This window comes from Haemophilus sp. THUN1691 (assembly GCF_059704425.1).
In genome coordinates, this window is sequence record NZ_AP046578.1 from 576,716 (window position 1) to 1,038,088 (window position 461,373).

Annotated in this window: 429 protein-coding genes, 14 tRNA genes, 3 rRNA genes, 1 other RNA gene, 9 pseudogenes, 2 riboswitches and 1 other annotated feature (2 of these 459 only partly in view); of the genes and pseudogenes, 267 read left to right on the forward strand and 189 right to left on the reverse strand. The window is 38.7% G+C overall.

Features of this window, described 5'->3' with window-relative positions; translation table 11 throughout:
• From rraB to ppx, 5 genes are all read left to right on the forward strand, one after another.
• Window positions 1-361 carry the 3' portion of a ribonuclease E inhibitor RraB gene (gene rraB, locus AC6H0J_RS02805; RefSeq protein WP_005627144.1) on the forward strand. Its footprint begins 62 nt before the window's first position, so 361 of the gene's 423 nt are visible here — the last part of the coding sequence; the start codon falls outside the window, past its left edge; its stop codon occupies window positions 359-361.
• Between the two features lie 80 nt (window positions 362-441).
• Window positions 442-1,062, forward strand: a complete 621-nt coding sequence (slyD, locus tag AC6H0J_RS02810; protein WP_005627146.1) for a peptidylprolyl isomerase — start codon at window positions 442-444, stop codon at window positions 1,060-1,062.
• Window positions 1,063-1,214: 152 nt separating this feature from the next.
• Complete coding sequence (tamA, locus tag AC6H0J_RS02815) at window positions 1,215-2,951, forward strand: autotransporter assembly complex protein TamA (RefSeq protein ID WP_118817372.1); 1,737 nt, start codon at window positions 1,215-1,217, stop codon at window positions 2,949-2,951.
• Window positions 2,952-2,960: 9 nt separating this feature from the next.
• Complete coding sequence (tamB, locus tag AC6H0J_RS02820) at window positions 2,961-6,857, forward strand: autotransporter assembly complex protein TamB (protein ID WP_497512795.1); 3,897 nt, start codon at window positions 2,961-2,963, stop codon at window positions 6,855-6,857.
• Window positions 6,858-6,864: 7 nt separating this feature from the next.
• Entirely contained in the window at window positions 6,865-8,394 is a 1,530-nt protein-coding gene (gene ppx, locus AC6H0J_RS02825; protein WP_497512796.1) for an exopolyphosphatase, read from the forward strand.
• 63 nt (window positions 8,395-8,457) lie between these two features.
• On the opposite strand, the gene AC6H0J_RS02830 is transcribed toward ppx, so the two are convergent.
• Window positions 8,458-9,141 (reverse strand): rRNA large subunit pseudouridine synthase E, encoded by a 684-nt coding sequence (locus AC6H0J_RS02830; protein WP_497512797.1) that lies wholly within the window; start codon window positions 9,139-9,141, stop codon window positions 8,458-8,460.
• Between the two features lie 176 nt (window positions 9,142-9,317).
• On the reverse strand, window positions 9,318-10,142 hold the full coding sequence (hel, locus tag AC6H0J_RS02835; RefSeq protein ID WP_114891358.1) for a lipoprotein e(P4): 825 nt from the start codon (window positions 10,140-10,142) through the stop codon (window positions 9,318-9,320).
• Window positions 10,143-10,367: 225 nt separating this feature from the next.
• Between hel and ftsB the strand changes: the two genes are divergently transcribed.
• Genes ftsB through ispF form a run of 3 tightly spaced genes read left to right on the forward strand, consistent with a single transcriptional unit; the run spans window position 10,368 to window position 11,796 of the window.
• Window positions 10,368-10,646 (forward strand): cell division protein FtsB, encoded by a 279-nt coding sequence (gene ftsB / locus AC6H0J_RS02840; RefSeq protein ID WP_497512798.1) that lies wholly within the window; start codon window positions 10,368-10,370, stop codon window positions 10,644-10,646.
• Window positions 10,646-11,323 (forward strand): 2-C-methyl-D-erythritol 4-phosphate cytidylyltransferase, encoded by a 678-nt coding sequence (ispD, locus tag AC6H0J_RS02845; protein WP_497512799.1) that lies wholly within the window; start codon window positions 10,646-10,648, stop codon window positions 11,321-11,323. The genes ftsB and ispD overlap by 1 nt, the downstream gene beginning before the upstream one ends.
• On the forward strand, window positions 11,320-11,796 hold the full coding sequence (gene ispF, locus AC6H0J_RS02850; protein ID WP_497512800.1) for a 2-C-methyl-D-erythritol 2,4-cyclodiphosphate synthase: 477 nt from the start codon (window positions 11,320-11,322) through the stop codon (window positions 11,794-11,796). The genes ispD and ispF overlap by 4 nt, the downstream gene beginning before the upstream one ends.
• Before the next feature lie 521 nt (window positions 11,797-12,317).
• Here the strand turns inward: ispF and dtd are convergent.
• The 3 genes from dtd to AC6H0J_RS02865 form a co-directional block, all read right to left on the reverse strand.
• Complete coding sequence (gene dtd / locus AC6H0J_RS02855; RefSeq protein WP_497512802.1) at window positions 12,318-12,752, reverse strand: D-aminoacyl-tRNA deacylase; 435 nt, start codon at window positions 12,750-12,752, stop codon at window positions 12,318-12,320.
• Window positions 12,749-13,189: an FMN-binding protein MioC gene (mioC, locus tag AC6H0J_RS02860; RefSeq protein ID WP_497512803.1), complete on the reverse strand. Its 441-nt coding sequence runs from the start codon at window positions 13,187-13,189 to the stop codon at window positions 12,749-12,751. The genes dtd and mioC overlap by 4 nt, the downstream gene beginning before the upstream one ends.
• A 108-nt stretch (window positions 13,190-13,297) precedes the next feature.
• Window positions 13,298-13,516 carry a cell division protein ZapB gene (locus tag AC6H0J_RS02865; protein WP_005627167.1) on the reverse strand — a complete coding sequence of 73 codons (219 nt, stop codon included), beginning with the start codon at window positions 13,514-13,516 and terminating at the stop codon, window positions 13,298-13,300.
• A 160-nt stretch (window positions 13,517-13,676) separates the two neighbouring features.
• On the opposite strand from AC6H0J_RS02865, the gene glpX reads away from it, so the two are divergent.
• On the forward strand, window positions 13,677-14,690 hold the full coding sequence (gene glpX, locus AC6H0J_RS02870; RefSeq protein ID WP_118817364.1) for a class II fructose-bisphosphatase: 1,014 nt from the start codon (window positions 13,677-13,679) through the stop codon (window positions 14,688-14,690).
• A 63-nt stretch (window positions 14,691-14,753) separates the two neighbouring features.
• Here glpX and AC6H0J_RS02875 read toward each other — a convergent pair whose 3' ends face one another.
• Entirely contained in the window at window positions 14,754-17,255 is a 2,502-nt protein-coding gene (locus AC6H0J_RS02875) for an autotransporter outer membrane beta-barrel domain-containing protein (RefSeq protein WP_497512804.1), read from the reverse strand.
• Between the two features lie 71 nt (window positions 17,256-17,326).
• Entirely contained in the window at window positions 17,327-18,808 is a 1,482-nt protein-coding gene (gene ilvC, locus AC6H0J_RS02880; protein WP_118817362.1) for a ketol-acid reductoisomerase, read from the reverse strand.
• 163 nt (window positions 18,809-18,971) lie between these two features.
• On the opposite strand from ilvC, the gene ilvY reads away from it, so the two are divergent.
• The 4 genes from ilvY to AC6H0J_RS02900 are packed head-to-tail and all read left to right on the forward strand — an operon-like array spanning window position 18,972 to window position 22,201.
• On the forward strand, window positions 18,972-19,850 hold the full coding sequence (gene ilvY / locus AC6H0J_RS02885) for an HTH-type transcriptional activator IlvY (RefSeq protein WP_118817361.1): 879 nt from the start codon (window positions 18,972-18,974) through the stop codon (window positions 19,848-19,850).
• A 31-nt stretch (window positions 19,851-19,881) separates the two neighbouring features.
• Window positions 19,882-20,769: an EamA family transporter RarD gene (gene rarD, locus AC6H0J_RS02890; protein WP_046952562.1), complete on the forward strand. Its 888-nt coding sequence runs from the start codon at window positions 19,882-19,884 to the stop codon at window positions 20,767-20,769.
• Window positions 20,759-21,076 carry a thiosulfate sulfurtransferase GlpE gene (gene glpE / locus AC6H0J_RS02895; protein ID WP_005627244.1) on the forward strand — a complete coding sequence of 106 codons (318 nt, stop codon included), beginning with the start codon at window positions 20,759-20,761 and terminating at the stop codon, window positions 21,074-21,076. The genes rarD (AC6H0J_RS02890) and glpE overlap by 11 nt, the downstream gene beginning before the upstream one ends.
• Before the next feature lie 18 nt (window positions 21,077-21,094).
• Window positions 21,095-22,201, forward strand: coding sequence for a hypothetical protein (locus AC6H0J_RS02900; protein WP_046952563.1), 1,107 nt, complete (start codon window positions 21,095-21,097; stop codon window positions 22,199-22,201).
• A 174-nt stretch (window positions 22,202-22,375) separates the two neighbouring features.
• Here the strand turns inward: AC6H0J_RS02900 and AC6H0J_RS02905 are convergent, their stop codons facing one another.
• Window positions 22,376-23,413, reverse strand: coding sequence for an LLM class flavin-dependent oxidoreductase (locus AC6H0J_RS02905; protein ID WP_118817360.1), 1,038 nt, complete (start codon window positions 23,411-23,413; stop codon window positions 22,376-22,378).
• Window positions 23,414-23,552: 139 nt separating this feature from the next.
• Here AC6H0J_RS02905 and AC6H0J_RS02910 point away from each other — a divergent pair.
• Together AC6H0J_RS02910 and AC6H0J_RS02915 are read left to right on the forward strand one after the other, a co-directional pair.
• Window positions 23,553-23,753 (forward strand): annotated as a pseudogene (locus tag AC6H0J_RS02910) (ATP-binding cassette domain-containing protein); the annotation flags it as partial.
• Window positions 23,732-23,845: pseudogene (locus AC6H0J_RS02915) on the forward strand (rhodanese-like domain-containing protein); the annotation flags it as partial. The pseudogenes AC6H0J_RS02910 and AC6H0J_RS02915, both read left to right, overlap by 22 nt.
• Window positions 23,846-23,976: 131 nt before the next feature.
• Here the strand turns inward: AC6H0J_RS02915 and mazG are convergent.
• On the reverse strand, window positions 23,977-24,768 hold the full coding sequence (gene mazG, locus AC6H0J_RS02920; RefSeq protein WP_005626144.1) for a nucleoside triphosphate pyrophosphohydrolase: 792 nt from the start codon (window positions 24,766-24,768) through the stop codon (window positions 23,977-23,979).
• A gap of 131 nt (window positions 24,769-24,899) precedes the next feature.
• Between mazG and pyrR the strand changes: the two genes are divergently transcribed.
• The 12 genes from pyrR to AC6H0J_RS02980 all read left to right on the forward strand — a co-directional run bounded on the left by pyrR (window position 24,900) and on the right by AC6H0J_RS02980 (window position 36,719).
• Window positions 24,900-25,439: a bifunctional pyr operon transcriptional regulator/uracil phosphoribosyltransferase PyrR gene (gene pyrR, locus AC6H0J_RS02925; RefSeq protein WP_005626142.1), complete on the forward strand. Its 540-nt coding sequence runs from the start codon at window positions 24,900-24,902 to the stop codon at window positions 25,437-25,439.
• A 75-nt stretch (window positions 25,440-25,514) separates the two neighbouring features.
• A complete protein-coding gene (locus AC6H0J_RS02930; RefSeq protein WP_046952621.1) occupies window positions 25,515-26,450 on the forward strand; it encodes a peptidylprolyl isomerase in 936 nt (311 codons plus the stop codon).
• A 69-nt stretch (window positions 26,451-26,519) separates the two neighbouring features.
• On the forward strand, window positions 26,520-27,563 hold the full coding sequence (mltG, locus tag AC6H0J_RS02935) for an endolytic transglycosylase MltG (RefSeq protein WP_046952622.1): 1,044 nt from the start codon (window positions 26,520-26,522) through the stop codon (window positions 27,561-27,563).
• 16 nt (window positions 27,564-27,579) lie between these two features.
• On the forward strand, window positions 27,580-28,212 hold the full coding sequence (tmk, locus tag AC6H0J_RS02940) for a dTMP kinase (RefSeq protein WP_032825402.1): 633 nt from the start codon (window positions 27,580-27,582) through the stop codon (window positions 28,210-28,212).
• Complete coding sequence (locus tag AC6H0J_RS02945) at window positions 28,209-29,192, forward strand: DNA polymerase III subunit delta' (protein WP_005626133.1); 984 nt, start codon at window positions 28,209-28,211, stop codon at window positions 29,190-29,192. Before tmk ends, AC6H0J_RS02945 begins: the two co-directional genes overlap by 4 nt.
• Before the next feature lie 54 nt (window positions 29,193-29,246).
• A complete protein-coding gene (locus tag AC6H0J_RS02950; RefSeq protein ID WP_005626132.1) occupies window positions 29,247-30,029 on the forward strand; it encodes a YchF/TatD family DNA exonuclease in 783 nt (260 codons plus the stop codon).
• Between the two features lie 26 nt (window positions 30,030-30,055).
• Window positions 30,056-30,580, forward strand: coding sequence for a DUF1523 family protein (locus tag AC6H0J_RS02955; RefSeq protein WP_497512806.1), 525 nt, complete (start codon window positions 30,056-30,058; stop codon window positions 30,578-30,580).
• 50 nt (window positions 30,581-30,630) lie between these two features.
• Window positions 30,631-31,929, forward strand: coding sequence for a polyamine export protein PaeA (gene paeA, locus AC6H0J_RS02960; protein WP_497512808.1), 1,299 nt, complete (start codon window positions 30,631-30,633; stop codon window positions 31,927-31,929).
• A 72-nt stretch (window positions 31,930-32,001) separates the two neighbouring features.
• Complete coding sequence (locus AC6H0J_RS02965) at window positions 32,002-32,532, forward strand: HI_0449 family lipoprotein (protein WP_497512810.1); 531 nt, start codon at window positions 32,002-32,004, stop codon at window positions 32,530-32,532.
• A 72-nt stretch (window positions 32,533-32,604) separates the two neighbouring features.
• Entirely contained in the window at window positions 32,605-34,104 is a 1,500-nt protein-coding gene (gene fruB / locus AC6H0J_RS02970) for a fused PTS fructose transporter subunit IIA/HPr protein (protein ID WP_497512811.1), read from the forward strand.
• A 1-nt stretch (window position 34,105) separates the two neighbouring features.
• Window positions 34,106-35,047: a 1-phosphofructokinase gene (fruK, locus tag AC6H0J_RS02975; protein ID WP_497512812.1), complete on the forward strand. Its 942-nt coding sequence runs from the start codon at window positions 34,106-34,108 to the stop codon at window positions 35,045-35,047.
• 1 nt (window position 35,048) lies between these two features.
• Window positions 35,049-36,719: a fructose-specific PTS transporter subunit EIIC gene (locus tag AC6H0J_RS02980; protein WP_497512814.1), complete on the forward strand. Its 1,671-nt coding sequence runs from the start codon at window positions 35,049-35,051 to the stop codon at window positions 36,717-36,719.
• A gap of 61 nt (window positions 36,720-36,780) precedes the next feature.
• Here AC6H0J_RS02980 and AC6H0J_RS02985 read toward each other — a convergent pair whose 3' ends face one another.
• Together AC6H0J_RS02985 and nadR are read right to left on the reverse strand one after the other, a co-directional pair.
• A complete protein-coding gene (locus tag AC6H0J_RS02985) occupies window positions 36,781-37,461 on the reverse strand; it encodes a metallophosphoesterase family protein (RefSeq protein ID WP_005626124.1) in 681 nt (226 codons plus the stop codon).
• Window positions 37,458-38,699 (reverse strand): annotated as a pseudogene (gene nadR, locus AC6H0J_RS02990) (multifunctional transcriptional regulator/nicotinamide-nucleotide adenylyltransferase/ribosylnicotinamide kinase NadR); the annotation flags it as partial. The pseudogene nadR and the gene AC6H0J_RS02985, both read right to left, overlap by 4 nt.
• Window positions 38,676-38,853, forward strand: a riboswitch (FMN riboswitch). It overlaps the preceding pseudogene by 24 nt.
• Before the next feature lie 88 nt (window positions 38,854-38,941).
• Between nadR and ribB the strand changes: the two are divergent.
• Both ribB and AC6H0J_RS03000 read left to right on the forward strand, forming a co-directional pair.
• Entirely contained in the window at window positions 38,942-39,589 is a 648-nt protein-coding gene (ribB, locus tag AC6H0J_RS02995; protein WP_005626122.1) for a 3,4-dihydroxy-2-butanone-4-phosphate synthase, read from the forward strand.
• A 90-nt stretch (window positions 39,590-39,679) separates the two neighbouring features.
• Window positions 39,680-40,450, forward strand: coding sequence for a glycosyltransferase family 25 protein (locus AC6H0J_RS03000; protein WP_046952572.1), 771 nt, complete (start codon window positions 39,680-39,682; stop codon window positions 40,448-40,450).
• A gap of 47 nt (window positions 40,451-40,497) precedes the next feature.
• Here AC6H0J_RS03000 and trmL read toward each other — a convergent pair whose 3' ends face one another.
• Both trmL and rsmD read right to left on the reverse strand, forming a co-directional pair.
• Window positions 40,498-40,980 (reverse strand): tRNA (uridine(34)/cytosine(34)/5-carboxymethylaminomethyluridine(34)-2'-O)-methyltransferase TrmL, encoded by a 483-nt coding sequence (gene trmL / locus AC6H0J_RS03005; RefSeq protein WP_005625919.1) that lies wholly within the window; start codon window positions 40,978-40,980, stop codon window positions 40,498-40,500.
• A gap of 10 nt (window positions 40,981-40,990) precedes the next feature.
• Window positions 40,991-41,572, reverse strand: coding sequence for a 16S rRNA (guanine(966)-N(2))-methyltransferase RsmD (gene rsmD, locus AC6H0J_RS03010; RefSeq protein ID WP_005625917.1), 582 nt, complete (start codon window positions 41,570-41,572; stop codon window positions 40,991-40,993).
• 96 nt (window positions 41,573-41,668) lie between these two features.
• On the opposite strand from rsmD, the gene ftsY reads away from it, so the two are divergent.
• From ftsY to rplQ, 31 genes are all read left to right on the forward strand, one after another.
• A complete protein-coding gene (gene ftsY, locus AC6H0J_RS03015; RefSeq protein ID WP_005625915.1) occupies window positions 41,669-43,012 on the forward strand; it encodes a signal recognition particle-docking protein FtsY in 1,344 nt (447 codons plus the stop codon).
• An 18-nt stretch (window positions 43,013-43,030) separates the two neighbouring features.
• The gene (gene ftsE, locus AC6H0J_RS03020; RefSeq protein ID WP_005635730.1) at window positions 43,031-43,687 is read left to right on the forward strand and encodes a cell division ATP-binding protein FtsE; all 657 of its coding nucleotides are present in this window, start codon (window positions 43,031-43,033) and stop codon (window positions 43,685-43,687) included.
• A 9-nt stretch (window positions 43,688-43,696) separates the two neighbouring features.
• On the forward strand, window positions 43,697-44,629 hold the full coding sequence (gene ftsX, locus AC6H0J_RS03025) for a permease-like cell division protein FtsX (protein ID WP_005625910.1): 933 nt from the start codon (window positions 43,697-43,699) through the stop codon (window positions 44,627-44,629).
• 319 nt (window positions 44,630-44,948) lie between these two features.
• Window positions 44,949-45,260 (forward strand): 30S ribosomal protein S10, encoded by a 312-nt coding sequence (gene rpsJ, locus AC6H0J_RS03030; protein WP_001181005.1) that lies wholly within the window; start codon window positions 44,949-44,951, stop codon window positions 45,258-45,260.
• 16 nt (window positions 45,261-45,276) lie between these two features.
• On the forward strand, window positions 45,277-45,903 hold the full coding sequence (gene rplC / locus AC6H0J_RS03035; protein ID WP_005632753.1) for a 50S ribosomal protein L3: 627 nt from the start codon (window positions 45,277-45,279) through the stop codon (window positions 45,901-45,903).
• Window positions 45,904-45,918: 15 nt separating this feature from the next.
• Complete coding sequence (gene rplD / locus AC6H0J_RS03040) at window positions 45,919-46,521, forward strand: 50S ribosomal protein L4 (protein WP_005625901.1); 603 nt, start codon at window positions 45,919-45,921, stop codon at window positions 46,519-46,521.
• On the forward strand, window positions 46,518-46,817 hold the full coding sequence (rplW, locus tag AC6H0J_RS03045) for a 50S ribosomal protein L23 (RefSeq protein ID WP_005625900.1): 300 nt from the start codon (window positions 46,518-46,520) through the stop codon (window positions 46,815-46,817). The genes rplD and rplW overlap by 4 nt, the downstream gene beginning before the upstream one ends.
• 17 nt (window positions 46,818-46,834) lie before the next feature.
• A complete protein-coding gene (rplB, locus tag AC6H0J_RS03050) occupies window positions 46,835-47,656 on the forward strand; it encodes a 50S ribosomal protein L2 (protein WP_005625898.1) in 822 nt (273 codons plus the stop codon).
• Window positions 47,657-47,681: 25 nt separating this feature from the next.
• Window positions 47,682-47,957 (forward strand): 30S ribosomal protein S19, encoded by a 276-nt coding sequence (gene rpsS, locus AC6H0J_RS03055; RefSeq protein WP_005539416.1) that lies wholly within the window; start codon window positions 47,682-47,684, stop codon window positions 47,955-47,957.
• Between the two features lie 11 nt (window positions 47,958-47,968).
• Window positions 47,969-48,301 carry a 50S ribosomal protein L22 gene (gene rplV, locus AC6H0J_RS03060; RefSeq protein WP_005625897.1) on the forward strand — a complete coding sequence of 111 codons (333 nt, stop codon included), beginning with the start codon at window positions 47,969-47,971 and terminating at the stop codon, window positions 48,299-48,301.
• Window positions 48,302-48,318: 17 nt separating this feature from the next.
• Window positions 48,319-49,026, forward strand: coding sequence for a 30S ribosomal protein S3 (gene rpsC / locus AC6H0J_RS03065; protein WP_005625894.1), 708 nt, complete (start codon window positions 48,319-48,321; stop codon window positions 49,024-49,026).
• 13 nt (window positions 49,027-49,039) lie between these two features.
• Window positions 49,040-49,450 (forward strand): 50S ribosomal protein L16, encoded by a 411-nt coding sequence (gene rplP, locus AC6H0J_RS03070; RefSeq protein WP_005625890.1) that lies wholly within the window; start codon window positions 49,040-49,042, stop codon window positions 49,448-49,450.
• On the forward strand, window positions 49,450-49,641 hold the full coding sequence (rpmC, locus tag AC6H0J_RS03075) for a 50S ribosomal protein L29 (RefSeq protein ID WP_005625888.1): 192 nt from the start codon (window positions 49,450-49,452) through the stop codon (window positions 49,639-49,641). Before rplP ends, rpmC begins: the two co-directional genes overlap by 1 nt.
• A complete protein-coding gene (gene rpsQ, locus AC6H0J_RS03080; RefSeq protein WP_005625886.1) occupies window positions 49,641-49,898 on the forward strand; it encodes a 30S ribosomal protein S17 in 258 nt (85 codons plus the stop codon). The genes rpmC and rpsQ overlap by 1 nt, the downstream gene beginning before the upstream one ends.
• A gap of 240 nt (window positions 49,899-50,138) precedes the next feature.
• Window positions 50,139-50,510: a 50S ribosomal protein L14 gene (rplN, locus tag AC6H0J_RS03085; protein ID WP_005548786.1), complete on the forward strand. Its 372-nt coding sequence runs from the start codon at window positions 50,139-50,141 to the stop codon at window positions 50,508-50,510.
• 10 nt (window positions 50,511-50,520) lie between these two features.
• Window positions 50,521-50,832 (forward strand): 50S ribosomal protein L24, encoded by a 312-nt coding sequence (gene rplX / locus AC6H0J_RS03090; protein ID WP_005625883.1) that lies wholly within the window; start codon window positions 50,521-50,523, stop codon window positions 50,830-50,832.
• Between the two features lie 17 nt (window positions 50,833-50,849).
• Window positions 50,850-51,389, forward strand: coding sequence for a 50S ribosomal protein L5 (rplE, locus tag AC6H0J_RS03095; RefSeq protein ID WP_005625881.1), 540 nt, complete (start codon window positions 50,850-50,852; stop codon window positions 51,387-51,389).
• An 11-nt stretch (window positions 51,390-51,400) separates the two neighbouring features.
• The gene (rpsN, locus tag AC6H0J_RS03100) at window positions 51,401-51,706 is read left to right on the forward strand and encodes a 30S ribosomal protein S14 (RefSeq protein WP_005625879.1); all 306 of its coding nucleotides are present in this window, start codon (window positions 51,401-51,403) and stop codon (window positions 51,704-51,706) included.
• A 36-nt stretch (window positions 51,707-51,742) separates the two neighbouring features.
• Entirely contained in the window at window positions 51,743-52,135 is a 393-nt protein-coding gene (rpsH, locus tag AC6H0J_RS03105) for a 30S ribosomal protein S8 (protein WP_005625877.1), read from the forward strand.
• Window positions 52,136-52,150: 15 nt separating this feature from the next.
• Window positions 52,151-52,684: a 50S ribosomal protein L6 gene (gene rplF / locus AC6H0J_RS03110; RefSeq protein WP_005625876.1), complete on the forward strand. Its 534-nt coding sequence runs from the start codon at window positions 52,151-52,153 to the stop codon at window positions 52,682-52,684.
• 13 nt (window positions 52,685-52,697) lie between these two features.
• Window positions 52,698-53,051 (forward strand): 50S ribosomal protein L18, encoded by a 354-nt coding sequence (gene rplR / locus AC6H0J_RS03115; RefSeq protein WP_005625873.1) that lies wholly within the window; start codon window positions 52,698-52,700, stop codon window positions 53,049-53,051.
• A 14-nt stretch (window positions 53,052-53,065) separates the two neighbouring features.
• Complete coding sequence (rpsE, locus tag AC6H0J_RS03120) at window positions 53,066-53,566, forward strand: 30S ribosomal protein S5 (protein ID WP_005625871.1); 501 nt, start codon at window positions 53,066-53,068, stop codon at window positions 53,564-53,566.
• Between the two features lie 6 nt (window positions 53,567-53,572).
• Window positions 53,573-53,752 carry a 50S ribosomal protein L30 gene (gene rpmD, locus AC6H0J_RS03125; protein ID WP_005543631.1) on the forward strand — a complete coding sequence of 60 codons (180 nt, stop codon included), beginning with the start codon at window positions 53,573-53,575 and terminating at the stop codon, window positions 53,750-53,752.
• A 3-nt stretch (window positions 53,753-53,755) separates the two neighbouring features.
• Window positions 53,756-54,190 (forward strand): 50S ribosomal protein L15, encoded by a 435-nt coding sequence (gene rplO, locus AC6H0J_RS03130; RefSeq protein WP_005625870.1) that lies wholly within the window; start codon window positions 53,756-53,758, stop codon window positions 54,188-54,190.
• A 7-nt stretch (window positions 54,191-54,197) separates the two neighbouring features.
• Entirely contained in the window at window positions 54,198-55,523 is a 1,326-nt protein-coding gene (gene secY / locus AC6H0J_RS03135) for a preprotein translocase subunit SecY (protein ID WP_005625869.1), read from the forward strand.
• 28 nt (window positions 55,524-55,551) lie between these two features.
• Complete coding sequence (rpmJ, locus tag AC6H0J_RS03140) at window positions 55,552-55,665, forward strand: 50S ribosomal protein L36 (protein WP_005625868.1); 114 nt, start codon at window positions 55,552-55,554, stop codon at window positions 55,663-55,665.
• Between the two features lie 141 nt (window positions 55,666-55,806).
• Window positions 55,807-56,163, forward strand: a complete 357-nt coding sequence (gene rpsM / locus AC6H0J_RS03145) for a 30S ribosomal protein S13 (protein ID WP_005625867.1) — start codon at window positions 55,807-55,809, stop codon at window positions 56,161-56,163.
• 16 nt (window positions 56,164-56,179) lie between these two features.
• Complete coding sequence (gene rpsK, locus AC6H0J_RS03150) at window positions 56,180-56,569, forward strand: 30S ribosomal protein S11 (protein WP_005543603.1); 390 nt, start codon at window positions 56,180-56,182, stop codon at window positions 56,567-56,569.
• A 29-nt stretch (window positions 56,570-56,598) separates the two neighbouring features.
• Window positions 56,599-57,219 carry a 30S ribosomal protein S4 gene (gene rpsD, locus AC6H0J_RS03155; protein WP_005625866.1) on the forward strand — a complete coding sequence of 207 codons (621 nt, stop codon included), beginning with the start codon at window positions 56,599-56,601 and terminating at the stop codon, window positions 57,217-57,219.
• A 31-nt stretch (window positions 57,220-57,250) separates the two neighbouring features.
• Window positions 57,251-58,240, forward strand: coding sequence for a DNA-directed RNA polymerase subunit alpha (locus tag AC6H0J_RS03160; protein ID WP_005625865.1), 990 nt, complete (start codon window positions 57,251-57,253; stop codon window positions 58,238-58,240).
• A 40-nt stretch (window positions 58,241-58,280) separates the two neighbouring features.
• Entirely contained in the window at window positions 58,281-58,667 is a 387-nt protein-coding gene (rplQ, locus tag AC6H0J_RS03165; RefSeq protein ID WP_005625863.1) for a 50S ribosomal protein L17, read from the forward strand.
• A 120-nt stretch (window positions 58,668-58,787) separates the two neighbouring features.
• On the opposite strand, the gene AC6H0J_RS03170 is transcribed toward rplQ, so the two are convergent.
• Both AC6H0J_RS03170 and AC6H0J_RS03175 read right to left on the reverse strand, forming a co-directional pair.
• Window positions 58,788-59,384: a Crp/Fnr family transcriptional regulator gene (locus tag AC6H0J_RS03170; RefSeq protein ID WP_497512818.1), complete on the reverse strand. Its 597-nt coding sequence runs from the start codon at window positions 59,382-59,384 to the stop codon at window positions 58,788-58,790.
• A gap of 121 nt (window positions 59,385-59,505) precedes the next feature.
• On the reverse strand, window positions 59,506-60,585 hold the full coding sequence (locus tag AC6H0J_RS03175) for an anaerobic sulfatase maturase (RefSeq protein ID WP_118817358.1): 1,080 nt from the start codon (window positions 60,583-60,585) through the stop codon (window positions 59,506-59,508).
• Between the two features lie 136 nt (window positions 60,586-60,721).
• Between AC6H0J_RS03175 and AC6H0J_RS03180 the strand changes: the two genes are divergently transcribed.
• A complete protein-coding gene (locus AC6H0J_RS03180) occupies window positions 60,722-61,531 on the forward strand; it encodes a sulfite exporter TauE/SafE family protein (protein ID WP_032825368.1) in 810 nt (269 codons plus the stop codon).
• Between the two features lie 31 nt (window positions 61,532-61,562).
• Here AC6H0J_RS03180 and ispC read toward each other — a convergent pair whose 3' ends face one another.
• The 13 genes from ispC to AC6H0J_RS03245 form a co-directional block, all read right to left on the reverse strand.
• Window positions 61,563-62,756 (reverse strand): 1-deoxy-D-xylulose-5-phosphate reductoisomerase, encoded by a 1,194-nt coding sequence (gene ispC, locus AC6H0J_RS03185; protein ID WP_005625853.1) that lies wholly within the window; start codon window positions 62,754-62,756, stop codon window positions 61,563-61,565.
• A 109-nt stretch (window positions 62,757-62,865) separates the two neighbouring features.
• Complete coding sequence (gene frr / locus AC6H0J_RS03190) at window positions 62,866-63,423, reverse strand: ribosome recycling factor (protein ID WP_005625850.1); 558 nt, start codon at window positions 63,421-63,423, stop codon at window positions 62,866-62,868.
• A gap of 150 nt (window positions 63,424-63,573) precedes the next feature.
• Window positions 63,574-65,190, reverse strand: coding sequence for a phosphoenolpyruvate carboxykinase (ATP) (pckA, locus tag AC6H0J_RS03195; RefSeq protein WP_497512820.1), 1,617 nt, complete (start codon window positions 65,188-65,190; stop codon window positions 63,574-63,576).
• Window positions 65,191-65,363: 173 nt separating this feature from the next.
• A complete protein-coding gene (gene hslO, locus AC6H0J_RS03200) occupies window positions 65,364-66,245 on the reverse strand; it encodes an Hsp33 family molecular chaperone HslO (protein ID WP_497512822.1) in 882 nt (293 codons plus the stop codon).
• Window positions 66,246-66,401: 156 nt separating this feature from the next.
• Window positions 66,402-67,775, reverse strand: a complete 1,374-nt coding sequence (gene argH, locus AC6H0J_RS03205; protein ID WP_005625844.1) for an argininosuccinate lyase — start codon at window positions 67,773-67,775, stop codon at window positions 66,402-66,404.
• A gap of 133 nt (window positions 67,776-67,908) precedes the next feature.
• Window positions 67,909-68,796, reverse strand: coding sequence for a UTP--glucose-1-phosphate uridylyltransferase GalU (galU, locus tag AC6H0J_RS03210; protein WP_046942403.1), 888 nt, complete (start codon window positions 68,794-68,796; stop codon window positions 67,909-67,911).
• Window positions 68,797-68,819: 23 nt separating this feature from the next.
• Window positions 68,820-69,011 (reverse strand): carbon storage regulator CsrA, encoded by a 192-nt coding sequence (csrA, locus tag AC6H0J_RS03215; protein WP_005625841.1) that lies wholly within the window; start codon window positions 69,009-69,011, stop codon window positions 68,820-68,822.
• Between the two features lie 78 nt (window positions 69,012-69,089).
• Entirely contained in the window at window positions 69,090-71,714 is a 2,625-nt protein-coding gene (gene alaS / locus AC6H0J_RS03220) for an alanine--tRNA ligase (protein ID WP_497512824.1), read from the reverse strand.
• A 187-nt stretch (window positions 71,715-71,901) separates the two neighbouring features.
• Window positions 71,902-72,327, reverse strand: coding sequence for a universal stress protein UspA (gene uspA, locus AC6H0J_RS03225; protein ID WP_005629483.1), 426 nt, complete (start codon window positions 72,325-72,327; stop codon window positions 71,902-71,904).
• 101 nt (window positions 72,328-72,428) lie between these two features.
• The gene (pepP, locus tag AC6H0J_RS03230; RefSeq protein ID WP_005629485.1) at window positions 72,429-73,721 is read right to left on the reverse strand and encodes a Xaa-Pro aminopeptidase; all 1,293 of its coding nucleotides are present in this window, start codon (window positions 73,719-73,721) and stop codon (window positions 72,429-72,431) included.
• Window positions 73,722-73,732: 11 nt separating this feature from the next.
• A complete protein-coding gene (locus AC6H0J_RS03235; protein ID WP_005629488.1) occupies window positions 73,733-74,281 on the reverse strand; it encodes a YecA/YgfB family protein in 549 nt (182 codons plus the stop codon).
• Between the two features lie 109 nt (window positions 74,282-74,390).
• The gene (groL, locus tag AC6H0J_RS03240) at window positions 74,391-76,034 is read right to left on the reverse strand and encodes a chaperonin GroEL (protein ID WP_005629490.1); all 1,644 of its coding nucleotides are present in this window, start codon (window positions 76,032-76,034) and stop codon (window positions 74,391-74,393) included.
• Between the two features lie 22 nt (window positions 76,035-76,056).
• Complete coding sequence (locus tag AC6H0J_RS03245) at window positions 76,057-76,347, reverse strand: co-chaperone GroES (RefSeq protein ID WP_005629492.1); 291 nt, start codon at window positions 76,345-76,347, stop codon at window positions 76,057-76,059.
• Between the two features lie 168 nt (window positions 76,348-76,515).
• On the opposite strand from AC6H0J_RS03245, the gene ureA reads away from it, so the two are divergent.
• The 8 genes and pseudogenes from ureA to AC6H0J_RS03285 all read left to right on the forward strand — a co-directional run bounded on the left by ureA (window position 76,516) and on the right by AC6H0J_RS03285 (window position 82,668).
• A complete protein-coding gene (gene ureA, locus AC6H0J_RS03250) occupies window positions 76,516-76,818 on the forward strand; it encodes an urease subunit gamma (protein WP_046952580.1) in 303 nt (100 codons plus the stop codon).
• Between the two features lie 71 nt (window positions 76,819-76,889).
• Window positions 76,890-77,195, forward strand: a complete 306-nt coding sequence (gene ureB / locus AC6H0J_RS03255; protein WP_005629499.1) for an urease subunit beta — start codon at window positions 76,890-76,892, stop codon at window positions 77,193-77,195.
• A gap of 11 nt (window positions 77,196-77,206) precedes the next feature.
• Window positions 77,207-78,925, forward strand: coding sequence for an urease subunit alpha (gene ureC / locus AC6H0J_RS03260; RefSeq protein WP_005629501.1), 1,719 nt, complete (start codon window positions 77,207-77,209; stop codon window positions 78,923-78,925).
• Between the two features lie 37 nt (window positions 78,926-78,962).
• Window positions 78,963-79,583, forward strand: a pseudogene (locus AC6H0J_RS03265) (glutathione S-transferase).
• 253 nt (window positions 79,584-79,836) lie between these two features.
• Window positions 79,837-80,394 (forward strand): urease accessory protein UreE, encoded by a 558-nt coding sequence (gene ureE / locus AC6H0J_RS03270; RefSeq protein ID WP_005629505.1) that lies wholly within the window; start codon window positions 79,837-79,839, stop codon window positions 80,392-80,394.
• Window positions 80,379-81,086: an urease accessory protein UreF gene (locus AC6H0J_RS03275; RefSeq protein WP_046952584.1), complete on the forward strand. Its 708-nt coding sequence runs from the start codon at window positions 80,379-80,381 to the stop codon at window positions 81,084-81,086. Before ureE ends, AC6H0J_RS03275 begins: the two co-directional genes overlap by 16 nt.
• A gap of 80 nt (window positions 81,087-81,166) precedes the next feature.
• Complete coding sequence (ureG, locus tag AC6H0J_RS03280) at window positions 81,167-81,802, forward strand: urease accessory protein UreG (protein ID WP_005629507.1); 636 nt, start codon at window positions 81,167-81,169, stop codon at window positions 81,800-81,802.
• A 53-nt stretch (window positions 81,803-81,855) separates the two neighbouring features.
• A complete protein-coding gene (locus tag AC6H0J_RS03285; protein ID WP_005629508.1) occupies window positions 81,856-82,668 on the forward strand; it encodes an urease accessory protein UreD in 813 nt (270 codons plus the stop codon).
• A 70-nt stretch (window positions 82,669-82,738) separates the two neighbouring features.
• Here AC6H0J_RS03285 and AC6H0J_RS03290 read toward each other — a convergent pair whose 3' ends face one another.
• Window positions 82,739-83,206, reverse strand: coding sequence for a hypothetical protein (locus AC6H0J_RS03290; protein WP_032825812.1), 468 nt, complete (start codon window positions 83,204-83,206; stop codon window positions 82,739-82,741).
• Window positions 83,207-83,365: 159 nt separating this feature from the next.
• Between AC6H0J_RS03290 and AC6H0J_RS03295 the strand changes: the two are divergent.
• Window positions 83,366-84,358: pseudogene (locus AC6H0J_RS03295) on the forward strand (ATP-binding protein); the annotation flags it as partial.
• A gap of 333 nt (window positions 84,359-84,691) precedes the next feature.
• Here the strand turns inward: AC6H0J_RS03295 and AC6H0J_RS03300 are convergent.
• Complete coding sequence (locus tag AC6H0J_RS03300; protein ID WP_497512827.1) at window positions 84,692-86,485, reverse strand: P-loop NTPase fold protein; 1,794 nt, start codon at window positions 86,483-86,485, stop codon at window positions 84,692-84,694.
• Window positions 86,486-86,534: 49 nt separating this feature from the next.
• Complete coding sequence (metH, locus tag AC6H0J_RS03305; protein ID WP_005628990.1) at window positions 86,535-90,224, reverse strand: methionine synthase; 3,690 nt, start codon at window positions 90,222-90,224, stop codon at window positions 86,535-86,537.
• A gap of 233 nt (window positions 90,225-90,457) precedes the next feature.
• On the opposite strand from metH, the gene AC6H0J_RS03310 reads away from it, so the two are divergent.
• From AC6H0J_RS03310 to AC6H0J_RS03320, 3 genes are read left to right on the forward strand one after another with little or no spacing between them, the layout of a single operon-like run.
• A complete protein-coding gene (locus AC6H0J_RS03310; protein WP_005628991.1) occupies window positions 90,458-91,567 on the forward strand; it encodes a transglutaminase-like domain-containing protein in 1,110 nt (369 codons plus the stop codon).
• Window positions 91,542-91,904, forward strand: a complete 363-nt coding sequence (locus tag AC6H0J_RS03315) for a mercuric transporter MerT family protein (RefSeq protein ID WP_005628992.1) — start codon at window positions 91,542-91,544, stop codon at window positions 91,902-91,904. The genes AC6H0J_RS03310 and AC6H0J_RS03315 overlap by 26 nt, the downstream gene beginning before the upstream one ends.
• Before the next feature lie 8 nt (window positions 91,905-91,912).
• Window positions 91,913-92,191 (forward strand): heavy-metal-associated domain-containing protein, encoded by a 279-nt coding sequence (locus tag AC6H0J_RS03320; RefSeq protein ID WP_005628994.1) that lies wholly within the window; start codon window positions 91,913-91,915, stop codon window positions 92,189-92,191.
• A 53-nt stretch (window positions 92,192-92,244) separates the two neighbouring features.
• Here the strand turns inward: AC6H0J_RS03320 and AC6H0J_RS03325 are convergent, their stop codons facing one another.
• The 3 genes from AC6H0J_RS03325 to folB form a co-directional block, all read right to left on the reverse strand.
• A complete protein-coding gene (locus tag AC6H0J_RS03325) occupies window positions 92,245-93,057 on the reverse strand; it encodes a DUF5677 domain-containing protein (RefSeq protein ID WP_046952589.1) in 813 nt (270 codons plus the stop codon).
• A gap of 88 nt (window positions 93,058-93,145) precedes the next feature.
• Window positions 93,146-93,718, reverse strand: a complete 573-nt coding sequence (gene sodC, locus AC6H0J_RS03330; RefSeq protein WP_497512829.1) for a superoxide dismutase [Cu-Zn] SodC — start codon at window positions 93,716-93,718, stop codon at window positions 93,146-93,148.
• A gap of 87 nt (window positions 93,719-93,805) precedes the next feature.
• A complete protein-coding gene (gene folB / locus AC6H0J_RS03335) occupies window positions 93,806-94,162 on the reverse strand; it encodes a dihydroneopterin aldolase (RefSeq protein ID WP_005626859.1) in 357 nt (118 codons plus the stop codon).
• 82 nt (window positions 94,163-94,244) lie between these two features.
• On the opposite strand from folB, the gene plsY reads away from it, so the two are divergent.
• The 5 genes from plsY to rpoH all read left to right on the forward strand — a co-directional run bounded on the left by plsY (window position 94,245) and on the right by rpoH (window position 99,010).
• Entirely contained in the window at window positions 94,245-94,844 is a 600-nt protein-coding gene (gene plsY / locus AC6H0J_RS03340) for a glycerol-3-phosphate 1-O-acyltransferase PlsY (RefSeq protein ID WP_005626856.1), read from the forward strand.
• 41 nt (window positions 94,845-94,885) lie between these two features.
• Window positions 94,886-96,589, forward strand: coding sequence for a nitrate/nitrite two-component system sensor histidine kinase NarQ (gene narQ / locus AC6H0J_RS03345; RefSeq protein WP_046939406.1), 1,704 nt, complete (start codon window positions 94,886-94,888; stop codon window positions 96,587-96,589).
• A gap of 75 nt (window positions 96,590-96,664) precedes the next feature.
• Window positions 96,665-97,690 carry a UDP-N-acetylmuramate dehydrogenase gene (murB, locus tag AC6H0J_RS03350; protein WP_046952592.1) on the forward strand — a complete coding sequence of 342 codons (1,026 nt, stop codon included), beginning with the start codon at window positions 96,665-96,667 and terminating at the stop codon, window positions 97,688-97,690.
• A 25-nt stretch (window positions 97,691-97,715) separates the two neighbouring features.
• Window positions 97,716-98,027, forward strand: coding sequence for a DUF2322 family protein (locus AC6H0J_RS03355; RefSeq protein WP_005626845.1), 312 nt, complete (start codon window positions 97,716-97,718; stop codon window positions 98,025-98,027).
• Window positions 98,028-98,164: 137 nt separating this feature from the next.
• The gene (gene rpoH / locus AC6H0J_RS03360; protein ID WP_005626842.1) at window positions 98,165-99,010 is read left to right on the forward strand and encodes an RNA polymerase sigma factor RpoH; all 846 of its coding nucleotides are present in this window, start codon (window positions 98,165-98,167) and stop codon (window positions 99,008-99,010) included.
• Window positions 99,011-99,049: 39 nt separating this feature from the next.
• Here the strand turns inward: rpoH and dusC are convergent, their stop codons facing one another.
• The 5 genes from dusC to dauA form a co-directional block, all read right to left on the reverse strand.
• Window positions 99,050-99,982, reverse strand: a complete 933-nt coding sequence (gene dusC / locus AC6H0J_RS03365) for a tRNA dihydrouridine(16) synthase DusC (protein WP_497512831.1) — start codon at window positions 99,980-99,982, stop codon at window positions 99,050-99,052.
• Entirely contained in the window at window positions 99,982-100,848 is an 867-nt protein-coding gene (djlA, locus tag AC6H0J_RS03370; RefSeq protein ID WP_005636320.1) for a co-chaperone DjlA, read from the reverse strand. Before djlA ends, dusC begins: the two co-directional genes overlap by 1 nt.
• 78 nt (window positions 100,849-100,926) lie before the next feature.
• Entirely contained in the window at window positions 100,927-101,568 is a 642-nt protein-coding gene (pyrE, locus tag AC6H0J_RS03375) for an orotate phosphoribosyltransferase (protein WP_497512832.1), read from the reverse strand.
• Between the two features lie 23 nt (window positions 101,569-101,591).
• Window positions 101,592-102,308, reverse strand: a complete 717-nt coding sequence (rph, locus tag AC6H0J_RS03380) for a ribonuclease PH (protein ID WP_497512833.1) — start codon at window positions 102,306-102,308, stop codon at window positions 101,592-101,594.
• 70 nt (window positions 102,309-102,378) lie between these two features.
• A complete protein-coding gene (dauA, locus tag AC6H0J_RS03385) occupies window positions 102,379-104,121 on the reverse strand; it encodes a C4-dicarboxylic acid transporter DauA (protein ID WP_497512835.1) in 1,743 nt (580 codons plus the stop codon).
• Between the two features lie 124 nt (window positions 104,122-104,245).
• Between dauA and AC6H0J_RS03390 the strand changes: the two genes are divergently transcribed.
• Together AC6H0J_RS03390 and AC6H0J_RS03395 are read left to right on the forward strand one after the other, a co-directional pair.
• Window positions 104,246-104,335, forward strand: a tRNA-Ser gene (locus AC6H0J_RS03390).
• Window positions 104,336-104,503: 168 nt separating this feature from the next.
• Window positions 104,504-105,727, forward strand: coding sequence for an MFS transporter (locus AC6H0J_RS03395; protein ID WP_005626827.1), 1,224 nt, complete (start codon window positions 104,504-104,506; stop codon window positions 105,725-105,727).
• A 43-nt stretch (window positions 105,728-105,770) separates the two neighbouring features.
• On the opposite strand, the gene rfaC is transcribed toward AC6H0J_RS03395, so the two are convergent.
• The 6 genes from rfaC to AC6H0J_RS03425 all read right to left on the reverse strand — a co-directional run bounded on the left by rfaC (window position 105,771) and on the right by AC6H0J_RS03425 (window position 110,868).
• Window positions 105,771-106,727: a lipopolysaccharide heptosyltransferase RfaC gene (rfaC, locus tag AC6H0J_RS03400; protein ID WP_005626825.1), complete on the reverse strand. Its 957-nt coding sequence runs from the start codon at window positions 106,725-106,727 to the stop codon at window positions 105,771-105,773.
• A complete protein-coding gene (locus AC6H0J_RS03405) occupies window positions 106,724-107,629 on the reverse strand; it encodes a DMT family transporter (protein WP_005626824.1) in 906 nt (301 codons plus the stop codon). Before AC6H0J_RS03405 ends, rfaC begins: the two co-directional genes overlap by 4 nt.
• A gap of 28 nt (window positions 107,630-107,657) precedes the next feature.
• Window positions 107,658-108,239, reverse strand: a complete 582-nt coding sequence (locus AC6H0J_RS03410) for a YcxB family protein (RefSeq protein WP_046952597.1) — start codon at window positions 108,237-108,239, stop codon at window positions 107,658-107,660.
• A gap of 17 nt (window positions 108,240-108,256) precedes the next feature.
• Entirely contained in the window at window positions 108,257-109,300 is a 1,044-nt protein-coding gene (gene waaF, locus AC6H0J_RS03415) for a lipopolysaccharide heptosyltransferase II (protein ID WP_005626820.1), read from the reverse strand.
• An 85-nt stretch (window positions 109,301-109,385) separates the two neighbouring features.
• Entirely contained in the window at window positions 109,386-110,312 is a 927-nt protein-coding gene (gene rfaD / locus AC6H0J_RS03420) for an ADP-glyceromanno-heptose 6-epimerase (RefSeq protein ID WP_005626818.1), read from the reverse strand.
• 52 nt (window positions 110,313-110,364) lie between these two features.
• Window positions 110,365-110,868 carry a protein disulfide oxidoreductase gene (locus AC6H0J_RS03425; protein ID WP_005626817.1) on the reverse strand — a complete coding sequence of 168 codons (504 nt, stop codon included), beginning with the start codon at window positions 110,866-110,868 and terminating at the stop codon, window positions 110,365-110,367.
• 109 nt (window positions 110,869-110,977) lie between these two features.
• Here AC6H0J_RS03425 and deoC point away from each other — a divergent pair, with 109 nt between their 5' ends.
• Window positions 110,978-111,649, forward strand: a complete 672-nt coding sequence (deoC, locus tag AC6H0J_RS03430) for a deoxyribose-phosphate aldolase (RefSeq protein WP_005626815.1) — start codon at window positions 110,978-110,980, stop codon at window positions 111,647-111,649.
• 33 nt (window positions 111,650-111,682) lie between these two features.
• Here deoC and AC6H0J_RS03435 read toward each other — a convergent pair whose 3' ends face one another.
• Both AC6H0J_RS03435 and yihA read right to left on the reverse strand, forming a co-directional pair.
• A complete protein-coding gene (locus tag AC6H0J_RS03435; protein ID WP_005626812.1) occupies window positions 111,683-113,212 on the reverse strand; it encodes a YifB family Mg chelatase-like AAA ATPase in 1,530 nt (509 codons plus the stop codon).
• Between the two features lie 114 nt (window positions 113,213-113,326).
• Entirely contained in the window at window positions 113,327-113,944 is a 618-nt protein-coding gene (gene yihA / locus AC6H0J_RS03440) for a ribosome biogenesis GTP-binding protein YihA/YsxC (protein ID WP_005626810.1), read from the reverse strand.
• Window positions 113,945-114,047: 103 nt separating this feature from the next.
• Here yihA and AC6H0J_RS03445 point away from each other — a divergent pair, with 103 nt between their 5' ends.
• Complete coding sequence (locus AC6H0J_RS03445) at window positions 114,048-114,914, forward strand: VirK/YbjX family protein (protein ID WP_032825503.1); 867 nt, start codon at window positions 114,048-114,050, stop codon at window positions 114,912-114,914.
• 123 nt (window positions 114,915-115,037) lie between these two features.
• A complete protein-coding gene (tal, locus tag AC6H0J_RS03450; RefSeq protein ID WP_005626807.1) occupies window positions 115,038-115,991 on the forward strand; it encodes a transaldolase in 954 nt (317 codons plus the stop codon).
• A gap of 87 nt (window positions 115,992-116,078) precedes the next feature.
• On the opposite strand, the gene aspA is transcribed toward tal, so the two are convergent.
• The 5 genes from aspA to AC6H0J_RS03475 form a co-directional block, all read right to left on the reverse strand.
• A complete protein-coding gene (gene aspA / locus AC6H0J_RS03455) occupies window positions 116,079-117,497 on the reverse strand; it encodes an aspartate ammonia-lyase (protein ID WP_005626805.1) in 1,419 nt (472 codons plus the stop codon).
• Window positions 117,498-117,687: 190 nt separating this feature from the next.
• Window positions 117,688-118,425 carry an ABC transporter ATP-binding protein gene (locus AC6H0J_RS03460; RefSeq protein ID WP_118817337.1) on the reverse strand — a complete coding sequence of 246 codons (738 nt, stop codon included), beginning with the start codon at window positions 118,423-118,425 and terminating at the stop codon, window positions 117,688-117,690.
• Complete coding sequence (locus AC6H0J_RS03465; protein ID WP_005628154.1) at window positions 118,425-119,402, reverse strand: FecCD family ABC transporter permease; 978 nt, start codon at window positions 119,400-119,402, stop codon at window positions 118,425-118,427. The genes AC6H0J_RS03460 and AC6H0J_RS03465 overlap by 1 nt, the downstream gene beginning before the upstream one ends.
• A 27-nt stretch (window positions 119,403-119,429) precedes the next feature.
• Window positions 119,430-120,215 carry a substrate-binding domain-containing protein gene (locus tag AC6H0J_RS03470; RefSeq protein WP_497512839.1) on the reverse strand — a complete coding sequence of 262 codons (786 nt, stop codon included), beginning with the start codon at window positions 120,213-120,215 and terminating at the stop codon, window positions 119,430-119,432.
• Window positions 120,216-120,288: 73 nt separating this feature from the next.
• Window positions 120,289-122,211 (reverse strand): TonB-dependent receptor plug domain-containing protein, encoded by a 1,923-nt coding sequence (locus AC6H0J_RS03475; RefSeq protein WP_288234347.1) that lies wholly within the window; start codon window positions 122,209-122,211, stop codon window positions 120,289-120,291.
• A 198-nt stretch (window positions 122,212-122,409) separates the two neighbouring features.
• On the opposite strand from AC6H0J_RS03475, the gene glyQ reads away from it, so the two are divergent.
• The 8 genes from glyQ (at window position 122,410) to AC6H0J_RS03515 (ending at window position 129,509) form a co-directional block, all read left to right on the forward strand.
• Window positions 122,410-123,318, forward strand: coding sequence for a glycine--tRNA ligase subunit alpha (gene glyQ / locus AC6H0J_RS03480; protein WP_005628151.1), 909 nt, complete (start codon window positions 122,410-122,412; stop codon window positions 123,316-123,318).
• 58 nt (window positions 123,319-123,376) lie between these two features.
• Window positions 123,377-123,637 carry a hypothetical protein gene (locus AC6H0J_RS03485; protein ID WP_005628150.1) on the forward strand — a complete coding sequence of 87 codons (261 nt, stop codon included), beginning with the start codon at window positions 123,377-123,379 and terminating at the stop codon, window positions 123,635-123,637.
• Between the two features lie 4 nt (window positions 123,638-123,641).
• Complete coding sequence (locus AC6H0J_RS03490) at window positions 123,642-124,088, forward strand: hypothetical protein (protein ID WP_005628148.1); 447 nt, start codon at window positions 123,642-123,644, stop codon at window positions 124,086-124,088.
• Between the two features lie 42 nt (window positions 124,089-124,130).
• Complete coding sequence (locus AC6H0J_RS03495; RefSeq protein ID WP_046952602.1) at window positions 124,131-125,396, forward strand: histidine-type phosphatase; 1,266 nt, start codon at window positions 124,131-124,133, stop codon at window positions 125,394-125,396.
• 274 nt (window positions 125,397-125,670) lie between these two features.
• Window positions 125,671-126,141 (forward strand): OsmC family protein, encoded by a 471-nt coding sequence (locus AC6H0J_RS03500; protein ID WP_005628144.1) that lies wholly within the window; start codon window positions 125,671-125,673, stop codon window positions 126,139-126,141.
• Between the two features lie 46 nt (window positions 126,142-126,187).
• Complete coding sequence (glyS, locus tag AC6H0J_RS03505) at window positions 126,188-128,254, forward strand: glycine--tRNA ligase subunit beta (protein WP_497512842.1); 2,067 nt, start codon at window positions 126,188-126,190, stop codon at window positions 128,252-128,254.
• A gap of 86 nt (window positions 128,255-128,340) precedes the next feature.
• Window positions 128,341-128,417, forward strand: a tRNA-Ile gene (locus AC6H0J_RS03510).
• Window positions 128,418-128,684: 267 nt separating this feature from the next.
• Window positions 128,685-129,509 (forward strand): class II glutamine amidotransferase, encoded by an 825-nt coding sequence (locus AC6H0J_RS03515; RefSeq protein ID WP_497512844.1) that lies wholly within the window; start codon window positions 128,685-128,687, stop codon window positions 129,507-129,509.
• 57 nt (window positions 129,510-129,566) lie between these two features.
• Here the strand turns inward: AC6H0J_RS03515 and tolA (AC6H0J_RS03520) are convergent, their stop codons facing one another.
• The 4 genes from tolA (AC6H0J_RS03520) to bcp form a co-directional block, all read right to left on the reverse strand.
• Window positions 129,567-130,340, reverse strand: coding sequence for a cell envelope integrity protein TolA (gene tolA, locus AC6H0J_RS03520; protein WP_497512845.1), 774 nt, complete (start codon window positions 130,338-130,340; stop codon window positions 129,567-129,569).
• 9 nt (window positions 130,341-130,349) lie between these two features.
• Window positions 130,350-130,793, reverse strand: a complete 444-nt coding sequence (gene exbD, locus AC6H0J_RS03525; RefSeq protein ID WP_046952605.1) for a TonB system transport protein ExbD — start codon at window positions 130,791-130,793, stop codon at window positions 130,350-130,352.
• 3 nt (window positions 130,794-130,796) lie between these two features.
• Window positions 130,797-131,249 (reverse strand): TonB-system energizer ExbB, encoded by a 453-nt coding sequence (gene exbB / locus AC6H0J_RS03530; protein WP_497512847.1) that lies wholly within the window; start codon window positions 131,247-131,249, stop codon window positions 130,797-130,799.
• Window positions 131,250-131,418: 169 nt separating this feature from the next.
• Entirely contained in the window at window positions 131,419-131,886 is a 468-nt protein-coding gene (bcp, locus tag AC6H0J_RS03535) for a thioredoxin-dependent thiol peroxidase (protein ID WP_005632902.1), read from the reverse strand.
• 101 nt (window positions 131,887-131,987) lie between these two features.
• Between bcp and dapA the strand changes: the two genes are divergently transcribed.
• Complete coding sequence (gene dapA, locus AC6H0J_RS03540; protein ID WP_046952606.1) at window positions 131,988-132,884, forward strand: 4-hydroxy-tetrahydrodipicolinate synthase; 897 nt, start codon at window positions 131,988-131,990, stop codon at window positions 132,882-132,884.
• Window positions 132,885-132,982: 98 nt separating this feature from the next.
• Complete coding sequence (gene bamC, locus AC6H0J_RS03545; RefSeq protein WP_046952607.1) at window positions 132,983-133,987, forward strand: NlpB/DapX family lipoprotein; 1,005 nt, start codon at window positions 132,983-132,985, stop codon at window positions 133,985-133,987.
• Window positions 133,988-134,433: 446 nt separating this feature from the next.
• Here bamC and udp read toward each other — a convergent pair whose 3' ends face one another.
• The gene (udp, locus tag AC6H0J_RS03550; protein ID WP_046952608.1) at window positions 134,434-135,192 is read right to left on the reverse strand and encodes a uridine phosphorylase; all 759 of its coding nucleotides are present in this window, start codon (window positions 135,190-135,192) and stop codon (window positions 134,434-134,436) included.
• A 102-nt stretch (window positions 135,193-135,294) separates the two neighbouring features.
• Window positions 135,295-136,794, reverse strand: coding sequence for a helicase HerA-like C-terminal domain-containing protein (locus tag AC6H0J_RS03555; RefSeq protein ID WP_118817322.1), 1,500 nt, complete (start codon window positions 136,792-136,794; stop codon window positions 135,295-135,297).
• 124 nt (window positions 136,795-136,918) lie between these two features.
• Between AC6H0J_RS03555 and AC6H0J_RS03560 the strand changes: the two genes are divergently transcribed.
• The 3 genes from AC6H0J_RS03560 to AC6H0J_RS03570 are packed head-to-tail and all read left to right on the forward strand — an operon-like array spanning window position 136,919 to window position 138,860.
• Entirely contained in the window at window positions 136,919-137,575 is a 657-nt protein-coding gene (locus AC6H0J_RS03560) for an MOSC domain-containing protein (RefSeq protein WP_118817321.1), read from the forward strand.
• Window positions 137,576-137,583: 8 nt separating this feature from the next.
• Window positions 137,584-138,066 (forward strand): YchJ family protein, encoded by a 483-nt coding sequence (locus tag AC6H0J_RS03565; protein WP_046952611.1) that lies wholly within the window; start codon window positions 137,584-137,586, stop codon window positions 138,064-138,066.
• Window positions 138,063-138,860, forward strand: coding sequence for a virulence factor BrkB family protein (locus AC6H0J_RS03570; protein WP_046952612.1), 798 nt, complete (start codon window positions 138,063-138,065; stop codon window positions 138,858-138,860). Before AC6H0J_RS03565 ends, AC6H0J_RS03570 begins: the two co-directional genes overlap by 4 nt.
• Before the next feature lie 258 nt (window positions 138,861-139,118).
• Here the strand turns inward: AC6H0J_RS03570 and nrfD are convergent, their stop codons facing one another.
• The 4 genes from nrfD to nrfA form a co-directional block, all read right to left on the reverse strand.
• Entirely contained in the window at window positions 139,119-140,084 is a 966-nt protein-coding gene (nrfD, locus tag AC6H0J_RS03575) for a cytochrome c nitrite reductase subunit NrfD (protein ID WP_046952613.1), read from the reverse strand.
• Entirely contained in the window at window positions 140,081-140,758 is a 678-nt protein-coding gene (nrfC, locus tag AC6H0J_RS03580) for a cytochrome c nitrite reductase Fe-S protein (protein WP_046952614.1), read from the reverse strand. Before nrfC ends, nrfD begins: the two co-directional genes overlap by 4 nt.
• Window positions 140,755-141,405, reverse strand: a complete 651-nt coding sequence (nrfB, locus tag AC6H0J_RS03585; RefSeq protein WP_046952615.1) for a cytochrome c nitrite reductase pentaheme subunit — start codon at window positions 141,403-141,405, stop codon at window positions 140,755-140,757. Before nrfB ends, nrfC begins: the two co-directional genes overlap by 4 nt.
• A 76-nt stretch (window positions 141,406-141,481) precedes the next feature.
• A complete protein-coding gene (gene nrfA, locus AC6H0J_RS03590) occupies window positions 141,482-143,008 on the reverse strand; it encodes an ammonia-forming nitrite reductase cytochrome c552 subunit (protein WP_046952616.1) in 1,527 nt (508 codons plus the stop codon).
• A gap of 378 nt (window positions 143,009-143,386) precedes the next feature.
• On the opposite strand from nrfA, the gene AC6H0J_RS03595 reads away from it, so the two are divergent.
• Entirely contained in the window at window positions 143,387-143,551 is a 165-nt protein-coding gene (locus AC6H0J_RS03595) for a helix-turn-helix domain-containing protein (RefSeq protein WP_080948071.1), read from the forward strand.
• Window positions 143,552-143,702: 151 nt separating this feature from the next.
• Here the strand turns inward: AC6H0J_RS03595 and AC6H0J_RS03600 are convergent, their stop codons facing one another.
• The 5 genes from AC6H0J_RS03600 to AC6H0J_RS03620 all read right to left on the reverse strand — a co-directional run bounded on the left by AC6H0J_RS03600 (window position 143,703) and on the right by AC6H0J_RS03620 (window position 149,854).
• Window positions 143,703-144,161: a hypothetical protein gene (locus AC6H0J_RS03600; RefSeq protein ID WP_046952617.1), complete on the reverse strand. Its 459-nt coding sequence runs from the start codon at window positions 144,159-144,161 to the stop codon at window positions 143,703-143,705.
• 6 nt (window positions 144,162-144,167) lie between these two features.
• Complete coding sequence (locus tag AC6H0J_RS03605; protein WP_497512853.1) at window positions 144,168-144,959, reverse strand: toll/interleukin-1 receptor domain-containing protein; 792 nt, start codon at window positions 144,957-144,959, stop codon at window positions 144,168-144,170.
• A gap of 162 nt (window positions 144,960-145,121) precedes the next feature.
• On the reverse strand, window positions 145,122-149,030 hold the full coding sequence (gene hrpA, locus AC6H0J_RS03610) for an ATP-dependent RNA helicase HrpA (protein WP_046952618.1): 3,909 nt from the start codon (window positions 149,028-149,030) through the stop codon (window positions 145,122-145,124).
• A complete protein-coding gene (locus tag AC6H0J_RS03615) occupies window positions 149,027-149,401 on the reverse strand; it encodes a DUF423 domain-containing protein (protein ID WP_005626360.1) in 375 nt (124 codons plus the stop codon). The genes hrpA and AC6H0J_RS03615 overlap by 4 nt, the downstream gene beginning before the upstream one ends.
• Window positions 149,402-149,854 carry a DUF441 domain-containing protein gene (locus AC6H0J_RS03620; protein ID WP_005642705.1) on the reverse strand — a complete coding sequence of 151 codons (453 nt, stop codon included), beginning with the start codon at window positions 149,852-149,854 and terminating at the stop codon, window positions 149,402-149,404.
• A gap of 252 nt (window positions 149,855-150,106) precedes the next feature.
• Here AC6H0J_RS03620 and AC6H0J_RS03625 point away from each other — a divergent pair, with 252 nt between their 5' ends.
• The 3 genes from AC6H0J_RS03625 to AC6H0J_RS03635 all read left to right on the forward strand — a co-directional run bounded on the left by AC6H0J_RS03625 (window position 150,107) and on the right by AC6H0J_RS03635 (window position 154,806).
• The gene (locus tag AC6H0J_RS03625) at window positions 150,107-151,270 is read left to right on the forward strand and encodes a hypothetical protein (protein ID WP_497512855.1); all 1,164 of its coding nucleotides are present in this window, start codon (window positions 150,107-150,109) and stop codon (window positions 151,268-151,270) included.
• Window positions 151,271-151,359: 89 nt separating this feature from the next.
• Entirely contained in the window at window positions 151,360-152,829 is a 1,470-nt protein-coding gene (locus AC6H0J_RS03630) for a surface lipoprotein assembly modifier (protein WP_032825437.1), read from the forward strand.
• Window positions 152,830-152,955: 126 nt separating this feature from the next.
• Window positions 152,956-154,806, forward strand: a complete 1,851-nt coding sequence (locus AC6H0J_RS03635; protein ID WP_005626354.1) for a monovalent cation:proton antiporter-2 (CPA2) family protein — start codon at window positions 152,956-152,958, stop codon at window positions 154,804-154,806.
• Between the two features lie 70 nt (window positions 154,807-154,876).
• Here AC6H0J_RS03635 and fis read toward each other — a convergent pair whose 3' ends face one another.
• The 13 genes from fis to menB form a co-directional block, all read right to left on the reverse strand.
• Window positions 154,877-155,176: a DNA-binding transcriptional regulator Fis gene (gene fis, locus AC6H0J_RS03640; RefSeq protein ID WP_005646807.1), complete on the reverse strand. Its 300-nt coding sequence runs from the start codon at window positions 155,174-155,176 to the stop codon at window positions 154,877-154,879.
• Complete coding sequence (dusB, locus tag AC6H0J_RS03645; protein WP_497512856.1) at window positions 155,170-156,150, reverse strand: tRNA dihydrouridine synthase DusB; 981 nt, start codon at window positions 156,148-156,150, stop codon at window positions 155,170-155,172. Before dusB ends, fis begins: the two co-directional genes overlap by 7 nt.
• A 146-nt stretch (window positions 156,151-156,296) precedes the next feature.
• Window positions 156,297-157,184 (reverse strand): 50S ribosomal protein L11 methyltransferase, encoded by an 888-nt coding sequence (gene prmA / locus AC6H0J_RS03650; protein WP_497512857.1) that lies wholly within the window; start codon window positions 157,182-157,184, stop codon window positions 156,297-156,299.
• 34 nt (window positions 157,185-157,218) lie between these two features.
• Window positions 157,219-158,091, reverse strand: coding sequence for a DMT family transporter (locus tag AC6H0J_RS03655; RefSeq protein ID WP_118817314.1), 873 nt, complete (start codon window positions 158,089-158,091; stop codon window positions 157,219-157,221).
• A gap of 119 nt (window positions 158,092-158,210) precedes the next feature.
• Window positions 158,211-159,665, reverse strand: coding sequence for a sodium/pantothenate symporter (gene panF / locus AC6H0J_RS03660; protein WP_111407684.1), 1,455 nt, complete (start codon window positions 159,663-159,665; stop codon window positions 158,211-158,213).
• Window positions 159,662-159,919, reverse strand: a complete 258-nt coding sequence (locus tag AC6H0J_RS03665) for a YhdT family protein (RefSeq protein ID WP_005634512.1) — start codon at window positions 159,917-159,919, stop codon at window positions 159,662-159,664. Before AC6H0J_RS03665 ends, panF begins: the two co-directional genes overlap by 4 nt.
• Window positions 159,920-160,027: 108 nt before the next feature.
• Complete coding sequence (locus AC6H0J_RS03670) at window positions 160,028-161,473, reverse strand: surface lipoprotein assembly modifier (RefSeq protein WP_118817313.1); 1,446 nt, start codon at window positions 161,471-161,473, stop codon at window positions 160,028-160,030.
• 63 nt (window positions 161,474-161,536) lie between these two features.
• Complete coding sequence (locus AC6H0J_RS03675) at window positions 161,537-162,505, reverse strand: transferrin-binding protein-like solute binding protein (protein ID WP_497512858.1); 969 nt, start codon at window positions 162,503-162,505, stop codon at window positions 161,537-161,539.
• Between the two features lie 157 nt (window positions 162,506-162,662).
• Window positions 162,663-164,009: an acetyl-CoA carboxylase biotin carboxylase subunit gene (accC, locus tag AC6H0J_RS03680; RefSeq protein WP_118817311.1), complete on the reverse strand. Its 1,347-nt coding sequence runs from the start codon at window positions 164,007-164,009 to the stop codon at window positions 162,663-162,665.
• Between the two features lie 176 nt (window positions 164,010-164,185).
• A complete protein-coding gene (accB, locus tag AC6H0J_RS03685) occupies window positions 164,186-164,653 on the reverse strand; it encodes an acetyl-CoA carboxylase biotin carboxyl carrier protein (protein WP_005626697.1) in 468 nt (155 codons plus the stop codon).
• A gap of 152 nt (window positions 164,654-164,805) precedes the next feature.
• Complete coding sequence (gene aroQ / locus AC6H0J_RS03690; RefSeq protein WP_005626699.1) at window positions 164,806-165,255, reverse strand: type II 3-dehydroquinate dehydratase; 450 nt, start codon at window positions 165,253-165,255, stop codon at window positions 164,806-164,808.
• A 56-nt stretch (window positions 165,256-165,311) separates the two neighbouring features.
• Window positions 165,312-166,301, reverse strand: a complete 990-nt coding sequence (menC, locus tag AC6H0J_RS03695) for an o-succinylbenzoate synthase (protein WP_005626701.1) — start codon at window positions 166,299-166,301, stop codon at window positions 165,312-165,314.
• 68 nt (window positions 166,302-166,369) lie between these two features.
• The gene (gene menB / locus AC6H0J_RS03700; protein ID WP_005626704.1) at window positions 166,370-167,227 is read right to left on the reverse strand and encodes a 1,4-dihydroxy-2-naphthoyl-CoA synthase; all 858 of its coding nucleotides are present in this window, start codon (window positions 167,225-167,227) and stop codon (window positions 166,370-166,372) included.
• A 145-nt stretch (window positions 167,228-167,372) separates the two neighbouring features.
• On the opposite strand from menB, the gene AC6H0J_RS03705 reads away from it, so the two are divergent.
• Window positions 167,373-167,939: a DUF5358 domain-containing protein gene (locus AC6H0J_RS03705; RefSeq protein WP_005626706.1), complete on the forward strand. Its 567-nt coding sequence runs from the start codon at window positions 167,373-167,375 to the stop codon at window positions 167,937-167,939.
• A 71-nt stretch (window positions 167,940-168,010) separates the two neighbouring features.
• Here AC6H0J_RS03705 and rpsT read toward each other — a convergent pair whose 3' ends face one another.
• Window positions 168,011-168,274 (reverse strand): 30S ribosomal protein S20, encoded by a 264-nt coding sequence (gene rpsT, locus AC6H0J_RS03710; RefSeq protein ID WP_005548279.1) that lies wholly within the window; start codon window positions 168,272-168,274, stop codon window positions 168,011-168,013.
• Between the two features lie 263 nt (window positions 168,275-168,537).
• Between rpsT and murJ the strand changes: the two genes are divergently transcribed.
• The 7 genes from murJ to AC6H0J_RS03745 all read left to right on the forward strand — a co-directional run bounded on the left by murJ (window position 168,538) and on the right by AC6H0J_RS03745 (window position 177,627).
• Complete coding sequence (murJ, locus tag AC6H0J_RS03715) at window positions 168,538-170,112, forward strand: murein biosynthesis integral membrane protein MurJ (protein WP_005626709.1); 1,575 nt, start codon at window positions 168,538-168,540, stop codon at window positions 170,110-170,112.
• Window positions 170,113-170,162: 50 nt separating this feature from the next.
• Window positions 170,163-171,089 (forward strand): bifunctional riboflavin kinase/FAD synthetase, encoded by a 927-nt coding sequence (ribF, locus tag AC6H0J_RS03720; protein ID WP_005626712.1) that lies wholly within the window; start codon window positions 170,163-170,165, stop codon window positions 171,087-171,089.
• Between the two features lie 32 nt (window positions 171,090-171,121).
• Window positions 171,122-173,947, forward strand: coding sequence for an isoleucine--tRNA ligase (ileS, locus tag AC6H0J_RS03725; RefSeq protein WP_118817307.1), 2,826 nt, complete (start codon window positions 171,122-171,124; stop codon window positions 173,945-173,947).
• Window positions 173,948-174,023: 76 nt separating this feature from the next.
• Window positions 174,024-175,583: a phosphoethanolamine transferase gene (locus AC6H0J_RS03730; protein ID WP_118817306.1), complete on the forward strand. Its 1,560-nt coding sequence runs from the start codon at window positions 174,024-174,026 to the stop codon at window positions 175,581-175,583.
• Window positions 175,584-175,652: 69 nt separating this feature from the next.
• A complete protein-coding gene (gene lspA / locus AC6H0J_RS03735) occupies window positions 175,653-176,168 on the forward strand; it encodes a signal peptidase II (protein ID WP_118817305.1) in 516 nt (171 codons plus the stop codon).
• A complete protein-coding gene (ispH, locus tag AC6H0J_RS03740) occupies window positions 176,165-177,109 on the forward strand; it encodes a 4-hydroxy-3-methylbut-2-enyl diphosphate reductase (RefSeq protein ID WP_118817304.1) in 945 nt (314 codons plus the stop codon). Before lspA ends, ispH begins: the two co-directional genes overlap by 4 nt.
• A 170-nt stretch (window positions 177,110-177,279) precedes the next feature.
• Window positions 177,280-177,627, forward strand: a complete 348-nt coding sequence (locus AC6H0J_RS03745; protein WP_497512859.1) for a ComEA family DNA-binding protein — start codon at window positions 177,280-177,282, stop codon at window positions 177,625-177,627.
• A gap of 28 nt (window positions 177,628-177,655) precedes the next feature.
• Here AC6H0J_RS03745 and copM read toward each other — a convergent pair whose 3' ends face one another.
• Window positions 177,656-178,033 carry a CopM family metallochaperone gene (gene copM, locus AC6H0J_RS03750; RefSeq protein ID WP_118817303.1) on the reverse strand — a complete coding sequence of 126 codons (378 nt, stop codon included), beginning with the start codon at window positions 178,031-178,033 and terminating at the stop codon, window positions 177,656-177,658.
• Window positions 178,034-178,140: 107 nt separating this feature from the next.
• Between copM and AC6H0J_RS03755 the strand changes: the two genes are divergently transcribed.
• From AC6H0J_RS03755 to bioB, 5 genes are all read left to right on the forward strand, one after another.
• Window positions 178,141-178,332, forward strand: a complete 192-nt coding sequence (locus AC6H0J_RS03755; RefSeq protein WP_046942447.1) for a Maf family protein — start codon at window positions 178,141-178,143, stop codon at window positions 178,330-178,332.
• 89 nt (window positions 178,333-178,421) lie between these two features.
• A riboswitch (TPP riboswitch) is annotated at window positions 178,422-178,509 on the forward strand.
• Window positions 178,510-178,560: 51 nt separating this feature from the next.
• The gene (gene thiB, locus AC6H0J_RS03760; RefSeq protein WP_118817302.1) at window positions 178,561-179,559 is read left to right on the forward strand and encodes a thiamine ABC transporter substrate binding subunit; all 999 of its coding nucleotides are present in this window, start codon (window positions 178,561-178,563) and stop codon (window positions 179,557-179,559) included.
• 4 nt (window positions 179,560-179,563) lie between these two features.
• Entirely contained in the window at window positions 179,564-181,180 is a 1,617-nt protein-coding gene (thiP, locus tag AC6H0J_RS03765) for a thiamine/thiamine pyrophosphate ABC transporter permease (RefSeq protein WP_497512860.1), read from the forward strand.
• Window positions 181,164-181,811, forward strand: coding sequence for a thiamine ABC transporter ATP-binding protein (gene thiQ / locus AC6H0J_RS03770; RefSeq protein WP_118817300.1), 648 nt, complete (start codon window positions 181,164-181,166; stop codon window positions 181,809-181,811). The genes thiP and thiQ overlap by 17 nt, the downstream gene beginning before the upstream one ends.
• Window positions 181,812-181,931: 120 nt before the next feature.
• Window positions 181,932-182,933 carry a biotin synthase BioB gene (bioB, locus tag AC6H0J_RS03775; RefSeq protein WP_005629774.1) on the forward strand — a complete coding sequence of 334 codons (1,002 nt, stop codon included), beginning with the start codon at window positions 181,932-181,934 and terminating at the stop codon, window positions 182,931-182,933.
• Window positions 182,934-183,322: 389 nt separating this feature from the next.
• On the opposite strand, the gene AC6H0J_RS03780 is transcribed toward bioB, so the two are convergent.
• A complete protein-coding gene (locus tag AC6H0J_RS03780) occupies window positions 183,323-183,829 on the reverse strand; it encodes a single-stranded DNA-binding protein (RefSeq protein WP_005626728.1) in 507 nt (168 codons plus the stop codon).
• A 152-nt stretch (window positions 183,830-183,981) separates the two neighbouring features.
• On the opposite strand from AC6H0J_RS03780, the gene uvrA reads away from it, so the two are divergent.
• The 10 genes from uvrA (at window position 183,982) to secF (ending at window position 199,453) form a co-directional block, all read left to right on the forward strand.
• Entirely contained in the window at window positions 183,982-186,813 is a 2,832-nt protein-coding gene (gene uvrA, locus AC6H0J_RS03785; RefSeq protein WP_005626729.1) for an excinuclease ABC subunit UvrA, read from the forward strand.
• Window positions 186,814-187,111: 298 nt separating this feature from the next.
• Window positions 187,112-192,118, forward strand: a complete 5,007-nt coding sequence (locus tag AC6H0J_RS03790) for a S6 family peptidase (protein WP_239994374.1) — start codon at window positions 187,112-187,114, stop codon at window positions 192,116-192,118.
• 143 nt (window positions 192,119-192,261) lie between these two features.
• Window positions 192,262-192,705: an ACP-like domain-containing protein gene (locus AC6H0J_RS03795; RefSeq protein WP_005626732.1), complete on the forward strand. Its 444-nt coding sequence runs from the start codon at window positions 192,262-192,264 to the stop codon at window positions 192,703-192,705.
• Between the two features lie 185 nt (window positions 192,706-192,890).
• Window positions 192,891-193,982 carry a tRNA preQ1(34) S-adenosylmethionine ribosyltransferase-isomerase QueA gene (gene queA / locus AC6H0J_RS03800; protein ID WP_497512861.1) on the forward strand — a complete coding sequence of 364 codons (1,092 nt, stop codon included), beginning with the start codon at window positions 192,891-192,893 and terminating at the stop codon, window positions 193,980-193,982.
• Window positions 193,983-194,196: 214 nt separating this feature from the next.
• On the forward strand, window positions 194,197-195,345 hold the full coding sequence (tgt, locus tag AC6H0J_RS03805; RefSeq protein ID WP_106013477.1) for a tRNA guanosine(34) transglycosylase Tgt: 1,149 nt from the start codon (window positions 194,197-194,199) through the stop codon (window positions 195,343-195,345).
• 63 nt (window positions 195,346-195,408) lie between these two features.
• Window positions 195,409-195,927, forward strand: a complete 519-nt coding sequence (locus AC6H0J_RS03810; protein ID WP_118817297.1) for a hemerythrin domain-containing protein — start codon at window positions 195,409-195,411, stop codon at window positions 195,925-195,927.
• Entirely contained in the window at window positions 195,924-196,145 is a 222-nt protein-coding gene (locus AC6H0J_RS03815) for a sulfurtransferase TusA family protein (RefSeq protein ID WP_005634417.1), read from the forward strand. Before AC6H0J_RS03810 ends, AC6H0J_RS03815 begins: the two co-directional genes overlap by 4 nt.
• Before the next feature lie 109 nt (window positions 196,146-196,254).
• Window positions 196,255-196,548 carry a preprotein translocase subunit YajC gene (gene yajC / locus AC6H0J_RS03820; protein WP_005631054.1) on the forward strand — a complete coding sequence of 98 codons (294 nt, stop codon included), beginning with the start codon at window positions 196,255-196,257 and terminating at the stop codon, window positions 196,546-196,548.
• A gap of 69 nt (window positions 196,549-196,617) precedes the next feature.
• Window positions 196,618-198,468, forward strand: a complete 1,851-nt coding sequence (secD, locus tag AC6H0J_RS03825) for a protein translocase subunit SecD (protein ID WP_118817295.1) — start codon at window positions 196,618-196,620, stop codon at window positions 198,466-198,468.
• 10 nt (window positions 198,469-198,478) lie between these two features.
• Window positions 198,479-199,453, forward strand: a complete 975-nt coding sequence (gene secF, locus AC6H0J_RS03830) for a protein translocase subunit SecF (RefSeq protein WP_005634414.1) — start codon at window positions 198,479-198,481, stop codon at window positions 199,451-199,453.
• 98 nt (window positions 199,454-199,551) lie between these two features.
• Here secF and AC6H0J_RS03835 read toward each other — a convergent pair whose 3' ends face one another.
• Window positions 199,552-200,601 carry an AI-2E family transporter gene (locus tag AC6H0J_RS03835; protein WP_005631060.1) on the reverse strand — a complete coding sequence of 350 codons (1,050 nt, stop codon included), beginning with the start codon at window positions 200,599-200,601 and terminating at the stop codon, window positions 199,552-199,554.
• Between the two features lie 77 nt (window positions 200,602-200,678).
• On the opposite strand from AC6H0J_RS03835, the gene arsC reads away from it, so the two are divergent.
• The 4 genes and pseudogenes from arsC to AC6H0J_RS03855 all read left to right on the forward strand — a co-directional run.
• Window positions 200,679-201,029, forward strand: coding sequence for an arsenate reductase (glutaredoxin) (gene arsC / locus AC6H0J_RS03840; RefSeq protein WP_118817294.1), 351 nt, complete (start codon window positions 200,679-200,681; stop codon window positions 201,027-201,029).
• 67 nt (window positions 201,030-201,096) lie between these two features.
• A pseudogene (locus tag AC6H0J_RS03845) lies at window positions 201,097-201,341 on the forward strand (alternative ribosome-rescue factor A).
• A 23-nt stretch (window positions 201,342-201,364) separates the two neighbouring features.
• Window positions 201,365-201,661, forward strand: coding sequence for a DUF5377 family protein (locus AC6H0J_RS03850; protein ID WP_118817292.1), 297 nt, complete (start codon window positions 201,365-201,367; stop codon window positions 201,659-201,661).
• Window positions 201,662-201,701: 40 nt separating this feature from the next.
• Window positions 201,702-202,064, forward strand: a pseudogene (locus AC6H0J_RS03855) (DUF1440 domain-containing protein); the annotation flags it as partial.
• 82 nt (window positions 202,065-202,146) lie between these two features.
• Here the strand turns inward: AC6H0J_RS03855 and AC6H0J_RS03860 are convergent.
• The 5 genes from AC6H0J_RS03860 to pnp form a co-directional block, all read right to left on the reverse strand.
• Window positions 202,147-202,299, reverse strand: coding sequence for a hypothetical protein (locus AC6H0J_RS03860; protein ID WP_005631066.1), 153 nt, complete (start codon window positions 202,297-202,299; stop codon window positions 202,147-202,149).
• A 1-nt stretch (window position 202,300) separates the two neighbouring features.
• Window positions 202,301-203,752 (reverse strand): membrane-bound lytic murein transglycosylase MltF, encoded by a 1,452-nt coding sequence (gene mltF / locus AC6H0J_RS03865; RefSeq protein WP_118817291.1) that lies wholly within the window; start codon window positions 203,750-203,752, stop codon window positions 202,301-202,303.
• Between the two features lie 169 nt (window positions 203,753-203,921).
• Window positions 203,922-205,760, reverse strand: coding sequence for a DEAD/DEAH box helicase (locus tag AC6H0J_RS03870; RefSeq protein WP_118817290.1), 1,839 nt, complete (start codon window positions 205,758-205,760; stop codon window positions 203,922-203,924).
• 120 nt (window positions 205,761-205,880) lie between these two features.
• Window positions 205,881-206,825, reverse strand: coding sequence for a lipoprotein NlpI (nlpI, locus tag AC6H0J_RS03875; RefSeq protein WP_118817289.1), 945 nt, complete (start codon window positions 206,823-206,825; stop codon window positions 205,881-205,883).
• A gap of 81 nt (window positions 206,826-206,906) precedes the next feature.
• Window positions 206,907-209,036, reverse strand: a complete 2,130-nt coding sequence (pnp, locus tag AC6H0J_RS03880) for a polyribonucleotide nucleotidyltransferase (RefSeq protein ID WP_497512862.1) — start codon at window positions 209,034-209,036, stop codon at window positions 206,907-206,909.
• Window positions 209,037-209,278: 242 nt separating this feature from the next.
• On the opposite strand from pnp, the gene nanQ reads away from it, so the two are divergent.
• A complete protein-coding gene (gene nanQ / locus AC6H0J_RS03885) occupies window positions 209,279-209,746 on the forward strand; it encodes an N-acetylneuraminate anomerase (protein WP_497512863.1) in 468 nt (155 codons plus the stop codon).
• Between the two features lie 67 nt (window positions 209,747-209,813).
• Here nanQ and AC6H0J_RS03890 read toward each other — a convergent pair whose 3' ends face one another.
• The 15 genes from AC6H0J_RS03890 to AC6H0J_RS03960 form a co-directional block, all read right to left on the reverse strand.
• Window positions 209,814-211,046, reverse strand: coding sequence for an HlyD family type I secretion periplasmic adaptor subunit (locus AC6H0J_RS03890; RefSeq protein ID WP_497512864.1), 1,233 nt, complete (start codon window positions 211,044-211,046; stop codon window positions 209,814-209,816).
• 1 nt (window position 211,047) lies between these two features.
• Window positions 211,048-213,246, reverse strand: a complete 2,199-nt coding sequence (locus tag AC6H0J_RS03895) for a type I secretion system permease/ATPase (protein ID WP_497512865.1) — start codon at window positions 213,244-213,246, stop codon at window positions 211,048-211,050.
• A 27-nt stretch (window positions 213,247-213,273) separates the two neighbouring features.
• Entirely contained in the window at window positions 213,274-214,536 is a 1,263-nt protein-coding gene (locus AC6H0J_RS03900) for a TolC family protein (RefSeq protein ID WP_114892384.1), read from the reverse strand.
• A gap of 265 nt (window positions 214,537-214,801) precedes the next feature.
• Complete coding sequence (locus AC6H0J_RS03905; protein ID WP_497512866.1) at window positions 214,802-217,780, reverse strand: cell wall anchor protein; 2,979 nt, start codon at window positions 217,778-217,780, stop codon at window positions 214,802-214,804.
• A 20-nt stretch (window positions 217,781-217,800) separates the two neighbouring features.
• A complete protein-coding gene (locus tag AC6H0J_RS03910) occupies window positions 217,801-218,277 on the reverse strand; it encodes a hypothetical protein (RefSeq protein WP_497512867.1) in 477 nt (158 codons plus the stop codon).
• Window positions 218,278-218,631: 354 nt separating this feature from the next.
• Window positions 218,632-221,172, reverse strand: a complete 2,541-nt coding sequence (locus tag AC6H0J_RS03915; protein WP_497512868.1) for a cell wall anchor protein — start codon at window positions 221,170-221,172, stop codon at window positions 218,632-218,634.
• Window positions 221,173-221,192: 20 nt separating this feature from the next.
• The gene (locus AC6H0J_RS03920; protein WP_118817283.1) at window positions 221,193-221,669 is read right to left on the reverse strand and encodes a hypothetical protein; all 477 of its coding nucleotides are present in this window, start codon (window positions 221,667-221,669) and stop codon (window positions 221,193-221,195) included.
• A 304-nt stretch (window positions 221,670-221,973) separates the two neighbouring features.
• Complete coding sequence (locus AC6H0J_RS03925; protein ID WP_497512869.1) at window positions 221,974-225,150, reverse strand: hypothetical protein; 3,177 nt, start codon at window positions 225,148-225,150, stop codon at window positions 221,974-221,976.
• A 20-nt stretch (window positions 225,151-225,170) separates the two neighbouring features.
• Window positions 225,171-225,647 (reverse strand): hypothetical protein, encoded by a 477-nt coding sequence (locus AC6H0J_RS03930; RefSeq protein WP_497512870.1) that lies wholly within the window; start codon window positions 225,645-225,647, stop codon window positions 225,171-225,173.
• A gap of 171 nt (window positions 225,648-225,818) precedes the next feature.
• On the reverse strand, window positions 225,819-225,962 hold the full coding sequence (locus AC6H0J_RS03935; RefSeq protein ID WP_497512871.1) for a hypothetical protein: 144 nt from the start codon (window positions 225,960-225,962) through the stop codon (window positions 225,819-225,821).
• A 67-nt stretch (window positions 225,963-226,029) separates the two neighbouring features.
• Window positions 226,030-228,921, reverse strand: coding sequence for a cell wall anchor protein (locus tag AC6H0J_RS03940; RefSeq protein WP_497512872.1), 2,892 nt, complete (start codon window positions 228,919-228,921; stop codon window positions 226,030-226,032).
• A 20-nt stretch (window positions 228,922-228,941) separates the two neighbouring features.
• The gene (locus AC6H0J_RS03945; protein WP_118817283.1) at window positions 228,942-229,418 is read right to left on the reverse strand and encodes a hypothetical protein; all 477 of its coding nucleotides are present in this window, start codon (window positions 229,416-229,418) and stop codon (window positions 228,942-228,944) included.
• Between the two features lie 222 nt (window positions 229,419-229,640).
• Window positions 229,641-229,862: a sulfurtransferase TusA family protein gene (locus tag AC6H0J_RS03950; protein ID WP_497512873.1), complete on the reverse strand. Its 222-nt coding sequence runs from the start codon at window positions 229,860-229,862 to the stop codon at window positions 229,641-229,643.
• Window positions 229,863-229,871: 9 nt separating this feature from the next.
• On the reverse strand, window positions 229,872-230,915 hold the full coding sequence (locus tag AC6H0J_RS03955) for a YeeE/YedE thiosulfate transporter family protein (protein WP_497512874.1): 1,044 nt from the start codon (window positions 230,913-230,915) through the stop codon (window positions 229,872-229,874).
• A gap of 217 nt (window positions 230,916-231,132) precedes the next feature.
• On the reverse strand, window positions 231,133-231,840 hold the full coding sequence (locus AC6H0J_RS03960) for a 7-cyano-7-deazaguanine/7-aminomethyl-7-deazaguanine transporter (protein ID WP_005631081.1): 708 nt from the start codon (window positions 231,838-231,840) through the stop codon (window positions 231,133-231,135).
• 190 nt (window positions 231,841-232,030) lie between these two features.
• On the opposite strand from AC6H0J_RS03960, the gene pdxH reads away from it, so the two are divergent.
• Window positions 232,031-232,663 carry a pyridoxamine 5'-phosphate oxidase gene (gene pdxH / locus AC6H0J_RS03965; RefSeq protein WP_497512875.1) on the forward strand — a complete coding sequence of 211 codons (633 nt, stop codon included), beginning with the start codon at window positions 232,031-232,033 and terminating at the stop codon, window positions 232,661-232,663.
• Between the two features lie 86 nt (window positions 232,664-232,749).
• Here the strand turns inward: pdxH and typA are convergent, their stop codons facing one another.
• The gene (typA, locus tag AC6H0J_RS03970; RefSeq protein ID WP_497512876.1) at window positions 232,750-234,600 is read right to left on the reverse strand and encodes a translational GTPase TypA; all 1,851 of its coding nucleotides are present in this window, start codon (window positions 234,598-234,600) and stop codon (window positions 232,750-232,752) included.
• Window positions 234,601-234,849: 249 nt separating this feature from the next.
• Between typA and glnA the strand changes: the two genes are divergently transcribed.
• The 12 genes from glnA to rfbB all read left to right on the forward strand — a co-directional run bounded on the left by glnA (window position 234,850) and on the right by rfbB (window position 248,530).
• Complete coding sequence (glnA, locus tag AC6H0J_RS03975; protein ID WP_497512877.1) at window positions 234,850-236,268, forward strand: type I glutamate--ammonia ligase; 1,419 nt, start codon at window positions 234,850-234,852, stop codon at window positions 236,266-236,268.
• A 122-nt stretch (window positions 236,269-236,390) separates the two neighbouring features.
• Window positions 236,391-237,182 carry an ABC transporter permease gene (locus tag AC6H0J_RS03980; protein ID WP_118817279.1) on the forward strand — a complete coding sequence of 264 codons (792 nt, stop codon included), beginning with the start codon at window positions 236,391-236,393 and terminating at the stop codon, window positions 237,180-237,182.
• A complete protein-coding gene (locus AC6H0J_RS03985) occupies window positions 237,182-237,913 on the forward strand; it encodes an ABC transporter ATP-binding protein (RefSeq protein ID WP_109065123.1) in 732 nt (243 codons plus the stop codon). Before AC6H0J_RS03980 ends, AC6H0J_RS03985 begins: the two co-directional genes overlap by 1 nt.
• A 14-nt stretch (window positions 237,914-237,927) precedes the next feature.
• Window positions 237,928-239,685 (forward strand): glycosyltransferase family protein, encoded by a 1,758-nt coding sequence (locus AC6H0J_RS03990; protein ID WP_118817278.1) that lies wholly within the window; start codon window positions 237,928-237,930, stop codon window positions 239,683-239,685.
• Between the two features lie 13 nt (window positions 239,686-239,698).
• Window positions 239,699-240,850, forward strand: coding sequence for a UDP-galactopyranose mutase (gene glf, locus AC6H0J_RS03995; RefSeq protein ID WP_118817277.1), 1,152 nt, complete (start codon window positions 239,699-239,701; stop codon window positions 240,848-240,850).
• Between the two features lie 52 nt (window positions 240,851-240,902).
• Window positions 240,903-241,262: a GtrA family protein gene (locus AC6H0J_RS04000; protein ID WP_118817276.1), complete on the forward strand. Its 360-nt coding sequence runs from the start codon at window positions 240,903-240,905 to the stop codon at window positions 241,260-241,262.
• Between the two features lie 3 nt (window positions 241,263-241,265).
• Window positions 241,266-242,177, forward strand: a complete 912-nt coding sequence (locus AC6H0J_RS04005; RefSeq protein WP_118817275.1) for a glycosyltransferase family 2 protein — start codon at window positions 241,266-241,268, stop codon at window positions 242,175-242,177.
• 12 nt (window positions 242,178-242,189) lie between these two features.
• Window positions 242,190-244,298 carry a glycosyltransferase family protein gene (locus AC6H0J_RS04010; protein ID WP_118817274.1) on the forward strand — a complete coding sequence of 703 codons (2,109 nt, stop codon included), beginning with the start codon at window positions 242,190-242,192 and terminating at the stop codon, window positions 244,296-244,298.
• Between the two features lie 88 nt (window positions 244,299-244,386).
• Entirely contained in the window at window positions 244,387-245,316 is a 930-nt protein-coding gene (locus AC6H0J_RS04015) for a glycosyltransferase family 2 protein (protein WP_118817273.1), read from the forward strand.
• A 1-nt stretch (window position 245,317) separates the two neighbouring features.
• The gene (locus AC6H0J_RS04020) at window positions 245,318-246,088 is read left to right on the forward strand and encodes a DUF4422 domain-containing protein (RefSeq protein ID WP_497512878.1); all 771 of its coding nucleotides are present in this window, start codon (window positions 245,318-245,320) and stop codon (window positions 246,086-246,088) included.
• Window positions 246,089-246,098: 10 nt separating this feature from the next.
• Window positions 246,099-247,514: an undecaprenyl-phosphate galactose phosphotransferase WbaP gene (gene wbaP, locus AC6H0J_RS04025; RefSeq protein WP_497512879.1), complete on the forward strand. Its 1,416-nt coding sequence runs from the start codon at window positions 246,099-246,101 to the stop codon at window positions 247,512-247,514.
• Entirely contained in the window at window positions 247,514-248,530 is a 1,017-nt protein-coding gene (rfbB, locus tag AC6H0J_RS04030; protein WP_118817270.1) for a dTDP-glucose 4,6-dehydratase, read from the forward strand. The genes wbaP and rfbB overlap by 1 nt, the downstream gene beginning before the upstream one ends.
• Window positions 248,531-248,556: 26 nt before the next feature.
• Here the strand turns inward: rfbB and AC6H0J_RS04035 are convergent, their stop codons facing one another.
• On the reverse strand, window positions 248,557-249,783 hold the full coding sequence (locus tag AC6H0J_RS04035) for an O-antigen ligase family protein (RefSeq protein WP_046952661.1): 1,227 nt from the start codon (window positions 249,781-249,783) through the stop codon (window positions 248,557-248,559).
• Between the two features lie 155 nt (window positions 249,784-249,938).
• On the opposite strand from AC6H0J_RS04035, the gene pepB reads away from it, so the two are divergent.
• From pepB to AC6H0J_RS04055, 4 genes are all read left to right on the forward strand, one after another.
• Window positions 249,939-251,243 carry an aminopeptidase PepB gene (pepB, locus tag AC6H0J_RS04040; protein ID WP_497512880.1) on the forward strand — a complete coding sequence of 435 codons (1,305 nt, stop codon included), beginning with the start codon at window positions 249,939-249,941 and terminating at the stop codon, window positions 251,241-251,243.
• Window positions 251,244-251,252: 9 nt separating this feature from the next.
• Window positions 251,253-251,675: a nucleoside-diphosphate kinase gene (gene ndk / locus AC6H0J_RS04045; RefSeq protein WP_497512881.1), complete on the forward strand. Its 423-nt coding sequence runs from the start codon at window positions 251,253-251,255 to the stop codon at window positions 251,673-251,675.
• 264 nt (window positions 251,676-251,939) lie between these two features.
• Window positions 251,940-253,535 carry a ShlB/FhaC/HecB family hemolysin secretion/activation protein gene (locus AC6H0J_RS04050; RefSeq protein ID WP_497512882.1) on the forward strand — a complete coding sequence of 532 codons (1,596 nt, stop codon included), beginning with the start codon at window positions 251,940-251,942 and terminating at the stop codon, window positions 253,533-253,535.
• A gap of 173 nt (window positions 253,536-253,708) precedes the next feature.
• Window positions 253,709-258,082: a two-partner secretion domain-containing protein gene (locus AC6H0J_RS04055; RefSeq protein ID WP_497512883.1), complete on the forward strand. Its 4,374-nt coding sequence runs from the start codon at window positions 253,709-253,711 to the stop codon at window positions 258,080-258,082.
• A 96-nt stretch (window positions 258,083-258,178) separates the two neighbouring features.
• Here AC6H0J_RS04055 and cgtA read toward each other — a convergent pair whose 3' ends face one another.
• From cgtA to rplU, 4 genes are all read right to left on the reverse strand, one after another.
• Complete coding sequence (gene cgtA / locus AC6H0J_RS04060) at window positions 258,179-259,351, reverse strand: Obg family GTPase CgtA (protein WP_046952666.1); 1,173 nt, start codon at window positions 259,349-259,351, stop codon at window positions 258,179-258,181.
• A 27-nt stretch (window positions 259,352-259,378) separates the two neighbouring features.
• Window positions 259,379-260,299 carry a DMT family transporter gene (locus tag AC6H0J_RS04065; protein WP_046952667.1) on the reverse strand — a complete coding sequence of 307 codons (921 nt, stop codon included), beginning with the start codon at window positions 260,297-260,299 and terminating at the stop codon, window positions 259,379-259,381.
• An 80-nt stretch (window positions 260,300-260,379) separates the two neighbouring features.
• Entirely contained in the window at window positions 260,380-260,637 is a 258-nt protein-coding gene (rpmA, locus tag AC6H0J_RS04070; RefSeq protein WP_005626413.1) for a 50S ribosomal protein L27, read from the reverse strand.
• 20 nt (window positions 260,638-260,657) lie between these two features.
• Window positions 260,658-260,969 carry a 50S ribosomal protein L21 gene (rplU, locus tag AC6H0J_RS04075; RefSeq protein ID WP_005626416.1) on the reverse strand — a complete coding sequence of 104 codons (312 nt, stop codon included), beginning with the start codon at window positions 260,967-260,969 and terminating at the stop codon, window positions 260,658-260,660.
• A gap of 213 nt (window positions 260,970-261,182) precedes the next feature.
• Between rplU and ispB the strand changes: the two genes are divergently transcribed.
• Window positions 261,183-262,172 (forward strand): octaprenyl diphosphate synthase, encoded by a 990-nt coding sequence (ispB, locus tag AC6H0J_RS04080; protein WP_118817265.1) that lies wholly within the window; start codon window positions 261,183-261,185, stop codon window positions 262,170-262,172.
• Window positions 262,173-262,222: 50 nt separating this feature from the next.
• Complete coding sequence (locus tag AC6H0J_RS04085) at window positions 262,223-262,960, forward strand: epoxyqueuosine reductase QueH (RefSeq protein ID WP_005645533.1); 738 nt, start codon at window positions 262,223-262,225, stop codon at window positions 262,958-262,960.
• Between the two features lie 51 nt (window positions 262,961-263,011).
• On the opposite strand, the gene rplS is transcribed toward AC6H0J_RS04085, so the two are convergent.
• The 4 genes from rplS to rpsP are packed head-to-tail and all read right to left on the reverse strand — an operon-like array spanning window position 263,012 to window position 264,997.
• Window positions 263,012-263,362, reverse strand: coding sequence for a 50S ribosomal protein L19 (gene rplS / locus AC6H0J_RS04090; protein ID WP_005626422.1), 351 nt, complete (start codon window positions 263,360-263,362; stop codon window positions 263,012-263,014).
• Between the two features lie 36 nt (window positions 263,363-263,398).
• Window positions 263,399-264,139 (reverse strand): tRNA (guanosine(37)-N1)-methyltransferase TrmD, encoded by a 741-nt coding sequence (trmD, locus tag AC6H0J_RS04095; protein WP_046952671.1) that lies wholly within the window; start codon window positions 264,137-264,139, stop codon window positions 263,399-263,401.
• Between the two features lie 37 nt (window positions 264,140-264,176).
• Window positions 264,177-264,704, reverse strand: a complete 528-nt coding sequence (gene rimM / locus AC6H0J_RS04100) for a ribosome maturation factor RimM (RefSeq protein WP_070590304.1) — start codon at window positions 264,702-264,704, stop codon at window positions 264,177-264,179.
• 44 nt (window positions 264,705-264,748) lie between these two features.
• Window positions 264,749-264,997: a 30S ribosomal protein S16 gene (gene rpsP, locus AC6H0J_RS04105; RefSeq protein WP_005626429.1), complete on the reverse strand. Its 249-nt coding sequence runs from the start codon at window positions 264,995-264,997 to the stop codon at window positions 264,749-264,751.
• A gap of 310 nt (window positions 264,998-265,307) precedes the next feature.
• Between rpsP and AC6H0J_RS04110 the strand changes: the two genes are divergently transcribed.
• From AC6H0J_RS04110 to AC6H0J_RS04130, 5 genes are all read left to right on the forward strand, one after another.
• Window positions 265,308-266,087, forward strand: a complete 780-nt coding sequence (locus AC6H0J_RS04110) for a hypothetical protein (protein ID WP_497512884.1) — start codon at window positions 265,308-265,310, stop codon at window positions 266,085-266,087.
• A gap of 24 nt (window positions 266,088-266,111) precedes the next feature.
• Window positions 266,112-267,923: an NAD nucleotidase gene (nadN, locus tag AC6H0J_RS04115; RefSeq protein WP_118817263.1), complete on the forward strand. Its 1,812-nt coding sequence runs from the start codon at window positions 266,112-266,114 to the stop codon at window positions 267,921-267,923.
• Between the two features lie 286 nt (window positions 267,924-268,209).
• Complete coding sequence (gene aroK / locus AC6H0J_RS04120) at window positions 268,210-268,752, forward strand: shikimate kinase AroK (RefSeq protein ID WP_118817262.1); 543 nt, start codon at window positions 268,210-268,212, stop codon at window positions 268,750-268,752.
• A gap of 19 nt (window positions 268,753-268,771) precedes the next feature.
• A complete protein-coding gene (aroB, locus tag AC6H0J_RS04125) occupies window positions 268,772-269,860 on the forward strand; it encodes a 3-dehydroquinate synthase (RefSeq protein WP_497512885.1) in 1,089 nt (362 codons plus the stop codon).
• A 1-nt stretch (window position 269,861) separates the two neighbouring features.
• On the forward strand, window positions 269,862-270,722 hold the full coding sequence (locus AC6H0J_RS04130) for a Dam family site-specific DNA-(adenine-N6)-methyltransferase (protein ID WP_497512886.1): 861 nt from the start codon (window positions 269,862-269,864) through the stop codon (window positions 270,720-270,722).
• A 32-nt stretch (window positions 270,723-270,754) separates the two neighbouring features.
• Here the strand turns inward: AC6H0J_RS04130 and mobA are convergent, their stop codons facing one another.
• Window positions 270,755-271,333 carry a molybdenum cofactor guanylyltransferase MobA gene (gene mobA, locus AC6H0J_RS04135; protein ID WP_497512887.1) on the reverse strand — a complete coding sequence of 193 codons (579 nt, stop codon included), beginning with the start codon at window positions 271,331-271,333 and terminating at the stop codon, window positions 270,755-270,757.
• Window positions 271,334-271,397: 64 nt separating this feature from the next.
• On the opposite strand from mobA, the gene AC6H0J_RS04140 reads away from it, so the two are divergent.
• The 11 genes from AC6H0J_RS04140 (at window position 271,398) to AC6H0J_RS04190 (ending at window position 280,231) form a co-directional block, all read left to right on the forward strand.
• A complete protein-coding gene (locus tag AC6H0J_RS04140) occupies window positions 271,398-271,664 on the forward strand; it encodes a YihD family protein (RefSeq protein ID WP_497512888.1) in 267 nt (88 codons plus the stop codon).
• A gap of 12 nt (window positions 271,665-271,676) precedes the next feature.
• Window positions 271,677-272,294 (forward strand): thiol:disulfide interchange protein DsbA, encoded by a 618-nt coding sequence (dsbA, locus tag AC6H0J_RS04145; protein WP_308566928.1) that lies wholly within the window; start codon window positions 271,677-271,679, stop codon window positions 272,292-272,294.
• Window positions 272,295-272,355: 61 nt separating this feature from the next.
• Window positions 272,356-272,691, forward strand: a complete 336-nt coding sequence (locus AC6H0J_RS04150; RefSeq protein ID WP_005626449.1) for a MaoP family protein — start codon at window positions 272,356-272,358, stop codon at window positions 272,689-272,691.
• Between the two features lie 142 nt (window positions 272,692-272,833).
• Window positions 272,834-273,925, forward strand: coding sequence for a tRNA (uridine(54)-C5)-methyltransferase TrmA (gene trmA, locus AC6H0J_RS04155; protein ID WP_046952676.1), 1,092 nt, complete (start codon window positions 272,834-272,836; stop codon window positions 273,923-273,925).
• Window positions 273,907-274,680, forward strand: coding sequence for a class I SAM-dependent methyltransferase (locus tag AC6H0J_RS04160; protein WP_046952677.1), 774 nt, complete (start codon window positions 273,907-273,909; stop codon window positions 274,678-274,680). Before trmA ends, AC6H0J_RS04160 begins: the two co-directional genes overlap by 19 nt.
• Window positions 274,674-275,108: a SoxR reducing system RseC family protein gene (locus AC6H0J_RS04165; protein ID WP_046952678.1), complete on the forward strand. Its 435-nt coding sequence runs from the start codon at window positions 274,674-274,676 to the stop codon at window positions 275,106-275,108. Before AC6H0J_RS04160 ends, AC6H0J_RS04165 begins: the two co-directional genes overlap by 7 nt.
• Before the next feature lie 110 nt (window positions 275,109-275,218).
• Window positions 275,219-275,440: a hypothetical protein gene (locus AC6H0J_RS04170; RefSeq protein ID WP_046952679.1), complete on the forward strand. Its 222-nt coding sequence runs from the start codon at window positions 275,219-275,221 to the stop codon at window positions 275,438-275,440.
• Window positions 275,441-275,593: 153 nt separating this feature from the next.
• Window positions 275,594-276,109, forward strand: coding sequence for a molybdopterin-guanine dinucleotide biosynthesis protein MobB (mobB, locus tag AC6H0J_RS04175; protein ID WP_046952680.1), 516 nt, complete (start codon window positions 275,594-275,596; stop codon window positions 276,107-276,109).
• Window positions 276,106-277,494, forward strand: coding sequence for an MDR family MFS transporter (locus AC6H0J_RS04180; protein WP_118817256.1), 1,389 nt, complete (start codon window positions 276,106-276,108; stop codon window positions 277,492-277,494). The genes mobB and AC6H0J_RS04180 overlap by 4 nt, the downstream gene beginning before the upstream one ends.
• A gap of 153 nt (window positions 277,495-277,647) precedes the next feature.
• Window positions 277,648-279,291, forward strand: a complete 1,644-nt coding sequence (locus AC6H0J_RS04185; protein ID WP_046952682.1) for an ABC transporter substrate-binding protein — start codon at window positions 277,648-277,650, stop codon at window positions 279,289-279,291.
• Window positions 279,292-279,469: 178 nt separating this feature from the next.
• The gene (locus AC6H0J_RS04190) at window positions 279,470-280,231 is read left to right on the forward strand and encodes a HugZ family heme oxygenase (RefSeq protein WP_046952683.1); all 762 of its coding nucleotides are present in this window, start codon (window positions 279,470-279,472) and stop codon (window positions 280,229-280,231) included.
• 115 nt (window positions 280,232-280,346) lie between these two features.
• Here the strand turns inward: AC6H0J_RS04190 and AC6H0J_RS04195 are convergent, their stop codons facing one another.
• Genes AC6H0J_RS04195 through polA form a run of 3 tightly spaced genes read right to left on the reverse strand, consistent with a single transcriptional unit; the run spans window position 280,347 to window position 284,795 of the window.
• Complete coding sequence (locus AC6H0J_RS04195; protein ID WP_046952684.1) at window positions 280,347-281,651, reverse strand: L-cysteine desulfidase family protein; 1,305 nt, start codon at window positions 281,649-281,651, stop codon at window positions 280,347-280,349.
• Between the two features lie 10 nt (window positions 281,652-281,661).
• A complete protein-coding gene (locus AC6H0J_RS04200; protein ID WP_046952685.1) occupies window positions 281,662-281,976 on the reverse strand; it encodes a cupin domain-containing protein in 315 nt (104 codons plus the stop codon).
• 11 nt (window positions 281,977-281,987) lie between these two features.
• Window positions 281,988-284,795, reverse strand: coding sequence for a DNA polymerase I (polA, locus tag AC6H0J_RS04205; RefSeq protein ID WP_118817255.1), 2,808 nt, complete (start codon window positions 284,793-284,795; stop codon window positions 281,988-281,990).
• Window positions 284,796-284,943: 148 nt separating this feature from the next.
• On the opposite strand from polA, the gene AC6H0J_RS04210 reads away from it, so the two are divergent.
• The 5 genes from AC6H0J_RS04210 (at window position 284,944) to AC6H0J_RS04230 (ending at window position 289,753) form a co-directional block, all read left to right on the forward strand.
• Complete coding sequence (locus AC6H0J_RS04210; protein WP_046952687.1) at window positions 284,944-285,246, forward strand: cell division protein ZapA; 303 nt, start codon at window positions 284,944-284,946, stop codon at window positions 285,244-285,246.
• A 246-nt stretch (window positions 285,247-285,492) separates the two neighbouring features.
• Window positions 285,493-285,690: non-coding RNA, 6S RNA (ssrS, locus tag AC6H0J_RS04215), on the forward strand.
• Between the two features lie 17 nt (window positions 285,691-285,707).
• Window positions 285,708-286,271: a 5-formyltetrahydrofolate cyclo-ligase gene (locus tag AC6H0J_RS04220; RefSeq protein WP_046952688.1), complete on the forward strand. Its 564-nt coding sequence runs from the start codon at window positions 285,708-285,710 to the stop codon at window positions 286,269-286,271.
• A 128-nt stretch (window positions 286,272-286,399) separates the two neighbouring features.
• On the forward strand, window positions 286,400-288,970 hold the full coding sequence (gene clpB / locus AC6H0J_RS04225) for an ATP-dependent chaperone ClpB (protein WP_118817254.1): 2,571 nt from the start codon (window positions 286,400-286,402) through the stop codon (window positions 288,968-288,970).
• A gap of 465 nt (window positions 288,971-289,435) precedes the next feature.
• On the forward strand, window positions 289,436-289,753 hold the full coding sequence (locus tag AC6H0J_RS04230) for a DUF4298 domain-containing protein (RefSeq protein WP_118817253.1): 318 nt from the start codon (window positions 289,436-289,438) through the stop codon (window positions 289,751-289,753).
• Window positions 289,754-290,071: 318 nt separating this feature from the next.
• On the opposite strand, the gene nhaA is transcribed toward AC6H0J_RS04230, so the two are convergent.
• A complete protein-coding gene (gene nhaA / locus AC6H0J_RS04235; protein ID WP_046952691.1) occupies window positions 290,072-291,238 on the reverse strand; it encodes a Na+/H+ antiporter NhaA in 1,167 nt (388 codons plus the stop codon).
• 226 nt (window positions 291,239-291,464) lie between these two features.
• Between nhaA and brnQ the strand changes: the two genes are divergently transcribed.
• On the forward strand, window positions 291,465-292,775 hold the full coding sequence (gene brnQ / locus AC6H0J_RS04240; protein ID WP_118817252.1) for a branched-chain amino acid transport system II carrier protein: 1,311 nt from the start codon (window positions 291,465-291,467) through the stop codon (window positions 292,773-292,775).
• Between the two features lie 14 nt (window positions 292,776-292,789).
• On the opposite strand, the gene gss is transcribed toward brnQ, so the two are convergent.
• A complete protein-coding gene (gss, locus tag AC6H0J_RS04245) occupies window positions 292,790-294,664 on the reverse strand; it encodes a bifunctional glutathionylspermidine amidase/synthase (RefSeq protein WP_046952693.1) in 1,875 nt (624 codons plus the stop codon).
• Window positions 294,665-294,892: 228 nt separating this feature from the next.
• Between gss and yedE the strand changes: the two genes are divergently transcribed.
• From yedE to rlmB, 3 genes are all read left to right on the forward strand, one after another.
• Window positions 294,893-295,951: a YedE family putative selenium transporter gene (yedE, locus tag AC6H0J_RS04250; protein WP_118817251.1), complete on the forward strand. Its 1,059-nt coding sequence runs from the start codon at window positions 294,893-294,895 to the stop codon at window positions 295,949-295,951.
• A gap of 103 nt (window positions 295,952-296,054) precedes the next feature.
• Window positions 296,055-298,403: a ribonuclease R gene (gene rnr / locus AC6H0J_RS04255; protein ID WP_118817250.1), complete on the forward strand. Its 2,349-nt coding sequence runs from the start codon at window positions 296,055-296,057 to the stop codon at window positions 298,401-298,403.
• A 55-nt stretch (window positions 298,404-298,458) separates the two neighbouring features.
• Window positions 298,459-299,199 carry a 23S rRNA (guanosine(2251)-2'-O)-methyltransferase RlmB gene (rlmB, locus tag AC6H0J_RS04260; RefSeq protein WP_005655733.1) on the forward strand — a complete coding sequence of 247 codons (741 nt, stop codon included), beginning with the start codon at window positions 298,459-298,461 and terminating at the stop codon, window positions 299,197-299,199.
• Window positions 299,200-299,360: 161 nt separating this feature from the next.
• Here rlmB and AC6H0J_RS04265 read toward each other — a convergent pair.
• Window positions 299,361-299,823: pseudogene (locus tag AC6H0J_RS04265) on the reverse strand (Lrp/AsnC family transcriptional regulator).
• 118 nt (window positions 299,824-299,941) lie between these two features.
• Here AC6H0J_RS04265 and rarD (AC6H0J_RS04270) point away from each other — a divergent pair.
• Window positions 299,942-300,832, forward strand: a complete 891-nt coding sequence (gene rarD, locus AC6H0J_RS04270) for an EamA family transporter RarD (RefSeq protein ID WP_032825806.1) — start codon at window positions 299,942-299,944, stop codon at window positions 300,830-300,832.
• Between the two features lie 61 nt (window positions 300,833-300,893).
• Here rarD (AC6H0J_RS04270) and guaA read toward each other — a convergent pair whose 3' ends face one another.
• From guaA to guaB, 3 genes are all read right to left on the reverse strand, one after another.
• Window positions 300,894-302,453, reverse strand: a complete 1,560-nt coding sequence (gene guaA / locus AC6H0J_RS04275) for a glutamine-hydrolyzing GMP synthase (protein ID WP_005629425.1) — start codon at window positions 302,451-302,453, stop codon at window positions 300,894-300,896.
• An 18-nt stretch (window positions 302,454-302,471) separates the two neighbouring features.
• Window positions 302,472-303,257, reverse strand: coding sequence for a DUF4062 domain-containing protein (locus AC6H0J_RS04280; protein WP_032825805.1), 786 nt, complete (start codon window positions 303,255-303,257; stop codon window positions 302,472-302,474).
• 94 nt (window positions 303,258-303,351) lie between these two features.
• On the reverse strand, window positions 303,352-304,818 hold the full coding sequence (guaB, locus tag AC6H0J_RS04285; RefSeq protein WP_005629423.1) for an IMP dehydrogenase: 1,467 nt from the start codon (window positions 304,816-304,818) through the stop codon (window positions 303,352-303,354).
• Window positions 304,819-304,947: 129 nt separating this feature from the next.
• Here guaB and birA point away from each other — a divergent pair, with 129 nt between their 5' ends.
• From birA to rnd, 11 genes are all read left to right on the forward strand, one after another.
• A complete protein-coding gene (gene birA, locus AC6H0J_RS04290) occupies window positions 304,948-305,856 on the forward strand; it encodes a bifunctional biotin--[acetyl-CoA-carboxylase] ligase/biotin operon repressor BirA (protein WP_005629422.1) in 909 nt (302 codons plus the stop codon).
• Window positions 305,857-306,202: 346 nt separating this feature from the next.
• A 16S ribosomal RNA gene (locus tag AC6H0J_RS04295) occupies window positions 306,203-307,742 on the forward strand.
• An 82-nt stretch (window positions 307,743-307,824) separates the two neighbouring features.
• Window positions 307,825-307,901, forward strand: a tRNA-Ile gene (locus AC6H0J_RS04300).
• A gap of 53 nt (window positions 307,902-307,954) precedes the next feature.
• Window positions 307,955-308,030: transfer RNA gene (locus tag AC6H0J_RS04305), tRNA-Ala, on the forward strand.
• A 307-nt stretch (window positions 308,031-308,337) separates the two neighbouring features.
• A 23S ribosomal RNA gene (locus AC6H0J_RS04310) occupies window positions 308,338-311,236 on the forward strand.
• Between the two features lie 118 nt (window positions 311,237-311,354).
• A 5S ribosomal RNA gene (gene rrf, locus AC6H0J_RS04315) occupies window positions 311,355-311,470 on the forward strand.
• The 16S, 23S and 5S rRNA genes sit together here with 2 tRNA genes alongside, the layout of an rRNA operon.
• Before the next feature lie 204 nt (window positions 311,471-311,674).
• Window positions 311,675-313,597, forward strand: a complete 1,923-nt coding sequence (gene yoaA / locus AC6H0J_RS04320; protein WP_005627279.1) for a DNA repair helicase YoaA — start codon at window positions 311,675-311,677, stop codon at window positions 313,595-313,597.
• A gap of 12 nt (window positions 313,598-313,609) precedes the next feature.
• Window positions 313,610-314,320, forward strand: a complete 711-nt coding sequence (tsaB, locus tag AC6H0J_RS04325; protein WP_005627280.1) for a tRNA (adenosine(37)-N6)-threonylcarbamoyltransferase complex dimerization subunit type 1 TsaB — start codon at window positions 313,610-313,612, stop codon at window positions 314,318-314,320.
• Window positions 314,321-314,337: 17 nt separating this feature from the next.
• Window positions 314,338-314,889, forward strand: a complete 552-nt coding sequence (locus tag AC6H0J_RS04330; protein ID WP_005627281.1) for a Slp family lipoprotein — start codon at window positions 314,338-314,340, stop codon at window positions 314,887-314,889.
• Between the two features lie 42 nt (window positions 314,890-314,931).
• Complete coding sequence (gene fadD, locus AC6H0J_RS04335; protein WP_005627282.1) at window positions 314,932-316,620, forward strand: long-chain-fatty-acid--CoA ligase FadD; 1,689 nt, start codon at window positions 314,932-314,934, stop codon at window positions 316,618-316,620.
• A 55-nt stretch (window positions 316,621-316,675) separates the two neighbouring features.
• Window positions 316,676-317,818, forward strand: coding sequence for a ribonuclease D (gene rnd, locus AC6H0J_RS04340; protein WP_005627283.1), 1,143 nt, complete (start codon window positions 316,676-316,678; stop codon window positions 317,816-317,818).
• A gap of 49 nt (window positions 317,819-317,867) precedes the next feature.
• Here rnd and ychF read toward each other — a convergent pair whose 3' ends face one another.
• Window positions 317,868-318,959, reverse strand: coding sequence for a redox-regulated ATPase YchF (gene ychF / locus AC6H0J_RS04345; protein ID WP_005627284.1), 1,092 nt, complete (start codon window positions 318,957-318,959; stop codon window positions 317,868-317,870).
• A gap of 47 nt (window positions 318,960-319,006) precedes the next feature.
• Window positions 319,007-319,591 (reverse strand): aminoacyl-tRNA hydrolase, encoded by a 585-nt coding sequence (pth, locus tag AC6H0J_RS04350; RefSeq protein ID WP_118817448.1) that lies wholly within the window; start codon window positions 319,589-319,591, stop codon window positions 319,007-319,009.
• 177 nt (window positions 319,592-319,768) lie between these two features.
• Here pth and AC6H0J_RS04355 point away from each other — a divergent pair, with 177 nt between their 5' ends.
• From AC6H0J_RS04355 to cpdA, 5 genes are all read left to right on the forward strand, one after another.
• Window positions 319,769-320,077 carry an RnfH family protein gene (locus AC6H0J_RS04355; RefSeq protein WP_111407544.1) on the forward strand — a complete coding sequence of 103 codons (309 nt, stop codon included), beginning with the start codon at window positions 319,769-319,771 and terminating at the stop codon, window positions 320,075-320,077.
• A gap of 2 nt (window positions 320,078-320,079) precedes the next feature.
• Window positions 320,080-321,291 (forward strand): ribosomal protein uL16 3-hydroxylase, encoded by a 1,212-nt coding sequence (locus AC6H0J_RS04360; protein ID WP_118817449.1) that lies wholly within the window; start codon window positions 320,080-320,082, stop codon window positions 321,289-321,291.
• Between the two features lie 152 nt (window positions 321,292-321,443).
• Window positions 321,444-322,763 (forward strand): exodeoxyribonuclease VII large subunit, encoded by a 1,320-nt coding sequence (gene xseA / locus AC6H0J_RS04365; RefSeq protein ID WP_118817450.1) that lies wholly within the window; start codon window positions 321,444-321,446, stop codon window positions 322,761-322,763.
• A 196-nt stretch (window positions 322,764-322,959) separates the two neighbouring features.
• Window positions 322,960-323,592, forward strand: a complete 633-nt coding sequence (gene nudF / locus AC6H0J_RS04370) for an ADP-ribose diphosphatase (RefSeq protein ID WP_032825717.1) — start codon at window positions 322,960-322,962, stop codon at window positions 323,590-323,592.
• A 9-nt stretch (window positions 323,593-323,601) separates the two neighbouring features.
• On the forward strand, window positions 323,602-324,426 hold the full coding sequence (gene cpdA, locus AC6H0J_RS04375) for a 3',5'-cyclic-AMP phosphodiesterase (protein ID WP_005628581.1): 825 nt from the start codon (window positions 323,602-323,604) through the stop codon (window positions 324,424-324,426).
• Between the two features lie 91 nt (window positions 324,427-324,517).
• Here cpdA and purM read toward each other — a convergent pair whose 3' ends face one another.
• Together purM and AC6H0J_RS04385 are read right to left on the reverse strand one after the other, a co-directional pair.
• Window positions 324,518-325,555: a phosphoribosylformylglycinamidine cyclo-ligase gene (gene purM, locus AC6H0J_RS04380; RefSeq protein ID WP_005628580.1), complete on the reverse strand. Its 1,038-nt coding sequence runs from the start codon at window positions 325,553-325,555 to the stop codon at window positions 324,518-324,520.
• Between the two features lie 138 nt (window positions 325,556-325,693).
• A complete protein-coding gene (locus AC6H0J_RS04385) occupies window positions 325,694-325,981 on the reverse strand; it encodes a YfcZ/YiiS family protein (RefSeq protein WP_005628579.1) in 288 nt (95 codons plus the stop codon).
• Window positions 325,982-326,188: 207 nt separating this feature from the next.
• On the opposite strand from AC6H0J_RS04385, the gene AC6H0J_RS04390 reads away from it, so the two are divergent.
• From AC6H0J_RS04390 to mutH, 3 genes are all read left to right on the forward strand, one after another.
• Complete coding sequence (locus AC6H0J_RS04390; RefSeq protein ID WP_032825718.1) at window positions 326,189-327,559, forward strand: outer membrane protein transport protein; 1,371 nt, start codon at window positions 326,189-326,191, stop codon at window positions 327,557-327,559.
• Between the two features lie 89 nt (window positions 327,560-327,648).
• Window positions 327,649-328,188 carry a methylated-DNA--[protein]-cysteine S-methyltransferase gene (locus AC6H0J_RS04395; RefSeq protein WP_005628574.1) on the forward strand — a complete coding sequence of 180 codons (540 nt, stop codon included), beginning with the start codon at window positions 327,649-327,651 and terminating at the stop codon, window positions 328,186-328,188.
• On the forward strand, window positions 328,185-328,856 hold the full coding sequence (gene mutH, locus AC6H0J_RS04400) for a DNA mismatch repair endonuclease MutH (RefSeq protein WP_005628573.1): 672 nt from the start codon (window positions 328,185-328,187) through the stop codon (window positions 328,854-328,856). Before AC6H0J_RS04395 ends, mutH begins: the two co-directional genes overlap by 4 nt.
• Before the next feature lie 7 nt (window positions 328,857-328,863).
• Here the strand turns inward: mutH and tilS are convergent, their stop codons facing one another.
• The 5 genes from tilS to znuC form a co-directional block, all read right to left on the reverse strand.
• Window positions 328,864-330,156 (reverse strand): tRNA lysidine(34) synthetase TilS, encoded by a 1,293-nt coding sequence (gene tilS / locus AC6H0J_RS04405; RefSeq protein WP_005628570.1) that lies wholly within the window; start codon window positions 330,154-330,156, stop codon window positions 328,864-328,866.
• Window positions 330,156-331,022, reverse strand: a complete 867-nt coding sequence (gene pdxY, locus AC6H0J_RS04410; protein WP_005628568.1) for a pyridoxal kinase — start codon at window positions 331,020-331,022, stop codon at window positions 330,156-330,158. Before pdxY ends, tilS begins: the two co-directional genes overlap by 1 nt.
• Window positions 331,023-331,095: 73 nt before the next feature.
• Window positions 331,096-332,043, reverse strand: a complete 948-nt coding sequence (gene accA / locus AC6H0J_RS04415) for an acetyl-CoA carboxylase carboxyl transferase subunit alpha (protein WP_005628566.1) — start codon at window positions 332,041-332,043, stop codon at window positions 331,096-331,098.
• A gap of 88 nt (window positions 332,044-332,131) precedes the next feature.
• A complete protein-coding gene (gene znuB / locus AC6H0J_RS04420; RefSeq protein ID WP_005628564.1) occupies window positions 332,132-332,917 on the reverse strand; it encodes a zinc ABC transporter permease subunit ZnuB in 786 nt (261 codons plus the stop codon).
• Window positions 332,917-333,723: a zinc ABC transporter ATP-binding protein ZnuC gene (gene znuC, locus AC6H0J_RS04425; protein WP_118817451.1), complete on the reverse strand. Its 807-nt coding sequence runs from the start codon at window positions 333,721-333,723 to the stop codon at window positions 332,917-332,919. The genes znuB and znuC overlap by 1 nt, the downstream gene beginning before the upstream one ends.
• 177 nt (window positions 333,724-333,900) lie before the next feature.
• Between znuC and mepM the strand changes: the two genes are divergently transcribed.
• Both mepM and AC6H0J_RS04435 read left to right on the forward strand, forming a co-directional pair.
• Complete coding sequence (mepM, locus tag AC6H0J_RS04430) at window positions 333,901-335,370, forward strand: murein DD-endopeptidase MepM (protein WP_192885349.1); 1,470 nt, start codon at window positions 333,901-333,903, stop codon at window positions 335,368-335,370.
• Window positions 335,371-335,490: 120 nt separating this feature from the next.
• Complete coding sequence (locus AC6H0J_RS04435; RefSeq protein ID WP_005628559.1) at window positions 335,491-336,447, forward strand: sigma 54-interacting transcriptional regulator; 957 nt, start codon at window positions 335,491-335,493, stop codon at window positions 336,445-336,447.
• A gap of 26 nt (window positions 336,448-336,473) precedes the next feature.
• Here the strand turns inward: AC6H0J_RS04435 and hflX are convergent, their stop codons facing one another.
• The 3 genes from hflX to rluC all read right to left on the reverse strand — a co-directional run bounded on the left by hflX (window position 336,474) and on the right by rluC (window position 339,170).
• Window positions 336,474-337,820 (reverse strand): ribosome rescue GTPase HflX, encoded by a 1,347-nt coding sequence (gene hflX, locus AC6H0J_RS04440; RefSeq protein WP_118817453.1) that lies wholly within the window; start codon window positions 337,818-337,820, stop codon window positions 336,474-336,476.
• 14 nt (window positions 337,821-337,834) lie between these two features.
• Entirely contained in the window at window positions 337,835-338,110 is a 276-nt protein-coding gene (hfq, locus tag AC6H0J_RS04445) for an RNA chaperone Hfq (RefSeq protein ID WP_005628557.1), read from the reverse strand.
• A 91-nt stretch (window positions 338,111-338,201) separates the two neighbouring features.
• Entirely contained in the window at window positions 338,202-339,170 is a 969-nt protein-coding gene (gene rluC / locus AC6H0J_RS04450) for a 23S rRNA pseudouridine(955/2504/2580) synthase RluC (RefSeq protein WP_497512902.1), read from the reverse strand.
• A 410-nt stretch (window positions 339,171-339,580) separates the two neighbouring features.
• Here rluC and rne point away from each other — a divergent pair, with 410 nt between their 5' ends.
• Window positions 339,581-342,394: a ribonuclease E gene (rne, locus tag AC6H0J_RS04455; protein WP_118817455.1), complete on the forward strand. Its 2,814-nt coding sequence runs from the start codon at window positions 339,581-339,583 to the stop codon at window positions 342,392-342,394.
• A gap of 152 nt (window positions 342,395-342,546) precedes the next feature.
• Window positions 342,547-342,636: transfer RNA gene (locus tag AC6H0J_RS04460), tRNA-Ser, on the forward strand.
• Between the two features lie 51 nt (window positions 342,637-342,687).
• Here AC6H0J_RS04460 and priC read toward each other — a convergent pair.
• The 5 genes from priC to cmoA all read right to left on the reverse strand — a co-directional run bounded on the left by priC (window position 342,688) and on the right by cmoA (window position 346,948).
• Complete coding sequence (gene priC / locus AC6H0J_RS04465; RefSeq protein ID WP_005628554.1) at window positions 342,688-343,275, reverse strand: primosomal replication protein PriC; 588 nt, start codon at window positions 343,273-343,275, stop codon at window positions 342,688-342,690.
• A gap of 32 nt (window positions 343,276-343,307) precedes the next feature.
• Window positions 343,308-344,660, reverse strand: coding sequence for a Na+/H+ antiporter family protein (locus AC6H0J_RS04470; RefSeq protein ID WP_497512904.1), 1,353 nt, complete (start codon window positions 344,658-344,660; stop codon window positions 343,308-343,310).
• Between the two features lie 103 nt (window positions 344,661-344,763).
• Window positions 344,764-344,885: a sequence feature (His leader region), on the reverse strand.
• Between the two features lie 106 nt (window positions 344,886-344,991).
• Window positions 344,992-345,669 (reverse strand): ribonuclease T, encoded by a 678-nt coding sequence (gene rnt / locus AC6H0J_RS04475; protein WP_005628550.1) that lies wholly within the window; start codon window positions 345,667-345,669, stop codon window positions 344,992-344,994.
• A gap of 73 nt (window positions 345,670-345,742) precedes the next feature.
• Window positions 345,743-346,150 carry a lactoylglutathione lyase gene (gloA, locus tag AC6H0J_RS04480; protein WP_005628548.1) on the reverse strand — a complete coding sequence of 136 codons (408 nt, stop codon included), beginning with the start codon at window positions 346,148-346,150 and terminating at the stop codon, window positions 345,743-345,745.
• A 75-nt stretch (window positions 346,151-346,225) separates the two neighbouring features.
• Window positions 346,226-346,948 carry a carboxy-S-adenosyl-L-methionine synthase CmoA gene (cmoA, locus tag AC6H0J_RS04485; protein WP_497512907.1) on the reverse strand — a complete coding sequence of 241 codons (723 nt, stop codon included), beginning with the start codon at window positions 346,946-346,948 and terminating at the stop codon, window positions 346,226-346,228.
• A 197-nt stretch (window positions 346,949-347,145) separates the two neighbouring features.
• Here cmoA and aspS point away from each other — a divergent pair, with 197 nt between their 5' ends.
• The 6 genes from aspS (at window position 347,146) to ruvB (ending at window position 352,471) form a co-directional block, all read left to right on the forward strand.
• A complete protein-coding gene (gene aspS, locus AC6H0J_RS04490; RefSeq protein WP_005628544.1) occupies window positions 347,146-348,912 on the forward strand; it encodes an aspartate--tRNA ligase in 1,767 nt (588 codons plus the stop codon).
• Window positions 348,913-348,933: 21 nt separating this feature from the next.
• Window positions 348,934-349,407 carry a dihydroneopterin triphosphate diphosphatase gene (gene nudB, locus AC6H0J_RS04495; RefSeq protein ID WP_497512908.1) on the forward strand — a complete coding sequence of 158 codons (474 nt, stop codon included), beginning with the start codon at window positions 348,934-348,936 and terminating at the stop codon, window positions 349,405-349,407.
• 12 nt (window positions 349,408-349,419) lie between these two features.
• Window positions 349,420-350,160, forward strand: coding sequence for a YebC/PmpR family DNA-binding transcriptional regulator (locus AC6H0J_RS04500; protein WP_005637404.1), 741 nt, complete (start codon window positions 349,420-349,422; stop codon window positions 350,158-350,160).
• A gap of 46 nt (window positions 350,161-350,206) precedes the next feature.
• The gene (ruvC, locus tag AC6H0J_RS04505; RefSeq protein ID WP_005628536.1) at window positions 350,207-350,779 is read left to right on the forward strand and encodes a crossover junction endodeoxyribonuclease RuvC; all 573 of its coding nucleotides are present in this window, start codon (window positions 350,207-350,209) and stop codon (window positions 350,777-350,779) included.
• Window positions 350,780-350,841: 62 nt separating this feature from the next.
• A complete protein-coding gene (ruvA, locus tag AC6H0J_RS04510; RefSeq protein WP_005628534.1) occupies window positions 350,842-351,456 on the forward strand; it encodes a Holliday junction branch migration protein RuvA in 615 nt (204 codons plus the stop codon).
• Window positions 351,457-351,463: 7 nt separating this feature from the next.
• Window positions 351,464-352,471 (forward strand): Holliday junction branch migration DNA helicase RuvB, encoded by a 1,008-nt coding sequence (gene ruvB / locus AC6H0J_RS04515; RefSeq protein ID WP_046953112.1) that lies wholly within the window; start codon window positions 351,464-351,466, stop codon window positions 352,469-352,471.
• A 51-nt stretch (window positions 352,472-352,522) separates the two neighbouring features.
• Here ruvB and AC6H0J_RS04520 read toward each other — a convergent pair whose 3' ends face one another.
• Complete coding sequence (locus AC6H0J_RS04520) at window positions 352,523-352,807, reverse strand: DUF5339 domain-containing protein (RefSeq protein ID WP_005630076.1); 285 nt, start codon at window positions 352,805-352,807, stop codon at window positions 352,523-352,525.
• 452 nt (window positions 352,808-353,259) lie between these two features.
• On the opposite strand from AC6H0J_RS04520, the gene AC6H0J_RS04525 reads away from it, so the two are divergent.
• From AC6H0J_RS04525 to iscX, 21 genes are all read left to right on the forward strand, one after another.
• On the forward strand, window positions 353,260-354,825 hold the full coding sequence (locus AC6H0J_RS04525) for a cytochrome ubiquinol oxidase subunit I (protein WP_114909404.1): 1,566 nt from the start codon (window positions 353,260-353,262) through the stop codon (window positions 354,823-354,825).
• A gap of 14 nt (window positions 354,826-354,839) precedes the next feature.
• A complete protein-coding gene (gene cydB / locus AC6H0J_RS04530) occupies window positions 354,840-355,976 on the forward strand; it encodes a cytochrome d ubiquinol oxidase subunit II (protein ID WP_497512912.1) in 1,137 nt (378 codons plus the stop codon).
• A 110-nt stretch (window positions 355,977-356,086) separates the two neighbouring features.
• Window positions 356,087-356,380, forward strand: a complete 294-nt coding sequence (gene ybgE, locus AC6H0J_RS04535) for a cyd operon protein YbgE (RefSeq protein ID WP_005626977.1) — start codon at window positions 356,087-356,089, stop codon at window positions 356,378-356,380.
• A gap of 78 nt (window positions 356,381-356,458) precedes the next feature.
• Complete coding sequence (ybgC, locus tag AC6H0J_RS04540; RefSeq protein WP_005626975.1) at window positions 356,459-356,869, forward strand: tol-pal system-associated acyl-CoA thioesterase; 411 nt, start codon at window positions 356,459-356,461, stop codon at window positions 356,867-356,869.
• A 17-nt stretch (window positions 356,870-356,886) separates the two neighbouring features.
• Window positions 356,887-357,573, forward strand: a complete 687-nt coding sequence (tolQ, locus tag AC6H0J_RS04545) for a protein TolQ (protein ID WP_005626973.1) — start codon at window positions 356,887-356,889, stop codon at window positions 357,571-357,573.
• 64 nt (window positions 357,574-357,637) lie between these two features.
• Window positions 357,638-358,057 (forward strand): colicin uptake protein TolR, encoded by a 420-nt coding sequence (gene tolR / locus AC6H0J_RS04550; RefSeq protein ID WP_005626970.1) that lies wholly within the window; start codon window positions 357,638-357,640, stop codon window positions 358,055-358,057.
• A gap of 14 nt (window positions 358,058-358,071) precedes the next feature.
• Window positions 358,072-359,229 (forward strand): cell envelope integrity protein TolA, encoded by a 1,158-nt coding sequence (gene tolA / locus AC6H0J_RS04555; RefSeq protein WP_497512914.1) that lies wholly within the window; start codon window positions 358,072-358,074, stop codon window positions 359,227-359,229.
• Between the two features lie 41 nt (window positions 359,230-359,270).
• Window positions 359,271-360,554 carry a Tol-Pal system beta propeller repeat protein TolB gene (gene tolB / locus AC6H0J_RS04560; RefSeq protein WP_005626967.1) on the forward strand — a complete coding sequence of 428 codons (1,284 nt, stop codon included), beginning with the start codon at window positions 359,271-359,273 and terminating at the stop codon, window positions 360,552-360,554.
• 25 nt (window positions 360,555-360,579) lie between these two features.
• Complete coding sequence (gene pal / locus AC6H0J_RS04565) at window positions 360,580-361,041, forward strand: peptidoglycan-associated lipoprotein Pal (RefSeq protein ID WP_005626966.1); 462 nt, start codon at window positions 360,580-360,582, stop codon at window positions 361,039-361,041.
• A gap of 154 nt (window positions 361,042-361,195) precedes the next feature.
• Window positions 361,196-361,271 (forward strand) — tRNA-Lys (locus tag AC6H0J_RS04570).
• Window positions 361,272-361,294: 23 nt separating this feature from the next.
• Window positions 361,295-361,370 (forward strand) — tRNA-Lys (locus AC6H0J_RS04575).
• A gap of 117 nt (window positions 361,371-361,487) precedes the next feature.
• Window positions 361,488-362,207: a tRNA (cytosine(32)/uridine(32)-2'-O)-methyltransferase TrmJ gene (gene trmJ / locus AC6H0J_RS04580; protein ID WP_005626965.1), complete on the forward strand. Its 720-nt coding sequence runs from the start codon at window positions 361,488-361,490 to the stop codon at window positions 362,205-362,207.
• 56 nt (window positions 362,208-362,263) lie between these two features.
• Entirely contained in the window at window positions 362,264-362,719 is a 456-nt protein-coding gene (gene iscR / locus AC6H0J_RS04585; protein WP_005630093.1) for a Fe-S cluster assembly transcriptional regulator IscR, read from the forward strand.
• Between the two features lie 70 nt (window positions 362,720-362,789).
• Window positions 362,790-364,004, forward strand: coding sequence for an IscS subfamily cysteine desulfurase (locus tag AC6H0J_RS04590; protein ID WP_005626963.1), 1,215 nt, complete (start codon window positions 362,790-362,792; stop codon window positions 364,002-364,004).
• Window positions 364,005-364,061: 57 nt separating this feature from the next.
• A complete protein-coding gene (iscU, locus tag AC6H0J_RS04595; protein WP_005626962.1) occupies window positions 364,062-364,445 on the forward strand; it encodes a Fe-S cluster assembly scaffold IscU in 384 nt (127 codons plus the stop codon).
• Window positions 364,446-364,498: 53 nt separating this feature from the next.
• Complete coding sequence (iscA, locus tag AC6H0J_RS04600; protein WP_005626961.1) at window positions 364,499-364,822, forward strand: iron-sulfur cluster assembly protein IscA; 324 nt, start codon at window positions 364,499-364,501, stop codon at window positions 364,820-364,822.
• Between the two features lie 12 nt (window positions 364,823-364,834).
• Window positions 364,835-365,356, forward strand: a complete 522-nt coding sequence (hscB, locus tag AC6H0J_RS04605) for a Fe-S protein assembly co-chaperone HscB (RefSeq protein WP_118817458.1) — start codon at window positions 364,835-364,837, stop codon at window positions 365,354-365,356.
• Between the two features lie 30 nt (window positions 365,357-365,386).
• Window positions 365,387-366,073, forward strand: coding sequence for a DUF2625 domain-containing protein (locus AC6H0J_RS04610; protein ID WP_118817459.1), 687 nt, complete (start codon window positions 365,387-365,389; stop codon window positions 366,071-366,073).
• An 18-nt stretch (window positions 366,074-366,091) separates the two neighbouring features.
• Window positions 366,092-367,951, forward strand: coding sequence for a Fe-S protein assembly chaperone HscA (gene hscA, locus AC6H0J_RS04615; protein WP_118817460.1), 1,860 nt, complete (start codon window positions 366,092-366,094; stop codon window positions 367,949-367,951).
• A gap of 40 nt (window positions 367,952-367,991) precedes the next feature.
• On the forward strand, window positions 367,992-368,333 hold the full coding sequence (fdx, locus tag AC6H0J_RS04620; RefSeq protein WP_005629440.1) for an ISC system 2Fe-2S type ferredoxin: 342 nt from the start codon (window positions 367,992-367,994) through the stop codon (window positions 368,331-368,333).
• Window positions 368,333-368,527 (forward strand): Fe-S cluster assembly protein IscX, encoded by a 195-nt coding sequence (gene iscX, locus AC6H0J_RS04625; RefSeq protein ID WP_005630102.1) that lies wholly within the window; start codon window positions 368,333-368,335, stop codon window positions 368,525-368,527. Before fdx ends, iscX begins: the two co-directional genes overlap by 1 nt.
• 50 nt (window positions 368,528-368,577) lie before the next feature.
• Here iscX and AC6H0J_RS04630 read toward each other — a convergent pair whose 3' ends face one another.
• The 6 genes from AC6H0J_RS04630 to rlmN form a co-directional block, all read right to left on the reverse strand.
• Window positions 368,578-369,192 carry a YfgM family protein gene (locus AC6H0J_RS04630; RefSeq protein ID WP_118817461.1) on the reverse strand — a complete coding sequence of 205 codons (615 nt, stop codon included), beginning with the start codon at window positions 369,190-369,192 and terminating at the stop codon, window positions 368,578-368,580.
• A gap of 17 nt (window positions 369,193-369,209) precedes the next feature.
• Window positions 369,210-370,481 (reverse strand): histidine--tRNA ligase, encoded by a 1,272-nt coding sequence (gene hisS / locus AC6H0J_RS04635; protein ID WP_497512919.1) that lies wholly within the window; start codon window positions 370,479-370,481, stop codon window positions 369,210-369,212.
• Window positions 370,482-370,490: 9 nt separating this feature from the next.
• Window positions 370,491-371,597 (reverse strand): flavodoxin-dependent (E)-4-hydroxy-3-methylbut-2-enyl-diphosphate synthase, encoded by a 1,107-nt coding sequence (gene ispG, locus AC6H0J_RS04640; protein ID WP_005630108.1) that lies wholly within the window; start codon window positions 371,595-371,597, stop codon window positions 370,491-370,493.
• An 11-nt stretch (window positions 371,598-371,608) separates the two neighbouring features.
• Window positions 371,609-372,520: a RodZ domain-containing protein gene (locus AC6H0J_RS04645; RefSeq protein ID WP_497512921.1), complete on the reverse strand. Its 912-nt coding sequence runs from the start codon at window positions 372,518-372,520 to the stop codon at window positions 371,609-371,611.
• A 70-nt stretch (window positions 372,521-372,590) separates the two neighbouring features.
• Window positions 372,591-373,133 carry a type IV pilus biogenesis/stability protein PilW gene (gene pilW / locus AC6H0J_RS04650; protein ID WP_497512923.1) on the reverse strand — a complete coding sequence of 181 codons (543 nt, stop codon included), beginning with the start codon at window positions 373,131-373,133 and terminating at the stop codon, window positions 372,591-372,593.
• A 100-nt stretch (window positions 373,134-373,233) separates the two neighbouring features.
• Window positions 373,234-374,385, reverse strand: a complete 1,152-nt coding sequence (gene rlmN, locus AC6H0J_RS04655) for a dual-specificity RNA methyltransferase RlmN (RefSeq protein WP_005630119.1) — start codon at window positions 374,383-374,385, stop codon at window positions 373,234-373,236.
• A gap of 246 nt (window positions 374,386-374,631) precedes the next feature.
• Here rlmN and AC6H0J_RS04660 point away from each other — a divergent pair, with 246 nt between their 5' ends.
• The 5 genes from AC6H0J_RS04660 (at window position 374,632) to AC6H0J_RS04680 (ending at window position 379,174) form a co-directional block, all read left to right on the forward strand.
• A complete protein-coding gene (locus AC6H0J_RS04660; protein WP_497512925.1) occupies window positions 374,632-375,510 on the forward strand; it encodes a D-alanyl-D-alanine carboxypeptidase family protein in 879 nt (292 codons plus the stop codon).
• Between the two features lie 202 nt (window positions 375,511-375,712).
• Entirely contained in the window at window positions 375,713-376,594 is an 882-nt protein-coding gene (locus AC6H0J_RS04665; RefSeq protein ID WP_497512926.1) for a metal ABC transporter substrate-binding protein, read from the forward strand.
• On the forward strand, window positions 376,594-377,514 hold the full coding sequence (locus AC6H0J_RS04670) for an ATP-binding cassette domain-containing protein (protein WP_497512928.1): 921 nt from the start codon (window positions 376,594-376,596) through the stop codon (window positions 377,512-377,514). Before AC6H0J_RS04665 ends, AC6H0J_RS04670 begins: the two co-directional genes overlap by 1 nt.
• 3 nt (window positions 377,515-377,517) lie before the next feature.
• On the forward strand, window positions 377,518-378,366 hold the full coding sequence (locus AC6H0J_RS04675; protein WP_005634080.1) for a metal ABC transporter permease: 849 nt from the start codon (window positions 377,518-377,520) through the stop codon (window positions 378,364-378,366).
• Window positions 378,359-379,174 carry a metal ABC transporter permease gene (locus tag AC6H0J_RS04680; RefSeq protein ID WP_497512931.1) on the forward strand — a complete coding sequence of 272 codons (816 nt, stop codon included), beginning with the start codon at window positions 378,359-378,361 and terminating at the stop codon, window positions 379,172-379,174. The genes AC6H0J_RS04675 and AC6H0J_RS04680 overlap by 8 nt, the downstream gene beginning before the upstream one ends.
• Window positions 379,175-379,528: 354 nt before the next feature.
• Here AC6H0J_RS04680 and AC6H0J_RS04685 read toward each other — a convergent pair whose 3' ends face one another.
• Together AC6H0J_RS04685 and rnhA are read right to left on the reverse strand one after the other, a co-directional pair.
• Window positions 379,529-380,665: a porin gene (locus tag AC6H0J_RS04685; protein WP_046939522.1), complete on the reverse strand. Its 1,137-nt coding sequence runs from the start codon at window positions 380,663-380,665 to the stop codon at window positions 379,529-379,531.
• Window positions 380,666-380,927: 262 nt separating this feature from the next.
• On the reverse strand, window positions 380,928-381,392 hold the full coding sequence (gene rnhA / locus AC6H0J_RS04690) for a ribonuclease HI (RefSeq protein WP_497512933.1): 465 nt from the start codon (window positions 381,390-381,392) through the stop codon (window positions 380,928-380,930).
• 60 nt (window positions 381,393-381,452) lie between these two features.
• Between rnhA and dnaQ the strand changes: the two genes are divergently transcribed.
• The 4 genes from dnaQ (at window position 381,453) to der (ending at window position 384,421) form a co-directional block, all read left to right on the forward strand.
• Complete coding sequence (gene dnaQ / locus AC6H0J_RS04695; protein WP_497512935.1) at window positions 381,453-382,223, forward strand: DNA polymerase III subunit epsilon; 771 nt, start codon at window positions 381,453-381,455, stop codon at window positions 382,221-382,223.
• A gap of 87 nt (window positions 382,224-382,310) precedes the next feature.
• Window positions 382,311-382,387 (forward strand) — tRNA-Asp (locus AC6H0J_RS04700).
• Between the two features lie 23 nt (window positions 382,388-382,410).
• Window positions 382,411-382,487: transfer RNA gene (locus AC6H0J_RS04705), tRNA-Asp, on the forward strand.
• Window positions 382,488-382,909: 422 nt separating this feature from the next.
• Entirely contained in the window at window positions 382,910-384,421 is a 1,512-nt protein-coding gene (gene der, locus AC6H0J_RS04710; RefSeq protein WP_497512937.1) for a ribosome biogenesis GTPase Der, read from the forward strand.
• A gap of 79 nt (window positions 384,422-384,500) precedes the next feature.
• Here der and AC6H0J_RS04715 read toward each other — a convergent pair whose 3' ends face one another.
• The 4 genes from AC6H0J_RS04715 to udk are packed head-to-tail and all read right to left on the reverse strand — an operon-like array spanning window position 384,501 to window position 388,113.
• A complete protein-coding gene (locus tag AC6H0J_RS04715; protein ID WP_497512938.1) occupies window positions 384,501-385,691 on the reverse strand; it encodes a sugar transporter in 1,191 nt (396 codons plus the stop codon).
• Entirely contained in the window at window positions 385,691-386,875 is a 1,185-nt protein-coding gene (locus AC6H0J_RS04720; protein ID WP_497512940.1) for a hypothetical protein, read from the reverse strand. The genes AC6H0J_RS04715 and AC6H0J_RS04720 overlap by 1 nt, the downstream gene beginning before the upstream one ends.
• Before the next feature lie 3 nt (window positions 386,876-386,878).
• The gene (dcd, locus tag AC6H0J_RS04725; protein ID WP_005627962.1) at window positions 386,879-387,466 is read right to left on the reverse strand and encodes a dCTP deaminase; all 588 of its coding nucleotides are present in this window, start codon (window positions 387,464-387,466) and stop codon (window positions 386,879-386,881) included.
• Between the two features lie 8 nt (window positions 387,467-387,474).
• On the reverse strand, window positions 387,475-388,113 hold the full coding sequence (udk, locus tag AC6H0J_RS04730; protein WP_005627960.1) for a uridine kinase: 639 nt from the start codon (window positions 388,111-388,113) through the stop codon (window positions 387,475-387,477).
• A 166-nt stretch (window positions 388,114-388,279) separates the two neighbouring features.
• Between udk and AC6H0J_RS04735 the strand changes: the two genes are divergently transcribed.
• The 4 genes from AC6H0J_RS04735 to fbpC all read left to right on the forward strand — a co-directional run bounded on the left by AC6H0J_RS04735 (window position 388,280) and on the right by fbpC (window position 393,672).
• Window positions 388,280-389,320, forward strand: a complete 1,041-nt coding sequence (locus AC6H0J_RS04735; RefSeq protein ID WP_118800847.1) for an ABC transporter substrate-binding protein — start codon at window positions 388,280-388,282, stop codon at window positions 389,318-389,320.
• 122 nt (window positions 389,321-389,442) lie between these two features.
• Window positions 389,443-390,477, forward strand: a complete 1,035-nt coding sequence (locus tag AC6H0J_RS04740) for an ABC transporter substrate-binding protein (protein ID WP_005627956.1) — start codon at window positions 389,443-389,445, stop codon at window positions 390,475-390,477.
• Window positions 390,478-390,540: 63 nt separating this feature from the next.
• The gene (locus AC6H0J_RS04745) at window positions 390,541-392,598 is read left to right on the forward strand and encodes an ABC transporter permease (RefSeq protein ID WP_032825629.1); all 2,058 of its coding nucleotides are present in this window, start codon (window positions 390,541-390,543) and stop codon (window positions 392,596-392,598) included.
• A 24-nt stretch (window positions 392,599-392,622) separates the two neighbouring features.
• Window positions 392,623-393,672 (forward strand): ferric ABC transporter ATP-binding protein, encoded by a 1,050-nt coding sequence (gene fbpC, locus AC6H0J_RS04750; RefSeq protein ID WP_118817474.1) that lies wholly within the window; start codon window positions 392,623-392,625, stop codon window positions 393,670-393,672.
• Window positions 393,673-393,761: 89 nt separating this feature from the next.
• Here fbpC and AC6H0J_RS04755 read toward each other — a convergent pair whose 3' ends face one another.
• The gene (locus tag AC6H0J_RS04755) at window positions 393,762-395,078 is read right to left on the reverse strand and encodes an NCS2 family permease (protein ID WP_118817475.1); all 1,317 of its coding nucleotides are present in this window, start codon (window positions 395,076-395,078) and stop codon (window positions 393,762-393,764) included.
• Window positions 395,079-395,311: 233 nt separating this feature from the next.
• On the opposite strand from AC6H0J_RS04755, the gene AC6H0J_RS04760 reads away from it, so the two are divergent.
• A complete protein-coding gene (locus AC6H0J_RS04760) occupies window positions 395,312-395,842 on the forward strand; it encodes an inorganic diphosphatase (protein WP_005630160.1) in 531 nt (176 codons plus the stop codon).
• A 118-nt stretch (window positions 395,843-395,960) separates the two neighbouring features.
• Here AC6H0J_RS04760 and AC6H0J_RS04765 read toward each other — a convergent pair.
• The 4 genes from AC6H0J_RS04765 to AC6H0J_RS04780 form a co-directional block, all read right to left on the reverse strand.
• Window positions 395,961-396,036 (reverse strand) — tRNA-Lys (locus AC6H0J_RS04765).
• A gap of 50 nt (window positions 396,037-396,086) precedes the next feature.
• Window positions 396,087-396,173 (reverse strand) — tRNA-Leu (locus tag AC6H0J_RS04770).
• A gap of 27 nt (window positions 396,174-396,200) precedes the next feature.
• Window positions 396,201-396,274 (reverse strand) — tRNA-Cys (locus AC6H0J_RS04775).
• 6 nt (window positions 396,275-396,280) lie between these two features.
• A tRNA-Gly gene (locus tag AC6H0J_RS04780) sits at window positions 396,281-396,356 on the reverse strand.
• Between the two features lie 245 nt (window positions 396,357-396,601).
• Here AC6H0J_RS04780 and AC6H0J_RS04785 point away from each other — a divergent pair.
• The 3 genes from AC6H0J_RS04785 (at window position 396,602) to trxA (ending at window position 399,163) form a co-directional block, all read left to right on the forward strand.
• Window positions 396,602-397,711, forward strand: coding sequence for a methionine biosynthesis PLP-dependent protein (locus tag AC6H0J_RS04785; protein ID WP_192885328.1), 1,110 nt, complete (start codon window positions 396,602-396,604; stop codon window positions 397,709-397,711).
• Between the two features lie 12 nt (window positions 397,712-397,723).
• Entirely contained in the window at window positions 397,724-398,719 is a 996-nt protein-coding gene (locus AC6H0J_RS04790) for a 2-hydroxyacid dehydrogenase (RefSeq protein ID WP_005627942.1), read from the forward strand.
• Window positions 398,720-398,839: 120 nt separating this feature from the next.
• The gene (gene trxA / locus AC6H0J_RS04795; protein WP_005627940.1) at window positions 398,840-399,163 is read left to right on the forward strand and encodes a thioredoxin; all 324 of its coding nucleotides are present in this window, start codon (window positions 398,840-398,842) and stop codon (window positions 399,161-399,163) included.
• 100 nt (window positions 399,164-399,263) lie between these two features.
• Here trxA and AC6H0J_RS04800 read toward each other — a convergent pair whose 3' ends face one another.
• The 6 genes from AC6H0J_RS04800 to AC6H0J_RS04825 all read right to left on the reverse strand — a co-directional run bounded on the left by AC6H0J_RS04800 (window position 399,264) and on the right by AC6H0J_RS04825 (window position 404,355).
• Window positions 399,264-399,728: a hypothetical protein gene (locus AC6H0J_RS04800; protein WP_046953137.1), complete on the reverse strand. Its 465-nt coding sequence runs from the start codon at window positions 399,726-399,728 to the stop codon at window positions 399,264-399,266.
• Entirely contained in the window at window positions 399,721-400,890 is a 1,170-nt protein-coding gene (locus AC6H0J_RS04805) for a cobalamin-independent methionine synthase II family protein (protein ID WP_005627935.1), read from the reverse strand. The genes AC6H0J_RS04800 and AC6H0J_RS04805 overlap by 8 nt, the downstream gene beginning before the upstream one ends.
• A 53-nt stretch (window positions 400,891-400,943) precedes the next feature.
• Entirely contained in the window at window positions 400,944-401,750 is an 807-nt protein-coding gene (locus AC6H0J_RS04810) for a phosphate/phosphite/phosphonate ABC transporter substrate-binding protein (RefSeq protein WP_005627932.1), read from the reverse strand.
• 13 nt (window positions 401,751-401,763) lie between these two features.
• Window positions 401,764-402,891, reverse strand: a complete 1,128-nt coding sequence (locus tag AC6H0J_RS04815) for an acyl-CoA dehydrogenase family protein (protein ID WP_046953139.1) — start codon at window positions 402,889-402,891, stop codon at window positions 401,764-401,766.
• A 111-nt stretch (window positions 402,892-403,002) separates the two neighbouring features.
• Entirely contained in the window at window positions 403,003-403,791 is a 789-nt protein-coding gene (locus tag AC6H0J_RS04820; RefSeq protein ID WP_114892342.1) for a TatD family hydrolase, read from the reverse strand.
• A 54-nt stretch (window positions 403,792-403,845) separates the two neighbouring features.
• Window positions 403,846-404,355 carry a peptidylprolyl isomerase gene (locus AC6H0J_RS04825; protein WP_005627927.1) on the reverse strand — a complete coding sequence of 170 codons (510 nt, stop codon included), beginning with the start codon at window positions 404,353-404,355 and terminating at the stop codon, window positions 403,846-403,848.
• Between the two features lie 102 nt (window positions 404,356-404,457).
• On the opposite strand from AC6H0J_RS04825, the gene cysS reads away from it, so the two are divergent.
• Window positions 404,458-405,837 (forward strand): cysteine--tRNA ligase, encoded by a 1,380-nt coding sequence (gene cysS / locus AC6H0J_RS04830; protein ID WP_005627925.1) that lies wholly within the window; start codon window positions 404,458-404,460, stop codon window positions 405,835-405,837.
• A gap of 74 nt (window positions 405,838-405,911) precedes the next feature.
• Here cysS and AC6H0J_RS04835 read toward each other — a convergent pair whose 3' ends face one another.
• From AC6H0J_RS04835 to grpE, 4 genes are all read right to left on the reverse strand, one after another.
• Window positions 405,912-406,778, reverse strand: a complete 867-nt coding sequence (locus tag AC6H0J_RS04835) for a ferritin-like domain-containing protein (RefSeq protein ID WP_005627921.1) — start codon at window positions 406,776-406,778, stop codon at window positions 405,912-405,914.
• Window positions 406,779-406,788: 10 nt separating this feature from the next.
• Window positions 406,789-407,649: an acyl-CoA thioesterase II gene (tesB, locus tag AC6H0J_RS04840; RefSeq protein ID WP_005627920.1), complete on the reverse strand. Its 861-nt coding sequence runs from the start codon at window positions 407,647-407,649 to the stop codon at window positions 406,789-406,791.
• A 119-nt stretch (window positions 407,650-407,768) separates the two neighbouring features.
• A complete protein-coding gene (gene nrdD / locus AC6H0J_RS04845; protein ID WP_005627918.1) occupies window positions 407,769-409,892 on the reverse strand; it encodes an anaerobic ribonucleoside-triphosphate reductase in 2,124 nt (707 codons plus the stop codon).
• A gap of 318 nt (window positions 409,893-410,210) precedes the next feature.
• A complete protein-coding gene (grpE, locus tag AC6H0J_RS04850; protein WP_005627916.1) occupies window positions 410,211-410,804 on the reverse strand; it encodes a nucleotide exchange factor GrpE in 594 nt (197 codons plus the stop codon).
• Window positions 410,805-410,904: 100 nt separating this feature from the next.
• Between grpE and AC6H0J_RS04855 the strand changes: the two genes are divergently transcribed.
• Both AC6H0J_RS04855 and recN read left to right on the forward strand, forming a co-directional pair.
• On the forward strand, window positions 410,905-411,795 hold the full coding sequence (locus AC6H0J_RS04855; protein WP_032825633.1) for an NAD(+) kinase: 891 nt from the start codon (window positions 410,905-410,907) through the stop codon (window positions 411,793-411,795).
• Between the two features lie 111 nt (window positions 411,796-411,906).
• Window positions 411,907-413,583 (forward strand): DNA repair protein RecN, encoded by a 1,677-nt coding sequence (gene recN, locus AC6H0J_RS04860; protein ID WP_118817065.1) that lies wholly within the window; start codon window positions 411,907-411,909, stop codon window positions 413,581-413,583.
• 21 nt (window positions 413,584-413,604) lie between these two features.
• Here the strand turns inward: recN and glnE are convergent, their stop codons facing one another.
• The 8 genes from glnE to dksA all read right to left on the reverse strand — a co-directional run bounded on the left by glnE (window position 413,605) and on the right by dksA (window position 423,857).
• Window positions 413,605-416,550 carry a bifunctional [glutamate--ammonia ligase]-adenylyl-L-tyrosine phosphorylase/[glutamate--ammonia-ligase] adenylyltransferase gene (glnE, locus tag AC6H0J_RS04865; RefSeq protein WP_497512945.1) on the reverse strand — a complete coding sequence of 982 codons (2,946 nt, stop codon included), beginning with the start codon at window positions 416,548-416,550 and terminating at the stop codon, window positions 413,605-413,607.
• A 5-nt stretch (window positions 416,551-416,555) separates the two neighbouring features.
• Window positions 416,556-417,491, reverse strand: a complete 936-nt coding sequence (gene miaA, locus AC6H0J_RS04870; RefSeq protein WP_005627905.1) for a tRNA (adenosine(37)-N6)-dimethylallyltransferase MiaA — start codon at window positions 417,489-417,491, stop codon at window positions 416,556-416,558.
• A gap of 7 nt (window positions 417,492-417,498) precedes the next feature.
• Entirely contained in the window at window positions 417,499-419,388 is a 1,890-nt protein-coding gene (gene mutL / locus AC6H0J_RS04875; protein WP_118817063.1) for a DNA mismatch repair endonuclease MutL, read from the reverse strand.
• A complete protein-coding gene (locus AC6H0J_RS04880) occupies window positions 419,389-420,762 on the reverse strand; it encodes an N-acetylmuramoyl-L-alanine amidase (RefSeq protein ID WP_118817062.1) in 1,374 nt (457 codons plus the stop codon).
• 7 nt (window positions 420,763-420,769) lie between these two features.
• Window positions 420,770-421,246, reverse strand: coding sequence for a tRNA (adenosine(37)-N6)-threonylcarbamoyltransferase complex ATPase subunit type 1 TsaE (gene tsaE, locus AC6H0J_RS04885; RefSeq protein WP_118817061.1), 477 nt, complete (start codon window positions 421,244-421,246; stop codon window positions 420,770-420,772).
• Between the two features lie 75 nt (window positions 421,247-421,321).
• Window positions 421,322-421,804: a 2-amino-4-hydroxy-6-hydroxymethyldihydropteridine diphosphokinase gene (gene folK, locus AC6H0J_RS04890; RefSeq protein WP_118817060.1), complete on the reverse strand. Its 483-nt coding sequence runs from the start codon at window positions 421,802-421,804 to the stop codon at window positions 421,322-421,324.
• A gap of 8 nt (window positions 421,805-421,812) precedes the next feature.
• Complete coding sequence (gene pcnB, locus AC6H0J_RS04895) at window positions 421,813-423,255, reverse strand: polynucleotide adenylyltransferase PcnB (RefSeq protein WP_420897177.1); 1,443 nt, start codon at window positions 423,253-423,255, stop codon at window positions 421,813-421,815.
• 164 nt (window positions 423,256-423,419) lie between these two features.
• Window positions 423,420-423,857 carry an RNA polymerase-binding protein DksA gene (gene dksA / locus AC6H0J_RS04900; RefSeq protein WP_005630220.1) on the reverse strand — a complete coding sequence of 146 codons (438 nt, stop codon included), beginning with the start codon at window positions 423,855-423,857 and terminating at the stop codon, window positions 423,420-423,422.
• Between the two features lie 259 nt (window positions 423,858-424,116).
• Here dksA and AC6H0J_RS04905 point away from each other — a divergent pair, with 259 nt between their 5' ends.
• The 8 genes and pseudogenes from AC6H0J_RS04905 to AC6H0J_RS04940 form a co-directional block, all read left to right on the forward strand.
• A complete protein-coding gene (locus AC6H0J_RS04905) occupies window positions 424,117-426,483 on the forward strand; it encodes a DNA internalization-related competence protein ComEC/Rec2 (protein ID WP_118817059.1) in 2,367 nt (788 codons plus the stop codon).
• A gap of 40 nt (window positions 426,484-426,523) precedes the next feature.
• A complete protein-coding gene (gene msbA, locus AC6H0J_RS04910) occupies window positions 426,524-428,287 on the forward strand; it encodes a lipid A ABC transporter ATP-binding protein/permease MsbA (RefSeq protein ID WP_005627993.1) in 1,764 nt (587 codons plus the stop codon).
• Between the two features lie 71 nt (window positions 428,288-428,358).
• Window positions 428,359-429,357 carry a tetraacyldisaccharide 4'-kinase gene (gene lpxK / locus AC6H0J_RS04915; protein WP_046953434.1) on the forward strand — a complete coding sequence of 333 codons (999 nt, stop codon included), beginning with the start codon at window positions 428,359-428,361 and terminating at the stop codon, window positions 429,355-429,357.
• Window positions 429,358-429,427: 70 nt separating this feature from the next.
• Complete coding sequence (gene kdsB, locus AC6H0J_RS04920; RefSeq protein WP_005643449.1) at window positions 429,428-430,192, forward strand: 3-deoxy-manno-octulosonate cytidylyltransferase; 765 nt, start codon at window positions 429,428-429,430, stop codon at window positions 430,190-430,192.
• 1 nt (window position 430,193) lies between these two features.
• Entirely contained in the window at window positions 430,194-432,023 is a 1,830-nt protein-coding gene (uvrC, locus tag AC6H0J_RS04925) for an excinuclease ABC subunit UvrC (protein WP_046953435.1), read from the forward strand.
• 97 nt (window positions 432,024-432,120) lie between these two features.
• Entirely contained in the window at window positions 432,121-432,834 is a 714-nt protein-coding gene (locus AC6H0J_RS04930) for a TerC family protein (protein WP_046953436.1), read from the forward strand.
• A gap of 174 nt (window positions 432,835-433,008) precedes the next feature.
• Window positions 433,009-435,297 (forward strand): bifunctional glutamate--cysteine ligase GshA/glutathione synthetase GshB, encoded by a 2,289-nt coding sequence (gshAB, locus tag AC6H0J_RS04935; RefSeq protein ID WP_497512951.1) that lies wholly within the window; start codon window positions 433,009-433,011, stop codon window positions 435,295-435,297.
• A gap of 458 nt (window positions 435,298-435,755) precedes the next feature.
• A pseudogene (locus tag AC6H0J_RS04940) lies at window positions 435,756-436,051 on the forward strand (IS3 family transposase); the annotation flags it as partial.
• Window positions 436,052-436,098: 47 nt separating this feature from the next.
• On the opposite strand, the gene AC6H0J_RS04945 reads toward AC6H0J_RS04940, so the two are convergent.
• Window positions 436,099-436,425 carry a zinc ribbon domain-containing protein YjdM gene (locus AC6H0J_RS04945; protein ID WP_046953438.1) on the reverse strand — a complete coding sequence of 109 codons (327 nt, stop codon included), beginning with the start codon at window positions 436,423-436,425 and terminating at the stop codon, window positions 436,099-436,101.
• A 103-nt stretch (window positions 436,426-436,528) separates the two neighbouring features.
• Here AC6H0J_RS04945 and AC6H0J_RS04950 point away from each other — a divergent pair, with 103 nt between their 5' ends.
• A complete protein-coding gene (locus tag AC6H0J_RS04950) occupies window positions 436,529-437,083 on the forward strand; it encodes a YtfJ family protein (protein WP_114892336.1) in 555 nt (184 codons plus the stop codon).
• A gap of 56 nt (window positions 437,084-437,139) precedes the next feature.
• On the opposite strand, the gene AC6H0J_RS04955 is transcribed toward AC6H0J_RS04950, so the two are convergent.
• A tRNA-Ser gene (locus AC6H0J_RS04955) sits at window positions 437,140-437,229 on the reverse strand.
• 180 nt (window positions 437,230-437,409) lie between these two features.
• On the opposite strand from AC6H0J_RS04955, the gene AC6H0J_RS04960 reads away from it, so the two are divergent.
• The 5 genes from AC6H0J_RS04960 to AC6H0J_RS04980 are packed head-to-tail and all read left to right on the forward strand — an operon-like array spanning window position 437,410 to window position 441,507.
• Window positions 437,410-438,072 carry a Bax inhibitor-1/YccA family membrane protein gene (locus AC6H0J_RS04960; RefSeq protein WP_005628031.1) on the forward strand — a complete coding sequence of 221 codons (663 nt, stop codon included), beginning with the start codon at window positions 437,410-437,412 and terminating at the stop codon, window positions 438,070-438,072.
• A gap of 59 nt (window positions 438,073-438,131) precedes the next feature.
• Window positions 438,132-439,196 carry a YcjF family protein gene (locus AC6H0J_RS04965; protein ID WP_005628034.1) on the forward strand — a complete coding sequence of 355 codons (1,065 nt, stop codon included), beginning with the start codon at window positions 438,132-438,134 and terminating at the stop codon, window positions 439,194-439,196.
• Window positions 439,196-439,870 carry a TIGR01621 family pseudouridine synthase gene (locus tag AC6H0J_RS04970; protein ID WP_005628037.1) on the forward strand — a complete coding sequence of 225 codons (675 nt, stop codon included), beginning with the start codon at window positions 439,196-439,198 and terminating at the stop codon, window positions 439,868-439,870. Before AC6H0J_RS04965 ends, AC6H0J_RS04970 begins: the two co-directional genes overlap by 1 nt.
• A 47-nt stretch (window positions 439,871-439,917) precedes the next feature.
• Window positions 439,918-440,721 (forward strand): exodeoxyribonuclease III, encoded by an 804-nt coding sequence (xthA, locus tag AC6H0J_RS04975; protein WP_005628039.1) that lies wholly within the window; start codon window positions 439,918-439,920, stop codon window positions 440,719-440,721.
• 9 nt (window positions 440,722-440,730) lie between these two features.
• Complete coding sequence (locus tag AC6H0J_RS04980; protein ID WP_114892333.1) at window positions 440,731-441,507, forward strand: TIGR01619 family protein; 777 nt, start codon at window positions 440,731-440,733, stop codon at window positions 441,505-441,507.
• 51 nt (window positions 441,508-441,558) lie between these two features.
• Here AC6H0J_RS04980 and mreD read toward each other — a convergent pair whose 3' ends face one another.
• The 4 genes from mreD to AC6H0J_RS05000 all read right to left on the reverse strand — a co-directional run bounded on the left by mreD (window position 441,559) and on the right by AC6H0J_RS05000 (window position 446,150).
• On the reverse strand, window positions 441,559-442,047 hold the full coding sequence (gene mreD / locus AC6H0J_RS04985; protein WP_005629096.1) for a rod shape-determining protein MreD: 489 nt from the start codon (window positions 442,045-442,047) through the stop codon (window positions 441,559-441,561).
• Window positions 442,047-443,102 carry a rod shape-determining protein MreC gene (gene mreC, locus AC6H0J_RS04990; protein ID WP_005629099.1) on the reverse strand — a complete coding sequence of 352 codons (1,056 nt, stop codon included), beginning with the start codon at window positions 443,100-443,102 and terminating at the stop codon, window positions 442,047-442,049. Before mreC ends, mreD begins: the two co-directional genes overlap by 1 nt.
• A 79-nt stretch (window positions 443,103-443,181) precedes the next feature.
• Complete coding sequence (locus tag AC6H0J_RS04995; RefSeq protein WP_005629101.1) at window positions 443,182-444,237, reverse strand: rod shape-determining protein; 1,056 nt, start codon at window positions 444,235-444,237, stop codon at window positions 443,182-443,184.
• Between the two features lie 134 nt (window positions 444,238-444,371).
• Window positions 444,372-446,150, reverse strand: coding sequence for an ABC transporter ATP-binding protein/permease (locus AC6H0J_RS05000; RefSeq protein ID WP_497512957.1), 1,779 nt, complete (start codon window positions 446,148-446,150; stop codon window positions 444,372-444,374).
• 205 nt (window positions 446,151-446,355) lie between these two features.
• Here AC6H0J_RS05000 and AC6H0J_RS05005 point away from each other — a divergent pair, with 205 nt between their 5' ends.
• Window positions 446,356-448,011: a putative transporter gene (locus AC6H0J_RS05005; RefSeq protein ID WP_005629106.1), complete on the forward strand. Its 1,656-nt coding sequence runs from the start codon at window positions 446,356-446,358 to the stop codon at window positions 448,009-448,011.
• Between the two features lie 272 nt (window positions 448,012-448,283).
• On the opposite strand, the gene ribA is transcribed toward AC6H0J_RS05005, so the two are convergent.
• Window positions 448,284-448,934 carry a GTP cyclohydrolase II gene (ribA, locus tag AC6H0J_RS05010; protein ID WP_005629111.1) on the reverse strand — a complete coding sequence of 217 codons (651 nt, stop codon included), beginning with the start codon at window positions 448,932-448,934 and terminating at the stop codon, window positions 448,284-448,286.
• Between the two features lie 69 nt (window positions 448,935-449,003).
• On the opposite strand from ribA, the gene AC6H0J_RS05015 reads away from it, so the two are divergent.
• The 3 genes from AC6H0J_RS05015 to AC6H0J_RS05025 all read left to right on the forward strand — a co-directional run bounded on the left by AC6H0J_RS05015 (window position 449,004) and on the right by AC6H0J_RS05025 (window position 452,330).
• Window positions 449,004-449,729: a phosphatase PAP2 family protein gene (locus AC6H0J_RS05015; protein ID WP_005629113.1), complete on the forward strand. Its 726-nt coding sequence runs from the start codon at window positions 449,004-449,006 to the stop codon at window positions 449,727-449,729.
• 63 nt (window positions 449,730-449,792) lie between these two features.
• Window positions 449,793-450,707: an N-acetylglucosamine kinase gene (gene nagK, locus AC6H0J_RS05020; protein ID WP_046953448.1), complete on the forward strand. Its 915-nt coding sequence runs from the start codon at window positions 449,793-449,795 to the stop codon at window positions 450,705-450,707.
• A gap of 183 nt (window positions 450,708-450,890) precedes the next feature.
• On the forward strand, window positions 450,891-452,330 hold the full coding sequence (locus AC6H0J_RS05025) for an alanine/glycine:cation symporter family protein (protein WP_046953449.1): 1,440 nt from the start codon (window positions 450,891-450,893) through the stop codon (window positions 452,328-452,330).
• 185 nt (window positions 452,331-452,515) lie between these two features.
• Here AC6H0J_RS05025 and fghA read toward each other — a convergent pair whose 3' ends face one another.
• Both fghA and AC6H0J_RS05035 read right to left on the reverse strand, forming a co-directional pair.
• Window positions 452,516-453,343 (reverse strand): S-formylglutathione hydrolase, encoded by an 828-nt coding sequence (fghA, locus tag AC6H0J_RS05030; RefSeq protein WP_497512961.1) that lies wholly within the window; start codon window positions 453,341-453,343, stop codon window positions 452,516-452,518.
• 8 nt (window positions 453,344-453,351) lie between these two features.
• Window positions 453,352-454,488: an S-(hydroxymethyl)glutathione dehydrogenase/class III alcohol dehydrogenase gene (locus tag AC6H0J_RS05035; RefSeq protein WP_497512963.1), complete on the reverse strand. Its 1,137-nt coding sequence runs from the start codon at window positions 454,486-454,488 to the stop codon at window positions 453,352-453,354.
• 121 nt (window positions 454,489-454,609) lie between these two features.
• Here AC6H0J_RS05035 and AC6H0J_RS05040 point away from each other — a divergent pair, with 121 nt between their 5' ends.
• The 5 genes from AC6H0J_RS05040 to gdhA all read left to right on the forward strand — a co-directional run bounded on the left by AC6H0J_RS05040 (window position 454,610) and on the right by gdhA (window position 458,758).
• Entirely contained in the window at window positions 454,610-455,017 is a 408-nt protein-coding gene (locus tag AC6H0J_RS05040) for a MerR family transcriptional regulator (RefSeq protein ID WP_007526955.1), read from the forward strand.
• Between the two features lie 444 nt (window positions 455,018-455,461).
• Entirely contained in the window at window positions 455,462-455,689 is a 228-nt protein-coding gene (gene tatA, locus AC6H0J_RS05045; RefSeq protein ID WP_005629124.1) for a twin-arginine translocase TatA/TatE family subunit, read from the forward strand.
• A 3-nt stretch (window positions 455,690-455,692) separates the two neighbouring features.
• Window positions 455,693-456,253 carry a Sec-independent protein translocase protein TatB gene (gene tatB, locus AC6H0J_RS05050; protein ID WP_046953451.1) on the forward strand — a complete coding sequence of 187 codons (561 nt, stop codon included), beginning with the start codon at window positions 455,693-455,695 and terminating at the stop codon, window positions 456,251-456,253.
• Between the two features lie 9 nt (window positions 456,254-456,262).
• Window positions 456,263-457,033: a twin-arginine translocase subunit TatC gene (gene tatC / locus AC6H0J_RS05055; RefSeq protein WP_046953452.1), complete on the forward strand. Its 771-nt coding sequence runs from the start codon at window positions 456,263-456,265 to the stop codon at window positions 457,031-457,033.
• A 375-nt stretch (window positions 457,034-457,408) separates the two neighbouring features.
• The gene (gdhA, locus tag AC6H0J_RS05060; RefSeq protein WP_497512967.1) at window positions 457,409-458,758 is read left to right on the forward strand and encodes an NADP-specific glutamate dehydrogenase; all 1,350 of its coding nucleotides are present in this window, start codon (window positions 457,409-457,411) and stop codon (window positions 458,756-458,758) included.
• A gap of 106 nt (window positions 458,759-458,864) precedes the next feature.
• Here gdhA and fur read toward each other — a convergent pair whose 3' ends face one another.
• The 3 genes from fur to AC6H0J_RS05075 all read right to left on the reverse strand — a co-directional run bounded on the left by fur (window position 458,865) and on the right by AC6H0J_RS05075 (window position 460,743).
• Window positions 458,865-459,308 (reverse strand): ferric iron uptake transcriptional regulator, encoded by a 444-nt coding sequence (fur, locus tag AC6H0J_RS05065; RefSeq protein ID WP_114892332.1) that lies wholly within the window; start codon window positions 459,306-459,308, stop codon window positions 458,865-458,867.
• Between the two features lie 29 nt (window positions 459,309-459,337).
• On the reverse strand, window positions 459,338-459,862 hold the full coding sequence (gene fldA, locus AC6H0J_RS05070) for a flavodoxin FldA (protein WP_005629135.1): 525 nt from the start codon (window positions 459,860-459,862) through the stop codon (window positions 459,338-459,340).
• A gap of 98 nt (window positions 459,863-459,960) precedes the next feature.
• The gene (locus tag AC6H0J_RS05075; RefSeq protein ID WP_497512969.1) at window positions 459,961-460,743 is read right to left on the reverse strand and encodes an alpha/beta fold hydrolase; all 783 of its coding nucleotides are present in this window, start codon (window positions 460,741-460,743) and stop codon (window positions 459,961-459,963) included.
• A 69-nt stretch (window positions 460,744-460,812) separates the two neighbouring features.
• Here AC6H0J_RS05075 and seqA point away from each other — a divergent pair, with 69 nt between their 5' ends.
• A protein-coding gene (gene seqA, locus AC6H0J_RS05080) for a replication initiation negative regulator SeqA (protein WP_497512971.1) crosses the window boundary here: on the forward strand, window positions 460,813-461,373 show its 5' portion. 51 nt of this gene lie beyond the right edge of the window; only the first 561 of its 612 coding nucleotides appear in the window; its start codon is at window positions 460,813-460,815; its stop codon lies beyond the right edge, outside the window.

The following is a 461,373-nucleotide window of genomic DNA, read 5'->3' on the forward strand; positions in this document are numbered from 1 at the left end:
TGGTAGTGACCCGGATGCGCTTTATATTATTGAGCATCATATTGCTCATCACGATTTTGATTTGTTAGAAAAAATCGCCGTAGATGCGTTTAAAGCCGGTTATGAAGTTTCCGAAGCGGAAGAATTTGAAGATGATGATGGCAACCCCATCTTCTGTTTTGACATTATCAGTGAAGTAGAATTAAAAGCGGAAATTATTGATGCGCAACAAAAAGAAATCCTTCCGTTATTAGAAAAACATAAAGGCATTTATGATGGCTGGGGCACCTATTTTGAAGATCCGAATGCCGATGACGATGAATACGGTGACGATGGGGAATTTTTTGATGATGAGGATGTCGAAGAGCCTCGTGTGCATTAATTCGTAAAGCCTTGCGCGCGGAATAATTTTCGCTACAATGGTACGACTTTTTTTAACCGATTTTTTATAAGGAAAACATAATGAAAGTAGCAAAAAATGTAGTGGTGAGCATTGCTTACCAAGTTCGCACACAAGATGGCGTATTGGTAGATGAAGCTCCAGCGAATCAACCACTAGAATATTTACAAGGCCACAATAATTTAGTGATCGGTCTTGAAAAAGCGCTTGAAGGCAAAGAAGTAGGCGACAAATTTGAAGTGCGTGTACAACCTGAAGAAGGTTACGGTGCGTACAGCGAAAATATGGTTCAACGTGTACCAAAAGATGTATTCCAAGGTGTTGATGAGCTTGAAGTCGGCATGCGTTTCTTAGCGGATACTGACATTGGTCCAGTTCCAGTGGTAATTACTGAAATCGATGGCGATGAAGTTGTCGTTGATGGAAATCACATGTTAGCGGGGCAAGAATTACACTTCACCGTTGAAGTTGTCGCAGCGCGTGAAGCAACGTTAGAAGAAATTGCACACGGCCACGTTCACGGTGCGCATAGCCACCACCACGATGATGACGAAGAAGGTCACGGTTGTGGCTGTGGCAGTCATCACCACCATCACGACCATGATCACGAGCACAGCGGATGCTGCGGCGGTGGTCACGGGCACGGACATGGTCACGGCAGCTGTGGCTGCGGCGGTCATTAATTAAAAACAGCCGAAAACATTACCGTACTTTAGTAATGAAGTGCGGTATTTTTTTATGAAAAAACCGACAAAATGCGCTGAAAATATTGGATCCTAACGAACTTCTCGGTAGACTATAGCGCAATTTACTTAAAAAATTTTAGCCCCTTAAAATGAAGAAAAAATCGCTAAAACTCACCGCACTTTTTTTAGCATTAAGTTGCTTTCCCGCATTTGCTGAACAAACCGTTGATATTGAAGTTCAAGGCATCCGTGGTTTCCGTGCTGTTCGTAATACGGATCTCAATGTTCATCTGATTAACAAAGAAGAAATGGATGGGTCTGAACGCTATCAACATTTAGTCACTCAAGCTGTGGATCGTGGTTTGCGTGTGTTTGGTTATTATGAATCTTCCGTGCGTTTTGAACGAAAACAGCGTCAAGGCAAACGTGATTTATTGATTGCTCATGTTACACCTGGCGAGCCAACAAAAATTGCGGGCACTGATGTGCAAATTGAAGGGGAAGCCGCACAAGATGAAAATTTTGATGCGTTACGTAAAAACTTGCCGAAAGAAGGTGTTTTGGTTGAACACCAAACTTACGATGATTACAAAACAGCGATCTCACGTTTAGCATTAAATCGTGGATATTTTGATGGGGAATTTAAAATTTCACGTTTAGAAATTAGCCCAGAAACCCATCAAGCATGGTGGCGAATGTTATTTGATAGTGGCGTTCGTTATCATTATGGCAATATTACTTTTAGCCATTCACAAATTCGTGATGATTACTTAAATAATATTCTTAACATCAAACCTGGTGATCCGTATTTAATGAATAACTTATCGGATTTAACCAGCGATTTTTCATCTTCAAATTGGTTTAGCTCAGTATTAGTTCAACCTAATGTTAATCATAAAAGCAAAACTGTAGATGTGGAGATTATTCTTTATCCACGTAAAAAAAATGCGATGGAACTAGGCGTAGGCTTTGCAACTGATGGTGGCGTGCACACTCAAATTGGTTGGACAAAACCGTGGATTAATAGCCGTGGACATAGTTTCCGTACCAATCTTTATCTCTCAGCACCAAAACAAACTTTAGAGGCAACTTATCGAATGCCACTGCTAAAAAATCCGTTAAATTACTACTACGATTTTTCTGTTGGTTGGGAAGGTGAAAAAAAGAATGATACCAATACGAGAGCGCTTACGTTGTCCGCGTTACGTTATTGGAATAACGCGCATGGCTGGCAATATTTTGGCGGACTTCGTGCGCGATACGACAGTTTTACACAAGCCGATATAACCGATAAAACATTCCTCCTTTATCCAACAGTCGGATTTACTCGCACCCGATTACGTGGCGGTTCTTTTGCAACTTGGGGCGACGTACAAAAAATTACTTTTGATGTGGGTAACAAAGTTTGGTTATCGGAAGCGTCTTTCGTAAAAGTGCAAGCCTCTAGCGCATGGATTCGTACTTATGCGGAAAATCACCGTATCGTTGCTCGTGCAGAAGTTGGGTATTTACATACAAAGGATATTGAAAAAATTCCGCCCGCACTTCGTTTCTTTGCTGGTGGCGATCGCAGTGTGCGCGGTTACGGCTATAAAAAAATTGCGCCTAAAAATAAAAACGGAAAATTGGTTGGTGGCTCACGATTACTTGCGGGTTCTTTAGAATATCAATATCAAGTTTATCCGAATTGGTGGGCGGCGACCTTCGCAGATAGTGGATTAGCAGCCAATGATTACACAACTAAAGAATTACGTTATGGCGCAGGCGTTGGTGTCCGTTGGGCATCACCAGTGGGCGCAATTAAATTTGATATAGCTACCCCGATTCGTGATAAAGATAACAGCAAAAATATTCAATTTTACATCGGGCTTGGTACAGAAATTTAAGGTGAATTTATGACAGAACAACTACAACCATCAGAAACTTCACCAAAATCACCTGAGCAGTCTAATAAAAAACACTGGGTACGCAAGGCGGTTTGTATCGGAAGTGCGGTCATTTTGGTGCCTGTTTTAGGTGTTGCTGGGGCACTTTCTTTCGATGCGGGGCAAAGAGGTTTAATTCAACTTGCCGATAAAATGCTCGATAGTTTTTTCGTTGAGCAAATTGAAGGCGGATTACAAAATGGCTTAGTGCTGAATAATGTTCGTTATCAAACCGCTGGGATTGATACTCATATTGCACAAGCACGTTTACAGCTTGATTTCGGTTGTTTGCTTTCACGTGAGGTTTGTTTACGTGATTTCACTTTAAATAAACCAACGATTGCGATTAATACAGCATCACTGCCTCCATCAACGCCTGATGATTCAAAGTCTGGCCCGATGAAACGCATTTCCTTGCCAATTGGTATTAATGCAGAAAATTTGGTAGTGCAAGATTTATCTGTAAATGTTGATCAGACTAATCTTACTCTCAGTCATTTTAAAAGTGCGGTAAGTTTAAATAATGAAAAAGGCTTAACTCTTGCGCCGACTGAAATTAACGATATTTCAGTTATTTCAAAAAAATTGCCTGAAGTTAAATCAGAGCCGCAAGCAGAACAACCGAATAAGCCTGTAGATTGGGATGCGATTGAGCAATCTTTAACACCTGCTTTTTTAGGCAATGTATCAGAAATAATTCTTCCTTTTGATTTACACATCCCCGCGATTAAAAGCAAAAACTGGCATTATCAAGCGGTGAATGAAAAAGGTGAAACACTTCAATCTATTGAAATCCCAAGCCTGATTGCACAGGCGGATACTGTCGATAACCAACTGCAATTACAAAAATTAGCGGTAGAAAGCTCGTTGGGTAATCTTTATTCACAGGGTAAATTACAACTTGATGGCGATATGCCACTAGATTTAACTTTAAAATCCCATTTGAAACCGTTGAAATCTGCTGGAAAAGAAATTCTGCCAGAGAGCGATGTGGATCTTACGCTTTCGGGATCATTGAAAAAATCCACCGTACTTTCTTTAAAAACAAAAGGCGTATTAGATGCTGAACTGAATGGCGAAGTGCAATTAGCACAAGACAAAATGCCCTTAAACCTCACATTAAATGTGGCAAAAGGACAATACGCTTTTGTAAACACAATGGCACCACTCAAAATTAATGATGTGACACTTAAGCTCACGGGGGATTTACTGAATTATCATGCTGAACTTAAGGGTGGCGTAGATGGAATGGATTATATTCCCGCATCTAAAGTGGACCTTAATGCCGACGGCAAACTTTATGAAGTAACTGTCAATAAATTGGGAATAGCTTCGTTAGACGGTAAAAGTGAATTTGTAGGGGCTGTAAGTTGGAAAGAGGGAGCAAACTGGGATGTACAAGCCGATTTAGAAAAAATGAATATCGGTTTTTATGTACCTGTAATGCCTGCAACACTATCTGGCAAATTGCATTCGCGTGGTTTTGCAGGCTCTCAAGGCTGGCAAGTGGAAGTGCCAGTAGCCGATTTAAATGGGACGCTGTCTTCAAAACCCATCAGTTTAAAAGGCTCTGCAACACTTAATCAAAATGTACTTCTAACAGTACCTGATTTTCAGGTGAGATATGGTGAAAATCATCTTAACGCAAGAGGTGTATTAGATGACCATTCTGATTTTGTATTAGATATTGATGCACCGAATTTGCGTGGTTTATGGTCTGATTTAAGCGGCAATGTGAAAGGGCATGTGGCTATTTCTGGTCAGTTCACCAGTCCAAATCTTGATCTTGACTTAACCTCGTCTAATTTACACTTGCAAGGTTTCCAATTATCTAAAGCGAGCGCGAAAGGGAGTATCAAAAGCGATCCTTTAGCTAAAGGACAATTCAATATTAAGGCAGAGCAACTTCATTATGGTGAAAGTGTTAAACTCCGTTTACTTGATCTCGCCTTATCTGGCGATGAACAAAATCATCTGTTAACGCTTAAATCCCAAGGTGAGCCTGTTGCTGCAAATTTACAAATTAACGGTCATTTTGACCGCACTTTGGAGCAGTGGAAAGGCACACTTTCCCAAGCAAAATTCGATACACCTATTGGTGATGTAAAATCTAACCAAGCTATTACGGTGTCTTACGATCACAAACAAACACAAGCCAATATTGCTTCACATTGCTGGCAAAACACAGATGTAGAATTATGTTTCCCCCAATCATTCAATGTAGGCAAGCAAGGGAATATTCCTTTCCAATTTAAACGTGTTAATTTGGATTTAGTGAATAAACTTATCGAACAAGATAGCCTCAAAGGCAATTTACAAGCGCAAGGTAATGTCGCTTGGTTTACGGATAAACCATTCCAATTTACAGCCAAAGTAGATGGCAATCACTTAGCTTTCTCTCAAAAATTGGATTACCGTACGTTTAAATTGGATATTCCAAAATTAACCCTTAACGCCGACATTCAAAATAACAATTTGGTTTTAAAAACAGACATCAATGTGCATAACCAAGGCAGGATTGTAGGTGATATTCATTTAAATGATCTGGCTAAAAATCGTCAACTTGGCGGAACTCTTGCAATAGAAAGATTAAGCCTGTCTATCGCAAATCAGCTACTTACTAGCGGTGAATCAGTAAATGGTGAGGTAGTCTCGAAGTTGAGTTTTGGCGGGAATTTAGAGAAACCATTATTAAATGGAAACTTCAATATTCGCAATATTCGTACCAAATTAAAATCTATGCCAGTCAATATTACTGATGGTGATATTGCCGTACATTTCCACGGTAATAATTCCACCTTACAGGGAAAAATTGAAACTATCGATAGTCGTTTGAATTTAACCGGCCGAGCAAACTGGGCTAATATTGAACATTGGACAACAGAATTAAATGCTCAGGCAAATAATTTCAACGTGGATATTCCTTCTATGGCGAAACTACGTTTCAGTCCAAATATCACAGTAAAAGCGAATCCTAAAGAATTGAATTTAAGCGGAACGGTGGATATTCCTTGGGCGCGAATTAGAATTGATAGCTTACCAGATACTGCTGAGCCAGTGAGCGAAGATGAAGTTATTTTAAATGGCCCTCATAAGAGCAAAGAAGAACTGATTAAACGTGAATTTGCTGCAAAAACAAAATCAGGCATGGATATTCGTTCTGACTTACGCATCAATATTGGTAAAGACGTCAGCCTTGATGCCTATGGTTTGAAAACCAATCTTGATGGTTTACTTTCCGTCAAACAAGATAAGGGTAATTTAGGTTTATTTGGTCAAATCAATTTAACCAAAGGTCGCTATGCTTCTTTCGGGCAAGATTTACTCATTCGTAAAGGGCTTATTAGCTTTTCTGGTCAAGCGACACAACCTACATTGAATATTGAGGCTATTCGTAATCCTGAAGCAATGGAAGACAGCAAAATTACTGCTGGAGTGAGAGTGATTGGCATAGCTGATAGCCCAGAAGTCACTATTTTCAGTGAACCAAGCAAACCACAAGATCAAGCACTTTCTTATTTATTAACAGGCCGTTCGTTAGAAAGTAGCGGTGAAGCTGGCTCCAGTGGTTCGATTGGCGCAGCATTGATTGGCTTAGGCATTTCAAAGAGCGGTAAATTAGTGGGAAGTATTGGCGAGGCTTTTGGTATCCAAGATTTAAACCTTGGCACATCGGGTGTGGGTGATAAATCCAAAGTGACCGTTAGCGGAAATCTCACCAACCGCTTACAAATAAAATATGGTGTAGGCTTGTTTGATGGCTTGGCAGAAGTAACCTTACGTTACCGCTTAATGCCACAACTTTATTTTCAATCCGTTTCTAGTACAAACCAGGTGTTTGACTTACTTTATCAATTTGAATTTTAGGAATTTTATGAATCACCCTATTTTAGAACCCCAGCACCGCAGCGATGTACGTGAAATCGCGGCGATTGATCTCGGGTCAAACAGCTTCCACATGATTGTGGCGCGTATTGTGAACGGCTCAATCCAAGTACTTTCTCGCTTAAAACAAAAAGTGAAACTCGCGGAGGGCTTAGATGAAAATGCAATGCTTAATCAAGAGGCCATCACGCGTGGTGTAAATTGCTTAGCCTTATTTGCCGAACGTTTACAAGGATTTCCTGTTGAAAATGTCAATGTGGTTGGTACTTATACGTTACGAAGAGCGGTGAATAATGACGAATTTTTACGTCAAGCAGCCAAAGTTTTTCCCTATCCCATTAATATTATTAGTGGACAAACTGAAGCTAAAACTATCTACGCAGGCGTATGCCACACGCAACCAGAAAAAGGCCGTAAGCTCGTTGTGGATATTGGTGGTGGCTCGACAGAAATGATCATCGGTGATGATTTCACGCCACTTGTGGCTGAAAGCCGCCACATGGGGTGTGTGAGTTTTGCGACTCAATTTTTTACCGATGGCGTCATTTCCCCAGAAAACTTTCAACGAGCGCGCCAAAGTGCGGTAAATAAAATCGAAGATTTAGGCTTTGAATATCGCAAATTAGGTTGGCAATCTGTGCTCGGATCATCGGGGACGATTAAAACTGTAGCGCAAGTCATTGCGACTAATCTTGATCCAAATGGAACCATTACAGCCGAGCGATTACATGCTTTAATTGAGCAAACGCTACAAGCTAAACATTTTACCGAGCTAAATATTAACGGTTTAAACCAAGACCGCGTGGATGTTTTTGTTCCCGGTTTAGCCATTTTAAGTGCGGTGTTTGAAGTTTTTCATATTCAACAAATGCGCTATTCTGACGGCGCATTGCGCGAAGGCATCATTTATAGCCTAGAGAAAAACTTCCAAGTTGCAGATATTCGAGCACGCACAGCTTGGGGATTAAGCAAACAATTCAATATTGATCAAACCCAGGCTCACCGCGTTGCGGATAGTGCTAATTTACTCAGTGCACAATATAAAGATTGGCAATCGACAGAATGTATTGAAGAAATGCGCGAAATCCTGCTTTGGGCAGCTCGCTTGCATGAAGTAGGCATTGTGATTAATCACAAAGGTTTACAAAAACATTCGGCGTATATCTTACAAAATATGGAATTACCTGGGTTTGATCGTGAACAGCAACGTTTGCTTACCGCGTTAGTGCGTTGGCATATTGGCACGCTTAAACCTGCTGAATTTTTTAAATTTGCACGTTATAGCGAGCAAGATGTGATGGCTTTAATGCGATTGCTTCGTCTTGCAGTTATTCTCAATAAATCCCGTCAAGCAACAGAAACAGCAAAAAATTTTACCCTTGAAACGCACCGCACTTTGAATGATTGGACATTGAATTTTGAAAGCGGATACTTAGACCGTAACCCATTAATTTGGAATGAACTGCGAGCTGAAAGTAATCTTCTGAAAGAGTTTGAAAGCAGTTTAATCTTTTATTAAGCTTCTTTCTGCTTAATGTTTATGAGCAAAAAATTTAGGGCAAGCTAAATACCTGCCCTATTTTTATAATTTAACGGTCTGAAATAACGCTTTTATTTCATCCAATGATAATAATCTAAATGAGCCATTTTCTAATCCACTAATAGATAATGAGCTCATGCTCACTCTCACTAATCGTAAGGTGGGGAAACCAATATGCGCAGTCATTCTTCTCACTTGGCGGTTGCGCCCTTCACTAATCTTAATTTCTAACCAGCTTGTGGGAATATTTTTCCGTTCTCGGATAGGTGGATTACGTTCCCATAAATTGGGCTCTGAAATTAACCGCACTTGAGCGGGTTTTGTCATGCCATCTTTGAGTTCTACACCTTTTCTGAGTTGTGCTAAATCGGTTTCTTCAGGAATACCTTCTACTTGCACCCAATAGGTTTTTTCTGTTTTAAATTTGGGATCTGCCAAACGATGTTGTAATTCGCCATTATTAGTTAAAATCAGTAATCCTTCACTGTCTCTATCTAATCGACCTGCTGCATAAACATTTGGAATTAAGATAAAATCTTTTAAGGTGGTGCGTCCTTCTTCGTCGGTAAATTGCGTGAGCACATCAAAAGGTTTATTGAATAACACAACTTTGGTTTCATCCAATGACAGCGTTTTAGGTTTTGATTTTGGCTTAAAAGTGCGGTGAAAATTAATCGCACTTTTTCCTTTAGACGGCAATTTTCCTGCCGAAAAATTCTTCTTCATTGAATTAGATTTCTATTTTGAAAGATTTGCAACATCATAACAAAACTTAAGCATGTAGTAATGATGATTACTTTAGTAAATTAAAAAACGAAAAAGGCTAAGCCAGTAAAAACTGAGCTTAGCCCCCAACTAAATTTTTTAGAATCGATATTTAAATCGATTTTTTTAATGGGAAATTATTTACCATCCCAAGCTTGTACTGCATCTAAACGAGCTTTGATTTTGCCTTGTGTATCTTTTTTGAAATACCCGTTAGCTAAGCCGCCTTCCCAGCCACCGTAGTTTGCGTTAGGTAACATAATGAAAGTTTTACCAAATTTGCCTTGGTTTTGATCAACGAATGCACGACGGTCTGCGTTTAATTTGCCATATACGGTATCACCGAAGTCATCTAAGTTATCGCCTACATAAAGTACGATTTCATAGCCTTGTTTTTCAATTTCTGCAAAACGAGCCGCTTTAGCTGATTTGTCTTTTTTCAAATAAAATGCAGATTCTTCCACGCCATTGAAACCTAAGCGTTTCATATCATCGATAGTGCCTGCTTTTTCAGAGCTATCTTTGCGGTTTGTTACGTAGAACATTTTACCTTTGTGGCTGTTTACGTAATTGTTAAATTCTACCGCACCCGGAATGGCACGAGATTGACGCGCGTCTACCCAACGAGTCCAATCTTTACCATCGAATGGTTTGTTATTTTGAACTTGCCAGCCAGCATAAGGGCTGTTATCTAACATGGTTTCATCTAAATCAACCACAACCGCTTTTTTCTTACCTTTTGCCACTTTTGCGTGATCAAATGCTACTTTTGCCGCATTGTAGGCTTGATAAGCTAATGCTTTATATTCACCGGAATCTTGCATCCAGTTTAAGCCAAGAACAGCTTGTTGCTGTAATTGCATATTTGCGTGTTCTTCTGACTTCATTTTGTGTGCGCCACAGCCAGATAAAACAAGAGCAGAAAGTGCTGCAAGTGCGGTCATTTTTAACGTTGTTTTCATGTTATATTCCTTTTAACTTTAGGGTTAGTAAAAACGGAGAGAGTATAGCAAGCCTTTTTTATTTTTTGGGGTGTTTTCTTAGTAATTCTATTAAATTTGTGATGTACGTCACATTTTAACGCGAGATTTAGGTGTAAAACTTACCGCACTTTCTTTTTTATCCTATCGCCTTTCCCCCCTTTTCACGGTAAACTAACCGCAATTTTATTCATCACCAACATTTTTATGCGACTTTTTATTCTCATTCTTTTTGCCGTATTAGCTTTGTTTCAATATGACTTATGGTTTGGCCGTAATGGTTTCTTCGATTACCGCGACACTGCCGCAAAGATTGTAGAAAACCAAGCGGAAAATGAAAAACTGTCTCAGCGCAATCAGCGTATTAATGCGGAGATTCAAGGACTAACCAAAGGCTTTGAGTCCATTGAAGAACGTGCACGAATGCAACATGGCATGGTGAAAGAAAACGAAGTGTTTTATCACATTGTGAAAGAGAATAAATAATGGCTCGTTCAATTATTGCGGTATTGCCAGCAGCTGGCGTGGGCTCGCGAATGCAAGCAGATAAACCGAAACAATATTTAACGCTACTTGGCAAAACACTGCTCGAACACACACTTGATGTTATGCTTTCTCATCCTGCCGTCTCTAAAATTATTTTGGCGGTGAGCAAAGATGATCCTTATATTGCTAAGCTATCACTCCCTAGTAAAATTCAGTTAGTAGAAGGTGGCGCTACACGAGCTGAATCCGTATTAAATGGTTTAAACGCAATTGAGGAAAAAAATGCGTGGGTGCTTGTTCATGATGCTGCTCGCCCTTGTTTGCAACACGCCGACATTGATAAATTGCTAGCCATTGAAGATGAACATGGTGCTATTTTGGCAATTCCAGCGACGGATACGATTAAACGAGCGGATAATCAGCAATGTATTGTGAAAACAGAAGATCGTCGTCAGCTTTGGCAAGCGATGACACCACAGTTTTTCCCAGTAGATATATTAAGAAATGTACTTTCCACAGGGATTCAACAAGGTGCGAATATAACGGATGAAGCATCGGCAATGGAACTCGCAGGATTTCAACCGCACTTGGTAGCTGGGCGTAGCGATAATTTAAAAGTGACTCGTCCTGAAGATTTAGCATTAGCAGAATTTTATTTAACAAGGAATAAATTATGATCAGAATTGGACACGGTTTTGATGTTCATGCATTTGGTGAAAATCGCCCATTAATTATTGGCGGCGTAGAAGTGCCTTATCATACTGGGTTTATTGCGCACTCAGATGGCGATGTGGCATTACATGCCTTAACCGATGCAATATTAGGAGCTGCCACTCTAGGTGATATTGGAAAGCTTTTCCCTGATACCGATATGCAATATAAAAATGCTGATAGTCGTGGGTTATTGCGTGAAGCATTTCGTCAAGTGCAAGAAAAGGGATATAAAATTGGTAATGTCGATGTCACTATCATTGCACAAACACCTAAAATGCGTCCACATATTGATGCCATGCGTGCCAAAATAGCTGAAGACCTACAATGCGATATTGAGCAAGTCAATGTGAAAGCAACGACTACCGAAAAATTAGGCTTTACAGGAAGACAAGAAGGAATTGCTTGTGAAGCCGTTGCTCTTTTAATCCAACAATAATTGTTTATTTGTAAAAGTGCGGTTAAATCTTTAAAAGAATTTCACCGCATTTTTATTTTTGTGATCTAGATCACAGTTTTAACCTAGGAAAAGGCATACCATATTCTTGTACAGTGAGTTTGTAGTTGATAACACAGACTATAAATGAAAAGATTTAGGCGCAAGAATGGATGTTTGTGCCATTTGGCGTTGCGCTGTGCACTTGCCTATTGGGTTTGGCGGGCTGTTGTCTGACATTCCCGACTGTCCCTAATCAGTGATAATGGCAGTGGGTGATAATTCACCTTTGTTATTAAAGTGGCCATTGGTGAGAGGAAACGTCCATTTATGGATGAGGGAGCAATGGAGGGCTTCAGTTCGCCTTTTTGCTCACCAACCTTGTTGTTAGGTGCTATGTTGTTAGTTGACGTTGACTAATGGAATATGTACGTTTAACGCATATATTCCATTAGTTAAGCTATTTAGCGTGCTTAATTTTCTAAAAGTCTTAAGAATCTTATTACTAAATCAACTGCCCTTATTTATACATTCAACCAAAACGTAACAGGGCCATCGTTTGTTAAACTTACTTGCATATCCGCTGCAAATTTCCCTGTTGAAACAGGTAATTTCTCACCGCACTTTTGGATAAAGTATTCATATAATTCATTAGCTAATGCTGGGGGCGCACCTTTTGAAAAGCTTGGACGCAAACCTTTTTGTGTATCCGCCGCTAATGTAAATTGAGAAACAATAAGTAATTCACCTTTTGCTTGTTGAACATTTAAGTTCATTTTGTCATTTTCATCACTGAAAATTCGATAATTAAGCACTTTTTCGGCCAGTTTATCCGCTTTTTCTTGGTTATCTTCTTTTTCTACACCAAGCAAAACCAGTAAACCTTTGCCAATTTGTCCTATTGTTTCACCGTTTACATCCACTTTCGCTTGGGTTACACGCTGGATTAAGGCAATCATTTTAATCCCTCAATAAAATTCGGTAACCATGCTTCGGCGTAGCCTTCTTGATCATCCACGTTTAGCACGTCAATTTTTAAAGTCTCGCAAATTTTTACCGCACTTTTTTCTTGAAGCACTTGCTCCACTTTGTCTGCTGCATAGCAAAAAGTATCATAATCAGAATTACCTAATCCAACGACGGCAAAACGAACATCTGAAAAATCGCTTTGATTTTTAGCTAATTCATCAAATAGAGGTTTTAAATTATCTGGCAACTCGCCCGCACCATGAGTTGAAGTCACAACAAGCCAAATTTTTTCATTTTCGATGTCGGATAGACTTGGTCCGTGAAAAAGAGCGGTAGAAAAACCTTGAGTTTCTAAAACATCGTTTAAATGTTCGGCAACATATTCTGCGCCACCTAAAGTACTGCCAGAGAGAATGCAAATGTGCATTTGATTATCCTGTATTTATTTTTATTCCCTAACACAGGGAAAAGTAAAAGAATATTTTTGAAATAATTAAAATAAAAAGGCTTAGATTTTCTAAGCCTTTTATTGCGATTAAACGTTATCGAATTTGCCAAGCAATGAACGAATATGTTCTTGCCAGTTGCGGTGTTCATTTTTCAGTTGTTCGTTTTCAGTTTGTAAACTTTCGATATTTCTGTGAGATTCTGCGTTTTTCTCTTTTAATTCTTCAACTTCTAATTGAAGTAATTGGATAGTTTCTACCGCTTGTTTAATTTTTTCTTCAAGCTGGTCTAAAATTTCTAAAGACATAATGATTTCCTTTTAAATATGGGTAAGTTTGAGAGTATTTTACCCAGTAAATTTTCCTTTTTAAAGCGTTGGAGAAAAAATTATTATGCAAACGATTACGCGATGATAAAATAACGGTATTTTGCCATGATCTAGAAAAGTAAGCAGAAGGAGAATAATGATGAATCGTGCATTGGCTATTGAATTTTCACGTGTGACTGAGGCAGCTGCGTTAGCGGCTCATATGTGGCTTGGTCGAGGGGATAAAAATGCAGCTGATGATGCAGCTGTGAAAGCCATGCGTTATATGCTGAACTTAATTCATATGGATGCTGAAATCGTTATTGGTGAAGGCGAAATTGATGAAGCACCAATGCTTTATATTGGTGAAAAAGTCGGTTCTGGCATGGGAGAATTGGTTTCTATCGCCGTTGATCCTATTGATGGCACGCGTATGACCGCAATGGGTCAGTCTAATGCTATTTCTGTCTTAGCTGCCGGCGGCAGAAATACCTTTTTAAAAGCACCAGATATGTATATGGAAAAATTGGTGGTTGGCCCCGATGTTAAAGGCATGATTGATTTAAATTTACCACTAGAACAAAATCTTCGCCGTGTCGCATCTAAGCTAGGAAAATCCCTTTCTGATCTCACCGTAATGGTATTGGCAAAACCACGCCATGATGCGGTAATTAAACAAATGCATAGCTTGGGCGTGAGAGTGATGGCGATCCCTGATGGTGATGTGGCAGGTTCCGTATTGTGCTGTTTGCCTGATGCCGAAGTCGATCTTCTTTACGGAATCGGTGGCGCACCAGAAGGTGTGGCAGCTGCAGCTGCAATTCGTGCATTAGGTGGCGATATGCAAGCTCGTTTACTTCCTCGTAACGAAGTAAAAGGTGATACGGAAGAAAATAAAAAAATTGCTGCGGATGAAATTCAGCGTTGTGAAGCATTAGGCGTAAAAATCAATGAAGTGTTAAAACTTGAAGATCTTGTGCGTGATGATAACCTAGTATTTACCGCAACAGGTATCACTAATGGCGATTTGCTTAAAGGTATCTCTCGAAAGGGCAATTTAGCCAGCACTGAAACAATTTTAATTCGTGGAAAATCTCGCACAATTCGTAAAATCCAATCCATCCATTATCTAGATCGTAAAGATTCTGAAATTTATAAGATTTTGAATATTTAGTTGGGACAAACAAAAGTGCGGTGAATTTTCACCGCACTTTTAAGAGGTATGTTTAGCAAGATACTACCAGCTATAATGATAAACCGCTTGAATTGCATAAGGTTTATCGAAGTTTTTACCGTCAGCACGGCTTACTTCTAACCCAAAACGATGATTTGCAAATCCAGCATTTAAACCGACCGCACTTTCAAAACGTCCACGGCTGCTTGCAACATCAAGTGCGCTGTTTGTGTAATGAATTTTGCTGCTACGGTTTTTGCTAGTAATCGCATTGACTTCTGCATAAGGTTGTAAATTCCAACCATTACTTAATGCAAAGCCTTTAGCTACACGTAAACCAATTCGAGAATACACAGAAGATAAGCTATCTTCATTCTCTTGTGATGAAATATGTGTCCACGCTAATTGTGCTTGCGGGGTAATTGTCCAATCATTCGCAAGGCTAAAGCGTTTGCCTAATTCACTCGAAATAGTATAAGCGTTGTAATGGCGTTTTTCAGTATGATCTGAGTTAGCGTGTAAACGGCTGTATTTCACGATGTTATCTACATAAATACCGTTATCTGCAAGGTAAGCTGCATATAAGCCCACGCTGTTGTTTCTTACTTTGCCATCACCGTAATGACCATTGAAATCAACGTTAGCTTGGCTACGACCAACAAATCCACCAACACGGAGATTATCTGTTACAGCAGCATCAGCGCCCACTTGTAAGCTATGTACGTTTTGTTTAAAGCCAGAAGTTTCACTCTCACCTGTCGAAAGTGCGGCTAATTTTTGTCGAGAATTCACATTACGAACCCATACATTACCTTTTTCACCGTTTTTCACTTCACCTAGACGTTGATGAATGCCACTTAAATCATTTTCCACTAAAAGCAATTGTGCTTGGCGAAGAGAAACTTGTGCATTCGCTAAGTCTGAGAGTAATGGTGTACTTGGTAGAACTGCAGGTGGTACTACTGGATTACTTGGCGTCACCACAGGCTTGCTTGGAGTCACCACAGGTTTACTTGGTGTAACGGGTGCAACAGGTGGAGTTGGGGTGACCGCATTTTTAGAATTCGCTAATACCCAATTATTTCCCTCTTTTGTTAGGAAATATTGGTAAGCCCCTAAATCTACACGATTATTCGGGTTAGTTAAGCTAAATGCCGCATTACCACCATTGGTTTCTACAAGTGTCACTTTTCCGTTAGCGACATTTGCACCTTGGTTAGTTACCCCAATTTTATGATTACCTTCAGCAGTACCTTGAACAACGATTTTATCGCTTTTGTTTTCAGCAATATTCGTGTTTAGATTGAATGTGCCAGAGCCAGTGAGGTTACCCGTGATAGTTAATGTCGTATAAGGAGCATTTGTATTAGTTAAAGAAACCGCAGAGTTATTTAAATGCAAGTCTGTTACTTCTGAATTATCCACTAAATCCCATGTAGTATTGTTAGTTAGATTTAATGTAACAGGCGTTTTATTTGTACCGTCATATTGCTTTACTGCACCATTTAACTGTGAGTTATCTGCATTTAACACAAATCTAGGTGAGTTAGTTTTCTCTCCTTCAGATAAGTCCGTATCAGCTAGATCGGGCATGTTTAATCCAACCAATACTTTTGCATCAGGGATTTTAGTATTTTTTAGATTAACTGTTGTTGAGCTGTAATTATTTGTTTCATCTCGAGAATCTTGTTTATTAGTAAAAATAACAACATCTCCAGTGTTATTTTCAATGTTGGAATTTGTAATGTTGGTCACGCCACCATCAAGTACAAAACCTAAACCTTTACTTTGACCTTTCGCTTCAATTGTGAGCAGGCTGTTTTCAATATTTAATGTAGAATTCTCTGATGCGTATGCAATAGTAGCTGATTTATCGGTACCAGCTGGCTGTAGCGCGATATTTAAATTTTTGATATGTAATGTTGAGTTTTCGGCATCTACAGCAGTGCTGTTATCTCCCCCTAGAAAAATAGAGGAGTTGATAATATTTGCTGTAGATTTACCATATACTTGGTATCCCGTGCTATCTTTAGCTGAGCTGACAATATGAACAGCATCAATATCAATAGTGGTATTACCTTGAAGATTAAATGCTGAATTTCCTAAAACAGGCTCTCCATCAGCATCAACTGTAGAAAGTCCCTCAAATAAATTGATATTTCCGAAGTGAAATTTAAGATTTGCATCTCTCAATTCAAAAACAGAACTTTCAGGAAAAGCCTTCGATAATGTGAAAGTGCTATTAGGTTTGATTTCTAATGAACTAGGCCCATTAGAAAATTGAGGATCGAGGAAAATTAATGATTCTGTTGGATAATCCTTATTGTCTAGACCATTTTTCATTCTAAAAGATACATGGGCTAGATTATTTTTATTTGTTAAATCATAGCCATAATCTGAATAAAAATTCATATTTTTTACTTCAGAGTCAGTTCTTTCCGGATTTTTATATACGGTACCTTCATATAGTTTATAATTAATGGCCCATGCCGAATTAACTAATCCTAACGCCATAGCCACCAAACTCACTTTAAAAGTGCGGTTAAAAATTTTATTATTTTTCATATGAATTCCTTTGGATTATAAAAAAAGCCAACTTATTGAATAAGTTGGCTTGAATTTTACCGATTTAATAATTAACCTGCAACTGCGATACGTTTCATATCTGTCATGTAGCCACGTAACTCTTGACCGATTAATTCAACCGGGTGGTTACGGATTGCATCGTTTACATCGCGTAAAGTAATGTTGTCGATAGCGACTGCTGGTGTTGGTTCACCTAAATCACCTTTTTGTAAGGTTGGGATGATTTCTTTAGCAAGAATAGGGGTCGCTACGTTAGAGAATAAGTAGTTACCGTATTCTGCAGTATCAGAAATAACTACGTTCATTTCGTATAAACGTTTACGCGCGATGGTGTTAGCGATTAACGGTAATTCGTGAAGTGATTCATAGTAAGCTGATTCTTCATAGATACCGCTTGCCACCATTGCATCAAAGGCTAATTCAACACCTGCTTTCACCATCGCTACCATTAATACACCGTTATCAAAGTATTCTTGTTCAGAGATTTTGATGCCGTCTGCTTTTGGTGCATTTTCAAAGGCAGTTTTGCCAGTTGCTTCACGCCATGCGAATAAATCTTTGTCGCCATTTGCCCAGTCAGCCATCATAGTTGCTGAGAAGTGACCGCTGATGATGTCATCCATGTGTTTGTAATATAAGAAACCAAGGCTTTCTTTGATTTGTTCCGCAAGTTCAAATGCACGTAATTTTGCGCTGTTTGATAAGCGATCCATCATTAATGTGATACCGCCTTGTTTTAAGGCTTCGGTAATAGTTTCCCAACCGTATTGGATCAATTTACCCGCGTATGCTGGATCTTTACCATCAGCAACAAGTTTGTCATAACATACGATTGAACCTGCTTGTAACATACCGCAAAGAATGGTTTGTTCACCCATTAAGTCAGATTTTACTTCTGCGACGAATGAAGATTCTAATACGCCCGCACGGTCACCACCAGTTGCTGCAGCCCATGCTTTCGCAATTGCCATACCTTCACCACGAGGGTCATTTGCCGGGTGAACCGCGATTAATGTTGGCACACCGAAACCACGTTTGTATTCTTCACGAACTTCAGTACCTGGACATTTTGGTGCAGTCATGACAACAGTGATGTCTTCACGGATTTGCTCACCTACTTCAACAATGTTGAAACCGTGTGAGTAACCGAATGCAGAATCTTTTTTCATTAATGGCATCACATCAGCCACCACTTTAGAATGTTGTTTGTCCGGTGTTAAGTTGATCACTAAGTCTGCGGTTGGAATTAATTCTTGATAAGTGCCCACTTTAAAACCATTTTCAGTCGCACGTTGGAATGAAACACGTTTTTCTGCAATCGCTTCTGGACGTAATGCATAAGAAATATCTAAGCCGGAGTCACGCATATTTAAACCTTGGTTTAAACCTTGTGCACCACAGCCGACGATAACGATTTTTTTGCCTTTTAAGTAGTTGCAACCATCAGCAAATTCGCTGCGATCCATAAAACGACAACGACCTAATTGATCTAATTTTTCGCGTAAATTTAATGTGTTGAAATAGTTAGCCATTTTTCATCCTTAATATGATGTTGATTAATGTGTATGAGGTTGTGTTTGAATATAGTTTTTTGTTGTGTCATGGATTATAAGATTTTTAATTATTGCGTAAAGTGATATTATTAGCACTTAGTGTTGCAATTTTTGCAATGATATTTACATTTTAATGATACATATGAACTTTCAAGACCTTCAAATATTTCTTCATCTTGCAGACACACAAAATTTTGCAAAAACCGCTACGCAAAATCATATGTCACCTTCTACCCTTTCACGCCAGATTCAACGAATGGAAGAGGAGTTAGAACAACCTTTATTTATTCGTGATAATCGGCAAGTACGCTTAACCGAACAAGGTGAGAAATTTCTGCAATTTGCGAAAACAGAATGGCAAAACTGGCAACAGTTTAAGCGTCAGCTTCGGAATAACTCAGCGGAATTAAGCGGAGAGTTGCGTTTATTTTGCTCGGTAACGGCTTCATATAGTCACTTGCCACAGGTATTAGCCAAGTTTCGTACGCGTTATCCGAAAGTTGAAATTCAACTGACAACGGGTGACCCCGCTTCTGCGGTACAATTCATTCAATCAGAACAAGTGGATCTCGCTTTGGCGGGGAAACCGAATAATCTGCCGACGGGATTAGAGTTTTATAAGATCGATGATATTTCCCTTTCATTGATTGCGCCTCGCGTGGCTTGTTTGGCGACACAATTATTACAGGAAGAACCGATCAATTGGCAGCAAATGCCTTTTATCTTACCGTTAGATGGAATGGCGCGGCAGCGTATTGAACAATGGTTACGTAGCAAACACATTAAACATCCGAAAATCTATGCCACCGTAGCAGGACACGAAGGGATCGTGCCGATGGTAGCGCTCGGTTTTGGATTGGCTATGCTACCCGATGCAGTAATTGATAATAGTCCAATGGCAAAAGAAGTTTCCCGTTTAAATTTGGATAATCCGGTAGAAGCATTTGATTTGGGCGTTTGTGTGCAAAAAAGAAATTTGGCAAACCCCTTAATTCGTGCATTTTGGGAGATGTTAGACTAGAATAATAAGTAGAATTAACCTAAGGATTATTATGTTAAGAGGCGTACTCATTTCACTTTTAGCCTCATTTTTATTTGGCTATATGTATTATTTTTCCACGCTGCTGAAACCACTTAGCGGCACGGATATTTTCGGCTATCGAATGATTTTTACATTCCCTTTCGTCGCCCTTTCCGTTATCATGTTTAAGCAGAAACAGGCATTAGTGGAACATATAAAACGCATCAAAAAACAACCGCTCTTTGCCCTTTCCTATATCACTTGTGGCGCATTAATGGGTTATCAAATGTGGCTCTTTTTGTGGGCACCCAATAATGGCAGCTCCTTAAGTGTTTCTTTCGGTTATTTATTGTTACCAATTGTGATGGTGGCCGCAGGACGGATCATTTTTAAAGAACGAATTTCAACATTGAAATTTATTGCTGTGTTAATTGCGGCTGTAGGGGTGATTTCTAACATCGTTTTAAAAGGCGGGTTATCTTGGGAAGCCATTGTTATCTGTGTGGGTTACACCACCTATTTCTCCATACGAAAAGCCTTAAAAAATACCGATCTTGGTGCCTTTTGCTTAGAAATGATCGCATTATTGCCTGTTAGCATTTACTTTGCCCTTCAAACCGATTTTGCCACCGTGCAGGAATCGAATCCTAATATTTGGGGATTATTGGTATTACTCGGGCTTATTAGTGGTGCAGCATTAATTGCTTACGTGATTGCCAGCAATATGCTGCCGATGAATTTGCTTGGCCTTTTAGGTTATGTTGAAACCATTTTAATGGTGATTATTTCATTTTTAATTGGAGAGGAAATGGATGCGGACAGCTATCCGTTATTCATTTGTTTAGTATTGGCGATGAGCCTGATTATTTTTGATGGCGTGTATAAACAGCGCGCAAAGGGAACAAACCATGTCGTTTAAAGAAATTAGTCCAGAACAAGCTTGGGAAATGGTGCAAAATGGCGCCATGCTTGCTGATATTCGGGATCCACAACGTTTCACCTATTCCCATGCGAAAGGGGCGTTTCATTTAACTAACCAAAGCTTTTTACAATTTGAAGAATTGGTGGATTTCGACTCCCCGATTATCGTGAGTTGTTATCATGGCGTGAGTAGCCGAAATGTGGCGACTTTCCTCGTTGAGCAAGGCTATGAAAATGTGTTTAGCGTCATTGGTGGATTTGATGGTTGGGTAAAAGCTGGTTTGCCGATAGAAACGGCTTATTAATTCTGTGAGGTTGTATAAATGATTAATGATGAAAAGTTAAAGCAAAAACGTTTAGAAGTTTTAAAATATGTCCAAAATGTAAATAATACCGATGAGAAAGCTAGCAAAATTAATTTATGTTTTGTTTTATTAAATACATTAATTTATTTAGGGAGTGAAAAAGAAAATATATTACCTTTTGCCTTTAGAAAATATAGTTATGCATTAGAACAGTATATAAATTCTAGTAATATAGCGGACGATGCATCTTACTTAATATGTGCTTCATTTCTAAAAGAATATTACTTTTATATAAAATATATTAAAGATGACAATAAAGATAAACCTGAAATTTTTGATGCTTATAATACATGGGAGATTTTTTTGAGAAATGAATTTCAGATAAAAGGTCAAGGGATTTTTGATTTTAATTACTATAAAAACTTGAAGAATGATAGGTTTTTAGATTATTTTTATTTATCATTGTCTATTCAAGAAAGAAAGTTTAAATCAAAACTTGAACAACTTGAAAATGCTAAAGTAAATGGCTTAAGGGAAATTAACGAACGAAAAGGTACGTTAGATTCTGAACTTCAGAATTTTGACAAAAATATAATTAAAAATAGGAATGAAACTAATGAATTAGCATCATTGCTAGAAAAGCAAAAAACAGCTTTTAATTTTGTTGGCTTATCAAAAGGATTTGAAAAAATATTAAAGAAAAAAACTTGTGCAAAATGGACTTCTTTTGTTCTTTTATTTTTAATTACCTTATCTATGTTTACGATTTTGGGGTATTATCATAATTCTTTACCTGACGAGCCTACAGAAATCTTTGACTTCTGGAAGTTTTTAATGCCTTATCTTGGTCTTGAATTTATTTTACTTTATTTATTTAGGGTGGTTCTTAAACACTATAATTCAATTCAAACACAAATTATGCAAATAGAACTCAGACAGTCTCTATGTCAATTTATTCAAAGTTATGCTGATTATGCAAAAGAGATTAAAGAAAAAGATGGAACATCTTTAGATAAATTCGAAAACCTAATTTTTAGTAGCATCGTTTCAACATCAGAACAAGTACCAAGTACTTTTGATGGGTTAGAACATATAACTAATTTGATTAAAAGTGCAAAATCATAATAAGTGAATAATAGTTATACCATTTAAAATTTTTTAGTTTAAATATTTATGATTGTTTTTAGTAATGCCTTTCTGAAACACGGGCAAACCGAATTACTCGAGAAATGCCACGGCGACCATCAATCCGAAACAAAAAGTGCGGTGAAATTTACCGCACTTTTTATTTTTGTCTTGCTATTGCTTATCCACAATCGCTTTCAACATCGTGTAAGATTGGGCTTGTTTTTGTTCATCAAAAATATAGCTCACCGCCATAATTTCATCAAAATGTACCCGTTCACGCAGTTGCTTGAGTTGAAATTGCACACTTTCAGGACTACCAATAAGCGAACAAGCGGTCATTTGTTCCACTACAGCACGCTCTTGGTTGTAAATCGGGATCTCCTCGAAATCGACTGGACCAAAGTGCGGTTTCTTTTGGGCATGCATTTGGGCTTTCCAAACATCTTCCTCTGATGCCAAAGGCGGTTGTAAATTTTGTTGTGCGTTAGTGACCACATTTAAGAAAAATAGTGTTTGTGTTGTCACCAGTTGTTTTGCTTCTTTATCGGTTTCAGCAACAATCGCGTTCACACCTAAGATGACATAAGGTTCAGCAAGATAGGTAGAAGGTTTGAAGTTTTTGCGGTAAATCTCCACTGCCATTTCCATCATGCGTGGCGCAAAGTGTGAAGCAAAGGCATAAGGCAAGCCAAGCTCTGCTGCAAGATAGGCACTTTCGGTGCTGGATCCTAAAATATAAAACGGTATATTCAAGCCTGCGGAAGGATAAGCGGAAACAGGGTTGCAATCTTTAAAGTAACCACGAAGTTCCGCAATTTCCGCAGGGAAATCCAGACTGTTTCGTCCACGACGAAGTGCTGCAGCCGTTTGCATATCAGTTCCTGGCGCACGCCCTAAGCCGAGTTCAACTCGGTTTGGATAAAGCGTCTCCAGTGTGCCATATTGCTCAGCTACTACATACGGCGAATGATTCGGTAACATTACGCCACCAGACCCCACGCGCAAAGTTTTCGTATTGGCTAACGTATGCTGAATTAAAAGTGCGGTCGCTGAACTCACCAAATTTTTCATATTATGATGCTCAGCAATCCAATAGCGTTCAATGCCAATGTTCTCAGCGTGTTTTGCAAGACTTACCATAGACTCAACCGCTTGCAAATAAGTTTGTCCTTCTCGAACAGGGGCGAGATTAAGAATAGAGAGCTTCATTTTATTTCCTCATGATTGATTTGTTGAGCGTCATTATACGTGTTTTTTCAGGCAGAAATATCGATAAAATTGGAATAGACTGTTCCGAGAAAAGGAAAAATATTGCAAAATAGGCACAAATTCAGATGTATTCGAAAAAATGATTGTATTTAATAATATTTCCCTAAAGCGCGGGCAAACCGCATTGCTCGAAAATGCCACGGCAACCATCAATCCGAAACCAAAAGTCGGCTTGGTGGGGAAGAATGGTTGCGGTAAGTCGTCTCTTTTTGCCCTATTAAAAAAAGAATTAACGCCAGAGGGCGGCGAAGTCACTTATCCATCCAACTGGCGGCTTTCCTCATTGAGCAAGGCTATGAATATGTGTTTAGCGTCATTGGCAGATTTGATGCTTGGGTAAAAGCTGGTTTGCCGATAGAAACGGCTTATTAATATTTTTTCTCTTAAGTAAAGAAAGAGTTTGCTGAAATAAAATCAATCTTATAAACAAAAAGTGTGGTGAAGTCGATCTGACCCCAAAAAGTTAGATCAAAACTGATAGAAATTTTTACCACACTTCTCAATTAGTTTTCTTGTTTTTTCACTTCATCCCACAACAAATCTAATTCAATCAGTGGCATATCATTAACTTGCTTACCTTGTTGTTGAACCGCTTGTTCTACTGCTCGAAAACGACGTTCAAATTTTAAATTCGCTTTCCGTAATGCATCTTCAGGATCACATTTTAAGTGGCGAGCAAGATTGACGGTTGCGAACAATAAATCGCCGATTTCCTCCTCCACTTTATTTTGTTCAATCGAAGTGCGGTTAATTTCAGCTTGAACTTCTTCTAATTCTTCCCGCACTTTGTCAAATACGGGTGAAATTTCTTCCCAATCAAACCCTACTTTTGAACAACGTTTTTGTAATTTTGCTGCTCGCATAAGAGAAGGCAAGGCACGAGGTACATTATCTAAAATAGAGGTTTCTGCACTTTTACCTTGTTTTTCTTTGGCTTTCATTTCGTTCCAACGGGAAAGGGCTTCTGTTTCGTCCCCCGCTTTTGCATCGCCAAACACGTGAGGATGACGGCGCACAATTTTTTCAGCGACATCTTGCAATACATCGTCAAAAGTAAAGTATTTATCTTCTGTAGCAAGCTGGCTGAAGAAAACGACTTGTAACAATAAATCCCCTAATTCTTCGCGTAAATTTGGTATGTCTTTTTTCTCAATCGCTTCAATTACTTCGTAAGTTTCTTCCGTTAAGCAAGGAATCATAGATTCATAATTTTGTTTTAAATCCCAAGGGCATCCGCCATTTGGATTACGAAGTTGGGCAATGAGTTGGATAAAATCTTGAATGGAGTAGCGCATAATTTTATTTCCTTTGATGGAATGTTTTGGATAGTATAACGAACAAGAAAAATGGTGCAAATACCGTCGCTTTTTAGGCGCATTTTCTTTATACTTTGCGCATTGAAATACTATTGATAAAGCTGTGAAAAATGGAAAAAATTATTATCGACCACGATCGTTTTCTTCGCACGATTTCGCGTATTTCTCACGAAATTATTGAAAAACATCAAACGTTAGATGATCTCGTGATTGTTGGGATTAAACGTCGTGGCGCGGAAATTGCCGAATTATTACAACGTCGAGTTGAAGAGTTAAGTGGTATAAATTTACCTTCAATGGAACTGGATATCACCTTTTATCGCGATGATTTAACCTTGGTTGATCAGGAAGATAAAATGCCAGTTTATAGTGGTTCATCACAATATTTGAATATTCAAGATAAAACCGTCATTTTGGTTGATGATGTGTTGTTTACTGGTCGAACCATTCGAGCGGCAATGGATGCACTCACCGATTTTGGACGAGCGGCAAAAATTGAATTAGTTATTTTTGTTGATCGTGGCCATCGTGAATTACCAATTCGCGCTGATTACGTAGGTAAAAATGTGCCAACAAGCCGTGATGAACTTGTACAAGTTCGCACTGAAAAACAAGATGGCTGTTACGAAGTTGCTATCTTAGGGAAATAAATCTTATCTATTGTGAACCTTCAATAGAATTGTTACTCTAACGAACGTTATAGACTCTTTTTTGATGAGATGAAAATGAAAAAATTTATTCTAAAATCTTTTTTATGGGCTACTTTAGGTTGTGTTGCTTTTACTTCTATGGCTCAAGCAGGTGAACGCGTTGTCGCAACAGTAGATGGTATTCCTATTTTAGAAAGCCAAGTTCGTGCAAATATGGGTAAAAAAGGCGATCGCCAAAGTGCACTTGATAAAATTATTGATGATCTTTTAGTACAAAAAGCGATTCAAGAATCTGGTGTGAAAATTGATCCGCGCGAAATCGATCGTGTTGTGGAAGATACTGCGGCAAGAAATGGTTTAACTTATGGTCAATTTTTGGATGCGTTAGATTATCAAGGCATTTCATTAAATACATTTCGTCAACAAATTGCCAATCAAATGATGATGGGTGCGGTGCGTAATAAGGCGATCAATGAAAGTGTTGCAGTGACACGTGAAGAAGTGGTTGCGCTAGGCCAAAAAATGTTGGATGAGGCAAAATCACAAGGTACAGCGCAAAAAGTAACGGGTAAAGAATACGAAGTACGCCATATTTTGTTAAAACTTAACCCGATGTTAAATGATGCACAAGCCAAAGCAGAGTTAACAAGAATTCGCTCTGATATTATTGCGGGTAAAATGACTTTTGCAGAGGCGGCTTTAAAATATTCTAAAGACTATTTATCTGGGGCAAATGGCGGTAGTTTAGGTTATGCGTTCCCAGAAAGTTACGCACCGCAATTTGCACAGACCATTGCACAAAGTAAACAAGGTGTAATTTCTGTGCCATTTAAAACCGAGTTCGGTTGGCATATTTTGGAAGTAACAGGCACTCGCGATGGTGACCGTACGGCGGATGCTTATACGCAAAAAGCCTATGAACATTTGGTGAACAGTCAGTTACAAGACGCAAATAAAGATTGGGTAAAAGCATTACGTAAAACTGCGGATATTCAATATTTTAATAAATGATTTAATGTTTAAAAGAAAGGGGCTTAATTGCCCCTTTTGTTGTTTTTTATTTTCTCTTTCTTATTTCTTATGAAGAAATTTTTAATTGCGATTTTACTTTTAATTTTGATTTTAGCGGGCGCGGCCAGTTTTGGTTATTACAAAATTACTGAATTTGTAAAAACTCCGGTAAATGTGCAGGCAGATCAACTTTTAATGATTGAACGTGGCACAACAGGTTCAAAATTAGCCGCACTTTTTGAGCAAGAAAAGTTAATTGATGATGGGAAATTATTACCTTATTTGCTGAAGTTGAAACCAGAGCTAAATAAAATAAAAGCAGGGACTTATTCTCTTGAGAATGTTAAAACTGTGAAAGATTTACTGGATTTGCTTAATTCAGGTAAGGAAGTGCAGTTTAATGTAAAATGGATTGAAGGAAAAACCTTCAAGGATTGGCGAAAAGATCTCGAAAATGCACCGCACTTGGTGCAAACCTTGAAAGATAAGAGTAACGAGGAAATTTTCACATTACTTGATTTGCCAGATGTTGGTATAAATCTTGAACTAAAAAATGTGGAAGGTTGGCTTTATCCTGATACTTATAATTATACGCCTAAATCGACAGACTTGGAGCTACTGAAGCGAGCGGCTGAGCGAATGAAAAAGGCGTTAAATAAGGCTTGGAACGAGCGTGACGAGGATTTACCTTTAGCGAATCCTTATGAAATGTTGATTCTTGCTTCTATCGTAGAAAAAGAAACGGGCGTGGCTACGGAGCGAGCAAAAGTGGCATCTGTATTTCTCAACCGCTTAAAAGCAAAAATGAAATTACAAACGGATCCAACGGTAATTTATGGTATGGGTGAGAATTACAGCGGTAATATTCGTAAAAAAGATTTAGAAACCCCAACGCCTTATAATACTTATGTGATTGATGGATTGCCACCAACGCCAATTGCTATGCCAAGCGAAAGTTCGTTACAGGCTGTTGCGCATCCAGAAAAAACAGATTTTTATTATTTTGTAGCAGATGGTTCTGGTGGGCATAAATTTACCCGAAATTTGAATGAACATAATAAAGCGGTACAAGAATATTTACGTTGGTATCGCAGCCAGAAAAATGCCAAATAAAAGTGCGGAAGAAAATATGAAAGGAAAATTTATTGTCATTGAAGGCTTGGAAGGCGCGGGGAAAAGTTCCGCTCATCAGTCTGTTGTACAAGTCTTGTATGAACTTGGTATTCAAGATGCCGTGTTTACACGCGAACCTGGTGGAACGCCACTGGCTGAGAAATTACGCGATCTCATCAAACATGAAACCGAAGAACCCGTGACAGATAAAGCAGAGTTATTAATGCTTTATGCGGCTCGTATTCAGTTGGTGGAAAATGTGATTAAACCTGCCTTAATGCAAGGGAAATGGGTGGTGGGCGATCGTCACGATATGTCATCTCAGGCATATCAAGGGGGTGGACGTCAATTAGATCCGCATTTTATGCTCACCTTGAAAGAAACCATATTAGGCAATTTTGAGCCAGATCTCACGATTTATTTGGATATAGATCCGTGCGTTGGTTTAGCGCGAGCTCGTGGACGTGGCGAGTTAGACCGTATTGAGCAAATGGATTTAGATTTTTTTCACCGTACTCGAGCACGCTATTTAGCGTTAGTAAAAGATAATCCAAAAGCAGTCGTAATTAATGCAGAGCAGAGTATTGAACTTGTTCAAGCTGATATCGAAAGCGCGGTAAAAAATTGGTGGAAATCAAACGAAAAATGACCGCTCTTTACCCTTGGCTAATGCCAATTTATCATCAAATTGCTCAAACCTTTGACGAAGGTTTGGGGCATCATGCTGTGCTGATTAAAGCTGATTCTGGTTTAGGTGTAGAAAGTTTATTTAATGCACTTGCACAGAAAATAATGTGTGTGGCTCAAGGCGATAAACCTTGTGGCCAATGCCATTCTTGTCATTTAATGCAAGTCCATAGTCATCCAGATTATCATGAATTAAGCCCTATTGACGGCAAGGATATTGGCGTCGATCAAGTACGCGACATTAATGAAATTGTTGCGCAGCACGCACAACAAAACGGCAATAAAGTGGTGTATGTGCAAGGAGCGGAATGTTTAACGGAAGCAGCTGCCAATGCGTTATTGAAAACATTGGAAGAGCCTCGTCCAAATACTTATTTTTTACTTCAAACAGATAGTTCGTCAAGTTTGTTGGCAACCATTTACAGTCGATGTCAAGTGTGGAATCTGTCTGTGCCTAATGAACAAATGGCTCTTGATTGGTTGAAATCAGAAAGTGCGGCTGAAAATCAGGAAATTTTGACCGCACTTGCGATGAATCTTGGGCGTCCGCTTTTTGCCTTAGAAACTTTACAACAAGGGCTGATTGAACAGCGCAAAAACTTCTTACGTCAATTTTGGGTGTTCTATCGCCGACGTTCGCCATTGGAATTGCTTCCGTTGTTTGATAAAGAACGTTATGTTCAGCAAGTTGATTGGATTTTGGCTTTTCTTTCCGATTGTTTAAAACATAAACTTGAAATTGATAGTCATCGACAAGTGGCTGATCTTGGGCGTGGTATCGAACAATTCAGCGATGAGCAAACCGCTCTTGGTTTATTACAAGCCATTAAAATTATGCAAAAAGTGCGGTCAGATTTACTTACAATTAATGGTGTGAATGTTGAATTAATGCTATTAGATGGCTTGACGCGATTAGTTACAGAAGTATTTGAAACGCAATAAATTAAAGATATATCGTCTATGGCGTTCAAGCCTTAGGCATAAGGAAAAATAATTATGTTCATTGTTGACTCCCACTGCCATTTAGATGCTTTGGATTATGAAAATTTACATAAAAATATCGCGGATGTGGTGGAAAAAGCGCGAGCGCGTGATGTGAAACATTTGCTCGCGATTGGTGTAACCTTAAGCCGTTTTGAGCAGGCTTATGACTCTTTACGTGAATTTAATAATGTCTCACTTGCTTGTGGTGTTCATCCCCTTGATTTTGAAGAGGAACCTTATGACGCAGAACGCTTATTACGTTTAGCGCAAGATCCAAAAGTGATTGCGATTGGCGAAATTGGCTTAGATTATTATTACAGCGCGGACAATAAAGCGGAACAACAAGCGGTGTTTGGTAGCCAAATCGATATTGCAAATCAGTTAGATAAGCCTGTAATCATTCATACACGTTCTGCGGGCGATGACACCATTGCAATGTTACGCCAACACCATGCTGAAAAATGCGGTGGCGTTATTCATTGTTTTACGGAAACCATGGAATTTGCGAAAAAAGCGTTGGATTTAGGTTTTTACATTTCTTGTTCTGGCATTGTAACCTTTAAAAATGCCGAAGCGATTCGTGAGGTTATTCGTTATGTGCCAACGGATCGCTTATTGGTGGAAACAGATTCGCCTTATCTTGCGCCAGTGCCTTATCGAGGAAAAGAAAACCAACCGGCTTATACGAGAGAAGTATGTGAATATGTAGCAACCTTAAAGGGTGTTTCGGCTGAGGCGTTTGCTAGAATCACCACGCAAAATTTCGAGCGTTTATTTAAAATTCGTGTAGAATAAATGCACAGTTCTGACAAGGGAAAAGTATGCGAAAGTTTTTTAAATATTTCTTATTTATTGTTGTTTTTTTATTCCACGGTTTTATGTTTTCTGTGGTCAATTATGTATTTCCTCATTACGATGTGACGCGTGTTACTGGCGTAGAAGTTAAACGTGTTGATAAAGATGGCCCAATCACAAAATCGAATCCAGCTGATGGCCCAACACGTGATGTGTATTACATCAATACGCAAAATGATGATGGCAAAATTATGGTGTATCGCAATGAAGATACACGTTGGGGTTTCCCGTTCTACTTCAAATTTGGATCAGCCAATTTACAGGCTGAAGCGCAGGCTTTGGGTAATGACAACAAACTTGTGCAAATTAAATACTATGGTTGGCGTATTACGATGATGGATGAATATCGTAATGCAACCTCAATTAAAGAAATTACGGCTGATGACACGCCAAGTCATCCAATCGTTTCTTGGATTTTCTATGTATTCCTGTTAGCTACTTTATTCTTGTCTATTCAATTTGTTCGCGGCTGGTTTGACAGCGAAGAGTAATATCCTGAACGGCCGCAAAGTGCGGTCGTTTTCTTTCATATTTTTGAGTAATGATTATGGAATTATTTCATACTATTTTGGCGATTATTGCCTTAATTCTAATTAGTGCGGTTGTTTCTTCTGCAGAAATTTCACTGGCGGGTTCGCGTAAATTGAAACTACAAACCCTTGCGAATGAAGGGGATGTGCGCGCGCTTCAAGTGCTTAAATTACAAGAGCATCCCGGTCGTTTTATTACCGTGGTTCAAATCGGGTTGAATATGGTGGCGATTCTTGGCGGGGGAATTGGTGAAAGTGCACTAAGCCCTTATATCGCGGAAATTTTAAGTCGTTCTTTTGTGGGAGATTGGATTGAACCAACTGCTTCTACAATCGCATTTGTATTGGTTACTTGTTTCTTTATCTTATTTGCTGATCTTATTCCAAAACGTATTGCCATTACTTATCCTGAAATGGTGGCACTGCGCGTTGTCGGCATTATGAATTTCAGTATGTTTGTGTTTAAGCCGCTTGTGTGTTTTTTTGATACGCTTGCTAATGTATTTTTCCGCTTATTTCGTATTTCTACTGTGCGTGAAGATGGCATGACGTCTGAAGATATTTTCGCTGTAGTAGAAGCAGGCGCAGAAGCAGGTGTTTTAAAAACTCAAGAGCATTATCTCATTGAAAACATTTTCGATATGCAATCACGTACAGTGACTTCCACCATGACTACGCGTGAAAATATCGTGTATTTAGACCGCACTTTTTCTCGCCAAGAAGTCATGGATACGCTTTCTCGTGATTCTCATTCTAAAATTGTGATTTGTGACAATAGCCTCGACAAAATTTTAGGTTATGTAGAATCCCATACGTTGCTAACCATGTATTTGCAGAATGAAAATGTGGTGCTCACAGATCCTAAACTACTCCGTAAAGCATTATTTGTGCCTGATACGCTTTCTCTTTACGAGGTGTTGGAATTGTTTAAATCTACCGGCGAAGATTTTGCGATTATTGTAAATGAATATGCCCTTGTCGTGGGTATTGTTACGCTAAATGATGTAATGAGTATTGTCATGGGGGAATTGGTTTCTAACGAAGAAGAATATATTGTGAGTCGTGATGAAAATTCGTGGCTTATTGATGGCGCAACGCCATTAGAAGATGTGACACGAGTGTTAGATATTGAATCTTTCCCAGATGAAGAAAATTACGAAACCATCAGTGGCTTTATGATGTATATGTTACGTAAAATCCCGAAAAAAACCGATTCTGTGATTTACGGAAAATACAAGTTTGAAGTGATTGATACAGAAAACTTTAAAATCGATCAGATTTTGGTGTCTTTAGTAAAAGAGGCGGAATAATTACCGCCCTTTCTTTAATCCCCTTCAGCCAGTATAATGGCGGCGTTTTATTAACTTTAATCAGGTATGACTATGTTTAAAAAAATCTCTGTTTTATTTTTTACGTTAATGTTGGCAGGTTGTTCTTCTTGGTCATCAGTTACCAACTATATTCCATTTATGGGGAACGATAAAAAAGTGATTGATTTAGATAAAGATAAAATCGATCAGAAATCCTATGCAGCAGCTTATGAAGCGACTGTGGCGACATATAAAGGTCGCGTGAATGAAAATTTCTTTGTAGATAATTTTGCAAGTGGTGCGAATGACTGGTATTTAGGCCGTATTTTAGTTCCTGTGAAACAAATTCAGGATAAACTTTATACAGGCGGCCATGATTCTGATGTATATGCTTATTATAGCGGCGTGTTACATGCGGAAGCATTGCAAGCGAACCTTAAACGTTTGAGTGCAAATTGTTGGGGAAAAGTGGATTCGCAAAGCATGACTCAAGGTATTTATGATGCGATGCGTGATTTGCAAAAAGGCAAAGAGCGCGGTGAAAATGATGAATATATTGCGCAAGGTAGTGAAGCATTGCTGAAAGCCTGTACATCTAAATAATTGTTTTTCAACAAGCTGCTGGTCGATTTATTTCACCAGCAGCTTTATTTTTTAAATTATTAAGGAGCAAGAATGTTAGAACTTTCGGAAAGCAACATTCATTTAAATGCTAACGCAGCTGATAAACAACAAGCGATTGAAATGGCAGCGTCCGCATTAGTTCAAGCAGACAATGTGGAAAATGGTTACTTACAAGGAATGCTAGCCCGCGAGTTGCAAACCTCAACCTTTTTAGGCAATGGCATCGCTATTCCTCATGGCACCTTGGATACTCGTTTGATGGTAAAGAAAACGGGTGTGCAAGTGTTTCAGTTTCCTCAAGGCATAGAATGGGGCGAAGGAAATATTGCTTATGTCGTGATTGGCATTGCGGCGCGATCTGATGAGCATTTGTCCTTATTACGTCAACTTACTCACGTTTTGAGTGATGAAGATACCGCAGCGAAGTTAGCAAAAATAACCGATGTTGCTGAATTTCGTGCGATTTTAATGGGTGAAACTATCGAACCGTTTGAAATTCCTGCTGCTAATATCAGTTTAGATGTAGATACTCAAAGTTTATTAACTTTAGTTGCGATCAATGCGGGGCAATTACAGGTGCAAAGCGCGGTAGAAAATCGCTTTATTTCTGAAGTGATAAATAATGCGGCATTACCACTTGGCAAAGGGTTATGGGTAACGGATTCTGTCGTAGGAAACATGAAAAATGCCTTAGCATTCAGCCGTGCCAAAACGATTTTTAGCCACAATGGAAAAGCTGTAAAAGGCGTGATAACCGTTTCAGCTGTCAGTGATCAAATTAATCCAATTTTAGCGCGTTTATTAGATGATGATATTCAAACAACCTTGCTCAATGGTAACTCAACAGAAATTTTGACCGCACTTTTTGGTTCATCGAGTGATGTTGAAACTCAATCTGTAGAAGGTGCCGTTGTGGGAACTTTTACGATTCGTAATGAACATGGTTTACATGCGCGTCCAAGTGCAAATTTGGTTAATGAAGTGAAAAAATTCACTTCGAAAATTACCGTGCAAAATCTTACTCGTGAAAGTGAAGTCGTCAGTGCAAAAAGTTTGATGAAGATTGTTGCACTTGGTGTAACGCAAGGTCATCGTTTACGTTTTGTGGCGGAAGGGGAAGATGCAAAACAAGCTATTGAAGCATTGGGCAAAGCGATTGCCGATGGCTTGGGCGAGAATGTTTCTGCAGTGCCTCCATCTGAACCAGATACAATTGAGATTATGGGGGAGCAAATTCACGCACCAGCGGTAAGCGAAGATAATAACTTGCCAGCAAATGCTATTGAGGCAGTGTTTGTGATTAAGAACGAACACGGTTTGCACGCTCGCCCAAGTGCAGTATTGGTAAACGAAGTGAAAAAATATAATGCCTCTGTGGCGGTTCAAAATCTTGATCGTAATTCTCAATTAGTGAGCGCTAAAAGTTTGATGAAAATTGTGGCATTAGGTGTAGTAAAAGGGACTCGTTTACGTTTCGTTGCGACGGGCGATGAAGCACAACAAGCTATTGACGGAATCGGTGCGGTGATTGAATCGGGTTTAGGTGAATAGTATGGCAAGCGTCGTAACAATTACTTTAAATGCCGCCTATGATTTAGTCGGGCGTTTAAATCGTCTCCAACTTGGCGAAGTAAATACCGTAGAAACCCTTGGTTTATTTCCTGCAGGAAAAGGCATTAATGTCGCAAAAGTGCTAAAAGATTTAGGCGTTGATGTTGCAGTAGGCGGTTTCTTGGGCAAGGATAATTCAGCTGATTTCGAGCAAATGTTTAATAAGCACGGTTTGGAAGATAAATTCCACCGTGTTGATGGCAAAACGCGTATCAATGTAAAAATTACCGAAACTGAAGCCGATGTTACAGATTTAAATTTCTTAGGATATCAAATAAGCCCACAAGTTTGGCAACAATTTGTGACGGATTCTTTAGCTTATTGTTTAAATTATGACATTGTCGCTGTTTGTGGCAGTTTACCTCGAGGTGTATCTCCTGAATTGTTTGCTGATTGGTTGAGTCAGCTTCACCAAGCTGGCGTAAAAGTTGTGCTTGATAGTAGCAATGCTGCGCTCACCGCTGGATTAAAAGCGAAACCTTGGCTAGTAAAACCCAATCATCGAGAACTTGAGGCTTGGGTTGGTCATTCATTAAATCGTCTTGAAGAAATTATTGCGGCAGCACGGCAACTCAAAGCAGAAGGCATTGAAAACGTAATTATTTCAATGGGCGCAAAAGGTTCTTTATGGATTAATAATGAAGGTGTGCTCAAAGCCGAACCACCAAAATGTGAAAATGTAGTGAGTACCGTTGGAGCAGGGGATTCCATGGTAGCAGGCTTAATCTATGGTTTTGAAAAAGGTTTATCGAAAGCTGAAACCTTAGCTTTTGCTACGGCAGTGTCCGCTTTTGCAGTGTCTCAAAGTAATGTTGGTGTGAGTGATTTGAGTTTACTTGACCCCATTTTAGAAAAAGTACAAATAACGATGATTGAAGGATAGTATGAAGTTATTTTTAACCCAATCAGCTAATGTAGGCGATGCGAAAGCCTATTTATTACATGAAGTTTTTCGAGCAGCTGCACAAAAAGCGAATGTCTCTATTGTAGAAACAACAGCCGAAGCAGATCTTGTTCTCGTATTTGGTTCTGTCTTACCAAATAACCCTGATTTAGTTGGTAAAAAAGTCTTTATTATTGGCGAAGCTATCGCCATGATTTCACCTGAAGTCACGCTGGCAAATGCCTTAGCCAATGGAGCAGATTATGTTGCTCCGAAAAGTGCGGTGAGTTTTACAGGTGTTTCTGGTGTAAAAAATATTGTTGCGGTAACTGCTTGTCCGACAGGCGTTGCGCATACGTTTATGTCAGCCGAAGCGATTGAAGCCTATGCGAAAAAGCAAGGTTGGAATATAAAAGTTGAAACCCGAGGTCAAGTTGGGGTTGGCAATGAAATTACTGCAGAAGAAGTCGCGGCGGCTGATTTGGTATTTGTTGCAGCAGATATTGATGTGCCTTTAGATAAATTTAAAGGTAAGCCAATGTACCGTACTTCAACAGGATTAGCCCTGAAGAAAACCGAGCAAGAATTTGATAAAGCATTTAAAGAAGCCAAAGTTTTTGATGGTGGAAATAATGCAGGAGCGAAAGAAGAAAGCCGTGAGAAAAAAGGTGTGTACAAACACTTGATGACTGGTGTTTCTCATATGTTACCGTTAGTAGTTGTGGGTGGATTATTGATCGCGATTTCCTTTATGTTCAGTTTCAATGTAATTGAAAACACAGGGATTTTGCAAGATCTTCCAAATATGTTGATGAATATCGGTAGTGGTGTGGCGTTCAAGTTAATGATTGCTGTGTTTGCCGGTTACGTTGCATTTTCTATCGCTGATCGTCCAGGGCTTGCAGTTGGTTTGATTGCGGGGATGCTGGCAAGTGAAGCGGGCGCAGGGATTCTTGGCGGTATTATTGCGGGTTTCTTAGCGGGCTATGTGGTGAAAGGGCTGAATGTGATTATTCGATTGCCAGCAAGCCTGACTTCATTAAAACCGATTTTAATTTTACCGCTCTTGGGTTCGATGATTGTTGGCTTGACGATGATTTATCTCATCAATCCACCAGTGGCTGAAATTATGAAAGAGCTAAGTACTTGGCTTACTTCAATGGGCGAAGTGAATGCGATTGTGTTAGGTGCAATTATCGGCGCTATGATGTGTATCGATATGGGCGGGCCGGTAAATAAAGCAGCATACACCTTTTCGGTTGGATTGATTGCTTCCCAAGTTTATACGCCAATGGCTGCAGCAATGGCCGCGGGGATGGTTCCTCCAATTGGTATGACAGTTGCAACTTGGATTGCTCGCAATAAATTCACAGTTAGCCAACGCGATGCGGGGAAAGCATCATTTGTCCTTGGTTTATGCTTTATTTCTGAAGGTGCATTACCATTTGTGGCAGCAGATCCAATTCGAGTCATTATTAGCTCTGTGATTGGTGGTGCGGTGGCTGGTGCGATTTCAATGGGATTAAATATTACCTTACAAGCTCCGCACGGCGGATTATTTGTTATTCCATTTGTATCTGAGCCATTGAAATATTTTGGTGCAATTGCGATTGGTGCTTTATCAACAGGCGTAGTTTACGCCGTCATTAAATCGAAAAACAATGCGGAATAATACCGCACTTTGAATGTAAAAAAGCCGATTCATTTGAATCGGCTTTTATTTTGGAATAGATTTATTTTTCACGATCGTCGATCGTTTGTAGCAAATAATTTCCCTCTGCATCAGCAAGACTGCGGAAACCTACATTCGTGATTTTGTAGGGATACTTTGTTCGATAAGTAAAGTTTTCGTGATGATGTCCGTGGAATACTTGCTTAACCCCCATCTTCATTGCCAAATCATTGATTACTTGGAAACCCATCGGATGTGGTTTAGGTGCTTCATGACAAATCAATACATCCGCTTGTTGATTTTCTAAGATTTCAATATCGGATGGAAAAATTGACGTGCGATGACGCAAAGGCACACCGCCTCGCCAGATTTTCTCCTGTGGGCTATATTGACAATAATGAATAGGATCAAAAAACATGGGGCGATTGGGCGGCATCCAAATTTGCCCGCGGAACACACCGCCTAACCCAGCAATGCGAGTACCTTGAATATCAACTACGCGATTGTGTAAATTTCGTGATTGCCATTCAGAGCCCCAAATCGCATCAAAAGCACTAATTGTTTTGCTATCATGATTTCCATGAATAAACCAAATATCACAATGTTGTGCGAGTTTATCCAACTCATCTGTTGTGATGAGCTGTAAATCGCCTAAAATTATGAGTGCGACATTTTCCTGTTCTCTCACAAAAGGGTAAATATGATCGTAGCTTCCGTGTGGATCACCGGCAAATAAGATCATTGATGTTTTCCTTTTATAACAAATGGACTATTTTGCAATTCACTGATTTCTTCTTCATTTAACACTTTCTCAATGACTGCTTTAACTTGGTTATAACGGTCAAGATAACTTGGCGATTCAATCTCTATATAAGGAACTTTATATTTATCTAACAGTTTTTTGAGTAGTTGTTGAAATTGTTGGCGTTGTTTTTGTGAGCCTAAGCTGCGTAAGCCATCATCCACCCATTCAGTATTATTTTTCAGCAAAATAGTGACATCGAAGGGATATTCTTTAATCATTGAGTCTAAAAATGGGTGAGCTTTTCCTTCATATTGAATGCAGAAAGCTTGCGTGGTGATGAAATCCGTATCAATAAATGCAATTTTATGTGCATGGCGCACGGCATAATCAATATATCGTTGATGACCAAGAGCCATTTGCGGATAATCAGAATATTGCATAGCTTGCTCATTACCACCGAGTTTTTCAAATACAAATTCACGTCCGTATTCCCATGCAGAGGTGGTATTAAATACGGCGGCTAACTTATTAACGAGCACGCTTTTACCGCTACTTTCTCCACCTAAAATTGCCACCGTTTTGGCAAAGAAAGGACGAACTTCTTTCGGAATAAATTTCCAATATTGGAATGGTGTCGTACGAATTTTAGTTGCGGACACATTAAAGAAAGTGCGGTCAGGATCGACTAACGAAACTTCTAAACCTAAGTATTTCTCGTAAGGCGCTTTATCTTGAGGTTCGCTACTAAATACGATTGAAGGTTCAAAATGCTTTTCATTAAATAACGTTTTAACTGCTTCACTCCAAGATTGCCAGCCATTTGGATAACTTGGAATACCGTCTTCAACCAAATGATGAATAAAAATCTGATTTTTTTGATATTTGAAAATTTGCTGCATCCAACGCAAACGATCCTGCACGGTTGGCATACGTTTCATTTTACTATCGTAAAATAATTTCAAATCGCGCTCCGTATCACTACACACGATAACGTGCAGTTCATCTACTTTACTGAACGCTTCATAAATCATATTTATATGACCTGTGTGTACGGGATAAAATTTCCCGAAAATGACACCGACTTTTTTCTCTTTTGCTTTTGACATAATCCGTTCTTGATAGCGTAAGAATTGAGTGCGTTTATTGTAGGCTAAATGAAAATATTTTTCACGTTCTGATTTAGTGCCTAGGTATTTTGCGCTATACTTAGTGCGCATTCTCAGGGCAGGGTGAAATTCCCTACCGGTGGTAAAGCCCACGAGCGTTTAAAAGTGCGGTCAATTTTTGGCAAATTTTCCCTGCTAAATTGTCCTGTTCTTCACTTTTAAAGTCAGCAGATTTGGTGAAATTCCAAAGCCGACAGTAAAGTCTGGATGAAAGAGAATAAAAGGAGTTGGCTTCCCAAATCGTTCATTTTATTTGCATTTCTCAGCCCTGATTCTGGTATTTAATTGAAATCTCAAATTAGGAAATTACTATGAATCAGTCAATTTTATCCCCATTCGGCAATACCGCTGAAGAACGCGTACTTAACGCAATTAATGCTTTCAAAGATGGAAATGGTGTATTAGTTTTAGATGATGAAGATCGTGAAAATGAAGGTGATTTAATTTTCCCGGCAGAAACAATCACACCAGAACAAATGGCAAAATTAATTCGTTATGGAAGTGGTATAGTTTGTTTATGCATTACCGATGGACGTTGCCAACAACTCGATTTGCCACCAATGGTAGAACACAATAATAGCGTAAACAAAACGGCTTTTACGGTTACGATTGAGGCTGCAAAAGGTGTTTCTACAGGCGTATCTGCCGCAGACCGAGTAACCACTATTCAAACGGCGATTGCGGATAATGCTGTTCCGACAGATTTACATCGTCCGGGCCATGTATTTCCACTTCGTGCAGCAAATGGCGGTGTCCTTACCCGTCGCGGACATACTGAAGCTTCCGTTGATTTAGCACGTCTGGCAGGATTTAAAGAAGCAGGCGTTATTTGTGAAATCACGAATGACGACGGCACAATGGCTCGCGCCCCTGAGATTGTAGAATTTGCGAAAAAATTTGGTTATTCTGTGCTAACCATTGAAGATTTGGTTGAATATCGTTTAACTCATAATATTTAGCATGAAGAAGTGCGGTGAAAATTTCTATGATTTTTAACCGCACTGTTTATATTATACAGCTTCATCTTTTTATTTATTTTGGTAACTTTTATGCAGAGCACAGAACAACACAATTATGTCATTAGTTTAACTACTGAACAAAAACGCCGAAAACATATTACAGAAGAATTCTGTAAGCAGAATATTCCTTTTGAATTTTTTGATGCTATCACGCCTGACCTTATTGAAGAAACCGCTAAAAAATTTAATATTACATTAGATCGCTCTCCTAAAGCCAAGTTGTCGGATGGGGAAATTGGTTGTGCATTAAGTCATATTGTCTTGTGGAATTTAACCTTAGAGAACAATTTAAACTATATCAATATTTTTGAAGATGACATTCATCTAGGGGAAAATGCCAAAGAATTATTAGAAATTGATTATATTTCTGATGATATTCATGTTTTAAAATTAGAAGCAAATGGCAAAATGTTCTTTAAAAAACCACAAACTGTAAAATGTGATAGAAATATTTATCCTATTACGGTAAAGCAATCTGGAACTGCTGGATATACTGTTACAGCGAAAGGGGCTAAATATTTACTTGAATTAGTAAAAAATAAACCGCTTGATGTAGCTGTTGATTCTCTTGTTTTTGAGGATTTTTTACATTTCAAAAATTATAAAATAGTACAACTTTCACCTGGTATTTGTGTTCAAGATTTTGTTTTGAATCCAAGCAATCCTTTTGAAAGTAGCTTAAAAGAGGGGCGAGATAGAGTGCATGGAAGTCAACATAAGTCTTCTGTTTTAGAAAAAATAAAAAATGAATTTGGACGAGTAAAAATAAAAATGTTCGGAAAACAAGTTCCATTTAAATAACAAAAGAGCAGTTAAAAATCCCATTGAATTTTAACTGCTCTTTTTGTTTATTTTATTTCTGGTAAATTTACTGCACCTTCATAGCCTAATTGTCGCCATGCTTCATAAACCGTTACTGCGACAGAATTAGACAAGTTCATACTGCGACTATTGGCTGTCATTGGAATGCGGATTTTTTGTTCCATCGGCATTTCATTTAAAATTGACATCGGAATGCCGCGAGTTTCGGGGCCAAACATTAAATAATCACCAAGTTCAAACTTTACCTGACTATGTGCTGGACTGCCTTTTGTTGTGAGTGCAAAGAGACGTTTAGGTTTTTCGCTTTCTAAAAAGGCTTCAAAAGTCTTGTGACGTTTGATTTCTGCAAATTCGTGATAATCCAAACCTGAGCGGCGTAAGCGTTTATCATCCCAGGTGAAACCTAGCGGCTCAATTAAGTGCAAGCGAAATCCTGTATTGGCACAAAGGCGAATAATGTTACCGGTATTTTGTGGGATCTCTGGTTCATATAAAACGATATCTAACATAATTTTTTCTCTAATTCTGATATAAACGATAACTCACCATTCCCGTTGTTTTTTCTTTCAATAACGTCCAGTTTTCAGGAGTGATGAGCGGTTTATCTTTCTCTGTTTCTACGTAAATTAACGCATTGGGTTTTAGCCAATTATTTTCACAAAGCAAGTTAATTGCTTGTTCTGCCAAATTAAAATGAAAGGGTGGATCTAAAAACACGACATCAAAGTGCGGTTGATTTTGTGGCTGTTTTAGAAAATCCAAACTACTTTGATTAACCACTTCAGCCTGTTCTGATGAGCATTTGAGTGTTTGTAAATTCTTTTTTAATTGATTGGCGACGGTTTTATCTAATTCTAAAAAAGTCACTTTTTTCGCTTGGCGAGAAAGTGCTTCAAAACCTAATGAACCACTCCCCGCAAAGCCATCTAAACATTCAGACTGATGGATATAAGGCATTAACCAATTAAAAAGCGTTTCTTTCACTCTATCGCCAGTTGGGCGTAAGCCTTCTGAATTTAATACTGGAAGTTTTCGACCTCGCCATAGACCTGCAATAATGCGAACCTCGCCCTTTGCATTTGGCGTTTGTATTTTTTTCATAAAGATTCGATTTTTATTGAAAATTGTGCTTAGTTTAGACGATTTTTTGCTAGAATAAACGACATTTTTATCGGATTACAGTTAAGAGAGCATTTTATGGCTGAAGAAAATAAAAAAGGCGGATTTTGGGCATCGTTATTTGGGCGTAATAAAAAGCAAGATGAACCTAAAATTGAGCCGATAATAGAAGAAAAGATTAAAGATGTCGAGCCATCTATTGAAAAACTTGAAACTCATGATTTAGTTGAAGAACCGTCTGAATTAGAGGCAGTAGAAAGTGCGGTGGAATCTGAGCCGTTTTTAGTAGAAAGCATTGAAACGAATGAAATAGTTGAAGACGAAAAAATACAGGAAATTTCAACCGCACTTGAGCCAGTCGAAGAAATCATCGAAGCGAAAAATTTAGAAGATGACCTTCCTATTACAGAAACCGTGGTTGAATCTGAAATTGTTGAAGATATTAAAGATGAGCTTCAGCCTGTTGTTGAAATTGAAACTCGCGAAAAGCCAAGTGAAGGGGGCTTTTTTAGTCGTTTAGTGAAGGGATTACTGAAAACTAAACAAAATATTGGCGCAGGTTTTCGTAGTTTTTTCTTAGGAAAAAAAATTGATGATGAGTTGTTTGAAGAATTAGAAGAACAACTGTTGATTGCGGATATTGGCGTGCCGACAACAAGTAAAATCATCAAAAATTTGACTGAGCATGCAAGTCGCAAAGAATTACAAGATGCCGAGCTTTTATATCAACAATTAAAAGTAGAAATGGCGGATATTCTTGAGCCAGTAGCACAGCCATTAAAGATTGATAGCACGAAGAAACCTTATGTGATTTTAATGGTGGGCGTAAATGGCGTGGGGAAAACGACGACAATTGGTAAGCTTGCACGTAAATTTCAGGCTGAAGGAAAATCAGTGATGCTCGCAGCAGGTGATACTTTCCGTGCAGCGGCCGTTGAGCAGCTTCAAGTTTGGGGAGAACGCAATCACATTCCAGTTGTTGCCCAAAGCACCGGCTCTGATTCTGCATCGGTGATTTTTGATGCGATGCAATCAGCGGCTGCACGCAATATTGATATTCTTATTGCGGATACGGCGGGTCGTCTGCAAAATAAAAATAACTTAATGGACGAACTGAAAAAAATTGTTCGTGTTATGAAAAAATATGATGAAACTGCACCACATGAAATTATGCTTATGCTGGATGCTGGAACGGGACAAAATGCCATTAGCCAAGCGAAGTTATTTAATGAAGCTGTAGGTTTAACAGGGATCTCTCTAACTAAATTAGATGGCACGGCAAAAGGTGGCGTGATTTTTGCCATAGCCGATCAGTTTAAGTTGCCTATTCGCTATATCGGTGTAGGCGAGAAAATTGAAGATTTACGTGAGTTTAATGCCAAAGAATTTATTGAGGCATTATTCGTTCATGAAGAAGAATAAAAAGAATAAGGAAAAATTGTGATTAAGTTCTCAAATGTTTCTAAAGCCTATCATGGCGCAACACAGCCTGCGTTACAAGGCTTGAATTTTCATCTTCCTGTGGGAAGTATGACTTACTTAGTTGGGCATTCAGGCGCAGGGAAAAGTACATTACTCAAGCTTATTATGGGAATGGAAAAAGCCAATGCGGGTCAAATTTGGTTTAACGGGCACGATATTACTCGCTTGTCGAAATATGAAATTCCATTTCTGCGTCGCCAAATTGGTATGGTTCACCAAGATTATCGTTTACTAACAGATCGTACTGTGGTGGAAAATGTGGCATTGCCATTGATTATTGCAGGTATGCATCCAAAAGATGCGCATACACGTGCGATGGCATCTTTAGATCGTGTAGGATTGCGTAATAAAGCTCACTATTTGCCACCACAAATTTCTGGAGGGGAGCAGCAACGTGTTGATATTGCGCGTGCTATTGTGCATAAACCTCAGCTCTTACTAGCAGATGAGCCAACGGGTAACCTAGATGATGAACTTTCTTTAGGCATTTTTAATTTGTTTGAAGAATTTAATCGTCTCGGAATGACTGTGTTAATTGCTACTCACGACATTAATTTAATTCAACAAAAACCAAAACCTTGTCTTGTACTTGAACAAGGTTATTTACGTTATTAAGGAATAATCATGAGCCGACCAACGGATGCATCCTTTTTTGTTCAAACAGCCTATACTTTGCGTGCAGTATGGGCGGATTTATGGCAACGTAAATTTGGCACGCTGCTCACGATTTTGGTGATTGCTGTATCTCTGACGATCCCAACCGTGAGCTATTTAATGTGGAAAAATTTACATTTAGCGACCACTCAATTTTATCCTGAAAGTGAATTGACGATTTATCTTCACAAAAATTTAAGTGAAGAAGACGCGAATTTAGTGGTAGAGAAAATCCGTCAACAAGAAGGGGTGGAATCACTGAATTATGTCTCTCGTCAAGAAAGTTTAAAAGAATTCAAAAGTTGGTCTGGCTTTGGTGAAGAATTAGAAATTCTAGATGATAATCCATTACCTGCGGTCGTCATGGTAAAACCTACAAGCGAATTTAATGTTTCAGAAAAACGTGATGAGTTACGTACCAATTTAAATAAAATTAAAGGCGTGCAAGAAGTTCGCTTGGATAACGATTGGATGGAAAAATTAACCGCACTTTCTTGGTTAATCGCCCATGTGGCAATTTTCTGCACTGTATTAATGACGATAGCGGTATTTTTAGTTATTGGTAACAGTATTCGCTCTGATGTGTATAGTAGCCGATCAAGTATTGATGTGATGAAATTGCTTGGTGCAACAGATCAATTTATTCTTCGTCCTTATCTTTATACAGGGATGATTTATGCCGTGTTAGGTGGGTTAGTTGCTGCGATTTTTAGTAGCTTTATTATCAGCTATTTTACTTCTGCAGTGAAATACGTAACGGATATTTTTGCCGTTCAATTCAGTTTGAATGGATTAGGCGTTGGGGAATTTGTATTCTTATTAGTGTGCTGTTTAATTATGGGATATGTTGGTGCGTGGATTGTAGCAAAACGACATATTACGCTATTAGATAACCATCAATAATTTTAATATGCTAAGTGCGGTGATTTTTCTAGGTATTTTTCGATGAGAAAATACGGCGATAAATGACTGCACTTTTTATTTGCTTTGAATAAATCCCTTGCAATTTGTTTAACTTTTGTGTAGTATTTGCAGGCTTTCAATATGAAAGCCGTTTAATGTAATCATTTATTAAACGAGCATGACGATATGTCACGCTAAACAATGTTTCCGATTTGGAGACTATATAACAGGTAACTTGCACCTCCTTTTCTATTTTGAAGTTAGAATTGTGATTGGTGTTAGTTTTTTATTAGCTAAATTTTATTGGAGCTCTGGTCTAATGCAGAACCAAAGAATCCGTATCCGCTTAAAAGCTTTCGATCACCGTTTGATCGATCAATCTACTGCGGAGATCGTAGAAACAGCTAAACGTACTGGTGCACAAGTTCGTGGTCCAATCCCTTTACCAACTCGTAAAGAGCGTTTCACCGTGTTGATTTCTCCACACGTGAACAAAGATGCGCGTGATCAATACGAAATTCGTACACACAAACGTTTAGTAGATATCGTAGAGCCAACAGAAAAAACTGTTGATGCATTAATGCGTTTAGATTTGGCTGCCGGCGTGGACGTGCAGATCAGCCTAGGTTAATTAAGAGGTTATTACAATGATTGGTTTAGTCGGTCGTAAAGTTGGTATGACCCGTATCTTCAATGAAGACGGTGTTTCAGTACCAGTTACCGTTATCGAAATCGAAGCCAACCGCGTAACTCAAGTTAAAACTCTTGAAAACGATGGCTATACTGCAGTTCAAGTTACAACTGGTTCTAAAAAAGCGAATCGTGTAACTAAACCTGAAGCAGGCCATTTCGTGAAAGCAGGTGTTGAAGCTGGTCGCGGTTTATGGGAATTTCGTACTGAAGGTGAAGAATTCACTTTAGGTCAAGAAATCAATGTTGACATCTTTGCAGATGTTAAAAAAGTAGATGTTACTGGTACTTCTAAAGGTAAAGGTTTCCAAGGTGGTGTTAAACGTTGGAACTTCCGTACTCAAGATGCTACACACGGTAACTCTTTATCACATCGTGTACTTGGTTCTATTGGTCAAAACCAAACTCCAGGTCGTGTGTTTAAAGGTAAAAAAATGGCAGGACATTTAGGTGCTGAGCGTGTAACCGTTCAATCACTTGAAGTTGTTCGTGTAGATGCTGAGCGTAAATTGCTATTAGTAAAAGGTTCTGTACCTGGTGCTATCAATGGCGATGTTATCGTTAAGCCAGCAGTTAAAGCATAAGTCTAGGAGATAGAGATGGAATTACAAGTTGTAGGTGCAAACGCACTAACTGTTTCTGAAACTACCTTCGGACGTGAGTTTAACGAAGCGTTGATCCACCAAGTTGTTGTTGCTTATGCAGCAGGTGCGCGTCAAGGTACTCGTGCGCAAAAAACTCGTGCTGAAGTGTCTGGTTCAGGTAAAAAACCTTGGCGTCAAAAAGGTACAGGTCGTGCTCGTGCTGGTGATATCAAATCACCAATCTGGCGTTCTGGTGGTATAACCTTCGCGGCTAAACCACAAGATCACAGTCAAAAAGTGAACAAGAAAATGTACCGTGGTGCTATCAAAAGCATTCTTTCTGAATTAGTTCGTCAAGACCGTTTGGTTGTTGTTGAAAAATTCGAATTAGATGCACCAAAAACTAAAGTTTTAGTACAAAAATTAAAAGATTTAGCAGTTGAAGATGCGTTAATTATCACAGCAAGTTTAGATGAAAATCTATTCTTAGCAGCGCGTAACTTATACAAAGTTGATGTACGTGATGTTCAAGGTATCGATCCAGTTAGCTTAATCGCTTTCGATAAAGTGATTGTTACTGTTGACGCTGTGAAACAAATTGAGGAGATCCTAGCATGAGTCAAGAACGTTTGCTAAGCGTGCTACGTGCACCGCACATCTCTGAAAAAGCAACTAACAATGCTGAAAAATCTAACACTGTTGTACTTAAAGTTGCTTTAGATGCGAACAAAGCTGAAATTGCTGCTGCTGTTGCTCAATTATTTGAAGTAAAAGTTGACTCTGTTCGTACCGTGGTTGTTAAAGGTAAAACTAAACGCCGTGGTAGTAAAATGGGTCGTCGCAGCGACTGGAAAAAAGCTTATGTAACTTTAGCCGAAGGCCAAAACTTGGACTTCGTGGACAGTGCAGAGTAATCGGAGGAAATTAGAGAATGGCTATCGTTAAATGTAAGCCGACCTCCGCTGGTCGTCGTCACGTTGTTAAAATCGTGAACCCTGAATTACACAAGGGTAAACCTTACGCACCTCTTCTAGATACTAAATCTAAAACTGGTGGTCGTAACAACTATGGTCGTATTACTACTCGTCACATTGGTGGCGGTCACAAACAACACTACCGTTTAATCGATTTCAAACGTAACAAGTTAGACATCCCAGCGGTTGTTGAGCGTTTAGAATATGATCCAAACCGTTCTGCTAACATTGCTTTAGTGCTTTATAAAGATGGTGAACGCCGTTATATTTTAGCACCTAAAGGTCTGTCAGTAGGCGATCAAATCCAAGCTGGCGTAAACTCACCAATTAAAGTGGGTAACTCATTACCAATGCGTAATATCCCAGTTGGTTCAACAGTACATAACGTTGAATTAAAACCAGGTAAAGGCGGTCAAATCGCTCGTTCTGCTGGTGCTTATGTACAAATCATCGCACGTGAAGGCAACTATGTAACTTTACGTTTGCGTTCAGGCGAAATGCGTAAAGTATTAGCTGAATGTGTTGCTACAATCGGTGAAGTTGGTAACTCAGAACATATGCTTCGCGTATTGGGTAAAGCTGGTGCTAACCGCTGGAGAGGTATTCGCCCTACAGTTCGTGGTACTGCAATGAACCCAGTAGATCACCCACACGGTGGTGGTGAAGGTCGTAACTTTGGTAAACACCCAGTAACTCCTTGGGGCGTTCAAACCAAAGGTAAGAAAACTCGTCACAACAAACGTACTGATAAATATATCGTACGTCGTCGTGGCAAATAATAGATTAAATTAAAGAGGATTAGCCATGCCACGTTCTCTCAAGAAGGGTCCTTTCCTTGACCTACACTTGTTGAAGAAGGTAGAGAAGGCGGTGGAAAGCGGGGATAAAAAACCAATCAAAACTTGGTCCCGTCGTTCAATGATCATTCCATCAATGATCGGATTGACCATCGCAGTCCATAATGGTCGTCAGCACGTTCCTGTTTATGTATCTGATGAAATGATCGGTCATAAGCTTGGTGAATTTGCACCGACTCGTACATACCGCGGTCACGCGGCAGATAAGAAAGCTAAGAAATAAGAGGTAAAGAGATGGAAACTATCGCAAAACATCGTTACGCTCGCACTTCTGCCCAAAAAGCTCGCTTAGTTGCCGATTTAATTCGTGGTAAAAAAGTTGCGCAAGCATTAGAAATCTTAACTTTCACTAACAAAAAAGCAGCAGCTTTAGTGAAGAAAGTTTTAGAATCAGCTATTGCAAACGCAGAGCACAATGACGGTGCAGATATCGATGATCTTAAAGTTGCTAAAATCTTCGTTGATGAAGGTCCTAGCATGAAACGTGTTATGCCACGTGCTAAAGGTCGTGCAGATCGTATTTTAAAACGTACTAGCCACATTACTGTGGTTGTGTCAGATCGTTAATAAGTAGAGGAATAGCAATGGGTCAAAAAGTACATCCACATGGTATTCGCCTAGGTATTGTTAAACCTTGGAGCTCTACTTGGTTCGCGAATACACAAGACTTCGCTGACAATCTTGAAGGCGATTTCAAAGTACGCAAATTCTTAAATAAAGAATTAGCAAATGCTTCAGTTTCACGTATTACTATTGAGCGTCCAGCTAAAAGTATTCGTGTAACTATTCACACAGCTCGTCCTGGTATCGTAATCGGTAAAAAAGGCGAAGATGTTGAAAAATTACGTAACGCAGTGTCTAAAATCGCTGGCGTTCCTGCTCAAATCAACATTGCTGAAGTGAAAAAACCTGAATTAGATGCGAAATTAGTTGCAGATAGCATCGCTTCTCAATTAGAACGTCGTGTAATGTTCCGTCGTGCAATGAAACGTGCGGTACAAAGCGCAATGCGTTTAGGTGCTAAAGGTATCAAAGTTGAGGTTAGCGGTCGTTTAGGTGGTGCAGAAATCGCACGTTCAGAATGGTATCGTGAAGGTCGCGTACCTCTACATACTCTTCGTGCGGACATCGATTATAACACTGCAGAAGCTCACACAACTTACGGCGTAATCGGCGTTAAAGTGTGGATCTTCAAAGGTGAAATTCTTGGTGGAATGGCTGCCGTTGCGCAATCAGAACAACAACCTGCCGACAAGCCTAAAAAGGCTCCTCGCGGTAAAGGTCGTAAGTAAGGAGAAACGCTAAATGTTGCAACCAAAACGTACAAAATTCCGTAAAGTTCACAAAGGCCGCAACCGTGGTATCGCGGGCGGTACTGAAGTTAGTTTCGGTACTTACGGTTTAAAAGCAGTTGGTCGTTGTCGTTTAACCGCTCGTCAAATCGAAGCGGCACGTCGTGCAATGTCACGTGCAGTAAAACGTCAAGGTAAAATCTGGATTCGTGTATTCCCAGATAAACCAATTACTGAAAAACCATTAGAAGTCCGTATGGGTAAAGGTAAAGGTAACGTTGAGTACTGGGTAGCCTTAATCCAACCGGGTAAAGTGCTTTATGAAATGGATGGTGTGTCTGAAGAAGTAGCAAGAAACGCATTTGCATTAGCAGCTGCTAAATTGCCAGTTAAGACCACTTTCGTAACTAAGACGGTGATGTAATGAAAGCTCAAGATTTACGTACAAAAAGTGTTGAAGAGCTGAATGCTGAATTAGTAAACCTTTTAGGTGAACAATTCAAGTTGCGTATGCAGACAGCCACCGGTCAGCTTCAACAAACCCATCAGGCTAAACAAGTGCGTCGTGATATTGCACGTGTAAAAACTGTATTAACCGAAAAGGCGGGTGAGTAATGACTGATAAAATTCGTAGCGTACAAGGTAAAGTTGTTAGCGACAAAATGGAAAAATCTTTCGTTGTTGCTATTGAACGTAAGGTAAAACACCCTTTATATGGTAAATTTATCCGTCGTACAACTAAATTACACGTACACGATGAGAATAATGAAGCCAAAGTTGGTGATACCGTAGAGATTCGCGAATGTCGCCCTCTATCAAAAACCAAATCTTGGACTTTAGTTCGCGTTGTTGAGAAAGCAGTTATTGCTTAATTAATAACAAAGAGTAATAAAATAAAAGCCAATAGTGTAAATCTATTGGCTTTTTTTACATTTAAGTATTGTAAATTTCAACCGCATTTTTAGTAAATGGGCTAAGAGGATAAAGGTAAATTATCATTGCCTTTCTCTTTTTCTTTTGATAAAATCCCACAGCTATCCGCCATTCTGTCTCAGTAGTGCGGATGGGTTCGTCCCGAAAGGGTGTTTTTTTAATCTTAACGGAGCACTAATATGATCCAAGAACAGACTATGCTGGATGTTGCTGATAATTCAGGCGCTCGCAGCGTAATGTGTATCAAGGTTCTAGGTGGATCGCACCGTCGTTATGCTGCGATTGGTGACATCATCAAAATTACTGTAAAAGAAGCAATTCCACGCGGTAAAGTAAAAAAAGGTGATGTATTAAAAGCAGTTGTTGTGCGCACCAAGAAGGGTGTTCGTCGCCCAGATGGCTCAGTTATTCGTTTCGATGGTAACGCTTGTGTAATTTTAAATAATAACACTGAGCAACCAATCGGTACTCGTATTTTTGGACCAGTGACTCGTGAACTTCGTTCTGAGAAATTCATGAAGATCATTTCTTTAGCTCCAGAAGTACTGTAAGGGGAATGTAATGGCTGCTAAAATCCGTCAAAATGATGAAGTAATTGTTCTTACTGGTAAAGATAAGGGCAAACGTGGCAAGGTAACTAAAGTGTTACCAAACGGTAAAGTGTTTGTTGAAGGTATCAACATTATTACTAAACATGAAAAACCAGTTCCTGCATTAGGAAAAGTTGGTGGTTTAGTGAAAAAAGAAGCTGCAATTGACGCTTCAAATGTTGCGATTTTCAATCCTAAAACAAATAAAGCTGACCGTGTAGGTTTTAGATTCGAAGACGGCAAAAAAGTACGTTTCTTCAAATCTAACAATGAAATTATCTAACAAACTGGAGTAATGCGATGGCGAAACTGCATGATTACTACAGAGATCAAGTAGTAAGCGAATTAAAAAATAAATTCGGCTACAAATCTGTCATGCAAGTCCCACGAATCGAAAAGATTACCCTGAATATGGGTGTGGGTGAAGCATTGACCGACAAAAAATTGCTAGACAACGCAGTAGCGGACTTAGCAGCAATCAGCGGTCAAAAACCTTTAGTAACTAAAGCTCGTAAATCTGTTGCTGGCTTTAAAATCCGTCAGGGATATCCAATCGGTTGTAAAGTAACACTACGCGGTGAGCGTATGTGGGAGTTCTTTGAACGTTTAATTACAATTGCTGTTCCACGTATTCGTGACTTCCGCGGTTTAAGCGCGAAATCATTCGATGGTCGTGGTAACTATAGCATGGGTGTGCGTGAACAAATCATCTTCCCTGAAATCGATTACGATAAAGTAGATCGTGTACGTGGTTTAGATATCACTATCACAACTACTGCTAAGAATGATGAAGAAGGTCAAGCACTACTTGCTGCCTTTAATTTCCCATTCCGTAAATAAGGCAGGTTATAATGGCTAAACAATCAATGAAAGCACGCGATGTAAAACGCGTTAAATTGGCTGAAAAATTCTACGCAAAACGTGTTGAATTAAAGAAAATCATTTCTGATGTCAATGCCTCTGATGAAGATCGTTGGGATGCAGTGTTAAAGTTACAAACTTTACCACGTGATTCTAGCCCATCTCGTCAACGTAACCGTTGCCGCCAAACTGGACGTCCTCATGGCGTTTTACGTAAGTTTGGTTTAAGCCGAATTAAGGTTCGTGAAGCTGCAATGCGCGGTGAAATCCCAGGCCTTAAAAAAGCGAGCTGGTAATATACCACTTTATTTTGGAATCGGAGAAAAAGTACAATGAGTATGCAAGATCCAATCGCAGATATGCTGACCCGTATTCGTAACGGTCAAGCTGCGAACAAAGTTGCAATCAATATGCCTTCTTCCAAGCTAAAAGTGGCAATTGCCAACGTATTAGCTGCTGAAGGTTATATCGAAAGCGTAAAAGTTTTAGAAGGTGCTAAACCTGAATTGGAAATTACTTTAAAATATTTCCAAGGCAAACCAGTTGTAGAAAGCATCCAACGTGTAAGTCGTCCTGGTCTTCGTATTTACAAACGTAAAGATGAATTACCAAAAGTTATGGGCGGTTTAGGTGTTGCAGTTATTTCTACATCTAAAGGTGTTATGACTGACCGCGCTGCTCGTCAAGCAGGTTTAGGCGGTGAGATCATCTGTTATGTAGCTTAATAGAGAGGTAGGAAAATGTCTCGTGTTGCAAAGGCACCTGTTAATATTCCTGCCGGCGTTGAAGTTAAACTCGACGGTCAGCTATTAACAGTAAAAGGTAAAAATGGCGAGTTATCTCGCAAAATTCATGAATCAGTTGAAGTAAAACAAGATAACGGACAATTTACGTTCACTCCACGTGAAGGTTTTGTTGAAGCAAATGCTCAATCGGGTACTGCACGTGCATTAGTTAATGCAATGGTTATCGGTGTTACTGAAGGTTTCACTAAAAAATTGGTATTGGTGGGTGTAGGTTACAGAGCTCAACTTAAAGGCAATGCAATTGCATTAAGTTTAGGCTATTCTCACCCAGTAGAGCATACTTTACCGGCAGGTATTACTGCAGAATGTCCATCTCAAACCGAAATCGTGTTGAAAGGTGCAGACAAACAGTTGATCGGTCAAGTTGCAGCAGATATTCGTGCTTATCGCCGTCCTGAGCCTTATAAAGGTAAAGGGGTACGTTACGCTGATGAAGTGGTACGTATCAAAGAGGCTAAGAAGAAATAATTAAGGTAACACTATGGATAAGAAATCAGCTCGTATCCGTCGTGCAGCTCGTGCACGTCATATGATGAGAGAGCAAGGTGTAACTCGTTTAGTTATTCACCGCACTCCACGTCATATTTATGCACAAGTTATTGCACCAAACGGTTCAGAAGTGCTTGCCGCTGCTTCAACTGTTGAGAAAGCAATTCGTGAGCAAGTAAAATACACCGGTAATAAAGATGCTGCTGCTGCAGTAGGTAAAGCTGTTGCAGAACGCGCATTAGCAAAAGGCGTTCAAGCTGTTGCTTTTGATCGTTCCGGTTTTAAATATCATGGTCGTGTCCAAACTTTAGCGGACGCTGCACGTGAAGCTGGTCTACAGTTCTAATGAGGTAAATTGAGATGTCAAACATCGAAAAACAAGTTGGTGAACTGCAAGAGAAGCTAATCGCAGTAAACCGTGTATCAAAAACTGTAAAAGGTGGTCGTATTATGAGTTTCACTGCATTAACTGTGGTGGGCGATGGTAATGGCCGAGTAGGTTTTGGTTATGGTAAAGCACGCGAAGTTCCAGCAGCGATCCAAAAAGCAATGGAAAAAGCACGTCGTAATATGATTAACGTTGCTTTGAATGAAGGTACATTACAGCATCCAGTTAAAGGTGTACATACTGGTTCACGTGTATTTATGCAGCCAGCAAGCGAAGGTACAGGTATCATCGCTGGTGGTGCAATGCGTGCAGTATTAGAAGTTGCAGGTGTACGTAACGTTCTTTCTAAAGCGTATGGTTCTACCAACCCAATTAACGTTGTTCGTGCAACTATTGATGCATTAGCAAACATGAAATCACCAGAAATGGTTGCTGCAAAACGCGGTAAAACTGTTGATGAAATCTTGGGGTAATGAATAATGGCTAAAACTATTAAAGTAACACAAGTTCGTAGTTCAATTGCTCGTTTACCGAAGCATAAAGCTACCTTGCGTGGTCTTGGTCTTCGCCATATGCACCACACTGTTGAGTTAATTGATACGCCTGCAGTACGTGGTATGATTAACCAAGTTTCATACATGGTTAAAGTGGAGGAGTAAGAGATGCGTTTAAATACTCTATCTCCGGCTGAAGGTGCAAAGCATAGCGCTAAACGCCTTGGTCGTGGTATTGGTTCAGGTTTAGGCAAGACAGGTGGCCGTGGTCATAAAGGTCAAAAATCTCGTACTGGTGGCGGTGTTCGTCGCGGTTTCGAAGGTGGTCAAATGCCGTTATACCGTCGTTTACCAAAATTTGGTTTCACTTCAATGAAAGCTGCAGTAACTGCAGAAGTTCGTTTGAATGAATTAACCAAAGTTGAAGGTAATGTAGTAACCTTAGAAACATTAAAAGCAGCAAATATCTTAACTAAAGATATCCAATTCGCTAAAGTAGTTTTAGCGGGTGAAGTGAAATCTGCAGTAACAGTTCGTGGTTTGCGTGTAACTAAGGGTGCAAAAGCAGCAATTGAAGCTGCTGGCGGTTCAGTTGAGGAATAATTAGCAAATGGCTAAACAACCAGGTTATCAAGCAAGAAGTACTAATAGCGGTAAAGGTGAATTAAAAAGCCGATTACTTTTCGTTTTAGGTGCGCTTATCGTTTACCGAATTGGTTCTTTCATTCCGGTTCCTGGTATTGATGCGGCTGTGCTAGCTCAATTAGTTGAACAACAAAAAGGCACCATCATTGACATGTTTAACATGTTCTCTGGTGGTGCATTAAGCCGTGCATCTATCTTAGCATTAGGTATTATGCCGTATATCTCGGCATCTATTGTAATTCAGTTGCTTGCAACGGTTTCTCCTGCTTTAGCAGAATTAAAGAAAGAAGGTGCTGCTGGTCAACGTAAAATTTCTAAGTATACTCGGTATGCGACAGTTGTTTTTGCAACCATTCAGGCAGTAGCTATTTCAACAGGTTTACCAAATATGTTACCTGGCTTAGTGCCAAATGTTGGATTTGGTTTTTACTTCACTTCAGTTGTTAGCTTAGTAACTGGAACTATGTTCCTCATGTGGTTAGGTGAACAAATTACTGAAAGAGGTATTGGTAACGGTATTTCAATTCTTGTTTTTGGCGGTATCGTAGCTGGTTTACCATCGGCTATACTTCAAACTATTGAGCAGGCTCGTCAAGGACAGATGCATCCATTAGTGCTTCTTCTTATCGCAGCTATTGTATTTGCAGTAACTTATTTCGTTGTTTTTGTTGAAAGAGGACAGCGTAGAATTCGCGTTGAATATGCAAAGCGTCAACAAGGTCGTCAAATTTTAGGTGGTCATTCGACACATTTACCATTGAAAGTAAATATGGCAAACGTAATGCCGGCAATTTTTGCCTCAAGTATTATTTTATTTCCTGCTACCTTAACTCAATGGTTTGGACAAAATGATAAGTTTGAGTGGTTAAATAACTTATCTATGCTGTTGAATCCGGGTCAACCTCTTTATTTGCTTGTTTATGCTGTAGCAATTATTTTCTTTAGCTTCTTTTACACTGCAATGCAGTATAATCCGCGAGATACAGCAGATAATCTAAAAAAATCTGGTGCATTTATTCCAGGAATTAGACCAGGGGAACAAACATCTCGTTATATTGATAAAGTTATGACTCGTCTTACACTGATTGGCGGTCTTTATGTAACGTTTGTGTGTTTAGTTCCTTATATTATGACATCGGCTTGGGATGTTAAATTTTACTTCGGTGGAACATCTCTTTTAATTGTAGTCGTTGTAATTATGGATTTCATCGTGCAGGTTCAGAGTCACTTAATGTCGTCTCAATATGAGTCTGCGTTGAAAAAAGCAAACCTTAAAGGTTTTGGACAATAATTGTTCATTTAGTAGAAAAGGATAAGCAATGAAAGTTCGTGCTTCCGTAAAGAAAATGTGTCGTAACTGTAAAATTGTTAAACGTGAAGGTGTTGTACGCGTATTGTGCAGCGATCCTAAACATAAACAACGTCAAGGTTAATTCATATTTTTTCTTGCAAAGAACCAGTTGAGCAGTTATACTGCTCAACTCATTTATGTCCTTGGTATTCTGTTTGAGTATCCTGAAAACGGGCTTTTCAAGATCAGAATACCAAATTAGTTAAAATAATAGGAGTGCATAGTGGCCCGTATTGCAGGCATTAACATTCCTGATCACAAACACGCTGTAATCGCTTTAACTGCAATTTACGGTATTGGTAAGACTCGTTCAAAAGCTATTTGTGCTGCAGCGGGTATTGCTGAAGATGTTAAGATCAGAGAATTGTCTGAAGAGCAGATTGACAAACTGCGTGACGAAGTTGGTAAATTTACCGTTGAAGGTGATTTACGTCGTGAAGTAACACTAAACATCAAACGTCTTTTAGACTTAGGTTGTTATCGTGGTTTACGTCACCGTCGTAGTTTACCGGTACGTGGTCAACGTACTAAAACTAATGCGCGTACCCGTAAGGGTCCACGTAAGCCGATCAAAAAATAGTCGGGGTAAATAAAGAATGGCTAAAACACCAGTTCGTGCACGTAAACGTGTAAAAAAACAAGTCGTAGATGGCGTAGCACATATTCACGCATCTTTCAATAATACAATCGTTACTATTACTGACCGTCAAGGTAACGCTCTAGCATGGGCGACTGCAGGTGGTTCAGGTTTCCGTGGTTCTCGTAAATCTACCCCGTTCGCTGCGCAAGTTGCTGCTGAACGTTGTGCTGAAATTGTTAAAGAATTCGGCTTAAAGAACTTGGAAGTTATGGTTAAAGGTCCGGGTCCAGGTCGTGAATCTACAATTCGCGCGTTAAACGCAGCGGGTTTCCGTATCACGAATATTACTGATGTGACTCCGATTCCTCATAACGGTTGTCGTCCACCGAAAAAACGTCGCGTTTAAGACGTATATAGGATAGTTGGAGAAAGAAAATGGCAAGATATTTGGGTCCAAAACTCAAGCTCAGCCGTCGTGAAGGTACTGATTTATTTCTTAAATCAGGCGTGCGTGCGATTGATTCAAAATGTAAAATTGATACAGCACCTGGTCAACATGGTGCTCGTAAACCGCGTTTGTCTGACTATGGTAGTCAATTACGTGAAAAACAAAAAGTTCGTCGTATCTATGGTATTTTAGAACGTCAATTCCGTAACTACTATAAAGAAGCAAACCGTTTAAAAGGTAACACTGGTGAAAATTTATTAGTGTTATTAGAAGGTAGATTGGATAACGTTGTTTATCGCATGGGATTTGCTGCAACTCGTGCAGAAGCTCGCCAATTAGTGAGCCATAAAGCGATTGTTGTAAATGGTCGTGTTGTTAACATTCCATCTTTCCAAGTTTCTGTAAATGATGTTGTTGCTGTTCGTGAGAAATCTAAAAAACAAGCACGTATTAAAGCGTCATTAGAATTAGCAGAACAAAGAGAAAAACCAACATGGTTAGAAGTTGATTCTGCAAAAATGGAAGGTGTGTTCAAACGTGTTCCTGAACGTTCTGATTTATCAGCAGATATTAACGAACATCTGATCGTTGAGCTTTACTCTAAATAATAGTTAAGCTTAAAAGCAAAGAGAGGATAAAATGCAGGGTTCTGTTACAGAATTTTTAAAACCACGTTTAGTAGATATTGAACAAATTAGTTCAACTCATGCTAAAGTGATCTTAGAGCCGTTAGAGCGTGGTTTTGGCCATACTCTAGGTAATGCATTACGTCGTATCCTTCTGTCTTCAATGCCAGGTTGTGCTGTAACTGAAGTGGAAATTGATGGCGTATTGCACGAATATAGTAGTAAGGAAGGTGTTCAAGAAGATATTCTTGAAGTTCTTTTAAACCTTAAAGGTCTAGCGGTTAAAGTACAGAATAAAGATGATGTTATTCTGACACTAAATAAATCTGGAATTGGCCCTGTTGTTGCAGCGGATATCACCCATGATGGTGATGTTGAAATTGTGAATCCGAATCATGTAATCTGTCACTTAACTGACGAAAATGCATCAATCAGTATGCGTATTCGAGTTCAGCGTGGTAGAGGATATGTTCCAGCTTCAGCTCGCACTCATAGTCAAGCAGAGGAGCGCCCAATTGGTCGCTTACTTGTTGATGCTTGTTACAGCCCAGTTGATCGCATTGCATATAATGTTGAAGCAGCTCGTGTTGAACAACGTACCGACCTAGATAAACTTGTTATCGAGTTAGAAACTAATGGAACCCTTGAGCCTGAAGAAGCAATTCGTCGTGCTGCAACAATCTTAGCAGAGCAACTCGATGCATTCGTTGATTTGCGTGATGTTCGTCAACCTGAGATTAAGGAAGAAAAACCGGAATTTGATCCGATTTTATTACGTCCTGTAGATGATTTAGAGTTGACAGTTCGTTCTGCTAACTGTTTGAAAGCAGAAACAATTCATTATATCGGTGATTTAGTACAACGTACAGAAGTTGAATTATTAAAAACACCTAATCTTGGTAAGAAATCTCTTACTGAAATTAAGGATGTGCTCGCTTCACGTGGCTTGTCACTTGGTATGCGCCTTGAAAATTGGCCACCAGCAAGTATTGCTGAAGACTAGTTTGGTCATAGGTTAAGATTTTTCTGAGAAGGATAAGATCATGCGCCATCGTAAGAGTGGTCGTCAACTAAACCGTAATAGCAGCCATCGCCAAGCGATGTTTCGTAACTTAGCAAGTGCTTTAGTTAGTCATGAAATCATTAAGACTACTTTGCCTAAAGCTAAAGAATTACGCCGTGTAGTTGAACCGTTAATTACATTAGCAAAAGTAGATAGCGTTGCAAACCGTCGTTTAGCATTCGCTCGTACTCGCAACGTTGAAACTGTTGCAAAATTATTTAATGAATTAGGTCCACGTTTTGCTCAACGTGCAGGTGGTTACACTCGCATTTTGAAATGTGGTTTCCGTGTAGGCGATAATGCACCAATGGCATACATTGAGTTAGTTGATCGCCCAGAAGTTGCTGAAGCAGCTACTGAGGAATAAAAATCAATTCAAAGGAAAAGCTCACTTTATAGTGAGCTTTTTTATTTTATATGTAAGTAAAAAGAGCTTTATTTACTGAAAAATTATTTAGATAGATAGTTCAAAACCATAATATTGAATTTAAGAGCAGATTCGTAAATGTCTTGTATTTTTGTCTAGAATTCCTTGTTTCTTTAATTCTTGACTAATACGAATGGCAGTTTCTGTTTCGCATCCACAAAATTCAGCTACTTCTCGGTAGGTCCAAGGATAATCGGGATAACTTTCAGTTAGATTTTCAATTGCATCAATTATACGCTCGTAGCTTCGTTTATAGGCTGTACTACTTACTCGGTGTTCTGCGTCATATAATTCATTCGAAAGTTGTTTCATAAGATAGCGGGAAAAATCAGGATTAATTGCGATAAAAGTAGTGTGATTTCCAGGAAATATACGAATAATATCTGCTTCTAGTAATACCTTTGCACTACAATGATAAGTTGTTTCACTAAAGATTGTTCTAAACCCAAAATACTCGTTAGCATGATAAAGTCGAATCAAGGTTTCTTTACCATTTTCTAAGCTATGATAAAGCCCGACAAGCCCTCGTTTTAAAAAATAAAATTCTTTAGGTTTTTCACCTTGAGTATAAATTAAGCTGTTTTTCCCTAGTGTTTTACTTTCAGAAATAATGCATTGGTGTAAGTTTTGAGGTAAATAAGGTGATGAGCTTGACATAAATATCCTTTTAATACATAAACAACTTTAGGTTACTATACAAATTTCTGTTTTTATCCGCTATAAGCAAGTTTTAAAAGTGTTAACTTGGTAACAAAATTTTTATTTTAAATGAATAATGTTATTTTGCGTTACCAAAGCATTTTGCAAATTCTTTCAAATAGGGTTCCATGTGAGAGAGCGCTGCATAATAGGCTTCACAGAGTTGATTATGTGGTTTTCCAAATCCTTGAACAGTTCGATGTTTTGGGCAACCTCCATGACAGGCAAAACGAAATTTACAGCTTTTGCATCGTTCGGAAAGAAAGGATTTCGCTGAACCAAAATGTTTTTGTTTTATGTTATCAACTAATGTTACTACTGGTGTTTCTATGAGGTTTCCCAATTTGTATTCAGGGTATACATAATGATCGCAACTATAAATATCGCCATTTTGTTCAATAACTAATTGATCACCGCAGGTTTCACGAAAAATACATAAATCAGGTTGTAATCCAAGATAAGCCATAAACCATTGTTCAATAAATTGAATCCCAATCTTTCCTACATCATTGGCGTACCATTCATCAAAAATATTAATTAGAAACTGGCCATAATCCTTTGCAGAGGCTTGTTGCTTATAATCTCCCATTAGTGGAATAAATTGCATATATAGTGATCCAATTCGTTTTAGAAAATGATAGATTTCTTTGCCATGTAGAACATTTAGATTATGCACTACAGTGAGAGTATTAAAAGACACTTGATAGTTATGTAGTAAATCTAGTGCATCTATTACTTGTTGAAATGTGCCTTTGCCATTTTTAGTTAAACGATAGGTATCGTGTAAGTGTTCTGGACCATCTATAGAAAGCCCCACAAGAAAATTATGATCATGTAGAAAACGACACCAATCGGCATTAAGTAATATACCATTGGTTTGTAGCGAATTTTCAATTTGTTTCCCATTAGCGTATTTATGCTGAAAATCGACCGCTCTTTTATAGAAATCAAGGCCTGCCATGGTTGGTTCACCGCCTTGCCAGAGGAAAGTTACTTGTTGTTGAGGGGCTGTTTCTATGTAAGATCTGATATAGGTTTCTAATACCTCATCACTCATGGCCCGTTGATTTAAATGAGGTTTTTCCAAGTAAAAGCAATACTGGCAATCTAAATTACAAATTGAGCCAGTAGGTTTTGCCATTAATTGAAATGCGTTCATACATCATATCCTTTCTATTTTTTTCATCATAACAGAATATTTTTAAGTGTATATGATGCTGATCATAAGATATGCTCATCCCCTTACGCCACAATTAGAATATATTATTAAGCTGATTTTCTTGATAGGAGTAGCAATGGCAATTAGTACAATTTTTATCTTACTGATTTGCGGTATTTGTACCAATATGGTTTCTGCTATTTTGGGTATTGGCGGTGGGGTCTTGATGGTGCCAATTTTACGTACATTATTTCCAGAATTGCCGATTCAAGTTATTTCAGCTACGTCACTCACCATTGTAATGTGTACCGCATTGATTAACTTATTATTTTTCCATAAGCAAAAAATCAAAATTGATTATATCAATATGATTTTATGGTCTATTGCTATGGTGATTGGCGTGCAAATTGGTTTTGAATTAAGTTTTTATTTTTCTACAGCGATAATTAGTTTAATTTTTACAGTCAGTTTGAGTGCACTTGCGATTAAAACATTTTTAAACAGATCGAGAACACAAATAGAAGTGTCTAATATGTCTCCTATAGAACGAGCTAAAGGTAGTATTAGTTGCTGCGGAGGAGGCTTAATTGCCGGTATTACAGGTATTGGAGGCGGATCTATCCTTGCTCCGCTTGTAGGCCAATTAAAAGGGGTAAAAACGCAGCAAATTGCCGTTTATACGAACTACATGATGATTATTGGTGGGATTGGTAATTTATATGGCTATCTCACAAGAGCCTTTCCTTATGATGTCAGTCTAAGTGGTCAATTAGGATATGTAAATTTTCTTGTGGTTGGTGTCGTTACTCTGGGGTCATTTGGAATGAGTTTCTTCTCAATGAAATTGCGTGGATTAATGAATCCGGCTTTAACAAGAAAATTATTGGCGATTATTTTATTTTGTATTGCAGCCTATATGTGCATTTTGGAATTTGTATGCCATTAAATCGAATAAACTAGACCTAGTTATTCTAGGTCTATTCCCCAATTAGCGTTTTCGCAATCTCTCTTGCTTGTGCATCAATTTCGAGTACATCATCAATATTTTGAATGGTATAAGGCGAAATTTTCTCAATTGTTTTTGCATTAATTTTTGCAATATCCATAAAGCTAATTTGACGATCTAAAAATGCTTGTACGGCAATTTCATTAGCTGCATTCATTGCTGTTGTCGCATACTGACCCGCAGCAAAGGCATCAATAGCCAGTTTTAAATTTGGATAACGATTAAAATCAGGTTCAATAAACGTCAGTTCTTTGACTTTAAAGAAATCGAGTGGTTCTACCCCAGCAAAAGTGCGCTGAGGATATGCCATAGTTTCTGCAATTGGTGTACGCATATCTGGATTTCCCATTTGAGCAATGACTGAGCCATCAACATAACGTACCATAGAATGAATAATCGATTGTGGATGAATAATGACTTCCATTTCTTCCGCACTTGCGTTGAAAAGCCAGCGAGCCTCAATGTATTCCAAGCCCTTATTCATCATTGTAGCTGAATCGACAGAGATTTTTTTACCCATAGACCAATTAGGGTGCGCAACTGCTTGTTCTGGTGTGATACTAGCAAACTGTTCGAGTGGTGTGTAACGAAATGGCCCGCCAGAACCGGTGAGTATAATTTTACTTACACCTAATTCAGAAAGTGGGCAAAAACCGATTTTTTCTTGTGCTTCTGGCGGTAATGATTGAAAAATAGCATTATGTTCACTATCTACTGGTAAAAGTTTTGCACCATAGTTTTTTACGGCATCAATAAAAAGCTGTCCGCAGGTTACCAATGATTCTTTATTTGCCAGTAATACCCGTTTACCCGCTTTAACCGCTGAAAGAGTCGGTAATAATCCTGCTGCGCCAACAATCGATGCCATTATCTGATCGGCATCTGGGTGTGCTGCAAGTTCACAAATAGCTTGTTGTCCTGCTAATACTTCCGTTGAAATATGATGCGCAATTAATTTCTCACGTAAAATTTTAGCAGCATTTACATCATCAAGAGCAGCAAAGTGCGGTCGGAATTTTATGCATTGTTCAAACATTGCTTCTACATTTTTTCCGCCGACGAGTGCAAATGCATGATATTTCTGAGGATTATTTTCGATAACAGAGAGGGTACTCTTACCGATTGATCCCGTTGAACCAAGAATGACAATGTTTTGTTTTTGCATAGAATCTTTACCGCACTTTTGTTGATTATATTTTTATTGGTACGTCTAAATTCGCATACCTAATAAAATAAAGGCAGACAAAACTGTCTGCCTTTCGCATTTTTTATGATTAGAAATCCATTAATTCTTTTTCTTTATCCGCTAATACTTCATCTACTTTTTTAATGTAAATATCTGTGATTTTTTGGATTTCTTCTTCTGCTTTATGTTGTTCGTTTTCACTGATTTCTTTGTCTTTTAATAATGCTTTGATTTTATCATTCGCATCACGACGCACATTACGAACCGCAACTTTACCTTGTTCACCTTCGCCTTTCACAATTTTGATTAAATCACGACGGCGTTCTTCTGTTAATGGAGGAAGCGGAACACGGATTGTGGTACCTGCTGAAGATGGGTTTAAACCTAAATCTGAGGTTAAAATTGCTTTTTCTACCGCGGAGATTAAAGAACGATCAAAAACAGTTACAGCTAATGTACGCGCATCTTCTGCCACTACGTTTGCTAATTGGCGAAGTGGGGTCGCTGCACCATAATATTCAACTTGAATTGCATCAAGTAAACTTGGTTGTGCACGACCAGTACGGATTTTCGAAATATGGCCTCTTAATGCTTCAAGGCTTTTTTCCATACGATCTTGAGCATCTTTTTTAATTTGGTTAAGCATTGCATTGTCCTTTTAATTGACGAAAGTTAAAACGCGGTGATTTTACTGGATTTTTGTAAATTTTTGAATACATTTATCAGCTTGAAAACAGATAAAAAATGACCGCACTTCAGTTACCCAAAGTGCGGTTAATATTTTTAGTATTTTTAATTAAGCTTTAGGACCAGCTGCAATTAAAGCTTTGCCTTCTTCGTTAGTTGCATATTTAACAAAGTTTTTCACAAAGCGACCAGCTAAGTCTTCAGCTTTTGATTGCCATTGTGCTTTATCTGCGTAAGTATCACGAGGATCTAAGATTGCAGAATCTACACCTGGTAATGCTTTAGGAATTGCTAAGTTGAAGATTGGTAATTCGCCCATTTCAGCTTTTTCAATTGAGCCATCTAAGATTGCATCAATGATTCCGCGAGTATCTTTGATTGAGATACGTTTGCCTGTGCCATTCCAACCAGTATTCACTAAGTAAGCTTCAGCACCTGCTGCTTTCATACGTTTTACTAACACTTCTGCATATTGAGTTGGGTGAAGGGTTAAGAACGCTGCACCAAAACATGCTGAGAAAGTTGGAGTTGGTTCAGTAATACCACGTTCAGTACCTGCTAATTTTGCAGTGAAACCTGATAAGAAGTAGTATTTAGTTTGTTCTGGTGTCAATTTAGATACTGGTGGTAATACGCCAAATGCATCTGCAGTTAAGAAAATAACTTTAGTTGCGTGACCAGCACGAGAAACTGGTTTTACAATGTTATCGATGTGATAAATTGGGTAAGACACGCGAGTATTTTCTGTTTTTGAACTGTCGTCAAAATCAACAGAACCATCTGCACGAACAACTACGTTTTCTAATAATGCATCGCGACGGATAGCGCGGTAAATATCTGGTTCATTTTCTTCTGAAAGGTGAATGGTTTTTGCATAGCAACCACCTTCAAAGTTAAAGATACCAACATCATCCCAACCGTGTTCATCGTCACCGATTAATTCACGTTTTGGATCGGTTGAAAGGGTTGTTTTACCTGTACCAGATAAGCCGAAGAAGATTGCTACATCTCCATCTTTACCAACGTTAGCTGAGCAGTGCATTGCGCCAACACCTTTAAGTGGTAGGAAGTAGTTCATCATTGAGAACATACCTTTTTTCATTTCACCGCCGTACCAAGTACCACCGATTAATTGAATGCGCTCAGTTAAGTTGAAAGCAACGAAGTTTTCTGAATTTAAACCTTGTTCTTTCCAGTTTGGATTAGTGACTTTAGAACCATTCATTACAACGAAATCTGGTTCAAAATTTTTGAGTTGTTCTTCAGTTGGGCGAATAAACATATTTTTCACAAAGTGTGCTTGCCATGCAACTTCAGTGACAATACGTACTGCAATACGGTCGTGTTCGCTAGCGCCACAGAAACCATCAACCACAAATAAGCGTTTACGAGAAAGTTGGTTAGTCACCAAATCTTTTAAGCTTTGCCATGTAGCTTGGTTCATTGGTTTGTTGTCATTTTTCGCTGCCTCAGAGGTCCACCAAACAGTATCTTTGGTTTTTTCATCTAACACAATATATTTATCTTTTGGTGAACGGCCAGTAAAGATACCAGTATCCACAGCTACTGCACCAGTCGTAGTTAAAGTACCTTTTTCAAAGCCTTCTAAACCTGGATTGGTTTCTTCTTCGAACAATTGCTCGTAGCTTGGATTGTAGACAACTTCTTTTACGTCATAAATGCCTAGAGCTTCAAGTTCTTTTACTACTTTGTTTAAGTCTGTCATAAGTCACCTCTAATATTTAAGATTAAAATTTAACTGTCGCCTATTCTAAAGAATGTCAATGTAAAAAAATGTTAACTAGATCTCATTTTTGAAAAATTATAGCTCTCTATTACCTATTTTTAGGTGTATTGATGATGTAGATCAAAAATCCCGACATAGCGTCGGGATTGTTTTTAAAGTTTTGTTGATTTTAATTTTTCAATCGCTTCTTTATTAAAGAAATAGTGTGTACCACAGCACTCACATTGCATATCAATACTGCCTTTATGTTCGGCTAATATTTCGTCAATTTCTTCATCGGAGATGAGCAGCAATGCAGAACCAGAACGCTCAGCAGAGCAGCCACAGAAAAATTGTACATCTTGTGCTGGATAAAGATTGACGGTTTCTTCGTGATATAAACGGTAGAGTAACTCTTCTGCAGGGAGACCAAATAATTCTTCGTCTTTTACTGTTGCTGCGAGCGTAGTTAAATGCTCAAAATCTTCTGGTGTACCAGAACCATCAGGCATAATTTGTAATAACATACCTGCTGCTACTGGCTTGCCTTCATATTCTCCAGTACGAATAATTAATTGAGTTTGAAGCTGTTCTGAGCGTACAAAATAATCTTCTAAGCATTCTGTGATTGTCGGTTTATCCAAGCTAATTACACCTTGATAGCGTTCGCCTTCTTTTGGTGCAATAGTAATGACCAATACACCTTTACCAATCATATTATGTAGGCTCATATTTTCAGTGATGTTCCCATGCACTCGAGCAAGGGCGCGGATTTGTTGTTGATCATTGCCATTTACTAATGCTAAGCGTAATGGACCATCGCCTTGAATTTGTACGGTGATATTGCCGTCAAATTTTAGTGTGGCAGTGAGCAAATTAGTCGCCACCATCATTTCACCTAATAAATCTTGTACTGCTTTAGGATACTGATGGGTATTTAATGTATCAGTGAATGTTTTATTTAAGCGAACCCATTCCCCACGAACCGCACGGTTTTGGAAAAGATAACGGTAAAGCTTGTCATTGTTTTGAGTATAGTCTTGTTGATTGGTCATTGATCATTCCTAATTGAAATAAAAAGTGCGGTAGTTTTTCCCGCACTTTTTGTTTTTATCATCTTATTTAAGTGTCGCTAGTCATAATTGGGACTATTCAGTGGATTGCAAGGGAGTCTTGTGAAATCCAATTGTGATATGCGTGTTAAAATATGATTAAGCAAATCTTGTTTTGGCTTCAGCAATAGCTTCGGCAACACGCAATGGCGATACACCACCTTTTGCACAACGCTTGTCTAAGCAAGATTGGAGGGAAAGAATCTCGTAAACATCATCTCCCACTACTTCACTAAATTGGCGGAATTCAGGGATAGTAAGATCTTCTAATCCTTTGCCTTTCTCGATTGCATAAACAACCGTTTCACCCACGATATGATGGGAATCTCGGAAAGGTACGCCCTTAGAGACTAAATAATCAGCTAATTCAGTTGCGTTTGAATATCCTTTTAACGCGGCTTCACGAGTACGTTCAACATTTACTTTCAATTCATCTAATACGAACGTTGCCATATCTACACAGTTTTGCCAAGTATCTAATGCATCAAAAATGCCCTCTTTGTCTTCTTGCATATCTTTATTATACGCAAGTGGCAAGCCTTTTAAGGTGACTAGCATACCTGTTAATGAGCCAATCACTCTGCCGGCTTTGCCCCGAATTAACTCACATGCATCAGGATTTTTCTTTTGTGGCATTAATGATGAGCCAGAAGTCACGCGGTCGGATAATTCCACGAAATTTGCCTCTCCGCTGTTAAAGATAATCATATCTTCAGCAAAGCGGGAAAGATGCGCCATACTGAGGGATGCGATGGAAAGTAACTCCACGATATGATCGCGATCAGAGACGCTATCTAAGCTATTTCTAGTTGCGAAAGCAAAACCAAGATAGTGTGCAAGTGAATCACGATCTACCGCATAGGCCGTACCAGCCAGCGCACCACTACCAAGTGGGCAGGTATTCATTCGATTATACGCATCTGTTAAACGTGTATAGTCGCGCTCAAACATTTCCACATATGCCATACACCAATGGGCAAAAGTGATAGGTTGAGCTCGTTGTAAATGGGTATAGCCAGGCATTACTGCTTGTTGTGTGTTTTCTGCGGTTTGAACTAAGTGGCGTTGCAAATTACGTACTGATTCTTGTAATTCAACCACACGTTGTTTACACCATAGTTTTATATCTACTGCCACTTGATCGTTACGGCTACGGCCAGTATGTAATTTTTTACCAAGGTTGCCTACTTTATCAATTAGCTTACTTTCAACCCAACTATGAATATCTTCAGCATCATCTTGTAAAATTGCTTGCGGATTTGACCGCACTTCAATAAGTAATTCATTTAGTGCTTGTTCAAGTTGATGCTGTTCTTCGATCGTTAATATATTTACTTTCACTAAGGCTTTGGACCAACCAATTGAGCCTTGAATATCCTGTTCTGCCAAACGATAATCAAAACGTAACGAGTCATTAAAATCTTTAAAACGTTTATCCGCTGCCTGCGTAAAACGCCCACCCCAAAGTGCCATAATCTTTCCTTCTTATTTAATTAATTATTCTATTATTGTGCATATTTATGCATAAAGCAATATTCTATATTAATAATAAAACAAAAATGGACAAAATCTTTCATTTTGTCCATTTTATCTGTATTAGTGGTATTTATAGCGTTTTTGCTAAATTCTTGATAAAGGTTTTGAATTCTTTACCTAATTTTTCGTGACGAATACCGTATTCTACGAAAGCTTCCATGTAGCCAATTTTATCACCACAGTCGAATGTTTCACCTGTCATATGGAATGCTTCAACAGTTTCTTTTTCAATGAGCATATCAATAGCATCGGTTAATTGGATTTCATCACCAACACCAATTGGCGTCTTTTCCAACAAGTCCCAAATTGCTGCTGAGAAAACGTAACGCCCCACTACAGCAAGATTTGATGGCGCATCTTCAACGGCTGGTTTTTCAACAATGCTATTAATTTTTGCACTTTCACCACCATTAAGAACTATGCCACCACAGTCTGCAACACCATAGCTACTCACATTTTCTTGTGGAACAGGCGTTACCATAATTTGGCTTGCTCCAGTTTCATTAAAGCGTTTAATCATTGCAGAAAGATTTTCTTTTTTCTGATCTGCACTGAAATCTGCTAACAATACGTCAGGTAACACAACGGCAAATGACTCATTGCCTACAAGTGGGCGACCGCACAACACAGCGTGACCAAGTCCTTTTGCATTACCTTGGCGAACATGCATGATAGTTACATCTTTTGGACAGATAGAACGCACTTCTTCTAGAAGTTGACGCTTAACACGTTTTTCTAGCATCGTTTCCAATTCAAAAGAGGTATCAAAATGGTTCTCGATAGCATTTTTTGATGAATGCGTGACAAGCACAATTTCTTTTATGCCTGCGGCAACACACTCATTTACCACGTATTGAATCAATGGCTTATCAACCAAAGTGAGCATTTCCTTCGGAATTGCCTTCGTGGCAGGCAACATACGTGTACCAAGACCGGCTACAGGAATAATTGCTTTCATAATATAAAATCCATTATTTACGATTATGATGAACTGTCTAATTGTTCATCTTTCATCTGTTTAATTCGTTGGTAAATTTCTTCTCGGTGAACGGATACTTCTTTAGGCGCTTCTACACCGAGTTTAACTTGGTTTCCACGTACACTCAAAATCGTGATAGAAATATCATTTCCAATAAGTACACTTTCGCCAACTTTACGAGTCAAGATTAACATCTTTTATCTCCTTAGTTTGCATTTATTAGATATCCCTATCAATCAAGGAAGGGTTGGCATCCCACCAACCGGCTTGTACTACAGATTTTTGTTTAACCAGTCTTGCGCTACTTTAACTGCTTGTGCCACATTTTCTGGTTGGGAGCCTCCTGCCATTGCCATATCCGGACGACCACCGCCTTTACCCCCGACCTGTTGAGCCATTAAATTAACGAGCTCCCCAGCTTTTACTTTGGTAGTTAAATCGTTTGTTACACCAACGACAAGGTTGACTTTTTCATCTAAGATCGATGCGAATGCGATTACGCCTGAGCCGAGTTGATTTTTTAAATCATCTACCATCACACGTAATGATTTTGTTTCTATGCCGTCTAATTGTTGTGCGATAACAGAAACACCGTTGATTTTCACCGCACTTTTCACAAAATCAGAACCAGCCTGCATTGCGGCTTTTTCTTTTAGACCTTGCAATTCTTTTTCCACTTTCTTCGCTTTGTCTTGAAGTTGCTGGATTTTTTCCGCTAAGGTATTTACGTCTGATTTTAATAAGTCAGCGCTTTGGGTCAGAATACGTTGTTGATTATGTAACCACTCAATCGCATTTTCACCAGTTACAGCTTCAATACGACGAACACCTGCCGCCACTGCGCTTTCAGTAATAATTTTAAATAGACCAATATCCCCAGTGCGTTTTGCATGAATACCACCACAAAGCTCAATTGAGAAATCGGCCATGGTTAATACGCGAACCTTATCACCATATTTCTCGCCAAAGAGTGCCATTGCCCCTTTGGCTTTTGCTGAATCAATGTCCATAATATCCGTTTGAACAGGGAAGTTAGCACGGATTTTTTGGTTTACTAATGTTTCAATTTGAGTTAATTGTTCTTTTGTAATTGCTTCAGGTTGTGCAAAGTCAAAACGCAAGGCTTTATCTGAAACAAGTGAGCCTTTTTGCACAACATGTTGACCTAAAACTTGACGTAAGGCCGCGTGCAATAAGTGGGTTGCTGAGTGATTGAGTGATGTGTGATGGCGGCGTTCCGCATCCACAATAGCATTCACCGATTGTCCAACTTTCAAACTTCCTTGCGTTAATTCTCCAATGTGTCCAAATACTTGCCCATATTTTTGGGTATCTTTCACATTAAAGATCACGCCTTGTGCGCTTAAATATCCGCTGTCACCAATTTGACCGCCTGATTCTGCATAAAACGGCGTATTTTCTAAAATAACGACCGCACTTTGACCCGCTTCGATACTTTCCACTGATTTACCATCATAGAAAAGTGCGGTGATTTTTGCTTGAGACTCGACTTCAGTATAGCCTTCAAACTTAGTTTCACCATCTACGCGAATAACGCTGTTGTAGTCCACTCCAAACTGACTCGCTGCTTGAGCACGAGTACGTTGTGCTTCCATTTCACGGTCGAACGCTTGTTCATCAATAGTGATATTGCGCTCACGACATACATCAGCCGTTAAATCCAATGGGAAACCATAGGTGTCATAAAGTTTGAATGCAACCTCACCTGAAAGAACGCCATTTTTCACTTGAGAAAGGGCTTCATCTAATAAACTCAACCCACGTTCTAGAGTGCGAGCAAATTGTTCTTCTTCTAAACGTAATAGTTTTTCAACATTTACTTGTTTTGCTTTTACGTCTTTGCCTGCTTCTGCCATTACTTCAATTAGAGTTGGCACGAGTTTATAGAAAAAGGCTTCTTTGGCACCTAATAAGTGACCGTGACGAACTGCGCGACGAATAATGCGACGTAATACATAACCACGGCCTTCGTTTGATGGAATAACGCCATCTGAGATTAAATATGCACAAGAACGAATATGGTCAGCAATAACACGTAATGATTTACTACTTAAATCTGTTGTACCAACAACTTCAGCCGTTTTTGCGATTAGTGTTTTGAAAATATCAATCTCGTAGTTTGAGTTAACATGTTGCAATACAGCAGAAATACGCTCTAAGCCCATACCAGTGTCAACTGATGGACGTGGCAATTTTTCCATTGTGCCATCGGCTAAACGGTTGAACTGCATGAACACAACGTTCCAGATTTCAATATAACGGTCGCCATCTTCTTCTGGTGAGCCTGGAGGTCCACCCCAAATATGATCACCGTGATCGTAGAAAATTTCAGTACAAGGACCGCAAGGACCGGTATCGCCCATTGCCCAGAAGTTGTCTGATGCGTATGGTGCGCCTTTATTGTCACCAATGCGAATAATGCGTTCAGCAGGAACACCGACTTCTTTATTCCAGATGTTGTAGGCTTCATCATCGGTTTCATACACGGTTACCCATAGTTTTTCTTTAGGTAAACCAAGCCATTGTGGGGAAGTTAAATATTCCCAAGCAAAATTAATCGCATCGTGTTTAAAGTAATCACCAAAACTGAAGTTACCAAGCATTTCAAAGAAAGTATGATGACGCGCAGTATAACCAACATTTTCTAAGTCGTTGTGTTTACCACCTGCACGCACGCAACGTTGAGCAGTGGTCGCTCGAGAATAAGGGCGTTTATCCATTCCAAGGAATACATCCTTAAATTGGTTCATCCCAGCATTCGTGAAAAGCAAAGTCGGATCATTTTCCGGCACAAGTGAGCTACTCTCAACTACTTGGTGGCCTTTGCTATGGAAAAAATCAAGGAATGATTGTCTTATTTCTGCCGTTGTTTTCATTAAAAAGAATCCTTGTTACCCATAATAAAAATAAAAACTAAATCGCTCTATTTTTGCATATTTTTGAAATTTATAAAAAGGCTTTTTGCCAAAACCCCAAAATAAAACCGCACTTCACGACGTTATTTGAGAAGTGCGGTTAAAATTTAAGTTATTTCAGATTATTCAAAAAACAATTTCTTGTTAATTATTCATCTCTAAGCGGAACAACCAACATATCAATTTTAATCGTATTCATCACTTGACGTGTTGAAGACATTAACTTACTCCAAAAGTCTTGGTGATGTCCCGTCACTAATAAATCTACATCATATTGTTCGATGGCATCACTTAGAACTTGTCCTAAATCACCACTGCCACTCAATTTTTCTGAAATTGGATAATCCGCACTTTCAGCTAAATCTAATAAGGCTTTTTGTGTTTCCGTGGAAATTCTGTCTTGCATCGAAGACATATTCACATCAATCAATCCAGTGTAAAGATCCGAGAAGTTCACATCAACGTGGATGATAGAAAGTTTTGCTTCGTGGCGTTTTGCAACTCCAACCGCTTTTTTAAGTAAAACTGGACTCTCTTCAGAAAGATCTACTGCCACTAAAACGTGTTTGTACATAATCGACTCCTTAACTGATTGGTTCGGCTTTTAACTGGCTCTAATGCTAACATTTTGAGCAATAAAAAACTGTGTACTAGATCACAATTTAAACATTTTTATTAAAAATTCATTAAATTTTCAATGTCTGCAATTTCTTTAGGGGCCGCTGCGGTTAGGATTTTATTACCATATTCAGTCATGAGTAAATTATCCTCAATGCGCACGCCAATGCCTTTGTATTGCTCTGGCACATCAGCATCTTCTGAAATATAAATACCCGGCTCAACGGTAATCACCATGCCGATTTCGAGTATCCGTTGTTTATCTTGGCCATAGCTACCTACATCATGCACATCTAACCCTAGCCAGTGACCTAATCCGTGCATATAAAATTGTCGATAAGCTTGTTGTTGAATGAGTGTATCGACATCACCTTTTAAGATACCTAAATCCACTAATCCTTGGGTTTTAATACGAATGACTTCATCATTGGCTTGCTTAATGGAATTGCCAGGTACAAGTAATTCAATCGCACGTTTTTGTGCTTTTAAAACTAACTCGTAAATTTCACGTTGAGGCTGGCTAAATTTTCCATTTACAGGAAAAGTGCGGGTAATATCGCCCGCATACATGGCAAATTCACAGCCAGCATCAATGAGCACTAAATCCCCATCATTTAATGGACGATCATTTTCTGTGTAGTGCAAAATACAGGCGTTATTTCCCCCTGCAACAATGGAATTGTAAGAAGGAAATCTGGCGCAATGGCGATTAAATTCATGCAAAATATCGCTTTCAATTTCATATTCAAATCGATTTGGACGTGTTGTTTGCATTGCTTTAATATGCCCTAGAGCCGTAATTTGTCCCGCTTGTTGCATTAATCGGATTTCATTAGGCGATTTTATAAGGCGCATTTCGCTGAGCATTGGTCGCCAATCTAAAATCTCGTTAAAACTCACCGCACTTTCTGTCACTAATTTATCACCCCAAGTATGAATTTCTGGCACATAGTAAAGTGCGGTTAGTTTTTTTAATATTTTTGGCAGTACGGTAGAGAACTCTTCAATAGAATAGGCTTCATTTACATTAAGTTGTTGTGGTGCACGCTCAACACCTAATCGGCGACCATTCCACGTTTCAAGTAACGGATCGCGTGGACGAAGAAAAATAATGGCTTTTTCTGCTTGTTCTGTTTTCAGTAATAACAGTGCTGCATTCGGCTCATTAAAGCCTGTTACATACCAAAAATAGCTATCTTGACGGAAAGGATAGGTACAATCATTATTACGGCGTTTTTCGATTTCAGAAAAAAGCAATAATGCTGAATTAGGTTGCATTTGAGCGAATACTCGTGTGCGGCGTTTCCAAAATTCTTCTTTAGGCAATTCAGCCATATAAGCCAATTCCATCCGAGATCTCCTTAATGTAATACAGGTTTGTTTTCTATTTCTCCTTCGTTGAAATGAGAATAGAACAACATTGCAATGGTGCGAACATATTCAATGATTTCTTCTAGCGCTTCCGCAAGTTCTTCTTCGTTATCGTCTTCATCATAACCAAGTTGGCAAATATCTTGTAAATCATCTACGGCTTCGCCAATTTCGCCTTTTTCTTTTGTTAATTCAGGTTGTGCTAAGCCAAGACCAAGTAAGAATTGGTTTGCCCAATCGGATAAGCTATCCGCTTGTGCAAAGACATTTTCATCTTCGGTTAAACCAAGTTCAAAGGTAAATCCTTCAACATCTGATAAGGTTTGACTAATTTTTTCATAAAGTTCTGTAACGGGTTGAACTAATGCTGTTGGGTAAGCGTGATTATCATTGCTGAATTGATATAAGAGCGGTAGCCAACTTTGATCTTTTAAGCCACCACAAAGTAAACCGCTTAAAAAACCGTGTAGTTCTGTTGCATTAAAGTCGATTCCAGCAGATTTAAGTTGTTGGTTAAGGTCAGAATGAGAAATGAGCATAATAGATGTCCTGAGTAAATTTGAAATTAGTGTAAACCTTTGTAAATAAAAAAGCGATCGCTTTTCCTTGTGGAAAAACGACCGCACTTTTTACCTGATTATGAGCGAATTACATCATTCCGCCCATTCCACCCATACCGCCCATGCCTGCGCCTAGGTCAGCTTTTTCATCTTTTGGAAGCTCGGTTACCATACATTCAGTGGTAATCATTAAGCCTGCTACAGATGCCGCGAATTGCAACGCAGAACGAGTTACTTTAGTTGGATCTAAGATACCCATCTCGATCATATCGCCGTATTGTTCTGTACCTGCGTTATAACCAAAGTTTCCTTCGCCATTTTTAACCGCACTTGCCACAACAGATGCTTCTTCACCCGCGTTAGTGACGATTTGACGTAAAGGCGCTTCCATCGCACGTAATGCAAGTTTAATACCCACATTTTGTTCTTCGTTGTCACCTTTTAGGCTTGCTGCAACTTTCGCTGCTGCACGAACTAATGCAACACCACCACCGGCAACAATACCTTCTTCAACTGCTGCACGAGTTGCGTGTAATGCATCGTCCACTCGATCTTTTTTCTCTTTCATTTCAACTTCAGTTGCTGCACCAACTTTAATTACAGCTACACCACCAGCAAGTTTAGCCACGCGTTCTTGAAGTTTTTCTTTGTCATAATCAGACGTTGATTCTTCGATTTGTTGACGAATTTGAGCTACACGACCTTTGATTTGAGCTTCATCACCTACACCATCGATGATCGTGGTATTGTCTTTGTTGATGACTACACGTTTTGCTTGACCTAAATCTTCTAATGTCGCTTTTTCAAGTTCCATACCGATTTCTTCAGAAATCACGGTACCAGCAGTTAAGATCGCAATATCTTGTAACATTGCTTTACGACGATCACCAAAACCAGGGGCTTTCACTGCTGCTACTTTCACGATACCACGCATGGTGTTCACCACTAAAGTTGCAAGTGCTTCACCTTCGATATCTTCAGCGATAATTAATAATGGTTTACCCGCTTTTGCAACACCTTCTAATACTGGAAGTAATTCGCGAATGTTTGATACTTTTTTATCTACTAAAAGAATGTATGGGTTGTCTAATTCAACAGTTGCCGTTTCTGGTTTGTTGATGAAATAAGGTGATAAATAACCACGATCGAATTGCATCCCTTCCACAACCGCTAATTCATCGTCAAGACCTGTACCATCTTCTACGGTAATCACGCCTTCTTTACCCACTTTTTCCATCGCTTGTGAGATTAATTGACCCACAATGCTGTCAGAGTTTGCAGAAATAGTCCCTACTTGTTCAATTTCTTTTGCTGTTTCACAAGGTTTAGATAAATTTTTAAGCTCAGAAACAACCGCACTTACTGCTTTATCGATACCGCGTTTTAAATCCATTGGATTCATGCCTGCAGCTACTGCTTTTAAGCCTTCATTTACGATAGCTTGAGCAAGAACTGTCGCGGTAGTTGTACCGTCACCTGCTGCATCATTGGCTTTAGAGGCAACCTCTTTCACCATTTGTGCACCCATATTTTCAAATTTATCTTCTAATTCAATTTCACGTGCGACAGACACACCATCTTTGGTGATGGTTGGTGCACCAAATGATTTATCTAAAATTACATTACGACCTTTAGGGCCAAGGGTAACTTTTACCGCATCTGCTAATACATTCACGCCTTTAAGCATTTTTACGCGTGCATCGTTACCAAATTTTACGTCTTTTGCTGCCATTTTCTTTTTTCCTTAATTTAAATTATTCCACAATCGCCAAAATATCGTTTTCAGAAATGATTAACACTTCTTCACCATCGATTTTTTCACTTTTCACGCCATAACCATCATTGAAAATGACCGTATCACCAACTTTTACATCTAAAGGTTGAACGGTGCCATTTTCCAAAATACGACCCTTACCCACTGCCAATACTTTCGCACGGGTGGATTTAGTCGCTGCTGAGCCTGTTAATACGATACCGCCAGCTGAACGGGTTTCGACTTCTTCACGTTTAATAATTACACGATCGTGTAAAGGACGAATATTCATGATTAATTTCCTTCTTGAGAATTTGTAAGTGCGGTTTTTATATAAGGAGGATTTTTTCGCTTTCAAGGGCTATGAATAAAAAAATTCTGACAAAATGTTTTTCCTATTTGGATTTTTTACGTAAAATTCGCCGCTCTTTGTGCGATAGATAAATGAAGGAATGAAGATATGCACTTAACATCAAGAGAACAAGAGAAATTGATGCTCTTTTTAACCGGTGAGCTTGCGGCAAAACGCAAAGCGCGTGGCGTAAAATTAAACTATCCTGAGGCTATCGCTTATATCGCGAGTCATTTACAAGAAGCAGCTAGAGATGGTATGAGTGTGGCGGAAGTCATGCAATATGGCGCAACCCTACTCACCGTTGAAGATGTGATGGAAGGCGTTGCTGAGATGGTACACGAAGTACAAATTGAAGCAACTTTCCCAGATGGTACGAAGCTTGTTACCGTCCACAATCCGATTAGATAAAAGAACATTCCCCCTCTTTAGCAAAGAGGGGGCTTTCTATAAAAATTTTAAAATAGAAGGATTTAAATAAAATGATTCCAGGTGAATACCAATTAGCTGAAGGCGATATTATTGCCAATGTTGGCAGAAAAACAGTCACAATTGAAGTAACTAACTCAGGCGACCGCCCAATTCAAGTCGGTTCCCATTACCATTTTTTTGAAACCAATAATGCCCTTAAATTTGACCGCACTTTAGCGCGTGGAATGCGCTTAAATGTTCCATCTGGCAATGCAGTACGTTTTGAGCCAGGTGAAGTGAAATCAGTCGAGTTAGTGGCTTTTGGTGGCTCGCAAACTATTTACGGCTTCCATAATCAAATTGATGGCAAATTATAAGGTAGGGCAGAATGGCATTAACAATTTCAAGAGCGCAATATGTAGCAACTTATGGCCCAACCGTTGGCGATAAAGTCCGTTTAGGCGATACCAATTTATGGGCAACTATTGAGCAAGATTTATTGACCAAAGGTGATGAGTGTAAATTTGGTGGCGGTAAAAGTGTGCGTGATGGCATGGCGCAAAGCGGCACCGCAACTCGCGATAATCCAAATGTATTGGATTTTGTGATTACCAACGTGATGATCATTGATGCTAAATTAGGCATTATCAAAGCCGATATTGGTATTCGCGATGGTCGTATTGTGGGTATCGGACAAGCGGGTAACCCTGACACCATGGATAACGTCACGCCAAACATGATTATCGGTGCAAGCACGGAAGTACATAATGGCGCACATTTAATTGCAACCGCAGGCGGTATTGATACCCACATTCACTTTATTTGCCCTCAACAAGCACAACATGCGATTGAAAGCGGGGTTACGACGTTAATTGGTGGCGGAACAGGCCCTGCTGATGGTACACACGCGACTACTTGTACCCCGGGCGCATGGTATATGGAACGTATGTTCCAAGCGGCAGAAGCTTTACCTGTCAACGTAGGATTTTTCGGTAAAGGAAACTGCTCAACTTTAGATCCGCTACGCGAACAAATTGAAGCGGGTGCATTAGGCTTAAAAATCCATGAAGACTGGGGCGCAACGCCTGCAGTAATTGATTCTGCCTTAAAAGTGGCAGATGAAATGGATATTCAAGTGGCAATTCATACCGACACGCTAAATGAAAGTGGCTTCTTAGAAGATACCATGAAAGCGATTGATGGACGAGTGATTCACACCTTCCACACGGAAGGTGCAGGTGGCGGACATGCGCCCGACATCATTAAAGCAGCGATGTATCCAAACGTATTACCGGCTTCAACCAACCCGACTCGTCCATTTACGAAAAACACCATTGATGAACATTTAGATATGTTGATGGTTTGCCATCACTTAGATAAACGCGTACCGGAAGACGTAGCATTTGCTGATAGCCGTATTCGTCCTGAAACCATTGCTGCAGAAGATATTTTGCATGATATGGGCGTCTTTTCGATTATGAGTTCAGACTCTCAAGCAATGGGGCGCATTGGCGAAGTCGTTATTCGTACATGGCAAACCGCAGATAAAATGAAAATGCAACGTGGTGAGTTAGGCAATGAAGGAAACGATAACTTCCGCATTAAACGCTATATCGCGAAATACACCATCAACCCAGCGATTGCACACGGTATTGCAGATCATATTGGTTCATTAGAAGTGGGTAAAATTGCGGATATCGTGTTATGGAAACCGATGTTCTTTGGCGTAAAACCTGAAGTGGTAATTAAAAAAGGCTTTATTAGCTATGCAAAAATGGGTGATCCAAATGCCTCTATTCCAACACCACAGCCAGTGTTCTACCGTCCAATGTACGGTGCTCAAGGTTTAGCAACGGCACAAACAGCGGTATTCTTTGTTTCACAAGCCGCTGAAAAAGCCGATATTCGTGCGAAGTTCGGTTTACACAAAGAAACCATTGCCGTGAAAGGTTGCCGCAGCGTAGGGAAAAAAGATTTGGTTCACAACAATGCAACACCTGAAATCACAGTTGATCCAGAACGCTATGAAGTGCGTGTGGATGGTGAACTAATTACTTGCGAACCCGTGGATACGGTGCCATTAGGGCAACGATATTTTATGTTCTAAGCAGAAAAGAGCGGTCAAATTTTAAGGAGAATTTACAATGAAACTTTGGTACTCCACCACCAGCCCGTATGTACGTAAAGTACTGGTAACGTTGAAATATCAACAACTATTAGACAAAACAGAACTGATTAAAATTGGTTCATCATTTGATGCAAGCTCTCCGCATAATCAGGCCAACCCATTGGGACGTGTTCCTGCGTTAGAACGTAATTGTGGTAATTGGCTTTATGGTAGTTTGCTGATTTGCGAATATCTTGACCAAAAAGGTAAGGTAGAGCCTAAACTCATTCCAGAAAGTGGCAAGCCACGTTGGGCAGCGTTAGCGTTGCATAATTTAGCAGATGGCATTATGGAAAACACCGTGCCGATGATGGCTGAAAAAATGCTTCGCCCTGAAAGTGAATGGTGGACAGCTCGCCATCAATAACTAACTGAACGCAATCGTCAAAGTTTTGCAAGACTTGAGCAAGACTTAAAACCGTTTGGTACGGAATTAAACATTGGTACGTTAACGGCGGTGGCAGTCATTGATTGGTTCTTATTTAGAGCAGAGAAAATTGGATTAGATCTTGCAAAAGAATTTCCAAATTTAACCGCTTGGGCAGCAGAAATGAATGAAAAATATGAGGTTTTAAGAGAAACAAAGCCAACGTTGTAACCATTTTTGTGGCGTCATGAAATTGGTCTAAATAACCTAATTTCTCTGTTTTTTCTTCTGCCAAATCTCCCCTTCCCTTCTTTGCTAAAGAAGGGGGGAAGAACGAGCGAGATTTTATATCATTGTTCTACTTTGATATGGCAAATATAAATGAGTCAGATGACAGTAAATTCATAAAGAAAATCCCCTCTTTAGCAAAGAGGGGAAGGGGAGATTTGGTAGTATATAACCGAAGAAAATAAGTAATATAAAAATGAAAATCCTCAACCCCATTCTGCCTATTATGGACACCATTTTAGGCGATTTAACTAGTCTTCAAGCTGAAGGCAAGATTACCCATCAAACCATTGAGTGCGTGGCATTGCAGTGGTATGAAAGTGAGCGCAATATTCTGCGTAAAACAACGAATACGGGGCGCGAAGTTGCCTTTCGCTTGCTAAAAGAAGGACAACGTTTAAAACACGATGATGTGGTGTTTATCAGCGATGAATTAGTGATTGTGATTGAAATTTTACCGAGTGAAGTAATTGTGCTATCGCCGAAAACCTTGCCAGAAATGGCTCGCGCTTGTTATGAAATTGGCAATAAACATTCGCCCCTCTTTTTAGATGGCGATGAAGTGACATTACCTTACGATAAGCCGATGTTTGAATGGTTACAAGCGGCGGGATTTCATCCGAAAAAAGCTGAACGCCGTTTAAGCCAAGCGTTAAGAGCGAACTCCGCACAAGGGCACGGGCATTCGCATAGTCATTCGCACGATCATCATGGCTATCACCACCATGGAGACGGCAATTGGCACCAACATTAAACCGAAGCCTGGCAGATTTAGGCGCCTTGTTGCACTTGGTTGACCCGACTTTGCCAATCGGGGGCTTTAACCATTCAAACGGTTTAGAAACCTTTGTTCAACAAGGTGTTGTTTCGACGAAACCAAGCCTAGAAGAATATGTGCAAACTCAGCTTTTGCAAAACTGGGTGTATAACGATGGCGCTTATCTTTCGCTCGCATTTGAAGCCATGGCTATCAATGATTTTGACCGTTTGTGCGAATTAGACCATTCGTTATCTGCGACCAAAATTGCGCGAGAAAGTCGAGAAGGCAGTTTTAAACTCGGCGTGCGGTTATTAAAAATTTTTATCCGCTATGAACAACACCCGATGTTGAGCCAATTTCAGCAAGCGATTCAAAATAAAACCGTGCAAGGCTATTTCCCGATTGTGTTTGCGATGGTGGCGCAAGCGATGGGGCTCAGCAAAGCGGATACCCTGTATGCGTTTTACTACAATGCAGCAGTCGGCACCATTACCAATGGCGTAAAACTCATTCCGCTCAGCCAAATGGACGGGCAAGATATTCTGTTTGATTTGCGTCGTGCGCTCTTGCAAGCTGTCGAATTAAGCCTTGATCCAAATCTTGATTGGCTAGGTGCAGCAACTCTCGCAAATGACATCCGTTCCATGCAGCACGAAGTGCTTTATACGCGGCTTTATATGTCGTAAGAGCGGTCATTTTTTATTAAATTTTTACATATCGCAGAGGTTATAAGAATGAGCTTCTACGAATCAACAAAAGGAACATTATGCGTAACTACATTAAAATTGGCGTAGCAGGCCCCGTTGGTGCAGGCAAAACCGCGTTAATTGAAAAACTGACTCGTGAAATTGCAAGCCGTTATAGCGTGGCGGTAATCACTAACGATATTTATACCCAAGAAGATGCGGAGTTTTTAACGAAAAACAGCTTACTTCCGCCTGAGCGAATTATGGGCGTGGAAACGGGCGGTTGCCCACATACAGCAATTCGTGAAGATGCGTCAATGAACTTAGAAGCTGTCGATGAAATGGTTGCACGCTTCCCTGATGTAGAAATCGTGTTTATTGAATCTGGTGGTGATAACTTATCTGCCACCTTTAGCCCTGATTTAGCAGATGTGACTATTTTCGTGATTGACGTCGCACAAGGTGAAAAAATCCCGCGTAAAGGTGGTCCTGGCATCACCCGTTCTGATTTATTAGTGATTAACAAAACTGACCTAGCGCCATTCGTTGGTGCTGACTTAAGTGTCATGGAACGAGATGCACGTCGTATGCGTAACGGTCAACCGTTTATCTTTACCAACTTAATGAAGAAAGAAAATTTAGATGGTGTAATTGGTTGGATTGAAAAATACGCTTTATTAAAAAATATAGAAGAACCTAAAGCCTTAGTGAGATAAAGTACTCTCCCCTCTTCTTTTGAGGAGGGGGGATTTTACAAATTTAATCGATTATGAACAGTACGCTCAAACTCTCAACTAAACTTTCTCCAAGCGGTAAAACTCAGCTTGCGGAATATTTTGCCACTCCCCCTTTCAAAGTGATGACGTTACCTCCTTATGCGGATGCTTGGACAAATGGACTTAATGCCATTCAGATGTCTTCTTCGCCAGGACTCTTATCAGGGGATCGTATTGATATTCAAATAACGCTCGCAGAATCGACCGCACTTTCTTTAAATACACAGGCATTTACCCGTGTTAAGGCAATGAATGAAGGCAATTTTGCTGAACAAAACACGTTCATTCAGCTTGAAGAGAATAGCTATTTATTTTATTTGCCCCACCCATTGGTATTGCATAAGGATTCTGCATTTAAGCAAAAAACATTCATCAATATACAACCTAATAGCGTTCTGATTTACGGAGATATTGTGGCTATTGGCCGCGTAGCAAATAATGAACGTTTTGAATTTCGCCAATTTTCTTCTCATTTAAAAGTTCAGCTTTTGCAAAATAACGGGCAAACTAAACCGCTCGTCTTGGATTGTATTCAATGGCAGCCTGCACAAATGAAATTGACCGCATTAAGCCAAATGGAAGGGTTCTCACATCAAGGATCGTTGGTTTATCTCAATTTGCAGAAAACATCAACTGAAGTTAAACAAATCGTCCAAACACTTCAACAGCAGGAAAGTGAAAAATCTATACTTATTGGCGTTTCTCAATTAAATGAAGGTGGACTTATTGTACGAGTGCTTGGTCATCGTGCTGAGCTCATTCAAAAGCTCTTTGAGAAGATCGGTGAGCAACTAAAATCAGCATAAAATTAGGGGCTGACGTAGACTAGCATTCTTGCTAATCTACGTCAGCCCCAAAAATTATTTTCGATAAAAATCAACCGCCCTTACAAATCAACCAAGGAACTTGCTTGCCTTGTTGATTCTTGTAGTAAATTGAACTTTGAGAGCGCGCGATTAAATCCACATAACTTCCTTGAATCGGATCATACGAACGATAAACCACCTCAAATTTTGTACCGCGCGCATTCAGTGTCAGCGTGTATGAATGATCAAAAGGCACCGCCTTGCCATTATCTAGCTGGAAATAAAAACCGAAGTTATCTTTCATACGGCTTTCACGCGACAACGGGAAATAAGTCGTCAAATGAGAAATCCCCCCAGTATCTTTATTATTACAACGATAATGATATGGCTTGTAATTAACCGAATTATTTAACTCAGCTTGGCTAATATTATTCTTTAAAAATCGAGATTTAACCGTCTTTTTTGGCTGATGTGTTGTGGTACAAGCAAATAAACTCACAAGGACACCCACAAACAATGCCATCTTTAATTTATTCATAAATACAAAATTCCGAGCAATAAGAAAGCGCGTATGATAGCGGAAATTGGGGATTGTGCAAGGGATTGGAATGAGACTAAAAAAACCGAAATAAAAACTGGAAATGTAATTCCAAATACAGGCTAAAAAAAAAACAAATATGGAAATTGACTTCCAATTGACACTCAAGACCTCCAACAGCTTATTCAAGAAAAAATGCCGTCTTCTCCAGCTAAAACCTACTTTCTGATTGATGAAATTCAATTCGTGGAAGGCTGGCAAAAAATCGTCAATGCGCTTCGCGTGAGTTTTAACACCGACATCGTGATTACGGGCTCAAATGCTAACTTGCTTTCCGGTGAGCTTGCGACGCTGTTAAGCGGTCGGTATGTAGAAATCAAAATTTATCCGCTTTCTTTTAAAGAATTTTTGCACGCCAAAAATGTGGATAGTCAATCAAGATTGGTGGATAAACTCTATTCGGAATACGAAAAATATGGCGGTTTCCCCAGTGTTGCTATTGCTGATGAATCTTTAAAAGAAACGATTTTATCTGGCATTTTTGATTCCATCGTACTGAATGATATTGCTCATCGTGCTGGCGTGAAAGATACCCATATTCTTAAAAGCGTGATTCTCTTTTTGGCGGATAATGTAGGGCAGTTAGTGAATCCGAGTAAAATTAGCAACACGCTCACGTCCGAACGTGTTCCCACCTCAAACCCTACCATCAGCAAATATCTTGATTTGTTAGAAAATGCGTTTCTTTTTTATAAAGCAAAACAATACGATATTCGCGGAAAAGGCTATTTAAAAACCAATGCGAAATATTTTATTGTGGATAACGGTTTAAGACGACATGCTATCGGTAAAAAAGGCGCGAATTATGCCAATCGACTAGAAAATATCGTCTTTATTGAATTACTCAGACGTGGTTATACCATAGATGTCGGTAAACTTGACAGCAAAGAAATTGATTTTATCGCCCGAAAAGCCGATGAGATTTTGTATGTGCAAGTCGCCTTTGAAATCCCTGAAAATACCCACGAAACAGATAATCTTTTGCATATTAAAGATAACTATAAGAAGATCTTAATTACGGGGAAATATTACGAACAAACAGAAATTGATGGGATTGAGGTGATTTATGTGGTGGATTGGTTGCTGCAATAAATCTAAAAATATTGAAAATTTTCACCGCACTTTTAGTGATTAACGTTTATACTGGTGCGCGTTTCTTAACGTGTGCCATGGAAATTAAATAATGTGCGGTGAGTTTTTGAAGTGTTTTTTATTGAAGTTAGGCACACGCTAGGAAGCGTGCACCAACAGATTGTGCTAATAAGGAAAGATAGCGCCAGCGTCCACGCTGGTGCTGTTTAATAATACATTGCGAATTTTACCCATAAGCCGTTGGCAGAATTAATATTCAAAATTCTTTGGATTTTTTGACCGCACTTTTAGATGGGGGCACAAGCGAGGACGCTTGCGCTATCATGGGGGAGACTAATGAACTTTGAATCTTTCTTTTTTTAGCCTTAGCATATTTAAAATTTCATCTAATTTAAATTTATCAAATGGATCAAGATCTTTTGAATTATATCTATTAGTTAAACAAGCTATAAACTTATCAATAAAACTTTCTTCAGCTTTCAAATATTCTGCTAATGTTATTTCATTAATACTACGATTTGTTTTATATCTTTCATCAAGAAAATAACAAAAATTATACAACCCATTATAATTATTACTATCATCAATTAACACTTCCATAACTTGATTAACATTTTCTTCAGTCAGCAAAACTTTGCACTCGTATTTTTCATAGTTACTATACGTATTACTCCAGTCTGCAATTTTTATAAATGGTAATAATTTATAAAAATCATCAATAGTCTTTTTATTTTCTAAAATAAATTGTTGTTCATTTATCTTCTTATAAAATTCTGATCTTATTCTTATGAAATCGTCATCTTCTTCATTGATATATCCCAAGCCTGTAGTATTAAGCCTAAAAAATCTAAGATCTGGAAATGAAGAAGTTTCTTTGTATTTATCTAGGTATTTTGAGAGTGTTTGTTCTATTTCATCAATTGATATATTTCTACATAAATTTTTCTTAACGAAAAATACTAACATACTAACAGCATGCATAAGAATACCTATATTGTGATATTCTATTGAAATAAATTTATTCTTTACATCCTCAAGGTTAGTATAAAATTCATCCCTATTCATCTCTCTGTAGTGCCATAATTTTTGCCAAGATTCATCTTCTTTCCTATTAAATATTGGAAGTGAGGATATCAATTCATTTAGTTCATCATAAGAATTATAGCAACTAGTAATAATCATCTTCCAAATATCTGTATCGAAAATGAGGCTATAATAAAATCCTGAGTTATCTTGTTTTAATGACTCTAAGACGGAATCTATATTATGCTCTTTTTTATATTCTAGTGATAGTGTATAGAATTGCTCTGATAGTCTTTCAATAAATTCATCATTATCTAGATAATTAGATTTTATTTTTTTAGTAAAATCAATGTAATCATCAGTTGTCTGAATTAGATTTCTATAGTTTTTATTTCCAGATCTTTCAAATGTCGATTGGATGATGTTTATAATTATTTCATATTTTTTTAACTTTGAGGAATATTTTTCCTCAAATGACTTCCAATAGCTTTCGTTATCATTATGAATAATAAATGATTTACCTATAACTTTTTCTTTAAATCTTTTATATGTTTCATTTTTATCATTACTTTTATTCTTATAATTAATTTCATCCTCATTTGCTATGATAATTGTTTTCACATTTTTATTTTCACAGATTGAATTTATAAATCCTAATATTTCTATAATAGGTATTAATGTTCTCTCAAGATCATCGAATATAAAAATTAGGTTATTATAATTATTAGTATCATTTTTTAATGGGTTAATAATTTTGCTAAGATCGATTTTTGCAGTTGTTTCCTGACTGGCATCTCCAATTAAGTCAAACGTAAACCCGAAATTTATTGCGGACTTTAATATTCCGCCTGCGAATTTTATGCTTTTATGAGATAAAATTGGATGTAATTCTTCAAAAATAGCGTCATTTACAGATGGGATATCTTTTAATCCAAACAAACTTACATAGATAAACTTATATCTATTATCATTAGATCTTTTTTCTATATAATTTCTTATAAAAAATGTTTTACCACAGCCCCATTTCCCAGTTAAGAGAGTTGCGTATTCAACATCTTCTCTTTCTAAATAAAGATCTAAATAGTTTTCGATATGTTTATTCATTATTGATTCCTGTTATAGAGTAGAAGACCTAAAATTAATTGTAATAAGCTTATTTCATAGCCACACCCAACCATTTCATCATCTCTCTTTCATCCCAACCTTTACGTTTGGCATAATCTTGAGCTTGGTCTTCATCAATGCGACCTAAAGTGAAATAGTTACTTGCAGGGTGGGTGAAGTACCAACCGCAGACGGAAGCGGCTGGCCACATAGCGTAGCTTTCAGTGAGTTTCATGCCGATACGTTGTTCCACTTCTAATAAATCCCAAATCAAGGCTTTTTCGGTATGTTCCGGGCAGCTTGGGTAACCCGGTGCAGGGCGGATGCCGACATAGTTTTCATTGATTAAACCTTGATTGTCGAATTCTTCTTGCGTGTAGCCCCAAATGCGGGTGCGTAGCTCAAAGTGCAAGTATTCCGCCATGGCTTCCGCTAAGCGGTCGCCCACGGCTTGTAGCAGGATAGCATTATAGTCATCGCCCGCTGCTTTATAGCCTTCCACTAATGCCATTTCTTCAATACCCGCACAGACGGCGAACATCCCCATCCAGTCTTTTTTTCCGCTTTCGCGATCCGCAATAAAGTCACTTAGGGCAAAGTTAAACGGACTTTTGCTGTTTTTGCCACGTTCTGTTTGCTGGCGTAAGCCGTAAGCTGTACCAATGGGTTGTGTGTGTTCTTCATCAGAAAATAGCACCACATCGTCGCCCACACGTTCCGCAGGGAATATACCTAAAATACCGCTTGGGTTGAGTTTATGGTTTTGTTCTAACTCATCTAATACCACTTGTGCATCGTTCCATACTTTACGTGCTTCTTCGCCGCCTTCCGGATAATCAAAGGCATCAGGATAGCCGCCCATCAAGCCCCAAATGCGGAAGAATGGCGACCAATCGATGAATTTTCGTAATTCAGCAATCGGCACATTTTTAAATTCTACAATGCCTGTTTGATTTGGTTTTGGCGGCACGTAATCAGCCCATTCACCACTAAAGCCATCAAAGCGGTTTGCACGTGCTTCTTCAATGCTTAGTTGCTTACGAAGTGGTTTACGGTTAGAGAAAGACTGCTGAATTTTCTCGTAATCTTTCTTGAACTGTTCCCACAATGCCGCACGGCTTTCAGGATTCATCAATGTCGCACACACTGTCACCGCACGAGAGGCATTTGAGGTATAAAATACGCCGTGTTCTTTATATTTTGGATAAAGTTTAATGGCCGTATGTTCTTTAGAGGTGGTTGCACCGCCGATCATCACAGGCAGGTTTAAGCCTAAACGGGTCATTTCACCCAAGAAGTATTCCATCTCATCTAAAGAAGGGGTAATCAAACCACTTAATGCAATAATATCCGCTTTTTCATCAATAGCGGTTTGAATGATTTTGTCCGCTGGCACCATCACGCCTAAGTCAATCACTTCAAAGTTATTACATTGCATCACTACGCTCACGATGTTTTTACCGATGTCGTGTACGTCGCCTTTTACGGTCGCAATCACCACTTTACCGTTACTTGAACCTTTTTGTTTGGTTGCATTGATAAACGGCTCTAAATACGCCACGGATTGTTTCATTACGCGCGCAGATTTCACCACTTGTGGGAGGAACATTTTACCGTCACCGAACAAATCGCCGACCACGTCCATGCCTGCCATTAACGGGCCTTCAATCACATCTAATGGACTTGGTAAGGTTTGACGGGCTTCTTCCGTATCTTCCACAATGTAAGTGGTAATCCCTTTCACAAGGGCGTGTTTTAAACGTTCTTCCACTGGCCAAGTGCGCCATTCTGCCACAGAATCGACCGCACTTTCATCGTTGCCTTGATTGCGATATTTTTCTGCAATATCGAGTAGTTTTTCGGTGGCATCAGGGCTGCGGTTTAATACCGCATCTTCCACAATTTCACGTAATTCAGGATCGAGATCGTCATAAATCGCGAGCTGCCCCGCATTCACAATCCCCATATCCATGCCTTGTTTGATAGCATGGTAGAGGAAGACGGCGTGAATCGCTTCACGCATCACATTGTTACCACGGAATGAGAAAGACACATTCGACACCCCGCCTGAGATTTTCGCATGCGGTAGCGCACGTTTGATACGACCTGTAGCGTTGATAAAATCGACACCGTAGTTGTTGTGTTCTTCAATCCCCGTACCGATGGCAAAAATGTTCGGGTCGAAAATAATATCCTCTGGTGGGAAGCCTACTTGGTTTACTAACATGTCATAAGCACGGCTACAAATTTCAACTTTGCGATCTTCAGTATCGGCTTGACCCACTTCGTCAAACGCCATGACCACCACAGCTGCACCGTATTTACGCACCAGTTTAGCCTGATGTATAAATTTTTCCTCTCCCTCTTTTAAGGAAATAGAGTTAACGATTGGTTTACCTTGTACTGACTGCAAGCCAGCCTCAATCACTTCCCATTTGGAGGAGTCGATCATCACCGGCACTTTGGCCGCATCGGGTTCCGTCGCCATAATGTTGAGGAAACGGGTCATGCATTTTTTACCATCGAGCAAGGCTTCATCCATGTTCACGTCAATAACTTGCGCGCCGTTTTCTACTTGGTCGATAGCAATTTCAATGGCTTCGGCAAATTTGTCTTCTTTAATTAAACGTTTGAATTTTGCTGAACCTGTCACGTTATTACGTTCGCCCACGTTCACGAATAGGCTTTCATCATCAATATTAAGTGGTTCTAAGCCAGATAAACGCATCGCGGTTTTGATTTGTGGCAATTTGCGTGGCGGGATGTTTTCTACCGCCTCGGCAAAGGCTTTGATATGTTCCGGTGTGGTGCCGCAACAGCCACCGATAATGTTCACAAAGCCGCTTTCCGCCCATTCTTTAAGGTGTGCCGCCATCTCTTCCGCGCCAAGATCGTAGCCACCAAAGGCATTTGGCAAGCCCGCATTTGGGTGGACGGAAACATAGGTTTCGCTGATTTTAGACAGTTGTTCAACATATTGGCGAAGTTCTTTCGGGCCTAGCGCACAGTTCAAACCGAACGTCAGTGGTTTAGCGTGACGAAGCGAGTTGTAGAACGCTTCAGTGGTTTGCCCTGAAAGCGTACGGCCAGAAGCATCGGTAATGGTGCCGGAGATCATGATCGGCAATTCCACACCTAATTCTTCAAATACGGTTTCAATGGCGAAAATGGCGGCTTTTGCGTTTAACGTGTCGAAAATAGTTTCGATCATGATCAAATCAGCACCACCTTCAATTAAGCCTTTGGTTGCTTCAGCATAGGCATCGACCAATTCCATAAACGTCACATTACGGAAACCTGGGTCATTTACATCAGGAGAAATAGAGGCTGTACGGTTAGTTGGCCCTAACACACCTGCAACAAAGCGAGGTTTTTCTGGTGTGCCGTATTTATCTGCGGCTAAACGCGCTAGCTTTGCCCCTGCAAAATTCAGTTCATAGGCAATAGACTGTAAATCATAATCCGCTTGCGCAATGGTGGTAGAACTGAAGGTATTGGTTTCAATAATATCTGCACCCGCTGCTAAATATTTCTCATGAATAGCGGAAATTAGCAGTGGCTGAGTCAATGTCAGTAAATCATTATTACCGCGTAAATCGACCGCACTTTCCTTAAACTTCTCGCCTCTAAAATCGGTTTCCGTCAGTTTATATTTTTGGATCATCGTCCCCATCGCACCGTCTAAAATGAGAATACGATTTTCTAGAGCTTGTTTAAGTTGAGCGGTTTTATTCACCATAATTATTTTGTTCCGTAAATCTTAATAAATAACTACGGAATAATAGGTGTAAGGGCTAGGGGTGTCAAATGTTAGAAGGAAAGTGCGGTGGAAAATAAAGTATTTTTTTATATAAGAAAAATAAAAAGTTTACGTAAAACGGTTGAATTATTGCTCAAAAATCCGTTAGCATAGTGGCGTATTAGTTTATCTAATATGTTAAGTTTAACTATTATTAACTAGAGGATCTCTTCATGAAGAAACTTATCGCAGTTGCGGTGCTTTCTGCGTGTGGCTCGTTAGCTCATGCAAACACCAATGTTCCAAACTACAATACAGACGCCCATCTTTACGAATTCACGCAAACCTACGATTTAGTTGTGCTAAAAGGCTCACAAGGACAAACCAATTTATGGGTTCCATTGCCATTTAATGGAGAATACCAACAAGTGAAATCGATTCACTTTGAAGGTAATTACATGAATGCCTATGTAACAGAAAACAATAAATACGGTGCGAAAACCTTATTTGCCACTTGGGATAAAGATGCACAAAAACGTGATTTAAAAGTCACTATGGTCATTGAAACAAAAGACCGTGAACCGATGGTGAAAGGTGCTTTAGAGAATTATACTCCGCCAAAAGATATTCAGTATTCCGTGGATGTACAAGAGTACTTAAAAGCTACTCCACATATTAAAACTGATGGAATTGTGAAAGAATTTGCTGACAAAATCGTAGGTAAAGAAACCAATCCATTGAAGAAAGCAGAACTTATTCACCACTGGATCGTAAAAAATATGGAACGTGATAATTCTGTATTAGGTTGTGGCGACGGCGATGTAGAAAAAATTCTTACCACTGGCGTATTAAAAGGTAAATGTACCGATATTAACTCTATATTTGTGGCGCTTGCTCGTGCGGCAGGCATCCCAGCCCGTGAAATTTTTGGTATTCGCTTAGGTGCGGCAGATAAAATGGGCAAATATTCAAAAGGTGCCTTCGGTAGTGCAAATGAACAAGGCATCGCAAACGTAAGTGGTGGCCAACACTGCCGTGCTGAATTCTACCTTGCAGGATTTGGATGGGTACCAGTTGATTCCGCAGACGTTGCCAAAATGCGTTTAGCAGAGAAAAAATCTGTTGAAAATAAAGATACACAAGCCGTAGCAAAATATTTGTTTGGTAACTGGGAAGCAAACTGGGTCGGATTCAACCATGCCCGTGATTTCGATTTATATCCACAACCAGAACTCGCTCCAATCAATAATTTCGGCTATCCATATGCAGAAGTAGGTGGCGATCCGTTAAATTCCTTTGATCCAAAAGAATTTAAATATGACTACGTCTCTAAAAAACTCTAATAAATCCTTTTGGGTTGCCATAGCCACCGCACTTAGCGCCGCGGTGGCATCAACGTTGTGTTGCATTGCACCATTAATTTATTTAGTGTTCGGCGTGTCATCTACATGGTTGATTGGCCTAGGCGAATATGATTATTTGCGTATTCCCATGCTCATCGTTTCATTATGCGCCTTTGCCTATGGATTTTGGCTGTTAATGTTTTCCAAAAAAATCATTTGTAGCAAATATATTTCCCGTAAAAAACTCATCGTTTTATATTGGATTGTATTTATTGTGATGATTTTTTTCTTAACTTATCCAACAATTTTGCCTTGGATTTTAGAATTAGCTAATTAGGAATAAAAATGAAGAAATTATGTACCGCACTTTTGCTTTCTCTGTTTGCAATTTCTTTCGCTCATGCGAATGAAACCAAACAAATTGTGCTAAAAGTAAAAGAAATGAATTGCCAGCTTTGCGCCTACTTAGTCAATAAAGAATTGCGCAATATCGATGGCGTGATTTCCACTAAAGCCTCCATTAAAGATAGAACTGTGACTGTTGTAGAAGATCCAAAAGTTCCTGATGAGCAATTGATTAATGCAATTCATAAATTGGAATATACAGCGGAAGTGGTGAAGTAATTTAAGATTTGAATGTTTTTTATGATAAGGTACCCTCACCTTGCAGATTTAGACTATATTTTTAAAAATCTTAATTCTTTATTATCAAGTCTTTCTCTTATATCTGGGTAAATAACAGTAATCATACCTTCAATTCCTTTTCTTAAATAAGATTCAGATAAACTTAATGCCTTACATATATATTTCACTTCAAGTTCTGTTTTCCCCCCTAGTCCTCTTTCTCCTGGTGCCACATGGTAGAACCCCATGGGGAAAGAGTGAGCATTTGCTGATAACAGCTTATACCATAGTCTAAATTCTCTTTTATTAAATCCGCTTCGTTCTTCAATATCTTCCCTACTCAACATAAAAGCATTTTTCCCTTGCAAGTATCTATTTCGCTCCTTTTCGGGTAATGAATTAAAAAAAGAATCTTGTTGTATTTTATCTAAGATGAATTCTAAGCAATTTTCTTTATCATGGTGGAACTGGGTTGCTAAAGGCACTTTATTTAAATGTTCGAAGAGTTGTTTTCTTGAATAGTAATCATGTAAATCAAAAATATTTTTTCTCGTTTGTCTTTCTTCATCAGATACGTTATCAAAGCATAAATAAAACAAAGAATGATAACACTCCATTAAATTCCGTGTTAAACCAAATGTTGAAGCATAGTCCCAGTTTTCTAGGACATATTTTGTTGGAACATCTTGCTGAGTAAGTCTTTGTATGCTTTGAGCAATAACACACATTCTTGCAAATAAAATACAAGCAAATGTCATTTGAAATCCTGTAGATTTTCTATAAGCACCCATTACAGAAACTTTTCTTGCTATTTTTAATGTTTTTGAAAATCTTTTGTAACATTGTTCAAAATCTATATCATTCATAATATTTCCCCATAGAACTAACTCTGTTTTAAACAATAATAAAAGTGCGGTCAAAACTGACCGCACTTTTTATCTTTCGATAATCAACTTATTTAATCACACCACAAGCCATACGTGGGCCGCCACCGCCAAGTGGCGCTGGATGATCGGAGTGATTATCACCACCAGCATGGATCATAATAGAGTGACTGCGAACATCATCTAAATGTTTAAGACGTGGCGCTAAAACAGGGTTAGTCGCTGTACCATCATGTAATACAGTTAATGCAGGTAAATCACCTAAGTGTGCATCATCTTGCCATGGGTAACCATGTTGTTTTGCACCTTTAGGATCCCAGTGACCACCAGCGCCTAAACCAGCTGTCAATTTACCCTCTTTTTCTTTTGGCTCACAGCTTGGGTTTTCATGGATGTGGAAACCATGTAAGCCTTCGCTTAATCCTTGTAAATTAGGGGTAAACACAAGACCATAGTTAGATTCAGTAATGGTCACTGTCCCCACATCTTTGTTACCGTTTACTGGATCAAGTTGTTGCACTTTCACTTCAATAGAAGCACCTTTAGGTGCCATATTGTGATCATGATTATGCTCATGTGCTTGCGCCACACCAACTGAACATACCGCACTAACCGCTAGAGCTAATAAGGTTTTCATATTCATTGCAATCTCCTTTATTGCAGTAAAAATTCATGACTATTTTAGTCAATTTCGTTTAAAAAGCCGACAAGTTTTTACGAAAATTTCACATTATTTTACACATCCACGTACAATTAATACGCCAACATTTCGAGCTTGCGCGACAGCTTTCGGTTTACTCAGTTTCATTTTTAATCCTTGAAGTTGATAACGTGACTCAAGCAAATCCGCCACTTCATAAGCTACTCGCTCAATCAACAAGAAAGGTTTACTTTCCACATAATCAATTATCACTTGACTCACTTCAGCATAATTCAAACAATATGCAACATCATCCGTTTCCGCAGCTTGTTTACAATCCCACGCCATTTCCAAATCAAACACAAGCTTTTGCTTAATTTGCTGTTCCCAATCATATACGCCAATTTGAGCAAAAACAGTCAATTCTTCAATAAAAACACGATCCATAAGATTTCCTCTAAAATTATTGTAGGCGTATGCTATCAACTTTGGGTAGAATAACGAATATTTTTTCTTGCTGGAGTACAAAATGAGCCTTTTTGCCCTTTTTTATATGCTTTGTGCCTATCTTTTAGGCTCTATTTCCAGTGCTATTCTAATTTGTCGCATTGCTGGCTTACCGGATCCTCGTCAAAATGGATCAAACAATCCTGGGACGACAAATGTGCTTCGTATCGGTGGCCGTTGGTCTGCTCTCGCTGTACTAATTATTGATATTTTAAAAGGCATGACGCCAGTATGGGTTGGTTACTATTTAGGACTCACACAATTTGAATTAGGCATGGTCGCACTAGGTGCTTGCTTAGGGCACATTTTCCCCATTTTCTTCCACTTCAAAGGCGGTAAAGGCGTCGCAACCGCTTTCGGTGCAATCGCACCAATTTCTTGGGCTGTAGCCGGTTCTACATTAGGCACTTGGGGCTTCGTTTTTCTTATCAGCGGTTATTCTTCATTAAGTGCGGTTATTTCTGCTTTACTTGTGCCTTTTTATGTGTGGTGGTTTAAACCTGAATTTACTTTTCCCGTTGCACTGGTATGTTGCCTATTAATTTATCGTCATCACGATAACGTTCAACGTTTATGGCGCGGTCAAGAAGATAAAGTTTGGGCTAAATTAAAAAAGAAATAAAAAATTCACCGCACTTTTCTAAATTTCCACTGGAGTTTCCTGTGCATACTAAACGTTCAGTTTCCACTCGTATTGCTAAATATTTATTCATCATTCTCATTGTTGCTGGCGTGATTAGCTCGCTAAGTTTGGCAATTATGAGCAGTAATAAATATGATGCAGAAGCCATTAATATTTCAGGTTCTTTGCGGATGCAAAGTTATCGCCTGCTCTATGAAATGCAAGAACAACCAGAAAGCGTGGAAACGAACTTACGTCGTTATCATATAAGCCTTCATTCATCTGCTTTATTGGAAGTTCAAAATCAATTTTTCACACCGAATGTATTAAAACATTCCTATCAAAACATTTTGCAACGTTGGACGAACATGGAAAAATATGCGCGCCAACACGATGTAAAAAACTATAGTAATCAGCTCACTGACTATGTGGCTGATGTTGATTATTTTGTGTTTGAGCTACAACGTTTCAGTGAACAAAAATGGATTTTGGGCGTATCGGTACTTTTTTTCGCGATGTGGTTAATTTTACTCATGGTGTCTTATGTGATTTGGTACACACAGCGGGAAGTCGTAAAACCACTGCACTTAATGACGAAAGCCAGTATGCAAGTGCAAATGCGTCAATTCAATCACATTCCGCTAGATACAACGAAACAAAATGAACTCGGTACATTGGCGCGTATCTTCACACAAATGTCCACGGAGCTTGGGCAGCTTTATTCACGTTTGGAAGAAACGGTAAACGAAAAAACACAAAAGTTACGCCAAACTAACCGCTCGTTGACGACACTTTATCAAAGTTCTCAAATTCTTAATGCCAACACGATCAACGATAAAGTATTAAGCCAAGTGCTCGATCACATTCTGGTCAGCGAAAATTTGAAATATATCAAAGTTGAAGTTATGGGTGCAGAGCATTGGGATATTGCTTTTGGTACTCAAGATTTAGACTGCTCGTTGCAAACTGAGACACTTTCTGTCGATAACGAAGAATTCGGTGCACTCTCTTGGCAAGCAGGATTGCCTTGTCCCGATCCGAGAATGATGCAAAACCTTGCTCAAATGCTTGGGAGAGCCCTTTATTTCCAAAAAAGTTTACGCCAACAAGAACAGCTATTATTGATGGAAGAGCGGTCAATTATCGCGCGAGAATTGCATGACTCATTGGCTCAAGTGCTATCGTTTTTACAGATTCAACTTACATTACTTAAACATAACTTGAAGAAAGAAGGCGATTCATCCAAAGAACAAAGTTTGGTCATTATTCGTGATTTTGAACAGGCTCTTTCGAGTGGATATGCACAATTACGCGAGCTTTTAGCCACTTTCCGTTTAACCATACAAGAAGCTAATTTACAGCTTGCGCTAGAACAAGTGATTGACTCATTGCGTTCACAAACAACGATGCAAATGAACGTTAATTGCCAATTGCCATCACAAAGTTTGAATCCACAACAACTGGTTCATGTGCTACAAATTGTACGCGAAGCCACCACCAATGCGATCAAACATTCTCAAGGCACAGCAATTGAAATTAGCGCCAAAATTAATGCCGAAGGCGAATACGAAATTTTAGTTGAAGATAATGGTATCGGTATTCAAGACCTTGAAGAGCCTGAAGGTCATTATGGGTTAAATATTATGACTGAACGTAGTCGCCAACTTAACGCAGAATTTAACATCATCCGTCGCGAACAAGGCGGTACACAGGTGAAAATCACGCTTCCGCACGCGTTATGTTGATTACGGTGGATATAATTATTCATAGCAGCTGGTATAAAAGATAAATTTTTTATGCCCCCGACAATGGTATTTTAAATGCAAAATTTACAACCTTTTCACACTTTCCATATTCACGCTAATGCTCGTGAAATTATCGAAGCACATAGCATTGAACAACTACAACAAGCATGGACTCATTCAAAAGCGGAAAATTTACCCGCACTTTTTCTAGGTCAAGGCAGTAATATGCTATTTCTGGATGATTTTAATGGTGTGGTGATTTTAAATCGTTTAATGGGTATTACTCATCAACAGGATTCTGATTTTAACTACCTGCATGTAAATGGCGGTGAAAATTGGCATGAATTGGTGGAATGGTCTATTAACAATGGTATTTATGGATTAGAAAATCTGGCTCTGATTCCTGGCTGTGCAGGCTCTGCACCAATTCAAAATATCGGTGCTTATGGCGTTGAATTTAAAGATGTGTGCAATTATGTAGATGTGATTAATTTAAACACAAATGAAACCTTCCGACTCGACACAGAACAATGTGAATTTGGTTATCGTGAAAGTATTTTCAAACATCGTTATCAACAAGGTTATGTGATTACGGCGGTTGGATTAAAGCTCACAAAAAATTGGCAGCCTATTCTAAAATATGGCTCACTTGTAGAGTTCGATCCCAAAACTGTCACCGCTAAACAAATTTTTGATGAAGTCTGTCATATCCGTCAAAGTAAATTACCTAATCCAAATGAATTTGGTAATGCGGGCAGTTTCTTTAAAAACCCGGTTGTCAGTTCGGAACATTTTGAGGAAATCAAAAAACATCACGAAAATCTACCGCACTTTCCACAGGCAGATGGCTCAGTGAAATTAGCGGCGGGCTGGCTGATTGATCAATGCAATCTTAAAGGTTTTCAAATTGGCGGTGCAGCCGTTCATGAAAAACAAGCATTAGTATTAATTAACAAAAGCGGGGCAACAGGACAAGACGTGGTCAAACTCGCCCATCACGTTCGCCAAACTGTTGCAGAAAAATTTGGTGTATATTTACAACCTGAAGTCCGCTTTATTGGTGCAACTGGCGAAGTAAATAGCGAGCAAACTATCGCATAATTTATATAGATTAAGGAAATAAACCATGAGCTTTAAAGAAATTTTAGAAACCTTACCCACAATCGATCATTTAACCGGTTTAAATGTGATGGATGGTGAAACGATTATCCACAACATTCCAGCCATACCAGGTAAATTAGGTTCGCTTCGCCTTTATAATGCGTTGGCTGAAAAATTTAACGGGAAATTAAACCGCACTTCCGCACAACAAGGTGTTGAATGGTTTGCAGAACACGTCGAAGATGCAAAAGTGAATCCAGGCAAGCATCCGAACATTGATTTACTATTTAAGGTGATTGATGAAAATCTTAATTTAACCCTGATTCCACTTTGCTAATTAATCAGAATTATTTAGAATAATTGAACTTTTGATTGATAAAACCTGTCTTATTAACAAATTGGTTCAATAAGATAGCTTATTGTGCTATAACTAGGCTCACTGATTGGCAAAAGCCAAAATAAAGAAGGGAAACGATGGATAAAGAAACACAAATGATGTTAGTTCCTCAAGGCAGTATCGAAGGTTATATTCGTGCGGCAAATGAATATCCGATGCTGACCGCAGAGGAAGAAAAGGAATTGGCAGAACGTTTGTATTATCACGAGGATTTAGATGCAGCGAAAAAACTCATTTTGTCGCATCTTCGTTTCGTGATCCATGTTGCACGTGGCTATTCTGGCTATGGTTTGCCTCAAGCTGATTTAATCCAAGAAGGCAATATCGGCTTAATGAAAGCCGTTAAACGTTTTAACCCTGAAGTTGGTGTACGTTTGGTGTCATTCGCTGTGCATTGGATTAAAGCGGAAATCCACGAATATGTTCTTCGTAACTGGCGTATCGTAAAAGTCGCAACTACGAAAGCTCAACGTAAATTATTTTTCAACCTACGCAAAACTAAACAACGTTTAGGCTGGTTCAATGAAAATGAAGTTGATATCGTGGCAAATGAATTGGGTGTTTCCAAAGAAGATGTTATCGAAATGGAATCGCGTATGAGCGGTGCGGATGTAGGTTTTGATTTACCCACTGATGATGCAGAAACAGAGACCTATTCTCCAGCCCTTTATTTGGAAGATAAAAGTTCTAATTTCGCAGCAGAGCTGGAAAATGAAAACTTTGAAAGCCAAGCAACCGAGCAATTAGGTGCAGCGCTACAAAGTCTAGATGCGCGTAGTCAGGATATTATCAAAGCTCGTTGGTTAGATGATAACAAAGCCACATTACACGACTTAGCTGCAAAGTATAATGTCTCTGCGGAACGTATCCGTCAATTAGAAACCAATGCACTGAAAAAATTAAAAAGTGCGGTGAGTTTTTAAATAATTTAGAAAAAGAAAACCTGCTGATTAGCAGGTTTTTTATTTATCATTTAAACGTAATTTCAAATCTTCAGCAGTTTGGCAAGTCTTAATCTTATCAAACACTTGGTTCGCTTCATCATATTCCTTATTCAAATAACGTAACCACTGTTTAATTCGTGCCACATGATAAAAACCGCTGTCATATTCATTTTCGACATTAGCATATTTTTGCAAGATTTTTTGAATCTCACACCAAGGCATTTTTTCTGCATTTGATTTCAAAACATGGCTTAAATTCGGAATATTCAACGCACCTCGTCCCACCATTAAATCCTGACAACCTGTTTGAGATAAGCAATCTTGCCCATCTTGCCAATGCCAAATTTCTCCGTTAGCAATAACAGGAATGGATAAACGCTCTCGTACTTCGCCAATTTTTTTCCAATTAATTCGATCAGCGCGATAACCATCAGATTTTGTGCGTCCATGAACTGTAATTTCGGTTGCACCACCCTGCTCTACCGCATCAGCGATTTCAAAAGCTTGAGAAATATCATCCCAGCCTAACCGCACTTTTACACTAACGGGGAATTCACTTGGCACAGCTCTGCGTAAGGCTTGAGTGGCACGATAAATCAATTCAGGCTGTTTCAATAATGCCGCACCACCATTGCTGCCATTCACTGTTTTAGAAGGGCAACCACAATTTAAATCAACACCATGAGAGCCAAGCTCGATCGCACGAATCGCATTTTCAGCAAGGCATTCTGGATGCTGCCCAAGCAACTGTACTCGCACAGGCGTGCCAGAAGAAGTAAAGCCCTGATTTTTTAATTCAGGGCATAAACGATAAAATACTTTTTCAGGGAGAAGTTGATCAACTACGCGAACAAATTCTGTTATACATAAATCGTAGTCATTCACTTCGGTGAGAAGTTGGCGTACAAAGGGATCTAGAACCCCTTGCATAGGCGCAAGAATAACACGCACTATTTCCAGCCTTTTGCTTTACAAATTAAATCGTAAGCGGCTTGAATCTGTTGAGTTTTTTCTTTTGCCATTTCCATCATTTCTGGCGGTAAACCTTTCGCCACGAGTTTATCTGGATGGTGTTCATTCATTAAACGACGATAAGCTCGCTTAACCGTGTTTTGCTCGTCGGACTCAGTCACACCCAATACTTTATAGGCATCATTTAAAGTTGGGCCTGAAGCATGTTGGTAACCACCACTATTTTGTTGCTGATATTGGTAGCCACCTTGATAGGCACCTTGTTGATATTGCTGATAAAAACCACCTTGAGTAAAAGCTCTAGCAGCCATTTCCATCGCAATCATTTGTTCAAATTGCATACGAGAAAGACCAAGTTCTTCAGCAATTACATAAAGCACTTCTTTCTCATTTTCGTGAAGTTCTGAATCGGCAAAAGCCGCTTGAACTTGCACTTGTAAGAACATTCGCAATAAATCAGCACGTTGCCCACAACCAATGCGAAATTCACGGATAACTTGGCGAATCGGGAAATCAGATTCTTTACCACGACGAAACGCATCCTGCGCTAATTTACGCCCTGCATCATCCAATTTAAGTTGAATCATTAATTGATTAGCTAATTGAATATCTTCTTCTGTTACACGCCCTTTCGATTTACTTAAATGTCCTAGCACCGCAAAGGTAGTTTGCATAAACAAATCTTGACGCGTTGTTTTCTTTTTAAAGAAACTAGAACTTACTGAACCAAGTTCATACAATTTTTTATCTGCGATAGAACCTAAAATGAGCCCAGCAATCGCACCAAAAAATCCACCAACTTTCCAACCTAAAAATACGCCTATAATTTTTCCAATAAATCCCATTCTTTCCCCTGTTAAGTCAAAGTGCGGTTATTTTTATAATGTTATTTATAATGATGACAAAAATTTATTTCTCAAGTTTTATACGCCAAATTCAGCACGATAAGCACACATTTCTGACAAATGGCTACTGTATCGAGGATCTTGTTCAATAAATTGCATCAAGTCATCTAAATCAATGATTGATAGCACTTGGCATTGATAATCACGTTCTACTTCTTGAATTGCTGAAAGCTCGCCTTTTCCTCGTTCCTTACGGTTTAGAGCGATTAATACCGCCGCAAGCTCTGCCTGATTTGCACTAATTAATTCCATAGATTCACGGATCGCAGTACCCGCCGTAATCACGTCATCCACAAGCAAAATTTTTCCTTGCAATGGGCTACCAATTAAATTACCGCCCTCTCCGTGATCTTTCACTTCTTTGCGATTAAAACACACGGGTTTATCAATACCGTAACGATTAAATAACGCTACTGAAACTGAAGTGCCAATTGGAATACCTTTGTAAGCCGGGCCAAAAACCACATCAAAATCTACCGCACTTGCCTGAATTGCAGCAGCATAGAACTCGCCTAAACGTGCTAAATCTGCCCCCGTATTAAACAAACCCGCATTGAAGAAATACGGACTTTTACGTCCTGATTTCAAAGTAAATTCTCCGAATTTCAATACATTTCTGCTTAAAGCAAATTCGATAAAATCGCGTTTATATTGTTCCATTTTTTAATCCCTATAAACTGTGTCTATAAGCCTAGCGCCTCGCGTTGAGCGATGAAAATTTGATTACAGCCTTGTTTCGCTAAATCTAATAATGTTAATAATTCTTCATGGCTAAATGGCTCGCCTTCTGCAGTTCCTTGCACCTCAATCATTCGACCATCTTCCATCATCACAACATTCATATCGGTTTCCGCTGCAGAATCTTCCACATATTCCAAATCACAAACGGCTTGTCCATCAACAATTCCTACAGAAATTGCCGAAACCAAACCTTTAATTGGGTTATTTTTTAACGTGCCATTCTCAATTAAACCATTGATCGCATCACATAATGCGACAGCAGCACCAGTAATGGATGCAGTACGTGTGCCGCCATCCGCTTGAATAACATCGCAATCTAAAGTAATCGCACGTTCACCAAGTGCTTTAAGATCCACCATCGCGCGCAAAGAGCGGGCAATTAAGCGTTGAATTTCCATTGTGCGTCCGCCTTGTTTACCTTTAGCCGCCTCACGTTGCATACGACTATGTGTTGAGCGTGGCAACATTCCATATTCAGCCGTGACCCAGCCTTGCCCTTGTCCTTTTAAGAAACGTGGTACAGCATCTTCCACTGTTGCAGTACAAAGCACTTTGGTATCACCAAATTCAACAAGCACAGAACCTTCAGCGTGCTTAGTGTAATTACGGGTAATTTTAATTTGGCGGGGTTGATTATTTTCTCGATTATTTGGACGCATAATTATTCCTTGATATGGTTTAGAACGATGTAATAAAAAAGCGCACTATTCTAGCACGCTTTAGTTTTCATTATTGGGTAGTTTTTTCAAAGTCACGAATTTTATGGAAAGTTTCGTTTAAATCTGCCGCAAAATTAATTTTTTGAATATCTGGCGAAGAATTAGATTTAACTAACATTCTCAACGGCTGGAATTGCATATTACACAAGTAAAGTTGTTGATGGGGCAACATGTGTTGAACAAATCGAGTAAGCGCATGTATTCCACCAGCATCAAGCACTGTCACTGCATCACATTGCAGCACAATATGTCGGATTTCATGATCGGTATGAACCGTTCTATCATGCAAATCCGCAAATAATTTATCCGCAGCAGCAAAGAAAAGTGGACCACTAATTCGGTAAACCAACACATCATCTAAATCTTCAGGCGCATTGTGTTCAATGGCTTTTGTCATCTCAGCAATGGTTCGAATAAACAAGAGACTTGCAAGCAACACCCCAACACTAATCGCAATCACCATATCAAACAATACGGTCAAAATAAGACAAGTCAGCAACACTGCCATTTCATTTTTGCCTGAACGGCGAGCAAGATGAATAATATCGTGCACACTTGCCATATTCCACGCCACCACTAACAACAAAGCAGCCATCGATGACAAAGGCAAATAAGAAAGGGCTTGCGAAAACAAAAGTAAAGCGAATAAAACAAGTATTGCGTGCACAACACTTGATATTGGCGATACCGCCCCTGATTTCACATTAGCCGCAGAACGAGCAATCGCAGCTGTTGCCGTGATTCCTCCAAAAAACGGAGAAATGATATTCCCTAAGCCTTGTGCTAATAACTCGTTATTAGAGTGATGTTTAGTATCTGTCATATTATCTAAAATCACTGCGCAAAGAAGTGATTCAATTGCGCCCAATACTGCCATTGAAAAAGCAGCAGGTAACAAAGCTTGTAAGCTATTAAAATCCCAATGAATTAATTGACCTTGCGCATCAGGAATATTCCACGGCAGAGAAAAATCTGGCAATACATTAGGAATCCCATGACCAATGGAACCATCAGGCAAAGTATATTGGAATGCAGATCCAATCGTCGCCACCTCAAAATCAAAATGCTGTAATGCTAGAGCTAAAATTGTACCAATAATCACGGCAGGTAGATGCCCTGGCACTGCCAAACGCAATTTATGCCATTGAGTCAGGACTAATAGTGTTACCACACCAACTGCTGCATTCGCCCAATTTATAGTAGGAAGTGCGGTAAAAATTGTTTGGATTTTTTCAAGATAATGCGCCGGCATTTTTTCTATGGAAAGCCCCAAAAAATCCTTAATCTGCAAAGTACCAATAGTAATGCCAATCCCGCAAGTAAAGCCTAGGGTCACAGGCAAGGGAATATATTCAATTAAACGTCCTAGACGAAATAACGCCATCAAAACCAAAATGAGCCCAGAAAGCAACGTTGCCATCAAAAGACCACTTAGCCCAAATTGTTGAGTAACAGGGTACAGAATCACAACAAAAGCTGCTGTAGGCCCAGATATATTAAAGCGAGAACCACCTGTCAGCGCAATAACGATACCCGCAATAATTGCCGTGTAAAGACCATGTTGTGGTGGCACACCACTCGCAATAGCCAAAGCCATGGAAAGCGGAATTGCAATCACACCAACGGTTAACCCTGAAATAATGTCGCGAATCAGCGATTTTTTCGAATAGCCTAAACGGAAAGAATCTTTCAGCGCGCTAAAGGGTTTTACGGCTAAAAAAACATTTTTAGAAAATAACGCTTTAATATGCATAAAAAAACTACAAACGATAAATAAAGTGCGGTTATTCTAGCGAAACTTTTAAAAGTTTTTTATGTTCTAGCGCAAAAAACTTGACTAAACTGGAGCAAATCTTTATAGTTTGCGCACCTTTTACGGTGAGATGTCCGAGTGGTTGAAGGAGCACGCCTGGAAAGCGTGTATGTGGGAAACTGCATCAAGGGTTCAAATCCCTTTCTCACCGCCATCCTAATTTTATTCCCTTATTTTCCTTCTCATTCAAAATCAATTTTTTATTCTTCTTTTTGTACTCTGTTCATTGAATTTTTTCATCAATGCAGTAAACTAGCCACCGATTTTTAATCACCTTTCTTTTCACTTTAAATGTTACCCGCGAGTAACAAAAGGACACATCATGACAAACAAAGTAAACAGTTATGGCTGGAAAGCCTTAATTGGCTCTGCCGTCGGCTATGCAATGGACGGTTTCGATCTTCTCATTTTAGGTTTCATGCTTAGTGCAATTTCCGCAGACTTAAATCTAACACCCGCCCAAGGTGGCTCTCTCGTAACATGGACGCTTATTGGTGCCGTATTTGGCGGTATTTTATTTGGCGCATTAAGCGATAAATACGGTCGTGTACGCGTACTCACTTGGACCATTCTTCTCTTTGCAGTATTTACTGGGTTATGTGCGATTGCACAAGGTTATTGGGACTTACTGATTTATCGCACAATTGCTGGCATTGGCTTAGGCGGTGAATTTGGAATTGGGATGGCTCTAGCAGCAGAAGCATGGCCCGCACGCCACCGAGCGAAAGCAGCATCTTATGTTGCATTAGGTTGGCAAGCTGGTGTATTAGGTGCCGCATTACTTACACCATTATTGCTCCCGCATATTGGCTGGCGTGGAATGTTCTTGGTGGGTATCTTCCCTGCATTTGTCGCTTGGTTCTTACGTTCTCATCTACACGAACCTGAAATTTTCACTCAAAAACAAACCGCACTTTCAACTCAATCCAGTTTTACTGATAAATTACGTTCATTCCAGCTTCTTATTAAAGATAAAGCCACGAACAAAATTAGCCTTGGTATCATCGTACTCACCTCCGTACAAAACTTCGGTTATTACGGCATTATGATTTGGTTACCTAATTTCTTATCAAAACAACTTGGATTCAGTTTAACTAAATCTGGACTTTGGACAGCCGTTACCGTCTGCGGCATGATGGCTGGGATTTGGATTTTCGGACAACTCGCCGACCGAATAGGACGAAAACCAAGTTTCTTACTTTTCCAATTAGGCGCGGTGATAAGTATCGTGGTTTACTCACAACTTACCGATCCTGACATCATGCTTCTTGCTGGGGCATTTTTAGGTATGTTTGTGAACGGAATGATGGGAGGTTACGGTGCATTAATGGCAGAAGCCTATCCAACAGAAGCTCGAGCAACGGCACAAAACGTACTTTTCAATATTGGTCGTGCCGTAGGTGGATTTGGACCTGTGGTTGTGGGCGCTGTTGTACTCGCCTACTCTTTCCAAACGGCCATCGCTCTACTTGCGATTATCTACGTAATTGATATGTTAGCGACAATTTTCTTAATCCCTGAATTAAAAGGTAAAGCCTTAGACTAAGAAAATATAAAAGATAAAAATGCTCGCCAAGTGCGAGCATTTTTTATGAAATAAAAGTAAGCAATTGTGAGGATACTTGTTCAGCTGAAATTTCTTTCATTGAACTTGCCGATAAGTAATGCTGATTTTTACCATAACAGCCAATCAATTTAGGATCCGTTGCGCCATAAAGCGTAATATTGGGCTTATCCAAAGCGGCAGTTAAATGCGCCAAGCCTGTATCCACCGACACAACGGCTTTTGCATTCGCAAGCTGTTTTGCAAGCTCCGTTAAAGTTAATTTCGGCAATACAATCACTTTAGAATCAACTTGAGCCAAACGCTCTGCTCGCGCTTTTTCCTGTTTATTTCCCCAAGGCAAGCGAATTTCGTAATCAGAAAGTGCGGTAATTTTTTCAATCAATTTTTGCCATTCTGATTCTTCCCAATGCTTATCTGCCCGAGTTGTAGAATGAATGAATACCACATAGTTTTTTTCTGAAGTTTGATGAAGAAAATGGCGAGCAATACCATAGTCACCCTGAACCTGAGGTAATTTATAACCTAAACTCTGGGCAAAAAGCTGACGAATTCGTTCCACCGCATGCTGTTGATAGGGAATAGAATATTTTTTATCGTAGAAAAAAGACGCTAACGGCTCTCGGATACTTTGACGATCATAGCCATGTTTCATACCTTGGGCAAAACGAGTTGCAAATAATGCACTTTTAATGAGCCCTTGCGCATCAATTACCGCATCATAATTTTCAGCCTGCAACAAAGTGCGGTAATTTTTCCACTCATTTCTTGTTTGAATGGAAAAAGGTGATTTACGCCAACGGCGCAAAGCAATAGGAATCACGCGATTTACGGTAGAATGCCAACGTGGAATTTCTGCAAAGTTTTCTTCCACCACCCAATCAATACTTAAACTAGGAATCGCCTTTTGTGCATCAGTCAAGGCAGGCAAAGTGTGGATAACATCCCCCATAGAGGAAGTTTTAATCACACATACTTTCATTTAATTAACCTTCTTCCCCAATGCATAATTCCAAGCCCAGATACGGCTAAAATGCCCCCAATAATTAAGGAGGAATCCACCTGTTCATTCAACCAAACGGCTGAAAATAAAATACCTAAAATCGGCACAAGAATAATGTAAGCCGAGGCATTGCCTGCCCCTAAGTGTTTCACTCCATCAAAATACCATGCATAAGCCAATACCGTTGAGCCAAATGCAAGACCAAGTAAACTAAACCATTGCGATCCATTTAATTGAAATACGGTTACCCAATCTTCCGCACTTTCCGTCCATAATGTTGCCAACGTCAGCATGAAAAAACCAAAAGTAGAAGAAATCGTGGTAGCGGTGAGAGAATCAATTCCGATTAATACTTTACGAGCCAATAAAGTATAAGCAACCCAGCAAACTAAAGCACAAAGCAATAACATTTGACCGAATCCAAAATTTTGTAAGAGGTTAGTTGGATTCCCTTTTGTCATGGCTAACAAAGAACCGCTAATGGCAATAATCATCCCTAATACAACCCAGCGATTCCACTTTTCTTTAAATAATAAAATAGCAAAAAACATCGTAAAGACGGGATTAGAGGCAACGACCATCGTTCCTTGCCCTGCTGGAACATATTTCAAACCCCAAATAAAGAAAGTCGAATAACCAAAGATCCCAAGCAAAGCAGTTAACAATAACCCCACCCATTGATTAGGTCGCAGTTGTTTAGCATATTTGAAACGATTCGCCGCATATAGCCAAATAATGAGTGGAATAATGGCGAAAAAAAAGCGCACGCTTGAAGCAATAAATGTCGGCATAGCTTGGGCAACCACTCGTCCCCAAGGCCAAGAGGCGCCCCATAAAATGGCCATTCCGATTAATTGTAAGTGTATACGGAGAGGATTCATATCATTAACATATCCTATTAGGCCTTTTCTATTTACTTAAAGGCTCTGCTTGGTAAGCTTTTATTTTTTCTCGTAAAGCGGCTTCAAATGCTTCTCGATGAGCATCATCTTGAAAGGCTGAATAAGGAATAGATAAAAACTGTCCACCACCAATTCTAATCGTTAGGTATCCATAATGATTTTCGATATGATGAATGTAGCGATAATTATGCAAGACTTGGCAGGAATCTATTTTCGTGCATAAACCATTTTCTTGAATTTGTACGGTTGTACTTTTATTAGCGCCCTCAAATACTTGGCTTTGAAAAGCTTTGGTATTTAAATAAGGTCGTAGAAAAATAGCATAGAAAAAACAACATACTGAGATGAGCAATAATATATGTCCTGCATAATTAGCTAAGATATTTTCATAGCAATCATACAAATACTCTCCCCAATCCATCAGTTCAAAAGCAAGAAAAATACTTGGCAGGAAGAAGAATAAATATAATAAAAAATCGCCAAGCCTCATCATCTTACGAAATTTATTATGCTTATAAATTTCACGACTGATTTTACGGGCTGCTTTGGCATTATTTTTATCTAATACGGATTGATAGGTTATTTCCATTTTATATTCTCTCTTTCTTAAACGTCTAAAAGTGCGGTCAGTTTTTCTGCCACTTTTTCAGGTTTAATATCAATCAAACTTTGATGATACCCTTCCGAGCTATCTGTACTTTTACGCACCTTAATTAAATCGCCTTCAATTAAACGAATAATCACGGCTTTATCTGATAATGGTGGCGTATAAGTTGGGCTCGTTGGACCATAAAGTGCAACCAATGGACGATCTGTCGCAGCGGCAATATGCATTAAGCCGCTGTCATTGCTCACTACTGCCGTACAGTTGGCAATTAAATCCACCGCTTGATTAAGATTCGTTTGCCCTGCCAAATTCAAACAGAATGGTTGCAGTTCTGCTGGCAATACATTGCGAATTTGCTCACCCGCTTCCACATCTTTTGGTGAACCAAATAATTCTACCGCATAGCCTTTTTCAATGAGCATTTCTGCCAATTTAGCATAATGATAATGCGGCCAACGTTTTGCTGGGCCAAATTCTGCACCAGGACAAAAACCAATAATTGGACGTTCGCCTAAAAGTGCGGTTTGTTTTTCAAATTTTTTTAAGGTTTCAGCTTGTTGTGCTGGCTCAACCGTCAAATAGGGTTTCAAGACAGGAATATCATCAGCTTTTGGTACAGCATCTTTTTCAAAAGCCAATGCAACATAACGCTGCACCATCATTGGATAATCTTTTTTATTGGCTCGTAAATCATTCAATAAAATATAACGGCTTTCGCCTTTCCAACCCCGACAATGAGCAATTTTTGCGAAGAAAGGAACAAACGCAGATTTCAATGAATTAGGTAAAACAATCGCCATATCATATTGTTCACGCAAAGACTTTCCTAAACGATAACGCGTTCCCAATTCAAAGGCCCCGTGCCCTAATGGCATTTCAATCGCCTTACGCACCTCTGGCATTCGCGCAAGCAAAGGCTTACACCAATTCGGTGCCATCACATCAATATTGCAGTTTGGATATTGAATTTTCAGTTGCTGGTACAGACTGTGCGACATCATCATATCGCCAACCCAAGAAGGGCCAATAATTAGAATATTCATTTTCTGTCTTTCAGATAAAGGTGCGGTCAAAAATACCGAGATTTTTAACCGCACTCTGTTGATGGGAAGTAGGCAAACCTACGGTTTATTTTCTGTTCAACCACGCCATATATTCAGCCACGCCTTCCGCAACTGTTTTGAATGATTTATCGTAGCCTGTTGAACGAAGTTTAGTTAAATCTGCTTGAGTATATTCTTGATAACGAGATTTTAAATGTTCTGGGAATGGAATGGTTTCAATCTCGCCTTTACCGTGGAATTTCACTACTGCATCAGCCACCGCACGGAAACTTTCTGCATTTCCTGTACCAAGGTTGTAAATACCTGAAATACCATTTTGCCAACACCAAATATTCACTGCAGCAACATCGCCCACATAAACAAAATCACGGCGGAAATGTTCGCTGCCTGCAAATAATTTTGGATTTTCACCTTTTAAGATTTGGTTATTCAAGTGGAATGCTACGCTCGCCATAGAACCTTTATGATTTTCACGCGGCCCGTAAACATTGAAATAACGGAAACCACATACTGGCGATTTTGCTTCTGGCAAAATGTTGCGTACATATTGGTCGAATAAGAATTTAGAATAGCCATAAACATTTAACGGACCTTCAAATTCACGTTCTTCACGGAATACTTTGGTATCACCATAAGTTGCTGCGCTTGAGGCATAAAAGAAAGGAATTTCACGGTCAAGGCAATAATGCAACAACTCTTTAGAATATTCGTAGTTGTTGTGCATAATGTATTTACCATCCCATTCCGTAGTCGCAGAACATGCTCCCTCGTGGAATACTGCATCAATATCGCCAAATTCGTCGCCTGCAATAATAGAAGCAATGAAATCTTCTTTATCACAATAATCTGCAATGTCTAAATCAACTAAATTTGCAAATTTCGTGCCATCTTTTAAGTTATCTACCACTAAAATATCTTTGCGCCCTAAATCATTTAATGCTTTGACAATATTGCTGCCAATAAAACCTGCGCCGCCTGTTACGATAATCATAATTCTGTCCTCTTTAAAATAAGTCTGCGTATTGTAATAGATTTTCTACCGCTTAGCCAAAAAACTCTGCGAAAAACAACCGCACTTTTAATCCCCAATAACTCGTGAGGCCGGTCGTAACAAGATCCATTTTGCCTTTACTCAACAGCACAATTGTGGGCGTCACATTAATTTGCCATCGTTCTGCAAATTCCCCTTTAGGATCGTTAACCGTAGTGAAGTGGTAGTCATTTTTACTTAAATAATCATTTACTGCCGACTCATTGCCTGAACGTAACGCCACCGATACAACTTGATAGCCTTCGTTTGCTAAAGAATTAATTGCTGGCGAAGTATAGCGACAATAACCACACCAGGTTCCCCAAAAATAAAGCAGCGTAGGTTTATTTGGATCGAGACTTTCAAGAGAGAACGTATTCCCTTGAAGATCTTGTAACGTGATTTTGTTTATTTCCTCTGGCACTACAGGGCGACGAACAAAATCCAGTATGCTACTCATCACAATAAACGTTAAAAAGAGGGATAATCCATTCTTAAGTAGTTTTTTAATCTTCATTTTCTTTATTCCTTATCTCGTTGAGATGATTGTAATCAAGCATAAAAGCACAGTCAAAAACAAGGGATTTTTGCTACAATAGGTAAAACATAAATAAAGGAGGAAAATAATGACACCGAATCAACTTGCTCAATATATCGATCACACTGCACTTACCGCAGAAAAAAATGAACAAGATATTTTGACACTCTGTCATGAAGCGATTGAACACGGATTTTATTCTGTATGTATCAATTCTGGTTATATTCCACTCGCTAAAGAAAAACTTGCTGGCTCAAATGTAAAAATTTGTACCGTAGTTGGCTTCCCTTTAGGTGCCAATTTAACCTCAGTCAAAGCATTTGAAACCCAAGAATCTATTAAAGCGGGTGCAAATGAGATTGATATGGTGATTAATGTAGGTTGGATAAAATCGCAAAAATGGGATGCAGTAAAACAAGATATTCAAGCTGTATTTGATGCTTGTGATGGCACGCCATTAAAAGTGATTTTAGAAACTTGTTTGCTCACTAAAGATGAAATAGTGAAAGCCTGTGAAATTTGTAAAGAAATCGGTGTGGCTTTTGTTAAAACATCAACAGGCTTTAACAAAGGTGGTGCAACTGTAGAAGATGTTGCATTGATGAAACAAACGGTCGGCAATATTGGTGTTAAAGCATCAGGTGGTGTGCGTGATACTGAAACAGCACTTGTAATGATTAAAGCGGGTGCAACACGCATTGGTGCAAGTGCAGGCATTGCAATTATTAGCGGTACGCAAGACACTCAAAGCACTTACTAATCCTTTCACGCGTGGTATTCTCACCACGCGTTTTTACATATTAGACAATTTCTGCAACAAACGATCCATTGCTCGATACCCCAAAGCTTCCGCTAAGTGCGGTTGAGAAATTTGTTGTTCTCCTTGTAGATCAGCAATGGTTCGAGAAACTTTCAAAATACGATGGTAAGCCCGTACAGAAAGCCCCAGTTTATTCAGCGCATTTTCAAGGAAAAAGGCATCTTTATCACTTAACTTGCAATCACGTTCAATCTCTTTACTGTTCAAATACGCGTTAATTTTCCCAGCTCTTTCCATTTGAATCTCACGCACTTTTAACACTTTCTCACGAATTTGAGCACTGGTTTCACCACGATCACCTGTATTTTGTAAGCTGCCTTGTGGCAGTAAAGGTACTTCAATAGATAAATCAAAACGATCTAAAAAAGGCCCTGAAAGTCTATTCAAATAACGCATAATTTGCTGGGGTGAAGTGCGGTTATGTGTCCCAGTATAATGGCCTGTCGGACTTGGATTCATCGCTGCCACTAATTGAAAACGAGCCGGGAATTGGATTTTGGCATTAGCACGAGAAATAATAATCTCACCACTTTCCAAAGGCTGACGTAGCGCGTCCAATACTTTTCGTTCAAACTCTGGAAGTTCATCAAGAAAAAGTACACCATTTGTTGCTAAGGATATTTCACCAGGTTTAGGGATCGTCCCACCGCCAACTAAAGCTGGCATTGATGCACTATGATGTGGTGCGCGAAAAGGACGTTGTTTCCAATTATGAAAATTTAACTCATTTTGAACTAAACTCGTTACAGATGCCGTTTCTATCGCTTCTAGATCTGTCATTTCAGGTAAAAGCCCCGTCAAACGGCTAGCTAGCATGGTTTTCCCTGTACCTGGCGGACCAAGAAAGAGCAAATTATGCTGCCCTGCTGCGGCAATGGTCAATGCTCGTTTGGCGTGTTGTTGTCCGATAATATCCGTTAAATCTAACATATTTTTGCCCGAAAAATTTACCGCACTTTCTTTCACAATTTCAGTGGCAAGGGGTAATTTTTCTTGACCATTAAGAAATTGCACCACGTCTAAAAGCGTTTGCGCAAAATAAGTATTTTGATCAGACACGAGCGAGGCTTCATTCGCATTTTGCTTCGCGATAATTAACTCTCGTTTTGACTTTTGCGCAGCAAGAATAGCGGGAATTACACCATGAACCCCACGTAATTGCCCCGTCAGCGCAAGCTCCGCCACAAATTCAAATTGCTTTAATCGACTCGCATCAAGCTGATCCGATGCGGCTAAAATTCCGATGGCAATAGGCAAATCAAATCGTCCACCTTCTTTCGGTAAATCTGCAGGTGCGAGATTCACGGTAATGCGTTTGGCTGGGTATTTAAATTGTGCATTCATCAATGCACTACGCACCCGATCTTGCGCCTCTTTCACTGTTTTTTCGGGCAAACCAACAAGTGTAAATCCTGGTTTTCCGTTGCTTAAATGCACCTCAATGGTGACAAGCGGCGCTTGCACACCCATAGAGGCACGGCTGTAAACAATAGCAAGGGACATGATAATCCTTAAAGTGCGGTAAAAATGAAGATAGTTTTTGCACTATAAAAAAAGCACATAATGAAATCATTCATCATGTGCTTTTTTTGCGATCTAGATCGCAAAATTTATATTTTATTCCGCAAAAAGTGGCGAAAACCAAAAATCTAATTTCGCTGCAAGTTTATCAATACCAATTTTATTTTGTGCAGAAAAGGCTTCTACTTGAATATCGCCTTGGAATGGAAGAATCGCTTCGCGCACCATTTTTACTTGTTTACTACGTGCGCTTTGGCTCAATTTATCGGCTTTAGTAAGCAATAAAAGTACTGGTAGATCTGCAGAAACCGCCCATTCAATCATTTGTTGGTCAAGATCTTTAAGTGGATGGCGAATATCCATCAACACAACTAATCCTGCCAAACATTCGCGTTTTTGCAAATATTCACCTAAGGATTTTTGCCATTGGATTTTCATTTGCTCTGGCACGGCAGCATAACCATAACCCGGTAAATCCACCAATTTACAATTTGGTTCAACTTCAAATAAGTTGATTAATTGTGTGCGCCCCGGCGTTTTTGAGGTGCGGGCTAAGCTTTTTTGATTGGTTAATGCATTAAGTGCGGTCGATTTTCCTGCATTTGAACGCCCCGCAAACGCAATTTCAATGCCAGTATCTTCAGGAATAGAACGAATATTCGGCGCACTCGTTAAAAAGTGAGTTTTATGGTAATTAAGTTTAATTTCAGACATAAGGATTCCTTTTAAAATTGCGCTTAGAATAGCATAAATGGAAAATTTCCTGAAATTATGTCAAAATTCGCGCCAAAATTATAACCAATTCATGGCAATTCAGATGACAACAAAAACAACTTACCAATGGCCTCAATCTAAGGATATTTATCCATATCGACCAGGGCGTTTTGATGCACCAAAACATTGGCGTTATAACTTACGTAGCTTTTTAAATCGTGGTTCAATTCGTCGCTTTGAACAATTTATCAATCAACATCCTTTTCTCGTCGGTATTTTTAATACGCACTTGGATTATAGTTATCCCGTTGCTTGTCGTTTTCTGGATAAACGCTTCAACGCATCACAACGTTTTAATGCTGTTTGTGATAACCTTTTATTTTTACCCAAAAAACTTACCGCACTTTCTACGCCATTATGGGAAAAACCATTAAGTTTTGGCGAAGTCATTCCTGATTTTGAAATGACATTAAGCATGACAACCCATCAACCGATGGAAGGATATTGGGTATTAGAGCTATGGCATAAACCAAGAAATGAATTAGTCTATTTGCTTACCTTTGCCAAATTGGGCGATGCTCTACTCATTGCTGTTGTACAAGGACCAAATTTTGAAGGTTCAAAGGAAATGGTGAAACAATTAACCAAATCATGTCACGGTTTGCGCCCTGCCTATTTAATGGTTGAAACCATGAAATCACTCACGAAAATTCTAGGCTACGATAAATTGCTTGGCATTCCGCAAAAATACCAAAATAAATCTCGCTTCATCCAAAGCAAACAATATACGGTGGATTATGATGCAATTTTTGGTGAATCGGGCGGAGAATTAAAAGATTACTGGGAATTGTCTTTAGAAATAGATAGAAATCTGGATGATATTCCAAGTAAAAAACGCTCCATGTATCGTAAACGCTATGCCATGTTAGATGAAATAACTTTCACCATAAAAGACACCCTCAAACTTTAAAACAATGGCGCAGTTCAACGCCTGCGCCTATTTTTTCTATCGAAAAATTTTTCCTTTTAAGATTAAATTTATGCTATCGTAGCCGACATTATTCATTCCATTTCACTCGAATAGGAGATACAAATGACAACTCAATTAGATTCACTTCGTCAAATGACCGTTGTGGTCGCAGACACCGGCGATATCGACGCGATTAAAAAATATCAACCACAAGATGCGACTACTAACCCATCATTAATTCTAAGTGCATCTGCACTTCCACAATATGCGCCATTAATTGATGAAGCTGTCGCTTATGCAAAAGCTCAAAGCAATGATAAAGCACAACAACTTATTGATGCAGAAGATAAATTAGCGGTAAATATTGGTTTAGAAATTTTAAAAATCGTTCCAGGACGTATTTCTACTGAAGTGGATGCACGTCTTTCTTACAACACTCAAGCAACGGTTGAAAAAGCGCGTAAATTAATCGCACTTTATAATGCAGCAGGCATTTCAAACGACCGTATTTTGATTAAAATTGCTTCAACATGGCAAGGTATCCGAGCTGCAGAAATCCTTGAAAAAGAAGGCATTAACTGTAACCTAACCTTATTATTCTCTGAAGCGCAAGCTCGTGCTTGTGCAGAAGCAGGCGTTTACTTAATTTCTCCATTTGTAGGTCGTATTTTAGACTGGTACAAAGCAAACTCAGACAAAAAAGAATATGCGCCAGCAGAAGACCCAGGCGTAATTTCTGTCACCAAAATCTATAATTACTACAAAGAATATGGCTACAACACCGTTGTGATGGGCGCGAGCTTCCGTAATGTAGGTGAAATTACTGAACTTGCAGGTTGCGATCGCTTAACTATTGCACCTGCATTACTGAAAGAATTACAAGAAAATTCAACCGCACTTGTACGCAAACTAGAATACAAAGGCGAAGTCAAAGCGAAACCACAACCATTAACAGAAGCTGAGTTCTACTGGCAACATAACAGCGATGCTATGGCTGTTGAAAAATTAGCAGATGGTATTCGTAAATTTGCTGTTGACCAAGAAAAATTGGAAACCATGCTTTCAGCAAAACTTTAATCCATCATTCAATATTAAAAATGACCGCACTTTTGAGTAATCAAAGTGCGGTTATTTCTATTCGAGGACTAAATAAATAATTCAGACTTATTTATTTAATTTCGCTTTGTAAGTTGGATTCATTAAGTTTTCTACAGAAAGAATGTCATCTAATTGTTCTTCTGTTAATAAACCTTTTTCTAACACAACTTCACGTACGCCTTTACCTGTTTGCGCACAGATTTTACCCACTAAGTCGCCATTATGGTGACCGATAAATGGATTTAAGTAAGTCACGATACCGATTGAGTTAAATACGTAGTTTTCACAAATTTCTTTGTTTACAGTAATACCGTCTACACATTTATCGCGTAAGTTTACGCAAGCATTCGTTAAGATATCAATAGATTCGAACATTGCTTGACCAATCACGGGTTCCATTACGTTTAATTGTAATTGACCTGCTTCAGATGCGAAAGTCACAGTGGTATCGTTACCAATTACTTTAAAGCATACTTGGTTCACTACTTCTGGAACAACTGGGTTTACTTTTGCAGGCATAATAGAAGAGCCAGCTTGTAATTCAGGTAAGTTAATTTCTTTAATACCAGCACGTGGACCAGAAGAAAGTAAACGTAAGTCATTACATACTTTAGAAAGTTTAACAGCAGTACGTTTTAATGCACCGTGAACCATGACATAAGCGCCACAGTCAGATGTTGCTTCAATTAAGTTTTCTGCTGGTACGCAAGCTAATCCAGTCACTTGAGCAAGGTGTTTTACAACTAATTCTGTATAGCCTTGTGGAGTATTTAAACCAGTACCGATTGCAGTCGCACCGAGGTTTACTTCAAGGAGTAAATCTGCTGTACGTTTTAAGTTACGTACTTCTTCTTCAAGTAATACGGCGAAAGCTTTGAATTCTTGGCCAACAGTCATTGGAACTGCATCTTGTAATTGGGTTCGACCCATTTTTAAGATGTTCGCAAACTCTTTTGCTTTATTATCAAAACCGTCGTGTAAATATTGAATTTTATCGATTAATTTTAAGATGCTGTTATACACTGCAATACGGAAACCGGTAGGATACGCATCATTGGTTGATTGGCTTGCATTAACGTGATCCATTGGGTTAATAACATTATATTCACCTTTTTTATGACCAATTTTTTCAAGCGCGAGGTTAGCGACCACTTCGTTGGTATTCATATTGACAGAAGTGCCAGCACCACCTTGATATACATCAGATGGGAATTGATCTAAGCATTTTCCAGTGGTAAGGATTTCATCGCAAGCTGCGACAATCGCTTTTGCAATATCAGCAGGAATAGCACCTAATTCACCGTTTGCTAAGGCTGTTGCTTTTTTTACCATTACCATGCCGCGTACAAATTCCGGTACATCAGAAATGGTTACATTAGAAATATTAAAGTTTTCGACCGCTCTTAATGTATGAATACCCCAGTACGCATCTGCTGGTACATCACGTTCACCGAGTAAATCTACTTCTTTTCTAAATTGAGTCATTTTAATCACCTTTTTGGTTGTTAATTAATTTGAGGTAATTATAGGAATTTACAGAGAAAATAAATTTGACTTGGATCACATTTCAGATAGGACATCTAAGAGATATTTTCATTTCTCGCATAAGTTTTTTTAGGGAAAACATCACTTGGCAATATTAATTTTTTACTTTCAGAAAAATGAGAAATTGGAATTAGGTTTCCAATTTCTCTATTCCATAAATCTCTCTTCTTTCTACATCAAATTTCACGCTTATATCAAAGGCTTGAGCAAGATTCGCTGAATTTAGCACCGCTTGTGTTTTACCAGTCGCAATGATTTTGCCTTTGTCGAGCAAAATCACTTCATCACAGTATTTATATGCGAGGGATAAATGATGGATCGCTACAACGCAAGTATGCTGTGGCGTGAGTGATTTTAATTGTTCCATCATGTCTATTTGATAATAGGGATCGAGTGGTGCGATAGGTTCATCGGCAAGCAATAGCGGCGCATTTTTGATACAACAACGAGCGAGTTGCACACGGGCTTTTTCCCCGCCTGACAGTTTCTGAAAGGATTTATTAAGCAAATGTTCTATTGAAAATTTTTGTGAAATCTCCGTAATTTTTGACAGCTCTTTTGCCGATGATAAGGGAGAATTTAGGCCAAGAGCAATGACATCATAAACCGATAGATCCCAATGGATATTGGTATCTTGCGCAAGATAAGCGAGTTGCTGGCTTTTTTCCGTTGTACTTATTTTGCTTAATGGGCTGTTTCCAAAATAAATTTCACCTTTTGCAATAGGTAAAATTCCTGCAATTGTTTTTAGCAAAGTTGATTTGCCCGCACCGTTTGCGCCCATAATGCCGATCAGTTTTCCTTTAGGAAGCGTGCAGCTGATGTTGTTTAAGCCATAAGGCTGAGAAAGGTTTTCGATTCTAATCATTATCTTGCCAACTTGCGTTGCTCCGTAATTAAAATCCAAATTAAGCAAGGTGCGCCAATGATTGCGATGAGTGTGCCAATATAAATATGTGAAAAGACAGGAATATATTGCACGCAAAGATCCGCAATAAGTAGCAATAATGCGCCAAGTAATGCACTGGTGATGTAAAGTTGCGAAGGGCGTTTTTTTAGCAATAGGCGAGCAAAGTGCGGTGCGATTAAGCCAACAAAACCGATAGTGCCTGTTTGTGGAATCGTTGCTCCAACTAATAATGCCACGCCAAAGGTCGTGACGAAAAAGCTACGTTTAGGATTTACGCCCATTGTGCTCGCGGTTTCTTCACCGAAAGTGAGCAAGTCAATATAGCGGTGTTCACGATATAAACAGAACAATCCCAATAATACGATTGGAAGTGAAATGAGTAGCGTATCAAGTTTTGCCCACACAAGAGAACCTTGTAGCCAGCGGTAGAGTTCAGCTAACGCCCACGGGCTTTCTGCGTTCGAAAGTAGCAATGCGACGGCAGCAGAGAGCAACATATTGACTGCTAAACCACTTAAAATCATCGCCGTTGTACCGTGGTTTTTAGCGATTAAATAAACCAATAAAAAACTAGATAATGCGCCAGTCACACCGCCAATTAACAATAGACTTAAGGGTACGGAAAAATAGTAAAGCAAAAAGACACTGGTGGTGGTTGCACCAGCACTACTGCCCAATAATCCGGGACTTGCCAGTGGATTTTGAAATATCCCCTGCATTGCATTGCCCGCTAAAGCAAGACTTGCGCCAGTTAAAATGGATAATCCGATGCGCGGTAGGCGAATATCAAGCAATACGAGCGAGCGCATATCGGTGAGCACGCCATCCGCATTTTTGAGATAGGTAAAGTCACCGAGCTGATGATAAATCGCAAAGCCGCTAATCAATAGCAACACGAAGAAAAGTGCGGTATTTAATTTAAGTGTTTTGGTCAATGATCAATTTCCTATGTAATCCAAATATTATTTTAACTGTTGATAAATCTTCTCCGCCCCTTGCCACACGCCGTGATCAAAGCAATAAGTATATTTCATTGGAATACGAAAGTGCGGTCGATTTTTAAAGAGATTTTGTAAAAGCGGATGTTTAAGCAGTTCTGCTTGTTCGTTATAACTTTGTTGGTCGCTGATTTCAATCAACACGTTGGGTTCAGCTCGTAACACTTTTTCAAGAGAAAAATTTTGTGCCGTAAGTGGTGTTTTTAGCGGGGTTAAGCCTAGCAAGTTAAGTAAAGTGGGATACTGTGGCGTATAAGTTTCTACAATGCCCGTATCTGAAAGTATTAATGTGTCAGTGAGTGATAGATTGAGGCGAGAATCTTGTAATTTAAGTTTATCGATTAAAGATTCTGCCTGCGTTTCGTTACCCGTGAGTTTACCCAAGTGCAATATTAGCACAAATAATTCTTCTGCCGTTTGTGGCGTGTCATTAATTGGCTCAATTTTTGCCCTGAGTTTTTTCAAATCTGCCACAAGTTGTGGATAAAAGGTTTCATTGATAAGAAACGTTTTATCAAGATAGGGCAATAATGCAGTGAGTTGTGGCTCAAGTGTTGGCTTATCCACATTGAGTTTATCCAACATCATCAAGGGATTTTTAGAATAAGGAGACTGTGCGGCAATTTGCTCAGGACGTGCAATTTCCGACAAAAGACGATCACTACAAAGTGTGAGCGAGACAAATTGCTCCGACGCATGCGAAGTCAGGGGCAAGAAAAGTGCGGTTAAAATTAAACGAGTTTTTTGCATATAGATAATGATACGCTACGCCATCAAGAATGTAAAAAGGCGTGCTAAGCACGCCCTTATTAGTAGGTAATAATTAGAACGATCCTTTCAACCCAACGTAAACATTACGTCCGTCTTGGCCATAGCCTACAATGTTTTCGTATTTTTTATTGAATACGTTGTTAAGGTTCGCATAAATCGTCAAACTATCCGCCACTTTATAGTTCACGCCTAAGTTTGCCAAGGTGTAAGATGGCAATTTCACTTTATGCGTGCTGTAGGTTGGTGAATAGTAGGTATCCATGCGTTTTCCTGTGTAAGATACATTTACATCTGCACCTAATTTTTCAGTGATTTGGTATGCTACGCCCACGTTCGCTAAATGTTTTGGACGACGTGCTAATTCAGCACCTTTACTGTCTCGGGTTTGAGTGTAGGTGTAGTTTGCATAAGTAGTTAATGTATCGGTAATTTTGCCGTTATAAGCTACTTCAACGCCTTTAACTTTACTAATACCTTCAAGGTTTATCGCTTGGCTTGCATAAGTAGTAAAGTTGATCACTTTACTGCTAATTGCGTTTTTCACGTTGCGAGCAAAATAAGTTACATCAAAGCTATGGCGGTTGTCATCCGTTTCAAATAAGAAGCCAACATCGCCGCCTAAACTTTTCTCTGGTTGCAAATTCGGGTTGCCGATATAGCGCGCGTTGTAACCGTAATATTCAGTGATCGTTGGGTTTTGAATCGCTGAACCAAGACTTGCATGTGCTTTCACGTTATTGTGTAAACGATAAGCGCCGGCGATGCGGCCAGTCCATGAGTTTTCATATTCAGAGCTATCAGTGTAACGACCACTAATATTTAAGCTATGATCTGCATCGTGCAATAAGCGATATTCAGCCGCTAAGCTTTTCTCAACAAGTTTTTTATTGCCTGCATTGTTGAAATAAGAGGAGTTGAAATCTGTTTTTTGATAGTCAGTTAAGAAGCTTAAACCTTGCGTGAGAGTGCCTTCACGATCGAAATTGACATCTAATTGATAGTTTGCGTTGAGTTTTTTCGCATCGTAAGCCGATGTGTAGCCAACGGTATCGCTGTCAGTTTTGAGATGGCTTACACCAACCTTGTGCTTAAGTAATTCATCATCGTTACCCAAGAAACCGCTTAATTTGAATAAGGTATCACGTGTGCGAGTGTAGTGGCCTTTTTCATCCGTTGCGCTGTTATCAAAGTTAGCGGTTTGGCTGCTGTGAGAGGTTAAGAAATCAAAACCTTTTTGGTTATCGTCATAGCCAAAACGAAGAGAAGCGTTATCACGGTGGAATTTATCGCGTTCGCTTGAACCACCAGTACTTACCGCTGTGCCATCTTGCGCAGTGTAGTTAAAGCGGTTTTTGCTGAGTGCTGAAATGCCTTTGGTATGGTGGCTGTCGCCATGTAAAGCATAATAGAAGCCGTTATTTGAGCCTGAAAGGGTTAATGAACCATCAACTGTGCGGTTCGATCCAGTACCAAAATCGTAATCAACGTTGAAGGTTTTACCTTTTTCTAAGCCTTTCTTCGTGGTGATATAAATCACACCACCCATCGCATCACTTCCCCAAAGAGCAGATTGCTCGCCGCGTAATACTTCGATGCGGTCAATGTTGCTTAATGCTAAGCCACCGAAATCAAAGCCATAACCAGAAACTGGGTTCACTTTCACGCCATCAATAATCACTGCAGTGTGGTTTGCATCTGCACCACGTAAGAATACATTGGTTAGGGTGCCACGACCGCCCGACGCGCTCACGGCTAAACTTGGTACAGTTTTCAATACATCACTGACATAAGTCGCACCACGTTGTGCAAAATCTTTTTCTGTTAATACGGTAACAGACGACGCTGTTTGGTGAAGGCTGATAGGGGTTGCGGATGCTGAATACACATTGATCGGCTCAAGCTCGGTTTTAGTTTCAGCTTGTACAAAAGCCGATGCACTCAATAAAAGTGCGGTAGTAATTAAGTTAGTTTTCATTAAGTTGGTTCCTCTTTTTAAAAAGTGCGCTATTTTGGCACAATAGACATTCATTTCCTAGTTGAGAATTTTCATTTACTTTAAAAATTCTGTTCATTTTGTAAAAAAATTCGTTTTTTGACCGCACTTTTTCACCTTTATCCGCCTTGCGCTTTCAAGTATAATGCGGGCATTTTTAATCACATTAGATCAACGATTATGAGCACAAAATTTAACGTAAAAACATTCCAAGGTATGATTTTAGCCCTGCAAGAATATTGGGCAAACCAAGGCTGCACCATTGTGCAACCTTTTGATATGGAAGTGGGCGCAGGGACTTCTCACCCAATGACTGCATTACGCGCATTAGGCCCAGAGCCGATGGCATTTGCTTATGTGCAACCTTCACGCCGTCCGACCGATGGTCGTTATGGCGAAAACCCAAACCGTTTACAACATTACTACCAATTCCAAGTGGTGATTAAACCGTCTCCAGACAACATTCAAGAACTTTATTTAGGTTCCCTTGAAATGCTTGGTTTCGACCCGACCAAAAACGATATCCGTTTTGTGGAAGATAACTGGGAAAACCCAACCTTAGGTGCTTGGGGCCTGGGCTGGGAAGTATGGTTAAACGGGATGGAAGTGACCCAGTTTACCTATTTCCAACAAGTGGGCGGCTTAGAATGTAAACCGGTTACCGGCGAGGTGACTTACGGTTTAGAGCGTTTAGCCATGTACATTCAGGGCGTAGATTCTGTTTATGACTTAGTTTGGTCTGACGGTCCATTAGGCAAAACTACTTATGGCGATGTGTTCCATCAAAATGAAGTTGAGCAATCAACCTATAACTTTGAACACGCAAACACCGATTTCTTATTCTACTGCTTTGATCAATATGAAAAGGAAGCACAAGAGTTATTAGCCTTAGAAAAACCGTTACCATTGCCAGCTTATGAGCGTATTTTGAAAGCAGCACACAGCTTTAACTTGTTAGATGCACGTAAAGCAATTTCGGTCACCGAACGTCAACGCTATATTTTACGCATTCGTGCCTTAACCAAAGGCGTGGCAGAAGCGTACTATGCGAGCCGTGAAGCCTTAGGTTTCCCGGGTTGTAAAAAATAACCTTTAAAGGTAATTCACAAAAGTGCGGTGAAATTTAACCGCACTTTAGGAGAGCAAAATGAGTAAACCCATTCTTTATTATGCGGCAGATTGCCCTGATACTGCGCCATTTGTGGCAGAGTTAAAACGCTTGGGCGTGGATTATGAGTCAGTGGAAGTACTATCCTCCATCCCGAATTTGAAACAATGGTTACGCTTGCGTGATCGTCACGCCGCATTTGATGATGCTAAAGCGCAAGGCTATGCGGGCTTTCCGGCATTATTGTTAGATGACGATCGTGTTATTTTAGATGAATCCAAATTAAAAGAGATTTTCTAAAGTGATGAAGAAAGTCGGGTTTTGGCAATTTTTATTTAAAATTGGCGATGATTATTTAATGTTTTTGCGTAACTTAACGCCGGCAGTGTTATTTTTATCACTGGCATTATTTATGTTTTCTGAGCTGGATTGGCGGCATTGGGAGTGGGGTAATGTGCTTGTGCTATTTTTATGCCTCGCTTCTGGATTTATTGCACTCAGTGTAATGGCAATCAATACTGTCGCTTTTGTAAGCAAAATGCTGAAAACCTTAAGAGCATTAAGCGGAGAGAGTGAACTTGATGAAAATATTGGTACGCTCGCATTATTTAAAATACTTTGGATTGAAAGTAGCAGCAAACAATTAATCTTTTTCGCCGTGGTGAATATTGTTGCTGTATTTATGGTGCTCGTTTATGGCGCTAAATATGCATTGAATTTTTATAGCTCGATTTCAACATTAAATAATTAGGTCTTAAGGGTACATAATAGAAAGTTAGGTTAAGTCTCGAATATGAAAAAAACAGTCCTAAAATTCACCGCACTTTTACTTGGCTTATCGCTTGCAAGTGGTGTGTTTGCAACAGAAAATCACCAAAATACACAGAATTCAGATTATGAGCTTGAGAAAGTCTTAATTTTCAGCCGTCATGGATTACGCTCGCCAGTGGAAAAAGATCCACAAGAAATGGCAAAATATTCCCCGTATGCGTGGGCGAAATGGGATGTGCCATCAGGTTATCTCACGGCAAAAGGTACAGTATTAGAAACCTACTTCGGACAATATTTAGGTCAATGGCTTGCGGATAAAGGGTTATTAACAACAGAACGTTGTGCATCAGGCGAAGGTATCTTCGCTTATGCCAATGGGGTACAACGCACCATTGCAACAGGTCAGGCGATTGTTTCTGGTGCATTTGCAGGCTGTAATGTTCAACTACAACATCACGGTAAAATTGGTTCTGAAAAAGATCCGATTTTTAATACACAGGCGCATAATCCAAGTAAAGCCTTGATTGAATCTGCAAAAAATAACGTTGATTTAACCGCTTTGCAGCAAAAATTAGCGCCAAATTATGCGCTATTGAGTGAAATCATTGATTACAAAAACTCACCAAACTGTTTGCAAAAAGGCGAATGTGATTTAGATGGAAAAGTCGGTGAATACAGTATTAAAGACGGCAAGTCGGTCAAAATTACGGGTTCTATTAGCACCGGGAAGAAAATTGTCAGTGCGTTATTGCTTGCACATTATGTAGGTAAGCCTGATTCAGAAATCGCCAACGGTCGAGTGGATAGCCAAGAAAAATGGCGTGCAATTAACGAAATAAAAAACGAATATTACCGCACGTTATTTAAAAACAACGAAGCGCTGGCACAAAATGCCTCATACCCGTTATTGGCATTTATTCAGCAACAGCTAAATAGTGAAAACAAAATTAACTTATTGGTTGGACATGATTCTAATATCGTCGCTCTGCTTGCAGCACTAGGCGTTGAGCCTTATGACTTGGATGATTCATTGGAAAATATCCCAATCGGAGGCAAGTTGCTATTTGAAGTATGGAAGCACAAACCAAGTGGGAAGCTTAAATTTAAGTTGGATTATGTTTATCAAACCACTGAACAGCTGATCAATATTACGCCATTAAGTTTAGCGACACCACCAAACCAAACAGCATTAACCCTCAAAGGCTGTGAAAAAGATGCAAATGGTTTTTGTGATTACGAGCGTTTTCAACAGGTGTTGAGAGGGAGTATTGAAAACGGTAAGAAGTAGCGTTCATGCAACCCTATGAAAAATACTTAAAAGGGAATTCTTGAGTAAATTGATAGTAACTGACTCATTTACATTTTAAGTTCAATAGAGATTAAATTATCTGCTTTCAAAAAACGTTAAAGTAGAACATAAATATTTAACTCTCCAAAGCTCCAATCCCCTCTTTAGCAAAGAGGGGTAGGGGAGATTTGGCAGAAATGATAACGAAGAAAATAATCAAATAGGACATGAATTTCTTAAGTTACATGCGCTATAAGAGATAACGGAAAATATAATGAAGCAACATACTTATCAAACTACGGTAGAGTGGGTTGGAAATTTAGGAGCTGGTACTTCATCTTATATCGCATACGAACGGGATTTTATTGCTTCGGCATTGAATAAACCTAATATTTTAGGTTCTGCTGATCCTGCTTTTCGTGGCGATAAAACTCGTTGGAATCCTGAAGATATGCTACTGGCATCTATTTCTGCCTGTCATAAATTATGGTATTTACATTTTTGTGCAGTTAATAACATTATTGTGCAAGAATACCGTGATGAAGCAATAGCGATTATGGATGAAGGCAGTTCTGAGCATGCTGGCCGATTTATTTCGGCAACATTAAAACCTCGAGTGAGAATTTCAAGCGAGTCGGATGCCGTTAAGGCATTGGCATTACATGAAAATGCGCATCACGCGTGTTTTATTGCAAATTCACTTAATTTTCCGGTGAAATGTGAAGCTATTATTGAAAAAGATTAAATTAAAATAAAATGGTGCCAAGGCGCACCTTACCAGAGAAAACAAAATGACAACCCAAAACTTCCTAGTAGAAATCGGCACAGAAGAGCTGCCACCAAAAGCTCTCAAAACATTAGCAACCTCTTTTGCGGATAACGTTGAAGCGGAATTAAACCAAGCGGGTTTATCATTCGATAAAATCGAATGGTTTGCGGCGCCGCGTCGTTTGGCGGTGAAAGTGTTGAACTTAGCCACACAACAGCCAAGTAAAGAAATCGAAAAACGTGGTCCGGCAGTGTCAGCTGCCTTTGATGCAGAAGGTAAGCCAACTAAAGCGGCAGAAGGCTGGGCGCGTGGTTGTGGCATTACCGTTGATCAAGCAGAACGTATTGCGACCGATAAAGGTGAATGGTTAGTTTATCGTGCGAAAATTGAAGGTCAACCGACCAAAAACTTGCTGAACGATATTGTGGCAAATGCATTGGCGAAATTGCCAATTCCAAAACCAATGCGTTGGGCAGATAAAACCGTGCAATTTATTCGTCCAGTTCACACCGTGACTATGCTGTTAGGCGATGAGTTAATCGAAGGCGAAATTTTAGGTGTGGCAAGTGCGCGCACTATTCGAGGACACCGTTTCTTAGGTGAGAAAGAATTTGAAATTCAACATGCTGACCAATATCCACAATTATTGCGTGAAAAAGGTTCTGTGGTAGCCGACTTCAACGAGCGTAAAGCGGAAATCCTTGCAAAATCTCAAGCAAAAGCGACCGCACTTGGCGGCGTGGCTGATATTGAAGAAAGCTTGCTTGAAGAAGTGACCTCGTTGGTGGAATACCCGAATGTATTAGCGGCTAAATTTGAAGAGCGCTTCTTAGCGGTGCCTGCAGAAGCCTTGGTTTACACCATGAAAGGTGACCAAAAATATTTCCCAATTTATGACAAAGACGGCAAATTATTACCTCACTTTATTTTTGTATCGAACATCAACCCAGAAGATCCAACAGCGATTATCGAAGGAAACGAAAAAGTGGTTCGCCCACGTTTAACCGATGCGGAATTCTTCTTTAAAACTGACTTAAAACAAAAACTGGTCGATCGTTTACCGCGTTTAGAAACCGTGTTGTTCCAACAACAACTCGGTACACTGAAAGACAAAACAGACCGCATTGAACAACTGGCAGGCGAAATTGCAAAACAAATCGGTGCAGATGAAGCGAAAGCAAAACGTGCCGGCTTATTGTCAAAATGTGACTTAATGACCAACATGGTGTTTGAATTCACCGATACGCAAGGCGTGATGGGCATGCACTATGCTCGCCATGATGGTGAAGATGAAGAAGTGGCAGTAGCATTAAATGAACAATATATGCCACGCTTTGCGGGGGATGAATTACCTAAATCACTCGTTGCAAGTGCGGTTGCTTTAGCCGATAAATTTGACACATTAACGGGTATCTTTGGCATTGGACAAGCACCAAAAGGCAGTGCAGACCCATTTGCATTGCGTCGTGCAGCATTAGGGGCATTGCGTATTATCGTAGAGAAAAACTTACCACTGGATTTGGAAGATTTAGTGAAAAAATCAGCCGCACTTTTCGGTGATAAACTCACGAATCAAAACGTGGTTACTGATGTGGTGGACTTTATGCTCGGCCGTTTCCGTGCATGGTATCAAGATGAAGGCATTGCGGTAGATGTGATTCAAGCGGTATTGGCGCGCCGTCCAACTCGCCCTGCTGATTTTGATGCGCGCGTGCGTGCGGTTTCACACTTCCGTACTTTAGATTCAGCGGAAGCGTTAGCGGCAGCGAATAAACGTGTAAGCAATATTTTAGCGAAAGCGGATGCTGCAATTGGTGAGATCAATTTAACCGCTTGCGTAGAACCAGCAGAAAAAGCTCTTGCTGAAGCGGTACTTGCATTACGCACTGAAGTGCAACCGCTTATCGCACAAGGTGATTACACGGCAGTATTAGATAAATTAGCGAACTTACGCGCACCGGTAGACAACTTCTTTGATAATGTGATGGTAAATGCTGAAGATCCAGCATTACGCCAAAACCGCTTAGCGATTTTAAATACGTTACAAGGCTTGTTCTTACAAGTGGCGGATATTTCAGTGCTTCAATAATGATAAAAAGGGATGATCGATTTTTCATCAATCATCCCTTCTTTTATAGACTTCAAGTGATTATTTCTCTATAATCACCGCACTTTCCCCCCTTAGCTCAGTCGGTTAGAGCAGGCGACTCATAATCGCTTGGTCACTGGTTCAAGTCCGGTAGGGGGGACCATTTTCCCTTTCTATACCCTTTAAATTTCCTTAGATTAATTTCTTCTATCAATATTTATTACTTTAATTCTAGATCTTATTTTTTGAATAGGACTCTCATTAGAAATGATCGGTAATGATTTCTGGAAAATACTGTGTTAACTAAAAACATCATTTATAAGGGACCTAATACTAACATGACATGAAAAATCCATAGAATCTCTATTGATATTCCTTTCATAATGGTGTTAAATCACTCATATATTGTGAGGTTATATCTTATTAAATTATGTGTCAATTACTCGGAATGAATTGTAATACGCCGACGGATATTGTCTTTTCTTTTGAAGGTTTTCGTCGTCGTGCTGGTTTAACTGATTGTCATTCAGATGGCTTTGGAATTGCTTTTTTTGAAGGGCGTGGAGTACGTATTTTTCGCGACAATCAAGCTGCTAGCCTTTCCCCCATCGCTGATTGTGTGAAGCAATATAAAATCAAGTCTTTGAATGTTATTGCACATATTCGTAAGGCGACTCAGGGTGAAGTGAATATTGAAAATACTCATCCGTTTATTCGTGAAATCTGGGGGCAAAACTGGGTTTTTGCGCATAATGGTAATTTGAAAAACCTACCAGATATGACAGAATATTTTTTGCAGCCAATAGGTTCTACAGATTCTGAAGTTGCTTTTTGTTATATGGCGGAATATCTCAAAAATACTTTTCGTAAAAAACCGAGTGAAATGGAAATTTTTGAGGCTATTCAAAAAGTAACAAAAGAGCTTGCTCAACACGGCACATTTAATTTTATTCTTTCTAATGGCGAATGGATGATAGCTCATTGCTCAACGAATTTACATTATGTCATGCGACAAGCGCCTTTTGGTAAAGCACACAGAATTGATGATGATGGTGTCATTGATTTTAGTGATTATGCAAAGGAAGGCGATAAAGTGAATATCATTACAACCTTTCCATTAACCAAAGATGAAAATTGGACAAAAATGGAAAATGGTGGATTTGTATTTTTCAAAAACGGGGACAAAATTGCTGAAGTGATAGGTACTCCGAAAGAAGCGATTGATGATGGTACCTTAGGTAATCGAGTAGCTTAATTAAATTTAGCCAAAGAAAAGTGCGGTTAAACTCAAAGAGAATTAACCGCACTTTTTTTATTGAAGCGTGAAACTAATTGGCACATTTAACCCTGAAGGGAATCCTGAAGGTCTTGCACCGACAGGTCTTGCGCTGTTAACTGCTTCTAATGCTGCATTATCTAGGCTTTCATCACCTGATGATTGAGTGACGCGAGCACCACTTAGTGAGCCATCAGGGCCAACATTGAAGGATACGCTGACTTTACCTTGCTTACGCATCATTTTTGCGCGAGTAGGGTAACGTTTATGACGTTCAATTTCACGACGAATTGCGGAGCGATAGGCTGCCATTTCGCTCGTGTCTGTTCCACTGCCTGCTACTTGTGCATTGCTATTGGTGGCGCCAGTTGTGGTCGCTTTAGCATTCACGTTTGCACTTGAATCAATATTTTTATCACCTTTTGGTAGATCTTTATTGATTGGTTTTTCCCGTGGTTTAACGTCTTTTTTCGGTTTATCCTTTGGCTTTTCTTTAGGTTTTTCTTTTGGTTTTGGCTTTTCTTTTTCCGGTTCTTTGATTTTTTGTGGCTCAGGTTTCACCGTTGGATCTTCCACAACCTCTTGTTTTTCTGGTTCTGGCTCTTTTTGTACATTCTCTGGCTCAGGAGCTGGTTCTTCCATCACCATGCCTTGCACCATTTCCATGGAAATACTTGTGGATATGTCGCCTGGTGCGCTATTGGCGCTATCACTTGGCTTATTCCAACTCCATAAGATTAACCCTACAACAATGCTGTGCACGATCAAAGAAATAAGCAAACCTAATAGCGAACGTTTTGTTTGCTGCATAATTATTCCTTAAGGCGTAGTTGGCACAGATTGAGCGGGTGCAGATTCTTGAGGATTTTTACCCGCACTTTTACCCTTATCTTTCATAGAAACAATAGCTACATTTTTGATCTCATTTTTAGAGAGCATATCTGTAATGGTAACAAAGTCTTGGAAAGAGGCTTCAGCATCAATTTTTAAAGTGACTTTCTGATCTTTATTCCATTGGGCAATTTCTGCTTCTAGGGCTTCTTGTGTAATAGGTTTATCATTGAAATAGAGTTGTTTATCCGCTGTCACAGTCAATAATTTAGCAAGCTCATCAGCTTTAAATGCAACGGCTGTACTGGCTTTAGGTACGTTAACTTGAATTTTACCTTGAGAGATAAAAGACGCAGTGATAAGTACCACAGCAAGTAACACCAACATAATATCAATGAAAGGGATAATGTTGATTTCATCGAATTTTTTCACGGACTATTCCTTATCTTTTTGTTCGTTTAACACTTTCCATTTCAAACGATTAACTTCAACTTTACGACCTAAACCGTTATAAAACACCATCGATGGAATAGCCACAAGAATACCTAATGCTGTCGCTTTTAATGCTAAAGATAAGTGCATCATAATCACGCCAGTATCGATTTCGCCACCGCCATGACCGATTTGATAAAACGTTAATAAAATCCCGATAACTGTACCAAGCAAACCAACATATGGCGCGTTTGCACCAATAGTAGAAATCACGGTCATATTGCGATTTAAATCGATATCTAATGCGTGAATGGTAGAGTAATGTGCGACGTTTACCTTTCTTAAGAAAAGATAACGTTCAATTACCATGGCTAGCATAATAATGCTCACCAGTAATAATAAACCGATGATAAAGTAGTCACTGTACTGTTGTAAAAAATCAAAAAGCTGCATCATTTTTTTTCTGTCCTTATTATTTGAGAAATATCTTGGGATATATAATTGAGAATGAATTTCAATCAAGGCTAAATTCTAGCAAAGGCGGAATAACGCGTAAATATCGAACTGAAAAAAATAATGAATTTTTACCGCACTTTATATAGAAAAGTGCGGTAATTTTTGAAGGTTATAGGGATCGAAGATAATCAACGATAATTTGATGATGTTCTGTTGTTTTGAATTTATCAAATACGTGAATAATTTTTCCGTTTTCATCAATTAAAAAACTAATTCGGTGAATACCATCGTAAGTTTTACCCATGAATTTTTTCTCACCCCATACACCAAATTGTTCTGCAATTTTGTGATCAGGATCGGAAAGTAGTGTGAAATTAAGGGCTTTTTTCTCAATAAATTGAGCTAATTTTTTCGGTGTATCGGGGCTAATGCCAAGTACAACTAAACCTAATTCATCTAATTCTGATTTACTATCACGCAATCCGCATGCTTGCGTTGTACAGCCAGGCGTGAGTGCTTTCGGGTAAAAATAGACTAACACTTTTTTACCGCGAAAATCATTTAAAGAAACGGGTTGTTCTTGCTGATTTAATAACGTAAAAATGGGTGCTTGGCTACCAACGGATAATGGATTCATAAAAAGCTCCTTTGATGAAAAAATATTTGCAAATTCAAGTCATTTTAGCGACTATAACGAGCTATACCAAATAATAAAATTAAAAAACCAACGGAGGTTCTATGTCAGCACAAAATCCTTTATTTTCAGGCAGTATTGTTGCACTTGTTACACCTATGAATAATTACGGCGAAGTAGATTTCGCTTGTTTAGAAAAATTGGTGGAATATCACGTTGAGGCAGGCTCTAATGCGCTTGTTTCTGTGGGGACAACGGGTGAATCAGCAACATTAAGTATTGAAGAAAATGTAAAGGTTATTGAGAAGACGGTTGAATTTGCCAAAGGTCGTATTCCTGTGATTGCTGGCGCAGGCGCAAATGCGACAAGCGAAGCAATTACAATGACAAAATTATTACGCGATAGCGGCGTTGCGGGTTGTCTATCTGTTGTACCTTACTACAACAAACCAACCCAAGAAGGAATCTTCCAGCATTTTAAAGCCATTGCTGAATGTACAGATTTACCGCAAATTCTTTATAACGTACCAGGTCGTACTGGTAGCGATATGAAGCCAGAAACGGTTGCTCGTTTATCGAAAATCAACAATATTGTTGGTATTAAAGAAGCAACTGGAGATATCAGTCGTGTCACCAAAATTAAAGAACTCGCAGGCAAGGATTTCATCGTTTTAAGTGGTGATGATGCAACGAGTTTGGATGCGATGAAACTCGGCGCAGAAGGGGTGATTTCTGTAACGAATAACTTAGCACCAAAAGATATGGCTGATATGTGTCGCTATGCCCTTGCGGGAGATTTTGCTAAAGCCGAAGAAATTAATGCTCGCTTAATGCGTTTACATCACGATCTCTTTGTTGAATCAAACCCAATTCCTGTGAAATGGGCGGCTTATCGTTTAGGTTTAATTAAGTCAGCACATTTACGCTTGCCATTGACGGTGTTAAGTGAAGAGCTTCAACCAAAAGTAGAAGAAGCATTGAAAATCGCAGGATTATTATAAAAATCAGGGGTAAGTCATTATCCCTAAACTTTTTGCATTATAGGCTGTCGAAGTGCGGTCAAAATTCATAAAGTTTTCAATTTAGTTAAGGTTCAAATATGAAAAAAATAATGTTGAGTTTAGCAGCAGTTATCGTATTGGCTGGCTGTTCGTCTGATCCTGAAGCATTAAAGACTGCTAATGATTCTTTCCAAAAATCAGAGGCTTCTATCCCTGGATTCTCACCATTGGCGAGCGGGGGAGTAATGCTACCAAAAGCAGACGATACTTATGCGTTACCTAATATTGCTGTGAAAAAGGGAGAAAATATTGATATTCGTCCTCCATCAACACCATTAGCGATTATTGAAAATTCATTAACTCAATTCGATGGTGAACGTGCATTAATCGTGTATCCAGAACAGCAAGCAAGTGTATATAACCTTCAACAAGTTGAACGATTATTAAAAGAAGACGGTATTTCATCAACGACGAATGGTGCGATTTTAACGACGGACTGGGCGCCAACAGGACGAATTGGTGATAAATCGGGCACTGAGATTAAATATCAAGTAGAACAAGTTATGGCTCAAGATGCGAGTGCACTAGCAGTATCTGTTTTACAAATGCGTCGTGATGGCGTTATTTTCACTCCAAGTGTATCTGATAAGCAACGTTATACGTCTGAACGCTTAAACCGCATTGTGTCTGCATTAACTTCTGCTTATAACAAACAGCAACAAGATTTATCTGGCGCTTCTGTGGGTGCGGTAGCATCGCAAATTATTCAGGATTTGAATGGTCAAACTGCATTAGCGATGAATGTTAATTTTGGTCAAGCATGGGAAAAATTAGGTGGAGCTTTACCTAAAGTAGGTTTTGCGATCAAATCTGAAACTGCGGGTAAAGGTTATCGTGAATTAAAATATTCAGCATTAAAAAAAGAAGATTGGTTGCGCATGGGAACTGAGCTTCCAGAACTTGAAAACGGTACTTACCAAATGCAAATATCTGATCATGGTAGACAAAGCTCCGTTGTCATTTCTGATGAAAAAGGTAAGGCATTGTCTGGCGATTCAGCTGCGAGAATTTACCAAGCAATTAGTAACTTGATTGCAAGATAAGTAAAAACTCAGCATTCTTTTAATAAAAATTAATTTAAGGAATAGATTCTGTAATTTTAATTGGGTTAATATTTTTAAGCCTTTTTTAATATAATTATTAGCTAGGCTTTCCAGTTATTTGAAATTATTAATATAGCCATAATGTGAAATTATTATTTATCAAAATTTGTGGCTATTTTTCTTGATTTTGTATGTTGACTCAAGGTTTTTCTTAAAAATCTCTTTAGGTTTGAGCCTAATTTAGGCTTAGCAATCATTCACAATTAATGTGTTTTATTTAAAAAAGAAAACATATTTCGGACTGAACAGTTTTTATTGTTAATAAAAAATAGATAGTTTGAGTTGTTTAAAAAGGCTAGTTATATTCAGTTGCAAAAATCTGCGCCTTAATCAGTGATGGATAATCCAGACTTTTGGTGCGCAGATTTATTCTTTTAATTAAAAACTTAACTTAACAACGCCTGCGCGGCTGCGATCACAACAGACACAGCTTTTTCTTCCGTTTGTTTCATTGTTGCTTCATTTGGAATTTCTTGTTGAGTGCGGTTTACAATCACGCCCGCAACCATCCCAGCACGCAAACCTAATGCGCTACACATGGTAAACAGTGTTGACGATTCCATTTCGTAGTTCATCACATTCAAATCTTGCCATTGTTTAAGCAGACCTTGGTAATCACGATACACTTTTCCGCTATAGGTATCATAACGTTCTTGACCTGGATAGAATGTATCAGATGATGCGGTTACGCCTACATAAGGCTCAATACCTTTTGCTTTCGCTGCATTATAAAGTGCGGTTGTACATTCAAAGTTTGCTACAGCTGGATATTCTAATGGTGCGAAATGACGGCTTGCGCCATCTAAGCGAACAGAAGCGGTTGTGATAAGAACATCGCCTACATTAATATGTGGTTGAATTGCACCCGTTGTGCCAATACGCAAGAAAGTGCGAACACCAAGTTGAGCAAGTTCTTCTACACAAATTGATGTTGATGGCCCACCAATACCCGTAGAACATACCACAACAGATTGTCCATTGAGGTAGCCTAACCATGAAGTAAATTCACGCGTGCTAGCAAGGAACTCGGGATTATCAAGTTGTTTAGCAATACGTTCACTACGCGCAGGATCGCCAGGAACAATAGCGAGTGTTGCCCCTTTCAATTGGGATTTTGTGAGGTTTAGGTGGAATACGTCTGACATAATAAATCTCCTTGTTGCCATTTAACGTGATGATTTCACCCTGAGGCGAAATCAGATTTTTGAATAAATAAAAGCACGAGAGTATTTTTCGAAAATACAACTTTATCTCTTGAGCGCGCCCATTATGCCTCTCATAATTTGCTTGGTAATTTGATTTCGAATATTTCGCCCTACAGACTGCGCAACACTATGTACAATTTGCTCAGTTGGTGATAATTTTTCACCGCGCTTTTGCGTACCAAAAATCATTCGGCTCAAACTACCTAAGAATCCGTTTTCTTCTTCCGCTTGGGCTTGCTCTGCTTGCTTTTGTTGTACCGCAGCTAAATCCGCTTGAGCAGTTAATACTTCAAAGGCCGATTCGTTATCCACGTATTCTTTATAATACACATAAAGATCATCATCTTTCACCCAAGCATTACGTTCGTCTATGGTTAATGGTGAAAGCTGACTTTTTGGCGGATAGATATAGGCGATTTCAACTGGCGTAGGCATGCCTTTTTCATCTAAAAATGATACCAATGCTTGGCCCACTCCAAGGGTTGAAATGGTCTCGACGACATTCACTGAAGGGTTTGCTCGGAAAGTTTCTGCAGCCGATTTTACGGCTTTTTGATCTCGCGGAGTAAATGCGCGGAGAGCGTGTTGAACACGGTTACCTAACTGCCCTAATACGGTATCTGGCAAATCAAGCGGGTTCTGCGTGACAAAATAGATTCCCACACCTTTAGAACGAATCAAACGCACAACTTGTTCTACTTTTTCCACTAATACGCTCGGCGCACCATCAAACAATAAGTGTGCTTCATCAAAAAACATAACAAATTTAGGTTTCTCAGGATCACCCACTTCTGGCAGTTGTTCAAAGAGTTCTGCCATCAACCATAATAGAAATGCGCTATACATTCTTGGGGAATTAATCAATTTTTCAGAATTGAGTACATTAATCACCCCTCGCCCATCGCGAGTTTGCATCCAGTCATCTAGATTTAATGCTGGCTCACCAAATAAATTTGTAGCGCCTTCATTTTCAAGCGTCAGTAATGCTCGTTGGATTGCGCCAACACTTGCGGTCGAAACATTGCCATACTCAACTTGGAAGGTTTTCGCATTCTCTGCAACATATTTCAGCATTGCACGAAGATCTTTTAAATCAATGAGCAATAAACCTTTATCATCTGCCACACGAAATACGAGGTTTAACAATCCTTCTTGCGTAGCATTTAGATTCAATAAACGAGAAAGCAATAACGGCCCCATTTCAGAAATAGTTGTTCTAAGAGGAATGCCTGTTTGACCAAAAACATCCCAAAAAGAAACAGGATAGCCATTGAGATAACTTTCATTACCTAACCCGAACTGCTCAATTCGTTCCGCAATTTTGCCCTGAAATTGACCGCCCTTTACTAAGCCAGAAAGATCGCCTTTTACGTCTACTAAAAATACTGGAATCCCATCATCACTGAAGGCTTCTGCCATTTTACGTAATGTGACAGTTTTACCCGTACCTGTTGCGCCAGCAATAAGGCCATGGCGGTTAGCCATTTTGGCCGTGATGCCGAGGATTTTACCTTGTTCTGTGCGAGAGAGAGCGTATTGCATAAATGAATATCCTTTTGTTTTTTGCTGTAACGAATAATAAGTAAAAAAAGAAGTGCGGTCAAAAAGTTAAACGTTTTCGGTTATAATTCCACGAAAATTTTTTCTAGAACAATAAAAAAGCAAAATGGATGCAAAAATTTTAGTCATAAAAGTAGGGGAAGTTCAAACCCTAACCTTTTCAGATGGAAGCGTATACGAAAGCGCAATTCGTAAGAAAACAGTGCCATCGGTAAAAATTCATTCTCTTGGTGCAGAAGGAAACGATGTGGGTTTAAAAAAACATCATGGTGGTGTGGATAAATCTCTCTTTTTTATGTCGGCAGATTCTTTTAATGAATTAAATGCTTTATTAAATAAAGATTTTTCTTACATGGAAACCGCCACTTACGGAGAAAATTTTGTCGTGTCAGGCTTGAATGAAGACAATGTCTGTATTGGTGATCGCTATCAAATTGGCTCAACCATTTTAGAAGTATCTCAGCCACGTAAACCTTGTGAGCGTTTATCAAAAAATACGGAAAACGAAGAGACTCGCGATATTGTTTATCAAACTGGGCTCAGTGGATGGTATGTTCGCGTCATTGAAACGGGAGAAATTAGACAAGGTGATGAACTAAAATTGCTCACTCGTCCTTATCCGCAAGTAACAATTCGCCATTTAAATCGCTTGTTATCCGCACCCGAAAATGAAGCTGAACTAGAAGCAGCATTAGATATTGAAGTATTAGCTGAAGCCTTTAAACGCTCAATTCGATCGCAAGTATCGAAATTCAAACAATAGGGATAAATATGTCAGAAATTTCAACCGCTCTTTCAGAAGACTGTCCATGTCAATCTGGTCATCATTACGCAGATTGTTGTGGCAAATTTCATTTGAGACAAGCATTTCCCGAAACGGCAGAACAACTCATGCGTTCACGTTATACGGCTTATGTTTTAAAAAATATACCTTATATTGTTGCAACAACTGTGCCAAGCCAACAAACTTTATTAGAGACTCATTTATTGCAAGAATGGGCTGACAACACGACATGGCTAGGATTAAAAATCCTAAAAACAGAAAACCTCACAAAAACTCAAAGTGCGGTGGAATTTAAAGCTATTTTTCAGGGCGAAGAGGGAGAACTAGCCCATCAAGAACGGTCAATTTTTGTAAAAATTGAAAACAGTTGGTATTTTGTGGATCCGACCGTATCCTTGCCTACAATGAAACAACCTTGTGTATGTGGTTCTGGTAAAAAATTTAAACATTGCTGTGGGGGATTTTTATGATTTCATTGAAACAATTTAGCCTGCTCTTTTGTAAACGTTTTTCAGAAAATAAACTCAACCAAGCTGCTGGCGCACTAACTTACAGCACGATGCTTGCTATCGTACCAATGGTGATGGTAATTTTTTCTATATTCTCTGCATTTCCTGTATTCAATGAAGTCACTGGAGAATTGAAAGAAATGATTTTCACCAATTTTGCGCCATCAGCAAGTGATATGGTGGGTGAATATATCGATCAATTCGTCTCGAACTCAAAGAAAATGAGTGCTGTGGGAATTGTGAGTTTAATTGCCGTTGCCTTGATACTAATTAATAACATCGACCGAACCCTCAACAGCATTTGGCATGATACAAGTGTTCGCCCTATTTTTACCTCTTTCGCGATTTACTGGATGATTCTGACTTTTGGACCTCTCGTTATAGGTACAAGTATAGGGATTAGCTCTTATATAAAAGTCATGTTTGAACAATCGGAAACGCTTTCACTCGGTGTAAAATTGCTCAGTTTACTCCCATTCTTTTTCACATGGTTTATTTTCACATTAATTTATACCATCGTGCCAAATAAGAAAGTGGATATCAGATATTCTGCTTGTGGTGCGCTTATTGCCGCTATTTTCTTTACACTCGGTAAACAAGCCTTTACTTGGTATATCACCACATTCCCTTCTTATCAACTAATCTATGGTGCAATGGCAACATTACCGATTATGTTATTGTGGATTCAGATTAGTTGGCTAGTTGTGTTGGTCGGGGCGCAATTATCTGAAGTTTTAGGTGAGTTAAAAGAATAAAATAAATTCAATATGTTAATAAAAAATAATCACCATTTAGTTTTTAAAACCAAATTCATATACGAGCTTAAATATAAGTAATGTTTTGTATAAGTAGCATATTCTACATAACTAAAAAATTATTTATTCCTTGGCAGGTATATATTCAAATTAAAAGGACTAAATTATGTGAATTACATAATTTAGTCCCTGAGTTAAATTATGGTAGTTTTTAAGTTAGAGAATCTATTAATAACCTACTTACAACCTCACCTTGATTTATGCCACTGTTAATTGTCCCGCATATAAAACAAAGAAACGTAAACAGAATACCCCAATTAAGTCAAAAATTGACACTAAGATAATAAAGTTACGGTTGTATTTTAAACGGTCATTAACAAACATATTGGCGATTAATGGGATCAAGATACCAATAAAGAATACCCCAATCCAGAATATCGCACCCCAGAAACCAGATAATGCATTATGTAAGGCAACTGTTTTTTGGCCGCCGCCAAAATGTAAGCCAACGAAGAAACACACAAGCAAACCAAGCTCTGTCACCATAATTGGTACTTCAAATTTGTGGATGAAGTGTGATTCGTGAGAATCACCTTTTAATTTTCCTGCAATCAAGATAATTAAGAAGGTTGCAGCAATACCAGATGATGTACCAGAAGCTAAGAATAATGCTGGTAATACTGGGTTATTCAACATTGGATAGCTGATCAATGCAGAAAGTAAGAACCCTGTGTATGCTCCAAGCACTGCAGCCAATACGAAAAGAATAACTTCGACTGGACTTGCAATACGTTCTGCAATACCGATGAGTTTCATCACAAATTGCAGTTTTGGCATAAAGCGATTAATTAATGCTTCGATTTCTTTTTTGAAAATCACCACTCCCCAAATCACTAAAAACAACATATAGATTTGGAATAGCATGACACCCATCGACATTACGGAATTAAATTGATAGTTAAACATCAATTTCCAGAATGTCCAAGGTCGAGCCAAGTGGAAAATTAATAGCGTTAAACCAATTAATGTTGGTACAGAGCCTAAAATTACCCCAGATCGAATAATCCAGTTTTGGCTTAGATTTTCTATTTTATTACTGCGTTTATACGCAATTGCTAACTGTACCGCACCAGATGAGATCCCCAATAAGAACAAGTAGATCGCAATGGTAGAATCCCACACTAGATTAGGCGTATGAAATGGAACTGGATAATCTAATGTCATCTTCTAGGCTCCCCATGTTGGAATGGAATGTGGTACAAGTTTGGTTGTGTTCCTAACTCCACTTTAGTGCGATAAACCGGTTTTTCTTTCACTTTACGTGAAACTGCACTCATCGGATCATTCATATCCCCAAAGATTAATGCTTTGGTTGGGCACGCTTCCACACAAGCCGGTTGTTTACCATTGGCTAAATTTGTATCTCGGCAGAAGTTACATTTATCTGCGGTACGATGTGCTGGATGAATAAAACGTACACGATATGGGCAAACTGCGATACAGTATTGACAGCCTACGCATAAATCTTTATGTACATCTACAATGCCAGTCTCTTTATCAATAAAAGATGCACCAGTTGGACAAACTGCTACGCAAGGTGCATTTGTACAATGTTGGCAAGATTGACGGAAGAACTCATATTCCTGATTTGGAAATTCACCGTAAGGTTCACTGCGTAGAATCTCTAAGCGAGAAACGCCTTCTGGCACTTGGTTTACATCACGGCATGCATCCATACAGGCTGTACAGCCAATACACGAATTTTCATCGTGTATCATTGCGTAACGTTTAGGTTTATCCGCCTTGTCTTCTTTCGCAAAAGAAGGTAAAGATGTTCCCGTCATAAGGATCACTGCCCCCATGCCGGAAACAAAGTTTCGGCGTGAGCAGGCTGTCATTTTTTATCCTTTTGTTCGGTTAGTTTATCTTGTTCTGCTTTACGTTTTTGTTGTTCACCATGGCAATCTACGCAAAGTTTAACGCGTTGTTTTGGTTGAATACCTTTCATTGCGTCTTCTTTCGGGTGAAGCGTATGGCAACTTGCACAAGGTAATTTCATTGCGTGTACATCATGCGCCCATAGTTTTTCACGAAGTTTGTCAGGTTGGTGACAAGCAAAACAAACTTGGTTTTGTTCTTGAACTGAATACATCGGTTTTTTATTACCGAAAATATCCCCTTCAAAACGCATGACATCTTTAGCACCACGACGGTGATTTTCAGAAACGTTACCATGACAGCTTACACAAGTAATTGCTTTACCGTTATTTGGATTTTTCTTATCTAAGTGTGCGCCATGGAATTTACCAAAGTGGAGTTCGCCGCCAGACTGATCTACAGTTTGGTTTTTATCTACTTTGTCGAATTTATGGCATTTAGCACAATATTGATTAGGATCGCGTTGGTTATCTAATTGCGGTTCATAAGTAAAATGATCCGCAGGTTTTTGTGCATCATCAGCATGAGCCAAAAATGGCGTTGCTACAAATGCCGCACTTAACGCTAACGCTTTTGCAGATTTGTTGATTAAAGAAGTTAAATTCATTTGGGTTACCTTAAATTTGACCTTGAAAATCACCGCACTTTCCAGTTTGAACTTAAAAGTGCGGTGGATTTTTCATTTATTTTTGTGCTGGTGGATCAACTAATAAGCCTTTTTCTTTAGCTTGTTGTTCCCATTGTGGTACCACAGTTTTTAAGAATTCTTCTTTAGCTTTGCGTTCTTTTTCAATATCAATACCCATTACTTTCCACGCTTTATCAGCTGTTGAAATATCTGGGATTTGAACTGGAGTTTTCACACCGTGTTTAGTTAAGATAGCTGCAAGTTTAGTACGAGCATCAGCCGCTTTATCTAAGCCAGATCCTAATACACGAAGCATTACTTCAGGTGCGTGCATATGGCCGCCGTGGCTGGCTGCAGCATAATCCCAACGCCATTGAGCATGACGAATATCCATTAATGCCGCTTCCATTTCTTCTTTAGTTGCACCTGCATCCCAAGCTGCTTTCGCTTCAAAGTGAGCTTTAACAACTTGCTCTTCTAAACGACCCATTACATCTTTCACTTCTTTTTTACGTGAAGTGACGATATCGCGTAATTTTTCTTTGCTTTGATCGTGACAGTTTGCACAAGTGCGGTCAAATGCATCGAATGGATTTTGGATTTGGTGATCAGTATAAACTTTACCGTCTTTACCTTGTACTTTTGGCATGTGACAGTCTACACAAGTTACACCGTTTTTACCGTGCATACCTAAAGACCAAATTTCAAAATCAGGATGTTGCGCTTTTAACATTGGCGCTTTAGAAAGACTATGAGTCCAGTCGCTGAAGCCGATTTCATCGTAATATTTTTCAATATCATCAACGGTTTGACCTTTATCCCAAGGGAAGGTGACTTGTTTGATATCGCCTGCGAAGTAATATTCAACGTGACAGTTTGCACAAACTTCAGCGCGTTTTTCAGTACGAGCAGCAGTATTGAAGCTTAAATTGTTATGTGGGCGACCTTCTGCTTTATCTTTTTCAGCAGTTGCTTTTTCTAAAGCATCAAGCGCGCGTAATACGTGTGGACGAGCAATACGTAATGCTGGTTTGCCTTCTGCAAAATCTTTAGAGGTAGTATCGTGACAGTCAGCACAACCGATTGTGTTCACGATTTCTGGACCGCCTTTTGCCCATTTCGCATTGAAATAATCTTTTTCGCCCCATTCCGCGATTAAACGTGGAACATCAGGACCTTTACATGTCCAACATGCCATTGGTTGTGGACCATCATTTGCTGTTTTTGGCGCACCTGTTCGTAGAATGTTACGAACATCAGTGACTGCATAAAAGTGGCCGCGTGGCGCGTTATATTCTTTTGCAAATGCATAACCGCCCCAAAGAACGATTAAGCGTGGATTTTCTTCATCAGCATAAATAATTTTTTCGCCGTTGCCGTTTGCAGTTGAACGCCAGCTGTTATATTGATTTGGATATTTTTCTGCAAATTTTTCATTTACAGATTCAATTTTCAAATCTGGTTTTACTGGTTCAACAGGTTGTTCTAATGGCTTATAAACCATATCAGCTACCGCTGAGTTAAATAAGCTTAAACTCGCGAAAGACGCTGCCACAATAAGGCTTTTTTTGAATGCGTTCACGATAATCACTCCATTTGTTGTAATAAAAAGGTTAGGTTAAGTAGAAAGTTGAGAATTATTCTTAATATCCACATGAAACGTAGGTATATAGTTTCATTCGCGCGTAAGATACCAAAAGAAAAAAGTTTTTCCACTCGTATAACTAAAAAATGTGAGATTGATCAACTTTATTTCTCAAAATACTTACAAAGAGGTATGTGTTATTTGGAATAAATTAAGGCGGTTTATACCGCCTTAATTTTGAGTATTATTATCATTAATATTGACTAATAATATTTGCTATTCTTTTATATTTGATATTTTGTTCTTAGCTGTTGAGCAAATAAACTGACTCGTAATTTTTCTGTCACGTATTAAATTTATTCGTTAAATCATTAAATTACGCCAAGAGTAGCAAATCACCCAAAAAGGTTTAGCAGAAAAAACGGCATCGACCAAAGTGCTATTAACCGTATTGAGTCAGGTAACCACAACCCGTCACTTGCCTTTTTACAACGTATTGCAGAAGGATTAGGAAAGAAGATTTATGTGGAGTTTCGATAAGAAAAAGTGCGGTAGATTTTGAACGTGTTTTTGAGGTTAAAAAACGTTTGAACAAATGACCGCACTTTTTAAAAACAGAACGACGGTTCAAGCGTCCTCGCTTGGACCAAATAAGCACAAGCGTGGACGCTTGCGCTATCTTGGAGAAATTCTAATTAGTTTTAATACAAAGATAAAAATTATCAAGAAAAAATATATTTATATGCTCAAAAATAGGATTTAAATAAATAATAAAAATAATTGCAATTAACAATATACTTCCATAAAAGTAGCAAAGTGTTTTACTAAATAATGTTTTACAAAATGAGTCTATATTAGAATAATAACCACTAACTTCCATCGAAAATTTAAAATTTGAATCATCTTTTAAAATTATATCTTTATATAATTCTCTAAACAATCTCTCTTGATATAGAAAGAATGTGTCTAACCACCAAAATAAAAATATAGGCACTAAGGATATAAATGCAATCTTATAATTTTCAATAGACACCGCAAACAGCCCTGATACTAATGTAACTGCCCAACCTTTAATTATGAAAGAATTATTTCCCATACGATTAATTACCCCTTGAATCATTTCCAAATGAGCTATTTTATATTCATTCATGATATTTTAACCTTTAATCATATTATATAATTTATCTAAATTTCTAGACTTATACGATTCAACTCCTATACTTTTCCATTCAATCAAATTATCAAATGTTAAAGGAATAAAACTAAAATCATCGACTGGGTATTTTATTTTTAAACTCTCCATTGAAAAATCTAAATTTCTAGCTTCAGTTATTTCTTGAATACGTTTTGGTTCATTTTCTCTAAGTTTATCTACTAAAGATAATTCGGAATATATCCATGGGGATTCTGTTTCCCCACTAGAATTAAAGTATTCTAAAGGCTTAAATGAATTCTGTGTTTTTATAAAAAGAAACATTTCACATCGATCAATCATATGCATCAATGCTGTGGATAACATCATATGCACATGACTAGTTGAACGATTTCTCTTTTTATAATCATACGCACTATGGTCTTCATTTTGGCAATAATTATCATCAATTACTTTTAATAAAGTATCTGAATATCCCCAAACTACAGAATCGATGAATGTAGTAAGTCCAAAATTTTTCTTTAGCCACCCCGCTAATCCAAGCACGAGTTCTTCATCTTTATGAGAATGAGATACAAATATATCCGCATCTATAGATGGGAACCAGCTATTTATAATCTCCTCAGCCTGCAAGGAACCATCAGGATTAGCAAATTTATTTAAATCACATTCCACTAATTTTTGACGACTCTCAAAGTCTGAACGTCCAATACAAACTAAATCTATCCAATCTCTATCATAAGAAGATTTAATTTTTCTTAATACATCTAAATTTAAATTAAATTTTTTATACATTACTCACCCTTTTTAGTATGATATCCTTAGACTTTTTTTAGTCTAGCAAAGCTCTAAGCCCCCTGTCTATATTCTAAATATCAAATTAAAATTTATACAATTTCAGGAATAAATAAATGACTTTTAGAAACTATTTTATTGTATTTCTACGAAGATCTTCTATCACTTTACAATCAAATTCAAAACCCGCTTATCAGATACCTGATATTTCGTTCCCAACTGCTGCGCAAATAAGCTCACGCGTAGTTCCTCAATCATATAACGAATCTCCGCCACTTCATCAGAGATCGGTTTAGATTTCGGCAGTTTAGCGAGCAATTGTTGGTAAGCTTGTTGTACTTGTTCTACGCGTAGCATAGCCGCACGATCACGATTCACATCTTGAGCCAGTTTATCGATACGTTTATCAACGGCTTGCAGATAGCGGAATAAATCCGGTAGGCGATCATAACCGCTCTTTTGCACAAAACCTGGATAAATCAGCCCGCTTAGTTGTGCCTTAATATCAGAAAAGGCAAAGGCCATGGTGAAATCCATTTTGCCTTTTAAACGTTGGTTTAAGGCATGGTTAAGGGATAGGATTTGTTCCACTTTCTGCGCAATATCCACGGTCACTTCGTTAAGGTTTTCTCGCACGAAATCTCGTAATTTTTCAAAGCCTGCTTCATCCCATACAAACCCGCCAAAATCAGCAATCAGTTTATCCACCGCACAAGCAATACAGTCGTCAATCAAATCCAATACACGACCGAACGGGGTAAAATACAGCCCCAATTTGGCTTTATTCGGCAATTTTTCATGCAGATATTTAATCGGTGACGGCACATTGAGCAACAACAAGCGGCGCAAACCTTGTTGCATCGCCACCGCTTGCTCAAATTCTGTTTCAAATAGTTTAATACCTACGGCATCTTTTTCATCTACAATGGCTGGGAACGCTTTGACGCTGAAACCACGTTGTTTTTGTTCGTAACATTGTGGTAAATCTGCAAAACTCCAAATATGCAGTCCGCTTTGTTCAATACCATCATCTGCCACAGCAGAAATACTTTCCTGCACACGATCTTTTAAATTGAATTTCAGCTCATCCAAATTCATGGATTCGGCAATTTTTTTGCCGTTTTCATCCACCACACGGAACGTCATTTTCAAATGGCTTGGGATTTGTTTCCAATTCCAATGTTCCGCTTCTACGGTGACGCCCGTCATACGACGCAATTCATAAATCAGCGTATCTAATAACGGTTTTTCCAACGGCACGGCTCGACTTAAAAAAGCTTGAGCATAATTAGGTGCAGGCACGAAGTTACGGCGATAAGATTTCGGCAGCGATTTAATCAACGCAATCACCAATTCTTCACGCAAGCCTGGAATTTGCCAGTCAAAGCCGGTCATTTCCACTTGGTTGAGCAATGGCAACGAAATATGCACGGTCACGCCGTCCGCATCGGTACCCGGTTCAAATTGATAAGTTAATTTGAGTTTTAAATTGCCTTGATGCCAGAAATTCGGGAAATCGAGCTTGCTCACTTGTTCCGCATCATCATTAATCAAGAATGAACGTTCAAAATTAAGCAATTCTGGATCTTTTTGCTGCGCCTTTTTCCACCAGGTATCAAAATGTTTTTGGGAAACCACTTCCGTGCCAATACGCTGATCGTAAAATTCAAAAAGCGTGCGATCATCCACCAAAATATCACGGCGGCGACTTTTGTGTTCCAACTCTTCCACTTCTCGAACGAGTCGTTGATTTTCTTTGAAGAATTTATGTTTGGTATTCCAATCCCCTTCTACTAAGGCAGATTGAATAAAGATCTCACGGCTTACCGTTGGATCAATAGTACCGTAATTCACTGGTCGCGCTGCTACAATCGGCACTCCGTAAAGCGTGACTTTCTCATCGGCAATCACCGCCCCACGAGATTTAGACCAACGCGGTTCAGAATAGGATTTTTTAATTAGATGCTCGGCTAGTGGCTCAATCCATTCTGGCTCGATTTCCGCTACCATACGCCCCCAAAGTTTGGAGGTTTCCACTAACTCTGCCGCCATCACCCATTTCGGTTGTTTTTTGAAAAGTACAGAATTGGGGAAAATTGCAAAATGGGCATTACGTGCGCCAAGATATTGTTGTTTCTCCGCTTCTTTTAAACCGATATGAGAAAGCAAGCCACTTAAAAGTGCGGTATGAATTTGCTGATATTCTGCTTTTTCGGAATTAATCGGCAAGCCCATTTCACGGACGGTTAAACGAATTTGATGATAAATATCTTGCCATTCACGAATACGTAAATAATTTAAGAAATCCTTTTGGCATTGACGACGGAATTGGTTTTTACTCAATTCTTTTTGTTGTTCTTGTAGATAATGCCAAAGATTGAGGAAAGCCAAGAAATCTGATTTTTTATCGGCAAAACGACGATGTTTTTCATCGGAAGCTTGCTGTTTTTCTTGTGGGCGTTCACGCGGATCTTGAATAGACAATGCAGCGACAATAATCATCACTTCATGCAACGCACCTTGTGAGACAGCACTCAACAACATTATCGCCAAGCGTGGATCCACTGGGAGTTGAGCTAATTGACGACCTGCAGCCGTTAATTGACGCTTCTCGCCCGCTTTGGTGCGAACGATTTCAAACGCGCCCAATTCTTCCAACAGTTTTATCCCATCTTGAATATGGCGTTTATCCGGTGCATCAACAAATGGGAACGCTTCAATATCATCCAAACCCAATGCTGTCATTTGCAAAATAACGGAGGCTAAATTGGTGCGTAAAATTTCAGGATCGGTAAACTCTGGACGAGAATTAAAATCCTCTTCCGAATATAAACGAATACAAATCCCTTCACTCACACGACCACAACGACCTTTACGCTGATTAGCAGATGCCTGTGAAATGGGTTCAATCGGTAAACGTTGTACTTTGGTGCGATAGCTATAACGGGAAATTCGCGCAGTACCTGGGTCAATCACATATTTAATGCCTGGCACGGTCAATGAAGTTTCCGCGACGTTGGTCGCCAACACGATGCGATTTAATCCGCTCGGATGGAAAATTTTATTCTGTTCTTGCGCAGACAAGCGAGCAAAGAGCGGTAGAATTTCCGTGTGTTTTAAATTTTGCTTTTGCAAAGCTTCGGCAGTGTCGCGAATTTCACGCTCACCGTTCATAAAAATCAAAATATCACCACGGCCTTCCGCTTGCAGTTCATCCACCGCATTGAGAATGCCTTGTAGCTGATCTTGATCGTCTTCTTCCACTACGGGACGATAACGCACTTCAACAGGATAGGTTCTGCCCGAGACTTCAATAATCGGGGCATTGTTGAAATGTTTGGAAAAGCGTTCCACATCAATGGTCGCGGATGTGATGATGAGTTTTAAATCACGACGACGTGGTAAAAGCTGTTTCAGATAACCGAGAATAAAATCGTTGTTCAGACTGCGTTCGTGAGCTTCATCGATAATCAAACAAGAATATTGATTGAGAAAACGATCGTTTTGAATTTCTGCTAACAGGATCCCGTCAGTCATTAATTTGATTTGTGTATCATCACTGATTTGATCGTTAAAACGAACCTTATAACCGACTAAACCGCCAAATTCTGTTTCCAGTTCTTCCGCAATACGCGCCGCCACAGAGCGTGCAGCAATACGACGAGGTTGAGTATGACCAATCATGCCCAAATTGCCGAAACCTAATTCCAAACACATTTTCGGCAATTGGGTGGTTTTACCTGAACCGGTTTCCCCTGCCACCACAATAACCTGATGTTCAGAAAGCAGTTTTTGAATTTCAGCTTTGCGTTGGCTAACAGGTAGGCTTTCTGGAAAAACGATGGGATTTTGTACCGCACTTTTCCGTTGTTCTACACGTAATCTTGCTTGTTCAATTTTCTGTTGGATTTCATCTGCAACGGCTTGTTGTGCCTCTAGGCTTTTAATTTTTCCAATACCATGAATGCGGGCGGATAAGCGACGTTGATCCACCAGCATGATGTCATTTAATTGAGAAAAAAGAGATTGTTGTAAGGGAGTTAATGTGTGTTTTACCGATCTGTTTTTCATAGCGATTTACTTTTGAAACTTCCGTAAGCTAAGCTAATCCATCCGATTAAAAATAAAGTTCCGCCAATAGGCGTAATCCACACAATTACATTGCTTGCTCCGAAAGCGAGTGCGTATAAACTTCCACTAAATAATAAGGTTCCAATTAACCAAGAAGACATAGATAATCGGGCGAATTTGTTGTCATGTAAAGCAGATAATGCAACGGCAAGCACTGCAATAGTATGGAACATTTGATATTTTAAACCCGTATCAATCCATGATAATGCTTTGGCTTCTAATATATGACTTAAGCCATGTGCTGCAAATGCGCCTAGTGCGACACAGAAGAATCCGCTTAAAGCGGCAAGAGTGAGGCATTTGTTTTTCATTTAAATTTTCCCTAAAAGTAAAGCTAATATACCGGCAGCAATAAGTGGGCCGACAGGGATTCCACCTAAAAATGCTACACCAATAATTGTGCCGATAAGCAAGCCAGTGACTAAAATCGGTTGTTCGCCCATTAAAGGTACACCTTTGCCTGCAAGCCATGCCACAAGTACACCAACGGAAATGGAAAGTGCCATTTTCCAACTAAGAAAACCTGATAAATCAGGCAACTGAATTTTCCCTGAAACTAAGGGGCTTAAAACCCCAATGGTTAAAATAATGATACCAATTTTAACGCCATATTTTTCGAGCAAAGGAATATGTGAAGATAAAAAAGTTTGCTGCATGATAAGTAATACGGCAGCAGAAATGGTAATTGCGCTGTTGTGACTGAGTAACCCGAGAATAATTAAAATCACCAGTAATAAGGCGATTATATTGAATTGTAACGACATACTTGAAAAGTGCGGTGAGAAAATTTTTAAGGAGCATTCTATCATGAAAATACATGGAATGACTGTACACGCCATTTATTTAGAAAATTGTATTTAGAGCCAACAAATGTTAATAGTTTTCATTTATTTTTTGTTTTTTTTTGTTTATCATACTGCTGGTTTTTATTGAAATTCATTGTTAATGAGGCATCATGTAGTCAGTATGATTTCAATGAAAGCGTTAGTCTATATCTTTATATTAAAGGAAAAGTTATGAAACCAACGTTAAAAACAACCGCATTAGCGATGTGTATTGCACTAAGTTTGACTGCTTGTAAATCTACTTCAAATTCTGGAGATGCTCGTCCAACACCAGTTCAACCAGAAGCAGCTAAAGAAGCAGCAACTAAAGCAGAAGCAGCAGCTAAAGAAGCAGCAGCTAAAGCAGAAGCAGCTAAAGCAGAAGCCGCAGCTAAAGAAGAAGCAGCTAAAGCAGAAGCAGCTAAAGCAGAAGCAGCTAAAGCAGAAGCAGCTAAAGCAGAAGCAGCAGCTAAAGCAGAAGCAGCAGCTAAAGCAGAAGCAGCAGCTAAAGAAGCAGCAGCTAAAGCAGAAGCCGCAGCTAAAGAAGCAGCAGCTAAAGCAGAAGCAGCAGCTAAAGAAGAAGCAGCTAAAGCAGAAGCAGCAGCTAAAGAAGCAGCAGCTAAAGCAGAAGCAGCAGCTAAAGAAGCAGCAGCTAAAGCAGAAGCAGCAGCTAAAGAAGCAGCAGCTAAAGCAGAAGCCGCAGCTAAAGAAGCAGCAGCTAAAGCAGAAGCAGCTAAAGCAGAAGAAGCAGCTAAAGAAGCAGCAGCTAAAGAAGAAGCAGCTAAAGCAGAAGCAGCTAAAGCAGAAGCCGCAGCTAAAGAAGCAGAAGCAGCAGCTAAAGAGGCAGAAGCACCTAAACCAGCGGCATCTTCATACGATGATCTTAAAAAGCTGTTTTATCTACCTGTAGTAGATGGTAAATCTAGCGATTTAGTTAATGCAACTTATAAAGGTAAAGTATTTGCAAAAGTTAAGCTTAGTAACACTGACGAGGAACGCTTCGCACGAACAACGATAGGTGAAGACGGTGATGTTACACTTAATGTTCAAAAAGATTCTTCTGATAAATTTAAAATGTCGGGAACTATCGATAGTACAACCGTAGGTACAATTAGCTTTGTACCAAAAGAGATTATAAAAAATAAAGTGAATGGTGGTCATGTAGATTTTGGGGATGAGGCTTCAGGTAGTTATTCTGCTACTATTTCAAAAGATGGTAGCGACATAGTTGGACGTGTGAACTATATTTTTGATCCAGATTCTGGTATGTATCCAACCGTTGCAGGCAAAGATGGTGAAATAAAATATCTTTTTGACTATGAAGCCTTTTTTGATGCAACCAAACAACTTAAATAATTGTTATAAAACAATATTTGGCGGATTTTTGTCCGCCATTTTTCAACTTATTATTTGTTTATAAATATTTATTTAAAGTTACTCATTTTATGAAAAATATTGCTCTCTTTTTTACTGCACTTTTCCCTGCTCTTGCTTTAGCAGAAACAACGGCACTAGATATTCGTCAAACACCAATTAAAACCGAACTTGAACCACAAATTAATGTCGCTAAACTTGAAAAACGCGAACAAAATTTACCGCCCTTAGGCACAGAGCAAGTCGAACAAATTCAAATTACCCTTGAGCAACTTAAACAAAACCCCGCTTTAACCCACGAATTATTAAGCCGTGCCATTTACGCACGCAATCCAGAAATGATAAAAAAATTGCTGGAAATTTACCGCACTTTTCCAAATCGTGACCCGATTATGGAACGCTTTGCGGAAGGAAAATTGGCTGCGATAACGGAAAACTATACTGTAGCTATTGATAAATATCGCGAAATTTTAGCCAAAAATCCAAATTTAAACCCTGTACGAATTGAACTGGCTATCGCTTTATTCAATCAAAAACAAGACGGTGCTGCTAAAGACCAATTTGAAAAAGCACAAACCGCAGAGGATTTACCGCCTCAAGTTAAGCGTTTAATGGATGCTTATTTAGAGGCTTTAAAAGAACGTGATAGCTGGAATGTGGATTTTTCTTTTAATTATGTGCGTGATACCAATGTCAACAATGTCGGCGAGGGAAAAACGGTCGCATTAAATAATGGTGGCACCTTAATACGTTCGGAATCGATGATGCCACAAACAGCACACGGTTTGGCGTATTCACTCGATATTTCGAGAGATTTTAATTTATGGAGCTCTAATTACCTCACGGTGGGCAATGAGTTTGGGGGAAAGAGCTACTGGGATAATCATAAATTTGATGATATTTCCAACCGCACTTTTGTTGGCTATGCACATAAAACCGCAAAGCAAAATTTCCGTATTAAACCCTTTTATGAAAAACGTTGGTATGGCGGCGAAAGTTACCGTTGGTCTAATGGGGCAAGGGTGGAATTTTCTCGCTGGTTAAGTCCAAACTGGCAACTTTTTACGGCGGGAGAATTTTCAAAACAACGTTATTTAGACAGTACATCACAAAACGGTAATAACAAATTGATTTCCGCAACCTTACTGTGGGCAAGAACACCGAAACAGTTTTTCTACCTCGGTTCTGATTTTATGGCAGAAAGAACGAAGGTTCGTCAATATGGTTCAGACAGTAAAAGCTTACGTTTAGGTTGGGGACAAGAATGGAATTGGGGCATTTCCTCACGTCTCGGCTTATCCATAATGAAACGTGAATTTAAAGATATTGCCAAACTTGGTAACCTCAATTTGTTTTCTTTTGGAAAACGTCGAGAAGATAAAATTTACGGCATAAATTTATCCCTATGGAAACGCGATTGGCATATTTGGGGAATTACACCAAAACTCCAATTAAGTTGGCGTAAACAAGATAGCAATATTCCAGAAATGTATTCTTACACTCAGAAGAATGTGAATATGTTGTTTGAAAAGACATTTTAAGTTAATTAATTGAACTTAGGTTTTATCCATTTCTAAAGTGAGCATAATATGAGATATGCTCACTTTTTTATTTAAAGAAAACTAGTTAGAATACAATTATATTCCATTTCATCATTGGAGCTATTAATGTCCCATCTTGCCGATTCAGAACTGATTAAAACCGTAATTTTGCTTGCGTCGAGCGTGACTATTGTGCCGTTATTTAAACGTCTAGGGCTTGGTAGCGTGCTTGGGTATTTAGTGGCGGGTTGTATGATTGGTCCCTCAGTTTTCGGTGTTATTCAAGATCCGGCTTCAGTCGTGCATTTGGCTGAATTGGGTGTCGTGATGTTCTTGTTCATTATTGGGCTTGAAATGCACCCTGAACGGCTTTGGTCTATGAAAAAAGCAATTTTTGGTAGGGGTTTGCTGCAAGTTGGAGGTTGTGGTGTATTGCTTACTTTATCGGGGATTTATTTGCTCGATTTACCAAAAGAAGTCGCATTTATAGCAGGTATGGGATTTACACTTTCTTCAACCGCCATTGTGATGCAAACGTTAGAAGAACGTTGCATTACCAGCACATCTAAAGGTCAGCGAATTATTTCGACTTTAATTTTTGAAGATATTGCTATTGTGCCATTATTGGCATCAGTGGCGTTTCTTGCGCCTCATTCTGAAGAAAGCACTCATACCGATTGGATGTCAATCGGCATCGCATTAGGGGCAGTAATCGGCTTGATTGTCGCGGGTAAATGGTTAATGAATCCATTATTCCGATTAATTTCTAAAGCACATATTCGTGAGATGATGACAGCTGCTGCTTTATTAGTTGTGCTTGGCGCAGCATTAGCCATGGAAATAGGTGGACTTTCAATGGCAATGGGGGCATTTGTAGCGGGCGTTATGCTGTCAGAATCTTCGTTTCGCCATCAATTAGAAGCAGATATAGAGCCATTTCGAGGTCTATTGCTCGGCTTGTTTTTTATGGGCGTGGGCATGTCATTGGATTTGAGCTTAGTGTTTAATCACTGGTTATTACTACTCGGAATTGTATTCCTTTATATTATTGGTAAAGGACTTTCTGTGTATGTTGTTGCTCGAATCACTCGCTTAGAACATAGAGAAGCAGTGGGAAGAATGTCACTTTTGGCGCATGGTGGTGAATTTGCTTTCGTACTTTTCTCTGCCGCAACGACAGCAGGCGTAATGAGCAACCATGAAAACGCCACTTTTACTGCAGCGGTAATTATTTCCATGTTGTTTTCTCCATTTATTACACAAATTACTCGTAAATTAGCGCAATCTGGAGAGAGAAAATCGCCTAATCAACCAGATACGAGTGATCTGTCGCCTATTGATGATTTAGAAGATAACGTGCTTGTAATTGGTTTTGGTCGTTTTAGCCAAATCGTATGTCAAACATTATTAATCCGTGGCATCAGCGTTTCAGTGATTGATCGTAATATAGAAAATATCCGTGCTGCGGCAAAATTTGGTTTTAAAGTCTATTATGGTGATGGTATTCGTTTAGATGTACTTTACGCCGCGGGAATTGAAAAAGCTAAATGTGTCGTGATTGGTATTAATGATACAGATCGCATTGAAACGATTGTGAGCCAACTTAAAGGGGCTTATCCAAACTTGCCGATTTTAACCCGCACTTATGATAGAAAAACGACAGTAAGCCTAATTAAGCAAGATGTAGATTTTATTGTGCGTGAAACGTTTGAATCTGCCATTGCGCTTAGTCAAGCAACATTGATGAAACTTGGTATAGATAAGATTGAGGCTGATGAAGTCATTAAAGAAGTTAGAGCATTGGATCAAGAACGCCTAAATGAGGAAGTTCTGCATGGTTTTTCTAATGAAATCTTAAAAAAATATTGGACCCCAAAACCATTTATTAAACCTCATGTCGATGCTCAAGCATTAAATGATGAAACAGCAGGAATATTGATTGAGGAATCTGAAGAAACGCCAAATAATAATTCTTAAAATGATTTCAATACATTTCAACTAAAAAAGGAAGCGTTAGCTTCCTTTTTAGGGTTAAAATGAGGTCAATTTAGCCCATACCGTATTTTTTTAGTTTTTTACGTAATGTACCGCGGTTGATACCAAGCATATTTGCTGCACGGGTTTGATTACCACGAGTATATTGCATAATCATATCTAACATCGGGTGTTCAACTTCCGCTAATACTAATTCGTAAAGATCATTCACATCTTGACCATCTAATTGCGCTAAATAATTACGCAATGCTTGTTTTACTGAATCGCGTAATGGTTTGTTGGTCACTTGTGATTGCGCATTTAATACTGATACTGTTAAAGCATCAGCAGGACTACGTTGTTGTTCTAACATTTTTCTTTATCCAAAATTAAATTGAAAAAATCTTCTAATACAATGAGTTGCCCTTTTGGATCACTAATTGCATTAAAAGTCTGTTTAAAAACGGAATCAGGTTGAATTCCCTGTAAATACCAAGCCACGTGTTTACGCGCAATGCGATAGCCTTTTTGTTCGCCATAGAATTGATGTAATTCTTGAATATGACGCAAAATTTGACCGCACTTTTCGTTTAAACTTGGCATTTGGCTTATCGAGTCATGCTCAATTAGGTTTTCCACGGCTTGAAATAACCAAGGGTTACCTAAGGCAGCACGACCGATCATAATGGCATCCGCTCCGGTATAATCGAGAACGAATTTTGCTTTCCGAGCAGAATCAATATCACCATTGGCTATAACCGGTATGGCAATCGCTTGTTTAACGGCTTTGATGTTGTTATATTCCGCTTCGCCTTCAAAAAGACAAGCTCGTGTACGACCATGCACCGTTAATGCTTGTATGCCGCATTGTTCTGCAATTTTGCCGATTTGAACGCAGTTTCGATTAGATTTATCCCAGCCTGTACGAATTTTTAAGGTCACCGGTACATTGACAGCGGACACTACTTCTCGCAAGATTTTTTCCACCAAATCTGGAAATTGCAACAATGCAGATCCTGCAAGTTTGCGATTTACTTTTTTGGCGGGGCATCCCATATTAATGTCAATGATTTGAGCACCATACTCCACGTTGATAGCAGCGGCTTGCGCCATCTCGAGTGGGTCACTACCTGCAATTTGCACGGCGTTGAGACCTAAATCCTCGCTATGTGCCAAGCGCAATTTGGATTTTTCGGTATGCCAAACTTGCGGATTTGTGGACATCATTTCTGAAAATGTGAGTCCAGCACCATAATATGCACAAAGGCGACGGAAAGGCTGGTCGGTAATACCTGCCATTGGTGCAAGTAAAACGCGATTTTTTAATTGGTATGAACCGATTCGCATTTTACGTTACCTTCCTAGCAAGCCTAAATCTAATTAGTGTCGAACTGGTCGACGACCGACAAGGCTGGCTATAATACGCATTTTGCCTTACTTTGCAAAGTGAAATTTGTTTAAAAAATACACTTTTTTTGATTGACAAAAAGAAATTAAAGCGTTTTTAGCTTACCCGTAATTCGGCACCATTCTTCTCTCACTGCGACTGGCTCTAACGCAAATGTTTGCGTATAGGCATCGCATACCGATTGAGCTTGAGTTTCTAAAATGCCTGATAAACCAAGATCGCCATTAGGTTTAACAAGTTGACTAATGATTGGGTAAAGTTCTTTGAGAGGGCCCGCAAGAATATTTGCCACCACGACATCAGCTTTTAAATCAGATGGTTTTTCATCAGATAAGAACAGTTGTAGGCGATCTGCAACGCCATTTTGCTGGGCATTATTGCGACTGGCTAGAATTGCTTGTGGATCGATATCAATTCCCACCGCACTTTTCGCACCAAGTTTTAATGCCGCAATGGCTAAAATACCTGAACCACAACCAAAATCGATGACGGTTTTATCTTTTAAATCAAGGCCATCTAGCCATTCTAAACATAGCGCGGTTGTAGGATGCGTGCCTGTACCAAACGCTAAACCTGGGTCGAGCATCACATTGACAGCGTTTTCATCAGGCACATCACGCCAACTTGGACAAATCCATAAGCGCTTACCAAATTGCATTGGGTGGAAGTTATCCATCCATTCGCGCTCCCAGTCTTTATCTTCTATTTGTTCAATTTTGTATGCCGTATTGTTATCTAAGTGTTTTGCTTCTTTTAATAAGCAGACGATTTCTGTCATATCTGTTTCTGCATCAAATAACGCAATAACATCGGTGTTACCCCATAAACGAGTTTCACCAGGCAAAGGCTCAAAAATCGGTGTATCTTGACTATCCATAAAAGTCACAGAAACGGAGCCGATTTCTTCTAAAAAATCACTCATTTGTTCTGCTTTTTCATTGGTACTATTTAGGCGAATTTGAATCCAAGCCATTTGTTTTTTCCTTTATTTCATAAAATGGGGCGTATTATACCGATTTTTTCAAAAGTTTCGGCAGTAAAGTCGAGCCAAGTGTCGCGAGCATGATGATTGTTATACCAAGTGCGGCTGAAAATGACAGTGTTTCGCCAAGTAATGATACGGCAAATAAGATGCCGAATAGCGGCTCAAGTGCGACTAAAATACCGGAGATATTGGCATCTACACTATTAAGGCCTTTATTCCATAACCAATAGGCAAGCCAGCTACAGCCAATGGCAAGATATAATAAACCTGCAATACCAGTAGAATTTAATGATATTTGCCAGTTTTCTGTGAGTAATACCGTAAATGGCAATGTTGTGATGGTTCCAAGTACAATGCTGACGGAGGTATAAGCTTGCGTTGAGACTTTGGCCACAATTCGCTGTGTCCAACGTAACACGGCTGCGAAAATGATCCCTGCACTTAGTACTAATAAACAGCCGAATAAACTGATGTTATCAATGCCTTCATTATTTTTTCCGCCATTGATTAAAATTGCCACGCCAATAAATGCCATTGCGCCGAATAGCCAGTGAAACCATTTTGCTTTGTCTTTAAAGAAGAAATGCCCGACAAATACAACGAGCAGCGGTTCTAGCCCAATCATGGTGACTGCACTGGAGGCGGATGTATATTTTAGCCCGATGAATTGCAATAAAAATACGGCGGTATAGTTAAAGAATGCCAACCACCAAAGCTGTTTACGCATTGGTTTATCAATTTTTTTCCAACGACGTAAAAAGAGTGGCATGACAATAATCATTGCAATAATTAACCGCACTTGCACAACAAGCACAGGATCCATCATCGAATAAGTGAGCTTACCGACGATTAATGAACTGCTCCAAATAAGTAGTGCAAGAATTTGATAGAGCATTGATGTATCCCTGTGAATTGTTTCAATTCTATGTTTTAGCGTAGAAATTGCTGAAAGTGAGAAAATTAAATATCACCTTCCTCTCATTTAGAAGAAGGTGATAGCATATTGATTAATGCTTAAAGTACGGTAACTTTTAATTGAGTTTTTTCAATACGACGTTCGCCCAATTTATTACCCACTAAAAAGGCAATCAATCCAAATACTAATGATGGTACGATTTGATGGAAATTAAATAATTTTATGCCAAGTTGAGTGAGCAAGATATAACTTCCCAAGCCGATAATCATTGAGCTTAACGCACCATAAGCATTTGCTTTATCCCAGTAAATTCCCAGCACAATCACCCATAAAAATGCGGCTTCCAGTCCGCCAAAGGCAAATAGGTTTAACCAAATAATCATATCTGGTGGATTGAGGGCGGCAAAGATTAAAAGTGCGGTCAAAATCAGCGTGATAATAGATGAAAAATAACTTACTTTTTTCTCATTTTTTGCGGCTTCTGGTTTTGTAGAAAGGTATAAATCTTTTACAAAAATAGAAGACGATTGAATAAGTTGCGCATCAATTGTGGACATAATTGCTGACATTGGTGCGGCTAAGAAAATACCAGCAATAATAGGTGGTAATACTTTTAGCATTAAAGTTGGAATCACTTGATCTGACACGGTTAAATTTGGAATAACTGCACGACCAAGTGCTCCAGCTAAGTGCATCCCGAACATAATGATGGAAAGTACAATTGTTCCTATCAGCATCCCTCTATGTAAGGCTTTGCTATCTTTAAATGCCATGCATCGAACAGCAGTGTGTGGAAGACCGACGACCCCGAAACAGACGAGTACCCAGAAGGAAGCCATAAATTGAAAATCTAACATTCCATTTGGCCCGTAAGGCGTGACTAATGCAGGATCGATTTCTGTTAATTTATTAACCGCACTTTCTACACCACCGAGCGCATAAATGGTTCCTACAAGGAGAATAATAGTACCTAAAATCATGACGGTACCCTGAATGGTATCCGTGAGTACGACGGCACGGAATCCCCCGATAAATGTATAGATACCTACCGTTAAAGCAAATAAGAGCAATGCTTGAGTATAAGAAATACCGATGGTTGTTTCTAATAAACGCGCACCACCAATAAATTGCACGGTCATGGCTGCAAAAAATGCGAGAAGAAGAGCAAGGCTTGATAGCCAGACTAAATATTTGTTTTTATAACGATAAAGGAAAAGATCGTTAATCGTTAACGCATTGGTTTCTCTTGATAGTAGCGCGAATTTTTTACCTAATGCACCTAATGCAAGCCACACAGCAGGGACTTGAATCATCGCCAGTAATACCCAGCCTAATCCGTATTTATAAGCTGCACCAGGCCCTCCGACAAAAGAACTTGCACTGGCATAAGTTGATGCAGTTGTCATTGCGAGCACAAACCCCGTCATGGAGCGATTACCTACATAATATTCCGTTAGGAAATCGCCTTTGGTTCGTTTTACATAAGCGAAAATCGCAGCACCAAATATAAATGCAAGATAAATAATTAAAGGGAGAATAATACCTAAATTCATTTTTGATTCTCCTCATCCTTGATTTCAAGAGAGATATCTTGATAAATAATTTTGATAATCCAATGGCCAATTACAATAAACAGAATAGGTAAATAAATACAAGAGAGCTCGAACCAGAGAGGGAAACCAATCGGCCCTTGAGTTTCTTTAGGTAAATAAGCACATAAGCACCAACCTATCACATATAAAATAGATAGACCTAATGCCCAACTAGCTTCCTTGGCCGCTTGTTGATAACGTTGTTTTAATGTCATGTTTCTTCCTTAAAATTTTTATAAGTGAAAGTATATTTTTGATGGTATAAGGGGCGTATATTTCATACGCCCCTTATGTTTGCTAATCTTACAACTTTTTTGAAAAATTCAAAATGTTTTGCTGATTTCTAAGTAAATTCTATTTTTATCATATTCATAAAAAGGATGATTACTGGTTACCTTTTGATACGACCAAGATAATTTCGGTGTGATTCCCCAAATATGAAAGTTTCTATGCCAGATAGTAAATACTGATGCATATTCCTTATTTTTCTGGCGAATACCAATAAGATCTTTTTCTTTATAGGCACGTTGTGCATAATTCAGGATTAAACGAGTTGATATACCCGCTTTCCATTCTTGTCCCCATCCTAATCGGACATTTTTTCGTTGATAAGCGTTATCTAAATCTCGAGTATTTTCGCGATTATAATCAGCTCCACCAAACCAATACTGTCCATTTTTCGCTAGGTAAAGTAGTGTAGCGGAAGCTAGATAGTTATTTCCATTGAGATGTTTACGAGTTTCATAGCGTTGTTCACCATACTCAAGTGCGGTCGAAATTTGCCATTTTTCATTTAGCCAATTGGATAAATCCAATCTAGCACCTGAATTTTTAGAGTATTGTTTCATCGCATTTCCACCAGATGAGCCGCCTGCATACCAGCGCTTCTCTGTAAATGGCATTAATGATAGTTCAAATCGTGCAGTTTGGTATCCAAGACCCACACCAGCTCTCGCGTTAAATTCATTATATTTTTTGTTATCCCAATAATATTTTCCACTACCTTCCAAGGACAATTTTATAAAGTAGTTGTGAGGTAATGACCATTTCTTTTCAGCATTCCCAAAATACGAAAATCCTCTGGCACTTTCTTTTTCCCAAGCTGTCCAGTTGCCAATTTTGGTGCCGGCTTTTGGTGCATTATTAATATTACTTTCATTTAAAAAACTAAATCCACCTTGGATTTTCCATTGATCTCGTTGGTTCAATGCAGAAAGATATTGTTCAATTATTTTTACAGAATCAGGGGAAACTTGCTCTGCTCTTAACTTTTGAAATTGATCTTTTGCCGCCTCGTTATCATTATTCAGAAACAAGGCTTGAGCTAATTGATAGCGTAAAGGTAAAAGATCAGTTTTTTGTGAAAATAAGTGTCGGTAGGCTTTAACGGAATCAGAAAAATGCCCTTTTTCTCGTAAGTCAATTGCTTCCGCCCATTCTAATAAAAACGGATCTTTTTTAGGTAAAGGCTGATATAGCGGCAATAAAAGCTGTACCGCCTCGCCATTATTTTGTAATACTGCAGGGATAAGACCGCGAATAATCAAGTCTGGGTGTTTGGCTAATTCTTCTTTTGTAATCGATAACTTTGATGGATTATTATTGGTCAAAAGTGCGGGTATTTTTTGTGGTAAATTTGGTTTAGCCAAATGTAGCTGTTCATCTAAACGCCCATCATGTGGTTGTGGAGATTTTTCCTCGGCAATAGAATATGACGTAAGAAATAATGATGAGCCGAGAAATAAAATAAATTTAGTTCGTATATTCATTTTTATCCTTATTGGTAAAGAATAAAGCAAGCCTGAGCTTGCTTTATTAAGGAATACTAAAAATTATTGTTTAGATGCGCCGTAAACACCTAAATATTTTTTATCAGGATTAACATAATATCCTGTTAATTCAGCAGCATCTTTACCATAGAAGGCTCCTTCTGTTGAAGTGCCGTTTAGCGAACCTTCAAATTTATTTCCTTTAACATCAGCAGATAAATTGACGACTGAGTCTGCGCCAAATTGGTAATTATCGGTAGCAACTATCTTACCAGCTAATTTTTTAGTACCAAAGTCTACATTAATATTCACTTTACCAGGAACAACCTTATCAACTCCAGGGTTTCTTGGAACGGTGTTATATAAATGTGCAGCATAACCAGAATATTGAATTACTCCTGCCATCTTGTCCATATCGCTTTTACTGGTGGCGTATGTACCTTGGGCTACAACATAATGCTCAGTTGTTTGAGAAGAACCAACATATCCCCAACGAATATTTTGTCTTCCACCGACAAGGCGTATTTCATTCTTCGCATCTGTTAGTATATATTTGCCTGAAGATAGGTTACCAGGAATAATATCAATTGCTTTCCCTTCAACAATTAATTTATTAACTTCGTCAGGTTCATTACTTAAGAACGTTGTAATATCAACTGATTTAACTTCTTTTACTGATAAGTTTAAATGATTACCTGATACTTGCCCTGTTGATGGAAAATAATTATCTGATAAGGGGTCTTTGCCTTTCCCTGCCTCTGCTGAAGTAGCTGGTTGTGCTGAAGTAGCTGGTTGTGCTGAAGTAGCTGGTTGTGCTGAAGTAGCTGGTTGTGCTGAAGTAGCTGGTTGTGCTGAAGTAGCTGGTTGTGCTGGAGTAGCTGGTTGTGCTGGAGTAGCTGGTTGTGCTGGAGTAACTGGTTGTTCTGAAGTAGCTGAGTGTGTTGAATTATCACCACCGCCACTACTTCCACAAGCAGCTAAAGTTAATGTAGCTAAAGCTGTTAAACTAAACTTTAAAATCGTATTCTTCATAGTTTACCTCTAAGTTCTTTATTAGACACACTTAATACAAATACATAAAATAAATTTATGTAGACTTTCATCCTACCATAAAATTAATATTATTATGTATAAATCTATAAAAAATAAGGTAAAAACAATGTCTGCCTTTACCTTAATAACTTATAAATTAATCATGCATACCTAATTTTTTCTCCAAATAGTGGATGTTTGTTCCTCCTTTTTGGAAATTTTTATCTTCAAGAATTAATTCATGAAGTGGGATATTGGTTTTTATACCATCAATAATTGTTTCAGATAATGCATTTTGCATACGGCGGATTGCAACTTCACGCGTATCGCCATAAGTGATTAGTTTTGCGATCATGGAGTCGTAATGTGGAGGCACCGTATAGCCGCCATAAACATGAGAATCCCAACGAACGCCTAAACCGCCTGGTGAATGTAAGTGATTTACTTTACCCGGAGATGGTAAGAATGTTTTTGGATCTTCTGCGTTAATACGGCATTCCATTGCATGGCCTTTAACTTTGATGTCCTCTTGTTTAAAGGAAATTGGTAAGCCTGCTGCAATGCGTAATTGCTCTTTCACTAAATCTACACCTGTAATCATTTCAGTTACTGGGTGTTCCACTTGGATACGTGTATTCATTTCAATGAAATAGAATTCGCCATTTTCATATAAGAATTCAAACGTACCTGCTCCACGATAGCCGATTTCTACGCAAGCTTTTGCACAGCGTGAGCCAATATCACGGCGTACTTCTTCTGTGATACCTGGAGCTGGCGCTTCTTCCACAACTTTTTGGTGACGACGCTGCATTGAGCAGTCACGTTCAGCCAAATAAACTGCATTGCCATGGGTATCTGCTAACACTTGAATTTCTACGTGACGTGGATTTTCTAAGTATTTTTCCATATAGACCATATCATTGTTGAATGCAGCTTTTGCTTCTGCTTTGGTCATCGCGATAGATTCTTCTAATGCGTCTTCGCCACGAACAACACGCATTCCTCGGCCGCCACCACCGCCTGATGCTTTGATGATGATTGGATAGCCAATACGTTTGGCAATTTCTTTATTTTTAGCAATGTCGTTACTTACAGGGCCATCAGAACCTGGTACACAAGGCACACCCGCTTTTTTCATTGCTTTAATAGCTGAAACTTTATCGCCCATTAAACGGATGACATCCGCAGTTGGGCCGATGAAAGTGAAACCTGAACGTTCAACTTGTTCAGCAAAGTCTGCATTTTCAGATAAAAACCCGTATCCTGGATGAATTGCATCCGCGCCTGTTACTTCGGCAGCAGCAATGATAGCTGGAATATTTAAATAACTTTTTGCGGAAGGTGCTGGACCGATACAAATGGTTTCATCAGCGAGTAAAACGTGTTTTAAATCACGATCAGCGGTGGAGTGAACCGCCACTGTTTTAATACCTAATTCTTTACAAGCACGTAAAATGCGTAGTGCAATTTCACCGCGGTTAGCAATCACAACTTTTTCTAACATAAAAGAGTCCGTTTAGTCAGATAGACGTGAATTTTTATGTAGGTTTTTGAAATATTGTTCTCCCTATAAAATTTGGTGTGAACAGATTTCAATTTATATTGCCTACGATAAATTCGCTCTAATTGTTTGTATATGAAATAGGCGGACTAAAGTCCGCCCGACGAAAATATTGGAGATTATTCAATAACGATTAATGGTTCGTCGAATTCAACAGCGTCACCGTCGTTGATAAGAATTGCTTTTACTACGCCAGCTTTGTCTGCTTCAATGCGGTTCATCATTTTCATTGCTTCAACGATACAAAGCGCGTCGCCAACTTTCACAGACTGACCGACTTCAACGAATGCTTTTGCTTCTGGGCTTGGACTGCGATAGAACGTTCCCACCATTGGTGAACGTACAAGATGGCCTGATAATTCATCAGATGCAGCTGGTGCTGGTGTTGCCGCTGCTGGCGCTTGAGCTGGTACGGCGGCTGGTGTTGCCGCTACTACTGGTGCTGCAGCGTATTGAACTGCTGCTGGAGCAACTGCTGGCGCTGCACGACTAATACGTACTGTACCTTCTTCTTCTTGCACTTCTAATTCAGTAATGCCAGATTCTTCTACTAATTCGATTAATTTTTTGATTTTACGAATGTCCATACGTTCTTCCTAAAAAGATTGAAATTTTAACCGCACTTTTAAACGAAAAAGTGCGGTTATGAATAAACTTATTTTTGTGTTGCAAAGATTACCTTAAATTTTGCAAATTTGCGATAAAATTCTGTGAATTTCGCCAAAAATGCTTGATTTTCTTATTTTTTAGCAAGGTAATCGATAGCAAATAAAAAGGCAAACTCGTAACCTTTTGCGCCCAAACCGCAAATAACGCCTTCAGCCACATCACTAAAATAAGAATGATGACGAAATGGTTCACGTTTATGCACGTTAGATAAATGAATCTCCACAAAAGGAATTGAAACAGCTAAAAGTGCATCGCGCAATGCTACACTGGTATGGGTGTAAGCCGCAGGATTAATTAAAATAAAATCGACTTGTTGAAAACTTTCGTGGATCTTATTAATTAATTTTTCTTCACTATTGGCTTGAAAACATTCCACTTTTACATTGTGCTGAGTGGCTAAAGCTTGTATTTTTTCTTCAATGGATTCAAGAGAAATACTGCCATAATGTTTTGGCTCGCGAGCCCCTAACATATTTAAGTTCGGGCCATTTAACAGCAAAATTCTGTGTGTTTGCGACATTTTTAATCCTTTTTGTGTGGCGCATTATACTGGTTTTTCGATTTTTGGTGGTCGAATCAGATAATTTTAGTGATAAATTCAGATTCTAAATCAACAATAGGTAAATTAGAACCAGGCCAAGCGCGTAGTACTTGATATTCCATCAAATCTAAAGTGTCTAAGCCTGGAGTTACATTCGGGGTGTATTGTTGTGCGATTCGTGCAAGCTGAGAGAGCCCTAAACTGCTTTCGATACTTGAACTAATAACCGCTTTTAGACCTAACGAATGTGCTTGGTTAATGAGCTCTGCACAACGTTGAATTGAACCAATTAAAGTGGGTTTGATTACGACAGCCGATAAGTGCGGTTCTTTTCCCAAGCAAAAATTAGTCTCTCGCACGGATTCATCCCATGCAATCGCAATGTCGGTTTGAGTAGCAAATTCACGGCTGAGTTCTTGTGTTTTACAAGGTTCTTCTAAAAATTGAATACGTTTTCTATGTTGCGGTTTGACTTTAGCGGCAAATTGTAACGCTTTTTCTAACGACCAATGACGGTTTGCATCAAGCCGTAATTGTAAATCGGGAATGGCTTCTAAAAACATATCGGCAATTAATCCATCGCGATTGGCTTCGTATATGCCCACTTTCATTTTTGCCACTTTTTCGCCTTCCATGCTTGCAAGTTTGGCGTACAGCTCATCTGGATCGCCATAACAAAGTGGTGCAGTATGATAATTGCCTTCAGCTTGTAAATAACCTTTCATTTCATCCATTGCGCAACTGATACCAAAAGCAACGGAGGGATAGGTGCCATTTAATGGTATTCGAGGTGCATCGCAGCTGGCATTGCACCATGTTGTTAGCCATTCAATTGCTTGTTCTTGAGCTTGGTCTAAGGTTTCTTCGCTAAAACCAGGTAGCGGGGCGATTTCTCCCCAACCGTCTCGGCTGCAACTCACTCTTACGATTAAGCCTTCACGGCGTTTTAAAAAACGATCACGCAGAATAAGTTGGCTATCAACGGGGATGGAATAACGGTAAAGATTAAATGATTTTTCAGCCATGCTTGCTCCCAATACAAAAGTGCGGTCAAAATTCACGAAGATTTTTAACCGCACTTTAGAACGATAAATTAAGGGTTACGTCTGAATTTGCTGAAGTCTGGAGCGCGTTTTTCATTAAACGCATTGCGACCTTCTTGACCTTCTTCAGTCATGTAGAACAACATTGTTGCGTTACCCGCTAATTCTTGAAGACCAGCTTGGCCATCACAATCCGCATTTAATGCCGCTTTCAAACAACGAATTGCGATTGGGCTATTGCGTAACATTTCACGACACCAGCGTACGGTTTCTTTTTCAAGATCAGCGTAAGGCACTACAGTATTGACTAAGCCCATATCTAATGCTTCTTGTGCATTATATTGACGGCATAAGAACCAAATTTCACGCGCTTTTTTCTGACCCACTAAACGAGCCATATAGCTTGCGCCCCAACCGCCATCGAATGAACCGACTTTTGGCCCAGTTTGCCCGAAAATGGCATTTTCTGCTGCAATTGTTAAGTCACAAAGCATATGTAATACATGGCCACCACCAATTGCATAACCAGCCACCATTGCTACAACTGGTTTTGGACAAGAACGAATATCGCGTTGGAAATCTAATACATTTAAGTGATGTACACCGCTGTCATCTTTGTAACCGCCGTAATCGCCACGCACTTTTTGGTCACCACCAGAACAGAATGCTTTTTCGCCTTCGCCGGTTAAGACAATGACACCAATATTTTCATCGAAACGTGCATCGGAAAATGCAGTGATCATTTCTTTCACTGTTTGTGGGCGGAACGCATTACGAACTTCTGGGCGGTTAATCGTGATTTTAGCAATACCATCAGTGGATTTATGATAACGAATGTCGTTATAGCCTTCGCTGTGATCGACCCATTCAACAGGCGCATATAACACATCATCTTTTGGATTTTGCATGAGAATTCCTTTTAATTAACGTAAAAAAGTGCGGTCATTATAGCGGAAGTTTTTCGGATCAGGAAAACTAAATTCATTTGCTGCTTTATCTGTTGTGAAGATATTGCTAGAATTTTGCGCATTCTCACTTTTATAAGGATCAAATGTGAAATTAATTGCAACCTTAGGTATGGCAGCATTGCTGTCTGGCTGCTCAATTTTTGGAAACTCACAATCCGCAATCCCAGGTGAATTTGCGGGTGCGGATTACCAACTTTCCGATCAAGATGCAAAACAATGGGCGATTGCAAGTAAGCAAGCAGAACAATGCGTTTACCCAAATTTAACTCGAATTTTGCAACAGCATTTTTCTAAAGAGGATAGCTATATTCACTCACAATATGTCTTTTTCTACCCATTGGAAAAAATTATTGGCGAGCAATATGTGAAGATTATTCAAGGTGATGAAAAATCGATGAATTATGCAAGCTATCAGTTTAAAAAATTCCGTACCGAAGTGGGAAATGTTGAGCCTCTAACTGAACAGGCGTGTTTAAAATTACGTAATGAAGCGCGCGATGATTTAGCCGTCGTGAAAGGTCAATATAAAAATGGCATGGTGGAAGTGCAGAAAAATGAAGATGGCACACCGAAAAATCCTGATGGTATCGCGACGAATGAAAATAAATTCTTCTTTGATATTATTAAATGGGGATCGATGTTATTACTTTAGTTTAAAATTCGATGAAATAAAAAACCGCACTTTAAAGTGCGGTTTTATTTTTTATTCTTTCTAGCTAAAAATTACGCTAATTTTTTGATTTGTGCAGCTAATTTAGATTTGTGGTTTGCTGCTTTGTTAGCGTGGATTAAGCCTTTAGAAGCCATACGGTCAACAACTTTTTGCATTTCAACGAATGCTGCTTCAGCTGCTGCTTTTTCACCTGCTGCTACTTGAGCATATACTTTTTTGATGTAAGTACGCATCATAGAGCGTTGGCTTGCGTTGTGTTGGCGGCGTTTTTCAGATTGAACCGCGCGTTTTTTTGCTGACTTGATATTAGCCAAGGTCAAACTCCTAAAATTTCTGTTGATTGATAGACAAAATAAAGGGCGTCAATATGCCGATTTTTTATACTTTTGTCAATGGAAAATTTGTGTTGATTTCGGTGAGACACAACCGAAAGTAAGCATCGTTATTTAAAAAAGCGCTTTCTATTGGCTCACACAAACGATGTGGGCAGGATTTTATCAGTTTTTTTCGTTGGAATATAGCGTAAAAACAAAAATTCTATACAATTAAGGCAAATTTTTTTGAAGAGACCCCTATTTTGAGTAAACGACTTTTAAAATCCGGCATTATCGTGAGTGGGATGACATTAGTGTCCCGTGTGTTAGGTTTAGTCCGTGATGTGGTGATTGCCCATTTAATCGGTGCAGGCGCGGCAGCAGACGTGTTTTTATTCGCTAACCGTATCCCAAACTTTTTACGTCGTTTATTTGCGGAAGGGGCATTTTCTCAGGCTTTCGTCCCCGTATTGGCCGAATATCAAAAATCTGGCGATCTTTCTAAAACCCGCGAATTTATCGGAAAAGTATCGGGCACGCTAGGCGGTTTAGTCAGTATTGTTACTTTGCTTGCCATGGTGGGCTCGCCTGTTGTTGCAGCGATCTTTGGGATGGGCTGGTTTACTGATTGGCTAAATGACGGACCTGATGCGCACAAATTTGAACAAGCGTCTTTACTCTTAAAAATTACGTTTCCTTATTTATGGTTTGTCACCTTTGTGGCGCTTTCTGGGGCAATTTTAAATACGATAGGCAAATTTGGCGTGATGTCGTTTTCGCCTGTTTTACTCAATATCGCCATGATTGCAACCGCACTTTTCCTCGCACCAAGATTAGACAATCCCGATCTTGCCCTTGCTATCGGGATCTTCTTAGGCGGTTTATTACAATTTTTATTTCAAATCCCTTTCTTGAAGAAAGCAGGCTTGCTCGTAAAACCAAAATGGGCATGGCATGATGAAGGGGTAGCCAAAATCCGTCGATTGATGATTCCTGCCTTGTTCGGGGTTTCTGTGAGTCAAATCAACTTATTGCTTGACACAGTCATTGCCAGTTTCTTAATGACGGGATCTATTAGTTGGCTTTATTATTCTGATCGTCTATTAGAGTTTCCACTTGGGCTATTTGGTATTGCGATTTCCACTGTGATTTTACCAACGCTTGCTCGCCATCATGTAAATCGTGAAGATAATTCTTCCCAAAGTGCGGTTGATTTTCGCAACACAATGGACTGGGGCGTACGAATGATTTTATTACTCGGTGTGCCAGCCGCGATTGGTATTGCCGTGTTAGCCCAGCCGATGTTACTGGTATTGTTTATGCGTGGCAGTTTTACCTTAACCGATGTGCATGCAGCCTCTTATTCTTTATGGGCATTCAATGCCGGTTTGCTTAGCTTTATGCTGATTAAGATCCTAGCTAATGGCTATTACGCACGTCAAGATACCAAAACGCCCGTGAAAATCGGGATCATCGCTATGGTGAGCAATATGGGCTTTAACGTATTGGCGATTCCATTTAGTTATGTGGGTTTAGCGATTGCTTCTGCCATGTCAGCAACCTTAAATGCTTATTTGCTTTACCGGGGTTTAGTCAAAGCGGATGTTTATCATTTTTCACGTAAAAGTGTGGTCTTTTTTCTGAAAGTTTTAGCTGCCGCCTTAGTCATGGGCGGTTTGGTTTGGTATAACTGCCCGTCGATTCAAGAATGGGCAGCCATGACATTTTTAATGCGTATCTATTGGTTGGTTTGGTTAATTGGACTGGCTGCGGTGGTTTATTTAGGCGTATTGGTGCTATTGGGTGTTCGTAAACACCATTTACTGACAAAACATTAAGTTACCGCTATAATGCACCGATTATTTTTCGTTTTTTGGAATAAGATGTAATGCAATTAATTCGTGGGCTTCATAATACACAGCCATATTTGTCAGGGTGCGCATTAACCATTGGCAATTTTGATGGGGTGCATTTGGGGCATCAGGCGATTTTGCGTCATCTTCGTCAGAAAGCGAATGCGCTGAATTTACCCATGGCAGTGATGCTTTTTGAGCCGCAACCGCGCGAATATTTTATGGGTGACAAAGCCCCTGCGCGCTTAATGCGATTAAGAGATAAATTGCATTATTTGGCTCAGGCGGGTGTGGATGTGGTGATCGTCGCGAAATTTGACCGCACTTTCGCCAATCTTCCTGCAGAACAATTTATTGAAGATTGGCTTGTACGCAAATTAAATGTGAAGTTTCTCAGCATTGGCGATGATTTCAAATTTGGTGCGAAACGTTTAGGCAATTTTGCGATGTTGCAACAAGCAGGAAAGCAGTTTGGTTTTGAAGTTGAAGACAGTCGCACCTTCTGTTTAGATGAGTTACGTATCAGTAGCACCGCTATCCGTGAAGCATTGGCTAAAGATGATTTACAGCATGCGGAAAATTTACTCGGTAAGCCTTATCGTATTTTTGGTCGCGTGATCCACGGCAATAAATTAGGGCGAACCATTGGTTTTCCTACCGCGAATGTTCGCTTACATCGCCAAGTGAACCCAGTAAAAGGGGTTTATGCGGTAAAAGTTCGGTTAAAATCGGGCGAGATTTTTAACGGCGTCGCCAACATGGGAAAACGCCCAACCATTAACGGTACGATACAATTATTAGAAGTCCATTTATTTGATTTTTCTAAGAATATTTATGGGCAAATGGTCGAAGTGGAATTCAGCCATAAGATTCGCGATGAGATAAAGTTTCCTTCTTTTGAAGCGTTGAAAGCTCAAATTGAACAAGACGTAAAAACAGCGAAAGCATTTTTTGTAAAATAGAATTATATTGAAATATAAAATTGGAAAATAACATGACAGTTGATTACAAAAACACGTTAAATTTACCTGAAACAGGTTTCCCTATGCGTGGCGATTTAGCCAAACGCGAACCTGTAATGTTAAAAAATTGGTATGACAAACAGTTGTATCAAAAAATCCGCCAAGCGACTAAAGGTAAAAAATCCTTTATTTTGCACGATGGCCCTCCGTATGCGAACGGCAATATTCATATCGGTCACGCCGTTAATAAAATTCTGAAAGATATTATTGTTAAATCCAAAACCGCATTAGGTTTTGACTCGCCTTATATCCCAGGTTGGGACTGTCATGGCTTGCCAATTGAATTAAAAGTAGAAGGTTTAGTGGGTAAACCAAACGAGAAAGTGACTGCAGCTGAATTCCGCCAAAAATGCCGAGAATATGCGGCAGAGCAAGTAGAAGGGCAGAAAAAAGATTTTATCCGTTTAGGGGTGTTAGGCGATTGGGATAATCCTTATTTAACGATGAACTTCAACACTGAAGCAAACATCATCCGCACACTCGGTAAAGTGATTGCGAATGGTCATTTATACAAAGGTTCAAAACCAGTGCACTGGTGTTTGGATTGTGGATCTTCTTTAGCAGAAGCAGAAGTGGAATATGAAGACAAAGTTTCTCCATCTATCTATGTGCGTTTTCCTGCAGTAAGTGCGGTTGAAATTGAAGAGAAATTTAACGCAGTAGGTAAAGGCTATGGCAAATTATCTGCGGTGATTTGGACAACCACACCTTGGACAATGCCATCTAACCGTGCGATTGCGGTAAATGCAGACTTAGAATACCACTTAGTACAACTTGGCGATGAGCGTGTGATTTTAGCTGCTGAATTAGTTGAATCCGTAGCGAAAGCCGTGGGCGTAGAACAAGTTGAAGTTTTAGGTTCAGTAAAAGGTCAGGCGCTTGAGTTAGTACGCTTTAACCATCCGTTCTATGATTTCACTGTACCAGTGATTTTAGGTGATCACGTGACCACTGATGGCGGTACAGGTTTAGTACACACTGCACCGGATCATGGTTTGGACGACTTTATTGTAGGACAAAAATATAATTTACCAATGGCGGGTCTTGTATCGAATGACGGTAAATTTATTTCAACGACTGAATTCTTTGCAGGCAAAGGCGTATTTGAAGCGAACCCATTGGTTGTTGAAAAATTGCAAGAAGTGGGCAACTTATTAAAAGTTGAGAAAATCAAACACAGTTACCCACACTGCTGGCGTCACAAAACCCCGATTATTTTCCGCGCGACTCCGCAATGGTTTATCGGCATGGAAACACAGAGTCTACGCCAACAAGCATTAGGCGAAATCAAACAAGTTCGTTGGATTCCAGATTGGGGTCAAGCACGTATCGAGAAAATGGTTGAAAACCGCCCTGACTGGTGTATTTCGCGTCAACGTACTTGGGGTGTGCCGATGACCCTATTCGTGCACAAAGAAACCGAAGAACTTCATCCGCGTACTTTAGAGCTACTTGAAGAAGTGGCGAAACGTGTAGAGAAAGCCGGTATTCAAGCATGGTGGGATTTAGACGAAAAAGAATTATTAGGCGCGGATGCAGAAACTTATCGTAAAGTGCCTGATACCCTTGACGTATGGTTTGATTCAGGATCAACCTATTCTTCTGTTGTCGCGAATCGTCCAGAATTTAACGGCCAAGATATCGACATGTATTTAGAAGGTTCTGACCAACACCGTGGTTGGTTTATGTCTTCTTTAATGCTTTCTACTGCAACAGACAGCAAAGCACCATATAAACAAGTATTAACCCATGGTTTCACCGTGGATGGTCAAGGCCGTAAGATGTCAAAATCTATCGGTAACATCGTGACACCACAAGAAGTGATGGATAAATTCGGTGGTGACATTTTACGTTTGTGGGTTGCATCTACCGACTATACTGGTGAAATGACCGTTTCGGATGAGATCTTAAAACGTGCAGCGGATAGCTATCGTCGTATTCGTAACACCGCACGTTTCTTATTAGCGAACTTAAATGGTTTTGATCCAAAATGTGACTTAGTCAAACCAGAAGAAATGATTAGCCTAGATCGTTGGGCGGTGGCTTGTGCATTAGATGCACAAAAAGAAATCAAAGAGGCGTACGATAACTATCAATTCCACACTGTGGTACAACGTTTAATGCGTTTCTGTTCTGTGGAAATGGGCTCGTTCTACCTCGATATTATCAAAGACCGTCAATATACAACTAAAGCGGATACCCTTGCTCGTCGTAGCTGTCAAACTGCGTTATGGCATATTGCTGAAGCATTAGTTCGTTGGATGGCACCGATCTTATCTTTCACTGCCGATGAAATTTGGCAACACTTGCCACAAACCGAAAATGCTCGTGCAGAATTCGTATTTACTGAAGAATTCTATCAAGGCTTATTTGGTTTAGGCGAGAATGAAAAATTAGACGATGCTTACTGGCAACAACTGATTAAAGTTCGTTCAGAAGTGAACCGCGTATTAGAAGTTGCGCGTAACGATAAAGTGATTGGTGGCGGTTTAGAAGCAGAAGTGACCGTTTATGCGAATGACGAATATCGTGCATTGTTAGAACAATTAAGCAATGAATTACGTTTCGTGTTAATCACCTCAAAAGCTGAAGTGAAAGCATTAGCAGACAAACCTGCAGATGTAGCTGCGGGTGAGTTAGAGGGAATTGCAGTAAGCGTAGCTCGTTCTAACGGTGAAAAATGTCCGCGTTGCTGGCATTATTCTGACAAAATTGGTGTAAATTCAGAACATCCAACACTTTGTCCACGTTGTGTGGAAAATGTGGCGGGTAATGGTGAAGTACGCCATTTTGCATAATTAAATTCGTTGTAAAACAGAAAAGTGCGGTTGATTTTAACCGCACTTTTTTACTTTTGTACAAAAGGAAGTAGAGATGATGTTAGGGAAAAAAATGATTCGCTCAAAAACAATGTGGTTTTATCTCTTATTGGTTATTTTCTCCATTTTTACCAATATGGGGTTGGGTAATGTATTAAGTGAGAATATTCCTGTTTCAGATTACGCAATTTTATTTGTTATCACGGCGATTTCTTTTTATTTCACCCCTTGGGTTGGGCGAATATTAATTACTGTATTGTTCCTCAGTTCGCTATTTTATTGTTCTGCTGGTTTTTTCTATGGTATTCCATCTTTGGGTATTATCGCTTCTGTTTATGAAACGAATATTAATGAAACCTTGGAATACTACACAACTATTCCTTTTTGGATATTTTTATTTCAAGCTAGTTATCTCATTCTGTTTATTGCTTTAATGAAATTAAGTTTTCATGCTAAACAACAAGCATTTAAATGGCTGAATACGGGTGTTATCGGCATATTATTAGTTTTTTCTTACAATCAATTTTCTGATTGGAACTATGCGTATAAATTCCGTTTTTATCCTGTTCTGTTTTACTCAGAATTTGATCGTATGAATGATCTGTATTTAGAACAACGAGATTTTCTAAATCAATCCGTTAATGCGCCTTCTCAATGGGATATTCAATCTTTCACGCCAAAGTATAAAAATTATATTTTGATTATCGGTGAAAGCATGCGAAAAGATTATATGTCATTATATGGCTTTCCACTGAAAACCACGCCATTTTTAGAAAGTGTGAAAGGCACAGTTTTTGAAAATTATTATTCTGCGGCACCAAATACGCAACCGTCTTTACAACGCACCTTATATCGAGCAGAAAAAGGGGAAACGGTTTATACGGATAATATTATTTCTTTAGCCAAAAAAGCGGGCGTGAAAACCTATTGGATTTCTAATCAAGGCAAAATTGGGGAATTTGATACGATGGCCTCTCGTATTGGTCAAAGTGCAGATGAAACAATTTTTATGAAGCCGTTAGGTTATAACTCTAAAAAAGTTTATGACGATGAAATGTTACCTGTATTAGATAAAGCCTTAAAAGAAAATATTACGAATCCAAAATTAATTGTGATTCATTTAATGGGCTCACATCCCGCCTTTTGTGAGCGTCTTCCGTACGAGGTTAAAAATTATTTTATTAATCAATCTATGTCTTGTTATTTAGAATCGATTAAATATACCGATCAGTTTTTAGAAAAATTAAATTCACAATTAGTGGCACAAAATGAGCCCTATTCGGTGATTTACTTTTCTGATCATGGGCTTGCTCATTATGAGGATTCTAAAGGTTTATCATTGCATCCAAATAATCTTTATAAACAAGATTATGAAATTCCTTTCGTTATGTTTTCGAGTAATAGCCAAAAGGTAGAAAAAATAAAAACACCGCAATCTGCATTTAATTTTGTTTATGGTTTTGCTGATTGGATGGGGATTAAGGAAAAACATTTACAAGGCGTCGATTTCTTCCGTCCTGAAAAACAGGAAATTAAGGTATTTGATTGGAAGAAAGTGGTGAATGTTAAAGAGTTGGCTAATGATCCAGCAAAATTACCAGAATCCGTTCAGTAAATGAGATCGTGCTTTATCATTTATCGGCTTATGCTAGAATTAACGGAATTTTTTTAAAAGGGAAATATTATGTCCAAAAAATCAGGGCTTTCATTTTTATGGTTAAGTGCGGTCGCTTTCGTGATTGATTTGCTCACTAAATATATTGTGGTGCAAAAATTTGATTTGTATGAAAGTGTTAATGTGTTGCCTGTTTTCAATCTCACCTATGTTCGCAATTATGGCGCGGCATTTAGTTTCTTAGCGGATCATAGTGGCTGGCAACAATATTTCTTTATTTTGTTAGCATTAGCTATTTCTGGCATGTTGGTTTATTTTTTAGCAAAAAATAATGCTCAACAAAAAATCCCAAATTCTGCTTATGCACTCATTATTGGTGGGGCGTTAGCGAATATGGTGGATCGTGCTTACAATGGTTTTGTCGTGGATTTTTTTGATTTCTATTGGGATATTTACCATTATCCAGTATTTAATATCGCCGATATTGCCATTTGTATTGGTGCAGGGTTATTAGCATTGGATGCTTTTAATAACGAAAAGAAAAAAGTACAAGATAAACAAGCAGAAAAGTGCGGTCAGAAATGAAGATAATTTTAGCGAATCCACGAGGATTTTGTGCCGGTGTAGATCGTGCCATTAGTATTGTTGAATTAGCCTTAGAAATTCATGGCGCACCGATTTATGTTCGTCACGAAGTGGTGCATAACCGATTTGTTGTAAACGGATTACGTGATCGTGGTGCGATCTTTGTGGAAGAATTAAGCGAGGTGCCTGATGGTGCTATCGTTATTTTTTCTGCGCATGGTGTATCTCAAGCCGTACGACAAGAAGCGAAAGATCGTCATCTCAAAGTATTTGATGCAACCTGTCCCTTGGTAACAAAAGTGCATATGCAAGTTGCTCGTGCAAGTCGAAAGGGAACAAAAGCGATTTTGATTGGGCATAAAGGGCATCCTGAAGTTGAAGGCACGATGGGGCAGTATAGCAATGAAGACGGCGGTATTTTCCTGATTGAAAAAGTAGAAGATATTGCGCGTTTGCCAATGCAAGAAAATGATGATTTAACCTTTATGACGCAAACAACTTTGTCGCTAGATGATACGGCTGAAACCATTGCAGCATTAAAGGAAAAATATCCCGCTATTCAAGGCCCACACAAAAACGATATTTGTTATGCGACAACCAATCGTCAAGAAGCGGTGCGAGAATTGGCAAAATTATCTGATTTGGTATTGGTAGTTGGTTCTAAAAATTCATCAAATTCAAATCGCTTAGCTGAATTGGCTTCTCGTATGGGGGTTAAATCACAGCTTCTTGATGATCCTTCCGATATTCAAGCTGACTGGTTTAATGATGTGAAAACCATTGGAATTACAGCGGGAGCGTCTGCGCCAGAAGAATTAGTCCAATCGATTATTTCCCGCTTAAAAGAGTTTGGTGCGAATACTATAGAAGAACTGCAAGGTTTAGAAGAAAATATGTTCTTTGAAGTTCCAAAAGAGCTGAGAATAAAAGAAGTTAACTAATGCTAAGGGCTTGTCGTAAATGATAAGCCCTTTGTTTTTTCATTCAAATTAAGAATTTTTGCGATCTGAATCGCAGAAGTGCGGTAAGAATCTTGAGCGTTTTCTTGAAAGCATAAAAAATGGCTCTGTTGATATGCTCATCAACATGTTCATATTAAAAGGAAACCTCTATGAAATTAATGAAAACATTATTTACTTCAGTTGTATTGTGTGGCGCGCTGATTGCCTCTTCGGCCTTTGCTGAGGAAAAAGCTGCAGAGCAGGCTGTTCAACCTGTTGTGGCTACTCAAACTGAGGCTCAAGTTGCACCGGCTACTGTGAGCGATAAATTGAATATCAATACGGCAAGCGTTAGTGAAATTCAAAAATCCTTAACAGGGATCGGCGCTAAAAAAGCAGAAGCTATTGTGCAATATCGTGAAAAACACGGTAATTTCACGAGTGCTGAACAACTATTAGAAGTGCAAGGGATTGGTAAGGCAACGCTTGAAAGAAACCGTGATCGAATCACTTTTTAATTTTAAAACCGCTTATGGATGCCCTGTTTTACAGGGCTTTTTTATTGTGCACTTTAAGCCATTTTTGCATTTGTTCAATTTCCGCTTGTTGTGCGTGAATAATATTCTCAGCAAGCTTACGCATCTCAGGATCTTTTCCGTATTTTAATTCAACTTCCGCCATTTTTACTGCGCCAATATGGTGTGGCAACATACCTGCTGCAAAAGCAACATCAGGATCTTTATATTGTGAGGCTGCCATCATGTCTTGATGCATTTGATTCATACCTTGCATTAATTCTTGTTGCATTGCAGAATCTGTCGACATTGGCATATTCATGTGTGCTTGATGCGGTTGTTCATTAGCTTGGACACAAACTGAAACTGCAGCAGCGCTAAGTGTGATAAAAGTCATAAGTTTTTTCATGTTTTTCTCCTATGTGATAACTGAATGAGCACAAATCATAAACCTTGACCTAAGGTTAAAGTCAATACTTATTCCGAAAATTTTTGGTGAGATTCTAAAATAAGACAATGTTTGATATGAGGGACAGCATCACGAAGCAAAAAATTGTACTTGCCACGGGCAATAAAGGCAAAGTAAAAGAAATGGCAGATGTGTTAGGTGATTTCGGTTTTGAAGTCATTGATCAGACAGATTTAGGCATTGAAAGCCCAATCGAATCACTTTTTAATTTTAAAACCTCTTATGGATGCCCTGTTTGACAGGGCTTTTTTATTTTTTTCAGAAAATGTAGAAAGTTTATTTCTTTTTAAAAATCCGTTGGCAAGCCTAATAAATTTTAATACACTAAAAAGCCTAGTCGGGGTGCAATATGCTGAGATCATACCCGTGAACCTGAAACAGTTAATACTGACGTAGGAAACTAGGAATACAACCTTATCTCCTTCCCGTCATTATTGCTGCCTTTTGATATAAATAAGGATGTAATAATGAAACTTCTTAAATTAACCTTAATTTCTACCGCACTTTTTTCCACCGCGGCATTAGCCCAATCACAGCAAAGTGTTAACGTATATAGCTATGATTCTTTCACGTCTGAGTGGGGAGCGGGTCCAAAAGTAAAACAAGATTTTGAGAAAGTGCACCCACAATGCGCTATTAATTTTACGCCTTTTGAAAGTGGTGGCGTGTTACTCAATCGAGTTCGCTTGGAAGGAAAGAAAACCAAAGCCGATATTGTGCTAGGTTTAGATAACTTTGTTTTAGAACAAGCTGAAAAAACAGGTATTTTCACGCCAAATAAAGTAGATTTAACTCAACTTGATCTGCCAACAAAATGGACGAATAAAACATTCTTACCTTTCGATTTTGGTAACTATGCTTTTGTGTACGATAAAACTAAATTACAAAATCCGCCGAAAAGTTTGAAAGAATTGGTTGAACGCCAAGATATCCGTGTAATTTATCAAGATCCTCGCACCAGTAGTGTGGGGCGTGGTTTATTGGTTTGGATGAATGCGATTTATCCTGCAGACAAAATTCAATCTGCTTGGAAAGAGTTGGATAAGCATACGGTGACAGTGGGTAAAGGTTGGTCGGATACTTATGGTGCATTCTTAAAAGGCGAAGCTGATTTAGTGTTAAGTTACAGTACATCACCACTTTATCACCAACTTTTTGAGAAAAAAGATAATTATGCAGCGACAGATTTTTCGGAAGGGCATATAACCCAAGTGGAATTAGCGGCTCGAGTCGCCAACCATCCAAATCAATGTGCGGATGATTTTATGGCATTTTTAATTTCACCTACGGCACAAAAACATATTGTGACAGCCAATATTATGTTGCCAGTTATTCAAGGTGAAATTGAACCGCACTTTGATGCACTTAAAGCTCTACAAAAAACTCAAACTCCAATCAATCCAATGGTGAATGCGGAACACTTAAAAAATTGGATTAGCACTTGGCAAACCACATTAACAAAATAGTTTGATGTTTTCGTTATTTCATCATCCACAACTCCGCCCTCGTCATTATGTGGGCGGCGTTGTTGTTATTAGTTTCATTACTCTTTTTTATGGTAGCGCATTAAGTTCAATCTTTGCATTTGGCGATGAATTGCAATGGCGATCTTGGTTAACGGATGATTACCTACAGCATCTGATTCTTTTCAGTCTTGGGCAAGCCTTATTTTCTACCGTTTTATCTATTTTTTTTGGTCTGCTCCTCGCTCGAGCATTGTTTTATCAACCATTCTCAGGAAAAAAGTGGCTATTAAAATTAATGTCGCTGACCTTTGTTTTACCTGTTTTAGTAGCAATTTTTGGTTTGATTGGCATTTATGGTTCAAGCGGTTGGTTAGCTTGGTTTGCTAACTTTTTGGGAATGTCATGGCAGGGTCATATTTACGGACTCTCGGGTATTTTAATTGCCCATCTTTTTTTCAATATTCCACTGGCTGCGCAACTTTTCTTACAAAGTTTGCAAAGTATCCCTTATCAGCAACGTCAGCTTGCTGCGCAACTCAATTTGCAAGGCTGGCAATTCGTTAAATTGGTGGAATGGCCCGTTTTTCGTCAGCAATGTTTGCCTACATTCAGCTTGATTTTTATGCTTTGCTTCACCAGTTTTACTGTTGTTCTTACGCTAGGTGGTGGGCCTCAATATACAACATTAGAAACCGCAATTTACCAAGCGATTTTATTTGAATTTGATCTGCCAAAAGCTGCTCTTTTTGCTATGTTGCAATTTGTATTTTGCTTAGTTTTATTTAGCTTAACATCGCGTTTTTCGCCCTCTAATCAAAATAGCTTGAGTAATAGTAATCCTTGGTTTGAGAAGCCTAAAAGTGCGGTCAGAATTTTCCATGTTTTTGTCTTGCTTGTTTTCGTATTTTTCCTTTTTTCGCCAGTATTGAACATTCTTATCAGCGCATTGAGTTCACCTAGTTTGCTCACAGTTTGGCATAATTCTCAGCTCTGGCGTGCGTTAGGCTATTCTCTTTCTATTGCGCCCTTATCCGCATTACTTGCATTAACGATGGCAATTGCCTTGCTACTTTTATCACGCCGTTTAGAATGGTTGCATTATCAGAAAATCGCTCAATTTATTATTAATGCAGGAATGGTGATTTTGGCAATCCCGATTTTAGTACTCGCAATGGGGTTATTTTTATTATTACAAGAGCGTGATTTTTCGAATATTGATTTGTTTGCCATAGTTGTATTTTGCAATGCGTTAAGTGCAATGCCTTTTGTTTTACGTATTTTGAGCACACCTTTCCATAACAATATGCGTTATTACGAAAATCTGTGTAATAGTTTGGGAATTGTGGGGTGGCAACGTTTTTATCTGATTGAGTGGCAAATTTTACGTGCGCCATTGCGCTATGCTTTTGCTTTAGCCTTGGCGCTATCTTTAGGGGATTTTACGGCTATTGCGTTGTTTGGCAATCAAGAGTTTACTTCCCTACCGCACTTGTTATATCAGCAGTTAGGTAATTATCGTAATCAAGATGCTGCAGTAACCGCAGGGATTCTATTATTGCTTTGTGGCATATTGTTTGCCTTTATTCACACATATAGGGATGCTGATGATTTATCTAAATAATGTGATTTTGAATGATAAAACCTTACCGATGTGCTTTAATTTGAGCGTAAATGCTGGCGAACGTGTTGCAATTATTGGCGAAAGTGGGGCGGGGAAAAGTACATTATTGAATTTAATTGCTGGATTTGAATTTCCTCATCAAGGAGAAGTTTGGTTAAACGATAAAGATCATACGCGTAGTGCACCTTACGAGCGTCCGGTTTCCATGCTATTTCAAGAAAATAATTTATTTCCTCACTTAACCGTACAGCAAAATCTTGCGTTGGGTTTAAAACCCTCTTTAAAATTAATCGCACTTGAACAGGAAAAAATTGGACAGGTCGCTTGTTCTGTAGGATTGGGCGATTATTTACAACGTTTACCGAATTCTCTTTCAGGGGGGCAAAAACAACGAGTGGCATTGGCGCGTTGTTTGTTGCGAGATAAACCCATCTTGTTATTAGATGAGCCTTTTTCCGCATTAGATCAGAAACTTCGTGTAGAAATGCTTGCTTTAATTGCCAAACTTTGTGATGAGAAACATCTGACCTTGTTACTTGTTACTCACCAACCATCGGAATTAGTTGGTACGATAGATCGAGTATTGCTGGTGGAAAATGGTCAGATAAGTCAATTGCAAAAAGAGACGTAAAATTATATAGATTTTATAACTGATGAATCGGTTCAATGGCTATTGATGGCAGCCTATAAACTGAATGAATATAAGATACAAAAATGCGGTTATTATTCACCGCACTTTCAAAGGAAAAATATGTTAACTGAAAAACTACAAATTAACTCCATTACACCACATCCAAGCGTTGAATATTGGTCTGTTTGCAAAGTTGAGGCGTTATTTGAAACGCCATTTTTGGAATTAGTTTACCGCGCTGCGCAAGTCCATCGCAAGCATTTTAATCCTCGAGCGATTCAGTTATCCACGTTAATGTCTATCAAGACGGGTGGATGTCCAGAAGATTGTGGCTATTGCCCTCAATCAGCCCGTTATCATACTGGCGTACAAAATCAACAGTTATTAGATGTTGATGAGATCGTCGCGAAAGCAAAAATTGCGAAAGCACGTGGAGCAGGGCGTTTTTGTATGGGCGCAGCTTGGCGAGGACCTAAGCCAAAAGATATTGAGAAAGTCACAGAAATTATTAAAGCGGTGAAATCGCTTGGTTTAGAAACCTGTGGCACTTTTGGTTTATTGCAAGACGGTATGGCGGAAGATTTAAAAGAAGCTGGATTAGATTATTACAATCATAATCTTGATACAGCGCCAGAACATTACGCAGAAGTGATTGGTACACGACGTTTTGACGATCGCCTTAGCACGTTAGGAAAAGTACGCAAAGCTGGATTAAAAGTGTGTTGTGGCGGCATCGTGGGAATGAATGAAACTCGCAAAGAACGGGCTGGATTAATCGCGAGCCTTGCAAATCTTGATCCGCAACCTGAATCAGTGCCGATTAATCAACTCGTTAAGGTTGAAGGTACGCCGTTAGCCGATGCGGAAGAATTAGATTGGACTGAATTTGTGCGAACAATTGCTGTTGCACGTATTACCATGCCAAAAAGTTATGTTCGCCTTTCTGCTGGCCGTAGTGGTATGAGTGAAGAAATGCAAGCGATGTGTTTTATGGCTGGTGCAAATTCGATTTTCTATGGCGATAAATTACTTGTTACAGGTAACCCAGAAGAAGATGGTGATCAGTTATTGATGGCTAAATTAGATTTAGAGCCAGAAAATGCAGAAAATAAAAAGTTGTAGTTTGTGTTAGATTGCTGAGAAATAAATTCAAGAATTAAAAGTTAGTAATCTTTTAGATATTATTAGTATAGAATTCAAATCTCCATTCCCTAACCATATTTTGACAAAATATATTCCAGGTTAGGGAATACAAAAATACTTAAATTCCTTTATATCAGGTCCATAATAATTATTGTGGGTAAAGCGCATGTTTAGTTCACGGATAATTTCTTTGAATGATTAAGACCTAAATATAATTGTAGTAAACGGTAGTGAATTTTAAGAAATTAGAAAACAATATTATTGACACATTCAAAGTGAAGACAGACATAAAAAAGAGATCCTTTATTTTAAAAGGAATCTCTTTTTTCTTATGATTTTTTTACAAAATCCATATGTGTGATCATGACTTAGAACGGGATATCGTCATCGAATCCGTCCATTGGTGGCTCAGCCTGTGGTGCAGCTTGTTGTTGCGCTGGACGAGATGATTGGTAACTACCACCATTGTTAGTTTGACGAGCTTGGTAAGAAGGTTGTGGTGCAGCTCCCATATCACTAGGGTAACCACCTGCGTTTTGATTGCGCGCACCAAGCATTTGCATTACATCACCTTGAATTTCTGTGGTGTAACGATCTTGACCATTTTGATCTTGCCATTTACGCGTTTTTAAACGACCTTCCACATATACTTGAGAGCCTTTGCGTAAATATTCACCGCAAATCTCCGCTTGACGACGATAGAATACAATACGGTGCCATTCCGTTACTTCACGGCGCTCGCCAGTATTACGGTCGTTCCAGCTTTCACTTGTTGCTACGCTAATATTTGCTACGGCATCGCCATTTGGCATGGTACGAATTTCAGGATCATTGCCTAGATGACCCACAATAATGACTTTATTTACTCCAGCCATAAAAAACCTCATTTTTTATCTAAAAAAGTGCGGTTATTTTGCCTGAAATTTTTCAAAAGATCTATATATTTTAACTGGATATTTGCACAGATATTAAAATATGCGATAATGATCGCAGAATTTAAACTTATTTCATTCTTTTGAGTTATTTTATGGAAAATATCGATATTCGCGGGGCGCGAACCCATAACCTGAAAAATATAAATCTAACTATTCCACGCAATAAACTTGTGGTGATCACTGGGCTTTCAGGTTCGGGAAAATCCTCTTTAGCGTTTGATACACTTTATGCAGAAGGGCAGCGCCGCTATGTTGAATCTCTTTCGGCGTATGCTCGCCAGTTTTTATCTTTAATGGAAAAGCCTGATGTGGATTCTATTGAGGGACTTTCCCCTGCAATTTCGATTGAACAAAAATCTACCTCGCACAATCCACGTTCTACGGTGGGAACAATTACGGAAATTTACGATTATTTACGTTTATTGTTTGCCCGAGTAGGTGAACCGCGTTGTCCAGATCATGATGTTCCATTAACCGCACAAACGATTAGTCAAATGGTGGATAAAGTATTAAGTTTGCCAGAAGACAGTAAGATGATGTTACTTGCGCCAGTTGTAAAAAACCGAAAAGGCGAACACGTTAAGATTTTAGAAAATATTGCAGCGCAAGGTTATATTCGAGCGCGTATTGATGGCGAAATTTGTGATTTATCTGATCCACCAAAATTAGAGTTACAGAAAAAACATACTATTGAAGTGGTGGTGGATCGCTTTAAAGTGCGGTCAGATTTAGCAACACGTTTAGCAGAGTCTTTTGAAACCGCATTAGATCTTTCAGGTGGTACTGCGATTGTGGCAGATATGGATAATCCGAAAGCGGAAGAATTAGTTTTTTCGGCAAATTTTGCTTGTCCGCATTGTGGTTATTCTGTACCAGAATTAGAACCTCGTTTATTTTCCTTTAATAATCCAGCCGGAGCTTGCCCTACTTGCGATGGTTTGGGTATGCAACAATATTTTGATGAAGATCGTGTGGTGCAAAATCCAACGATTTCCCTTGCTGGTGGAGCAGTGAAAGGTTGGGATCGTCGTAATTTCTATTATTATCAAATGCTCACCTCATTGGCGAAACATTATGATTTTGATGTTGAAGCCCCTTATGAATCTTTGCCAAAGAAAATTCAACACATCATTATGCATGGTTCTGGCAAAGAGGAAATTGAATTCCAATATATGAATGATCGTGGCGATATGGTTATTCGCAAGCATCCTTTTGAAGGTATTTTGAATAATATGGCTCGCCGATATAAAGAAACGGAATCAATGTCGGTGCGAGAAGAATTGGCGAAAAATATTAGCAATCGACCTTGTGCAGACTGTGGCGGATCTCGTTTACGTCCAGAAGCGCGTAATGTGTATATCGGAAAAACGAATTTACCGATGATCGCGGAAAAAAGTATTGGTGAAACGCTCGAATTTTTCACCGCACTTTCTCTCACTGGTCAAAAAGCGCAAATTGCGGAAAAAATTCTTAAAGAAATCCGTGAGCGTTTGCAGTTCTTAGTCAATGTTGGTTTGAATTATCTTTCTCTTTCTCGTTCAGCTGAAACTCTTTCAGGCGGTGAAGCACAACGTATTCGCCTTGCTAGCCAAATTGGTGCGGGGCTTGTTGGTGTGATGTATGTATTAGATGAACCTTCTATTGGCCTGCACCAACGTGATAATGAACGCTTACTTAACACGTTAATTCATCTGCGTAATCTTGGTAATACGGTAATTGTCGTGGAACACGATGAAGACGCGATTCGTGCAGCTGACCATATTATTGATATTGGACCTGGAGCAGGCGTGCATGGCGGGCAAGTTATTGCGCAAGGAAACGCTGATGAAATTATGCTGAATCCAAATTCCATCACAGGAAAATTTTTATCGGGCGCAGATAAAATCGAAATTCCTAAAAAACGCACCGCACTTGATAAGAAAAAATGGCTCAAACTTAAAGGAGCATCAGGCAATAACTTAAAAAATGTGAATTTAGATATTCCCGTTGGTTTGTTTACTTGCGTAACCGGTGTATCAGGCTCAGGAAAATCAACACTCATTAATGACACTTTATTTCCACTTGCGCAAAATGCATTAAATCGAGCAGAAAAGACGGATTACGCACCTTATCAGTCTATCGAGGGATTAGAGTATTTCGATAAAGTTATTGATATTAATCAAAGCCCGATTGGACGCACACCACGTTCAAATCCAGCCACTTATACAGGCTTATTTACTCCGATTCGTGAACTTTTTGCAGGCGTGCCAGAGGCACGTGCGCGTGGTTATAATCCAGGACGTTTTAGCTTTAACGTACGAGGTGGGCGCTGTGAAGCCTGTCAGGGCGATGGTGTACTCAAAGTTGAAATGCATTTTTTACCGGATGTTTATGTTCCCTGCGACCAATGTAAAGGTAAACGCTATAATCGTGAAACCTTAGAAATTCGTTACAAAGGGAAAACGATTCATCAAGTTTTAGATATGACGGTAGAAGAGGCTCGCGAGTTTTTTGATGCGATTCCAATGATTGCAAGAAAATTACAAACCTTGATGGATGTGGGATTATCTTATATTCGATTAGGTCAATCTTCCACAACACTTTCGGGCGGCGAAGCACAGCGCGTTAAGCTAGCGACTGAGCTTTCTAAACGTGATACAGGCAAAACCTTGTATATTCTAGATGAGCCGACAACTGGTTTGCATTTTGCTGACATTAAGCAATTACTTGAAGTGTTGCATCGATTACGCGATCAAGGAAATACTATTGTCGTCATTGAACACAATCTTGATGTGATTAAAACGGCAGACTGGATTGTCGATCTTGGTCCTGAAGGGGGAAGCGGTGGCGGACAAATTATTGCTACTGGGACTCCTGAAGAAGTCGCTAAAGTCGAAGGATCTCACACTGCCAGATTCCTTAAACCAATTTTGGAAAAACGTTAAAAATTACCGCACTTTATGGAACGTAGATATAAAGTGCGGTGATTTTATTTTCTATACGTAGGTTTAATTTAATCCCTATTTGTAAAACTTATTCCCAATATTATATAGGGCGATAATATTACCTATCAATCAGTAACCAAAGTTCCTGGCGATTGCTTATTTAATAATGTATAATTTTTAACCTTCATTTTCTCCTAAACCTTTCAGTTTTTATCTGAAATCTTTTCAGAAAATTACCGCATTTTTAATGTTTAACTATAAGTTTTATACATAACGAATTGTTTACTGAGTAAGTCTTATGAAAAAAACTATATTTCGTTTTAATTTTTTAACTGCTTGCATTTCATTAGGGATAGTATCGCAAGCCTGGGCAGGACATACTTATTTTGGCATTAATTACCAATACTATCGTGACTTCGCGGAAAATAAAGGCAAGTTTACGGTGGGTGCGCAAAATATTGATATTTATAACAAAAAAGGTGAAATGATTGGCACAATGATGAAAAATGTGCCAATGCCTGATTTATCAGCACTTGCAAAAGGTGGATATGCCACATTAGTGGGCGATCAACATTTAGTGAGTGTGGCACACAACGTGGGATATCAAGATGTCGATTTTGGTGAGTTTGGACGCAATCCCGATCGACATAACTATAAATATTTAGTTGTTAAACGATATAACTATATCAATGATGCTCGACATCCATTTATGACGGATTACCAACATCCTCGTCTGGCCAAGTTTGTAACAGAAGTCGCACCGATTGAGATGGTAACAAACACTCACGGTAATGTTTACACCGACTTAAAAAAATATCCTATGCGAGTACGCGCAGGAAGCGGACACCAATATTGGAAGAATGATAATAATGAAACCAATGGTGACTTAGCTTATGGTGGTTCATGGCTGACAGGCGGTAATACCTTTATGGATGGCGGTACAAGAAACGGCGATCTTTATCTTAATGGACGTGTACAAAACCCTAATGAATATGGACCATTACCGATTGCAGGGGCACAAGGCGATAGCGGATCCCCTATGTTTATTTATGATAAAGATAAAGGTAAGTGGTTATTAAATGGCGTGTTGCGCGAAGGACACCCTTACGCAGCGGTAGGCAATGGATACCAAGTTGCTCGCCAAGAGTACCTTGAAGAAGTGCAAAATAATGACACAACGGTAAGAGAATTTGCCAATAATGCCCATTACGTCTTTAAAACCGTAGAGGACGGGAAAGGTACCATCTCTCAAAATGGAAGAAACCCTAAAGAAGTGGGGCTGTATAAAAGCACTCTTCTCGAGAAAGCCCGAGATCAAAATGGCGATATATCCCCAAGTTATGGTGGACCGAATCCTTGGTCTCCTGCGTTACATAATGGTAAAACTATTTATTTAGGCGACATGGGGAAAGGCATACTTACTATTGCAAATAATGTCAATCAAGGTGCCGGCGGGATTTACTTTGAAGGAGATTTCACCGTTAAACCAAGTGAAAATAATATGACTTGGCAGGGCGCAGGTGTTTCTATTGGGGAAGACGCCACCGTTGAATGGCAGGTAAAAAACCCCGAAGGTGATCGTCTCTCTAAGCTTGGGATCGGCACACTACTTGTAAACGGCACAGGGAAAAATTTGGGTGACATTAGTGTTGGTAACGGAACCGTTATTTTAGATCAAAAAGCAGATGCAAATGGTCAGAAACAAGCCTTCAAAGAAGTGGGGATTGTGAGTGGTCGAGCAACCGTAAGACTTAATAGCGCCGATCAGGTCGACCCAAATAATATCTATTTTGGATTCCGTGGTGGACGCTTGGATTTAAACGGGAACGACCTTACCTTTACTCGTATTCAAAACGTCGATGAAGGCGCGATGTTAGTCAACCATAATGCCAACAAAGAATCCAATATTACTATTACGGGAAGCAACATCATTAATAATAAAGAGAATGATCTTACTAATAAACGCGATATTGCCTTTAATGGATGGTTTGGCGATAAAGATGATACAAAAAACGTGGGTCGCTTAAATGTTCATTATTCTCCAACCAATCAAGAAAATCATCTTTTACTTTCTGGTGGCACCAATCTAAAAGGTAATATCACCCAAAACGGGGGCAACTTAATTTTCAGCGGTCGCCCTACTCCACACGCTTATAACCATTTAAATCCGCACCATGCCAAAATGGAAGGCACAAAACGCGGTGAAGTAGTAATGGATGATGATTGGATTAATCGTTCTTTTGTTGCTGAAAATTTCAACATTCAGAATGGTAATACATTTATTTCTCGCAATGTTTCTTCTATTAAAGGTGGATGGGACATTAGCAATAATGCATCTGTTACTTTTGGCGTGATCCCAAATAAAGAAAACACGATTTGCACACGTTCTGATTGGACGGGCGCAACAACTTGTCAATCCGTTAATCTTACCGAGCCATCTGTGATTAAATCTATTCCTACTACACAAGTTAATGGACATATTTCACTATCCGATCATGCTCGATTAAATGTGAATGGATTAGTTTCCCTTAATGGGTCTATTAGCGCTCACTCTGACAGTGAATATCACTTAACATATAAAGCTAACCAAGCAGGCGATATTCATCTTGAAGACAATGCTCAAGCGCGCATTAATGATGCCACTATGACGGGAGATATGATTGCTTCTGATAATACTAACATTAGTATCGCTAACCACTCCACTACAAATGGATCTATTCAAATTACCGATAATGCGAATTTAAATATCGACTCTTCCACCGTGAACGGAAACCTTCAAGCGATAAAGGATAATGAATTAACTGTTACAAATAGTGCTCAAGTTAATGGCAATGTCACTTTGAATAAAAATGCTACCTACACACTTAAAGACCAAGCAGTACAAGTGGGTAATTTAAGCACTTTAGGCAACAATAGAATCACACTTTCTAATCATGCCCGCTTAAATGGGTTACTTGATCTTGCTACGGATAGCTCTATTGCAGATATCACCAAATCAATTATCAATGGTAATGTTCGCTCAACTGGACGAGTGAATGTTAATGACGCATCTCAAATCAATGGTTCAGTTAGCTTATCGAATATTGGTGTAATGACGATGGATCATTCTCAATTAACGGGCAATCTAACCGCACAAGAATATTCGACTTACCGTTTAATCAATAAAGCCACTCATCAAGGTAATTTAATTTTGCGAGATCAAGCCGATTCTACCATAGATGATGCTAATTTAATCGGTGATGCACAATTAACTAATTCTGCACAGCTTAAATTTAACAATTCAAGATTTGATCACCAAATCACAGGTGAAAATGCCACCCATGTGACCTTAAATCAATCACAATGGACAATGCCAACTAGCACCACTTTAGGCAGTTTGACATTAAATAATGGAAGTGAGGTTACATTAAATCCTGATTTTGCGAAAGAAACTAACCGTAACCAATTTAATACATTAACGGTTAATGGTGATTTAAATGGTTCTGGGACATTTAATTATCCTACTCATTTGGATCAATATTTAGGAGATAAGTTGCAGGTCAATGGGCAAGCACAAGGGACATTTAAACTCAATGTTCGTAATACAGGTGCTGAACCAACGAGACTTGCTCACCTCACTCTCATCTCACTAAAAACAATGCCTACGACTGGATTAGATGTTTCATTAACCAATCAATATGTTGATGCGGGGGCATGGCGTTACGAGTTAATTAAAGACGGTAATCAATATCGACTTTACAGCCCAATTAAAGAAGCAGAATTAAAACAAGCGGAAGCTGATCGTATTGAGTCAGAGAAACGTAAAGCTCAAGAAGAGCAAGAACGCATTGAAGCCGAGAAACGTAAAGCTCAAGAAGAGCAAGAACGTATTGAAGCTGAGAAACGTAAAGCTCAAGAAGAAGCAGAGCGCATTGAAGCTGAGAAACGTAAAGCTCAAGAAGAAGCAGAGCGCATTGAAGCCGAGAAACGTAAAGCTCAAGAAGAGCAAGAACGTATTGAAGCTGAGAAACGTAAAGCTCAAGAAGAAGCAGAGCGCATTGAAGCCGAGAAACGTAAAGCTCAAGAAGAAGCAGAGCGCATTGAAGCCGAGAAACGTAAAGCTCAAGAAGAAGCAGAGCGCATTGAAGCCGAGAAACGTAAAGCTCAAGAAGAGCAAGAACGTATTGAAGCTGAGAAACGTAAAGCTCAAGAAGAGCAAGAACGTATTGAAGCTGAGAAACGTAAAGCTCAAGAAGAAGCAGAGCGCATTGAAGCCGAGAAACGCAAAGCTCAAGAAGAGCAAGAACGTATTGAAGCTGAGAAACGTAAAGCTCAAGAAGAGCAAGAACGTATTGAAGCTGAGAAACGTAAAGCTCAAGAAGAAGCAGAGCGTATTGAAGCCGAGAAACGTAAAGCTCAAGAAGAGCAAGCAAGAATAGAAGCTAAAAAACAGCTCAAACAAAAAAATTTAATTAGCAAATACTCAAACAATGCGTTATCGGAATTGTCTGCTACCGTAAATAGTATGCTTTCCGTTCAAGATGAATTGGATCGTCTTTTTGTGGAGCAAACGCAGCCTATGGTGTGGACAAATATCGCACAGGATAAAAGACGCTATGATTCTGATGCGTTCCGTGCTTATAAGCAGAAAACTAACTTGCGTCAAATTGGGATGCAAAAAGTGTTAGGTAATGGACGAATTGGGGCAGTTTTCTCACATAGCCGTTCGGATAATACCTTTGATGAGCAAGTTAAAAATTATACTACACTGATGATGCTATCGGGATTTGCTCAATATCAATGGAAGGATTTCCAGTTCGGTGTAAGCGTAGGAATGGGGAGCAGTGTAAGTAAAACCGCAGGAGAACAAAGTCGAAAAGTTTATCGTAAAGTGGTAAATTATGGTGTAAATGCAAGTTATCAGTTCCGCTTAGGGCAATTAGGTATTCAGCCTTATTTGGGGGGGAATCGCTATTTTATTGAACGTGAAAACTATCAATCGGAAGGCGTGAGAATTCAAACACCTAGCCTTGTATTTAATCGCTATAATACAGGTGTACGGTTCGATTATACTTTTACACCAACTAATAACATCACGATTAAGCCTTATTTCTCAGTGAATTATGTTGATGCATCTAATGCCAATATGCAAATCAAAGTGAATAGTGCTACATTACAACAGCCATTTGGACGTTATTGGCAAAAAGAGGTTGGATTAAGTACGGAAATTTTACATTTCCAATTTTCTGCTGCTATCTCACAATCACAAGGTTCGCAATTAGATAAACAGCAAAATATAGGCTTGAAATTAGGTTATCGTTGGTAAAACATTATTCGTAGATAGGTTGATTTGTTTGACGAGTTGTTTAGTTTTTATCTCAACAAATTTTTACTTTAAAATAGAACTTTATTTTATTTAACGTATCTAAGTAGCGCCTCAGATTGGGGCTTAATTAAGAGGATTTAATAATGAACTTTACTAAAGTTTTACCAGCATTTGCTGCCGCTGTTGTATTATCTGCATGTGCAAAAGATGCGCCAATAATGGAAAATGCATCGACTCAAATGGCTGCTCAAACTGCGTCAACTATTACTGACAAAACAGTAGTTTATTCTTGCAATAAAAAAACTGTGACTGCAGTGTATCAATTTGAAAACCAAGAGCCAGTTGCGGCAATGGTTAGTTTAGGTAACAAAATTATTGCAAAAGATTTTGCTCGTGATAAATCACAAAACGATTTTACAAGTTTCACTTCTGGTGACTATGTTTGGAATGTAGATAGTGGTTTAACTTTAGATAAATTTGATTCTGTTGTGCCGGTGAATTTAATTCAAAAAGGCAAAACTAGCGATAAGATCATCATCAAAAACTGTGATGTAAATGCAAAAGCAACTAAAAAAGCAAATTTATAATTCATCAAAATGGCTAGCGTAATTGCTAGCCATTTTTCTATCTTAAATTGTTCTTAACTTGTATCATCTCAATAGATAAATAAAAAGTTTAACTATGAATAGAAGATAAGATTTTTATTTTTTCTTGAGATCATCCCCGATTCAAACTAGACTTACCGCCTATTTTATTTAACCTAAACCTTATTATGCGTGTTTCAGATTTTAATTTCGATTTACCTGATGAACTTATTGCTCGCTATCCAAAAGAGGATAGAGCATCTTGCCGTTTATTACATTTGAATGGGGAAAATGGCGAGGTAATTGACCGCACTTTTTCAGATGTATTGGATTTAATTAATGAAGGCGATTTATTGATTTTCAATAATACTCGCGTCATTCCTGCAAGAATGTTTGGGCGTAAAGCTAGCGGTGGGAAAATTGAAGTTTTAGTTGAACGCATGTTAGATGAGCATCGTTTCTTAGCGCATATCCGTTCATCGAAGTCACCCAAAGAAGGGACTGAATTATTTTTAGGTGAAGATAAATTAGGCGAAGATAATGGAATTAAAGCGGTAATGACAACGCGCCATGGCGCATTGTTTGAAGTGGAATTAAGTGATAAATCAACCGCTCTTTTAGATGTGTTGCAAGCCATTGGACACATGCCATTGCCGCCTTATATCGACCGTCCAGATGAAGAAGCTGATCAAGAATGTTATCAAACCGTTTATAGTAAAGTACCGGGAGCTGTAGCTGCACCAACAGCAGGCTTACACTTTGATGCTCCCTTGCTTGAAAAACTTAAAAAGAAAGGTGTCAATTTTGAATTTGTCACATTGCATGTGGGCGCAGGAACATTCCAGCCTGTTCGTGTCGAAAATATTGAAGATCATGTGATGCATGCAGAATACGTAGAAGTTTCTCAAGAAGTTTGTAATGCTATTATTGCAACAAAAAAAGCGGGTAAACGTGTTATTGCAGTAGGAACCACTTCTGTTCGTTCTATTGAAAGTGCGGCGCTTTCTGCGGAAGAATTTGGCAATCCAGATTTAATTGAGCCTTATTTTTCTGATACCTCTATTTTTATTTATCCAGGAAAAAAATTTCGAGTGGTGGATTGTTTAATTACTAATTTCCACTTACCTGAAAGCACATTGATAATGTTAGTTTCAGCTTTTGCTGGTTATAAAAATACTATGAATGCGTATAAGTATGCAGTGCAAGAAAAATATCGTTTCTTTAGTTATGGTGATGCGATGTTTATCAATAAAAACCCTAATGTTCTAGGATTAGAATGAGTCGTTTGACTTGTAAGTACACAGAACTTACAATAAAAAGGTCGTACTTAGTTATTGTTTTGTAGTGTTAAGTACGAAATATCTAAACTCTTTTGAGGCAGATTATTTTTAAATCTGCGTCTGTTTAATGAGTTTTATCAAATTTTGCCTGTCTGTTATAACAGGCTTTTTTATTTACAAAAATCTTCGAACTGTTTATTCGTTGAGGAAAAAAATGAAATATGAATTAGATAAAACAAGCGGCAATGCCCGTCGTGGTCGCTTGGTATTTGAACGTCCACAAGGCACGTTCAGTGTAGAAACCCCTGCGTTTATGCCTGTGGGTACTTATGGCACCGTGAAAGGCATGACGCCAGAAGAAGTGCGTGCGACAGGTGCAGAAATTTTACTTGGCAATACGTTCCATTTATGGCTTCGTCCAGGCCAAGAAGTGATGCGTAAACACGGTGACTTGCACGATTTTATGCAATGGCATCGCCCGATTTTGACTGACAGTGGTGGTTTCCAAGTATTCAGTTTAGGTAAATTACGTAAAATTACCGAAGAAGGCGTGAAATTCCAAAACCCAATTAACGGTGAGCGCATTTTCCTTTCGCCTGAAAAATCCATGGAAATTCAATATGATTTAGGTTCTGACATCGTGATGATTTTCGATGAATGTACGCCTTATCCTGCGACTTTCGATTATGCGAAAAAATCCATGGAAATGTCTCTTCGTTGGGCAAAACGCAGCCGCGATCGCTTTGATGAATTAGGCAATAAAAATGCGCTATTCGGTATTATTCAAGGCGGAGTATTTGAAGAGTTACGCAAAGTCTCATTAGAAGGCTTAGTGAATATTGGCTTTGACGGTTATGCGGTGGGCGGCTTAGCGGTAGGCGAACCAAAAGAAGACATGCACCGCATTTTAGAATATATCTGCCCACAAATCCCGGCTGACAAACCTCGTTATTTAATGGGCGTAGGTAAACCGGAGGACCTAGTAGAAGGCGTACGTCGTGGTATTGATATGTTTGACTGCGTAATGCCAACCCGTAATGCACGTAATGGTCATTTATTCGTGACTGACGGTATTGTTAAAATTCGTAATGCAAAATATCGCGATGATACGAGCCCATTAGATCCTGAATGTGATTGCTACACCTGTAAAAACTATACCAAGGCCTATTTATATCATTTAGATAAGTGCGGTGAAATTTTAGGTGCACGCTTAAATACCATTCACAATTTACGCTATTATCAACGTTTAATGGCGGAAATTCGTCAAGCTATCGAAGAAGATCGTTTTGATGATTTTGTGGTGGAATTCTATGCTCGCATGGGCAAACCTGTTCCCCCATTACAATTAGCGGATAAATCATAATTGATAAAAGTGCGGTAAAAAATGAAATGTTTTTTGACCGCACTTTTTAACAAAGGAAACCTTATGCAAATTCTTGAACCTCAACAATTCGCCACATGGAATGAACCTATTGAAATGCTTTATGCCTGTCATAGTAAGGTAAAACGTTTTTGTCGCCAGTTAAGCATTTTACCTGATTATCTAGAAAAACACGGATATACTCAGGCTGTATTAAATGATGTTGAGCAAATTTTAACTTATTTCAATCGTGCCGCTCCCCTACATCATGAGGATGAGGAATTAGATTTTTTCCCTCAATTAGTCAAAGTGGCTCCGCAAGCACAAAGCTTCATTGATGAATTAGAAAAACAGCACGAATATTTGCATGAAAATTGGAATGCACTATCTGCGCAGTTAGAAGAGCTTATTTCTGAACAACGTCAAAATATTGATGAACATTTAATTGAATGCTTTGTTCAAGGTTATGATCGTCATATTGCGTTAGAAGAACCATTATTTGAAATGGGGCGTGAATGCTTAAGTGCAGATATTTTGGCTGAAATGGGCAAGAGAATGAGTGCTCGTCGTCAAATTAAAGAATGAAATATCAGCTCAATTTAACCGCACTTCGATGTCCAATTCCTCTTTTAAGTGCCAAAAAAGCCTTAAAAAATTTGGATAAAAATGATGAGCTAATGTTGATCTTAAACCTTGAAAGTGCGGTGGAAAATTTTTCTATTTTTGCCGAGGAAAATTCTGTTGCTTTGGTTGAGCAATATTATGCTTCGGAAAAAGAATTTATCGTTATCTTGAAAAAATAAAATTAATCGCCATAACGTAGGATATTGGGCGTGGTTCACCTTTCCCAATGAGCCAATTTATGGTATTTTAAGCGCAATTTTTAACTTAAATTAACAAGGAAAACATACAATGGAAGCACAAAACCCGATGTCCACGTTATTTATTTTCGTGATCTTTGGTTTAATTTTTTACTTTATGATTTATCGCCCGCAAGCTAAACGCAATAAAGAACATAAAAAATTGATGTCTGAGCTTGCAAAAGGTACTGAAGTTTTAACTGCTGGTGGTTTAATCGGCAAAATTACTAAAGTAACCGAAGGTAGCGATAGCATCGTGATTGCGTTAAACGACACGACAGAAATTACGATTAATCGTAACTACATTGTGAGCGTTCTTCCTAAAGGTTCATTAAAATCACTTTAAGAGTAACGTTAAATTATTTTCCAGAGCCACGAATTGTGGCTCTGTGCGTTAGAAAAGAAAAGGAAAACTATGTTAAACCGTTATCCATTATGGAAGAATTTGATGGTTATTTTTATTGTGGCCATCGGGATTTTATATTCTCTTCCAAATATTTATGGTGAAGATCCTGCGGTTCAAATTTCTGGTACGCGCGGTCAAGAAGCGAATACTAGCGTGCTTGGACAAGTTCAAGATGTGCTTAAAACCAACAATCTTCCAACCAAATCTATCGTGCTTGAGAACGGCTCAATTCTAGCTCGTTTTACTAATACCGATGATCAACTCCTCGCTAAAGATAAAATTGCTGAACGTCTTAGCAATAATTACACCACCGCATTAAATCTTGCTCCAGCCACCCCAGCTTGGTTAAGCATGTTTGGTGCTAACCCAATGAAATGGGGGTTGGACTTACGAGGTGGGGTTCGTTTTTTGATGGAAGTTGATATGAATGCTGCACTTGTAAAACGCCAAGAACAATTACAAGACAGTTTACGTAACGAACTTCGTAAAGAAAAAATTCAATATACGGCAATTAAAAATACTGAGCATTTTGGTACATCGGTCACATTGGCCGATGCAAGTCAACGCTCTAAAGCGGAACGTATTATTCATCAGTTGCATCCAACCTTAGATATCACAGAGTTGGATAATGATAGTATCAATTTAGGTCTTTCAACTTCAGCATTAAATGAAGCACGCGACTTAGCAATTGAGCAAAACTTAACGATTTTGCGTAAACGTGTTGCTGAACTAGGGGTATCTGAGGCGGTCATTCAACGTCAAGGCGCTGAACGTATTGTAATTGAATTACCAGGTGTTCAAGATACTGCTCGCGCAAAAGAAATTTTAGGGGCAACTGCAACGCTTGAGTTTCGTATCGTAAATCAAAATGTTACGGCCGATGCAATTTCTCGTAATATGTTGCCAGCTGATTCGGAAGTTAAATATGATCGCCAAGGTCATCCTGTTGCATTATTTAAACGCGCGGTATTAGGTGGTGAGCATATCATTAATTCAAGTTCTGGTTTAGATCAGCATTCAAGCACCCCGCAAGTGAGCGTAACCTTGGATGGTGAAGGTGGTGAGATTATGTCTCAAACCACCAAAAAATATTACAAGAAACCAATGGCGACGCTTTATGTTGAATATAAAGATAACGGTAAAAAAGACGAAAATGGTAAAACTATTTTAGAAAAACATGAGGAAGTGATTAATGTGGCGACGATCCAAGGTCGTTTCAGTTCTAATTTCCAAATTACCGGTGTTGATAGTATCGCGGAAGCGCACAATCTTTCTACCTTATTGAAATCTGGGGCATTAATTGCACCAATTCAAATTGTTGAAGAACGTACAATTGGCCCATCTTTGGGGGCACAAAATGTGGAGCAAGGGATTAATGCAAGTTTCTGGGGACTCATTGCTGTAATTGTCTTTATGCTGTTCTACTACAAGATGTTCGGTATTATCGCAAGTTTTGCTTTGGTCATTAATATTGTGTTGTTAGTCGGTTTAATGTCTATTTTACCTGGTGCGACACTTTCTATGCCAGGGATTGCCGGTATTGTATTAACCTTAGGTATGTCGGTGGATGCAAACGTGTTGATTTTTGAACGTATTAAAGAAGAAATTCGTAATGGTCGTCCAATTCAACAAGCAATTAACGAAGGTTACAACGGGGCGTTTACCTCTATTTTTGATGCGAATTTAACGACAATTTTAACTGCAATTATCTTGTATGCTGTGGGGACCGGTCCAATCCAAGGATTTGCGATTACGCTTTCACTTGGGGTGGCAATTTCAATGTTTACCGCAATTACAGGAACACGTGCATTAGTTAATGCGCTTTATGGCGGCAAACAACTTAAGAAATTATCAATTTAGGTAGGGAACGATGAAAATTTTTGCAAAAGATAAAGACGGACATTTTATCCGTGAAATCAATGGGATTAAACTCCCGTTCCCATTGACCGAATTTATGAAAATGCGTAAATGGGGCTATGTTTTTTCCGCACTTTTAATGGCCGTTTCGCTATTTTTTATCGTATCAAAGGGCTTTAACTGGGGCTTGGATTTTACCGGTGGGGTTGTTTTTGATACCCATTTTTCACAATCTGCAGACTTAGAAAAAATCCGTGGTAAGCTCCATGAAAATGGTATTGAAAGCCCAATTGTGCAGACGACGGGTTCTGTTCAAGATGTTATGATTCGTTTGCCAGCTACGGATAATGATTCTGGCATTGGCGATCGTGTAAAAGGAATGCTCCAAGAAGTAGATTCTGGCATTAAGATTCGTAGTGTTGAATTCGTTGGACCAAACGTAGGGGAAGAATTAGCGCAAGGCGCGGTGTATGCAACATTAGCAACATTAGCGATGATGCTAGTTTATGTGGGTTCTCGCTTTGAATGGCGTTTAGGTTTCGGCGGTATCGCATCCCTTGCGCATGACGTAATTATTACTCTTGGTGTGTTTTCAGCGTTACAAATCGAAATTGATTTAACCTTCGTTGCAGCGATTTTATCTGTTGTGGGTTATTCTATTAACGATAGTATCGTGGTCTTTGACCGTGTGCGTGAAAACTTCAGAAAAATAAGACGTCTAGATACGATTGATATTATTGATGTTTCTTTAACACAAACTTTATCAAGAACCATCATGACCTCTGCTACAACATTAATCGTTGTTATTGCATTGTTCTTTTTTGGTGGTCCATCAATTCATAACTTCTCTTTAGCGTTACTTGTGGGTATTGGATTTGGTACATACTCTTCAATCTTTATTGCAATCGCAATTGCATACGATGTTGGATTACGCCGTGAACATATGATCCCGCCTAAAGTAGATAAGGAAATTGACGAATTACCTTAGTTAAATTTTATTCTTAGAATAAACTTCAATAAAAAATAGTTAACCAAAAATTCATGGTTAACTATTTTTTTATTTGTATCACTTTTTAATTTAGACTTTTAATCTTGAGGTAAGGCATTTATAACGGCTTTCACTAAAGTCGCTAAGGGAATGGCGAAGAATACGCCCCAAAATCCCCATAAACCACCGAAAATTAATACTGAAATGATAATAATCAATGGATGTAAATTCACTGCTTCAGAAAATAAATAAGGGACGAGTAAGTTTCCATCTAAGAGCTGGCTCACAGCAAAAGCAATGATGATATACCAAAATGTTGGACTAATTCCAAACTGGAATAGAGCAACCAATGCAACAGGAATCGTGACAATTACCGCGCCAATATAAGGAACGAGAACTGAAAGGCCAACAGCGAAAGCCAATAAGAGCGGGTAATTTAGCCCGAATATTAAGAAAATAATGTAGGTGATGAGCGTTACAATCAGTATTTCTAACAATTTTCCATGAATGTAGTTGGAAATTTGCTGTTGCATTTCTTTCCATACTTTGAAGGCTAAGTTTCTATTTTTCGGTAAGAAACGGCTCACGCCTTGTAAAAGTTCTGATTTATCCTTCAACATAAAAAACATCATTAATGGCACTAAAAAGGCATAAATCCCTAAAGAAACCAAGTTCATGATGGAGGCTAAAGAAAGTTTTACCGCAGATTCACCAAAACCAAGGATTTTTTCTCGCACAGAATTGAAAATAGAATCTACCATTGAATAGTCGATCAGTTCAGGATAATGCTCAGGTAAGTTTAGTAACCATTCATTGAGCTTATTAAACATTGCGGGCAAATCACTTAATAAGGAAATAGTTTGATTCCATAGCATTGGCATGAGGATTAAAAAGAAGATTGTCGCTAGTCCAATAAAGCCACCAAAAATGATGATTGTTGCTAACATTCTTGGGCATTTTAAATGTTGATGTAAAAAATTGATCGGCATTTCTAGTAAATAGGATAGTACTAGAGCAATTAACAAAGGCGCGATTAAATTTCCAAAAAAATAAATGGAGATAAAGCCAAATAATAATATTGCTAATAGCCCCATTGCTTGTGGATCGCTTAAGCGACGTGAGTACCAGCTTTTCAACATTTCTAGCATAATTTCTTTTCCTATAAGTATTTTTCGCCATTATAAGTTAAAATTTATAGTGTTTATAGCTACTAAAAGGAAATCCTATGTCTGTCGTGATTTATCACAACCCTCGTTGTTCAAAAAGTCGTGAAACGTTAGCATTATTAGAAAATCAAGGTGTTCAGCCAATAGTTGAATTGTATTTGCAAAAGCAGTATTCCATTGATGAATTACAAAGCATTGCCCAAAAATTAGGAATTGATGATGTGCGTCAAATGATGCGTACGAAAGATGATTTATATAAAAGCTTAAATTTAGATAATTTAGAACTTTCTCAAGCTGAATTATTAAAAGTCATGAGTGAACATTCAGCGCTTATTGAACGCCCAATTGTTATCAATGGTAATCAAGCTAAAATCGGGCGTCCGCCAGAAACTGTACTTGAGATTTTGTAATTTAAACGTTTGCACGTATAATACTCCGGCCGTGGAAATCCTTCCGCGGCTTTTTTGAGGAAAAATTATGGCAAAGCAACAAAAAAGTGCGGTTGAAAATGAAACCGTTTATGAGCACACTCGAGGAGTGATCAAAGATAATGCAGTGATGGCATTATTGCATGATAAATTATTTCGCCAGCGTGTTGAGAAAAAACGTAAAGGGAAAGGTAGTTACCAACGTAAAGTGAAACACACAGGGAAAATGTTTGAAAGCCCGATTATAAATTTTTTGATTACAGAAACTTTATAATCGGGTTTTTCTTAGGCTAAAAATAGTAAAAAGGAGTATAAAAATGTCAAATCAGCCTCAAGTCCTATTTAATAATACATGGAATGTACGTATTAGCGATCCTGGTGAAGAAGGGGCAAAAAGCCATTTTTTTGAAACTATCTACCTCACTTTAACTGCATATTTTGAAGAAAATAGAGTACGTTATGAGTTTGTTCGTAAAGTAGAAGATCAAATAAAAATTCAATGCTCTTTTACAGAACTAAATGAGTTATTCAAATTTCTGGGTGATTATTTCGATCCCGTTTTTATCGGATTATTAGGCGTAAAAATTGGGAACCTTGATGTGAAATCAGAATAATAACTTGACTCATCCACAAACTATTTTAGTACACTACCTATATTTAGGTGTTAATCCAACAGATGTGGCATTTACCTTTGCGGATCATGAATTCAATTGGATTGGTGTTACGCATATGATCTTTTCTTTAGTTTTTGCAATTGGTTATTGCTTAGTCGCAGAGCGTTTTCCAAAAATTAAGTTTTGGTAAGGTATTGGAGCAGGGATTATTGCTAATATTTGCGTGCACTATATTACTTTCCCCACACTAGGTTTAGCCCCACCAGTTGCAGAATGGCCGCTATATGAACATATTTCAGAATTAGTTGGGCATATTTTCTGGTTCTGGACTATTGAGGTTATTCGTCGAGATTTATGTAATCGCTTAACTGGCGAGCCAGATGCGGAGATTCCTCTAACTTAAGCTAAACAGTATAAATTTTGATAAAAAACGGGTTAAGACTAATAAGTTTTAACCCGTTTTTTGCTGGATAGAGATGCTTTAATTAGCAACAAATTTCTTGTACGACAAATTGTAATGAATGTCTCGCAAATTGCTGTTGTTTACGGTGTTTCAAGCGTCTCAAACGTAGATTACGTGATAAAGAGGTTTGTTGTAAATTGGTTTTCTTTTTAAGAAAAGTTTTGCGTTTTAACATTTTATTTATCCTTTTTTCCTTTTATTTCTTCTGAATTTTCAACCGCACTTTCGTTGTTGGCATTATCATTTGTTGTTTGATTTTCTTGGACCCGATGATAATTCACAATGCTATTCATATAGCGGCGAATATTTTCTACATATTGATGGGCTTCATAGCCTCGCGCATAGCCGTATTTCAGTTGGGAATAATAGCGTTTTTCTGCTAATAAAGGCAGATTTTTTTTCACATCGAGCCAATTATCTGGATTTCCTCCAAGGTTTTTAGTTAAACGACGTGCATCAATTAAGTGGCCTAGTCCCATGTTATAGGCGGCTAAGGCAAACCAAATTCTTTCTTCTTTTTCAATGGTTTCTGGAATTTGACTAATCAGCCAGTGTAAATATTCTGATCCCGCTTTAATGCTTTGTTCAGGATCTGTTCTATCGCTGATTTTCATATGTTGTGCGGTATCTTTCGTCAGCATCATTATGCCACGCACGCCCGTAGGTGATGTTGCATCTGGATTCCAATGAGACTCTTGATAAGCGACTGCCGCGAGTAATCGCCAATCTAATTCCCCTTTGTATTTTTCAAAGAGCGGTGAGAATTGTGGCAGGGTATTTTCAATTGCGTTCATATAAGAGCGCGTATCCACGTAATCAAATTGTGAAATATGCCCTAAATATTTTTCTTTTAAATTATCTACTAGCCCTGTTTCTTGTGCATTATTCATAAAATTGAGTAAGGTGGCTTGCAGATCGTTGTAGGCATTATTTGGTAAATACCAGTGAATGTTTGCTTCATCAGTAATATCAAAGGCAATAGCTAATTCTGGTTTGATTTGTTGGATCGCCGCGATATCAATGGAATTTGCAATAACGTAAGGAATTTTGCCTTCAGACAGCTGTAGTAATAGTTCTTCTTGAGTAAACGCTTGATTTCTTTTCCAAGTTAATTGTGGATATTGTTTTTGTAATTCTTTTAGTGTTTCTTCCAATGATGAATTGTTAGCGATATAAATTTCTTTCTTAACATCGCCTAGATTTTTAGGGCGTTGTTCATCTTTTCGATAAGCTAATTGCCATGAAGCTGAATGATACGCTGGGCCAATTTGGAAACGTTCTGCATTATTAGGATGATATAAAAGGTGAGCTACAGCTAAATCAATATTATGCTTATCTAACTCATTAAATAATTGTTCTTGATTATCGAAAGTTTTAATTTCGAGTTCTACACCCAGTGAATCAGCAAATGCTTTAGCCAATTCATATTCAAAGCCTCGTTCGCCGTCTTTATTGATAAAATAAGAAATAGGGTTGTTCATTGTGCCCACAATGAGTGAGCCTCGTTCTTTAATTGCTGTATAGTGGTTTTCTTCAGCATGGCGTAGAAATTGCCATGGGAATACCATATCAATAGCCCAAAGCAATAAAGCCAAGGCAGTAATAATACGTAAAAAGAGACCTTTCAATGATTTTTCCTATATAAAAATTTTGCGGGATTGTAGCCAGAATTTAAGCAATAGACAATAAAAAGCCCCTTGAGGTTCAAGGGGCTAATTCTACTTTATCAATAGTGCTAAATTTTAAATGATGGCAAAAACATTAGGAAACAGCACTATTCTTTATATCACAAGGATATTATCCTCGGCGATCACGGCGTGGTTTATCGCTAAAAGAGTGGTTACTTTTTTCATTAAATTTACGATTTCCACGATTGTCATTACGGCGTTCATTACGTCCACGTTCTCCACGGAAATCGCCACTACGGCCTTTACGTTTACCGTTAAAATCATCGCCGCCACGCGAACTATCAGACTTCACAGCACCTAAGAAAGACATTTGCATTTGTTTATTCAATACGCGTGTTTTACCAAATTGTTGCAATAATTCTTTCGGCATACCTTGTGGCAATTCAACGGTAGTGTGGTCATCATAAAGTTTGATATGACCAATATAGCGGCTATTGATATCACCTTCGTTAGCAATTGCCCCCACGATATGGCGAACTTCTACACCATCCGCACGACCGACTTCGATACGATATAAATCCATTGGTTGTGGATTTCCATAGCCTTTACGTTCGCCACGACGTTCAGCTGAACGTGGATTTTCACGGCGATCACCGCGTTCATTACGTTCACGACGACGTTTTTCCATTGGTGGATCAGGTGGAAGAATGAGTTTTTGTTTGCCTTGGAGCAGCATCAACATTGCTGCAGCAATATCTTCTTGATCCTGATCGGCTGTGAATAAGTCTTCTAATAAACTACGATATTGTTCTAAATCGTGATGCTCGAGTTGTTTCGTAATTTTGGCAACGAATTTTTTGCGACGGCATTCTTGTAACACAAGATGATTTGGTAATTCTACTTCATTGATACCTTTTTTCATTAGGTGTTCAATATTACGAAGTAAACGACGCTCGCGAGACTCAACGAATAATAAAGCACGACCAGAACGACCTGCACGACCAGTACGGCCAATTCGGTGTACATAAGATTCTGCATCCAGCGGAATGTCGTAGTTCACCACAAGGCTGATACGTTCAATATCAATACCGCGTGCGGCTACATCGGTTGCTACAACAATATCTAAACTGCCGTTACGTAAGCGATCGAGGGTTTGTTCGCGGAGTTGTTGTGTCATATCACCATTAAGTGCGGCAGAACGGAAACCATTTTTTTCAAGTAGTTCTGTAATGTCTAAAGTTCCAGTTTTAGTGCGAGCAAAGATAATCGCTGCATCAAAATCTTCCACTTCTAAGAAACGAAGAAGGGCTTCATTTTTACGCACGCCGTGCACATACCAGCAACTTTGGTCGATATCTGGGGCATTTTCGTTATTAACCTTGATCTTCACTTCTTTTGGATCATTCATAAAACGTTTCGTAATACGACGGATCGGTTCAGGCATTGTTGCGGAGAATAACGCTGTTTGGTGATTTTCTGGTAATTCTGCCATGACGGTTTCTACATCATCAATGAAACCCATACGTAACATTTCATCTGCTTCATCTAATACGATAAAACGAAGTTCAGAAAGATTTAATGTGCCACGGCGAATATGGTCAAGAATACGACCTGGTGTACCCACAACCACTTGTGCACCTTGTTTTAATGCACGAAGTTGGATGTCATAACGTTGACCACCATATAAGGTAACAATGCGGGAGCCATGAGCATATTTAACAAATTGTTCGCACGCATCGGCAACTTGAATAGCAAGTTCGCGAGTAGGCGCCATCACTAACATTTGTGGATGTTTTTCACTTGGATCGATTTGCGCTAATAAAGGCAGTGCAAAGGCAGCTGTTTTACCACTACCCGTTTGTGCCATACCTAGCACATCATTGCCACTGAGCAAATGTGGGATACAAGCTTGTTGAATTGGAGAAGGGGTTTCAAAACCTAAGTCAGAAACAGCTTTTAAGATGAACTCAGGTAAGCCTAAGTCATTAAAAGTAATTTTGTCAGTCATTAAAATACTCGAATATAAATAAGGAAAGCTCAAAGAGGCCTTCGGTTTATTAAGTTGAGCAGAGCGAATGCGTTTTTCTATTCGTTCTACTGTAAAGAGCGGTGATTTTTTGATTGGTTTTTAGAAAACAATCGCTTTGGTTACCGTACTTTTCTCTTCTTTTTCGTCTTCTGTTTGAACTGGTTTTAGTTTCATGAGTTCAAACGCGGCAAAACGATACTCAACAAAGTTATAAACCTGATTTGCCATAGCTAGTTTAAATAAAGCTGCCGCTTCATCTACTAGCCCTACATTGAGTTTTTGTTTTGCTAGATAAAAATAGGTTTCTGTAAGAATTTCAGCATATTGTTGTGAATTTTCAGCAAATTCACTCGCACGTTGTTGTAATTCTTCTACAGAGATGTGTCCTAAGTAATATTGAACGATATGTGTACCCCAGAAGTCCTCTGATAGCCCTTTTGCTCGTTCAACAAGGTTTGTTTGGGCTTCTTGTGGTTTTAATTTTTGTTCGTTCAAATATAGCCATAAGACACGATAGGGATCTTTTGTATCGGCTTGGTAGAACTGTAAGAAATCTTGCTGAGCAAGATGGTAGCGCCCTACATAATAAAAATTTAAACCACGATTAAGGTGGGTATAGTCATAACTTGAATCTAATTCAAACACCGTATTGAAAGCTTCCAATGCGCCGTCGTAATCTTCTTCAAGCAATAAATAAAGCCCTAAGTAATTGTACACAGATGCCATTTTAGGCTGTAATGCAAGGGCTTGAGTAAAATCGTAACGAGCAAGTCCCCATAACCCAAGGGAATCATAGAGTACGCCACGTTCAAAATGTAGCGATGCACGTTCTTCATTACTCATTTTTCCAACGAGTAGTACTTGGCTTAATCGTACGATCATCACTTCTTGTTCAAAGTGAGTATTCGGATTTTGTTCAGCCAACACGACATGATTTTTAGACACAAAACCGCCCCTGGACTGAACACAGCCAGCAAGGAGTAAGATCGCACATAAGCTAAATAAATAGACTATAAAATGGCGAGATAAGCGAAAACACCGCATTTGCTTTCTTTATGCCTAAAAGTTGGAAAACAACAAAACTTGGCAGCGAATGCTACCAAGTTTTGATTCGATATTCCAAGATTATTCTTGTTCTTCTACAGAATCTTCTTGGTTAATTTCAGTTTCTTGTTTGGGAGCCAAGTCTTTCATTGTTAAACGAATACGACCTTGACGATCGATTTCAACAACTTTCACGTTTACTTCTTGGCCCACTTGGAGGTAATCGCTAACTTTTTCTACGCGCTCTTCAGCAATTTGAGAAATATGAACTAAACCTTCTTTATTTCCAACGATTGCTACGAATGCACCAAAATCAGCAAGACGAGTGACTTTACCTTTGTAAATTGCGCCCGCTTCAACTTCTGCAACGATTTCTTCAATACGTCCCATTACGTTTTTCGCTGCATTGCTATCTACTGCAGCAATTTTCACTGTACCATCATCATCGATATCGATAGAAGTGCCAGTTTCTTCAGTTAGTGAACGGATTGTTGCACCACCTTTACCAATCACATCTTTGATTTTCTTAGGATCAATTTTCATTGTATAGATGCGCGGTGCATAATCGGAGATATCTGCTCGTGGAGCAGGGATTGCTTGTTCCATTACACCAAGAATGTGCATACGCGCACTTTTAGCTTGGTTTAATGCAATTTGCATAATTTCAGGGGTGATACCTTCAATTTTGATGTCCATTTGAAGGGCGGTGACACCTTCACGTGTACCCGCTACTTTAAAGTCCATATCCCCTAAGTGGTCTTCATCACCTAAGATATCTGAAAGCACCACGAATTTCTCTTCTTCTTTCACTAAGCCCATTGCGATACCTGCAACAGCAGCTTTAATTGGAACGCCCGCATCCATTAATGCTAAAGACGCACCACATACAGATGCCATAGAAGAAGAACCGTTAGATTCAGTGATCTCAGATACTACACGCACTACATACGGGAATTCTGCAAGGCTTGGCATAACCGCTGCTACACCACGTTTTGCTAAACGACCGTGACCGATTTCACGGCGTTTTGGCGAGCCGATCATACCGGTTTCACCTACAGAATATGGAGGGAAGTTGTAGTGGAATAAGAAGTGATCTTGACGTTCACCTGTTAATTCATCAATGATTTGTGCATCACGTTCAGTACCTAATGTTGCAACGGCTAATGCTTGTGTTTCACCACGGGTGAAAATTGCAGAACCATGAGTACGTGGTAATACACCAGTACAAATGTCTAATGCACGAACGGTATCAACGGTACGACCATCAATACGTGGTTCACCTGCAATGATACGGCCACGAACGATTTGGCTTTCAAGTGCGGTGAAAATATCCACGATTTTACCTTCGCTGATTTCTTCATCTTCAGCTGTGATTTGCGCAATCACATCCGCTTTAATCGCGTCGATCTGTTCGTAACGTGCTTGTTTTTCAGTAATACGGTATGCATCGCCTAAACGTGCTTCTGCAATCGCTTTTACTTTGTTGATTAAATCTGTATTTGGTTGTGGTGCAACCCAATCCCAACGAGGTTTGCCAGCTTCTTTTGCAAATTCTTTGATTGCTTCAATTACAACTTGTTGTTGTTGATGACCGAATACGACCGCAGCTAACATTTGTTCTTCAGTTAAGATATCAGCTTCAGATTCAACCATTAATACGGCTTTGTCAGTACCTGCAACCACTAAGTCTAAACGGCTTTGTTTTTGTTCAGCCATAGTTGGGTTTAATACGAATTGGTTGTCGATGAAACCAACACGTGCTGCACCGATAGGGCCATTGAAAGGCACACCAGATAAGGTTAATGCTGCAGAAGCACCAATCATTGCTACTAAGTCTGGGCTGATTTGTGGGTTTACAGAAACTACAGTTGCCACAACTTGGATTTCGTTGAAGAAACCTTCAGGGAATAATGGACGAATTGGACGGTCGATTAAACGTGCAATTAAGGTTTCGCCTTCAGATGGACGACCTTCACGTTTGAAGAAACCACCAGGGATTTTACCCGCCGCATAAGTACGTTCTTGATAGTTTACGGTTAATGGGAAGAAGTCTTGACCATCTTTCACATCTTTTTTAGCAACAACAGTCACGAATACCGTGGTATCGTCCATGCTTGCCATAACCGCTGCAGTTGCTTGACGTGCAATCGCGCCGGTTTCTAGAGTAACGGTATGTTGACCGTATTTAAATTGTTTAACAATTGGATTCACAATGTTTTCCTTTAAATTCATATTAAAAACAATGCCTTATTTTCCAGATTGCGACTAGCAAAAGAAATCTTTTGTAAAAATAACCGCACTTCGAGTGAGTAAAATTGCTTTTGATAGCCGCACGCTAATGTAGAAAATAAAGCTTAAGCATTATACAGGGGTTTTTGTGTGATTGGTAACTTTATTTCATTTAACCGACTTGTTATCATATTCTCATAGAAATACATACGTAAGGAGATACTATGATTATCAGTGCATTAAATAACCCAAATTTTAAAGTGGGGTTACCAAAAGTTATCGCAGACATTTGCGATCATCTCAATACTTTAGATCTTGAAGCATTAGAAAATGGTCGTCATGATTTAAGCGAGCAAGTCTATATGAATGTCATGGAATTTGATACGGTTGAAGCAGATAGCAAACAGGCTGAACTTCACCACAAATATCTAGATATTCAATTACTTATTCGTGGTGAAGAAAATGTTGAAGTAAGCGCGACTTATCCAAATCTTAGCTTATACGATGAATATCATGAAGCAGATGATTACCAATTAACCCCACAAATTGAAGATAAAATCACCGTGACACTTTTACCAAAAATGTTCGCCGTCTTTTTCCCTTATGAACCCCATAAACCGGGTTGCACCGTAAACGGTAAATCTACTATTGTGAAAAAACTGGTGGTGAAAGTACCGGTAGAATTGATTTAATTATTTCGATTCATTAAAGAAAAAGTGCGGTTAGAAATTTATATATTTTCTGACCACACTTTTAAATTTATCGCTCTCTTAATGCCTGTTTCATTCGCGTAATTGGTTTTATTAAATATTGAAACACTGTTTTCTCACCAGTTTTAACATCTACTGTTGCAACCATCCCAGGAATAATTGGCATTTCGTTCCCGTTTTTATCAACAAGATGGCTCCCTGACGTTTTCACTAATATGCGATAATACACGTTATTCATATTTAGCTTTAATTCACTAGCATTATGTTTTTCATCACTTAATGTATCTGGGCTGATTAACGTCACTTCGCCTTGTAAACCACCATAAATGGCATAATCATAAGCGGTGAGTTTTACAACTGCAGGCAAACCAGGGCGGATAAATGCAACATCATTCGGGCGAATATAAGCCTCAACTAGAAGATTATCTTCAATCGGTACAATTTCAAGAATATCCTGCCCAGCATTAACAACTCCACCAATCGTATTAATGCGAATATTTTTTACAATCCCTTTCATTGGTGCACGAATTTGTGAACGTTCAACGGGGTCAGCTCGCATTGCCATATTTTCCTTAGCCTGTGCGAGTTCCGATTCTGTTTTTACTAACTCATTACTTGCATCTGTTGTATAACGGTTTTGACGTTCTGTAATTTGTGCTTCTAAATCATGTGAATCACGTTGCATACGTAAAAGATCAACTTGTGACATAACGCCACGTTTTACCATTGGTTCTGCTATAGCTATTTGCTGTTCAAGCGCATCTTTACTTTGTCTTAAACCCGAAACTTGTTCTTCCATCGCTCTACGACGAGAAACGTAAGCGGCTTCTTCACGCTTTTTTAATTCATCTGAAATATGGTCAGGGAAAACAAGATTTGTGTTGTAGGCCTCTGCCTGTAAACGAGCTACCATGGCTTCTAAGTTTTCTACTTTTGCTTGGCTTTCACGTAAAATAGCAGAACTACGGGTATCATCTAATCTTAAGAGAATTTGCCCTTTTTCAACGGTATCTCCTTCCTTGACTAACATTTCTTGAATCGTTCCTGGATCGAGGCTTTGTACTATTTGCTCACGGCTACTTGGAATAATTCGTCCTTGTCCTTGGGTAACTTCTTCGAGCGGACTAAAATATGCCCAAATGATAAAAGCAATGATAAAAGACAAAAATAAACTAATTATTGAAAAATAACCCGTATGTTTTTCCGATTGTAAGGCTGCATTTAGATCGTTAATCAGCTTTAAATCGTCTTGATTGATATTTTCTCTTTGCTGATTTGACATATTACTCACCTTTTTCTTCTTTTTTCTCAGCGGCAACCTGTGCAACATTTTGAGCTTTTGCCTGTGCTGCTTGTGCTTGTCGCTCTTCATTTTCACGCAATTTTGCAATAACTGCATCTCGAGGGCCATCAATTACAACACGGCCATTATCAACAACAACGACACGATTAACCATTGGTAACACTTGTAAACGATGCGTCACCACTACAACGGTTTTATCTCTAGCCCATTGAGATAACACGCCTAGCGCTTGTTGTTCAGTTTGCTCATCTAAACCTGTTGTGGGTTCATCTAATAAAACAACACGAGGATGACGTAAAGTCAAACGTGCTAATGAAACAATTTGTTTTTGTCCACCAGAAAGCCCCAAACCATCTTCACCGAGTGGCATATCCAAACCTTTAGGATGGTTACGAACCAACTGATCTAAATGGAAATTACGCAATGCACCAAGCAATTCCTGGTCTGTTGAATAACCATCCATTCTGGCTAAATCTAAGTTCTCACGTAATGTCCCAAGGAATAAACGTGGGGATTGATTAAGTAAAGTGACTTTATCACGTAGGAAATTCGGATCAATTTGGCGAATATCTACATTATCTAACAAGATATTTCCGCCCGTTGGCTCATATAGCCCACTCGCTAATTTCAATAATGTACTTTTACCACTACCGATTCGCCCTAAAATTGCAACTTTTTCACCTGGACGAATGGTTAAATTAAGGTTTGCAATAGCAGGTTGCGAATCTTTATTATATTTAAATACGACATTGTTAAAGGTTATCTGACCTTGTACTTGATCAAGTGTTACATAAGAACGTTCTGGATCTCGTTCAATTGGTCTTTCAACAATGGAGTTTACACCTTTGAGTGCATTCTTAGCTTGTTGATATCGAATGGCTAATCCTGCAATTTTCCCAAGAGATGAAAGTGCGCGGCCAGAAAGGATTACCGAAGCAATTACCGCACCCATTGTAATACGAGCTTCAACGACATCATCGTGAATTAAATAAGTACCTAATACAACTAAACCTACGGTATTTAATTGCTGTAGCCCTACTGTAAAGTTAGAAACAAATTCATTGATCTGCTTAACTTTCATTGAACTGATAGCTGTTAAAGCATTGAGTCTATCCCAACGCTGCTGAGCCCAGTTAGTTGCATTATTAACCTTTAATGTTTCAATGCCTTCTACCGCTTCAACCGCTAGGCCCTGACGTTGGGAGCTCTCTTTCATACTTTCATTGATACGTTTTGCTAATGTTGGCTGCACTGCAAAAGAAATTAGCAATACTAAAGCGCAAGTTACTGCAGGTACAATAACCAATTTTCCACCAATAACAAACATGACAAATAAGAAAAGCAATAAGAACGGTGCATCAACTAATACCAATAAGCTAGCACTTGTCATAAATTCACGCACAGCCTCAAAATCGCGTAAATTATTCGCATAAGAGCCTGAAGAAATTGGACGTTCAATTAAACGTAATGCCATAACCCGCCTAAAAAGCGCCGAACTGACAATTAAATCTGCTTTTTTACCAGCAATATCAGTTAAATGCGAACGTATCATTTTAGCAATAAATTCAAAGGTGATAGCTAAGAATACGCCTATACTTAACACCCATAATGTTGAATATGCTTGGTTTGGAATCACTCGATCGTACACATTCATCACATAAAGTGAACTCACCAATGCCAAAATGTTGATTAAAAAAGAGGCTAAAATGACTTGGTAGTAATATTTTTTAAAGCGACCAATAACCTTCCAGAACCAGGCTTTTGGTAAATGATATTCTGGTAATTCAGAACGGTGATCCGCAGTTAATTTTGGCTTAATAAACCAGCAGAATCCCAAATATTGTGCTTCAAGATCTTTATGGCTAACCTCATGTGCTGGCGCATCACCTTGGCGAATAACATAAACACGCTCTTCGCCACGCCCTTTTACCTCACTCACAACAGCAGCTTCGTCATTATGTAAAATAATAATAACTGGCATCGCTAGTGAAGGAATCTCAACTAACTTACGGCGAGAAATATGGTTTTCAAATCCATAACTACGCAATACTTCGCTAAGTGATTGAATATTCGCATTTAAATTTCGATCCCTTGCGACATTTGCGGCTAACGCCTCTTCTGCAACAGGTTGATTGAGTAGCTTTGTTGCAATAGCTAAATGTTTAATAATTGAATTCATAAAATTTATCTACAAAATGCCTTCTACTTAGAACTGACCATTTGCATTAAAATCTGGGATTTTTGCCCATTTTGCTAAACTTGCTTTCGCCAATAAATATGCCACAGCTGCATCGCGGTAATCATTTTGTGCTTCCACATAACTTGTTTCTGTTGCGGCTAATTCTGCATAAGAATCTAATACTTCTAGCAAAGTGCGGTGAGAAATATAGAATTGTTGCTCATAGTCTTGAGCAACTTGAGATTGTGTCGAAATCAGTGATTTTACAATTTTAGCGCGCTGCTCACTTTGCTTCATATCCACTTTTGCTGTTTCTGCTCGTTCCTGGATATCACGTAATAACTCATCTGAACGCGCTTTAGCAGATCGTATTACTGCGTGGCTCTTCTCCAGTGCATAATCAGCAGATTTATTATAAAGATCCCAAGTCATCGTTACCGCAACACTTCTATCATGGCGAGTTGCACTTCCTTCTAAATTAATAGAGGGATATTTTGAAGCTTTTGCAACTTCAGCATCCGATAATGCACTACTGTATTCTGATTCTTGCGCTTTCACACTTGGATGTTCAGTGATTGGCACTTTATCGAATAGTGCAATAAGCTGTGCTGAATTCTGTTTATTAAACGGATCGACAATATCTTTTTCAGTTAAACGTTTTGAGCTATATTTGTTTAATTTACTCAAAGTAACTGATAACGTTTTCTGTAAACTTGCTTCTGTTGATTGTGCTTGTAAATAACGGGATTGTGCCTGTGTCATCTCTGAACGACGACCAGAATCATATTCACTAATTACTCGCAAATCTGCTAAGAATTTCTCATGACGTTTAATATTTTTTTTCGCAACTGCAATGGATTCTTTTGCACGAAGTGCGGTTAAATAAAGAGTGCTAATCGTGTTGGCTAATTCTTCGCGCGTTTCATAATATTTATGTTGATAATATTCCATTTTATGTTTATCACGCTCAACAGCAGCTTGAATTCCACCCCAAGCATATAAATTTAAACGCGATTTAATGCCAACATCATCACGCATTCTGGCATTATTAGAAGTATGTTGCTGGGCGACAACATTTTGTCCCGTTAACGAAAATGTTGGATAGTGCCCAGCTTTAGATGCTTCCATTTCATTATAAGCGCCTTCTGTATTAGCGCTCGCCTCAAGTAATGCAGGATCATTTCGCAAAGCATTGCGAAGAATATCAGCAAGTTCTTCTGCAAAAGCAGATGGAGATTGCAATGCACCAAGGAGTAGCAATGCAATGATTTTATGATGTACAAGTTTCATGGAAAGGCTCTCTTATAGAGTAATCAAAATAAAATTTTTTAACTGTTTAATTATAGCTCAAATAAGTTAAGAGTAATAATTAAAGATGCAAACTGCTCGTAAAATTTAACCGCTTGTAAAGGCAGTGTTCAAGATAAATATTGCATAAAGCTGCGCTAAAAACATCTCAGCTATACCTCTTTTTATTCAGCATCAAGCAGTCAAACGTTCTCGATTTTTACAAAAAACGCACCCGAAGGTGCGTTTTTCTAATACACGTTACAAATTAACTAACAGCAATATCGGAATCAATCCAGAGTTCGTTAGAACTGGTGTGGTAAACATGATAAGTATTGCCTTTATAATTAACTTGTGAGCTTGCAATTTCACTAATATCATTTAAACGCACTTTATCACCTGCATCACCATCAACAATTAATACGTTGTTGTGAGATTTACCACTGTCATCAACCGTTGGTTTAGCACTGTGGTTTCTCTCAACATCATCTTTTTGGATATTAAGTGTGTTGTTTAGCGTACCTTTAATATCAATTTTCTCAAAGTTAGAGAGCGATGTAATCGAGGTAATAATCGCTTCGCCGTCTCGATTCACAAACTCAAGTGTATCGAAATCATCACCACCATCAATAGATAGTTCTTTGTAAAAAGAGTAACGCGAAATAGAACCTGATGTTTTTATAATATCATCACCTGAGCCCATATCTATCCTAGCTTGTAAGGTTCCATAGAGGGATCCATAGGTGAACGGTAAATCTGTAGAACGCGCTTCAAGAATATCATTACCCGCGCCCATATTAATAGTGCCCGCAATTCGCTCAAAGCTTGCATAGTCATTAGCGCTACTGCCCATACCGTTACTATCTATAGTATTAGATGATCCACCTGTCTCATCAGGATCTTTAGCATTTTCACCCGCTTGGGCTGTTACCAGTTCGCTATAGTTGTACGCAGAATTCCTCGCTTGAGCTGTCACATAAGAGCCATCTTTTATGTGGTATTGCGGAATGGTTGTGCTGTTTTGACCTGCTTCAATGTTTGGGAACGTCGTAAGATCGCTTGAAGTCCAGCTACCATCTGCATTTTTGGTTAAAGTTAGGTTGAAAGGCATAGCCGCATCCTTTGGGTTCAAAAATATGTCAGAATATTCAAAGACTACTCTTATTTCAACAGCATCGCCCACTTTTGCATCATCTGGTACTTTCACGGTGACTGAACCATCCGTAGTTGATGGAATAAGTTCTGGTGCGCTTGGTGCAGGAGTAGGAGTATCAGGTTTTTTACCGACTACATGGCCAACCTCATCACTAAATATACCTGAATTAGTAAACACTTTCGCCCATACTAGTGAGCCAGGTTGTATTTTATCCGCTGAAATTATTGCTTTACCCGTAGCAGGATCTACCGTCACATCCGGATTGTCCGAAGTCCAATTACCGTCCTCACCTTTTGTTAAGATTGTGATTTTTTGTGTCCCAGCTTTATCGGTATATCTTACTTTCATAGACTTAAGATCTTGAGCTGTAGGATAGGTAATTTCCACAAAACCATCTGTTTTTACGGTTACGTTTGGCGAAGCTATTTCGCTATGAAGACCAATTCCCGACGATGGGCCTTGATTACCAGCAGGATCTATCCCATAAGCATATACCTCCTCGAATCCTTTAAGTGTATTAGCTGGAATAACAGTATTAGTGTCGCCAGCATTAACATTCGGCACGTTCTCTGGTTTATCTGAAATCCAACTACCATCCTGTTGTTTAGTCAAGGTAGCTAAAGTTTTACTAGTATCAATCTCATCCTGCCCCAAATCCAGATTATCGTCATCTTTATAAATATCTCCTTTAATTACAACAGAATCACCAACTTCGGCCTCTTTTGGCATTGTTACTCCTATAGAACGATTTTCTAAAGAAAACAGTTCCGGCCGGCTTGGTGCATAAGTATCCGGAATGCTAACCGCATTTTCCGTTGCTGCTTCACCTGTGTTACCTTGATTATCTGTTGCCGAGGCTTTCACTAGAGATCCATCTTTCACTTTATGTGCTAGAAGAGTTATTTTGCCAGTTTCTGAATTGAGCCAGATATCATTATCTGGATTAGATGATACCCAACCTTTATCAGCATCTTTAGTAATCGTGACTGTTTGTGGATTTCCCTCTTCATCAATGTAGTGCACTTCAACTGATTTAGTATCTTCATCTGCTGGAGGAGTAATATAAACAAAACCATTCATTTTCGCTTCAATAGTTGGTTTAGCTGGTGCCGTTTTATCTACATTTTCACCCGCTTGAGCCGTTACTAGTGCACTATTATTGCCCGCTGGGTCTTTCGCTACTGCCGTTACATCAGAAGCATCTTTCACTTTATCTTGTGGAATAGTGGAGCTGTCTTTACCCGCATCAACATTCGGTAAGATTTCTGGTTTATCAGAAGTCCAGCTGCTGTCTGCATTCTTAGTTAAGGTGACTTTTTCGGGGGTATCAGAGGTTTCGCTAATTACGGTTACTTCTACAGTATCACCTACTTGCGCATCGTCAGGCACTTTCACGGTTACTGAGCCATCAGAGGTTGATGGCGTTACTTGTGGTGCACTTGGTGCCGTGGTGTCAGGATTATTACCCGCATTTGCTGAACCTTCTTCAACAGTTGGTTTAGCTGGTGCAGTGGTGTCTTTAGCGGTATTGTTATTAGCGTTATTATTTTTATCACTATTATCAGATGGTTTGTCAGCAGTGTTATTTGATGAGCCGCCACCATGACTGCCACTTGCTGCTGCGATAATACCACCTACAGCAGCCACACCCGCGGCTACCCATAACCAGCTTGGATTAAATGCCCAGAATGGTGCAGTTACGCTGTTCCCGCCCAATGCTTGTGGTGCAAAAACTTGATCAGCAAGCAAAGTCACCGCATCGCTTTCTACACCACTTTGTGGAACATAAGCATAGTATTGACCATCTTCAGCCATACCTAATACTAATTCAGTATTATCATGTTCATAATAGCCTTCTAAGACTAAATCGCTTTCTTTATTGATATCGGTGCCTTCAAAGGCAATATAAAGATCGTTGCCAACACGTTTGGTGTCGATCATTTCAGGGGCATATTGTGTTGTTTCGTCAACCAATTCATAGTTCACATTAGGCTGTGCTTTGATAATAACTTTTTTGGCTGAAGTGTTTAATTTGACGGTTTCAATAGTTGTATTGCCATTATTAATCTTTACGCTAATATTTTTTGACATAAATAATCTCCCTTAATTGATTAATGAGTTGCACAAGCGGTGTTGTTTACACGAGAAATAGTATTAGCTTGATGCTTAAGCATTTTTAAAGCTTCTTGTGCTGTTGCTGCGTCTACCTCTTTTAATTGTGGTTTTGATGCATTAGAGGTATCGACGTAGAAATAATGAACAGATTGCTTCGCGAGATTGACAGTTAAGTTTGTTGCAGGCTTCATTGCAACATAGTGCGCTTCAAGTGCGGTCGGTTTTGCACAAATTTCAGTTTTAGTGAATCCCCCGACTTGAAGAGAAGACAGGTATTCGCCATTTACTTTGATATTGACTGCGATTGGGTTTGCTCCAGCATCAGTGCGATAGAAAACTAAGCCAGCATGATTTTCTTGTGGTGCCACACTCGTTGATTGATTATCAAAATTTGACCATTTTTCGTTGTTTAATGAGCAAGCAGATAGCATGAAAGCGGCAATCGCTGCAGTAAAAAGTTTGGAAAGTCTCATAATAAAGTCCTTTAAAATATACCTATAGGTTCTAAGCAAACGCGATGTTGTTGTTTGAAAATTGTACGCACAGGGCGATAAGGTGGCGCATTTTAACTCAAATTTTAAATAAAGGAAGGGAAAGTTAAAAAAATTTACACTTTATTTACAATGTAATTTTAACTTATTGATTTTATTATTTTGCTTGCTTGCTTGCTTGCTTGCTTTAACTCATTGATTTTATTGTTATTTAATCACTGTAATTGACCATTTGGCATTGTCAATTTGCTCGAAGTTTGTGACTTCATAGCCTTCTTTTCTCTCTTTTTACAAAAAACGCACCTGAAGGTGCGTTTTTCTAATAGACGTGACAAATTAAGCAACGGCAATATCGGAATTAATCCAGAGTTCGTTAGAATCGGTGTGGTAAACATGATAAGTCTTGCCTTTATAATTAACTTGTGAGCTTGCCACTTCACTAATATCATTTAAATTCACTTTATCACCTTCATCACCATCAACAATTAACACGTTGTTGTGAGATTGACCACTGTCATCAACCGTTGGTTTATCGTTGTGGTTTCTCTCAACATCATATTTTTGGATATTAATTGTATTGTTTAATGTACCTTTAATATCAATTTTCTCAAAGTTAGAGATCAGTGAGATCGTAGTTATAATCTCTTTGCCGTCTCGATTCACAAACTCAAGTGTATCGAAATCATCGCCACCATCAATAAAAATGTCTTTGTAAAAAGGGTTATCATCCTGAATAGGACCAGATGTTCTTACGATATCATCGCCTGAGCCCATATCTACGATTGCTTCGAAGATTTGAAAGAAGAACGGCATCTCTGTAGAGCGCGCCTCAAGAATATCATTACCCGCGCCCATATTAATGAAGCCCCCAATTTGCTTAAAGCTTGCATAGTCATCACCACTACTGCCCATACCATTACTATCTATAGTATTAGATGATACCCCAGCTTCATCAGGAACTTTAGTATCTTCACCCGCTTGGGCCATTACATCTGCGCTCCTGTTACCAGCAAGATCTATCGCCATAGCAGTCACTTTAGAACCATCCTTCACTTCTTCTTGTGGAATGGTTGTGCTGTTTTGACCTGCTGCAATGTTTGGTAACATTGTAGGATTGTTGGAAGTCCAACTACCATCTGCATTTTTGGTTAAAGTCAGGTAGGAAGATATAGCAGAATCCTCTGGGTTCAAAAATACACTAGAAGTTTCAGGGACTACGCCTAATATAACAGTATCACCCACTTCTGCATCATCTGGTACTTTCACGGTGACTGAACCATCCGTAGTCGATGGAATGATTTCCGGTGCGCTTGGTGCAGTAGTATCAGGGGTTTTATTGACAGTCTGGTGTGAATAAGTATTCATACCCGAATTATCAAACAAATTCACATATACTTTCGAACCATCTTGTATTTTATCCGCTGAAATCATCGCTTTACCCGACGCGGGCTCTACCATCATATCTGGGTTGTCCGAAGTCCAATTACCGTCCTCACCTTTCGTTAAGCTTGTAATTTTTCGTGTACCAGCTTTATCGGTATAGCTTACTTTCATCAACTTAAGGTCTTGAGTTGCAGGAGGGGAAATCTCCACGAAACCATCTGTTTTGACGGTTATTGTTGCATAACCTATTTTGTCATAAAGATTGTTATTAATATAAGTCAACTCTACTCGGCTTTGATTACCTGCAGGATCTACCGCATAAATATGTAAAATCTGGAATCCTTTAAGTTTATTAGCTGGAATAATAGTATTAGTATTGCCTGCATCAACATTCGGCACATTCTCTGGTTTATCTGAAATCCAACTACCATCCTGTTGTTTAGTCAGGGTAGCTAAAGTTTCAGCAGAATCAATATCGCCCTTATGCGGATCCCAATCCCAAGCATTGCGGTCTTTATAAATACCTAGTTTAATTACAACAGAATCACCAACGTCGGCCTCTATTGGCATTGTTGCTAATAGAGAACCATCTTCTAAATGAAATAGGTCTGGTTCTGTTGGACCATAAGTATCTATAATGTTAACCGCATTTTCCGTTGATGCTTCACCTGTGTTACCTTGATTATCCGTTGCAGAGGCTTTCACTAGAGAGCCACCTTTCACTTTATGTGCCAGAAGTGTTATTTTGCCAGTTTCTGAATTAAGCCAAATGTTTTCTGGATTAGATGATACCCAACCTTTATCAGCATCTTTAGTAATCGTGACTGTTTGCGGATTTCCCTTTTCATCAATGTAGTGCACTTCAACCAATTTAGCATCTGCAGGTGGAGTAATATAAACAAAACCATTCATTTTCGCTTCAACTGTCGGTTTGGCTGGTGCAGTGGTGTCTTTAGCGTTATTATCAGAAGGTTTATCAGTAGTGTTATTTGACGAGCCGCCACCATGACTGCCACTTGCTGCCGCGATAATACCACCTACAGCAGCCACACCTGCCGCTACCCATAACCAGCTTGGATTAAATGCCCAGAATGGCGCAGTGACGCTGTTTCCGCCTAATGCTTGTGGTGCAAAAACTTGATCTGCAAGTAATGTCACCGCATCGCTTTTCACCCCACTTTGTGGAACGTAAGCATAGTATTGACCATCTTCAGCCATACCTAATAGTAATTCAGTATTATCATGTTCATAATAGCCTTCTAAGACTAAATCACTTTCTTTATTGATATCGGTGCCTTCAAACGCAATATAAAGATCGTTGCCAACACGTTTAGTGTCGATCATTTCAGGGGCATATTGTGTTGCTTCATCAACCAATTCATAGTTCACATGAGGTTGTGCTTTGATGATAACTTTTTGATTTGCTGAATTTAATTTGACGCTTTCAAGAGTTTTATTACCGTTATTAATCTTTACGCTAATATTTTTTGACATAAATAATCTCCCTTAATTGATTAATGAGTTGCACAAGCGGTGTTGTTTACACGAGAAATAGTATTAGCTTGATGCTTAAGCATTTTTAAAGCTTCTTGTGCTGTTGCTGCGTCTACCTCTTTTAATTGTGGTTTTGATGCATTAGAGGTATCGACGTAGAAATAATGAACAGATTGCTTCGCGAGATTGACAGTTAAGTTTGTTGCAGGCTTCATTGCAACATAGTGCGCTTCAAGTGCGGTCGGTTTTGCACAAATTTCAGTTTTAGTGAATCCCCCGACTTGAAGAGAAGACAGGTATTCGCCATTTACTTTGATATTGACTGCGATTGGGTTTGCTCCAGCATCAGTGCGATAGAAAACTAAGCCAGCATGATTTTCTTGTGGTGTCACACTCGTTGATTGATTATCAAAGTTTGACCATTTTTCGTTGTTTAATGAGCAAGCAGATAGCATGAAAGCTGCCATCGCTGCAGTAAAAAGTTTGGAAAGTCTCATAATAAAGTCCTTTAAAATATACTTATAGGTTCTAATCAAACGCGATTTTGCTGTTTGAAAATTGTACGCACAGGGCGATGAGGTGGCGAATTTTAACTCATTGATTGTATTATTTTGCTTGCTTGCTTGCTTGCTTGCTTGCTTGCTTGCTTGCTTTAACTCATTGATTTGATTGTTATTTAATAACTGTAATTGACTATTTGGCATTATCAATTTGCTCGAAGTTTGTGACTTCATAACCTGCTTTTCTCGATTTTTATAAAAAACGCACCCGAAGGTGCGTTTTTCTAATAGACGTTACAAATTAACCAACAGCAACATCTGAATCAACCCAGAGTTCGTTAGAACCAGAGTGGTAAACATGATAAGTCTTGCCTTCATAATTAACTTGTGAGCTTGCAACTTTGCTAATCTCACTTAAATTCACTTTATCACCTTCATCACCATCAATAATTAACACATTGTTGTGAGATTTACCACTATCATCAACCATTGGTTTAGCACTGTGGTTTCTCTCAACATCACTTTTGTGGATAAAAACTGAGTTGTTTAACGTACCTTTAATATCAATTTTCTCAAAGTTAGAGAGCTCTGAAATAGAGGTTATAATATCTTTGCCGTCTCGATTCACAAACTCAAGTGTATCGAAATCATCACCACCATTAATAGATCCTTTTGTTCCTACACCACCAGATGTTCTTACGATATCATTGCCAGAGCCCATATCTATGTTTGTGGTAGAGAATAAATAGAAGAACGGAGAGTCTGCAGAACGCGCTTCAAGAATATCATTACCCGCTCCCATATTAATGGTGCCCGCAATAGTCTCAAAGCTTGCATAGTCATCACCACTACTGCCCATACCGTTACTATCTATAGTATTAGATGATAACCCACCCTCATCAGGATCTTTAGCATCTCCAGTATCTTCACCCGCTTGAGCCGTTACCCGTTCGCTAAAGTTGTAATCAGGATTTCTCGCCTGAGCGCTCACATTCGAACCATCTTTTACTTGGTCTTGTGGAATGGTTGTGCTGTTTTGGCCCGCTGCAATGTTTGGTAACATTGTAGGATTGTTTGAAGTCCAGCTACCATCTGCATTTTTGGTTAAAGTCACTCCGATACCTATATTAGAATCCTCTGGGTTTAAAAATATGTCAGACTTTTCAGGAACTATGCTTACGTCAACCATATCGCCTACTTTTGCATCATCTGGTACTTTCACGGTGACTGAACCATCTGTAGTCGATGGAATGATTTCCGGTGCGCTTGGTGCAGGAGTCTTAGGGGCTTTACCTACTGTCTGGCCACCCGAATTACTAATTATACCCGAATTAGCAAACGCTGTCGCACTTAATGTCGAACCAGCTTGTATTTTATCCGCTGAAATCATCGCTTTACCCGTCGTGGGTTCTACCGTCACATCTGGGTTGTCCGAAGTCCAATTATCGTTCTCACCTTTCGTTAAGATTGTGATTTTTTTTGTCCCTGCTTTATCGGTATATCTTACCTTCATAGACTTAAGGTCTTGAGCTGCAGGAGGGGTGATTTCCACAAAGCCATCTGTTTTTACGGTTACCTTGGGAGAATCTATTTCGTTATTCAACCCATAAGTTAAATTTACTGGGCTTGAATTACCTGCAGGATCCTCTGCATAAGCATCTACACTTTGGAATCCTTTAAGTTTATTCGCTGGAATAATCGTATTATCCTTGCCAGCATCAACATTCGGCACGTTCTCTGGTTTATCTGAAATCCAACTACCATCCTGTTGTTTAGTCAAGGTGGCTAAAGTTTCACCAGCATGAATCTCATCTTGTTCTCCATCTGAATCATCGTAATCTCTATAAGCCTTTCGTTTAATTACAACAAAATCACCAACCTCGGCCTCTTTTGGCATTGTTACTCTTGCAGAACGATCTTGTAAATAAGTTATTTTTGGATCGCTTGGCGCATAAGTATCCGGAATGTCAACCGCATTTGCCGTTGCTTCTTCACCTGTATTCGTTGCTTCTTCACCGGTGTTACCTTTATTATCCGTTGCCCAGGCTTTCACTAGAGAGCCACCTTTCACTTTATGTGCTAGAAGAGTTATTTCGCCAGTTTTTGAATTAAGCCAGATATTCTCTGGATTAGATGATACCCAACCTTTATCAGCATCTTTAGTAATCGTGACTGTTTGCGGATTTCCCTTTTCATCAATGTAGTGCACTTCAACCGATTTAGCATCTGCAGGTGGAGTAATATAAACAAAACCATTCTTTTTCGCTTCAATAGTTGGTTTAGCCGGTGCCGTGGTGTCAGGATTATTCCCCGCATTCGCTGTACCTTCTTCACCAGTGTTACCTGCGTTGTCAGTTGCTTTCGCTGTCACTGGAGAGCCATCTTTCACTTTATCTGCTGGAATGGTTGCCTTACCGCTAACAGGATCTACTGCAACATCTGGGTTATTTGAAGTCCAGTTGCCATCGTTACCTTTAGTCAAGGTTGCAGTTTTCGGTGTGCCAGCTTCGTCAGTGTAGTTCACTTCTACAGATTGGGTATCTGCATCTGTAGGAGGCGTTACGTCCACTGAGCCATTGTCTTTCGCTTCAACAGTCGGTTGAGCTGGTGCAGTGGTGTCAGGATTATTACCCGCATTCGCTGTACCTTCTTCACCGGTGTTACCTGAAGTATCAGTCGCTTTCGCAGTCACTTGAGAGCCATCTTTCACTTTATCTGCTGGGATGGTTGCTTTGCCAGTTACTGGGTCTACTGCAACATCCGGGTTGTTTGAAGTCCAGTTGCCATCTTCACCTTTAGTCAAGGTTGCAGTTTTTGGTATACCCGCTTCATCTGTGTAGCTCACTTCTACAGACTTGGTATCCGCATCTGCTGGAGGTGTTACTTCCACAGATCCATTGTCTTTCGCTTCAACTGTTGGTTTAGCTGGTGCTGTTGTGTCTTTGGCAGTATTGCTATTGTTATTAGCGTTATTTGACGAGCCGCCACCATGACTGCCACTTGCTGCCGCAATAATACCACCTACAGCAGCTACACCAGCCGCTACCCATAACCAGCTTGGATTAAATGCCCAGAATGGTGCAGTGACGCTGTTTCCGCCTAATGCTTGTGGTGCAAAAACTTGATCTGCAAGTAATGTCACTGCATCGCTTTCTACACCACTTTGTGGAACGTAAGCATAGTATTGCCCATCTTCGGCCATACCTAATACTAATTCAGTATTATCATGTTCATAATAGCCTTCTAAGACTAAATCGCTTTCTTTATTGATATCGGTGCCTTCAAACGCAATATGAAGATCGTTGCCAACACGTTTGGTGTCGATCATTTCAGGGGCATATTGCGTTGCTTCATCAACCAATTCATAGTTCACATGAGGTTGTGCTTTGATGATAACTTTTTGATTTGCTGAATTTAATTTGACGGTTTCAAGAGTTTTATTACCGTTATTAATCTTTACGCTAATATTTTTTGACATAAATAATCTCCCTTAATTGATTAATGAGTTGCACAAGCGGTGTTGTTTACACGAGAAATAGTATTAGCTTGATGCTTAAGCATTTTTAAAGCTTCTTGTGCTGTTGCTGCGTCTACCTCTTTTAATTGTGGTTTTGATGCATTAGAGGTATCGACGTAGAAATAATGAACAGATTGCTTCGCGAGATTGACAGTTAAGTTTGTTGCAGGCTTCATTGCAACATAGTGCGCTTCAAGTGCGGTCGGTTTTGCACAAATTTCAGTTTTAGTGAATCCCCCGACTTGAAGAGAAGACAGGTATTCGCCATTTACTTTGATATTGACTGCGATTGGGTTTGCTCCAGCATCAGTGCGATAGAAAACTAAGCCAGCATGATTTTCTTGTGGTGTCACACTCGTTGATTGATTATCAAAGTTTGACCAATGTTCATTGCTTAGTGTACAAGCTGTTAGTACAAAAACAGCAAATGCTGTTACTAATAATTTATGAAGTTTCATATTTAGTGTCCTTTTATAATTGTAAAATAGTTTAGAAAAAACACGAGTGATTAAAAACTGAACGCTCGTAGACTTTTAAGCGGGGCATTCTAGCTGAAATTTAAAAAAAAGGAAGGAAAAATTAAGAAATTTACACTTTATTTACAATGTAATTTTAACTTATTGATTTTATTATTTTGCTTGCTTGCTTGCTTGCTTGCTTGCTTGCTTGCTTGCTTGCTTGCTTGCTTGCTTTAACTCATTGATTTGATTGTTATTTAATAACTGTAATTGACTATTTGGCATTATCAATTTGCTCGAAGTTTGTGACTTCATAGCCTTCTTTTCTCTATTTTTACAAAAAACGCACCCGAAGGTGCGTTTTTCTAATAGACGTTACAAATTAACCAACAGCAACATCTGAATCAACCCAGAGTTCGTTAGAACCAGAGTGGTAAACATGATAAGTCTTGCCTTCATAATTAACTTGTGAGCTTGCAACTTTACTAATCTCACTTAAATTCACTTTATCACCTTCATCGCCATCAACAATTAACACGTTGTTGTGAGATTTACCACTGTCATCAACCGTTGCTTTAGCGTTGTGGTTTCTCTCAACATCATCTTTTTGGATATTAACTGTGTTGTTTAACGTACCTTTAATATCAATTTTCTCAAAGTTAGAGATCGCTGAAAGCGAGGTTGCAATCGCTTTGCCGTCTCGATTCACAAACTCAAGTGTATCGAAATCATCACCACCATTAATAGATGCTCGTGAGTCTATATCACCAGATGTTCTTACGATATCATCGCCTGAGCCCATATCTACCTTTGCGGTGGAGAATATATGGGAGAACGGAAAGTGTATAGAACGCGCTTCAAGAGTATCATTACCTGCGCCCATATTAATGGTGCCCGCAATTTGCTCAAAGCTTGCATAGTCATTACCACTACTGCCCATACCGTTACTATCTATAGTATTAGATGATACCCCAGTCTCATCAGGGACTTTAGAATCTTCACCCGCTTGAGCCGTTACCTGTGCGCTATAGTTATCCGCAGTATCGTTCGCCTGAGCTGTCACATTCGAACCATCTTTTACTTGGTCTTGTGGAATGGTTGTGCTGTTTTGACCTGCTTCAATGTTTGGTAACCTTGTAGGATCGCTTGAAGTCCAGCTACCATCTGCATTTTTGGTTAAAGTCAGGTAGAAAGGCATAGCCGAATCCTCTGGGTTTAAAAACACACTAGAAGTTTCAGGGACTACTCTTACTTCAACCGTATCGCCCACTTTTGCATCATCTGGTACTTTCACAATGACTGATCCATCCGTAGTCGATGGAATGATTTCTGGTGCGCTTGGTGCAGTAGTATCAGGGTTTTTACCGACTGTCTGGTAAGCCTCATGACTAATTATACCCGAATTATCAAATGCTTTCGCAGTTACTTGCGAACCAGCTTGTATTTTATCCACTGAAATCATCGCTTTTCCCGTCGCGGGTTCTACCGTCACATCCGGGTTGTCTGAAGTCCAATTACCGTCCTCACCTTTTGTTAAGATTGTGATTTTTTGTGTCCCTGCTTTATCGGTATATCTTACTTTCATCGACTTAAGGTCTTGAGCTGCAGGAGGGGTAATTTCCACAAAACCATCTGTTTTTACGGTTACGTTTGGAGAAGCTATTTCGCTACCAAAATAAGTTAGCGCTAGTGCGCTTTTATTACCTGCAGGATCCTCTGCATAAATATATATATCCCCGAATCCTTTAAGTTTATTCGCTGGAACAATTGTATTATCCTTGCCTGCTTCAACATTCGGCACATTCTCTGGATTATCTGAAATCCAACTACCATCCTGTTGTTTAGTCAAGGTAGCTAAAGTTTCAGCAGCATTAATTTTATACTCTAGCAAATCCCCATCAAAATCAAAATCATCGTAATCTTTATAAATAGCTCGTTTAATTACAACAAAATCACCAACTTCGGCCTCTTTTGGCATTGTTACTTTTACAGAACGATCTTGTAAACTATCTGCTCCCGGCATGCTTGGCGCATAAGTATCCGGAATGTCAACCGCATTTGCCGTTGCTTCTTCACCTGTATTCGTTGCTTCTTCACCTATGTTACCTTTATTATCCGTTGCAGAGGCTTTCACTAGAGAGCCACCTTTCACTTTATGTGCTAGAAGTGTTATTTTGCCAGTTTCTGAATTAAGCCAGATATTCTCTGGATTAGATGATACCCAACCTTTATCAGCATCTTTAGTAATCGTGACTGTTTGGGGATTTCCCTTTTCATCAATGTAGTGCACTTCAACCGATTTAGCATCTGTAGGAGGAGTAATATAAACAAAACCATTCTTTTTCGCTTCAATAGTTGGTTTAGCTGGTGCAGTCGTGTCAAGATTATTCCCCGCATTCGCTGTACCTTCTTCACCGGTGTTACCTGAAGTATCAGTTGCTTTTGCTGTCACTGGGGAGCCATCTTGCACTTTATCTGCTGGAATCTTCGCTTTGCCTGTCGCGGGATCTACTGCAACATCTGGATTGTTTGAAGTCCAGTTGCCATCGTTACCTTTAGTCAAGGTTGCAGTTTTCGGTGTGCCTGCTTCGTCAGTGTAGTTCACTTCTACAGATTGGGTATCTGCATCTGTAGGAGGCGTGACGTCCACTGAGCCATTGTCTTTCGCTTCAACACTTGGTTTAGCAGGTGCAGTGGTGTCTTTAGCGGTATTGTTATTAGCGTTATTATTTTTATCACTATTATCAGATGGTTTGTCAGCAGCGTTATTTGATGAGCCGCCACCATGACTGCCACTTGCTGCCGCGATAATACCACCTACAGCAGCCACACCCGCGGCCATCCATAACCAGTTTGGATTAAATGCCCAGAATGGCGCAGTTACACTGTTTCCGCCTAATGCTTGTGGTGCAAAAACTTGATCTGCAAGCAATGTCACTGCATCGCTTTCTACACCACTTTGTGGAACGTAAGCATAGTATTGCCCATCTTCAGCCATACCTAATACTAATTCAGTATTATCATGTTCATAATAGCCTTCTAAGACTAAATCGCTTTCTTTATTGATATCGGTGCCTTCAAACGCAATATAAAGATCGTTGCCAACACGTTTGGTGTCGATCATTTCAGGGGCATATTGTGTTGTTTCGTCAACCAATTCATAGTTCACATTAGGCTGTGCTTTGATAATAACTTTTTTGGCTGAAGTGTTTAATTTGACGGTTTCAATAGTTGTATTGCCGTTATTAATCTTTACGCTAATATTTTTTGACATAAATAATCTCCCTTAATTGATTAATGAGTTGCACAAGCGGTGTTGTTTACACGAGAAATAGTATTAGCTTGATGCTTAAGCATTTTTAAAGCTTCTTGTGCTGTTGCTGCGTCTACCTCTTTTAATTGTGGTTTTGATGCATTAGAGGTATCGACGTAGAAATAATGAACAGATTGCTTCGCGAGATTGACAGTTAAGTTTGTTGCAGGCTTCATTGCAACATAGTGCGCTTCAAGTGCGGTCGGTTTTGCACAAATTTCAGTTTTAGTGAATCCCCCGACTTGAAGAGAAGACAGGTATTCGCCATTTACTTTGATATTGACTGCGATTGGGTTTGCTCCAGCATCAGTGCGATAGAAAACTAAGCCAGCATGATTTTCTTGTGGTGTCACACTCGTTGATTGATTATCAAAGTTTGACCATTTTTCGTTGTTTAATGAGCAAGCAGATAGCATGAAAGCTGCCATCGCTGCAGTAAAAAGTTTGGAAAGTCTCATAATAAAGTCCTTTAAAATATACTTATAGGTTCTAATCAAACGCGATTTTGCTGTTTGAAAATTGTACGCACAGGGCGATGAGGTGGCGAATTTTAACTCATTGATTGTATTATTTTGCTTGCTTGCTTGCTTGCTTGCTTGCTTGCTTGCTTGCTTTTTTAGTGCTTGGCCAGCTATTCTGACCAAGCTAATAGAAAAGATATTTAGGATTTGATTTGTGTGTTATTTAACCACTGTAATTGACCATTTGGCATCATCAATTTGCTCGAAGTTTGTGACTTCATAGCCTTCTTCAGCCGCCCAAGCGGGAATAGCTTCGGTGGCTTGTGTGCAGTCAAATTCAATTTCTAGGCCATCTCCTTTATTTAACTTAGTCATAGCTTCTTTGGCTTCAATGAGAGGAAAGGGACAAACTAGGCCGAGTGTTGGTAATTTAACGATCATATAAACTCCTTATGATGTTTTTGTTAATTTTAAACGTTGTGGACGGATAATGGTGAAGTAGGCGGCTACCCAGGTGCCGAGAATCATCAATGGCAATGAGACCCAACCTTGCCAAGAGAAAAAGGCAGTTTCGACTAAACCGTTACCGATGGAGCAACCACCTGCAAGGGTTGCCCCAATACCCATGAGAATACCGCCGAGTCCGCTGCGTAGAATCGTGGTGGCATCTGGTACGCGGACACGAAATTCATTGCTCGCTTTCGCACCGATGAATGACCCAATAAAAATCCCTAAAACTAAGAATACGCCCCAGTTAATAAATTTACCGTCGCCAGTAACGAGGAATTGCATGATATTAGCGGATGGACCAGTGATCCCAAGTCCAAACTCACGACCTGTAGCGACACTGAGTGGCCAAGCTGCAAGAGCAATTAATCCGATTAGCACTGCTGAGAAAAATGGGTGCCAGCGTTTTTCAAATAATAAGTGAGAAAGCCCCGTTTTCTTCGGTTTTAATGCTGCGACTTTTACGCTTGTTTTGCTGAGATGTTTGTATACATAGAAAGCCGTCACTAAAGTTAATAATGCGACTAACCACCAAGGTGATATACCGAATGTATCGTAAATGTTGCGTTGTTCAATATTGATGCTGCGTAAGGTTTTATTGAGTTCGCCTAATGGGCCAGTACGCATGATGGCACTTAATAACATATAAGTGAATAACGCGGCCCAGCTGCCGACTAAGCCTTCCGCAGCACGGTACCATGTACCTGTTGCACAACCGCCAGCAAGAACAATGCCGATACCAAACACAAAGGCACCGATAATCACCGCTAAAAAGGCAAAATTTTCAGCCGGATCGACATTTAATACACCGATTTCTTTTAAGAGAAAGAAACCGATGGATTGCACGGTAATCGCCAATAGAAGGGCTACAAACATTTTGTTATTTTTGGTGACATACATATCGCGAAATGCGCCAGTAATACAAAAGCGCCCACGCTGCATCACAAATCCGAGTAAAATTCCGCAAAGTAATCCGGTTAAAAGCATAAATATTCCTTCTATTTTAGAACTAAGTAGATCGGTATTTTCTAAAAAAATAAGAAGGTAGCGCCAATAACTTTTAGCTAGAAAATATATTTTTTTGATATAAAAAAGTGCGGTTATAAATTTATACTTTTTTACCACACTGCTTTAGCAACGTAATAATAATTAACCCCACTCAAAAAAGTGGGGTTAGTTGTTTTATGTACGCCAGAAATTTGGTTTATGCAGGAACGCGTTCTGCTACGAGCATTTGTAGTTTTCGTAAAATAACATTTAATACTACGCCATAGGCTGGGACGAACAAGATAATTCCTATAAATAATTTAAATAGATAATCTACAAAACCGAGTTGTGCCCAGTGTTCAGCCATGAATGGATCTGCACTTTGGTAGAAGGCGACACTGAAGAAAACAAACGTATCCGCCATTGAGCCAAATGTCATTGAGCTAGTTGGCGCTACCCACCATGTTTTTAACTGGCGTAAGCGGTTAAATACGATCACATCAAGTAATTGTCCTACCACGTAAGCGGCAAAGCTCGCAATAGCAATACGGAATACAAACAGATCAAAATGCGTTAATGATTCGAAACCTTGGAATTTGCTTTCAGAGAATAAAACAGATATGACGTAACTTACAATCAGTGCAGGAAACATCACCACGAAGATAATTTTTCTCGCATCTTCAGCACCAAAAATACGCACAGTCAAATCAGTAGCCAAAAAGATAAATGGGAATGTGAGCGTTCCCCAAGTGCTGTGGAAAGAAAAATCATTTGCTGCACCAAGTGCGGTTAATTTTAGCGTGATCTCAAAAGGGATTTGTACAAAGTAATTGCTCGCTGCAATGATGAATATGTGGAAAAAGCTGAGCCAGATGATTGCACGACGTTTTTGTTGATCATTAAAGATCGGAGAGTTTAATTTCATGTTGTACCTTTTTAGTTTAAATAAATCGGGGTTAGGGAACCCGAGGTTGAATATAGGGGGCTAGATAATACGCATATTTCAAATAATTGCAAGATTCGATGTCATTTGAGTTGTATTTTATGAAAATTGACGAACGATTTTACAATCTTTATTCTATTTGCGTTTTTCATCAAATTTGAAAGGAGATAAAATGGAATTGCATGATATTCGCGATGAATATACTAAACGAGTGCTTTCACAACATGATTGCCATGAAAATCCAATCTCGCAATTTGAACAGTGGCAGAAAGAGGCTATTCATGCTCAAGTTAATGAGCCAACAGCAATGAATATTGCGACTGTTGATGAACAAGGTCGCCCAAATAGCCGAATGGTTTTGCTAAAAGAAGTCAATGAGCAAGGTTTTGTCTTTTTTACCAATTATCTTAGCCGAAAAGGCAGCTGTATTGAACGCAATCCTTATGTCGCGCTGACTTTCTTTTGGCCAGAATTGGAGCGCCAAGTGCGAATTGAAGGTAAGACGGTGAAAATCCCAGCGGAACAATCCGATAAATATTTTGCTACCCGACCTTACACCAGTCGTATAGGGGCTTGGGCAAGTGAGCAAAGTGCGGTGATTTCTAATTATAAATCTTTGTTAGCAAAAGCCACATTAGTTGCCGCTAAACATCCGTTAAATGTGCCTCGACCAGATTATTGGGGTGGCTATTTAGTCGTGCCAGAAACCGTGGAGTTTTGGCAAGGGCGACCAAGCCGTTTACATGATCGCATTCGTTATCGTAAAGAAAGCGATAATTGGATTAGAGAAAGACTTTCTCCTTAATAAATTGAGCATAAAAATAACCGCACTTTAGTTATATTCCAAAAGTGCGGTTAATTTTTTACAAATTTTCGTGCTATCGTTGTTTATTAATGCGTGCTAGTACTTGTCGTTGTACGGTTTGCACGTTTACGATCGTTTTCCGTTAAGAGTTTTTTACGGATACGGATCGATTCTGGTGTCACTTCCACTAATTCGTCATCATCGATAAACTCGATGGCTTGCTCAAGGGAGAATTTCACTGGTGTAGTTAATACGATGGCATCATCTTTACCTGATGCACGCATATTGGTGAGTTTTTTACCTTGTAAACAGTTTACGGTTAAGTCATTTGTACGGCTGTGAATACCGATGATTTGGCCTTCGTAAACTTCTACGTTGGCTTCGATCATTAATTTACCACGCTCTTGTAAACCGAATAGCGCATAAGCTAATGCTTTACCTGTCGCGTTAGAAATTAACACACCGTTTTTACGTTGACCGATTTCACCTGGTTTGATGTCATCGTAGTGATCGAAACTAGAGTAAAGTAAACCGGTACCTGACGTCATGGTCATGAATTCACCACGGAAACCGATCAAGCCACGGCTTGGGATGATGTATTCTAAACGTACACGACCTTTGCCATCTGGCATCATGTCACGAACTTCACCTTTACGGATACCTAATGCTTCCATGACAGAACCTTGGTGTTGTTCTTCTACGTCGATAGTCACTTGCTCATAAGGCTCTTGTTTTCTGCCGTCGATTTGACGATAGATTACTTTAGGACGAGAAACCGCAAGCTCATAACCTTCACGACGCATATTTTCAATTAATACAGAAAGGTGTAATTCGCCACGACCAGAAACACGGAATTCATCTGGGTTTGGTGTTTCTTCTACACGTAATGCCACGTTGTGAACTAATTCTTTGTTTAAACGTTCAAGAATTTGACGAGAAGTCACATATTTACCTTCTTGACCCGCAAACGGAGAGGTGTTTACACAGAAGAACATGGTTACGGTTGGTTCATCAACGGTTAATGAAGGTAGTGCTTCAACCGCATTGATATCACAAAGGGTGTCAGAAATATTTAATTCACCTAAACCGGTAATCGCGATAATATCGCCTGCGTAAGCAATATCTTCTTCATAACGTTGCAAACCAAGATGACCTAATACTTGCCCCACACGACCTTGGCGAGTTTTACCTTCGCCATCAATAATCGTTACAGGTTGATTTGGTTTGATTGCACCACGTTTGATACGACCGATACCGATAACACCCACATAGCTGTTATAGTCTAATTGTGAGATTTGCATTTGGAATGGTGCATCAAGCTCCACTTTTGGCGGTTCAACGTGTTGAACGATCGCTTCAAATAACGGAGTCATGTCTTCCGCTAATTCTTCGTGTTCAAGCCCTGCGACACCATTTAATGCTGAAGCATAGATAATAGGGAAGTCTAATTGCTCATCGGTTGCGCCAAGGTTAACGAATAAATCGAATACTTGATCCACAACCCAATCAGGACGCGCGCCTGGACGGTCAACTTTGTTAATTACTACAATTGGTTTTAAACCATGAGCGAAGGCTTTTTGTGTCACGAAACGCGTTTGTGGCATTGGGCCATCAAAGGCATCTACGACTAAAAGCACAGAATCCACCATAGAAAGTACACGTTCTACTTCACCACCGAAGTCGGCGTGTCCTGGGGTATCTACGATGTTAATGCGATAACCATTCCAGTTAATTGCGGTATTTTTTGCAAGAATGGTAATGCCACGTTCTTTTTCAAGATCGTTTGAGTCCATTACGCGTTCATCAACATCGCCGCGAGTTGATTCAAATGTACCGGATTGTTGAAGGAGTTTGTCAACGAGGGTGGTTTTACCATGGTCAACGTGAGCGATAATTGCGATATTGCGCAATTTATTAATATCAATGTCGTTTTTCATTTATTACGTTCTTAATGTTTAAGTTTTGTAGGGTGGAATTTTTATGCCACCAAATAGTCCAAGTAGTTTAAATTGGTGAGTCACACTCACCCTACGAGAATCTCGAAAGGGCGAAAATTATACACGATATTTCGTTACTCTGCTACGCTGGTGTTTAAAATAAATCCCATGAAAAAAAGAAGCGGTTGCATTATAATGCCCCTTTGATTTTTATAAAGATTATATAGATAGCAAAATAGAGGACTCCTTATGCCAAATGCAAATGCAATTGCCAACGTATTCAAACTGATCGAAGAGAACGATATTAAGTTCGCGCTACTTCGTTTCACCGACATTAAAGGTAAAGAACATGGCGTTTCTATCCCGGTTAGCCTTGTTGATGAAGATATGTTTGAAGATGGCAAAATGTTCGATGGCTCTTCTGTTGAAGGTTGGAAAACCATTAACAAAGCCGATATGCTTTTAATGCCAATTGCTGAAACTGCAGTAGTCGATCCATTTGCGCAGATCCCAACACTTTCAATTCGTTGTAGCGTTTATGAGCCAACAACCATGCAAAGCTATGATCGTGATCCGCGTTCAATTGCTATTCGTGCTGAAAACTATATGCGTTCAACTGGTATTGCTGATCAAGCATTCTTTGGTCCAGAACCAGAGTTCTTCTTATTTGATGATGTACGTTTTGATGTATCAATGAACCGCGCTTCTTTCGCCATTGATGATATTGAAGCTGCTTGGAATACCAACAAAAAATACGAAGGTGGTAACAACGCTTATCGTCCATTGAAAAAAGGTGGTTACTGTGCGGTTGCTCCAATTGATACGGCTCATGATATTCGCTCTGAAATGTGTTTGATTTTAGAAGAAATGGGCTTAGTCATTGAAGCTCATCACCATGAAGTGGCAACCGCAGGTCAAAACGAAATTGCAACGAAATTCAACAGCTTAACCTTGAAAGCGGATGAAACACAAATCTATAAATATGTGGTACAAAACGTGGCATTAGAACACGGTAAAACCGCTTGCTTTATGCCTAAACCAATCACGGGTGACAATGGTTCAGGCATGCATTGTAATATGTCATTAAGTAAAGACGGTAAAAACATTTTCCAAGGTGATAAATATGCCGGCCTTTCTGAAACCGCACTTTATTACATCGGCGGTATCATTAAGCACGCTAAAGCATTAAATGCATTTACTAACCCAAGTACGAACTCATATAAACGTTTAGTACCAGGTTTTGAAGCGCCAGTATTGCTGGCTTACTCTGCAAGCAACCGTTCTGCTTCAATCCGTATCCCAGCAGTAACCAACCCGAAAGCAATTCGTATTGAAGCGCGTTTCCCAGATCCATTGGCAAACCCATATCTTGCATTCGCTGCGTTATTGATGGCAGGCCTTGATGGTGTAGTAAACAAAATCCATCCAGGCGATGCAATGGATAAAAATCTTTATGATCTTCCACCGGAAGAATTAAAAGATATTCCAGCAGTTGCAAGCTCATTAGAAGAAGCGTTGAATTCATTAGAAAAAGACTATGAATTCTTAACGCAGGGTGGTGTGTTTACTAAAGACTTTATCGAAGCATTTATTAGTGTTAAACGTAAAGATGTTGAGCGTTTAAACATGACGCCACATCCAGTTGAGTTTGAGATGTATTATGCATAAGAAACAATGGGCTTTTAGTTGCTGAATAAGAAAAGTGCGGTCATTTTTGACCGCACTTTTTGTATGTGATATCACGTTGAATTCGTATATAATCAAAATCCGATTATAGATAGGACTAGATTATGCTAAATAAATTTTTAGAGGGGGTTCGTCGATTTTATGCATTCGATGAGCTTTTAAAACAACTTATCATAAGAGATGTAAAACTCAAATATCGCCGCAGTTATTTGGGATATCTTTGGAGTATTTTGAATCCATTAATGTTAATGATGGTTCTTGTCTTTATTTTTTCTAATGTATTTCGCTTTGATATTCCTAATTTCCCACTTTATATGATTGCAGGACAGTTTTTGTTTAATTTTATGACTGAGGCAACGAATATGTCCGTTGGCTCTATTATCGGAAACGCATCATTACTCAAAAAAACCTATGTACCTAAATATATTTTTACAGTTTCTAGAGTGGGAAGTTCATTAGTGAATTTGCTTTTCTCACTTGGTGCTTTATTGCTAGTTATGGTTTTTACTAATGCTGAATTCTCTTGGAATCTCTTATTTTTCCCTGTAATTATTCTTGAAGTATTAATCTTTAGTCTTGGATTAGGTTTATGGCTAGCTGCAATCACCGTTTTTTTTCGTGATATTCAGTATTTATGGGGCGTATTTATTTCGATGTGGATGTATCTTACTCCATTGTTCTATCCTGTATCAATCATTCCTGAGGAATACCAAGAGTTATACAAAAATGCTAATCCAATGTATGGATATATTGAGCAATTCAGAGATATTGTTTTACATGCAAAATTTCCACAGACTGATTCGATTCTAATTGGTTTTGGTACAGCTATTTTGGTTCTTGTCCTTGGGGCTTGGTATTTTAATAAAAAACAAGACGAGTTTATTTTATATATCTAATGAATAAAGAAACAGTAATTAAAGTCACTAATGCCACTGTGCGTTTTAATAAAGCAACCGAACAATATAATGGCTTAAAAGAATATGTGATTAAGATGCTAAAGGGGGAACTTATGTTCCAAGAGTTTTTAGCATTAAAAGATGTTAATCTTGAAGTGAAGAAAGGTGAGTCTTGGGGGTTAATTGGTACCAATGGTTCTGGTAAGTCGACTCTTTTAAAGTTAATTTGTGGTATTTTAAAACCCTATAAAGGTACTGTAGAGGTGCACGGTAATATTGCGCCATTAATTGAGTTAGGGGCTGGCTTTGATGGTGAGCTGACTGCAAGAGAGAATATCTATCTCAATGGTGCTTTACTTGGGCACAAGAAAGCTTTTATGGAGCAGCATTTTGATGAAATTATTGAATTTGCGGAACTTCAAGATTTTGTGGATGTGCCGCTTAAAAACTTTTCATCTGGTATGGCTGCACGATTGGGCTTTGCAGTGGCAACGATAGTGAAGCCAGAAATCTTAATCGTTGATGAAGTTTTAGCTGTAGGCGATGCGGCATTTCAAGAAAAATGTAAGCAACGGATGGAAAAAATGTTAGCTGGCGGTACAACGCTTTTATTTGTTTCTCATTCTATCGAGCAAGTAAAAGAACTCTGTCCAAACGTAATTTGGATTGACAAAGGTATTGTAAGAGCAATAGGTAACGCAGAGGATATAATCCCTCTATATAATAAATAGGAATGTTAATAAGTATGTTTCATATAGTTCAGAGTGGTATTTTCCCTAAACTTTCATTATGTTCTCAAATTGATCTCTATTTTAGAAATAATCAATTTGCGAATTTGCATATAAATGATTCGTTTTTTTCCTTAGATAAATTTGGAAAAGTAAGTACGGATACATATTTTAATAGTTTAAGTGTAGGAAAATGGAAGCGTTATACAAATGTAAATGATCTTATTTTTTCAATTAAGTTTAAAGGGAAAATTAAAATTATTTGGAATCTGCATAGATTACATTTTAGCCATAGATTGATTGAAGAAATGTATTTTGAAAATGATAATATATCTGAAATTTCGTTTTCATTAACGTTTTGGAAAGATTTAGAGGATGGAATGTTATCATTCGATATTGAGGCTTTAGATTACTCAGAATTATATGATTTTTACTATTCTACAAGATCTGAAATTCTAAATCCGGTATCAATGGGGGTTGTCATTACCCATTTTAACCGACAACAATATGTTTTACCTGCGTTAGATAGATTAAAAAGTGAGTTGTTGTTAGATTCTTATTTTAAGAATAAAGTTTCTCTTAATGTAATAGATAATAGCCAAAATTTACCAGAATTTGATGGTGTAAATATCATTCCTAATGAAAACTTAGGTGGTTCAGGTGGATTTACTCGAGGTTTAATGCATCTTAAAGAAAACGGTAGTTATACTCACTGTTTGTTTATGGATGATGATGCCTCATGTGAGGTTGAAGGCATTAAGCGTACAATATCTTTCTTAGAGCATGCTTTAGATCATAAGACAGCATTAGCTGGAGCTATGCTTAGAGAGGCCGAGATGTTCCGTCAATTTGAAAATGGAGCAAAATTTGATGGTGTCTGTAAAGCAGTTAAACCGAATCTAGATCTAAGAGAGGTTAATTCTTTATTAATCAATGAACAAGAGGAGCACATTGATTACGGTGGTTGGTGGTTCTTTGCATTTCCATTATCAGAAGTAAAACACTATGCTTTTCCTTATTTTGTGCGTGGGGATGATTCTGGATTTAGCCTAGTCCATGATTTTAAAATTTTAACATTAAATGGTATTTCTTCATGGCAAGAAGATTTCTCGTTAAAAAATGGGCCATTACCTCATTATTTAGATACTCGTTATCACATAATGCATTATTTACATAATTTGGTTCAAGGAAATGCAAAAGATGTAATAAAAACAACCGCTAGAATGTGCCTAAAAAATCTATTGGCGTATCAATATGAAACAGCATTGGCTTCCATTCTAGCGATGGAAGATGTGATGAAAGGAAAGTCTTTCTGGGAACAGAATGTTAGTATGTCTGAAAGACGACCTGAAATTCAAAAAATAATTTCTGCTGAAAAAGTTATCGATATTCCTTATGAGATTTCGTCGAATGTTATTTGGGGTAAACCAGAGGAAAGACTTTTTGCTCGATTATTCCGTTGGGCAACATTAAATGGACATATTTTACCAAAAGTATTTTTTAAAAAAGGTATGGTGTGGCAACCTAAAGGATTTGGCGGTAATTTAAGAGAAGTTTATCGTTATAATAAAGTGCTTTATATCCATTGGCCAACTCAAAAGGGTTTTATTCTTGAGCATAATAAGAAAAAATTCTTTAGTTATTTAATTAGATATACTAAAGCTGCGTTTAATTTATATAAGAATTATGATTCTCTTAAAAAAGAGTATCAATCATCTTATGATGAGTTAACCAGTGCGGAGTTTTGGAAAAAACAATTTAAGCAAGATAAATAAAAGGTAAATAGTGATGAAAAAATTTTTATTAGTTGGCGCAGGCTTCTCCAACGCCGTTATCGCTCGCGAATTAGCAGAGAAAGGTTATAAGACTGTTGTTATCGATTCTCGTAGCCATGTGGCAGGTAACTGTCACTCTGAACGTGATACTGAAACAAATGTGATGGTTCATGTTTATGGCCCACATATTTTCCATACAGATAATGAAAGAGTATGGACTTATGTGAACAATTTCGGTGAGTTTATGCCGTTTGTTAATCGTGTAAAAACGATTAGCCAAGGTGCGGTGTATTCTCTCCCAATTAACTTGCATACTATTAACCAATTCTTTGGCAAAACGTGTTCACCGAAAGAAGCAAAAGCGTTAATTGAGGCGCAAGCAGATTTGTCTATTACTGATCCGCAAACCTTTGAAGAGCAAGCTATGCGTTTTGTAGGTAAGGATTTGTATAAAGCTTTCTTCTATGGTTACACTAAAAAACAATGGGGTGTTGAGCCAAAAGAGTTACCAGCAAGCATTTTAAAACGCTTACCTGTACGTTTTAACTATGACGATAACTACTTCGCACATAAATTCCAAGGTATGCCGAAAGAAGGTTATACGCAAATTGTCGAAGCGATTTTAGATCATGAAAATATTGAAGTACGTTTAAATACGCCATTTGCTGAATCGATGAAGGCTGAATTTGATCATATTTTCTGGTCGGGGCCTTTAGATGCGTATTTCAGATTTGAATTAGGTCGCTTAGGTTACCGTACCTTAGATTTCGAGGCATTCCGTGATGAAGGCGATTTCCAAGGTAATGCGGTAATTAACTATGGCGATGAAGAAGTATCCTATACTCGTATTTCAGAACATAAACACTTTGCACCGTGGGAACAACACGAGAAAACAATTTGTTATCGTGAATTCAGTCGTTTGTGTGGTGAAAATGATATTCCGTATTACCCGATTCGTTTAGTGAAAGATAAAGCACTTTTACAACAATATGTAGAAAAGGCAAATAAAGAGACACAAGTGACTTTCGTTGGTCGTTTAGGTACTTATCGTTATCTAGATATGGATGTGACGATTAAAGAAGCATTAGAAACTTCAGATAGTATTAAAGAATCTCTTGCAAATGGTCAAAAATTGCAACCATTTTACGTTAATATGGATGTATAACAATTAGCATAGTAGTTGGAGTTGCCACTCTAACTACTTTAGATTTTATTATATGTGGCTGAAACAATTCTCAAAATACTTTTCTGTAGGTGTGTTAAATACCTTATTACATTGGGTTATCTTTTCGCTTAGTTACTTTATTTTTGATATTGCACAATCAATAAGTAATTTAGTTGGGTTTATCGTTGCAGTAATATTTTCATTCTTTATGAATGCTAAATTCACATTTAAGCAGAATGTGTCAATTACTCGGTTTTTGAGTTATACGATTTTCATGGGATGCTTAAGTTATATAATAGGAGTGCTTGCGGATATATTTCTAATTCATCCATTATTTACGCCTATAATATTTTCTGCATTAAGCTTAATTTGTGGTTTTCTGTATTCAAAATTAATTGTTTTTAGAAGGTAATATATGAAAGTATCATTAGTCGTTCCTGTTTTTAATGAAGAAGATGCAATTCCAATTTTCTATGACAAAGTAAAAACTTATTCTTATTTCAAAGATTTTGACCTTGAGATAGTTTTTATTAATGATGGTTCTAACGATGCAACAGAATCTATACTAAATTCCTTATCTAAAAAAGATAAATCGGTTATATCTCTACACTTTTCTCGTAATTTTGGCAAAGAACCCGCTTTATTTGCGGGTTTAGAGCATTCAAAAGGAGATGTAGTAATTCCTATAGATGTCGATTTACAAGATCCAATCGAAGTAATTCCTAGACTCATCGAAAAATATGAAGAAGGATATGATGTTGTATTAGCGAAACGTTCTAATAGAGCATCTGATTCCTTTTTAAAGAGAAAAACTGCCCTTTGGTTCTATAAATTTCATAATAAAATTTCAAAGCCTAAAATTGAAGAAAACGTAGGTGATTTTAGATTAATGTCTCGTAAAGTTGTGGAGGCAATAAAATCTTTACCTGAGAAAAACTTATTTATGAAAGGAGTTTTGAGTTGGGTTGGATTTGATACAACTATTGTTGAATATACTAGAGAAGAGCGAGTAGCTGGTGCAACAAAATTTAATGGTTGGAAATTATGGAACTTAGCTTTGGAGGGTATCACTTCATTTAGTTCCATGCCATTAAAGTTATGGAGCTATATGGGGTTAATTATTGCAAGTATTAGCTTTTTATATGCTTTTTTCTTAATCGTAAATAAAGTTTTCTATGGTAATCCTGTACCTGGATACCCTTCTATAATGGCCGCAATTTTATTCTTAGGTGGAGTGCAGCTTATTGGGATTGGCGTATTAGGTGAGTATATCGGTCGAATCTATATAGAAACTAAAAATAGACCAAAATATATATTAAAAAAATGAGGATAATATGAAATGAATAAGTTGATAAAGAATGATTTTTCTTATGCTATATTAATTTCCATAAGCATTGTCATTATTTGCCTGTCATTTGAAAAAAGTTTCTTTTTTGTTGATGATGCTCAAAATGAGTTTCTACCGTTTATTAGAGAAATTGGAAAAGGATGGTTAAATGGTGAGATACCTTTTATATTAAAAGATACTTTTATTGGTTCAAATACTATGATTGATATTCATAGGGCTATATTTTTACCACAAAACATTCTATTATCAGTATCATCGGTTTATATTAAATCATTAAAATTGCTTTCAGTGATTTATGCCTTTATAAACCTATTTATAATGTCTTTTTCTAGTCTAAAGATATCACAGGGACTATCACTAAGTAAAAGTGCAGGTATCGTAATCTCTATATTATTTTGCATCAATCCAATATTTCTTTATTTTTATATGGAGTCGTGGTGGAATGCAGCTTCAGGTCAAGCATTTTTTGTCGCTTCATTAGCTAGTGTTATTTGGCTATTTAAAGGGTTTAATTTAAAAAGGCTAGTGCTAAATATTATTAGTGTATTGTGTATATTAGCATCAGGTTGGCCTCATTCAGTCCTTGTATATGCTGTATTGTCTCTAGTTTTTATTTACTTTCTGTATTTAGATAAAAGATATAAAGATATATGGTATTTCTTATTAATCTCTTTATCTATAATTTTAATAGCTATACCATTGTATTCTGAATACATTATATCAGGAGATTTGATCAATAGAGAGTCTTTTAAATTCAATAATACTGGTAACTTCTTATCTACTACATTAAATCAAATAATATTTACATTCAATGCATCATATTTCCATTTTATGCATAGATATGGAGGGTATAATATTACACATATACCATTTGGTTATTCATCTATATATATTTTAATATTTTTGATTTTTGGTAGTGTGAAAGAGATTTTTAATAAAAAAGAAACAAAATTTCTATTTATTCTTACAGTTTTATTTTTCATTTTAACTCAGACCCCTGTAGATTTGGGACCTACGAGATATCCTTTCAGATTTACACCATATTTTTCTGAAGCTCTAATATTATTTTCAGTTGTTTCATTAGAAAAATTTGGAGCAAAAAAATCAAAAAATAGAATTATTGCTTTAGTAATTATTCTTGTTGTATCTTTATTATTATCTATTTTTTCTTTGGATGGAGAACATTCTAAATTTATTATATTGCAAATAATATTCTTCGTGCTTACACTAATCTACATTATGAAATATAAAATAATTTCATTTGTATCTGGGGTATTATATACTGCATCAATGCTATTTATTATGCTTTTTGCTAAGAGTTCTATTATAGGATATTTATCTTTTCCAGATTTGAAAAACGAATTAAATATGGAAAACAATTATTCTAAAGGAGGATATTTATTATCATTAACAAATGGTAGATATCCGAAAGATCATATAGAGGATCTTAACTCAACGCATTTTATGCTATATGGTATTAAGGCAATCAATGGAGCTTCTCCTGTAGGTAATAAATATATTTCTCAATTAATATCAACGTGGTCTTCACAAAATTTTTTCAATGGTGAGAATACAATTGAAAAACTATCTAAGAAATATAATGAATCATGCTATTTTGATTTACTTAATATAGATACGATAGTTATAAATAGTAATGAGATTAAGCCTAAAATGTTAGATAGTTTATATAAATGTAATTTTAAAAAAGTTATAGTTAGAAATCCTAATGTAGTTTTCTTCATTAAAGATAGCTTCTTATTTAAAGGTAATATATCCTATATATCGGATGGAGTTGTTGTTAATGGAGTTAAGTCTCAAAACTATAATAGCGAAGTTTATGATATTACTGGGAAAAAAGGAGACGAAATTATTTTCAGTAGAGTTTTTTGGTACGGATATAAAGGATATATCGATGGTATAGAATATAAGATAAATAATCAAAATGGTCTTCTTAAAATTATCTTAGATAGGGATATATCAAATGGTCATTTGGAAATCAAGTATTTCCCAAGTAGTTGGAAATATTCTTTATGGTTTTCACTGTTCGGTATGGTCCTCTCTATCGTTGTTTTAAATATGGTAAGGAAAAGGAAGTTTTAAGTATGAAATGTAAAAATAGTAAGCCATATGGCTTACTATTTTATATATTTGGTTAGTAATAACATAAAATAGATTAGAATTTAGAATTATGGAATGTAAGAAATTAATTTGTACAGTTATAGTGACTTATAATCGAAAAAAATTATTACTTAATTGCTTAAATGCATTAAAAAACCAGACCTATATTATTAATCATATTGTTGTTATTGATAATGCCAGTACCGATGGTACGGCAGACTTTTTACTTCAAAATAATTGGATAAATAATGAATTTTTTACCTTTATTTTCTTGGATGAAAATAGTGGTGGGGCAGGTGGTTTTTATGAAGGGATAAAATATGCAACAGAACAAGGCTTTGATTATATTTGGTTAATGGACGATGATGGTTTTCCATCTGAAAACTGTTTAGAGAAACTTATGCCTTATTGTTCGGAGAATTGTTATATTGGTCCAATGGTGTTAGATAGTAAAACGAAAAATAAACTCAGTTTTGCTCTGCGTGTTCCAAATTCATTGCAAGTGTTTGATACTTACCAAGATATTCCAGAAGCATTAAAAAAAGAAAATATCATTCTGAATACTGTATTGCCTTTTAACGGGACTTTAATTTCAGCTAAATTAGTCAAAAAAATGGGATTAATTTGTAGGGATTATTTTATTTGGGGAGATGAAAGAGAATACACATTACGAGCAGAAAAGTTTAATGCCAAAATATTAACCGTGATTGATGCGATATTTTACCACCCTATTGATAGTTCTCAATCTTCACCAATGCTATTTGGAAAGTTACGTTTTAATAATGCACACTCAGATTTAAAACAGTATTGTTTTTTACGAAATTCTGTAGCAACTTTTGCTAAATATAAGAGAAAATTTTATGTAGCAGCTTTTTTCCTAAAAACAACTTGGTTTTATGCATTTACTCAACCAAGCTTTTCTCGTTTGCTATTTGCTTGGCGTGCAATGTGGCACGGGCTTACTGGTGATTTTTCTCATCACAAGGATTACTTAAAATAACATGCAAAAGCTTACTGTATTAGTGATTACGCATAAAGACTACGAGTTTCCAAATTCTGCATGCTATCGCCCGCTTTTTGTAGGGGGAAAGATAGCAAGCAGTTTAAAAAGTGAGAAGTTGTACCGAGATAACACAGGTATAAATATTGCTGAGAAAAATAGTAGTTTTTGTGAATTAACAGGACTTTATTGGGCTTGGCAAAATGGTGTGTTTGAGGATAATCAATATGTTGGATTGGTACACTATCGCCGTTATTTTGCAGGTAAAAAGTTATGTTTGAAGAAACAGCATATTGCATCAGAAAGAGAGTTGCTATCTCTTCTAGAAAAATATGATGCGATTTTACCGAAAAAACGAAATTATTTTATTGAATCAATTTATTCTCACTACCAACATGCCCATCATGTTAAGGATCTGAATTGTACAAGGGAAATTATTTCTGAATTGCATCCTGAGTACATAACGAGCTTTGATGCAATTATGCAAGGCCGAAAGATTCATATTTATAATATGTTTGTCATGTCATCAGAGAAAGCATCAGAATACTGTAAGTGGCTTTTCCCTATTTTGTTTGAATTAGAAAAGCGAATAGATACAATCCAGTATGATAGCTACCAAAAAAGAGTATTTGGTTTTATTGCCGAGCGCCTATTCAATGTTTGGATGGTTCATCATCAGTTAAAGTTTTGTGAAATTCAGGTAGTTAATTTGGAAGGCGAGAATTTGTTTAAAAAAGCGATTAATTTATTAAAACGGAAATTTTTAAGATAAGGGTTTCACTATGCATAAAATTACGTGGTGTAAATTTATTTTGTTAGCTACTGATTTTTTTACACTTTTTAGTTCATTATTTATTGCTTATGAAGTGTTAGATATCACTCGTGGCGGCCGTTTTTATTTTCCTTTGGAAGAATTTAATGCTTATGTATTGATTCATGCCTGTGTATCTTTTGTCGGTGTATTATGGTTTTGGATACGATTACGGCACTATACTTACCGCAAACCGTTTTGGTTTGAATTAAAAGAAATTATCCGTACCTTACTGATCCTTTTTATTATTGAATTGGCGATAGTTGCCTTTTCTCGTCTATATGTTTCTCGTTATTTCTGGTCCGTGACTTGGATTTGTATCTTTGTAGGGCTTCCTTTTTTCAGGATTATTGTAAAAAAGCTTTTGATAAAAAGTGGAATATATTTGAAAGAAACGATCATTATTGGCAATGGAAAAAATGCTAAAGAAGTATTTAACGCCTTAAATAATGAATCGTATTTAGGATTCGACATAAAATTATTTGTGACAACGGAAGATTATCATTCAGAGTTTATTGAAGGTATTCCTGTCATGCGTCATAACCCTGAGATGCTAATGAAATTAGTGTCGCCAGAATTTACTCAGTTTATTCTTGCAATTGATGAAGAAAATAAAGCCAAACAAGATTTTTGGTTGCGTTATTTAATTCGCAAGGGGTGCCGTTCTATTTCTGTGATTCCTGATTTTCGAGGTATTCCACTTTATGGCACGGATATGTCTTTTTTATTTAGTCAGGAAATGGTGCTTTTTAGAGTAAATAATAATTTAGCAAAACGTTCATCTAAGATTGTTAAAAGAACCTTTGATATCTTAGGCTCATCTTTTCTCCTGCTTTTATTGTTACCATTTTGTATTCCTTTATATTTTATAATTACAAGGGATGGCGGTAATTTCATATACGAGCATCCAAGAATTGGTCAGCACAAAAAGAAATTCAAATGTTTGAAGTTTCGAACAATGGTGAATAATTCAGATGAAGTGTTAGCAAAGATTTTGGCAACGGATGAAAGTGCTAGATTAGAATGGGAAAAAGACTTCAAACTTAAAAATGATCCACGCATTACACCAATAGGCAGATGGTTAAGAGCGAGAAGCTTAGATGAACTACCTCAACTTTGGAATGTACTTAAAGGTGAAATGAGTTTAGTCGGACCTCGTCCAATAGTGAAAAAGGAATTGTCTTATTATCAAGAGGATGTTGATTATTACCTTATGGCAAAACCTGGAATGACAGGCTTATGGCAAGTCAGTGGGCGAAATAATGTGAGCTATGATACGCGAGTTTATTTCGATACTTGGTATGCTAAAAACTGGTCTTTATGGAATGATATTGTGATCTTACTTAAAACAGCTAAAGTGGTTTGTAAGAAAACAGGGGCCTATTAATGAAGCGAATTCTCATCACCGGCGGTTCTGGCTTCATCGGTTCCGCCCTTATTCGATATATCATTAATCAGACTCAAGATTCTGTTATCAATATTGATAAACTGACCTATGCGGCAAATCAGTCAGCTTTGAAAGAGGTAGAAAATAATCCTCGCTATGCTTTTGAGCAAATTGATATTTGTGATCTTAAGGCGATAGAGAGTATTTTTGAAAAATATCAGCCTGATGCAGTGATGCATTTGGCGGCAGAAAGTCATGTCGATCGTTCTATTTTGGGAGCAGCTGATTTTATTCAAACCAATATTGTTGGTACTTATACGTTGTTAGAGGTTGCTAAGAATTATTGGCATACCTTAGACGAAGCTAAAAAAACGACTTTTCGATTCCACCATATTTCTACAGATGAAGTATATGGGGATTTATCCCTTTCTGAGCCTGCCTTTACTGAACATTCCCCTTATCATCCGAGTAGCCCTTATTCAGCCTCAAAAGCAGCGAGTGACCATTTGGTGCACGCTTGGCATCGCACTTATGGTTTGCCGGTGATTATCACAAACAGTTCCAATAACTATGGGGCTTATCAGCATGCTGAAAAGCTTATCCCTTTAATGATTTCAAATGCGCTGATGGGAAAGCCTTTGCCAATTTATGGTGATGGGCAGCAGATACGTGATTGGTTATTTGTGGAAGATCATGTTCAAGCTTTATATTTAGTTTTGACAAAAGGTCGAGTCGGGGAAAACTATAATATCGGTGGAAATTGTGAAAAAACAAACCTTGAAGTGGTTAAAACAATTTGCCAATTACTCGAAGAACTTGCACCAAATAAGCCTAATCACATTAAGTATTACGAAGATTTAATGACTTTTGTAAAAGACCGACCTGGTCACGATGTGCGATATTCATTGGATTGTTCTAAAATTCATGCAGAATTAGGTTGGCAACCGCAAACAACCTTTGAACAAGGACTTCGTCAGACGGTAAAATGGTATTTGTTTAATGGTTCCTCTTATTAAATAGAGTAAACGATAAGAATGTTTATCTATTTTGTGATTTTTTCTCTTTTTATTAGACAATAAAATATAAGATAGTTGAAGAAGTAAAAAATATTGCCTGAGTTATGAGCCAAGAATGACTGGCTTGTGAAATAAAATATATGGGAAACAATATGTATAATTCCTAAAATACAAATACATTTTGTTTCTAAATTATGGGTATTTAAATTTCTAATAAAGAAAAATAATGGTGTTAGAATAACAAGAATCAATCCTATAAATCCAATTATCCCCCGTTTCACCCAAGACTCTAAATATTGGTTATGTAAACTGTTAAATCCTAAAGTGGTTTTAGCCATTTGTTTAGATTCTACTTGTTTATGTTTAAATGACTCGTATCCATTACTTCCATGACCAAAGATAGGTGCTTCCTTTATAGCAATTAAGGCATTTTCCCACATATCAAAGCGAGCCCCTAAGGATGTATCTTTATTACTTTCTTCAAAGTAATTAATGATATCTGATTTTGCTTCATTATAACGTTGCTCAATTCCAAATTTAGAGCTTGAAAGTAATGTGGAAAATCCCAGGGTGGTTATTATAAATAAAGATAGAATTAATTTTTTATTAATATATTTTCTATATAGAACTAAAACAATAAAAAATACAATAGGGAAGCCAACCCATCCACCTCTAGCTCCAGATAGCGCACTAGTACTTACAGCTAGTATCAGACCAATCATTCCGAATAGTGCTGATTTATATTCTTTTTTTATAGAAAAATAGATACTAATAATAAGACTTGATATTGCTAAAGATATGGAGATATCACCCATTTGTATATGCATTGTTTCGGGGAATGGTTTTTCATATCCTAATGCAAACTTCTGAAATAACGCAACAAATCCTGTAATTAATGCACTAGAAGGAATTGCATATAAAATTGTCTTCCTTTTTATTGGAAAGTTTTTGAATAAAAGTAGTAGGGGGATGAATAAAAGAAGTCGGCTTGGATTGTCTATTTCTCTAATCCCATCTTTGTTGATAATGATGGATAATAAGAATGTGCAGAAATAAAATAAAAAAGAAAAAATCAGTTTTTTATCTTCAGTGCTAAAAGATAGTTTTTTCTTTAATGGTATGAAATAAATCAATCCAATTGCGCTTAATATTATTGGCGCGTAGTTATAACCCTTTGGAATGATCAAAACGGTTAAGAAAAATAGGGAAACTAAGAGGTTAATTGTAAATGTTAGATGTTTTTCTTGAATCATACGAATAAAAGTATGTACAAACTTAAATTGAGTAGATTCTACCTTAAATATTTGTAAAATGCTTGTTATTAATGATGGAATGATGTGAAATTAGGTATAAAATTTGGTATAGTTTTTAATCTTTTTTTGTTTTATGTATGATGTGTGGGGAATATATGCAAATCACGATTTCAAATGCGTTAGCCTCTGACGCTTGGGGAAAAAATGCTATTTTGAGCTTTGACTCTAATAAAGCTACGATTCATTTAAAAAATAATGAAAAAATTGACCGCACTTTAGTTCAACAAGGCGCTCGTAAATTGCGTGGGCAGGGAATTAAAGATGTGGAATTGGTCGGTGAAGAATGGGATTTAGAATTTTGTTGGGCGTTTTATCAAGGTTTTTATACCGCAAAACAAGATTACGGGATTGAGTTTCCTCATCTCGATCATGATCTACAAGATGAATTATTAGCGCGTATCGAATGTGGTGATTTTGTGCGTGGGATTATTAATGAGACAGCACAAATCCTAACACCATTAAAATTAGCAGAACGTGCAGCTGAATTTATCTTAAACCAAGCGGACATTTATAATGAAAAAAGTGTGGTAAGTTTTAAGATTATTTCTGGTGAGGAACTTGAGCAACAAGGTTATCACGGAATTTGGACTGTGGGTAAAGGCTCTGCTAACTTGCCAGCAATGTTGCAACTTGATTTCAATCCAACGCAAGATCCGAATGCGCCAGTGTTAGCTTGTTTAGTTGGTAAGGGGATTACTTTTGACAGTGGCGGCTACAGCATTAAACCAAGTGATGGTATGAGTACAATGCGAACTGATATGGGCGGGGCTGCATTATTAACGGGGGCTTTAGGTTTCGCAATCGCTCGCGGATTAAATCAACGCGTTAAACTGTATTTATGTTGCGCAGAAAATTTGGTAAGCAATAATGCATTTAAACTGGGTGATATTATTACTTATAAAAATGGCGTGACAGCAGAAGTGCTGAATACTGACGCTGAAGGGCGTTTGGTGTTAGCCGATGGATTAATTGAGGCTGATAACCAAAATCCAAGTTTTATTATTGATTGTGCGACGTTAACTGGTGCAGCAAAAGTGGCTGTAGGAAATGACTATCATTCTGTATTGTCTATGGATGATGATCTCGTGAAGAATCTTTTTCAATCAGCACAAGAAGAAAATGAACCCTTCTGGCGTTTACCATTTGAAAATTTTCATCGCTCACAAATTAATTCATTCTTTGCTGATATTGCTAATATTGGTTCAGTTCCAGTTGGAGCGGGAGCAAGCACTGCAACTGCATTTTTATCGTATTTTGTAAAAAATTATCAACAAAATTGGTTACATATTGATTGTTCCGCGACTTATCGTAAATCTGGTAGTGATTTATGGGCTGTTGGGGCAACTGGGATTGGTGTGCAAACTTTAGCAAATTTAATGTTATCAAAATCATTGAAGTAAGGAGATATGATGACAGAAAGAACTTTTTCGATTATTAAACCTGATGCGGTAAAGCGCAATCTAATTGGGACGATCTTAACTCGTTTTGAGCAAAATGGCTTTAAAATCATAGCCTCTAAAATGGTTCGCTTAACTCGTGAGCAGGCAGAAGGCTTTTATGCCGAGCATCAGGGCAAAGAATTTTTTGCTCCTTTAGTTGATTATATGATGTCTTCACCGATAGTGGTTTCTGTTCTTGAAAAAGAAAATGCAGTGAAAGATTACCGCACTTTGATTGGTACAACGAATCCAGAAACTGCAGCAGAAGGTACAATTCGTAAAGATTTTGCATTAAGTCAGCGTGAGAACTCGGTTCATGGTTCAGATAGTGTGGAAAGTGCAAATCGTGAAATCGCCTATTTCTTTACTGATTCTGAAATTTTTGAGCGTTGATTCTTAGCTTGCAAGAAGTGATATACATTAAAGGCTAATTGCCATTTTTATTCTTGATAGTGACTAAATTGATTTAGTCTCATTACGCGCCATTTATATAAAGTTTATCGGATTCAGTATCTTGAACTCATAAATGTATAAATGGCGTTTTAGTATTATTAGAACGTTAGTTTTGATTATAGTTATAAGCACTTCTCTTATTAAACTAAGAAGTAGATTCCGATATACTGAATATAAACTGTAATTGTTATTAAGCTTTCTCATATGAAATACCTTTCTTTCTCATTTCTTTTACTTGCTACTTCACCTATGGTTTTAGCAGACAATTTGGCTCAATCATTTCAACAAACTAAACAGCAATTCAATGAATTTCAATCTTTGAATCAAAATCGTTGGATTCAACAACATTCTTTTCAATCTGCTACTCAACAATCAAAAAATGATTCTCTTTCAAAAGCGTGTTTAAATTATCAAGGCATTCAATTTAAGGGCGTGACACTTGTTAAGGCAGACCACTTATTACCAAAGAAAGAAGAGTGCATAAATGAGAAAAGACTGAATCAGCTTAGTCAGCAGCTTACACAGGAATATATTGATAAGGGATATATTCATAATCCATTCCAATTTGAAGATGATCACTCAGGTTTATTAACTTTGCATGTTTTTGAAGGAAAAACTACAGCATTAGAAAGTGATGATAAGCAACTTAATTTAAATCAGTTGTTACCAAATGTTTTGGGTAATCCCCTTAAAGTGCAAGATCTTGATCAAGCACTTGATCAAGCGAATCGTATACCTGGAAACAATGTGACCGTTGATGTTTTGCCTGCTAAAAATGGTGAAATAAGATTGTCTTTTAGTAATGAGTCAACTTCTCGTATTTCAGGAACTATTGGTATAGATGATCGAGCGTCAAAAAATTATGGACGTTGGCAAGCACGTGCTGCTGTGAACATTGGAAATCCGTTTGGTTTATCCGATACGTTATATTTAAGTGGAGCACATACTTTAAAATCCCGTTATCAATTTAACCGCTCTTTGTTACTGCATTATTCTTTACCATATGGATATTGGACATTTAGTAGTTTTGCATCTTTCTCACAATTTAAATCACCTTTAATACTGGAAAACTTTTCTTTACAGCAAAATGGTCGTACTGTTCAAGCTGGAATTTCAGCTGAATATGTTTTCCACCGGGGGGGGAATCATATATCTACATTTTCTACCCAATTTGAAAAACTCAATAGTAAGCATCGTCTTGAAGATGTAGTGTTGGCATTACAAAGTCCGACACTTTCTAGTATTTCTGTTGGTATCAATCATCTCCAATTATTTGAAAATGGAAACTTAGTTGTCGATATTCGTTACGAACAGGGAAACAACAGAGGGGAAGAACAACCTGAATCTCAATTTAAACGTTGGAATTTGGATCTGAAATTTAATCGTTATCAAGCGTTAGCTAGTGAGCTTTTTCGTCACTCTCATCAGCTCACCGGGCAATATAGTTCGCATTATTTACCATCGGTAAAACAAGAGGATTTAACAGGGTATAATCGTGTTCGTGGGCTAAATGATTTGAATCTATCGGCTGAAAAAACTCTTGTATCACATAACGATATTGCTTGGATCAAGCAAACGAAAATAGGAACATTTTCGCCTTATTTGGGGTTTGATTTAGGTGTACAGAAATCTGTTAATGAAGATCAACGTGAAAAAGCACTTGCTTATGCGATAGGATTAAATTGGTCTTATAAAGCATTTCAAGCAAATCTTGAATGGGCAACAGGACGATTATTTGATAAATCAGATGGAGTAAAGCAAGAGCGTTTTATTTCAACGAATTTTGTCTATTTGTTCTAGTGTAATTAATAAAAAATCTTAATCTTGTGATATAGATCACATTTTCTAGATTTTAAATACTGGTCGAACTTCTCTGATTTTGTTTTAATACAAAAACTTTTCATAACTATTAAGAGGCGCTATAGCTACATAGTGAGTGTCTCTGAATTCTTTTTTATCTTAGAGGTAATAATATGTCTAAATCTTACTCATTAAGTAAAATTTCTCTCGCCATTACACTAAGTATTGCAGGGCAGTCAGCTTTTGCTGAGATCAATTCTGCAGACAGTAATACTCAAGTTAGTAAAAAACAAAATATTGAAATCATCAATATTGCTAATCCAAGTAATTCTGGGCTTTCCCATAACCGATATAATAAATTTAACGTAGAGCAAGCGGGCGCTGTTTTAAACAATGCGCGTCAAAATGGAAAGTCCCAACTTGCTGGCGATCTTAATGCTAACCCAAATCTCAAAACTCAATCTGCAAAAGTTATCCTTAATGAAGTGATTAGTCGTAATCCTTCTAAAATTGCAGGTAAACAAGAAGTTTTTGGGGATAAGGCTGATTATGTATTGGCTAACCCAAATGGAATTAGCGTTGAAGGTGGTGATTTTATAAATACCCCTAGAGCTTCTTTAGTCGTTGGTAAACCTCAAGTATCGGCTGGAAATTTAAATGGTTATGATGTTACTGGCGATAAGGAATTGAGTACCAATGGCAAAATTACAACAAGTGGTGATATTGATTTAATTGCACCACAAGTAAATATTGCTGGTCAAATCACAACAAGTGAAGGGGTAAATGTTATCGCAGGTAAAAATAAAATTACTCGAGAAGATAACGGAACATTAAAAATAACCACGACAGAAAAAACAGGGCAAGTATTAGATGGGAGAGTGGTTGGTAGTATTCAAGCTGGCCGAATTCGTATTCATTCTGCAGATGACCGAGCCACAATTACAGCTCAATCAACAGAGTTAAGTGCAAAAGAAATTAGTATTACAGCTGGTCAAGCTAATATAAATGGGAAAGTAAGTCGTGGAGATGGTTATAGTTCAGGTAAATCTGGCAAAGTAGGAACCGTTAATGTTCGTGAAGAACGTAGTGGCACCTCTGAAAATTATCAAGCGACACATATTAAAGCAGATAAACTTAATATTAATATTATTAATCAATTGAATATTAATGGTGCCGATATTCAAGCTAAAAGTAGTCAAATCAATGGTGGTGGCGTTCATTTAGGTTCAGAAAAAACGGTTGTTGCCAATAAATCCAGCAAGTTTCAAAACAAAGGTAGTTGGTATCGTAATGAATTGGATAGCAACAAAACAGAAATTACTCACCGTACGACTATCGAAGGCGACAATATCAATATAGTTGCTACAAAAGGTAAAGTGACCACTGAAGGTGCAAATATTTCAGCAAAAACAACCGCACTTTATGGCGAACAAGGCATAACTTTACGTGGCACAAGTGCGACTCAATCTCAATCAGCTTATGCTGATTTCAAAAATGAAACGGCTCGTTTAAAAACGGGCACGAGCAATCAAGATAGTCATATTCAACGTTATACTGCAACTGAAATTTCAACGAAAAATGATCTTGTTTTAGGTGGCAAAGGTGATGTTAATCTTATCGGCGTGGTTGCTAAGGTTGATGGAGACTTGTTAGCTAAAAATGAAGGAGATTTAACTTTTAACGCAGAAAAAACAACGGAGCATTATAGTTTAAATGATCATATGCGTTTTTGGGGGGGATTGGCTGGTTCTAAAACTGTGGGAACAGGGAGAAACGCTGAGATTATTCATGGCTCAGATCTCACCGTAAGAGGTGATGCTGTATTAGATGCTAAAAGAGGCGTCCATATTACTGGTAGTCGAGTGGTGACTGGTGGTAATGGTGTTGTAAAAGGAAATGAGGGTTTTTTAACTATTGATAGTGCTCATGCCGATAAAACTTCGAACGATTATGCTCGTCAGGGGACGATTTTTGATATAACTAAAGCTCGTAAAAGCAGTTATGAACATACTTCCACTGCGCATGGTTCAACGCTTAAATCAGAGTCAAACCTACAGCTTTCTACTAATAAAAATGTCAGTATTATAGGCTCAAATGTTCAATCTGCTGGTTTACTGGATATTGCTGCGAAAAGCGGTATTGAGATTAAAGGTGCGACTAACCATATTGAAAAATCTTCAAATGAAGTGGGCTTTAGTCTTTTTGGGAGATTTGATGGCTTAAAAAATACATTCCAGCATGAGCATTTAACAGCTAACTTAAATATAGATAACAGTAAAGGTAAACCAAGTATTAATTCTGATGCTGAAATCAGTATTGATAAAAAGCCCGATGCGAGAAAAGCAGAAGGTAAATTCCATGTGGGTTTACATGCCTATAACAATAGTCAAAATAGCCAAGCTACGACGCATACTGCCTCAACATTAAAAGGTGGGGACGTCTCTTTAACTGGAAAAAAAGTGGTGATTTCTGGTAGTGAAGTTGCTGCAACAAAAGGTAATTTGACTATTCAAGCTGATCACATCTCTACGAAAGCAGATTCTAACGAATCTATCCAAAATAGTGTGAAAAACGAGGTGAATATCGGTTTAACTGGTACAGTAACAGAAAGTAAAGTCAGTGCTACTTTAGGTACAAGCGTGAATCATTCACTTAATTCATCTGTAGATAATAAAGCACAAGTGAGTAAGCTTTCCGCTGCAAATAATGTTCAACTTAATGCAAATCGTATTGAGCATCAAGGTACACAAGTACAGGCTAATGGAAATATTCAAGAAAATGCCAAACAGATTGTTCATTCTACCGCACAGGATAGCCATAATGGTTTTGGTAATAATGTAAATGTAGGAGTAACAGTTTCAGCCAGCATTGATAATAAAAAAGTATTTAGCGTTCAAGCAGATCTTTCTGCAAAAGGTGGGCGTGAAACATCCTCAAGTGTTACTCATCATGCTTCAGCATTGCAAGCGGGTAAAAATGTGGATGTAACGGCAAATCATATTCAAGATAATGCAACGAAATATAATGTGGGTGAAACGGCTCAATTTAACTCACAAAATCATCAACTTGTTGCTGTCTTTAATCAGACTTCAACAGACAAAATGAATGCGGGAGCAAGTGTGGGTGTTTCTGCGAATACGAGTGATTTCCAACGTTTTAATGTATCCGCTAATGTAGGCGCAAATTATAGTCAATCAAGCAATCATGAAAGCAATTCAGTGCAAGGTTCTATTAACGCTAAAAATATAAACATCAACACAGGTAAATTAAATAGCCAAGCAAATATTCATGGAAAAGAAAATGTGAATATTAATGCTCAAACTGCACAATTTAATCAAGCAACAAACAGTAAGAACCAATCTGGTGGTGGTTTTGATGCTAAGTTAGGTGTCGGTGCAATGGTTGTACCATCGGCGGGAGCTGCAGTACCATCTATTGATGTAAGTGTGTCTGCAAATGGTAACCAAGGTAATCAAAGCCAAGCAGTAACAGGCTCTATTTCTGGTAAAAATGTGAATGTCCAAACTCAAGGCGTGTTAAATTTGCAAGGAACTAATGTACAGGCTACAGAAAATGCAAATTTATCGGGTAAGCGAGTAAATATCACGGCAGGAAATAATCATAATCAAAATACGGCAGCTACCGTAGGATTAGGTGTAAATATTGGTGCTGATGTATCTAATGTTAACTTTAATGCGAATGTTGGCGTAAATGTTAGTAATAGCAAAACTCATACTGGTGTTTCAGTAAACGGCGAGAATGTCAATATTACCGCACAGAATGGGGTGAATTTACAAGGCGTAAACTCTCAATCTCAAAATCTTAATTTAAATGCAGGTAAAGGTAATTTATCACTTACAGCAGCAAAAGATAATGTGAACAAAACCGATGTATCCGTAGGATTAAAATTAGGCGGCAGCGTTAATGATCAAAAATGGACGCCATCATCTGGTAGCGGAAATTTATCGGTAAATGTTATTCGTAATGAAACTCATACGGAAACCGCTATGAATACCAATACAGCGACAATTAATGCTGGTGGTAACGCTAAATTTGTGGGTGGTTCTGTTAATGCAAATCATGTAAGCGGTACAATTTCTGGGGATTCTCACACTGAACAACTAGCAAATAAAGTGAATGAAGTGAGTGTCAATCTCTCTGCTAATGGCAGTGGAAAACTCGCTGTTCCAACAGTAGATAAATGGGCCGAAAGTGCTAAAAAAGATTGGGATAATGGGACTATTGCTGGTGTGAAAGCAGACGCAAAAGTTGAAGTTAATGCGAAAAAACAACAAACTGCAACTAATGCTGGGGTGAATGCTAAGCATAATCAGGTTGTAGTAAAAGGTGTCAAAACCCGTACTGAAATGAAGAATGCTCATAGCCGTCAACTTCATTTTAAAGTAGATGCTACAACACAAATTAAACAACGTGTAGAAAGCAAACTTCCAGAGAGTGTGAAACCAATAGTCAAACCTATACGAGGTCTCCACTTACAATTGGTAAAAAATAATAAATCAAGTGTTAAAGTGCGGGTAAAACACTAGAAGTTTTCATCTAAGGTATTTCCTTTATATAATAAAAGCACCTAAACAATAGTTTAGGTGCTTTTGAATTTTTAATGCTTATAAAATCAGACCTTCTTAAGGTTTATAGATGAACTCAATTCCTTCATCATCTTCTTCGGTCCAATCATCATCCCAATCTTCGTCATCATCAAATTGATGCTCCGCTAGTTGTTCTTGATGATAATCTTCCCATTTGAATTTCACTTCTTCAGGCGCAACTTGTTGTGTTTCAGCTTCGCGTGGATTTGCTATGATAAAGTCCATAATATCACGACAAAGTGGTGGAACATTTTTCCTTGTTGCCGCTGAAATCAGGTAATAGTCTTCTTCCCAACCTAATTGTTCAGCAATTTCTCGAGCTCTCTCTTCAGCTTCTTCATCGCTCATCGTATCAATTTTATTAAATACTAACCAACGTGGTTTTTCTGATAATTTTTCACTGTATTGGAAAAGTTCAGATTCAATAATAGCGACATTATCTACTGGATTAGAGCCATCAATTGGAGCAATATCGACCAAATGAATAAGCACTCTGCAACGTTCTAAATGTTTTAAAAAGCGAATTCCTAGCCCAGCACCATCTGCTGCGCCCTCAATTAATCCTGGAATATCGGCGACTACGAAACTATGTGAGTCGTCCACTTTCACAACACCGAGACTTGGTACTAAGGTAGTAAACGGATAATCTGCAACTTTTGGTTTAGCTGCTGAAACGGCACGAATAAAAGTAGATTTACCCGCATTAGGTAAACCGAGCATTCCCACATCAGCAAGTAGCATTAATTCCAATAATAAATCTCGTTTTTCGCCCGGTGTTCCCATTGTTTTTTGACGCGGTGCACGGTTTACCGATGATTTGAAACGGGTATTCCCTAAACCGTGATAACCACCTTTAGCTACTAACATTTTTTGACCGTGTTGGGTTAAATCTCCCAAGGTTTCTTTGGTGTCGTTATCAATAGCGCGAGTTCCTACGGGAACAGGTAAAATAATATCTTTACCGCGACGTCCTGTACAATCTGAACTCCGTCCATTCTCTCCACGCTCTGCGGCAAAGCGTTTATTAAAACGGTAATCGATTAAGGTATTGAGATTTTCATCAGCTTGTAAATATACATCGCCACCATCGCCACCGTCACCACCATCAGGGCCGCCTTTCGGAATAAATTTCTCTCGACGGAAACTTACGCAACCGTTGCCACCATCCCCAGCCTCAATTCGAATAAGGGATTCATCAATAAATTTCATTAAAACTTCTCCAAAATAAACCGCACTTTAATGAGTTTTATGCGGTAATAATTTATGTCCAATTGCGGATAAAATTGCCCCGCATACTACAACAAATGCACCAATATAGCTAATATTATTCAATTCTGGTGCTGCGAAATCTGCTGGCCTAAAATAATGCGCAATATGAGAAAATAGGATCGTGAAAAGAGGTACAAGTGTGATAACAACACTGACTTTTGATACATCCCAACGATTAAGTGCTTCCGCATAAGAGCCGTATCCAATTAAGGTATTTAAACAGCAGTAAATAAAACAAATCAGAGCTAAAGGTGTGAGTTCTTGTACTTGTGAGAATTCAGCCATCGGCATAAAAGCTATGGCACAACCTAAATACATCATTAGCAAGATTTGTTGTGAATTAAATTTACGCAACATTAATTTTTGTGCCATTCCATAAGCGACCCAGATAAGGGATCCTGCTACGCTTAAGATGACACCTGTTGAATACTGATTTAGTCCGGCAAATACATCAAAACGATCATTAAAGAATAAACCCAAACCAATTAATAATAAGAAAAGTCCGATCTTTTGGTGTAGCCCTAATTTTTCTTTGAAGATTAGTACACCACAGATAAGCATTCCAAAAGAGGATAAATGAATAAAAATTTGTGCAACCGAAGGTTCAATATAATTCAGCGAGCTACTAAATAATAGAAAATTGCCGGTAAGACCAATTACCCCAATAAGAGCAAGCCAAGCATATTGGCCGACTTTCATTAGTTCAGGTAATTTCTTTTTATAAGCAAGTAGGGCTAATAATGAGATCGCCGCTACAATAAAACGATACCATACGATAGTTTGCGCATTCATTACAGATAAAGCTTGTTTGAGAGCGATAGGTAAGGAGCCCCAAGCCATAGCGGTAATAAGCGCAAAGGTAAAGCCTAATAAAGGTTGTTGTTTCATTGCGTGCTCGCTTATGTGAAATTAAAAAAGACAAAACGCCCCACAAAATTGTAGGGCGTTTCAATCGAATAGATTTTAAATTATTCAGTAACAATACTTACGTATTTACGGCTTTTCTCGCCTTTTACTTCAAATTTAACTTTGCCATCTGCAGTTGCGAATAAGGTGTGGTCTTTACCCATACCTACGTTGCTACCCGCGTGGAACTTAGTACCACGTTGACGAACAATGATGCTACCTGCTAATACAGATTCGCCACCGAAACGTTTAACACCAAGGCGTTTAGCTTCAGAATCGCGACCGTTACGAGTTGAACCACCAGCTTTTTTAGTTGCCATCTACTTGATCTCCTCTGAAATTATGCTTGAATCCCAGTGATTTTCACTTCTGTGAACCACTGACGATGACCTTGTTGTTTACGGCTGTGTTTGCGACGACGGAATTTAACGATTTTAACTTTCTCGCCACGACCTTGTGCAACTACTTCAGCCACTACTTTTGCGCCAGCAACTACTGGTGCACCGATTTTAACATCTTCACCATTAACGACCATCAACACAGAATCGAACTCAACTGTTGCTCCAGTTGCAAGTTCAAGTTTTTCTAAACGAACAACTTGACCTTCGCTCACACGGTGTTGTTTACCGCCACTTTGGAAAACTGCGTACATAAATACTCCGCTTAATTGTGTTTCCCTGCTCTTTAGCAGTCCACACTTAAAAATTCATATAAATAGGTCGCAAATTCTACGGAAAAATCCTACCTATGGCAAGAATTTATTTACAATAAAATAAAAAAATTCCCTTCATTTGCGGATTGATTTCAGAAAGTCTGAAAATTCGGGTAAAATGCACCGCACTTTTGGCTAATAATTGATGAAAAAATGAAGAAACAAGATCTTATGAGCATAGACGAGATCCAGAAACTTGCAGATCCCGACATGCAAAAAGTGAATCAAAATATTTTTGCTCAGCTTAATTCAGATGTTCCATTAATAGGACAGTTAGGTTTTTATATTGTTCAAGGCGGTGGTAAGCGGATCCGACCATTGATCGCAGTTCTCGCAGCTCGATCTTTAGGGTTCGAAGGAGCTAGTTCAATTACTTGTGCTACTTTTGTTGAATTTATTCATACTGCCTCTTTATTACATGATGATGTGGTGGATGAGTCCGATATGCGTCGTGGGCGCGCTACGGCGAATTCAGAATTTGGGAATGCTGCAAGTGTACTTGTAGGAGACTTTATTTATACGCGTGCATTTCAATTAGTTGCACAATTAGAGTCATTGAAGATTTTAGGAATCATGGCCGATGCGACTAACGTTTTAGCGGAAGGCGAAGTTCAGCAGCTAATGAATGTTAATGATCCTGAAACGAGCGAAGCTAATTATATGCGTGTAATTTATAGTAAAACTGCGCGTTTGTTTGAAGTGGCTGGTCAAGCTGCGGCAATTGTTGCGGGCGGAACAGAAGTGCAAGAAAAGGCTTTACAAGATTATGGGCGTTATATTGGAACTGCATTTCAGCTTGTGGATGATGTATTGGATTATAGTGCAAATGCACAAGCTCTAGGTAAAAATGTAGGCGATGATTTAGCTGAAGGAAAACCAACCCTTCCTCTACTACATGCTATGCGTCATGGTAATGCTCAACAGGCGGCTTTAATTCGCGAAGCGATTGAGCAAGGTGGTAAACGTGAAGCTATTGATGAAGTATTAGCCATTATGGCTGAGCATAAGTCTTTAGATTACGCGATGAGTCGTGCAAAAGAAGAAGCTCAAAAAGCTGTAGATGCAATTGCAATTTTGCCAGACACTGATTATAAGAAGGCGTTGATTTCTTTGGCTTATTTGTCTGTGGATAGAAATTATTAGCCCTTTATTTAGCTTATATACTTGATACCCATTAATTTTAATTAAACTTTATGAATACAGAATTTCAATCTAAACCTGAGCAGAGTGCGGTTAACTTTCAAGGTAAAACTCGTAAACAAAAGGTACGCAAAGATCCTAACGCACCTTTTATTCGTGAAAAACTTGAGTTGCCAGATGGGCATAATAAACTTCTTTTACATTCATGCTGTGCGCCTTGCTCGGGTGAGGTGATGGAAGCAATTCTTGCATCTGGCATTGAATTTACGATTTATTTTTATAATCCAAACATTCATCCACTCAAAGAATATTTAATTCGTAAAGAAGAAAATATTCGTTTTGCCCAAAAATTTGGCATTCCATTTATTGATGCAGATTACGATCGTCAAAATTGGTTTGATCGTGCCAAAGGAATGGAATGGGAGCCTGAGAGGGGAATTCGTTGTACTATGTGTTTTGATATGCGTTTTGAAAAAGCTGCTGAATATGCTCATGAACATGGTTTCCCTGTATTTACTAGTTGTCTTGGTATTTCTCGCTGGAAGGATATGAATCAAATCAATGGCTGTGGACATCGTGCTGCGGAAAAATATGATGATGTTATTTATTGGGATTATAACTGGCGTAAAGAAGGTGGCTCGCAACGCATGATTGAGATTAGTAAGCGGGAGCGGTTTTATCAACAGGAATATTGCGGCTGTGTGTATTCTTTACGTGATAGTAATAAATGGCGAGAAGAGACTGGTCGTCAAAAAATTGAAATCGGAAAATTGTATTATAGTGCTGATTAATATGATGAATGCAAAAAAGGCTTGGAATTCCAAGCCTTTTTCTTTGCGAAATTATTCGCCCAAACGCTCTTTAATACGAGCTGATTTACCTGAACGTTCACGTAAGTAGTAAAGTTTAGCTTTACGTACCGCACCTTTACGTTTAACTGCGATAGAATCTACAGCTGGAGAGTGAGTTTGGAATACACGCTCAACGCCTACGCCGTTAGATACTTTACGTAAAGTAAATGCTGAGTGCAAGCCACGGTTACGAATTGCAATAACCACGCCTTCGAATGCTTGCAAACGACGTTTGCTACCTTCAACTACCCATACTTTAACTTCTAAAGTATCACCAGGGCGGAAGCTAGGCACGTTTTGTTTTAATTGTTCTTGTTCAAGTTGTTTGATAATGTTAGACATTGTTTGATCCTTTATTGATCCTAGATGTAACTGAAACTAACTGTTATGCTCGGCTTGAGCCTCTTTTAACAGTTTACGTTGTTCGTCAGTCAGAGCTAGGCCTTCTAAGAGCTCAGGGCGTCGGAGCCATGTTCTTTGCAGCGATTGTTTTAATCGCCATTTCCGAATTTCTTCGTGATGTCCCGACATCAGCACGGGTGGTACAGTTAATCCTTCTAACACTTCTGGTCTGGTGTAATGCGGGCAATCTAATAAACCATCTGCAAAAGAATCTTCTTCTGCGGAGGCTTGCTTGCCTAATACACCGGGAATAAAACGCGCAACAGCATCAATTAATGTCATTGCCGGCAATTCCCCACCGGTCAGAACGTAATCGCCAATTGACCATTCTTCATCAATTTCAGTTTGAATCAATCGTTCATCAATACCTTCGTAACGTCCACATACCAAAATCAATTTTTGATTTTGAGCAAGCTCGGTTACGCCACCTTGATCGAGTTTACGTCCTTGTGGCGAAAGGTAAACCACCTTTGCACCTTCTCCTGCCTCTGCTTTCGCAGCATGAATCGCATCCCGTAAAGGTTGCACCATCATCAGCATTCCCGGACCACCACCATAAGGGCGGTCATCCACGGTTTTATGCTTGTCGAATGTAAAATCTCTTGGATTCCAACATTCCACTTGCAGAAGATTATGTTTTACGGCTCTACCTGTAACCCCAAATTCCGTAATCGCTTTAAACATTTCGGGGAATAATGAAATCACCCCTATCCACATAAAAAGCCTACTACATTACGTTTGTGCATACTTGAGATTAGAAACCAGCGTCCCAATCCACTTCAATAGTTTTCGTGGTGAGATCGACTCTTTTAACTACTTGTTCATACAAAAACGGAATTAACCGCTCTTGTTTTCCAAAAGCATCTTTCGTATTGGCTTTCACCACTAATACATCATTAGAACCTGTTTCCATCATCTCTGTCACTGTTCCCATTGTATAACCTTCTAGGTTTACGACTGAGCAACCAATTAAATCGTGCCAGTAATAATCGCCTTCTTCCAGTTCTGGGAAAACAGATAGATCTACACCAATTTCAACATTTGCTAAAGTTTGTGCAGCTTCACGATCATCAACGCCTTTTAATTTAACGATGATTTCGTGATTATGATGACGCCAGTTTTCTAATTCTGTTGGCTGCCACTCACCTTTGATTTTTAAAAACCAAGGTTGATATTCAAAAATGCTTTCAGCTTGTTCTGTTGATGAATAAATACGTAACCACCCACGAATACCGTAGGTTGAGCCTAATTTGCCCACAACTTCAATACGTTGTTGTTCCATATTTCTCACCTATCTTAGTTTAAGAACTAAATCAAAAAGCAAAATTATGCTGCTTTTTGTGCTTCTTTTACCAAGCTAGCAACACGATCAGAAAGTGATGCACCTTGACCAACCCAGTGGTTAACACGGTCAAGGTCGATACGAACACGTTCTGCGTTACCTTGTGCGATAGGATTGAAGAAACCTACACGCTCAATGAAACGACCGTCACGTGGTGAACGGCTGTCAGCTACTACGATTTGATAAAATGGGCGTTTTTTAGCTCCGCCACGAGATAAACGAATGGTTACCATAACCTTCCTCTAAATGTTTAATTACTAAAAGAATATTCCTAAACTCGAAAGCGATTTAAGAATATAGCTTACTTTTTTCTCTGTATATATAGACAAAAAGCCTGCGAATTCTATACTTTTTGAGCAAAATTGCAAGTTTTTGATGAGCATTCTAATAAGTACGTTATATTCTCTTGAAAAGGTAAACATTATCATTCACATGCAATTTTGTTTTACGTATAATGTAAGAAACTCTCAAGCAGTTTTAGGTCAAGTTTACGCGTTAAGCGGTATTTTACATTGATAAAATATCAGTTAAATGAGGTTTATTATGAAAATCGGTTTTCATTCGGTGTTACTTGGATTAGCGTCATGTATTGGCATTCAACAATCTGTGATAGCGAGTCCTCCTTCGTCTTCTCAACAATCAGTATCTACTGAGTCCGCTGAGGCTTTAAAGCAACAATTTTCAATCGCTTTGGCTAAGCAAGAAAAGCAACAAGTTTCGATTTTACAGAAAAAACTCACAGCACTTTTTTCTTTACCTCCTCAATTCCTAGATAATCAGATCCAAATAAGCGAAAAAATCCTCACTCGCATTTTTAAAACAGATAAAAATCTCACCCCTAAATTTCTTGATTATTTATACTTTGAACCGATAAATACTGGCGATGCTAATTTAATTCAGGAAATGAAGAAAAACTTACTGGTGTCTTTTTTAGCGAATGAGCAGGCAAAAATTTATATTCGTCAAACAGATAATTCGGAGCAATTTGTTCAGGCTTTAAGAGAACGGGGAGCAAAAGCAGATCAAATCATATTATTGTCTTTGGATGCTAAAGGCATATTTCAAAAAATTATTGAACAGATACGTCAAGATTTTCCTAATCAAACAACTTTTTCTATTACCGAGAATCGAGTGAGTTTGATAACCCCTTCTTCAGAAATTAAGCCCCGCCTCGCTCTAGCTAATATGATGTTTGCTCGCCAATTTAAAGGGGTGGAGGTTGATGATTTTTCGTATTTAGATCAAGCACGTGAAAATCTTCAACACAATAACTATGTTATTCGTTATAAGACTTTCCAAGCAATGCTTGAAGGCTTAAATTAATCCGTTTACTCACAAGGAGCCATTATGTTTTTATCTAAAAAATCAGTTACCTTTGCAGTTAGTGCGTTAGCAATGCTTTGCTCAGGTGCAACCTTTGCTAAAGAAGTGCCGCAAGCACATAAAGCTGTGGAGTTAAGTATCTTACATATTAACGACCACCATTCTTATTTGGAACCGCACGAAGCAAGAATTAATTTAAATGGTCAACAAACAAAGGTTGATATTGGCGGTTTTTCTGCTGTGAATGGAAAACTTTATGAGTTACGTAAAAAGTATAAAAATCCATTAGTGCTACATGCTGGTGATGCGATTACCGGTACGCTGTATTTCACCCTTTTTGGCGGTTCCGCTGATGCGGCTGTCATGAATGCTGGTAATTTCCATTATTTTACTTTGGGTAATCATGAATTTGACGCTGGTAATGAAGGTTTATTAAAACTACTCGAGCCATTAAAAATTCCAGTACTTTCAGCTAATGTTATTCCTGATAAAAATTCAATTTTATATAACAAATGGAAACCTTACGATATTTTCACTGTGGATGGAGAGAAAATTGCCATTATCGGTTTAGATACCGTGAATAAAACGGTTAATTCATCTTCACCAGGTAAGGATGTGAAGTTCTATGATGAAATTGCTACCGCACAAATTATGGCAAATGCGCTAAAACAACAAGGTATTAATAAAATCATTTTACTTTCACATGCAGGTAGTGAAAAAAATATCGAAATCGCTCAAAAAGTAAATGATATTGATGTGATCGTTACTGGCGATTCACATTATTTATACGGAAACGATGAATTACGTGGTTTAAAATTGCCAGTAATCTATGAATATCCACTTGAATTTAAAAATCCGAATGGCGAACCAGTATTTGTAATGGAAGGTTGGGCTTATTCTGCTGTTGTGGGGGATTTAGGTGTTAAATTCAGTCCTGAAGGTATTGCGTCTATTACTCGTAAAATTCCTCACGTGTTAATGAGTTCTCATAAACTTCAAGTGAAAAATGCGGAGGGTAAATGGGCTGAATTAACAGGCGATGAACGTAAAAAAGCGCTTGATACTTTAAAATCAATGAAGAGTATTTCACTTGATGATCATGATGCTAAAACAGACATGCTTATTTCAAAATATAAAAGCGAAAAAGATCGTTTAGCACAAGAAATTGTTGGCGTCATCACTGGCTCTGCAATGCCGGGTGGTTCAGCAAACCGTATCCCAAATAAAGCGGGTTCTAATCCAGAAGGTTCTATCGCGACACGCTTTATTGCAGAAACGATGTATAACGAACTCAAAACGGTGGATTTAACCATTCAAAATGCAGGTGGTGTACGCGCAGATATTTTACCGGGCAATGTAACCTTTAATGATGCTTATACTTTCTTACCTTTCGGGAATACGTTATATACCTATAAAATGGAAGGTTCGTTAGTGAAACAAGTACTTGAAGATGCGATGCAATTTGCTTTAGTTGATGGTTCTACAGGGGCATTCCCTTATGGCGCAGGCATTCGTTACGAAGCGAATGAAACACCAAATGCGGAAGGTAAACGCTTAGTGAGCGTGGAAGTCTTGAATAAACAAACCCAACAATGGGAATCAATTGATGATAATAAACGTTATCTTGTTGGTACCAATGCCTATGTAGCTAGCGGTAAAGATGGTTACAAAACTTTTGGTAAATTATTTAACGATCCTAAATATGAAGGTGTTGATACATATTTGCCTGATGCGGAAAGCTTCATTAAATTTATGAAAAAACATCCGCACTTTGAGGCTTACACTTCATCAAATGTGAAATTTAATGCTTCTAGTGATGCGTTACCTAAAAAATAAAATTGAAAAATAGACTAAAAATAGCGCGTACTTAACGCGCTATTTTTGTTATGAGTTTGCTGCTTTAAGATGTCATAGATGATTGAGAATCTTGATTATTCCACACCTGAATGCTTTCTCGTGGAAAATAAATTCCCTAGAAAGGTTGAAAAATAGGGTGGTTTATTGCGATAATCTAGGCCATTTTTGGGGAGATCTTTCAAGTAGTCAAATTTGTTTTGGACTGTGTATTTTTGTTAGAAAGATCAAATTTTTATTTCACCTTTAATTTAATTAGAAAAGAACAATGGCGGAAAAACGTAATATTTTTTTAGTGGGACCAATGGGTGCAGGTAAAAGCACTATCGGTCGTCAATTAGCACAACAGCTTAATATGGATTTTATTGATTCCGATGCCGTGATTGAAGAGCGTACGGGCGCGGACATTAGCTGGATTTTTGATTTGGAAGGTGAAGAAGGCTTCCGTAAGCGTGAAGAACGCATTATTAATGAGCTTACTCAAATGCAAGGTATTGTACTTTCAACGGGGGGGGGCGCGGTGCTTTCTAAAGAGAGTCGTAATTATTTATCTGCACGCGGTATCGTGATTTATTTAGAAACAACGGTGGAAAAACAATTCCAACGTACTCAACGTGATAAAAAACGTCCATTGCTCCAAGATACAGATAATCCTCGTCAAGTATTGGAAGATTTAGCAAAAATTCGCAACCCTCTTTATGAAGAAATTGCGGACATCACTTTGCCAACCGATGAGCAAAATGCCAAAGTAATGGTAAATCAAATTGTTGATTTAATTGATAATATGAATGGATTGAATGGTGCACTTTAAACACACCTAAGGATAAATTATGCTGTGCGTCAACGTGGAATTGCAAGAGCGTCGCTATCCTATTTTAATTGGTAGCGGATTGTTACAAGATGAACGTAGTTACCCGATTAAACGAGGGGATCGCGTGATGATTGTAACGAATCCCACGGTTGCACAGTTTTATCTTGATACAGTCATCTATGCGTTGGAAAAACGTGGTTGCGTGGTCGATCATGTTTTATTGCCAGATGGCGAAAAATACAAAACGCTTGAATCTTTAAACTTAATTTTCAGCGCACTTTTGCAAGGTAATCATGGGCGAGATACCACGATTATTGCATTGGGCGGTGGCGTAATTGGCGATATTGCTGGATTTGCTGCGGCAAGTTATCAGCGCGGTGTGCGTTTAATTCAAATTCCAACAACATTACTTTCACAAGTGGATTCTTCAGTTGGCGGTAAAACGGCGGTTAATCATGAATTAGGCAAAAATATGATTGGTGCGTTCTATCAGCCATCAATGGTTATTATTGATACGCTCACGCTTAATACGCTTCCTAAACGTCAAGTAAATGCGGGTCTTGCCGAAGTTATCAAATATGGTGCCATTTTAGATTACGAATTTTTTGAATGGCTAGAACAACATATTGATGAGTTTGTTGCTTTGCATCCTGAGGCGCTTCAATATTGTATTTCTCGTTGTTGTCAAATTAAAGCGGATGTGGTTGCGAGAGATGAAACAGAAAAAGGCGATCGTGCATTGCTCAATCTTGGACATACTTTTGGCCATGCTATTGAAACTCACTTGGGTTATGGAAACTGGCTTCATGGCGAAGCTATTTCGACTGGAATGATGATGGCAGCGGCGCTTTCGGAAGAACTTGGAGATATTTCTATTGCAGATGTGTCTCGCCTTGAAAAATTACTTGCTCGTGCCAATTTGCCCACCGTATCACCGGATACGATGCAGCCGGAGGACTATTTACCGCATATGATGCGTGATAAAAAAGTTCTAGCGGGTAAATTGCGTCTGGTGCTACTCAAATCTCTAGGCCAAGCCTATGTGGCGAATGATACTGCTCATACCCTCGTGTTAAACGCAATTCGTCGTTGTACTCAAACGGATTAAGATGTTACGTCCGAAAAAACAATCTTTAAAACCCAAGTTAAAGCACCGTCCATTTTTAAAATGGGCGGGGGGGAAATTTCGTTTAACGGACGAAATAAATAAAGCCTTTCCAAACAAAAAAAACTGCTTAATTGAGCCATTTGTGGGCGCTGGAGCAGTATTTCTGAATTCTAATTTTGAACGCTATATTTTGGCAGATATCAACCCTGATTTAATCAATCTATTCAATATTGTTAAAGAAAATGTAGAGGGTTATATTGAAGCTTGTAAGCTGATCTTTTTCGCTGATGATGCCAATACATCCGATTATTACTATGCCAAACGTCGTCAATTCAATGCTTCTACGGATCCTTTCGAACGTTCGATTATTTTTTTGTATTTGAACCGTTTTGGGTTTAACGGATTATGCCGTTATAACAGCAAAAATGAATTTAATGTGCCTTTTGGAGCTTATAAAACTCATTATTTTCCAGAGGATGAATTACGTTATTTTGCGCATAAAGCGCAAAGTGCGGTGTTTTTGTGTTGTGATTTTCAAAAAACTTTTGAATTTGCTGATAAAGATTCGGTGATTTATTGTGATCCACCTTATGCTCCGCTACAACAAGATACTAATTTTACTGGTTATGCGGGCAATGAGTTTGGCCTAGCGCAACAACGCACTTTGGCTGATTTAGCGAAATCTATACAAAAGGAAAAACAAATCTCGATATTGATTTCTAATCACGATACTAAATTTACGCGTGAAATTTATAACGGTGCTAAATTTAAACGGGTAAAAGTTCAACGTTCTATTAGTCAGAATTCAGAAAAACGCGTAAAAGTGAAAGAATTGATTGCGATATTTGGTGCGCGGAAATAATAAAAATAAACCGCACTTTTGTTAGTGTTCGGTTAGATGACTGTTTTCTTTAAATCATCCAGTGTATTAAAATTCTCGAAGTTACCTTCTTCTTGCGTGAATTTTACTGAAATCCCGCCATTTTCTTTCATAAATTGTAAAAGGCGTCGTTCACCCGATGCTAAATAGTGTCGCAATTTTTCCTTTAGCTGAACGGACATCAAACAAAAAACGGGATGTTCACGTTCTTCATCGCAAGCATAAGCAATTAAAGTGTGGTGATTTTCAACCGCACTTTTGAGTTTATCTAAAAGATTAGTTGGGAAAAAAGGCGTATCACAAGGTGTAAAAAGGATGAAGTCACTTGTTGTCTTTTCTAGGGCTGTTAGCATACCACTTAATGGCCCTTGGAAATCGGGTAGTTCATCGGAAAATACAGGAACGCCAAATTTTGCATATTCTGTTTGGTTTCGGTTAGCGTTAATTGAAATCTGATAAATTTGTGGTTGCAAGCGATGAATAACATGCTGAATTAAAGATTGTTTACCTAAAATCTGTAATCCTTTATCTTGTCCACCCATTCTGCGTGCTTTGCCACCAGCCAAAATTACCGCGCTTATTGTAATTGTCATATTTTAATCTATCGTTATTTCAAGTATCATTTGCCTATTTTTTACGATTAAAAAGGAAATAGCAATGAAATGTAAGCGTTTAAATGAAGTTTTGGAACTTTTACAGCCTTATTGGTCTAAAAACCCAGATTTGAGTTTAATGGAAATTTTGCAAAAAATTGCCAATGAATCAGGTTTCCAAAAGCCATTAAATGAATTAACTGATGAAGTGATTATTTATCAGTTAAAAATGGATGGTACAGATAAACATGAGCCAATTCCTGGTCTCAAAAAAGATTACGAAGAAGATTTTAAAACCGCATTGCTCCGTGCTCGCGGTATCATTAAATAAGAAGGAAAGCAAATGAAAAAAGTATTACTTGCGTTAGGTTTAGGTATCAGCACGCTTATGTCTGTAAATAGTTTTGCAGCAGATTTACAAGAAGGTAAACAATATGTTCAAGTGAGCCAACAGGCTTCACAGCAAAAAGAAGTGATTGAGTTTTTCTCATTCTACTGCCCGCATTGTTACGCCTTTGAAATGGAATACAAAATTCCACAACAAGTCGCAGATGCTTTACCAAAAGATGTGAAATTTAAACAATATCATGTAAATTTCTTAGGTCGCCAGTCTGAAAATTTAACGCGTGCTTGGGCGTTAGCAATGGCATTAGGTGCAGAAAGTAAAGTAAAGGCACCATTATTTGAAGCGGCTCAAAAGGATGCCTTGAAATCAATGGATGATATTCGAGCCATTTTCTTATCGAATGGTGTAACCGCCGAGCAATTTGATGGCGGCATTAATAGTTTTGCCGTGAATGGTTTGGTCAATAAACAAGTAAATGCCGCAGAACAATTTAAGGTGCGTGGCGTACCTGATTTTTATGTAAATGGAAAATTCCGCGTAAACCCTGAAGGGTTAAATTACGATGATTTCGTGAAAGATTATGTGCAAACCGTAAAAGGTTTATTGCAAAAATAACGAAAAATTGGTTTAATGCCTGCCCTATTTTGTAAATATTAATGAAAGAAGAGAGAATATTATGGCTGCAAGTTTTAGCGTAACGCGTCGTTTCTTTGACGATAAAAACTACCCACGTGGTTTTTCCCGTCACGGTGATTACACAATCAAGGAATCACAGGTGCTTGAGCAATATGGCCAAGCGTTCAAAGCATTAGACTTAGGGGAACGTGAGCCAGCGACTAAAGAAGAAAAAGATTTCGTCGCTTTTTGCCGTGGTGAGCGCGCAGCAGAGACTTTCTTTGAAAAAACTTGGAATAAATATCGTACTCGTATTAACACTAAAAAACGTGTTTACACCTTATCTGGTGATGTGAGTGAAGCTGCCTCTGGCGGTGAAGATTATTCCGGCGAATAAGAGACGTTAAATAAGGCAGGCGGAAGTCTGCCTTTTGTTTTTGATAGCTTGTGAAATCTCGCGTAATTCACGGCTGATAACTTTATTCTCCTATCTTTGTATGAACGATTCGTCTTCATACGCCCTATGAATACTAATTTCTATGCAATTACCGATTTCTCAATACAACGAACTGCTACAAAAAAAACTTGAAAAATTAACCGCACTTTTGTGCCCTTTCAATGCGCCTGATATTCAAGTTTTTGACTCTCCAACAAGTCATTATCGCATGCGTGCGGAGTTCCGTATTTGGCACGAGCAAGATGATTTTTACCATATTATGTTTGATCAAGCGACGTTGCAGCGTTATCGCGTGGATGAATTTCCAATCGCTAGCACGCTGATAAATCGCATGATGCAAACCTTATTACCTTTGTTAAAACAACAAGAAGTGCTACACAAAAAATTATTCCAAATTGATTACCTTAGCACTTTGAGTAATAAGATTATTGTGAGCTTGCTTTATCATAAAACACTCACTGAAGAATGGGAAAGTGCGGCTAAAAATCTAAAAGATTTACTCGAAAAGCAAGATTTTGATGTGCAAATAATCGGGCGTGCAAGTAAACAAAAAATCTGTTTTGAGCAAGATTATGTGGATGAAGTTTTACCTGTGAATGGCAGAAATTATGTTTATCGCCAAGTCGAGAATAGTTTTACCCAGCCAAACCCAATGGTAAACTGTAAAATGCTTGAATGGGCAATTGATTGTACCCAAAATAGCGAAGGCGATTTATTAGAACTTTACTGCGGAAACGGTAATTTTTCTATTGCACTTGCACAGAATTTCCGCAAGGTATTGGCAACAGAAATCGCCAAACCTTCCGTAGCCGCCGCACAGTTTAATATCGCTGAAAATAAAGTTGATAATTTACAAATTATCCGTATGTCGGCAGAGGAATTTACGCAGGCAATGAATGGGGTTCGAGCCTTTAACCGCTTGAAAGGGATTGATTTAAAATCTTACGAATGTAATACCATTTTTGTCGATCCACCTCGCGCAGGGCTTGATCCTGATACAGTGAAACTTGTACAAAATTACGATCGCATTTTGTATATTTCCTGTAATCCACATACGCTGTGCGATAATCTTATTGAACTATCAAAAACGCACCGTATTGAAAAAGCAGCGTTATTTGACCAATTCCCTTACACTGACCACATGGAAAGCGGCGTATGGCTCATTCGCAAGTAGGTATTCAACTAATTTCTGAATCTCCAGAAAAAACATTAGCAGAATTGACCGCACTTTGTGCTGAACATAACATTATTCATGATGAACAAAGCCCACTTGCACTTGTTCAAACCGATGAACGTTTAGAACTTCGTAAATTAGACGAACCTAAACTCGGGGCGGTTTATGTTGATTTTGTAGGTGGGACAATGGCTCACCGTCGTAAATTTGGTGGTGGTCGCGGTGAAGCTGTAGCGAAAGCAGTAGGGATTAAAGGTTCGGAATTGCCAACGATTATTGATGCCACAGCTGGTCTAGGACGTGACGCCTTTGTGCTAGCCTCTATTGGTTGCCAAGTTTGTTTAGTAGAACGTCATCCTGTTGTTTTTTTACTTCTGCAAGATGGTCTAAATCGTGCTTATCAAGATGAGGAAATCGGTGAGATGTTGCAACAAAATTTGCGCTTGCTGAATGTTCACCATATTAATGAACTTGATCCTAATAGCGATTATGCCGATGTGGTTTATCTCGATCCAATGTATCCACATAAACAAAAATCTGCACTAGTAAAAAAAGAAATGCGTGTATTCCAGCATTTAGTCGGGGCTGATTTAGATGCCGATGAATTACTTTTACCTGCACTACAACTCGCTAAAAAACGTGTGGTCGTGAAGCGTCCTGACTATGCAGAATTTCTTTGTGGAAAACAACCACACTTTAGCCGTGAAACGAAAAATCATCGCTTTGATATTTATATGGGAGAATCCCAATGCTAAGAGAAAGTGCCGTTGTTATTAGCTATGAAAATGGCATTGCCAAAGTGAAATGCCAATCCCAAAGTGCCTGTGGCCAATGTGCAGCTAAAAACAGTTGTGGAACATCAAGTCTTTCCGAATTAAACGGTAAACGTGGCGAGCATATTTTTTATGTGGACACATTAATGCCATTACGAGAAGGTCAAATTGTTGAAATTGGATTAGAAGAAAAGTCGATGTTGTTATCGGCATTATTGATGTATGTTGTACCGCTTTTGACCTTATTGATTGCGACGATGTTATCTGATTACATCAGCCATAATGAAATCTTGCGTGCAATTTTAATCTTTGGATTAACCGCACTTTCTTTCATTTTTGTAAAATCTTATAGCAGAAAATTAGGGCAACAAACAGAATTTCAGCCTGTTTTATTGCGCATATTATCTTAAGTTTTTATTCGCTTTTTATTATTGCTGGATCTAGATCGCAAGCTATAAAGCTAGTTGAGTAATTCTATTTTTATTTAAGCAAAATTTCTTTTTTATTTATCGGAGAAACTATGCCGAATTTATTTAAATTACCCATTGAGAAAAGTTCTTTAGAGGCTTGGTCAAAACTTAGTGATGATGTGGCAAAAGTTGCTATTCTAGCAATGCCTGTTATACTTTATGGCGAGCAACCGCTTTTCCTAAAAGGATTAAATATTAGTTTTTTGCTCATTATTGCTTATGCTTGCCTTGTGATGGGGCGTAAATTTCGTCAATTAGTGGAGGGAAAATAATATGTGGCTTGCTATAGGGCTTGGCATTGTTGCTCTTCTTGCTATTGGCGGACTTATTTTTGCCAATTATGCAGCAAAACATTCTTAATTTATTAACCCCGATCTTTCGGGGTTTTCGGTATCTAAAGTGCGGTTATTTTTAAGGTTATTTTTATGAACAATCAGATTCCTTTATTTGGAATTACCGGTTATAGCGGTAGTGGTAAAACAACATTATTAGAAAAACTTATCCCAGAGCTTATCGCTCGTCACATTCGCGTTTCAGTGATTAAACATAGCCATCACAATATGCAAGTTGATAAAGAAGGCAAAGATAGTTGGCGTATGAAAGAGGTGGGTTCTTCTCAAGTCATTTTAGCGAATGATGAACGCTGGGCGATCATGACGGAAACGCCAAAACCTGTTTCATTGGATTATTTAGCGCAACAATTTGACCACACTTTAACGGATTTAGTGTTGGTGGAAGGCTTTAAACAAGAGCCTATTCCAAAGATTTTGCTTCACCGTCAAGAAATGGCAAAACCTTTACCCGAAATTGACGAATATGTTGTGGCGGTTGCTACTAATTATCTCCTTGAAATTGACCGCACTTTGTTGGATATTAACCGCATTCCGAAAATTGCCGATTTTATTGAAAATTGGTTGCACCATTTTCACGGAGCACGATGACTGAATCCAATGCTTATCGCGGTTTAGCTTGGGTAGCAGCAATGGCGCTTTTTATGCAGAGCCTAGATGCCACCATTCTTAATACTGCCTTACCGGCGATATCCTCCGATTTACATAAGCCCGCCTTTGAAATGCAAATGGCGATTATTGCTTATTCTTTAGCCGTTGCATTATTTATTCCTCTAACCGCGTGGTCCGCGGCAAAATTTGGGACATTAACCGTTTTTCGCGGTGCAGTTTTCACGTTTATTTTAGGTTCAGTTGCTTGTGCCGCGGCCCCTAATTTAGAAAGTTTAATCTTAGCCAGAGTGATTCAGGGGATAGGCGGTGCTTTTATGATGCCAGTGGCGCGTTTAGCTATTATTCAAGCTGTCCCTAAACAACAATTAGTTAATGCTTGGAATTTAATGGCAACTGCAGGTTTGATTGGGCCAATTCTAGGGCCTATTTTAGGTGGATGGTTAGTCATTCACGCCAGTTGGCACTGGATTTTTTTAATTAATATTCCAATTGGTGCACTAGGGATTTTGGCATCGGGCAGAGTGATGAGTAACATCAAAGGCGAAGCAGAGAAACTAGATTGGACAGGTTTTTTACTGTTTGCATTAGGGTTAGTTGGCATCACGCTTGGTTTGGATTTACTCGGTGAAAGCCAGCATAGCCCAATTGCAACCTATAGCGTATTAGTTGTCGGTATTCTGTTACTCGTGGCTTATTGTAGCTATGCCAAAAACAATGAAGATGCCATTTTACCTTTATCCCTTTTCCGTACTCGTACATTTAGATTAGGCATTATTGCCAATATTTTTATCCGATTATCTGCATCTGGCGTTCCCTTTTTATTGCCTTTGATGTTTCAATTATCTTTCGGTTACAGTGCTGAAATGTCAGGCTGGCTATTAGCACCGATTGCGTTAATTTCTGTAATTTTGAAAATATTAATTGGACGAATTTTAAATCGTTGGGGCTATAAAACAACGTTAATTTCATCAGCACTTTTGATGGCGGGATCTGTGATTTCCATGGCTTGGTTGGATAAACAAAGTTCTCTGACTTGGATTATTTGTAATCTTATGTGGTACGGTGCTTGCATGTCGATAATTTTCACTTCAATTAATACGTTGACTGTAGGCGATCTTTCAAAACAACAGGCAGGCACAGGTTCTACAGTATTAAGTATTGTGCAGCAAGTTGGGATTGGATTTGGTATTGCCATTTCATCGATAATTCTAAATCTTTATAGACATTTCTTTAGCGCAAGTGATGGCTTACAACAGGCATTTAGCTATACTTTCTTAACCTCATCACTTTTTGCAATCGCCTTAGTTTGGTCACTTATGAAATTACATAAAAATGATGGTGATCATTTACGGAAGAATCCTTAGATTAATTTGTTATAATCCATAGAATTTTTTTATTTAAAAAAAGCGACATTTGCTTATATCTTATTAAACATTTATTTTAGATAGGATTTATCTAGCATCTTTGGTATATCACTATGCTCGAATAAATCTTTGCCAACAAAATGAGGAACTATCATGAAGCTAAAAGCAACACTAACTCTTGCGGCTGCAACGCTTGTATTAGCAGCTTGCGATCAATCAGGTTCAGCAAATAAACCGACCGCACAATCTGAAACCAAATCTGCATCTAACAACACTTTCGTTTACTGTACAGCAAAAGCACCTTTAGGATTTAGCCCTGCACTTGTAATGGAGGGAACATCTTATAATGCCAGCTCACAACAAGTGTATAACCGCTTAGTTGAATTTAAAAAAGGCTCAACGGATATTGAACCGGCTTTAGCAGAAAGCTGGGAAATTAGCGATGATGGTTTAACTTACACATTTCATCTAAGAAAAGGTGTTAAATTCCATACAACAAAAGAATTTACCCCAACACGTGATTTTAATGCAGATGATGTTGTATTTTCATTCCAACGTCAGTTAGATCCAAATCATCCATATCACAATGTATCTAAGGGGACTTATCCATATTTCAAAGCAATGAAATTCCCTGAATTGTTAAAATCAGTGGAAAAACTAGATGACAACACAATTCGTATTACCTTGAACAAAAAAGATGCGACTTTCTTGGCAAGTTTAGGTATGGATTTTATTTCTATTTATTCCGCAGAATATGCTGATGCAATGCTGAAAGCAGGTAAGCCAGAAACAATTGATAATCGCCCAGTAGGGACTGGCCCATTTGTTTTTGTTGATTACAAAACAGATCAGGCAGCCCAGTATGTAGCAAACGAAAACTATTGGAAAGGTAGAACACCATTGGATCGTTTAGTTATCAATATTGTGCCAGATGCGACAACACGTTATGCAAAATTACAGGCTGGATCTTGTGATTTAATTTTATTCCCGAATGTAGCGGATTTAGTCAAAATGAAAACAGATCCAAAAGTACAACTTTTGGAACAAAAAGGTTTGAACGTGGCGTATATCGCATTCAATACCGAAAAAGCACCGTTTGATAATGTCAAAGTTCGTCAAGCACTGAACTACGCAGTGGATAAAAAAGCGATTATTGAAGCAGTTTACCAAGGCGCGGGTACACCAGCTAAAAATCCACTTCCTCCAACAATTTGGAGTTACAACGATGAAGTTCAAGATTATCCGTATGATCCAGAAAAAGCAAAACAACTTTTAGCAGAAGCGGGTTACCCAAATGGTTTTGAAACTGATTTTTGGATTCAACCTGTTGTACGAGCTTCTAACCCAAATCCAAAACGTATGGCTGAACTTATCATGGCGGACTGGGCTAAAGTTGGTGTAAAAACCAACCCTGTTACCTATGAATGGGCGGATTACCAAAAACGTGCGAAAGCAGGTGAGTTAACTGCTGGTATCTTTGGCTGGTCTGGTGATAATGGTGACCCTGATAACTTCTTATCTCCATTATTGGCAAGTTCAAATGCGGGTAATTCCAATATGGCTCGTTTTAAAAATCCAGAATTTGATGCATTACTAGATAAAGCAATCGGATTAACAAATAAGGAAGAACGCACCACACTTTATAAACAAGCGCAAGTCATCATTCATAATCAGGCACCTTGGATTCCAGTTGCGCACTCTGTAGGTTTTGCACCACTTAGTCCACGCGTAAAAGGCTATGTACAAAGCCCATTTGGCTATGATGCTTTCTATGGCGTGAGTGTAGACGGTAAATAATTAATACTATTTCAGTTCTTTTTGGGCCCTTATTTCGTAAGGGCCTTTTTATTTGAAATATTATTATTTTGTAAAAAATATGTTAAATATATTTTACTTGAGTATAATGCTCAGCATTATTCCCTACGGAAGATAATCTGTAGAATAATGAGATTAATCGTAAATATAAGGAACAAAAATGGATTTCAATAGAATTATTACTCACATGAATGATCATCACCAAGATGATATGGTTGCTCTTTGTAAAAAATTTGGTGGCGAAAAGGAAATCACGGATGTGACATTAGTTAATGTAGATTTTGGTGGTTTAGATTTTAAATATAATGGTGGAAAAACATTACGCGTGGAATTTCCACAACAAGCTGACGAAGGTTCAATTAAACAAGCAATCATCAATCTTTGTGTAGAAAATAAACCAGTTGCAAATTACGATCGTATCAAAGCTAAAATTGATGAATTTCGTCAAGAATTTAAAAGCTGTGTGCTTGCCACTTTAGATAAAGATGGCTTACCGATGGCATCTTATGCGCCAATTATTTCGCTTGATGGAAAATATTATATTTATATCAGTGCCATTGCAGAGCATTATGACAATTTAAAACGCAATCCAAATCAAGTGGAAGTGATGTTTTTAGAAGATGAAAATAAAGCGAAATCAATTATTGTGCGTACTCGCTTACGTTATAAAGCAAGTGCACGTTTTATTCCTCGTGAAGATCCAATTGTTGAAAAAGTTTTAGATAAATTAGCGGAAACGATGAATGATGTGGGCGGAATTAAAACGATTCGTGAATTTACTGATTTTGATTTATTTGAACTTACACTTGGAACAGGTCGTTTTGTGAGAGGTTTTGGCCAAGCTTATTTGATTGATGCTAATGGGGAAATTTCTCATATTGGTGTTAAAGGAAATCCACACGAAAAAGAAAGCGATAAATAATATCGTCTCTTAATGAAGATAAAGGGTTGAGTATAAATTTATACTCAACCCTTTTGTTTACGATAAATTCGAGTGAAATTGAAATTTCTTTATTTTTCACCGCACTTTATTTTCATTAAGGACAAGGTTTACTCACCATAATTTCAATAACCTGTCTGTCGATATGTTGCATACTTTTTGATGCAATAGCGCAGAGATTATCAATGGTTCGATCAAGATCGTGTTCGACAATACCTTCATTGCCAGTAACATGGGTCTCATCCATTGCCATAAGTACTGATTTATAGCCTGAAGCCACGCTGGTGGAGACTTTCATTGCACAGCTATTAGATGCACCATCGCAGATGATTCCGCTGATGTCACCAATCATACTACAAATCCCCATGCTCATGGTTTCAAATTTCCCTGTAAGCAAATAGGCGATACCTGCACAGCTTCCCATTGATGCAGTTGTTACTGCGCAAAGGGCAGAGAGTTTGGGCAATTTACTGTGGATATAAATGGCCATTAAGTGTGATAAGAAGAGCGCTCGGAGACGTTTTTCTTCACTCACGTTTAAATAATCGGCGACCACAACCACAGGCATAGTCGCGGCAATACCTTGGTTGCCAGAGCCTGAATTACTCATTGCTGGCAATGTAGCCCCGCCCATACGGGCATCGGAGGCTGCAGTGGTTTCGATTATAATTTTACTGAGTAAATCATCTGACATTAAGCCACTACCAACTTGTTTGCGTAGCGTTCTACCAATATGTAGGCCGTAATTTTCGCTCAATCCTTCGTTAGATAGTGCTCGATTGAGTGTGGCAGCTTGTTCGATAAAGCGAATTTTATCGAGATCAACTTCACAAGAAAATTCAAAAATTTCACGTGCGCTCACCTGCTTGAAAATATCATAAGGATCACAATCAGCGCATTCATCATGCTCTTTCTCAAAAATGATCTCGCCATTTTTTTCAATCAAAATGATGTTAGTGTGTTGATCTTGAATGGCGACTTTCACTCGGTCATTATCCGTAAACAACACAGCTTCTGAATATAAAATATGCTCGGTTTGATGAATATCCACATTAACGAGCTTTTTATCAAGCATCGCTTTAGCTTGGGAAACTTGCTCTGGCGTGATGTGCTTTAACACTTCTAACTCACCTTCAGGGTCACCGCCCAAAGCACCAATCGCTGCGGCAATTGGTAAGCCCACCATGCCCGTTCCTGGTACTGCAACGCCTAATCCATTTTTCATTAAGTTAGGAGACACTTTGGCTTCAATGCGTTCAGGTGTTTTTCCTAAATGTTTAGCCGCTGTTGCAGATGCAAGTGCCAGAGAAATAGGCTCTGTACATCCAAGTGCAGGAACAACATCGCGTTCTACAATTTGAATTAATGGTTTTTCGATTTCGTTGAGTCTTTCTTGATTCATAAAATTCTTTTTAAATACTGTCTTCTTTCTCTATGACTAATATGCGCGCTTCACCTTGTGGATGAGCAACATGTTCGGTACCGATACTCGCATAAAAAATATCACCCGTATGGAGCAATACGGCTTTCTTTAGGCCCTCTTCTTTGTAGCGCATTTCCACCGTACCATCCATCACCGCAAAGACTTCTTCACCGTCATTGATATGCCATTTGTAAGGTTTATTTGTCCAGTGAAGACGCACCGAAATACCATTCATATTGGTAATATCAAGGGCTCCCCAGGCACGTTCTGCCGTAAAGTGGCGACTTTGAATAACTTTATTCATGGCTAAATTCCTTAGTGCGCTTCATCCCAATTTTGTCCAACACCCACTTCCACAATCAACGGAACAACTAATTTCGCAGCGGCTTCCATGTGTTGTTTAATTTGCTCACGGAAAAATTCTACTTTTTCTGACCGCACTTCAAACACTAATTCATCGTGTACTTGCATAATCATTTCAATATCTGGATCGTGACGGATTACTTCGTCAAGCTTAATCATCGCTCGTTTAATAATATCCGCAGCCGTGCCTTGCATCGGTGCATTTATCGCTACGCGTTCTGCTCCTTTACGACGCATGGCATTGCTAGAATTAATATCAGGTAAATATAAACGGCGACCAAATAACGTTTCCACATAGCCTTGTTCTTTCGCTTTTTCACGGATATCGGTCATAAATTGCTGTACGCCAGGGTAGCGTTGGAAATATAAATCCATGTATTTTTGTGCATCAAGACGGGAAATACCAAGCTGGCGTGAAAGTCCAAAGGCGGACATTCCATAAATTAAGCCGAAATTAATTGCTTTAGCATTGCGACGTTGCTCGCTGGTGACTTCATCTAATGATACACCGAAGATTTCAGCAGCCGTGGATCGGTGAATATCCTTGCCTTGAGAGAAGGCATTAATTAAGCCTTGATCGCCCGAAAGATGCGCCATAATGCGTAACTCAATTTGAGAATAGTCAGCGGCGACAATAGAATAACCCTCACGCGCGATAAATGCTTGTCGAATACGACGACCTTCTTCATTCCGAATTGGAATATTTTGTAAGTTTGGATCACTTGATGATAAACGTCCTGTCGCCGTCACCGCTTGATGATAAGAGGTATGCACTCGGCCTGTTTGTGAATTGACCATTTGAGGCAGTTTATCCGTGTAAGTGGATTTAAGTTTACTCAAGCCACGATGTTCGACCAAAATTTTTGGTAATTCGTGGCTATAAGCTAATTCTTCCAATACTTCTTCATTCGTTGATGGCGCACCTTTTGGTGTTTTTTGTAAAACAGGTAGCCCAAGTTTATCGAACAAAATTTCTTGTAATTGTTTTGTGGAGGCCAAATTAAATGGCTGACCCGCTAATGCGTAAGCTTGTTCTTCAAGTGCGGTTAATCTTGTGGCAATTTCGTTAGATTGTATAAAGAGGGCATCACTATCAATCAAAACGCCCGTACGTTCCATGCGAGAAAGCACATGGAGTAATGGTAATTCCATTGTTTTATACAATTCAACAAGCGTTGGTTCTTCTTGCAATTTTAACCATAGCGCTTGTTGTAACTTCATTGTCACATCTGCATCTTCTGCCGCGTATTCTGTGGCTTGTTCTAATGGAATTTGATTAAATGTCAGCTGGCCTTTTCCTTTTCCTGCAATGCTTTCAAATGCGATAGTCTCATGCCCTAAATAACGTTTAGCTAAATCATCCATATTATGACGACCCGTACTATTTAGCGTATAAGAAAGCAACATCGTATCAAATTCAACACCTCGTAATTCAATGCCATGACGGGCAAAAATACTTTCATCAAATTTAATGTTTTGTCCAATTTTGTGAATATCAGGATTTTCTAAAACGGGTTTGATAGCCACAAGTGCGGTCGATTTTTCGAGTGTTTTTGGTGCATCCAAATAATCCAATTGCAATGGTAAATAAGCGGCTTCGCCATTTTCAAGAGCAAAAGAGATACCTACTAAATTTGCAGACATATAATCAAGACTGTCTGTTTCAGTATCCACTGCAATGAGTTTTGCTGCATTGAGTTTTTCAATCCAGCGGGTTAAATCCGCTTGAGTGAGCAAGGTTTCATATTTTGTACGATCGATTTGAATTTTAGGCGTATTTTCCACCGCACTATTTTCCACAGAATTTTTAGCTGGTGAGGTCGCCTGATACTGGTTCATTTTCATAGGCTGTTCAGTGGTTTGGGTAATGGAGTCTGCGCCATTCATCACTTCATTAAGCCAGCGTTTAAATTCGTAGCGACCAAAATATTCAATGAGTTGATCGTTTTGACTTTCTCCAAGCAACAATTCATCTGTTGTCACGTTAAGTTCAACATCTGTTTTGATGGTTGCTAATGTATAAGAAAGATCTGCATTGGATTTTTCAGCCAGTAATTTTTCACCTAGTTTTTTTGCACCACGAATTGGCAATTCAGCTACTTTTTCAAGATTGGCATAAATTTCAGCCATACTTCCGATGCCTTGTAGTAAACCAAGTGCGGTTTTTTCTCCAACGCCAGCAACGCCCGGAATGTTATCTGCACTATCGCCCATGAGTGCTAGATAATCAATGATGAGTTCAGGTGGAATACCGTATTTTTCAATCACACCCTCGCGATCCAATAAGCTATTATTCATGGTGTTGATGAGCATAATATTGTCATCAACTAACTGTGCCATATCTTTATCGCCAGTACTAATGAGCACTTTTTTACCCAAACTAGATGCTTGTAGTGCGAGCGTACCGATCACATCATCAGCTTCAACCCCTTCCACCACTAAAAGTGGAATCCCCAATGCGCGAATCATATCGTGCAAAGGCTGAATTTGTTTGCGTAAATCATCAGGCATTGGTGGACGGTGAGATTTATATTGTTCAAACATTTCATCACGGAAAGTTTTTCCTTTTGCATCAAAAACAACAGCTATATGAGTGGGTTGTACTTGTGAGATGAGGCTTTTTAGCATATTTAACACGCCGTACATCGCACCCGTTGGCTCACCTGCGGCATTAGTTAAAGGAGGAAAGGCATGAAATGCACGATATAAATAAGAAGAACCATCTACTAATACAAGTGGATTTGTTGCAATTTGGGCCATAAAAATCTCGTTTTAAACTGAAAAATGCGGGCATTATAGCGTAATTTATGGTGATGAGCGAACGGCGGATTCAATGTAAAATTTGTGACGAACGTTTTTTGCTATGGCATAATATCAGCCACTCAAATATTTAATTTAAGGAAATCAAATGTCGTTAAAATTGGTCGAAATTTTAGTTTTGGGTCAGGTCTTGCGTTTAAACGTGCCCATTGAACAAGAAGAATTATTGCGCCAAGCTGCGCGTAATTTAGATATATTGGTTTCCGAAATGAAAGAAAAGACAGGCCTTATTCAGCTTGAGCGTGTGCTTTCGATTGTGGCGCTCAATTTGAGTTTTGAATTAAGCCAAGAAAAAAATAAAGCAGCTAAAATTGAAGAGGTATTGAGAACGGGTATCCAACAATTAGACCATTCGTTAGAAAATATTCGTGTAAATAAAGAACAATATTAAATTGTAAAGTGCGGTGAAATAGAGCTGAGATTTTTTCAAATTAAAAGATGTAGCTAATTCAGCGCAATTAGTTAAAAATTACTTAAGTCACCGCCATATTCTTTAGATTCTCCTCTCCAAGATCAATAAATACCTAAAACTAATTTGTGTTATCACACCTGTTTTGTCGTTTTATAATCAACTCATCAAAATTGATAAATAAATGCTAGTCAATACTGAGAATTTGGGCTAGTATAAACCCATAAGAATTACCTGGAGTGTTCGTCAGTAGGCTATGTCCCTGAGCCGATACTTTAAATCTTATAAATTGGTTTCCTATCGTTGGTGTGTAGGCTTAACCTTTGACTCGTTCATTGGGCTAAGAAACCTGAAAACGGTATCAACTGATTTCCTTGAACCGTCGGGTTCAAGGACTACCGCCCGCAGCGGCACTCTGGGTCCTATCTTCTCTTTTCATGTCTATGAATACTCAAAAACGCCAGCAAATACGCGCTGAAATTCGAAAAATACGCGCAAATTTAACCGCACTTCAACAGCAAAAAGCTGAACAATCAGTGACTCAACAGGCGTTAAATCTTATCGACCAACGACAAGCCAAAAATATTGCATTATATTTTTCTTTTGATGGTGAAATTTCTACAAAGGCCTTAATCCAGTCCCTTTGGATGCAAAATAAAAATGTGTATTTGCCTATTTTACACCCTTTTACTAAACATCATTTATTGTTTTTACGCTATTTACCTGATACGCCAATGGAACAAAATCAGTTTGGTATTTGGGAGCCAAAGCTGAATGTTCAAAATGTTTTACCATTAGATGAACTGGATATTTTATTTACGCCGTTAGTGGCTTTTGATAAACAGGGAAATCGCCTTGGCATGGGCGGTGGATTTTATGATCGCACATTGCAGAATTGGCAAAATAAGTCTTTTATTCCTGTAGGTTTAGCGCATCAATGTCAGCAAGTAGAAAATCTTCCCACTGAGCATTGGGATGTCTCACTATTCGATATTTTGGTGGGCTGAAACCTATCATTAGATTTTTATTGATAGATAAAATCAAAAATATTTCATTTTTTCTCTTGAAATCTTTTCAAACGATCTTACTTAATTTAGGCAAACGGCGAAAGCCAAAACTAAATTGAGGAAAGTGTATGAACATTGAAAAATTTACGACAAAATTCCAAGACGCTTTAAGCGAAGCACAATCACTTGCTATCGGAAAAGATAATCAATTTATTGAACCAGTGCATTTATTGACCGCACTTTTAAATCAACAGGGCGGGTCCATTGCACCAATTTTAACTGCAAGTGGCGTAAATGTAACTTTATTGCGTAATGAATTAAAAACTGAACTAAATAAATTGCCACAGGTTATTGGCAATGGCGGTGATGTACAACTTTCACGCCAGCTCATTAATTTACTTAATCTATGTGATAAATTTGCACAGCAAAACCAAGATAAATTTATTTCAAGCGAATTGTTTTTGCTGGCAGCTTTAGAAGAACGTGGAATGATCAGCGATATTCTGAAAAAGTGCGGTGCGAAAAAAGAGCAAATTTCGCAAGCCATTCAGCAAATTAGAGGGGGACAAAACGTGAACGATCAAAATGCAGAAGAAAGCAGACAAGCATTAGAAAAATATACGATTGATTTAACCGCTCGTGCCGAAAGTGGCAAACTTGATCCTGTGATTGGACGTGATGAAGAAATTCGTCGAGCGATTCAAGTATTACAACGTCGTACCAAAAACAACCCAGTATTAATTGGTGAGCCCGGTGTGGGGAAAACGGCGATTGTAGAAGGTTTAGCACAACGTATTGTAAATGGCGAAGTGCCAGAAGGTTTGAAAAATAAACGCGTACTTTCATTAGATATGGGCGCATTAATTGCTGGGGCGAAATATCGTGGTGAATTTGAAGAACGTTTAAAAGCGGTACTCAATGAACTTTCGAAAGAAGAAGGTCGCGTTATCCTCTTTATTGATGAAATTCATACTATGGTTGGCGCAGGTAAAACCGATGGTGCGATGGATGCCGGTAACTTGTTAAAACCAAGTTTAGCTCGCGGTGAATTGCACTGTGTGGGCGCAACAACACTAGACGAATATCGTCAATATATCGAGAAAGATGCCGCACTTGAACGTCGTTTCCAAAAAGTCTTTGTGGATGAACCAAGTGTCGAAGATACGATTGCGATCTTACGTGGTTTGAAAGAACGCTATGAAATTCACCACCATGTAGATATTACTGACCCTGCGATTGTCGCTGCAGCAACGCTTTCACATCGTTATATTTCCGATCGTCAGTTACCAGATAAAGCGATTGATTTGATCGATGAAGCAGCGTCTAGCATTCGTATGGAAATAGATTCTAAACCTGAACCGCTTGATCGCCTTGAACGTCGTATTATCCAATTAAAATTGGAACAACAGGCGTTACAAAAAGAAGAAGACGAAGCAAGTCGCAAACGTTTAGAAATGTTAGAGAAAGAATTGGCTGACAAAGAACGTGAATATGTCGAACTTGAAGAAGTGTGGAAATCTGAAAAAGCAACGCTTTCTGGCTCTCAACATATTAAACAAGAGTTAGATACTGCAAAAACCGAACTAGAACAAGCTCGTCGTGCGGGTGATTTAGCTAAAATGTCTGAGTTGCAATATGGCCGTATCCCTGCTCTTGAAAAGCAACTTGAGCAAGCTGAAACCAGCGAAGGAAAAGAAATGACGCTTTTGCGCTATCGCGTCACAGATGAAGAAATCGCAGAAGTGCTTTCTAAAGCCACTGGCATTCCAGTATCAAAAATGATGGAAGGCGAGAAAGAAAAACTCTTGCGCATGGAAAATGAACTACATAAACGAGTGATTGGCCAAGAAGAAGCAGTTGATGCCGTCTCAAATGCAATTCGTCGTAGTCGTGCTGGTCTTTCCGATCCTAATCGCCCAATTGGTTCTTTCTTGTTCCTAGGGCCAACAGGCGTAGGTAAAACAGAGCTTTGCAAAACTTTGGCTAAATTCTTGTTTGATAGTGAAGATGCGATGGTACGCATTGATATGTCAGAGTTTATGGAAAAACACAGTGTCTCTCGCTTAGTTGGGGCACCTCCGGGTTATGTTGGTTATGAAGAAGGCGGTTATTTAACTGAAGCTGTTCGTCGTCGTCCGTATTCAGTGATCTTATTAGATGAAGTTGAAAAAGCCCATGCGGATGTGTTCAATATCTTATTACAGGTGTTGGATGATGGTCGTTTAACTGACGGGCAAGGTCGTACTGTGGACTTCCGTAACACCGTGGTGATTATGACCTCTAACTTGGGTTCTGATTTAATTCAGGGCAGCAAAGACGAAAGTTATAGCGAAATGAAGGCCTTAGTGATGTCTGTGGTGAGCCAGCATTTCCGTCCGGAATTTATCAACCGTATTGATGAGACAGTGGTATTCCATCCGCTTGGTAAAGAGAATATTCGTGCGATTGCAAATATTCAATTAGAGCGCTTAGCAAAACGTATGGAAACTCGTGGTTACGAATTGGTGTTTACCGATGCTTTATTAGATTTCATTGGTGAAGTGGGTTACGACCCAATTTATGGCGCGCGTCCATTGAAACGTGCAATTCAACAAGAGATCGAAAATAGCTTGGCACAACAAATTCTATCTGGTGCGTTATTACCTGGTAAGGTTGTTACTATTGATTACGCCAACGCAGAAGTTCAAGCTAGACAATAGGTGTTAAAAAGTGCGGTAAATTTGAACTGAGTTCAAAAAAACTGGGATATTTACTTAAGGACTGATGACGATATTGTATCGTATTCAGTCCTTTTTAATTTCAGTTGAATTCGTTAGTGATTATAGTAATCCCAATAATCCTTTACTGTATTAACTATCTCCTTTTCTAGACATACTTTGGAATGATGCGATTTGTAGCCAAAATTAGACGATAAGCTATTATCAGATACGCCAGTCTTGGTCTGGATATAAAATGACTCAATTATCTTGTTTGCCCATAATAAAATCTGCACCTAAATTGTTGGTTTGTTTAGTCCAACTTTTGGAGGGATCACTTTACCAAACTTTACAATCTTTACATTCAATATAGATTATTTATGCTATGCTTTCCGAGAGTTAGTAAGATATTAATATGGGAAAAGTGCGGTAAAATTTAACCGCACTTTAATTGAATGGGAGAAAAACATGCTATCAAAAGAACGATTATCTCAACTTGTCGAAATGGAAAGTATTTTAGATGAGGCAAATGGTTTTCTTGCAGAGGCGGAGCAGTTTTTGGAAAAATGGCAGGTGTTTTTACCCAAGATGAAAAGCTTAGAACATTATTACTTCGAAGGGGATTGGCGAGAGGATTTCGAGGCTTACGAAAATGGCGAGGTACCGAAAGAGCAACCTTGTGGCGTACTTTCCGAAGACTTAGTTTTTAATGCCAGTGTTGCGCAACATAGCTTGGCGATTGAGTATTTGAAAGTGGTGACTAAAATTCTCGAACCAACGAAATAATTGCAACTAATAAATTAGAAATTGCATTATCTCATTTTGCTTGAATTTATAAAACAAAAGTTCTGTAAATTGATCTGCTAAAAAGGAATGTTTATTTAAGGAGTAGTAATGATAGTAATATCTTACTGTATCAATTATTTCCTCGCTACAGTTAAATTCTCAACTATAAAAACATTCCGTTTTTAATCGACCAAATAAACTTTCCATTTCCGCATTGTTTAGATAGTTTTCTTTTCTTGACATAGTTTGTATGTCATCGGTCGCTTATTTAGTCCAACTTTTAGGGCTGCAGATCAATTTACCTCACTTTGTGTATGATTAGTTTAGTTTTGTCGTTTGTTTTAAGAATAAATACCCAAGAGTTGCCGAAACCGTTGAACCGAGTAAGATTCCTAAACGAGAAAGCGTATTGACACTTTCTCCAGCATCCGCATTAAAAGCAAGGCTTGCTAAGAACATTGACATCGTAAAGCCGATACCACATAAAACTGCGACGGCAAAAATTTGTTTAAAATTGATTCCATCCGGTAATTTAGCTAATCCCAACTTAACGGAAATATAACTAAATCCGAAAACGCCGACTGGTTTACCTATAATTAAACCGCACGCAATAGCCAATAATAATGGCGATGAAATCATACTCACATCAATACCGTCAAAACTAACGCCTGCATTGGCAAATGCAAAGAGCGGTAAAATAACGAAGGATGACCAAGGCGCTAGAATGTGCTCAAAATCGTGTAATGGTCGTTCACCTTTTTTACCTTTTAATGGAATGCAAAAACCAATAATCACGCCAGCCAACGTCGCATGAACACCAGATTTTAAAACAGACGCCCATAAAATTGCTCCAACCACCATATAGGCGCAAAGCGCGCTAACTCTAAAGCGGTTTAATAAAACCAAAGTCAAAATAGAAATACCTGAGAAAATTAGAGCCTGCACACTTAATTCATGAGAGAAGAACAGCGCAATTACAACAATCGCGCCTAAGTCATCAATAATAGCGAGTGCGAGTAAAAAAATCTTTAGAGGCAATGGCACTTGCTTGCTCAATAATGCCATGATGCCAAGTGCAAAAGCGATATCTGTCGCCATAGGAATAGCCCAGCCATTTGCAAGGCTAGGATCCTGTTTTGCAATAAACCAATAAACCAATGCGGGCACGATCATTCCACCCACTGCAGCAATGGCAGGGAAAATAGCTTGTTGGTAGGAAGAAAGTGCACCTTCAAATAATTCTTTTTTAACTTCCATTCCCACTAACACAAAAAACACCGCCATAAAACCATCGTTAATCCAGTGGATTAAGGTTTTATTAATAGAGAAACTGCCAATTTGCAAACTGACTGGCAAATTCAAAAAATCATGATATTGACTGCTTAATGGCGAATTAGCCAGCAACATCGCTACTGCAGCAGAAAAAAGCAACAAAATACCACCAGCGGATTCTAATTTTAAAAAACGTTGAATCAGTTGTACCACGCAAACTCCTTCCAAAAATAAATAACAAAAAATTAACAGAGGCTGAATCCTAGCATATTTTTGCCCTCAAAGGGAAAAGTGCGGTCGATTTTGCAGGGATTTTTATCGAATTGTCGATAAGATTCTTCATATTGTGACGAAATTCACATTTTTAGTTTTACAGAATAGGGATTTTCTACACTTTGTAGTAGAATGCAGGCCTTTTTATTTTTAGAGTTAAAAAATTATGTTTTCACGTAAAGATATTATCGTTTTAGGAATGATGATCTTCGCCTTATTTTTAGGTGCAGGTAATATCATTTTTCCACCAATGGAAGGCTTTACTTCTGGACAACATTGGGCAGGAGCCTCCTTTGGTTTTGTATTAACTGGCGTTTTAATGCCTTTTATTACACTTGTTATTGTATCTATTTTAGGTCGTGGTGAAGAACTCACGAAAGATTTACCTAAATGGGCGGGCGCAGGTTTTCTTGTTATACTTTATCTAACCATTGGCTCTACCTTTGCAATGCCACGTATCACGAATGTTGCTTACGAAATGGCGTGGTTACCTTTAGGATTAGTGGAAGATAATAAGAGTGTTCGTTTCCTCTTTTCATTAATTTTCAACTTAATTGCGATGGGCTTTATGATTCGCCCAAATACCATTATTTCAAGTGTTGGTAAATTCATGACACCTGCATTGCTTGTGTTATTAGTTGCTGTAGCCGTCACTGTCTTCATTTCACCTTTATCTGAAATTCAAGCGCCAAGTAAAGCGTATGAAAATGGCCATTCTTTATTAATCGGCTTAACCAGTGGTTATCAAACCATGGATGTACTCGCAGCCATTGCTTTCGGTGGAATCGTCGCTCGCGCACTTGCCGCAAAAAATGTAACTGAACCCAAAGATATCGTTAAATACACTATCTCAGCCGGATTTGTTTCAGTCATTCTACTTGCGGGTTTATATTTTTCGCTTTTCTATCTAGGTGCGACTAGTGCTGCAGTTGCAGAAGGTGCAACTAATGGCGGACAAATTTTCTCTCGTTATGTAAATGTCTTATTCGGTTCTGCTGGGACTTGGATTATGGCGGGTATTATTGTATTAGCGAGCTTAACAACCCTTGTTGGTGTAACGAGTGCTGCCGCTGACTATTTTTCAAAATTCTCTGTGCGTTTTTCTTATCCGTTTTGGGTCGCACTTTTTACCGCAATGACAATCACTGTTTCACAATATGGTTTAACGGATCTACTTCGCATAACGATCCCAGCTTTGTTATTAATTTATCCAGTAGCTATTGTGCTTGTATTATTGCAATTCTTACGCAAAAAACTTCCATCAATAAAATTTACATACAACAGCACATTAATCGTAACTGTTTGTTTTAGTTTATGTGACAGCTTAAATAACGTTAAAATGTTACCAGAAAGCATTAATTCATTATTGGAACACTTCCCTCTTTCATCTGAAGGAATGGCTTGGTTGGTTCCGACTTTAGTGATGTTAGTTGCAAGCATTTTAATTGGAAAAGCATTGCGTAAAACCCATTCTTAATATCACAAGGTGTTTTATTTATCCTTCAACACTCTCAATGGTTGCATATCACTATTGCCTACAATCACTCGACTCGAATCAGAACGTAGGCAAGTTCCACCATAATGCCCCCCCACGGTAAAAGTGCAGACTTGCAAATATTGCTCTTCCACTTGTGGTAAGCACCAAAGTTGTTGATAAATACTATCTTGCTGACCAAACTGTCCATCGGTTGTGTCTAGCATCGAATTATTTTCACCAATCAATTTAACGTTATCACCTCGGCGACCTGCAATTGGTTTTTGTGCATAGCCATTTTGAATTAAGTTTGGTGTGAGATGAAAACTTGCCTCTAACAAATAACGATGATTAGGGAATAAAGACCAAAGCACCGGTAAAATTGCTTTATTGCTTGGAATTGCCGTCCAAAGCGGTTCATAAACCAACACTTCAGGGCGAAGTAGTACGTCAATTAACCGCACTTTATCTTCAGGATAACCTGTGCGAATAGGTGGAGCGACTTCCATTCCTGTTGTATCTTCACGAAGTTGTTCTAGCATGGTCTCCCATGCCCAGGTTTTCCAAACGGTTTGAACTTGGTTATTTTCATCATCAATCAGGCGGCCACGATTATCCCAATGTAAGCCTTCTGTTCCATGAATAATTTTGGCTTGAAATCCCGCTTGTACCAATGCTTGTTGCATAAACATGGCATGATAATCTTCTTCATCATCGTGATCTTGCAGAATATGAACTAATTTTGAGGCTTGACTATGTTGCCAACAATCAGCCAATGCATTACGCAAACCATCGGATGGATTTTCCCCCAATACACAATCAGCTTGTTTTGCCCAGCGATTCATAATATCGCCTGCTTCAGCATGGCAAGAAGCTGAGTCGGCATTATATTCATAGACTTTCAAACCTCGTTCACTCATACAGAAATCTAAACGACCAGTAATCGTCTGATAACGGCGATTTTGCCAAGAAAGTCTTAAGCGTGGCCAAAGGAGCTTCGGAATATTGAAATACTGCAATAGGTTATCATCTTTGAGTACCTTATCTGTCGCATGTAAATACATTAAATGCAGTTCGTTCGTGGCGTGAATTAATTCCTGTTGAGCACTTTCAGACATAGCGAAATAGCGATATTGATCAGAATGACTTACTTTATGTCCGCCCATCGCCTTGATATAAGCCGTATCAAATGGTTCATTTTCATTTAACCATTTCCCACTAAATTGCCCATGATTATCAACATGATGAGCTTGTAACCGAAGTGCGGTTGATTTTGGAAAAGGTTGAGGTTCTGAAAATTCAGTATCGTTCGTTTGAATCATCCAACCAAGAATTTTAGTATCATTAAAAGTATCCTGTAAAAAATATCCTTGTTCTGAAACAATCATCGGCAATTCACGCGTCCATTGCTGACCACTTGGCAAGCGGGAATGAATCACATTTTGCTCGGCGATTCGAATTCTATCAGCCAATACCTCAGTGATAATTGCCACATGCCCCGTGTGTTTAAATTCGCCCCCTTCTTGCCAAATTAATAAGGAACCTGCTTGAGGTTTACGTTTGCAACCATTAGCAAATGCCTGCAAGGGCAACAAGGCATCGTTCACTACTTGGCGTAAAAAACGTAAAGAAAAGATCTCATACGCCATACCGACATCAGCAAACACGACGCCATGATTGAGATATAGATAACGACGTGCAAATTCCACACACTGCCATTTATAGCCCATATATTCTCGCCCTAGATAACTCCGAAATGCAGCATCATTTGGGAACTCTTTATCATCCGCAGTATTGTAATCTGAGGAATAAATTGCCACGCCACCAGGCGCATATCCAAGTAAGCTACCAAAAGGATCGTGGGTAATGATATTGGCTGAACGTTCTGTCATCGTATCTTCCGAGTAAAAAATAAACGGAGTTAGTATAGATCTTTTATTTTCATTACGACAATCAATAAAAATTTTACCGCACTTTCTTCCTACCAAATTTTTGATTTATCTCATCTTTTCATCAAAACATTCTTTACCATTTAACTTCTTAGATTAAAATGAACATGCTTTTCGAGTATTCGAGAGTACACAATTTAGTTTAACTTTAGATATCACAAGGGTTTCATTATGAAAGGATCAAAATGGCCTGTGGTTGCAGGTGCTGCACTTGGTATCATCGCTCCACTACTTACTTATAGCGGAAATCCTGGCAATATGGGATTTTGCGCGGCCTGTTTCTTACGCGATACAGCTGGCTCCATTGGCTTACATCAAGCCGCTCCACTTCAATATATTCGCCCAGAACTCATCGGATTAATATTCGGTGCATTAGTGAGTGCGTTATTTGCAAAAGAATTCCGAGCTCGTGGTGGTTCATCACCATTTATTCGTTTAATTTTAGGGGCATTTGCCATGATTGGTGCCCTAACATTCTTAGGTTGTCCATGGCGTGCATATTTGCGTTTAGGAGGCGGAGATTTATCTGCGATTGCAGGTATAGTCGGTTTATTTGTCGGCGTACTAGTCGGAATTTTCTTTAGCAATCGAGGATTTTCGCTCGGCAAAGCAAAAGAACAAGCTCCTATTACAGGCTGGATTTCTGTGATTATCGCGGGTTTATTACTTATTGGCGTTATCACACAATTTAGTTTTGGCGAAGGCTTACCCCTTTATTTCTCACAAAAAGGCCCCGGCGCACAACATGCATTTTGGGCATTATCTTTAGCAGGCGGGTTAATCATAGGCGTATTAATGCAAAAATCACGTTTCTGCTCAATTGGCGCATTTCGCAATTTCATTCTATTCCGTGATTCTTCATTATTGAATGGGGTCATCGCTTTAGTGGTATTTGCTGCTATTACCAATGCTTTACTTGGTCAATTCCATTTAGGGTTTGAACAACAACCTGGCGCACATAATCAATATCTTTGGAATTTCCTCGGCATGGCACTTTGCGGATTATGCTTCGCCCTTGGCGGTGGTTGCCCAGGCAAACATTTAGTTCATCTTGGTGAAGGCGATAATGACTCCGCTATTTTTGTGCTTGGTATGCTTTTAGGTGCAGCCGCTGCACATCGTTTAAGCCTTGCAGCTTCAGGCTCTGGCATTGGTGAATTCACGCCTTACGCTTTAGTTCTTGGATTTATATTCTGCGCCTATATTGGCTTTACCAAAAAATCGGCTTAATTCACTTTTTATCTGCACTCATCATGAGTGCAGATTTTCTTTTCCTTGCATTATCCCCCTTACAGTGTCAAACTTTCCGCACTTTTTAAAACTGTAAAAAATAATGACAAAAAAACGTAAAAACTTAATCAACCAAGATCCTCATTACAAACGAGAATTGGAAAAATACGGCAATCCAATCCCGAGCCGTGAATTTATTTTAAGCGTTATTCGAGACAATAATGCGCCGATGAATCGGGATGAAATTTTGACCGCACTTTCCATTCAAAATGAAGAGCAAATAGAAGCGATGCGTCGCCGATTACGCGCGATGGAAAATGACGGCCAATTAGTGTTCACCAAACGTAAACGCTATGCCTTACCAGAAAAATTAGATTTATTTAAAGGCACGGTAATTGGTCATCGCGAAGGTTTTGGTTTTTTACAGGTCGATGGCAAAAAAGATGATTTATTCATTCCAAACCATCAAATGCAAAGAGTCATGCATGGAGATTTTGTCTTAGCGCAACCTGCAGGATTAGATCGTCGTGGTCGCCGTGAAGTACGAATTGTACGCGTATTAGAAAGTCGTAAAAAACAAATTGTGGGTCGCTTTTTCTTAGAAAACGGTTTTAGCTATGTGGTGCCTGATGACAACAGAATCGGCCGAGATATTCTCGTTCCAAATGAACATCGTAATGGCGCACGAATGGGACAAGTTGTCGTTGTCGAATTGCAAGAACGCTCTGCCAGTTTTAGCCAACCAATTGGCGTAATCACTGAAATTCTAGGCGACAATATGGCGAAAGGAATGGAAGTGGAAATCGCCTTGCGTAATCACGATATTCCCCATAAGTTTCCAAGTGCGGTGGAAAAATACGTAAAAAAATTCACTGAAGAAGTCCCTGAAGAAGCCAAAAAAGGCCGTGTGGATTTACGAAATTTACCGCTTGTGACCATTGATGGTGAAGATGCTCGCGATTTTGACGATGCTGTTTATTGTGAAAAACATGGTAAAGGCTGGAAACTTTGGGTAGCGATTGCGGACGTTAGTTATTACGTACGTTTACGTTCCGCTTTGGATGTAGAAGCGCATAATCGTGGTAACTCGGTCTATTTTCCGAACCGAGTTGTACCAATGCTACCTGAAATTTTATCAAACGGCTTATGTTCTCTTAACCCACAAGTGGATCGTTTGTGTATGGTGTGTGAGATGCAAATTTCTGCCAAAGGTAAGCTCACAGATTATCGCTTTTATGAAGCGGCGATGAATTCTCATGCCCGCCTCACTTATACCAAAGTAGCAAAAATGCTTGAAGGCGATGAAGAATTACGCACTCGTTATTCTACGCTTGTGCCTCATTTAGAAGAACTTTATAAACTCTATCAAGCTTTGCTTAGTGCACGTCATCAACGTGGTGCGATCGATTTTGAAACCATTGAAACTAAATTTATTTTCAATGCAATGGGGCGAATCGAGCGCATTGAACCCGTTGTTCGTAACGATGCCCACAAAATCATTGAGGAATGTATGATTCTTGCGAATATCGCAGCAGCCAATTTTATGGAAAAACATAAAGAGCCTGCGTTATATCGTATTCATGCCACCCCGAGCGAAGAAAAATTAACATCGTTCCGCACTTTCTTAAGTGAGTTTGGTTTAACTTTAGAAGGTGGATTAAAACCAACCACAAAAGACTATGCTGCTCTCTTAGAAAAAGTTAAAGAACGACCAGATCATGAACTTATTCAAACAATGTTGCTACGTTCATTAAGCCAAGCTGTCTATCACGCTGATAATATTGGGCACTTTGGTTTAGCTTTGGAAGAGTATGCACACTTTACTTCACCAATTCGCCGTTATCCTGACTTAACACTTCATCGAGGCATCAAGTATTTACTCGCTAAAGAACAAGGCGCAAAACGTAAAACAACGGATACTGGCGGTTATCATTACTCTTTTGATGAAATGGATTTACTTGGCAATCACTGTTCAATGACGGAACGCCGTGCTGACGACGCCACTCGTGAAGTGGCTGATTGGCTGAAATGCGAATATATGCAAGATCATGTTGGCGGTGAATTTAGCGGTGTTATTTCATCTGTGACGGGGTTTGGTTTATTTGTACGCTTAGATGATTTATTCATCGATGGTTTAGTCCATATTTCCACCTTAGAAAATGATTATTACCAATTCGATGCAGCAAAACAACGTTTAATCGGCGAAAATAGCGGAATGCAATATCGCTTAGGCGATAAAGTTCGCATCAAAGTTGAAGCAGTACATTTAGAAAATAAAATGGTCGATTTCTCGCTGATGGGCAGTGAACGTAAACCTCGTCGTGCTGGAAAAACCGCGAAAGAAAAATCCAAGAAAGTCTTTAAAGAACTACCGTCTAAAGCCTCCCAAAAACGAAAAAGTGCGGTAAAAAAGAAAAAAATTTCGAAGAAAACATCTAGAAAACGAAAATAATTCACTTCCCATTGTAAGAATGAATTAAAAATTCAAATAAGAAAAAGAGAAATTTATGTCAGAACAAATCTACGGCATTCATGCTGTTAATAGTATTTTAACCCATTCACCAGAACGTTTAATTGAAGTTTTCGTACTTAAAGGACGTGAAGATAAACGCCTACAGCCACTCTTAAATGAGCTTTATTCCCTCGGAATTGGTGTGCAATTCGTTAATCGGCAAACACTCGATAAAAAAGCCGATGGCGAAGTTCATCAAGGTGTCATTGCTCGAGTACAAGCGGCAAAAGAACTTAATGAAAATGATCTTGATGAAATTCTTGCAAATAAACAAAATCCGCTTTTATTAGTTTTGGATGGCGTGACGGATCCACACAACTTGGGAGCATGTTTACGAACAGCTGATGCGGCTGGCGCAGTGGCCGTGATCGTACCAAAAGATAAATCAGCACAATTAACATCTATCGCGCGTAAAGTTGCTTGTGGTGCAGCAGAAACTGTGCCGTTAATTCGTGTAACCAATCTTTCTCGCACGCTACGCGATTTACAGCAAAATCATAATATTTGGGTGGTTGGCACTGCTGGCGAAGCAACTGAAACCATTTATCAAAGCAAACTGACAGGGCCACTAGCACTTGTTATGGGAGCTGAAGGCGAAGGGATGCGTCGTTTAACGCGTGAACATTGCGATCAACTGATTAGTATTCCAATGGCTGGTTCAGTTTCATCATTAAATGTATCTGTCGCAACAGGGGTATGTTTATTTGAAATTGTACGTCAGCGCTTAGGTTCATAAGAAAAGTGCGGTAAATTTGCTTTGACCTCAAAAACTAAATTATTTACTTGAGGACTGATGACGATATTGTATCGAACCCAGTCCTTTTAATTTCAGTTGAATTTATCGGTAATTATTTAGCTCCACTTTGTGGGAGAAGAGCAAAATTTACCGCACTTGTTCTATAAGATAATTCCACTATCTGCTTTGGTAAAATTCATTACAAATAAACTTTTATAAGTTCTTACATGAAATTCGCCAGTCAATACTCGACGTGTGAATGCGTGATAGCTTTCCATATCTTTTGCATGGAGTAGCAACATAAAATCATAGTCACCTGAGATTTCGTAACAGCTCACCACTTCGTCTTCTTGGCGCATTTTTCGTTCAAATTGCTCTTGATAATAAGAGTGTTGATTGTCCATTTCAACCATAAACAAACACGCTAATCGTACGCCCAACGGCTTTTGGGGAAACTACCGCAACTCGTTTTGTAATAACTCCCGAATCAGTTAATGCTTGTACACGTCGTTGACAGGTTGCAACAGAACTATTCACTTTTTCTGACAATTCTTTTAACGGAATCATGGCATCTTGTTGTAATACATTCAAAATATGACGATCTAATTTATCCAGTGTTTGCATAAGATAATTTCTCAAAAATGTAATAATTGGGAAAAATATTATCACAATAAAAATAAAGTTGAGATTTTTTATTGTCTTGGGATTTTATAATAATCATATTGATGAGATGAGGTCCAAGATGAAAGTAGTCACTCAAGGCGTATTATTGTGCATTTTTTCACAATGTTTATTTGGCATATTGTATTTATTTAGCATATGGCTCCAACCACTTAGCGGAACGGATGTTTTTGCGTGGCGTATGTTAACCATGATCTTTGGGTTACTTTTAATTTTATTCCCGACTATTGGTTGCCGCTCTCTTTTGTCTCTTATTACGACAACTTTAGGAAAAAGTTGGATGCGTTGGGTTTTATTTTTACTGGGGACATTAGATGCGGGAAGTCAATTCTGGCTCTTTATGTGGGCTCCGCTCAATGGCGAAGGGGTAAATATTGCGATGGGATATTTCCTTTTTCCGCTGATTATGGCTGTTTTAGGATGGGTTTGGTTAAAAGAACGCTTATCACTTATTCAGAAAATCGCACTTTTACTGGCTGCCTGCGGTGTTGCACATGAATTATGGCACACTCAAAGTTTTTCATGGACAAGCTTGTGGGTTTGTACGGTTTATCCATTTTATTATCTAAGCCGTAAATTGATGAAAATCCCTGCCCTACAAGGGATTACATTGGATATTATTTTAATTTCGATTCCTTGCGTTATTTATATTCTTTATCAAAGTACGACGCTTTCTTTAGTTACGCAAGAATATCGTTATTGGTTATTGCTACCAGCACTTGGCATGGTGAGTGCGATTTCGCTTTCAGCCAACTTAAAATCAAGCCAACAAATTCCAGTCAGTATTTTTGCGGTGTTGAGTTATATCGAACCCATATTGCTTTTTTTAATAGCTGTCTTTGTGCTGGATAATCAAATAACCACAAGCGACTATTTTACCTATGTGCCTATTTGGTTAAGTCTCATTGTGATTGGCATAGAAGGGCTTTTAAACAAAAATAAAGTGCGGTGAAAATTAACCGCACTTATTAAAGTTACTGAAATAATTAGAACGTATCTGAAAAAGTGCTTTTTTACTCCCACTCGATAGTGGCTGGTGGTTTTCCGCTAATGTCATACACCACGCGGGAAATGCCGTTCACTTCGTTGATGATGCGGTTAGACACTTTGCCTAATAAATCATAAGGCAGGTGCGCCCAATGTGCGGTCATAAAATCGATGGTTTCTACTGCACGTAGTGAGATAACCCAATCGTATTTACGGCCATCGCCCATCACACCTACAGATTTCACTGGCAAGAATACGCTGAAGGCTTGGCTGGTTTTTTCATACCAACCGCTATTGCGCAATTCTTCGATAAAGATTGCATCTGCACGGCGTAATAAATCACAGTATTCTTTTTTCACTTCGCCTAATACACGCACGCCTAAACCTGGGCCAGGGAATGGGTGACGGTTGATCATTTCAGCCGGTAAGCCTAATGCTAAACCGATTTTACGTACTTCATCTTTAAATAATTCACGTAAAGGTTCAACTAAACCAAGTTTCATATAGTCTGGTAAGCCACCTACGTTGTGGTGTGATTTTATCACATGCGCTTTACCAGTTTTGCTTGCTGCAGATTCGATCACGTCAGGGTAGATCGTACCTTGTGCCAACCATTTCACGTTAGTGAGTTTTTTCGATTCATCATCGAATACATCCACGAACACTTTACCGATAATTTTGCGTTTCGCCTCAGGATCGGATACGCCAGCAAGTTCGCCTAAGAAACGGCTTTCAGCATCAACACGGGTAATATTTAAACCGAATTTGTCACCGAACATTTCCATGACTTGATCGCCTTCGTGTAAGCGGAGTAAACCGTTATCCACGAATACGCAGTGTAAGTTTTTGCCGATAGCACGGTGTAAAAGTAATGCAACCACAGAAGAGTCCACACCACCAGATAAACCTAAAATCACTTCATCATCGCCCACTTGCTTTTTAATACGAGCAACGGCATCTTCGATAATGTTTTCTGCTGTCCATTTGGTTTCGCAACCACAAATGTTCACCACGAAATTCATCAATAATTCCAAACCTTTTTTGGTATGGGTTACTTCAGGGTGGAATTGTACGCCGTAGAAACGACGATTTTCGTCAGACATTGCCGCAATTGGGCAGGTTGGAGTCGTACCGGTAACTTGGAAGTTTTCAGGTAAACGCGTTACTTTATCGCCATGGCTCATCCATACATCTAATTTGCTATCGCCATCATTTAAATGAGCGAAAAGTGCGGTTGGATTATCCATTAAAACAGAAGCATAGCCGAATTCACGATGATCAGAGGTCTCAGTTAAACCACCAAGTTGCATTGCCATGGTTTGCATGCCGTAGCAAATACCCAATACAGGCACTCCGGCATTAAATACATATTCAGGTGCACGCGGGCTGTTTTCTTCAGTGGTACTTTCAGGGCCACCAGAAAGAATGATACCGCCTGGATTAAATTCACGGATTTGTTCTTCAGTCACATCCCAGGCCCAAAGTTCGCAGTACACACCGATTTCACGCACACGACGTGCAATCAGTTGTGTATATTGTGAACCGAAGTCGAGGATCAGGATTTTATGGTTGTGGATGTTTGTCATTTTGTGTACCAGTAGTATTTATGCTTTATTATTCAAATAATTTTTTATAAATTCAGCGATTTCAATTTCTTTAAATTTAGGGAATATCCACCCTTTAAGAGAGTTATTCCACTTTCCTCCTAGTTTTTTAATATCCTCTTTAATTGGACTAGTATCTCCCTTGACTAAAAAGGACTTAATTTCGTCATCTTTCTTATAGTCTTCGATATAGATTTTGCCTTGCTTTAAAATTTTTTCGATGGATTTTACTTGTTCGGTTCTTTCTTTTACCGTAGGCGGAGTTATAGTAGTATTTGTTAAAAGGTTCTTAACATTTATACTAATTTGGTTTCTGAGTTGCTCTTTAAAATCATTAATATCTACATAAGAGCCTATTAAACCTATTTTTTGCATTTTTGCTTGGAATTCACGCAAATTTTGTAATTGGGATAGATCTAAAGTTGCTAATTCTACTTTTCTTCCTGAAAAATACAGCATTACTGGTTTGCCAGCTTGAATGAAGTGCTCAATTTCTTCTACTGTACCACTATCGCTCACACCTGTTGGTGAGCCAAGTCTTGTCCAAAATACTCCGATAAGCATATCACAACCAGTTACTATTTGGTCATTGATAATTCCTTGAGGGCGTTTACCTAATAGTGGAGCAGAGTGAGTTTCCCAACCAACAGGCATTAATACCACTTTTTGTTGTTCTGAATTGATGTTATTCCAATTGGAAATAACTTCTGATATTGCGGTTCTTTCATCTGGAACGTCACCAGGACTAGCGATTAGAACTTTATATACTTTTGCATCAAATGACATAGAATTTCCTTGTATTGAAAAATAAGTAAGAAATATTTTTAAAATTAGCAGCACTTTAAAACAACAAAAGGTGGACTAAAGCCCACCTTGCGGATTAGCCCATACGGTAGTTAGGCGCTTCTTTCGTAATCGTCACATCATGAACGTGAGATTCTTTAATACCCGCACCACTGATGCGAACAAATTCCGCTTTCGTGCGTAATTCTTCGATGGTTGCGCAGCCAGTTAAGCCCATGCAAGAACGTAAGCCACCCATTTGTTGGTGGATGATTTCTTTTAAGTAACCTTTGTATGGAATACGGCCTTCGATACCTTCTGGTACAAGTTTATCGGCTGCGTTATCAGATTGGAAATAACGGTCTGATGAGCCTTTCGCCATGGCACCTAATGAGCCCATACCACGGTAAGATTTAAATGCACGACCTTGATAAAGTTCGATTTCACCTGGTGCTTCTTCAGTACCGGCAAACATAGAGCCAACCATTACACAGCTTGCACCTGCGGCGATAGCTTTCGCAATGTCGCCAGAGAAACGGATACCACCGTCAGCAATTACAGGAATACCACGATCTTTTAATGCCGCAGCAGCATCTGCGATAGCGGTGATTTGTGGTACGCCTACACCGGTCACGATACGAGTAGTACAAATAGAACCAGGGCCAATACCTACTTTCACAGCACTTGCACCTGCATCTGCTAATGCGATTGCACCTTCAGCGGTTGCTACGTTACCCGCAACGATCGGTAAGCTTGGATATTTTGCACGAGTTTCACGAACGCGTTGTAACACGCCTTCAGAGTGACCATGTGAAGAGTCGATTAACAATACATCTACACCTGCTTTCACTAAAGCATCGATACGTTCTTCGTTACCAGGACCTGCACCTACAGCGGCACCCACGCGTAAACGACCGAATTCATCTTTACATGCATTTGGTTTTTGTTCTGCTTTTTGGAAGTCTTTAACGGTAATCATACCTTTAAGTTTGAAACTATCATTAACCACTAACACTTTTTCAACACGGTGTTGATGCATTAATTCCAAAATTTCTTCGCGACTAGCCCCTTCTTTTACTGTCACCAAGTTTTCTTTTTTCGTCATTACTTGTGAAACAGTTTTGCTTAAATCTTTTACGAAACGTGTGTCACGGCCAGTGATGATACCGATTAAGTTATTTTCACCGTCTACAACAGGATAGCCAGCGAAGCCGTTTTTCTTCACCATTTCAGCAAGTGCTGCAAGAGTTAAATCTGGCGAAACAGTCACAGGCTCAGAAACGATACCACTTTCGAATTTTTTCACTTTACGAACACGATCCGCTTGGCGTTCGATCGTCATATTTTTATGAATAAAGCCGATGCCACCTTCTTGTGCTAAAGAGATCGCAAGTTTGGTTTCGGTTACGGTATCCATTGCAGCTGAAAGCATAGGAATATTCAAACTAATTTCTTTAGTGAGTTTGGTTGAAAGATTGGCTGTATTTGGAAGCACAGTTGAATGTGCCGGGACGAGTAGAACATCGTCAAAAGTAAGGGCTTCTTGTTTAATGCGTAATGACATTGCAATATTCTCGCTAAGTTGAAGTTAAAAAATATTGCGGTGGGATTATACAGATTTTACTTGATTTTGAAAACGAAATTTTTGGATTTGTGCTATGATTTTCGCTCCGTTTGGTACAAGGAATAAATAATGAATTTCGCTTTATTGAGATATTTAGCTGACTGTCAGTCGAAAGTGCGGTTAGAATTGGAAAAGTTTTCTCTGGATATTGAAGAGGATATTAAACAATTATGCGAGCTAGGTTTGGAAATTGTCGTTGATGGCCAAAATTATTGCTTAGTGCCTAGCCTTCCTTTATTAAATCCTCAGCAAATTTCAACCGCACTTTTTCCTTATAGTATCCATTATCAGCCGATTATTTCCTCTACAAATGAATGGATACTACAAAATATTCCTTCCTTAAAAAAAGGCGATCTTTGTGTGGCTGAATATCAAACTGCAGGACGCGGTCGACGTGGTCGCCAATGGTTATCGCCTTTTGCCGGGCAAATCATTTTTAGTTTTTATTGGACGTTTGATCCGAGAAAACCTATCGAAGGCCTGAGTTTGGTCATTGGTTTGGCGATTGCTGAAGTGTTAAACGTGCAAGTGAAATGGCCTAATGATATTTTGTTTGATGGGCGAAAGTTAGGTGGAATTTTGGTTGAAATCGCTAACCATAAAAATGGTATGCTCAATTTAGTGATTGGCGTAGGTATTAATGTGTTGTTGCCAAAACAAACAGAAATTAGTCAGCCTTATGCGGAAGTATGTGAAATAGATCCTGATGTAGACCGACAAACCTTATTACCCAAACTCACACAACATTTATATACACGTTTAAATATCTTTGAGAAAAATGGTATTAATACGGAATTTCAACAAGCATGGCAATTATATAATGCATTTTCAAATAGTGAAGTAAATGTGCTGACTGAACAAGGCGTTATTTCAGGTATTGAACAAGGCATAGATGAACACGGTTATTTAAAAGTATTATGTGGCAATAAAATTCAGATGTTTAATGGTGGTGAAGTTTCATTACGTAAGAAATTATAGCGATAAAAATTTGAGCATTCTAACCGCACTTTTTGATGAAATGTTTATATTTCCATCAAAAGATCATTTTTTTAAATATTTTTACAAAAAAGTACTTGCAAGGGTTTTGAAAATCCCTATAATGCACGGCACACAACGACGCACTGTTGTGAAGTATTTAAGTTTGCACGTGCGTCGTTGTTTTTTGCTCTTTAACAATGTATCAGACAATCTGTGTGGGCACTTGTTGATTGACTTGTTTTAAAAATATTTTTTAATTTTGAAGTCTTAATAGGTGCTAACTAGAAATTCATTATACTTTTTAAGTAGTGACATTTTATGTCAGCAGTATTGAGCGATTGAACTTGAATTGAAGAGTTTGATCATGGCTCAGATTGAACGCTGGCGGCAGGCTTAACACATGCAAGTCGAACGGTAGCAGGAGAAAGCTTGCTTTCTTGCTGACGAGTGGCGGACGGGTGAGTAATGCTTGGGAATCTGGCTTATGGAGGGGGATAACTACGGGAAACTGTAGCTAATACCGCGTAATATCGAAAGATTAAAGTGTGGGACCTTCGGGCCACATGCCATAAGATGAGCCCAAGTGGGATTAGGTAGTTGGTGGGGTAAAGGCCTACCAAGCCGACGATCTCTAGCTGGTCTGAGAGGATGACCAGCCACACTGGAACTGAGACACGGTCCAGACTCCTACGGGAGGCAGCAGTGGGGAATATTGCGCAATGGGGGGAACCCTGACGCAGCCATGCCGCGTGAATGAAGAAGGCCTTCGGGTTGTAAAGTTCTTTCGGTATTGAGGAAGGGATGTGTGCTAATAGTAGACATCATTGACGTTAAATACAGAAGAAGCACCGGCTAACTCCGTGCCAGCAGCCGCGGTAATACGGAGGGTGCGAGCGTTAATCGGAATAACTGGGCGTAAAGGGCACGCAGGCGGTTATTTAAGTGAGGTGTGAAAGCCCCGGGCTTAACCTGGGAATTGCATTTCAGACTGGGTAACTAGAGTACTTTAGGGAGGGGTAGAATTCCACGTGTAGCGGTGAAATGCGTAGAGATGTGGAGGAATACCGAAGGCGAAGGCAGCCCCTTGGGAATGTACTGACGCTCATGTGCGAAAGCGTGGGGAGCAAACAGGATTAGATACCCTGGTAGTCCACGCTGTAAACGCTGTCGATTTGGGGATTGGGCTTAAAGCTTGGTGCCCGTAGCTAACGTGATAAATCGACCGCCTGGGGAGTACGGCCGCAAGGTTAAAACTCAAATGAATTGACGGGGGCCCGCACAAGCGGTGGAGCATGTGGTTTAATTCGATGCAACGCGAAGAACCTTACCTACTCTTGACATCCATGGAATCCTGTAGAGATACGGGAGTGCCTTCGGGAACCATGAGACAGGTGCTGCATGGCTGTCGTCAGCTCGTGTTGTGAAATGTTGGGTTAAGTCCCGCAACGAGCGCAACCCTTATCCTTTGTTGCCAGCGATTTGGTCGGGAACTCAAAGGAGACTGCCAGTGATAAACTGGAGGAAGGTGGGGATGACGTCAAGTCATCATGGCCCTTACGAGTAGGGCTACACACGTGCTACAATGGCGTATACAGAGGGTGGCGAAACTGCGAGGTGGAGCGAATCTCAGAAAGTACGTCTAAGTCCGGATTGGAGTCTGCAACTCGACTCCATGAAGTCGGAATCGCTAGTAATCGCGAATCAGAATGTCGCGGTGAATACGTTCCCGGGCCTTGTACACACCGCCCGTCACACCATGGGAGTGGGTTGTACCAGAAGTAGATAGCTTAACCTTTTGGAGGGCGTTTACCACGGTATGATTCATGACTGGGGTGAAGTCGTAACAAGGTAACCGTAGGGGAACCTGCGGTTGGATCACCTCCTTACTGAAAACGAGAGACAATAAGTGTCCACACAGATTGATTGATATATTGTAGACAATATCGAGCAGAAAGCCGTTATTTCCTTGGGTCTGTAGCTCAGGTGGTTAGAGCGCACCCCTGATAAGGGTGAGGTCGGTGGTTCAAGTCCACTCAGACCCACCACTCAAACTGAGTGAGTGATGAAGGTGAATAAGGTGATAAATAAACGATGACATGGGGATATAGCTCAGCTGGGAGAGCGCCTGCCTTGCACGCAGGAGGTCAGCGGTTCGATCCCGCTTATCTCCACCACTTATCATCGTTAAGTAAATTTATTTATTTAGTTTATTTAACGATGATAACTGAAAAGTTTTATCAACTGTTCTTTAAAAAATTGGAAACAAGCTGAAAACAAGAGATTTTCGAGAGAAAGTCTGAGTAGGCAAGGCAGGAAAGTGAAAGAGGGAACTGAAAAGGGAAATCTAAAAATAAAACCTGTTTTGCATAAAATCTTGATTGAACAAAAGCAATCAAGTGTTTAGTTGAATGAAGATACGCATCAAATTGACCGCACTTTCAAGTGAAAACTTAAAGTGATTGAAAACATTTGAGGTTGTATAGTTAAGTGACTAAGCGTACAAGGTGGATGCCTTGGCAATCAGAGGCGAAGAAGGACGTGCTAATCTGCGAAAAGCTTGGATGAGTCGATAAGAGGCGTTTAATCCAAGATATCCGAATGGGGAAACCCAGTAGATGAAGAATCTACTATCACTTACTGAATACATAGGTAGGTGAGGCAAACCGGGAGAACTGAAACATCTAAGTACCCCGAGGAAAAGAAATCAACCGAGATTTCGTCAGTAGCGGCGAGCGAAAGCGAAAGAGCCTGTTAATGATAGCAGCAGAGATAGAGGAATAAGCTGGGAAGCTTAGCGACACAGGGTGATAGCCCCGTACTCGACATCCAGGCTGTGGTACTAAGTTAACGATAAGTAGGGCGGGACACGTGATATCCTGTTTGAAGATGGGGGGACCATCCTCCAAGGCTAAATACTCCTGATTGACCGATAGTGAACCAGTACTGTGAAGGAAAGGCGAAAAGAACCCCGGTGAGGGGAGTGAAATAGAACCTGAAACCTTGTACGTACAAGCAGTGGGAGCCTGAAAGGGTGACTGCGTACCTTTTGTATAATGGGTCAGCGACTTATATTTTGTAGCGAGGTTAACCGAATAGGGGAGCCGAAGGGAAACCGAGTCTTAACTGGGCGAATAGTTGCAAGGTATAGACCCGAAACCCGGTGATCTAGCCATGGGCAGGTTGAAGGTTGGGTAACACTAACTGGAGGACCGAACCGACTAATGTTGAAAAATTAGCGGATGACTTGTGGCTGGGGGTGAAAGGCCAATCAAACCGGGAGATAGCTGGTTCTCCCCGAAATCTATTTAGGTAGAGCCTTGAGCGGACACCTTTGGGGGTAGAGCACTGTTTCGGCTAGGGGTCCATCCCGGATTACCAACCCGATGCAAACTACGAATACCAAAGAGTGATACTCAGGAGACACACGGCGGGTGCTAACGTCCGTCGTGGAGAGGGAAACAACCCAGACCGCCAGCTAAGGTCCCAAAGTCTATATTAAGTGGGAAACGAAGTGGGAAGGCTTAGACAGCTAGGATGTTGGCTTAGAAGCAGCCATCATTTAAAGAAAGCGTAATAGCTCACTAGTCGAGTCGGCCTGCGCGGAAGATGTAACGGGGCTCAAATATAGCACCGAAGCTGCGGCATCAGACGTAAGTCTGTTGGGTAGGGGAGCGTTCTGTAAGCGGATGAAGGTGGCTCGAGAGGGCTGCTGGACGTATCAGAAGTGCGAATGCTGACATAAGTAACGATAAAACGGGTGAAAAACCCGTTCGCCGGAAGACCAAGGGTTCCTGTCCAACGTTAATCGGGGCAGGGTGAGTCGGCCCCTAAGGCGAGGCTGAAAAGCGTAGTCGATGGGAAACAGGTTAATATTCCTGTACTTGGATAAACTGCGATGTGGGGACGGAGCAGGTTAGGTTATCGCACTGTTGGATATGTGCGTTTAAGTTGGTAGGTGGGAAGTTTAGGCAAATCCGGACTTCTATTAAACACTGAGAGATGATGACGAGGCTCTACGGAGCTGAAGTAACCGATACCACACTTCCAGGAAAAGCCACTAAGCTTCAGGTTTATCTAAACCGTACTGAAAACCGACACAGGTGGTCAGGTAGAGAATACTCAGGCGCTTGAGAGAACTCGGGTGAAGGAACTAGGCAAAATAGCACCGTAACTTCGGGAGAAGGTGCGCCGGCGTAGATTGTAGTCCCTCGCGGGCGAAGGTTGAACCGGTCGAAGATACCAGCTGGCTGCAACTGTTTATTAAAAACACAGCACTCTGCAAACACGAAAGTGGACGTATAGGGTGTGATGCCTGCCCGGTGCTGGAAGGTTAATTGATGGTGTAATCGAAAGAGAAGCTCCTGATCGAAGCCCCAGTAAACGGCGGCCGTAACTATAACGGTCCTAAGGTAGCGAAATTCCTTGTCGGGTAAGTTCCGACCTGCACGAATGGCATAATGATGGCCAGGCTGTCTCCACCCGAGACTCAGTGAAATTGAAATCGCCGTGAAGATGCGGTGTACCCGCGGCTAGACGGAAAGACCCCGTGAACCTTTACTATAGCTTGACACTGAACATTGAATTTTGATGTGTAGGATAGGTGGGAGACTTAGAAGTAGTCACGCCAGTGATTATGGAGTCGTCCTTGAAATACCACCCTTTAACGTTTGATGTTCTAACGAAGATTGCGGAACGCGGTCTCGGACAGTGTCTGGTGGGTAGTTTGACTGGGGCGGTCTCCTCCCAAAGAGTAACGGAGGAGCACGAAGGTTTGCTAATCACGGTCGGACATCGTGAGGTTAGTGCAATGGTATAAGCAAGCTTAACTGCGAGACAGACAAGTCGAGCAGGTACGAAAGTAGGTCATAGTGATCCGGTGGTTCTGAATGGAAGGGCCATCGCTCAACGGATAAAAGGTACTCCGGGGATAACAGGCTGATACCGCCCAAGAGTTCATATCGACGGCGGTGTTTGGCACCTCGATGTCGGCTCATCACATCCTGGGGCTGAAGTAGGTCCCAAGGGTATGGCTGTTCGCCATTTAAAGTGGTACGCGAGCTGGGTTTAGAACGTCGTGAGACAGTTCGGTCCCTATCTGCCGTGGGCGTTGGAGAATTGGTTGGGGCTGCTCCTAGTACGAGAGGACCGGAGTGGACGCACCACTGGTGTTCCGGTTGTGTCGCCAGACGCATTGCCGGGTAGCTAAGTGCGGAAGAGATAAGTGCTGAAAGCATCTAAGCACGAAACTTGCCAAGAGATGAGTTCTCCCAGATTATAAATCTGTAAGGGTTGTTTAAGACTAAGACGTAGATAGGTGCGGTGTGTAAGTGTAGTGATACATTGAGCTAACGCATACTAATTGCCCGAGAGGCTTAACTATACAACGCTCAAGTGTTTTTGGAAAACAGAGTGAAAGAAAAAGAAATTAACTAAACGTTCAGCTTGTGGCCAATGAAGAACATAGATAGAATTTAAAATAAACGTTATCAAAGAATTATCCTGGCGGCGATAGTGCGGTGGAACCACCTGACACCATACCGAACTCAGAAGTGAAACGCTGTAATGCCGATGGTAGTGTGGGGCTTCCCCATGTGAGAGTAGGGCACCGCCAGGTTACCAAATACATAAATAGAATAAAGCAGAGTAGAATAAAAGATAAGAACCCCGTGTCGAAAGATATGGGGTTTTTGTTTTTCATAATCTATTTATAATATTAAAGAAACAAGAGTCTGATTTTAGTTTTAATAAAACAACTATCTTCATATACGATTTTTTATAAGTTTGTTAAACTAATAAAAATTTATGTTTTCCTAATTTAATGAATTATCAAGATCGCATTTCTAATATTTTCTCTGTTAATGGCGAATTAAGTCAAAGTATCAAAGGTTTTAGACCTCGAACTGAGCAGATTGAAATGGCACGTGCTGTTGGCGAGTCAATCCAAAATAAATCTTCCCTTGTTATTGAAGCTGGAACGGGTACAGGAAAGACCTTCGCATATCTGGCTCCAGCTCTAGTATTTGGTAAAAAAACAATTATTTCTACAGGATCTAAAAATCTTCAAGATCAGCTTTTTAATCGAGATCTTCCTGCTATTAAAAAAGCCCTTAATTTCACAGGAAAAATTGCGTTGCTAAAAGGTCGGGCAAACTATCTTTGTTTAGAGCGTTTAGATCAAGTGATTGCTCAGGGTGTGCTTGGAGATAAGTCTGTTTTAGCTGAATTAAGCAAAGTACGTAAATGGAATAACAGTACTAAGACAGGTGATTTTACAGAATGTATTGAGCTTGCAGAAGATAGCCCAATTATTCCTCAACTTACTAGTACAGCGGAAAGTTGTTTAGGTACCGATTGCCCTAATTATTCAGAATGTTATGTAGCAAGTGCGCGTAAAAAAGCATTAAATGCTGATTTAGTTGTAGTTAATCATCACTTATTTTTTGCAGATATGGCCGTGAAAGAAAGTGGTTTTGGAGAACTCATTCCGAATGCAGAAGTGATTATTTTTGACGAAGCTCATCAGTTACCAGATATTGCGAGTCAATATTTTGGTCAATCTTTAACATCACGCCAGCTTTTTGATTTGTGTAAGGATATTAATATTGTCTATCGCACAGAACTTAAAGATATGCAGCAGCTTGGCACAACATCTGATACCTTACTGAAGGTTGTACAAGATTTTCGTTTATTACTGGGTAATGGGAGTAATGTTCGAGGAAATTGGCGTGAGCTTTACACGCAAAGTGCGGTGAAAAAATCCTTTGAATTATTACAGGAGAAAATAGATTTTTTAGCTGAGGTAATTAAATTAGCTCTTGGTCGCTCCCAAACTTTGGATAGTATTTTTGAACGTGTTGAATCCATTAAAATTCAGCTCAAGCGTTTATCTGAAACAAATATTGTAGGTTATTGTTATTGGTATGAAGGAAATGGTCGCCAGTTTGGTTTACATATGACGCCATTGACGGTGGCCGATAAATTTGGTGCTCAGCTTGAAGCTAAAGAAGCCGCTTGGATATTTACATCCGCGACATTAGAGGTGGGGGGGACTTTTAATCATTTCTGCCAACGTTTAGGTATTGAAAATGCGACACAAAAAATTTTATATAGTCCCTTTAATTATCCTGAACAATCTTTGCTTTGTGTGCCTCGATATTTGCCGAATACCAATCAAGTGAATACATTAAATTCACTAGGCGAAATGTTATTACCCGTGATTGAAGCAAACAAAGGGCGTTGCTTTGTTCTTTGCACTTCTTATTCAATGATGCGTGGTTTATCAGAATACTTTCGTGAAAAAAGTAATCTTTCTATTCTATTACAAGGTGAAACCTCAAAAGGAAAATTACTCGAGCAATTTATAAAAGAAACGCATAGTGTTTTGGTAGCAACTTCTAGCTTTTGGGAGGGGGTAGATGTGCGCGGTGATGCACTTTCTTTAGTGATTATTGATAAACTTCCCTTTACCGCGCCAGATGAACCTTTGTTGAAAGCCCGTATTGAGGATTGTCGTTTGCAAGGTGGCGATCCATTTAACGACATTCAGCTGCCCGAAGCGGTAATTACCTTGAAGCAAGGCGTTGGGCGTTTAATTCGCGATGTTACAGATCGTGGCGTTGTGATTATTTGTGATAATCGATTAGTGATGCGCAATTATGGCGAAACTTTTTTGAAAAGTTTACCTAACTCAAGTCGTACCCGTGATCTCAACAAAGTGATACAATTCTTACAAAATAAATAAACGAGAATAATAATGCAAAATTTAACTTTATTGGCGCTAGATACTTCAACTGAGGCTTGTTCTGTCGCTTTATTGTATCGTGGTGAGAAAACACATATTAATGAACTTGCTCAACGCACTCACACCAAACGAATTTTACCTATGATCGATGAAATTTTGGCAAATTCAGGGGTAGGTTTAAATCAAGTTGATGCACTTGCCTTTGGGCGAGGTCCGGGGAGTTTTACTGGTGTTCGTGTTGGTGCTGGGATTGCACAAGGTTTAGCGTTTGGTGCGGATTTGCCTGTCATTCCTATTTCAAATTTAACCGCAATGGCACAGGCAGCATTTGAATTACATCAAGTAGAAAATGTCGTTGCAGCGATTGATGCGAGAATGAACGAAGTTTATTTTTCTCAATTAGTGAGAGAAAAAGTGCGGTCTGATGTCGGGGAATTTTTTCAATGGCGAGAAATGATAACTGAACAAGTTTGTTCCCCAGAACAAGCGATTAATCAGCTTCGAGATCATAATGCATTTAGAGTCGGAACAGGTTGGGCAGCGTATTCTCAATTTACTGAAAAAAATCTAACGAGCTCAGATATAGCGTTGCCTAATGCATTATATATGCTGGAGCTCGCACGAGTAGAATACTTGCAAAAACGCACAATATCAGCTTTAGAAATTGAACCGATTTATTTACGGAACGAAGTTACTTGGAAGAAATTGCCAGGACGTGAATAATAACTGGAGGATAGAAAATGAAAGGAAAAATTACCTTATTTTTTACCGCACTTTGTTTGGGATTGACAGGCTGTATGGTACCGCCGAAAGGATTAGAAGAAGAGCGGTTTTCTATTAATTCCTATCGCGATATTTCACCTCAAGATTTAACCTGTCATTGTAAAACTGTTCGACTTGGCGGGAAAATTGTTCAGGCGGCTGTTTTACCAAATCAAACAAAAATTGAAGTGTTAAGTTTACCGGTGTCATCAATTTCAGGTAAACCATTCGTTGAATTTCAATCAGATGGCCGATTCATCGTGTATTTCAATGGTTTTGTTGACCCTGAAAATTTAAAAGAACGTTATATTACTGTGGGCGGGCTATTAGCTGGAACAGAGAAAGGCAAGATAGAACAAGCTGATTATACTTATCCTGTTATTCAACCTGATAAATACCGTATTTGGACACTCAGTACCACCTATGGTTATCCGACAGATGATTGGGATGAAGACGATGATTGGGGATTTTTTAGATGGAGACATCGCCCTTGGTATGTTCAGCCTGAAATTCGCTATTATTTGAATTAAATGATAAAATCTTAAAGATTTTCCAACAAATTAGGATTAAAAATGGAAAAAATTTGGTTTCAAAATTATCCAGAAGGTTCTGAAAAATTTCTGGATACCTCAAAATATGAATCTATTTTGGATATGTTCGACAAAGCTGTGCGCGAACATCCAGATCGCCCCGCTTACATTAATATGGGGCAAGTACTTACTTTCCGTAAATTAGAAGAGCGTAGTCGTGCATTTGCCGCGTATTTGCAAAATGAATTTAAACTTCAACGTGGTGATCGTGTGGCATTAATGATGCCAAATTTATTGCAATATCCTATCGCACTTTTTGGTATTTTGCGTGCGGGCTTAATTGCAGTAAATGTGAATCCTCTTTATACACCGAGAGAATTAGAGCATCAGTTGCAAGATAGTGGTGCGGTAGCGATTGTCGTGGTATCAAATTTTGCTTCTACCTTGGAAAAAGTCGTTTTCAATACCAATGTTAAACACGTTATTCTTACCCGAATGGGCGATCAACTTTCATTTGGTAAACGTACTTTAGTCAATTTTTTTGTGAAATATGTGAAGAAACTGGTGCCGAAATATAAATTACCGCACGCAGTGACGTTCCGAGAAGTATTAAGTATTGGTAAATATCGCCAATATGTTCGTCCTGAAATGGAGCGTGAAGATTTGGCCTTTTTACAATATACTGGCGGCACAACGGGGGTAGCGAAAGGTGCAATGCTGACGCACGGAAATATTATAACCAATGTATTTCAAGCAAAATGGATTGCAGAGCCATTTATCGGTGATCATTCTCGAACTCGCTCAGCTATTTTAGCTTTGCCCCTTTATCACGTATTTGCCTTAACCGTAAATTGCTTATTATTTTTAGAGTTAGGTGTTACGGCGATCTTAATCACCAATCCGAGAGATATTGAAGGGTTTGTGAAAGAGTTGAAAAAATATCGTTTTGAAGCAATCACGGGTGTGAATACCTTATTTAATGCTCTATTAAATAATGAAAATTTCAAAGAAGTTGATTTTTCAGCTTTAAAACTTTCTGTAGGTGGCGGTATGGCTATTCAACAGTCTGTAGCAACACGTTGGCATGAATTGACGGGCTGTAACATCATTGAAGGTTATGGAATGACGGAGTGTTCGCCATTAATTGCTGCTTGTCCGATTAATGTTGTGAAACATAATGGCACTATTGGTGTGCCAGTGCCAAATACTGATATAAAAATCATTAAAGATGATGGTTTAGACGCAAAAATTGGCGAGCCTGGTGAATTATGGGTTAAAGGTGACCAAGTCATGCGAGGCTATTGGCAACGACCAGAAGCAACTAGCGAAGTTTTAAAAGATGGTTGGATGGCAACTGGCGATATTGTCATTATGGATGAATCATATAGCTTACGCATTGTGGATCGTAAAAAAGATATGATTTTGGTTTCTGGTTTTAATGTCTATCCAAATGAAATTGAAGATGTCGTTATGTTGAATTACAAAGTTGCCGAAGCCGTGGCAATCGGTGTACCTCATGAAGTTTCTGGTGAAACGATTAAAGTATTTGTGGTGAAAAAAGATGATAGTTTAACCCGTGATGAACTTCGAAACCATTGTCGCCAATATCTCACTGGCTATAAAGTACCAAAAGAAATTGAGTTCCGAGACGAACTGCCAAAAACCAATGTAGGTAAGATTTTACGTCGGGTTTTACGCGATGAAGAGATCGCAAAACGTTCAAAACATTAATGTCAAAATGGGATAGCAATATCCCATTTTTGTTCTTTTTAAATAAAAAATCACTATGATAAAAGAATGTCAAAATCTACCGCACTTTACAGTCATTACGGATAATACTGCGCTATTGGAAATTTGCAATTTAGCTCAGCAGCAAAGTGCGGTTGCCCTAGATACAGAATTTATGCGTGTTTCCACTTATTTTCCTAAATTGGGATTAATCCAGCTTTATGATGGCGAGCGCGTCTCTTTAGTTGATCCTTTAGCGATTACGGATTTTTCGCCTTTTGTTGCACTATTAGCCAATCCTAAGGTATTAAAAATCTTACATTCTTGTAGTGAAGATTTATTGGTTTTTTTACAAGAATTTGATCAGCTTCCACGCCCAATGATTGATACGCAAATTATGGCGCGCTTTCTTGGGCTTGGTACATCAGTAGGATTGGCTAAATTAGCACAACAATACTTAAATGTAGAAATCGATAAAGGCGCAACTCGCACCAATTGGATTAAGCGCCCCCTTTCTGATATTCAACTTCAATATGCCGCAGGTGATGTTTGGTATTTGTTGCCGCTTTATCATATTCTTGAAAAAGAGTTAGCGAAAACACCTTGGGAACAAGCACTAAGAGATGATTGCGAACTTGCTATTTCTAAAACGCATAAATTGCAAGAACGAGATTCAGAAAAAGCTTATTTAGACATTCCAAATGTTTGGAAATTAAATCCATTAGAATTGTCTCGTTTAAGAATTTTGGCGCAGTGGCGACAAAACGTCGCAATAGAGCGTGATTTAGCACTTTCTTATATTGTGAAATCAGATAATCTTTGGAAAGTGGCAAAGAATAATCCACGTAATACATCTGAAATGTTAGAAATGGGATTAACTGAAAATGAAGTGCGTGTACGTGGTAAAAAGATTTTGCAATTACTTGCTCAAGCAAGACGAGTTTCTTCTAATGACTATCCAAAAACTATTGAACGTATTTCTGAAGATCCTCGTTATAAAAAAACAATTCGATTATTACAAGAAAAAGTGAATAGCTTAACACCGGAAGGTTTAACCCCTGAAATCGTTGCAAGTAAACGAACTTTAGAAGAATTGATTAAATGGGTTTGGAAATATGATTGTTCTCAAGACAAACTACCAGAGTTGCTGATTGGATGGCGCAAACTTATTGGTGAAAAGTTAGTTGATCTCATCAAGTGAACATAACAAATAACCGCACTTAAAAAGTGCGGTTATTTTTTGTGTATTTTTATACGTTGAATCGGAAGTGCATTACATCGCCATCTTGTACGATGTAATCTTTGCCTTCTAAACGCCATTTACCCGCTTCTTTTGCACCGTTTTCACCGTTGAATTGGATAAAGTCTTCATAAGCGATAACTTCTGCTCGGATAAAGCCTTTTTCAAAGTCGGTATGGATTACAGCTGCTGCTTTTGGTGCGGTTGCGCCGACTGAAACTGTCCAAGCTCGTACTTCTTTTACGCCTGCGGTAAAGTAAGTTTGAAGATTTAAAAGTGCGTAACCAGCACGAATTACGCGGTTCAATCCAGGTTCTTCAATGCCTAAATCTTGTAAAAATTCGACTTTTTCTTCATCATCAAGTTCTGCAATTTCAGATTCAATCGCTGCACATACAGGAACAACTACCGCCCCTTCTTTTGCGGCAATTTCACGAACGCGATCTAAATATGGGTTATTTTCAAAGCCATCTTCATTCACGTTTGCGATGTACATTGTTGGTTTTAAAGTTAAGAAGTTGTAACTCTTGATTGCTTGCAATTCTTCTTTATCTAACCCAACAGAGCGAATCATTCCAGCATTTTCAAGCACAGGGAGGATTTTTTCCATAACGGAAAGTTCAAATTTAGCCTCTTTGTCTCCACCTTTGGCACGTTTTTGTAAGCGTTGAATCGCGCGTTCGCAGCTGTCTAAGTCTGCTAAGGCTAATTCGGTATTGATGGTATCAATGTCATCTTGTGGGTCAATTTTCCCCGCAACGTGTACGATATCGTCATTTTCAAAGCAACGAACAACGTGGCCGATCGCATCGGTTTCACGAATATTAGCGAGGAATTTGTTACCTAAGCCTTCACCTTTACTTGCTCCCGCAACTAAGCCTGCGATGTCCACGAATTCCATCGTGGTGGGTAATACGCGTTCAGGTTTAACGATTTCTGCCAATGCATCTAAACGCGGATCTGGCATTGGTACTACACCCGTATTTGGTTCGATAGTACAGAATGGATAGTTTGCGGCTTCAATACCAGCTTTAGTGAGCGCGTTAAAAAGAGTAGATTTGCCGACATTTGGCAATCCCACAATACCACATTTGAATCCCATAATTTTTCCTTATTTTGAGTAAAACGGTTGTAAAACTAACCGCACTTTTAAATTTTGAAACTGTTTAAACGGTTGGTTGCTTTGACCATTCCATCTTTGAAAATCATTTCTACACAATCAGTTGCCTCATCTAGCACTTTTTCAAGTGCATCGCGATCTGCCGGTGATGGTTTATTTAAAACATAACCCGCCACTAAATCACGATGGCCTGGATGTCCAATGCCAATACGTAAGCGGTAGAAATTATTGTTATTGCCTAATTGAGCCACAATATCTTTTAAGCCGTTATGTCCGCCGTGCCCACCGCCTTGTTTGAGTTTTGCTGTGCCTGGCGGTAAATCTAATTCATCATGAATCACTAAAATTTCTTCAGGTTTAATACGGTAAAAACTTGCCAATGCCCCAACCGCTTTACCGCTTAAATTCATAAAAGTTGTCGGCACTAAAAGGCGAACTTCTTTTCCATCCACTAAAGTGCGGGCAGTTTTTCCGAAGAATTTACTTTCTGGATTTAGCGAAACGTTAAAACGACGTGCCAAGCGTTCAATAAGCCATTCGCCCGCATTGTGGCGCGTATCGGTATATTTATCGCCAGGATTTCCTAAACCAACAATGAGTTTTATTTCTGACATTTTTATTTGATGATGTAAAAAATAGTGGCGTATTGTAGCGAAAAAGCCTTAAATTCTCAATCTATAACGCTAAAACAAGCCGCTATAATTGAGTGATGTTATTGCTCGTGATTTATCATTAAAAGTCACCGCACTTTTCCGTTATAATGGTTAAAATTTTTTAACAAAGAAGTAAAAATGAATCAGATTAATATTGAAATCGCTTATGCTTTGCCCGAACGTTATTATTTGAAATCTTTTCAATTTGATGAAGGAATCACCGTGCAAACGGCGATTACGCAATCAGGGATTTTAAGCCAATTTCCAGAGATTGATTTGAGCACAAATAAAATTGGGATTTTCAGTCGTCCAATAAAATTGACTGATGTATTAAAAGAGGGCGATCGTATTGAAATTTATCGTCCATTACTTGCTGATCCGAAAGAAATTCGCCGTAAGCGTGCAGCAGAGCAAGCTGCAGCCAAAGACAAAGAAAAAGGAGCTTAAAAATGACCGCACTTTCATCTGTTGATTTTTGTTTACCTGAACATATCACGCCAGAAATTTTTCTACGTGATTATTGGCAGAAAAAGCCACTTGTGATTCGGAACGGTTTGCCTGAAATTGTTGGGCAGTTTGAGCCACAAGATATTATTGAGCTCGCGCAAAATGAAGATGTCACCGCTCGTTTAGTGAAGACATTTTCTGATGATTGGAAAGTTTTTTTTAGTCCTTTAAGCGAAAAGGATTTCCAAAAATTGCCAGAAAAATGGTCGGTGTTGGTTCAAAATTTGGAGCAATGGTCGCCTGAATTAGGACAACTTTGGAATAAATTTGGCTTTATTCCTCAATGGCAACGTGACGACATTATGGTGTCTTACGCACCGAAAGGAGGCTCAGTTGGTAAGCATTATGATGAGTATGATGTATTCTTGGTGCAAGGATATGGTCATCGTCGTTGGCAATTAGGTAAATGGTGTGATCCAAGTACCGAATTTAAACCTAATCAGCCAATCCGAATTTTTGATGATATGGGCGAATTGGTGATTGATGAAGTGATGAATCCGGGCGACATCCTCTATATTCCAGCGCGTATGGCACATTATGGCGTAGCTGAAGATGATTGTTTAACCTTCTCTTTTGGCTTGCGTTATCCAAATTTAAGTAATTTGATTGATGGAATAAGCAAAGGTTTTTGTCATCAAGATCCTGATTTGAATTTAAGTGAGTTTGATTTGCCGCTACGTTTAAGCCAGTCTGAACAACGTACAGGTAAACTTGCGGATGAAAATATTCAAGCAATGAAACAGCTTTTATTAGATAAATTGGCTCATTCAGAAGCTTTTGATGCATTGTTTAAACAAGCCGTAGCAAGTGCGGTGAGTTCTCGTCGTTACGAGTTATTAGTCTCTGATGAAATGTGTGATCCTGATGAAGTTCGGTCAATTTTAGAAGAGGATGGAGCATTCCTTTTTCAAGACAACAATTGTAAATTGCTTTACACTGAAAATCCGTTGCGTATTTATGCGAACGGTGAATGGCTAGATGAACTTAATGTGATTGAGACCGAAGTATTGAAACGTTTATCTGATGGTGAAAGTTTGGATTGGGCATTTCTATCTAATTTAGTGAATGAAACCGAAGATCCTGAAACTTCGATGGATTTGTTGTTGGATTCAATTTGTAACTGGGTCGATGATGGTTGGGTAATTATAGAATAATCAAGCTCCCCTCTTTAGAAAAGAGGGGATGGGGGAGATTTGATAACGATGTTTAATTACTTACGAGGTTGATTTTACTTCTGCCAAATCTCCCCTTCCCCCCTCTTTGCTAAAGAGGGGGATTATCTTTTACCTTTAATATAGAACAAACTATGTCAGACAATATTTATTCCGTATCTCAACTCAACTCTGCTGCGCGTCAGATGCTTGAGGGCAAATTTTCACAAATTTGGTTAACGGGTGAAATTTCCAATTTTACGCAACCTGTGTCTGGGCATTGGTATTTAACGCTGAAAGATGAAAACGCTCAGGTGCGTTGTGCGATGTTTCGCATGAAAAATTTGCGTGTTGCTTTTCGTCCGCAAAATGGGATGCAAGTGCTTGTGCGTGCTAATGTGAGTTTATATGAGCCTCGTGGTGATTATCAGCTTATTATTGATTCTATGCACCCTGCTGGCGAGGGCTTGTTGCAACAGCAATTTGAAGCGTTAAAAATGAAGTTGGCTGCGGAAGGATTATTTGCTCAAAACCTCAAGAAAAATCTACCGCACTTTAGTAAAGCGGTTGGAATTATAACTTCTTCTACAGGTGCAGCATTGCAAGATATTTTGCATATTTTGGCACGCCGTGATCCAAGTTTAAAAGTTGTTATTTATCCCACTGCGGTTCAGGGTAAAGAGGCGACCGCAGAAATTGTGCAAATGATTGAACTTGCTAATGCGCGACAAGAAGTGGATGTATTAATTGTGGGGCGTGGTGGTGGTTCATTAGAAGATCTTTGGTGTTTTAATGAAGAAGAAGTGGCGCGAGCGATTTTTCATTCAACCTTACCCATTATCAGTGCGGTGGGACATGAAACAGATGTGACGATTGCCGATTTTGTTGCAGATCTTCGTGCGCCGACCCCTTCTGCAGCGGCAGAGTTAGTTAGTCGTAATCAAGATGAATTATTGCAACAACTTCGCCATCAACAGCAACGTTTAGATATGGCATTTGATCGTTTATTTACGCGAAAAAGCCAGCGTTTGAAACAGCTAACCTTACGATTGCAAAATCAGCATCCGCAGAATCAGTTACGAGCTCAACAAGTAAAAAATGAACAGCTTATGCATCGTTTGCAACTTGCTATGTGGCGTCAATTTGAAAATACACAACAAAAATTTACCGCACTTTCTTCTCGTTTGAAACAAAATCCATTGCCATATCGAGTGCAACGTCATCAACAACGCTTAGAGCAGTTACAAGTGCGGTTAAATTTTTGTGTCAATCGCCAAGTGACAGAACGTCAAAATAAACTGGCAACGTTATGCGGAAAATTGGATGGTTTAAGCCCGTTGAAGGTATTGGCAAGAGGTTATTCCATTGCAGAGAACCCGCAAGGTAAAGCCATTGTTAGCATGAAAGATGTCAATCAAGGGGACTTAATTACAACTCAAGTGGCTGATGGAAAAATTGTGAGTAAAGTTTTGTAGGATGCCTATTTCATAAAAATGGAGTGAAATACTGTTTCGCTTACTTCTAAAAAAGAATGCTGTGATTGTTGAATAAATAATCATGGCATTTTATTTTTTTGTGACTCACTTCAAACTTTCAACAAAAAGTGGAAACCTTCTATTTTTTTTATAGTCTTTTAAGCGTATGATTTTGCGCGCAGTTTTGGAGAAAAAGATGTCAGAAATTCAACACTTTAGCCAACAAGATATAGAAATATTGGGTGAACAAACTTTGTATGAAGGTTTTTTCACACTCAAACGAATTCAATTTAAACATAAGCTTTTTGCTGGTGGTGAAAGCGATGTAGTAATGCGTGAATTACTTATTAAAGGTGCAGCCTCTGCCGTCATCGCTTATGATCCAAAAGAAGATTCGGTGATTTTAGTTGAACAAGTTCGTATTGGCGCGGCTTATTATCCTGAATCTCATCGTTCGCCTTGGTTACTCGAATTAATTGCAGGCATGGTGGAAAAAGGTGAAAACCCGGAAGACGTTGCTTTGCGTGAGAGTGAAGAAGAAGCGGGAATTCAAGTAAAAAATTTAACGCATTGCTTAAGTGTATGGGATAGCCCAGGTGGAACAGTGGAGCGAATTCATTTGTTTGCTGGTGAGGTTGATAGTTCACAAGCAAAAGGTATTCATGGTTTGGCTGAAGAAAATGAAGACATTCGAGTACACGTAGTAAAACGTGAACAGGCGTATCAATGGATGTGCGAGGGGAAAATTGATAATGGCATTGCAGTGATTGGATTGCAGTGGCTTCAATTAAATTATGCTCAGTTACAACAAAGTTGGAAATGTAGTTAGGGGGCATTAATGAAAAATACGTTTGTTTATCAGGCGGAAAAGCCTGTTATTAAGTTATTACAAATTACGGATCCCCATTTATTTAAAGATGAAAGTGCGGAATTATTGGGGGTAAATACACAAGCAAGTTTTGCTCAAGTATTAAAGGAAATTCAGCAAGAAAATAACGAATTTGATGTGATTCTTGCTACAGGCGATCTTGTGCAGGATAGTAGTGATGAGGGTTACACTCGTTTTGTAAAAATGATGAAACCTTTCAATAAACCTGTGTTTTGGATTCCGGGAAATCACGATTTTCAGCCTAAAATGGCGGAATTCTTAAATCAGTTGCCAATGGATGGAGCAAAACATCTTCTACTAGGCGAACATTGGCAAGCTTTATTGTTGGATAGCCAAGTGTATGGTGTGCCGCATGGACAACTAAGTCAGTATCAACTCGATTTATTAAAAGAAACCTTAGAAAAAAATCCTGAACGTTATACGTTAGTTGTATTACACCATCATTTATTACCAACTAATTCTGCATGGCTTGATCAACATAACCTTCGTAATTCTCACGAATTGGCAGAAGTGCTTGCGCCTTTTACTAATGTGAAGGCTATTTTGTATGGGCATATTCATCAAGAAGTAAACAGTGAATGGAATGGTTATCAAGTGATGGCAACACCAGCGACTTGTATTCAATTTAAACCTGATTGCCAGTATTTTTCTCTTGATACGTTACAGCCAGGTTGGCGTGAAATTGAGCTACATTCAGATGGTTCAATTCGTACGGAAGTAAAGCGCATTCAGCAAGCGGAATTTTTGCCGAATATGCAAGAAGAAGGGTATTAATCAAATTGAAGTGCGGTGAAAATTCACCGCACTTTTTTCTCGTTAGAAATGGTACACATCAGTAAATCTGTACCATTTTTTTATGATTTTATTACGCAATCACAACTTGTTCAGCATCGTCTTCAGCGTGTTCAATACGCCCGATTAACCATGCATTCTCACCCGCTTGTTTTAAGATCGCTAATGCAGTTTCGACCTGTTCCTGAGGAAGTGCAATTACCATGCCCACACCACAATTGAAGGTTCGGTACATTTCATATGTGTCGATATTGCCTTTTTCTTGTAACCAATTAAACACGGAAGGCCATTCCCAGCTTTTTTCATCAATTACTGCTTTGGTGTTTTTAGGCAATACGCGCGGAATGTTTTCCCAGAACCCGCCACCTGTTAAATGCGCAATCGCATGTACATCGGATTGCTTAATAAGTGCTAACACGGATTTGACATAGATTTTTGTTGGCGCAAGTAAATGCTCGCTTAATGGTTTATTATCAAGCAGTTCTGTTGCAGGATTAACGCCCGCGACATTAATCACTTTACGAACTAAAGAATAACCGTTTGAATGTGGGCCACTGGAACCTAAGGCAATTAACGCATCACCATTTTTTACACGGCTACCATCAATAATTTCAGATTTTTCTACAACGCCTACACAGAATCCAGCTAAATCATAATCGCCTTCATGATACATGCCAGGCATTTCTGCTGTTTCGCCACCCACTAATGCACAACCCGATTGCACACAACCATCTGCAATTCCTTTTACAACGTCAGCAGCTACATCAACATCTAGTTTTCCTGTTGCATAATAATCTAAGAAAAATAGTGGTTCAGCACCTTGAACGACTAAATCATTGACACACATAGCGACCAAATCAATGCCAATCGTGTCGTGTTTTTTTAAATCAATGGCTAAGCGTAATTTCGTGCCGACTCCATCGGTGCCAGATACTAAAACAGGTTCTTTATATTTGCTTGGTATCGCACATAAGGCGCCAAACCCACCTAATCCCCCGATCACTTCTGCACGAGTGGTACGTTTTACTTCTGGTTTAATTCGTTCAACCAAGGCATTGCCAGCATTAATGTCAACTCCGGCATCTTTATAGCTTAATGATTGTTTGCTCACAGTGTTTTCCTATATCGATAAGTATTGAAAAATAAATTGCCATTTATTTTAACAGCTTAAGCAAACGTTTGCGATTTAAATTTTGAGATAAAAAAAGACCGCACTTTAGAAAAAGTGCGGTCGAGTTTCTCATTGTTTTTAACGATTTGCGAGTTCAAAAATCATCGCTTCTGCTTGGCAACTAAAAGTAAAAGAGGCATTTAATTGAACACCGTTTTCAACCGCCACGATTTCGCTTTTAATTTCGCAAGGATCACTTTCTGTATCGCGCGCTTTCTTCGTTAATCGTTCAAGCGCCGCATTAGCATCAGCTTCTGTGTTATAAACTTGATGTACTTCTACGGTGCAGTCAGAGCCATCAATAATCGTGCCTACATCAACACAGCTACAAGTTAAGGATTCTTCTGCTTTGCATTTTACGGTCATTTTCTTTTCCTTATATGAATATTTTTGTGCATTTTATCATTTTTCTGTTTGTCCATAAATGACAAAAATTGAACAAAATAGCCCATTAAATGCAAAAAGTTCCCGCTAACTGGTCGGAACTCTAATAAAAACAAGGAAATGGATTTGCACTCAATAGATTCGGGTTTTAGAATCGCCCAGATTTTTATTTATAACAAAGGTTTCCAAATGAAAAAATTTAATCAATCTGTCTTAGTAACTGCAATGTTATTCGCTGCTGGTGGGGCAAATGCTGCAGCGTTTCAATTGGCGGAAGTATCGACTTCGGGTCTTGGTATGGCTTATGCAGGTAATGCAGCAGTAGCAGATAATGCATCTGTAGTGGCAACGAACCCAGCGTTGATGAGTTTATTTAAAACGAATCAATTTTCTGTTGGGGGCGTTTATGTGGATTCTAAAATTCACATGAGTGGTCCAGTTACAGTTAATGCACTAGGTCGTACCGTTGCTGTTGGTTCTGCAGCTCATAATAGTGTTGTTCCTGGTTCATTGATTCCAAATATGTATTTTGTGGCACCAATTAATGACAAATTTGCCATTGGTGGTGGTATGAATGTGAATTTTGGATTAAAAAGTGAATATGAATCAGATTACAATGCAGGTGTATTCGGCGGTAAAACCGATTTAAGCGCGATTAACTTAAATTTAAGCGGTTCATATCGTGTTTCTCAAGGTTTAACTGCTGGTGTGGGGTTAAATGCAGTTTATGCAAAAGCGGAAATTGAGCGTCGTGCTGGTATTTTAAGTGATGCAGTGAAAAATGTTGCACCATTACTTCCTGCATTAGTGAGAAATGGACAAGTTTCACCAAACGCCGCCGCTTCTTTAGCAAAATTACAAGGTGTGAATAAAGAAACTGTATTAACCCACTTACAAGATAAAAATGCATGGGGTTTTGGTTGGAACGCAGGTTTAGCCTATGAGTTTAATGAGCGCAACCGAGTTGGTTTAGCCTATCACTCAAAAGTCGATATCGATTTTGAAGATGATAATGCGGTGAGTGCGAGCCGTACACTTCGCGGCCAAGGCCCAGCAAAAGGTGGATTAACACTACACTTACCAGATTATTTAGAATTATCAGGTTTCCACCAAGTTACAGATAATTTGGCATTGCACTATAGCTACAAATTTACACATTGGAGCCGTTTCAAAGAGTTACACGCAACATTTAATGATGGTGAAGTGGCTTTCCATAAAGATGAAAAATACCGTAGCAACTCTCGTTATGCATTAGGTGCAACCTATGACGTGAATGATAAATTAACAGTTCGTGCAGGTATTGCTTATGATGAAGCAGCAGCGCCAACTGAACACGCAAGTGCGTCTATTCCTGATACTGATCGTATGTGGTATAGCGTAGGAGCAACTTATAAATTTACCCCGAATCTTTCTATTGATGCGGGCTTTGCTCACTTACGTGGTAAAAAACTTAACTTTACCGAGAAACAATCAATTAGCAACTTAGCGACTGTTACAGCAAACTATACGTCTAAAGCAAGTGCTAACCTTTACGGTTTAAACTTAAACTACAGTTTCTAATTTGTAAAAAATTTAGCATAATACGTAGCACACCGAATGTATGTTCGGTGTGCTTTTTTCTTATATGACTTCATAAAAATGAGAGAAAAATGACCGCACTTTTTTATGCTTATATGGATTCACCAATTGGTCGGTTATTAATGCTTTCTGATGGTGAAAACCTTACAAATTTAGATTGTGAGTTAGAACAAACCACGCCAAATCCAAATTGGATTTTACGAGAAGATTTACCGCTTTTTGAAAAAGTACGGTGCGCTTTAAGGCGTTATTTTAATGGCGAGCCAGAAAGTTTCTCCGATATACCTTTATCGCCTAAAGGTACCGCATTTCAACAAGCGATTTGGACAGCATTGCGTCAAATTCCTTATGGTAAAACAGCCAGTTATGGTGGATTAGCCGAAAGTATTAATAACTCTAAGGCGGTGCGAGCCGTTGGCGGTGCTGTTGGGAGTAATCCAATTAGTATTATCATTCCATGTCATCGTGTATTAGGGAAAAAATGTGAAATCACCGGTTTTGGTGGTGGATTGCCGGCAAAACGCTTTTTATTGAAACTAGAAAATATTCCTTACATAGACAAAGGCGTAGAATACGTTAAACCGAAATTATTGAAGAAATACCACGAATGATCCCACAAACCGAACAAGCCTTATTAGAAAAAGCACAATCTATTGCGGGGTTAACCTTTGGCGAACTTGCAGATGAGTTAAATATTCCCGTTCCACCCGATTTAAAACGCGATAAAGGGTGGGTTGGAATGTTACTCGAAATCGCATTAGGAGCGACTGCTGGCAGTAAAGCAGAGCAGGATTTTTCCCATTTAGGCATTGAATTAAAAACGTTACCCATTAATGCAGAAGGCTTTCCGTTAGAAACTACATTTGTGAGCCTTGCACCTTTAGTTCAAAATTCGGGAGTGAATTGGGAAAATTCACACGTTCGTCATAAATTATCGAAAGTCTTGTGGATTCCCATTGAAGGCAGTCGTGATATTCCTTTGCGTGAGCGGCATATTGGCCAACCTATCTTATGGCAACCTTCGAGTGAACAGGATCATCAATTACGAAAAGATTGGGAAGAATTGATGGATTTAATTGTACTTGGCAAATTGGAGCAGATTACCGCTCGAATTGGGGAGGTTATGCAACTTCGCCCGAAGGGTGCAAATAGCCGTGCTGTGACAAAAGGCATAGGAAAAAATGGCGAAATTATAGATACCTTGCCTTTAGGTTTTTATCTAAGAAAAGAATTCACTGCTCAAATTTTGAAAGCGTTTTTAGATGTAAATTCGCTTTAACTTGATTTTAATATTCGTCAAAAACACGAAAAAAACCTACCGCACTTTTTAGTTTGTTGCCATAAAAAACTAAAGGGATCCGATTTCGTTCCCAAACTGGCACGCCTAATTCTTGCCAGATTTTTTTTATATCTTCTCTTGGGCGTTTCGGATGATGTTTAACTTTGCCCGAATAGCTAAAGCGGATAGAAATAGGCAAGTCTGTTTTGTCTAGTGTAATAGAGTAATCCTGCCAGTAGAAAATCAGATTGTGTTCATTTTCTTGAATTGTGAGATTCCCTAAATCATCAGGTAAACTTAGCGTGTTTTGTTCTAATTTTAGGGTGTATTTAGTTAGATCTGAAAACGGCTTAGTTAAATATAAACTATCTTGATAACGTCGAATAACTTTATTTACAAGCTGAAATTGAGGATTTGCCTCTTCTTTTGCAAAAACAACATCATTAATAAGTTGTGTAAGCTGGCGTTTACTTGGCATTTCAAGTTGGTTTTCGGCAAGCCACATACGCAAAAGTGCGGTTTGTTTTGCAGGTGAATATTGGCGAAATTGGAGCAGTTTAAATTGGTTTTTAATTTGACAATGTTCTGCAAAGGATTCGCTCAATAAATCATTAATTAATTGTTGCTGTTCAAAACAATGTTGTGCGGAACGTTGTACGGCTAAATCAAAATGAGCCCAGCGTTCACGTAATTTTGGCAAAGTTTCATTGCGCAAGAAATTACGATCATATCTATTATCCTCATTACTTTCATCTGTAATCCAGTTGAGATTTTCTTTTTGTGCATAATCTTCTAACTGTGTGCGAGTAAAGCCTAACAAAGGACGTAAAATTGGCATGCCGAATAATACGCTTTGTTGTTGCATTGCGCCTAAGCCTTGTAGTCCGCTGCCACGTTTTAGGGCTAAGAAAAAGGTTTCTGTTTGATCGTTTAGATGATGCGCTGTGACGAGTATTTCTTGTGTTTGAAGATGTTTTTTTATGGCTTGATAGCGTGCTTCACGCGCCCCAGCCTCAATACCATTGGTTTTATCTACTTGTACGCGCTCGATAATCAACGGAATTTGAAATTGATCACATAAGTTTTGGCAGTGTTTGGCCCAATTATCTGCGTTTTGGCTTAATCCGTGATGAATGTGGATTGCTCGTACTGATAAAGGCGGTAAGTGCGGTTGTTTTTGACGAAGCTTTGCAAATAAAGAAAGAAGTACAGTGGAGTCCAAACCACCACTCAAGGCAATAAGAAATGCTTGATAGGTGGTTTGTTTGAGTTGTTTTTCAATGTCTGAAAGTAAGTCCATTAGGCAACTTTTTCAGCTTTATAATGGCTGCTTGGATTGAGAATTTCAAAACGTGCGGCAATGGTTTGTAATTCGTAAGAACCCAGTTCAAAGGTGGTTTTCATTACGCCCGCTACTTCATTATTCATAGCTTCAAAGGCTTCTACATCAGATTTGCCATTGAGTAAATTTGCTAAGAAAGTCCCCGCAATTAAATCACCCACACCAACAGGTTCAAAGTTAAATTTATAAAGCGGACGGTTTAAATGCCAAACACCCTCTGGGGTTGCCATAATAATTTCAAATGTATCAGGATCGTTAATTTTACCCGCACTGCCTAAATGTTTAACAAGAACTTTCTTCACGCCTTTTGCAATCAGCGCATTCACTGCTTTTAACACATCATCAAAGGTATTAATTGGGAATTCTGTGAGCTGACGCAATTCATGCAAGTTTGGCGTCATAATGTCTGCCACTGGAATCGCTTTTTCAATAAGAGCCTCGCGAACACCATTGGCAACCACGCAGATTTTTTTCGGATGTGGCATTACAGGGTCGCATAAATAAAGCGCATTTGGATTACGCAGTTTGATTTGTTCTAAGGCAAAAAGAATTTGATCAACTTGTTCCGCAGAACCCAAGTAACCAGATAACAAGGCATCACATTCTTGTAGTTTTTCAATGTTATCGAGTCCGGTCACAATTTCTCGGATTTGTTCTTGTGGAATGACCATGCCTGTCCATTTTCCGTATTGGGTGTGATTAGAAAATTGAACGGTATTTAATGCCCATACATCTACGCCTAACAACTGCATTGGAAAAGTCGCGGATTTGTTACCCGCAAAACCATAGACCACGTGGGATTGGATCGAAAGTACGTTTTTCATTGTGTTTGCTCCTTTGTTGTTATATTTAGATCAAAAAAGAGCGGCAAAAATCACCGCTCTTTTAGAATGTTAGTTAGCAATAACCGTAAGACATTAAACGTTCATAGCGTCTATTTAATAATTCTTCTTTGCTTAGTCCATCGAGCTCTGCTAAATCTTCTTTTAAACGAAGTTTTAAGTTTTCAGACATTTTCGCATAATTACGATGTGCTCCACCCAAAGGTTCTTGCACAATGCTGTCGATGAGATTTAATTCTTTTAAACGGCTTGCAGTTAATCCCATTACTTCAGCTGCGGTTGATGCTTTTTCTGCACTTTTCCAAAGAATAGAAGCACAGCCTTCTGGAGAAATAACAGAATAAGTGGAATACTGTAACATATTCACTTTATCGCCCACGCCAATAGCTAATGCACCGCCAGAACCGCCTTCACCGATAACGGTACAAATAACGGGAACGGTAAGTTGCGCCATTTCGCGTAAGTTGCGAGCGATAGCTTCCGCTTGACCGCGCTCTTCTGCGCCAATACCTGGATAAGCTCCTGGGGTATCAATAAATGTGATAATTGGCAATTTAAAACGTTCAGCCATTTCCATTAAACGTAACGCTTTACGATAGCCTTCAGGTGCCGGCATACCAAAATTGCGTTGTACTTTTTCTTTTACGGAACGACCTTTTTGATGACCAATCACCATCACTGGGCGACCATCTAAACGTGCAAGACCGCCCACGATCGCTTTATCATTAGCAAATGCGCGATCACCTGCAAGTTCTTCAAATTCAGTAAAAATATGTTCGATATAATCTAATGTATAAGGGCGGTTTGGATGACGCGCCATACGTGAAACTTGCCAAGCATCGAGGTTAGCAAAGGTTTTTTTAGTGAGTTCGTTACTTTTCTTTTGTAAGCGTTTGATTTCATCAGTCAAATCAACTTTATCATCCGATGCTGCACGTAATGCTTCAATTTTTGCTTCTAATTCTGCAATCGGCAATTCAAAATCTAAATATTCTTGGCTCATTTTCTTATCCTAAAAAGACCGTAAAAATTGACCGCACTTTATCAAGAATTAAACTGTGGCGCAAATGGTTTTCACTGGTTGGGCAAGCTTATAATCGCTCTTTTTTGAAGAGTGATAAGACAAATAAAAATGCGGAACAAATGACAACGGAAGGCCCAGCAGCGGTATCATAAAAGGCTGATAATATTAGCCCAGCTATAATCGATAACATACTGACTACAATTGCCCTGCCCACCATAGATTCTGGCGTTCTCGCAAAACGACGAGCGGTTGCCGCAGGGATTATTAATAAGGATGTGATAATTAATGCACCGACAAATTTCATGCTCAAGGCAATAGTCAATGCGGTTAATATCATCAAAATAAAACGCATTTTTTTGATATTAATGCCTTCAACTTGCGCGAGTTCTGGCGATACGGTGGTGGAAAGTAAGGATTGCCAAAAGTAAATTAATGTTGAAAGCACTATTATCACACCAATCCCAATATAAATTAAATCGGTATAATTAATTGCGAGCAAATCCCCAAATAAGTAACTCATCAAATCTACTCTTACATTTTGTAGTAATCCCACTGTCACAACTCCGAGAGATAAGCAGCTATGGGCGATAATGCCGAGCAAGGTATCAATGGAAAATTGCGTGTTGCTTTCTAACCACACCATTGCGATAGCAAGAATCAAGGTCAGCACGATAATCGCAATGTAAGGATTGACTTGTAAGAAAATACCTAATGCCACACCGAGCAAGGCAGAATGAGAAAGGGTGTCGCCAAAATAAGCCATTTTCCGCCACACCACAAATACGCCAAGTGGCGCGGTAATTAGCGAAAGCAAAATGCCTGTTAAAAGGGCAGGAAATAAAATCTCAAACATTATTTATCCTTATTTTGACAATGCACTGCTGATGAATTACAACCGCACACATCACCGTGTAAGGTGTGGTGATGATTATGATGATGGGTATAAAAGCCGACATTTTGTGCGAGCTGATTTCCCCATAAACGCATAAATGTTGGATCATTTGAGAGAACATCAGGCGTGCCAGCACAGCAAATATGTTGGTTAATACACAATACTTCTTTACTATCCGCCATCACAATGTGTAAATCGTGTGATACCATCAATACGGCACAATTTAATTTTTGTTGGGTTTGATGAATGAGCTGATAAAGCTCTGCTTGTCCAGTAATGTCTACGCCTTGAGTGGGTTCGTCTAGCACAAGTAAATTTGGTTTATTTAAAATTGCACGCGCCAATAATACGCGTTGCATTTCACCGCCAGAAAGTTTTTGCATATTACTTTTGCGTAAATGTGAAATTGAAAGTTGCTCAAGTGCGATGGATATTTCTTGTGTTTTAAGACCTTTTTTTAGTGAAAGAAATCTCTCAACCGTAATAGGCAAACTATGATCCAAATGGATTTTTTGTGGTACATAACCAATGCGAACATTTTTACTGTAAATGACTTCGCCAGAAGTGGGCGTTTGTAGTTTTAATAAGGTTTTTAATAACGTTGATTTGCCGCCACCATTTGGCCCAACAATAGTGATAATAGAATTCGGATAAATATTTAAATTAATATTTTGTAGTGCAGTTTTTTGTGCGAAAACCACATTGATATTTTTTAATTGAATGAGCGGTTGTTGGTTTTGCTCGTTGCGAATGGCTGTGATATTCATAAAATCGCCGTGTTTTCAACAATGGTTGGGGAAAATAACGCATTTTTATAGAATTCTCAAGATTTTCTAGCCAATGTCGAATATTTAAGCGTTTGAATAATGCTTTTCCCGTAGAAATGAATTTTCTTTATAATATGTAGTCTGAATGCTGAAAACTTTTTTATTTTAGGAATCCTTGTGCAACACGTAAAATTAGCTAGAGATAGAAGAAAAAAACGCTCTCGTATTAAAGAGGGAGTGTTTTTTATTGCTATTTTACTGATTTTCTCAGGGATTTTACTTACTCTAAAAGATAATTCAGAACATCATGATTCACCGGAACAAGTTATTCCAGCGGTGGTAGATAATGTTGAATATCAATCATTAAATACCTCAAATAAACAAGAAGAAAAAACAGTACACACTTCAGTTGAGCATCAGGCAACTGGGCATCTTAATGATGAAGATGCAACATCTTATGATGATGAATTACAGGCTAAAGATGATGAAGTTGATGAAGTGAAGCCTTCAACAGATGAACTGGATAATTTGCCGCAAAATGCACAAGATGCATTAAGTGGCTTATTAGATGCTGCCGATCAAGCAATTCGTATTACCGATCAATTTAGCCATACTGTGACGCGTGGCGATAGCCTAAAAGACGTATTGGAACTTTCTGGTTTGGAAGATGATACCGCACAGCGTTTAATTGCTGTGGACGGGGAATTGGCAAATTTGAAAGCGGGTCAACAGTTCTATTGGATTTTAGATAAAAATGATGAACTAGAATATTTAAATTGGCTTGTATCTGAAAAAGAAGAACGCATTTATGAACGTGTTGAAGGTGGTAAGTTTAAACGTCAAGTTGTTGAAAAAACAAGTGTTTGGCGAAAAGAAGTATTAAAAGGTGAAATTAACGGAACGTTTGCAACTAGTTTAAAAGCTCAGGGATTGGATAATCGTCAAATCAACCAATTAACCACCGCACTTCAATGGCAAGTGAGCATTCAGAAGTTGAAAAAGGGGACTAAATTTGCAATTTTAGTTTCTCGCGAATATTTAGGCGATAAACTGACTGGTCAAGGTAATGTTGAAGCGTTACATATTTCGTCTGAAGGTAAGAGTTATTATGCAGTTCAGGCTGCCAATGGTCGTTACTATAGCCAACAAGGGGAAACCTTAGGTAAAGGTTTTGCTCGTTATCCATTGCAACGACAAGCGCGAGTTTCTTCATCATTTAATCCGAATCGTCGCCATCCAGTAACTGGGCGTGTACGACCGCATAAAGGTGTGGATTTCTCCGTTTCTCAAGGTACACCGATTATCGCCCCTGCAGATGGCGTAGTTGAAAAAGTGGCATATCAGGCTGGAGGTGCTGGACGTTATATTGTTATGCGCCATGGTCGTGAGTATGAGACTGTTTATATGCACTTAAGTAAACCGCTTGTACGCGCAGGACAAGAAATTAAAAAAGGTGAGAGAATTGCGCTTTCTGGTAATACCGGAATTTCAACAGGACCACATCTACACTATGAATTCCATATTAATGGACGGGCGGTCAATCCGTTGACGGTTAAATTGCCTGGTACAAGTAGTGGTATGGGAACTGCCGAACGTAAACAATTCCTTGTTCGTGCACGTGAAGCAGAGCGAATGTTAAAATTATAATCATATAAAGTGCGGTCAAATACGACCGCATTTTCATTCCCTAATGTGTAAAATAATATTTACACCTTTATGTAAAAAAACTATCATAATCCAATCTTATTTTCCCTACATTTCTGATATATGACCAGTTTCAAATTTAATCCACAAAATCCTTTTGATTGTTTTATTGTGCAAAGTGAATCCATGAAAAGAGCTGTAGAAAACGCGAAACGTTTTGCTATGTTTGATGCGCCTTTGTTAATTCAAGGCGAAACAGGGACTGGAAAAGATTTGTTGGCGAAAGCCTGCCATTATCAGAGTTTGCGTCGTGATAAAAAATTTATCGCAGTAAACTGTGCAGGTTTGCCTGATGAAGATGCCGAAAGTGAAATGTTTGGTCGAAAAGTTGGAGACAGTGAAACCATCGGTTTTTTTGAATACGCGAATGAGGGAACCGTATTACTAGATGGCATCGCAGAACTTTCATTGGGTTTACAGGCTAAATTATTACGTTTTTTAACGGATGGATCTTTCCGTCGAGTGGGTGAAGAGAAGGAGCATCATGCAAACGTACGAGTGATTTGCACATCACAGGTTCCGCTTTATTTGCTTGTTGAGCAAGGTAAAGTGCGTGCTGATTTGTTTCATCGTTTAAATGTTCTCACTATTAATGTGCCACCATTACGTGATCGCATGGCAGATATTGAGCCGCTAGCACAAGGGTTTTTACAGGAAATCAGTGAAGAATTAAAAATTGCCAAACCAACTTTCGATAAAGATTTTCTTCTTTATTTGCAGAAATATGATTGGAAAGGGAATGTTCGTGAGCTTTATAACACCCTTTATCGTACCTGCTCTCTGGTACAAGATAATCATTTAAATATCGAAAGTTTAAATCTTGCTCCGCCACAAAGTGCAGTGATTTCTTTGGATGAATTTGAAAATAAAACCTTAGATGAAATCATCGGTTCTTATGAGGCACAAGTTCTAAAATTATTTTATGCAGAATACCCAAGCACGAGAAAATTAGCTCTGCGTTTAGGCGTTTCCCATACTGCGATTGCGAATAAATTGAAACAATATGGGATTGGAAAATAATTTTCTATAAATTAAGCATTCTCAGATTATATTTTAATATCTGCTAATCTAGAAAATTGCTTACATAACTTTAACCACATAATCTTATCAATCTGCACATCTAACAAGAATTCTCCTTGTTCAGAAATTTGTTCATGTCGTACACAATCAAGCTGATAAAAAGTATGGCGAAGTTTGCCTTCGTGCGGTTGCAAAATTAAAGAAAGAGAAAGTATCTCGTTTTTTAACCGCACTTTAATGGCTTCAAACAATAAATGAATACCCAGATCATCTTGCGCAGAGAGATAGACTGCAACAGGCTGGTTTTCATCATTGTATTCGATATGCTGCGTAACATTTTCCAACAAATCAATTTTGTTATATACCAATAGAACAGGAGCTTCTCCTGCACCAATTTCTTCTAGCACATCATTGACTGCATCGATATTTTCTTGTTTTCGTGAATCAGCCGCATCAATCACATGGAGTAATAAGCTGGCTTCTACCGTTTCTTGTAAAGTCGATTTAAAGGCTGAAACCAGATCATGCGGAAGCTGTCGAACAAATCCTACCGTATCCGCTAAAATTGCTGTACCTACATCTTGAATCTGTAATTTTCGTAAAGTGGGATCTAATGTTGCAAAAAGCTGATCTGCGGCATAAACCTCTGCATTGGTTAAACGATTAAATAAGGTTGATTTCCCTGCATTGGTATAGCCAACAAGTGAAATGGTCGGGATATCTGCCTTTTGGCGTGTTTGGCGATTTTGATTACGCTGTTTCTCCACTTTTGCCAAGCGATTTTGTAATTGAGAAATGCGTACTTTAATCAAGCGACGATCGGTTTCTAACTGAGTTTCACCTGGCCCGCGTAATCCTACAGCCCCTTTTTGTTGATCTAAGCCTGTTTTGCGACGGACTAATCGAGTAGATAAGTGTTTTAATTGCGCAAGTTCAACCTGCAATTTTCCCTCATGAGAGCGCGCTCGTTGGGCGAAAATATCTAAAATGACGCCAGTGCGATCGACCACTCGACAATGACATAAACTTTCTAAGTTACGTGTTTGTGCTGGGGTTAATTGATGGTTAAAAAGTACAACATCAGCATTATGTGATTGCACTGCATCTGCAATTTCTTGAGCTTTTCCCTCGCCTACAAAATATTTAGCTTGAGGAGTGCTACGGCTTGTGGTGATTGTATCCAATACATCTACATTGGCAGAATCAGCGAGTAGCAAAAACTCTTGTAGATCGTCAGTGTTTTTATCTTGCGCAAAGAAAACGTGAACCACGATGGCGGTATCACGCGTTTTTTCAGATTGTTGGGATGAAGAAAGTGCGGTTGAAATTTCCTGAGAATTTTCAACCGCACTTAATAAATATTGATTATCCATTGATGGAGTTGTGATTATTCTGTTTGAGTTTCCACGCTTTCAACGGCTTCAGTTGTTGCTACATGATGGCTGCTATTGTGATGAGAAACAGAGCGCGCAGGCACAACAGTTGAAATTGCGTGTTTATATACCATTTGGTTCACAGTGTTTTTTAATAAAATCACGAATTGATCGAATGATTCAATTTGACCTTGAAGTTTGATTCCGTTTACAAGGTAGATTGATACAGGAATGCGTTCGCGACGAAGCGCATTTAAATAAGGATCTTGTAAAGATTGTCCTTTTGCCATTTTGCTATCCTTTGTTGTCGTTATTATGAAATTTTGCTGATAGAAACTAGTTGTCTCCGCGCGCAAGTGTAGCAATAAACACAAATATTGTCTATTTGCTTTCCCGTAACTTTTGTAAAATTGCTTTCATTTTATGATCTAGTGGTGCATTGAAACGTAGTGTTTCGCCATTTTTAGGGTGCTCAAACCGAATTGAAAAGGCATGTAGGAACAAACGATTCAATCCCAATTCACTCATTTGTTTATCAAAATCTTTATCACCGTATTTATCATCTAATGCAATAGGATGTCCTGCATATTGTGTGTGTACACGAATTTGATGAGTTCTCCCCGTGACTGGTGAAGCCTTCACGAGCGTAGCATTTATATAGCGTTCTTCAATGCTAAATCGGGTTTCAGATGGTTTGCCTTGCTCGCTGACACGCACAATGCGCTCTCCGCTGGATAATTCATTTTTCAAAAGCGGTGCTTGAACAACTTTTACATGGGATTGCCATTGCCCTCGTACTAACGCTAAATAATCTTTTTGAACAGTTTTTACGCGAAGTTGTTCATGTAAATTACGCAATGCTGAACGTTTTTTAGCAATTAATAAAATGCCTGATGTATCGCGATCTAAACGATGAACCAGTTCTAAAAAGCGTGCTTCTGGACGCAATGTCCGCAAGGCTTCAATCACACCAAAATTTAAACCACTCCCGCCATGCACAGCGATTCCTGAAGGTTTATTTAAAACAATTAAACAATCATCTTCAAACAAAATTTGGTTTTCAAGTGCGGCGACTTTATTGAGATTTTTTGAAATCGACGCGTCGTTTTTTTCAGCCACACGCACTGGCGGAACGCGAACAATATCACCTGTTTGCAGTTTATATTCTGGCTTAATCCGGCCTTTATTTACCCGCACTTCACCTTTACGCACAATACGATAAATTAAACTTTTGGGCACGCCTTTGAGTTTTGCTAATAAATAATTATCGATACGTTGGCCGCTTTCATCTTCACTAATTGTCAGCATTTTTACTGATGAATTAATGATTTTTTCGTTTTGTTCTGTCATCTTTTTTCCTTTTGAAAATTGGCGCGAATCATATCACAAAGGCGCTATTAACGTAACTCTATGAACGTAATATTCACCTTGCTAATTAATCGTTTTCTATGGATAATAGAGCGTCTTTTTGCGCCTAAGAATTTGCGTAAAAAAGGATGAGTTTTGTTGGTGAAAACTCAATGCAGCAATCGGCATAAGACATTGATAATCAACATTTTTCTTGAAATAAATTAGCCGCTTGCAACGCGTGTGGAATATCGCGTTGTTTTATAAAGCAAACGTTTATGCTTAATAACGTTATCAATGCACCCAGCAACATACAGTCGTGAGATTGACTGGCGCGAGAAACACGAGGTCGATAACGAAGCAAAGTGCGGTTTATTTTGAGGCCTTTTAAAAATTTAATAAGAGAATTGACAATGAAAAGAATGTTAATCAATGCGACTCAAAAAGAAGAGTTGCGTGTAGCGCTTGTTGATGGACAGCGCTTATTTGACCTGGATATTGAAAGTCCAGGACACGAGCAAAAAAAAGCGAATATCTACAAAGGGAAAATTACTCGCGTTGAGCCAAGCTTAGAAGCGGCTTTTGTAGATTATGGTGCAGAACGTCATGGTTTTTTGCCATTAAAAGAAATTGCTCGTGAATATTTTCCCGATGATTATGTTTTCCAAGGCCGTCCGAATATTCGCGATATCTTGAGCGAAGGCCAAGAAGTTATCGTTCAAGTTAATAAAGAAGAACGCGGAAACAAAGGCGCAGCCTTAACCACTTTCGTTTCTCTTGCGGGTAGTTATTTGGTTATTATGCCAAATAATCCGCGTGCCGGTGGGATCTCTCGTCGTATCGAAGGGGATGAGCGCACTGAATTAAAAGAGGCATTAAGTTCATTAGATGTGCCTGAAGGCGTGGGCTTGATTGTTCGTACTGCTGGTGTGGGGAAATCTCCAGAAGAGTTGCAGTGGGACTTAAAAGTTTTACTTCACCATTGGGAAGCGATTAAACAAGCATCTCAAAATCGTCCAGCGCCTTTCTTGATTCATCAAGAAAGTGATGTGATTGTGCGCGCTATTCGTGATTATTTGCGCCGTGATATTGGTGAGATTCTTATTGATAGCCCGAAAGTGTTTGAAAAAGCAAAAGAGCATATCAAACTTGTTCGCCCTGATTTCATCAATCGTGTGAAACTTTATCAAGGCGAAGTGCCTCTTTTCAGCCACTATCAGATCGAATCTCAAATCGAGTCAGCATTCCAACGTGAAGTGCGTTTACCTTCTGGTGGTTCAATCGTTATTGATGTAACTGAAGCCTTAACTGCTATTGATATTAACTCCGCGCGTTCTACTCGTGGTGGCGATATTGAAGAAACGGCATTGAATACTAATCTTGAAGCGGCAGATGAAATTGCGCGTCAATTACGTTTGCGTGACTTAGGTGGTTTAGTTGTTATCGATTTCATTGATATGACGCCAGTTCGTCACCAACGTGAAGTGGAAAATCGTATTCGTGATGCCGTTCGCCAAGATCGTGCTCGTATTCAAATTAGCCGCATTTCTCGTTTCGGTTTGTTAGAAATGTCGCGTCAGCGTTTAAGTCCTTCATTAGGTGAGTCTTCACATCACATTTGTCCTCGTTGTCAAGGAACAGGTAAAGTGCGTGATAACGAATCTCTTTCCTTGTCTATCTTGCGTTTAATCGAGGAAGAAGCGTTAAAAGAAAACACCAAGCAAGTGCATACGATTGTGCCTATACAAATTGCTTCTTATCTTCTTAACGAAAAACGTAAAGCAATTAGCAATATTGAAAAACGTCACAATGTAGATGTCATTGTTGCGCCAAATGAAGCAATGGAAACACCGCACTTTAGCGTTTTCCGCTTACGCGATGGCGAAGAGGTGAATGAATTGAGCTATAACTTAGCGAAAATTCACTGTGAGAAAGATGAAAGTACCGAGGAATCTCTTGTTTCTCGTAATGTGGAAACAACTGTTGTTGCTGAACAACCAGCAGTTGAAAGTGCGGCAGTGGCACTTTCTATTTCTGAAGCAGCTCCAACTCCAGTTGAGCGTAAATCGAATGAACCGTCTTTATTAGCTAAAATTATCGCGAAGATTAAAGGCTTGTTTGCTTCTGAATCCGAAGAAAATAAACCGAAAAATAACCGCACTTCGCGCAATTCTAATCGTAATCAACGTCGTCCACAGGATCGCCGTACTTCTCGTCGACCACGTTCTGAAAATAACGAAACGGAAAGAACCGAAGAGCAAGTTCGTAATATCCGCGAGCGTAATCAACGCCGTCCTCGCCGTAACTTAGTGGAAGAAAGTATCGCTGAAAGTGCGGTAAATTCTACACCGGTTTTTGAGGCTCAGGATGAAAAAACTGAGCAAGTGACTCAACGCCGTCAACGTCGTGATTTACGTAAACGCGTGCGCGTTGAAGATAATGAGATTTCTGTTGAAAATAACGAAATCATTGTTGAACAAATGCCAGAAGTGGATGTTGTCGAAGTTCAGGCCGTTCAAGATGATGAAAAACCAGTTCGTCAAAACCAAGAGCGTTCTGAACGTCAAGATCGCCAACGCCGCACTCCACGTCATTTACGTGCAGCGAATAATCAACGTCGTCGCCGTAATCAAGAGCCTAAATCGCCAATGCCATTATTTGCTGCAGTGGCTTCACCTGAATTGGCAAGTGGAAAAGCTTGGGTGGACTATTCAACAGTGAATACTCCGAAAGAAAATAATTTCTTATCGGTGGATGAATTGCTTGAGCAAGAAAAAACTAAAAAAGGTTTTATCACGCCAGCAATGGGTATTGTGGTTGAAGAAAAATCTCTTGAAGTAAAACCAGCATTAGATTTTATTACTCAGCCAGCTAATGAATCTGTACAGAAAAAAGTACAAGAATCTTTAGAGCGTTTAAATTTTCATAAACCTCAGGAAACAGTTGAGTCTATTGAGTCAACGATTACCGTAAATGAGTCTGAAACTGTAAATGAACCAGCCTTTATCCGCACTTATGAGTTTAATGGGCGTTTAGGTACCATTTCTTCAGTGACTCATACAAAAGCAGAGGTGACTTTGGCGAAAGCAAGTGATGAAATGCCAGAAGCTTTCCCAATTACTGAATGGCAAGATTCTCGCTATTATTTTTACGGTAAAGGGGCAGCAGGGCATCATTGTGCGATTAGCCATGTATATTCTGAGCCTACCCGAGCAAAATCAGAGTAATCTAAAATAAAAAATTAGAATTGGCGTGATGTTTATTACGTCAATTCTTTTTATTTTTAGGTTGCAGTAAAAATAATCACTTGATAAAAACGAGATGATTTTTGCTTGACGGTCTTTCTCAAAAAACGTATTATGCGTGCGCATTAAATCACGGAGGAATGGTCGAGTGGTTGAAGGCACCGGTCTTGAAAACCGGCGAGGGTTTACGCCCTCCTAGGGTTCGAATCCCTATTCCTCCGCCATCAACTTTTTAAAGTTAACTAATTCGAAAGGATTAGTTTTTTTATTTCTGATCATCTATTTTCTGTGTTTTCACGGTTTTCCATTTCTTCTTTAAATACCAAATATTCTTCTAAAAGATCTATTGCTTCTTGGCATTTTTGCTGGCGTTTTTTATAACCTTCCGCAAGTTGAGCGTAACGTATTTTTTCATCATTATTTTTTTCTGCCTGTGCTAAATCTTTATGTTGTTGATAAAGTTTATTCAAGCGTTCTAATGCTTCATAGTATTTTTCCAATCGTTCTCTTGGCGGTAATTTATGAATGCTATGTTGAGATTTTTTAATGGTTTGTTTCGTTATTTTTTGGGAGGCTGTTAGATGAGTATTCTTGCGAGTTAGGGCTTCTGAAAGAACGGAACATTGGGCGAGTAAACGCTCTGTCAGAAAATTATAGTGATTAAGATTGCTAGATTCTAATGTCTTTATTCTATCTAGCGTTTGATTGATTTCCTTTAGATAAAAGGAAATATTCTGTCCATTTTCACTGAACAAAGTGCGGTCAAATTTGGCGAAGATTTTTTCTTCTCGTTTGGATAAATGAGCTTCACAAAGTCTCTGAACTTTTTGCTCTAAAATCTGGATAAGTTGTTGAACTGTCATAAAAAATCCCCCAATTCGGGGGATTATAATCGTTAAAGGTACATTGCTGCAATCCAGCCAAACGCTAATAATGGAATATTGTAGTGTAGGAAGGTGGGTACAACAGAGTCCCAAATGTGGTCGTGTTTACCATCCATATTTAAACCTGATGTTGGACCTAAGGTCGAGTCAGATGCAGGGGAGCCAGCGTCTCCTAATGCAGCAGCAACACCAACGATTGAAACGGTGGCTAATGGTGAGAAACCAAAAGATAAACAAAGTGGTACATAGATAGAGGCAATGATTGGTACCGTTGAGAATGATGAACCAATTCCCATTGTAATCAACAATCCGACCAGTAACATTAAGAATGCGGCCAAACCTTTACTTTGAATCGCTCCGTTACTTAAGCTTTGAACTAAATCTGTTACGCCCGTTGTGGCATTAATAACATTAGCGAAACCGGATGCCGCAATCATAACAAATCCAATCATAGCCATTAAACGTAAACCTTGTTGGAAGATATCGTTACTTTCTTTCAGTTTGAAAATGCCAAATATTGCGAAAATGACTATCCCAACTAAACCACCAATAATAGTCGAACTTGTCACTAATTGTGTTGCGAAGGTCGCTACAATGGCGATTAAACTTGCAGTGATTTGTTTTGGTTTTATGTTTGCGATGTGCGCTTCAATTTCTTTTGTGGTTGGCTCTTGAATAGTTACATCATATTCTCTTGGTTTGCGATAAGTGATGAATATTGCGGTGAGCAACCCTAAAATCATACCAATTACAGGCAATAACATCGCGAGGGATACTTGAGCAACATTGGTTTGTAAACCTAGAGCAGCCCCAGCTTGATTGATGTTTTTTACTAAAATACTTTCGATAAAGATTTTACCAAACCCTACAGGAAGTAACATATAAGTTGCGGTTAAACCGAATGTAAGTACGCAGGTTACAGCGCGACGGTCTATTTTTAGACGATTAAAAATAGAAAGTAACGGCGGCACGACGATTGGAATAAAAGCAATGTGTACAGGAAGTAAGTTCTGTGAAGAAATGGCGAATAATACCAATACACCAAAAATTAAATATTTAAACCAAGTTAAGTTGCTGGAACTTGGTGTTTTATTCATTTTAGTGATGATCTTATAGGCAATTAAATCGGTAATACCTGATTTAGAAATCGCAATCGCGAATGCACCAAGCATCGCATAGTTCATCGCGACTTCTGCGCCGCCACCTAAACCTCCAGTGAAGGTTTCAATTGTTTTGCTTAAACCTAGACCGCCACAGAGTCCGGCAGTGAGTGCGGCAATAACTAACGCAATAATTACGTTAATACGTAGCAAACTTAGTGTTAGTAAAACGATAATCGAAATAACAACGGGATTTGTTAACATTGTATTTTTCCTTGTGAATTAAATAGTGAATACTTTACTTTAAAATTTTTGATTGTCGAATAAATAATAATGTCGTTGCATTGATGACTCCTGTGTAGTAACAAAACAAAACCCCTCGAAAGTTGCCTTCCGAGGGGTAAGATTTTTATTATCCTGTCAGCTCGGAAGAAATCTTCCAAGCACACCAAAAACCTGAAAGATTATTCAGTTGAATGGTGATGATGGTGACGACGGATAATGTTCATTTTTTATCTCCAAATAAGAATTGCTTTTAAACTACTGGAAAAATAAAACTATTGCAACCACTTTTTTATTTTTCTTAAAGTGCGGTCTATTTTTCAGTTGTTTTTTCCTGTTCTAGTTCAGACGCAATATGTGGGAAGCCACCTAAATCTTTTAAATGATTGACCATATAACAGAATAATTCTGCTGTACGTTCGGTGTCGTATAACGCAGAGTGCGCTTGTTTCCCATCAAATGGGATTTTAGCGGCAAGACAGGCCTTAACGAGAACAGTCTGACCAAACATTAAGCCCGCTAAACTTGCCGTGTCAAACATCCCAAAAGGGTGGAAGGGATTACGCTTTACGCCGGTACGTTCAGCGGCAGCCATCACAAAACTTTGGTCAAAAGCAGCATTGTGCGCCACAATGATAGAACGTTGGCAATCTGCATCTTTTTGTCCTCGACGTACCATTTGAAATAACCCTGTGATTGCATCGAGTTCAGACACCGCACCACGTAATGGATTATGAATATCAATGCCATTAAATTTCAAGGATTCTGGATTAATATTTGCCCCTTCAAAAGGCTCGATATGAAAATGGCATTTCTGATCAGGATGCAAATAACCATGTTCATCCATTTTTAATGTGATTGCGGCTAGTTCGAGTAATGCATCTTTTTTTGCATCAAAACCTGCAGTTTCAACATCAATGATGACGGGGAAATAGCCACGAAAGCGATTTTTTAATTGGTTGTGATAAGGGATTTCTTGAGAATCGGACATAATCTATCTCTTAAAAATAAAATAACGTAGGAATCCCTACGTTATTAAAAATACAATAAAAATTGACCGCACTTTAGTTGCCTAAACCAGATTTAGTGCTTTTGTTTTCGATAAATTCAATTTTATAACCATCTGGATCTTCAACAAAAGCAATTACGGTTGAGCCACCTTTCACTGGCCCTGCTTCGCGAGTAACGTTACCACCGCTTGCGCGAACAGCTTCACAAGTCGCATAAATATCATCCACGCCGATAGCGATATGTCCATATGCTGTGCCATGTTCATATTTATCTACGCCCCAGTTGTATGTTAATTCAATTTCTGCGGCACTTTCGCCATCTTCATAACCTAAAAAAGCAAGTGTATATTTATATTCCGGGTTTTCACTCGTACGCAATAAACGCATACCTAAAACATCTTGATAAAATTTGATTGAACGATCTAAATCGCCCACGCGTAACATAGTGTGTAAAATTCGCATTGGTTTAATCCTTTTGTGATAAAAAGTGCGGGCATTATGCCACAAAAAAGTTGAATTAAATAAATTTGTTATGAATTATTTAACTGCAATCATCGAGCCAAAGTTAAAACACTGGAACCATAATTCTACGTGTGAAAATCCGATGTTTTTTAACCGCTCTTTGTGAATGTTAATCGAGTCAGTACGCATGACATTTTCAAGTGCAGTGCGTTTTTGGCTCACTTCAAGCTCACTGTAACCGTTAGCACGTTTGAATTGGTGATGGAGATCAATAAGCAACTCATTCACTTTTTCATCTTCAAAACGGAATTTTTCAGAGAGCACTAACACACCGTTTGGGTTTAAACCTTGGTAGATTTTTGTGAGCAAGGCTACACGATCTTCTGGTGGTAAAAATTGCAATGTGAAGTTGAGCACTACCATTGAGGCGTTCTTAATTTCAATTTGACGAATATCATCGCAAAGAATTTCTACGGGTACATCACTATGATAAGCCGCAACGTGCTGACGGCAGCGTTCCACCATTGGCAGAGAATTATCGACACCGATAATTTTCACATTCGGTTGTTTAATATTACGTCGCATAGAAAGAGCTGCCGCACCGCGTGAACAGCCTAAATCATAGACTTGGCTGTCAGCAGTCACAAAACGCTCAGCCAACATACCAATCGTCGTGATAATGTTGGAGTAGCCAGGTACGGATCGTTGAATCATATCTGGAAAGACTTCAGCAACGTTTTCATCAAAGGTAAAATCGCCGAGTTTTTCAATTGGAGCAGAAAAAATAGTATCTTTCATGGTTTACATTGTGTGGAGTATGTGTGTTTTTCACTTTTCCACACCCTACGAATTAGAAAATATTTAAAAAGTGCGGTCATTTTAAGGAAAGTTTTCAAGGGGTCAAATAAATTTCCGTTTAAGATTTAAAAGACGCGCCTTTTTCCGTATAATTCTGCGGTATTTTTCCATTTTTATAGAGAGTTAAGGAATTGAATATGATGCGTACACATTATTGCGGTGCATTAAACCGCAACCATATTGGACAAGATGTAACATTAAGCGGTTGGGTTCACCGCCGTCGTGATTTAGGTGGCTTGATTTTTATTGATATGCGCGATCGTGATGGCATTGTGCAAGTTTGTTTTGATCCGAAATATCAAGATGCATTGACAGCGGCTGCTGGGTTACGTAATGAATTCTGTATTCAAATTAAAGGTGAGGTGATTGCGCGTCCTGATAATCAAGTTAATAAAAATATGGCGACAGGCGAAGTAGAAGTATTAGCGAAAGAATTACGCATCTACAATGCTTCTGACGTTTTACCATTAGACTTCAACCAAAATAACACCGAAGAACAACGTTTAAAATACCGTTATTTAGATTTACGTCGCCCTGAAATGGCTCAACGCTTGAAAACCCGTGCAAAAATCACCAGCTTTGTGCGTCGTTTCATGGATGATAATGGTTTCCTTGATATTGAAACCCCAATGCTTACCAAAGCAACGCCAGAAGGTGCGCGTGACTATTTAGTGCCAAGTCGTGTACATAAAGGCAAATTCTATGCATTACCGCAATCACCACAGCTTTTCAAACAGCTTTTAATGATGTCTGGTTTTGATCGTTATTATCAAATCGTGAAATGTTTCCGTGATGAAGATTTACGTGCAGATCGCCAACCTGAGTTTACCCAAATCGATGTGGAAACTTCTTTCTTAACTGCACCAGAAGTACGTGAGATCATGGAACGCATGGTACACGGTTTATGGCAAAACATTATTGGTGTGGATTTAGGTAAATTCCCACAAATGACCTGGCAAGAAGCGATGACTCGTTTTGGTTCAGATAAACCAGATTTGCGTAACCCGCTTGAATTAGTCGATGTGGCAGATATCATTAAAGATGTTGAATTTAAAGTATTTAATGAGCCTGCAAACAATCCAAACGGCCGTGTGGCAGTGATTCGTGTACCAAATGGTACTGAAATCACTCGTAAACAAATTGATGAATACACACAATTTGTTGGTATTTACGGTGCAAAAGGTTTGGCTTGGGCGAAAGTAAATGACATTCATGCTGGCCTTGAAGGCGTACAAAGCCCGATTGCGAAATTCTTAAATGAAGATGTATGGAAAGCATTAGCAGAACGTGTGAATGTACAAACTGGCGATATCTTATTCTTCGGTGCAGATAAATGGCAAACCACTACTGATGCAATGGGCGCATTGCGTTTGAAACTTGGTCGCGATTTAGGGTTAACGCGTTTAGATGAGTGGCAACCACTTTGGGTGATCGACTTCCCTATGTTTGAACGTGATGAAGAGGGTAATCTTGCAGCAATGCACCATCCATTCACTTCACCAAAAGATTTTAGTCCTGAGCAATTAGAAGCCGATCCAACAAGTGCGGTAGCAAATGCTTACGACATGGTAATTAATGGCTACGAAGTAGGTGGTGGTTCAGTACGTATTTTCGATCCGAAAATGCAACAAACCGTATTCCGTATTCTTGGTATTAACGAACAAGAGCAACGCGAAAAATTCGGCTTCTTGTTAGATGCATTAAAATTCGGTACACCTCCACATGCTGGTTTAGCATTCGGTTTAGACCGTTTAACCATGCTTTTAACTGGCACCGAAAATATCCGTGATGTGATTGCATTCCCGAAAACAACCGCGGCAGCGTGTTTAATGACAGAAGCACCAAGTTTTGCGAATCCGCAGGCGTTGGGTGAGTTGGCAATTTCTGTCGTTAAAGCAGAATAAGTTTGAAATATTAGGAATGAAGTGCGGTCAGATTTGGCCGCATTTTTAATGATGCAATATAAAAATAATCAATCGGTTCTCGTTGTAATTTACGCTAAAGATACAAACCGAGTTTTAATGCTCCAACGCCAAGATGATCCTGATTTTTGGCAGTCTGTTACTGGCACCATTGAAAGTGGTGAAACACCAAAAAAAACAGCAATTCGTGAGCTTTGGGAAGAAGTACGGTTAGAAATTTCAGAAAATTCCACCGCATTTTTTGATTGCAAAGAGAGCATAGAATTTGAAATTTTTCCATATTTCCGATATAAATACGCACCGAATGTGACGCATTGCCGTGAGCATTGGTTTTTATTGGCAATGGAGCAAGAATTCGAACCAATATTAAGTGAGCATTTGGCATATCAATGGGTTTCTCCTGAAAAAGCAATCCAAATGACAAAATCTTCCAATAATGCGGAAGCAATTAGAAAATATATTCTTAAAGATAAATAGAAGGAAAACAACATGGCAGGCCATAGTAAGTGGGCTAATATTAAACACCGCAAAGCAGCACAAGATGCACAACGCGGTAAAATTTTTACTAAATTAATTCGTGAGCTTGTTACTGCAGCTAAAATTGGTGGTGGCGATGTGAGTGCTAATCCGCGTTTACGTGCAGCAGTAGATAAAGCACTTAGCAACAATATGACGCGCGATACTATCAACCGCGCTATTGATCGTGGTGTAGGCGGTGGCGATGATACCAATATGGAAACCAAAATCTATGAAGGTTATGGCCCAGGCGGTACAGCGGTTATGGTGGAGTGTTTGAGTGATAATGCAAACCGCACCATTTCACAGGTTCGCCCAAGTTTTACCAAATGTGGTGGTAACTTGGGAACAGAAGGTTCTGTTGGTTATTTATTTAGCAAAAAAGGTTTAATTTTAATTGAACAAGCAGATGAAGATGCGTTAACTGAAGCGGCTATAGAAGCGGGTGCTGATGATATTCAACCACAAGATGATGGTTCATTTGAAATCTATACTGCTTGGGAAGATTTAGGTTCAGTACGTGATGGCATTGAAGCAGCTGGCTTTAAAGTTCAAGAAGCTGAAGTGACGATGATTCCATCAACAACCGTTGATCTTGATATTGAAACTGCACCAAAATTACTTCGTTTAATTGATATGTTGGAAGATTGTGATGACGTACAAAACGTATATCACAACGGTGAAATCAGTGACGAAGTGGCATCTCAACTTTAATAATGCAATAAATGGGTAATTTAATTACCCATTTTTTATAGAAATTATGAGCATTATTTTAGGTATTGACCCAGGTTCTCGCGTAACTGGTTATGGTGTGATTCGTCAAACAGGAAGACATTTGGAATATCTTGGCAGTGGCGCAATTCGTACTCAAGTTGAAGATTTACCAACCCGTTTGAAACGTATTTATGCTGGAGTAACTGAAATCATCACGCAATTTCAACCTGATATGTTTGCGATTGAGCAAGTGTTTATGGCGAAGAATGCGGATTCAGCTTTGAAACTCGGGCAGGCTCGTGGTACGGCGATTGTTGCCGCGGTAAATCATGATTTACCTGTTTTTGAATATGCCGCACGTTTAGTCAAACAAACGGTTGTGGGCATTGGTTCCGCAGATAAAGTGCAAGTGCAAGAAATGGTGACTCGTATTTTGAAGTTGTCAGATAAACCTCAAGCCGATGCCGCGGATGCATTGGCTATCGCGATTACACACGCTCATTCTATTCAACATTCTTTACATATTGCCAATTCTGTGAAAATGACAGAAACGCAAGAAAAAATGACCGCACTTTTAAAGACCAGATATAGTCGAGGACGCTTTAGATTAAAAATTTAACTGGATGTTCGTCCAGTTTTATTTTATTCTATGCGTTACGTTTTTTATCATTCGGAAGAATTATGATCGGTCGCTTACAAGGCATTCTTTTAGAAAAACAACCTCCAGAAATTTTACTCAATGTGCAAGGCGTAGGCTATGAATTGCTTTTGCCTATGACGAGTTTCTATGATTTACCAGAAATTGGACAAGAAACTACTTTATTCACCCATCTTGTTGTTCGTGAAGATGCTCATTTACTTTTTGGATTTGCTCAGAAAACAGACCGCACTTTATTTCGTGAATTAATTAAAACAAATGGGGTGGGGCCTAAATTAGCCTTAGCGATTTTATCCGCCATGTCAGTCGAACAATTTGCTTACGCAATTGAGAGAGAAGAGCTCTCTAAACTCACTAAAATTCCAGGAGTTGGCAAAAAAACAGGTGAACGTTTGTTAGTTGAGCTCAAAGGTAAATTTAAAGGCGTAAAACAAAGTGATTTCTTTGTAGAAAGTACTCATATTCCGTCACTTCCATCTATTGAATCGCGTGTAGAAAATTCATCTGATGAAGCTATTTCAGCCTTGATTGCTTTAGGTTATAAACCTGCAGAAGCAGAAAAAATGGTGAAACGAGTTGCTAAGCCAGAATTAACCAGTGAGCAAGTTATTCGCGAAGCTTTAAAAGCCGCACTGTAGGTGAGACATGATTGAAGCAGATAGAATTATTAGCGGGCAAGCTAAACTTGATGAAGATGTTATTGACCGCGCTATTCGTCCGAAATTATTAGCAGATTATGTTGGGCAGCCGCAAGTGCGCGAGCAAATGGATATTTTCATCAAGGCAGCCAAACTACGTCAAGATGCCTTAGATCATTTATTGATTTTTGGCCCTCCAGGTTTAGGAAAAACCACTCTTGCTAATATTGTGGCAAATGAAATGGGCGTGAATATTCGTACGACATCTGGGCCAGTATTAGAAAAAGCGGGAGATTTGGCTGCAATGCTAACTAATCTTGAACCGCACGATGTGTTATTTATTGATGAAATTCATCGACTTTCCCCTGCAATTGAAGAAGTCCTTTATCCAGCAATGGAAGATTATCAATTGGATATTATGATTGGTGAAGGGCCTGCTGCGCGTTCTATTAAATTAGATTTGCCACCTTTTACTTTGGTTGGCGCGACGACAAGAGCGGGTTCTTTGACTTCGCCATTGCGTGATCGTTTTGGTATTGTACAACGTTTGGAATTCTATTCTGTAGAAGATTTAACATCTATCGTTGCAAGAAGTGCGGGGTGTTTGAATCTTGAATTAGAACAGCAAGCCGCTTTTGAGATAGCTCGTCGTTCACGAGGCACGCCTCGAATTGCAAACCGTTTATTACGACGCGTGCGTGATTATGCAGATGTACGTAATGGGGGAGTAATTTCGGTAGATGTGGCAAAACAAGCGCTTTCAATGTTGGATGTAGATGATGCCGGATTTGATTATTTAGATAGAAAATTATTGTCTGCAGTTATTGAACGTTTTGACGGCGGGCCAGTAGGACTGGATAATCTTGCTGCTGCAATCGGTGAAGAACGCGATACCATTGAAGATGTGTTAGAGCCTTATTTGATTCAACAGGGGTTTCTACAAAGAACGCCGCGTGGCCGTATCGCAACATCGCAAACTTATCGCCATTTCGGTCTGCAGAAATTATCAGACTAGATAAATTTAACCACTAAAAAAGCCTTATTGTACTCAATAAGGCTTTTTTAATTACTCACTATAACTTTTCAAGTTACTTAATTTTGCTAAACCTACTTCACAACTTTTTAACTGAGTCGCTAATTCCATTTGAAGAATTTGTTGTTTACTTTGGTTTAACTTATTTTTAATTTTTCCTACCTGTGTATGTGTGCCAGGTTGTTTTTCTGCTTGCGCAATCAAATTCTCTGTTTCTTTAAATAGTTGTTCACATTGTTGTGGCAGAATATTTGATGCAAAAGTAGAGGTTGATACAGTAGAGAAAAGTGCGGTTAAAATAAGGAATGTTTTTTTCATTTTAAGTCCTTGTTTCTCTTTATTATGAAATCTAAAAATTAAACTAGGCGGGAAAATAGCAAAATATACTTAGTATGTCTAGCTTTTGAAGTCATTTATTGTTGTAAATTGTGATAAGGATCACGTGTAACGTATATTTTTGTACAAAAAATAGCAAAATTGATTTATATCAATTAAATTATCTTTAATAAATAATAGGTATTTTATGTCTTATGTCAAAAATGTGATCTAGATATCGTTTTTACTGTTTTTTATCCTTGTATTTAGTAGTAGAATACCCGCCAATTTGGCTTATCTCTATAATAATTGGTGTTTTTTAACTATTTGAGAATGATTATGTAGATAAACCAATTTAAGCTTAGCTGATTGGAGTTGAGTGATTAGGGATTATTTAAGGCTTTGCCTTTTTAATCATCATTGGAACTAATGTTGTTTATACAGAGGAGTTGAGAATGTTGGACGTTGTTGACCTTTCTCGCTTGCAGTTTGCTTTAACTGCGTTGTATCACTTCATTTTCGTGCCGCTGACATTAGGTTTGTCATTCGTCCTTGTGATTATGGAAACCATTTATGTGGCGACAGGCAAAGAAGTTTATAAAGATATGACAAGATTCTGGGGTAAGTTATTTGGTATTAACTTCGCCCTTGGGGTGACCACAGGTATCATTATGGAATTCCAATTCGGTACTAACTGGTCTTATTATTCTCATTATGTAGGTGATATTTTTGGTGCGCCATTAGCGATTGAAGCGTTACTAGCCTTTTTCTTAGAATCAACTTTTGTGGGGTTATTCTTCTTTGGTTGGGATCGTTTAACTAAAGGTAAACACTTACTTGCTACATATTGTGTAGCTTTCGGTTCGAACTTATCTGCAATGTGGATTTTAGTTGCTAATGGTTGGATGCAGTCTCCAGCTGGCTCAGAATTTAATTTTGAGACAGTACGTATGGAAATGACGAGCTTCTTAGATCTTTGGTTAAATCCAGTTGCGCAAAGTAAATTCTTACACACATTAACAGCAGGTTATACAACCGGTGCAATGTTTGTATTAGGTATCAGCGCATTCTATTTATTAAAAGGTCGCGATATTGGTTTTGCTAAACGTTCATTCTCTGTCGCGGCAACATTTGGTTTTATTGCTGCATCAGCTGTATTAATTATGGGTGATGAATCAGGTTATGACATCGGTAAAGCACAACCTGTGAAATTGGCTGCAATGGAAGCTGAGTTTGATACTCATGCAGCTCCAGCACCATTCCATCCAGTCGCAATCCCTAATTCGACAGAAATGAAAAATGATTTTGCGATTGAAATTCCTTATCTTGGTGGTTTAATTGCTACTCGCTCTGTAGATAAAGAAATTACTGGCTTGAAAGATCTTCAATTATTAAATGAAAATCGTGTACGTAACGGTATTCATGCTTATGAATTGTTTACTCAATTAAAGGCTGAGAAAAAAGCAAATGGCCAAGTAAATGAAGAAACAAAAGCACAATTTAATGAAGTTAAAAAAGATCTTGGTTTCGGTTTATTGTTAAAACGCTACACAAATAATATTGTTGATGCGACTGAGGAACAAATTAAACAAGCTGCGCGTGATACTATTCCAAATGTAGGTCCTAACTTCTGGGCTTTCCGTGGTATGTTAGCGGCTGGTGGTTTAATTATCTTATTAGCTTTCGGTGCATTTGTTCAGAATTTACGTAACAAAGTGACTTCTTCTCGCTTATTACTTAAAGCATTGCTTTGGAGTATTCCATTGCCATTCTTAGCGATTGAATTTGGTTGGTTCTTAGCTGAATTTGGTCGTCAACCATGGGCAATTTATGAAGTTTTACCTGTTGGGGTATCGGCGTCTCAGTTAAGTACTGGCGATTTATGGTTCTCTATTGGTTTAATTTGTGCGCTTTATCTTGCGTTCATTATTGTTGAGATGTATTTGATGTTTAAATATGCGCGTTTGGGTCCTAGTGCGTTAAAAACCGGCAAATACTACTTTGAACAATCATCTAAATAAGCAGGAGATGAATTATGATTGATTATGAATTTCTACGTTTTATTTGGTGGGTGTTAGTCGTTGTATTATTGATCGGTTTCTCTGTAACTGATGGATTTGATATGGGCGTGACTGCACTTTTACCTGTAACAGGTAAAAAAGAAGTGGAACGCCGTATTATGATCAACTCTATTGCCCCACATTGGGATGGTAACCAAGTTTGGTTGTTAACTGCAGGCGGCGCAGTATTTGCGGCATGGCCAATTGTATATGCAGTTTCATTCTCAGGTTTCTACATCGCTTTAGTATTGGTTTTAGCTGCGTTATTCTTACGCCCATTGGGTTTTGAATATCGTGCAAAAATTGATAACCCGACTTGGCGTTCTGTTTGGGATTGGGGACTATTCGCAGGTGGTTTTGTTCCAGCATTAGTATTTGGTGTGGCTTTTGGTAATTTATTACAAGGTGTTCCATTCCATTTCAACGAATTGACTCAAGTAACTTATACCGGTTCATTCTTTGAATTATTAAATCCATTTGCATTATTGTGTGGTGTTATTAGCTTATCAATGCTTGTAACTCACGGTGCGAACTGGTTACAAATGAAAACAACCGAAGAATTGCGTGATCGCGCTCGCTCAGTGAGCCAAATCGGTGCGATTGTCACTTTAATTGCGTTTGTATTAGCTGGAGCATGGTTATACTTTAAAGAGGGTTATGTAGTAACGAGTGTAGTGGATCATTACGCTCCATCTTCTCCAATGAATAAAGAAGTTGCTGTCGAAACTGGTGCATGGTTTAGAAATTTCAATGAAATGCCAATTCTTTGGATTTTCCCTGCATTAGCAGTAGTTGCTGCGCTATTAAATGCGGCATTTTCTAAAGCTAATCGTTGTGGTTTCGCATTCTTTTTCTCTGCATTAACAATGGCCGGTGTAATTATTACTGCTGCAGTATCTATGTTCCCATTTGTGATGCCTTCAAGCTCACACCCTGAACAGAGTTTGTTAATGTGGGATGCAACTTCAAGTGAATTAACATTAACGTTAATGTTGATTTTTGCACTTATCTTTGTGGCTATTTCTTTGGTTTATACCATTTGGTCTTATTCGAAGATGTTTGGTCGCTTAGATGCGAATTTCATTGATGAAAATAAACACTCATTATACTAAGGAGATTAATATGTTATATGTAATTTGGGTAGTGGGTGTGTTATTAGCTATATTTGCCAGCGCAAAATTAACCATTGGCAAAGAAAAAGCAGGAAAATTTGACGAGTAATATGATTCATTCACTCTATCAATTAATTAATAAGGGTTCGTTTCGAACCCTTTCATTTATTTTAGCGCTAGGACTAACAGCCGTATTTTTCTTTAATATTGATAATTTTTCAACGTTGTTACGAAATGATTCTCCTTGGTGGATTTTGATGATCTTTTGGGGATTGATTACGGTTTGGATTCATGGAATCGGATTTGAAATTAAAAGCGTAATTTGGAAACTACTTTTCTTACCTTATATCGCTTATATCATTATATTGATTAGTGCTGTAGAGCATTTTTATTTACGAGGATGATTTTTTTCTTCGGCATATTGCTTATCTAAAAAACAGGTTCTAAAATATCCGACCTATTGCGGTGGGCAAAGCTTAATAATGTCAGAAAAAACCTTCTATCTTCCCGTTCGAGTATATTATGAAGATACTGATGCTGGTGGCGTTGTGTATCATGCTCGTTATTTGCATTTTTTTGAGCGGGCTAGAACAGAATATTTGCGAGCGTTAAATTTTACGCAGCAAACTTTATTACAAGAACAACAACTCGCGTTTGTTGTCAAATCGCTCGCTATTGATTATTGCGTTGCGGCAAAATTGGATGATTTACTCACGGTAGAAACAGATGTCATAGAGATAAAAGGTGCAACAATCCTTTTTGAGCAAAGACTTATGCGTGATACGGTGATGTTATCAAAGGCTACAGTCAAGGTAGCCAGTGTTCATCTTGGCAATATGAAACCTGTGGCTCTTCCTAAAGAAGTAAAAGCTGCATTTTACAACCTAAAATAAACTTTTCGGAGTATGCAATGACTGCAGAATTGAATTTCTTAGATCTTTTTCTAAAAGCAAGTATTGTTGTTCAACTTGTAATTGTGATTTTGATTTCATTTTCAATTATTTCTTGGGCGATTATTATCCAACGTAGCCGAGTTTTAACGGCTGCTTTAAAAGAAGCGAATACTTTTGAAGATCGTTTCTGGTCTGGTGAAGATTTGAATAAGCTATATGAAGGATTATCAAATCGTCGTGATATTTTAACGGGTAGTGAGCAAATTTTCTTTGTTGGTTTCAAAGAGTTTTCTCGCTTGAAACAAGTGAATCCTGATGCGCCAGAGGCAATTATTAAAGGAACCACGCGAGCAATGAATCTTACAATGAATCGTGAAGTTGAAAGCCTTGAAAGTCGCGTACCATTTTTGGCTACAGTAGCTTCTGTTAGCCCTTATATCGGTTTATTCGGAACCGTTTGGGGTATCATGCACGCTTTTATGGCATTAAGTGGTGCTAAGCAAGCAACTTTACAAATGGTTGCTCCTGGTATCGCCGAGGCATTGATTGCTACTGCAATCGGTTTATTTGCTGCGATTCCAGCTGTAATGGCTTATAACCGTTTAAGTTTACGTGTGAATGCTATTGAACAGAATTATGGTAACTTTATTGATGAATTTACGACGATTTTACATCGCCAAGCTTTCGGCAAAGCACCACACTAAAATATAGAAAAAATACACCGCACTCTTTCGTTAAGTGCGGTGAAAAATAAGAGAGATTTGAATTATGGCTCGTCGTCAGCGTAAAGATATTAAATCTGAAATTAATATTGTCCCGTTTTTGGATGTATTGTTAGTGCTTGTGTTGATCTTTATGGCAACAGCGCCAATTATTAGCCAAAGTGTACAAGTGGAATTGCCGGATTCAGTGCAAAGTCAAAATGTATCTAATGAAGATAAAGTGCCGGTAATTCTTGAAGTTTCAGGGGTTGGACAATATGCGATTTCTATTGGCGGAGAACGTCAAGAAGGGTTAACGGAAGAAATGGTGAGACAGTTATCTCGACAAGAATTTGATAAAGATAATAACACACTATTTTTAGTGGGTGGAGCTAAGGAAGTTCCCTATGAAGAAGTGATTAAAGCACTTAATCTGCTCCACCTTGCTGGAATTAAATCTGTTGGTTTAATGACAAACCCAATTTAACTAAGTAGGTAACCGTGCAAAATAATCGACAAAAAAAAGGCGCAAATGCATTTGTTATTTCTATAGTGATGCACCTTGTTTTGTTTGGATTGTTGATTGTCAGCTCTTTCTACCATACAGTTGAAATTATGGGTGGTGGTGAAGGTGAGGGCGATGCAATGGGGGCGGTAATGGTCGATACTGGCTCTGCAGCGCAAGAATGGGGTAGAATTCAACAACAGAAAAAAGGGCAAGCGGATAAGCAGAAACGTCCAGAACCCGTTGTTGAAGAAAAACCGCCACAACCTAATCAAGAAGAGATTAAGCGTCAACAGGAAGTTCAACGACAAGAAGAGTTAAAACGTCAGCAAGAACAGCAACGTCAGCAAGAAATAAAAAAACAACAAGAGCAAGCTCGTCAAGAAGCTTCGGAAAAACAGAAACAAGCTGAAGAGGCTAAGGCTAAACAAGCGGCTGAAGCTGCAAAATTAAAAGCAGATGCAGAAGCTAAACGTTTAGCTGCCGCAGCAAAACAAGCTGAAGAAGAGGCGAAAGCTAAAGCGGCAGAACTTGCAGCACAAAAAGCAAAACAAGAAGCAGAAGCCAAGGCAAAAGCTGAAGCCGCTGCTAAAGCAAAAGCTGAGGCTAAAGCGAAAGCTGAAGCAGATGCAAAAGCTAAAGCCGCTGCTGATGCTAAGGCAAAAGCAGATGCAGAAGCTAAGGCTGCGGCAGAGGCGAAAGCTAAGGCTGCTGCAGATGCTAAAGCTAAAGCGGATGCAGCAAAACGAAAAGCGGACCAAGCCAGTTTAGATGATTTCTTAAATGGCGGAGATATTGGTGGCGGTAGTGCATCTAAAGGCGGAAATGCGAATAAAGGTGGATCTCAAGGTAGCGGTGCTGCGCTTGGTTCTGGCGATGGTGGCAAAGTAGGAGATCAATACGCTGGAGTGATTAAGAAAGAGATTCAACGTCGTTTCTTAAAAGATCCAAGTTTTGCAGGGAAAGTTTGTCGTATTAAAATTCAATTGAGTCGAGATGGAACAATCTTGGGATATCAAAAAATTTCAGGTCCTGATGATATTTGTACAGCAGCATTAAGTGCAGTGGCTAGAACGAAAAAAGTTCCAGCAGCGCCATCGGATGCTATCTATGAGAAATATAAATCGCCAATTATTGACTTTGATATTCGATAATTCTTTATAAAAATTTATTGTTAAATTTTAAAGGTAACAAAATGAAATTATTAAAACGTTTAGTGAGCGTATTAGCGATTGTACTTGCTGTTGCAAGCAATGCATTCGCAGATGATGAAGTTCGCATTGTAATTGATGAAGGGGTTGATGGTGCACGTCCTATAGCTGTTGTGCCGTTTGCTGGATCTGCACCGGAAGATATTAGCAAAATTGTTGCTGATGATTTACGTAACAGTGGTAAATTTAATCCTATTGCAGTGTCTCAGATGCCTCAACGTCCAACTTCAGCAGCTGAGGTAAATCCTGAAGCTTGGTCTAATATTGGAATTGACGCAATTGTGGTCGGACAAGTTGTTCCATCTGGTAATGGTTATAGTATTACTTATCAATTAATTGATACCGTTGGTGCATCAGGTACGCCAGGGGCGGTATTAATGCAAAATAGCTATACAGTGACAAATAAATGGTTACGCTATGGTGCTCATACTGTTAGTGATGAAGTGTTTGAAAAATTAACTGCGATCCGTGGTGCGTTTAGAACTCGTATCGCTTATGTTGTGCAAAAAAATGGCGGTTCACAACCCTATGAAGTGCGTGTTGCAGACTACGATGGCTATAATCAATTTATCGTAAATCGTAGCTCTCAACCAATCATGTCACCAGCTTGGTCTCCAGATGGTCAACGTTTAGCGTATGTATCTTTTGAAAATAAAAAATCACAACTTGTTGTACAAGATTTAAATTCTGGTGCTCGTAAAGTGGTGGCTTCTTTTCCTGGACATAATGGTGCTCCTGCATTCTCTCCAGATGGTTCACGTTTAGCCTTCGCCTCTTCACAGGATGGCTCATTAAATATTTACGTGATGAACTCTCACGGCGGCGCTCCGACTCAATTAACTCGTGGTGCAGGTAATAATACAGAACCATCTTGGTCTCCAGACGGTAGCTCAATTTTATTTACATCCGATAGAAGTGGTTCACCACAAGTTTATCGTATGAGTGCAAACGGTGGTGGTGCAACACCGGTTGGTGGTCGCGGTAGTGCACAAATTAGCGCTGATGGCAAAACCCTTGTGATGATTAATGGAAACAATAATGTTGTTAAACAAGATCTCACATCTGGTGCATCAGAAGTACTTAGTACCTCTTTCTTAGGCGAAAGTCCAAGTCTTTCACCAAATGGAATTATGATTATTTATAGCTCTACACAAGGCTTAGGAAAGGTGCTACAATTAGTTTCTGCAGATGGTCGCTTCAAAGCGAGCCTTCCAGGAAGTAATGGCCAAGTGAAATTTCCTGCTTGGTCGCCATACTTAACTAAATAAAGAAAACTCATTGAGGAGAAATCTAATGAACAAATTTGTTAAATCATTATTAGTTGCAGGTTCTGTAGCTGCATTAGCTGCTTGTAGTTCATCTAACAACGATGCTGCTGGCAATGGCGCAGGCCAAACTTTTGGCGGTTACTCTGTTTCTGATCTTCAACAACGTTACAACACCGTATATTTCGGTTTTGACAAATACAACATCGAAGGTGAATACGTTCAAATCTTAGATGCACACGCAGCATATTTAAATGCAACTCCAGCTGCTAAAGTATTAGTAGAAGGTAACACTGACGAACGCGGTACACCAGAATACAACATCGCGTTAGGTCAACGTCGTGCAGATGCAGTTAAAGGTTATTTAGCTGGTAAAGGTGTTGATGCTGGTAAATTAGGCACAGTATCTTACGGTGAAGAAAAACCTGCAGTATTAGGTCACGATGAAGCTGCATATTCTAAAAACCGTCGTGCAGTATTAGCGTACTAATTCTTAGTATTTCTAATGCTTGAAAAACAGGATCCATTTTTTATTGGATCCTGTTTTGTTTTCATCGTTTGTAATTTAACCAATTAGCTTGAAAGAATGAATTTATTCTTTTGATTCTAAAACAAATGCGCTATCATTAATTCATCAACACAGTGGGTCGTTAGCTCAGTCGGTAGAGCAGCGGACTTTTAATCCGTTGGTCGAAGGTTCGAATCCTTCACGACCCACCACTCTCTGATTTAGTTGTCCAGTTGGGTTGTTAGCTCAGTTGGTAGAGCAGCGGACTCTTAATCCGTTGGTCGAGAGTTCGAGCCTCTCACAACCCACCATTCTTATTTGTATTATTCATCTCTAATATTTTAAATTTCTTTTAAGTTGCTTAAATTCTTGACTATTTTTAGCGGTTATTGTGGTAGAATACCCTTAAATTTTAGTCGGGCATCATTATGTTGGAAAATATTCGTATTGTTTTAATTGAGACTTCGCATAGCGGTAATATTGGTTCTGCTGCTAGAGCAATGAAAACAATGGGATTGACCCAGCTTTGTCTTGTTTCACCAAAATCCGTTGATGAACAATCTTATGCTCTTTCAGCTGGTGCAGAAGATATTGTAAAAAATGCTAGAGTTGTCGATAGTTTTGATGAGGCCGTCGATGATTGCTCTCTGGTGATTGGAACAAGTGCTCGTTTACGTCATTTACAAAGTACATTGATCGAGCCTAGAGAATGCGCGGAGAAAGTTGTAGCGCATGAAGGCAAGATAGCTATTGTATTTGGTCGTGAACGTATTGGATTAACGAATGAAGAATTGTTGAAATGTCATTACCATTTGAATATCCCAGCTAATCCTGATTATTCTTCTTTAAATTTGGCAATGGCGGTACAGTTGGTAAGCTATGAATTGCGCATGGCATTTTTAGCTCAAGATAATAAGGAAAATTCACTTTCTTTAATAGAACAAAACTATCCAACTGCAGAACAACTCGCTTATTTTTTTGAGCATACTGAGCGTGTATATCAGTCACTCGGATTCATTCAAAATCAAGGTGTTATGCAAAAATTAAAGCGTTTATATTATCGCGCTCAACTTGAAAAAAATGAATTAAATATTTTAAATGGCATGCTAAGTACGGTCGAAAAACGAATTGATCTTGATTTAGATTAATTGACTGATTTGGTAGGATATGTAAATATTGCAACATCACTTTTTAGGAACACTTTATGAAACTTACATCGAAAGGTCGTTATGCAGTCACTGCGGTTTTAGATATCGCTTTAAATGCAGAAAAAGGTCCTGTGAGCCTTGCAGATATTTCTGAACGTCAACATATTTCGTTATCTTATTTAGAACAACTTTTTGCTAAATTACGTCGTGATGGATTAGTAAAAAGTGTTCGTGGACCTGGCGGTGGGTATCAGCTAGGTTTACCAAGTGATCAAATTTCAGTGGGAATGATTATTTCAGCGGTAAATGAAAATATTCATGTGACAAAATGTCTTGGTCGTGGAAATTGTCAAAATGGCGTAGAATGTTTAACTCATACATTGTGGGAAGATCTGAGTAATCGCATTGAAAGTTTTCTCAATGAAATTACTTTGGCTGAATTGGTGAGTAAACGTGAGTCAAAACGCCAAACTCATAGCGATTTTGAGAATTTATTAATTGTTAATCAATAAAGGAAAGTAGTCCGTACAGTGCAGAATGCATTAAAGTGCGGTCAAATTTAGAATGATTTAGGAGTGAAAAATGAAATTACCTATTTATTTAGACTATGCAGCAACTTGTCCTGTGGACGAGCGTGTTGCGAAGAAAATGATGGAATTTTTAACCATTGACGGTACATTCGGTAACCCAGCTTCTCGCTCGCATAAATTTGGTTGGCAAGCAGAAGAAGCGGTTGACGTGGCTCGTAATCAAATTGCAGATCTTATTGGTGCCGATTCTCGTGAAATTGTGTTTACTTCTGGTGCGACAGAATCAGATAACCTTGCAATTAAAGGCGCTGCGCATTTTTACCAAACTAAAGGTAAGCATATCATCACTTGCAAAACAGAGCATAAAGCCGTATTAGATACTTGTCGTCAATTAGAGCGTGAAGGTTTTGAAGTGACTTATTTATCACCTGAGTCTGATGGTTTAATTGATTTAGAAAAATTTAAAGCCGCACTTCGTCCTGATACTATTTTAGTTTCAATTATGCATGCCAATAATGAAATTGGTGTGTTGCAAGATATTAAAGCTATTGGTGAGCTTTGTCGTGCAAATAAAACGATTTTCCATGTGGATGCAACTCAAAGTGTGGGCAAGGTTGCGATTAACTTGGAAGAGCTACCAGTTGATTTATTATCTATGTCTAGCCATAAACTTTATGGACCTAAAGGTATTGGTGCATTATACGTTCGTCGTAAACCACGTATTCGTTTAGAAGCGATTATTCATGGCGGTGGTCATGAGCGTGGAATGCGTTCAGGTACATTACCTGTCCACCAAATCGTGGGAATGGGCGAGGCTTATCGAATTGCAAAAGAAGAAATGGCATCTGAAATGCCACGTTTAAAAGCTCTTCGTGATCGTTTATATAATGGCTTAAAAGATATTGAAGAAACCTACGTAAATGGCTCAATGGAGCACCGTTTAGATAGTAACTTAAATATTAGCTTTAACTATGTTGAAGGTGAATCTTTAATGATGGCGTTACGTGATATCGCTGTATCTTCTGGTTCTGCTTGTACATCAGCTAGCCTAGAGCCATCTTATGTATTGCGCGCACTTGGTTTAAATGATGAATTGGCACATAGCTCAATTCGTTTTACGTTGGGTCGTTACACTACTGAAGAAGAAATTGATTATACCATTAATTTAATGAAAAGTGCGGTGGAAAAACTTCGTGCATTATCACCATTATGGGATATGTTTAAAGAAGGCATAGACCTTAGTACCATTGAGTGGTCAGCTCACTAGGATTTAACTGCTATTATTAAATGGCATTTCTCAAGGATTTAAAAAAGGAAAGTTAAAATGGCTTATAGCGAAAAAGTAATCGATCATTATGAAAATCCGCGCAATGTGGGTTCCATGGATAAAAAAGATAGCAATGTTGGTACTGGCATGGTGGGTGCGCCAGCTTGTGGCGATGTAATGCAGTTACAAATCAAAGTAAATGATAACGGCATTATTGAAGATGCAAAATTCAAGACTTATGGTTGTGGTTCTGCTATTGCATCTAGCTCATTAATTACAGAGTGGGTGAAAGGTAAATCTTTAGAAGAAGCAGGCGCTATCAAAAATAGCCAAATTGCAGAAGAGTTAGAATTGCCACCAGTGAAAGTACACTGTTCCATTTTAGCGGAAGATGCAATTAAAGCGGCAATTGCTGATTACAAATCCAAAAAAGGCGAATAATATGAAAAAGTGCGGTCGGTTTTGACCGCACTTTTAGTGGTTTTGGGAGATATATGAGTATTACATTAACAGAAAAAGCGGCTCAACGAGTGAAAGCTTTTTTGGATAATCGTGGCAAAGGTATTGGTTTACGTTTAGGTGTGAAAACATCAGGCTGCTCTGGCTTAGCTTATGTGCTTGAATTTGTTGATGTCTTAAATGAAGAAGATCAAGTTTTTGAACAGCACGGTGTGAATATTATTGTCGATCCAAAAAGCTTAGTTTATCTTAATGGTATTGAGTTGGATTACGTGAAAGAAGGCTTAAATGAAGGCTTCAAATACAATAATCCAAATGTAAAAGAATCTTGTGGCTGTGGCGAAAGTTTCCATGTTTAAGGTAATAATCTAATGTTAAATCCTTTTCAAATTTTTGATTTACCTGTTGATCTTCAGTTAGATGAGAAGGCGCTAAATATACGTTATTTAGAATTACAAAAGGCGCTGCATCCAGATAATTTTGTATCAAGTAGTGCGTTAGAACAACGCGTTGCGATGCAAAAATCCACCGAAGTGAATGATGCCTTAAAAACGTTAAAAGACCCAATTTTGCGAGCAGAAGCTATCATTGCCCTTAATACAGGTGAACAGATCGATCTTGAACAAAAAAGTACGCAAGATGTGGCGTTTTTAATGCAACAGTTACAGTGGCGAGAACAACTAGAAGAACTTGAACATCAGAAAGATGAAGAAGCATTAAATTCTTTTGCAAAAGAAATTAAACAAGAAACTCAGTCATTATTGACCACACTTTCTGAGAGTCTGAAATCCCAACAATGGACGAAAGCATCTCAACAGTGTGATAAATTACGTTTTACTCGTAAGCTTTATGAAGAAATTGAACGTGTAGAAGAACGCCTTTTTGAACTGTAATAGATCTATATCTCAATATCTCTTGATATTATGCAAACTCTCGAACAACTAATATCTCCTGAAAATTCTGCTTGGCCTATACTTTCCCAATGGATTGAAAGTGCACGTAATCATTGTTATGTCATTAAAAAAGATCAATCAAGTGCAGAACGTGAACTTTTTACCATGCAAATGCCTACATCATCACCAATGGGGGCTGTGATTTATGAAACAGGTGGGATTTTAATTCATTATGGTTGGTTGCGTATTTTAGGTTCAGGAAGTTTGAAATTACCGCGCGGATTGATGGATTGGAATTTTAGTAAGTCTTTTAGTCAGTCTGATGAAAAACCAAAATATTTATTGGTTGCAGATGATGTGATAGGCGGTTACTTTGCATTAAATGGTGGTTCGTTAGGCGATAACCTTGGCAAAATTTATTATTTTTCACCGAAAGATCTCACTTGGCATAATTTAAATTTTACTTATACAGAATTTTTAGCTTGGGTATTGAATGGTGATTTAGAGGCTTTTTATCAAGGTCTATTTTGGCAAAATTGGCAAGATGATGTGAAACAATTGGATGGTAATCAAATTTTTGTATTCTCGCCTGACTTAAGTGAAGATAGAAAAATAGCGATTGATGAACGTCAAAAACATGAAGTCAATATTGAAACCCATTACCAAGCAAGCTTTGCAGAAAAAAATAAATTTGATTTGGCGTATTCCGTCGCATAACCAGTAGAAAAATAGCATATGGCATTATTACAAATTGCAGAACCCGGACAAGCTGCTGCACCGCATCAACATCGTTTAGCCGTTGGGATTGATTTAGGAACAACCAATTCTTTAGTTGCGTCCGTGCGTAGTGGGCAATCCGTGATTCTTAATGATGAACAAGAACGTAGTCTTGTGCCGTCAGTTGTTCATTATGGCGTTGAAGAGAAGAAAGTTGGTTTAGAAGCCTTTGAACAAGCATCACTTGATCCAAAAAATACGGTGATTTCAGTAAAACGTCTAATTGGTCGTAGTCTTGCTGATGTTCAGTCTCGTTATTCTAGTTTGCCTTATGAATTTGTGGCGAGTGAAAATGGATTGCCTTTAATTGTTACGGCACAGGGCCCCAAAAGTCCAATTGAAGTATCTTCAGATATTTTATCGCGTTTAAATCATATTGCAGAACAACGCCTTGGTGGTGAGCTTTCTGGGGTTGTGATTACGGTTCCTGCTTATTTCGATGATGCTCAACGTCAAAGTACTAAGGATGCTGCGCGTTTAGCAGGGCTAAATGTATTACGTTTATTGAATGAGCCTACTGCAGCTGCAGTTGCTTATGGATTGGATAGCGGGCAGGAAGGGATTATTGCAGTTTATGATTTAGGTGGCGGTACATTTGATATTTCAATTTTACGTTTATCAAAAGGTGTCTTTGAAGTCCTAGCAACGGGTGGCGATACTGCGCTAGGTGGTGATGATTTTGACCATTTAATAGCAGATTGGGTTGTAGAACAAACCCAACTAAAACCACAAACCCCAAATCAACAGCGCGAACTGATAACCCTTGCGAGCCGAGCCAAAATTGCTTTAAGTACTGAGAAAAGTGCGGTCATTTCTTGGCAGAATTTTTCAGTAGAAATTTCACGGGAACAATTTAATGAGTTGATTCATTCACTTGTAAAACGTTCATTGCTAACTTGTCGTCGAGCTTTGAAAGATGCCAACGTTGAATCTGAAGAAGTGCAAGCTGTGGTGATGGTTGGTGGTTCAACTCGAGTGCCATACGTACGAGAACAAGTTGGCGAGTTTTTTGGTAAAACACCACTCACCTCCATTGATCCAGATAAAGTTGTGGCACTTGGTGCTGCAATTCAAGCGGATATTTTAGTCGGTAATAAAACTGATTCTGATATGTTGTTGCTGGATGTCGTGCCGCTTTCTTTAGGAATTGAGACGATGGGGGGATTAGTGGAAAAAATTATTCCTCGTAACACAACAATTCCTGTAGCTCGTGCACAAGAGTTTACTACTTTCAAAGATGGCCAAACAGCAATGACCGTTCATGTCGTACAAGGTGAACGTGAGCTGGTAGATGATTGTCGCTCTTTAGGGCGTTTTACTCTACGAGGTATTCCTGCAATGGCTGCGGGGGCTGCTCATATTCGAGTGACTTATCAAGTCGATGCAGATGGTTTATTAAGTGTGACTGCAATGGAAAAATCGACGAAAGTGCAGGCATCAATTCAAATTAAACCTTCCTATGGTTTAACCGATGAAGAAGTGACCGCAATGATAAAATCTTCTTTTGATAATGCGCAAGAGGATTTACAAGCTCGTGAATTAGCAGAGCAACGAGTAGAAGCAGATCGAGTGATTGAAAGCGTAATTGTTGCGTTACAAGCAGATGGGGATGAATTGCTGAGTACAGAAGAATTTCATCATATTGAAAGTGTGTTAAAACAATTAATGGATGTAAAACAAGGTTCAGATCGTGATGCAATCGCGCAAGCAATTAAATCCTTGGATACTGCTACCCAAGAATTTGCAGCACGTCGAATGAATGCATCAATTAATAAAGCTTTGACAGGCAAAAATTTGTCAGATATTGAAAAACCGTAAAAGTGCGGTCAGATTATTAAATAATTTTGAGGAAAGTGTTATGCCAAAAGTGATTTTTTTACCTAATGAAGAATTTTGTCCCGAAGGTATGGTAGTTGATGCAGCTGCAGGTGATAATTTATTAGAAGTTGCACACAATGCAGGAGTAGAAATTCATCATGCTTGTGATGGCTCCTGTGCTTGTACAACCTGTCATGTGATTATCCGCGAAGGTTTTGACTCGCTAAATGAAACGAGTGATCAAGAAGAAGATATGCTGGATAAAGCTTGGGGATTAGAAATGGATAGTCGTTTATCTTGCCAATGTGTAGTGGGAGACGAAGATCTTGTGGTAGAAATTCCGAAATATAACATCAACCATGCCAATGAGGCGGCCCACTAATGAAATGGACTGATGCACAATTAATTGCAGAAGAACTTTACGATCGTAATCCAGATTTAGATCCAAAAACAGTTCGTTTTACTGATTTACATAAATGGATTTGTGAACTTGAGGATTTTGATGACGATCCTAATAAGTCAAACGAAGCAATTCTTGAGGCTATTTTGTTGAAATGGTTGGATGAATTTGAATAATTAGAAATTTGATTGAAAAAATACCCGCACTTTGATGCGGGTATTCTTTTTTAAAGATTGTTTAATTTCATTTTGGCCATTTGTTGTTCTAATTGGCTACCACTTTGTTGTGCTTGCTCAAAGCTGTTTTTGGCCGCAACTTTATCTCCTTTAGCGACTTGGATATCACCAGTTAAAATCGCTTTACGAGCATCAAAACTTTCACCCTTCACTTGATTTAAGGTGGTTAATGCATTGTCTAATTGACCCAATTGAAATTGCACCGCACTGAGACGTAATGCAACAATAGATGTTAATACTTCATCTTGAGATTGCGTTAATGCTTGATTTAAGTTTGCTTCTGCTGCTGCAAAGTCTTGTTTCTCTGTCGCTTTTTTCGCTTCATCTAACAAAGCAAAGACAGCATATACAGTTTTGCTGTTAGTTTGCACAAATTGTTCTATATTTGCTTTTTTAGCCTGCTCATCTTGTTGTGTGGAATAGATTAGAGCATCATACTGTGCAGAAGCTTGAGCGATTTGTTCTGCTTGGTGGGCTTGCCAATAACGCCATCCAAACATACCACCAACACCTAAGATAAAAGCGACAATAATTGTTTTGCCATTCTCTTTCCACCAGTCTTTCAACTGGTTAATCTCTTGTTCTTCTTCAATGGAATAAGCCATGTTTTTCCCCTTTTAAATTAAAATTGAGTTTGAATATAGTCGATTATATTCACTAAATCTAAGGTTTGCTGATCTGCACCACCCTGCAAGTGTTTAACAACGACTTGTTTATTTTGTACTTCGCTTTCGCCGATAACTAATGCCAATGTTGCACCAGATTTATCTGCACGTTTAAATTGTTTTTTGAAATTACCACCAGAGCAGTGTAACATCGTATTTAAGTGCGGTAATTCTGAGCGTACTTTTTCCGCTAATTCAAAAGCGGCTAATGTTGCGCCTTCACCTTGATAAACAACATAAATATCCACCGCACTTTTCACAGGAATATTTGGATTAACTTCTTGTACCAACAGGACTAAACGCTCTAAACCCATCGCAAATCCAATGCTTGGTGTTGAGTGTCCGCCAAGTTGTTCTACTAAACCGTCATAACGTCCGCCACCACATACAGTACCTTGTGCGCCAAGAGCAGAGGTTACCCATTCAAATACAGTTTTGTTGTAATAATCTAAGCCACGCACGAGTTTAGGATTAATTTCATATTGAATACCCACTGCATCTAATAATGAACATAATTGTTCAAAATGCTCACGGCTTTCATCATCTAGATAATCAAGCAATTTTGGTGCGTTATCTAATACTTTTTGTAATTCTGGATTTTTGGTATCCAAAATACGAAGCGGATTTTTTACCAAGCGATCTTTTTCTTCATCGCTCATTAAATCTTGATGGTTTTCTAAGAATCCAACTAAAGCTGAGCGATAATTTGCTCGAGCTTCTAAAGAGCCAATTGAGTTAAGTTGAAGTGTAACATATTGATCGATACCTAATGCTTTCCATAAACGATAGGTAAGCATGATTAATTCTGCATCGATTTCTGGATTCGCAATACCGAATACCTCAACACCTGCTTGATGGAATTGACGGTAACGACCTTTTTGTGGACGTTCATGACGGAACATTGGCCCCATATACCATAAGCGTTGTTCATTGTTATAGATCCAACCGTGTTCAATGGCGGCACGCACACAACCTGCAGTGCCTTCAGGGCGTAAGGTTAATTGTTCATCGTTATCCCAAAATGTGTACATCTCTTTTGAAACAACATCTGTTACTTCACCGATTGCACGAGCGAATAATGGTGTACTTTCTACAACTGGCATACGCACTTCGGAATAACCGTAGTTGTTTAATACTTGGCGTACTTGCGCTTCAATCCATTGCCATAATGGAGATTCAGTAGGGGAGCAATCGTTCATTCCACGAATTGCTTGAATAGTTTTAGCCACGAGCTTTCCTTAAATAATTCTGTTTTTGGGATCTTGTTGTGCGACTTTTGCACGAATTTTTGCTTCTAATTGGTTAACAATATCTTCGTTATCGAAGCGTTCTTTTTGACGTTCGCCATTAAGATAATAACCGCTTTTTTTGTTACCACCGGTTACCCCGAGATCAGATACGAGTGCTTCGCCTGGACCATTCACTACGCAACCGATAATTGATACATCCATTGGTGTAATAATATCTTCAAGGCGTTGTTCTAACGCATTTACTGTACCGATTACATCAAACTCTTGGCGAGAGCACGTTGGGCATGCAATAAAATTAATGCCACGAGAGCGAATTCGTAAAGATTTAAGAATATCAAAGCCTACTTTAATTTCCTCTACGGGATCAGCAGCTAATGATACACGTAATGTGTCGCCAATACCTTCGGCAAGTAACATGCCTAGACCTATTGCAGATTTGACCGCACCTGCACGCGCGCCACCTGCCTCTGTAATCCCTAAATGCAATGGTTGCTTGATAGATTTAGCAAGTAAACGATAAGCTTCTACCGCTAAGAAGACATCGGAGGCTTTTACACTCACTTTAAATTGATCGAAGTTAAGGCGATCTAGAATTTCTACATGACGTAATGCTGATTCTAATAATGCCTCTGGTGTTGGCTCGCCGTATTTTTCTTGCAGATCTTTTTCTAAAGAGCCTGCGTTTACGCCTATACGAATCGGAATATTTTTGTCACGAGCACAATCAACAACGGCACGGATGCGATCTTCACGACCAATATTGCCTGGATTGATACGTAAACAATCCACTCCATATTCTGCGACTTTTAGTGCAATACGATAGTCGAAATGAATATCTGCTACGAGAGGGACATTCACTTGCTGTTTAATTTGTTTAAATGCTTCTGCGGCATCCATTGTTGGAACAGATACACGAACGATATCTGCGCCAACACGTTCTAATGATTTAATTTGAGCAACTGTCGCTTCCACATCAGTGGTGCGAGTATTTGTCATTGATTGCACGGCAATTGGCGCATCACCACCAACTGGTACATTTCCTACATAAATTTTTGTCGATTCACGACGCTTAATGCTTGGTTGAAAAGCTGACATCTTTTTCCTTATTAAGGTTGTGAAAGTTTGAATTTTGCAATGCGGCCATCCACTTTGAGTGGATAATTTTCACCTTTATAGGTGATACGTACATTACTTGGTGCGCCAACAATTAATGAAAACTCATCGCCATTAAAAGTTAATACTTCACCTTTTTTGTACTCTTTTTGTGCTAATACTCTGCGATTTTTATCTTTTACGCTGAGCCAGCTAGTATTATTTAAGATTTCTACAATCAAGTCTCCTTTTACAGTCGGTGCTGCTGGAGAAATTGATGGATTTTCTACCGCACTTTGAGTGTCTGAAACTGATTTTTCATCGTTTTTTGTTTGTTGAACGGCATTTTCTTGTGCTATTTCTGGTAACACATTATTTGTTATTTCTACGGGTTGTGAGACAGCTGCTGTTGTTTCTGGTGCAGTTTTATTACTTTCTTCTGTCGTCACAAGGGCTGTGGCTGGCTGATTGTTTTCAGTTGAAGCAACATAGCTTTGTACTAAGTCATCACGTTCTTGGTTATTTTGCTGATAACTTTGCCACCACCAAAGTCCAGTCATGCCAAGGACTAAAAGAAGTACAATGATAGATAAACGCCCGACCCAGCGAGAGTGCGATGAATATTGATTTACTTCTCGAGTTGAACGAGCATTTTTACTCAGATCGTTTTTATCATTTTCTGCAAATGTAATATTTTCCCATACAGAATCGGGTAAGCGTAAGAACTTGGCATAGCTACGCACATAACCTTTTACAAAGATTGCAGGGGTAGATTTTTGAATAAATTCGTTGTTTTCAAGTTGTTGTAATATGGAAGGACGCAGCGCAATTTCTTTGGCGACGTCTTCGAGAGAAAGATTCAAGTTTTCACGTGCTTGGCGAAAAATCTCACCTGGTGAAAGTTCTTGCTCAGTTGTTGGATTCATAAATTCAATCAAATAATATGCGATAAATAAAGGCTAAATTTTAAAGTCCAACGCTTGATTTGGCAATGCTTTATTTGAAGGTATTAAATTTTTCCGCTCGTTTACTATCAGTTTGTCGCAATTTTTGTAATGCTTGTTGATAAATATCCATTTTTTGAGCGGAATAAGCACAAATAGCCATATTTTCAAATGTATCTGCTTGATGATAATAATTAGGGGAATTTAGTGCGAGTTGAAATTTCTGCTGAGCTTGTTCAAATTGCTTTTGACGACATAAAAATGTACCAAAATTATTATGTAAATCCCCCTGTTGATTATTGAGCTTTAAAGCTATTTCATATTCACGATGTGCGTTCTCGATTTCCCCTTGTTGCTGGTAATAATGTGCAAGTGCTGAATGCACGAGGTAGTAATCTTTATCGTGTTGAAGTGCTTTATCTAAGTTAATTTTGGCTAGTTGAGGATTACCTTGTTGAAGGTAACCGAGGGCAAGTTCTACGCGAGCTTTCGCTGCAGATTGTTGATTGAAATTTTGAATTGTTGATTGAGAAACGCAAGCAGAAAAAATGAAAGGGAAAATAACCGCACTGAGTTGTTTACTTATTGTTTGCATTTTTTCTCCTTTTAACAGGGCAGGAAGAAATATTTAATATGCTTTAATTTGTATGAAAACATAGGGCATGTGAACTTGATTAATTCACATGCCTAGAATATTAATTAACTTCTGTCACCCCAATATTTTGTCCAAATTGGCGTTTCATTGCCGTACGTTTAGTACGATCGATAACATCTCCAGCTAACTGTCCGCAAGCTGCATCAATGTCATCCCCACGAGTTTTACGGATAATCACGGTAAAGCCATATTCCATCAAGGTTTTTTGGAAGCGGTCAATTCGCGTATTCGAGCTTTTTGCATAAGGTGCTTCTGGGAACGGATTCCACGGAATTAAATTAATTTTACAAGGTGTATTTTTTAATACTTCTGCAAGTTGATGAGCATGTTCTACGCCATCATTTACATGATCGAGCATGACATATTCAATCGTGACTTTGCCGTGATTCGCATTTGATACACTCAAATAACGATTTACCGAGTCAATCAACATTTTGATATTATATTTTTTATTGATTGGCACAATTTCATCACGCAATTCATCGTTTGGGGCATGTAATGAAATAGCCAAAGCCACATCGATCATTTTGCTCAAATTATCCAGTGCTGGTACAACCCCAGAAGTTGATAAAGTGACACGACGTTTTGATAAACCGTAGGCAAAATCATCTAACATAATTTCCATTGCAGGAACAACGTTAGCGACATTTAATAAGGGTTCACCCATTCCCATCATTACCACATTTGTAATTGGTCTAATGCCAGTCACTCCAAAGTTGCCAATAATTTTAGATGCTCTCCAAACTTGGCCGATAATTTCTGAAACTGTTAAATTGCGATTAAATCCTTGTTGTGCTGTTGAACAGAATGTACAAGCTAAGGCACAGCCAACTTGGGAAGATACACAAAGCGTAGCGCGATCTGCTTCGGGAATATACACAGTTTCAACTTGTTGTTCACCCACTTGCATTGCCCATTTTATCGTGCCATCGGCTGAACGCTGTTCAACGGCAACTTCTGGGGCTTTAATTTCTGCAACAGCCTTAAGTTTTTCACGTAATTTTTTATTAATATTTGTCATATTGTCGAAGTTATCTTCGCCAAAATGATAAATCCATTTAACTAATTGATCTGCTCGGAATGGTTTTTCGCCGAGTTCTTTAAAAAATTCGCGCATTTGTTGGCGCGTTAAATCCATTAGATTAATTTTTTTAGCTGGTGCATCTGATTGCACAGACAATAATTCTGACATTTTAGCCTCGTTATTACACATTGTGGCGATAGCGTTGTACTGGTGTTTTTATTAAAAACTCACAACGAAAAATTCGCAATTAAAAAATGAACGGAGATTGTACAGATTTGTCACCGCATAATCTAGCGGAATTAAAAAACGATGGAAAATATCACCGCACTTTTTTGCGATCTAGATCGCAAATATTTCCAATTACAGCGTAAAAAGTGCGGTAAAATGTAAGCCTATTTTCTAAGGTGACCAATAATGTTTAAAAAAGCTTTATTTATTTTATCTTTGTGTCCTTCTTTTGCGCTGGCACAGTCTTATGTTGTGTATGATTTTACGCATAATCGAGTGTTGGAAAGTCATGCGGCTGATAGCGTTCAGCCCATTGCTTCTGTAACGAAATTAATGACGGCGAACGTTTTTCTAGAGAATAATACAAATCCTAATTGTACCATTGCGATAACCAGTGACGATCGTGACTACATTAAAGGTACAAGCACCAAATTACCGATGAATGTTCCGATGGCTTGCAGAGAATTATTAAAGGCGATGCTTGTGCATTCTGATAACTATGCCGCTCATGCGCTTTCTCGTGCTGCAGGAATGAGCAGAATACAATTTATTAATAAAATGAATGAAAAAGCTCGCCAATTAGGCATGTATTCTACTCGTTTTCATGATAGTTCAGGTTTATCGAGTAGCAATATCTCCAGTCCTATGGATTTAGTTAAACTTGCTAAACATTCTTTAAATAAGCCTGAAATTCGACAATTATCGAATATCAGTGCTACGAATATTCAAGCTGGAAGACATAGCGTATTAATGAAAAATACAAATAAATTAGTGCGTGATGAAATTTTTGATGCTGTGGTAAATAAGACGGGCTACATTCGAGAATCTGGTTATAACCTTGTTTTCATCAATAAACACCCATGTAAAAGTTCTACCATCGGTGTAATTAGTCTCAATAATTCTTCTTCTGCATATCGTTCTAGCTTTACTAAAAGCAAATTAGAAAAATACGGTTGTACTGCATTGAATGGACGAACCATTCATGATGTTGAAGGCGAGGCACAATATGAAGATGGCTATGATGAAGAAGGTTTAAATGACCTAATAAAGAAAGTATCAGGCTAATAGAATAACCGTTGAACACATAGGGAAAATCTATCACATTTTTTGTTATTCTCTATATAATTAAAAATAATCACTTAATTTGATAATTATTTTCATTTGAAAAGCGTAATAAAAATAGTACTATTACCTGTGATGAATAATTGTTGAGCTGTTGAGCGATTATTCAGGCATCCAATCTAATACTTTTTTATAAGGACATCTTATGCGAAATTCATTAAAAATTATGACCGCACTTGCACTTGGTTTATTTGCAATGCAGGCTAATGCAAAATTCAAAGTCGTCACCACCTTCACCGTGATTCAAGATATCGCACAAAATGTGGCAGGCAATGCAGCTACAGTGGAATCTATCACCAAACCAGGTGCTGAAATTCATGAATATGAACCTACTCCAAAAGACATTGTGAAAGCACAGTCTGCCGATTTAATTCTATGGAACGGCTTAAATTTGGAACGTTGGTTTGAACGTTTCTTCCAAAATATTAAAGACAAACCAGCCGTGGTGGTGACTGAAGGGATTCAACCATTGTCTATTTATGAAGGCCCGTATAAAGATGCGCCTAATCCACATGCGTGGATGTCGCCATCTAATGCATTAATTTATATTGAAAATATTAAAAATGCATTGGTGAAATACGATCCACAAAATGCAGCAATGTACGAAAAAAATGCTGCTGATTATGCTCAAAAAATTAAACAACTTGATGAGCCACTTCGTGCAAAATTAGCACAGATTCCAGAAGCTCAACGCTGGCTTGTGACAAGTGAAGGTGCTTTCAGTTATTTGGCGAAAGATTACAACTTAAAAGAAGGTTATTTATGGCCAATTAATGCTGAACAACAAGGCACACCACAACAAGTGCGTAAAGTGATTGATTTAGTTCGTAAAAACAATATTCCTGTTGTGTTTAGTGAAAGTACAATTTCACCAAAACCAGCACAACAAGTAGCGAAAGAAAGTGGCGCAAAATACGGTGGCGTGTTGTATGTTGACTCTCTTTCTGCGAAAAAAGGCCCAGTGCCAACTTATATTGATTTGCTTAACGTAACTGTATCAACCATTGTTAAAGGATTCGGAAAATAATGGACTCTTTCTCGGCATCAATTTGGGTTAATGATGTAACTGTTCGTTACAACAATGGCCACACAGCTATTCACAATATGACGTTCTCATTAAACAGTGGAACTATTTGTGCATTAGTGGGTGTGAATGGCAGTGGAAAGTCCACATTATTTAAAAGCATAATGGGGCTTGTGAAGCCACAACAAGGCGAAATCAAACTTTGTGATCTGCCAATTTCCCAAGCACTGAAACGTAATTTGGTTGCTTATGTTCCACAATCTGAAGAAGTAGACTGGCAATTTCCTGTGTCAGTGTATGATGTCGTGATGATGGGACGTTATGGGTATATGAATTTCCTTCGTATTCCCAAGGCGATTGATAAACAAAAAGTTCAAGAGGCGATGCAGAGAGTGAACATTGAACATCTCGCGCATCGTCAAATTGGAGAGTTATCTGGCGGGCAGAAAAAACGCGTGTTTTTGGCCCGCGCTTTAGCACAACAAAGTCCAATTATTTTATTGGATGAACCTTTCACTGGCGTTGATGTGAAAACTGAAAATGCCATTGTTGATCTTCTTCAACAGCTTCGAGAAGAAGGTCATCTGATTCTTGTCTCAACTCATAACTTAGGTTCTGTTCCTGATTTTTGTGATCAAGTGGTGATGATTAATCGTACGGTGATTGCAGCAGGGAAAACGGAAGATACCTTTAACCAACATAATTTGGAAATTGTGTTTGGTGGGGTATTACGCCATATTAAATTATTGGGCGAAGATTTACATAATGATGAAGATAAACGTGCTGTTACCGTCTTGACGGATGATGAAAAAGCCGTTGTATTCTATGGTGAAACTAAACAAGATCCACCTGCACCAACAACAAAGGATTGCCATTTTGAAGATTGTCCTTATAAAAGTGCGGTCGAAAATAAGAAGGAATAGGTGATGTTAGATTTATTGCTCGAACCTTTCTCCTATGATTATATGCTCAAGGCGATGATCTTGAGTACGGCAGTTGGTGGGATTTGTGCTTTTTTGTCTTCATATTTAATGCTTAAAGGCTGGTCTTTGATTGGCGATGCGCTTTCTCATTCTGTTGTGCCTGGTGTCGCGATAGCTTATGCCTTTTCTTTGCCTTATGCCCTTGGTGCATTTTTTGCCGGAATTTTAGCCGCACTTTCTATTCTTTGGATTAAATCCATTTCTAAACTGAAAGAAGATGCCGTTATCGGGTTTATTTTCAGTACTTTCTTTGCATTAGGTCTATTGATCATTTCTTTAAATCCAACCGCAGTAAATGTGCAAAGTATCATTTTAGGCAATATTTTAGGTATTGCTGATGAAGATATTTACCAAGTGGCAATTATCATCGGCGTTTGTTTAGTATTGCTTTTATTATTTTGGAAAGATTTACTGCTGATTTTTTTCGATGAAACTCAAGCGATTACAGTCGGTCTTTCCCCATTATTTTATAAAATCTTATTTTTCACATTATTAAGTGCTTGTGTGGTAGCTGCATTACAAACTGTGGGTGCTATTTTAGTGATTGCGATGGTCATTACCCCGGGTGCGACAGCATATTTACTGACGGATAAATTCAAAACCTTGTCAATCATCGCCATTATTTTAGGGGCGGTGACAAGTTTTGTTGGTGTTTATATTAGCTATTATTTAGATGGTGCTACTGGCGGTGTGATTGTCACATTGCAAACATTATTATTCTTGGCTGCTTTCTTATTTTCACCAAAATATGGTTTGCTCACTCGTAATAAAAAGGCGGTGGAAAATGTTTGATTGGTTTTTAGAACCGCTACAATTTGAGTTTATGCAAAATGCCTTGTTGACCGCATTTATTGTTTCAATTATTTGTGCCTTGCTTTCTTGCTATTTAGTCTTGAAAGGTTGGTCATTAATGGGCGATGCGATTTCCCATGCCGTCTTGCCTGGTATTGTACTTGCTTATTTGGCAGGAATTCCTTTAGCGATTGGCGCATTTTTTTCAGGCATTTTTTGCTCGCTTGGCGTGGGATATTTGAAAGAAAATAGTCGCATAAAAGAAGATACCGCAATGGGCATTGTATTTTCTGGAATGTTTGCCATTGGTCTTGTTATGTTCACCAAAATTCAAACAGAACAGCATTTAACGCATATTTTGTTTGGTAATGTATTGGGTGTTAGTCATCAAGAGCTTATTCAAAGTGCGGTCATTTCTGCGATAATTTTTTGTATGATTGTCTTTAAACGTAAAGACTTTTTACTTTATTGTTTTGACCCAAGTCATGCTCGTGTTGCAGGGCTTTCTCCAAAGATTTTACATTATGGCTTATTAATGTTGCTTGCTTTAACCATTGTAAGCACGATGCAAGTGGTAGGCGTTATTTTGGTGGTGGCAATGTTAATTGCGCCAGGAATTACCGCACTTACGCTTACAAAATCTTTTGATAAAATGTTATGGATTGCTATTGTCAGTTCCATTACATCAAGCCTAATTGGCGTAATATTGAGCTATCATTTTGATGCGTCAACTGGAGCTTGTATTATTCTGTTGCAAGCTGTCTTTTTTGTTATTGCATTAGCTTATAGCAAAATTAAAACAAGATAATTTCCCTTCTTTAAAAACGGCATAAGCTTAAGTTTGTGCCGTTTTTGTTCGATGAAATATTCTTTCAACTTCCACAAATTATTTATTTTATATAAGTCATCTTTATCTTATTTTCCTCATCATTTTTAAAATCTTCTTTAGCTGAATTTTGTGGTATCTCTTATTGAATAGATATATGTGAGGATTTAACGTAGAGAAAAATCGAAATGAACAACTATAAAATAACGTCATATACTTTGTAATTCCTATCGGCCTTAAATATTTTAAAAAACTTTAGATTGTCTTATTCGATTTTAGAACAAACAAAAAGGCGAACCTTTCGATTCGCCTTCATAGTTTTTTCTAATTATTCAATTAGAAGAATACACGCATACCTACGCCGATAGCTTTGTCTTTGACTTTACTATTTTGGTCGTAATTACCTTGTGCATCATACCCTTTAGTAACTTGGTATTTACCTTCAACATAGGTTACAACTTGTTTATGAAGTTTATAGTCAACACCTAACAAGAAACCGTGTTGTTTGGTTTTTGGATAATCATCGCCATTTTTAATTTGTTCGTATTTATAGTTACCATATACACTACTTAAATCAGTAACTTGATATTGGAAACCTGGAGATACAAAGAAACGTTTTTCATTCTTAGGTGTGTTAATGAATTTAGTTTTAGCATAACCACCATCTACAGAAAGAGTAAGACCATCAAATTCATAACCAAGGCTTGCAAGAACTGCATCTTTATGTTGAGTAGTATAGTCTTCAGTAGTGATTTTAGTTGTAGCTGGGGCATTTGCTGCGCCAGGAACTACTTTAGTAATAGTTTCTGTGCCAGTTTTATAATTTGTACGTCCAAGTCCTAATTTAGCGATAATTCCATCTTTTTCATAAGATGCACCAACTTGGAAACCATTTTGAAGTTTACCGCTTAACACTTCATTATTTGCATCGCGTTCATTTGCGAATAAGTAATCTGCACTGATAACTAAACCTTCAATACCTTTGTAAGCATAGCGAATAACTGAATCACCTTCTGTTGGGATATATTCGTCTTTATCAATAATACCGTAGGTGTAATCGTTAGCTGTGCTTAAAGAGTCTGCTGTGGTTAATTGGCGACCAAATGTAAGTTCACCACGTTCTTTGTGACCTAATCCAACGAACGCACGTCTAGTACCTAAAGCGCCGAAACCGTCGCCCTTAGCGCCATTTCCTTGTTTTCCATCAAATCGAACTTGTAACTGACCTAATGCGTAATAGCCGCTATCTAAATTATGTTTTACTTTAACTTCTAAACGAGAACCAGCATTTTTTAATCCAGAATGAGTACGTTTAGTATCTGCTTTATTGCCGCCTTTGTTAGTTTTTTCTAACTGAACACGAATAGAACCGCCAATTTCAACTTTAGTTCCTTCGTTATCGTAAACTACTGCTGCGTTCGCTGCTGAAGCTGCGAATGCACCGATGATTAATGCTGCAAGTGTTTTTTTCATAATTTGTATTCCTTATGGTTGTTTACTATCTATGATTGAACTCTTTTTATATAAGATTGTCCAACCGCCTAAATAGACATGGCGAATCATTGCAAATTCGCATTTTGATGTCAACTCTCCAAAATTTTAATTTTCTTGAAATCTGATCGAGATCACACTTTTTGTATATTTTTGTCTGTTTTTTGTTCTGTTTCTGAGGCTTGAGTATCGTCTATAAATATTTTTAGGTATTGGGGAATAGAATGATATGTCGGTTTCTATATTATTCTTCCATGTAGCCAATATCTTCCTGTGTTGGGTTTTCTGCTCCTTTTTTAGCTAATTCATCGCACATTTCATTTTCTCTGTGTCCAGCATGGCCTTTCACCCATTGCCAATTAATTTTATGGCGTTGGATGGATTCATCTAAGGCTATCCATAAATCTTGGTTTTTTACAGGCTTTCCAGAACTTGCTTTCCAATTATTTTTTTTCCAGTTAAAGATCCATTTTGTTATGCCATTTTTCATATACTGGCTATCACTATAAATCGTGATCAAACAAGGTTCTTTTAATGCATTTAATGCTTCAATGACAGCACGTAATTCCATTCGATTATTGGTAGTTTTAAAATAGCCTTTTGAGAGCATTTTTTCATGCTGTTTATAACGCAATATGGCGCCAATTCCGCCCGCACCGGGATTACCTAAGCAAGATCCATCAGTAAAAATTTCAATCTGTTTTTGCATAACAAAAAGGTTGTTGTGTAGAATGACAAGTATTTTAATGGAAAGAGATAGGTTGAACAAATGATTAATCCCAATCGCCAAATTGTATTAGATACTGAAACTACAGGTATGAATCAGCTTGGCGCGCATTATGAAGGACACTGCATTATTGAAATTGGTGCAGTTGAATTAATAAATCGTCGTTACACAGGTAATAATTTCCATATTTACATTAAGCCAGATCGCCCCGTTGATCCTGATGCGATTAAAGTTCATGGTATTACTGATGAAATGTTAGCGGATAAACCTGAATTCAAAGAAGTTGCCCAAGATTTTTTGGATTATATTAATGGTGCGGAATTGCTTATTCACAATGCGCCCTTTGACGTTGGATTTATGGATTATGAATTTCGTAAACTCAACCTCAATGTGAAAACTAACGATATTTGTTTGGTGACAGATACACTACAAATGGCGCGTCAAATGTACCCTGGAAAACGTAATAATTTGGACGCACTTTGTGATCGTTTAGGTATTGATAATAGCAAACGTACTTTGCACGGTGCGTTACTGGATGCCGAGATCTTGGCGGATGTTTATTTGATGATGACGGGGGGGCAAACAAATTTATTCGATGAAGAAGAATCTGTTGAGTCTGAAGTTATCCATGTTGTGCAAGAAAAATCGGCGGAAGAAATAAAAAGTGCGGTGGATTTTGCGCACAATTTAAAATTACTTCAACCTACTGGTGATGAGCTACAAGCGCATTTAGAATTATTAAAGATGATTAATAAAAAAAGTGGAAATAATTGCCTTTGGGATAAACGCTTTGGCAATGATAATGTGCATTAATCGTTTGGAATTTAAGCAGGTAAGTAAAATTTAATAAAAAAAGATTGACGAGATTTATGTTCGTCATTATGATACGCACCACTTAGCGGAGTGGTAGTTCAGCTGGTTAGAATACCTGCCTGTCACGCAGGGGGTCGCGGGTTCGAGTCCCGTCCATTCCGCCAATTTAAAATTAATATCTTATCTCGGAGTGGTAGTTCAGCTGGTTAGAATACCTGCCTGTCACGCAGGGGGTCGCGGGTTCGAGTCCCGTCCATTCCGCCAATTAAGATAAATAAAGATAGCACCTAATGGTGCTTTTTTTGTATCTGAAATTTGCTTCATCCTTGACAAAAATAAAGTAAACTTTTAAGATTTGAAGAACTAGGGAACTGTCACTCCCTAGTATGTCGTGTTATTAGTAAGTCGGTAAACTCACTAATAATAGTAGTAGTACGACAAGGATAATGAGTTTAATCATTTTCTTATCCTCTTCAAAGGTTGCGAAAAAGCACAACACTCGCTTTCAAGGTGAATCCTTGAAAGCGAGATTGTTATAACGTTAGATTATAGATAAATAAACAGTGTTTAGAAAGCCATAGGATTGTATCCTGTGGCTTTTTCTTTTCCTTGTTGAAATCATTTTTTACCAATCCTTTAACTTCCGATATAATAGCCGCCATTTTTGACAAAATAAGAGATTTTTTATGGCAACTCCAGTTGTGGCCCTTGTTGGTCGCCCGAATGTGGGAAAATCCACATTGTTTAATCGCCTTACTCGCACACGAGATGCGTTAGTCGCTGATTTTCCTGGTTTAACTCGTGATAGAAAATACGGCCATGCTCATATTGCTGGCTATGAGTTTATTGTTATTGATACCGGCGGTATTGATGGAACCGAAGAGGGCGTAGAAGAAAAAATGGCGGAGCAATCTTTGCTTGCCATTGATGAAGCCGATATTGTTCTTTTCCTTGTGGATGCTAGAGCGGGTTTAACGGCAGCTGATATTGGTATTGCTAATTACTTACGTCAACGTCAAAACAAAACGACGATTGTGGTGGCAAATAAAACTGATGGTATCGATGCAGATTCTCATTGTGCTGAATTTTATCAATTAGGCTTAGGGGAAATTGAGCAAATTGCTGCCTCACAAGGCCGTGGTGTCACTCAGTTAATGGAACAAGTACTTGCGCCTTTTGCGGAGCAAATGGAAAACTCCGATGAAAATGACCGCACTTCTGAGGAAGAACAAGACGAATGGGAACAAGAATTCGATTTTGATTCAGAAGAAGATACGGCATTGCTTGATGAGGCGTTAGAAGAATCAGAAGAAGAGCAAGATAAAAATATTAAGATTGCCATTGTTGGTCGTCCAAACGTGGGTAAATCCACCTTAACCAATCGTATTTTAGGCGAAGATCGTGTGGTGGTTTTTGATATGCCAGGTACGACACGCGATAGTATTTATATCCCAATGGAGCGTGATGGGCAGCAATATACGTTGATTGATACAGCTGGTGTGCGTAAGCGTGGTAAAGTGCATTTGGCGGTTGAAAAATTCTCCGTGATTAAAACCTTACAAGCGATTCAAGATGCTAATGTTGTGTTATTGACTATTGACGCGAGAGAGAACATTTCTGATCAGGATTTATCTTTGCTCGGCTTTATTTTAAATGCAGGTCGTTCTTTAGTGATCGTTGTGAATAAATGGGATGGTTTAGATCAAGATGTGAAAGACCGGGTTAAATCTGAGCTTGATCGTCGTTTAGATTTTATTGATTTTGCTCGCGTGCATTTTATTTCAGCCTTGCACGGCAGTGGTGTGGGGAATCTTTTTGATTCGATTAAAGAAGCCTATGCTTGCGCGACTCAAAAAATGACGACTTCGCTTTTAACTCGTATTTTGCAAATGGCAACCGATGAGCATCAACCACCGATGATTGGCGGTCGTCGCATTAAATTAAAATATGCCCATCCAGGTGGTTACAACCCGCCGATTATTGTGGTTCACGGTAACCAAATGGATAAATTACCAGATTCTTATAAACGTTATTTATCTAATTATTATCGTAAGAGCTTAAAAATTATTGGTTCACCGATTCGTCTGCTTTTCCAAGAAGGCTCAAACCCATTTGCAGGACGCAAAAATAAACTTACCCCGAACCAATTGCGTAAACGTAAACGTTTGATGAAGTTTATTAAGAAAGCGAAACGTTAAACGCAAGATAAATAAAACTTAGCAAGATTTAACCGCACTTTTAAAACTCTTTTTGGAGAACTAAAGTGCGGTTATTTTTTTATTTGTTTTGTAGAAGAAAGGTATGGCGATATTTTAAGTGCGTTGTAATAAAAATGATGAAACCGATTAAACCTAATGCTGCGCCTGTATAACCAATTTCATTTAATCCTAAATAGGTTGTTGCAAGATTTCCAAATAATGCGCCAGCTCCAATTCCTGCATTGAAAATGCCTGAGTAAATAGCCATGGCAACATCTGTTGCATCTGGTGCAAGTTTTAGTACGCGCATTTGTAGGGATAGTCCGATACAAGAAATGCCAATTCCCCAAATAAACACAAGGCTGAACATTGCTATCATTGTTTCGGTAGAGAAGAGTAGTAGCAATAGAGAGAGCATCAATAATCCCATCGAAACAATAATAAATTTTGTAGGAGCAAGTCGGTAGAACCTGTTAAATAATAGGCTTGCGGCAATACCTGAGAAACCAAAAACTAATAATACAGCCGTGGCAAAATTTGGATCCAAGTGTCCTATATCAATCATGAATGGTTCGATATAAGTATAAGCGGTAAAGTGTGCGGAAATGACGATTGCCGTTGTTACATAAAGCCAAAGTAATAATGGGCGTTTAGCAAGCAAGGGTAAACTTGCAATAGAGCCAGCATTTTTACTTGGCAAATTTGGCAATAATCGAATAATTAAAAACATAATAGATAATGCCAGTGCGGCAATGATTCCAAAAGTGACCCGCCAACCGACGATCTGTCCGACAATTCGTCCAATCGGTAAGCCTAAGATGGTGGCAAGTGCGGTGCCAATAGCGAGCATTCCTAATGCTTGAGTTTTCTTCTGTTTAGGTGCGATGCGCATCACAAGTGAGGCAGTAATTGACCAAAACACCGAATGTGCTAATGCAATACACATTCGAGCGAGAAGTAATATCCAGAAATTCCATGCAATGACCGATAAAATATGCCCAACAATAAATATAATGAAAAGCTTAATAAGCAGGCTTTTACGTTCCATGTTTCCTGTAGCGAGCATCGCAGGCAGAGACATAATTAGCACCGTCCAAGCATAAACTGTCATCATTAAACCAGTATCAGCAGTTTGCATATTAAAACTTTGTGCAATATCGCTTAACATTGCAACGGGTACGAATTCTGTAGTATTAAAAATAAATCCTGCGCAAGCCATAATAAGCACACGCCATGATTGGATTTTTTCAGCTTTTAAATATAACGACATTAACGTAACTTTTCTTTAATCGCATCAATTAATTGATGGCGGAATTTCTTCGTAAAATTAATTTTATATTGTGGTGAACTGCAGTTACCAAAAAAATTGATTGGTAGTGTTAAATTTTGATAGCGTTGATCAGTAGAATGTAAATTGATATCCACATTGCATTCCATTCGATTTAAATCAATGACGCCTTTTCCTTGCCCCAACAGTGCGGGTGTTTTTAATTCAATTTTTTCAGCAATCAGTTGATTCTGTTGGAGAAATAATTGTAAGTGAAATTGTTCAAAGCGAGTGTTTAATTCTTTGTTTTGTAACAGATCACTGTTGTAATTGATAGGGAAATATTGACTGACAATATCCAATAAATTCACACCAAGAATTTCAGCATTTTGAGCGAGGATATTTAACTTTCCTTGAATAAGTTGCGAATGTAAAAATGTGAAATCAATATTAAAATCTGAGTGTCCACTTAACATTTCTGGCAAATTTAATAGCGCGAATAAGCGTTTAACTGGGAAATATTTGCCTGATAAATTTACCGCACTTTGATTGTCTATTTGTTGGTATTTCAATATGGCTAAACAATCGTTATCACACTGTGGTTTTATATAAGTCACCATTTGTTGGCGTGGGGACGTAAAATCTGCGTGGGTTTCCATATAACCAAGAGGCTGGTTATTTAAGCTTGCATCTACAAATTGAATTAGAGCTGATTTCGCTTTTGAAAAATCTAAATTCGCTTTGTTGAAAGTAAAATTGAATGTTTTATTTCCATATACAGGTTTATCAAGTTCAATACGAATATGGCTTTCACCATTCAACATCACTTTTTTAGATAATAATTGGTTTAAGGAAAACGGAGCTAAATCCATTGACACATTTGCGCTGTTTTGTGCGTTTTGATTTAGAGTGATTTGTTGAAGATTAAGTGAGTGAAGTTTTGCGTTGACATAAAAAAGAGGCAAAAAATTAAGTTTAGCTTCAAGTTTTTGAACTGAAAATTGCGTAGTTTTTATATTTTTAAGAGAAAGTGCGGGTGGAAATAGAGATAAATTGACTGATTGAACCGCAATATTTTGTTGTGCTAGTTGTTCACCTATGAAACTTTGTACTCGATAAAGTTGGATATACAAAAAAGAAAAGATCGCCAAAGCGACGATCCCTACGCCAAGCGCGAACTTTTTCATCGATTATTCCTTGTCTTCGTCAATACGACTCGCAACCGCACTTTGTTGATTTTTATATTTTGCATCTTTGCGGCTACTATATGGTCGTTTCGCTTCGCCACTTAATATTTCAAAGCTCAATGCACCAATCACCATATTTGGACGTAATGCTAATGGTAATTTCCCTGAATTATAAAATTCCAATACGATTTTTCCTTCCCAACCTGGATCAATACGGTGTGCCGTGACGTGTACCATTAAGCCTAAACGCGCTAAAGAAGATCGACCGTCTAACCAACCGATAATATTGGCAGGTAATTTCACTGATTCAAGTGTAGTTGCTAATGCTAAAGTACCTGGATGTAAGAAAAATGCTTCGCCTTCAGGCACAATAATTTCATCACTCATTACGGATTCAAGCTGGGCGGACACTTCTTCTTTCGGGCCGCTTAAATCAATGAAAGGCGCCGAGTGCTCACGAAATACGCGGAAAGAATTACCCAAGCGAACATCAATTGTTGCACCGTTGATTTTGTCATTACTTGGACGAGGAGTTAAAGAAATAATGCCATCATCGAGATAGCGTTCAATATCAGTATCGCAAAGACGCATAAGATTTCCTATTTTTGATTCAATAAATGAAGGATTTGAGCTTTTAACATATTGATTGCAATACGGTTTTTACCACCACGAGGAATAACAATATCCGCATATTGTTTAGAAGGCTCAATAAATTGTAAGAACATTGGGCGCACGGTTGCACGATATTGATCAATAACCGATTGTAGGGAACGACCACGTTCTTCCATATCGCGTTGTAAACGACGAATAAAACAAATGTCTAATGGTGTATCCACGAATACGGAGATATCCGCAAGTTGACGAACACGTTCATCAGTAAGCAGTAAAATCCCTTCTAAAATCACAATACGTTTTGGTGTAAATGTTGTGGTTTCACCTGTACGAGTATGATCAACGTAGCTATAAACAGGCACATCAACCGATTTTCCTGATTTTAAATCTTTTAAATGTTGAATGAGCAAATCGCGATCCATTGAGCTTGGATGGTCATAATTTGTTTTTATACGTTCGCTCATTTCTAAATGGCTTTGATCTTTGTAGTAACTGTCTTCAGCAATAATGCCAATTTCTTGGCAGCCTAATTCATTACAGAGTTCTTTGTGAACGGTAGAGGCGATAGAACTTTTGCCTGATGCGGATGCGCCAGTGATGGCGATGATGATACAAGAATCTGACATAATTGTGTTTTGATGTAAGGGAAATTTTGGCAATTATAAGTAAAAGTGCAGTGAATTTCACGTTTATTTTTTCACTTGAATTTTAAAAAGTGTGAGCTTCATCACGGTATTATTCGCCTTTTTCACGTAGGATTCGAGTCGTTCTATCCAATAAGGAGTATTTATTATGAAGTTCAACAAAATTTCTCTTTCTGTTTCTGCCACACTTTTAGCTGCGGGCTTGGCTATTTCTGGTTCTGCTAACGCTAAAGGTCGTTTAGTTGTGTATTGTAGTGCAACCAACATTTTGTGCGAAACCACCACAAAAGCATTTGGCGAAAAATATGATGTGAAAACATCCTTTATTCGTAATGGTTCAGGCAGTACTTTTGCCAAAGTTGAAGCTGAAAAAAATAACCCTCAAGCAGATGTTTGGTTTGGCGGTACTTTTGACCCTCAAGCACAGGCCGCAGAATTAGGCTTAATTGAGCCTTATAAATCCAAACACATTGATGAAATCGTAGAACGTTTCCGTGATCCAGCGAAAACGAAAGGTCACTATGTTTCCTCAATTTATATGGGGATCTTAGGTTTTGGTGTGAATATTGAACGTTTGGCAAAATTAGGTATTAAAGAAGTGCCGAAATGCTGGAAAGACTTAACTGATCCACGCTTAAAAGGCGAAGTTCAAATTGCAGACCCTCAAAGTGCGGGTACAGCTTACACAGCATTGGCTACTTTCGTCCAATTATGGGGGGAAAAAGAGGCGTTTGAATACTTAAAAGCATTGCATCCTAATGTTTCTCAATATACCAAATCAGGTATCACGCCATCACGTAACTCTGCGCGTGGCGAAGCGACAATCGGCGTGGGTTTCTTACACGATTATGCATTAGAAAAACGCAATGGTGCACCGTTAGAATTAGTTGTGCCTTGTGAAGGAACCGGTTATGAGTTAGGTGGTGTGAGCATCTTAAAAGGTGCGCGTAATATTGATAATGCAAAATTATTTGTCGATTGGGCTTTATCAAAAGAAGGCCAAGAATTAGCTTGGAAACAAGGGGATTCTTTACAAATCTTAACTAACACAACAGCAGAGCAATCACCAACTGCATTTGATCCAAATAAACTCAAATTAATCAATTATGACTTTGAAAAATACGGTGCAACAGAACAACGTAAAGCCTTAATTGAAAAATGGGTACAAGAAGTTAAATTAGCGAAATAGCACAGAATAAGTGCGGTTAGAAATACCGAAGTTTTTGACCGCACTTTTTCGTATTTTTAATGTGATTTCGTTTTCCCTCTAAGAGATTGCAAAACCTTCATTCATAAGGGAGTTATAATCAGATGAAACTATCAAAAATCGCAGTAACCTTGTCGGGTGTCATGTTAAGTGGATTAGTGTTAAGTAATCCATCTTTTGCAAAAGGACGCTTAGTCATTTATTGCAGCGCGCAAAATACGATGTGTGAGCAAGAAGCGATGGCATTTGAGAAAAAATTTGATGTTAAAACAAGTTTTATTCGTGGCGGCACGGGAACTATTTTAGCGAAAATTGATGCTGAAAAAGATAATCCGCAAGGTGATGTTTGGTATGGTGGAACGATGGATCCTCATTCTCAAGCAGGAGAAATGGGCTTGTTGGAGCCTTATAAATCATCCAATCTTCCTCAGATCGTAGAAAAATTCCGCGATCCAGCCAAAATGAAAGGGAATTATTCTTCGGCGATTTATTTAGGCGTGTTAGGTTTTGGGGTAAATCCAGAACGTTTGAAAAAATTGAATTTACCTATTCCAAAATGCTGGAAGGATTTAGCTAACCCAATTTACAAAAATGAAATTCAAGCCGCAGATCCACAAAGTTCTGGTACGGGTTACACTCAGTTAGCCACTTATATGCAACTTTGGGGAGAAGACGAGGCGTTTAAATTCTTAAAAGAGTTGAATAAAAACGTATCGCAATATACTAAATCTGGTAATACGGCAACACGTAATACAGCGCGTGGAGAAACGGCCATTGGCATTGGTTTCTTACATGAATATTCTTTAGAAAAAGCGAAAGGTGCACCAGTAGAATTAGTTGTACCTTGTGAAGGCACTGGCTACGAAATTGGTGGTGTGAGTGTCATTAAAGGAGCTAGAAATTTAGATAATGCGAAACTTTTTGTTGATTGGGCATTATCTAAAGAGGCGCAAGAATTAACTTGGCAAAAAGGCGAGGCGTATTCCATTTTAACGAACACCACCGCACAACAATCGCCTTATGCGTTAGATTTTAAATCAATTAATTTAATTAACTATGATTTTGATAAATACGGTGCGACTGATTTACGTAAACGCTTAATCACAAAATGGGTTGATGAAGTAAAATTAGCCAAATAATGATGTCACTAACGAAGTGATATGTCGCATATCGCTTCGTTTTTTTACCTTATGCGAGGTTGTATGAACGCAAAAAAACTTTCCATAATGCATTCTGCTTATTTTTGGATTATTTTATCCTTATTGGCGTTTGCGCTTCTGCCTTCCAATGCTCTTGATTACGGTTTGTTTGAAAGTACTTCAGATGAATATTTAGATGCAATGGGATGGTCTTCTTTCAATTTAACTTGGGCTTGGTTCCTGCCTGTTATTGTGTATGGTGCTTTGCCGTTATTTAGATTGCCACAGCAAACCCAAGCAAAAACAGAGCTATGTTTGACCGCACTTTCTGTATTGTTTATGTTTATCAGTGCGACGGTGTGTAAAATCAGCATGGGCTATTCTGTGATTGTGTTACTTGTGGGATATACCGCATTAGCAACACTTTCATTAGCAAAACTAAAAGTGATGCAAGGTGATAAATTTATCATCGCTTCTTTACTTTGTATTATTTTGCTTATTTTCTTTTTTATCGTTTATCCAACATTGGCGATTTTCGTTTCAATGTTTTATGACGGAGACACGTTTGCGCCACAACAAGTGATGCGTATTTTAACGCAGAGCTATATTGTTCGCGTAATTACCAATTCTCTTTTCTTATCGGGCTTTGTGGGCGTAGTGTCTACTGTATTTGGTTTAGCCTTTGCGCTTTATACCACGCGTATCGCTCGTAGAACAGCATTTATCGGAAAAATTTTCTCTATTTTGCCAATTGTTACGCCACCATTTGTTGTGGGATTAGGGGTAACTTTGATGCTTGGCCGTTCTGGTTATGTAACCGAATTTTTAAGTACGAATTTTGGTTTCACCAATCATAACTGGCTGTATGGTTTTAATGGGATTGCGATTGCTCAAATTCTCGCATTTGCTCCGATTTCTTTTATGATTTTAGATGGCGCATTAAAATCGGTACATCCTTCTATTGAAGAAGCCTCTTATACGTTACGAGCCAATCGCTATCAAACTTTTTATAATATTATTTTTCCATTGTTACGCCCCGCATTGGCGAACTCATTTTTAATTGTATTTATCCAATCGCTTGCAGATTTTAGTAACCCATTGGTATTGGGTGGTAGCTTTGATGTGATTGCAACACAGATCTATTTCTATATTGCTGGTTCACAATTAGATTACGCATCAGCAAGTACCTTAGGTTCAATATTATTAATTTTCTCTCTAGCGATTTTTATCATTCAATACATTTGGATTGGTAACCGCTCTTATGTCACCGTTTCAGGTAAATCTTATCGTGGTGATGTGCAAGATCTTCCAACTGGTTTGAAATATACCATCATCGGCATGCTTGGATTCTGGGTAATCTTTAATATGGCGCTTTACGGAAGTATTTTCTACGGAAGCTTCACTGTAAACTGGGGCGTAGATTACACTTTAACCTTGAAAAACTATGCCATGTTATTCGGCCAAGGATTGAGCGATGGAGCGTGGCCGTCACTAATCAATACCTTAATCTATGCAGGTATTGCCGCACCATTGACCGCATTCTTTGGATTATTGATTGCGTACATTGTGGTGCGTAAAGATTTCCAAGGTAAAAAATCCCTTGAGTTCTTAACCATGCTTTGCTTTGCCGTGCCAGGTACCGTGGCGGGGGTGTCTTACATTTTAGCCTTCAACAATGCGCCGCTTTATATTACGGGAACTGGCATTATCGTGATTATTTCAATGGTTATGCGTGATTTACCAATTGGTATGCGAGCAGCGATTGCTGGTTTAGGTCAGCTTGATAAATCTCTTGATGAAGCATCGCTTTCTTTAAAAGGAAGTTCGTGGAAAACCTTATGGTATATCGTGTTGCCATTATTAAAACCAGCATTGCTTTCAGCGCTTGTTACCAGCTTCGTTCGTGCAATGACGACGGTGAGCGCAATTATATTCTTAGTGACAGCAGATACTCGGGTTGCAACAGCTTATATCCTAAATCGCGTTGAAGATGGTGAATACGGTGTCGCTATTGCATACGGCTCAATCTTAATTGTTGTCATGATGGCAATTATTTTATTCTTCGACTGGATTGTAGGTGATACACGTATCTCTCGTTCTAAAGCGAAAAAAATGAATTAACTCGTTAAGTTGTAGGTAAAAATTATGAGTAATAATGATTTCTTAGTATTAAAAAATATTACCAAAGCATTTGGTAAAGCGGTCGTCATTGATAATTTAGATTTAACGATCAAACGGGGCACGATGGTGACATTGTTAGGGCCATCAGGTTGTGGCAAAACAACTGTATTGCGTTTGGTTGCCGGATTAGAAAATCCAACATCAGGCCAAATTTTTATTGATGGTGAAGATGTAACAAAATCTTCTATTCAAAATCGAGATATTTGTATTGTCTTCCAATCTTATGCGCTTTTCCCGCATATGAGCATTGGCGATAACGTGGGCTACGGCTTAAAAATGCAAGGCATTGGCAAAGAAGAACGTGCTCAGCGTGTAAAAGAGGCTTTAGAATTGGTGGATTTAGCAGGGTTCGAAGACCGCTTTGTAGATCAAATTTCTGGCGGTCAACAACAACGTGTTGCATTGGCTCGTGCTTTGGTATTGAAACCAAAAGTCCTATTGTTTGATGAACCATTAAGTAATTTGGATGCAAACTTACGTCGTTCAATGCGTGAAAAAATCCGTGAATTGCAACAACGTTTAGGCATTACTTCGCTTTATGTGACACACGATCAAACAGAGGCCTTTGCGGTATCTGATGAAGTTATCGTTATGCATAAAGGTAAAATTATGCAAAAAGCGCCAGCGAAAGAGCTTTATCTCCGACCAAATTCTTTGTTCTTAGCAAACTTTATGGGTGAATCTAGTATTTTCGATGGAAAATTAGAAAATAGCGTGGTGGATATTAATGGCTATTATGTACCTTTAAAAGACGCTGCACAGTTTAATTTACCCGATGGTGAATGCTTAGTTGGTATTCGCCCAGAAGCAATTTATCTTGCTGCAGAGGGCAACGATGCTCAACGTTGTGAGATTAAAAGTGCGGTCTATATGGGCAACCATTGGGAAGTGGTCGCAAATTGGTCAGGAAAAGATTTATTGGTGAATTGTAAGCCAGAAGATTTTAATGCCGATTTAAAACAAGCTTATGTCAATTTATCTGATCACGGTATTTTCTTATTGAAGAAAGAGTAGTTCAGACATAAAAAAAGTGCGGTGAAATTTCACCGCGCTTTTGTGATTATAATTAAGGGGAAGGATTTTCCCCTTTTTTATTTCTGTTATTAAATAGCCCAACCGCCTGCATAGAATGCAACGAGTACGATTGCAATAATCACAGTCCCTACATTTAAGCGTTTAATATCGCCACTCACGATTCTTCCAATCACTAATGCCGCAAAACCTAACATAATGCCTGTTACGATGTTAGCGGTAAGTACGATAAATACTGCGCAGATTAATCCGCTCATCGCGCCAACGAAATCATCGAAATCTAATTTGCTTACATTGCTTAACATTAATAAACCAACGTACATTAATGCTGGGGCAGTTGCGTATCCTGGCACTAAGAACGCTAATGGTTGGAAGAAAAGCATTAATAGGAATAACACACCAACAACGATAGCAGTAATACCTGTTTTACCGCCAGCTGCTGTCCCTGCTGCTGACTCAATATAAACGGCAGCTGGTGCTGTACCGAATAAACCTGAGAATAAGCTACTGATTGAGTCGGAAGTTAGGGCTTTACCGCCATTGATAATTTGACCATCCTTATCAAGTAAGTCGGCTTGACCTGCAACTGCGCGAATTGTACCAGTCGCATCAAATACGGCAGTCATCACCAAAGCAAATACGACAGGTAAGATTGCTGGTTGTAGTGCGCCCATAAAGTCTAATTGTAAGAAAAGAGAATTTTCACCAAAGGTTGGCATTGTGAAAATCTCTCCGCCAAATTTTACATTTGGATCAAAAATTAAACCTACGATAGTAATAGCAATGATTACCCATAAAATACCGCCTTTAATTTTCATTTTTTCAAGGCCGATAATGAGTGCTAAACCAATTAAGGACATCATGACTGGGAATGAGGTGAAATCGCCTAATTTTACTGGTAAGCCCGCTTGGTTGCTGACGACTAAACCAACGCCGTTTGCGGCAATTAAAAGTAAAAAGAGTCCGATACCAATGCCTGCCCCGTGAGCGATACTGGATGGTAAATTACGTAAAATCCATGCACGGATACCTGTGGCAGAAATTAAGGTAAACACAACCCCCATTAAGAATACTGCGCCTAGCGCAACGGGAATGGCGACCTTTTGACCAATCACTAAGCTAAATGCTGTAAAAGCAGTAAGAGAAATTGCACAACCAATTGCCATTGGTGCATTTGCCCATAAGCCGATTAAGATAGAGCCTAACCCTGCAACTAAACAGGTGGCAATAAAGACAGATTCCGCAGGAAAACCTGCAGCACCTAGCATATTAGGTACCACGATTACAGAATAAACCATTGCTAAGAACGTGGTTAAACCTGCGATAATTTCTTGACGAACAGTTGAACCACGTTGCTTGAGCTCAAATGTTTTTTCTAAAGTTGGCATAGTGTTCCTTAAAGTTGAGTGAAAAATTGAAGTGAATAAGGTGCGCTATTTTACATCATAAAAATGATAAGTAAACGTTTGCGTGAGTTTTGTTTAGGATAAAGTGCGGTCAAAATTATGAATAGTTATGAAATAATCTATTTGCTGATTTTCTCTACAAATGAGACTGCGAGTCAGCAGAAAAACTGCTATACTTGTCGCGTTTTTTAACTTGATAAAATGAAGGAAACAAAATGGCTGATTTTAATCAAATTTTAACGCCAGGCGATGTAGATGCTGGCATTATCAATGTAGTAAATGAAATTCCAGAAGGTAGCTGCCATAAAATCGAATGGAACCGTAAAGTTGCGGCATTCCAATTAGATCGTGTTGAGCCAGCAATTTTTGCAAAACCAACTAACTATGGCTTCATTCCACAAACTTTAGATGAAGATGGCGATGAGTTAGATGTGTTATTAATCACTCGCCAACCATTAGCAACAGGTGTATTCCTTGAAGCTAAAGTAATTGGTGTCATGAAATTTGTTGATGATGGCGAAGTGGATGACAAAATCGTTTGTGTTCCTGCAGATGATCGTGATACAGGCAATGCGTACAATTCATTAGCAGATTTACCAGCAAACTTAATTAAACAAATTGAGTTCCATTTCAATAACTATAAAGCGCTTAAGAAACCTGGCTCAACGAAAGTAACGCATTGGGGCGATGTAGAAGAAGCGAAAGAAGTGATTCGTGAGTCTATTAAACGTTGGAATGAGCGTTAATTAATAAACACATTTGATTGTAAAAGTCCCTGATTCTTTGAGTCGGGGATTTTTTATAGTAAATTTCAGGAATTTAGATAACAAAAAAACACCTTTCGGTGCTTACTTTATTTTAAAGTGGTGGGTCGTGAAGGATTCGAACCTTCGACCAACGGATTAAAAGTCCGCTGCTCTACCGACTGAGCTAACGACCCAATTAGATGATTTTAAAGTAAATTTTAAAATCTTTAGATTGGTGTTTAAATGGTGCCCGAAGCCAGACTTGAACTGGCACGCCTCGAAAGGCGAGGGATTTTAAATCCCTTGTGTCTACCGATTCCACCACTCGGGCATATAGACAACTAACATTTGCGTATTATGGAGGCGTGTCCCGGAGTCGAACCGAGCTACATGGATTTGCAATCCAGTGCATAACCGCTTTGCTAACACGCCACGAATTGGAGCGGGAAACGAGGCTCGAACTCGCGACCCCGACCTTGGCAAGGTCGTGCTCTACCAACTGAGCTATTCCCGCATTCGCTGTTAGTGGTGCGCATTTTACGGAAATTCAGATAACTGTCAATTACAGATTTAAAAAAATTATCTAACCGTTTAAAAAAAGTTCATTTTGTTCAAATAAATCACAGAAAATGATGGAAAAATGGAATTTTATGTAATTTTCTAATTTCTACTTTTATCACTTTTTCCTTTGTGCCAAAATGTTAAACGTTTTTAGCACGTAAAGTGCGGTTGATTTTTTCATTATTTTTAGAGGATGTTATGACACAACAATATGCTATCGATACTTTATTAGCTCAAGCAGGAAATCGTAGTGATGAGGGTACGGGCGCGGTTTCTACACCAATTTTTCTTTCTACGGCTTATGGACATTATGGTATCGGTGAAAGTACGGGCTTTGATTACACGCGTACCAAAAACCCAACTCGTACAGTATTAGAAGAAACGATAGCTAAATTAGAGAATGGAGATCGTGGTTTTGCTTTTTCTTCAGGTATGGCTGCCATTCAAGTTTTGATGACACTTTTCACCGCACCAGATGAATGGATCGTTTCTAGCGATGTGTATGGTGGTACTTATCGACTATTAGATTTTTCTTATAAAAATAACAATAGTGTAAAACCTGTTTATGTCAATACGGCATCTGCTTCAGAAATTGAGGCTGCCATTAACCTAAATACGAAAGCGATTTTTATTGAAACTCCATCAAATCCTTTAATGGAAGAATGTGATGTGGTTGAAATTGCAAAACTTGCGAAAAAACATAATTTGATGTTGATCGTGGATAATACGTTTTTAACGCCAGTGCTTTCTCGCCCATTAGATTTAGGCGCAGATGTGGTGATTCACAGCGGGACTAAATATATTGCCGGTCATAATGATGCACTTGTTGGTTTAATTGTTGCGAAAGGACAAGAACTTTGCGATCGCATTGCTTATATTCAAAATGGTGCGGGTGCGGTGCTTTCACCTTTTGATTCTTGGCTGACTATTCGTGGTATGAAGACCCTTTCTTTACGAATGAAACGTCATCAAAAGAATGCACAAGCCATTGCGGAATTTTTAAAAGCTCAACCACAAGTGGAATCAGTGCTTTATCCAAATAAAGGTGGGATGTTGTCTTTCCGTTTGCAAGATGAAGCTTGGGTTAATACGTTCTTAAAATCCATCAAATTGATTACTTTTGCAGAAAGTCTAGGTGGCACAGAAAGTTTTATTACTTATCCTGCTACTCAAACTCATATGGATATTCCAGAATCCGAGCGTGTAGCTCGCGGGATTACTAATACCTTGTTGCGTTTTTCAGTCGGTATTGAAGATGTAGAAGATATTAAAGCGGACTTATTACAGGCTTTTGCACATTTAAAATAATTGGAGCAAACCATGAAAATTGCAATCTATAGCACTAAAAGCTATGACAGAAAATATATTGAGCTCATTAACGCGAAATATAATTTTGATTTAGAATTTTTTGATTTTATGCTGAACGAGAGCACTGCACGTTTGGCAGAACATTGCGAAGTAGTATGCATTTTCGTGAATGATAATGGTAGCCGAAAAGTATTAGAAAAATTAGCTAGACTTGGCGTGAAAATCGTGGCTTTGCGCTGTGCGGGTTTCAATAATGTTGATTTAAAAGCAGCTCAAGAATTGGGCATCCAAGTTGTCCGCGTTCCCGCTTATTCGCCTGAAGCAGTGGCAGAACATACCATCGGTTTGATGATGACTCTGAACCGTCGAATTCATCGTGCTTATCAGCGTACCCGCGAAGCAAATTTCTCTCTTGAGGGGTTAATTGGTTTCAATATGCATGGGCGCACGGTCGGCGTAATCGGAACGGGTAAAATTGGGATTGCGGTGATGCGCATTCTGAAAGGTTTCGGCATGAATATCTTGGCGTACGATCCTTTCAAAAATCCAGTGGTGGAAGAACTGGGGGGACAATATGTTGAATTAGATGAGCTTTATGCTAAATCTCATGTGATTACGCTTCATTGCCCAGCAACGCCAGAAAACTATCATTTATTAAATCGCGAAGCTTTTGCCAAAATGAAAGATGGCGTGATGATCGTTAATACGAGTCGCGGCTCTTTGATTGATACCCAAGCTGCAATTGATGCGTTAAAACAGCGCAAAATCGGGGCGTTAGGTATGGATGTGTATGAGAATGAGCGAGATTTGTTCTTTGAAGATAAGTCTAACGAAGTGATTCAAGATGATATTTTCCGCCGTTTATCTTCTTGCCATAATGTATTGCTGACAGGCCATCAAGCATTTTTAACCGAAGAGGCACTAACCAATATTGCGGATGTGACTTTATCAAACGTTTATAAATTGAAGTCTGGTAAAGTGTGTGAAAATATTGTTTTGCCGTCTTAGCTTTTGGCAATTAAAACGATTAGTTTACATTTTTTAAAACGGTGTTATTCTGCACCGCACTTGTAAGTTTAAAAAAAGCCCTTATATAGGGATTCCATTCACAAAATTAAGGAAAACAAAATGAGCGAAGTATTACACATTAATGACGCAGATTTTGAAAGTGTTGTAGTTAATTCAGATATCCCCGTTTTATTAGACTTTTGGGCACCTTGGTGTGGTCCTTGCAAAATGATTGCTCCAGTGTTAGATGAACTTGCACCTGAATTTGCTGGTAAAGTTAAAATCGTGAAAATGAATGTGGATGACAACCAAGCAACCCCAGCACAATTTGGTGTTCGTAGTATCCCAACATTATTATTGATTAAAAATGGTCAAGTTGTAGCAACTCAAGTTGGTGCATTACCAAAAACTCAATTGGCTAACTTCATTAACCAACATATTTAATCGTTGTTTAAAGCTATAAGTAACTTTAGTGCATTGATAAGATTGCCCCTTAATGGGGCAATTTTTTTGTCTAAAATTTTGATGAACGACCTGATGAGAATCAAAGCACTTGCTCAAATTCTATATTTAAAGGAAAGGCTTTGGTTATCGTATTGTAAATAAAACAACAGCGTAATGCGTTTTGTGTGAGTTGTGTGAAGATATCATCGGTTAAATCCGATGAAATAAAAATTTTAATTTTTCCGTCATTAATGACAGGCTGCTCACTATAGCCGCGAACGCCAAGTAAGGTTAAAGGATTGGCGAGGTTGAGCCAAATTTTTCCTTCCATTTCTACAATATCGGCACGTTGTTGAGCAAAATGTGCTTTTACACTGCTCAAAATACCACCTAAAATAGAAACGGCAAAATAATCCACCGCACTTTTTTGTAACGATTGGTTATCGAAATTGACTTGTGAATAGAGAGAAATACTGTCATTTGGTGTGAATAATTTAATTTCTTCTCCGCGTAATACGGCTCGATATTTCGCTGTAAAAGATTCACTTTCAGGTACGTTATACATAACGTTCCCTCAATATTGATTTTGCTTCATTTAATACCTTAAGTTTGGCTTCAATAATGTCAAATCCATTTAAAGGGCGGTTAGAAAAAGTGGCAAATCCACAATCTGGATTTAGCCAAATTTGCTCTGGTGGAAGGTAATTTAAGGCTTTTTCTGCTCGTTGAGTAATCTGATCTACGGTTTCCACTTCATCTGAACGAGGATTGATGACGCCTAAGCCTAAAATACATTTTTGTCTTAAGATTTTACTTTCTAACAACGAACTTAATTCTCCCGCTCTTGGCGTAGAAAATTCGAGCATTAAAATATCAGGTAATGCCGATTCAAATAAATCCACTAATGATGTATAAGGCCCGCGCAGTAATACGCTCTCATCTTTGCTCCAGTTGCCACGGCATACATGTAATGCAGTTTTGATATTTTTATTTCTTGCATACTCAAAGATTTGAGTAATTAAACTTTTTGCAAACTGTAGTTCCGCTGCAAAATCTTGTTTTTCGCTTAACGCCGCACACATAAATGAACGTGTTTGATGATGGCTAAAAATAACCTCAGTCAAAACAGGCTCATCAAATTGGACTACACTTACGCCTAGCTCACATAAATGATCAATTTCTTGCTTTAAGATAGTAACAACATCTTTTGCCATTTCTTCTTTTGATGAATAATGTTGCCCTGACACAGGCGAAAGCCACATGGAGCGAGCCATTAAGTAAGGCCCTGGCAAGGTTGCTTTAATTGGTTGCTTAGTTAGATTTTTCAGTAGTAGCATTTCATCTGCTACTAAAGATTGTTTGTAGCTGATTTTTCCCACGCAAATCGCATTTTTTATGGAAAGTGCGGGAACATCCAAGGTTTCTAGCATTGACTCAAAAATTTGCTTTTCTTTAATGTGATCGAACATTTCACTCATGCTCATTAAGATTGCGCCTTGAATTTTTTGTGCAATAAAAGAAAGGTAATTGTCGCGAAGTAATTCGCCACTCGTGATAATATCAATGCCAGTACGTTGTTGAAGTTCGACAACTTGTTTTGTTTCTTGAACAACAATTTGCTTAAGCTCTGTTGTGGTGATTTTACCGAGTGCGTGCTTTTTACGCGCCATCAAAAGTGCTTGGCTACGAGGCATTGAGCCTAAAAGGGAAGTTGTGAAAAGTTCCATAGAAAATCCACAATGATGGGCGTTTATTACACGCCCATCATGACATATCAATCTTAAAAGAATTTTAAATATTCATTGGCAGCTTGTAATTGAGCAAAACCTTCTGTTCTACCCGCAACCCAACGTTTTAATCCTTCCAAATCCATCATTTCTTTATGTTCTGGATTGTTGTAATCCATTTTGAACAAGGTTTCGGTGAATGCATTGAATTTGGTTTCATCTAATCCCACGCGCCCACTAAAAATACAATGGTCAAATGATGGTGTTTTTGCGAGTACTCGAACTGTTGCAGGATCGAGCGTACCATCTTTTGTCCAACGTTCAAAATTGAAATCTAACATCCATGTCGCCGCAACTTGGCGATCTTTTAATGCATTGGCTGCATCTAATTCACCGCCTACATGATCACCGTGTAAACCAACACCCACATCAAAGCGTTTTTCTACATAATCTTGACCAAATTCCAAGCCATGTTGATGTAAAAACTCGATTGGAATTAACCGCGCTTGTGGGGAATCAATCGCACCAAAAGCTATAGTTTTATTTTTTAAATCTTCAATAGATTGTATAGCTGGATCATTAACAACTAAATAGCTTTGACGATCTTGGTCGGTATCACGCATTGCACCATTTAAGGTTTTACCCGCACTACGCAAGTAACCATCTAACCAAGCAAGGGGAGAGTTCCACGCCATATCAATTTCATTATTGAGTAACGCATCAACTTGTCCTTTGTAGTCTTTGAAATAGACTGGCTCAATAGGGAAACCTTCTTTTTCGAAAAAGTCTGCAATAATGCCCCAAATAACTGTCACTTGTGGGGCGTAGATTACCGCCCCGATTTTTAATTTCTCACTCATTTTTCACCACTCTTTATGGAATTTGTTGACCTGTAATGGCTTTACCTAACCAAATATTTAGCACATCGACACTTGGCGCCATTACTTGGCTTGCTAATGCATCGCGTAAATAGCGTTCCATTGGCCCCATTTTGTTATAAGCCTTGCCACCGCCAATACGCATACCAATTTGAGCAAGAGTAATAGCGTTTTCGCTCGCAAGAATTCGGGCAGCTAATAATTTAGCTAATGCATCTGCATCACCTTCTGTGGCTGATCGAGCCGCATCTCGCGTAGCACATACAGCAGCGTTTGTGTTTGCATAGATTTTAGCTAAGTGAATTTGCACGGTTTCGATTTCAGCTAATGCAGTGCCAGATGTGTATTTACGGTGTGTTGAATGTTTAATTGCCTCAGTGAGCACTGCTTTACAGACGCCGCTATAGACAGCAGCCAAGCCACAAATAAAGGCAGGTGCAATGCCACCAAATACTTGTTCTGCGCCTGCGCCAACTTCGCCAATGCGCCAGCCACGATCTAATGGCATATCGGTCATTCGCATAAAGCAAGAGACATTGCTACGCATACCTAAGCCATTCCAGCTATCGGATTCAAACGTTAAGCCTTGAGTACCAAGTGGAAGCACCCAGTTATCAATAGTTTCACCATTTTCGGAAGGCAAAAGTGCTAAATAATAAGAGGCATAATTGCCTGATGTCACCATGGATTTTAAGCCATTGAATACTGCATGTTCAGCATTAAATTGTGCGGTTGCATCGGTAATATAGAAGTGAGTACCTGTGCCTAATTCACTATAGGCGAGTGCGGCAAAGGTTTGATTTTGAACAATGTCAGAAAAGATTTTTTGTTTGAGTTGATCGCTGCCGAATAGATTTAAGCAATTCACTGCAACATTACTCATCATGTAACAGAGACCAGCAGAGGCTGAACTTTCTGCTAACGCCATACAGACTTCAGCATGTTCTTTCAGGGTTAATCCCATTCCGCCGTATTCTCTCGGAATTAAAAGTGAAAACCAACCGGCTTTACCTAATTCCTTAAATGCCTGAACAGGAAATTCTTTTTTTTGATCGAGTTCGTCGGCGTAAGGCTCAATAAACTGTTCCGCTAACTTTCTCACCTGAGTATAGATTTGCGACATAATATATCCTTATTGTGTGTTGAGAAAAACTTTCTACGAGGCGGATATTATTATGCTCGGTTTCTTTTTTCTAGTATTTAATTCAAAATAATTTCAGTAATGTGACGTGGATCAAGAAAAAATCTGGCAAGAATTTTCCCATGTGACTTTTTTAATCAATTCAGCAGGTTCATTTTTTAAGGTACAAAGAGCTTTGAAACTTTCCACAATACGCTCTGGTCGATTAGGTTGGCCTTGAAAACCAAATACAGGCATATCTGGACTATCTGTTTCCAACACTAAGGCATCAAGTGGCAACTTCGCGATCGCTTGACGAGTTTTATTGGCGCGTTCATAAGTGATCGTGCCGCCAACCCCGATTTTATAACCTAAATCAACAAAGCGTTTTGCTTGCTCGTAGCTTCCTGAAAAACCGTGTACCACGCCAAGTTTAGATAATGGAATACGTTTTAAAAAAGTAAAAATTTGATCATGAGTTTTTCGACTGTGAATATTGACGGGTAAATTAAATTGTTTTGCCAAATAAAGTTGGCTTTCAAAAAAATGACATTGTTTTGCCCAAAGTTCATCGGTGAGCAAATCAGGAATTGCGCGTTCCAAACCAATTTCTGCCACCGCCGTGCAATTTGCATCACGATTTTTTAAGGCTTGTTCTAACAGAATTAAATCATTTTCGGCGTGTTCTTTAATATAAAGAGGATGGAGCCCAAGCCCATAGCGCAAATTATCAGGAAAAAGTGCGGTCATATTTTGGATTGTTTTAAAATCAGTTTCTTTCACCGCCACAATCAGTATTTTTTGCACATCGGCTTGCTTAGCATTATCAATAAGCTGTGACAACGGTTCTCCTGTAAATTGTTGGAGATAATCGAGATGCGTGTGAGTGTCGAAGAAAGGCATGAGCATTTTCCTTTAGGTCAATAAAAAATGGCGGAATTTATCCGCCATTCACGATTATTCTACTGAAACTGATGTAATAACCACATCTTCAGTTGGAACATCTTGATGAAAGCCTTTGTTGCCTGTCTTCACTTTTTTGATTTTATCAACAACATCCATACCTTCAACTACTTCACCAAATACCGCATAGCCCCATTCTTGAACGACTTCGCGACCAAACATTTCTTTTGAACGATAATTTAAGAAATCATTGTCTGCTACGTTAATGAAGAATTGTGCTGTCGCTGAATGTGGATCTGAAGTGCGAGCCATTGCAATGGTTCCACGTTTGTTACTTAAACGATTGTTCGCTTCATTTTGGATTGGTGCGTTTGTTGCTTTTTCGCGCATACCGCTTTCCATACCACCGCCTTGAATCATAAAGCCATCAATAACACGGTGAAAAATTGTGTTATTATAAAAACCGTCTTTGCAGTAATTTAAGAAGTTTTCTGCTGTAACTGGAGCTTTATCAAAATCCAATTTAATTTTAATGTCGCCAAAGTTTGTGTGTAACGTAACCATTTTGTTTTCCTTCTGAAAAATTAAGGGTCGTATTATTCCACAATCGAGGTAAAAGTGCTATAAAAGTGCGGTTTGTTTTTATTTCATTTTACGAGCTTAAAAATGCTAAAAATTTTCAATACCTTAACGAGAGAAAAAGAAATCTTTAAACCTATCCACGAAAATAAAGTGGGAATGTATGTTTGTGGCGTCACTGTTTATGATTTGTGCCATATCGGTCATGGACGCACTTTTGTGTGTTTTGATGTGATTGCCCGTTATTTACGTTCTTTGGGTTACGATTTAACTTATGTACGCAATATTACGGACGTAGATGACAAAATTATTAAACGAGCGTTAGAAAACAAAGAAACCTGCGATCAACTTGTGGATCGTATGGTGCAGGAAATGTATAAAGATTTTGATGCACTTAATGTATTACGCCCTGATTTTGAGCCTCGTGCGACCCATCATATTCCAGAAATTATTGAAATTGTGGAAAAATTGATTAAACGCGGACATGCTTATGTTGCGGATAATGGCGATGTGATGTTTGATGTGGAAAGTTTTAAAGAATACGGCAAATTATCTCGTCAAGATCTTGAGCAATTACAAGCTGGTGCACGTATTGAAATCAATGAAATCAAGAAAAATCCAATGGATTTCGTGCTTTGGAAAATGTCGAAAGAAAACGAACCAAGCTGGCCATCCCCATGGGGGGCTGGTCGTCCAGGTTGGCATATTGAATGTTCTGCAATGAACTGCAAACAGCTTGGCGAACATTTTGATATTCACGGTGGTGGCTCTGATTTAATGTTCCCTCACCACGAAAATGAAATCGCGCAATCTTGCTGTGCACATGGCGGCCAATATGTGAATTATTGGATCCATTCCGGCATGATTATGGTGGATAAAGAAAAAATGTCGAAATCTCTCGGCAACTTCTTCACTATTCGTGATGTATTAAACCACTACAATGCAGAAGCGGTGCGTTATTTCTTACTAACGGCACACTATCGCAGCCAGCTCAATTATAGCGAAGAAAACTTGAATTTAGCACAAGGTGCATTAGAACGTTTGTACACCGCTTTACGTGGCACCGTTCAAAGTGCGGTTGCTTTTGGCGGAGAAAATTTTGTGGCAACTTTCCGTGAAGCAATGGACGATGATTTTAATACGCCAAATGCACTTTCTGTTTTATTCGAAATGGCGCGTGAAATTAACAAGTTAAAAACAGAAGATGTTGAGAAAGCCAATGGACTTGCCGCGCGTTTGCGAGAATTGGGTGCGATTTTAGGATTACTTCAACAAGAACCAGAGAAATTCTTACAATCGGGTTCCGACGATGATGAAGTAGCAAAAATTGAAGCGCTGATTAAACAACGCAATGACGCCCGCGCTGCTAAAGATTGGTCTGCTGCAGATGCTGCGCGTAATGAGCTTACCGCTATGGGCATCGTATTAGAAGATGGGCCGAATGGAACAACTTGGCGTAAGCAATAAATTTAAATGTTAAATTAATTTCATTAAAAAGACTAAGTTCAGAATGTAATAGAACTTAGTCTTTTGCTCTTTCATCATTTCTTAATATAGGATTTTAATGTTTGTTCCACTTCATAAATCCAATCCAACTCATGCTGAGTGAAACCCGCTTGAATGCGAGCATCGGTATTAATGACACCTTTAAAAATCACAATACGGTATTTGTGTAGCAACTCAGTAAAGCATTTCATCACATCTAAACCACGTTTTTTAGAAAGGGCGTGATACCAATGATTGCCGATATAAACATGGCCAATTTCATCGCGCAAAATAATATCCAAAATGTTCACTGCGGCAAAATCTTTACGTTGTGCGATTTTTTCTTGCAGAACAGGTGTTGCATCGAGGCCGCGTGCTTCTAATACACGAGGAACTAACGCCATTCGTTCCCAAATATCGTACGCGGTGGCTTGCGCCATTTCCCATAATCCAGCATGAGCTTCAAAATCACCATATTGATAACCCAATGTTTTTAAATGTTCATTGACTAAGGAAAAGTGAGTGCTTTCTTCACGAGCGACACGCAGCCAATCTTTCACAAAAGCCAAGCCTTCGCCAAGTTCTTGTTGTGCATTACGCCCGAATCGCCAAGCCGCATCTAAGCCTAAATTAATCGCATTAAACTCAATATGTGCGATAGCGTGCAATGTGGCAGCATAGCCTTCTTCTGTAGCAAAAGAACGTTTTGGCACATCTTTCGGTGTAACTAAGAGCGGTTTTTCAGGAAAAGCGGCAATATTATCTTGTGGCACGACTTTGGGAAAATCTTCTAATTTTATTAACTGAATTTGTGGCAGAAGATTATCGTAGAGATCATTAACTAAACGACATTTTTCTTGTGGATTCGCTGTTTTTAGTGCAGTTTCAACTTGTTGCCAAAATTGTGTAATAAGTACGGTCATTTTTTCTCTCTCATTCGTTAAAACGGATCAAGCCTTCTTGTTGTGTTGTTGCGATTAATTGACCATCTGGCGAGAAAATCTGCCCTCGAGCCAAACCACGGCCTCCAAAGGCATTATTGCTTTCAATTGCGTGTAAATGCCAGTGATTTAAATCAAACGGACGATGGAACCAAATACTATGATCAATGGTTGCCACTTTCATTCCTTTTTGTAAAAAGCCTTTTTCGTGCGGATGAAGTGCGGTCAAAATACAGTGAAAATCGGAAAAATAAGCCAATAAACATTGCTGAATTTTTATATCAAGCGGCGTTTCACCATTGGTTTTAAACCAAGAATATTGCTCGGCTGGCAATTTTGTCCCGTTAAATGGGTTATTCAAATATTTGGTACGTACCTCAAATGGACGCTCTGCGGCAAATTTTTCATTGAGTGGTTCTGGCAAGGTTTGAGCTACTTTTTGTAGCATCACATTTTCATCTGTAAAGTCTTCAGGTGCGCCAACATTTGGCATTGTATTTTGATGTTCAAAACCTTTTTCTGGCACTTGGAAAGAAGCAGTTACATGGCAAATGGTATTTTTATGTTGAATAGCTTTCACGCGTAATGCAGAAAAATTATGCCCTTCACGCAAGGTTTCCACATCGTAAATAATCGGATATTGGCTGTCTCCTGGAGCAAGAAAATAGGCATGACAAGAATGTAAAATTCGATCTTCTGGCGCCACCTGCATTGCCGCTGATAACGCCTGCGCCACTACTTGCCCGCCAAATACTTGACGAAAACCTAAATCTTGGCTTTCACCACGAAAGATTAAATCATCAATTTTTTCAAGTTTAAGAAGATGAATGAGGTTATTGAGAATATCTGACATATTGCTTTCCTTGAAGAGACGATAAAAGTGCGGTTATTCTATCGAAGATTTTTAGGAATGCCAAAGTTGGAAATAAAAAGCACGCATTAAAAAACGCGTGCTATTGCTAGAGAGTTAAATCAAAGGTGTTTAACTCTTCTCTTCACTTCTTCCTGTTTTCCCGCATTAAATGGGCGGGCATCAGGGCTGCCTAGATAGCCACATACGCGGCGAGTGACAGACACTTTTGTGCTATCGTGATTGCCACATTTCGGGCAAACAAAACCTTTACTGGTACATTCAAATTCACCGGTGAAACCACATTCATAACATTCATCAATCGGTGTGTTTGTGCCGTAGTAAGGTACGCGATCGTAGCTATAATTCCACACATCTTCCAATGCTTTTAAGTTGTGTTGAATATTTGGGTATTCGCCGTAGCAAATAAAACCGCCGCTGGCGAGTGGGGGATATGCCATTTCGAAATCCAGTTTATCGTAAGGATTCACTTTCTTTTCTACATCTAAGTGGTAACTGTTAGTGTAGTAGCCTTTATCCGTGACGCCTTCAATCACGCCAAATTTTTTGGTGTCTAGACGGCAGAAGCGGTCGCATAAGTTTTCGCTTGGCGTGGAGTAAAGGCTGAAGGCATAGCCTGTTTCTTTTTGCCAGCGTTTTACTGCCTCACTAAGATGGCGAACAATCGCAATGCCTTTTTCGCGTAATTGTTCATCATCAAAAATATGCCCTTTGCTATATAGCGCATTAATGGTTTCGTGAATACCGATATAGCCGAGCGAAATAGAGGCGCGTCCATTTTTGAAAATTTGTGCCACATTTTCATCCGCTTTTAACCGCACTCCGCATGCGCCTTCCATATAAAGAATGGGGGCAACGCGAGCTTTGGTATTTTCAAGGCGGGCAATACGTGTCATTAATGCTTTTTTCGCAATAGCTAAACGTTCATCTAAAGTGCGGTAGAAATCTTCTTCGTTTTTAGACTCCAACGCGATACGCGGTAAATTCAAACTCACCACGCCAAGATTATTACGCCCATCGTGAATTTCATGTCCGTCTTCTTCGTATGCACCTAAAAAGCTACGGCATCCCATAGGGGCTTTAAAAGAGCCTGTGACTTTGACAACTTGATCGTAATTGAGAATATCTGGATACATACGTTTTGATGCACATTCCAATGCGAGTTGTTTGATATCGTAATTCGGATCGCCTTGAGTTTGGTTCAAGCCTTTTTTGATGGTGAAAACAAGTTTTGGAAAGACTGGCGTTTTATGGTTTTTTCCGAGTCCACGAATACGATTTTTTAAAATAGCTTGCTGAATTAAGCGGGATTGCCAACTTGTACCTAAACCAAAACCAAAGGTCACAAATGGCGTTTGCCCATTCGACGTATGCAGTGTATTCACTTCATATTCTAAAGATTGGAAGGCATCGAAACACTCTTTTTCAATCAATGCTTTGGCGTAACCTTCAATATCAGGCACGTTCCATTCTTGGGCATGTTTGAGGTGTTTTTCGTAACTGATTTGCACATAAGGGGAAAGTACTTCATCAATACGGTTAATGGTTGTGCCACCGTAAATATGGCTGGCAACTTGAGCGATAATTTGTGCTGTCACTGCAGTAGCGGTGCCAATGGATTTAGGGGGTTCGATTTCCGCATTGCCCATTTTGAAACCACGAGAAAGCATGCCTTCTAAATCCACTAACATACAGTTAAACATCGGGAAGAACGGTGCGTAGTCTAAATCGTGATAATGAATTTCACCTTTTTCGTGAGCCTCTACTACATCGCGTGGAAGAATATGGTGTTTGGCATAATGTTTTGCCACAATTCCAGCAAGCAAATCACGTTGCGTTGGAATCACTTTCGCGTCTTTATTGGCATTTTCATTAAGTAATTCTACGTTGCTTTGTTCAATCAAGCCTTCAATTTCTTTTGTTAGCTGGCTACGTTTTTCTCGCGCTAAATCACGATCATGACGATATTCGATATACGCACGAGCAACCTCAGGATAACGACTTGCCATCAATTTATCTTCAACGATTTTTTGAATCTGATTAATATCAATCTCGCCTTGATGATGGGTGAATATTTCATTTCCTACTTCTTGTCCAATTTGGTGGCAATAAAATTCATCGGAAATATTGACCGCACTTGCGGCTTTTTTAATGGCATTGATGATACGTTGAATCTCAAACTCCGCACGAGAACCATCGCGCTTGATGACCCCAAAGTTACTCATGATATAGCTCCAATATATAGTGTTTTTGAAATGCGGGCTGCACTATATATAGATCTAAAAAGATAATCAACACACAATATGTAGTGTTTTTAGGTGTTTTATTGTAATAGAATTTTGTTAAAGATTGATTTTATTAGAAAAATATCAAATTAAGTTGTTGAGAACTTTTCTCAAACATTTTTTGATTTTGTGAGCGAGATCAAAGTTTTTATTTTTAAAACTGAAGGGCAGTGTGAACAATAAAATTAATCATATAATTGTTATTGATGAATATAAAAAAACGGCCGAAAAATCGACCGCTCTTTTTTATCTTATGGCTTAAGCCGCCACCATTACCATCGCTGGGCGAATGACTCGACCATTTAAGGTGTAGCCTTTTTGCAATACGACGCTAATTTGATTGCTTTCAAAGCCTTCAGCAGGTTGCATTGAAATGGCTTGATGTAAGTCAGGATTAAATGCTTCACCGACAACCCCCACAGCTTCCACACCAAAACGACTAACGGTTGAAACTAATTCTTTTAAGGTCAGTTCTACGCCGTCAAATAAGGCTTTTACGCTTTCATCTTCTTTATTTGCTGGAGTGGCAAGCGCACGCTCTAGGTTATCGATAGTATTCAAAATGTCTTTTGAGAATTTTTCCAATGCGAATTTATGTGCTTTTTCTACGTCTTGTTCAGTTCGACGACGAAGGTTTTCAATTTCAGCACGAGAGCGAAGTAAAATATCCTGTTCTTTGTTTGCCGCTTCTTCAATTTGAGTTTTTAGTTGCTCTTCAAGTTCTTGTACTCGGGCAATAGCTTCTTCTAAAGGATCAAGTTCTTGAGAAGGCTCTGTTTGTTGTGTTTCTTCCACAACAGCCTCTTCTTTTTCTACTTCTGGGGTTTCAACTTTTTGTTCTTGTTCTGACATTTTTTTCTCCGTAAATACAAAATTCGCTATAGTCGTTAGCTATAGTCTAACAAAAAACTATATAATGATGAAAATGTTAAATTCAAGTGCGGTTTATTTTATGAATAATTTATATCGTTCCTTTAAAACCATTGGACTTGTAGGAAAACCTAGAAATGACATTAACCTACAAATGCACAAAAATTTGTTTCACTGGTTAACGGAACGTGGTTATCAAGTAATGATGGAAAAAGATGTTGCTGAAAAACTGGGGCTTCCTGCAGAAAATCTTGCGACACTTGATGAAATTGGTTGCCAAGCACAGTTGGTTATTGTGATTGGTGGTGATGGTAATATGTTGGGCCGTGCTCGCGTATTAGCAAAATATGATATTCCATTGATTGGAATTAACCGCGGTAATTTGGGATTTTTAACAGATATTGACCCGAAAAATGCCTATGCTCAACTTGAAGCTTGTTTAGAACGCGGTGAATTCTTCGTGGAAGAACGTTTTTTATTGGAAGCAAAAATTGAGCGAGCAGGTGAAATTGTATCGACAGGCAATGCAGTGAATGAGGCGGTTATCCACCCTGCGAAAATTGCACATATGATCGATTTTCATGTGTATATCAATGATAAGTTTGCATTTTCACAACGTTCTGATGGATTAATTGTTTCTACGCCAACAGGTTCTACGGCTTATTCTCTTTCTGCTGGTGGACCTATTTTGACACCAAACCTTAATGCTATTGCGTTAGTGCCAATGTTTCCACATACATTAACTTCTCGTCCTCTTGTTATTGATGGTGATAGCAAAATATCGATTCGTTTTGCTGAACATAATACATCTCAATTGGAGGTGGGCTGTGATAGTCAAATAGCCTTACCTTTTACGCCTGATGATGTGGTTCATATTCAAAAAAGTGAGCATAAACTCCGATTGCTTCATCTAAAAAATTATAATTATTATAATGTATTAAGTACCAAATTAGGTTGGTTGAAATCATTTTAATTTTTATAAAAAAGCATAGTAGAAACGCATCATTAAAATACTGTAAAAAAATCCTTTACTGTAAATTAAATCAGTTGTAATATAATTGATATACAGTTAAAGGATTTTGCTATGCTTACTCAACTTACTATCAATAATTTTGCGATTGTTCGCCAGCTTGATATCGAATTGGCGAAAGGAATGTCTGTTATTACTGGGGAAACTGGGGCTGGTAAATCTATCGCTATTGATGCTTTAGGTTTATGTTTCGGACAAAGAGTTGAAACCTCAATGGTACGCGAAGGGCAAGAACGAGCAGAAATTTGTGCAACTTTCCAACTAGAATCGCAAAATTCTGCTTATCAATGGTTGAGTGAGCAAGAATTACAAGATCCCGATAATCCCACTGAATGTATTTTGCGTCGTGTGATTAATGCAGACGGACGTTCTAAAGCTTTTATTAATAGCACTCCTGTATCCGCTTCTCAATTAAAAGAAATTGGTCAATATCTTGTTCATATTAATGGGCAGCACGCTTCCCAATTATTGCTAAAAAATGACTATCAGCTTCAGTTAGTTGATAATTTTGCCGCTCATCCTGAATTACTTGTGAAAATGCGTGAAGATTATCAAGCATGGAAAAATCTTCAAAATCAAGTTAAAACCTTTCAACAAAAAGTGGCAGAAAATGAAGCACGTAAACAACTTTTACAGTATCAAGTTGATGAATTAGATGAATTTAATCTTCGATCAAATGAATATTTGGAATTAGAAGATGAACAACGTCGTTTATCTAGCAGTGAACAGTTAACCCAACTTTCTCAATCAGCCCTGCAAATTTTAAGTGAAAATGACACAGTAAATATCGATAGCTTGCTGTATCGTGCGACACAATATATTGATGAATTAGCTGAACTTGATCCGCAATATGCTGAAGTGCAAAGTATGTTGAATGATGCGTTGATTCAAGTGCAAGAAGCAACCAGTGAAGTGCGAAATTTATCGAGTAATATCGAGCAAGATCCTCAACTTTTACAGGAAATCGAACAAAGAATTAGTCAGGCTTTACAACTTGCTCGTAAACATCAAGTTAAACCTGAAGATCTTGTGGAACATCACAAAAAATTAAAAGCAGAATTAACCGCACTTTTAGATTTTTCTGAAAGTGAAGAGATGTTGATTGAGCAAGAAAAACTCGCATTTGAACAAATGCAAGTAACGGCTAAAGCATTAACTGAAAGTCGTCAGCAATCTGCAGCTCGCTTAGCGCAGAATGTCACGCAGTCTATAAAACAACTTGCAATGGAAAATGCAGAATTTTATGTAGAGTTGAATACGGACTTCGATAAAGTGGGATCAAACGGTTCAGATAATGTGATTTTTACTCTGCGTAGTAATTTAGGTCAACAACCTCAACCGTTAGCTAAAATTGCCTCTGGTGGTGAGCTTTCTCGTATTTCTTTGTCGATTCAAGTTTTAACTTCTGATCAATCGGCTATTCCAACGTTAATTTTCGATGAAGTGGACGTGGGCATTAGCGGAAAAACTGCAAGCGTTGTCGGAAAACTCTTACGTCAATTAAGTGAACGTTGCCAAGTATTATGCGTAACTCACTTACCACAGGTTGCTTGTCATGGCCATCATCAGTTCAATGTAGAAAAATTTACTGTGGATAATAAAACTGAAACACAAATGACCGCACTTTCACAAGCTGAACGTGTACCAGCCTTGGCAAGACTCTTGGGCGGAAGTGAAATTACAGAATTAGCTTTAGCCAATGCTCAGGAAATGTTAGATTTAGTTCATTAAAAATGGGATTTAATTAGTATTTTATGAACTAAATAACTTATCCCAAAATGCTTGAATAAATGACCGCTCTTTGACAAATTCAGTTTCATCTACAACAGGGGATTTGCCAATCAAATTTAAATGGTGAATAGCATTGCGTAAATCGACATAACTTTGTTTTAAAGCGTCGCAGTCTGTTTGGTTAATAATTTTAGCCTCTGCCATATCATCGAAAATACGTACATTGTCTGACCATTTTGTCAGTTGTGGGTTTTGTGGGGCATTGGCAAGCATTAAATATTGAGCAATAAATTCAATATCAGTGATGCCACCGCGATCTGTTTTAAGATTAAATTCACCATCTTTTGAATGGGACAAATGAGTGAACATTTTTCCTCGCATCTCCGCAACATCTCGCTTTAATTGTTCAAGATCTCGTGATGCAGAAAGTACTTGTTGGCGGATATGCTCAAATTTAGCTTTAAGAGATGATTCGCCAAATACAGGGCGAGCACGCACAAGCGCTTGTTTTTCCCATGTCCAAGCTTCATTTAATTGATAATGGGCAAATGCAGAAAGAGAGCAGCCAATTAAGCCAGCATCGCCAGAAGGGCGTAGGCGCATATCTGCCTCATAAAGTACGCCAGCGGAAGTATTTATGCTGAAAATACTTACAATCTTTTGTGCCAAGCGTAGGTAAAATTGATTGCTATCAATCACTTTTTTGCCACCTGTTGTTTGATTTTCTACGGCATCGTACAAAAATACGAGGTCTAAATCGGATTTATAACCGAGTTCAATACCACCCAGTTTTCCATAACCAATCACTAAAAATCCTTTTTCATTATTTTGCAAATGTTCAGGCACGCCAAATCTAGACGAAACTTGTTTCCAAGCTAGATTCACAACGACTTCAATAATCGCTTCGGCAAGATAGGTTAAATGATCGCTTACCTTCATCACTGGTAATGCCCCCAAAATATCTGCTGCGGCCACTTTTAATAGGGTTGCTTGTTTAAATTGACGTAAAGCATCAATAAGCTGTTCTTCATCATCAGGAGGTAAACGAAGCAAATATTGGTGTAACTCCGCAGGATATTGGGTAAATGGCAACGGATGGGCTAGCGCTTCTGTATTAAGCAATTCATCTAATAAGATAGGATGGCGGGCCAGTTGCTCTGAAATAAGTTGAGACTGAGCACAAAGTTCAATAACTTGCTGAAGTGCGCGAGGATTTTCCAATAATAATTCTAAATAAGTCGTGCGACTCGAAATTTTTTCAATAATGTTCAGAATTCGGGGGAGCAAAGTGCGGTAATTTTCTTGTTGAAAAATGAGTGCAAATACTGTTGGCATTAAATGACTCAAAACATCACGCCCACGCGAACCAATCACTCTGTGATTTAGGCTGTCTTTGAATTGAGAAAGCTTTTCTAAAACTTCATCAATATTATTTTCTGATACACCACTCTCTAATAATGTTTGTTCAATATCCTCAAAGTCTGATTCTAAAAAATCTTGCCACTGGCTATCCGTTGGTGAAGGCTCATCTTGTTCATCACCGATTAATTGAGTAAATACCGCTCGCACTTTTTCTTGTTTTTGTTGCAAAGTGCGGTAAAAATCATCCCAATTTTCTATTGGATAATGTTTTTCAATGGTTTGATTATTTTCATTTAAACAGGTGAATGTTGTACATGCCTCGACTAAACGAATTTGATCTATTTCATCGGTTGGTAGTGTTTGAGTTTGTTGATCGTTAATGGCTTGTAGAATGTTTTCTACGCGGCGTAAAAAAATATAACTTTCACGTAAATCGTGGAATTGTTGCTCGGTAATTAATCCTAGTTTGGTAATTTCAGGTAAGATCTTTAAGAGTGAATGTTGTTGCAGATTGATTTCTCGTCCACCTCGAATGAGTTGAAAAACTTGCACGATAAATTCGACTTCACGAATACCACCAGCACCTAGTTTAATATTATCTTTCAAACCACGACGGCGTACTTCTCGCTCAATTTTGCCTTTCATTTCGCGTAAAGATTGAATCACACTAAAGTCAATATAGCGACGATACACAAAAGGGCGTAACATTTTTTTCAATTTTGAAACGTTGGGATCCTTTGTTTGTGCGCCCAATAGTCGTCCTTTGATCATTGCATAGCGTTCCCAATCTCGACCTTGATCTTGATAATATTGTTCCATTGCTGCAAAGCTGAGAACAAGCGCGCCGCTGTCACCAAATGGGCGCAAGCGCATATCGGTTCGATATACAAAACCATCAGAGGTAAATTCATCTAAGGCAGAAATAAGACGTTGCCCTAACCGTGTGAAAAATTTCGTATTATCCACAGAACGTCGAGCATTCGTATTCTCAATGGACGTTTCCCATTGTGATGGATAAGTAAAAATTAAATCAATATCTGAGGAAAAATTTAGTTCAAAGCCGCCTAATTTCCCCATTCCTAGGATATAAAGCTGCTGCGGATTGCCTTGTTCATCCATTGGCGTGCCCATCTCCATACAGGCTTGATGATAAAGCCAATCGCGGGCAGCGATAATTAAACTCTCTGCAAGTTGTGAAAGCTGAATAAAAATTTCCTCAACAGTCGCAAGATTCAAACTTTGACAAAAACTTAATTTTGCCATTTCAATGTTACGGAATTGGCGTAATGTTTGATAGAGTGAGGTTTCGTCATGAACATTGGCTAACTCTTTATTCAAACGTTCAATATAGGCAGAGCAATCTGCAAAACAGGGGGATTTTTCCCACCATTGTTTCACTAAGTGCGGGTATTTTTGCAAGACATTTTCTACAAAGTCAGACATTGCCATAGCATAGCCTAATTGATAAACAGGCAGTTCTGGATGATTTGAATTTTGTTGAATAGCTTCGTGAATTTTTTCTGGGGAAAGTTCTGGAAAAGATTGGCACAGAATTGTGCCAAGAGATTGCAATTTTTGTTCAATGAGGGCAGAAAGTGCGGTCATTTTTTCTAACCTTTTTGATAAGAATTTAAGTGACGTAATACGGTTTCTTTCGCTTGTTGAGGTTGCAAACTGTCAAGCCATTGTATTGGTGTTTTCCAACCGCGCAGCCAAGTGAGCTGGCGTTTAGCTAGCTGGCGAGTTGCACAAATACCACGGAAAATCATTTCTTCGTGATCGTAATCGCCTTGTAAATATTCCCACATTTGACGATAGCCTACACAGCGAATTGACGGTAGATTAATATTTAAATCACCACGCGCATAAAGTTTTTCTACCTCTTCTTGAAAGCCCAGTTCAATCATTTTATGAAAGCGTTGTTCAATGCGGTCATGCAAAATATGACGATCTTGCGGCGCGATTGCAAATTGTACAAAATCATAAGGCAAGGCTTCGCCTTTTTCTTCTGTAAGTTCAGTAAGTGATTTTCCCGTGATATAAAAAACCTCTAAAGCACGATTGATTCGTTGAGAATCACTCGGATTAATTCGGGCGGCAGAAATAGGATCGATTTTGGCGAGTTCTGCGTGTAATGTTGCCCAACCTTGTTGAGCTGCTTTTTGTTCAAGCTCGGCGCGAATATTTTCATCAGCAGAAGGCAAGGGAGAAAGCCCTTCAATTAATGCTTTGTAATACAACATCGTGCCGCCCACTAGTAACGGAATTTTGCCTTGTGCGGTAATATCTGCCATTTCTCGTAGCGCATCATCGCGGAAATTCATTGCGGAATAGCTTTCTGATGGATCTAAAATATCAATCAAACGGTGAGGGGCAAGAGCAAGTTCTTCTTTTGATGGTTTCGCTGTGCCAATATCCATTCCTTTATAAATGAGCGCTGAATCTACACTAATCACTTCGACTGGAAGTGAGCTTCGTAGTTGAATGGCTAAATCTGTTTTACCTGAGGCTGTTGGGCCCATTAAAAAAATTGCGGTTGGTTTCATGAAGAATCTAAATTTCGTCTAATAAAGGCTGCCAATTAACAGGTTTGAGTAATTGGGTGAATGCCGTGCGATTCGTTTGCGTCAGTAAACGTTCCGTCTCGCTCAATAAATTGAGTGCGTCCGCTAAAGCGTCAAAGGTTTTACATTCTAATTGTGAGCAAAGTGCGGTTAAAAATAGTGATGAATTTTCATCTCTAGTCAGTATTGCCATTACGCATTTTTGTAGATTTTGTGTACGCAATAAACTTGGCACTTTATTTAAGGTTAAGCGTAATTGTGCTTGATTTTCGATAAATTCAAAGCCAATTTTTTTGAAGTCGTCTGAGTATTGTTGCCATGTTTGAAATTGTGATTCAGTTAATCGGAACACGATGGGAATCAATAAAGGTTGTTGTTCAATGTGTATTTGTTGTAAAGCCAATTGCCATTGCAAGCGTTGTAATTTTTCCAATGAAAGCAAAAAGAAATTTTGGTTCTGTTGTAATAACAACGCGCGATTTTCAATAAGTGAAAGGGCGCGTAGATGTGATGGGCAGTCAATTATTTCAGTTGAGATGATTTTAGCTGTATCTGAAATATTTTGTTGTACTGTTTTTGATATATTCTTTTGCTCTGTAGGTGGTAATGTACGTAACAATTCACCATATAAACGTTGCTCGGTTTTACTCGGCGCATCAGAACGGTAATCTCGATAACCAGTACTTACATGATTTGGCAACACTGGTGTGTTAGAAAAGTGCGGTTGATTTTGCTGTGGTTTTTCATGATATTGTGGCGCAAAGATATTTTGCCCCGCAGCGGCACGATTAGGTCGAATTCTGTAATTTGGTTGGGGTTCACGCACCGTATTTTCTTCGTGATTTTCTACCGCACTTTGGTCTGTGTGCCAATTAAGCTGTTCTTGATTGTTTAGCGCATGGCTGATGCCTTCGTAAATAAAATCATGAATGAGGCGTTGTTGATGAAAGCGCACTTCATGTTTGGTCGGATGAACATTGACATCCACATCGTGTGGGTTTAAGTCAATAAACAACACAAACGCAGGATAAGCATCGGTTGGTAAATATTGTGCATAGGCTTGTCGAATAGCATGGCTGATCACTTTATCTCTCACCATTCGGCCATTAATGTAGCAATAACTTAAATCATTTTGAGTTCGGCTAAAATTTGGTGTAGCTACCCAGCCCGATAAGTGTAAATCATCGTGTTTCCAATCAATTCGTAAGGCATTTTTGACAAAATCATCCCCACAAATAGCGGCAACACGTTTTAGTTGCTGACTGAGCTCTTCAGCAGGACGATATTGACGGATAATTTTCCCATTATGAGTCAATGTAAATGCCGTATTGAATTTTGTTAAAGCAATGCGGCGAATGACTTCATCAATATGAGTAAATTCTGTTTTGTCTGTGCGCAAAAATTTTCGACGAGCTGGCGTGTTGAAAAAAAGATTGGCAACTTCAACTGTTGTGCCGACAGGATGTGATGCAGGTTTGATTGTGGTTTCCATATCACGACCTTGCGCATAAACTTGCCACGCTTCAGTTTGCTCTGCTGTGCGAGAGGTGAGCGTTAAGCGCGATACCGAGCTGATACTTGCCAATGCTTCGCCTCTAAAACCCAAACTTAAAATGGCTTCTAGATCGTCAAGGTCAGCTATTTTACTCGTAGCATGTCGTGCCAAAGCAAGGCCTAATTCTTCTTTTGGAATGCCACAGCCGTTGTCACGAATGCGGATTAAATTTGCCCCACCATTTTCGATATCGATTTGGATTTTATTTGCACCTGCATCAAGGCTATTTTCCACTAATTCTTTCACCACAGACGCAGGGCGTTCTACTACTTCACCAGCAGCAATTTGGTTCGCAAGTTGTGGGGAAAGAATTTTAATTGGCATTTATTTTTCTCTTAATTTAATTTTTTGTCCGCTCAGGGCTTTACCATCTTTTAATTTTGGATTCAGCTTTAAAATTTGGTTGACTGAAATATTGTATTCTCGCGATACAGCATAGATTGTCTGATCTTTTTGAATGACATGGTAAAGCGGAATTTCTTTTTTTTCATCATCCGATTTTTTAGTGGATGAGGTTTCCTCTTTTTTCATTTTATTTGAGGATTTATTTTTATCCGTTTTATTTTCTGATTTTTCTATTTTTGGATTGTTGGTTTTTTCAGTCGTTTTCTCTGTCTTTTTCACCGCACTTTCTTTATTTTTTGATGAATTTGTTTTGTCATCTTGTGCTTTCTGAGTTTTTCCATTATCTGGAATTTTGATGGTTTCTCCAATCCAAAGCGCTTCGCGTTTTAATTTATTTAACGCCACAATGTCAGCCACTTTGACATCGTATTTATTCGCAAGGCTTCCTAAACTTTCCCCATTTTTGACTGTATGGCGAAGGCCGCTATCTTTTACACTGTTTTCATTGGCATTTTTATCGGAAGTGCGGTCATTTTTTTCAGTATTTTTTGTATCATTTTGTTTGCTATTCTGAACAATATCATCACTAATGAAAGATTTGGCTTTTCCGCCGCGGAAAACCACTAATCCCTCATAAATCATATAGGCGATACGACGGCGATAAGCTGGAGAGTTAAGTTTTTGTTCTTCGTCAGAATTTGATAGAAAACCTGTTTCCACTAATACGGAAGGAATATCGGGCGAACGTAAAACGCCAAGGCTTGCGTGTTGAGGAATGCTGCGGCTTAAGGTTGTCACTTTTGAAAAATGACTTAAGATATGTTTGCCAAGTTCATAACCAGTACGTTGGCTATGACCAAATTGTAAATCAAGCACAGTTTGATCAAGATATTTATCGTTATTGTGTGAAAGCACTTTTCCTGCGCCACCGAGTAGTTCAGAGCGTTTTTCATCGTCTTCTAACCATTGACCCATTTCATCATTGGCTCGACGGTTTGACAATACCCAGACTGATGCACCGCGACGTTCAGGTGATTCAGATGAGTCCGCATGAATGGAAATGAGATAATTCGCTTTAAATTTACGTGCGATTTCTGAACGCTCAGGCACGGAAATATAGTAATCGCCACTGCGTGTTAATACGCCGCGAAGATTTGGGTCTTTATCGAGTAAGGCTTTTAACTCTTTTGCAATCGAAAGTGTGACATTTTTTTCATAAATGCCCAAGTTTCGGCTGATTGCACCGGGATCTTTTCCCCCATGACCAGGGTCAATCGCAATCGTGATTGGGGCTGCAAAAAGAGAGAAGCTAAACGTTGAGAAAAAAAGAAAAAATAAAATTTTTGTTTTCATAAATAAATTAATTAGAGAATGCTTTTATAATATTTTTACCTAAGTTTGTTTGTGCGACTAATTCAATATTTCGTGCATCATCGTAATAATCAATATTTACTAAAATATCCGCTTCCGGCAATATGCCTTGGCCTTTTTCAGACCATTCAATTAAGCAGATGCTATCCGTATTAAAATAATCTCTAATGCCCATAAATTCGAGCTCTTCAGGATCTGCTAAACGATATAAATCAAAATGATAAATCATTTTGCCTGCAATATTGTATTCTTCAACCAACGTATAAGTTGGACTTTTTACATTACCCTGATGACCGATACCTTGCAACATTCCGCGTGTCAGCGTTGTTTTTCCTGCCCCAAGATCACCGTTAAGATAAACCATAATGGCTTTTTCTGTATGCAATTTTAAAAGAATTTCCGCGAATTTTTTGCCGAAGCAGAGCATAGAAAATTCATCAGGGATATATTGAGTCAAGCTTTCCATAACGGGTCATGAATGAAGAAAAATGTGGGCTGATTCTACCGCACTTTTGAGGTTCATAAAAGTGCGGTGAAATTTCTAGGGATTTAATTTTATCATTTCATGGTCATCAAATTGCTTGACCAAATCTACTAGTGGTTGAGTGTTAGGTAAGACCAAATCCGATGCGATTTCAAATAACGGCACAATGACAAACTCACGGTTATGCATATCATAATGGGGAATCGTTAGGCGTTCGTTTTGAATGATTTCGTTGCCGTAAAGCAAAATATCCAAATCTAATGTACGCTCACCCCAGCGACGTAAACGTACTCGACCTTGCTCATTTTCAATGCGTTGCAATTCATCCAATAGAGCAAGCGGGCTAAGCTTGGTTTCAATTTTTGTAACAGCATTCACATAATCGGGTTGATCTTGTGGGCCGAGCGGTTTGCTTTTATAAAAAGAGCTCGTCGTTACCAAATGAGTGTTTGGTAACTGACTTATCGCTTTAAGCGCAGCATGTAATTGTTCCACTGGTGTGTTTAAATTGCTACCAAGGGCAATATATGCAGTAATCATCTTTTCCCTTATTCTGCTGAGCGCGTGGTTTTACGACGGCGTGGACGATAGTATTTTTTCTTTGGTTTAGGATGTAAGCGTTGTTGCTCGTGTACTAACTGTTCACGCTGTTCACCATTGCTGAATTGATATTCGTGCCACCATTTGGCCAATTCAATCGTTTCGCCACCTTCAATTTCCGCACGCATAGCCAGTAAATCAAAGCCTGCACGGAATTTTGGATGTTCCATGGTGCGCATTGGTGCTGAGCCAGTACGTTTTAATAATTGTAGCTGTAAGAACCAAATATCACGAATGACCGCAGTATGACGACGTGGCGCAGCTAAAGCTCGGCAGAATAAGTCTAAAACTTCATTAGCCGCTAAAGCATAAGCATCATGATTATTTAAACCGCCTTCATTTTTCAAAATTTCCACTTTTTCGCGCAATGGATACCAGAAAAATGCTGCAAATAAAAATGCAGGATTAATACGAAGTTTATCCGCAACACGTTCATCCGTAGAAGTAAGCGCGGTTACGATCATGCGTTCTGCAAAGCTATCTTCTTTCTCTGTAAAATATGCGCTTAATGCAGGGAAAAGTTGTTCAAATAAACCATATTGACGTAATAAACGATAGGTTTTTACCCCTTGTCCCGCCTGCAATAATTTTAAACTTTCGTCAAATAAGCGAGCTGGCGGAATATTTTTTAATAAAGGTGCAAGTTCACGAATTGGTTGTTCGCTTGGTTTTTCAAGGAACATATCAAGTTTTGCCATGAAACGAATTGAGCGTAGCATGCGCACAGGATCTTCTTGATAACGCGTAACTGGATCGCCGATTAAGCGCAGTTTTCCCGCTTTGAGATCCTGAAGACCATCAAAATAATCACGTAAGGTATTGTCTTGAGGATTGTAATACAGCGCATTGACCGTAAAATCACGGCGTTCTGCATCTTGTTCGATCGTGCCGTAAACATTATCGCGCAGCAACATGCCTTCATTGCTCTGTTTCGCTTGATTTTCATTGCGAGCATCACTGTGATTTGCACGGAAAGTGGCGACTTCAATAATATCTCGACCAAACATAATATGTGCTAATCGGAAACGGCGACCCACTAAACGGCATTGGCGTTGAAAAATGTTTTGGATTTGCTCAGGACGGGCGTTTGTTGCAACATCAAAATCTTTTGGTTTTTTTCCGAGCAATAAATCGCGGATACATCCACCGACGATATAAGCCTCGAAACCTTGACGTTGCAGTTTTTCCACTACGGTGAGTGCATTACGGCTAAAATCACGCGGTGAAATATCAAATTGAGCCGCTTTAATCACATTTTTATCGTAGCGGTGTGTTTGTTCTGATTTTTTTGCCCGCGCTTTTGGCATTTGACTATTAGAACGCTCAACTCGTTTAGAATGAGCACTTGTTTTGGCAACCTCTTTTGATTTTTTTGTCTTTTTGCCAAACAAATTTTTGATATAAGTAAGAATAATTTACTCCGTTTTTTTAGTTGGAAATAAATGACTTAGTTCTTTTTCTGTAAAGAAAAAGGCAAGGGGATTTTTCCGCATTTTTAAATGCAAAAAAGTGCGGCTAATTTTAACCGCACTTTTGTATTTTTCAATAGAATGAATTAACCAGCGACTTGTTTTTCACGGATTTCAGCTAACGTTTTGCAATCAATGCAGAGATCTGCTGTTGGGCGTGCTTCTAAACGGCGAATGCCAATTTCTTCACCACAACAATCGCAGTAACCGAAATCATCTGTATCAAGTTTTTTTAAGGTTGCTTCAATTTTTTTCATTAGTTTACGTTCGCGATCGCGATTACGTAATTCTAGACTGAATTCCTCTTCCTGAGTTGCTCGGTCTGCAGGATCGGGGAAATTGGTTACTTCATCCTGCATATGTGCAACGGTGCGAGAAGCTTCTTCCACGATTTGTTCGTGCCAAGCATTAAGAATTTTTCTGAAATGAAGAATTTGCTCTTCATTCATATATTCTTCATCTTTTTTCATTTGATAAGGCTTAACGCCTGCTAAATCTAGCAAGCTCAATGATGCTCTTGACATCTCTCACTCCTAATACATACAGAATTTAAGCGTGAACTTCACGACTTCCTGTCTTGTTATTTTAGTTTGTTCCTGACAGCACTTTTAGGAACCCAATTTTTGCGGGCGGTATAAATATCAGAAGTTGTTTGTTTTAGCAAGTAAATTTTCCTGAGAAATTTATTTTTACGATATGGATCGCAAAATTTGAGGCAACCGTTTGCATATTTAAATAAAACTAGCCTAGGCTTAGAGAGACTGGAATTAATCTTTTATAAAAATGAAATTAAACTTAATAACTTTAGCTGTCTTGTTAATTGTTGCAGATTTAACGTTGTTATTTCTACCGCAGTCATGGCTACTGACTTGGCAAGTTGCTCTGGTTATTGCGCTTGCTTTGATTTTTCTTTTTATTTTTTTGCGTAGAAATTTCTTAGTTTTTCTTGCTTTTTTTGTTGTTTCTCTAGGGTATACACATCATTCCGCATTCAGCTTGTTACAACAGGCTCAAAGTATTACCGCTCAAAAGCAAGTGGTAACTTTTAAGATCCAAGAAATTTTGCACCAACAGGATTATCAAACTCTCATTGCTACAGCAAAATTTGCGGATAACTTGCGAGAGCAACGAGTTTTTTTAAATTGGAAAGCAAAAGAGGTGCCTCAATTATCGGAAATTTGGCAAGCGGAAATTTCCTTACGGCCACTTTCTGCGCGATTAAATTTTGGTGGATTTGATCGGCAACAATGGTATTTTTCCAAGGGGGTTACTGCTGTTGGAACCGTAAAAAGTGCGGTGAAAATTTCTGATATTTCATCATTGCGCGCAGAAAAATTGCAACAAGTAAAGAAGCAAACGGAAGGATTATCTCTACAAGGTTTATTGATCGCGTTAGCTTTTGGTGAACGGGCTTGGTTAGATAAAAACACCTGGTCAATTTACCAACAAACCAATACCGCACATCTTATTGCTATTTCAGGCTTACATATTGGGTTGGCTATGGGAATTGGATTTTACTTGGCGTGTGTTGTGCAAGTATTTTTACCCACCCGTTTTATTCATCCTTATTTTTCTTTAGTTTTTGGTGTTTTATTTGCTTTAATTTATGCGTATTTGGCTGGTTTTAGCGTACCAACTTTTCGTGCCATTTCAGCACTTGTTTTCGTTTTCTTCATTCAAATAATGAGGCGACATTATTCTCCTATTCAGCTTTTTATGCTGGTTGTTGGATTCTTGCTTTTATGTGATCCATTAATGCCGCTTTCGGTCAGTTTTTGGCTTTCTTGTGGAGCAGTTGGTTGTTTGATCGTCTGGTATCGCTATGTACCTTTTTCTCTTTTTCAATGGAAAAATCACACCTTTTCACCAAAAGCTCGGTGGATTTTGAGTTTATTTCATTTGCAATTTGGGTTATTGATCTTTTTTACGCCTTTGCAACTTTTTCTATTTAATGGCTTATCGCTGAGTGGTTTTTTAGCCAATCTTATTGCTGTACCACTTTATAGCTTTTTCCTTGTTCCCTTGATTTTATTTGCTGTTTTTACCAACGGCGCAGTTTTTTCTTGGCAACTTGCAAATAAGCTAGCCGAAGGAATTACTTGGTTAATTTCTGTTTTTCAAGGGAATTGGTTAAATGTTTCATTTAATTTAGCACTGGTTTTAACTGCATTTTGTGGCGGAATTTTTATGTTAATTATTTGGAGTATTTACCGAGAACCCGAGATTTCATCATCAACCAGGCAAATAAAACGAGCAAAATTTTTTACATTAAATCTTAGTAAACCTTTGCTAAAAGATGAGCGAATCAACGTTTTGCGATGTTCTTTCGGCATTATGTCGCTTTGTTTTATGATTTTGTTGTTTAAACAATTGAGCAAGCCAACTTGGCAGGTAGATACTTTAGATGTGGGGCAAGGCTTGGCAACGTTGATTGTGAAAAATGGTAAAGGGATTCTCTATGATACAGGCCCAGCATGGCAAAGTGGAAATATGGCTGAATTAGAAATTTTGCCTTATTTGCAAAGAGAAGGGATTACTTTGGAAAAGTTGATTTTGAGCCACGATGATAACGATCATGCAGGTGGTGCTTCGGCAATTTTAAAGACGTATCCCAATGTGGAATTTATTACCCCTTCACAAAGAAATTATTGGGAAAATTACCGCACTTTTTGTACTGCTGGACGTGATTGGGATTGGCAAGAGCTACATTTTCAAATACTTTCGCCGCATTCTATTGTGGAGCGAGCAGATAATGCCCATTCTTGTGTGATTTTAGTCGATGATGGAAAGCATAGCGTTTTGCTAACTGGCGATGCTGAAGTAAAAAATGAGCAAATTTTTGCCCGCACTTTAGGAAAAATTGATATGTTACAAGTGGGGCATCATGGGAGTAAAACATCGACAAGTGAATACTTGCTTTCTCAGATTAGACCAGATGTGGCGATTATTTCTAGTGGACGTTGGAATCCGTGGAAATTCCCTCATTATTCGGTTATAGAAAGGCTTCAACGCTATAAAAGTGCGGTAGAAAATACCGCTATTTCAGGGCAAGTACGGGTAAATTTTTTTAAAGACCGATTAGAAATCCAACAAGCACGCACAGAATTTTCCCCTTGGTATGCGCGTGTAATTGGATTCTCGAGCGAATAAAAGGTACAATGCGCGCAATTTTTACCATTAGATAGTGATTATGCAAGAGCAAAAATTACAAGAAAATGATTTTTCAACCTTACAAACGTTTAAGCGTTTATGGCCAACAATTAAACCTTTTAAAGCAGGTTTAGTGGTAGCTGCTATCGCATTGGTGCTTAATGCTTTGGCAGATTCAGGCCTTATTTATTTATTAAAACCTTTGCTAGATGATGGATTCGGTAAGGCGGATCATTCATTTTTGAAAATGATGGCTGTGGTCGTCGTGGGAATGATTTTTTTGCGTGGGATCTCTAACTTTATTTCTAATTATTGTTTAGCATGGGTGTCAGGCAAAGTTGTGATGACAATGCGTCGCTGCTTGTTTAAACATTTGATGTTTATGCCTGTGAGTTTCTTTGACAGAAATTCAACGGGTAAATTACTTTCTCGTATCACTTATGATTCGGAGATGATTGCAAGTTCTTCTTCAGGATCTTTGATTACAATTGTGCGAGAAGGAGCATATATTATTTCGCTATTGGCCGTAATGTTTTACACAAGCTGGGAATTAACGCTTGTGTTATTTGTTATCGGGCCAATTATTGCGGTATTGATCACTATCGTTTCAAAAATTTTCCGTAAATTGAGTAAGAATTTACAAGATTCAATGGGGGAATTGACAGCGACGACCGAGCAAATGTTGAAAGGACATAAAGTCGTGCTTTCTTTTGGTGGTCAGCTTGTCGAGGAAGAACGTTTTAATAAAGTCAGTAACAATATGCGTCGTAAAGGTATGAAAATGGTCACCGCAGATTCCATTTCCGATCCTGTTGTGCAGATTATTGCTTCTCTTGCTTTGGCGGCAGTATTGTTTTTAGCGACTACTCCATTGATTGCGGAAGATAACCTAAGTGCGGGTTCTTTTACGGTGGTTTTCTCATCTATGTTGGCGATGATGCGTCCATTAAAATCTTTAACCAATGTAAACTCTCAATTCCAACGTGGAATGGCAGCCTGTCAAACTTTATTTGCCATTTTAGATTTAGAACCAGAAAAAGATAACGGTACTTATAAAGCAGAACCTGCGAAGGGTGCACTGGAATTTAAAAATGTGAGTTTTGCATATCCAGGAAAAGAGGAACTTGCATTAAATAATATTTCTTTTAGCGTGCCTGCAGGAAAAAACGTTGCTTTGGTTGGTCGTTCTGGATCGGGTAAATCAACTATTGCTAATTTAGTGACCCGTTTTTACGATATTGAGCAAGGTGAAATTTTACTGGATGGCGTAAATATCCAAGATTATCGTTTATCTAATTTACGCGAAAACTGCGCTGTGGTTTCTCAACAAGTCCATTTATTTAACGATACCATTGCGAATAATATTGCTTATGCAGCGCAGGATAAGTATTCTCGCGAAGAAATTATTGCAGCAGCAAAAGCGGCTTATGCTTTAGAGTTTATCGAAAAATTACCACAAGGTTTTGATACGGTCATTGGTGAAAACGGTGCTAGCTTATCCGGTGGGCAACGTCAACGTTTAGCGATTGCTCGTGCTTTATTGCGTAATTCTCCAGTATTAATTTTAGATGAAGCTACATCTGCACTAGATACAGAATCAGAACGAGCAATTCAATCTGCATTAGATGAATTGAAGAAAGATCGTACTGTTATCGTAATCGCTCATCGTTTATCAACCATTGAAAATGCGGATGAAATTCTTGTGATTGATCATGGTGAAATTCGTGAGCGTGGTAACCATAAGGCATTGCTTGAACAAAATGGTGCCTATAAACAATTACACAGTATGCAGTTTAGTGGCTAATTTATTGATTATCGAAAACGCGAGTTGAAAAACTCGCGTTATTTATCCGCACTTATTAGAAAGGATTTTCTATGCCCTTCTGGTATTCCAACTCCAAACTTATTTGGCTCTTATCGCCTTTTTCTTTATTGTTTTGGTTGATTAGCCAACTTCGTCGCGCCTTATTCTCTTTGGGGATAAAATCTTCTTATCGCGCACCAAAACCGGTGATAATTGTGGGAAATTTGTCTGTTGGTGGAAATGGCAAAACGCCTGTGGTTGTTTGGCTTGTGGAAGAATTAAAAAAACGAGGTTTGCGCGTAGGTGTGATTTCTCGTGGTTACGGCAGTAAATCTAAAACTTATCCGTTATTTGTCACTGAAAATACGAATCCAATTGAAGGTGGCGATGAGCCAGTATTGATCGCGAAACGAACCAATGCGCCAGTAGTGATTTCCCCGAATCGCCAGCAAGCGATTGAATTACTCTTAAGCCAAGCAGAGTGCGATATTATTATTTCTGATGATGGTTTACAGCATTATAAATTACAGCGTGATTTAGAAATTGTCGTAATGGACGCTGAGCGTGCATTAGGAAATGGTTTTGTATTGCCTGTAGGCCCATTGCGTGAATTACCAAGTCGATTAAAATCCGTAGATTTTGTGATCACTAATGGTGGACAAAATCAGTATTCAGATGCGGTTATGCGTCTTGTGCCTCATTTCGCGATTAATTTAAAAACCAATGAAAAACGCCAATTAAAGGAATTTCAATCAGGTTTTGCCATTGCAGGGATTGGCAATCCACAGCGTTTTTTTACTATGTTAGAAAAGTTAGGGATTCAATTACAGAAAACTCAAGCATTTCAAGATCATCAACATTTTGAAGCGTCTCAATTAGAAAAAATTGCTGAAAATCAACCGCTCTTTATGACGGAAAAAGATGCCGTAAAATGCCAATCTTTTGCCAAAGATAATTGGTGGTATGTCCCTGTGGATGCGGAGATTATTGAGGCTGAAAAACAAAGTGAAAATTTACCGCTCTTTTGGGACAAAATAGACAAACTTGTGGCGCAATATAGAAATGGCTGAAAGAATTAATCTCCAGTTGTTTTGATTACTTGCCGATAAAGCTGAAATATTAAAGAATAAGGAATAAATTATGTCATTTACTGTGATTATCCCCGCTCGTTTTGCATCAAGTCGTTTGCCTGGAAAACCTCTTGCTGATATTGCGGGTAAGCCAATGATTCAACATGTATTTGAGAAAGCGTTGCAGTCTGGGGCGAGCCGAGTGATTATTGCCACCGATAATGAAAATGTGGCTGATGTTGCCAAAAGTTTTGGTGCGGAAGTGTGTATGACTTCGGTTAATCATAATTCTGGTACAGAACGTTTAGCGGAAGTTGTAGAAAAATTAGCGATTCCTGACAATGAAATCATTGTCAATATTCAAGGGGATGAGCCTTTGATTCCTCCCGTTATCGTGCGACAAGTGGCAGATAATTTAGCAAAATTTAACGTGAACATGGCAAGCCTTGCGGTAAAAATTCATGATGCTGAGGAATTATTCAATCCAAATGCAGTGAAAGTGTTAACAGATAAAGAGGGCTATGTACTGTATTTTTCTCGTTCGGTTATTCCTTACGATCGTGATCAGTTTATGAATTTACAGGATGTTCAGAAAGTACAGCTTGCGGATGCTTACTTACGTCATATTGGTATTTACGCGTATCGTGCGGGTTTCATAAAACAATATGTGCAATGGGCACCGACTCAACTTGAAAATCTAGAAAAACTTGAGCAGCTTCGTGTGTTATATAACGGCGAACGCATTCATGTGGAACTTGCGAAAGAAGTGCCAGCAGTGGGGGTGGATACCGCTGAAGATTTGGAAAAAGTGCGGGCAATTTTAGCGGCGAATTAAAATGTTTGATGCTAAAAAGTTCTTAGCGGATGTCTCTCACGAACCAGGTGTTTATCGTATGTATGACGATAAAGATCAGGTTATTTATGTTGGGAAAGCAAAGGATCTAAAAAAACGTCTTTCAAGCTATTTTCGTAAAAATCTGAGCAGTAAAAAAACAGAGGCGTTGGTGGCATCAATTCATCATATTGACACCACGCTAACTTCATCTGAAACGGAAGCTTTACTGCTAGAGCATAATTTTATCAAGCTTTATCAACCTCGTTATAATGTGTTATTGCGAGATGATAAATCCTATCCATTTATTTTATTAACCAAAGAACGTCATCCAAGAATCACTTCCTATCGTGGGTCTAAAAAATTTGCGGGTGAATATTTCGGGCCTTATCCTCACGCCGGAGCCGTGCGTGAAACGTTATCGCTTTTGCAAAAACTTTTCCCTGTTCGTCAATGTGAAAATTCCGTTTATTCCAACCGCTCTCGTCCTTGTTTGCAATATCAAATTGGGCGTTGTTCCGCACCTTGTGTACAGGGATATGTTTCTGATGAAGAATATAATCAGCAAGTTGAATTAGCGCGCTTATTTTTACAAGGCAAAGATCAACAGGTGTTAGATTATTTAATCGGTAAAATGGAGCAGGCAAGCAGAAATTTAGATTTTGAACAGGCTGCTCGTTATCGCGATCAAATTCAGGCGGTGCGTTCGGTTATTGAAAAACAATTTGTATCCAATGAGCGTTTAGATGATATGGATATTATGTCCATCGCTTACCAACACGGTTTAGCCTGTGTACAAGTGATGTTTATTCGTCAAGGAAAAGTGCTCGGCAATCGCAGTTACTTCCCAAAAGTACCCGCCAATACGGATTTATCAGAACTTACCGAAACTTTTGTGGGGCAATTTTATTTACAAGGTCATCAAGGACGAAGTATCCCGAATAGCATTATTGTCGATCGTCAATTAGCTGAAAAATCAGAGCTTGAGCAACTTCTTACTGATCAAGCGGGCAGAAAAGTGACGATTCAAGAAAGCGTAAAAGGCGATAAGAGTAAATATTTACAGCTCGCACAAGTTAATGCCAAAGCGGCTTTAAATGTACAACTTAAACAATCTTCACGAATGTCAGAGCGTTATCAAGCGTTGTGTGATCTGTTAAATCTTCCTGAAATTAAGCGTATGGAATGTTTCGATATAAGCCACACGATGGGAAATCAAACGGTGGCATCTTGTGTTGTCTTTAATCAAGAAGGTCCAATGAAATCTGATTATCGTCGTTTTAATATTGAAGGGATTACTGGCGGGGATGATTATGCTGCGATGGAACAAGCGTTGCAGAAACGTTATGAGCGTGATTTAGAAGAAGATAAAATTCCCGATATTATTTTTATTGATGGTGGAAAAGGGCAATTAAATCGTGCATTGAATGTATTCCAACATCTTCAAGTAAAATGGGATAAAAATAGACCGCACTTAATTGGCGTGGCAAAAGGTGTGGATCGTCGAGCAGGGCAGGAAGTACTGATCATCAGCAAACAAGACCGCGAAATTCATTTACCTGATGATAGTTTGGCATTGCATTTGATTCAACACATCCGTGATGAAAGCCATAATCACGCAATAAGCGGGCACCGTAAAAAACGTCAAAAAGCCTTTACACAAAGTGGTTTAGAAACCATTGAAGGTGTGGGCGCTAAACGTCGTCAGGCTTTACTGAAATATCTTGGTGGTTTACAAGGTGTGAAAAAGGCGACCTTAGATGAAATAGCCTCTGTACCTGGGATTTCCCTTAAACTTGCCGAAACGATTTTTGAAACGCTCAGAAACGATTAATCAATTATCTCTTAAATGTAAATAACGATTGCTTTTCATCATAAAGCCATTATGATCCGCACTTTCGGATTTATTTAACTTTATTATAGGAAAAATTATGTTTGAATGGATTACTGATCCTGAAGCGTGGATATCACTTGCGACACTTGCTGCTTTGGAGATCGTTTTAGGGGTCGATAATATTATTTTTATTAGTATCCTAGTTGGGCGTTTACCTGAAAGCCAACGCCAGTCTGGTCGTATTGTTGGACTTGGTTTAGCAATGCTGACAAGAATTTTACTTTTAATGTCACTTGCTTGGATGATGAAGCTTACCGCACCGTTATTTACTGTGTTTAATCAAGAAATTTCTGGGCGTGATTTGATTTTATTAATCGGTGGTTTATTCCTGATTGTAAAAAGTTTAGGCGAAATTAAAGAAGCAATCAATCATCAAGAACACCATGAATCTGAAAGCAAAAACAAAGTGAGTTATCTTGGTGTATTAATTCAAATTGCAGTGCTAGATATTGTGTTTTCTTTAGATTCCGTGATTACTGCAGTAGGTATGGCAAGCCACCTTCCTGTTATGATTTTGGCGATTATTATTGCCGTTGGCGTGATGATGTTTGCAGCAAAACCAATCGGCGATTTCGTAGATACGCATCCAACCTTGAAAATTCTAGCTTTAGCCTTCTTGGTTTTAGTGGGAATTAGTTTAATTGCAGAAAGTTTAGATATTCACATCCCGAAAGGTTACATCTATTTTGCAATGGGATTCTCTGTTGTGGTCGAAATGATCAATATTCGAATGAGAAAACGGATTAAATAGAAGATTAAAAATAATTTAAGGGCTGAGTTCTGTGATTTGAGGAACTTGGCCCTTTTAGTTTATTTAGTTAATCTTTATATAACTAAATTATCTATTCAGTTCCATTTCAACATAAATGGGACTCTTTTAGTATGGTATTATTTCAATAAAAGTTTTTATTTGAAAGGGGACATAATGAAATTACAACGATGGGTTAAACAATATCAACTAGGTTTACTTTTTCAGCAGGGTCAATTTGGTTTAGAAAAGGAAAGTCAACGTATTGACGATAAGGGGAATATTGTGACGACCCCCCATCCACGAGTATTTGGTAACCGTTCTTATCATCCCTATATTCAAACAGATTTTGCCGAGAGTCAGCTTGAGTTGATTACGCCACCAAATGCTAAACTGGAAGATAGCCTACGTTGGCTTTCTGCAATTCATGAGGTGGTGCTGCGTTCTTTACCTGAAAATGAATATATTTTCCCATTTAGTATGCCTGCGGGATTACCACCAGAAAATGAGATTCAAGAGGCGCAGCTTGATAAACAGGAAGATGTGGAATATCGAGAGCATCTGTCTAAACAATATGGCAAATACAAGCAAATGGTAAGTGGAATTCATTACAATTTCCAGTTGTCACCTGAATTTGTGAAAGCTGTATTCCTGTTGCAAGATGAATATGTTCATCTTAAAGATTTTCAGAATGCTTTATATATGAAATTGGCTAATAATTTTCTACGCTATCAGTGGATCTTAGTTTATTTACTTGCAGCAAGTCCTATAGTGGAAGCAAATTATTTTTCTCGAAATGGCGTACTGAATTTTCCTTTGAAAGAGGGGCAGTTAGTACGTAGTTTACGTTCTAGTCCCTATGGTTACGTTAATTCATCTAATGTTGTGGTGAATCATGATAACCTTGAAAATTATGTAGAAACATTAGAGTTTCAAGTTAAATCTGGTCATTTGATTGCAGAAAAAGAATTTTATTCTAATGTTCGTTTACGAGGTTCGAAAAAAGCTCGTGAATTGCTAGAAAAAGGCGTTCAGTATGCAGAATTTCGTTTGTTTGATTTGAATCCACTTGAACCATATGGTATCAGTCTAGATGATGCAAAATTTATTCATACTTTCTTATTAGGAATGTTATGGCTTGATGAGACAAGTGGTCAAAAAGAAGTAGAGCTTGGTAAACAAAGATTATATCAAGTATCCCTTGAAGATCCTCGTGAGCAAACAGCATTTCGAGAAGAGGGGGAAGCAATATTGCGCCAAATTATTGATATGTTGAAAATTATCAATGCAGATGAAAGATCGGTTAAAATTTCGGAAGAAAAATTGGTGCAATTGGCAGAGCCAAGTCTAACAGTAAATGGAAAATTGCTTGAAGCGATTGAGCAGGAGGGAAGTTATAAAGCCTTGGGGATAAAACTTGCGAAGCTATATAAATCTCAAGCTTTTAAACGTTTTTATGCTTTATCTGCATTTGATAATATGGAGCTTTCCACTCAAGCTTTACTATTTGATTTGATTCAAAAAGGTGTTACAACTGAAATTCTAGATGAGAATGATCAATTTCTTGCACTTAAATTTGGTGAACACTTTGAATATGTTAAAAACGGTAATATGACTAGCCATGATCAATATATCTCTCCATTGATTATGGAAAATAAAGTAGTGACGAAGAAAGTATTATCAAAGGCTGGTTTTAATGTACCAAAAAGCTTGGAATTTACATCGATTGAACAAGCTGTTGCACATTATGCTTTATTTGAAGGGCGCGCTGTCGTTATTAAGCCAAAATCCACAAATTATGGTTTAGGCATCACAATTTTCAAACAGGGTGTGGCACATAGAGATGATTTTGTCAAAGCGATTGAGATTGCTTTTCGCGAAGATAAAGAAGTGATGGTTGAAGATTATTTAGTTGGTACAGAATATCGCTTCTTTGTTTTGGGGGATGAAACGCTTGCAGTGTTGTTGCGTGTACCTGCAAATGTTATTGGTGATGGAAAGAACACGGTGCGTGAATTGGTCGAGATAAAAAATGCAGATCCTTTACGGGGAGATGGTTCTCGTTCACCTCTCAAAAAGATCGCTTTAGGTGACATAGAATTATTACAGTTAAAAGAACAAGGATTAACACCTGATAGTGTACCTCAGGATGGTCAAATTGTGCAGTTACGTGCTAATTCTAATATCAGTACAGGTGGTGATTCTATTGATATGACTGATAAAATGCATGAGAGTTATAAACAGATTGCTGTAGGGGTTGCTCGTGCGATGGGGGCTAAAGTTTGCGGGGTTGATTTAATTATTCCTGATTTAACAAAACAAGCTGAACCATCCTTAAATTCCTGGGGAGTAATTGAAGCTAATTTTAATCCAATGATGATGATGCATATTTTCCCTTATCAAGGTAAATCAAGAAGATTGACTAAGAACGTCATTAAAATGTTGTTTCCAAATATAGAAATGTAGTATCAACTTAAGTTAAGAGATAAGAAATGATCTGTACCCCAAGAGTTGGATTAAACAAACTAACAATTGAGGTGCAGATTTTATTATGGGTAAACACTACACAATCGAATTTAAATTACAGCTTCTCCAATCTATTCTGAATTGAAAAATGATTATCAGAGAAGCGGCTCATTTTTATAATATTCCCTCAGATACATTAGTTGGAACCTAGTTGAAACGCATTGAAAAAATAGCATAAATAGGCTGATTCCTTGTAATCCATTAGAACGACCCTCTATGAAATAAATATGCCCAAATGCCTCCTTCTAAAACGGAAGAAGACCGCTTACGTTTGATAATTTTACAGCTTGAAGCGGAGGTAGCTTATTTAAAGGAGTTGAGAATGCTCCGACTTTAGAACTAAACCGAACAACGGAAATTATCCAAACGCCAAAGGATTAAACAAAGCTTTTGGTGCCATTTTACATTCAGCCCAAGGCTGTCAGTATCAAATGGTGATTTATCGTCGAATTTTGGCTGAACATGGTATCATTCAAAGTAGGTCGAGAAAAGGGAGCTGCTTCTTGGATAATGTTGCGATGGAAAGTTTCTTTGGGCGATTAAAACCGGAATGTTTTTATGGCCTGGAATTTACAGTAGAGAAGAGATAGTTGATGCCGTCAGGGATTATTTGGATTACTATAATCATCGACGGATTAAACTAAAATTAAAAGGACTGAGTCCAATACAATATCGAAAACAATCCTTTAAATAAGAGTCTAACTTTTTGGGGTCAGATCATTTAGACCGCATTTTTTTCGATTAAGCTTTTTTCAAAAACTCAGATTTCAACATGATTTTGCCGCAATCGACGTTATGATCGCCATTTACTAAGCGGATGTTTTTGAATTTTGTACCTTTTTTCAATACTTCTGATGAACCTTTTAATTTTAAATCTTTAATCAAAAGTACATCGTCGCCATCTGCAAGCAAATTCCCATTGCTGTCTTTTACGATTAGTTTATCGTCATCTGATTCTTGAATTTCATTATTGTCCCATTCATTACCGCAATCAGGGCAAACAAAATTAATTGAATCGTGGTAAACGTATTCACTTTGACATTTTGGGCAATTAGGCATTTGATCCATTGGGTTTTCCTTCTTGATTACATATAATAGGCGCGCGAGTATAGCAAAAAAGATGTCTTTCGCCAAAGCGTGAAAGTATTTGATAAATTTTTGAGGAAAATGTATGAAGAAACAAATTCTTGCCTTAGTTTGTGGCGTGATGTTTAGTAGCTCAACTTGGGCTCACAATTTGCAATTAGAGCAATCTTTACCATCGGTCAAAGTGAGTGAGTATGGTGAAATTGTACTTTCTGGAAAAGATACCGCGTTTCAACCTTGGGGGGCTGCGGGGTTAGCGGGTAAAGTGCGTGTTGTACATCATTTAGCGGGTAGAACTGCAGCAAAAGAGAAAAATCAGCCAATGATTGATGCAATAAAAGCATCTCATTTTAATCCTGCAAAATACCAAACAACGACCATTATTAATGCAGATGATGCGATTGTTGGTACAGGTATGTTTGTAAAAAATGGTGCACAAAAAGGAAAACAGCAAAATCCACATAGCCAGGTTGTATTAGATGATAAAAGTGCAGTGAAAAATGCTTGGGGATTAAATCCTAAAGATAGTGCAATTATCGTGTTAGACAAAATGGGAAAAGTAAAATTTGTGAAAGAAGGAAAATTGTCTGATAGCGATATTCAGGCTGTTATTTCACTAGTGAATGGATTAACCAAATAATGTAATACAAAGTAAAAATCCCTAAGCCTTTCGACTTAGGGATTTTTTAATTCTGATGGCGGAGGAATAGGGATTCGAACCCTAGGAGGGCGTAAACCCTCGCCGGTTTTCAAGACCGGTGCCTTCAACCACTCGACCATTCCTCCGTGATTGATGGGCGTAGTATAATGAATATTTTATTGATGTAAACAGAAATCTCATGATTTAAGTTTAGGTGATGATAATTTATTCATTTTGATGAAATTAATTCTATCAATACCATTGACTTTTTTACCCCTAACCCTTACTTTACAAGAGACTTTTTACTTATTCTACAAGGAGCTTTTATGCAATCACGTCTTATTGTGGATGTTCAGCAGGAATCGCTACTCAGCACACATAAAGTGTTGCGTAACACGTATTTTTTATTGGGATTAACCATGGCATTTTCAGCGGTTGTTGCATTTATTTCAATGAGCCTAAACCTGCCGTATCCAAATATTATTGTGTTACTAGTGGGTTTTTATGGTTTACTTTTCTTAACAAATAAATTAGCTGATCGTCCTGCTGGTATTTTGGCGGCCTTTGCTTTCACCGGATTTATGGGGTATACCATCGGGCCAATTTTAAATATGTATGTGGCACGTGGAATGGAAGATTTGATTATGCTTGCATTCGCTGGAACTGCTATCGTATTTTTCGCGTGTTCCGCTTATGTATTGACTACGAAAAAAGATATGTCATTTTTATCAAGCGCAATGTTTGCATTATTTATTGTGCTATTGCTTGGTATGGTGGCAAGTTTCTTCTTCCAAATTCCTGCGTTATCAGTCGCAATTAGTGCATTATTTGTTGTGTTCTCTACAATGACTATTTTGTATGAAACCAGTAATATCATCCATGGAGGTGAAACGAATTACATTCGCGCAACCGTGAATATTTATGTTTCAATCTACAATTTATTCTTGAGTTTATTAAGATTACTTTCTATCTTCTCAAACGATGAATAATGATTGAATTTTGACATTGTGACCCCACTTTTCAGTGGGGTTATTTTTTGGAATAGGCAATGGAAAAACAAATTTTTGAACATGCAGTCAACGTTGAGGAAGAACAATATCAGCCTAAGCAAGAGTTTCATCATGTAGAAACAAAGCTGGATGAACCCTTAGAAGGGGAATTACTTGATGCTCAACTTGAACAGGCATTGAAACCAAAATCAGGTTTTGGAAAAACTTTATTAAAATTTACCGCACTTTTATTTGGTGCGGCGACAGTTGCGCAATCTGTGCAGTGGATTTGGGATAGCTATCAACAACATCAATGGATTTATCTTGCTTTTGCTTTAGTCAGTTTAATTGTCATTTTATTGGGTATTAAAGAGATTATTGGTGAGTGGCGACGTTTAGTTCGTTTAAAAAAACGTGAGCAATTGCAACAACAAAGTCAGCAAATTTGGTTAGAGAGTGCGGTAAAAAATGGTGATGTTTTTTCTGTTCATAACTCAGAAAAAAGTAAAGTTCTTTGCTTAGATATTGCAAAATCGCTACGTTTGGAAAATGACTCTCCAGAGGTAATTCAATGGCAACAGCAATTAAATGAAGCTTATTCAGCGCAAGAAATTACACATTTATTTAGTCGTAATGTTTTGTCTACTTTTGATTCACAAGCTAAAAAATTGATTAGTAAAATTGCTGCTGAATCAGCGGTGATTGTCGCGATTAGTCCACTTGCTGTAGTGGATATGTTTTTTATCGCGTGGAGAAATCTTAGATTAATGAATAAGATTGCTGAGATTTATGGAATTGAATTGGGGTATTTTTCACGTATTCGATTGTTAAGAATGGTATTGGTCAATATCGCTTTTGCTGGGGCAACCGAAGTGGCACAAGATATTGGAATGGATTGGCTTTCTCAAGATGTAACAGCAAAGCTTTCTGCACGTATAGCTCAAGGAATCGGCGTGGGATTGCTCACTGCTAGATTAGGCGTGAAAGCAATGGAGCTTTGTCGCCCATTAGCATTTCAATTAAATGAAAAACCAAAGCTCTCACACATTCAACAGGAATTACTTCGCTCGGTAAAAGATATTGTTCTCGGTAAAAATAAAATTTACAAAAAGGAGCAAGTCTGATGAAAATCGAGGTTGCTTATCAACATAGCGATTTTATTATTATCAACAAGCCTGAAGGTATTAGTGTTCATAAAGATCAAGAAGAACAAGGCTTAACAGAACTTGTTGCAAAACAACTGAATGTGCCTCAAGTATGGTTAGTTCATCGCTTGGATAAAGTGACGTCGGGTCTATTAATTTTGGCATTGAATGCTGAAAGTGCGGCTGAATTTTCACGACTTTTTTCTGAACATAAAATTCATAAAACGTATTTGGCATTAAGTAACCAAAAGCCTAAAAAGAAACAAGGATTGATCGTCGGGGATATGAAGAAAGCCAGAGATGGCGCATGGAAACTTTGTCAAACAAAAGAAAATCCCGCAATTACCCGTTTTGAGAGTGTAAGTTGTGAACCTAATTTACGTTTATTTATTTTAAAACCACAAACGGGGAAAACGCATCAATTACGTGTTGCGATGAAAAGTTTAGGTAGCCCGATTTTAGGCGATGGACTTTATGGTAAAAATACTGAAAAAATTGACCGCACTTATTTGCATGCTGCTCAATTGGAATTTGATTATTTGAATGATTTTATTTCGGTAACTTGTTTACCCTCTCAAGGTCAATTTTGGATTAAATCCAGTGTGTTTGAGCAAATTAAGGCTTATCTGACAAAGCCGTTTTTATCAAAATAGAAATCTCTGTATAATAAAGACAATTTTACTCTTTAATAGGAACAAAAATGAAATTTATCTCTTTTAATATAAATGGTTTACGTGCTCGACCACATCAACTTGAAGCCATTATTGAAAGATATCAGCCAGATGTAATCGGCTTGCAAGAAATTAAAGTCGCTGATGAGGCTTTTCCTTATGAAATTACAGAAAACTTAGGTTATCACGTATTTCATCACGGACAGAAAGGTCACTATGGCGTAGCATTATTGACTAAACAAGAACCTAAAGCGGTTCGTCGTGGTTTTCCAACAGACAATGAAGATGCGCAAAAACGCATTATTATGGCTGATCTTGAAACTGATTTTGGTTTGTTGACCGTAATTAATGGCTATTTCCCGCAGGGGGAAAGTCGTGCGCACGAGACTAAATTTCCAGCTAAAGAGAAATTTTATGCGGATCTTCAACAGTATTTAGAAAAAGAACATGACAAATCGAATCCTATTTTAATTATGGGCGATATGAATATTAGCCCAAGTGATTTAGATATTGGTATCGGAGATGAAAATCGTAAACGTTGGTTACGCACAGGGAAATGTTCTTTCTTACCTGAAGAAAGAGCGTGGTATCAACGTTTGTATGATTATGGATTAGAAGATAGTTTTCGTAAGCTAAATCCAACAGCAAATGATAAATTCTCGTGGTTTGATTACCGTTCTAAAGGTTTTGATGATAATCGAGGTTTACGAATTGATCATATTTTAGTAAGTCAAAAATTGGCTGAGCGCTGTGTCGATGTGGGCATTGCATTGGATATTCGAGCAATGGAAAAACCGTCTGATCACGCACCGATTTGGGCTGAATTTAAATAGGAAAGCGAAATGGATATGGCAAATTGGCAGAATTATCGTTCTACTGTGAATGGTATGCCCGCCGTGTTTACCGCAAATATTGAAGATGTTGAAAAATATCACGGTAAAGATCTCGATAAAATAGTGCAATTCACAATCGCTTATAAGGCAGATGATGAAACTGGTTTGCCCTCAGAAATTGAATACGATAAGTTAATTAATCGTGTATTTAAAATTCTGGCGCAATTAACCGCACTTCCGAATGTATTTTTTGCCGGACATTTTATTTGTAATGCCCAAGCTAAAATGCATTTTTACTGTGAGCATGAAAATCTTGTTGTAGAAACTTTACAGCAAATTGATTTTGTTAAAGATATTAATGTGCAAAAGGATTTAAGTTGGGATACTTATTTTGACTTTTTGCTTGCTTCTCCATTAGAGATTAAATTAAATGCAACGGAAGAGTTACTTGATTTGCTGAAAAATAAAGGTCGCGATTTAAGTGATACGTATCTGGTGGAGCATAGTTTTCATTTTGATGTAGAAGAGAAAATGTTCCCTTTTATGGATGAGCTTAGTTTAGGAGATTATTCTTTCACGACATTACAATATTCCGCACAAGCTATTCAGTTTAATGAAGATGATGAACCTTATTTCTTGGTAAAATTAGAGCAAGAAATTTCATTAGATAATGGTGAGATTTTTGAACAAGTAGAACGTTTTGAAAAACTGGCTGGTCAATTTGCGGGAGAGTATATCGGCTGGGAATGTGATTCTTTGATGGATTCTAATAAACAGTTGAATTAGCTTTTTAGATACTCGTAAGTCATAAAAAAGAGAGATATTTATCTCTCTTTTTTAATGTAATTTAACTTTTCGGCGCATTTTACGCATTAATAAAAATACCCATGGCCATAGTATTCCCGATGCTAAAGCCCCAAAGATTTCTTGCCAGTTAAAAAATGCGGTATGCAGGGAGAATTCAACTAAGAAAATAGCTAATCTGACAATAAACACAAACGCAATCACTAAAAGGCTTTGAAACCAAAGCGATAAATTTCTGAGTACGAGATAGTTTTTTGCCACAAAATAAATTGTCACAGAAAGGACTAAAGCATGAATGCCTAATGTGGAACCTAGGATTAAATCCCATACAAGTCCTAATAAAAATGCCCATCCAATACTGACTTTATTTGGAATAGCCAGAACCCAGTAAAGTAAAACGAGAACTAACCAAGCTGGCTTAAATGCTTGAAAACCAAGCGGCCAGGGTGCCAGTTCTAGCACTAATGCCACGACAAAGAAGCTTAAAATTGTGAGCCATTGTAAAATAAAGCGAGTTTGCATTAATCTTCTTCCCTATGTTCTTGTTGTTCTGACGGTACAGCTTCTTCATTTTGCGGTGCATCGGTTGGGATTTCAGGTTCAACCGTTGATTTATCCTTATTTTCTTGAAGATTATCGTCTGTTAATGGGGCTTTTTTTACTTTGTAATCAGCTTCATTCGCTTGGCTTTCTAAACGTTTTTGCACTAAATTACGCACTTCTTCTGGAGACATAGATTTTACTTTAGACATATCTAAATTGCTTGGCCAAAGCAGCAATACATAGCGTAAGCGTTCAAGGGCCGCGAGAGGTTTGGCTTTGACCGTCGCAAAGTAATTGGAACCATCGCGTGAAACGCTTTGTACAACCGCTACTGGATAGCCTTCAAGGAAACGACCACCAAGACCAGACGTTACAAGTAAGTCGCCTTTTTCGATATCTACAGAACGAGGTACATTATCAAGAGTTAGCTCATCAGTATGTCCTGTACCACTTGCAATGACGCGAACATCGTTACGTAGAACTTGTACTGGAATAGAATGAGTGACATCAGTTAAGAGTAGTACTCGGCTGGTATTCTCTCCCACAGAAATAATTTGACCAATGACGCCTTTTTCATCAATTACAGGCTGACCTACATAAGCACCGTCTTTTTCGCCTTGGTTAATAACAATTTGTTGACGATAAATATCTGTTTCTGCGGTTAAAATTTCAGCAATCTTTTTGTATTCATCGGTGCGTAAAGGGGAGTTTAACAATAAACGTAAACGCTGATTCTCGACTTTGAGTTGATCTAGTAAGAGTAAATCTGCATTTTTTTCACGTAATTGTTCGCGTAATACTTTATTTTCGATTTGTAATTTACTGGTATCTACTAAATTATCAGATACCCCATCTAATACTGTACGAGGGCTATTGGCAAGATAATAGAGGCCACCCACTGCAGTTTCCATGGCGCTGCGAGCTTTAGTCATTGAATTAGTTTGACCATCAGCTAAGATTAAAGAAAGGGAAGCTGCTACAGCTAATAATAATCGAATGCCAAGCGGGGGGGCTTTACCGAAAATAGGCTTCATTAAGCGTCCTACATTGAGATAAAAAGATTAAAAGGAAAAGTGCGGTCATTTTAACCGCACTTTTTATTTTTGTTCTAAATTAAATTTCGTCACTAAAAATGTCGCCACCGTGCATATCGATCATTTCTAATGCCTCACCGCCACCGCGAGCAACACAGGTTAATGGATCTTCTGCGATAATTACTGGAACGCCAGACTCTTTAGAGAGAAGCGTATCAATATTACGCAATAGTGCACCACCACCAGTTAACACCATACCTCGTTCAAAAATATCAGCAGCGTGTTCTGGTTGACATTCTTCGAGTGCAGTTCGAACAGCCGCAACAATACCATTTAATGGCTGTTGGATAGCTTCTAAAACATCGCGTGAGGTTAAGGTGAATGAACGAGGTGCCCCTTCAGCAAGGTTATGACCATGCACTTCCATTTCTTTAATTTCATCACCTTCTTGAATGTAGGCTGTACCGATTTCTTGTTTGATTCGTTCTGCTGTTGGCTCACCAATAACAGAACCAAAAGTACGGCGAACATAAGAAATAATCGCTTCATCAAAACGGTCACCGCCGATACGAACTGAAGAAGAATATACGATACCGTTTAAAGAAATTACAGCGACTTCAGTTGTCCCGCCACCGATGTCAATTACCATCGAACCAACTGCAGTAGAAACAGGTAATTTAGCGCCGATTGCAGCTGCCATTGGTTCTTCAATTAAATATACTTCACGCGCACCAGCACCGATTGCGGATTCTTTAATTGCACGACGTTCTACTTGTGTTGCACCAGCAGGCACACAGACGAGTACACGAGGGCTTGGACGCATAAAATTACCGCTGTGAACTTGTTTAATAAAGTATTGCAACATTTTTTCTGTAACAAAGAAATCTGCGATTACGCCATCTTTCATTGGGCGAATTGCAGCGATGCTTTTGGGTGTACGTCCAAGCATTAATTTTGCTTCTTTACCTACAGCAGCGATGCTTTTTAGTGAACCAACGCGATCTTGTCGAATGGCAACAACGGAAGGTTCATCTAAGACAATACCTTGACTTTTTACGTAAATTAAAGTGTTTGCTGTACCTAAATCAATAGAAAGATCATTTGAGAAAAGTCCACGAATTTTTTTAAATAACATAATTATTCCATTCTAAAATCAGAGTTAATTTTGTTTGGCTGAAAAAGTGAAATTATTTCACAGCCAAGCACGCAAAAAAATTGTGCTAAATGTACCAAAAAATGTGTTGAAATTACAGTTGTTTTTCGTGTTTTTTACGTTAGTTGCCACTGGCCTTTATCTTGTAGGGTCAGTTGTTGCTGATGTAAAGCTTTCAGCGTTGAATGGTGGCCAACACTGATTAGTGTGGTTTTTGGTAGCTCTTGTTTTAATAGTTGATACATCGCAAATTCTAAACCTTCATCCATACTTGCTGTGGCTTCATCTAAGAAGGCGACGGCAGGTTTGTGTAGAATCAAACGCGCAAACGCTAAACGCTGTTGCTCACCAAGAGAAAGAATACGCGTCCAGTCTTGTTCTTTTTCTAATTGTTCAGCCAAATGTCCTAGTTGCACTTTGTTTAATATTTCTACCGCTTGCTTATGTGAAATATTGTCAGGCTTATTGGGATAAGTTAATGCCGACATCAAATTTCCTTGTGGCACATAGGGTTTTTGCGATAAGAAAAGTTGACTGTTTGTTGGGCAAATCACTTCACCTTCTGCGTAGCTCCAGAGTCCTGCGATTGTTCGTAAAAGAGTCGTTTTCCCTACACCAGATTTTCCTTGAATGAGTAAGCTCGCTCCTTGCGGTAGCGTAATGTTGAGATTTTCTACCAGAGTGTGACCTAATGGATTTTTAACACTTAAGTTGTTGAAAATAACATTTGTAGGGTGATTGTAGATTTGTGCCTGCGACTCATGATTCACCATTTCAATGGCATAGCTGAAACCAGTTAAACGGTCAAGCGTCGCTTTATACCCAGCAAAACTATCATAAGTATTACGGAAAAATGAAAGATTGCTGTGCAATTTTCCAAATACTTGTAAAGTTTGCATTAAATCACCGAGTTTTATTTGTTTTTCAAAGTAACGTCCAACTTGAATTAACAATGGAAAAACAACAGAAACTTGACTTACAACTAAGTTAAATCCTGAAAATTTTAGTGTTCTAAATACGATTACCCACATGTTATGGATGACAGCGTTGAATTGTTGGTAAAGCTGATTTTTTTCTACTTTTTCACCTGCGTAAAAAGCAATGCTTTCGGCATATTCTTTTATGCGAATTAAAGAATAACGGTAGTTTGCGTTTAAGCGTTCATTAATAAAATTTAACGATATTAATGGTCGACCGAGCCAAAATGCAATGAGGGTAGTGAAAATGACATAGCCAAACACTAAGAACACCATCATATGTGGAATTTCCATGCCAAGTACCATCATTGGACCCGCTAATCCCCATAACAAAATCGTGTAAGAGATCATCGAGGTGACCGCATCAATCACTCCGGTGCTTAAAGAAAGCGTGGTTTTTACATAAGATTGGACATCTTGTTGAATACGTTGATCGGGGTTATCTAGATTTTCTGATAAATACTGTGTTTTGTAATAGGCTCGATGTGCCATCCATTTATCAACAAGCTGTTCATTAAGCCACTCAATCCAGTTGATGACGAAACGTTGTTCTAAATAATAGCTTACTAATGCTGCTGAAACAGAACTTGCAGCAATGACGCAGAACAAGCCCATTTGTTGCCAAAATACATGTTCATTAAATTCTTGCAATGATGTGTACATATTTTTGTACCACTCAGAATGCACTAGGCTGATACGCACACTGAGTAATGTCATCGCAACGATAAGCAGAAAGAATAGGATAGGTTTGATGCTGCGTTTAGGTGAAAGATAGCCACCTGCAAACATCCAAAATTGTTTTCCCCATTGGGTAAAACGCACCAAAAGAAAAATGCCGAAACTAAAGACGACTGAGGTGATGGCTAGCGTTTGTAAAATCCAAATAAGAGAAGTAATGGCTTCTTGGCCGTAATCCATAAATATTCCATCCGAGATAGAAATGCGGTGAAAAATAACCGCACTTTTTGTAAAAGGGTCAAAAATTTTCGGTATTGTAGAGTCTATGCTCAATTTCGCAAGAAAAAATGTGACGAACGTATCATTTTTTGAGTTTGATTAAGGTTTTCAAAAAACAACTTGGATATAATCCGAAGGAGTTAAATTTCATTTTTAAGGGGTCAATATGAGTGATATTGCAATCACGATTAGTCTTCTTGCCCTTGTTGCCGTAATCGGTTTATGGATCGGGCATTGGAAGATCCGTGGGGTTGGGCTTGGCATTGGTGGTGTGCTGTTTGGCGGCATCATTGTGGCTCATTTCACCAATCAATATGGTTTGCAACTAGATGCGCGTACGTTGCATTTTGTGCAGGAATTTGGCTTGATTCTGTTCGTTTATACGATTGGGATTCAAGTTGGGCCTGGCTTTTTTGCATCTTTAAGAAAATCAGGTTTAAAACTGAATGCTTTTGCCATTTTAATCGTTGTACTAGGTTCTGTTGCTGCGGTTATTGTGCATAAGGTCGCGGATGTTCCGTTAGATATCGCTCTTGGTATTTACGCAGGGGCGGTAACTAATACGCCAGCCCTTGGTGCTGGTCAGCAAATTTTGACTGAACTTGGCGTGCAACAAACTACAGTGACAATGGGGATGTCTTATGCGATGGCTTATCCATTCGGGATTTGTGGTATTTTGCTTGCAATGTGGTTGATCCGCTTATTTTTTAAAGTCAAAGTGGACGATGAAGCCGCTCGTTTTAATGCAGAGAGCGGTCAAGAAAAAGAAAGTTTGCATAGCATTTCTGTGAAAGTGACCAACCAAAATTTAGATGGTTTAACGCTGATTGAAGTGCCTGGATTTAGTGATGAGGAAGTGGTTTGCTCTCGCCTGAAACGCGAGGATATGGAAATTGTTCCAAAGGCTAGCACAGAAATTCGTGCCAATGATATTTTGCAATTAGTGGGAGATGATGCTGCGCTTTCAAAAATGCGCTTGATTATTGGTCATGAGGTAGATGCGCCAACATCCTCTTATAGTGGGGAGATTCGTGCCGAACGAGTAGTGGTTACTAATGAAAAAGTCTTAGGTAAAAAGATCCGCACGTTGGGTATTCATCAAAAATATGGCGTAGTGATTTCGCGCTTGAATCGTGCGGGTATTGAATTAGTGCCAACTGCGAATACGACCTTGCAATTTGGTGACGTACTTCATATGGTGGGGCATACCGATGTGCTAAACAAAGCGATTTCCGTAATTGGTAATGCACAACAAAAATTACTTCAAGTACAGATGTTACCAGTGTTTATCGGTATTGGTTTAGGTGTGCTTGTCGGCTCGATTCCATTCTATATTCCAGGTTTCCCTGTTGCGTTAAAATTAGGGCTTGCTGGTGGACCATTAGTGGTTGCGTTGATTTTAGCGAGAATTGGCACGATTGGTAAACTTTACTGGTTTATGCCACCTAGTGCTAACTTGGCATTGCGCGAAATAGGGATTGTTCTTTTCTTGGCTGTGGTAGGTTTAAAATCAGGTGGAAGTTTCTTTGATACCTTGTTGAATGGCTCAGGCCTTGAATGGATGGGATACGGTATTTTTATCACCTTTATTCCATTAATGATTACCGGTATTTTGGCTCGTCTATATGGTAAACTGAATTACCTTACAATATGTGGTTTACTTGCCGGTTCAATGACAGATCCTCCAGCTTTAGCATTTGCTAATGAAATTAAAGAAGATAATGGTGCTGCAGCACTTTCTTATGCAACAGTGTATCCATTGGTGATGTTCTTGCGGATAATGTCGCCACAGTTATTGGCTGTGTTATTGTGGGCCGCGTAGATGGTTTTTATTTAATAGAAAATACTGAATGCAAGAATAATTCATATAAATAACGTTAGCGTTTATTTTTATAATTAACTTTAGGTTCATTCTTAGTTAAGAATATGATCCATTTAATACATAAGATTTATTCTTTTTATCTTAATATGTATTAATGGATCGTATCTTTTAGTTACTAGAAAGTTCTAAATAAAAATCCTTAATTGAGACTTCTAAAGGTTATATCAATCTGGAAGGTTAGTTTCAGTTAATTTTTTATATATTAAGAAGTATCAAATAATCTCTTCCTGGCAATGTGGGCAAGTCATTAAATGTTGTTCATCATTGTTATGCACAATGTAATGCCCCATTTTTTTCGCTTTAGTATCAAGATATTTTGTGTTGTAGCGGTTTTCGCCAACATTAAGCGGAACTCTCTCAACCACATTGATACCTGCTTTTTTCATGGTTTCTACTTTTTCTGGATTGTTGGTCATCAAGCGAACTTTTTTGACACCAAGTAGCTCGAACATATCGGCACAGACCTCAAAGTTACGTTCATCTGCTTTGAAACCTAAAGCAAGATTGGCTTCAATGGTATCCATTCCCTTATCTTGTAAAGAATACGCACGGATTTTATTAATCAAACCAATTCCGCGGCCTTCTTCACGATGATAAATTAAGACGCCACGTCCTTCTTCTTGAATTTGTTTCAATGCTGTCGCCAGTTGGAACCCACAATCGCATTTTAAGCTGTGAAGTGCATCGCCAGTTAAACATTCAGAATGGATACGTGCTAACACAGGTTCATCTGCATTAGAAATATCACCCATCACTAAGGCTACATGTTCTTTTTTTGTATCTGGAAATTCAAATCCCACCATTTTAAAAATGCCGTATTCAGTAGGTAAATTAGCTTGGGCAACTAGCTGAATTTTTGCCATAAAGTGATCCTTATTCGTAGTCATTTCTGTTAGAATGCGCGCGTTATTTTTTATTATCAAGGGGCGAGCATGTTTAAAAGACTGTCATTATATACGTTATTACTTTGTCTTGTACCATTTTTTATTTGGGGTATTTCCTATCAGTGGCATGGCAATAGCCAATTAACTGAAGCTGATTATTGGCTTTATTTGCTCACTGAAACGGGTAGCGTACCTTATGCGTTGATCACCTGTGTGTTGTTTACATTTTTGTTCGCGTTTTTATTTAAAAATCCAAAACAATGGCTATTAGGCGTAATTGTGATGGGGATTTCAGTTATTGCAACTCAAGCCGCAAAAACAGGGGCTAAAGCATTATTTGAAGAACCTCGTCCATTCACCGTTTATCTGGCTGAGCAAACTCATTCAACGCCTGAAAACTTTTATAAAAATGACCGCACTTTGCGTGCTGAAATAGCTAAGGATTTTTATGCGATGGATGCCATCACACCAGCTTGGTTAGTTCATCATTATGAAAATGAAACGGGGTATTCATTCCCCTCTGGACATACAATTTTTGCGGCAACTTGGCTTATGCTTGCTGTTGGCTTTACCCAATTATTGGGTAACCGTTCTTTTAAAGCAAAATTGCTGGTGGTGGGTATTGCGGCGTGGGGCTTGTTGATGTTGATTAGCCGTGTGCGATTAGGCATGCATTACCCAATTGATTTATTGGTAGCGACATTACTGGCATGGTTGATTAATAGCATTATTTTTGCCTTTTTGAAGAAAAAGGCGATCTTCGTCATAAAATAATGATTTAAGTGCGGTTAAAATTTTGGCTAATTTTAACCGCACTTCTTTATAAGGGAGTAGATTATGTATTATGGTTTAGATATTGGTGGCACGAAAATAGAGCTTGCCGTATTCAATGAAAAATTAGAAAAATTATATTCTGAACGGGTGCCAACACCTAAAAACGACTATGAAGAATGGCTTAACACGATTGTAGATTTAGTGAATCGTGCTGATGAAAAGTTTGGTGAAGTGGGCACCGTAGGTTTGGGCGTACCTGGTTTTGTTAATCAACAAACTGGATTAGCCGAAATTACCAATATTCGTGTGGCAGATAATAAACCAATTTTACGCGATCTGTCTGCGCGTTTAGGCCGAGAAGTGCGGGCTGAAAATGACGCAAATTGTTTTGCGTTATCTGAAGCGTGGGATACGGAAAATCAGCAATATCCGACTGTACTTGGTTTAATTCTTGGGACTGGTTTTGGTGGTGGCTTTGTCTTAAACGGTAAAGTTCATTCAGGTCAAGTAGGAATGGCGGGAGAGCTTGGTCATTTACAACTAAATTATCATGCCTTGAAATTATTGGGATGGGATAAAGCCCCAATTTATCAATGTGGTTGTGGCAACAAGGCTTGTTTGGATAATTATCTGTCAGGTCGCGGTTTTGAAATGCTTTATCGAGATTTGAAAGGCGAAACATTATCCGCTCGTGAAATTATTGATTTGTTCTATCAAGGCTATGAAAGTGCGGTAGATTTTGTGAATCTTTTTGTTGAATTAGCGGCGATTTCTATTGGCAATATTATTACGGCATTTGATCCTCATATGATTGTGTTAGGTGGTGGATTATCTAATTTTGATTACCTTTATGAGGCTTTACCAAAAGCACTCCCGCCTCATTTGATGCGGACAGCAAAAGTTCCGCCAATTAAAAAAGCGAAACATGGCGATTCCGGTGGTGTGCGTGGTGCGGCAGCGTTGTTTTTAACCAAATAATTCAGCAAACTAGTGGGGCGTGTTTAAATAATACGCCCTTTATTTTGAAAAATATTTAGAATATTCTAAATTTATTAGATTTTTTCTTCTTTGTATTTCTTTTCTTTAGAGAAATTATTAAAAAATCTCGCCTTTTCATTGAAAACCCATACAATCAAATTATTTATCGCTTGAGGGATGATTATGGAATTTGAATTTTCAAAAATGTTAGAAGAAGTGCTAACTTGGATAGTCGCACACCTTGATGGACCTTTATGGGATGCCACAATTATTATTTTGCTTGGGACGGGTCTATTTTTTACCATTACAACAGGATTTGTACAGTTCCGTTTATTCCCAGCAAGCCTTCGTGAAATGTGGTTTGGTCGTGCGGTGGAGGGGAGTTCGTTAACACCTTTCCAAGCGTTTACGACAGGTCTTGCGAGCCGCGTTGGTGTAGGTAACATTGGTGGGGTTGCAACGGCAATCGCCTTAGGAGGCGAAGGCGCAGTGTTTTGGATGTGGGTAACGGCATTTATTGGTATGTCGAGTGCTTTCGCTGAATCCACTCTTGCTCAATTATTTAAAATTCAAGATAAAGATGGCTCATTCCGTGGTGGCCCCGCTTATTATATTGTGCAAGGTTTAAAATCACGCTGTATGGCAGTGGCTTTTGCGCTTGCATTAATTTTTACATTTGGTTTTGCCTTTAATTCTGTACAAGCGAACTCCATTGTGGAAGCAACGAGCAATGCGTGGAATTGGAAAGGAGAATATGTCGGTATTTCATTAGTAATTTTGACCGCACTTATTATTTTCGGTGGTGTTAAGCGTATTGCGGTTATTTCGAGTAGTCTTGTGCCAATGATGGCGCTTTTCTATTTGATTATGGCTGTGATTATTCTTGGCATGCATATTGATATGATTCCTTCTGTGATTCATCGTATCATTCAAAGTGCATTTAGTGTTGACGCTGCCGCTGGCGGAATGTTTGGTGCGCTGGTATCAAAAGCAATGATGATGGGAATTAAACGCGGATTATTCTCTAACGAGGCTGGGATGGGTTCTGCGCCTAATGCAGCGGCGGCTGCTCATGTTAAACATCCTGTTAGTCAAGGCTTAGTACAGATGTTGGGTGTGTTTGTTGATACCATGATTGTTTGTTCTTGTACTGCCGTGATTATTTTGCTTTCAAATAATTATGGTAGCGAAACGCTAAAAAGTATTTCACTTACGCAAAATGCCTTGCAATATCACATAGGTGAATTTGGGGTGCATTTCCTAGCGTTTATCTTATTGTTATTTGCTTATTCTTCTATTATTGGTAACTATGCTTATGCGGAAAGTAATATCCGTTTTATCAAGAATAAACCTTGGTTTGTATTTTTGTTCCGTTTAATGGTGCTATTCTTCGTGTATTTTGGTTCGGTTCGTTCAGGCAATGTAGTGTGGAATTTCGCAGATACGGTAATGGCAGTCATGGCAATTATTAACTTGATCGCAATTTTGATGTTGTCGCCAATCGTATGGAAATTGATGAAGGATTATCAACGCCAGCTTAAAGAAGGAAAAACGCCAGAGTTTAAAATTGACGAACACCCTGAATTACGTAAGAAAATATTTGATTCCCGTATTTGGAAATAAAGATAAAATGGCTAGAAAGAGATCATCTACCTTTCCAAAAAGTTAGATTCTTATTTAAAGAAATGTTTTGATATTGTTTCAGGCTTGGTTCTTCTAGTTCAGACGGAATAAACTTTTGCCGGCACATCTTTACCGCCCTCGTGCCGGCTATCCCAAACAGCTTTGAAAATTGTCCACTCTTTGGCTTACTTCAAAAATGCCGCATGATAGGCAATATGCTCATCAATAAAACTGGCGATGAAGTAATAGCTATGATCGTAGCCTTTGTGGAAGCGCACATCGGCCGGTTGATTTGCCGCACGACAGGTTTCAATAAAATCTTCGGTACGCAATTGTGTTGGCAAAAATTCATCTTCCAAGCCCTGATCAATGCGCATGCCTTGCACTTTACAGCCTTGTTGAATGAACGAACTGGCATCATATTGCTGCCATTTTTCACGATCTTCCCCTAAATAAGCAGTAAAGGATTTTTCTCCCCAAGGCACGAGGCTTGGCGATAAAATAGGCGAAAAGGCAGAAACACTTTGATAACGTTCTTGGTTTCGTAGTGCTAATACCAATGCACCGTGTCCGCCCATTGAATGTCCCATAATGGAACATTTGCCGTTGGTAGGGAAATTTGCTTCAATCAGATCAGGCAATTCATTCAAAATATAATCATACATTTGATAATTCGTCGCCCAAGGTTGCTCGGTCGCATTAAGATAAAAGCCCGCACCTTGCCCTAAATCGTAAGCTGCATCGTTCGGCACTTGCTCTCCGCGAGGGCTGGTATCAGGGGCAACCACAATCACTTGATGTTCTGCTGCATAACGCTGAAAGCCTGATTTAGTAATGAAATTTTGTTCCGTACAAGTCAAGCCGGAAAGCCAATAAATCACACCAAGCGGTCGATTTTCCGGATTATTTGGCAAATAGACGGCAAATTTCATTTCGCATTGAAGCGTTTGGGCATCATGTGCCCAAACTTGCTGCAAACCGCCAAAAATTTGATGTTGTTCAATAAGTTTCATAGCGTACCTTAGTAATGAATAACCGTGCGGATCGATTTACCTTCGTGCATTAACTCAAAGGCTTCATTGATTTGATCGAGTGTCATTGTGTGAGTCACAAACGGTTCTAACTGGATGTCACCTTTCATTGAATCTTCCACCATTTTCGGCAGTTCAGAGCGGCCTTTCACGCCACCAAATGCGGAGCCTTTCCAAACACGACCTGTGACCAACTGGAACGGACGCGTTGAAATTTCTTGTCCTGCACCCGCTACGCCGATGATAATGGATTGTCCCCAACCACGGTGTGCACTTTCTAATGCTTGACGCATTACGTTTACGTTACCGATACATTCAAAGGTGTGGTCAATGCCCCACTTGTTGATGTCTAACAACACATCTTTGATCGGTTTATCGTAATCGTTCGGGTTCAAACAATCCGTTGCACCAAACTGTTTTGCCAACTCGAATTTTGCAGGATTAGTATCAATGGCGATAATACGACCCGCTTTGGCTTGACGTGCACCTTGCACCACAGCTAAACCAATTGCCCCTAAGCCAAACACGGCAACAGAGTCGCCTTCTTGTACTTTTGCTGTGTTATGTACCGCACCAATACCTGTGGTAACACCACAGCCGAGTAAACATACTTGTTTGTGGTTCGCTTCTGGATTGATTTTTGCCAGTGACACTTCTGCAACAACAGAATATTCACTGAAGGTTGAACAGCCCATATAGTGATAGATAGGCTGACCTTGATAAGAAAAACGTGTCGTGCCATCTGGCATTAAGCCTTTACCTTGTGTATCACGCACTGAGACGCACAAGTTAGTTTTACCTGAACGACAAAACTCACATTCGCTACATTCTGCGGTGTAAAGCGGAATAACGTGATCACCTGGTTTTACGCTTAACACACCTTCGCCCACGGCGACAACTACACCGGCACCTTCGTGCCCAAGCACTACTGGGAATACGCCTTCAGGATCGCTTCCTGATAACGTAAATGCATCAGTATGGCACACGCCAGTGTGAGTGTTACGGATTAGCACCTCGCCTTTGCGTGGCATTTCTACGTCGATTTCTACAATTTGTAAGGGGTGATTTGGGGCGAATGCTACCGCCGCACGAGATTTGATTGTTGAATTGATTTGTTTAATTTCCATTGTTCTTCCTCTTAATTCATTGACAAAGTTGCCTTGCCTAAGCAAGATAGCAACAGTTTACACTTTAGAGCTCACTCTAAGGCAAGCGTTTTTTGCAATTTTTTATTGGGAAGAAAGGGAAATGACTTACACCACCGCTAAAGCTGCCGAAAAAATCGGTATCTCCGCCCACACCTTACGCTTTTACGACAAAGAGGGCTTATTGCCTAACGTTGGACGCGATGAACACGGCAATCGCCGTTTTACAGATAACGACTTGCAATGGTTGAGTTTATTACAATGCTTGAAAAATACAGGAATGAGCTTAAAAGACATCAAACGCTTCGCTGAATGTACCACCATTGGCGACGATACCATTGACGAACGCCTTGCATTATTTGAAAGCCAAACAGAAAATGTGAAGTGCCAGATTGCTGAATTAAAACGCTATTTAAACTTACTGGAATACAAGTTAGCATTTTATCAAAAAGCCAAAGCATTAGGCTCGGTGGAAGCCGTAAATTTGCCGCAGATTCCTGAAACGACCTAAAAGGGGAAAAGTGGTCAAAATTTAGCTAAAAATAAACCGCTTTTTAAGATTGTCTTACCGTTATCACGCCGAATGCTTTGATATTGAAGATAAAGTAGTAATCTGCTCTAATCGATGGCTTATGTTACTATATTGGAATAGTTACCTATCCATCAAATAGATTGCACTAGTTATACTTACAATAATTTCATAGTTACCTATATCCATCTTTTCCAACATAACGAATTTGTTAAATTTAGCTATAGAAAATCTGTAGATTGTTTATCTCATTTTGGCATATAGATAAATTTTTTAACTTTTTTATTACATAAACAAGTTAAAAATTGAGTTTTATGATTAAGATCAGAATAACATAAAAATAATCCGCGATAGCTATTGTTCTACGTGGGTAAAAAGGGTATATTCCGACCCAAATTTTTTCTTTTTTACAGAACGGAGTTTATTATGTTTGGTTTATCCCCTGCTCAAATGATTATCTTATTAGTGGTCATTTTATTGGTTTTCGGTACGAAAAAATTAAGAAATGCGGGTTCAGATCTTGGCGCTGCTGTGAAAGGCTTTAAGAAAGCAATGCAAGATGATGAAAAAGCAAAGGATGCTGAATTTAAGTCTATTGACAATAATGCAACATCTGCAAAAACTGAAACCACAAAAGAGAAAGAACAGGCTTAATCCGTGTTTGATATTGGTTTTTCAGAACTTGTTTTGTTAATGGTGGTTGGCCTAGTTGTGCTAGGACCGAAGCGTTTGCCTATCGCTATTCGCACAGTGATGGGCTGGGTGAAAACGATTCGTGGTTTAGCTGCCAATGTGCAAAATGAGTTGAAACAAGAACTAAAATTGCAAGAATTACAGGATAGTATCAAAAAAGCTGAATCTTTGAACTTGCAAACCCTTTCACCAGAATTGAGTAAAACGGTGGAAGAATTAAAAGCTCAAGCAGATAAAATGAAAGCAGAGCTAGAAGATAAAGCGGCTCAAGCTGGTACAACGGTGGAAGAGCAAATTAAAGAAATTAAAAGTGCGGCTGAAAATGCAGAAAAGCCTCAAAATGTGGCATTAACTGAGGATTCTACAGAAACTTTACCTGAAGTAGAAAAAAAACCTGCAGATTTAACCGCACTTGAAGCCCACGAGCAAGCAGAATTGACTGAGCGTTTATCTGATTATTATCCGCCGGATGAGATTGACATCGCTCCAGCACCAAAATCTCAATCTTCAAAAACTGAATCATAGCGAGTTTTTATGAGTAATGTGGATGAATCTCAACCTTTAATTACACACCTTGTTGAGCTAAGAAACCGTTTATTACGCTGTGTGATTTGTGTCGTATTGGTTTTTGTCGCATTGGTGTATTTTTCTAATGATATTTATCATTTCGTTGCTGCACCTTTAACGGCTGTTATGCCAAAAGGTGCGACGATGATCGCAACCAATATTCAAACGCCTTTCTTTACGCCAATTAAATTGACAGCGATTGTTGCTGTTTTTATTTCTGTCCCTTATTTGCTTTATCAAATTTGGGCTTTTGTTGCGCCTGCATTGTACCAACATGAAAAACGGATGATTTATCCGTTGCTATTTTCAAGTACGATTTTATTTTATTGTGGCGTGTCTTTTGCTTATTACGTTGTGTTCCCGTTTGTCTTTAGTTTCTTTACACAAACTGCACCAGAAGGTGTTGCTATTGCAACAGACATCAGCAGCTATTTAGATTTTGCTTTGGCATTATTTTTAGCGTTTGGTGTGTGTTTTGAAGTACCGATAGCTATCATTCTACTTTGCTGGACTGGCGTTACCACTGTGAAAGCTCTTTCCGAAAAACGTCCTTATATTATCGTGGGAGCGTTTTTTATCGGCATGCTTTTAACGCCTCCTGATGTTTTTTCACAAACTTTACTCGCAGTACCGATGTGCTTGCTCTTTGAGCTTGGCCTATTAGTAGCTCGTTTTTATCAACCTAAAGACGATGAAATTGCGGTTGAAAACAACGATGAATCAGAAAAAACAGAATAATAAATCGATTAATATATTAAATAGGGGCTTAGCCCCTTTTTTATTGCATTGATGTCATCCTCGCGTTGTTTTTTCATAAAACAATATTTTTTCTTTATTCACGAATAAATGTTATTTATAGCTTAGTAAAAGTTTCATATTTTCACCTAAAACAGCATCATTTTATTAGGTTATTATCTTTATTTTTATTTTATATTTAATAGATAAGGTGATTTTTTAGATAATTTCTTTTTGTTTTGTTTTTCTTTAAATTTCCTTCATAAAAATTATTGCAACGTTAAATCGCTCATTGCATATTGTCATTGCGAGCCTATGAGGCGAACATAATAAAAAACACAATACACACAACATCAACAACAAAGAAGGAAATTCATTATGTCAACAGTTGCTTCCTTAGATGCATTCTTAGCAAAAGTCGCTCAACGTGATGGTCATCAACCTGAGTTTTTACAAGCGGTGAGAGAAGTATTTACTTCTATTTGGCCCTTTTTAGAAGCGAATCCTAAATATCGTTCAGAGGGATTATTAGAACGTTTAGTCGAGCCTGAACGTGCATTTCAATTCCGTGTAGCTTGGATCGATGACAATGGTCAGGTGCAAGTTAACCGTGCATTCCGAGTGCAATTTAATAGTGCAATTGGTCCATTTAAGGGCGGTATGCGATTCCATCCATCAGTAAACTTATCTATTTTAAAATTTTTAGGTTTTGAGCAAATTTTTAAAAATGCTTTAACTACATTGCCTATGGGCGGAGCAAAAGGTGGTTCGGACTTTGATCCGAAAGGGAAATCAGATGCAGAAGTCATGCGTTTTTGCCAAGCATTGATGGCTGAACTTTATCGCCATGTCGGGGCGGATACTGATGTGCCTGCGGGTGATATTGGTGTTGGTGGGCGCGAAGTTGGTTATTTAGCGGGCTATATGAAAAAATTATCGAACCAAGCAGCATGCGTCTTTACTGGGCGTGGATTATCTTTTGGTGGTAGTTTAATTCGTCCAGAAGCAACGGGATATGGATTAGTTTATTTTGCTCAAGCCATGTTGGCTGAAAAAGGCGATAGCTTTGCGGGTAAAGTCGTATCGGTTTCAGGTTCTGGTAACGTAGCGCAATATGCTATTGAAAAAGCATTATCGTTTGGCGCAAAAGTGGTGACTTGCTCTGACTCATCAGGCTATGTTTATGATGCGGAGGGATTTACTACTGAAAAATTAGCCGCACTTTTAGAAATTAAAAATGTAAAACGTGGTCGCGTGAAAGATTATGCAGAACAATTTGGTTTGCAATATTTTGAAGGTAAACGCCCTTGGGAAGTGAAAGTTGATATTGCGCTTCCTTGTGCAACTCAAAATGAATTAGAACTTTCAGATGCTCAACTTTTAATTAAAAATGGCGTGAGATTGGTCGCTGAAGGCGCCAATATGCCAACTACCATTGAAGCAACCGACGCATTACAGGCTGCAGGTGTATTATTTGGACCTGGTAAAGCGGCTAATGCAGGTGGTGTGGCGACTTCTGGTTTAGAAATGGCGCAAAGCTCACAACGTTTGTATTGGACTGCAGAAGAAGTGGATGCAAAATTGCATCGAATCATGTTAGATATCCACGCAAACTGTAAAAAATACGGTACGATTGAGGGACAAGAAAATATCAACTATGTGGTAGGCGCAAACGTAGCAGGTTTTGTCAAAGTCGCTGATGCTATGTTGGCACAAGGTGTTTATTAATCCTCAAAATTTCAAATAGAAAATAACCGCACTTTAGAAAAGAGCGGTTATTTTTTAGGATAAAATTTGAATATAAGAAAGGCGACATTGAGTCGCCTTAGTGATGTTATTTATTTGAATTGTTTTCATCGCACTTATTGATATCACTACATTTACCGTAAAGATATAAACTGTGTGCTTTTAACTTAATACCATATTGTTGGCTAATTTCACGTTGACGTTGTTCGATGATATTGTCACTGAATTCAAATACTTTTCCGCAATCTTCGCAGATAATATGATCATGATGTTCAGTTGGAGCTAGCTCAAATACAGATTTGTTACCTTCAAAATTGTGACGAATTAGAATATGAGCCTCGTCAAATTGATTTAATACTCTGTAAACGGTCGCTAAGCCAATTTCACTCCCTTGCTCAAGTAGGATTTTGTACACATCTTCTGCTGAGAAATGTTCGTGTTTGTGTTCTTGCATTAAGCTAAGAATTGTTAAACGAGGTTCAGTGATTTTTAATCCAGCTTTTTTAAGTAATTTAATGTTTTCTTCAGACATAAAGTTCCCTTCCTTTTATGTGAAAAATTCTAAGCGAGCTCGGCTAAACACATTTCATCGTAAATTTGTTTACACCATTTTTCTACACGTTCTGCCGTGAGTTCAGGTTGGCGATCTTCATCAATACACAACCCAATGAAAGTTCCATCTTCTAATAATGCTTTTGATGCTTCAAAAGTATAACCTTCAGTTGGCCAGTTACCCACAATGATTGCGCCGCGCGGTTCTACGATGTCGCGCACGGTGCCGATAGCATCGCAGAAATAATCAGCATAGTCTTCTTGATCGCCACAGCCGAAAATGCCTACGAGTTTGTCTGTAAAATCGATTTCTTCTAGCGTTGGGAAAAAATCATCCCAGTCAGCTTGTGCTTCACCGTAATACCAAGTCGGAATACCGAAAAGTAAGAAATCGTATGCTTCAATATCTTCTTTACTACTTTTTGCAATATCACGAATATCGATTAAGTCATTACCTAATTGTTTTTGGATCATTTTTGCGATGTTTTCGGTATTGCCTGTGTCACTGCCATAAAATAGACCAACAACTGCCATTTTTCTTTCCTTTTAAAATTTAACGTATTGATTATAAATAGGGGATATCCCCTAAATTATGTGGGAGTATACTACAAAAGTATTCTCATTTAAATTAATTAATTCTTATTTACAAATCTCTCTATCGCACGTATAACAAATTCAGGTTTTTCAGCATGCACCCAATGCCCACAACCACTAATAGTAAAAGACGTCGCATGAGGAAATTGTTCTAAAATTTTTTCGCTATTCTCTATTTTTATATAAGAAGAATTTCCGCCTTTGATAAAGAGCGTCGGCGTGAGTACATGCACCTTTTCCCAATCCATAATGTTAGCGTAATTGTTGAAAAGTGCAGTGAGATTAAACCGAAAATAATCAGGTGAATTGGGTTCAAAAGATTTCAGCATAAATTGCACGACATCTTGATCGTCAATTTCCTTTTCTAAGAGCGGTTTGGCTTCTTGACGAGTTTGAGGGGCTGTATTTTTGACAGCGAACAAGCCATTAAACACATCTTTATGCCCAAATCCTTCGTAAGGCAGGGGAGACATATCAATTACAATTAATTTTTCGACTAATTCTGGGCAAAGTGCGGTGATTTTCATGGCGGTTTTTCCCCCCATAGAATGGCCAATTAATATCACTTTGGGTAAATTCAAGTGGCGGATTACCGCGATAACATCTTCAGCCATAAGTTGATAATTCATTTTTTCCGAATGAAAACTATGGCCGTGATTGCGCAGATCTACGCGTAAAATATTGTAATTTTCACTAAAAGCTCTAGCGATGATGCCAAGGTTATTCATATCCCCAAATAAACCGTGAATAAAAACTAAAGTTGGAGAATTAATCGTTTGTTTTACTTGATTAAATTGATAATTGAGCAATGAATTTGCCATAATTTTTGCGTGAGAATTTGTAAAGAAGTCGCTATAATTAAAAAAATTCTAGCAAACAGAGAGAAAAAAATGAAGATCATTGAAGTTGATGAAGAATTATACCAATACATTGCGAGCCAAACCCGCTCTATTGGGGAAAGTGCTTCGGATATTTTACGCCGTTTGCTTAATTTACCGGCACATGCGAGTGTTTTCGCCGATGACTTAACATTTGCTCCGGCTGAAAGTAATGAAAAAACAGAATCAAAAGTGGAAGTACAGACGGAACTAACTAAGTCAGAAAGTGTAAAACCGACCAAAAAACAGCCGATAACTGCAATTAATCAGATTGTAGAAAAAGTTCAAACGTTGTTGAGCTCGACAGAATTTCAAGAGGAAGGCAAAGCTGTTACGCGTTTCTTAGCTATTCTGCGCGTGCTTTATCGCACTAATCCTGAGAGTTTTGCGCAAGCCACAGAATTTTTACAAGGGCGCACTCGAGTTTATTTTGCACGTGATGAAGCGACATTGTTAATGGCCGGCAATCATACAAAACCAAAACAAATTCCAGATACGCCTTATTGGGTGATCACGAACACAAACAGTGGTCGAAAAATGCTGATGTTGGAAGGCGCAATGCAATCAATGGAT

What these genes read in the sequence shown, in the direction of transcription:
- rplO (WP_005625870.1), top strand. Translation starts at nt 53,756, where the DNA reads ATGCGTTTAAATACTCTATCTCCGGCTGAAGGTGCAAAGCATAGCGCT.
- AC6H0J_RS05025 (WP_046953449.1), top strand. Translation starts at nt 450,891, where the DNA reads ATGGAATTTGAATTTTCAAAAATGTTAGAAGAAGTGCTAACTTGGATA.
- AC6H0J_RS04965 (WP_005628034.1), top strand. Translation starts at nt 438,132, where the DNA reads ATGGAAAAACAAATTTTTGAACATGCAGTCAACGTTGAGGAAGAACAA.
- AC6H0J_RS03285 (WP_005629508.1), top strand. Translation starts at nt 81,856, where the DNA reads ATGAACAGTACGCTCAAACTCTCAACTAAACTTTCTCCAAGCGGTAAA.
- AC6H0J_RS03310 (WP_005628991.1), top strand. Translation starts at nt 90,458, where the DNA reads ATGAAGAAACTTATCGCAGTTGCGGTGCTTTCTGCGTGTGGCTCGTTA.
- murB (WP_046952592.1), top strand. Translation starts at nt 96,665, where the DNA reads ATGCAAAATTTACAACCTTTTCACACTTTCCATATTCACGCTAATGCT.
- nudF (WP_032825717.1), top strand. Translation starts at nt 322,960, where the DNA reads ATGTCAGAAATTCAACACTTTAGCCAACAAGATATAGAAATATTGGGT.
- AC6H0J_RS04685 (WP_046939522.1), bottom strand. Translation starts at nt 380,665, where the DNA reads ATGAAAAAAACACTTGCAGCATTAATCATCGGTGCATTCGCAGCTTCA.
- AC6H0J_RS04165 (WP_046952678.1), top strand. Translation starts at nt 274,674, where the DNA reads ATGCTAAGAGAAAGTGCCGTTGTTATTAGCTATGAAAATGGCATTGCC.
- AC6H0J_RS03320 (WP_005628994.1), top strand. Translation starts at nt 91,913, where the DNA reads ATGAAGAAATTATGTACCGCACTTTTGCTTTCTCTGTTTGCAATTTCT.
- frr (WP_005625850.1), bottom strand. Translation starts at nt 63,423, where the DNA reads ATGCTTAACCAAATTAAAAAAGATGCTCAAGATCGTATGGAAAAAAGC.
- trmA (WP_046952676.1), top strand. Translation starts at nt 272,834, where the DNA reads ATGCAATTACCGATTTCTCAATACAACGAACTGCTACAAAAAAAACTT.
- tgt (WP_106013477.1), top strand. Translation starts at nt 194,197, where the DNA reads ATGAAATATGAATTAGATAAAACAAGCGGCAATGCCCGTCGTGGTCGC.
- guaB (WP_005629423.1), bottom strand. Translation starts at nt 304,818, where the DNA reads ATGTCATTACGCATTAAACAAGAAGCCCTTACTTTTGACGATGTTCTA.
- queA (WP_497512861.1), top strand. Translation starts at nt 192,891, where the DNA reads ATGCGTGTTTCAGATTTTAATTTCGATTTACCTGATGAACTTATTGCT.
- ureA (WP_046952580.1), top strand. Translation starts at nt 76,516, where the DNA reads ATGCACTTAACATCAAGAGAACAAGAGAAATTGATGCTCTTTTTAACC.
- thiB (WP_118817302.1), top strand. Translation starts at nt 178,561, where the DNA reads ATGAAACTTCTTAAATTAACCTTAATTTCTACCGCACTTTTTTCCACC.
- thiQ (WP_118817300.1), top strand. Translation starts at nt 181,164, where the DNA reads ATGATTTATCTAAATAATGTGATTTTGAATGATAAAACCTTACCGATG.
- AC6H0J_RS03795 (WP_005626732.1), top strand. Translation starts at nt 192,262, where the DNA reads ATGAACTTTACTAAAGTTTTACCAGCATTTGCTGCCGCTGTTGTATTA.
- AC6H0J_RS02875 (WP_497512804.1), bottom strand. Translation starts at nt 17,255, where the DNA reads ATGAAAAATAATAAAATTTTTAACCGCACTTTTAAAGTGAGTTTGGTG.
- AC6H0J_RS03940 (WP_497512872.1), bottom strand. Translation starts at nt 228,921, where the DNA reads ATGTCAAAAAATATTAGCGTAAAGATTAATAACGGCAATACAACTATT.
- AC6H0J_RS03980 (WP_118817279.1), top strand. Translation starts at nt 236,391, where the DNA reads ATGCTAAATAAATTTTTAGAGGGGGTTCGTCGATTTTATGCATTCGAT.
- AC6H0J_RS04130 (WP_497512886.1), top strand. Translation starts at nt 269,862, where the DNA reads ATGTTACGTCCGAAAAAACAATCTTTAAAACCCAAGTTAAAGCACCGT.
- AC6H0J_RS04180 (WP_118817256.1), top strand. Translation starts at nt 276,106, where the DNA reads ATGACTGAATCCAATGCTTATCGCGGTTTAGCTTGGGTAGCAGCAATG.
- nagK (WP_046953448.1), top strand. Translation starts at nt 449,793, where the DNA reads ATGTATTATGGTTTAGATATTGGTGGCACGAAAATAGAGCTTGCCGTA.
- fruK (WP_497512812.1), top strand. Translation starts at nt 34,106, where the DNA reads ATGGCAAGCGTCGTAACAATTACTTTAAATGCCGCCTATGATTTAGTC.
- plsY (WP_005626856.1), top strand. Translation starts at nt 94,245, where the DNA reads ATGAGCCTTTTTGCCCTTTTTTATATGCTTTGTGCCTATCTTTTAGGC.
- brnQ (WP_118817252.1), top strand. Translation starts at nt 291,465, where the DNA reads ATGTTTTCACGTAAAGATATTATCGTTTTAGGAATGATGATCTTCGCC.
- menB (WP_005626704.1), bottom strand. Translation starts at nt 167,227, where the DNA reads ATGCAAAATCCAAAAGATGATGTGTTATATGCGCCTGTTGAATGGGTC.
- ribF (WP_005626712.1), top strand. Translation starts at nt 170,163, where the DNA reads ATGCAATTAATTCGTGGGCTTCATAATACACAGCCATATTTGTCAGGG.
- AC6H0J_RS04020 (WP_497512878.1), top strand. Translation starts at nt 245,318, where the DNA reads ATGCAAAAGCTTACTGTATTAGTGATTACGCATAAAGACTACGAGTTT.
- lpxK (WP_046953434.1), top strand. Translation starts at nt 428,359, where the DNA reads ATGCCCTTCTGGTATTCCAACTCCAAACTTATTTGGCTCTTATCGCCT.
- AC6H0J_RS03630 (WP_032825437.1), top strand. Translation starts at nt 151,360, where the DNA reads ATGAAAAATATTGCTCTCTTTTTTACTGCACTTTTCCCTGCTCTTGCT.
- pth (WP_118817448.1), bottom strand. Translation starts at nt 319,591, where the DNA reads ATGTCAGAAATAAAACTCATTGTTGGTTTAGGAAATCCTGGCGATAAA.
- rpsD (WP_005625866.1), top strand. Translation starts at nt 56,599, where the DNA reads ATGGCAAGATATTTGGGTCCAAAACTCAAGCTCAGCCGTCGTGAAGGT.
- guaA (WP_005629425.1), bottom strand. Translation starts at nt 302,453, where the DNA reads ATGACAAACATCCACAACCATAAAATCCTGATCCTCGACTTCGGTTCA.
- AC6H0J_RS04720 (WP_497512940.1), bottom strand. Translation starts at nt 386,875, where the DNA reads ATGAAAAAGTTCGCGCTTGGCGTAGGGATCGTCGCTTTGGCGATCTTT.
- dksA (WP_005630220.1), bottom strand. Translation starts at nt 423,857, where the DNA reads ATGTCAAGAGCATCATTGAGCTTGCTAGATTTAGCAGGCGTTAAGCCT.
- AC6H0J_RS04050 (WP_497512882.1), top strand. Translation starts at nt 251,940, where the DNA reads ATGAAATACCTTTCTTTCTCATTTCTTTTACTTGCTACTTCACCTATG.
- AC6H0J_RS04195 (WP_046952684.1), bottom strand. Translation starts at nt 281,651, where the DNA reads ATGAATCAAGAAAGACTCAACGAAATCGAAAAACCATTAATTCAAATT.
- AC6H0J_RS04760 (WP_005630160.1), top strand. Translation starts at nt 395,312, where the DNA reads ATGGCTGATTTTAATCAAATTTTAACGCCAGGCGATGTAGATGCTGGC.
- AC6H0J_RS03160 (WP_005625865.1), top strand. Translation starts at nt 57,251, where the DNA reads ATGCAGGGTTCTGTTACAGAATTTTTAAAACCACGTTTAGTAGATATT.
- sodC (WP_497512829.1), bottom strand. Translation starts at nt 93,718, where the DNA reads ATGAATATGAAAACCTTATTAGCTCTAGCGGTTAGTGCGGTATGTTCA.
- rfaD (WP_005626818.1), bottom strand. Translation starts at nt 110,312, where the DNA reads ATGATTATCGTAACAGGCGGCGCAGGTTTTATTGGCAGCAATATTGTC.
- AC6H0J_RS04670 (WP_497512928.1), top strand. Translation starts at nt 376,594, where the DNA reads ATGGACTCTTTCTCGGCATCAATTTGGGTTAATGATGTAACTGTTCGT.
- mobB (WP_046952680.1), top strand. Translation starts at nt 275,594, where the DNA reads ATGAACAATCAGATTCCTTTATTTGGAATTACCGGTTATAGCGGTAGT.
- rplS (WP_005626422.1), bottom strand. Translation starts at nt 263,362, where the DNA reads ATGTCTAACATTATCAAACAACTTGAACAAGAACAATTAAAACAAAAC.
- AC6H0J_RS04360 (WP_118817449.1), top strand. Translation starts at nt 320,080, where the DNA reads ATGACCGCACTTTCATCTGTTGATTTTTGTTTACCTGAACATATCACG.
- miaA (WP_005627905.1), bottom strand. Translation starts at nt 417,491, where the DNA reads ATGAAACCAACCGCAATTTTTTTAATGGGCCCAACAGCCTCAGGTAAA.
- ureB (WP_005629499.1), top strand. Translation starts at nt 76,890, where the DNA reads ATGATTCCAGGTGAATACCAATTAGCTGAAGGCGATATTATTGCCAAT.
- AC6H0J_RS04645 (WP_497512921.1), bottom strand. Translation starts at nt 372,520, where the DNA reads ATGAATCCAACAACTGAGCAAGAACTTTCACCAGGTGAGATTTTTCGC.
- ppx (WP_497512796.1), top strand. Translation starts at nt 6,865, where the DNA reads ATGAATCACCCTATTTTAGAACCCCAGCACCGCAGCGATGTACGTGAA.
- rluC (WP_497512902.1), bottom strand. Translation starts at nt 339,170, where the DNA reads ATGACAGAACAAAACGAAAAAATCATTAATTCATCAGTAAAAATGCTG.
- AC6H0J_RS03945 (WP_118817283.1), bottom strand. Translation starts at nt 229,418, where the DNA reads ATGAGACTTTCCAAACTTTTTACTGCAGCGATGGCAGCTTTCATGCTA.
- rplE (WP_005625881.1), top strand. Translation starts at nt 50,850, where the DNA reads ATGGCGAAACTGCATGATTACTACAGAGATCAAGTAGTAAGCGAATTA.
- fdx (WP_005629440.1), top strand. Translation starts at nt 367,992, where the DNA reads ATGCCAAAAGTGATTTTTTTACCTAATGAAGAATTTTGTCCCGAAGGT.
- rplX (WP_005625883.1), top strand. Translation starts at nt 50,521, where the DNA reads ATGGCTGCTAAAATCCGTCAAAATGATGAAGTAATTGTTCTTACTGGT.
- AC6H0J_RS03410 (WP_046952597.1), bottom strand. Translation starts at nt 108,239, where the DNA reads ATGGAAATAACCTATCAATCCGTATTAGATAAAAATAATGCCAAAGCA.
- AC6H0J_RS03405 (WP_005626824.1), bottom strand. Translation starts at nt 107,629, where the DNA reads ATGAATCCTCTCCGTATACACTTACAATTAATCGGAATGGCCATTTTA.
- rpsJ (WP_001181005.1), top strand. Translation starts at nt 44,949, where the DNA reads ATGCAGAACCAAAGAATCCGTATCCGCTTAAAAGCTTTCGATCACCGT.
- AC6H0J_RS03500 (WP_005628144.1), top strand. Translation starts at nt 125,671, where the DNA reads ATGAAGCAACATACTTATCAAACTACGGTAGAGTGGGTTGGAAATTTA.
- gloA (WP_005628548.1), bottom strand. Translation starts at nt 346,150, where the DNA reads ATGCGAATTTTACACACTATGTTACGCGTGGGCGATTTAGATCGTTCA.
- ispD (WP_497512799.1), top strand. Translation starts at nt 10,646, where the DNA reads ATGGCTCGTTCAATTATTGCGGTATTGCCAGCAGCTGGCGTGGGCTCG.
- rpmJ (WP_005625868.1), top strand. Translation starts at nt 55,552, where the DNA reads ATGAAAGTTCGTGCTTCCGTAAAGAAAATGTGTCGTAACTGTAAAATT.
- metH (WP_005628990.1), bottom strand. Translation starts at nt 90,224, where the DNA reads ATGGTGAATAAAACCGCTCAACTTAAACAAGCTCTAGAAAATCGTATT.
- AC6H0J_RS03605 (WP_497512853.1), bottom strand. Translation starts at nt 144,959, where the DNA reads ATGTATAAAAAATTTAATTTAAATTTAGATGTATTAAGAAAAATTAAA.
- alaS (WP_497512824.1), bottom strand. Translation starts at nt 71,714, where the DNA reads ATGAAAACAACGGCAGAAATAAGACAATCATTCCTTGATTTTTTCCAT.
- AC6H0J_RS03835 (WP_005631060.1), bottom strand. Translation starts at nt 200,601, where the DNA reads ATGCTAGAAATGTTGAAAAGCTGGTACTCACGTCGCTTAAGCGATCCA.
- AC6H0J_RS03315 (WP_005628992.1), top strand. Translation starts at nt 91,542, where the DNA reads ATGACTACGTCTCTAAAAAACTCTAATAAATCCTTTTGGGTTGCCATA.
- AC6H0J_RS03895 (WP_497512865.1), bottom strand. Translation starts at nt 213,246, where the DNA reads ATGAATTCAATTATTAAACATTTAGCTATTGCAACAAAGCTACTCAAT.
- ruvC (WP_005628536.1), top strand. Translation starts at nt 350,207, where the DNA reads ATGAGCATTATTTTAGGTATTGACCCAGGTTCTCGCGTAACTGGTTAT.
- dcd (WP_005627962.1), bottom strand. Translation starts at nt 387,466, where the DNA reads ATGCGTCTTTGCGATACTGATATTGAACGCTATCTCGATGATGGCATT.
- trmD (WP_046952671.1), bottom strand. Translation starts at nt 264,139, where the DNA reads ATGTGGATAGGGGTGATTTCATTATTCCCCGAAATGTTTAAAGCGATT.
- AC6H0J_RS04280 (WP_032825805.1), bottom strand. Translation starts at nt 303,257, where the DNA reads ATGTCATTTGATGCAAAAGTATATAAAGTTCTAATCGCTAGTCCTGGT.
- AC6H0J_RS04500 (WP_005637404.1), top strand. Translation starts at nt 349,420, where the DNA reads ATGGCAGGCCATAGTAAGTGGGCTAATATTAAACACCGCAAAGCAGCA.
- rplB (WP_005625898.1), top strand. Translation starts at nt 46,835, where the DNA reads ATGGCTATCGTTAAATGTAAGCCGACCTCCGCTGGTCGTCGTCACGTT.
- AC6H0J_RS04665 (WP_497512926.1), top strand. Translation starts at nt 375,713, where the DNA reads ATGCGAAATTCATTAAAAATTATGACCGCACTTGCACTTGGTTTATTT.
- rpoH (WP_005626842.1), top strand. Translation starts at nt 98,165, where the DNA reads ATGGATAAAGAAACACAAATGATGTTAGTTCCTCAAGGCAGTATCGAA.
- dapA (WP_046952606.1), top strand. Translation starts at nt 131,988, where the DNA reads ATGTCAGCACAAAATCCTTTATTTTCAGGCAGTATTGTTGCACTTGTT.
- AC6H0J_RS04805 (WP_005627935.1), bottom strand. Translation starts at nt 400,890, where the DNA reads ATGGAACTTTTCACAACTTCCCTTTTAGGCTCAATGCCTCGTAGCCAA.
- AC6H0J_RS03910 (WP_497512867.1), bottom strand. Translation starts at nt 218,277, where the DNA reads ATGAGACTTTCCAAACTTTTTACTGCAGCGATTGCCGCTTTCATGCTA.
- AC6H0J_RS03870 (WP_118817290.1), bottom strand. Translation starts at nt 205,760, where the DNA reads ATGACTGACAAAATTACTTTTAATGACTTAGGCTTACCTGAGTTCATC.
- AC6H0J_RS03435 (WP_005626812.1), bottom strand. Translation starts at nt 113,212, where the DNA reads ATGTCCCTTGCTATTGTTTACAGCCGTGCCTCTATGGGTGTGCAAGCG.
- priC (WP_005628554.1), bottom strand. Translation starts at nt 343,275, where the DNA reads ATGACAGTTCAACAACTTATCCAGATTTTAGAGCAAAAAGTTCAGAGA.
- AC6H0J_RS04930 (WP_046953436.1), top strand. Translation starts at nt 432,121, where the DNA reads ATGTTTGAATGGATTACTGATCCTGAAGCGTGGATATCACTTGCGACA.
- AC6H0J_RS03555 (WP_118817322.1), bottom strand. Translation starts at nt 136,794, where the DNA reads ATGCAATACGCTCTCTCTCGCACAGAACAAGGTAAAATCCTCGGCATC.
- msbA (WP_005627993.1), top strand. Translation starts at nt 426,524, where the DNA reads ATGCAAGAGCAAAAATTACAAGAAAATGATTTTTCAACCTTACAAACG.
- iscR (WP_005630093.1), top strand. Translation starts at nt 362,264, where the DNA reads ATGAAACTTACATCGAAAGGTCGTTATGCAGTCACTGCGGTTTTAGAT.
- mioC (WP_497512803.1), bottom strand. Translation starts at nt 13,189, where the DNA reads ATGCACATTTGCATTCTCTCTGGCAGTACTTTAGGTGGCGCAGAATAT.
- AC6H0J_RS04630 (WP_118817461.1), bottom strand. Translation starts at nt 369,192, where the DNA reads ATGGCTTATTCCATTGAAGAAGAACAAGAGATTAACCAGTTGAAAGAC.
- ribB (WP_005626122.1), top strand. Translation starts at nt 38,942, where the DNA reads ATGAATCAGTCAATTTTATCCCCATTCGGCAATACCGCTGAAGAACGC.
- menC (WP_005626701.1), bottom strand. Translation starts at nt 166,301, where the DNA reads ATGGCTGAAAAATCATTTAATCTTTACCGTTATTCCATCCCCGTTGAT.
- glyS (WP_497512842.1), top strand. Translation starts at nt 126,188, where the DNA reads ATGACAACCCAAAACTTCCTAGTAGAAATCGGCACAGAAGAGCTGCCA.
- rnhA (WP_497512933.1), bottom strand. Translation starts at nt 381,392, where the DNA reads ATGCAAAAACAGATTGAAATTTTTACTGATGGATCTTGCTTAGGTAAT.
- AC6H0J_RS04330 (WP_005627281.1), top strand. Translation starts at nt 314,338, where the DNA reads ATGAAAGGAAAAATTACCTTATTTTTTACCGCACTTTGTTTGGGATTG.
- AC6H0J_RS03565 (WP_046952611.1), top strand. Translation starts at nt 137,584, where the DNA reads ATGTCAGAAATTTCAACCGCTCTTTCAGAAGACTGTCCATGTCAATCT.
- AC6H0J_RS04190 (WP_046952683.1), top strand. Translation starts at nt 279,470, where the DNA reads ATGGATTTCAATAGAATTATTACTCACATGAATGATCATCACCAAGAT.
- typA (WP_497512876.1), bottom strand. Translation starts at nt 234,600, where the DNA reads ATGAAAAACGACATTGATATTAATAAATTGCGCAATATCGCAATTATC.
- ureG (WP_005629507.1), top strand. Translation starts at nt 81,167, where the DNA reads ATGCGTAACTACATTAAAATTGGCGTAGCAGGCCCCGTTGGTGCAGGC.
- rplC (WP_005632753.1), top strand. Translation starts at nt 45,277, where the DNA reads ATGATTGGTTTAGTCGGTCGTAAAGTTGGTATGACCCGTATCTTCAAT.
- fis (WP_005646807.1), bottom strand. Translation starts at nt 155,176, where the DNA reads ATGTTAGAACAACAACGTAGTCCTGCTGATGCTTTAACAGTATCAGTA.
- AC6H0J_RS04950 (WP_114892336.1), top strand. Translation starts at nt 436,529, where the DNA reads ATGAAGAAACAAATTCTTGCCTTAGTTTGTGGCGTGATGTTTAGTAGC.
- AC6H0J_RS03355 (WP_005626845.1), top strand. Translation starts at nt 97,716, where the DNA reads ATGAGCTTTAAAGAAATTTTAGAAACCTTACCCACAATCGATCATTTA.
- xseA (WP_118817450.1), top strand. Translation starts at nt 321,444, where the DNA reads ATGTCAGACAATATTTATTCCGTATCTCAACTCAACTCTGCTGCGCGT.
- AC6H0J_RS05000 (WP_497512957.1), bottom strand. Translation starts at nt 446,150, where the DNA reads ATGGATTACGGCCAAGAAGCCATTACTTCTCTTATTTGGATTTTACAA.
- udp (WP_046952608.1), bottom strand. Translation starts at nt 135,192, where the DNA reads ATGTCAGACGTATTCCACCTAAACCTCACAAAATCCCAATTGAAAGGG.
- AC6H0J_RS03890 (WP_497512864.1), bottom strand. Translation starts at nt 211,046, where the DNA reads ATGTCAAATCAGCAAAGAGAAAATATCAATCAAGACGATTTAAAGCTG.
- pdxH (WP_497512875.1), top strand. Translation starts at nt 232,031, where the DNA reads ATGGAATTGCATGATATTCGCGATGAATATACTAAACGAGTGCTTTCA.
- cydB (WP_497512912.1), top strand. Translation starts at nt 354,840, where the DNA reads ATGATTGATTATGAATTTCTACGTTTTATTTGGTGGGTGTTAGTCGTT.
- rplP (WP_005625890.1), top strand. Translation starts at nt 49,040, where the DNA reads ATGTTGCAACCAAAACGTACAAAATTCCGTAAAGTTCACAAAGGCCGC.
- csrA (WP_005625841.1), bottom strand. Translation starts at nt 69,011, where the DNA reads ATGTTAATCTTGACTCGTAAAGTTGGCGAAAGTGTACTTATTGGAAAT.
- ileS (WP_118817307.1), top strand. Translation starts at nt 171,122, where the DNA reads ATGACAGTTGATTACAAAAACACGTTAAATTTACCTGAAACAGGTTTC.
- mobA (WP_497512887.1), bottom strand. Translation starts at nt 271,333, where the DNA reads ATGACAATTACAATAAGCGCGGTAATTTTGGCTGGTGGCAAAGCACGC.
- pepB (WP_497512880.1), top strand. Translation starts at nt 249,939, where the DNA reads ATGCAAATCACGATTTCAAATGCGTTAGCCTCTGACGCTTGGGGAAAA.
- prmA (WP_497512857.1), bottom strand. Translation starts at nt 157,184, where the DNA reads ATGGCTTGGATTCAAATTCGCCTAAATAGTACCAATGAAAAAGCAGAA.
- paeA (WP_497512808.1), top strand. Translation starts at nt 30,631, where the DNA reads ATGATTATGGAATTATTTCATACTATTTTGGCGATTATTGCCTTAATT.
- ribA (WP_005629111.1), bottom strand. Translation starts at nt 448,934, where the DNA reads ATGGCAAAAATTCAGCTAGTTGCCCAAGCTAATTTACCTACTGAATAC.
- glpE (WP_005627244.1), top strand. Translation starts at nt 20,759, where the DNA reads ATGTCGTTTAAAGAAATTAGTCCAGAACAAGCTTGGGAAATGGTGCAA.
- accA (WP_005628566.1), bottom strand. Translation starts at nt 332,043, where the DNA reads ATGAGCCAAGAATATTTAGATTTTGAATTGCCGATTGCAGAATTAGAA.
- AC6H0J_RS03515 (WP_497512844.1), top strand. Translation starts at nt 128,685, where the DNA reads ATGTGTCAATTACTCGGAATGAATTGTAATACGCCGACGGATATTGTC.
- AC6H0J_RS02965 (WP_497512810.1), top strand. Translation starts at nt 32,002, where the DNA reads ATGTTTAAAAAAATCTCTGTTTTATTTTTTACGTTAATGTTGGCAGGT.
- nanQ (WP_497512863.1), top strand. Translation starts at nt 209,279, where the DNA reads ATGATTATCAGTGCATTAAATAACCCAAATTTTAAAGTGGGGTTACCA.
- AC6H0J_RS02830 (WP_497512797.1), bottom strand. Translation starts at nt 9,141, where the DNA reads ATGAAGAAGAATTTTTCGGCAGGAAAATTGCCGTCTAAAGGAAAAAGT.
- groL (WP_005629490.1), bottom strand. Translation starts at nt 76,034, where the DNA reads ATGGCAGCAAAAGACGTAAAATTTGGTAACGATGCACGCGTAAAAATG.
- AC6H0J_RS03780 (WP_005626728.1), bottom strand. Translation starts at nt 183,829, where the DNA reads ATGGCTGGAGTAAATAAAGTCATTATTGTGGGTCATCTAGGCAATGAT.
- pdxY (WP_005628568.1), bottom strand. Translation starts at nt 331,022, where the DNA reads ATGAAAAACGTACTTTCGATCCAATCCCACGTGGTCTATGGTTTTGCG.
- ftsX (WP_005625910.1), top strand. Translation starts at nt 43,697, where the DNA reads ATGAGCCGACCAACGGATGCATCCTTTTTTGTTCAAACAGCCTATACT.
- AC6H0J_RS04170 (WP_046952679.1), top strand. Translation starts at nt 275,219, where the DNA reads ATGCCGAATTTATTTAAATTACCCATTGAGAAAAGTTCTTTAGAGGCT.
- gss (WP_046952693.1), bottom strand. Translation starts at nt 294,664, where the DNA reads ATGACAGAACGTTCAGCCAATATCATTACCCACGATCCTTTTGGTAGC.
- AC6H0J_RS03810 (WP_118817297.1), top strand. Translation starts at nt 195,409, where the DNA reads ATGCAAATTCTTGAACCTCAACAATTCGCCACATGGAATGAACCTATT.
- gshAB (WP_497512951.1), top strand. Translation starts at nt 433,009, where the DNA reads ATGAAATTACAACGATGGGTTAAACAATATCAACTAGGTTTACTTTTT.
- AC6H0J_RS02930 (WP_046952621.1), top strand. Translation starts at nt 25,515, where the DNA reads ATGAAAAAATTTATTCTAAAATCTTTTTTATGGGCTACTTTAGGTTGT.
- mreC (WP_005629099.1), bottom strand. Translation starts at nt 443,102, where the DNA reads ATGAAGCCTATTTTCGGTAAAGCCCCCCCGCTTGGCATTCGATTATTA.
- rarD (WP_032825806.1), top strand. Translation starts at nt 299,942, where the DNA reads ATGAAAGTAGTCACTCAAGGCGTATTATTGTGCATTTTTTCACAATGT.
- AC6H0J_RS04160 (WP_046952677.1), top strand. Translation starts at nt 273,907, where the DNA reads ATGGCTCATTCGCAAGTAGGTATTCAACTAATTTCTGAATCTCCAGAA.
- AC6H0J_RS03960 (WP_005631081.1), bottom strand. Translation starts at nt 231,840, where the DNA reads ATGAAATTAAACTCTCCGATCTTTAATGATCAACAAAAACGTCGTGCA.
- dnaQ (WP_497512935.1), top strand. Translation starts at nt 381,453, where the DNA reads ATGATTAATCCCAATCGCCAAATTGTATTAGATACTGAAACTACAGGT.
- ychF (WP_005627284.1), bottom strand. Translation starts at nt 318,959, where the DNA reads ATGGGATTCAAATGTGGTATTGTGGGATTGCCAAATGTCGGCAAATCT.
- rplD (WP_005625901.1), top strand. Translation starts at nt 45,919, where the DNA reads ATGGAATTACAAGTTGTAGGTGCAAACGCACTAACTGTTTCTGAAACT.
- AC6H0J_RS03905 (WP_497512866.1), bottom strand. Translation starts at nt 217,780, where the DNA reads ATGTCAAAAAATATTAGCGTAAAGATTAATAATGGCAATACAACTATT.
- rpsC (WP_005625894.1), top strand. Translation starts at nt 48,319, where the DNA reads ATGGGTCAAAAAGTACATCCACATGGTATTCGCCTAGGTATTGTTAAA.
- AC6H0J_RS04820 (WP_114892342.1), bottom strand. Translation starts at nt 403,791, where the DNA reads ATGCCTTTCTTCGACACTCACACGCATCTCGATTATCTCCAACAATTT.
- AC6H0J_RS04675 (WP_005634080.1), top strand. Translation starts at nt 377,518, where the DNA reads ATGTTAGATTTATTGCTCGAACCTTTCTCCTATGATTATATGCTCAAG.
- tsaB (WP_005627280.1), top strand. Translation starts at nt 313,610, where the DNA reads ATGCAAAATTTAACTTTATTGGCGCTAGATACTTCAACTGAGGCTTGT.
- AC6H0J_RS03655 (WP_118817314.1), bottom strand. Translation starts at nt 158,091, where the DNA reads ATGCTCTATCAAATTCTTGCACTACTTATTTGGAGCAGTTCATTAATC.
- pal (WP_005626966.1), top strand. Translation starts at nt 360,580, where the DNA reads ATGAACAAATTTGTTAAATCATTATTAGTTGCAGGTTCTGTAGCTGCA.
- znuC (WP_118817451.1), bottom strand. Translation starts at nt 333,723, where the DNA reads ATGAATATCACAGCCATTCGCAACGAGCAAAACCAACAACCGCTCATT.
- AC6H0J_RS03790 (WP_239994374.1), top strand. Translation starts at nt 187,112, where the DNA reads ATGAAAAAAACTATATTTCGTTTTAATTTTTTAACTGCTTGCATTTCA.
- ruvB (WP_046953112.1), top strand. Translation starts at nt 351,464, where the DNA reads ATGATTGAAGCAGATAGAATTATTAGCGGGCAAGCTAAACTTGATGAA.
- deoC (WP_005626815.1), top strand. Translation starts at nt 110,978, where the DNA reads ATGACACCGAATCAACTTGCTCAATATATCGATCACACTGCACTTACC.
- hfq (WP_005628557.1), bottom strand. Translation starts at nt 338,110, where the DNA reads ATGGCAAAAGGACAATCTTTACAAGATCCTTATTTAAATGCGCTTCGT.
- rnr (WP_118817250.1), top strand. Translation starts at nt 296,055, where the DNA reads ATGACAAAAAAACGTAAAAACTTAATCAACCAAGATCCTCATTACAAA.
- rfaC (WP_005626825.1), bottom strand. Translation starts at nt 106,727, where the DNA reads ATGAAAGTATGTGTGATTAAAACTTCCTCTATGGGGGATGTTATCCAC.
- AC6H0J_RS03665 (WP_005634512.1), bottom strand. Translation starts at nt 159,919, where the DNA reads ATGACATTAAAACAACGTTATCAACAAGCGGCCAAGGAAGCTAGTTGG.
- fruB (WP_497512811.1), top strand. Translation starts at nt 32,605, where the DNA reads ATGTTAGAACTTTCGGAAAGCAACATTCATTTAAATGCTAACGCAGCT.
- secY (WP_005625869.1), top strand. Translation starts at nt 54,198, where the DNA reads ATGGCTAAACAACCAGGTTATCAAGCAAGAAGTACTAATAGCGGTAAA.
- AC6H0J_RS04140 (WP_497512888.1), top strand. Translation starts at nt 271,398, where the DNA reads ATGAAATGTAAGCGTTTAAATGAAGTTTTGGAACTTTTACAGCCTTAT.
- AC6H0J_RS04855 (WP_032825633.1), top strand. Translation starts at nt 410,905, where the DNA reads ATGAATAATTTATATCGTTCCTTTAAAACCATTGGACTTGTAGGAAAA.
- polA (WP_118817255.1), bottom strand. Translation starts at nt 284,795, where the DNA reads ATGGCCCAAATTGCAACAAATCCACTTGTATTAGTAGATGGTTCTTCT.
- aspS (WP_005628544.1), top strand. Translation starts at nt 347,146, where the DNA reads ATGATGCGTACACATTATTGCGGTGCATTAAACCGCAACCATATTGGA.
- AC6H0J_RS03600 (WP_046952617.1), bottom strand. Translation starts at nt 144,161, where the DNA reads ATGAATGAATATAAAATAGCTCATTTGGAAATGATTCAAGGGGTAATT.
- fadD (WP_005627282.1), top strand. Translation starts at nt 314,932, where the DNA reads ATGGAAAAAATTTGGTTTCAAAATTATCCAGAAGGTTCTGAAAAATTT.
- fur (WP_114892332.1), bottom strand. Translation starts at nt 459,308, where the DNA reads ATGTCTGAAGAAAACATTAAATTACTTAAAAAAGCTGGATTAAAAATC.
- pyrE (WP_497512832.1), bottom strand. Translation starts at nt 101,568, where the DNA reads ATGGAACAATATAAACGCGATTTTATCGAATTTGCTTTAAGCAGAAAT.
- AC6H0J_RS03460 (WP_118817337.1), bottom strand. Translation starts at nt 118,425, where the DNA reads ATGATTAGAATCGAAAACCTTTCTCAGCCTTATGGCTTAAACAACATC.
- ilvC (WP_118817362.1), bottom strand. Translation starts at nt 18,808, where the DNA reads ATGGCTAACTATTTCAACACATTAAATTTACGCGAAAAATTAGATCAA.
- AC6H0J_RS04660 (WP_497512925.1), top strand. Translation starts at nt 374,632, where the DNA reads ATGTTTAAAAAAGCTTTATTTATTTTATCTTTGTGTCCTTCTTTTGCG.
- accB (WP_005626697.1), bottom strand. Translation starts at nt 164,653, where the DNA reads ATGGACATTCGTAAAATCAAAAAATTAATCGAATTAGTAGAAGAATCT.
- AC6H0J_RS03815 (WP_005634417.1), top strand. Translation starts at nt 195,924, where the DNA reads ATGAAATATCAGCTCAATTTAACCGCACTTCGATGTCCAATTCCTCTT.
- fbpC (WP_118817474.1), top strand. Translation starts at nt 392,623, where the DNA reads ATGAGTAATAATGATTTCTTAGTATTAAAAAATATTACCAAAGCATTT.
- nrfC (WP_046952614.1), bottom strand. Translation starts at nt 140,758, where the DNA reads ATGACAGCCTGCTCACGCCGAAACTTTGTTTCCGGCATGGGGGCAGTG.
- rpsN (WP_005625879.1), top strand. Translation starts at nt 51,401, where the DNA reads ATGGCTAAACAATCAATGAAAGCACGCGATGTAAAACGCGTTAAATTG.
- secD (WP_118817295.1), top strand. Translation starts at nt 196,618, where the DNA reads ATGTTAAACCGTTATCCATTATGGAAGAATTTGATGGTTATTTTTATT.
- AC6H0J_RS04740 (WP_005627956.1), top strand. Translation starts at nt 389,443, where the DNA reads ATGAAACTATCAAAAATCGCAGTAACCTTGTCGGGTGTCATGTTAAGT.
- AC6H0J_RS04745 (WP_032825629.1), top strand. Translation starts at nt 390,541, where the DNA reads ATGAACGCAAAAAAACTTTCCATAATGCATTCTGCTTATTTTTGGATT.
- tatC (WP_046953452.1), top strand. Translation starts at nt 456,263, where the DNA reads ATGAGTAATGTGGATGAATCTCAACCTTTAATTACACACCTTGTTGAG.
- AC6H0J_RS03920 (WP_118817283.1), bottom strand. Translation starts at nt 221,669, where the DNA reads ATGAGACTTTCCAAACTTTTTACTGCAGCGATGGCAGCTTTCATGCTA.
- aroQ (WP_005626699.1), bottom strand. Translation starts at nt 165,255, where the DNA reads ATGTCGCAAACACACAGAATTTTGCTGTTAAATGGCCCGAACTTAAAT.
- AC6H0J_RS04150 (WP_005626449.1), top strand. Translation starts at nt 272,356, where the DNA reads ATGGCTGCAAGTTTTAGCGTAACGCGTCGTTTCTTTGACGATAAAAAC.
- AC6H0J_RS02865 (WP_005627167.1), bottom strand. Translation starts at nt 13,516, where the DNA reads ATGTCTTTAGAAATTTTAGACCAGCTTGAAGAAAAAATTAAACAAGCG.
- rlmN (WP_005630119.1), bottom strand. Translation starts at nt 374,385, where the DNA reads ATGTCAGAATTATTGTCTGTGCAATCAGATGCACCAGCTAAAAAAATT.
- AC6H0J_RS04000 (WP_118817276.1), top strand. Translation starts at nt 240,903, where the DNA reads ATGTGGCTGAAACAATTCTCAAAATACTTTTCTGTAGGTGTGTTAAAT.
- rimM (WP_070590304.1), bottom strand. Translation starts at nt 264,704, where the DNA reads ATGGAACAACAACGTATTGAAGTTGTGGGCAAATTAGGCTCAACCTAC.
- secF (WP_005634414.1), top strand. Translation starts at nt 198,479, where the DNA reads ATGAAAATTTTTGCAAAAGATAAAGACGGACATTTTATCCGTGAAATC.
- AC6H0J_RS02900 (WP_046952563.1), top strand. Translation starts at nt 21,095, where the DNA reads ATGATTAATGATGAAAAGTTAAAGCAAAAACGTTTAGAAGTTTTAAAA.
- dtd (WP_497512802.1), bottom strand. Translation starts at nt 12,752, where the DNA reads ATGATTGCCTTAATCCAGCGTGTAACCCAAGCGAAAGTGGATGTAAAC.
- nrfB (WP_046952615.1), bottom strand. Translation starts at nt 141,405, where the DNA reads ATGAATTTAACTTCTTTAATCAACAAATCTGCAAAAGCGTTAGCGTTA.
- AC6H0J_RS03745 (WP_497512859.1), top strand. Translation starts at nt 177,280, where the DNA reads ATGAAATTAATGAAAACATTATTTACTTCAGTTGTATTGTGTGGCGCG.
- rpsE (WP_005625871.1), top strand. Translation starts at nt 53,066, where the DNA reads ATGTCAAACATCGAAAAACAAGTTGGTGAACTGCAAGAGAAGCTAATC.
- lspA (WP_118817305.1), top strand. Translation starts at nt 175,653, where the DNA reads ATGTCCAAAAAATCAGGGCTTTCATTTTTATGGTTAAGTGCGGTCGCT.
- glyQ (WP_005628151.1), top strand. Translation starts at nt 122,410, where the DNA reads ATGAGCACAAAATTTAACGTAAAAACATTCCAAGGTATGATTTTAGCC.
- AC6H0J_RS04470 (WP_497512904.1), bottom strand. Translation starts at nt 344,660, where the DNA reads ATGTTAACAAATCCCGTTGTTATTTCGATTATCGTTTTACTAACACTA.
- rplN (WP_005548786.1), top strand. Translation starts at nt 50,139, where the DNA reads ATGATCCAAGAACAGACTATGCTGGATGTTGCTGATAATTCAGGCGCT.
- AC6H0J_RS04110 (WP_497512884.1), top strand. Translation starts at nt 265,308, where the DNA reads ATGAAAATCGGTTTTCATTCGGTGTTACTTGGATTAGCGTCATGTATT.
- mltG (WP_046952622.1), top strand. Translation starts at nt 26,520, where the DNA reads ATGAAGAAATTTTTAATTGCGATTTTACTTTTAATTTTGATTTTAGCG.
- bcp (WP_005632902.1), bottom strand. Translation starts at nt 131,886, where the DNA reads ATGAATCCATTATCCGTTGGTAGCCAAGCACCCATTTTTACGTTATTA.
- tolR (WP_005626970.1), top strand. Translation starts at nt 357,638, where the DNA reads ATGGCTCGTCGTCAGCGTAAAGATATTAAATCTGAAATTAATATTGTC.
- recN (WP_118817065.1), top strand. Translation starts at nt 411,907, where the DNA reads ATGCTTACTCAACTTACTATCAATAATTTTGCGATTGTTCGCCAGCTT.
- hscA (WP_118817460.1), top strand. Translation starts at nt 366,092, where the DNA reads ATGGCATTATTACAAATTGCAGAACCCGGACAAGCTGCTGCACCGCAT.
- AC6H0J_RS03485 (WP_005628150.1), top strand. Translation starts at nt 123,377, where the DNA reads ATGAGTAAACCCATTCTTTATTATGCGGCAGATTGCCCTGATACTGCG.
- AC6H0J_RS05075 (WP_497512969.1), bottom strand. Translation starts at nt 460,743, where the DNA reads ATGGCAAATTCATTGCTCAATTATCAATTTAATCAAGTAAAACAAACG.
- AC6H0J_RS04815 (WP_046953139.1), bottom strand. Translation starts at nt 402,891, where the DNA reads ATGTCGCAAATCTATACTCAGGTGAGAAAGTTAGCGGAACAGTTTATT.
- trmJ (WP_005626965.1), top strand. Translation starts at nt 361,488, where the DNA reads ATGTTGGAAAATATTCGTATTGTTTTAATTGAGACTTCGCATAGCGGT.
- galU (WP_046942403.1), bottom strand. Translation starts at nt 68,796, where the DNA reads ATGAAAGCAATTATTCCTGTAGCCGGTCTTGGTACACGTATGTTGCCT.
- AC6H0J_RS03495 (WP_046952602.1), top strand. Translation starts at nt 124,131, where the DNA reads ATGAAAAAAACAGTCCTAAAATTCACCGCACTTTTACTTGGCTTATCG.
- AC6H0J_RS03925 (WP_497512869.1), bottom strand. Translation starts at nt 225,150, where the DNA reads ATGTCAAAAAATATTAGCGTAAAGATTAATAACGGTAATAAAACTCTT.
- znuB (WP_005628564.1), bottom strand. Translation starts at nt 332,917, where the DNA reads ATGTTTGAGATTTTATTTCCTGCCCTTTTAACAGGCATTTTGCTTTCG.
- AC6H0J_RS03445 (WP_032825503.1), top strand. Translation starts at nt 114,048, where the DNA reads ATGACAACAAAAACAACTTACCAATGGCCTCAATCTAAGGATATTTAT.
- AC6H0J_RS04905 (WP_118817059.1), top strand. Translation starts at nt 424,117, where the DNA reads ATGAAATTAAACTTAATAACTTTAGCTGTCTTGTTAATTGTTGCAGAT.
- fldA (WP_005629135.1), bottom strand. Translation starts at nt 459,862, where the DNA reads ATGGCAGTTGTTGGTCTATTTTATGGCAGTGACACAGGCAATACCGAA.
- AC6H0J_RS03175 (WP_118817358.1), bottom strand. Translation starts at nt 60,585, where the DNA reads ATGAACGCATTTCAATTAATGGCAAAACCTACTGGCTCAATTTGTAAT.
- rpsQ (WP_005625886.1), top strand. Translation starts at nt 49,641, where the DNA reads ATGACTGATAAAATTCGTAGCGTACAAGGTAAAGTTGTTAGCGACAAA.
- mreD (WP_005629096.1), bottom strand. Translation starts at nt 442,047, where the DNA reads ATGCAAACTCGCTTTATTTTACAATGGCTCACAATTTTAAGCTTCTTT.
- yedE (WP_118817251.1), top strand. Translation starts at nt 294,893, where the DNA reads ATGAAAGGATCAAAATGGCCTGTGGTTGCAGGTGCTGCACTTGGTATC.
- ispB (WP_118817265.1), top strand. Translation starts at nt 261,183, where the DNA reads ATGAAGAAACAAGATCTTATGAGCATAGACGAGATCCAGAAACTTGCA.
- rpsP (WP_005626429.1), bottom strand. Translation starts at nt 264,997, where the DNA reads ATGGTAACCATTCGTTTATCTCGTGGCGGAGCTAAAAAACGCCCATTT.
- birA (WP_005629422.1), top strand. Translation starts at nt 304,948, where the DNA reads ATGAATTTCGCTTTATTGAGATATTTAGCTGACTGTCAGTCGAAAGTG.
- uvrC (WP_046953435.1), top strand. Translation starts at nt 430,194, where the DNA reads ATGTTTGATGCTAAAAAGTTCTTAGCGGATGTCTCTCACGAACCAGGT.
- bioB (WP_005629774.1), top strand. Translation starts at nt 181,932, where the DNA reads ATGTTAACTGAAAAACTACAAATTAACTCCATTACACCACATCCAAGC.
- AC6H0J_RS02955 (WP_497512806.1), top strand. Translation starts at nt 30,056, where the DNA reads ATGCGAAAGTTTTTTAAATATTTCTTATTTATTGTTGTTTTTTTATTC.
- thiP (WP_497512860.1), top strand. Translation starts at nt 179,564, where the DNA reads ATGTTTTCGTTATTTCATCATCCACAACTCCGCCCTCGTCATTATGTG.
- AC6H0J_RS04200 (WP_046952685.1), bottom strand. Translation starts at nt 281,976, where the DNA reads ATGAATAAAGTTATTCAAAGTCGCCACTTTACGGCAGAACGTGCCTGG.
- AC6H0J_RS04715 (WP_497512938.1), bottom strand. Translation starts at nt 385,691, where the DNA reads ATGTCGTTATATTTAAAAGCTGAAAAAATCCAATCATGGCGTGTGCTT.
- AC6H0J_RS04055 (WP_497512883.1), top strand. Translation starts at nt 253,709, where the DNA reads ATGTCTAAATCTTACTCATTAAGTAAAATTTCTCTCGCCATTACACTA.
- AC6H0J_RS03425 (WP_005626817.1), bottom strand. Translation starts at nt 110,868, where the DNA reads ATGAAGATTAAAAAACTACTTAAGAATGGATTATCCCTCTTTTTAACG.
- arsC (WP_118817294.1), top strand. Translation starts at nt 200,679, where the DNA reads ATGTCTGTCGTGATTTATCACAACCCTCGTTGTTCAAAAAGTCGTGAA.
- AC6H0J_RS05040 (WP_007526955.1), top strand. Translation starts at nt 454,610, where the DNA reads ATGACTTACACCACCGCTAAAGCTGCCGAAAAAATCGGTATCTCCGCC.
- AC6H0J_RS04970 (WP_005628037.1), top strand. Translation starts at nt 439,196, where the DNA reads ATGAAAATCGAGGTTGCTTATCAACATAGCGATTTTATTATTATCAAC.
- AC6H0J_RS03625 (WP_497512855.1), top strand. Translation starts at nt 150,107, where the DNA reads ATGAAACCAACGTTAAAAACAACCGCATTAGCGATGTGTATTGCACTA.
- AC6H0J_RS04355 (WP_111407544.1), top strand. Translation starts at nt 319,769, where the DNA reads ATGAATCAGATTAATATTGAAATCGCTTATGCTTTGCCCGAACGTTAT.
- AC6H0J_RS03615 (WP_005626360.1), bottom strand. Translation starts at nt 149,401, where the DNA reads ATGAAAAACAAATGCCTCACTCTTGCCGCTTTAAGCGGATTCTTCTGT.
- pckA (WP_497512820.1), bottom strand. Translation starts at nt 65,190, where the DNA reads ATGACAGACTTAAACAAAGTAGTAAAAGAACTTGAAGCTCTAGGCATT.
- AC6H0J_RS04085 (WP_005645533.1), top strand. Translation starts at nt 262,223, where the DNA reads ATGAATACAGAATTTCAATCTAAACCTGAGCAGAGTGCGGTTAACTTT.
- ruvA (WP_005628534.1), top strand. Translation starts at nt 350,842, where the DNA reads ATGATCGGTCGCTTACAAGGCATTCTTTTAGAAAAACAACCTCCAGAA.
- glf (WP_118817277.1), top strand. Translation starts at nt 239,699, where the DNA reads ATGAAAAAATTTTTATTAGTTGGCGCAGGCTTCTCCAACGCCGTTATC.
- iscA (WP_005626961.1), top strand. Translation starts at nt 364,499, where the DNA reads ATGAGTATTACATTAACAGAAAAAGCGGCTCAACGAGTGAAAGCTTTT.
- ndk (WP_497512881.1), top strand. Translation starts at nt 251,253, where the DNA reads ATGACAGAAAGAACTTTTTCGATTATTAAACCTGATGCGGTAAAGCGC.
- ispC (WP_005625853.1), bottom strand. Translation starts at nt 62,756, where the DNA reads ATGCAAAAACAAAACATTGTCATTCTTGGTTCAACGGGATCAATCGGT.
- AC6H0J_RS04755 (WP_118817475.1), bottom strand. Translation starts at nt 395,078, where the DNA reads ATGCCAACTTTAGAAAAAACATTTGAGCTCAAGCAACGTGGTTCAACT.
- rpsS (WP_005539416.1), top strand. Translation starts at nt 47,682, where the DNA reads ATGCCACGTTCTCTCAAGAAGGGTCCTTTCCTTGACCTACACTTGTTG.
- AC6H0J_RS03245 (WP_005629492.1), bottom strand. Translation starts at nt 76,347, where the DNA reads ATGAATATTCGTCCTTTACACGATCGTGTAATTATTAAACGTGAAGAA.
- AC6H0J_RS03675 (WP_497512858.1), bottom strand. Translation starts at nt 162,505, where the DNA reads ATGAAGAATACGATTTTAAAGTTTAGTTTAACAGCTTTAGCTACATTA.
- rlmB (WP_005655733.1), top strand. Translation starts at nt 298,459, where the DNA reads ATGTCAGAACAAATCTACGGCATTCATGCTGTTAATAGTATTTTAACC.
- AC6H0J_RS03860 (WP_005631066.1), bottom strand. Translation starts at nt 202,299, where the DNA reads ATGTTAAAACGCAAAACTTTTCTTAAAAAGAAAACCAATTTACAACAA.
- tilS (WP_005628570.1), bottom strand. Translation starts at nt 330,156, where the DNA reads ATGGACTTACTTTCAGACATTGAAAAACAACTCAAACAAACCACCTAT.
- aspA (WP_005626805.1), bottom strand. Translation starts at nt 117,497, where the DNA reads ATGACTCAATTTAGAAAAGAAGTAGATTTACTCGGTGAACGTGATGTA.
- rpsH (WP_005625877.1), top strand. Translation starts at nt 51,743, where the DNA reads ATGAGTATGCAAGATCCAATCGCAGATATGCTGACCCGTATTCGTAAC.
- glnE (WP_497512945.1), bottom strand. Translation starts at nt 416,550, where the DNA reads ATGACCGCACTTTCTGCCCTCATTGAACAAAAATTGCAATCTCTTGGC.
- tolA (WP_497512845.1), bottom strand. Translation starts at nt 130,340, where the DNA reads ATGCAGCAAACAAAACGTTCGCTATTAGGTTTGCTTATTTCTTTGATC.
- iscU (WP_005626962.1), top strand. Translation starts at nt 364,062, where the DNA reads ATGGCTTATAGCGAAAAAGTAATCGATCATTATGAAAATCCGCGCAAT.
- AC6H0J_RS03470 (WP_497512839.1), bottom strand. Translation starts at nt 120,215, where the DNA reads ATGCAAAAAACTCGTTTAATTTTAACCGCACTTTTCTTGCCCCTGACT.
- folK (WP_118817060.1), bottom strand. Translation starts at nt 421,804, where the DNA reads ATGATTACTGCATATATTGCCCTTGGTAGCAATTTAAACACACCAGTG.
- AC6H0J_RS04520 (WP_005630076.1), bottom strand. Translation starts at nt 352,807, where the DNA reads ATGAAAAAAACATTCCTTATTTTAACCGCACTTTTCTCTACTGTATCA.
- rplU (WP_005626416.1), bottom strand. Translation starts at nt 260,969, where the DNA reads ATGTACGCAGTTTTCCAAAGTGGCGGTAAACAACACCGTGTGAGCGAA.
- rplW (WP_005625900.1), top strand. Translation starts at nt 46,518, where the DNA reads ATGAGTCAAGAACGTTTGCTAAGCGTGCTACGTGCACCGCACATCTCT.
- AC6H0J_RS02985 (WP_005626124.1), bottom strand. Translation starts at nt 37,461, where the DNA reads ATGATCTTATTTGCCGGTGATCCACACGGAAGCTACGATCATATTTAC.
- AC6H0J_RS03395 (WP_005626827.1), top strand. Translation starts at nt 104,504, where the DNA reads ATGACAAACAAAGTAAACAGTTATGGCTGGAAAGCCTTAATTGGCTCT.
- slyD (WP_005627146.1), top strand. Translation starts at nt 442, where the DNA reads ATGAAAGTAGCAAAAAATGTAGTGGTGAGCATTGCTTACCAAGTTCGC.
- panF (WP_111407684.1), bottom strand. Translation starts at nt 159,665, where the DNA reads ATGAATTTAGGTATTATTCTCCCTTTAATTATTTATCTTGCATTTATA.
- nlpI (WP_118817289.1), bottom strand. Translation starts at nt 206,825, where the DNA reads ATGCGGTGTTTTCGCTTATCTCGCCATTTTATAGTCTATTTATTTAGC.
- hrpA (WP_046952618.1), bottom strand. Translation starts at nt 149,030, where the DNA reads ATGAAAAACAGATCGGTAAAACACACATTAACTCCCTTACAACAATCT.
- pilW (WP_497512923.1), bottom strand. Translation starts at nt 373,133, where the DNA reads ATGCAAACAATAAGTAAACAACTCAGTGCGGTTATTTTCCCTTTCATT.
- AC6H0J_RS03930 (WP_497512870.1), bottom strand. Translation starts at nt 225,647, where the DNA reads ATGAAACTTCATAAATTATTAGTAACAGCATTTGCTGTTTTTGTACTA.
- uspA (WP_005629483.1), bottom strand. Translation starts at nt 72,327, where the DNA reads ATGTACAAACACGTTTTAGTGGCAGTAGATCTTTCTGAAGAGAGTCCA.
- AC6H0J_RS04825 (WP_005627927.1), bottom strand. Translation starts at nt 404,355, where the DNA reads ATGGTTACGTTACACACAAACTTTGGCGACATTAAAATTAAATTGGAT.
- folB (WP_005626859.1), bottom strand. Translation starts at nt 94,162, where the DNA reads ATGGATCGTGTTTTTATTGAAGAATTGACTGTTTTTGCTCAAATTGGC.
- AC6H0J_RS04960 (WP_005628031.1), top strand. Translation starts at nt 437,410, where the DNA reads ATGCAATCACGTCTTATTGTGGATGTTCAGCAGGAATCGCTACTCAGC.
- AC6H0J_RS04005 (WP_118817275.1), top strand. Translation starts at nt 241,266, where the DNA reads ATGAAAGTATCATTAGTCGTTCCTGTTTTTAATGAAGAAGATGCAATT.
- rplV (WP_005625897.1), top strand. Translation starts at nt 47,969, where the DNA reads ATGGAAACTATCGCAAAACATCGTTACGCTCGCACTTCTGCCCAAAAA.
- AC6H0J_RS04590 (WP_005626963.1), top strand. Translation starts at nt 362,790, where the DNA reads ATGAAATTACCTATTTATTTAGACTATGCAGCAACTTGTCCTGTGGAC.
- mazG (WP_005626144.1), bottom strand. Translation starts at nt 24,768, where the DNA reads ATGCGCTACTCCATTCAAGATTTTATCCAACTCATTGCCCAACTTCGT.
- AC6H0J_RS03560 (WP_118817321.1), top strand. Translation starts at nt 136,919, where the DNA reads ATGGATGCAAAAATTTTAGTCATAAAAGTAGGGGAAGTTCAAACCCTA.
- yihA (WP_005626810.1), bottom strand. Translation starts at nt 113,944, where the DNA reads ATGTCTGAAATTAAACTTAATTACCATAAAACTCACTTTTTAACGAGT.
- AC6H0J_RS03730 (WP_118817306.1), top strand. Translation starts at nt 174,024, where the DNA reads ATGATGTTAGGGAAAAAAATGATTCGCTCAAAAACAATGTGGTTTTAT.
- gdhA (WP_497512967.1), top strand. Translation starts at nt 457,409, where the DNA reads ATGTCAACAGTTGCTTCCTTAGATGCATTCTTAGCAAAAGTCGCTCAA.
- AC6H0J_RS03635 (WP_005626354.1), top strand. Translation starts at nt 152,956, where the DNA reads ATGTCCCATCTTGCCGATTCAGAACTGATTAAAACCGTAATTTTGCTT.
- hel (WP_114891358.1), bottom strand. Translation starts at nt 10,142, where the DNA reads ATGAAAACAACGTTAAAAATGACCGCACTTGCAGCACTTTCTGCTCTT.
- yajC (WP_005631054.1), top strand. Translation starts at nt 196,255, where the DNA reads ATGGAAGCACAAAACCCGATGTCCACGTTATTTATTTTCGTGATCTTT.
- AC6H0J_RS04610 (WP_118817459.1), top strand. Translation starts at nt 365,387, where the DNA reads ATGCAAACTCTCGAACAACTAATATCTCCTGAAAATTCTGCTTGGCCT.
- AC6H0J_RS02980 (WP_497512814.1), top strand. Translation starts at nt 35,049, where the DNA reads ATGAAGTTATTTTTAACCCAATCAGCTAATGTAGGCGATGCGAAAGCC.
- AC6H0J_RS04185 (WP_046952682.1), top strand. Translation starts at nt 277,648, where the DNA reads ATGAAGCTAAAAGCAACACTAACTCTTGCGGCTGCAACGCTTGTATTA.
- AC6H0J_RS04035 (WP_046952661.1), bottom strand. Translation starts at nt 249,783, where the DNA reads ATGATTCAAGAAAAACATCTAACATTTACAATTAACCTCTTAGTTTCC.
- ureC (WP_005629501.1), top strand. Translation starts at nt 77,207, where the DNA reads ATGGCATTAACAATTTCAAGAGCGCAATATGTAGCAACTTATGGCCCA.
- AC6H0J_RS04435 (WP_005628559.1), top strand. Translation starts at nt 335,491, where the DNA reads ATGACCAGTTTCAAATTTAATCCACAAAATCCTTTTGATTGTTTTATT.
- AC6H0J_RS03490 (WP_005628148.1), top strand. Translation starts at nt 123,642, where the DNA reads ATGAAGAAAGTCGGGTTTTGGCAATTTTTATTTAAAATTGGCGATGAT.
- ybgE (WP_005626977.1), top strand. Translation starts at nt 356,087, where the DNA reads ATGATTCATTCACTCTATCAATTAATTAATAAGGGTTCGTTTCGAACC.
- AC6H0J_RS02950 (WP_005626132.1), top strand. Translation starts at nt 29,247, where the DNA reads ATGTTCATTGTTGACTCCCACTGCCATTTAGATGCTTTGGATTATGAA.
- tamB (WP_497512795.1), top strand. Translation starts at nt 2,961, where the DNA reads ATGACAGAACAACTACAACCATCAGAAACTTCACCAAAATCACCTGAG.
- accC (WP_118817311.1), bottom strand. Translation starts at nt 164,009, where the DNA reads ATGTTAGAAAAAGTTGTGATTGCTAACCGCGGTGAAATTGCACTACGC.
- aroB (WP_497512885.1), top strand. Translation starts at nt 268,772, where the DNA reads ATGCTGTGCGTCAACGTGGAATTGCAAGAGCGTCGCTATCCTATTTTA.
- AC6H0J_RS03900 (WP_114892384.1), bottom strand. Translation starts at nt 214,536, where the DNA reads ATGAAACTTGTACATCATAAAATCATTGCATTGCTACTCCTTGGTGCA.
- ilvY (WP_118817361.1), top strand. Translation starts at nt 18,972, where the DNA reads ATGAACTTTCAAGACCTTCAAATATTTCTTCATCTTGCAGACACACAA.
- AC6H0J_RS04395 (WP_005628574.1), top strand. Translation starts at nt 327,649, where the DNA reads ATGACCGCACTTTTTTATGCTTATATGGATTCACCAATTGGTCGGTTA.
- wbaP (WP_497512879.1), top strand. Translation starts at nt 246,099, where the DNA reads ATGCATAAAATTACGTGGTGTAAATTTATTTTGTTAGCTACTGATTTT.
- hscB (WP_118817458.1), top strand. Translation starts at nt 364,835, where the DNA reads ATGTTAAATCCTTTTCAAATTTTTGATTTACCTGTTGATCTTCAGTTA.
- AC6H0J_RS04810 (WP_005627932.1), bottom strand. Translation starts at nt 401,750, where the DNA reads ATGAGTGAGAAATTAAAAATCGGGGCGGTAATCTACGCCCCACAAGTG.
- AC6H0J_RS04010 (WP_118817274.1), top strand. Translation starts at nt 242,190, where the DNA reads ATGAATAAGTTGATAAAGAATGATTTTTCTTATGCTATATTAATTTCC.
- trxA (WP_005627940.1), top strand. Translation starts at nt 398,840, where the DNA reads ATGAGCGAAGTATTACACATTAATGACGCAGATTTTGAAAGTGTTGTA.
- rplR (WP_005625873.1), top strand. Translation starts at nt 52,698, where the DNA reads ATGGATAAGAAATCAGCTCGTATCCGTCGTGCAGCTCGTGCACGTCAT.
- ispF (WP_497512800.1), top strand. Translation starts at nt 11,320, where the DNA reads ATGATCAGAATTGGACACGGTTTTGATGTTCATGCATTTGGTGAAAAT.
- ftsB (WP_497512798.1), top strand. Translation starts at nt 10,368, where the DNA reads ATGCGACTTTTTATTCTCATTCTTTTTGCCGTATTAGCTTTGTTTCAA.
- pepP (WP_005629485.1), bottom strand. Translation starts at nt 73,721, where the DNA reads ATGGAATTGGCTTATATGGCTGAATTGCCTAAAGAAGAATTTTGGAAA.
- cmoA (WP_497512907.1), bottom strand. Translation starts at nt 346,948, where the DNA reads ATGAAAGATACTATTTTTTCTGCTCCAATTGAAAAACTCGGCGATTTT.
- kdsB (WP_005643449.1), top strand. Translation starts at nt 429,428, where the DNA reads ATGTCATTTACTGTGATTATCCCCGCTCGTTTTGCATCAAGTCGTTTG.
- AC6H0J_RS03850 (WP_118817292.1), top strand. Translation starts at nt 201,365, where the DNA reads ATGTCAAATCAGCCTCAAGTCCTATTTAATAATACATGGAATGTACGT.
- clpB (WP_118817254.1), top strand. Translation starts at nt 286,400, where the DNA reads ATGAACATTGAAAAATTTACGACAAAATTCCAAGACGCTTTAAGCGAA.
- AC6H0J_RS04220 (WP_046952688.1), top strand. Translation starts at nt 285,708, where the DNA reads ATGAATACTCAAAAACGCCAGCAAATACGCGCTGAAATTCGAAAAATA.
- ftsY (WP_005625915.1), top strand. Translation starts at nt 41,669, where the DNA reads ATGGCTGAAGAAAATAAAAAAGGCGGATTTTGGGCATCGTTATTTGGG.
- AC6H0J_RS04230 (WP_118817253.1), top strand. Translation starts at nt 289,436, where the DNA reads ATGCTATCAAAAGAACGATTATCTCAACTTGTCGAAATGGAAAGTATT.
- cpdA (WP_005628581.1), top strand. Translation starts at nt 323,602, where the DNA reads ATGAAAAATACGTTTGTTTATCAGGCGGAAAAGCCTGTTATTAAGTTA.
- argH (WP_005625844.1), bottom strand. Translation starts at nt 67,775, where the DNA reads ATGGCACTTTGGGGTGGGCGTTTTACGCAGGCAGCGGATAAACGTTTT.
- grpE (WP_005627916.1), bottom strand. Translation starts at nt 410,804, where the DNA reads ATGTCAGAACAAGAACAAAAAGTTGAAACCCCAGAAGTAGAAAAAGAA.
- exbB (WP_497512847.1), bottom strand. Translation starts at nt 131,249, where the DNA reads ATGATGCAGCTTTTTGATTTTTTACAACAGTACAGTGACTACTTTATC.
- mutH (WP_005628573.1), top strand. Translation starts at nt 328,185, where the DNA reads ATGATCCCACAAACCGAACAAGCCTTATTAGAAAAAGCACAATCTATT.
- tolQ (WP_005626973.1), top strand. Translation starts at nt 356,887, where the DNA reads ATGACTGCAGAATTGAATTTCTTAGATCTTTTTCTAAAAGCAAGTATT.
- AC6H0J_RS04525 (WP_114909404.1), top strand. Translation starts at nt 353,260, where the DNA reads ATGTTGGACGTTGTTGACCTTTCTCGCTTGCAGTTTGCTTTAACTGCG.
- AC6H0J_RS03955 (WP_497512874.1), bottom strand. Translation starts at nt 230,915, where the DNA reads ATGCTTTTAACCGGATTACTTTGCGGAATTTTACTCGGATTTGTGATG.
- dusB (WP_497512856.1), bottom strand. Translation starts at nt 156,150, where the DNA reads ATGCGAATCGGTTCATACCAATTAAAAAATCGCGTTTTACTTGCACCA.
- tatA (WP_005629124.1), top strand. Translation starts at nt 455,462, where the DNA reads ATGTTTGGTTTATCCCCTGCTCAAATGATTATCTTATTAGTGGTCATT.
- AC6H0J_RS04880 (WP_118817062.1), bottom strand. Translation starts at nt 420,762, where the DNA reads ATGAAAACAAAAATTTTATTTTTTCTTTTTTTCTCAACGTTTAGCTTC.
- cysS (WP_005627925.1), top strand. Translation starts at nt 404,458, where the DNA reads ATGCTAAAAATTTTCAATACCTTAACGAGAGAAAAAGAAATCTTTAAA.
- rne (WP_118817455.1), top strand. Translation starts at nt 339,581, where the DNA reads ATGAAAAGAATGTTAATCAATGCGACTCAAAAAGAAGAGTTGCGTGTA.
- AC6H0J_RS04210 (WP_046952687.1), top strand. Translation starts at nt 284,944, where the DNA reads ATGTCGTTAAAATTGGTCGAAATTTTAGTTTTGGGTCAGGTCTTGCGT.
- rpmA (WP_005626413.1), bottom strand. Translation starts at nt 260,637, where the DNA reads ATGGCAACTAAAAAAGCTGGTGGTTCAACTCGTAACGGTCGCGATTCT.
- rnt (WP_005628550.1), bottom strand. Translation starts at nt 345,669, where the DNA reads ATGTCCGATTCTCAAGAAATCCCTTATCACAACCAATTAAAAAATCGC.
- AC6H0J_RS03325 (WP_046952589.1), bottom strand. Translation starts at nt 93,057, where the DNA reads ATGAATGATATAGATTTTGAACAATGTTACAAAAGATTTTCAAAAACA.
- AC6H0J_RS03180 (WP_032825368.1), top strand. Translation starts at nt 60,722, where the DNA reads ATGGCAATTAGTACAATTTTTATCTTACTGATTTGCGGTATTTGTACC.
- AC6H0J_RS04945 (WP_046953438.1), bottom strand. Translation starts at nt 436,425, where the DNA reads ATGGATCAAATGCCTAATTGCCCAAAATGTCAAAGTGAATACGTTTAC.
- yoaA (WP_005627279.1), top strand. Translation starts at nt 311,675, where the DNA reads ATGAATTATCAAGATCGCATTTCTAATATTTTCTCTGTTAATGGCGAA.
- nrdD (WP_005627918.1), bottom strand. Translation starts at nt 409,892, where the DNA reads ATGAGTAACTTTGGGGTCATCAAGCGCGATGGTTCTCGTGCGGAGTTT.
- waaF (WP_005626820.1), bottom strand. Translation starts at nt 109,300, where the DNA reads ATGAATATTCTAATTATTGGCCCTTCTTGGGTTGGCGATATGATGATG.
- rplF (WP_005625876.1), top strand. Translation starts at nt 52,151, where the DNA reads ATGTCTCGTGTTGCAAAGGCACCTGTTAATATTCCTGCCGGCGTTGAA.
- rfbB (WP_118817270.1), top strand. Translation starts at nt 247,514, where the DNA reads ATGAAGCGAATTCTCATCACCGGCGGTTCTGGCTTCATCGGTTCCGCC.
- AC6H0J_RS04995 (WP_005629101.1), bottom strand. Translation starts at nt 444,237, where the DNA reads ATGTTATTTAAAAAAATTCGTGGACTTTTCTCAAATGATCTTTCTATT.
- AC6H0J_RS03170 (WP_497512818.1), bottom strand. Translation starts at nt 59,384, where the DNA reads ATGTCAAGCTCATCACCTTATTTACCTCAAAACTTACACCAATGCATT.
- rplQ (WP_005625863.1), top strand. Translation starts at nt 58,281, where the DNA reads ATGCGCCATCGTAAGAGTGGTCGTCAACTAAACCGTAATAGCAGCCAT.
- AC6H0J_RS02905 (WP_118817360.1), bottom strand. Translation starts at nt 23,413, where the DNA reads ATGAAGCTCTCTATTCTTAATCTCGCCCCTGTTCGAGAAGGACAAACT.
- rpmC (WP_005625888.1), top strand. Translation starts at nt 49,450, where the DNA reads ATGAAAGCTCAAGATTTACGTACAAAAAGTGTTGAAGAGCTGAATGCT.
- ispG (WP_005630108.1), bottom strand. Translation starts at nt 371,597, where the DNA reads ATGTCAGCTTTTCAACCAAGCATTAAGCGTCGTGAATCGACAAAAATT.
- rpmD (WP_005543631.1), top strand. Translation starts at nt 53,573, where the DNA reads ATGGCTAAAACTATTAAAGTAACACAAGTTCGTAGTTCAATTGCTCGT.
- dsbA (WP_308566928.1), top strand. Translation starts at nt 271,677, where the DNA reads ATGAAAAAAGTATTACTTGCGTTAGGTTTAGGTATCAGCACGCTTATG.
- AC6H0J_RS04835 (WP_005627921.1), bottom strand. Translation starts at nt 406,778, where the DNA reads ATGACCGTACTTATTACACAATTTTGGCAACAAGTTGAAACTGCACTA.
- AC6H0J_RS03670 (WP_118817313.1), bottom strand. Translation starts at nt 161,473, where the DNA reads ATGAATATACGAACTAAATTTATTTTATTTCTCGGCTCATCATTATTT.
- AC6H0J_RS04800 (WP_046953137.1), bottom strand. Translation starts at nt 399,728, where the DNA reads ATGTATAACGTACCTGAAAGTGAATCTTTTACAGCGAAATATCGAGCC.
- djlA (WP_005636320.1), bottom strand. Translation starts at nt 100,848, where the DNA reads ATGGGATTTATTGGAAAAATTATAGGCGTATTTTTAGGTTGGAAAGTT.
- tamA (WP_118817372.1), top strand. Translation starts at nt 1,215, where the DNA reads ATGAAGAAAAAATCGCTAAAACTCACCGCACTTTTTTTAGCATTAAGT.
- rarD (WP_046952562.1), top strand. Translation starts at nt 19,882, where the DNA reads ATGTTAAGAGGCGTACTCATTTCACTTTTAGCCTCATTTTTATTTGGC.
- rpsK (WP_005543603.1), top strand. Translation starts at nt 56,180, where the DNA reads ATGGCTAAAACACCAGTTCGTGCACGTAAACGTGTAAAAAAACAAGTC.
- AC6H0J_RS03915 (WP_497512868.1), bottom strand. Translation starts at nt 221,172, where the DNA reads ATGTCAAAAAATATTAGCGTAAAGATTAATAACGGTAATAAAACTCTT.
- AC6H0J_RS03950 (WP_497512873.1), bottom strand. Translation starts at nt 229,862, where the DNA reads ATGATCGTTAAATTACCAACACTCGGCCTAGTTTGTCCCTTTCCTCTC.
- dauA (WP_497512835.1), bottom strand. Translation starts at nt 104,121, where the DNA reads ATGCATATTAAAGCGTTATTTTCTAAAAATGTTTTTTTAGCCGTAAAA.
- ybgC (WP_005626975.1), top strand. Translation starts at nt 356,459, where the DNA reads ATGTCAGAAAAAACCTTCTATCTTCCCGTTCGAGTATATTATGAAGAT.
- AC6H0J_RS03475 (WP_288234347.1), bottom strand. Translation starts at nt 122,211, where the DNA reads ATGAAAACTAACTTAATTACTACCGCACTTTTATTGAGTGCATCGGCT.
- rnd (WP_005627283.1), top strand. Translation starts at nt 316,676, where the DNA reads ATGATAAAAGAATGTCAAAATCTACCGCACTTTACAGTCATTACGGAT.
- fghA (WP_497512961.1), bottom strand. Translation starts at nt 453,343, where the DNA reads ATGAAACTTATTGAACAACATCAAATTTTTGGCGGTTTGCAGCAAGTT.
- glnA (WP_497512877.1), top strand. Translation starts at nt 234,850, where the DNA reads ATGCCAAATGCAAATGCAATTGCCAACGTATTCAAACTGATCGAAGAG.
- AC6H0J_RS03235 (WP_005629488.1), bottom strand. Translation starts at nt 74,281, where the DNA reads ATGCTCATTTCTCATTCTGACCTTAACCAACAACTTAAATCTGCTGGA.
- hflX (WP_118817453.1), bottom strand. Translation starts at nt 337,820, where the DNA reads ATGGATAATCAATATTTATTAAGTGCGGTTGAAAATTCTCAGGAAATT.
- AC6H0J_RS03755 (WP_046942447.1), top strand. Translation starts at nt 178,141, where the DNA reads ATGTTTGATATGAGGGACAGCATCACGAAGCAAAAAATTGTACTTGCC.
- tolB (WP_005626967.1), top strand. Translation starts at nt 359,271, where the DNA reads ATGAAATTATTAAAACGTTTAGTGAGCGTATTAGCGATTGTACTTGCT.
- pyrR (WP_005626142.1), top strand. Translation starts at nt 24,900, where the DNA reads ATGGAAAAAATTATTATCGACCACGATCGTTTTCTTCGCACGATTTCG.
- rsmD (WP_005625917.1), bottom strand. Translation starts at nt 41,572, where the DNA reads ATGAAAAAAATACAAACGCCAAATGCAAAGGGCGAGGTTCGCATTATT.
- AC6H0J_RS05035 (WP_497512963.1), bottom strand. Translation starts at nt 454,488, where the DNA reads ATGGAAATTAAACAAATCAATTCAACAATCAAATCTCGTGCGGCGGTA.
- uvrA (WP_005626729.1), top strand. Translation starts at nt 183,982, where the DNA reads ATGGAAAATATCGATATTCGCGGGGCGCGAACCCATAACCTGAAAAAT.
- AC6H0J_RS02945 (WP_005626133.1), top strand. Translation starts at nt 28,209, where the DNA reads ATGACCGCTCTTTACCCTTGGCTAATGCCAATTTATCATCAAATTGCT.
- AC6H0J_RS04390 (WP_032825718.1), top strand. Translation starts at nt 326,189, where the DNA reads ATGAAAAAATTTAATCAATCTGTCTTAGTAACTGCAATGTTATTCGCT.
- AC6H0J_RS03000 (WP_046952572.1), top strand. Translation starts at nt 39,680, where the DNA reads ATGCAGAGCACAGAACAACACAATTATGTCATTAGTTTAACTACTGAA.
- AC6H0J_RS04790 (WP_005627942.1), top strand. Translation starts at nt 397,724, where the DNA reads ATGAAAATTGCAATCTATAGCACTAAAAGCTATGACAGAAAATATATT.
- AC6H0J_RS05005 (WP_005629106.1), top strand. Translation starts at nt 446,356, where the DNA reads ATGAGTGATATTGCAATCACGATTAGTCTTCTTGCCCTTGTTGCCGTA.
- AC6H0J_RS04015 (WP_118817273.1), top strand. Translation starts at nt 244,387, where the DNA reads ATGGAATGTAAGAAATTAATTTGTACAGTTATAGTGACTTATAATCGA.
- AC6H0J_RS03985 (WP_109065123.1), top strand. Translation starts at nt 237,182, where the DNA reads ATGAATAAAGAAACAGTAATTAAAGTCACTAATGCCACTGTGCGTTTT.
- iscX (WP_005630102.1), top strand. Translation starts at nt 368,333, where the DNA reads ATGAAATGGACTGATGCACAATTAATTGCAGAAGAACTTTACGATCGT.
- udk (WP_005627960.1), bottom strand. Translation starts at nt 388,113, where the DNA reads ATGTCAGATTCTTGTATCATCATCGCCATCACTGGCGCATCCGCATCA.
- hslO (WP_497512822.1), bottom strand. Translation starts at nt 66,245, where the DNA reads ATGACCAATCAACAAGACTATACTCAAAACAATGACAAGCTTTACCGT.
- AC6H0J_RS04065 (WP_046952667.1), bottom strand. Translation starts at nt 260,299, where the DNA reads ATGAAACAACAACCTTTATTAGGCTTTACCTTTGCGCTTATTACCGCT.
- AC6H0J_RS04785 (WP_192885328.1), top strand. Translation starts at nt 396,602, where the DNA reads ATGACACAACAATATGCTATCGATACTTTATTAGCTCAAGCAGGAAAT.
- bamC (WP_046952607.1), top strand. Translation starts at nt 132,983, where the DNA reads ATGAAAAAAATAATGTTGAGTTTAGCAGCAGTTATCGTATTGGCTGGC.
- nadN (WP_118817263.1), top strand. Translation starts at nt 266,112, where the DNA reads ATGTTTTTATCTAAAAAATCAGTTACCTTTGCAGTTAGTGCGTTAGCA.
- glpX (WP_118817364.1), top strand. Translation starts at nt 13,677, where the DNA reads ATGAATCGTGCATTGGCTATTGAATTTTCACGTGTGACTGAGGCAGCT.
- tsaE (WP_118817061.1), bottom strand. Translation starts at nt 421,246, where the DNA reads ATGGAAAGCTTGACTCAATATATCCCTGATGAATTTTCTATGCTCTGC.
- rph (WP_497512833.1), bottom strand. Translation starts at nt 102,308, where the DNA reads ATGCGTCCAAATAATCGAGAAAATAATCAACCCCGCCAAATTAAAATT.
- AC6H0J_RS04735 (WP_118800847.1), top strand. Translation starts at nt 388,280, where the DNA reads ATGAAGTTCAACAAAATTTCTCTTTCTGTTTCTGCCACACTTTTAGCT.
- tal (WP_005626807.1), top strand. Translation starts at nt 115,038, where the DNA reads ATGACAACTCAATTAGATTCACTTCGTCAAATGACCGTTGTGGTCGCA.
- tmk (WP_032825402.1), top strand. Translation starts at nt 27,580, where the DNA reads ATGAAAGGAAAATTTATTGTCATTGAAGGCTTGGAAGGCGCGGGGAAA.
- AC6H0J_RS03570 (WP_046952612.1), top strand. Translation starts at nt 138,063, where the DNA reads ATGATTTCATTGAAACAATTTAGCCTGCTCTTTTGTAAACGTTTTTCA.
- xthA (WP_005628039.1), top strand. Translation starts at nt 439,918, where the DNA reads ATGAAATTTATCTCTTTTAATATAAATGGTTTACGTGCTCGACCACAT.
- nrfD (WP_046952613.1), bottom strand. Translation starts at nt 140,084, where the DNA reads ATGACATTAGATTATCCAGTTCCATTTCATACGCCTAATCTAGTGTGG.
- AC6H0J_RS03290 (WP_032825812.1), bottom strand. Translation starts at nt 83,206, where the DNA reads ATGAATAAATTAAAGATGGCATTGTTTGTGGGTGTCCTTGTGAGTTTA.
- AC6H0J_RS03620 (WP_005642705.1), bottom strand. Translation starts at nt 149,854, where the DNA reads ATGTCGTTACAATTCAATATAATCGCCTTATTACTGGTGATTTTAATT.
- ispH (WP_118817304.1), top strand. Translation starts at nt 176,165, where the DNA reads ATGAAGATAATTTTAGCGAATCCACGAGGATTTTGTGCCGGTGTAGAT.
- AC6H0J_RS04385 (WP_005628579.1), bottom strand. Translation starts at nt 325,981, where the DNA reads ATGACCGTAAAATGCAAAGCAGAAGAATCCTTAACTTGTAGCTGTGTT.
- tesB (WP_005627920.1), bottom strand. Translation starts at nt 407,649, where the DNA reads ATGTCAGATATTCTCAATAACCTCATTCATCTTCTTAAACTTGAAAAA.
- AC6H0J_RS05015 (WP_005629113.1), top strand. Translation starts at nt 449,004, where the DNA reads ATGTTTAAAAGACTGTCATTATATACGTTATTACTTTGTCTTGTACCA.
- aroK (WP_118817262.1), top strand. Translation starts at nt 268,210, where the DNA reads ATGGCGGAAAAACGTAATATTTTTTTAGTGGGACCAATGGGTGCAGGT.
- AC6H0J_RS03935 (WP_497512871.1), bottom strand. Translation starts at nt 225,962, where the DNA reads ATGAAGTCACAAACTTCGAGCAAATTGATAATGCCAAATAGTCAATTA.
- AC6H0J_RS04980 (WP_114892333.1), top strand. Translation starts at nt 440,731, where the DNA reads ATGGATATGGCAAATTGGCAGAATTATCGTTCTACTGTGAATGGTATG.
- cgtA (WP_046952666.1), bottom strand. Translation starts at nt 259,351, where the DNA reads ATGAAATTTATTGATGAATCCCTTATTCGAATTGAGGCTGGGGATGGT.
- ureE (WP_005629505.1), top strand. Translation starts at nt 79,837, where the DNA reads ATGAAAATCCTCAACCCCATTCTGCCTATTATGGACACCATTTTAGGC.
- copM (WP_118817303.1), bottom strand. Translation starts at nt 178,033, where the DNA reads ATGAAAAAACTTATGACTTTTATCACACTTAGCGCTGCTGCAGTTTCA.
- AC6H0J_RS03990 (WP_118817278.1), top strand. Translation starts at nt 237,928, where the DNA reads ATGTTTCATATAGTTCAGAGTGGTATTTTCCCTAAACTTTCATTATGT.
- AC6H0J_RS04680 (WP_497512931.1), top strand. Translation starts at nt 378,359, where the DNA reads ATGTTTGATTGGTTTTTAGAACCGCTACAATTTGAGTTTATGCAAAAT.
- trmL (WP_005625919.1), bottom strand. Translation starts at nt 40,980, where the DNA reads ATGTTAGATATCGTTTTATATGAACCAGAGATCCCACAAAATACCGGT.
- mutL (WP_118817063.1), bottom strand. Translation starts at nt 419,388, where the DNA reads ATGCCAATTAAAATTCTTTCCCCACAACTTGCGAACCAAATTGCTGCT.
- der (WP_497512937.1), top strand. Translation starts at nt 382,910, where the DNA reads ATGGCAACTCCAGTTGTGGCCCTTGTTGGTCGCCCGAATGTGGGAAAA.
- AC6H0J_RS03300 (WP_497512827.1), bottom strand. Translation starts at nt 86,485, where the DNA reads ATGAATAAACATATCGAAAACTATTTAGATCTTTATTTAGAAAGAGAA.